Genomic DNA, 461373 nt, shown 5'->3' with positions numbered 1-461373 from the left:
GGCAACCATATTGCATTGGCATAACGAGGAGTACAGCCCTTATCCTCCTGCTAAACGCAAAGAGCGTGTAATGGCCCGGATTCACCGCTGGATTGAAATGGAACTGAAAAAATGCTCATCGGCATCCATCCTTAAGGATCGCAAGAAGATGGGAGCACAGCGTGAAAAAGCATATAGTAGTAAATGGCCTAAATACGTCCCGTTGACCATCTACAAGCAAATTTTTCGGGCGGTTAAAACACCGGAAGATTGGTCTGCTGAACCCCCGGCAATTATTCCGGCAAGCGTCTTGAAGGAGACCCGAGGAGATCTTAAAAAGGGGAATCTGCGTGAAGAGGATCTGCCGCCGCTATTATATATTCATTATCTGTTATTCGGAAATGACGATGTAATCAAATTTGATCATATCGTGATCGATGAAGCCCAGGATTTCTCGCCCTTTCAAATTGCGGTGCTGGATCTATTTGTGCGAGGTCATTCCTTCACAATCCTGGGTGATTTATCGCAAGGTATACATGCCTACAAGGGTGTCCATGCATGGGAAGAGATGCAGTCCCTGTTTGCTCCCGAGCATACAGCCTATCATTCTCTTACACGAAGCTACCGCTCCACCATGGAGATTATTGATTTCGCCAATGGCATATTGTCTGCTGGAGTGGGCAGTCCATTACTGGCGGTACCTGTATTCCGCAGCGGTAATCCAGTACGATTGATTCCCTATCGAGAGGGTTCGGCAGAGGAAGGTCGCATGGAGGATATAACTTCTGCGCTTAAGATGCTTTCAACCCGGGAGTATCGAACGGTAGCTGTGCTTACACGCAGCCTTAAGGATGCAGAGGAGCTGCATGCCAGACTCACGGAGTACTTCGATGATATCAATCTCATCGATGGCAGCATGACTGAGTATAAGGGAGGGCTGTCGGTTCTTCCCCTGTACTTGTCCAAAGGTCTGGAGTTTGACGCCGTAATTGTGGCCGATGCTGACTTGAAGCATTATGGTGATACTGCATGGGATGCTAAGTTGATGTATGTGGGCTGTACGCGTGCGCTCCACGAGTTGTGGCTGCTGCAAGGCGGAAAGCTGCCAACATACTTAGAGTCCGCTGCACTGGCGGTAGAGACTGCTACAGGGTGGCCTGTGGAAGAAGCCCGGTAGAGGCGCGTATTAAACCTTCTTAGTTGCAGTAAAGTATCAGCAAAGTAGCTAGTAGGGTAAGAGTAAGGTAATCAGTAGGTAAGTACGTAACAAGTCTACAAGTAACCTCTATGAGAATAGGGCATTTGGTGTGAACCGAATTCCCTGTTCTTTTTTTTGCAGCGAATCACAAATTAATAATTAAAGGCTTATCTTAGTACTCAAAATTCCTATCAAATTGTGCAAAAAAATATCAAAGCAACTTTGACTTAGTGTATTTTTCAAAATAATTGCACATTGTACAACTAAATTGGAGTGTTTTAGCCCTTATGGAGGTTTAGTTGTACAATGTGCAACTATATCTCGTATATTTCTTAAAAAGCCGCCCTCTGGCTGATTTTAAGTGCATAAAGTACAACTAAAGGTGCATATCGGGGGATATGACCTTAAATAAATGCACAAAATGCAGCTATTTATTTATAATCCAACTGTTACTGTGCTGCCTTGTATGGTAAGCCAGCTTTCCCCAACCTTAAACCGCCCAGAATGTATGGTGGAGAACAGTTATAACTGTTTTTGAACTTGTAACTCCCCCGTACCTATGGCTTAATAATAAGTGTCCGGCCGGGCGAGAACACTTCTGGAAGGAGGCTGATTGAGATGATTTCAGTATACGAGGTGGTATCCGTCTAAGACGGATACCCGCTTAAACGGAGGAGGCCGAAAGGCCTCCTTATTGCCAAATATAGACGCTGACCAAAGGGTTTAATATAATAAGATTACGGTTTTTACCAAAAATATGAAGCTGAGAAAGGAGGCAGGTGACGTGGATATTGCAAACTATGCAGTTGACGGACATAAAGGGACACACCTGTTGAAGGAGGAAACGCAACGTGAGTTACGTAAACGGAAAGGATGTGCTTCCCCCTGGCCTGCTCGAAGAGCTTCAGGGATACATCCAGGGTGAATTATTATACATCCCGAGAAAAAGTGAGCAAAGAGTAAAATGGGGCGAAAACAGTGGCTCGCGTAAGGAAATCGCTGATCGCAATGAAGAGATTTTCTGCTCATATCGGAGCGGGAACTCTCTACCGGAGCTGCAACAGAAATATCATTTGTCGGAGGAAAGCCTCCGTAAAATTATCTCAAAAATGCGGTTGGCACTAAATCGCTAGCTGGCCTTTGAGAAAGAGCATGGCATCGTCCGTTGACGAGGCCATGCTCTTTTTAAGTTTTCCCTGTATAATATATATTTGATATTCGTAAATACAGCAAGGAAGTGAAAACATGGATTTATTCTCTTTAGGGGAAGATATGGGCGGCGGCCGGCTGCTTGCGGATCGGATGCGCCCGGTCAATCTCGATGAATATATTGGTCAGGAGCTTATTATAGGCCGTGGCAAGCTGCTTCGAAGAGCCATTGAGGCCGATCAAGTATCTTCTATTCTTTTATATGGCCCGCCGGGCTGCGGCAAAACAACACTTGCTCATATTATCTCGCATCATACCAAGGCCGAGTTTGTCCGTCTCAATGCGGTGGAAGCCTCCGTCAAGGATGTAAGAGAAGTTATAGAGCGGGCTCAAACGAACAAATCTCTATACGGCTCCAAAACCATCTTATTTCTGGATGAGGTGCACCGTTTTAACAGCTCCCGTCAGGATGCCTTACTGCCAGCCGTAGAGAAAGGCACCATTATATTTATCGGGGCTACTACGGAGAATCCGTTCCACTACGTTAACGGGGCCTTATTGAGTCGTTCCACGCTGTTTCAGCTGGAGTCGCTTACGAGTGAACACAGCCTGATTGCGATGAGGAGAGCACTGGCGGATAAGGATAAAGGGCTGGGTTTTATGGACCTGCGAGTGGATGAGGAAGCTTTGATGCATATCGCATCGATGGCTAACGGGGATATTCGTCGTGCGCTGAACGCGCTGGAACTGGCTGCACTCACAACAGCACCATTAAGTGATGGAAGTGTGCATATTACGCTGGAGGTAGCGGAGGAGTCTATTCGGCGGCCGATTGTCAAAGCGGATGAATCCACGCAGTATGATGTGTTGTCCGCTTTTCATAAAAGCATTCGTGGCTCTAGCGACGCTGCTCTATTCTGGTTCTTGTATGCAGTGGAAAAGTTAGGTATGGATCCGATGACCTTCATCCGGCGATTAATCGCAGCCAGCAGTGAAGATATCGGGCTTGCCAATCCTCAGGCTATGGTTCAGGCAGTTAGTGCACTTGATGCTTACCGGAATAACGGTTGGCCCGAGGCGAGGCTGAATATCGTACAAGCTATTCTTTTTGCAGTGGAAAGTCCAAAGTCTAACGCTGTAGTCACGGCTATTTCCAGGGCTATGGCAAGTATCGAAGAAATTAAATCGGCAGAGGTTCCACTGCATTTACGTGATACGCACTACAAGGGAGCGAGTGTATTGGGACATGCCGGCTATCAGTATCCGCATGATTTCCCCGGTCATTATGTGAAGCAGGATTATTTACCTAAAGCCATTTCCCGGAGGGTCTTTTATCAAGCTACCGAACAGGGGAATGAAAGCAAGATCCGTCATAATCAAGGGCTTCGTCGGGAGCCTTAAATATCTAGGTTTCATCCGTGCCGAGACGGGTAATAGAATATATTTACAATTGTAGATAGCGGCCTAAGGGCCGCTTTTTTTTATCCTGTATGTTAACTATATTTACACTAGAACAAATATTTTTAAGTAAAAAGATTGATAATTTACCATAAGTTAATTAAAATGAACTACTAAGCAAGTCTATTACCCTTTCAAAAAACATATAAGGAATAATAAGGCAACTGAATGCGTGAGGTAATGTGACATTATACTAATTATTTTATCGAAATTTGCTGAATCTTCATAGATTCATGCGGGTTTTGAAATTCTGCTTCGGTAAGGATGATGAAATTTGAGAGAAGAGCTTCTGGAGATCAAGAATTTAAGCACTTCATTTAGAATTGCTGATCATTATTATGCTGCAGTTGACGATGTTACGCTGACCGTTCGAAAAAATGAGATTTTAGCTATAGTCGGGGAGTCTGGGTCAGGGAAGAGTGCACTTGCCTTTTCGATTATGGGGTTGCACACCAGGGCTAACATTGACGGACATATCTATTACAAGGGGAAGGATATTGTGGGTATGCCTTCTGCCGCCTTAAATAAGCTGCGCGGGAATGAAATGTCGATGATTTTTCAAGACCCCTTATCTGCACTAAACCCATTAATGATCGTCGGCGCCCAGATTGAAGAAGCACTGATCCTACATGATTCCAAGCTCTCTAAGAAACAAAGGAAAGAGAAAGTCCTCGATTTGTTGTCAAAGGTGGGGATTCCCCGGCCTGATCATACATATCAGCAGTACCCCCATGAATTGTCCGGAGGAATGAGGCAGCGGGTAGTTATAGCCATTGCTATCGCCAACGAGCCCAAGCTGTTAATCGCGGATGAGCCGACTACGGCGCTTGATGTGACCATCCAATTGCAGATTCTCGAGCTGATCAAACACCTGAAGGACGATATCGAAGCCGGAATTATTTTAATTACACATGATTTAGGCGTGGTTAGCGAGATGGCTGACCGTGTTGCGGTAATGTATGCCGGGCAAATTGTTGAAATCGCAGATATATACACGCTAACTTCCCGTGCAAAGCACCCTTATACTCGGTCTTTATTAAACTCAATACCTACGGTCAAGGAGGAGAAGTCCAGATTGCATGTCATTCAGGGAATGGTTCCTTCTCTGCAAAATCTTCCTCGCGCGGGCTGTCGTTTCGCTGCTCGTATCCCTTGGATTGCACCCTCGGAGCATGAGGATGATCCGAAGCTGCATGAAGTAGCTCCAGGTCATTTCGTACGCTGCAGTTGCTACAAGAATTTTCACTTTCCTGAACGGACTGAGGAGGTACACACCCATGGGACTTCTTGAAGTTAGAGATCTAAAGGTTCATTTTCCAATACGAGGGGGGCTATTCCACAGGGATGTTGGAGAGGTCAAGGCGGTAGACAATGTCAGCTTCACGATTGAGCCAGGGCAGACCTATGGGTTGGTAGGAGAATCAGGTTCCGGCAAAACAACAACGGGCCGAGCCATTATTGGGCTGAATTCTATTTCTGCCGGCAGTGTTATTTTTGAAGGGCAGGATTTGGCTCTTAAAGGGGTAAGGAAACAAAGAAATGTCCGCAAGGATATTCAAATGATTTTTCAGGACCCGTACTCTTCCTTGAATCCTAAGAAGCGTGTGTTGGATATTATTGCTGAGCCGCTGCGGAATTTTGAAAGGTTATCTCCCGGGGAGGAAAAACGCAAGGTGCAGGAGCTGCTTTTGCAGGTTGGCTTAAGCCCCGAGAATATTTATAAATATCCGCACGAATTCTCAGGAGGACAGCGACAGCGGATCGGCATTGCCAGAGCTATTGCTCTGAAGCCCAAACTTATCATTGCAGATGAACCGGTCTCCGCGTTGGATGTCTCGGTGCAGGCTCAGGTCCTGAATTTTATGCAGGATATTCAAAAGGACTTGAAGCTTACCTATCTCTTTATCAGCCATGATCTCGGCATTATCCGGCATATGTGTGATCACATTGGAATCATGTATAAAGGGCGCCATGTGGAGCAGGGGACAGCTAAGGATATTTTTAACAATCCACAGCATATTTATACCAAACGTCTTCTAGCAGCCATACCTGACATCGATCCCCTACAGCGTGAAAAGCAGACGCAATTTCGAAAGTCTGTACGTATTGAGTATGAGCAAGCCTACCGGGATTATTTTGATGAAGAAGGATTGGCCTACTCCTTAAAAGCCATTTCTGACACTCATCTGGTGGCATTGCCCGAGAAAGGTTGAGCCTATGTGGAAGATAATTGTACGCCGAATTATGATTATGATCCCGCAAATATTTGTATTAAGTCTTCTGGTTTTTCTTATGGCCAAGGCAATGCCGGGGGATGCCCTAACAGGATTGCTCGATCCCAGCATTGACCCAGCCGCACTGGATGCTATGAGGGAAAAGCTAGGGTTAAATAATCCATGGTATATACAATATTGGGATTGGATAAGCAATGCGATTCAAGGGGACTTTGGTCAATCCTTTCGCTTCAAAATGCCGGTATCGGAGCTGATCGGTCAACGGCTGATGAATACGGTCTGGCTGTCTGTGGTCACGCTCATTCTTATTTATCTGATTGCTATTCCTCTGGGGATTATTAGCGGTCGGTTTAACGATACATGGTTAGATCGTTTGATTACAGGCTATACCTACCTTGGATTCGCCGCTCCGTTGTTTATTTTTTCCTTATTAATGCTATGGGTGTTCGGATTCCATTTTCAGTGGTTCCCAACGGGAGGAAGCGTAGGTCCGGGTAAGGTGCCGGGAAGTTTAAGCTACATGATAAGTAAATTTTTTCACTTGCTGCTGCCTGCTATATCCATTGCTCTAATCTCAACCGTTGGCACCGTTCAATATTTACGGAATGAAATTATTGATACGAAGCAAAAAGACTATATTCTAACCGCCCGGGCCAAAGGTGCCTCGGAGTCGAGAGTCTATAATCGTCATATATTACGGAACTCTTTACTTCCTATAGCTGCGTTTTTTGGTTATGAAATCACCGGGTTAATTGGAGGTACCATCTTTGTGGAGAGTATTTTCAGTTATCCAGGAATGGGGACATTGTTCCTAAGCTCCATAACCATTCGAGATTTCAGCGTAGTTACGGCACTTGTGCTTTTGTATGGGATTGCATCCATTCTTGGCGCCTTGCTGTCGGACATTATCTTAAGCATCGTTGATCCTCGGATCCGAATTAAATAAGAACTAGAAGCGGAACACATGGAGGTGATTGCAGTGGCAAAGCTAGGTGTTGAAACAACTATGAGGCTGGATACAGACAGAAGCCCCTCGAGCTGGAGGATTATTTGGCGGGAAATTGTGCGGGATAAGCTGGCTTTGATCTCGTTGATATTTCTAGTCTTGATCATAACCGGTGTCTATGGGATTTCCTTATTTTTGGATCAAAAGCAGATCGTATCCGTTGATTTATTTGCACTCTATGAGAAACCCTCGGCGAAGTTCTGGTTAGGTACAGATTATGGGGGTCGGGATGTCTTCGGGCAACTCATTATTGGAACAAGGAACTCCCTGAGCATAGGGATTATAGTTACTGTATTTACTGGAATCATTGGCATTTTAGTAGGCTTGGTATCCGGATATTTCGGTGGAACCATAGATAATGTTTTTATGAGAATCTTAGATTTCTTTATGATCCTGCCCATGCTGATGATTGTTATCGCCTTCGTGACCGCAGTTCCTAAATACAATACGTTATCCTTCTCACTGATTATGACAGCCTTTCTATGGATGGGGATAGCGAGATTAATTCGCTCGAAAACCTTGCAGGAAAAGGAGCTTGATTACGTTCAAGCTTCCAAAACAGTAGGTTCCTCCAACCTCAAGATTATGTTCACTCAAGTTCTGCCGAATTTAAGTTCTATTATCATCGTAACGATGACATTGAACTTGGCCGCCAACATCGGATTGGAGTCAGGGTTGTCCTTTCTCGGCTTTGGCTTTCCGGAGACCACACCCAGCCTAGGGACTCTAGTCAGCTATGCAAGGAATCCGCAAACCCTGGAATTCAGATGGTGGATATGGTTACCCGCATCTTTGCTGATCTTGGTATTGATGTTGAGTATAAATAACGTTGGTCAAGCGCTTAAGCGTGCGACGGACGCAAGACAAAGAAAAGGATAAGGGAGGAAATGATTACATGAGAAAACCAATCCGTACAAAGTCTCTACTCTTTGCCTTAATGTTAGTGCTATTGATGTTGGTGGCTGCCTGCAGCTCCAACAACAACAAGGAGACGGCTGAGCCAACTGCAGCACCTTCCGCAACGGAGAAGGCGGCAGAGGCGACTGCGGCACCTGAAGCAGAAGACGGTCTTTATTCCATTGAGGATTTCAAAGCTGACAAAACAAACCAGGGTGAAGCAATTAAAGGCGGTACAATAACCTACGGCCTTGTTTCTGACACTCCTTTTGAAGGCACATTGAACTGGAACTTCTATTCCGGAGATCCGGACTCCCATGTATTGGATTGGTTCGATGAAGGTCTGTTAACCTGGGACGCTAACTACGTCTATACCAACGATGGTGCGGCCACTTATGAAGTTGCGGAGGACGGCCGAACATTCACCTTCACCATTCGCGACAATGTCAACTGGCAGGATGGGAAGCCGGTAAAGGCTGAAGACTGGCTGTTTGCACATGAAGTCATCGGTAACCCGGCCTATGACGGTCCGCGTTATGGCTCAGATTTTACTAATATCGAAGGTATGGATGCCTACCATGCGGGCAAGGCGAAGACCATTTCAGGAATTAAAGTGTTAAGTGATAAAAAACTGCAAATTACCTATGTCAAATCTACTCCATCCTTATTAACAGGAAGCATTTGGATCTATCCTTTAGCCAAACATATCTTTGGTGGTATGGATGTAGCTAAAATCTCTGCTTCACCCGAAGTACGCCAAAAGCCGATAGGCTTCGGACCCTTTAAAGTAGAAAGCATTGTTCCTGGTGAATCTGTGGTCTTTGTCAGAAATGATGATTACTGGCGCGGTGCACCTGTTCTGGATAAGGTTATTCTGAAGGTTATCAACCCAACAACCATTGTTCAGGAATTGAAAACTGGCGGTGTGGATCTGGTGGATGCATTCCCGGTCGATCAATATCCGGATAATGCAAAGATGTCGAATGTTGAGTTTATAGGTACGACAGACATGGCGTACACTTATATAGGCTTTAAGCTAGGTAAGTGGGATGCCGCTAAAAAGGCAGTAGCTCCAGATCCGAAGGCCAAGATGGCCGATGTGAACCTGCGTAAAGCGATGTGGGCGGCGGTTGATAATGATACTGTCGGCAAAAAGTTCTATAATGGTCTACGCTGGAATGCTACGACATTAATACCGCCATCACATCCCGAATATCACGATAATGATAATCCGGGCGTTCCTTTTGATCCGGAAGCAGCTAAAAAGCTTCTAGATGATGCCGGATACAAGCTCAATGGTGAGTTCAGAACGAAGCCGGATGGCAGTGAGCTTAAGATTAATTTTATGTCCATGACTGGTTCAGATATCGCAGAACCGTTAGCGCAGTATTATGTTCAGTCTTGGAAGGCTATAGGTCTTAATGTGACCTTGGAAATGGTCGAATTTAATACTTTCTATGATCGTGTTGGCTCCAATGGTGAGGATGATCCAACCGTTGATGTATATCAAGGCGCATGGAATGTAGGTAATGATGTAGATCCAGCTGGCCTTTATGGGCGGGTTGCCATTTATAATTTCCCGCGTTATGCCAGTGAAGAGAATGATCGTTTGATCGCAGAGGGAGTTTCTGAGAAAGCCTTTGACGTCGAAGTTCGGAAAGATATTTATAAACAATGGCAGGAGTTAATGGTTAAGGAGATCCCGGTTTTCCCTACCCTGTACCGTGCCAAGGTTGTACCGGTCAATAACCGGGTTCTGAATTATACCATCGCGCAAGGAAGCGACATCTATTTGAATCAACTGGCTGTTTCTGCGGATAAAGCAGCTGTGGCTGAATAAAAGTGTATTTTATACAGATATAGGATAGTAACTTGCGACCTCTTGCTCCGAGTATGGAGCGGAGGTCTTTTTTACTGTTTTTGAGTCTAAAGTATTAGGAAGACTTTGTGACGTTTATAACATTTAAGCAGCGCTGAATTGTGTAAATTTTACCATAAAGAGGAAAAGAATTGGGAGAGGGGAAATCCATGAATCGATCTGTAAAAGTAATCATTCTCCTACTAGTATTGTTTTGCTTGGGCGGATGTGACAGTGGGACACAAGGTGTAATTTTTGAGAATGAGGATAGGCTTAAAGAATCGGGGGATAGTTATTCGTTCTCAAACAAAGTCGGGGAAATTACCAGTGAGCAGGGACAAGTAGAATTCTCAGGTTTTTCAGGTGTCTACACGGCTTTGTATTTAAATAGCACATCTGATACAACGACCCAAATTATGATTAGTGGGAAGATTAGACGTGGGGATTTTAAACTGATTCAGATCACGGCGGACCATCAGTTGATTACCCTATGGGAGGGTGAAGGGAACAAGGATATGTCCATAACAGTCCCAGCAGGGGAGGGTTCTATAAAATGGGTCGGACGAAATGCAGCCGGCCATATAACGATGAAGTTGGTACCGCAGGTAGGGTTAGAAGCACAACCCCATGGCGATCTTTTTGATGAAGAGGAATAATATTGCTATCATCACTTCAAAAAAAACAGCAAGCCTCCAATCATCCGGAGACTTGCTGTTTTATTTATTGTGACAAAGGTACAACCTTCTCTGCACTTTCAATCGTTCCCCCACCGAGACAAAGTTCTCCTTGGTAGAATACAACCGCTTGTCCAGGTGTAATCGCCTTTTGCTGAACGTCGAAGGCAACATGAACATTCCCATTTGAGCCTGCCGTCAGGGTTACACCTTGATCAGGCTGACGATAACGGAACTTAGCCGTGCAGCGCAGGGGAGCGGATTCCAAATCCACACCATTAATCCAGTTCACACCGGAAGCTTCCAGACTGGTAGAGTACAAGCTGTGATGCTTGTCTCCTTGTACTACGTACAGAACATTGCGGCTTAAATCTTTATCTGCAACGAACCAAGGCTCTCCCGTACCCGATCCGCCAATGCCGAGACCTTGACGTTGTCCCAAAGTATAATACATCAAGCCTTCGTGGCGGCCTTTAGTTTCCCCCGTAGCGATATCAACCATATCCCCGGATTGGGCAGGCAGATATTGGCTTAGAAATTCACGGAAGTTACGTTCACCGATAAAACAGACGCCGGTGCTGTCTTTTTTCTTTGCGGTAAAGAGTCCTGCTTCTTCAGCTATTCTCCGTACTTCCGGTTTAGGAAGGTGACCGATGGGGAACATGGCCTTGGAGAGCTGATATTGATTCAGTGCATTCAGGAAGTAGGTTTGATCTTTATTACTGTCCACACCACGCAGAAGCTTGAAGACACCGTCTTCTTCTACTACACGCGCATAATGCCCTGTAGCCACATAATCAGCACCAAGCTGAAGCGCGCGATTCAGGAATTCGCCGAATTTAATCTCACGGTTGCACATGACATCAGGGTTCGGTGTTCGGCCGGCCTTATATTCATCGAGGAAATAGGAAAATACTTTATCGAAGTATTCCTTCTCGAAATTAACGGTATAGTAAGGGATATCAATCTGTTCACAAACACGTCGTACATCTTCCGCATCGGTTTCGGCTGTGCAAACGCCAAATTCATCGGTGTCGTCCCAGTTCTTCATGAAGATACCAATTACGTCATAGCCCTGCTGCTTAAGCAAAAGTGCTGTGACAGAGGAATCGACTCCTCCGGACATGCCGACGACGACACGCGTATTTTCAATTGCTTTTGTCATCGTAATCACCATTTCTATAAGAAAATATAAAGCTTTTTAAATACAGAATGCTCGGTACAAAATGTATTATAACACACCCGTGTGCTGTAAGCCGCCTGTGCAAAGGATAAAAGTGATGCTAAAATAGTCAAAATTTCAAATTTGTCCACCCGGGAAGAACATTCTTGAGAAAAAGTTACGTTTTGTTATCCAATTGTAAGTACAAATATGGTAACATAAACTAAGAGTGAACATCGGAATACGGAGATATTAAAACCTGTAATACTAACGGATTCTTACACCATAAATTCAGCAATTTAATCGAAAGAGGTGCCCCTTTGAAAATATCTACAAAAGGACGTTACGGGTTGACCATTATGATGGAGCTTGCCATTAAATACGGTGAAGGTCCTACATCGCTCAAGAGCATCGCCGAGAAGAACGGATTGTCCGAGCATTACCTGGAGCAACTGATTGCCCCCTTGAGAAATGCCGGTCTTGTGAAGAGTATTCGCGGAGCTTATGGCGGCTACATTTTATCTCGTGAAGTGGGATCAATCACCGCGGGTGATATTATTCGTGTCTTGGAAGGACCTATATCTCCCGTAGACTTTACGGAGGAAGATGACCCGGCCAAACGTGACCTATGGATTCGTATTCGTGACAGTATTGCGGATGTACTTGATTCCACCACTTTGTCGGATCTGATTAACTTCAAAGAAGAAAGTCGTGCAGATAATTACATGTTCTATATTTAGATACTTTCGTGACTAGCTTTAGTTAGCTTCTCTCGAGTTAAGATTCACCAATTAGTCATTTATAGTTTACTGATAAAACACCCTGGCATTTGAGGGGGCCACTGAAAAAGTGATTTTAAAAAAGGTGCAGTTACTCCTTACAAAAAGGAGGAACTGCACCTTTTTCCTGTATACTTAAGTATCATGGGGGAAATAGGTGAGCCGGAATGATTCAGAAACAACAGACCTTGGTGTTGAGTCCATACATCGAACTCTACAATATGGTAGTGCCGAAGGATAACTTGCTTCGGCAAATCAACGAACTTGTAGATTTTTCATTTATCTACGAAGAACTTCAAGTGAACTATTGCCTCGATAACGGGCGTAATGCCATCGACCCGATTCGGATGTTTAAATACTTGCTCCTTAAAGCAATATTTGAATTGTCTGACGTGGACATCGTGGAACGGTCCCGGTATGACCTGTCCTTTAAGTATTTTCTGGGGATGGCGCCAGAGGACCCGGTTATGGATCCCAGCTCCTTAACCAAGTTCCGCAAACTACGCCTGAAAAACATGAATATGCTGGACTTACTCATTGGGAAAACCGTGACACTCGCCATTGAGATAGGAATCCTGAAGAGCACTGCAATTATTGTGGACGCAACCCATACCAAAGCGCGCTACAACCAGAAGTCTCCGCAAGAGATCCTGCAGGACCGGGCCCGGAAAGTACGCAAAGCTCTCTATGCGATGGACGAATCCGTCAAGACTAAGCTGCCGACGAAGAATACCAGCACAGTGTTGGAAGACGAGATCTCCTACTGCAACAAACTCATACATACCGTCGAAAACGAATTGGGCCTACCATTGGTACCGAAACTGCAAGAACCGCTAAACCTGCTAAAGGAAACCGTGGAGGATGATGTGGAGCAGCTTCGAATCGCAGAAGACGCGGATGCGCGGGTCGGGCACAAAAGTGCGGACTCGTCCTTTTTCGGATACAAAACTCACTTGGCTATGACAGAGGAACGCATTATTACAGCGGCCATTGTTACAACGGGCGAAAAGAATGACGGTAAACAACTGCAAGATCTGATTGAAAAAAGTAAAGCCACGGGGATGGACGTCCGAACGGTAATTGGAGATACGGCTTATTCGGAGAAGGACAATCTCATCTATACAAAGACGAACGACATGGAACTGGTGGCCAAATTAAACCCGATGATTACGCAAGGGAACCGCAAGAAAGAAGATGAGTTTGAGTTCAACAAAGACGCTGACCTGTATGTCTGCAAGGCCGGCCACATGGCGATCCGCAAAGCACGGCAAGGAAAGAAGGGTGTCGGTAAAAACCAGGTGGTCACGTATTATTTTGACGTAGAGAAGTGCAAGCGATGTCCATTCAAAGAAGGGTGCTACAAGGAAGGATCCAAGACGAAAACCTATTCCGTGAGCATAAAGTCCGACGAGCATTCGGAGCAAATGGCTTTCCAAGAGAGCGACTATTTCAAAGACAAGTCAAAAGAACGGTACAAGATTGAAGCCAAGAATAGCGAACTGAAACACAGACACGGGTACGATGTAGCCATATCCTCGGGTCTCTTAGGCATGGAGCTACAAGGAGCAATGGCGATATTCGCAGTTAATCTGAAGAGGATTTTGAAGCTACACGACTAATAAGGATTATGGTTGTGCAGCCAAATACAGCAAAAAGAAGACATCTTCCCTGAGGGGGTGATGCTTCTTTTTGAATGTGACGAAGCACTTAATCCAAAATGGTTAGTTCTTCAGTGGCCTCCATTTGAGAGGGTGTTTTTGTTCGGAGTTGGGGCCATGGTGAGACCTTTTTTCTGAAAAAAAATTAGAGGGAATTTTTGCCTCTAATTTGAGCATTAAACCCTCAGCTATGAATTTAGTGGGAATAATTCCCTATAAATTCATGCTATAGCCTCAATAATCCTGAAAAAAGGCATTTTTCTTGCATTTAGAGGGAATATTTCCCTGTAAATGTTGATTTCAAGTGTTTTTTTACGATTTAGAGGGAGTTTTTCCCTCTAAAGCAGAGTACAAGTCCCAGTCTGGAGCACAATAAAACTATTAGAACGTTCGCGTCAGATGACCCCTATGTTATGTAACTTTAGATCTACACTAACCGGCCTTATTGCTCATTTTACCATTGCATAACGAACGTTTGTTTGGGTATAATACAAACAAACGTTCTTACTTTGGGAGGTGGGTGGTAATGAAGATGCATGTGGGTCAAAGGGTCGAGATTGTTTATGTAGACAAGGTTGGGAAGATCACGCAGCGTCAAATCGAAATAAAAAGCTTGCGGGATGGCATGCTTCGGGCAACCTGTCTGTCGAGTGGGACTCCGCGTGTTTTCCGGATCGATAATATTTTGGCTTGGCAGCCAACTAAAGTGAAGCATGCGGGCTGAAACACTAAAGTGTTGATACTCATTAAAGGGTATGATATAAAGGAGACCGAACGATTGTCTTATATTTAAAGAAGTCTAGAAGCGGAGACCTAACCATGAAACCTATCTATTTGGACCATGCCGCCTCCACTCCGGTTCATCCCGAGGTGGCTGGTGTTATGTTGAAAATAATGACGGAGCAATTTGGGAATGCATCCAGTGTTCATTCCTTTGGCCGTGCAGCTAAAAAGATTATAAACGGGGCGAGAGACGTTATCGCTTCCTCTTTGGGTTGTTCCCCGGAAGAGTGGGTATTCACCAGCGGAGGCACAGAAAGCGATAACCTGGCAATATTTGGAGCTGTAGCTGTCTCTTCTGAGAAGGGAAAACATATCGTTACCACGAAAATAGAACATCATGCTGTTTTACATACCTTTGAAATCCTTGAAAAGGAAGGCTTTAGTGTGACTTACCTTCCGGTTGATTCTACCGGATTAGTTAGTGTCGATGATGTTAGGGCTGCTCTGAGATCGGATACGGTACTAATTAGTATCATGTTTGCCAATAATGAAGTCGGAACGGTTCAACCCATTGCTGAGATTGGTGAGCTAGCGGCGAGCAGAGGCGTTTTATTCCATGTTGATGCTGTACAAGCCCTTGGTGCGTTGCCTATTACCCTACGCGATATTCCAGTAGATTATATGAGCTTCAGCGCACACAAAATCAATGGGCCGCAAGGCATTGGCGGTCTGTACGTTAGAAGAGGGGCGCCAATTCATCCAAGGCAGCATGGAGGACTTCAGGAGCGCGGACGCCGAGCGGGAACGGAGAATCTAGCTGGTGCAGCAGGGTTTGCCAAAGCGGTGGAGCGGGCTGTACAACAGTTGGAACAGAAACAGGCGGATTCGCTAGTTTTGCGGAATAAACTGCTCGGGGAACTGGATATTCGAATCGGGAATGAAAGCTATACAATCAACGGTAATTCCAAACATTACCTACCGAATATTACAAACTTAAGCTTCCCTGAAGTAAGAACAGATGTCATGCTCATGAATTTGGATATGGAGAAGATCTCCGCAGCCAGCGGCTCAGCATGCACCTCCGGATCGTTGGAAATATCCCATGTATTGCGAGCTATGGGACTCTCATCAAATCTTTTGAATTCCGCGATTCGATTTAGTACGGGTTTGGGTAATACTAGTGAACAAATGGAATACGTTGCCCAAAAAGTTGAAACTATTTTAAAGAGGCTACGTAACAGAGACTAAGGTATTTTCCTTTGTGAGGAGACTAACCGATATGAAACTTCAGGATATGATAGGGCTGGCTGTATTCGAGGTAGAAGAAGGTCAAGAAATTGGCACAATTGTCGACTGTATTGTCGATTCAAACTTGAATATTACGGGTATTGAACTTGAAAGTAAATCTTTCTTCACCAGTCATGTGAAAGTTGTGGCATGGAAAGACATTATTGCCTACGGTGAAGATGCAGTCATGATTGCGAGTAAAGAGTCCATTGATAAGGCTGATTCAGACAACATACCCCATACTTTTCTTATGGGGAAGAATAAATTAAAGGATTTACAGGTAGTAACTACTGCCGGAACAATCATTGGGAAAATATCCGATGTTTATTTTGACCAAAAGATGGGAAATACAATAGTAGCGCTGGAAATCAGTGATGGATTAGTGACTGATTTAATCGAAGGCCGCAAATGGCTGCCTTGTTCTGATGATATGTCCATTGGGGAGAATGCTTTATTGGTTCCGGCAATGAGCGAAGAACGGCTACAAAAAGCCATTAATATTGTTAACGGATAGGTGGAATGTTTTATTATGAAGTGTCCAAACTGCAACTCCAAAGATATCGGCAAGATCGGCTCCCACCAGTTCTATTGCTGGGGCTGTTTCATCGAATTGACGGTAAACGGCGAGAAAATGTCGGTTTTTCAAGTTGAAGAAGACGGCACACTCAGTTCTCTCGACGATTTGTTCTCGGGAGAGGAATATGTTCAGGAATTTCCTCATATCCACGCATCATCATAAGCTTCAGTGAATGATGAAGAAGTGTGGGTACATACAATAAACGTCTGATACCTTACTGTTGTTATAACAGTGAGGTATTAGGCGTTTTTTTGTGATAACGGTTATTTTGCTGCGGCCTTACATATACTTATTTAGGAAAGCCAGTCCAGTTTTAGCCGCAGGAGGGAACAGAATGGAGCAATGGTCCCAAAGTAAGTGGCTTCGCCCAATGATCGGAGTACTCTTAACTTTGATTATCTTATACTTTGTTTGGCAGCTTCGTCCGATGCTGCAATATATCTTTTTATTTCTCAAGGCCATTCTGGCACCTTTTTTGGCCGCTATGATTATCTCTTATGTGCTTAATCCCGTGGTCAGTATGCTGGCTGCCCGCAAAATGCCGCGAAGTATTGCAGTGCTTCTCATTTACGCTGTTTTTTTAACGACTTTAGCAGTAATTGCCATCAACCTTATTCCGATGTTTATAACGCAGCTCGAGGAGCTGAATGAACATTTGCCTCAAATGACGCTGCAAGCCCAAAGTCTGATGCGCAATATGAATACCCGTTTAATTCCACCGGGTGTTGAGATGGGGATGAACAATTGGTTCTTTCAACTCGAAAACCGTCTCGCAACGGGAATATCCCACTTTCTTGATAATATCGGATCCACTATAAATTTGTTGTTTAATGCGTTTATTGTCCCGTTCTTGGTATTTTATATCTTGAAGGATTTTGATGTATTCGAACGGACCGTAGTATCCTGTCTGCCGCGTTCCCGGCGTAAATCCATTGTTACTATGCTAAAAGACATTGACGAGGCGCTGGGTAATTATATCCGCGGACAGTTCCTGGTTTGTATCATTATCGGGGTGCTTGCTTATATCGGTTATGCGCTAATTGGTATGCCATATGCACTGCTTTTTGCCTGCGTGGTCGCTTTATTCGATATTGTGCCTTATCTGGGCCCTTTCCTGGGTGCGGCCCCTGCAATAGTGATGGCGTCGACCATTTCCTTTCGATTGGTTCTGCTGGTCGCGGTTGTGAATACCTTATGCCAAATGCTTGAGAGTAATGTAATCTCTCCTCAGGTCGTGGGCCGGACGCTCCATCTTCATCCACTGCTCATCATATTTGCATTGCTTGTGGGCGGAGAAGTGGCTGGCATAGTAGGTTTAATTCTGGCTGTACCGTTATTTGCGGCAGGTAAAGTGGTTCTTCAGCACTTTATAGCCTACTACATGAAAAGAAAACATGTCTAGGGAACATTCACATTGACTGGGACTGCAGCTTTTGTATATAATATTGTGGAATATTACGATTAGCATCGTGAATTATATTTATCGTTGATGAGGAGCATTAATTTCGAAATCGTCAATACAGAGAGCCGGCGCTAGGTGCGAGCCGGTTGGCGGAACGGAATGAACTCACCTCGGAGTAACGGCGCAAATGTTGCAGAATCCGTCAATACGGAACCCTGCTGGTTGAACGCCGTCGCCTCACCCCCGTTAAAGGGTGCAAAGTGAGTGGCAGATCAAAGTATGTTCAGCCGCTAACTAGGGTGGTACCACGGGAATTTAAACCTCTCGTCCCTAGCGTTTACGCTAGGGATGGGAGGTTTTTTTGAAATATAAGTAAGTATAAGTTTTCAGTATACTTTCCTTATATTTCTACTAGAAACGGATACCTGAAATCGATACGGAGTATCGCTGCTTCGGAAGCATAGGCTCTCATTGAGGACGGCAAAGCCGTTTCTTCTTGAAATATAGGAAAGTATAAATTTCACTTCATACTTGTTCCTTATATTTTTCATGATATTAAACTAAGGTAGCAAACTTAACAGCAACACTCCAAGGAGGAGCCTACGATGAGCGACAATAAAGCAAGTGCAACTGCCGGACCTGGATACCGGGCACAGACACTGGAGCCGAAATGGCAGCAGTTTTGGGAAGAGAACAAAACCTTTAAGACAGGCGAAGATCCAGGGAAACCAAAATTTTATGCGTTGGATATGTTTCCATACCCTTCAGGTGCCGGTCTGCATGTAGGTCATCCGGAAGGTTATACGGCTACAGACATTGTTTCCCGCTACAAGCGGATGAAAGGCTATAATGTACTCCACCCGATGGGTTGGGACGCATTTGGGTTGCCGGCCGAGCAGCATGCATTGGATACCGGTCAGCATCCGCGTGAAATCACCTTTAAGAACATCGACAATTTCCGTCGGCAGATCAAATCGCTAGGTTTCTCTTATGATTGGGACCGTGAGATCAGTACAACAGATCCTGCTTACTATAAATGGACACAGTGGATCTTTATACAGCTCTATAAACGCGGTTTGGCTTATGTAGCAGAGGTTCCTGTAAACTGGTGTGAGGCGCTGGGTACCGTGCTGGCTAATGAAGAAGTCATCGATGGTAAGAGTGAACGCGGTGGGCATCCGGTTGTTCGCAAGCCGATGCGTCAGTGGATTCTGAGAATTACGGAATATGCAGAACGTTTGCTGGATGACCTGGAGGAGCTGGATTGGTCCGAGAGCATCAAGGATATGCAGCGCAACTGGATTGGCAAATCCGTAGGAGCGGAAGTTACCTTTGCGATTGAAGGTTACGAAGCGAACTTGACTGTATTCACGACTCGACCGGACACATTGTTCGGAGCCAGCTATTGTGTATTGGCTCCTGAGCATGAACTGGTAGATATACTTACAACAGAAAGCCAACGTGCAGCTGTAGCAGAATACAAGGAGAAGGCTTCCCATAAGAGTGACCTGGAGCGTACTGACCTTGCCAAGGATAAGACAGGAGTATTCACAGGTGCTAATGCGATCAATCCGGTGAACGGTGCCAAGGTACAGATCTGGATCGCGGATTATGTGCTAGCCGGATATGGAACAGGAGCAATCATGGCTGTTCCAGGTCATGACACTCGTGACTGGGAGTTTGCGAAGCAGTTCGGCCTGGAAATTCTGGAGGTTGTACAAGGCGGGAATATTGAAGAAGAGGCCTATGCAGGGGATGGACCGCATGTGAATTCAGACTTCCTGAATGGACTGGATAATACGGAAGCCATTGCGAAGATGATCTCTTGGCTGGAGGAAAAAGGAAGCGGTAAAGGCAAAGTGACTTACCGCCTCCGTGACTGGTTGTTCAGCCGTCAGCGTTATTGGGGTGAGCCCATTCCAATTCTGCATCTGGAAGATGGCTCAATGAAGACCGTGCCGGAAGATCAGCTTCCATTGCTGTTGCCGGATGTAGATCAGATCAGACCTTCTGGTACTGGTGAATCTCCACTGGCAAATGTTACGGATTGGGTAGAAACCGTGGATACAGAAACGGGTATGAAAGCCCGCCGTGAGACCAATACAATGCCGCAATGGGCAGGCAGCTGCTGGTATTACCTGCGATTCATTGATCCGCTTAATGACCGCGAGCTGTGTGCGCCAGATAAGCAAAAAGAATGGCTGCCCGTAGATTTGTACATCGGTGGAGCTGAGCATGCTGTACTTCACTTGCTGTATGCCCGTTTCTGGCATAAGGTACTGTATGATATCGGTGTTGTACAGACTAAGGAACCTTTCTATAAACTGGTCAATCAAGGTATGATTCTCGGAACGAATAACGAGAAAATGAGTAAATCGCGCGGGAATGTCATCAACCCGGATGAAATCGTAAACGAATATGGTGCGGATACACTCCGTCTGTATGAAATGTTTATGGGGCCACTGGAAGCCACCAAGCCATGGAATGAAAAAGGAACAGAAGGAATTCACCGCTTCCTGTCCCGTGTATGGCGTCTGTTCGTAAATGAGGATGGCAGTGTTAATGCCAAGATTACAGATAACGGCGGCAGTGACGAATTCAAACGGACATGGCATAAAACGCTCAAAAAAGTAACAGAGGATTTCGAAAACCTGCGTTTCAATACAGCGATCAGCCAGTTGATGATTTTCACGAATGATGCCTACAAACAGGATACACTCCCGCGTGAAGCGATGGAGAATTTCGTGCAAATGTTATCTCCGCTGGCACCGCATCTTTCAGAAGAACTGTGGCAGTTGCTTGGACATGAAGGTGGCATCAGCTATGTATCCTGGCCGTCTTATGATGAGTCATGGACAGTAGATGCAGAGGTTGAAATTGTCGTGCAAGTCAACGGCAAAATCATCCAGCGTGCCTCTATTCCACAAGGTATGGGTCAAGAGGAAATGCAGGCCCATGCATTGGCACTTCCGAATGTTAGTGCAGCTGTAGAAGGCAAAACCGTACGCAAAATTATTGCAGTTCCCGGTAAGCTTGTAAATATCGTAGTGGGTTAAGCGAAGAACGCATGATTGCCCGCAGCAACGGATTATTCCGTGCTGCGGGCTTTTGTTTTCTTGGGGTTAGGTAGGTAATCCTGTATTAACGGTCCACTGGACTTTGGACAATACCATCCCTTCCGAACAACATATCGAGCTTAAAGACATCCTCGTCATATTTGTTATGCGTAGTAGTGATTAGACGTTCAAAGACACCTTCCAGACTAAAGCGTAGATGATTCAATGCTTCAGCAGTGATACCTCCGGGAACGGCTACACGTTCCTGAAGCTTTTGCGGGGTGAAGTCACCTTCCGTCAGAAGTTTTCCAGTACCTAACATCATTTCACCCGCCAACGTACTAATCAAGGTTTCATTGATGCCCGTCGCTTCGACTGCAGCTTCTATCCATCGTTCAATGAAATAGCTCAGGAATGCAGGTCCACAGCTGGAGAAGTCTGAGGCAATACGGGTATGATTCTCGCTAATTTCCACTGGTACGCTGATAAATGACAATAGCTGAATCAATATAAGCTTGTCATTTTTATTCAGTCGGTCTCCGAATACACAAAGGGAGGAGCCTCCTTTCATACGGTGGGTAATGCTAGGAATGACTTTGGCAATCTTGGATGGCAGGACAGACTCCAGATGATACAGCTGAACAGGACTCGTTATGGATACTACGATTTGATCTTTATGCAGAAGAGGGCCTATTTCATCGGTTATCGCTTTAAATTCCATAGGTTTGATACATAAGAAAACAATGTCACTTAGGGTCGCGGTTTCACTGTTGCTACCACATACCAACAATCCCGGATGGCGTTCCGCAAGCTGAACCAATCTATGCGGGCTCCGATTGCTGGCAAGTACTTCCTGAGGCTGTAATGCCCCGGAAGAAAGAAAGGCGTCAATCAGCAGGCTGCCCATACTGCCCGTTCCGATAAATCCCACCTTCATCCTGTGGTTCCCTCCTTTCATACTTATCCTTTTGGCATGAATTCTCTTCGTTAAATGTATGCGGCATAGCCTTGGACACATGTCAGGTTAATGCATTAAAAGTTAGAAAAGTAAATATGGAAGCCCAAAATGAGGAGGAATATGCGGTGAATAAAAAAATGATAGGCCTCGGAATGGCTGCAGCACTGCTTGGAAGCGGACTGTTATGGCATAGTGGAAACGGTCAAAACAAAGGTATTGCCGGATGGGAAACGCTGAATTCAAGTATGGAAAGAACTCTTGCTGAAGATGAGAATAGCGGGACCCAAATTGAAGCACCAATAGCAGCAAAGCCTATAGAGAACATAGATCAGGCAAACACAGATATAAAGGTTGCTGAGGTAACTGATTTGTCAAAAGAGGCGAAAACGACGGTCCCCGAATCCGAGGGAAAGGTAAATGTAAATACAGCAGCACAAAACGGGTTAATGGAGCTTCCGGGTATTGGAGCCAAGAAAGCGCAAGCCATCCTTGAATACCGCCAGAGCCACGGACCCTTTAAGGGAATATCCGATCTGGGAAAAGTGAAAGGAATTGGACCTAAAATGCTGGAAAAGCTGAAACCCATGGTTTCGTTTTAAAGGGGATATGATACAATAGTTAACAACTTATTCTCGAAAAGATGGAGATTGAACAATGACGCAATCCAACCGTAAAAATTGGGATACTTATTTCATGGATATTGCCTGCATGGTCTCTACCCGATCCCGTTGTACCCGCCGCCATGTCGGTGCTGTGCTGGTTCAGGGTAAAAAGCTACTGGGTACTGCCTACAATGGAGCACCTATGGGGGTGCCGGATTGTTCAGAGGCCGGATGTATGGTTTCAGAACAATATGAAATGGAACTGGTAGACGGTACTGAGACAATGGTGAAGAAACAACGCTGCATACGTACGATTCATGCCGAACAGAATCTGTTGCTGTTCACAGACCGCAGTGACCGGGAAGGTAGTACTGTGTATGTAACGGACGAGCCCTGCTGGACCTGTGCGAATATGCTGGCTAACAGCGGTGTCGTAGAAATCGTATATTACCGTCCGTATCGAAAGGATATGGAGAAGGTTCGGTCGATGATGGCATCCCAAGGAATTGTTTTTCGTCCATTGGAGAGCTACGAACCGCCGCAGGAAACTATGATCACGATTAAAGATTAGTTAGATCCGGAGGAGGAACCTCTGTTTACGCAGTTCGCTGCGAAGACAGGGGTTCTTTTTGCATTATAGAGGAGGATTATTTTGAAAAACAGACCACTTACGGGCTTCACTGTGTGCTGGGTAGCCGGGAGTGCCGCAGCTTATGCGACATCAGGGACCTCCCTGCTATTGGCGTGGGCTGGATGGATACTACTACTATCTGCCTTGGCAATTTGGGGAAAAATGAGTTGGAAATACATAGCTGTTTTAGGGCTGGCTTTTATATTGGCAGGTGTCTACTGGGAGTGGACCGAGCGGCATAATGTGAGTGTGCTCCCGGAGTCGATAGTATCGGAGTCAATTGCGGGAAAGGAAGGAATCTCCGTTCACACCATGGGAACTATTATTTCAACGGTTGAACGGGACGGTGACCGCGTAGATTTTACAATAAGGATGGATAAGGTGGCGTCAGAGGAAGAGGCTTGGACAAAGGTGCAGGGAGAAAAGATTATCGTCCAAGTGAAGTTAGCGGCTGAATCGGAAATTGCTGTGGCGGCCCAGTGGCATAGAGGGGACAAAGTGGAATTGAATGGTACGCTGGAGCAGCCCTCTGCGGCGAGGAATTTCGGAGGCTTTGATTATCAGGCTTATTTGCTGGCGAAGGAAATTCATTGGATTTTAAAAGTCAAAGGGGCCCAACAAGTGGATGCAGCACAACCCACCTCCTGGAGCTTGACGACCCTTTTACGCTGGAATGATGGAGTAAGGACTGCTCTAAGTGAGGAAATGGATCGATTATATGAAAAGCGTAACGCCGGCTATATGAAGGGTCTTGTCATCGGAATTCAGCAGGATTTAGACCCGGAAACGTTCAGGCAATTCTCTCAACTGGGCTTAACTCATATTTTGGTGATCTCAGGTATGCATGTGGCGGTCTTTGTCGCTGTCCTTTTATTTATATTGATGCGATTTCTCCGTCTGACTAAGGAAACGGCTCAAACCCTAGTTCTGCTTCTGGTGCCGGTGTACGTGCTTTTATCTGGAGCGGGTCCCTCAGTCATCCGTGCTGGAATTATGATCATGATTGCGTTGTTGGCGGCCCGAGCAGGCGTGTTAAAAGATGGTTTGAATATTCTAAGTGCGTCTGCACTTTTAATGCTGGTCTGGAATCCGTACTTTTTACTTAGTGTCAGCTTTCAGCTATCCTTTCTGGTAACGTTGGGCTTAATGACTTATGTGCCTCTAGCCAACGCTCTACTGACAGGGCTTCCCCGTTGGTTAGGAGGTGCTATAGCGGTTACGCTTATTGCCCAATGGGTCTCGTTCCCGTTAACGATTTATTACTTCAATCAATTTTCTTTGCTTTCGATTGCGGCCAATTTCTTGCTGGTTCCGCTGATCACTGTTGTCGTACTACCGTTGGGTGTGGCTACTCTGCTTCTTGGAAGGCTCTGGGGAGGGGCGGCCAATGTATTGGCAGTTGTTGCGGAGTGGATTAACAACCTTACTTTTAATGTGGTGGAATGGATGAACGGTTGGTCAGTCGGGGTGACGATTTGGCGATCACCATCGCTATATTGGATAGGTGCGTATTACTTATTATTATATGGTTTGCTGTATGCAGGTAAAAAACTACTGGAAAACCGCTTTACACATTTGCAGTTGTATATGGAGGATGAGACGAGGCCGCTTGCGGGGCTTCATCCCCATCTGCTGTCAGATAGAGGAAGAGTCAGACTCCCTAACTTTGACACTTCTTTCCCTTACCCTAACTTGCTTTCGTTATTTTGGAGTCCGTGGTCAGTCTCCCTGCTGACATTGTGTTTTGCACTACTGATCTATAGAGGCTACCAGCCTGAGAATCATTCCGGTTCAGGTACGATAAGTTATTTTGATGTAGGTCAGGGCGACAGCATTCTCATTACAACCCCAGGAGGCTCTAATATACTTGTAGATGGCGGAGGAACGGTGAGCTTTGGTGAAAAAGAAAAATGGCGTATCCGCCGCAGTCCATTCGAGGTCGGAGCTAAAGTGCTGCTGCCCCTGCTCAAAAAGCGCGGTATTCACCGTCTGGATGCTATCATTCTGACCCATGGGGATCAGGATCATGCTGGGGGTTTGCAGGCTGTGCTGGAGGGAATCCCCGTCTCCGCGTTATTGTTCAATGGAACGATTGCAGAGGGTGAACCTTACATAAAGCTGATGAGGACAGCCTTGGATCGTAATGTACAGCTGTACGGGATTCATCAGGGGATGAAGGTCTCGCCAGATAAAAATACAGAGCTATCCTTCCTGTGGCCGGGGTTGGAAGAGGGAGGCAGGCCTGATGTTCTTCCCATTCTGGAGGAGCAAAACCATAATTCTGTTGTATTCAGGCTTAGTATGGATGGCAGCCAATTTTTGTTTACGGGGGATATGGATAAGGAAGCGGAAGAAATGATTATAGAGAGAGAGTCCAACCATTCAGCGTCCGCACAACAGCGTGTTGACATTTTTAAGGCGGCACATCACGGAAGCAAAACTTCCAACAGTGACGCATGGTTGAAATATTGGAACCCCTCTGCTGTGGTTATATCTGCTGGAGTCAATAATCTATATGGGCACCCTAGTGGAGAGGTTTTGGATCGGTTAGCTGCAAACAAGATACCAATATTACGTACGGATCAGCAGGGCGAGATTCAGATGGAGATACATAAAGGGAGTATTCGGGTACGGCATAAGCTGAATTAGGAGGTTTTGGACATGTGGATTGAAGAATAGAACAGTAGATAATTTACTAAAATAAAGCTATACTTTTTGATAAAGTGTTTTTCTTTAGAGAAGAGTGGAGCGAACCGGATGAAGAAACTAACGATTGAAGATGTGGCTCAAAAGGCGGGGGTGTCGAAGAGTACAGTCTCGCAATTTTTGAACAAACGTTTTAAATATATGAGTGAAGCGACGAAGAATCGGATTGCTGCGGTGATCGAGGAGTTGAATTATCAACCCAATGGGCTGGCTCGCAGCTTGAAGCAGAACCGAACGCATATGGTCGGCATTATTGTCGCCAATATTGATTATTCATTGTCTATACAATGTATTCGAGCGATTGAAAATGAACTGCAAAGCCGCGGTATACAGGTTATTATTTGTAATGCTGATGAGAATGTAGAGAAGGAAAGCAAATACGTAGAGACGCTGGTTGCCCGACAGGTTGACGGGTTAATCGTATTCCCAACAGGGAATAATCCATCCGTATATACCCGGTTAATCGAGGCTCAATATCCGCTTGTATTTATGGACCGCCTTGTTGAGGGAGTTACTACGCAGAGCCTGTTGTTAGATAATGAGATGGCTGTTAAATTAGGGATTAGTGAACTGGTGCGGAATGGGCACGAACGGATAGCGCTGCTGTCACTCCCCCTTGGTGAGTATGCTATTACTCCTCGCAAGGAGAGAATGAGTGGCTACAAAAAAGCGATGGAGGAGGCTGGCCTCCCCCTGAATGAGGAGTATATCTGCAGTGTACCGCGTAAAGAAATTGCAGCAGAAGTGAAACGTCTGTTAGGGCTGCCACAGCCACCTACAGCACTTCTAGCCTCGAATGATATCGTCCTTGCCGAGATCTTAAAATATGCTAATCAAGACTCCATCGCCATTCCAGGAGACCTGTCTGTAGTGGGAATAGACGACGCAGAATTCGCTCATATCTATAACCCGGTAATTACTACAATCCGACAGCCAGCTTATGAAATGGGCATGCAGGCCGCTAAAATTATGCTCTCGAGCATTGAAGATAATAGCTCCCACGTTCCCATCACCTATCGTTTTCCACCCTCATTACAGCAGGGGCGATCGGTTAGATCTATGAAGTAACTATTGAGTTGTAACTGTAAAGCAAGCATTACGCAATAAGCATTAGATGTACGGCAAATCGTCTACCTGCATAGATTTCAATATATATAGTTGCACAATCTACAATTATATTTCTCCATTAGCACACTTTAGGGTGTTTAATTGCACTTTATACACTTATTTTTGGGTATTCCGGGGTTTAATCGGCATACTCGTGTTTTTAGTTGCACAAAATACATCTATCCATACTTCAAAGCGCCAAAAGCTAGAAATAAGTGTATAAAATACATCTATTTTCCACTGACTACCTTCGTATCTATTTCTTGTGAATTGGGTTCCCTTCTATTCGTTATGAAAAGTGGAACCTTGTGGATACACTACCGCCAAAAAGCGACTTGAACCATGTTAGAAGCGTAGATGGGTGAATGAATATGTGAAAGAATATGTGAATGAACAGATGTACCACCCCGTAAACCGGTTTATTGATAACACTTAATAAAATTATCATTATCAATGTATATACTAAAGAGGCCGTCCAAACCTTAGTTTGTACGGCCTCTTTTTCAACAATTATCTATTTCCGTTGTCTTACACTTCCTGATTCATAAACGCAGCCAGACCTTCACGGGTCGGCAGGCCGTCCATATCACCAGGCGACATTACCGCCAAAGCGCCGATGGCATTGCCGCGTTTGACAGCCTCAGCTACTGTAAGCTTCTCCAGCATTGCACTGATAATTCCAACTGCAAAACCGTCTCCAGCGCCTACGGTATCAACAACTTCCTCTACTTTAAATCCTTGCACGTACCCTTCCTGCTCCTGAGACTTATAATATGCACCTTCAGGACCCAGTTTGATAACAACGAGGGCAACGCCGCGCTCTAGATAATAAGATGCGATTTCCTCCGGTGTATCCAGTCCGGTAAGGGTCTTACCTTCACTTAGCCCTGGCAAAAACCAGTCACAGCGTGTAGCCAGATCATTAATAGTGCTCACCATGGTCTCAGTATTTGGCCACAGGGTTGGGCGGAGGTTAGGATCCAATGAAACCGTCTTCCCTTGGCTCTTCATAAATTCCATAGCATGTATGGAGAATTCATGACAGCTCTTCGACAGAGCGGAAGAAATACTGGTTACATGCAGATGTCCTGCAGAAGCGAAATAGGCTTCGTCGAAATCTGCTAGGCTCAGCTTGGAGGCGGCGGAATTTTTACGGAAATATTCGACTTTAGGATCGCCAGTAAGGACCTTTGATTTAATCAGCATTCCTGTGGAATACTCTTTGGTAAAGGTAACGCTATCTGTGTTAATGCCTTCTTTATTCTGTGCGTCCACTATAAATTGCCCAAAATTATCATCACCAAGTTTAGTAACATAGCCGGTAGGATGTTCCAAACGGGACAAGCCGGTAGCAACATTACTTTCTGCTCCTGCCAATGCTTTGGAGAATGAAAATACCTCAGCCAGCGATCCTGTCTCATTAGCATAAAACATAGCCATCGGCTCACCGAAAGTGACTACATCCAATTGTTTACTCATGTATAGTTCCTCCTCAGGGAGTTATAATTCCCTGTATTATAAGTTGTAATTTGAAATTATCACATAAATCGGTTTTGTACAATAACGCAATTCGCATTCACTACATTAATTTAAAGAGAAAACAAAGAGCCAATAATAATAATTTCCTTTATATATATCGTATTTTAAGGGCTAAAAGAGAAATATTCAATATATTCACACAAAAATAGATTGACTGTTAGAGACATTATTATTACTATTTTCTTAGTGGTTATTGCGCTGTTGCTCGTAATTTGATAAAAAAGTTTATTGAAGTTATTGAATCAATGTTTATCATTGGTTAATTTAGAGAGGAAGTTAATGATGAAGAAGATAAAAGTATTACAAAATGTTGCATCCGTCGGGGTAGTTGCTGTAATTCGTGCTGATAATGCTGAGGATGCCTTCAAAATGTCCGTAGCTTGTATCGAAGGTGGACTTAACAATATCGAGGTAACCTTTACTACAACTGATGCAGATGTTGCGATTAAGAAATTGGTTGCTGAATATGGCGACCGTGCCGTAATTGGCGCTGGAACTGTACTGGATCCGTTAACTGCTAGAATTGCAATTTTGGCAGGTGCTGAATTTGTGGTGAGCCCTTCTTTTGAAGAAGATACAGCAAAAATGTGTAACCTCTACGGGATTCCTTATATGCCTGGTTGCATGACACTGAGTGAAATGAAGGAAGCACTGAAGCTTGGCGTAGATGTGCTGAAGCTGTTCCCGGGCAGTGCTTTTGGACCCGATTATGTAAAAGCAGTTAAAGGGCCAATGCCTCATGTGAACATTATGCCAACGGGAGGCGTGGATCTGAACAACATGGATAAATGGATTGCGAACGGCTGTATCGCTGTTGGGATCGGCGGTAATTTGACCGCTCCTGCTAAGGATGGTCGTTATGATCTGATTACTGAACTGGCTGCAAAGTATGTAGCTAAGTTTCAGGAGATTAAAGGTTAAGAAAATTCTTAGTGTTTGAATATATTTAACGGCTGTTAACCGCGGAAGATCGGTTAGCAGCCGTTTTTTTAAGTGTTGAGGATCTATATTATATGTAGGATATATTTTCTAGTAACTTCATATATTTAAAAGTGTATTAAGAATGTTATCGAAATGGGTGCAGCGATTTGTTAGGGGGAGGATTTATGTTAGGGAAACGGCGTGTACAGTTTTTATATCTGGTTTCATTTTTATTTATAGCAGGCGGAATTATAAATTGGTTTGATGGTAATTTAGTGCTTGCTGTGTTCTCTATATTTATAGGGATTGTTTTTGGGATACGCGGAAGAAAGGTAGCTCGTAAATAATTAATATAGAAGAGAGCGGGATTTGGTTTCACTCAGGGCCTCGGGTAATGCCTTAGGTCTTTTTTTTGTGAAATTCTAGAAGATATAAGTGTACTTTATAGTTTATATTTATATTTCCCCTAGAGACGGTTGTCTACCCTATAATGAGGGTAAAGCTGTTTCTTCTTGATGTCAGTTTTGTAATGTAATTGACAGCAAGTTTTATTTGAATACCGGGTGCTTCCCCTGTATGCTTAATAAGGATTTATTTTATAAAAATAATAATTACAGAATGCAACAATTTAGCAGTCTTGCGCGTCAGTAAGATTGCATAGAGAGGGGGAACCTTCGTGGTGGAGCAGGGACTCATCAGAGCCGCTCAAGCGGGCGATCGCGACGCTCTAATCACCCTATTGCGAGAAATTGAAGGACATGTATACAAAACGGCCTTCTACATTTTGCATAATGAACAGGATGCGTTAGATGCGTCCCAGGAGGCATTGATTCGGGTGTATACGAAGATTGGATCTTACGAGGAGAAAGCCCAGTTCAAGACCTGGGTTGGTCGAATCGTGACCAATATTTGCATTGATAAGTTTAGAAGAGCTAAACCAACAGTGTCTATGGATGAACATGAAATGGTAATTAAAGATAAGCATGATGTTGAACGTGAAGTGATGTCTGGTTATTTGGCCCAGGATATACAGGAGGCTATTGACCAGTTGCCTGAGCATCACCGAACGGTCATTGTACTCCGTTATATTCAGGACTTATCCTACAACGAGATTGCAGACTGTTTGGACTTACCCCTCAATACAGTGAAATCCTATCTGTTCCGAGCCAGACAACAGCTGCAAAATAGACTTCAAGAGTATCAGAAAGGGGGTGTGTCGGGATGAGATGCACGGAGGTGATTGAATGGATGCACCGTTATTTGGATCATGATTTGAGCATTGAAGAGAGTACCGAAATGTTCCACCATATAGATGATTGCCTTCCCTGTGCGGAAATCTTTGACAGGCTAACCACGCTTTCCAAGCGATTGGAGCAGCTGCCGGACGTGAAAGCCCCTTTCAGTCTGGTTGACTCTATTTTGCCTCGGCTTGACGAACTGGATCGCGGCCTTCTTGAATCCGGCAAGGGGGGATCAGAGGATCAGGTTGTAGTTCCTTTCTCGCGTGAACCATTACAAGGCAAACGACAGAAAGGCTCTTCCAACTCTTCCATAGGTAAACGGACTGGTATTGGTGCGGTGGCAGCCGCTCTAATACTCGGAATTGCGATATTTAATATGCCGAAGGAGATGCCGGGTGCACAGGTAGAAAGTATAATGATGAGCGACTCTGCAGCGACTATGGATGAAGACAATTCAGCGGCTAGTAAGATGGATCAAAGTTCTATAGAAACTGGAGATACTGCGACAGACAATGGATCGGCGGAAAATAGCCCGGTTAACAACAACAGTATGTTTGAAGCGGCTATAGTTGAGAGTCCCAACCCTTCCATGGATGCACAGGACGTTATAGATTCCTCACAAGGTGGGACAGAATCGACTACGCCTGCAGCTGGAGCATCGACCGATAAACCGGCCGATGTTATATCTCCGAAACAAATTGGGCAAGTAACTGATGCGCCGGAGGATACCTCAGAGCATCGCAAGAGCGAATCCGCAGCGTCTGACCAGCAAATCGCGCCTAATATGGATATCATGGAATCCATGAAACTCCCTCAGGGCGATAATGATCAGGGGATGATGAGTATGCTTTCTCCCTCTAACGTTATAGGCGAATTATCCTGGACTTCACCGGACGGTCAATATGAGGTAGTCGTGGAAGGTAAGCAGCTTATTATTTACAGCATTCCACCGAAAGGAATTGGCCTTGATAGGTTACCTTTGACCTCTATCCCGTTAGCGGGGAAATGGGTTACAGGGGAATGGGCGGCGAACAGCCTTGAGTTTAGATATGTGACCGATAATGATGGAACTACTGCTAAGAATGTGTATATGATTCCAGATACGGGAACCTCTACTCCATTACCCAAGGGGACTCCGGGTGTAACGCCTACAAATTCGGGAACGAATGCCTCTGAGACGCCGTCCACAAAATAATCTCCAAAGTGGAACTTTTTACGGGACTTCAGAATATACTATAGTAAGAGATCAAATAGTATAAGCTTTTGAGAACATCGGTATGACCGTCGGCTGAGGAGTTTCTAGGGCTTCTCTCACCGTCGTTTATATAGATGCGCCGCTGGAACGGAGGAACTTTGGCCCTTGGGCTGGAGTTTCTCCGTTTTTGCATTATATGATACAATAATAACTCATAAATAACTTAAAAAAGCGGGATAGATGAATAGGAAAAGGAAGTGGCGGGATGGATGTCAAAACGGCGGTAAAAGACATCAAGCAAGGCAAGATTTCACCGCTGTATGTCCTGTACGGAAGCGAGAAATTTCGCATGAATGAGTTCGCAGCTGTTCTGGAGAATCAGCTTATTGCCAAGGAGGATCGTGATTTTGCGGTGATTCCATTCGATTTGTCAGAGACTCCTATACAAGCTGTGATTGAAGAGGCGGAGACGGTTCCGTTTATGGTTCCGCGTAAGCTGCTGTTGGTACGAGATGCCTCTTTATTTACAGCTGGCAAAGAAAACGCTAAGCTGGAGCATCGAATGGATACCTTGACTGATTATATGCAGCAGCCTGCAGATTTCAGTGTAATTGTATTTATGGTTAATAGTGACAAGCTTGACGAGCGTAAGAAAATTGTTAAGGCTGTCAAAACAGCCGGAACAGTAGTAGCCTTTAATCCACTCGGAGCCGAGGAACTTCTTCGATGGGTAGAGAAAACAATCCGTGAAGGGGGTTGTGTATCAGCCCCCGGTATGGCTGAGGTGCTCATAGCAAGCGCTGGAACGGGACTGCAAGGATTATCCGGAGAGATTGATAAGTTATGCCTGTTCGCAGGTAAAGGCGGTACAGTGGATGCAGCAGCTGTAGAGAGTCTTGTCCATCGTGGAACTGAGCAAACGGTATTCACGCTGGTAGAGGATATTGCTAATCTACGATTGGACAAAGCTCTAGACTCCTTGTATGAGCTGCTGAAGCAGCGTGAGGAACCTATTAAGATTGCCGCATTGATTGCCAGACAGTTCCGTATTATTCTACAGGTTAAGGATTTATCGGGGCTGAGTTACTCCCAAGGGCAGATCGCCTCGCAGCTGGGACTTCATCCTTACGCCGTCAAGCTTGCCGGTGAACAGGCACGCAAGTTCGAAGGCAGACGGCTGAGACAAATATTAAGCGCTATGGCCGACCTTGATCACCAGATGAAGACGGGAGCAATAGACAAGGTATTGGGACTGGAGCTTTTCATGCTTCGCTTGGGAGCCTAATGACAAACAAAAGAGCCTATCAAACCCTTAGTAAAAAGGGATTGGTAGGCTCTTTATCCGTTTGGATTCGAAAAATGAGTACAAAAAAACCTAACCGTATGCAGGATAGCGGTCAGGTTCTTAGATTGCTCAATATGAGTACGTCTTACGCTTGCGCGCTAAGAGCGTTCAATTTCTTCGCCAAGCGGGATTTTTTGCGGGCAGCCGCATTTTTATGAACCAGACCTTTAGAAACGGCCTTGTCCAGCTTTTTGGAAGCAGCTAGGAAAGCAGCTTGAGCAGTTTCAACTTCAGTACCAGCCAGCGCGGTGTCAGCGATTTTAACTGCTGTACGAAGCGCGGATTTTTGGGAAACATTAAGTGCACGGCGTTTTTCGTTCGTGTTGACGCGTTTTATTGCGGATTTAATATTTGGCATTGCATTCACCTCCTGTAAGACATTCGAAATCATCAAATGATTCACAACTTAAAATAGTTTAGCATGTGTGATAGTAAAAAGCAACACTAAAACTCTTCAAATTAAACCTTCAGGCTCTGTATAAACGACCGCTTTCTCTCGCACACTATCGACAAAAGCAAAAGGAGGCTGATATAACGATGGAACTGGATCTTCATCTGTACTCGGTGCGAACGGATTTAGCGCTAGAGGCGAAGGAATTAGCAGAGGGACCGCAAAGGAATCCCATCCCCGGCGTGAACGAAGAGGTGCAGGAAGCAGACGGCATCAAGATAACTCGGCTTCAGGTTGGCAATGAAATGGGCTCCCGGGCAATTGGGCGTACCGTTGGGAATTATGTAACGCTTGAAGTACCCGCATTGCGGGGAGGAGATACTGGTCTGCAGCAAAAAGTAACCGAGGTATTCGCCCGAGAGTTTGAGGATTTTATGACCCGCATCGGCATTGGTAAAAATTCTAAAGCCCTTATTGTGGGTCTTGGCAACTGGAATGTGACACCGGATTCACTGGGCCCTTTAGTTGTTGAGAATACCCTTATTACGCGGCAGTTTTATGAATTGGTTCCGGATCAGGTGGAACCTGGATATCGGAATGTTAGTGCTGTAGCACCGGGTGTGCTGGGGTTGACAGGGATTGAATCCAGCGAGGTTGTCCAAGGGATTATTGATCGGACCCGACCGGATTTCATTATCGCTATTGATGCCCTGGCCTCACGTTCTCTAGAAAGAATTAATACTACGATCCAAATAGCAGATATCGGCATACACCCCGGCTCCGGTATCGGGAATAAAAGAAGAGGATTGACTCGTGAAATTCTGGGTATCCCTTGTATTGCTATTGGTGTCCCAACGGTCTGCTATGCTTCAACTATAGTCAACAATGTTCTGGAAATGATGAAAACGCACTTTGGTCAGGGAACGCCTCATACTAAAAAAATCATGGGTATGTTGGATGAAATATCCGAGAATGAACGGTTATCCTTAGTTAAGGAAGTATTGGAACCGCTCGGACATGATCTGATTGTGACGCCGAAGGAGATTGACGAATTCATAGAGGAAATCGCCAATATCGTTGCCAGTGGACTTAACACAGCATTGCATGAAGCTGTAGATCCTACTAATGTCGGTGCCTACACTCACTAATTTACAAGTGCAAATCCGCGAGCCCGATGAGGCGAAGTGCGGGTTTGCGCTTTTTTTTAATTAAAAAGACTAGCCCTATCTATTAAATAGATTGAACTCTATTTTGTTTGTTACCCTATTCCGGTTCTAGCGATGCTCTTAAGTTCATAGATTTGGAATATAAGAGATTACAGAGGGCTTGGAGGAGGAACTGAATAATGAACAAAAAATGGTTTCAGCTATGGAACATTGGTCGACTACGGGCAAGATTTATGGATGTATTATCACTGGGAAAAACGATGCTACTGCTAGCCGGGGGCTCTTTCGTATTTTTCATACTGCTGGGCGCGGGAGGTTTGGCAGGTCAGAAGCTGAACTCTTCCCCCATTCCTTCAATGAAAGGATTAGCGACTTCGCTTTCTAGCGGATTTTTTATGGAAATACTAGGGATGGAGATGCCGCATTTGCCTAAGGGAAAGGAATTTAGCGCTCTATCCGGTGATAAGGTTACCTCCTTTGTGTTTCAGCTCCTGACCAGTGTGAATCCTAATGATCCGAAAAGTCTGCTCTCACGAGAACTTCCAGGTCTGGCGGCTGATGAGCCTGTGCTGCTGCGGAATGCGTCTGGAGGCAGCGAGGATGCACCTGCTGATTACCACCCTGGCACCGATGAATTGACTATGGAAGAAGGCACGGTTACACCGGATGATCCATCTCTTAATGAGGGAGGGGACGAGCCTGAGGCTACTCCTGTTCCGCAACCGACTGCATCTCCTGATACTGCGGGAAGTAAAGCCCAGGATTTATTGGAGAAAAGAATTCTTATTTACCACTCGCATCCGCGTGAAGCTTATAATCCGTTAATTGGAACAAATGGTGATAATCCGAGCTCCGCCCTGCCATCCAAGAATGTAATGCTTGTAGGATCCTATCTGTCAAAACGATTGGAATTGCGCGGAGTCGGCACCATCCACTCGAAGGAAGATTACGCGACGGAAGTGGAAGACTACAGCTGGAACTTTTCCTATAAATATTCCCGGCAAATGATTAAGACAGCTTTTGCCCAAAATGACGGATTAAATGAATTAATTGACATTCACAGGGATTCTCAGCGGCATAAGAAGACGACCACCGTTATTGACGGAAAAAGTTATGCCCAAGTGTATTTTATCCTCGGACATGCGAATAAAGATTGGAAGAAGAATGAGGCGTTCGCGAACCAGATACACCAGCTTCTGGAGAAAGAATATCCGGGGATCTCACGTGGAATCTGGGGGAAGGCGGCAAACAAGGGCAATAACGGCGAATATAATCAGTCCTTGTCTCCCAACAGTGTGTTAATTGAGGTGGGCGGTATTGACAATACGGCGGAAGAGCTGAAGCGTACCTCGGAAATCTTGGGTGATGCTATTGCGGATGTGTATTGGAGCAGTCATGAAGCTGAGAAAGTAAACGCAGCCAGCAAGTCAACGGACTCGGACGCAACTAAAGGTAAGGCTCTTGAGGGTACGGCCGGTGATGCTTCCTAGGCTATGGGGAGAACGACTTCAGAAGGGGTGGAGAAATGTCGCGTTTCGGTAAAAAATTATTTGTTGTTGGGATGTGGGCCGGTATCGGAATTCTGATAGGTATGCAGTTCGGCAGCATCGGTGAGGGGACGAAGGTCTCCCAGATTCCCGGTTGGAACGTTGTAGCCGGTGCAGCACAGAACGCTAACCCAACACCTCCTTCATCCAGTCCGACCTACGTATACGTCCCCGTAAATATAGATCCGACTACCGGAGCTGTTACAAGCCTACCTCAACAAGAGGTAAAGGATTACAGTACACTAACACCGGGGCAAATTCTTGTCCCCGAGGAGCAAAAGCCAAAGGTCGATGTTCTTGCGGACAAGACAGCGGGGCTACTGCAGCAAGCTTCTCAGAAAAGCATCCGCTGGGTAGTTTCCTTGTTTGATTCCTCCGAAAATTAAGAAGTTCTTAGAAACAGCTGTCTTGCTGAAAAAGCGGGGGATGCTGTTTCTTTTTGGTAACGCAGATGCGGGATTGATGGGTAGGGCTTGTACTGTTATAATAGATGGATTAACAACAGGCTGTTTGTGGGGGTAAGGAATGACTGACGTACAGAAAAGACAACAACAAATTCGCAATTTCTCGATTATTGCCCATATAGACCATGGTAAATCGACATTGGCTGACCGAATACTCGAATATACCGGTGCGCTTAGCTCCCGTGAAATGCAGGAGCAGGTTCTCGATCAGATGGATCTTGAACGTGAACGCGGGATTACAATCAAGCTGCAGGCCGTTCGTCTCACCTATCGTGCGGATGACGGTCAGGATTATTTCTTGAATCTAATTGATACACCAGGACATGTCGATTTCACGTATGAAGTGTCCCGTAGTCTTGCAGCATGTGAAGGTGCATTGCTAGTAGTGGACGCGGCTCAAGGTATCGAAGCACAGACGCTGGCTAACGTATATCTTGCGCTGGATAACAACCTGGAAATTCTACCGGTTCTCAACAAAATTGATTTACCTAACGCTGATCCTGAACGGGTGAAGCAGGAAATCGAGGATGTAATTGGGTTGGATACCAGTGAAGCCGTTATGGCCTCCGCCAAAGCAGGTATCGGCATCAAAGAAATACTGGAGCAGGTGGTAAAGCAGGTACCGGCTCCAACGGGTAATTCAGAAGCTCCGCTTAAAGCGCTGATTTTTGATTCCCACTATGATCCGTACAAAGGTGTTATTGTTTATGTCCGCGTGATGGACGGCAGTATTCGTGCCGGCTCCAAAATTAAGATGATGGCCACTGAGAAGACCTTTGAGGTTATTGAGGTTGGCGCATTCATGCCGCGTATGTCAATTGTAAATGAACTAAATGTAGGTGATGTAGGATTTATCGTCGCAGGCATTAAGCATGTGGGCGATACCCGTGTCGGTGATACAGTAACGGACACCAAGAACCCGACACTTGAGCCGCTGCCTGGTTACCGTAAGATCAATCCAATGGTTTATTGCGGTCTATATCCAATTGAAACCTCTGATTATAATGATCTGCGTGAAGCGCTTGAAAAGCTGCAGCTTAACGATGCGTCTCTCAGCTTTGAGCCGGAAAGCTCCAGCGCTCTTGGTTTCGGATTCCGCTGTGGATTCTTAGGACTGCTGCATATGGAGATTATTCAGGAACGGATTGAACGTGAATTCAATCTGCCGTTGATTACCACAGCACCGAGTGTTATTTACCGGATCTTGCTGACAAACGGTGAAACGATAACCATCGACAACCCGTCACACTATCCGGAAATCGGCACGATTGATTACATTGAAGAGCCGTACGTTAAGGCTGCGATCATTGTGCCTAACGACTACGTGGGTACCGTAATGGAGCTTTGTCAGAACAAGCGTGGCGAGTTCGTCAATATGGAGTACCTAGATGCCAATCGGGTAACGATTACGTATGAGGTTCCATTGTCAGAAATCGTATATGACTTCTTTGATCAGCTGAAATCCGGCACAAAGGGCTATGCTTCCTACGATTATGAAGTATCGGGCTACCGCCGCTCAAATCTGGTCAAAATGGATATTCTACTGAACAACGAACAAGTGGATGCTTTGTCATTTATCGTTCACCGCGACCGTGCCTATAACCGCGGACGGATCATCTGCGAGAAGCTTCGCGGTATCATTCCCCGCCAGATGTTCGAGGTACCTATTCAGGCTTCTGTCGGAACCAAGGTGGTTGCTCGTGAGACTGTTAAGGCGATGCGTAAGAACGTACTTGCCAAATGCTACGGCGGTGACATTTCGCGTAAGCGTAAGTTGCTGGAGAAGCAAAAAGAAGGTAAGAAACGCATGAAGCAGGTCGGCAGCGTAGAGGTGCCGCAGGAAGCGTTCATGGCCGTGCTGGAAATCGACTAGACCAGTCATGTTAAGCGCCAACTTTGTTTGGCTGACCAGGATTTATGTTCTCTGTCTATTGCACTGATCTAACGGCACTAAATACAGTTAAACGGCCTGTTCGGTGATTAGGGGGCTCAATAGTTGTACAAAATGCAGTTATAGAGCCACTTAAAGGAACCCTCTTCATTCCTTAGCAGTCAAACTTTAATACGAGTTTTATCCGTACCATTGTCCTGCCAGGGAAGCCATAAGGCTTCCCTTTTCTGCTACTCTTAGAAGTGATTTTACATTTACAGAAGCAAAGGAGACAGCTAATGTCTAACATCGCAACTAACAGCCGTCCCCCAGAGGCGGTATATATTCATATCCCATTTTGCACGAACAAATGCTTTTACTGTGACTTTAATTCATATGTATTGAAGGACCAGCCAGTCATGGATTACCTCCATGCATTGGATCGGGAAATGGAACTTACGGTTAAAGAGAATCCGCCTGGAGTGATCAATAGTATTTTTGTTGGCGGGGGAACACCTACCGTATTGAAGCCTGATGAAATGGAATTTTTCCTGAAATCGATTCGCACACACTTTCCGAACTGGAATAAAGATATAGAGTTCTCTATGGAAGCTAACCCCGGAACTACTGATCGCGATAAGCTGGAAGTAATGAAGGCTGGCGGAGTAAACCGGGTCAGCTTCGGTGTTCAAGCTTTTCAGAATGAGCTTCTGGAGGGCATCGGCCGGATTCATAATGTCGACGACGTCTATCGGAGCTTGGAGAATGCGCGTGCGGTTGGACTGAATAATCTTTCAGTGGATTTGATGTTTGGTTTACCTAATCAAACGGTGGAGATGCTTGCGGAGAGTATTAAGAAGGCATTGGAGCTTGATCTGCCTCACTACTCTATATACAGTCTGAAGGTTGAGGAAAACACTCTTTTCCACACCCTGTTCAATAAGAACAAGCTTCCGCTCCCTAACGAAGAGGATGAACTCCAGATGTACCTGCTGCTGATGTCTTCTATGGAAGAAGCGGGATACAACCAGTATGAGATTAGTAATTTTGCAAAGCCTGGTAAAGAGAGTCTCCACAATATTACTTACTGGCGAAACGAAGATTATTATGGTTTGGGTGCAGGAGCACACGGTTATGCCCGACGCCAGCGTCACGTAAACATCAAAGGGGTTAATCCCTATATAGAAGCTTCCCGTAAAGGATTGCCGCGGCTGAATACCTATGCCATCTCTGAGGAAGAAGCGATGGAGGATTTCATGATGGTGGGCCTTCGCATGCGTGCTGGGATATCAGGGGCTGCTTTTCTAGCGCAATTCGGTAAGACCATGGAGGATGTGTTTGGCAAGTCTCTGCATAAAATGTTGAATGCCGGATTGCTTGAGCAAGAGAATGGCATCTATCGTCTGAGCAAGCAGGGAATCCTTTTTGGGAATGATGTTTTCGGAGAATTTGTAGGGGCGCTGACAGAGGTTTAATTTTAAAATAACTCTTGAATTCAAATTCACTCTGATGTATATTTATTCAATAATATCAACGGGGGGAGTGAAGCAGGGTGATTGCAAAGTTGGCCCGTCATGAATTTCACAACAAAAGTAGAATGGCGACATGCAGAAGTGCTACAGTGGACGATATTGAGCCATTGTATCTTATGATAGAGGAGTATGCACAAAAGGGTATTATGCTTCCCCGTTCCCGTGCTGCATTGCAGCGTCAGATTGATCTATTTGTCGTTGCTGAAATGGATGGAAAGGTCGTTGGCTGCGGTTCTCTCTGCAGGCTCGGCACTGACCTTGTTGAGATACGTTCACTTGGCCTCCATGATGAATACCAAGGCAAAGGAATAGGCTCCTTGATTGTGAATGCCCTAACTGAAGAAGCCAGACGTCAGAAGATCCCGAAGATTATGGCGCTGACCTACGCCGTTGATTTTTTTCTTAGAAACGGATTTGATATTGTAGAGAAAGAGATCTTCCCCGAAAAAGTATGGACCGACTGCGTGAACTGCTCGAAGCAGCATGCTTGTGATGAAATAGCGGTACTTAAGAGGCTGAACTAATTCGATAGTTATAAAATAGACCACATTCTCATTGGACACTCAACTGTCTGCTGGGAGTGTGGTTTTTTGTTGCGGAAACTTGTTATTTCCTCTGAGGTAAGGTAGGTCAACATCCAAAAAAGGGGTAGACACTTTTTTGGATGTTTTTTGTAATTCACTGAATATTCAACCTCATCTGCAATCAGCCTCTAACGTAGAAATGTACATTGCGGTGGTATATTGAAACAGCCTCCTGAGTGTAGTTGCAGTGAATGGGGTGAATTTCGTATTTAGTGAGTAGAACAGACAAAATTAAATATGAGGAGCGTGTTCTTTTGACAAGGCGATGGAGCAAAATGATAGCAATGATTTTATTGATTTTGATGATATTTTCAGCAGTGAGTTTACCTATATCTAATTCGATTGAAGCGGAACCTCTTGTAACAACACAAGCAAATTTGGATGCTATTCCTGAAAACACACTGAGAATACATTATCAAAGAGTAGACAATGAATTTCAAGATATGGGCCTTTGGTTATGGGGGGATGTAACCACACCTTCGGGGGATGTTGGAGCGTGGCCTACAGGTGCTACCTCTTTAGATGAAAATCAGCTAACAGACTATGGAGTGTATGTCGACATCAGCTTGAAAGCTAAGGCGAATAAAGTGAATTTCATAGTATTAAATAAATTAAACGAAGTTAAGGATGGAAATGAGAAGGTAGTTGTAATGACTACACCGGAAATCAATGAAATATGGATCAAGGAAGGTTCAGATGAGGTGTTTCTGTGGGAACCGGTAAGCCTGCCTGAGAACACTGTACGAATACATTATCAAAAAGCTGACCCGGATTATAGTAATTGGGGTCTTTGGATGTGGGACGATGTGGAGACACCTTCCGAGGCTGTAGCCAGTTGGCCTACAGGGGCGACTTCCTTTTCCAATGCGCAGATCGATAAGAATGGTGCCTATATTGATGTGGAATTAAAAGAGAATGCGGGACTATTAAGTTTCCTGGTTATTAATCGTATAGACGGTGCTAAAGATGGTGCAGAGAGGTCGTTTGCACAACTTAGAGATTATAAGCATCTGTTTATTAAAGAAGGGGATCCTGCGGTTTACACATCACCTTATGTTACAGCAGTAGAGGATAGTAAAGCGAACTTTCCTGATTGGTCTAAAGACTCCACCATTTATGAAGTGAATGTCAGACAATATACTCCAGAAGGAACCTTTAAGGCGTTTGAGGCGCACCTTCCTCGATTAAAGGAATTAGGTGTGGAAATTTTATGGTTTATGCCTATTCATCCAATATCGGTGACGAACCGGGTGGGATCTTTAGGCTCATACTATGCGGTGGATGATTACCAAGCAGTCAATCCTGAATTTGGTTCGTTGGAAGATTTCAAAAGTCTAGTGAATACGGCCCATGAGATGGGCTTCAAGGTCATGTTGGACTGGGTAGCCAATCATACAGGATGGGATAATCAGTGGATTAATAATGAGGGTTGGTATACAACAGACAGTGAAGGCAATGTTGTGATTCCTGGGGGAACCAATTGGCAGGATGTTGCAGACCTGAATTTTGATCATGCAGATATGCGTAATGCAATGATTGATGCGATGAAGTTTTGGGTGAGGGAAACGGACGTTGATGGATTCAGAAGTGATTACGCGGCGGGTGTGCCGCAGGATTTCTGGGAGACCGCACGTATGGAGCTGGACCAGATTAAACCGGTCTATATGTTAGCAGAGGATGATACACAATACGGCTTATTATCCAAGGCATTTAACTCTAACTATGGTTGGGAACTTTTTTATAACATCATGAAAGGCATACCTAACGGTGAGAAGGGCTCAAAAGATATACAATCCTATATCGAGAGAACTCTGCAGGTGTACCCTAAGGGCTCCTATCCCATGAATTTCATTACTAATCATGATACGAATTCATGGGAAGGAACAACGTCGGAAATGTTCGGTGAAGCTGAAAAAACGATGGCGATTTTATCCTTTATGCTACCGGGTATGCCTTTGATATATTCTGGACAAGAAATAGGGCTTGATAAAAGACTAGCCTTTTTTGATAAAGACGAGATTAATTGGGATGACCTGACGATGCAACCGTTTTACGAGAAATTAATTACTCTAAAAAAACAGAATGCAGCGCTTTGGAATGGCAGTGAAGGCGGGGATGTTCAATTTCTCACAACAGATGATCCGCGAGTATTGGCTTTTGAAAGAGAAAAGAATGGTAATAAAGTGGTGAGTGTATTAAATCTTTCTGCAGAAAATGTAACAACGGCAGTGTATGCTGATACAGCGGCAGGGACCTATCAGTCGTATTTACACCATACTTCCTTTGAAATTAATCAGGAACAAACTTTCAATCTTGCACCTTGGGAGTATCAGATTTTTACGAATAACATTGCGGCAGAATCGATAAACGTAAGTAATCAAGATAAATTAACCAGCATTGCAACCAAAGGTGGAACTTTGCAATTGGCCGCTGAGGTATTGCCAGCAAATGCAACTAAAAAAGAGGTTACCTGGAGCATTCAAAGCGGAGAAAGTTACGCAAGCTTGTCAGATACAGGACTCTTGACTGCCATAGCAAACGGGACTGTTATTGTAAAAGCAACATCTGTCAGTGATTCGAGTATTAGCAATACATTCAACGTCACGATTCAGATCAAAGAAACCACTGAAGTGAATCCAATTCCAAATACCGGATCTATCATTAATGATGTCACGAAACCGAATGTAGAAGCAGCAAAGGGTGTTGTTGCTTTTAAGGAAGACAGTCTAAAGAACGGGAGCGGGGATCCTGTAACTTTAACGGTGGCCAGTGATATTGAACAAGTATTACTTCCCATTCATGCCGCTGAACTAGTTGGAAAAAAACCCATAAAGATCAAGTTTGATAAAGTATCTATTGAACTTCCCACTGAGGTACTGCTCGCAGCGCAATCACTTGTGTCAGGAGCAACTGCAGACAAAGCACTGATCTCACTGAATGTGACTCTATTACAACAAGCAGCCGAAGACGCCTTACTGGCAATGCATAAGGATGCCAATACAAACCTAAAAATGGGTAGTGCGATACACAAGATCTCTTTGTCCGTCATAATGAACAAGAATGAGTCCAAGAATCTTAGTCCTTTCACGAAGCCGATTTCAATTTCCTTCCATGTAAATGACGGACTTAGCCATGATCTGGCAGGTGTGTATTTAATTAAGGATAATCAGAAACTTGAATATGTAGGCGGGAAACGGAGTGACGGGATCATGACCGTAAGGGTCGAGCACTTGAGTGAATTTGCAGTCTTAGAATATGAAAAAACCTTTAACGATGTGATCGCATCACATGCCGCTTACCTAGCCATAAAGTCGTTAGCGGCAAAACAGATTGTGAACGGAACCACAGAAACGAACTTTGAGCCCAACAAGAGTATTTCACGTGCAGAGTTTGCGGCACTGTTGGTGCGGTCGTTGAACCTTAAGGAAGTCGGAACCAAAGGATTCTCAGATGTGCGCGGGGACGAATGGTATGCCGGTGCTGTAACGGCTGCAGCTGAGGCAGGGATCATCAAGGGACGAAATGAGGGTGTATTTGATCCGAGAGCCCAGGTGACAAAACAGGAGTTGGACATCATGCTCCAGCGGGCTAACGCGTTTAAGAATGGGAATAAACTAGCAGATACCGAAACGTTAAATGAACCGAAATCCCTAATGAGCCGTGCCGAAGCGGCGATAGCCATATATTTATTATTGAATAACTAGTATAGTGACAAGAATTCTATTACCTTAAGGGTAATAGAATTCTTGTTTTCCTATTCCTAAGGTTCTATATAGACTGAACTAAATAACAACCTCGGGGTGGTAGTAACGAAAGGGAATTTTGGAACTGGAGGAGCGTTAGCGACCGCCCGAAAGCTTTCCGTAGGAAAGCTCGCTTCGAAAGCATCAGCTGTCTCCGGATTTCATCCGCGGACAGCGGTTATAATCAAGAAATCGGGAGACAACAGCGGCTGGAAGTCCAAACATTCACTGTAGTAACTACCACACTCCAACGAGTAAGTCTTTAGTACAATCTTTATAGTGAATAAGAGTTATCCATGGTAACATAATTTAATAGTCAGAACTTCATACCTATATACATTGAACTTAAAAATAGACAAAAAGGATGGAAGTAACGGAGGGGAATTTTGGAACTGGAGGAGCGGTAGCGTCCGCCTTTGTCTCCGGATTTCATCCGCGGACAGCGGTTATAATCAAGAAATCTGGAGACAACAGCGGCTGGAATTCCAACATTCACCGCAGTTGCGCCCCAAACCCAAAGTAGATAAATTTTAAGTTCAACTTATATAAATAAATTATGCTTATATTTGGCGAGGCAGGGGATCAGGTGAATAAGAACTTCATTATTGAACGTTTCGAGCAGGTTACTTTCAAGAATAGAATCATTTCCATCTTTCTTTTCGGAAGTTTAGTTCCCTTTATCTGCCTTGGATTTGTTTCTTTCTACACGATCGATTCGATCCTTGGAAATAAAGTAGAAAGCGCTATTAAAAGTAATTTGAAGCAAGATATATCAACGTTAGAAAACGCTTTAAATAACTTGAACCATGTCTCACAACAACTAGCGTTTGGTGGAATCAATAAGCAGATTGAAGATCTTCAACAGGTGCTCGAACCCTATGACCGAATTCAGCTTCTGACTGAGATTAAAAGCGAGTTGAATATTATTTCATTCTCTAATCCCAATGTGGGTTTAATTATGTACTACTACCCGGAGACCGATTTGCATGAATTAGAAAATTTCAATATAAGGGGGCACTTTTCACCAAAAGAGCTTCCTATCATGGCTAAATATCCAGAGATCACCTACTATGGGCCTCATAAAAGCTACAATGGTTCTATTAATCAGTATGTATTTAGTACGATGAGAAAAGTCAATTTACCCGATCAGAATGTGTATTTGTACATTGAGACCGGCCGCAACGCCTTACAAACCCTATTTGCTCCCCAGAATCGAAAGGTGGATTCTCGTCGTCTACTGATTCTAGATAATGATGGGAGAGTAGCATTTAGTGAAGATGCTAAGGATTTTCCGGAGAATGAGTTATTTCCTGGATCGAGTAATACAGAAGTAACTTCTGGAGAGTATAATCAATTTTTTTGGAGTAAAGAAACAAGCAATCAAGGATGGAGTATTGTCTCCATCACACCCATGAAGGAATTGAATCAGGAGAGAAACCAGTGGCTTGTAAAAACGACCCTATTTTTTATCCTATTTAGTATTGTGGCGGTATTTAGTGCATGGGTTTTGTGGAAAATGGTGTATAAGCCGTTAGGGAAGTTTAATACAGAAATCAAATCTCTAATTGTAAGCCCTTCTAAAGAGCATACGGGATTAACGGATATCCCTGAGTTTGATTTTCTATTGCATCAGATCAGAAGCATGAAGGGGCAGATTTGGGAGTTATATTCGGAGATAGAAGAGAAAGAAAAGCGAAGAGCAGATTTGGAAGTCGAGAAATTATTGTATCAGATAAATCCGCATTTTCTTATGAATACGCTCGATACCGTGCATTGGCTGGCCGTGTTTAGCGGGCATGATAAAATCGATAAGTTAGTACTCTCGTTAAACAAATTGTTAAGTTATAATTTAGGCAAAATGGGGGAAGTCACCACGATCGGCGATGAAGTACAAGCTTTGAAGGAGTATTTACAGCTGCAACAAATAAGATATGATTTTCAATTCGATGTCGACATTGACGTAGATGAGAATGCGATGGCCTTATTGATTCCACGTTTTATTCTGCAACCGTTGGTAGAAAACGCCCTTTATCATGGCGTGAGCGATGATGGATATATTCATGTGGATATTAAGTCCAATGATGGCTTAGATATCAAAATCCAAGATAATGGCGCCGGAATGTCAGAAGAAACCATCGATCGTTTATTAAATGATGAATCTAAGGAGAATCAGAAGGTGGGCATGGGAATCGGCATGAGATATGTAAAGAGTATTCTGCATGCAAACTACGGGGGAGAGGCAAGATTAGAAATCAAAAGTGAAATAGGTAAAGGAACGATTGTTTCTGTACGTATACCCCTTTCTGGAGGTGATATACCCTCATGATTCGCGTACTGATTGTAGACGATGAAAAAATTGTCCGCCAAGGACTAGCATCCTTCATGCCCTGGAAAGAGTTCGGAATGGCTGTTGTGGGAGAGGCCAACAATGGCGCGAACGCTCTCCAATTTATAGAAACAACTAAGGTAGATCTATTGCTTACGGATTTATCCATGCCCGTGATGTCCGGAATTGAGTTAATGAGAGAGGTGCGCCAAAAGTACCCACATATCCAAATCGTTGTAATGACTCTACATCAAGATTTTGAGTATGTGCAGGAGGCACTTCGACTGGGAGCTATTGATTATGTCGTCAAAACTCAGCTGGAGAAGGAGCGATTCGAAGATGTATTAGGTAGAATTGCTTCTCTTATGGAACAGAGAGGTCCCTTAAAGGCCACTCCTACCCAGGAGGATGAAGTAGATTTAGCGGATGAGATCTATGTTTTATACTCACTACACCAAAACAATGAAGACTCCATAATGGATATTCATTCACCGAAAGGTGCGGTAGAAGCAGATGTAGGGATTTGGTATTGGACTGACATTTCGGAAGATGAGAAGCTAATAATCCTCGAGAAGGTGACTAACATTCCCGCTTCCAATCGGGAGTATGCTCTTTTTTGTTTTCGGGAATTACAAGGTATGGATCGTAAGTCAATTTTACAACTCCTCCGCAGCTATCGAAAGTCTGACTTGTTCTATGAGTATGATCCTATTCATCCCTATCAGATCGTTAACAGTGCTATGTTTCTAAATAAAATAAAGTCTGGATCCAGTCATGAAATCAATGAGATCAAAGAAAAATGGCTAGCTTCCGAATGGATATACGACGATCAGCTTTTTGAGGTGATGATTAATCATCTTAAATCCATTAAATTGCCTTCAATTCGATTGACAAGAATATTCTCATCTTTAGCGGATGAATGGAACAGACTGTACCGTCTAATTTTACCTCATCCCATCCTAGTCAAAGACTTCTTTTCTTGCTGGTTTGAATTTGAAACATGGCTTAGGGAAACGAAGGAAATGACCAGACTAGCGAATACGAAGAATCAATACTCTAATGAAATTCAGAACAGTATTGCCAAAGCGATGAATATGGTACAACGAATGATGAATCAACCTCTATCAGCGGGGGAAATTGCGCAAAGGGTAAACATGAGCAACAGCTACTTTAGTCAGTGTTTTAAAGATATTGTTGGTCAAACCTACACGGACTATTTGCGGGATATTCGTATGGAAAAAGCGAAAGAATATTTAAGGAATACGAACAAAACAGTTCAATGGATTTCTGAACAGATTGGTTACAATGATGAGAAGTATTTCAGTCGGTTATTTCGGGAACATGTAGGGATGGTTCCAACCCTGTATAGAAAAGATCTGAAATGATCGTTCTAAAAATAATAAGGGTAGACGTCAAGATAGAGAATAGTCTGAAAAGGGGGAGACTCTTTTCGGACTTTTTTTTATTTCCGATATATTCTCAACTATATTCCAAATCATTCTATAACTTAGAGGTCTATCATGACATGATATATTGATGGGGAATCAAGATCAATGCTAATTAATAGGGGGCAAACAATGAAAAAGCAGGGAATAAAAAAAGGGTTGACCGCTATCATGGTCGGGTTGCTTATTACTACAAGCTTAAGTGCGTGTAGCAGTAACAATACAACGAACAGTTCGAGTAACAATTCAGAGGGCAGTACCAATGTTGCGGTAAATATAGATCCGCTTGGAAAATTCCCGGAGCCACTTGAGGTTTCAATTGGTAGATCACTGGATACGAATTATAAGTTTAATGGTACTGACACAGCTGAAGATAATGCTTACACACGCTGGTTAAAAGAAGAATACAACATTGTTGTCAAGCATGCATGGGAAGCATCCGTTACAGATTACGATCAGAAAGTGAGTCTAGCTATTTCTAGTAATGATCTGCCAGATGCCATGCGTGTAAATGAGACGCAACTAAAACAAATGATCAAAGCAGATCAACTAGAGGATCTAACAGAAGTTTATAAAAATGTGGGTGCTCCAAGATTGAAAGATATTTATGAGTCTAATCCTGGATTATTAGAAAATGTCACCGTGGACAATAAATTATACGCTTTTCCGGAAACTACACTTCCATCAGCACCACTAACATGGATCCGCAAAGATTGGCTTGATAAGCTTGGACTTGAGGCTCCTAAGTCATTGGAGGATTTGGAGAAGATAGCGAAGGCATTTATTGACAACAAAATGGGCGGTAAAAACACGGTTGGTATCGTTGGTACCGGTCAGGGGGGAGCACTTTATTCCACCTTCCTGACCTCATCTGATCACTACATGAACTTCTCCTCTCTTTTCTTTGCGAATGGTGCTTATCCTGGCATTTGGGTCAAAGACAAAGACGGAAAGGCTGTCTATGGATCGACACTTCCAGAAACCAAACAAACGCTTGCCATGATGCGTGAATGGTATACGAAAGGTATTTTGGATAAGGAAGTTGGATTGCGCAAAAGCGGGCAAGAGATTGCCGTAAGTGGAGAAGCTGGTATTTTCTTTGGTCCATGGTGGACACCTTATAATTTGCAAGATGCGATTAAAAATGACCCTGAAGCGAACTGGCGTCCATATGTGGCACCATTAAATGCCGCAGGCGAATTCACCTCTAATCAAGCTACGGGAAGTAATTTTATAGTTGTTAAAAAAGGGTATGAACACCCTGAAGCCGTCGTAAAAATGCTTAATGTTCATGTATCAGAAAAAATAGCCAGTTATGAAGGAGCTACGAAGGGTAAGGAGATGACTGGACAGGAAATTCCGCTGTTTATCATTGCCGGTGCCGGGGACCAATTGGATTACACCGTAAATACGCTTCGTGACTATCTGGATGGAAAGATCAAGCTGGAAGATATCGATAAAGTGAACTATGGTTTTACTAATGATCTGGCCTTACATGTAAAAGATATTAAAATAGCACCCTTTGATAACTATGATATTCAGCATTGGGATCAGGTTAAAGATCCTGGATTCTTCGCACATGTATACGCGCATTTAAATGGCGGCTCGACGTTTGTAGATGCTGATGTCAAATATCTGCGCAGCCTTGCAACATCCAAGACAAAGACGATGGACGCGCGGTGGACGAATCTTAAAAAGATGGAGGATGAAACCTTCCTGAAAATTATTCTGGGAAGCAGTCCTCTAGAAGATTTTGATACCTTCGTTCAGAAGTGGATGGAACAAGGTGGGGATACCATCACCAAAGAAGTAAACGAGCTCCAATAATAGAAAATGGTCAAGACGGGTAAATACTTACTCGTCTTGACATCCTAGTAAGGGGATGTAACGTATGCGGATCAGAGGAATAACAAAACACTATTATTTGATGCTTCTTCCGGGATTGATATGGTTGTTCTTCTTCAATTTATTACCTATGCATGGAATCTTAATGGCCTTCAAAGAGTTTAATCCTGGAATGGGAATCTGGAAGTCTCCATGGGTTGGGCTCGAGAATTTCCGCTACATGTTTGAGCTTGATGACAGTATACAAGTATTTAAGAATACTATATTTATCGCGGTACTAAAAATGATTGGAAACTTAATCGTTCCTTTATTATTTGCTCTTATGTTAAATGAAGTCAAAAATCGTTATTTCAGCCGAACGGTTCAGACGATTGTGTATTTACCCCATTTTCTGTCTTGGGTTATTGTAGCGGGTATTATGATTGATATTTTCTCTTATACAGGCCCGATCAACCAAGTTTTATCCGTCTTCGGGATGGACCCTGTATTGTTCTTTGCCAATGCAAAGATATTTCCGTCTCTTATCGTGGGTAGTGATATTTGGAAAGAGTTTGGATTTGCGGCTATTATTTTCTTTGCGGCCCTGACATCCATTAACCCAGAAATGTACGAAGCTGCTGCAATTGATGGAGCTTCTCAGTTTAAACGTCTTATGCGTATTACGCTGCCAAGTATCTTGCCGGTGGCTATTCTACTCGGTACCTTAAGCCTGGGTAATATTCTAAATGCCGGCTTCGATCAAATATTTAACTTGTACAATCCAGCAGTCTACTCGACAGGTGATGTTATCGATACATGGGTCTATAGAGCCGGACTTATTGATATGCAATATGGTTTAGCTACAGCCGTAGGTCTTCTGAAATCCGTTGTCGGTTTAGTTCTGATATCGACTTCATACGGACTGGCATACCGGTTTGCGAACTACAGAATCTTTTAGCATAGGGGTGTGGGAATTATGGTTGAAGAACGCTCGTTCCTCTCCAGAGTATTTAATGGATTCAATGTGATCCTACTAATTTTGATTACACTTCTTTGTGTTTTGCCTGTATGGTATACACTTGTTGTCTCCTTAAGTGATAAAGCAGCAGTATCCGCAGGTCAAGTCTTCATCTGGCCCAAAGGCTTCACATTAGCCTCGTACGAAGCAATCATTGGAGACGGTCAGTTTCTAAAATCGTTTTTAATTTCGGTGGAGCGTGTAGTTCTCGGGGCAGTCATTACCCTTTTTGTTGTGTTGTTGATGGCATATCCTCTCTCCAAAACAACAAAGGAATTTGCACCCCGAAATATTCTGATGTGGCTGCTGATTTTCTCCATGCTGTTCAGTGGCGGGTTGGTCCCTTGGTACATGACTATGAAATCTCTAGGCATGATTAATAACATTTGGGGACTAGTGCTTGGAGGCGGTTTGCCTGTTTTTAATGTCATATTAGTCATGAATTTTTTCAGGAATTTACCGAAGGAAATTGAAGAATCCGCCTTAATTGACGGAGCAGGACCATGGCGCATTCTATTCAATGTTGTATTTCCACTGTCTACACCGGTGCTGGCAACGATACTGGTATTTACTATTGTCTATCATTGGAATGAATTTTTTCAGGCTCTTGTGTTAATGACGAAAAATGAAAATTATCCCTTGCAGTCATATATACGCCAAGTAGCGGTCGTTGTTGATATGTCTAAATTAGATGTGGAAACCGTCAAGCGTTCGGTGGGTTTATCCAACCAGACCTTAAATGCCGCGAAAATTTTTGTTTCTATGCTCCCACTTTTGATTATTTATCCGTTTCTTCAGAAGTACTTTGTCAAAGGAATAACACTTGGTTCGGTAAAAGGATAATGAAATAGGAGAGTTATTTATGAAAACTAGCGAAACGATTCATCCGGACCACAGTACCCATTCCGTTGTCACTTCCAACAAATGGGTCATGGGTTCCATTGAATCGGTTAAATATGAATTAGGGGTATTCCTATTCAAAGGTGAAAATGCTTCAATTATGCTGCAACCTGTTAATGATCATATAGTTCGTGTGAGAATGTTGCTGGATCATCGTATTGATTTACGTACCACAATTGCAGTCCAAGCAGACGAATTCATTGAAGTTGATGTGCGATTGGAAGAGAGCTCGGATGTATACAAATTAATACTTCCGGCAATAACCGTTGTTGTACATAAAGAAACTGGACTGCTGGATTTCTATAGCGCGGATGGAGATCTGATTTCGAGAGAGGAAGAGGTATTTCAAAGCGGTAGAGGCAAGTATGGTTGTCGAAAACAAATGGATCTGGATTCCCATATTTATGGGTTAGGTGAGAAAACAAACTTTTTGGATAAAAAAGGTGAGAAATATGATATGTGGAATTCGGATGTATTTGATCCGCATGTACCCGAAATCGAATGTTTGTATGTATCCATTCCATTCTTAATTCATTTTCGTTACAATAAGCCCGTCTATGGAATATTCCTCGATAATCCGGGAAGGACCTCGTTTGACATGCGTTCTAACGATAATCACTACACTTTTCAAATAGACTCAGGCACCATCGATTATTACTTCGTTTATGGCCCCGACTTGAAAGATGTGGTGAAACGATACAGCGGTCTGACTGGTCGTATGGAACTTCCGCCGGCTTGGGCCATCGGATATCACCAATCTCGGTACAGTTATATGGACCAAAAAGAGGTTATTGCACTCGCTAGAAATTTCCGTGATAAACAAATCCCTTGTGATGTCATTTATCTTGACATTCATTATATGGATGAGTATCGGGTATTTACCTTTGATCCGATACGATTTCCGAATCCCGCCAAGATGATCCGTGAATTAAATGAAATGGGGATACGTATTGTTCCCATTGTTGATCCGGGTATCAAAAAGGATCCCGAGTATCCCCCCTATCAGGAAGGCATAAAAAAGGATTACTTCTGCCGCAAGATGGAAGGCGACTTGTTCATTGGCAATGTATGGCCTGGAGCAAGCGCGTTTCCTGACTTCACAGTAGAAGAGGTACGCTTGTGGTGGGAAGAACAGCATAGGTATTATACGGATCTCGGCATTTATGGAATCTGGAACGATATGAATGAGCCTGCGGTATTTAATGCTACCAAAACCATGGATCTTGACGTAGTACATGGAAACGATGGCAATCCGAGAACACACCGTGAGCTTCACAATCTTTACGGGATGCTGATGTCGATGGCTACGCAGCAAGGTTTGAAGAAACAATTGAAAGGTGAACGTCCTTTCGTGCTTACACGAGCAGGTTATGCTGGTGTTCAGAAGTATGCAGCAACTTGGACTGGAGATAATCGCAGTTTCTGGGAACATCTCTCCATGGCTATTCCAATGGTTCTGAACTTGGGGTTATCCGGTCAGCCCTTCTCCGGATCGGATATCGGCGGTTTTTCCCATCATGCTACTCCAGAGTTACTGGCGCGTTGGACGCAGGCGGGTGTATTCTTCCCATACTGCCGGAATCATAGTGTTCTAGATTCCGTATATCAAGAGCCTTGGTCATTTGGTTCGCACATCGAAGAAATCTGCAAAAAGTATATTCGTTTACGCTATCGTCTCATGCCTTACCTGTACACGGTATTCTATGAAGCACATAAGACGGGTTTACCGGTTATGCGTCCCTTAATTCTTGAATACCCAAATGATCGTAGCGTTCATAATTTATGCGATCAGTTTATGGTAGGCAGTAACCTGCTTGTTGCTCCCGTCCTTCGTCCTAATACGGAGTATCGTGTGGTTTATTTACCTGAAGGCGAATGGGTAGATTATTGGACGGGTGAACGTCATGAAGGCCCCCGTCATATTCTAGCACATGCCCCAATTCATGTAATGCCGCTGTATGTCAAGGCAGGGACAGCACTTCCTGAACTAATAGATGATCAATGGAAGCCTATATTAAATGAACAGGCTACTGTAACTCTTAGTATCTATCCAGGTGTGTGCAGTAGTGAGTCCTATAATCATTGGTATGAGGATGATGCCCATACGTACGCTTATGAGAAGGGTGTTTACAATCTCATAACCACTACAGTCACGACTGATGAGAATTCATTAAGGCTGAAGCTCAAATATCAATTAAAAGGATTAGCCACGGAGCGGAACATGATTGATTTAAATGTAAAGTGGATGTGTTTTGTACCGAAAGCCATCGACGTTATTACATCTAAAGGAAACGAAACGTTGGAGGAAATGGGTGGCACTTGGAGCTACGAAGAAGAAACTCAGGAATTGAAGTTGCATGTACCTAATCCCTTTGTTGAGATGGAATTATTCGTTCACGGCCTAACTAACCAGAATTTCTCTTAAATAACGATACACAAGATACCGAACTGACTTGACAATGGCAATGTCAGTTTGGTATTTTTGTATTAGTGATTAGCACTCATCTCTGTCGAGTGCTAACGAATGTGAGCTACAGCCGATAGGAGGAAAATAACATGTTGACTGAACGCCAAAGAATGATACTTAATGCCATAGTTGATGATTATATTTCTTCGGCTGAGCCCGTGGGCTCACGCAGTATCTCTAAACGCGGAGATGTAGGATACAGTCCTGCTACGATCCGCAATGAAATGGCTGACCTGGAGGATCTGGGGTATCTCGAACAGCCGCATACCTCTGCAGGCCGAATACCCTCTCATAAGGGATATCGTTATTACGTGGATCACCTGGTCCCTTGGAATTCCGCCGAATCTGCAGAAGTGGGCACCATCCGTGCTTTTTTCGCAGAGAAGCTGAATGCAATGGAGCAGGTTAATCAACATGCGGCGATGATCCTTTCTAATATGACGAATTACACTTCCATCCTGCTGGGACCGGAGGTTTTTCATACTTCTTTGCGCCATTTTCAATTACTGCCTCTTAATGAAACAACGGCAGTGGCCATTATTGTTACCAGCACGGGACAGGTTGAGAATCGTACGGTGAATATTCCGCCGGAGATTTCGGTTTCAGATATGGAGAAAGTGGTCAACATGCTTAACAGCAAGCTGGTTAATGTACCTCTCTATAAGCTGAAGAGTAGACTTTATTCGGAACTTGGCGAAGAGATGCAGCGGCATATCTCCCACTATGAAGAATTAATGCAGGTGTTGGACACGGCACTTGAGAGTGATCAGGAGCAGCGGATTTACCTTAGCGGGGCAACGAATATGCTGAATCAGCCTGAGTTCAAGGATGTTGATAAGGTTAAACATATTCTAGATCTTCTTGAGGAAACACCCACTTTGCTTAAAATGCTGTCCCCGGCAGCCGGCGGAACAGGAATTCAAGTCCGTATAGGGACGGAGAACAGCCATGAAGCGATCGCCAACTGCAGTCTGATAACAGCGACTTATTCACTTGACGGGCAGGCCCTGGGGAGCATAGGGATCTTAGGGCCGACTCGAATGGAATATGCAAGGGTTATGGGTATTTTGGGCATTCTGTCTAGAGATTTGACAGCGATGCTGGCACACTGGTATAAGTGAACTTAAGTCGTGATTACTTTAAGGAGGTGAAGACAACTTGAAAGAGGAACAAGTTCAAGATTCCAACGAAATTCAAGATAATGATACAAATGAGAACCCTGCAGCCGATACAGCTGAGACGGTCTCTGAGACCGATGCCTTCACGGCAGAGGAAGTCAGTGAGGTTAGTGACGGAGATGAACTCAAGCGCCTGCAAGGTCTTGCTGACGAATTCCAGGGACGTGCATTACGTGTACAGGCTGATTTCGATAACTTCCGCCGTCGTACTTTGAAGGAGAAAGAAGAATTAGCGCAATATGCTACTTCTAAGCTCGTAACGGAATTGCTCCCGGTTATGGATAATTTCGAACGTGCATTGGCAACGGCTCCGGCTACTCCTGAATTTGAAGCTTTTACAAAAGGTGTGAATATGATTTTCCGCCAGTTGGAAGGGATTCTGAAGAACGAGGGACTTACAGCAATGGAAACAGTAGCACAGCCCTTTAACCCTGAATATCATCAGGCCATTATGCAGGTGGAGAGCGAGGAGCACGAAGAAGGTATCGTGACAGAGGAAGTCCAAAAGGGCTATCTCCTGAAGGATAAGGTACTTCGTCCTGCCATGGTCAAAGTCAGCATGTAGTCTGTCTATATAGGCTGGCAGTTTCTGTCCGCCAACCAAGCGGCAGTATGATCTAATCGTGATTATAAGGTTACAGCACATAATTATTTTCAGAGGAGCGCAGCTCCCAGTAAAAATTCAAGGAGGCAAAATACATTGAGTAAAGTAATTGGTATCGACTTAGGAACCACCAACTCTTGCGTAGCAGTTATGGAAGGCGGCGAAGCCGTTGTTATCCCTAACCCAGAAGGCGCGCGTACAACCCCATCGGTTGTAGGTTTCAAGAAAGACGGCGAGCGTGTTGTCGGTGAAACGGCAAAACGCCAAGCGATCACTAATCCGGATCGCACAATCAGCTCTATCAAACGTCACATGGGTACAGGCCACAAGGAAACGATTGACGGTAAAGACTATTCCGCTCAAGAAATTTCAGCTATGATCCTGCAAAAGCTGAAAGCTGATGCAGAAGCTTATCTGGGTCAGACAGTGACTCAAGCCGTTATTACCGTTCCTGCTTACTTCAATGACAGTCAGCGTCAAGCTACTAAAGATGCAGGTAAAATTGCTGGTTTGGAAGTCCTTCGTATTGTAAACGAGCCTACAGCAGCAGCATTGGCATACGGTTTGGAGAAATCCGAAGACCACACTATCCTCGTATATGACCTTGGTGGCGGTACGTTCGACGTATCCATTCTGGAACTTGGCGATGGCTTCTTCGAAGTAAAAGCAACAAGTGGTGATAACCGTCTTGGTGGAGATGATTTTGACCAATTGGTTATGGACTACCTAGTATCTGAATTCAAAAAAGAACAAGGCATTGACCTTAGCAAAGATAAAGCCGCTGTACAACGTTTGAAAGATGCAGCTGAGAAAGCTAAAAAAGAACTCTCCGGTGTTATGACAACTACAGTTTCCTTGCCGTTCATTACCGTTGCTGACGGAGTGCCACAGCATTTGGAAATCAACTTGACTCGTGCGAAATTTGATGAGCTGACTGAAAGTTTGGTTGAGCGTACTTTGGGCCCAACACGTCAAGCATTAAATGATGCGGGTATGACTCCGGCTGATCTTCACAGAATTGTGCTTGTAGGTGGTTCTACACGTATTCCTGCAGTACAGGATGCTATTAAGAAGCTGACTGGTAAGGACCCTCATAAAGGTGTTAACCCGGATGAAGTTGTAGCCCTGGGTGCAGCTGTTCAAGCGGGCGTATTGACTGGTGATGTTAAAGATGTTGTATTGCTTGACGTAACTCCGCTCTCCCTGGGTATTGAAACTGCAGGCGGCGTGTTCACGAAGATGATCGAGCGCAACACAACGATCCCTACTAGCAAATCCCAAGTGTTCTCTACTTTTGCTGATAACCAACCAAGCGTAGAAATCCACGTTCTTCAAGGTGAGCGCCAAATGGCGAACGGCAACAAGACCCTGGGACGCTTTATGCTGAATGATATTCCACCGGCACAACGCGGAGTTCCGCAAATCGAGGTTACCTTCGATATTGATGCCAACGGTATCGTGAATGTATCTGCAACAGATAAAGGCACGAACAAGAGCCAAAAAATCACCATTACTTCTTCCAGCGGCTTGAGCGATGCTGAAGTAGAGCAAATGATGAAAGATGCCGAGCTTCATGCTGAGGAAGACCGTAAGCGTAAGGAAATGGTTGAAGCGAAAAACGGTGCTGACCAACTGGTATATTCTACAGAGAAGCTCATTAAAGACCTGGGCGATAAAGTAGAAGCTTCCGAAGTGGAAAAAGCAAACGAAGCTAAGGAAAAAGTGAAATCGGCCCTCGAATCCGACAATCTTGAAGAAATTAATGCCGCTACAGAGGCGTTGACAGAGATTGTGCAACAATTGTCCGCGAAGCTATACGAGCAGGCTGCAGGAGCCCAAGAGGGAGCCGCAGACGGTCAAGAAGCTCAGGACAACAACTTCAAGAAGGACAACGTAGTAGACGCAGACTATGAGGTTGTTGACGAAGATAAGAATCAAGGGTAACCTTAAACGATACCTGTGCTAAAAGGGGAAGGTCAAAACCGGAGCATCCCGTGTTTTGGCTTTCCTTTTGATTGTAATAGAGACATTTAATGTACGGAGGTGAAAGCAGTGGCAGATAAACGTGATTATTATGATGTGCTCGGCTTAGGCAAAGACGCTTCGGAGGATGAGGTAAAGAAAGCGTACCGTAAGTTGGCACGCCAATATCATCCGGACGTGAATAAAGCTAGTGACGCTGAGACGAAGTTCAAGGAAGTAAAAGAAGCTTATGACGTCCTTAGCGACGGACAGCAGCGTGCAAGATATGACCAATATGGACATATGGACCCTAATCAAGGGATGGGCGGCGGCTTCGGCGGCGGCGGAGACTTCGGTGGTGGCCTAGGCGATATCTTTGATATGTTTTTCGGCGGTGGCGGCGGTCGTAGAGATCCTAATGCTCCGCAGCGCGGCAGCGATTTGCAATATACCATGACCATTGAATTCAAGGAAGCGGTATTTGGCAAGGAATCCGATATTACCATTCCGCGTACCGAGACATGCGACACCTGCTTTGGCTCCGGGGCTAAACCTGGAACGAAGCCGGATACATGTAACGTATGTAAAGGTAGCGGCCAGCAGGAGTTTGTACAGAATACACCGCTTGGACAAATGCGTAATCGGCGTCCGTGCTCTCATTGTAGTGGTACAGGTAAGATTATTAAGGAAAAATGTAACACTTGCAGCGGTGCCGGCAAGGTGAAGAAACAGCGTAAGATCCATGTTCGCATTCCTGGCGGAGTGGATGACGGTGCACAGCTTCGTATGACGGGTGAAGGAGAAGGCGGCCATCGCGGTGGTCCTGCCGGAGACCTGTATATTATTATTCGTGTTAAACCACATGACTTTTTCGTACGTGAAAACGATGATATTTTATGCGAGATTCCACTCACCTTCACACAGGCAGCCTTAGGTGATGAGATCGAAATTCCGACCCTGTCGGAAAAAGTAAAACTTAAGATTCCTGCTGGAACCCAGACAGGTACCTTCTTCCGACTCAAAGGAAAAGGGGTTCCGCGTTTGCGGGGAACCGGTCAAGGCGATCAGCATGTCAGAGTAATCGTAGTCACTCCAAGCAAGCTAAGCGATGAGCAAAAAGACCTTCTGCGTCAATTCTCATCTCATGACGGCGCACATACGCATGAGCAGGAGCAATCCTTCTTTGACCGTATGAAGCGTGCCTTTCGCGGAGACTGATTAAGCGTTAATCTATTAAGTTCATCATATGAAGCAGGCTAAGATTTATTCTTAGCCTGCTTTTTTGCTGTAATCTCTTGTATAAATGTAAAATGTTCTAGCCACACTAAATGCAGGTACGCTCCTAAGCGGTACTGACCTCAAAAGAGAGCGGGGATAAACATGTCTGAAAAAAACATACTCGCATATTTTAAAAGTCCAGAGGAGGCTGAGGCGGTCTCACGCAAGCTTCAGTCGCTGAGAGTCATTGATATGTCCATAGACCGCTTCGGCAAATATCCGGGAGACGAGCGGTACTCGGGTCAAAACCCGCTTACAGGCGATATTCAAAGTCTTGCAACCATGACACTTAATTCGTCCATTGACAGCCGTTCGGCCGGTATTTTGGCGTCTGCAGATGTAAGCGCCAGTGGGATGAGCCATGGCGGGGATGGCGGGCCTACAGGCCGCGATATTTTATTAACTGTTGTAGTAGACTCGGAATCCTTTGATCAAGCTTTAAGGATCGTTGAGGATGCCGGAGGAATGATCTAACCAGTACCTGTAATAATAGAAAGGGGAATGCGGAGTGGATAAACATTCGAAAATACCCTCGAAGACTGAGAAAATGAAAATGTTGTATGAAGCCAAAGCGGAGGATGTAGAGTTCTCAGCAGCAGAGGCGGATATGGATGACCTTGAGGCACAGGTACGGTCACAGCAAGCGGACAAACGGCAACTGCACGAGATTCTGCAAGAAGAACAAAAAGAGGTAGATTGACTTAAAAAAATCTCAAGAAGAGTGTTCTTTATCTGAGGAAAGCCCCTTACCCCTTTTATTACACATATAAAGGGGTAAGGGGCCTTTTTAGCGTCGCCCATTTTTCGGGCATTTTTGCATATAAGCATGTATAATTAGAGGGATATGTATGCTGGGGGTGACATGGACACAATGATATTATGGATCGGTCTCGCGGTCGTCGTTATAGCACTTACTTTTTTGAATCAGAAGCAATTATATTCCTCTAAAGTAAAACGGGCATATCGTGAGCTTCGAGTCCTAGCGGACCATGCTAGAAATGGGCAATCTACGATTGAAGAATTGCCGAAGTGGGAGGCCAACCTGGCGGAGATGGAGAAACATCCGAACGAGTATAACAAGCTGGAATATGAAGTTGGGCTTCGGCGCACGTTTGTGATGTATTTGGAACGCCATTATCCGCAGGATGAAAGACTGCCTGATCTACAGGAAGCTGCAGCCTATCAGAAGGATTCGGTCTGGGGGATTAAAATGGGCGATTACGGTCCCAAAAAATAAGGGAGAATCATTTAAAGAGTCTGCTCACCTAGGATTGAATGGGAGTGGGCTCTTTTATTATTCCTATAAGATTAACATGTACATACAAGTGGCTTGTGTTATAATAACTTGTATTACTTCTATTACAGTAACCTGAGGTGTATTTACATGACTGACAAACCAAAACCTAAATATATGCAGTTAAAGCTCGAGCTGCTGTCCTGGATTGAATCAGGGGTGCTGAAGCCGGATGACCAGACGCCTTCAGAGCATGAGATTGCCGCTCAGTTCGGCATGAGCAGACAAACGGTGCGCCAAGCGCTGGGGCAATTGGAGAAAGAGGGCAGATTGTATCGGCTGCAGGGTAAAGGGACTTTTGTTGCCCGGCAGGATACACGTCCTTTGCAGCAGAGCAGCATGATCGGTATGATGACTACACATATCTCGGATTATATCTTCCCCCATATCGTCCGGGGAGCTGAGGCTAAGCTGCGCAGCAGCGGGTATAGCATGATGCTGTCGAGCACAGACAATGACAAGGATAAGGAACGGGAGAACCTGGAGCTTATGCTTAGCCAACCGTTCAAAGGCCTTATTATTGAACCTACCAAGAGTGCTCAGGGCAACCCGAATCTTAACTTGTACCTGTCCCTCGAAATTCATAGAATCCCTTTCATCATGATCAATGAACGTTACCCTGAACTTCATTGTCCTTGCTTGAAGCTGGATGACGAAGCCGGCGGCTTTATGGCAGCAGAGCATCTTATAGAGCTGGGTCATCGGGATATTGCCGGATTCTTCAAAACAGATGATTTACAGGGTGCCAATCGGCTGAAGGGTTTTACAAGGGCCTTTCATAAACATCGCCTGCCCTTAGGCAAAGATACGATTACACACTACACAACAGAGCAAAAGCATACCGTACCCTATAAGGCCGCTCTAACCATGCTTCAGCAACAGCAGCGACCTACAGCTTTTGTCTGCTATAATGACGAATTGGCGGTGCTTCTGCTTGAAGCGGTCCGTCAGACCGGACTTAGTGTACCGGATGATTTATCTATCATTGGCTTCGATGACTCATCGCTGGCGACGGCGACTGAGGTCAAAATGACCACGCTGAGTCATCCCAAGATGGAGATGGGGGTGCAGGCGGCCAACATGCTTATCGATATGATGGAGAAGCGGACGGCGGAAGCGCCTAAGGACATTATCTATAAGCCGGAGCTTATCATTCGCGGATCCACGAAGGCTTTTGTAACCGTATAAAAGAATGTTAGCCATACAAATTATGAACAGCAGAGTAGGAATTCTCTTTGTTACTGGAGAATTCCTGCTCTGCGTTTTTGCTCATTGGCAGCTTGAGCGAAGAAGACATTGGAGGTGCCAAAAAAAAGCAGTCTAAATAAACGTATATAGGAGAGAAATCAATTATGAAAAAGAAAATGGTGACGATTTTAATAACTGCTTTGGCCTTTTCAATGGTTCAAGTTGGTTTTGCTGCTTCAGATACAACACCCCTAAAAGATATTCAAAATCATTGGGCCGAGCCGGTATTAAAGCAGTTATTCAAAAAGGATATGTTGCCGGCTAACCGGATCGGATGGAACCTTTAAACCAAACGCAAAAGTTAGTAGAGCAGAGTTTATCAAAATGGCTGTTGATGCACTCGATCTTGAAGTAGCAGCAAAGAAAGAGGGGGAAGCGTGGTACCAGCCATAATCGCTCCTTAATTTTGAAATGGTTGCTCGACACTTCCATTTTACTAAAGGGCGATTTCTTTTTGTGATTTTGGAAGAATTGTAGAAACTTATCCCACTTAAACAGCGGAGAGAACGGAACGATTGTGGAAAAGCGATAGCGTTCGCCTTTGTGTCCGGATTTTCACCGATAAGGGGAATAAATAAAATCTGGACACAACAGCGATTGGAGCAACGGTCCGTTCGTGGAGCGTCCTCACAAGCGCAACTGTCTATCCAACGCCAAAACAAGGGGTGTCCCAAGCAGCTATTCATGGCTTAAGGGATAGCCCTTTTTTAAAAAAAGAAGAGTTAGTTTGTATGTACCTATTTAACATTTTCTAAAAAACTATAGATTAAATGTACGTACAAGTGTATAATGAGGGAGCAAAGTAAGACAGGATTCATACCTAACGCATAGGGAGGATTACGAATGTTAGAGCAGTTAAAGCAAGAGGTGTTGGAAGCAAATCTAGACCTACCCCGATACAACTTGGTAACGTTTACATGGGGTAATGTGAGCGGTATTGACCGCGAAAAGGGACTTGTTGTGATTAAACCGAGCGGCGTGGAGTACGATAAACTGACCCGTGATGATATGGTGGTACTCGATTTGGACGGGAATGTCGTTGAAGGCAGCTACAGACCATCCTCTGATACAGCTACACACCTGGTGTTATACAAGGCTTTCCCTAATATCGGCGGAATTGTGCATACCCATTCACCTTGGGCGACAGGCTGGGCGCAAGCGGGTAGAGGGATTCCTGCTCTGGGTACCACTCATGCCGATTATTACTATGGTGAGGTGCCTTGCACACGGGCAATGACAGAAGCCGAGATTAAAGGTGCTTATGAGCTGGAGACGGGGAATGTCATCGTTGAGACTTTTGCGAATCTAGATCCGGATCGAATTCCGGGTGTGCTTGTACACTGTCATGCTCCGTTCAACTGGGGTAAAGATGCTCATACTGCAGTTCATAATGCCGTTGTTCTTGAAGAAGTGGCAAAGATGGCTACCCAAAGCTACCAATTGAATCCTGAGTTACAACCGATGAGCCAGCACCTTTTGGACCGTCACTTCCTCCGCAAGCACGGAGTTAATGCCTACTACGGACAAAGCTAATTTTATATATAAAAGGAGAATTCACACATGAGCAAAAAATATGCAATCGGTGTCGATTATGGAACCCAATCCGGGCGCGCTGTACTGGTTGATTTGGCGGACGGTACAGAAGTTGCCGACCATGTGACCCCTTACCCGCATCACGTTATTGATGAGTTTTTGCCAGGTACCGGACAGAAGCTGGAATATGACTGGGCGCTGCAACACCCGGCAGATTATATAGAGGTATTGAAACGTTCCGTTCCTGAGGTTATCCGTGAATCCGGTATCGATCCTGCTGATGTTGTCGGGTTGGGTATTGATTTTACAGCCTGTACCATGCTGCCGGTGAATGAGAAAGGCGAGCCGCTGTGCTTGCTTCCGGAATATCAGGAAAATCCACATAGCTGGACCAAGCTGTGGAAGCACCATGCTGCGCAGGATGAAGCTAATGAGATTAACCGGATCGCTGCGGAGCGTGGTGAGAAATGGCTGCCTCGTTATGGAGGCAAAATCTCCTCCGAGTGGATGATGGCAAAGGTATGGCAGACCCTGAACGAAGCTCCTGAGATTTATGAGGCTGCGGATCAATTCCTTGAGGCAACCGATTGGGTTATTTCGCAAATGACAGGCAACATTGTTCGCAACAGCTGCACAGCAGGTTATAAAGCGATTTGGCACAAGGCGGAAGGTTACCCTGACAAGGCGTTTTTCAAAGCGCTGGATCCTCGTCTTGAAAATCTAACCGAAACCAAACTGCGCGGTGAAATTGCTCCACTTGGAACGAAAGCTGGAGAGTTGACGCCGGAAATGGCTGAAATGATCGGCTTAGTAGCCGGAACCGCCGTAGCTGTCGGTAACGTGGATGCGCATGCGGCTGTACCTGCGGTAGGCGTGGTTACACCGGGTAAACTCGTTATGGCTATGGGTACATCCATTTGCCACATGCTGCTTGGTGAAACTGAGCGTGAAGTAGAAGGCATGTGCGGTGTGGTAGAAGACGGCATTATTCCGGGATACTTTGGATATGAAGCAGGTCAATCGGCGGTTGGAGACATTTTTGAATGGTATGTAGAAGAAGCTGTTCCGTCTTATGTAACGAAGGCAGCTGCTGAAGAAGGCGTGAATGTGCATGAATGGTTGGAGAAACGGGCGGCTGCGTACAACCCGGGCCAAACCGGACTTCTTGCACTCGACTGGTGGAACGGTAACCGCTCTGTATTAGTAGATACGAATCTTACAGGCCTTTTGCTGGGCTGTACACTTTTGACTAAGCCGGAAGAAATCTACCGTACACTGCTGGAAGCTACTGCCTTCGGTACTCGCAAAATCGTAGATGCATTCCACTCGAACGGTGTAGCTGTAGATGTACTGTATGCCTGCGGCGGTCTTCCGCAAAAGAACCGTCTGCTCATGCAAATTTATGCAGATGTTACGAATCGTGAAATCAAGGTAGCCGCGTCCAAGCAAACACCTGCACTGGGTGCAGCTATGTTCGGCGCAGTGGCAGCAGGTTCAGATAAAGGCGGATACGATTCAATAGTAGATGCTGCTGAGAAAATGGCTCGTGTTCGTGAAGAGTCCTACCTGCCAATTCCTGAAAATGTAGCTGTCTACGAAAAACTGTTCCAGGAATACTCCAGATTGCATGATTATTTCGGCCGTGGCGAGAACAATGTCATGAAGCATCTTAAAGCGATTAAAGAAGAAGCGACACAATAATATCACTCATATTAGGAGGAAATTATATGTTAACTATTAAACCTTATCAATTTTGGTTCGTAACAGGCAGTCAGCATTTGTACGGACCGGAAACTATCCAAGAAGTAAACGAGCATTCACAACAAATTACGGCAGGTCTGAATGCAGATGAAACGGTTCCTTTTGAGATTGTGTTCAAGCCGGTTCTTACTACAGCAGATGAAATCCGTAAAATGGCGATTGCCGCTAATAGTGACGAAGCTTGCGCAGGTATCATTACTTGGATGCATACTTTCTCTCCAGCAAAAATGTGGATTTCCGGACTCTCGCAGCTGCGTAAGCCCCTTCTGCACTTGGCTACCCAGTACAATCGTGATATTCCTTGGGATTCCATTGATATGGATTTCATGAACACGAACCAATCCGCCCACGGCGACCGTGAATATGGCTTCATCGGTGCCCGTATGGGGATCGCACGCAAGGTAGTAGTTGGCTATTGGGAAGATGTTGAAGTTAGATCACGCATCAGCGGCTGGATGAATACTTCGGTTGCCTTTAATGAAAGTCAAACGCTGAAGGTAGCTCGATTCGGAGACAACATGCGTTCCGTTGCTGTAACTGAAGGTGACAAGGTTGAGGCGCAAATTAAGCTCGGCTGGACGGTTGATGGATACGGTGTCGGTGATTTGGTGGCACGTGTGGATGCAGTTACCGAAGCTCAAGTGGATGATTTGATGGCAGAATATGCTGAAGCTTATGATTTTGCTCAAGGTGGAGAGAATGAAGGTCCTGTCCGTGAATCCATTCGTTACCAGGCTCGCATTGAGATTGGCTTGAAAGGTTTCCTCGAAGAAGGCGGCTATACAGCTTTCATTACTACCTTTGAAGATTTGCACGGACTGAAGCAGCTTCCGGGTCTTGCGGTTCAACGCCTTATGGAACAAGGTTATGGCTTCGCAGGTGAAGGGGACTGGAAAACGGCTGCACTCGTTCGCTTGATGAAGATTATTGCCAGCAACAAAGGCACGTCCTTTATGGAAGATTACACGTATCATTTAGATCCTGCGAATGAGCTGGTTCTTGGCTCACATATGCTTGAAATCTGCCCGACCATTGCTGTAGACAAACCGAAGCTCGAAGTGCATCCACTGGGTATCGGGGGCAAAGAAGATCCGGCCCGTATGGTCTTCAACGGACGTTCAGGTGCTGCGCTTAACGCATCCATTATTGATATGGGCAACCGTTTCCGACTGCTTGTAAATGAAGTAGAAGGTGTGGAACCGAAGGAAGCTATGCCAAACCTGCCAGTTGCTCGTGTGCTCTGGAAAGTACAGCCAAGCCTAAAAGAAGGCGTGGAAGCCTGGATTCTTGCCGGCGGCGCGCATCATACGGGGTTCTCGTATGTAGTGACTACCGAACAGTTGCTGGACTTTGCTGAAATGGTGGGCATGGAGTGTGTAGTTATTGATAAAGATACGAACACTCGCGCTTTCCGCAACGAGCTGCGTCTGAACGATATTGCTTGGAAACTTGCTTAATTGAATAGACATTGAAGAAGAAACGGGTACCGCCCTTGATTAGAGTGCGGTACAACCGTTTCTTCCTTTATAAGGGGAGGAATTATTTATATGACCCAAATATTGGAGAGAATACAAGCAGCAGCAGGAGAATTGGAAGGAGGGGCAGCTTCAGCCCTTCCGCAAGTGATTGTCGTGGATCCGGGTGCAGTTCATCGGGTTATCCCATACGTGAAGGAAAAAGGATGGCAGGTTCCGCTATTAGTTGCGGATGAGCATACCTTTAAGGTAGCCGGTAAAAGCTTGGAGCAGGAATATGCTAATTTGGGGAGTTCTCTCCCTATAACAATCGTCCTTCCTAATGCTCAAGGTGACGTTATTGCGGATGAATCATCGGTGGTTCAGGTGCTTTTGTCCATACAGCAAAATAAATCGGATGCCGTTATCGTCGTAGGCTCCGGTACGCTTCATGATATTGCCAGGTATGCGGCTTACAGCGCCAGTATCCCGTTTGTCTCCGTACCCACGGCTCCATCAGTGGACGGTTTTACCTCCAATGGATCGCCGCTAATCATCCGGGGTAACAAGATTACGATACCAGCGGCAGGTCCAGTAGCTATTTTTGCGGATACGGATATTTTACGGGAAGCTCCTACAGCGATGATTGCTGCAGGATTCGGAGATATGTTGGGCAAATATACATCCTTGTTCGATTGGAAGTACGGACGGTTGACGGCGGAGGAGCCTTATTCCCCGGTTGTTGCTAAAATCACCGAACAAGCACTGTTGGCCTGTGTCAGCCACGCAGAAGAAATCGGGAATCGCACGGAGCAAGGGATATCCGTATTGACTGAGGCCTTGATCGAGTCTGGTCTGGCGATACTTTTGTTCGGGCAATCGCATTCCGCATCCGGTGCAGAGCATCATTTGTCCCATTATTGGGAGATGGAGTACATTCGCACAGGGAGAAGACAGTTGCTTCATGGAGCTAAAGTAGGCGTGGCATGCGCCGAGATCTCAGCGTTGTATCATGAATTGGTGAAAAGTATGGAGCTGGAAGGCGCTCTAGGGGAAGAGGTTCGTAAGGAAATCAGCAACCTTCCGCAGCCTGAACGGATTCGGGAGCTGCTAAGAACCGTTCATGGACCCTCAACCATTGAGGAGCTGGGCGTAGATGAGGAATTACTCGGCAGGAGTCTGGCGGAAGCGCATTTCATTCGGATGAACCGGCATACTTTGCTGAGAGCTCGGAATGAAAGGAAGCTAACTGTGTGATGATTGAGGAATAACGACTGAAAGAAAAACCGCACCATCTCTACGGATTGTTATCGTAGGATGGTGCGGTTTTTGGTAATATTTACACGGCACGCATACTCTCGGAGGTACTCAGTGAAATAGATGTATATTATCAGACTGTTGAGAAAGTCCGAATTTCAACACGACACCGCGTTAATTTGGTATAATATAGATAACTTTGCTAGAAAGCGCGGTGTCTTATGTTAAACGAAAAAGATCAAGGGGATAGCGGAAAATATCAAATGGAGATGGTTTGTTTAGACCAGTTGGTTCCCTCCGATCACCTCCTTCGTTTGGTCGAAAAACATGTGGATTTTTCGTTCATTACCGAAAAGGTACGCCCTTATTATAGTGCAACCCAAGGAAGACCTTCGATTCCACCCATCCGTTTATTCAAAATGATGCTGATTGGCTACCTGTTTAACATTCGTTCCGAACGCATCCTTGAGCAGGACATTAACGTTAACCTTGCCTACCGGTGGTTTTTAGGCCTGGGCCTTAGTGAACCAGTTCCGGACCATTCCACGATTAGTTATAACCGGAATGGACGATTTCAGGGAACCGATGTCTTCCAGGAAATCTTCGACGAAGTGGTGCGGCTTGCCATTTCCCACCGCATGATTGCGGGGCGGCTCTTAATTACAGATTCGACGCACATCGAGGCGAATGCCAATAAAAATCGTTATACGCAGCAAATGACGAGTGAGTCCCCGCACGCCTATCTGCAAGAGTTGGAGACCGCAGTCCATGAAAGCCGCCGTGCTCACGGGAAAAAGCCATTAGCTCCTCCACGCGGGAAACGGGAGGAGGAGCCCAAAAAACTGAAAGTGAGCCTGACTGATCCAGAGAGCGGCTACATGAATCGTAAGAACAAACCGGAAGGATTCTTTTACTTAGACCACCGGACGGTTGACCACAAATACAATATGATTACCGATGTGTATGTGACGCCAGGCAATGTCAATGATTCAACCGTGTATATGGAGCGCTTAACCCGGCAACTGGAGACCTTTGGTTTTCGAGACACCCTCGAAGCCATAGCCTTGGATTCCGGATACATGGTGCCCCATATTTGCAAACAAACGACGCCATGGATGACTGTAATTGCCGAGCGGAAACCACCCAGCAAACCCGGCTTTCTCACGAAAGAAGACTTTACCTATGATGCGAAAAAGGATGTATACGTATGTCCATTAGGACAACCACTCACGTACCGAACGACGAACCGACAAGGCTACAACGAGTATATATCATCCAAGGGGCACTGCGCGGCTTGCCCGAAAGTCACTCAATGTACTGAAAACTCCAAGCACCAGCGTACGATTCAGCGGCATGTATGGGAAGACTTCAAAGAGAAAGTACACCAAAACCGGAAAAGTCCCGAAGGCGAGAAAATCTACAAATACCGCGCTCAAACCATTGAGCGTAGCTTTGCTGATGCCAAAAATCTCCACGGGTACCGTCGATGCCGAATGCGGGGCAAAGCCAAGATGCAGGAACAGGCATTGATGACGGCCATTGCACAGAATCTGAAGAAAATGGCCCGTCACTTAGCAAAGATGGAGGCCTATGCTTTTCATTTGTGTATGAAAAAGAGTAACCTTCACTACTTTAACCGTCATTTGGGTTTCCGCATGATATTTGCAGCTTGAAAGTTTGCTTTCTCAACAGTCTGATATTATACACTTATTTCTAGCTTTTGGAGCTCGGATGTATGGATAGATGTACTTTGTACAACTAAAAACACGAATATGACGGTTAAATCCCGGAATATCCAAAAATAAGTGTATAAAGTGCAATTAAACACCCTAAAGTGTGCTGAGGGAGAAATATAAGTGTACTTTGTGCAACTATACATATTGAACAAATTTCTTGACGCTACCCGGAGATGAGCATGCTACGAACATGAACCTATTTACTCTGAGGCAATGACATTAAGTAATTGATGGTTTCCGGGGTGTTTTTGCGAAAGCCGCCGGGTGTGCACCCCACCCAGGCGGCGAACTGGCGGCTGAAGCTTTGGACGTTGACGTAACCCAGTCTATAGGCGATATTTTCAATCGTTTCATTGCTGCTTGCCAACAGCTGCATGGCTTCCTGCTGTTTCAGGATCATAAGATATTGGCGTGGTGACATCCCGTAAGCCTGTCGGAATAAACGGTGACAGTGTCTTGAGCTGATATTGAGTTGCCGTGATATTTCCTCCAGCCAATTGCTCCCTAGACCAGAACCTTCTTCCGCTTCTGAGAAGGAAGCAGGGGTTTCTTCTATTAGAGTGGTTAGAGTAGGCTTTCGCATAAGTTTCTCGATTTCCTTGGCAATTAGATAAGCAGGTTCTCGCTGCTGCGCAGGGCCTTTTTTGGTTGCTTTTTCCTTGAAATAGGAATGGATCGCTTCAATAATGTGAAGAACATCCAGCATCACTTTGGTCGGGCGCAGGGGGCTGTCCTGCAAAACCTCCATCAACTCTTTTATCCAAGGCTGCAGGGCCTCATTTAATGGATGAGATTTAGAATAAAAAGCCAGATTCTCGGTCTCAAACAGATGCAATAAAACTTCATCCTCAATAATAATATGACCGTCAAAGAATGAGGCACCCTCCGTTTGTATAACCTCGTATCCGTGAAGATGCATGGGTGATATGAGTACAAGGTCTCCAGCTTTCAGCTCCTGCTCAACGTTCCCATGAAAAGCGGTAAGCCTTCCTTCAAGCACAAGTAAAAATTCGAACATCATATGGTGAAGATGCTTCCCGCAAGTCCACTCCGAAGGCACAGACCGAAAATGGGGCGCATATAGGCAAATGTCGGGTCGAATGTGCGGAAATGTAATATGGTTTGCCTTGAGAGTAGTCACAGTCTGAACTCTCCTTTCAGTCCGATTATGTTAATGATCAGCGGAAATAAGACCGAATATGTTATAGCCCAATCTCACTTACCGTTCTATACTGACTAATGATTTGAATTATAGTCTAAAAAGCGGGTGGATAACATGGCAAAACCAGAAATAACACTGGACTATATGAAATGGTTCCAGGAAGAGAATAATCAAAGTGCCAAAGTCAATCCTTTCGCACTGTTAACGCGTTTGTTTAAGGATCATGGTCGAAAGGTAGGGCTTTCAGCCTTTTATTACATGCTCAAGGCTTCACCCGTATGGTTGCTGCCGCTTGTTACGGCTAACATCATCAACATTGTCAGCTATCCCGAGCGCCATACAATGAGTGAGTTTTGGTTGAATCTGATCGTTATTATCCTATTCATCTTGCAAAATATACCGACCCATACGCTTCATATCAGTTATATCAGTCAGGCAGTTAGGCATGTGGAAGCAGGGTTGCGGAGTACACTTGTCCGAAAACTGCAGCAGCTTTCCCTGAGCTATCATGGCGATATGAACGCTGGACGGCTGCAGTCCAAGGTTCTGCGTGATGTGGAGGCTATTGATTTCCTATCCCGGCAAATGATGATGACAATCATCCCAGCGGCGATTAACCTGATTGTGATCATAGGACTCACCCTTTACCATAGCTGGATTGTTGCCCTATTCTTCGTTCTGATGGCGCCTGCTTCCATCTACTTAGTCAGAGTATTCCGTAACAAAATGTCCAGCCGTAACCGCGAGGTTCGCAAAAATATTGAGGCTATGTCCGGTAAAGTATCAGAAACCGTGGAAATGATCCCAGTAACCCGGGCGCACGGATTAGAGGATGTTGAGATACGGAAGGTGGATGCGGCGCTACAAGATATTCGGGAACGGGGGCATCGACTCGATGTGCTGGAAGCCTACTTTGGCTCCTCCAGCTGGGTTGTATTTCAGCTTTTTCAGGTAGGTTGTTTGTTTTTTACCGCTTATCTGGTACATCTGGATTACATGGAGATCGGTGATATTGTAATGTATCAGGGCTTTTTTAATATGATCATCGGCTCTGTCAGTTCTATTCTTAATGTCTATCCCAACTTGGTTAAAGGAATGGAATCCCTGCATTCAGTGACGGAAGTTCTGCTGTCCTCGGATACGGAGGAGTATAAGGGACGTGCGAAGCCTGAAGCTTTCAAGGGAGCGTTCACTTTCGATAATGTCTCGTTCCGTTATAAGGAGTCGGATAAGCATGTCTTGGATCATTTCTGCCTTGAGGTGAAAGCCGGAGAACGAATTGCCTTTGTTGGAGAATCAGGTTCAGGTAAATCTACGATTCTTAGTCTAATTATAGGCTTTTATAAACCTCAGAAGGGTGTCATTCGCATAGACGGAGTACCCATGGAAGAACTGAGCATGAAAAGATATCGGCAATCATTGGCTATTGTTTTGCAAAATAATATTTTATTCTCAGGTACAATTCGCGAAAATATTTCCTACGGTCTGCCCAACATTTCAGATGAGCAGATCCAGCAGGCTGTATATATGGCAAATCTGCAGGATGTTATCGATGGTTTGCCTGAAGGGCTGGACACTTCGATTGGGGAGCACGGGGGTCGCCTATCCGGCGGACAGCGCCAACGGATCGCCATAGCCCGTGCTCTGGTTCGTAATCCTCGGATTATTATTCTGGATGAGGCAACGTCTGCGCTGGATAATGTGTCTGAGCGGCATGTTCAGGGAGCGATTGAGCAGTTGATGACCGGACGCACCACCTTTATCGTTGCCCATCGCCTGTCTACCGTGCGCAATGCTGACCGTATTGTCGTTATGAAGAAGGGGCGGATCGTAGAGGTAGGGACGTACGACGAGCTTCTGGCGATGAACGGGGAATTCTATAAGCTGAAGAATTTATAGAGATGCACATATTTGGCGGGCTCCATATTTTTTTCATTCTGCCGCTTTTCCACAATCCAAAAGGCGATTTCCGCTTCGCGGCATGACAATGTGACGCTTGAGGTCCGGTCTAACAGCATTGGGAATAATAACCTCGTATATTCAATTACAGGTAGTGTACTGCAAACCTGGAAGAGGGAATGAAACTGTGAAATGAAGTAAGAGTATGGTAGGATTAACCTTATGTTATAAATTTTACAATCCGCATTATTCTATGTGTTTTGTTATTTTAAAGGGAAAGGTTCGTTCAGAATATGAAAAATAACAATGTAGCTCATTCATCATCATTACAAAGAACAGGTAAGAAAAGGTCAAAAAAACAAAGTGAAACTAAAAAAAAAATATGGCTCTTTATCCTCGCCTTCATTATCATTTCAGGTATTTCATCGTTTGTGTTTCGTAAGGAAATAATGATGTTCGGTTTTGACCACGTTGTTGCTCCGACAGTTGAAAGGTCCCTTAAAAATTCGTATGTTCCGCTCAATGATAACAACGATGGGGTTACTGAGGCTTCAACAAAGCTGGACAAAAGTCCGCCATTCTCTTTATTGCTACTTGGTACAGATCAGCGGAAAAATGAGAATGGGCTGTCCGATTCGATTATTTATACTGTAATCCGGCCCAAAGATAATAAAGTCCTGTTAGTTTCGATTCCGCGAGATTCCTATACTAAAATTGTTGGGGCAGAGAACGTCAAGGGAGCAAGAAGAAATACAAAAATTAATGCAGCGCATTCGTACGGAGGAGCGCAAATGAGTGTGGATACGGTTGGGAATTTGCTGGATGCACCGATAAATTATTATGCATCTATCAATTTTAATGGATTGGTAGAAGTCGTGGATGCAATCGGAGGAGTGGAGTTGCCGATTACAAAACTTATTGAAAACAAGAATCCGGCCCATGAGAAGCTTCGTGTTGAACCGAACAAACCGATCTATTTAGGAAAGGATGCCTTAATGTACGTGAGATATCGGGAGGATTCAGATTTCAAACGTACAGAGAGACAGAGAATATTCCTTAAGGCAACTTTAGATCGAATGAAAAATATAAGTAATATTGCCAATATTAAAGAAATTATGGGGCTTGCCGGAGACAATTTCAAAACCAATATGAAAGCCGATTTTATGCTGGCTCTAGCTAAGAGGGTCATCTTTGAAAGCGGCACTCCGCAAATCACAAGCCATATGCTGCAGGGAACCGATAAGCGGACAGACCAATGGTACTATATTCTGGATGAAGAAGATGTGCAAAATACCCGTGAATTGATCGAATTATGGCTTGCTCCGGACACGACAGCAAGTGAACTGATTTCGGAGGATGGTGACAATACTCTTTGATGAAAGGCTAATCAGCCCAGTCAAGAAGGGAAATACCGAACGGATTGTTATGATGAAGCAAGGCCGGATCATGGGGACCGGTAGAGTTTCACATATTAGGCTGCTGAAAAGCAGCCTTTTTGCGTTTCCTGTTTAAGTTTCCTTCGGATAAACTATTTGGAGAGAATTGTTGCTTAGCAATTTCGTCCTCGAAGTGGGGGAAGCGGAGCGGAAAGAAATTTGGTACGATTACAGGTAGGGTATTGGGTGCTGATCAAGCATTCCAAAGCTTAGGCTAATTACGAGAATCATGAAAGATAAATCTGTCTCAACAGGAACAGGAGATGCCTAATATTGAATATCATACGCTGTGTCTGGGTAAATGAAGATCCTATATATCAAGCCTACCACGATGAGGAATGGGGCAAGCCCCTTTATGAGGATAACAAACTGTTCGAACTCCTGATGCTGGAAGGGATGCAGGCCGGGCTAAGCTGGTATACGATTCTGAAGAAACGGGATCGCTATCGCGTTGTTTTTGATGGATTTGATCCGGCGAAGATTGTACTTTATGATGAAGAGAAGTTTACTGAACTGATGAATGATCCAGGGATTATTAGAAACCGATTGAAAATAAAAGCGATTATCCGTAATGCGGAAATCTATCAGCAAATAGTCAAGGAAGAGGGCAGCTTCGCCAATTTTATGTGGAGCTTTGTAGGCGGTGCTCCAATCGTTAACCACTGGGCCACGAAAGCTGATGTTCCGGTGACCACCCCGCAGTCCGATGCTATGAGCAATGCTCTCAAGAAGAAAGGCATGAAGTTCGTGGGCTCGACCATTTGTTATGCGTATATGCAAGCTACCGGGATGGTAGACGACCATACACTGGACTGCTTTTGCCGGAACAAAATGTTATAATAGCTAATGGTCACAATTTTAAGGAGGATTTCATAAACAATGTTATGGCATGAACTAACGATACATACAACTGAGGAAGCGCAAGAAATGATATCTAATCTGATGTACGAAGCAGGTGCGGGCGGTGTTTCCATCGAGGAATCCGGCACGCTCAATAAAGTAAGAGACACTCGCTACGGTGAATTATACGATCAGCCTCTGAATGATATCCCAGAGGGTGAGGCTGTTATCAAAGGTTATTATTCCGAATCCGTTTCGATGGAAGAGGTTTTAGCTGAATTTACTCCCCGTGTCGAGGAGCTTCGCGGGTTCGGCATTAATCCCGGCAAAGCCATAATTTCCTGGCAAACGGTTGATGAGGACGAATGGGCTCATGCCTGGAAGCAGTACTTCAAACCGCTGCGTGTATCCGAGCGCTTAACCATTAAGCCAACCTGGGAAGAATACACACCGACACATCCGGGTGAAGCTATTATTGAATTGGACCCCGGCATGGCGTTTGGTACAGGCACACATCCTACGACTGCTTTATGCCTCCGGGCGTTGGAGAAGAACATTACCGGCGGTGAGGAAGTTATCGATGTCGGTACAGGATCGGGTATTTTGGCTGTAGGAGCGATGTTGCTTGGTGCCAAATCGGTACTTGCACTGGATCTTGATCCGGTTGCTGTAGAAAGTGCTCGGGAAAATGTACTGCTGAACCGTCTCGAGGATCGAATAACTGTCAAAGAAAGCGATCTATTATCGCTGTTAGGCGGGGAGGGTGCGGCAGATTCAGCTGCAGGAGATATGTGGCCTTCAGCCAGACCCGGCCATACCTTGTCTGATTCCAATTCCCATAATGAGCCTGTGTCACAAGACAGCCTTGGTGTTACTCTTCCCGTGAAGATTGTGGTGGCTAATATTTTGGCGGAAATTATTGTGCTGTTTACGGATGATGTCTACCGTGCGCTACAGCCCGGCGGGTTATATATCACATCCGGGATTTATAAGGATAAAGAGGGACTTGTTGAAGAGGCTTTAACGAAATCGGGCTTCGATATCATTGAGGTGTCCCGAGAAGAAGATTGGGTGGCGTTTACAGCCGGAAAGAGGTAGAGATGGATACCTTACAGAGTTTTATTAGAGTTCCGCTTGATCAGTTGCCGTTCTTGCTGCTAAGCATTCTTATTGCTTTTACCGTTCATGAATTTAGCCACGCTTATTTTGCTAATAAATTCGGTGATCCGACTGCGCGGCTGCTGGGACGTATGACGCTTAATCCTGCGGTGCATTTTGATTTCATGGGTATTGTTTTGCTGCTTCTTGCCGGCTTTGGTTGGGCGAGACCGGTGCCTGTGAATCGGGAAAACTTCAGTCGCCCACGCCTGATGGGTGTTATTGTTTCTGCGGTGGGACCGATTAGTAATCTCTTGCTCGCTACTTTGGGAGCCTTGATTTATGCCGTGCTGCTTGCTACCGGAGTATTGAGTCCTATACCTGTTAGCCGGCTTCAGGAAGCAGGGGAGATCTTTTTCTATACCTTTATATCCCTGAATTATTTCCTGTTTTTCTTTAACCTGATCCCGCTGCCACCACTGGACGGTTACCGTATCTTCGAGGATTTAGCTCCCCGTTCGATTAGAGGCAAGCTTCAGCAGTTTGAGCAGTGGTCTATCTTCATTTTCTTGATGATCTTGTTCATTCCAGTCCTACGGGATAATACGATAACTCCGTTATATACTTGGGCTTATTTTATGTATATAGATTCCGTGAATTTCTTCTATCAGTTATTCACTTAAGAGTGAAATGGACTTCCAAGGTGCTCCTAATCGTTGTATTATAAAATTCGGTTCTTCAAATGGGTTGTTACGGCGGCAGTGTACCTGATATCAGGGATGTCGCCTTTTCGCCTGAATAATAATAAACAAGGTGTTGATATGGATGCAGCGGTATTTTGTTACACCGGAGCAGTTCAGCGGTGATACAGTTAGAATTGACGGCGAGGATGCCCGTCATATAGCCAAAGTAATGCGAGGTAAAGTAGGGGACAAGCTTATTGTCAGTGACGGTGTTTCGCGTGAAGCTTTAGTGGAGATTGCCCTCATTGAAATAGGTGAAGTTACGGCAACGGTACTGGAAAGCTTGAATATGACCCAAGAGGCATCGCTGAAGATTACAGTGGCCCAAAGTCTGCCCAAAGGCGATAAGATGGAGACGGTCATTCAAAAGTGTACAGAAATCGGCGTGGTCGCCTTTGTACCCTTTTTATCTGAACGTACCATTGTTCAATACGATGAACGCAAAGAGAGCAAACGACTGGAACGGTGGCGTAAGATCTCCAAGGAGGCTGCGGAGCAGGCTCACCGGAACAGAGTTCCGGAAGTACACCCGTCTCTTTCGTGGAAAAAACTCCTGCAATCTTTCGGGGAATACGGCGCAGTTTATTTTTGCTATGAGAAGGAAGAAGGATTGCAGCTGAGAAGTGCGGTAGCCCCTTGGGTGTCCTCGCTCACTGCAGACGCATCCCATTCAGTACTTGTAGTGGTGGGTCCAGAAGGTGGTTTTAGTGTGGACGAATGTCATGAAGCGGAGAAAGAAGGTGCCATTTCAGTCGGCCTGGGACGCCGCATTCTGCGTTGTGAGACCGCGGGAATGGTTGCCGCGGCTTGTATTTTATATGAATCTGGTGAAATGGGGGGAACTTGAGAAATGTCATCCGTAGCGTTTTATACTTTAGGTTGTAAAGTTAACTTTTACGACACCGAAGCCATCTGGCAGCTGTTCAAAAATGAAGGTTACGAGCAGGTTGATTTCGAAGGAGCCGCCGATGTCTACTTGATTAATACTTGTACCGTAACGAACACCGGGGATAAAAAAAGCCGGCAAATGATCCGCCGCGCGGTTCGGCGCAATCCAGAGGCCATCGTGGCTGTTACCGGTTGCTATGCTCAGACGTCACCCGGTGAAATACTCGACATTCCCGGCGTTGATCTGGTCATTGGGAATCAGGATCGTGATCAAATTATGACCCATGTGAAGAATATTCAAGAGTCACGCCAACCCGTAAATGCTGTTCGCAACATTATGAAGACGCGTGAATTCGAGGAAATGGATGTGCCGAGTTTTGCCGATCGTACTCGTGCTTTCCTGAAGATCCAGGACGGCTGCAACAACTTCTGTACGTTCTGTATTATTCCATGGTCTCGTGGCTTGTCGCGCAGCAGGGATCCTAAGAGCATCGTGGCTCAGGCGCATCAATTGGTGGAATCCGGCTATAAAGAGTTCGTACTAACGGGCATTCATACCGGCGGATACGGTGATGATCTTGAGAATTATCGGCTATCAGATCTGCTCTGGGAGCTGGATAAAGTAGAAGGTTTGGAACGCGTGCGCATCAGTTCCATTGAAGCTAGCCAGATCGATGAGAAACTGCTTGAAGTCTTGAACCGTTCCTCCAAGATGTGCCGTCATCTGCATATTCCTCTGCAAGCGGGACATAACGATGTACTGAAAGCGATGCGGCGGAAGTACACAACCGAAGAGTATTTCGCCAAAATCCAGCTGATCCGCCAGGCGATGCCGGATGTCGGCATCACTACAGACGTGATTGTAGGCTTTCCGGGTGAAACCGACGAAATGTTCCGTGCCGGGTATGATTTTATGAAGGCTATTAATTTCTCAGAGATGCATGTATTCCCGTATTCCAAGCGTACCGGTACTCCGGCTGCACGTATGGATAACCAAATAGACGAAGAGATTAAGAATGCTAGAGTTCAGGAGCTCATTGATCTGTCGGAGGACATGCAGCTGTCCTATGCAAAACAATTCGTAGGCAAGACTCTAACGGTTATTCCAGAAAGATCAGCGAAGGATGCCCCGAGCCGGATTACTCAACACGGCTTCACAGATAACTACTTGCAGGTGTTGTTTGAGGGTGATGATCAGCTCCAAGGCGAATTATGCCAAATCAAAATAACAGAAGCCGGTGTGAACGAATGCCGGGGTGAGCTGGTAGGTGTGGAAACTTCGGGCTTCCAGCAGGAACAAACGGTGAGTTAAGATATTCATCAGAGAATGGCGACGAGGATTTTATTCTCCTACAGGGGAATGAAGTCCTTGTTGCTTCTTCTTGGGGCATTTTTTGAAAGGAGTATCGTATGGGATATAAAGAGATTTCAGCGGGAGGCGTAGTGTATCGTTCGGGCAGCCAGGGGTTGGAAATTCAGCTTATTGTGGACCGCTACGGTAAAATATCACTTCCTAAGGGTAAGATGGAGTTTGGGGAGACGGTAGAGGAAACGGCACTGCGCGAAATTCAGGAGGAGACAGGCACGATTGGCGAGATTAAAGCTCCACTCGATGTCATTAAATATACGTATAATCATCCGGTTCACGGCAAGGTGGATAAAGAAGTTCATTACTTTTTAGTGGAAGCCAAAGGCGGTGTCACAAAAGCACAGGAAGAAGAGATCAGCGCAGTAGAATGGCATAAACCGGCAGCGGCTTGGAATAGAGGGAACGGGAGAGCCTACGCTAACAATTTGAATATTTTACGGAAGGCATTTGCATGGTTAGATCTTGAAATATCATAGGTAGAAAGTCCTGAACTCCAAATGAACCCAGAATAGGGTACACACTTGGACCGTAAATGTCGATATAAGTGGAAGAGTGTGGAAATCACCACCGGATCCTATTAAGCCTAAGGAGAGAAATGATGACACAGAATATGAACAGAACAATGACGAAATTGCTCCTCATTATTGTACTATTAGCTACTGCTATTTTTCCGTCCAGCGTTTTGGCGGCGACAGGCGATACCCTTTCCATTGATTTCGACAGTACAACCAAAGTAGATTTAGTAGTCGGTCAGACGCCGAAGCAGTTGAAGGTTCTGGCAACTCTTGAAGGAACATCTACCAAAAAAGATGTAACAGGATCGGCCGTCTGGACATCCTCAAACAACAGCGTGGTCAAAGTAATAGGTGGACTACTTACGCCTATGGATGGCGGTACGGCGGTCATTACAGCTACATATAATAGTGCAGTTACGACCATAGAAGTATCTGTGACTCATCCTTATACTAAGTTAGATCTGGTCTACTCCTCCGATGGTAAATATACATTGGGTGATGTAGAGAGCAATCTCACAGTTATCGCAAATGCGACGGGTGGACAATCAACGACAATCGTGAAGGATGTTGCTGAATCTGCCGAGTGGAGTAGCTCGGATGGAAGTGTATTAACGGTTTCCAAAGGGAAGTTGACTCTTGTAGGAGCTGGAACCGCAACGATTACAGCTAAATATAAAGGAGTAACAGACTCCTTCAAAGCGGCGGTGAAATTACCTTATTCCTCTATTGTAATCAAAAAGGGAGCTACTCTGGTTAATGAGCTTGAAATGCTGGTCGGTGACCTCCCATTAAAGGTTACAGCAACGACCATAGATGCTTTGAATCATTCTGAGGTTAATGCTACAACAGAGGCAGCTTGGACATCCTCTAATGCGTCAGTGGCAACAGTATCAGCAGGTGAAATCAAGGTTTTGGCCACAGGTAAAACAGTGATTACTGTGAAGTATCTGGGCGTGAGCTCCTCTGTGGATGTATATGTTCGTGCGCCCTATGAAGCCTTGCTAGTTACGCCTTCTGAAGATCAATCTTTGTTTATAAATGAAATGATCAAGGTTACTGCAGAAGTTAGGGATGCTGTGAATTCAACGAAGAACGTTTCTTCATCGGCAGTGTGGAATTCAAGTAACCAGATGGTGGCGACATTAGCAACTTACGGTGATTATGAGGGAATTACTGCAAAATCTGTGAGTACTTCAACCATTAAAATCGATTATTTGGGCTTGAGCAGAGATCTCAAGGTTACAGTATATCCTACACTAAAGGATTTAGTAGTTGATAAAAAAGAACTGGAACTGTATACAAATGAATCCGTAAGTCTGCCTAAGGTAAGCGGTACGAAGCTGGATGGAAGCAAGATAGACATCAGCAGTGAAATGGATTGGACTTCATCGAATGATGAAATTGCGAAAGTGGAGGATGGTAAGATTGTCGTTGATTCCTCTACGGGTTCTGTTACGATTACCGGAACCATAAAAAGCAATAAGGTTGCTTCGGGAAGATCCTCCATCCGGGATCAACGTATTGAATTGAAGGTAACTGTGAAAGACAAGGTTCTTGTGCTGATTGGTCCAGAGGATTCATTCGGGATTGTTATTGGCGAAGAGGAATCCCTTCCACAGGTAACCGCCGTTATGGAGAGCGGTGAGGAAAGGGATGTTACCGATAGCATTCAATGGGTGCTAAGCGGCTCTAACGCTGTTATCAAGCAAACATCCAAGGGTAAAGTGATCAAGGGATTGTTAAAAGGGAGCGCTACTCTAAAAGGTACTTATGGAAACAAGACCCTTAGCATTCCTGTGATCATTGAACAAAAGGTTGTTAAGTTGGTTGTGGAACCCACTACTTTGGAGATGAATATCAAAGGCTCTAAAGCCATCAAAGTGACCGGTTATTTCTCGAATGGTAAAACTGCGAATTTCTCGAGTGCTATAAATTGGGTATCTTCTAACACATCTGCGGTTTCCGTAAAAGGAGCGACAGTTAAGGCATTGGCTGAAGGGGCTTCCACATTATCAGGGTCCTACCAAGGCATTGCCGTGAGTGTCAAAATAACGGTGGTACCTAAGCTGCTTAAGCTTACAGTGAGTGAAAGCAGGCTTAAATTAGCACCTGGAACAGCTTCAGCTATAGTAGTAACTGCACAGTATGATACCGGTGCTGTTTCCGTAGTAACAGGGGTTACAGAATGGACAAGCTCTAAGCCTTCTGTTGCCAAGGTATCATCCACAGGTGTTATTACAGCCGTAGCCCCAGGAACAGCTTCCATCAAAGGAAAACTCGGCTCTAAAACCGTAACCGTTTCTGTTACGGTGAAGTAGATTACGTAAAGATCAAAAAAGATCTGCTGGACCCTTGGGGGTTAGCAGATCTTTTTTTTGCCGTTTTGATTTTTTCAAAACTTAATGCTAAGCGCAGTCTCAATATTTTTAAGATCAAGCTGAATTTGTTCATCAAGGTTAAAGGGGTGATAGAATCCCTTTTCAATCATATAAGTTGAAATCTGCTCATGCGTAAAGATCGCTTCCTCCAGATGTTTCATAAGTGTTGCTTTGATTTCAGGTGTAGCCGCCTCGGTGACAGCCATGGCGTAGTTCCGAACACCACTTTTGGCACTGATCAAAAAGTCCATCGCAATCACTTGGTCCGTCATCGTATTGAAGCCTGTCAAATACTCAAGGATTGGGTTCATACATTCACCACCGGTAATGCCGCCTTGGACAGCAGCTCTCTGTATTCCTGAAGTTGGCGAGTGGATACTTGAATATCCTGCTGTAGGATTTGCTTCAAAGCTTCATCTGAGACCAGAATCTGCATCGTTTTGGCTTTGGTCATGCACACCGTTTTGAAGGCGGCCATCTCATGCAGTTCCAGTGTTTCGTGCAAAGCGTAAGTGTTGTCCATGTATAGTGTCCTCCCGTATGCAAATGGGCCTTAAGGCTTCAGAAGCACCTTAATGCAGTCCTCAAGCTTGTCGTCAAAAACTTCATAACCGTGTTTCGCCTGATCCAGCGGAATAACATGAGTGATAATATCTCCGGGATCGACCTTACCTTCGGCTATCAGCTCGTACATGTGCGGCATATAGTGAATGACCGGTGCTTGTCCGGTTCGTAGGTTTATATTTCGCATGAAAATATCACCAAACGGAAAAGCATTATATCTTCCCCCGTAGACTCCAGTTACCTGTATAGTTCCGCATTTACGGACGGCCTGTGCGGCGATAACGAGCGCACCCATAGCTCCTCCATGCAGCTTAAGGCCTGTAGCTACGAATTCAAGCGGACTCATCTTGCCATCCATTCCTACACAATCGATTACGACATCAGCGCCGCCTTTCGTAATCTCTTTTAGATACTCGCCAACATCTTCATGATGCTCGAAGTTAACGGTTTCGACATGGTTGTGTTTTTTGGCATGAGCTAATCGATAGGAGACATAATCAACGGCTATTACCCGCTTGGCCCCTTTAAGCCAGCAAAACTTTTGAACAAGCAGCCCAACTGGACCACAGCCAAGAACGATTACCGTATCCCCTTGCTTGACTCCTGCGTTATCTACACTCCAGAAAGCCGTTGGCATGACGTCGGAGATCAGACACAGTTTTTCATCTTCTACTTCAGAATTCTCGGGGATTTTAAAAGGGACAAAATTGGCATAAGGTACGCGCATATACTCCGCTTGTCCACCCGGATAACCTCCAGCTAAATCGGAGTAGCCGAAAAAGCCTCCGACGTCCCCGTTCTCATTCGATTTATCACACTGGCTCTCGAGGTCGCTTTTACAAAAGAAACATTCCCCGCAGCTGACATTGAACGGAATGATAACACGGTCGCCCTTCTTTACCTTAGTGACACCGGGGCCTACTTCCTCCACAACACCCATAGGCTCATGTCCGATAATGTAGTCTTCCTCAAGGTTGGGAACCATACCGTGAATTAAATGAAGATCCGATCCGCATATCGCTGTAGTTGTCAGTCTGACAATGATATCATCCCCCTTTTTGAGGGTAGGGGCAGGGACATCCTTAACGACAATATTTTTAATGCCTTGGTAGGTTACAGCTTTCATAGGGTATGACCCTCCCTGTGCTTATCCGGTTTACGGTCGAACATTCCTTTACGGGAGGTGTCTTTAGGGAAAAGGTTCATTTCGGCAATCTGAACCGTCGTATTGGCGGTGGTTAGATCGATCTGGAACTGCTCATTCAGATCGTAGGGGTGGAACCAGGACTTGGCGATCATAAGCTTGCTAATTTCATCATGTAAAGCGATAGCTTCATGAAGCTGTGTCCGTAGAACGGCTCTGGCATCGGGCGAGACTGTTTCGGTTAAGGCAATCGCGCAGTTTCTTACCCCGGTTTTGGCTCTAAGCAAAAAATCTGTAGCAAAACTTGTATCTGCTATCTCCGGCATGTTAAGAGCATGAATAGGATCTAAATAATCGTTGTTCATGGGGTCACCTTCACAGGTTGTACGGGAGCTTTATTGTACAGAGCCTGCAGGTTAGCAATGGCTATAATGGACTGGTTGACATCCTTTTGCATTAGAGCTTTGAGATCCTGATCGAAGACCAGGCCCTGCATCATTTTAGATTTAGCTAGACAGGCTGTTTTAAAATTCATGATCTCATGAATATCCATCAATTCATGCGGTGCTAATGTTTGCTGATTGAACAAAAGGGCTCACCTCCAGGATGATTATTGGAGATAGTTTTCCTTCTTGATTATTTTCTATCCAACGAAATCAGATTCGCTTAATTTCATCTTTGCATTAGAACTGTAGAACTAATTGAAGTATAATAATACAGCGATAGCCAAAGTGTCGGAGTACGAAGCACCCATTGAACAGTTACTGTTGCAGTTTCTTCTCCAATTTGGACCAGATAGGCAGGTAGCAAAGCGGCAAAGCTAGGACAGAGCAGACTACATTGAAAATGGTCTGTGCATGAGCAATTTCTGAGGCTGGACCTCCGCCGATCCAGGAGGCTACTTGCTCCAGGGGTTGGATAAAGGGCAGGAACAGCAGGGAGCCGCCAACATTCAGTGCGACATGTGACCAGGCAACGAAAACCCCGGAGGTCGAGCCGCCAATGGAGGCAATGACCGCTGTGACACAGGTACCGATGTTAGCGCCGAGCACAATGGCGATACCGAGCTCAGGAGGCAAGACCCCTGAAGCAGCCACGCTCATTGCCATTGCGATAACCGCTGCGCTGCTATGCAGCAAGGCTGTTAGACAAGCTCCTGCGGCAAGCCCCCATAATATGCTTGTAGCTGCGTGGTTCAGAAACCAGCTGAACAGTCCGCTTTTCTGAAGAACGGGGCCAATCGACTGCATCACCGCGATTCCCCACAGCACCAAAGCGAAACCGGCCACCGCTAGACTTATGAACTGAAACGGCTGGGCTAATCTCGCGAAGTAAGCTGGGCTCTTGGGAGAATGCGAAATCTCATCAGCAATAACAGCGATACCCCACATGATTAGCGAAGAAGCCAGCAGGAGTCCGGCATAGTCACTGATTTGAAGTCCTATCAGTTCCGTGGTCAGACAGGTTCCAATGTTACTGCCAAGAATAATGCCCAGTGTTCGGGCATAGGTAAGCAGGCCGGCATTGACCATTCCGATGGTCAGAACCGTTACGGCGGTACTGCTCTGTAAGAGAGCTGATAGCAGGCTGCTGGAGATTAGGCCTTTGAGCGGTGTGGATGTAGCTGTGTTCATACCTTTGGTCAGCAAGGGACCCGCCAGTTTAGACATTGCAGACTCCATCAGCTTCATACCGGCCAAAAAAATAACAAGACCATAAATAACAGGAAACAGCAAATCACGGATCATAAGGGCAGGCTCCTTTGGACGGGGTTGTACACCAATATATGAAAGCTGTGTTAAGGACATGAATAAAACCATTTTTTTAAGAACAGGGAGTTGAATAGATTGGCATCAGTTCGTTTAGAGCGTAATCGTAAAAAGAGGTTAGAGATGGCCCATCCATGGGTGTTTGCAGGTGAAGTTGCCTCTGTAGAAGGTGAGCCGGAAGACGGTGGATTAGTAGATGTACTTAACCATCAGGGGCGGTTCTTAGCGGTTGGTTACTATAATCCAGCTTCACAGATCCGTATTAGAATTGTATCGCAGACGCCTCTTGCAGAAATGAACAAGGCGTTTTTCGTAGATCGTTTTACTAGTTGTTTGCAGCACAGAAGTCGTTTTGTTCCTGGAGCAGATGCTTACCGTTTGGTGTATGGGGAGGCAGATTTTCTGCCGGGTCTTATTGTTGACCGGTTCGGGGATATCCTTGTAGTGCAGCTGCTGACACTCGGAATGGACAAATGTCGCACTGAGATCGTGGAAGCGCTCGTAGAGGTTATGGCTCCGCGTGGGATTTACGAACGCAGTGATGTCAGTGTGCGGGAACTGGAAGGACTGGCTCAAACAACCGGTGTGCTTTACGGAGAATGCCCGCGTCATGTTACCGTGACTGAGAATGAGCTGAAGCTGATGGTGGATATTGAACAGGGCCAGAAAACCGGCTATTTCTTTGATCAGCGTGAGAATAGAGCTTCAATCGCTCCGCTTATGCAGGGTTGGGGTGAACGTAGCGGGATTGCTCTCAAAGAAGTTGAGGGTGATGACGGTTCACTGCAGATGCTACCGGTTAACAAAAGCGGCAAAACCGTTACCTTCCCCTATTGGGACGGTGCTACAGTGCTGGAATGCTTCGCTCATACGGGCAGCTTTACCCTGCATGCCTGTAAATATGGAGCCAAAAAAGTAACCTGTCTGGATGTTTCTGCGCACGCCATTGAAAGTGCCAAGGTGAATGTGGAATTGAACGGTTTTACTGAACGGGTGGAGTTCGTTGTAGATGATGCTTTTCAATATTTGCGCAATCAGGTCAAAGGGCTGGAAGAACGTTCTGAGCGTGCAACCGTTTCAGCGGCAGTTGAAGCAGACTCTTCTACAGTGGTGGAGAATCCAAAACCCAAAGCTAAGGCAGCGCCCAAAACCGATACCTCAAAACCGATGACAGCCGGCGGTGGACGCACTTGGGATGTGGTCATTCTAGATCCTCCTGCTTTTGCCAAAACCAAGAGTGCAGTTGCAGGAGCATGTCGCGGCTATAAGGACATTAACCTACAGGGGATGAAGCTGGTGAACGAGGGCGGTTACCTCGTAACCGCAAGCTGCTCGTATCACATGCAGCCGGACTTGTTCCTGGAGACCATAGCTGAGGCCGCAAGAGATGCCGGAAAAATCCTCAGATTAGTAGAATGGCGGGCCGCCGGTAAAGATCACCCACAAATCCTGGGCGTCAACGAAGGACATTATCTGAAATTCGCTATCTTTGAGGTGCGGAGTAAGAATAAATAAGTATACAAATATAACAAAAATACAAACCAACAAATGTACAATCACTTAAATTTATATAAACTAAAAAAACGGGCTTCTCAAGGGTGGAATGTTACTCCATCTGTGAGGAGCTCTTTTTCGTGGCTGATGAGCTGGATTGTTGTATAAAGTGCAGGAATTTAGGTGGATGAGGTGGCTGAGGAGCTGGATTGTTGTATAAAGTGCAGGAATTTAGGTGGATATGGTGGATGAGGAGCTGGATTGTTGTATAGAGTGCAGGAATTTAGGCAGATATGGTGGCTGAAGAGCTGGATTGTTGTATAAAGTGCAGGAATTTAGGTGGATATGGTGGATGAGGAGCTGGATTGTTGTATAGAGTGCAGGAATTTAGGCAGATATGGTGGATGAGGAGCTGGATTGTTGTATAAAGTGCAGGAATTTAGGTGGATGAGGTGGCTGAGGAGCTGAGTTGTTGTATAAAGTGCAGGAATTAGGTGGATGAGGTGGCTGAGGAGCTGGATTGTTGTATAAGGTGCAGGAATTAAGAGGATGAGGTGCTGTAGAGCTGGATTGTTGTATAAAGTGCAGGAATTCGGGCGGTGAGGTGGCTGAGGAGCTGGATTGTTGTATAAAGTGCAGGAATTAAGGCGGATGAGGTGGCTGAGGAGCTGAGTTGTTGTATAAAGTGCAGGAATTTAGGTGGATGAGGTGGCTGAGGAGCTGAGTTGTTGTATAAAGTGCAGGAATTAGGTGGATGAGGTGGCTGAGGAGCTGGATTGTTGTATAAGGTGCAGGAATTAAGAGGATGAGGTGCTGTAGAGCTGGATTGTTGTATAAAGTGCAGGAATTCGGGCGGTGAGGTGGCTGAGGAGCTGGATTGTTGTATAAAGTGCAGGAATTCGGGCGGTGAGGTGGCTGAGGAGCTGGATTGTTGTATAAAGTGCAGGAATTAAGGCGGCATGGTGGCTGAGGAGCTGAGTTGTTGTATAAAGTGCAGGAATTAGGTGGATGAGGTGGCTGATGAGCTGGATTGTTGTATAAAGTGCAGGAATTCGGGCGGTGAGGTGGCCTTGGGAGCCTAAAACATACTAGTTTCTGATAAATAATGGATAGGGTATTGCCATTTATTCGGAACAAGTGTTCTGTTTTGTTTGGTGGAGTTATGCTATAATGTTGGGACGAGAGTTGAGCTCATAGATTGAAGTTACTATTATTTTCCGCCATGGAGGGAGTCTATCATATGTCAGTAACGTTTTTACTAGGCCGCTCTGGCAGCGGCAAGACCTTGAAGATATGGGAGTCGGTATCCTCTGCCATGGAGCAGGAACCGCTCGGTGCACCAATTGTAATGCTTGTTCCGGAACAGGGATCTTTTAGCGCGGAACGGGGGCTTCTGACTACGGGGAGTGCCAAGGGAAGCATAAGGGCTCAGACGCTGAGCTTTTCACGTCTAGCCTATCGCGTTAAACAGGAGACTGGCGGCAATCCTAATATTCCGATTAGTGATGAAGGCAAGAAGATGCTGATCTACAAAATTATCAGCCGCCGCAAAGAGGACCTGAAGCTCTTCGGGGCCTCTTCGGATAGACCCGGCTTTGTGGATCGATTGAATCGGCTACATACGGAAATGAAGCGCTGCTGTATTGGATCACCTGATCTAGAGAAGCAGCTGTCAGTATTGCAGGATTCAGTGGGGAGCAATCCTATTCTGCAGCATAAACTACATGATCTGCAGCTATTATTCGGGGATTTGGAGAAGGAAATGTCACAGCTCTATATCGATCAGGAGGACCGCCTGACTGAGCTTGCAGAGCATATATCCGAGTCCTCCTATGTACGGGGAGCCGAGATTTGGGTAGACGGATTTCATGGTTTCACACCGCAGGAATTTATGGTGCTACGACAATTAATGCTGTATGGCTCCAAAGTGACGATTGCACTAACCTTGGACAAGCCCTATCCGTATGGATTGCAGCCGCATGAGCTGGAACTGTTTCATCCATCAGCGGTTACTTATATCAAGTTGCGTGGAATTGCTGAGGAGACGGGGGTGGAGGTGTGGGATGAGGTACTGAATCCCCCTGTTCTGCCTAGGTTCACAGAAAGTCCTGTTCTTGCGCATCTAGAGCGGGGTTTTGATAGACGAAGCCGTTGGAACGGAACGGAGTCGATAGAAGAATCGATATCTATTCAGGCTGCAGTATCACGAAGAGCTGAGGTAGAGGGAGTTCTTCGTGAGATTCTAAGGCTGGCGCGGGAAGATGGAGCACAATACAGTGAAATGGCTGTTATGATGCGCAATCTGGGCGATTATGAACATTTGGTAACCCCCCTTTTCCGAGATTATGGGATACCGTTCTTTCTGGACCAAAAAGTTAATGAAATGCATCATCCACTAGTGGAATTTCTACGGGCATCACTTGATGTAGTCCGCCGCCGTTGGCGTTATGAGGATGTATTCCGCTGCGTGAAGACGGATCTATTGCTTCCAATAGATGAGAGTCTTAGCAGATCCGATATGGACAGCCTGGAAAATTACGTGCTGGCTTGTGGAATTCAGGGTTACCGTTGGACCGATGGGCGTTCTTGGAAAGGAATACCCAGCTTAACTCTAGAAGGCGACAGGAAGATAGACGAAGAGCATTTACTCGTAATGGAGAAATGCCGGACTGCGATTATCGATCCTCTGTTTAGTTTTGAGAAAAGAATCCAAAAAAGCCGCAATGCCCGTGAGTTATGTACAGCTGTGTACCAGCTTCTTATAGATACGGAATCAGCGACTAAGCTTGAAATTATGAGTGCTAAAGCTCTGGAAATGGGTCATCCCGAGAATGCCCGTGAGCATCGCCAGTTGTGGGGAGCGGTACTTGATCTATTGGATCAGCTAGTTGAAATGATGGGCGATGAGAAGATATCTTTTGACGTATTCGCCGGGATTCTCGAGACGGGACTTGCCGAACTTCGAATGGGCCTTGTTCCCCCTGCACTGGATCAGGTACTGGTAGGAAGTATGGACCGGACCAGAACTTCTGGTGTGAAATACGCCTTTTTACTCGGATTTAATGAAGGGGTAGTACCTGCACAATTTCAGGAAGACGGTGTCCTTTCCGAAGGTGAGCGTTTCTTTTTGGAGGGGGCAGGGATGGAATTGGCTCCTGGCTCATCTCGAAGGCTGCTCGATGAACGGTTTCTAATCTATAATGCGCTTACGACACCCAGCAAAAAATTGTGGGTTAGCTACGCCTGCTCAGACGAGGAGGGTAAAGCACTTCTACCTTCAGAGGTCATCCGTCATTTGCAGATTATGTTCCGTATGGGTGAACATCCGCTGCCTGGTCTGCCTTTATCCGGTCGTCCTTCCATGGAACATATGGACTTTGTCGGAAATCCGGAAGCGACGCTTCGTGTGTTAATCATGCAGTTGAGGCAATGGCGGCAAGGTGTTGAAATCCCCGCGCTATGGTGGGATGTGTACAATTGGTTCGCTGAGAGCGAAGAGTGGAGCCCACGGCTCAGCAAGCTTTTACAATCCTTATTCTACCGGAATGAAGGCGTCAAGCTTAAACGCGGGACGAGTCTAAGGTTATATGGGGGAACCACACTGCGCGGCAGTGTTTCACGGATGGAGAAGTTCGTGTCGTGTCCGTTTTCGCATTTTGCCTCGTATGGGCTGAAGCTGAAGGATCGTCAGCTGTACAAGCTTCAAGCACCGGATATCGGCCAGCTGTTCCATGCGGCTTTAAGCGAGATGGCGATGAGTCTGCAGCAAAAAGGCCGCGGCTGGGGCAGTATGACCCCTGAGGAATGCCGGCGTGAGGCTGTTGAGACGGTGGATCGTCTATCGCCGATGCTGCAGGGTGAGATCCTGATGAGCTCGAAACGTTACGGCTATATCTCCCGTAAGCTAAAAAACATTGTCGGCCGTGCCTCCGTTATCCTCGGCGAGCATGCCCGGAGAGGCAGCTTCGAACCGGTAGGTCTGGAACTGGATTTTGGGCCGGGCAAACCCTTGCCACCGCTCCAAATTAACCTGCCAAACGGTTGCGTGATGGAAATCGTAGGCCGTATTGACCGTGTTGATATGGCTGAAGGCGAGAACGGACTCCTACTGAGGGTTATTGATTATAAGTCGAGTCAAAAGGACTTGAAGCTGCACGAGGTCTACTATGGGCTGTCGCTTCAAATGCTAACCTATCTTGATGTCCTGCTTACGTATGCCGAGCAGTGGCTGGGTCGTACCGCGCTACCGGCGGGAACGCTATATTTCCACGTACACGACCCGCTGCTCTCGTCACCTAACGGAATGAACCGGGAACAGGCAGAACAGGAATTGCTGAAACGCTTTAAAATGAAAGGTCTGCTGACTGCTGACCGTGAGGTTGTTTCTTTAATGGACACCAGTCTGGATAAAGGCCATTCCTCTATCGTTCCGGTGGCTTTGAAGAGTGACGGCAGCTTCTACAGCAGTGCTTCAGTAGCTACACCGGAGCAATGGACTCAGCTATTAACCTCCGTGCGGACGACTATTTCGGAGATCGGAACTAGGATTACGGAAGGGGATGTGGCTATTCAGCCTTACCGTATCCAACAGGAGACGGCTTGCACATTCTGTTCCTTCAAACCGGTGTGTCAATTTGACGAGTCTGTTGAAGGCAACCATTATCACAATCTCGCCAAGCCGGGAAAAGATGTAGTCTGGGACCTGATTTCCCGAAGTGAAGGGGGTACAACATTGTGAATATAGTGTCCAAACCGGAAGGAAGCTTTTGGAGTGATGATCAGTGGCGAGCAATCGCCGAGAGCGGCGAGGATATTTTAGTAGCGGCAGCAGCTGGATCTGGGAAGACGGCTGTCCTTGTAGAGCGTATTATTCGTAAAATAAGCTCGGAAGAGAGCGGCTATAGTGTAGACAGATTGCTGGTAGCAACCTTTACAAAAGCGGCAGCAGCCGAGATGCGGCAGCGCATTCGGGAGGCACTCGATCGGGAGCTGGAGAATAGACCGGATAATGACCATTTACGCCGTCAGCTTGCTTTATTGGGCAGAGCCTCGATTACTACACTGCACTCTTTTTGCCTTGAGGTCATTCGTCGTTACTATCAACAGATACCCATTGATCCCGGATTCCGTATTTTGAATGAGCATGAAGCGGAAATGATGCGGCAGGAGCTGCTGGAGGAACTATTTGAAGAAAAGTACGGTACAGCCGGTGAAGACGGTGTTTTTGTAACACTTGTCGACTGGTTTAGCGGAGAGCGTAGTGATGATGCTATGCATGCGCTTGTGCAGAGACTGCATAATTTCGCCCATAGTCATCCGTGGCCAGCACAGTGGCTTAGAGATACGGCTGCTGAATTTTCCGTGCCAGACACGGAGAGTTTGGGGAAGTCTCAATGGGTGCAGAGCATTCTTGAAGAGGCCAAGTTAACGCTGGACGGAGCTATTAGCCAACTCGAGCAGGGGTATGCCATTTCACTTCAGCCGGGAGGCCCAACTGCTTACGCAGAGAATATGACTGCTGATCTCCAGATGGTGATGGGGCTGCGTGAGGCCTTGAGACAACAGCCATGGTCTGAGTTGTACGAGGTCTTTCGAGGAGTATCCTTTGGTAAATTAAAGCCTTGTAAAAAGGATTCCTCCGATCCGGGTCTGCAAGAAAGTGTTAAAGAGCTGCGTGACAGTGTCAAAAAAAGCATATCTGAACTGCAAACCGCCTTGTTTGGACGTCCTGCGGAAGTTTTCTTGAGTGAATTAAATGAAGCGGCTCCACTTATGGAGGAATTGGCTGAGACTGTAATTGAGTTCGGGGAGCGTTACAGAATTGAAAAGGCAAGCAAAGGCTTGGTCGATTTCAGCGACTTGGAGCATTACTGCCTGCAAATTTTACGCCATCCTGATTCACTGCCTGGTAACCCTCAACCCTCCGATGCTGCTATTGAGTACCGTAATCAGTTCGATGAAGTACTTTTAGATGAATATCAGGATACGAATAGTGTACAGGAAGAGATTGTACGGTTGATCTCCAGAGAAAGTCCGGGTAACCGGTTCATGGTCGGAGATATGAAGCAGAGTATCTATCGGTTCCGCCTTGCTGAACCGGGGTTATTTCTGGACAAATACCGGAGCTTTGGCAAGAGCGGTGAACCTGCTGATCCTACGGAAGTTTCCACGGGTCGGGTTATTGATTTAGCGCGGAATTTCCGTAGCCGGCTTGAGGTCGTGCATGCTGTTAACATGCTTTTTCGGCAGATCATGAACGAAACAGTGGCCGAGATAAGCTACGATGAACGCGCAGAACTGGTGTATGGTGCGAACTTTCCGGGAGCAGCCGAAAAGGGTCCGGATTCTTTTTTTGCACCCGAGCTGTTATTGATTGATAAAGGTTCATCAGCAGCAGGACGTGCAGGGGAATCAGAGGATGGAGAACTGTCCACACAGGAAAGCGAAGTCATCGAGGCTGAAACAGCTCAACTGGAAGCGCGGGCAATTGCCCGGCGCATCTCACAATTGACAGGAATGACCGGCGGTTCTCCGCTGCTTATTTATGATAAAGGAATCCAAAAAATGCGACCGGTCATTTACGGCGACATCGTGATTTTGCTTCGGTCTGCACGGATGTGGACTCCGCTGATCATCGAGGAGCTTCGCCTTGAGGGGATTCCAGCCTACGGGGATCAGAACAAGGGGTATTTTCAAGCTACAGAAGTGGAAATCGCACTGGCCTTATTAAAAGTTGTAGACAATCCTCAGCAGGATATTCCGCTGGCCGGTGTGCTTCGTTCTCCGGTTGTGGGGTTGAGTGAGGAGGAGTTGGCGAAGGTTCGTCTATGTAGCGGCGGGGCTTTCTATCAAGCTGTGCTTGCCGCAGCCGGCGACCAGCCTGTTGTTCAACTAACTACAGACGAAATTCCGGTTATTTCTATACAACTTCGTTCCAAGCTGCAGAATTTCCTGAGCCAATTGAAGAATTGGAGAGATGAAGCGAGACAAGGCAGCCTCGGCGGTCTCATCTGGCGCATATATAGGGAAAGCGGGTATTTGGAGTGGGTTGGAGGATTGCCCGGCGGTTCGCAGCGACAGAACAATCTTAAGGCATTGTATGATAGAGCCGTACAATTCGAGAAGGATACCTCTTCCCGTGGCTTATTCCGGTTTTTGGTCTTTATTTCCCGACTCCGAGAGAATGGCGGTGACCTTGGTGTTGCCGGGGGAAGCGGTGAAGAAGGTAGCGGCGTAAGAATTATGACCATTCACAAAAGCAAAGGATTGGAGTTTCCGGTTGTTTTTCTCGCTGGAATGTCCAAACTTTTTAATAGACAGGATCTTCATGCACCGTTTTTAATGCATAAGGAGTTAGGCTTTGGGCCTCGCTTTGTGGAGCGTGATACTCGGCTTAGCTATCCTACGCTGCCGTATCTGGCGATTAGCCGCCGAACCCGTTTGGAGCTCTTGGCTGAGGAAATGCGTGTGCTCTATGTTGCACTAACACGCCCGAGAGACAAAATGATTCTAGTAGGAACTGTCCGTGACCTTCCTCGTAAAATTGCCGGCTGGGCTTCCATGCAGGGCAGAGAAGAGCTGCTCATGGCTGATCATTTATTAGCCCGGGGCCGCAGCTATCTGGATTGGGTGGGACCTGCGCTTATAAGACATCCGGGAGCGGCAATTTTGCGAAAGATTGCCGGAAATGAAGGAACGACATCTACCGTTCTGCATAGTGATGTCTCTAACTGGAGCATTAGTGTGGTAAACTCCGCAGACCTAAAGGCCGGGTCTCTAGCAGGGCTCGATAATAATGGAGAAGATAACATAATACGCGAGACTGTACTTGAAGCTTTGCGACAGGGCCATACCGTTCCTTCAATGGCAACGGAAGACAAGGCACTTACAGCGGGTAAGTTGAATTGGTCTTATCCTCATGAGGCTGAATCCACCATCCCGGCAAAAACCTCAGTCACCGAATTGAAGGCCCTGTTATCTATGGAGGAGCAGCCTTCCTTTGATCGTTTGGAAGCGGAGGATATCGACAGAACACCTTCCAGTATGATACGTGGCGGTGTGGAGAATCTTCGCTTAAGAAGACCGAAGTTCATGGAGAAACGCAGTATGACCTCAGCGGAACGTGGGACCGTGTATCATACAGTGATGCAGCATATTCCACTTGAAGGTCCGGTAAATAAGACACAGGTGGAAGATACTTTGGAACATCTACAGCACGCAGGAATTTTGTCCGCAGAGCAGGCAGAGGTTGTTACTTCCTCTGAAATACACGCCTTTTATGATAGTGAGCTTGGTATAAGACTGCTGAGTTCCTCCTGGAAAAGACGGGAAATGCCATTCAGCTATATGGTTCCGGCATCAGATGCCTATCGTGGACTTCAATTTATGGATGAAGCTGTATCGGGGCTTAATCCTGGGAATGATGAATCAACCCAGCCGCAAACGGTGTTGATTCAAGGGGTCATTGATTGCTTGTTCCGTGAAGGAGAACGACTCATTTTGCTAGATTACAAGACGGACTCTGTTTTAGAGCATCAAGGCGGTTTGGAAGCTCTGAAAGAGAAATACCGGTTTCAGCTGGAACTCTACGGCAAAGCGTTACATGATATTCTAAAAGAAGAGATTAGCGAGACCTGGCTGTATTTTTTTGATGGTGGACATACAGTAAAGTTATAGATTAATAGAGACAAATAGAGATTATATTATTTGCCACATAGAGGGCGGGGAAAGAGGCGGGAAATGCGGATACTACATACGGGAGACTGGCATTTAGGCCGTACGTTGGAAGGTAGAAGCCGGATGAGAGAGCAAGAGCAATTCATAGATGAGCTTGTGGAGATCGCGGATGAACAACAGGTGGATATGATCCTGATGGCAGGGGATGTCTATGATTCTGTTAATCCTCCGGCGGCGGCTGAGCAATTGTTCTATGATGCTGTTGCAAGATTAACGGCAGGTGGCAGACCGCTGGTCGTCATAGCAGGTAATCATGATCAGCCCGAACGTGTCTCCTCCGTATCCCCGCTTGTTCTAAGACAGGGTATTACTTTGGTAGGACTCCCTACTTCAGAGCCGGTTACGATTCATAGTGCCAGAACAGGTGAGATTGCCAAAATTGCAGCACTTCCTTATCCCTCGGAAGCCCGTCTCGGTGAACTGCTGGCAGGTGATGGGGATGAGTCGCAGCTTCGACTTGCCTACAGTGCTAGAGTCGGTAAGCTAATGCAGCTTTTAGGTCGGGAATTTACGCTTAAGACGGTTAATTTGGCTATGAGCCATATTTATGTACTCGGGGGTGTAGAGTCCGACTCTGAACGGCCTATTCAAGTAGGTGGAGCCTATACAGTAGATCCCTCTGCACTTTCCTCAGGTGCACAATATACAGCGCTTGGGCATCTTCATCGTGCACAGCGGGTCAAAGGGGATGGGATGATCCGCTACAGCGGCTCTCCGTTGGCCTATAGCTTCTCCGAAGCCGGGCAGGCAAAGTCCGTTACACTAGTTGATGTTGAACCTGGTGGAGAGCCTGTCTTCGAAGAAATCTATTTGCGTTGCGGACGACCGCTAGTGAGATGGAGTTCAACCGGAGGTCTTGATGAAGTGCATCGCTGGCTCGATGAGAGTAGAGATCTTACTGCTTTTATTGATCTGGAGATTCGGCTGACTGAAGCTATGTCTATGAATGACATTCAGCGCCTGCGCAAATCCCGGGAAGGGATTATTCATATCCGGCCGATCTATCCGCAGATGGAAGGGGAACTGGAAGCCTCTCCGCGTTCACGCATGCCCGTGCAAGAGCTGTTCCGTAAGTTTTATCAGCGCCAGACGGGTGGAGCCGAGCCTGATGATAGTCTGGTAGAGCTGTTTCTTGAACTTACGCAAGAAGAGTCCCGCGAGCAGATTGAAGAGGAGGAGGAGAACTAAGTGAAGCCGATTTTATTAAAAGTAGCAGGCCTGCAGAGCTATCGGGAGCAGCAGGAAATTGACTTTACCAGTCTGTGCGAAACCGGACTGTTTGGAATATTCGGGCCGACCGGGAGCGGGAAATCCAGTCTGCTGGATGCTATTACTTTAGCCATGTACGGCAAGGTAGAGCGTGCTGTTAACGGAACGCAGGGCATTATGAACCATTCGGAGGATTCACTTAGTGTGGCTTTTACGTTCGAGCTGACCTCTTCCGAAGGAACGCGGCGCTACCGTGTCGAGCGGAGGTTCAAGCGAACTGGAGAACAGTCTGTGAGCAATACAATTAGCCGGTTTGTCGAGATTACCTCCGACGGCGAGAATGTTATGGCGGACAAGCTAGCAGATGTAACCCGGTGTGTAGAGGAAAAAATAGGTCTCAAAATGGATGATTTCACCCGTGCAGTAGTACTCCCGCAGGGTAAGTTTGCTGAGTTTCTCTCGCTCCGCGGTGTAGACCGCAGACAAATGCTGCAGCGGCTGTTCCATCTGGAACAGTACGGTGATCATCTGGCTATTAAGCTTAGCAAAAGGGTCAAAGACAATGAGGCTGCGCTTCGAGCGGTTGAAGCGGAGCAACAGGGACTTGGAACTGCCGGTGAGCAGGATGTTGAGGCTGCGGCGGAACGATTGCAGGAGGCTGTTCTATATGCGACAGAGTGCCGCCGTAGATTAGAGCTTGCGATTAAAGTATCGGAGAAATACGCTAAAATTCGTGAGCTGCAGGAAGAGCGGACCCGGAGGGAACTGCAGCGGCAAGGCCTGCTGGCACAGGAGGAGAGCATCCTCCTGCTGGAGAAGAGGCTCGGCCAAGCGGATGAGGCCGAGAAGCTTCTTCCTGCTCTCAAGGGCTGGAGAGAGGCGGAAGGCGCTTGGAAGAGCCGCCAGACCCGTGCCGAGGGGCTGGAGGTGCAGTCCGCAGCCGCCGCAGAAGCAGCGGCGCGTACCGTCGAGGCCGAAGCGGCGGCGCTGGCCGCGCTTGCGGCGGAAGAGCCGGCCCTCCGCGAGGGGGCCGACAAGTTCCGGCGAGCGCTCGAGCTTGAAGCCGAGCGCGACCTTCTGCGGCGCGAGCTGGCTTCGCTCGCTGAGCGCCGCGGGGGCGCGTCCCGCAGGCTGGAAGCCCTGCGGGAGAGCCAGGCCCGGGAGCGGGAGCTTTTGGCCAAGGGCCAAAAGCGGCAGCAGGAGCTGCAGGCGCAGCTGCAGCCGCTGGGCGTCCGCTCCCAGGACCGGCAGTCTCTGCAGGAAGCCATGCAGAGACTGCAAGGTCTGCGCTCAGCTGAATCCCACTGGGATTCAGCTGAGCGTGAGCGCCGCGAGCGGGCGGCGACGCTCGCGGCAGCGCAGCAGCGGCTCGCGGAAGCCGCGGCGCGGCGCTCGCAGCTGGAAGCCCTCCGATCGGGCATGATCGGAGAGGCAGCGCTGCATATGGAGAAGCTACATGCAGCGGAGGAAGCCTCCGCTGCTGTAACCGAGAAGCTGGAGCTTTACAACAGCACGCTAGAAGCAGCCCTCAAGAGCCGGGAGATTCACAGGTTGTCGTTGGCTTTAGCGCTGAATCTGGAAGAGGGACAACCTTGCCCGGTCTGCGGCAGCGGTCATCATCCTCACCCGGCATCATTAGAAGGGAACGAGGAGCAGGATATACAAGAAATAGAGATCGAATCTGTTCGTTCATTATCCAAGCGGGTGCTGGAAGCCCAGCACATCCTCCGCAGCTTGCGGGAGCAGGATCATGCTTGGCTGGATCAGATCTTCGGGGACGGTTCAATAGCTTCATTGAGTATTCCTGCAGCTACTGGGATTGAACAGAAATTCAATGAAGAAGCCATTTTGTCCTTTCTTCCCTCCTTGAATAAGAATGTTCCGGATCAAAGTACACTGACGGAGCTGAATACCCTTATTGCTGAGTTAAAAGAACACTCCGCAGAGCTGCGTCGGACTGCGGTAGAATGGCAGCGCTCCATGAATGAAGCCCAGCAGAGCTTTCTGAAAGAATCCGCCAGTGTTGAAGCAGAGAGCGGATGGGGAGCTGGAATTACTGCTAAGGCGGAGGAATTGGGCAGCCAGTTATCTACTTTGCGGCAGAGCTGGAAAGTACAATTCCCTCTTTTAGCCCCAGAGGACGCAGAGCAAGCCTATCGTGAACTATTGCTTAAGGATGAACAGGCTGAGGAGATCCGCGGACGGTTAGAGATTAGCGTTAAATTTCTTGAGGACAAGAACCTGTCTCTCCAACGAATGGGTGAGGAGCTTGCAGGACTGGACATTGAACTGGCCCAATGGAATGCTCAAGCTGAAGGTAAGGAAGAGCTGCTGCGTGAGAAGGAACAACGCCTGCTCCAATATACCGGAGGGCAGGCGGCAAGAACTTTGTTGGCAGAATGTGAACTTCGCCTACAACAGCTTATAGCGGCGGCAGATGAATCTAAGCAACAGCAACGTTCAGCCTCGGAAAGAGCCCAACATGATAGTAAGGAAGCTGCTATTGCCCGTCAGGCTGCAGAGTCGGCCCGGGAGCATTTTGCAGCGTCCTCCCTGGATTGGGAGGTAAGAATATCCGCCTCTCCATTCACTTCAGCTCTTGAGGTGGAAGGAGCCGCCCTGAACTTAGAGGAGCGGCAAGCCGCATCCGCCCGAGCACGGTCCCACCGTGATCAGGAAGCGGAGGTAAACCTGCAGCTGCGGCACATTGACGAGAAGTTGGAGGGAGCCAGTCTGAGCCAGGAGGATTGGCTGGAAAGTGAAGTCATTCTGACCCATTGCAAGGAAGATGACGAGATGTCGCTTCAGAGCCGGGCTCGCTGCGAAAGGGACTTGGAGGATATAAGGCACAGGCATATTCGATGGAAGGCCTTGGAGGAACACAGGAAGGAGCATGGGCTTACCCAGAACCGCTTGTCCAAGCTGCAGTCCTGTCTACGAGGGAATGCCTTTGTCGAATATATTGCCGAGGAGCAGTTAATGCAGGTATGCCAGGCGGCCTCACAGCGTCTGCGTTTCTTGAGCAAGCAGCGTTATGCGCTTGAAGTGGACTCCGGAGGCGGTTTTGTAATTCGTGATGATGGGAACGGCGGAGTTAGACGCCCTGTATCCACCCTATCCGGAGGAGAGACCTTTTTAACATCTCTTTCTTTAGCGTTGGCCCTATCCGCTCAAATTCAGCTGCGTGGTCAGTATCCTTTGCAATTTTTCTTCCTGGATGAAGGGTTTGGCACTTTGGATCCTGAATTGCTCGATACCGTTATAACTTCATTGGAGAAGCTTCATAATGATCAGCTTTCTGTTGGCATTATCAGCCATGTCCCTGAGCTGCGGGCGCGTTTGCCGCGTAAGCTGGTGATCATACCCGCTGAACAAGGCGGCGGCGGTTCCCGTATAATTTTGGAAAAAATGTGATCTAGATAAACAATGTGACAACGATCACAGATACAGTATCAACCTGCTGTTATAATACAGCTAAGCCGACAAACATTTTGAAACACCTCGGCGGACGTATGATTGGGAGTAACTACTTCTTAATTATACGTGCGCCGCCGAATCAGCTTTATAAGCTGAAGGGTGTTTCTTTTTTTTTGCCTTTTTTTAAGTATTGTATGCTCTCTGTACCTTCTTTATATGCCCTCAAAACCGACTGTATTAGTTACAGCTAGAATCCCCCCTTCATCTTGCCTTTCGTTAACTATTCAATCCATGCTATGATGTACAAATAAATCGATGTTACCGAGCCGGTATTGTTATGGTGTAGCCGTACAGTTGATTTACACTCCACTAATTTTAGGAGGAAGCCGTTGAATGGAGACCGTGTTCAGCAAAATTATTGAAGGGGTTATTCCCTGCAAAAAAGTTTTTGAAAATGATCGGATTCTAGCATTCTACGATATTGAGCCTGCTGCACCTGTGCATGTGCTAATTATCCCGAAGAAGTATATTGCTTCTATGAACGAGGTTACTGCAGAGGATCTTCCATTGATTGCCGAAATTCATAGTGTAGCGCAGCAAATTGCAGTTGAGCTTGGAGTAGCTGAATCTGGTTATCGCTTGATCAACAATTGCGGACCTGACAGCGGGCAAGCCGTTCATCATCTTCATTACCATTTGCTTGGTGGAGCCAAGCTGGGGGCATTAACCGGAAATTCATCGTCACACGCATAATTTACTTCAAGTCTTGAAGGGCTCGAAAAAATATTGCCGTGATGGTTGACACGTTATTTCGGTTTGACCTATAATGTAATTTGATGAACCGTGTTATGCTCTTGGACGGTCTGGTCGGAGGGAGGGGAAACTGGTGTCTGAAACGAAAGTTCGTAAAAACGAAACAATTGATGCTGCACTTCGTCGCTTTAAACGTTCCATCGCTAAAGATGGTGTCTTGGCTGAGGTGAAAAAACGCAAACATTATGAAAAGCCAAGCGTTAAGAAAAAGCTGAAGTCTGAGGCTGCTCGTAAGAGAAAGTTTTAGGAGGATTACCCACGTATGAATCTTAGCGAAAGATTGAACGAAGATATGAAGCAAGCGATGAGGGATAAGGACAAGTTCACTCTTTCCACAATCCGCATGATTCGTTCGACAATAAAGTATCTTGAAATAGATGTAAAGAGAACATTAGACGACAACGAAGTGCTTGATATCCTAAGTCGTGAAATCAAACAGCGCAAAGATGCCCTCCAAGAATTTGAAAAGGCGGGTCGCGATGAGCTTTCCGCGACTACAAAGGCAGAGATCGAGATTATCCATAAGTATCTTCCCGAGCAGCTTTCCGAAGAAGAAATTAAAGTCATTGTACAGCAGACCATCCAGGAAACCGGTGCTTCTTCGAAAAGTGAAATGGGCAAAGTTATGAGTGCGCTAATGCCTAAAGTTAAAGGACGCGCCGATGGTAAGCTTGTGAACCAAGCGGTTCAACAATTTCTGCAATAATATAACGCTAACACCCCTTGCAAAAGGGGTGTTTTTCTTTTTTTTTGGAACGATGTTAGGAGAAGTATCGTAATAGGGCTTAGATGGTAACCTATATGGAGTAATCCATGTGCGAAGGAGTGAATATCTTGGGTGTGTTACGGAAAATAGTACTGGTAAGCATAACAAACTTACTAATTCTCCTGTTCTTCATCCCGCTATTAGCAGGAGTTAACGCAGCGGGGAGTGTGGCCGCTTCCGATACGATCAACAGTAAGCCGAAGAGTGGTCCTGTATTTATAATACCGGTGGATCAGGAGATCGAAAGAGGGCTTCAGCGATTTTTGGAGCGGGGCTTTCAAGAAGCGGGGAATTATGGTGCTGTGCTGATTGTGCTGGAAATTGATACACCAGGGGGTCTGGTAGATACAGCAGAAGAAATAGGGGCTATGGTAAGAGAGAGTCCTATTCCAACAGTCGCCTACATCAAGGGTAATGCGGCCTCAGCCGGTAGCTACATAGCTTTAAATGCAAATAAAATAGTCATGAAACCAGGGAGTATGATCGGTTCCGCTTCGCTGGTAGATATGACCGGAAAAGCCGTCAATGACCCCAAGCTGGTGTCCTTCTGGAAATCAAAGATGGTAGGCGCTGCCGCATTAAATGGACGCGACCCGGAAATTGCTGCCGGAATGACTGATAGCAATATTGTAGTAAATAAACCGGAACTGGGTGTTAACAAAGATAAAGGCCAGATCATTGCACTTACCAGTGATCAGGCGTTAAAGGCTGGCTACACAGATGATATCGCAGACACACCGGAAGAAGCCGTTTCATCACTTGGGTATTCATCAGAAGACATTCTTCGCGTTAAACATACCGGAGCTGAAAAAATGTCGCAATTCCTGACAAACCCGATTATTATGACGATTCTACTCTTTATCGGGATCGCCGGAGTAGTGATTGAATTGCTTGTGCCCGGATTTGGTGCGCCGGGAATTATAGGGCTCCTGGCGTTTATTCTTTATTTCTTCGGCAACTATGTAGCTGGATTTGCAGGTGCGGAGACATGGCTATTGTTTATTCTTGGATTGGTTATGCTGATAGTAGAACTTTTTGTTCCGAGTTTCGGCATATTGGGGATTCTTGGTTCTGCAAGTCTTATTGCCGGTGTTGTCAGGGCCGCATACAGCTTCACACATGCATTATTCAGTCTGGGTATCGCGTTTGCCGCAGCAACGGTGGTCATTATCATTGTGGCTATAGCTTTCAAAGAACGCGGGATATGGAATCGATTCATATTGGCGGATAGTCTGACTAAGGAACGGGGCTTTGTGCCGGTAAAAGAAAGGATTACACTCCTTGGAGGCAGGGGTAGAAGTCTCACACCGCTGCGTCCTGCAGGCACTGCAATCATAGAGGGTGAACGTATTGATGTGGTTACAGAGGGCAGCTTCATCGATGCTAACCTGCCTATAGTTGTAATAAAGGTGGAAGGTGTACGGATTGTTGTGAAAGAATTCAAGGAATAAGGTACACTAGGTTAAGCGTGGAAATAAACACCAAATTATAAAACGGAGGTAATTTTAAATTATGGAGGCATCTCTTATTACAGTTTTATTGATCGCGGTTGCCGTGATCATCTTGTTAAGTGTCTTTTTCAGCTTTTTCCCGGTTATGCTGTGGGTCTCAGCATGGGCGTCTGGTGTACGTATCAGTATCATTACTTTGGTTGCTATGAGATTGCGCCGAGTTACACCAAGTCGAATTGTTAATCCGCTAATTAAAGCAACCAAGGCGGGATTAGGGATAAACATTAATGAGCTCGAAAGTCACTATTTGGCTGGTGGTAATGTAGACCGTGTTGTAAATGCTCTTATCGCTGCTCAACGTGCGGATATACCTCTTGAGTTCACTCGTGCCGCTGCAATTGACCTAGCCGGACGGGACGTGCTGTTGGCTGTTCAGATGAGTGTAAATCCACGTGTTATAGAGACTCCGATTGTAGCAGCTGTGGCCAAAAACGGGATTGAAGTAAAAGTTAAAGCCCGGGTTACAGTGCGTGCTAATATTGATCGTCTGGTCGGCGGTGCCGGTGAAGAAACCATTATTGCCCGCGTTGGTGAGGGGATTGTAACTACCGTCGGTTCCAGTAATTCACACAAGGATGTTCTGGAAAACCCCGATTCTATCTCTCGAATGGTTCTTTCTAAAGGATTGGATTCAGGGACAGCGTTTGAGATCCTGTCTATCGATATTGCTGATATTGATGTAGGTAAGAACATTGGTGCATATCTCCAAACGGAGCAGGCCGAAGCGGATAAACGTATTGCCCAGGCGAAGGCCGAAGAGCGCAGAGCCATGGCGGTAGCACATGAGCAAGAGATGAAGGCACGCGTGGTTGAGATGAGAGCATTGGTTGTGGAAGCAGAATCTCAGGTTCCCTTGGCATTGTCAGAAGCGCTGCGCGAAGGAAAAATGGGTGTGATGGACTATATGAACCTGAAAAACATCGAAGCTGACACTCAAATGCGGGGGTCATTGAGTAAAATAAATGATCAAGATCATTCGGGCGATTCCAAAAACAAATAAGGGGATGTGATATCCCATGAGCTGGATATATATCATAGGTGTGATCGTGTTTGCCATTGTGTCCAATGTGAATAAGGCGAAAAAAGGCAGCGATAAGAAGAAACAGGCTCCGCGTGGGTCTATGCCTACCTTTGGCGGTGAGGGTAAGGATGTTTTTTCGAAAGTGCGTGGCTATATGCAGCCTGAAGGAGCTGAGCGGAAGCCAGAAGTGCAGGGAAGCGGCTTTCCCGTTCCAGGCAATTTGCAATCGCAACCTCAGGTAAGATCATTCTCCTCCCCTGTGGAGAGCGGATATGATGCATCCCCTGCGTTCCCGGAGTCGGCTCTATTTCCCAGCCCTGATTACGAGACAGGTGAAGGCTCATCCATGGAGCAGCCTGGAGGGGAAAGTTTAGAAACACGTATTAAGGATATGGATCGGGAACTAAACCGATTGCATTCTGCTTTTAATCAAATCAGTGCTACCGATGACAGCAACGGTAACAGCCCTGCTTATACCACAAGAGAAACGAATGTATCGGATAAACAAACCGCAGTACAATCAAAACAGCTGCAAAACGGTTTGATTTGGGCTGAAATACTGAGCCCTCCGCGTTCGAAACGTCCATTTAATTCCCGTAGAGAAGGCTGATACTGGCCTGTCTACCCTGCTGAAGCCCGCGACCTGTGATAGGTCGCGGGCTTTTTTTTGAAATATCAGGAAGTATAAGTTTTCAGTATACTTTGCTTATATTTCTACGAGAAACGGATACCTGAAAGTGATACGCAGTATCGCTGCTTCGGAAGCATAGGCTCCCTTAAGGACGGCAAAGCCGTTTCTTCTTGTATGACACTTCTTCTCATAAAAAGTGGTGCTGCCGCATAAGGTGTACAGTAGAGGAAGGGGGAGCGTCTATATATGACCCGGATCGGCCGGAGGCTGCGGGGATGGACAAACGGGATGCTGGATCTGCCGCAGGATTTGCTGCATGATATGCCCCGGATCACCCTGATCGGCAACAAGGAGCTGTATATTGAAAACCATCGTGGTGTACTTCATTTTTCTTCAGAATTACTGAAGCTTGCCTTATCTAAGGGCTCCTTAGAGATCACAGGTAAAGGGCTGGAGATTAGGACCATATTGGGTCAGGAATTGGCTGTAGAAGGAATAATCGGAGAGATCAGATATAAGGAAAGGGAGGAGAGCTCATGAAGGAAGCACCTCTGTCATGGCTGCGGGGGGTCGTTACACTTCACTTGACTGGGCCGCAGGTAGAACTGTTTATTAATGCCCTTACCGGTCTTGGCATAGTCATCTGGGATGTGAAGCCCACAAAGGGCGGCCTGAATCTGAAGCTGCTGCTGAATGATTTCTATGCTCTCCGGCCGCTTTTGAAAAAGACAGGCTGTCGAATACATATTACAAACCGCAGTGGATTACCGTTTATAACGGCGAGGCTTTTGAAACGGAAATTTTTTGCAGCGGGTTTGCTGTTTTTCGGTATTGCGCTTTTTTTACTGTCATCCATGGTGTGGAGCGTCGATGTGGAAGGCAATGAACGCATTGCTGCCGAGGATGTGCTCAATGCAGCTCGCCAAGAGGGGGTTTTTCCATTTCAGTGGATTTGGCGTATGGAAGATCCGGACAAGCTTTCTAGAGAGCTCACAGTGCGGTTGCCGGGTACATCCTGGATTGGTGTGCAGCGAACCGGAACGGCAGTGAAGATACAGATTGTGGAAGCTGTACGGCCGGAGAAGAAGCCACTGTATACTCAGCGCCATCTGGTTAGCAGGACGGATGCTGTAGTGACCGAAATTTTTGCGGAGCAGGGGAGACCTGTTGTAGGCCGCAATACCCGAGTGAAGAAAGGGGATATTCTGATCTCCGGAGCTCTGGGAGATGAAGAGAGCATTCAATACGTTGTGGCAAAAGGCGAGGTTAAGGGTCTGGTATGGCATGAGTATAATATAAATGTACCCTTGAAGACGGAGGTCAATGCTTATACAGGCCAACGTAAAGATCATTCTTATCTGGTTCTCGGCAAATGGGCAGTACAATTATGGGGTTATGGTAAGTCTCCTTTCGAGAAATCGAAGACTCTTACGGAAGAGGTTCCTTTATCCTGGCGATCTATCCATATGCCAATCGGGTGGATGACGGAGAAGGAATTGGAGGTAGAGGTCAAGACGGTTACTCTAACCCCTCAGGAAGCCCGTGAAAAAGGTCTGGAAATTGCAAAGAACGATATTTTAGCCCGTTACGGTAATGATAGCGTCGTCAAAAGCCAAAAAATTTTGCATGAGAAGAGAGAGAATGGTAAAGTTTATATGAAAGTGCTTTTTGAAGTGGAAGAGAGAATCGCGGAAGAACTTCCAATAGTATACAACCGAGGAGAATGAGGCTACTTGTCAGAACAGACTACAAGCATACGGATATCACTGCAAAGTGCGGGAGAAGCTCAAGCGTTATTTGGCCCGCAGGATGGATTTCTGAAAATAATCGAGTCTGAAATAGCCGCTATTATTGATTCTCGTGAAGCTGAACTGACAGTCCGGGGGGCAGAGCGGGAAGTAGATATGCTGGGGCAGCTCTTTAATGTGTTGCTTTCCCTGATCCGAAGTGGATATGTTCTAAGTGACAGGGATATAAAATATGCTGTGGAGTTGGCAAAGGATTTTCGCGCGGATCAGTTACTTGATCTGTTCAAAGGTGAAATTACAACCACCTTTCGCGGAAAGCCCATCCGTGTCAAAACGATTGGTCAGAAACATTATGTGACGACTATCAAGAAACGGGATATAGTATTTGGTATCGGACCCGCAGGAACAGGCAAGACGTATCTTGCAGTAGTTTTGGCCGTAACAGCGCTTAAAGAAGGCTCCGTCAAGAAAATTGTTCTCACCCGTCCGGCTGTTGAGGCTGGGGAGAGCCTGGGGTTCCTTCCCGGCGATTTGCAGGAAAAGGTGGATCCATATCTACGCCCGCTATATGACGCCTTATTCGACGTTATGGGGCCGGATCAGGTTGCCAAAGCTCTTGAACGTGGAATAATTGAGATTGCACCGCTGGCTTATATGCGGGGACGTACGTTGGAAGATTCCTTTATTATTCTTGATGAAGCACAGAACACAACACCGGAGCAAATGAAAATGTTCCTGACACGACTCGGTTTCGGATCCAAGATGGTCATTACAGGCGACGTTACCCAGATTGACTTGCCACGGGGCAAGAAATCCGGTTTGAATGAAGCCAAGGCGATTTTGTCAGGTATAGAAGAGCTTGGCTTTGTCTTCTTTGGGGAACAGGATGTAGTTCGGCATTCCCTGGTTCAAAAAATCATTGTTGCCTATGACCGCTCTGCCGAAAACCTCGACTAAAAAGGGGATTATCTTCATGGCTTCAAAGCAACCGTCTAAACTTAGTGGATTTGTATATAGTAACCACGGCTGGAAGTATAGCGCGATTACGCGCTATACTCTCTTTGTGCTGCTGGGTATTTTGTTCTACGTCAGCTTAAGCCCTGATCTCCTGCCCAAACGTTATGATATTAAAGAAAATACTTATAGCGCCAAAGAAATAACCGCCCCCATGAAAATACCTGATAACAAGGCTACTCTGAAAGCGCAGGAGGAAGCCGCTGAACAGGTACAGCCTAAATACAAGATTATTCCGACTCGAAGCGAGAATCTAGTGACTTCACTGCTGGATCGGATAGATCGTCTCAATCAAGATGATAGCATCTCCCAAAGTGATAAGACTGGAATTTATCGGGAGGAAATTCCGCAGCGGGCTCGGGACTTTTTATTGAATTTTGTGTCTTCGAGTCGAAGCACCAATGCCTACTCCGAGCATTTGCTGGATGAGATGCAATCCAAGATCAAGGAACAAACCTATGTCATCCCGGAAGAGACTTTTATCAAAATTCCGCGTTTGACATCACAGGATATTATAGAGATGAAGCCTGTAGCCCGTGAAATTGTGATTCGGCTTATGAATGACCAGATTTCCGATGCCCAGACAGCGAGAGCTAAGGTAGCCGAGCTTGTCAGTGTAAGCTCCCTCACTCAACGAACTGCACGGGAAGTAGTACAAGAGCTAACTAGATTGGTAATCACGAGTAATAAGTTTTATGACGAGGACGCTACTAAGGAAGCGGAAGTCCAAGCCCGCGAGAATACACCTCAAGTGTTTATAGAACAAGGCGAAGTAATGGTCAAAAAAGGAGAGCTCATTACTCCCGAGCTGTACAAGTTCTTAGATGAGAATAAATTGCTACGCAATGAAGTCAATTACTTGCCGCAGCTAGGCTTATTGCTTCTTGTTGCCATGCTTACTTTTGGACTGCTTACTTTTATTAGATACTCTGGAACATCGGGCTTTAAATATAACAATTCCCAGCTATTGATGCTGGTTCTTGTCTTTGCAATCACCATAGTTTCTATGCGGCTGGCGGCTTATCTCCAAACAGATGCCAGACCTTATATAGGTTTTCTGGCGCCTGTTGCGATTGGTTCTATGCTGGTGGCTATGCTGCTTGATATTTCGCTGGCTTATTTTTGTTCGATTCTCTTTGCTATATTGGCGAGTATTATATTGAATGTTCAGCAGAATACAATTTTCGACTTTACTTTCGGGTTCTTCGTTCTCATTGTTTCATATGTGGCTATCTTTGCCACCCACCGCGCTGGGCAGCGTTCTACTTTACTTAAGGGCGGTATAATGGTATCCCTCTTCGGGGCTCTGACCGTCTTTATCCTATCTCTACTAAACGGCGGGGTATGGAAAGAGGTAGATACGTTGTATGCTCTCGGGTTTTCCTTCGCGGGGGGCTTGATAACGGCAGTGTTGGTGATCGGCCTTATGCCGTTCTTTGAAACCACCTTTGGCATTCTTTCTGCCTTGAAGCTGGTGGAATTATCCAATCCAAATCACCCGCTCCTCCGCAAGCTGCTTACCGAAACACCAGGAACCTATCATCATAGTGTAATGGTTGGGAATTTGTCTGAAGCGGCCGCGGAGGCTATTGGGGCGGATGGTTTGCTCTGCCGAGTAGGATCTTATTATCACGACATTGGCAAAACTAAACGTCCATTTTATTTTATAGAAAACCAGAATGACATGGAGAATCCGCATGACTCGATAGAACCCAAGCTAAGCAAGTCTATCATTGTAGCCCATGCGCGCGACGGTGTGGAGATGCTAAAGGAATACAAGCTGCCTAAGCCAATACGTGATATTGCCGAGCAGCACCACGGCACAACCTTTTTGCATTATTTTTATCATAAAGCACTGCGACTTGCAGAAGATAAGGGTTGTGAGCCTGATTTCACCGAGGAAGACTTCCGTTACCCCGGTCCGAAGGCCCAATCAAAGGAATCGGCTGTTGTGGGAATTGCTGACAGTGTAGAGGCAGCAGTGCGTTCGCTTCGCAAACCTACAGTGAGTCAGATAGAGACAATGATTGAAAAAATTATTAAAAGTCGACTCGATGACCATCAATTTGATGAGTGCGATCTAACGATTAAAGAACTAGATACGGTATCACGTACGCTTAAAGAGACGGTTATGGGCATCTTTCATTCGCGGATAGAATATCCCGAAGATATGCGTAAACCGAAAAAAGAGGAAGGGGCTGTTAAAGAATGAGCCTACAGATGATTTGGAATAACGAGCAGGATGAACTGGAGATTAGTGATTCTCTTATTGGACTCTTTGAGACCATTTTACAAAAAGCGGGTGAGCTTGAAGGTGTGGAAGCTGGTGAGGTTGATCTTACCTTTGTTGATAATAAGCGTATTCATGAATTGAATCGGGATTTCCGCGGTATTGACCGTCCTACAGATGTATTGTCCTTCGCTATGAACGATACTGTAGAAGATGAGCCGGAAATTATATATGAAGTAGAAGAGGAGTCGGAGGAGATTCCTAATGCGCTCGGAGATATCATTATCTCCGTAACACGAGCGCAAGAACAGGCAACGGAGTATGGACATTCTATACAACGTGAGCTTGGATTCCTGTTCGTACATGGCTTTCTGCATTTGTTGGGCTACGACCATCAGGATGAAGCTGCCGAGGCTGAGATGATGTCTAAACAGGAGTATGTACTAAGCCAAGTAGGGCTGACACGCTAATGGTTAAGAACACAGCGGTGGGCCATAAAAAGTTCTGGCACTCTTTCCGCTTTGCGGCGCAGGGAATCGCAAGTGCATTCAGAAGCGAACTGAATATGAAGGTGCACAGCGGTCTAGCTGTTGTTGTTCTTGTTGCTGCTGCTTTGTTCAGGCTCCCCCCGCTTAGTTGGATGCTGCTTCTTCTAGCAATAACTCTTGTGTTGAGTGCTGAACTGCTTAATACTGCGATCGAAGCGGCTGTAGATCTCATATCGCCGGACGTTCATCCACTGGCTAAGAACGCCAAAGATACCGCCGCAGGTGCTGTCCTGCTTACGGCGGTGTTTGCTGTTATTACGGGGATATATGTTTTTTACCATCCCGTGATGGACTGGATTACAGGACTTATGTCATAATCAATGTACTTGACATCACTGCCAATAGGCTTACGAAGCCGGTTTTGCTCTACAATACTTTTAGGGGGACAACTATGAATACCGCTTTACTTCTTCAAGAAGCCGCTAAAGCACGCGCTAATGCGTACATCCCTTATTCCCGCTTCGGAGTGGGCGCTGCTCTGCTTGATCAAGACGGGCATGTGCACCACGGCTGCAACGTTGAGAATGCAGCTTTTGGACCGACCAATTGTGCTGAACGCACCGCGTTATTTCGTGCTGTAGCCGACGGTCATAAACCTGGATCCTTCAAAGCAATCGCCGTTATTGCCGATACGGATGAGCCTGTATCTCCCTGCGGCGTATGCCGTCAAGTTATGATTGAGCTATGTCATCCCGACATGAAGGTTATCCTTGGTAACCTCAAGGGAGATATGAGAGAGACTACGGTACGTGAGCTTCTGCCAGGAGCTTTTGGTCCTGCAGATTTAGAACAAGGACAAGCTCCCGAGTTGTAATTAACTATACTTGCACTTAAGTGAGCAATATAACTGCAATAAATGCAGTTAAATCGATATAATCAATGATTCAGGATTATTTTATTGTGCAAAATACAATTAAAGTGAATACTTGTGGTGTGTTTAGAGTTACATAGGGTTGGTAGTAAGCGATGCGGCATAGCCGCCAGCGCCTGTTAGCACAATTAACATCCCAATGCACCCAAAGTGTCACTTAGCTCCATCTTTACCATCGCCGAAGTCAAGCGTGTTCCCGTAGGGAACGTTAGCGCTCCAAGCACCATTTACCCTCCAATGCTCCGTTCGTCGCAGGTACGCCCATTCCGGGTGTCCAGAGGGCCGGGGCCCTTGGGGTCCCCCTTGGCTAAGGGGGATTTAGGGGGATCGAAACGCCCTTAAGGGGGATCGAAAAAGTTTTTAAAATAAGAACCATCTTGGAAGGAAGATCATATGAAATTCAAATCAGGGTTTGTAGCAATTGTAGGCAGACCGAACGTAGGTAAATCGACTTTAATGAATCAGGTTATCGGGCAGAAGATTGCGATCATGTCGGATAAACCGCAGACAACGAGAAACAAAATTCACGGGGTTTACACCAATAACGAATCACAGATCGTTTTCCTGGATACACCGGGTATTCATAAACGGCAGTCTAAGCTTGGCGATTACATGAACTCGACTGCATTAAGCACACTGGGTGAAGTAGAGGCCGTGCTGTTTCTAGTAGATGCCGCTGAAGGAATGGGCGGTGGTGACCGTTATATTGCTGAACAACTAAATAATGTGAAAACACCAGTTATCCTCGTCCTTAACAAAATAGACAAGCTGGAGCCAGAGGCTCTTTTGCCGCTGATGGCGGAATACCGTAAGTTGCATGACTTTGCTGAGATCATCCCAGTGTCCGCCAAATTTGGCAGCAATGTGAATACACTGCTTGACCAGCTTCAGAAATATTTGCCGGAGGGGCCGCAATACTATCCTGCGGATCAAATAACGGATCATCCGGAGCAGTTTGTTATCGCTGAGCTTATTCGGGAGAAAATTTTGCATTTAACTCGCGAAGAAGTGCCGCATTCTATCGCAGTTGCAATTGAAGATATGAAGCTTGAACCTAATGGCGTCGTACATGTATCTGCGGTTATTTTTGTGGAACGCGATTCCCAAAAGGGAATTATTATCGGGAAACAGGGTGCGCTTCTTAAAGAAGTAGGAAGACGCGCGCGTACCGACATTGAGAATTTGCTGGGCTCTAAAATATTTTTGGAATTATGGGTAAAAGTTAAAAAAGATTGGCGCAATCAGGATCGCGTACTGCGTGATTTAGGCTTCCATAAAGATCTTTAATCCTCCAAAATGTTGTTGGCAGGAATTGCAAGGATAGAACCTGTATCATCGCACATCCTAATTTCGAAGAGACATCGTGTTTCCGAAGAAAGGATGAATACGAATGCGAGACTTTTCGTGGAAGTATTTTGCAATGACTGGAGATGTCGACGCATACCTGCTGTACAAGCAAGCCGGTGAGCCGCCAGTGTACGACGGGGAACTGCTGATGGGGGAAGAGAAGGATTATGATGAAGAAGCGCAGTAAGGATTGGTTGCTTGCCGAATGGTTGGGAGAAGAGGCATGCTACACAGGGTGGAAGGGATCGTCATCCGCAGCATGGACTACGGTGAAGGGAACGCAATCATTACGCTTTGCACCGAGAATGCCGGTAAGGTAGGGGTTCTGGTGAGGGGCGCTAAGAAGGCGAGGAGCCGTCATGCTGCGCTCATTCAACCGTTTACCGTCGGACAATTTGTTTTTTTTAGAAATAACGGCGGTTTAGGGACGCTTAATTCAGGTGAGATTACGGAGTCTCATCATCCATTACGTGAAGATTTGGTGAAAGCTGCCTATTCTTGTTATGCTTGCGAGCTGCTGGATCGTGTACTCCATGATGAAGAAACAGGCAGCTTCTGGTTTCGTCAGCTTGCTGCTTGTCTTACCGCATTGGAAGAAGGTAAAGAGCCTGGGGTTATTATAAATGTTTATGAGATGAAGATCTTACAGGCTGCAGGCTACGGCCCGCAGCTGGAACAATGTGTGATATGCGGACAGGAGAGACCTGATGATCAACTATTGATCAGCCCTCGTCTTGGCGGGGTGCTCTGCCGCAGCTGCAAGCATAATGATCCTCCTGCTATGGAGATTTCCCCGCGATCACTGAAGCTGTTAAGGCTGTTCGCCAAGCTTGATTTAACAAGGCTTGGGAATGTGGATGTTAAAGCGGATACCCGTGAGGAATTGAAAAAGGTCATGAGAGCCATCATGGATTTCCAGCTTGGGCTTCGACTCAAGTCGCAAAATTTCTTGGATCAACTGGATAAGTATAATATTTGACGAAACAAGAAAATTCCGTTACTATGGGTACAGTTTCTTTTTGTGAATAAAACAGCCGTTGTAACTCCAACTTATGGAGAAACGTGCAGTGATCGGGAAAGTAGTGAACCTAAGATCCAATTCAGCGAGCCGGGGGCAGTGGAAGCCTGGCAGGATAATGTTCATGAACAGGGCACCCGGGAGTGCGTAAAGGGCAGTGAAAAGTGGATTTCGTGATGAGAGTACCGGCTGATTGAAGGCTGGTTCCGTAGCGGAATCAAGTAGGGTGGAACCGCGGGAGATAATTAGGCTCTCGTCCCTATGTCTGTATATCAGGCATGGGGGCGGGAGCTTTTTGTTCTGTGGCGAGGACTGTTTTTGACAGAAATTGTTCACAGAACGGCCGTAACGCCGTCGTGCAATAAAACTTGTGAAAAGCGAAGGAGCCGGTATTATGAATTTTCAGCAGATGATCTTGACGCTGCAGCAGTTTTGGGCAGAACACAACTGTATTATCGTCCAACCGTATGATACGGAAAAAGGGGCGGGCACTATGAACCCGATGACTTTCTTGCGTTCTCTCGGACCTGAGCCATGGAAAGTGGCTTACGTTGAGCCGTCCCGCCGCCCATCAGACGGACGTTACGGAGAAAACCCTAACCGTCTATACCAGCATCATCAATTTCAAGTGATTATCAAACCATCACCGGATAATATTCAAGAAATCTATCTGGACAGTCTGAAAGCACTTGGTGTTGAACCGCTGCTGCATGACATCCGATTTGTTGAAGACAACTGGGAAAATCCATCCTTGGGTTGTGCAGGTTTAGGTTGGGAAGTATGGCTGGATGGTATGGAAATTACGCAGTTCACTTATTTCCAACAAGTCGGTGGTATTGAAGCCAATCCGGTTGCCGTAGAAATTACATACGGTATGGAACGGTTGGCGTCCTATATTCAGGATAAAGAAAATGTGTTCGATTTGGAATGGGTAGACGGTATTACGTATGGTGACGTTTTCCGTCAACCGGAGTTCGAGCATTCAACCTATACGTTTGAAGTTTCGGATGTCAAAATGCTCTTCACGTTGTTTAACACCTACGAGGAAGAAGCACGCAGAGCCATGGAGAAGAATCTTGTGTTCCCTGCATATGATTATGTACTTAAATGCTCACACACATTCAATCTGCTGGATGCGCGCGGAGCCATCAGTGTAACCGAACGTACCGGATTTATAACAAGAGTACGTAATCTTGCCAGGACTGTAGCGGCGACCTATATGGAGGAACGCGAGAAGCTGGGCTTCCCGCTGCTGAAGAAAGAAGGTGCTGAACATGTCTAAAGACTTGTTGTTTGAAATTGGCCTCGAGGAAATACCAGCTCGCTTTATTCGAGCGGCAATGGAGCAGCTTCAAGATAGAACTTCTAAATGGCTGGAAGCTTCACGTATTGCGCATAGCGGTGTCAGCGCGTATGCAACACCCCGCCGTTTAGCCGTCCTAGTTAAGGATGCAGCGGAGAAGCAGGAAGATATTAGTGAAGAGGTCAAAGGTCCAGCCCGCAAAATTGCTTTGGACGCAGCCGGTGAATGGAGCAAAGCAGCGCTTGGCTTCGCTCGCAGTCAAGGTGTGACTCCTGAACAGTTTACTTTCAAGGAGCTAGGCGGTGTAGAATACATTTACGCTACCAGAAATAGTGTTGGAGTTGAAACAGCTTCACTGCTTACTGAGGGACTTAACGGAATCGTAAGTGCTATGACTTTCCCGAAAAATATGCGCTGGGGAACTCATGATTTCAAATTTGTCCGCCCGATCCGTTGGATGGTGGCGCTCTTCGGCACTGAAGTGGTAGATTTGGAAATCACAGGTGTTAAAGCCGGCAATGTAAGCCGTGGACACCGTTTCTTGGGATCCGTTGCCGTGATCACTGAGCCCTCAGCGTATGTGGAGAGCTTGCGTGCTCAGCATGTGCTAGTTGATGTAAAGGAACGTGAACAGCTGATCCTGGATCAAATCAACAAGCTTGCTCATGAGAAAGACTGGACCATCGCGATTAAAGAAGATCTGCTGGAAGAAGTGCTTTTCCTTGTGGAAACACCAACCGTCCTTTTTGGAACCTTCGACCCTTCTTTCCTGCATATACCACAAGATGTGCTCATTACTTCGATGCGGGAGCATCAACGTTATTTCCCGGTACTGGATTCGACAGGTAAGCTGCTGCCATTTTTCGTAACGGTTCGTAACGGTAATGATGTATCGCTGGATGTGATTGCCAAAGGGAATGAGAAGGTGCTGCGTGCCCGTCTGTCGGATGCTAAATTCTTCTATCAAGAGGATCAAAAGCTTAAGATTGAGGACGCGCTGGCTAAGCTGGAAAATATCGTGTACCACGAAGAAATGGGCAGTATCGGTGATAAAGTTCGCCGGATTGGTCAAATTGCCGATGCTTTGTCCGTGAAGTTGGGTCTCGCAGCATCTACTGCAGCAGAGGTTAGCCGTACGGCTGAGATTTGCAAATTCGACCTGGTTACACAGATGGTTTATGAATTCCCTGAACTTCAAGGAACTATGGGTGAAGATTATGCCCGTAAAGCCGGAGAGTCGGATACTGTCGCTAAAGCCATATTTGAGCACTATCAGCCACGTTTTGCAGGAGAAGCAGTCCCTGCATCAGAAGCTGGATATGTCGTGAGTATTGCTGATAAAATCGACACCATCGTCGGCTGTTTCTCGATTGGTATAATTCCTACAGGATCGCAGGATCCTTATGCACTGCGCCGTCAAGCGGCCGGTATTGTACAAATTGTTTTGGAACATAAGCTGTCGATCAGTCTGCAGGAAATATTTGAAATTGCTGCACAGGTTCATGAAAAATCACGTAATATGAAACATTCTGGTACCGAACTGCGTATAAACCTGTACGAGTTCTTCGGACTTCGTGTAAAACGTTTATTATCCGACAATGTGCGCTACGATGTTGTGGATGCAGTTATTGCAGCAGGCTATGATGATGTTGTGGCCGTAGTCTCCAGAAGCCGTGCGCTTAATGATGCTGTGCAGACCCAAGAGGACTTCAAAATCACCGTAGATTCTTTCAACCGGGTCGGTAATTTAGCAGCTAAGGCACAAGGCGGTTCTGTAGATCCTACCCTACTGTCGGATGATGCTGAAGTTAAACTTTTCGAGACTTGGCAATCCCTTCACGCCCCATACTATGAAGCGTTGTCTGCTAGAAATGCGGATGAGGCGCTTCGTATCCTTTCAGGATTAAAAGATGCGGTTACCGGATTTTTTGATTCAGTAATGGTTATGGCGGAGGACGAGAAGGTTCGTTCCAATCGTCTGGCTCTTCTGGCCGGTATTGATGCGGATACGAAAGTCTTTGCGGATTTTAGCAAGCTGGTCTGGTAATTATGCAGGGATTTACAGGGATTTTTATGAATAATGAACCTCTCATGGTATAGAATGATGGATTAGGGTATAAATATACGGAACGGTGCCAATGCGTCTCTTTGTCATCCGTTCCGTATTTATGCTTTTCAAAGAAGGATTTCATACCATCAGCGCGTATATATATTACACGGGAAATTGGTGATGTTCATGGAAGGAACTCCGGGAAGAACTATAGTGGTCGATGGGGATGCCTGTCCGGTTAAAAAGGAGATCGCTGCCGCCGCCCGTATGTTTAACATTCCGGTGCTTATGGTTTCTTCTTATAATCATGTGTTAAAGGCTGAGGAAGGCGTTACTGTAGTGCAGGTGGACAGCAGCGATCAAAGCGCTGATCTGTATATCGCGAATCATATTTTTCCCGGCGATATTGTATTGACTCAGGATTATGGATTGGCGGCGCTGGCACTGGGCAAACGGTGTAATGTTCTCTCTTTTCGGGGGCAATCGTATCAGGATACTACTATGGATTTCATGCTGGAAGGCAGGCATGCCAGGGCAGTTGAACGAAGACGCGGTCACTATTCTAAAGGCCCAAAAGCGATAACTGCGGAGGAAAAGATTTTTTTTCAACATAAACTGACAAAACTTTTAACGGTTTTGCAGGAGAATGTCCAGCGATAGCGAATTATATTTATTTGTTAAGAGATGAAGGTGGTTAGGGTGGCTAGCGGACACGGTAATATTCCGGAAGAGGTCATCGAAAGCGTGCTGGCGCGGCATGATATTGCCGAAACCGTAGGCAGGGTTGTCCATTTAACCAAGCGGGGGAAATATTTATGGGGCCTCTGCCCGTTCCATTCGGAAAAAACCCCTTCCTTCACAGTTACTCCAGACCGGGGAGTGTTTCACTGTTTTAGCTGCGGTATGGGTGGAAATGCCATCAAGTTCAGGATGGAAATCGAAGGACTATCCTTCCCCGAAGCAGTTAAAATAATGGCAGAGGAAAGTGACATTCCGATCCCCGAGGGGAAAGGAGGCGTGCTGTCTGCATCCGATCCGGAACGAGACCGATTAATTCAAGCTTATGAATGGTCTGCAAAGTTCTATCATTATCTGCTGAAAAACACGGAACACGGCACAGCCGCAATGGAATATTTAAGATCCCGGAATTTCAGCGATAAAATGATCGACCAATTTCAGATCGGGTACGCTCCGGACCGCTGGGATACACTGCTTCAATTTTTGGAGAAAAGAAATTTTGATCTCGCTGAAATGGAGAGAGGCGGCCTGTTGTCTGCCAGAGGTGAAGGGAAAGGTTATATTGACCGATTCCGTGGCAGGGTCATCTTCCCGATCAGTAATCGTACAGGCAAGGTAATTGCTTTTGCCGGAAGGGTTCTTGGGGAGGGTCAACCCAAATATTTAAATTCTCCAGAGAGCAAACTATTTAACAAAAGCCGGATACTGTATAACTTGCATCAATCCAAAGCATCCATTCGCAAAACGCGGCAAATCGTACTATTCGAAGGATATGGGGATGTCATTTCGGCTTGGGATGCAGGTGTGCATAACGGTGTAGCCACAATGGGGACTTCGCTTACGGAGAACCATATGGCGATTATGAAGAGCATGGCTGATGAGATTGTTCTCTCCTATGACGGTGATCGGGCGGGACAAGCTGCAGCTATGAAGGCTATTCCACTGCTTGAAGGAAACGGCCTGCGGGTCAAGATCGCTTTATTACCAAGCGGGATGGACCCCGATGAATTCGTATCCCGTTACGGCGGGGACAGATTCAGGGAACAGGTAATCGAATCTGCTGTTTCCACCGTGAAATTTAAGCTTATATATCTGAAAAAAAACCATATACTCCTAGAGGAAGATGGCAAAATCGCTTATGCAAAAGAAGCGATTGAGATCATTGCCATGCTACATTCTTCAACGGAGAGAGAGGTTTATCTAAGGGAAATTGCCTCCGAGCTCGACTTATCCTATGACAGTTTGAAGCAGGATTGTAACTTACTCAGAGCCTCGATGCAAAAAAACCTTCCCGAAGGGGATATTAACGACAAAAGGTGGAATAATGGTAGGCATAAAAAAGGGCAGGTTCAGACTCCAACTTTGCTGCCTGCTTATCATGTTGCGGAACGGCGTTTACTGTCTTTTATGCTGCAGGATCCAGAGGCTGCCAGCTATGTAAGTGAACGTCTGGGAGAAGATTTCAACATCGATGATCATGCGGCAATTGCTGCTTATCTATACGCCTTTTACGCGCAAGGCAAACCACCGGATATTAGCCGGTTTCTATCATCACTTCAAGATGACCGTCTGGAGAAAACAGCAACCTCAATATCTATGATGGATACACCTCCGGATTGGAATGTACAGGTTCTGGACGATTGTATCCGAGAAGTGCGGAGATTTCCTCTGCAACGCAGGATGGAGCTTAAGCGGGAAGAGATGATCGGGGCGGAAAAAAACGGAGATTTTTTGCGTGCGGCACAAATAGCAAGTGAGATTATAGCCCTAGAGAGACAATGAAATGCCCACAGGATGTACCTAGGGAGGAGGGAGTCGAATTATGGCGAACGATCAGCATACTGAACTGGAAGCCGAATCTACATTGGACCAGGTCAAAGATCAACTTATTGAGCAAGGTAAGAAAAGATCATCATTGAATTACAAAGATATTATGGAGAAATTGTCGCCGTTTGATCAAGACCCTGAACAAATGGAGGAATTCTACGAGCAGCTGAGTGACCTCGGCATTGAAGTCGTGAACGAGAACGATGAGGAAGTAACGACTCTTCGGCCAAGCGAGGACAATGAGAACAACGAGAATGAAGAATTCAGCTTTGACGATGATTTGTCATTACCTCCGGGAATCAAAATTAACGACCCCGTCCGTATGTATCTGAAGGAAATCGGCCGTGTACCGCTATTATCGGCTGATGATGAAGTTGAGCTTGCTATGCGTATCAAGAATGGTGACGAGGAAGCAAAACGTCGTCTTGCAGAAGCAAACCTACGTCTCGTGGTAAGTATCGCCAAGCGTTATGTTGGGCGTGGCATGTTGTTCCTGGATCTTATTCAGGAAGGTAACATGGGTCTAATTAAGGCCGTGGAGAAATTTGACCACAACAAGGGCTTTAAATTCAGTACCTATGCAACCTGGTGGATTCGTCAAGCGATTACCCGTGCCATTGCTGACCAAGCGCGGACCATTCGGATCCCAGTTCACATGGTTGAGACCATTAACAAGCTGATTCGTGTCTCCCGTCAACTTCTGCAGGAGCTCGGACGTGAACCTTCACCAGAAGAGATTGCGGCTGAGATGGAATTGACAGTAGAGAAAGTCAGAGAGATCATGAAAATTGCCCAAGAGCCAGTTTCGTTGGAAACACCAATTGGTGAAGAGGATGATTCTCATCTGGGCGACTTCATTGAAGATCAGGAAGCATTGGCTCCGGCGGATGCCGCTGCTTATGAATTGCTGAAGGAACAGCTGGAGGACGTGCTGGACACGCTCACTGAGCGGGAAGAGAATGTGCTTCGCCTACGTTTTGGACTTGATGATGGACGAACAAGAACTCTCGAAGAAGTCGGCAAAGTGTTCGGCGTAACCCGGGAACGTATTCGCCAGATTGAAGCCAAAGCACTGCGGAAGCTCCGTCACCCAAGCCGAAGTAAACGACTTAAGGATTTCCTCGAATAGTTTTTATCTAATGGACCTTCTGCTGCACAGTGGCAGGAGGTCCTTTTAGTTTTAAATTATTATAGTAAACGTGTCTGGAAAGAGGGATGAGCCGTTGAATTTGGAGAAACGTGACATCATTTTAAGAGAAATTCAGTACTGGAGGAAGAACAGGTTGCTATCTGAGCAATACTGCGATTTCTTAACTAATCTGTACGATGATGAAGATACCGTTAAGAACGGTAATCCGATTTCGCTACATAATCTTCAAAAGGGAAGTATTAAAATTTGGCTGTTTGGTTTTGGGATTATTTCCTTCATTTTCTTAATTAGTCTTTATTTTAGCGTTTTTCCATGGGGTTTGCAACTGGCTACAGCCTTGTCTTTGCTGCTCGTCTGTTATGGATACTCAGGAGTTTTAAGAGATCGTCAAAGGGTAATAAGCCTTATGCTGGCCGGAATTGGCAGCGTACTGACTATTGGTTTCGGAATGTGGATGATAGCTCTTCATGATCTCGATCCAGAGGTTTGGCGGCCCATATTGATTGGTGCGTGTGGGATTTTATGGTGTGTTCTGGGGTTTATTCTTCGTATTGGCCTCCTGCAATATTGCGGATTTGTGTTCTGGGCACTGCTGTATGCGGGATTTTTCGGTGGGATCCGTCCAGAGGCATCCGTATTGGAGCTTGAATTGTTATGGCTTCCGCTTTGTGTACTAATGATATGGCTTAGCTGGCTTCTGCATCACCGGATTAAAGGTGTTTCGGGGGTTTATTTCGCAGTTGGAGCAACTATGTGGTTAATGCCTGAGCTTGACAGTCTTCTGCTTAGACACGGCTATCCTCAATGGGTTTCGTATATACTATTATTAAAAATTGCCATTGGTTTGGTGTTGTTATTCATATTTAGAAAAAAATGGATTGCGTGGGTGGCTTCATGAACAATATTAAATTATCGAATAGACTCCGTCTTGTATTAGACAAAATCCCAACGGGAAGCAAATTTGCAGATATAGGCTCTGATCATGCTTTATTGCCTATAGCAGCAATCGAAACTGGGAAAGCCGTGTTTGCCATTGCCGGTGAGGTCAACCCTGGACCTTTTGACGCGGCCTGTAAGGCAGTTGCGGCAGCCGGACAAGGAAAGGTAATATCCGTAAGACGCGGGGACGGTCTGGAAGTACTGGAGCCCGGTGAGGTGGATTGTATAACCATCGCAGGAATGGGCGGATCTTTAATTGCCTCTATTTTGAATCGCGGGCAGGTTAAAGGAAAGCTTCAGGGTGTCTCAGTTTTAGCCTTGCAGCCCAATGTCGGTGAGGATATTCTACGGCGGTGGCTGATTGATAATGGTTGGGTACTCATTGCTGAGAACATTTTAGAAGAAGACGGTAAGATTTATGAAGTGCTGACAGCGGTGCCTGAGGTTAAGGGCTCTGAACTGTCAAATGAGAATCTTTACAAAGAATTGCTATTGGATGATGGCAAAGTGAAGTGCGGACGGGACATGCTGGTACAGATGGGTCCTTGGCTGCTTAAGTCTCCCAATGCTGCATTCCACAGTAAATGGAGAGGTGAAATCTCGAAGCTGGAGACTATTTTAGCCTCACTTTTGCGATCAGAGCTGGAATCTGCTGAAGAAAAACGGATCACTATTCAAGCCCGGATTCAGGAAATCACGGAGGTGCTTCAATGCTTGCCAAAGGACAAACCGTAATTCAATATATGGAGCAGCTGGCTCCAAAACATTTGGCATATGATTGGGATAAAATTGGACTGCAGCTTGGCACGTTGCAAAAGGAAATTTCGAATGTGCTGGTTGCTCTTGATGTCAATGATGAGGTGGTCGAAGAGGCCATTTCGTTGAATTGCAATCTGATCATTGCTCATCACGCTATTATTTTCCGACCGTTGGAGGGTATTCAAACCGATACACCTGCGGGCAAACTTTACGAGAAGCTGATTAAGAATGATATCGCCGTGTATATTAGTCATACTAACCTGGATGTTACTGAGGGCGGTATGAATGACTGGATGGCTGAGGCTTTGGGGATAGAGAACGGTACTCCGATCAAGGATGCTCATACGGAGCAGCTATCTAAGCTGGTTGTATTCGTACCTAAGGATCATCATCAAAAGGTGCTCGATGCTGTAATGAACGCCGGGGCGGGCAGGGTCGGCAATTACAGCCATTGCAGCTTCAATATAGAGGGATACGGTACTTTTATTCCGCAAGAGGGTACTAATCCTTATATAGGGGAGCAAGGTAAAATGGAGCGGGCTGACGAGATTCGCATTGAAACCATCGTTCCGCTGTCTATTCGTAACAAAGTTGTACAGGCTATGCTAAAAGCCCATCCCTATGAAGAGGTAGCGTATGATCTCTATTCAATGGATCTCAAAGGCCGCAGTCTCGGCCTGGGCCGTGTAGGGAAACTGAAAGAGCCGGTAACCCTCGGGGAGTTTGTCGACAGGGTTAAAACTGGACTGAATGTTGATAAGGTTCGAGTGGTTGGAGACTTGAATCGTCCGATTCGCAAAGCCGCTGTAATAGGCGGTTCAGGTGCGAAATATTTTAAGAATGCGATTTTTCGCGGTGCTGATGTGCTTGTTACCGGAGATATAGATTATCATACTGCCCAAGATGCTTTCCTGGCCGGTATTACGCTTATTGATCCCGGGCATAACGCCGAGAAAATTATGAAGGAAAAAGTAAGAGAGTGGATGTTGGTTAAACTTGTCGATGATAAATACGAAACTTCTGTTTATGCTTCACAGGTAAATACGGAACCTTTTCAATTCTTATAAGAAGCGGGGAGACCGACTTCCAACCATTTACACTTGTTTCAACAGTATAATGTCTGTATAATATACAATGTTGATCGGAAAGTTTGACAGACAATCGCCGGTGGTGTGAGAACGCCACGGGAGGAAAGTCCGGGCTCCAAAAGGCAGGGTGCTGGATAACATCCAGTCGGCGCGAGCCGAAGGAAAGTGCCACAGAAATGGACCGCCGATGGCCGCTCTTTAGGGAGCGGCACAGGCAAGGATGGAACCGAGGTGTAAGAGACCCCGAGGAACGCTGGTGACTTCGTTCCTGGTAAACCCCATCTGGAGCAAGACCTAATGAGACGCCGCTGATCCTTCACAGGAAGAGGCAGCCTTCGCCTGAGGCGCGTCTAGGTTGGTCGCTGGAGCTGTGCAGTAATGTACGGCCTAGATAGATGATTGTCGCTTATGGTGGGAGGGTAGTTCCCGTTTGAACCACGACGAGCACAGAACCCGGCTTACGACAAACTTTCCTAACTGCAACATTACATCCTTACATTTTATAATTTAACGACGACGTCACTGGTTATACCAGTGACGTCGTCTTTTTGTTGTTGTTGAACTCCACTAAGGCACTCTCCAGACGTTCTATTGCAAGAGGGATTACATCTGGAGCTGTATGAGTGAAATTCAGGCGCATCGTATTCTTATGTGGCTGGGAGGAATAGAATACTTCTCCTGGAACAAAGGCAACTCCTTTGGGAATAGCCAATTTAAGCAGTTCGGTAGAGTTAACATGCTCAGCGAGCGTTAACCACAGAAACATTCCGCCCTTAGGTTCACGAAAGAAAGAGCCTTCCCACTTACGGGAAGTGATCTCAGAAGACAATGTATTCATTCTCGAATGATATTCGCGGGAGATTATAGAGATGTGCTGCTCTAAATCAAAATGTAGGAGCAGCTGATCCAATGCTCGTTGATCAATGGTGCTGGAGTGTAGATCAGCGGCTTGTTTGGCTTTAGCCAAAGTCTTGATCAGCTGGCTACCACCAACGATCCAACCGGTTCGAAGGGCCGGAGCAACAATTTTTGAAAAAGTACCTGTATAAGCTACACAATAATCTCCAGAGTAGCTCCGGTCGATGGCTGCAAGCGTGGATGGGCAAGAGTCTTTATCGGACTGAAAAGAGATTTCGCCGTAAGGATTGTCTTCGAGAATAAGGACACCGTAACGTCGGCAAAGTTCCACTACTTTTATTCTCCGCTCTTGACTCCATGTTGCCCCAGTAGGATTGCTGAAGGTAGGCACAACGTACAACAGCTTAGGGCGGTATCGGCGCAATTTGTCCTCCAGATCATCGGGAAGTATCCCGTCTACGTCGCTTTCGAGTGATTGAATATCCGCACGGTAAGAGCCTAGTACTTGAAGTGCAGCAAGGTACGTTGGAGCTTCTACGAGTACGGTATCACCCGGGTCGAGTATTATTTTACATAGAAGATCTATAGCTTGCTGGGATCCTGTAGTTAACACTATCTCTGATGATGATGTGGGGATGCCTTGTGAAGTGAGTCTTGCAGCAATTTTATCTCGCAATGGGGCGTAGCCTTCGGTTAATCCATACTGAAGTACGGAGGAATTAGAGGAAAGCACTTGGGAGTAAGCCTCCTGAATGGCTTTCAGTGGGAAGTGGTCCTCACTGGGAAGACCGCCTGCAAGTGAAATAATATCTTTGCCTTGAGTCAGCTTCAGAATATCCCGTACCGCCGAAGAGCCTAAATGCTTAGCCGCCATTGAATAATTGATGTTCATAAAATTGCATTCCACCTTTCGATTGATGGTATCATAGCGGCAGAGCAGTATAACAGTAAAGTGCCCGATATAACAGTTAGGGGGAGAATCTATGTACATTGAACTGAATCGAGATGGAAGAAAGTCACTTCCAACGCAGATCAGCGAAGCTTTAGGATCTCGTATATCTTCAGGTTTGCTGGAACGCGGAGCTCGTTTGCCTTCTGTGCGTAAGCTGGCTGTTGCGCTAAAGGTGAGTCAAGTCACGGTTAGCAAGGCCTATGCTGAGCTGGAAAGACAGGCACTCATTCACTGCGAGCACGGATTAGGCTGCTTTGTATCGGATGCAGATCAGAAAAAGGGGCATGAAGAGGCCTATTGGCCTCAGCAATATGATGATTATTTACCAAGGGCGCAGCTTTGGCGGAATTTTGATTATTCAGAGGTGAAATATCCCTTTCATCTGGCAGCTATCCATGCAGAAATGCTGCCATTGAAGCCCATCGGGGCTCAAATGGCTTCTTTAGTGTTGGAACAGCCGGAGTTGATGGCAACTTACGGGAATTTTCAAGGAGATCATGAATTGCGGGAAACCATGAAGGCTCATTTGCAGGAGCGTGGAATCATACTGCCGAGCGCTAATCTAATGATAACAAGCGGGTCACAGCAAGGGATAGATCTGGTAGCCCGCACCTTTGTAGGTCCTGGTGATACGGTTTATATGGAGGCTCCAAGCTATACAGGTGCTATTGATGTCTTTGCCGGACGGGGAGCGGAGATGATATTTGTACCTATGGACAGTGAAGGGATGAGGGTCGATATCCTAACGAAGCTATGTGATCAAAGACCCCCGAAGCTCATTTATACTTGCCCTACTTTTCAGAATCCAAGCGGTGTTACCATGAGCACAGCAAGAAGACAGCGGCTGCTGGAGTTGGCTCGCAGCTACCGCTGTCTAATTGTGGAGGATGACCCGTTCAGTGATCTCTATTTCCATATGCCTCCGCCGCCCCCCATTAAGTCCATGGATGTTGAGGGACATGTTGTATATATGAAAAGCTTCAGTAAAGTACTGGCTCCCGGCTGTAGAATTGCCTGCGTCGCTGCCGAGGGCAATATCCTTTCCCGCCTGATTGCTGCCAAATCTGCCAGTGACCTTGGTAGCCCCTTGCTTACACAACGTGCAGTGCTGCCTTTCATCGCCAAGAAATATAACGCTTATGCGGAGAATCTGCGTGTTGCCTTGCATAACCGCATGGAGAAGGCTTCTAAGTTGCTCAAACAGTATGCACCGTCCAATGTCAGCTGGGTTCTTCCGGCGGGGGGACTGAGCCTTTGGCTAGAGCTGCCGGCGACTACAGATATAACGGAATTGCACGCTTTGGCTAAAAGGAAGAGCATATCCTTCTTACCAGGCGATGTTTGTTACTCTGGGGAGACTAAGTCCAGGCATATCCGGCTATGTTACGCTCAATTGTCAGAGGCGGATATGGAGCAGGGTTTGATTTTGTTCTTTACCTTGCTTTCCGATTATCTTAAAAAAGGTTAATTAAGGATTGTGTTTAATCCGCTGTATTAAATGGTCCAACTGCTGTCGGACCCTCTGGGGCCACATCTGCAAAGGGACATCCTCGCCGCCGGCGGCTTGAAGGGTTTTGAAAATATCCACTTGTCCCCAGCCGTAATACTTGTCCTGGCCTGGAGTCCCAAGGTCAATAGCCTGATCCGTCATCAGCTTCATAACCTCCGTATTCGATAAGTCAGGGTTCAGAGATCGGACTAGACCGGCCAATGCGGCGACATGGGGACTCGCCATAGAAGTTCCGGATAACGCCGCATATTGGCTATCGGGGTACGTACTGGCGATGCTTTCCCCGGGTGCTGTCACGTCAATATAATCTCCGAAGTTGGAGAACGATGCTTTTTTCGCAGAGGCATTGGTGGCAGCTACTGCCAGTACCTCAGGATATGCTGCCGGGTACCCGGGACGCTCCGTATTATCATTTCCGGCAGCGGAGACAATTACGATATCCCGGTCATATGCATATCTAATGGCATCATGTAGAAATTGGGAATCGGCATAATTTCCCAAACTTAGGTTAATCACTTTAGCACCGTTATCAGCCGCCCAGATGATGCCTTCCGCTACGGAATATGTGGTTCCCGCACCCGTGCTGTCGAGTGCTTTAACCGGAAGTATTTTGTTATACCAACTAATCCCCGCCACACCTTCGGAATTATTTATTAAGGCTCCTATTATGCCTGCTACATGAGTTCCATGCCCAACATCGTCGTCAGGTGATGACTCATTTGTGATTGCATTATAGCCGGCAAGCAGCTTTCCCTCCAGATCAGGATGGTTGGCTTGAACTCCAGTATCTACCACTGCCACAATTACATCATTGCTTCCCTTCGATAACTGCCATCCCAATTCTGTCTCAATCGCCGGAAGATTCCACTGATACGTGGAAAACAGTAAATCATTGGGCGGGAGATTCCCACCTGTATTTTCGTTTACCTTATCATTGGTTAAATACATATAGTGAGGCTCTGAATACAGGGGGTGCCAATTATTGGTGAAGTAAGGCTTAAGCTGGGTATAATTCATGTCAGATGAACGAAAAATATAGGCATATCCTAGTTTCCGCGGCATTTTGCAATGAATATCCCTTGAAATGTCCTTTAACTGTGCTTCTGTCAGATGTCCATTGGGGAATCGGACAACGATTTCATTCTCATAATAATGACTTGCATTCTCGTTATCGTGACCCGTCTTGACGGTCATATCACGTAGCGTATCCGCATGAACGGATTCGACATGATATTTACCTTCCTTCGGGTAAGGGATCAAGCGTAGATTTTTCAGTTGGTGGTCGGTTACCCGCCCTAATACTTTCTGATTTATCAACGCAATCACAGCGGTTGTCCCCTTCTGGTCACGTTGAGCTATGAAATAATATTTCTCAGATCCGATAATAAACGTAGGTGATTCATACGATTGATGACCCTTCACAGCAGCTTTAGCACTCTTCAAATGTTTTTGAAGCTGCTTCTGTTCCAGCTCACTTCCTTTGGGCAGAGAGGATTTGAAGGTCATAGTCTTGTTGGTGCGGAAATCAATCCACATCAGCATGGATATATACCCGTGCTCCTGTTGCAGCTTTCTGGCATACACTGCTACATCTGATGTTGATGAATCATGACTTTTGGAGATAAGGGTTCGTAAATGTCTGCTTACATCGACTTTGTTTAATCGATCCGTCATTTCTACATCCTGAGTCAAAGCATTTTTTTTCATAGTTTTTTCTACCTGAGGTTGAGGCTGGCCCGGGGCTTCCGCAATCTCATGAGTAGCAGGCCTCCAGGCGAAAATCAAAATAGCAGCGGTAAATGCCGCAGTAACTAAGCCGGCAAGCATTATATTTTTTCGAGACATATTTTCCGCTCCTTCATGACACTGTCTTATCTGTAGGTTTAGAAGGGAACGCTAATTTTATGCATTATAGAAAAGGATACCGTCGTCCAGTTATTTATGATAATATCAGAACATAAAAAACAACCACAACACTAAAGCAAGGAACAAATAAGGGGGAGCAACCGCCATGTCAGCATCCAATGTGCAAAAATTGTGTGAAACGACCAGAGAAAAATTGAAATACGCTATTGAGAAAATGGAATTCTTCCTAAATCAAAATGCGTTGCCGCAGTTAGGAACAGATCAGGATGAGGAAATGCTTCATTTCTACCAAGGTTTCCTGTCTGACCTTCGCCATTTGCTCGTTTTCTCCGAGATGTCTTACGAGAAATTGGGAGTTGCTCTGCGCCGCGCTACATTCGATGAATCCTTTGCGCAAAAAGCGCTTTATAACGTTTACCATTATGGTGTTAATAATTTCTTCTACCCGAAGAATGAGAGCTATTCTGAAGATGGACGTTATGCTTATACAGGACAAGATGCCATTCGTTTCCGCAAGAAGCCGGTTCGCCAGGCACGCGATATTATCATGGAAATCACAAAAGTGTACGAGGAACTTCGTGATGATCTCACTTATTACGAAAGTGATTATTTGACCGAGCGCCGTATGCAGAATCAGGTGTAATCTAACCCATAAATATATAATCTAAAAAAGGATTGGTCCCTTCGTAATAAATGAAGGGAACCAGTCCTTGTTTTGTTACTAATCGGTGTCATGAACTGGAATTTTCTCATCGGATAAAGCCGAATTACGGTGGGTATAATGAACTCGAGGTGATATTCTATGTCGAATACTGCAAAAACACATGTTAACTGCAGTGTAAGCAATTGTAACTATTGGGGAGCAAGCAATATTTGCAAAGCGAATGAAATCATTATCGAGATCGACAAGCATGTAGGAAGCAGCTACAAGGAAGAATTCGCAGAAGAGATGACTCTAGGGAATAAGCACCATGATACGGCGGTAAGTTCTTCAGCTACCTGTTGTTTGACCTTTAAGCCAAAGTCTTAGGAGGCAGCCAATGGATACAGAGAATACTCAAGGTACAAATGAACCTTCGGAGCCGAAGAGGATCATTTTAAAGCCTCGAAGAGTCGATTATCCGCGTAGAGATCCTAAGCTTGAAGAAGAGTATGCGGAGGAAATCAGCCCGCTTCCAAATCGGGTACCGAATATTGCCCGAGAAATCAGTGATCAAGCGGAAACCATGGTTGGCGGAAAAACAATGGGATATGTTGGGCTAGCCTTCGGGATTGCTTCCTTGTTCATGTGGTCAGTTATCTTAGGTCCGATTGCTGCAGTAATTGGATATTTCGCCTATGGACGCGGACAAAAAACAACCGGGGCTTGGGCGATGGGTCTTGGAATCGTTGCTGCACTCAGTTATTTTGTAATGATTCCCTTCGCGCGTTAACATCGAAACAGGCTTCAAGACCTAAATATGAGGGTCTGAAGTCTGTTTTTTTGTGGGATGTTATAGTAATCATAGGAAATAAAATGTAATATAAAGACACATTGAAATATAAAAAAAGTCCTCTATATATAATTCTACAAGGGAAGAAGGAATTAGCCAGCATGGAAATGAATTCGGCTGTGGCCGGCGGGCTTGGTTCGTTAAAGTGGACCAACCTTAAAGGAGTTACGGGTAAGGGTGGAACCGTAAATTCCAAGGAAAGTTCAGGTGCAAATACTTCGCGATTTGCGAATATGCTGCAGGAAATATCAGAACACTCCGCGGAAGATCAAGGACCCAATTCGGTTGGATTACCCCCAGGAGTCACTTATAAGGGTGGCCTGTTGTGGCAGCAGCTTCCTGCCCAAGGTGAGAGGATAAGCGGCAACATTTCCGGGGAAATATCAGAAAGCACTGAAATTTGGACAGGACCTTCTGGAACAGGTGAGACTAAGCCTACAGATTATGAAGACCTCATTCAAGCGGCGAGCAGCAAGTACGGTATACCCGTTGACTTGATTAAGGCTGTAATTGATACAGAGTCATCCTTTAATCCTAATGTGGTATCTTCCGCAGGAGCCAAAGGACTGATGCAGCTAATGGATGGAACCGCCAATGGGTTGGGAGTATCTGACCCGTTTGATCCTGCCCAAAGCATTGACGGCGGTGTACGGTATTTATCCTATCAGCTCAAACGCTTTGACGGGCAGGAGAAAATGGCGCTGGCGGCATATAATGCGGGCCCGGGACGTGTATCCAAACTCGGTGTAAGCAATGACGAAGAGCTGATGGCGCAGTTGAGCAGGCTTCCTAAAGAAACGCAATCCTATATCTCTAAAATTGAACGCGCTCGTGATAAATACGCTGTATAATATAAAGGATCAAACGGGATAAATACTCTAGGGCCTTATTTAATGGCTTAAGAGAACCTGTTTGGTCCTTTTTGAAAATATAAGAAAGTATAAGAAACGGATACCTAAAAGCGATACGGAGTATCGCTGCTTCGGAAGCATAGGCTCCCATTGGGTCGGCAAAACCGTTTTTTCTTGGGTCTTAGACCAAGTACTGCTGTAAGCAAAGGAGATATTCAAATATGCTTTATTGGGATTATGCCGCTGCTGCACCGCCTTATGATGAGGTCATGGAGACGATGGAACAAATTATGAAGCTGCATTATGCCAATCCATCCTCCCTTCATCGTGCGGGAACAGAGGCTGGCAAATTAATTAGCCGAGCCCGTGAGGTATGCGCTGGGGTTCTTTCTGTGCGGCCTGACGAGATCTTTTTCACCTCCGGAGCAACGGAGAGCAATAACCTAGCTATCAAAGGTGCTGCCCTGCAATATGCCGGGCGTGGTCGCCATATTATAACTACGAATCTTGAACATCCCTCGGTGTATGAAAGCTGTCTGCAACTTCAAAAAATGGGCTGGGAGATCACCTTTATTCAACCAGATCATACTGGAACTATAGATCCGTTACTACTTGCTGCGGCCATTCGCCGAGATACAGTTCTGGTTAGCGTTATGCATGTTAATAACGAAGTCGGTACCGTTCAACCGCTGCAAGCAATAGGTCGTATCATCAAAGAAATCAATCCCCGGACTCTATTTCACATAGACGGTGTACAGGGTTTTGGAACCTTCGAGACCTCACTTCGGGAGTGGGGCGCTGATTTGTACAGCTTGTCACCTCATAAAATCCGCGGCCCTCGCGGTGTGGGCATACTATATGTAAGACAAGGTATTACACTGTTTCCGTTATTAAGTGGAGGATCTCATGAGGGCGGAGTTCGGGCGGGTACCGAGAACGTAGCGGCTATTGTGGCTTCTGCTAAAGCACTGCGGATGACAAATGAGCGGAGAAAAGACGTTGTTGCTCGTATATTACCTTTAAGAAATAGATTGCTGCAGTTTATTAATACTGTTCCGGAGTTAACCGTAAACAGCGGCGACTATGGGGCTCCGCATATTGTTCATTTCTCTTATCCGGGAATGAAGGGGGAGGTCATGGCGCGTAAGCTGGAGGAGTTAGGTATGGTTGTCTCGACCCGTTCCGCTTGCTCATCCAAACACTCAGAGCCGAGCCGGGTGTTATTAGCAATGGGTAAAGATGCAGCAACGGCCGAAGGTGGCATAAGGATTAGCTTCGGAGACGCCCATACTCTAAAGGATGTTGAGGCTCTGGAACAGGCCATATTGAAGGCAGTCAAAGATTTAAAGCCAGCTGAAGGAGGCAGGAAGTAATGATGAAACCGATGGAATCCGCTGCTTTTGCAGCTGCAGGAAATAGTGCCGATGATGCAGATTTGCTGCTTTTGCGCTTCGGAGAATTTATGTTAAAGGGTAAAAACCGTGCCCGCTTTGAGAAGAGAATACTGCGGCATGTGAAAGAAATGCTTATTCCGTATCCCAAGGTCCAATTGACCAAGGATTTCGGACGGATATATGTAGAACTGAATGGGGAGCCAGCTAAGGAATTGCTTGGAGCGTTAATAAATGTATTTGGGATCGCATCCATAAGCCCGGTTAAGGTAGCGAAGTCAGAGCTAGAAAATATCTTAGAGGTCAGTGCAAGGTTTCTAAAAGTTATTGCACCGGCACCGGGCACAACCTTTAAAGTGAATGCACGCCGGGTGTGGAAAGACTTTCCGCACGGTTCTTTGGAAATGAATAAGCTGGTTTCTACTCCGCTGCTGCAGGGGTACCCCGGACTTATCGTTGATATGAACACTCCGCAGTTGGAGCTCAGGGTAGAGATTCGGCAAGCACAAACTTATATTTTTTGCGAAAATATATCGGCTGTAGGCGGGTTTCCGCTCGGAACCAACGGCAAGGCGATGCTGCTGCTGTCAGGAGGGATTGACAGTCCTGTAGCCGGCTGGTCCTCCATGCGTCGCGGATTGGAAGTAGAGTGCATCCATTTCTACAGTTATCCTTATACAAGCGAGCTTGCCCGTCAAAAGGTCATCGATCTAACGCGGGTTCTGTCCCGGTACGCAGGGGTTATCAAGCTGCATTTGGTGCCTTTTACCGAGGTACAGACATCTTTTACAGGTATTGGACAAGACAACCTTATCATAACGCTTATGCGCCGGGCGATGCTACGAATTGCGACCTCCTTGGCGGAGAAAGAAGGAGCTCTTGCACTTGTTACGGGAGAGAGTCTAGGACAGGTAGCAAGTCAGACACTACCAAGCATGAATGTGATCGGGCGAGCCACACTTCTGCCTCTCTTGCGCCCATTGGTCATGATGGACAAAAGTGACATCGTTGAGCTGTCCAAAAAGATTGAGACCTATGATTTATCCATTCTGCCATATGAGGATTGCTGTACATTATTTGTACCAAAGTCACCCTCAACAAATCCCAATCTGCGGATAATAGATAAGATTGAAGCAACGCTACCTAATTATTCTTCCCTCTTATCAGCAGCTGTGGCCTTAACAGAAACGCTCGAAATCACACCTTATGGAAATGAACGTCCGGAATCAGAAGCCGGATCGGAAGAGAGAATGAAGGAAGAGTGGTTCTAGCATGGAGTGGTTCCGCTATTTGTTGTGTTCTGTTGTCCCTTCCGCCGCTTCCAATGCCCGGAGCAAGAATTCCAGCGATTACCATTCCGATAAAAAGATAGTGTAGAACCGGATGTACCCGGAAAAAGGATTTTTATCCCGATTCTTCAGCAATCATACTGGAGGCCGTATAGCCTAATACAGCCGATCCAATATAAATAATCCATGGATATTTGTTAATCAGCTTGATGAATAGGGTGCTGCCCCATACAACGATAGGTACGCTGATCATAAGCCCTAATTCAACCAGAGAAATGTAGTGCTTGGCTGCTCCAGCAACCGCAATCACATTATCAAGTCCCATGGCAGCATCAGCTACAATAATTGTTCGTACTGCTGTCCACAAGGTTCCTCGGATATCATTATGACTACTATTATCAGTGAGCAGTTTATAAGCAATTACTATGAGTAGCAAGCCGCCTAGAAGCAGTAGAAAGGGGATCCCGACAAAGAAAAGGCATAGTTTTGTATACGCTAAAAAAGGCGCTGACATGCTTCCCTTACTAAAAAAGTGGACAGGAAGCATAGTTGTCCTCTTTCGGACATACATGTTAGTACATGTAGTTCGGGGAGGTTATGGATAATGGATTCAGTGTGGCTGCTTGCTGAAATATTGATGGTAAATCTAGTCCTAAGCGGCGATAACGCTATGGTAATCGCTCTTGCCAGTAAAAACCTTCCGGAGAAGCATCGTAAGACTGCGGTATGGTGGGGAGCAGCGGGAGCAGTTATCCTTCGCTGCGTGCTTACTTTTGCTGCAGTATTGCTGCTTCAAATTCCTTACATACAAGCAGGTGGAGGTTTACTGTTATTATGGATATCCTTTAAACTGTTGCTGGAAGAGGAAGAAGATCTCCGTGTGGATGAGGGTGGAACGATCTGGAGGGCAATTCGTACCATATTGCTTGCAGATTTTATCATGAGCTTAGATAATGTTCTGGCGATTGCGGGGTTAGCTAAAGGGAACTTGTCTCTGATAGTGATCGGAATTGCCTTAAGTATTCCTATTGTGGTCTGGGGCAGCGGCCTTATTGTTAATTGGCTGCAACGTTTTCCGGTTCTCGTATTCATAGGAGCATATATCCTGGCATTTACTTCAGGAGAAATGCTGCTGCAGGATGCGAAGTTTGGTGCAATAATATCCTTTTTACTTCCCACAATCCATACCATACTCCCAATTATACTTGGAGTAGCCGTCGTTATTACAGGAGGCATCAAACAACGCAGTCGATCAGCAAAATAAGGAGCTTTAATAATCCAGGTGTCCCAATAGCCAATGAAAATGGCTCTGGGGCACCTTTTTCACATGTGTACGGGCAGCATTAGAGAATGATGGTGTTTTGACAGAAATTCAGATAAAATATAAAGAGAATCCTGTCACACTAAAAGTTGAATTTTGAAGGGATGGGTGTGAGATGTCATCTAAAAACGATATGAAGATCGGATTGTTCATCGCCGCCGCTGGCATCGTAATATTATTCGGAAAGCTGGGAGTTTTTGGTTTCTTAGGACGCAACCTATGGCCACTTTTATTTTTGCTCCCGGGTCTGTTCCTGCATATGTTATTTTTCAGCCGCCGCGCCTCAGCGGGAGTACTCATACCTGCCGGGATTTTGACGGTATACGGTTTGCTTTTTGGTCTCTGCAATACTTGGGGATGGGGATTAATGAAATATTTATGGCCTATACTGCTGCTGGGATTTGCGGTGGGCTTGTATGAATATTCGCTGCACACCTCCTCAAGAATAGGCGGTCTATCCGGTACTGCGATCATTCTAGGATTGCTTAGTCTAGTGCTTCTTATTTTCAGCTTGCTTGGAACGGGAGCGCTGTATCTGTTGGGTGCCATTCTGATTGCTGCAGGGGTTTGGCTTATTACCGGAGTAGGCAAATCACGAAATCGGAAGAAATCGAACAGAGGCTGGTAAAAATAAAATAAGAATTTTAACTGTTTTTTTCATAAAAAGACTTGCTTTTCATGGTGCTTTCACTATAATATTAAGGATATGTTGAAGCGTCGGCTTTCCGCCAGGCGCTTCTTTTGTGAGATTGCCTAAACATGTTATAAATTTTAACATTTTTAATTTGATAAATGAGAGGATTTGGATACAAATCATGCATTCAAGAAAAGATATTCGCAATATTGCGATCATTGCCCACGTTGACCACGGCAAAACGACACTAGTCGATCAGCTTCTGCAACAATCGGGGATTTTCCGAGATCACGAAACTATGCAGGAACGCGCTATGGACTCCAACGATTTGGAGCGCGAGCGTGGTATTACCATCCTAGCTAAAAATACAGCCATTACCTATAAAGAGTTCTTGATTAACATTGTTGATACCCCAGGCCATGCTGACTTTGGTGGCGAAGTAGAACGTATTATGAAAATGGTTGACGGTGTACTATTGGTTGTTGACGCTTATGAAGGTTGCATGCCGCAAACGAAGTTCGTTCTGCGTAAAGCCCTTGAACAGCATCTTACACCTATCGTTGTCGTGAACAAGATTGACCGTCCGGCTGCTCGTCCGAAGGAAGTTATTGATGAGGTTCTAGATTTGTTCATCGAGCTTGAAGCTAGTGATGATCAGTTGGAATTCCCGGTTGTATACGCATCTGCCATCAATGGTACATCAAGTATGGATCCTGACAAGCAGGAGGAAACCATGCTTGCGCTGTATGAGACCATTACTGAGCATATCCCGGCTCCTACTGAAAAGGTCGAAGAACCACTTCAGTTCCTCGTTACACTGATGGATTACAATGAATATTTGGGTCGTATCGCTATTGGACGTGTTAACCGCGGTGTGATCAAGCAAGGTCAATCTGTAACGGTTATTATGCGCGACGGAAAGAGCAAGACCGCCCGTATTGAGAAACTGTTTGGCTTCCAAGGATTGAAGCGTGTGGAAACGGAAGAAGCAGGAGCAGGTGATATCGTTGCCATTGCAGGTATTAAAGATATCAACATTGGTGAGACCATTGCTGATCCACAGCATCCTGAAGCATTGCCAGTTCTGAAAATTGACGAGCCAACCATGCAAATGACGTTCCTTGTCAATAACAGTCCTTTCGCTGGTAAAGAAGGTAAATGGGTAACTTCGCGTAAATTGCGTGAGCGTCTTTTCAAAGAGCTTGAGACTGATGTCAGCTTGCGTGTAGACGAAACCGACAGCCCGGATGCATTTATTGTATCAGGACGCGGTGAGCTTCACCTTGGTATTCTGATCGAGAATATGCGTCGTGAAGGATATGAAATGCAAGTATCCAAGCCTGAAGTTATCGTTAAAGAAATCGATGGAGCCAGAATGGAGCCACTCGAGCGTCTGATGATCGACGTTCCTGACGAGAGCATGGGATCTGTTATGGAAAGCCTTGGAAGCCGCAAAGCTGAAATGGTTAACATGGTAAACACAGGTACGGGCCAAGTTCGTCTGGAATTCCTGATTCCAGCACGCGGTTTGATCGGTTATAATACACACTTCCTGACACTGACACGCGGTTACGGCGTTATGAACCATGCCTTTGACAGCTATGCACCATTGATTGGCGGTCAAGTAGGCGGACGTCATCAAGGCGTTCTCGTATCCAGTGAGACTGGAACTACAACTCATTATGGAATGATGGGTGTTGAAGATCGTGGTATTCTCTTCCTGGAGCCAGGAACAGATATCTACGAAGGTATGATCGTGGGTGAACATACCCGTGATAACGACATCATCGTTAACATTTGTAGAGAAAAGCAGCTTACTAACGTGCGTTCTGCTACAAAGGACGAGACTGTAAAAATGAAGACGCCACGTATGTTCTCTCTGGAACAAGCGTTGGAATATTTGAATGACGATGAGTACTGTGAAATCACACCTAAATCCGTTCGTCTGCGCAAAAAGATTTTGAACAAGAGCGAACGCGAACGTGTGGAAAAACAACGTAAAACTGCACAAGCCAACTCATAATATTATAACTACAATCAGCCGCCGGAATCATTCCGGCGGCTGATTTTTTGATAATACCAATACCATCCGAAGACGTTAATCTTAAGTCAATGAGGTGAAAATGGACTGCAGATGGTATAATGTAATCATTATTGTATACACAGAAGGAGTGACTGAGCTATGCAGGTCTGGTTTGCTGCGCATCCCGTTATTGCCTATATCGTTATATTTGTACTGCTTACTTATGTGTATAATCAGGTATTTCGTGTTAATCAGAAATTGCCTATCGGCAAAGAAATTGTACTTTATATTATGATGGCCGTCGGCTCAGGCATGCTCCTTATTTTTCAGCATGATAAGCTGCCTATCATTCAGTGTTTATTAGTCGCAGTAGGCCTGATGCTTCTTGTGCGGGTGCGTTATTTTGTGGAAGCCAGGCAGAAGAAAAAAGCCGCCGCGTTAGCTAAAAGACAGTAATACGCAGCTCTTACATTCCAAATGAAACGAAAAGGACTTATTCTATTATGAGTACACGCAACAACAGTTTGCCACCTAGGAATGGACAACAAAGAAATAACAGACAGCAGCCCCCAAAATCCGTTCCTAAGAAGTCTAAAGGAAAGAAAAAGAAAGGCTTCTTCGCCAGACTGGGAAGAGCCATCCTTATCCTCTTTATTATTGCGGTTCTTGGAGTGGTCGGATATTTCACTTACTTGTACATGAAGCTTGATCAAGGTGTATTGGATACCGGTGTTGACAAGCCGGTGGCTCCCGAGCAATCAGCCAAGGTCAAACCGCTCACCATGCTCCTTTTGGGTACGGACAATAGACCTAAGCACGCTTCTTCCCTAACGGATGTCATTATGGTTGTTTCGCTTAATCCGGTAACCAAATCCGCTACCATCGTTTCGCTTCCGCGGGATACGTATTTAGAACTGGACGGATATAAGAAGGATAAGATTAATGGCTACTATTCGCGCTTCAAGAAGAAAGAGAAAACCTCGGGTCTTTCGGCGGAAGATGAGATGAAGACAATGATGGGCAAGTATTTGGATGTTAAAGTGGATTATGTAACCATTCTGGATTTCCAGGCCTTTCGTGACGTGGTGGATGCGTTAAAAGGAGTTAACGTAAATATCAGTAACGACATGTGCTATACAGATAGCGTTGACGGGACGAATATCAATTTGAAAAAGGGACCGGCAAAGCTGAATGGCGATAAAGCGCTTGACTATGTTCGGTACCGTAAATCCAATTGTGAGCCTAAAACCAAAGGATCAGACGATTTTGAACGCAATAAGCGCCAAAACGAGGTTCTGCATTCCATGATCGACAAAATGCAGTCTATTGGCGGTGTAATCAAAATCGGTGGTGTTCTGGATGCTGTCGATAACAATATGAAGACCGATATCGAACGGGACCAGTTCAAAGATATGATAGCCCATTATTACAAAATCTCTAAGAATGACGTGGAGTTTAAGCCTGTAACTGGAACATGGCGCAGTCCCTATGTATATATTAACGAAGAAGAGCTAGATGCTGCCAAACAAAGTCTTCAGGATCGACTGACTGAAACATCCCCGGCTACCTCAGACAGTCCCTGATAGAGGGCTCATCCCTGATAAAATTGAATGCAAGTTTCAACCTATGTTATAATACAATTAATTAATTGAATGCATTCATGTCGCATAGGGGGTCAGCTGCTATGTCCGAATCCGTTGCTTTACTTAATGAATCGCTCCTGACGATGCTCCAATCGGAAACCTTTGTCCTCTTGAACACGGTTGATGCGGAAACTGGAGGCCCTACGTCCACTGCGATCTCGTGGATTTATGCGGTGAGCCCATCCATTATTCGTCTTGCAGTTGATCATCGCTCCAGACTCGTGAATAATATGAAAGTTAACCAGCTTGTAACTATCACTGTATTTGGTGAAGGGACAGTGCATGCTATCAATGGGCATGCCATGGTTAAGCAGGATCCGCTTCTGGATGTGCCTTTCAAGATGTGTTGTTTTGATGTTGAAATTGAAGCGGTGCGTAACGCACTTTTTTATGGAGCGCAGTTAGACTCTGCTCCTCGATATGCAAAGGTTTATGACCAGCGAGCGGCAGACAAGCTCGACGGTCAAGTGTTTGCTGCCATGAAAAAAGCCTAGTGAGTTCTCACTGGGCTTTTTTTGACCAAATGAATTGATTTATTGTTCTCCTTGCGGCTTTGTATCCTCTGGAAGCTGTGGGATAATTCGACCGATAATATCAGCCATCTCAGCGGTAAAGCCCGACACAGGGTGCCCTTGGCCCACATGGCGGCTCATCTCGGCCAGTCTGTTCGAGAGATCCATATCTGAGGTAACAAGTGCGTTCATGCCTGCGGGGTCCTTCCGGAGCGCCTCAGCTACCGAGTACTTGATGATGCCGACTCTGGAACGCGGCAGGTTGCCGTCCACATCGATCCCGACTATGGCGGTGTTGCCCATTACGACGCAATGAGCGCCATTTACTCCAGGAACTCTTATTGCGAGTTGTTCCAAATGATCTTTGGTGGCAATATCTCTATTGTTCTCCGGAGCCGCATCATCATTCGAGAGCTGTCTTATATCGCTATCCCCGTTGTTGTTATTTGCAGATTGTTGATTCTGAGGAGAGGGTGATGTCTCTTTATTAACGATACCGCAGCTTGTCAGCAGCAGCAGTACCAGCAATAGACACATTGGTTTTCTCATATGTGCTTACTCCTTTCTGCCAAGATCCGTAGTGAATTTATCTTTGCCTAAGGTGGAAAGAGTTATGTATGACCAATCAAACCAGGCGCTGTGGAGGGGATAACATGAAAAAAATCTTTGTACTAGACACCAACGTGCTTCTGCACGACCCCAATTCAATTTTTGCTTTCAAGGAGAATTTGGTAATCATTCCTGCGATTGTGCTGGAAGAAATCGACTCCAAGAAGCGCAATGCTGATGAGATTGGCCGCAACGCCCGAACTGTGTCCCGTCTGCTAGATGGTCTTCGTGAACTGGGTCACCTGCACAGCGGGGTTGAGCTTGAACACGGAGGGAAGCTGAAGGTTGAACTCAATCATCGAAGTTTTTTGAAGGTACAGGAAATGTTCGGTGAGGTTTCGAATGACAATCGGATTTTAGCTGTAGCTCTTAATTATCTGAATGAGGAGAAAGAAAAACCCGATCCTTGCCCAGTGGTTCTTGTAAGTAAAGATGTGCTTGTCCGGATTAAAGCGGATGTACTTGGCATTACACCGGAGGATTTCCTGTCTGACCGGACGGGGGATCTGAGTGAACTGTATGCAGGATATCAAACCCTAATGGTTCATCCATCCTTAATTGATGAATATTATAGCAACCGCTCTTTATCCGTTAAACAGCTGGGATTGTCGTACTCTCTGTATCCTCATGAATTTATTATTCTAAAGGATGAAATAGGCAGTACTAAATCCGCTCTTCTCAAAGTGAATAGTGACGCCTCCCGCTTGGAGCCGCTATTCTTGGGCAATGACGCTGTATGGGGAATTAGTGCCCGCAACGCCCAACAACGAATGGCTCTGGAGCTGCTCCTCAATGATGATATCCCGCTGGTAACTATTACCGGCAAGGCTGGAACAGGTAAAACGCTCCTTGCATTGGCTGCCGGCTTGTTCAAGGTAGAGGATGCGCATAAATATAAGAAACTGCTTATTGCCCGTCCGGTAGTCCCGATGGGTAAGGATATTGGCTATCTGCCCGGGGAGAAGGATGAGAAACTTCGGCCTTGGATGCAACCGATCTACGATAATCTTGAATATTTATTTGATACCAAAAAAGCCGGTGATATCGATAAAATATTAATGGGTCTAGGCAGCATTCAGGTAGAGGCGCTTACTTATATCCGTGGCCGTTCTATCCCGGCGCAGTTCATCATTATTGATGAAGCACAAAATCTATCGCGCCATGAGGTGAAGACTATCGTCTCCAGAGCAGGAGAAGGCAGTAAAGTAATCCTTATGGGTGATCCGGAGCAAATTGACCATCCTTATCTGGATGCAGCTAGCAACGGGCTGAGTTACATTGTTGAGAAATTCAAACAGCAAGGTATCAGTGGACATATCACGCTGGAGAAGGGTGAGCGTTCGCACCTGGCTCAATTGGCTGCAGATCTCTTATAGGAGATAATTTTAATAGCGCTATGTATCAGAAAAGCAGCAAGTCCCCATATGGTTGGGGGCTTGCTGCTTAAGTTTTTATTCACTATATTTTAGAAAAACAGCGTTTTCAATGGGTGCAGACAAAAGGAGGAAAGATTGGTAGAATAGGGAGACAAGTGCGATAAAGAGGGAGTGGAAGGTGCTGAAACGTAAAAACTATTGGCTATTATTTGCAATATTACTGCTTTCATTGACTAGTCTCTCTCCCAGCCTGGAGCTTAATACAAGTGAAGGACCTCACCCTAAACGAAAACCTCAAGATCAGTCCACACAACCTTCTTCAGGTGAAAAGGGGGATTTGGGCAAACTTGACATTACCGTATCGCTAAGTGAGGAAGAATTTCGGGAACTGGAGCTGATTAGTGGAAGATATGCTTTGTCCAGCGGTGTTACGGTTGACATGAAGAATGTAGCTGCCGAACAGGCAGAGCAGAAGCTGCTCAGTGATTTAACCATTGGAGACAGCCCGGATATTATCATGACTGAGGGCAGAAATATTTTGGATTTGGCAACTCAAGGATTTTTACTTCCTGTTGATGTATATCAGAGCGCCCCGGGGAGCACGCCCCTCACCTCTTTAATTCCGCTATACCAATGGAACGGCTATGACTGGGGCGTACCGCTTGATATTGATCCCTATGTTCTTGTGTATGACCCGCAAAGACTTACTGAGTTGGGAATGGATAAGTTGCCGAGAAGTTTGGAGGAATGGAACGCTCTGCTGCAGAATGTCCGTAAAGTAAAAGGGGCTAGTTTATTATCAATGGATACCCGCAATCCATATGGATATTCGGCCTTATTGGAGAGTATGGGCAGTGATCTGCTCTCAGAGGATTCAGCTCCAATAGAATGGACTGAACATGCACGAAGTTATTTCTATTTAACCAGTCAGTATAATAAAAACGTATGGGATATGCTTCAGGGCGGTAGTATAGCCGTTGCCATTATGCCATTATCGGAGTGGGAGATTCATGGGAACTCAACATTAACAGCAGAAGCTCCACTGGTCAAAGGCAATAGTGGAGGTCTTGGCTCGCTCTCTAGTCGTTGTTTTGCACTTTCTGCACAATCCCTTCACCCTGAGGAAGCTGTTGCTTGGTTATCATACATCACTTCCAGATCTGCTCAATTAGAATGGCTGGAGTACACGGGGCGGTTACCGGCACTGGATGAGTTATACAAATCAGGCCTTCCCGGAACAGAGAACCTGCCCTTCGATACCCATATCTTTCTGAGTGACGATACTACCCCTACTGATGTTAAGGGAAGCTGGGGGGAGACGGCCGCAAGGGTAACCTCATTTCTCACGAGCAAGATGGATGCCGCCGCTTACAGGGAGGCGTTAAGCACGCCTCAACCCGAAGCTCAGGAACCTTAAGTTGAATCAGATTAGAATTTTAAAGTTAAGGTGACATGCAGAACGCCTTTTTTGCTGTCCACTTCCGTAGCATGAAGGAATGAAATCACCTTTTCTGGATAAAAACCGAGATCAAACTCCTCTTCCAGTGATTTTCGTGTCGTATCCGGGAGCTTCAGACCATTAAAAATAACATCATCAACATGAAACATCAGACCGCTCTCAGGTGGTGCCAATAGAGTATAATGCCCTTTTAATTGGAGTGATAAATTGCCGCTTTTTCCGGATGCGGTTACGGCGTCTTCATCAAAGTGAAATGCAAAATCCTCAAAAAGCTTATTTTGGGAGTGTAAGAATTCATTTAAATCTTCTTCCTTTAGTTTCAGGTTATAGGTCATCCCTCGCCGCTCCAGTACTCCTTCGCGACTTTGTACGAATTCTGGCAAGTTATTCATCGCTGCCGACAATGCCTTGAAATAGGTTTTGACTTCATGAAGCCCGATATTTTCCCAATATTGCGTAAATTCCTCTAGCAAAGCGCTCATTTTAATGGGATCTGTACTCTCTTCCAACCCGCTTTCAATCTCCTTGTTAAGAGCTTCTACTCTAATCTTCTGTTCCTCCAAGTTGTACTTGAGCTCTGCTAATTCCCTGGAACTTCGTTCGGCAGATTGAATCGTAGACTTCAAATCCTTATATTGATCTTCATATTGCTGCAAAATCTCTTGGTCCCGTCCAATAGTCAGTTCATAATAATCAAATAGCAGAAACAATTTACTTAAGCTCTTAGCCGATAGAAAGGCCGCCAACAGCCCGTCTCTGTCCCCTACATAATAAGAACGCACGATAGCGCCTGCACGTTCCTCTTGGGAAGCAATAGCAGTTTTCTTTTCAACCGCTTGCTTATTCAAAAGGGTGACCTTCTTCTCCAGAGAGATTTGGTCTGCGCTAATACGGATAATTTCCCGGTCTATTTCAGACACGGACAATGTTTTTTGAAGGAGGTCGCGAGTTTCTTGATTATCCGGCATATCGAGAGAGAGAGTAGGGGGAACAGAATCGCCGGGATTAGCAGCTAGAGTGACTGCGCCGTAAGGCAGCAGAATTATGCAGCATAACGCTACAAGTATGGCCGCAATCATGCGACTAAGAGAACAGCGGGACAGCACCACACCACCACCTTGTTAAGTTATAAGATTTAGGAAACGGGATAAGCCGGTATCTTTCATAATATGATCATCCCCACTAAAATATCATAACCCCTTTCGAGCTTTTGACCTACAAAAAAGATCGCGCAAAAAAAACGGGGACCTTCCTTAAGAGAAGGAATAGTCCCCGTTTCATGAAAAAATAACGTTTATAGTGGAAGACCCATTTGGAAAATGGTCCAATAGCTGAAGCCTGTAAAGGTTACAAACATGTACGCCCAAAATAAAAGGATATAAATCCTTTCTGTAAATTTCATATAACCTAGAATTACGAAAAATGCAGTTTGTAAAAAGAAAAGAAGAGCCATCTCCGTCAAATCTCCTGCAAATGCCATCAGCCCGATAGCAAGAGTGAAAAAGCCCAGTACTCGAAACATGCGATCCACTTGTGAGTCCCCCCTTCAGTATGTATCTGACGAACAATTCTTTATTTAATTATACCCGCTTCATAAATGTGTGTAAACGAATTCAACCAAAAAAAAGAGCGGAATTCATAAAAATGTGATAAATGCATTTGACACCCGTAAATTAAGTGTATTTCAAGAATTTATAATTACCCGTGTATGATCAGCACATAAAATGGCAATACAATTTAGTATCAAATAGATTCTATGAACTCTATTAGAGGCATAGGAATGGAGTAAGCAGCTTTTATCCCTATTCACTATCCGGCAGAGCTGTCGGTTATGAAGATGGTTATTTTATGATGTTGTTAGGAGGTTAGGTTGGATGACAGCCGTTAGACAGGATGCATGGAGTGCGGAAGACGATCTAATATTAGCGGAAGTAACCCTACGCCACATTCGTGAAGGGAGTACGCAGCTTGCCGCTTTTGAAGAGGTAGGCGAAAAAATCGGCAGAACCTCGGCAGCATGTGGGTTTCGCTGGAATAGCTGCGTTCGCAAAAGTTATGAAGATGCTATTGGAATCGCAAAAGGTCAGCGCCAGAAACGAAGCTATTTGAAAAAACAACCGAGTGTAAGAGGAGCTCAGGTAGCGGCTCTTATGATCGGGGAAATCGAAGAGGGATACGGACGAAGTGAAGGATTAAATGAGAATACACTTTCTATTGATGCCGTTATTCGTTTCCTAAGACAATGGAAGGGCACTTTTCATGAAGCAGGCCGGCAGCTGAAAATGCTGGAAAGAGACCTGCGGGACAAGGAAGATGAACTGACAGATTTGCGGTTAGAGAATGAGCGTTTATCCAAGGAAATCAATCTTGCCCAAAGTGATTATCGTGTAGTTAATGATGATTACAAAGCCTTAATCCAAATTATGGACCGCGCACGAAGATTGGCTTTTTTGAACGAGGAAGAAGAGGAAATGAAGACACGCTTCAAAATGGATGCGAACGGAAATCTAGAGCGTATCGAATGAATCTTTAATTTTATGTAAATCCCGGAGGTAGCCTTGAGCTATCTGCGGGATTTTTTGTTTTTGCTTTTGCAAGAGCCATAGGGATATACTGTAAACAAATTGTAGGTAACGGCGGGTGGAATACATGAAAATTGATCTAATTGGTGCGGGTTCACTAGGTTTGCTGCTGGGTGGAAAACTAGCCTCGACCGGGAATGAAATTAGACTTTGGTGCAGGGGTGAACTGCAAGCACAGGAACTGAAAATGAAAGGTCTAACCGTAAGTTATGTAGATGAACGGGAGTCGCTTTGGATTCCCGGTGAACGGCTGGAAGCATCAGCAACTACAGGATTTATAGATGAATATGTACAAAGTCCCTCTGACTGGGTCATTCTTACGGTGAAACAAAACGTACTGCATACAGAGTTAGTTGAGACGTTGGCGCCGCTGCGTAATTATAAACCTCATATTATATGTTTCCAGAATGGAAGCGGACATATGGAGATGTTACAGGAACTGCTCCCTGAGGCACATTTATATGTGGCCGTAACGACCGAAGCTGCTAAGGTCAAATCGCCGAGAGAAGTAATTCATACCGGTACCGGAGAGACCTGGGTGGGTTTATGGCATCATCGAAAGAATGATAAAAGAAGTGTAAATGATGATTCTGAAGCAATTAGTTTACTTACCCATTTAAATGCAGCAGGATTCTTATCCCATTTGTCGAATGAAGTGGAATCCAAGATTTACCGAAAGCTCTTGATAAACGCTATTATTAATCCACTCACTGCCATATGGCGTATTCCTAACGGCGAACTGCTTTCTTCTTCTTCTCGGATGCAGTTAATGAGGGAGCTCTATGAGGAAGCAATTACCGTTTTCGAAGCTGTTGGAATCGAGTACGATGCCAATGCTTGGGAGAATGTACTTCAGGTATGTCAGGCTACCGCTGGAAATACTTCCTCAATGCTTGCGGATGTTCTTGCAGGAAGAGCAACGGAAATCAGGTGGATAAATGGTAATATTTTAGATATGGCGGATCGGTCAGGTGTAGCAGTTCCAGCTCATCGTTGGATTTGCAGAGTCATGGAAGGCATGAACGTGGAGAAGGGGTGAAGCTATTGGAATTACTGCAAAATTCGGTTATAACTCTAAGTGTTATTCCGTTTATTCCTTTTTTACTCGTATATTTTATAAGTATCGCCCTAAAAAAGGATAAGAAGAAATCATTTTTACTTGCAATGGATGTAACTACGCTTTTTTTACTACTATCAGTATCTGCTTTATTTAATATTATTTTCCAAAACAACTTCGGATTTTATTTATTCTTACTTATTATCTTAATTGCGGCAGGTTTGATCGGTGGAGCACAGAACCGTTTGAAGGGAAAAGTGGACGGAAAACGCTTGTTCCGCGCCGTTTGGAGACTCAGTTTTATGTTAATGAGCATCGGTTATTTAGTGTTTATGTTCGTCGGATTGATTCAGTACATATCACAGGTCGTGTAACGTTCCATTGCTTCGGTGAAGCGTCAACGTCACAAAACTTTAAAGAATGAAAAAAAAATCATTTTCAAAAAACATTCCTCTAGATTTTTTTGACCACTGGTTGTATAATCAGAAACCATATACCACAATTCTATTTAGGGGGATCTGCTAGATGAAGAAGAGTAAAAGTCTATTGCTCATAATTGCACTAGTTCTTGTTATCGGCACAGTGCTTGCGGGCTGCGGAAATAACACAAACAGCGCAAACAATGGCAACAAAGGTAACACAGCAAACACTGGCAACACCGCTGGGGATGAAAAACTGGCAGCTGACCAGACGCTTAGACTCAATATGAGTGCTGACGTTCCAACTTTTGATCCAGGTCAAGCTCAAGACAGCCAAGCCCACGTTGCATTGAAGTTAATGTATGAAGGTCTGGTACGTGTAGACAAAGACGGTAAAGAAGCTCCTGGTGTAGCTGAGAAATGGGAAGTATCACCAGACGGTTTGGTTTATACCTTCCACTTGCGCGAAAGCAAATGGAGCAACGGCGATGCTGTAACAGCAAATGACTTTGTATTTGCTTGGAAACGCGTGCTTGATCCTGCTACAGTTCCTGCACCACCGTATGCACAACAACTTTACTATTTAAAAAATGCTGAGCAATTTAACAAAGGTGAAATTAAAGATTTCGCCGAAGTGGGTGTCAAAGCACAAGATGACCGTACTTTGGTAGTTACTCTTAAAAACCCTACAGCATATTTCTTGAACCTTATGGATTTTTATACCTTCTATCCTGTTCACAAATCGGTTGAAGGCAATGACAAATGGGCAACTGAAGTAAAAACAATGATTACAAACGGTCCTTTTAATCTGACAAGCTGGATTACTGGACAATCTGTAGAATACACAAAGAACGATACGTATTGGGATAAAGACAATGTTAAGTTGACTAAGATTACCTCTACAATCGTTAATGAAGCATCAACAGAAGTACTTAGTTATAAGAATGGTGAAATTGATCGTGCCGGCGCACCAAACGGCGATATTCCACCAGACCAAATTCCAGTTCTAAAAACAGAATTGCCGGACGATTTCACATTGAAACCAGTAGCAAGTATCTACTACTACGAATTCAATACACTAGTAGAACCGTTTGACAATGCTAACATCCGTAAAGCATTTGCAATGTCAATCAGCCGTCAAGATATCGTTGATAAGGTAACATTGGCTTCACAAGTTCCTGCTTTTGGATACATTCCACCGGGCATTAAAGGTTCGACTGATGCAGCTGATTATCGTTCTGAATATAAAGATGATTACTTTACAGAAGACTATGCTGAAGCTAAGAAACTTCTTGAGCTTGGTATGAAAGAAAAAGGATACACAACATTACCGCCTGTTACCCTGATCTACAACACAAGCGAAGGTCATAAGAAAATAGCTTTGGCTATTGCTGACATGTGGAAAAACAATCTTGGTGTTGAAGTGAAAACTGAAAACCAAGAGTGGGGAGTATTCATTAAGAATCGTCAAAATGGTGACTATCAAGTAGCACGTGCTGGATGGAACCCAGATTACAACGATCCAATGACATTCATGGATATGTGGAAAAAAGGCAATGGTAACAATGATATTAAATTAGACAATCCAGAATATGATAAATTGCTAGACGAAGCTTTTAGCGAAGTAGACAATGCAAAGCGCATGGCTAACTTCCGTAAAGCTGAAGAAATTTTGGTGAAAAATGAAATGGGTATCATGCCTATCTACTACTACACTAACGTTTCTCTTGTGAAGCCTTACCTTAAAGGTGTAAGCGTAGGATACGACGGTGCTGTAGACTATTCCAAAGTATATTTGTTGGAGCACTAAACTAAGATAAGATTGTATCATGATGTGCGACACATCTCAGGCACATATCATATAATCTAGGGATATATATGTGGTAAACCCATATATATCCCGTTTTTTTGTGTGTGATTACATGTGTTAAAAATATCAAAAAATGCAAAGTAATAGAATGGACAAAAGGTTCGGTTTCTCCTAAAATCGAATTATGTCGTTTTTTTTTTCATTTTATAAAGGAGGTGCACTACTGGCGATGGTACGTTATATTTCCAATAAATTTTTCTACATGCTTGTATCACTTCTAATATTGATTACTGCGACCTTTTTCTTAATGAAGGCTATTCCAGGTGATCCATTTATGTCTGAGAAAAAAGTCCCGCCGGAAGTTCAGGCACGACTGTATCAGCAATATGGTTTAGATCAGCCTATTTGGAATCAATATTTGAAGTATATGGGGAATATCGCGCAAGGTGACTTGGGGATCTCCATGAAGCAGTTAAATCAAGACGTAAGTGGACTGATAGGCAAGACTTTTTCTGCTTCCCTGAAACTCGGTAGTATTGCTATTGTAGTTTCTGTTGTCATCGGTGTTCTATTGGGAATGCTTGCCGCATTGTATCATCGAAAGTTGATAGACAATGTAGCGATGGTGATAGCGGTCTTAGGGATTGCGGTGCCAAGCTTCTTGGTAGCAGCGCTACTACAATATATTTTTGCATACAAGTTTCATATGTTTCGAGTCATGGGCTTTACGGGTCCGCTAGACTATGTCCTGCCTGTGGCAGCACTTAGCTTTAAGCCGATTGCGTTTATCGCCCGTCTGACAAGATCAAGCATGCTAGAAGTCCTACATGCGGATTATATCAAGACTGCAAAAGCAAAGGGTTTGAATTGGGCAACGATTATGTTCCGCCATGTTATCCGTAATGGGATTATGCCTGTCGTTACTTATGTTGGACCTATGACTGCCGATATCGTTACAGGTTCGGTGGTTATTGAACAGATCTTTGGTATAGGTGGTATTGGTAAGCAATTTGTACAAGCTATCGGCGTACGTGATTATACGCTGATCATGGGTATTACGATTTTCTATGGAGTTCTGCTAATGCTTGCGCGTTTTACGACAGACATTCTGTATGTGTTTATCGATCCGCGAATCAAGCTGAGCGGAAGAAAGGAGGGCTAAGTCTTGTCTGCAAATCAATCCATGTCTTCAAAAGCTGCACCGCTTAAGCCGGAAGATTTCAAAAAAATTGGCACGGACAAAAAAGAGGCCGAAATCATCCAACGTGAGAGTTTATCCGCTTGGCGTGACTCCATGTACCGTCTGCGCAAGAATAAAATGGCTATGACGGCTTTTACTGCAATGGTCTTTATAATGCTTGCCGCTATTTTTGGTCCGTATTTTTCCGATTTTAACTATTATTCAAATGATTTGATGAACACGAATCAGCCTCCTTCTGCCGCCCATTGGTTCGGTACAGATGACCTTGGTCGTGATATGTGGGTACGTACCTGGATGGGTGCAAGAATTTCTCTTATTGTTGGTTTCGCCGCAGCATTAATTGACTTAATCATTGGTGTCACTTATGGCGGGGTTATGGGTTACTTCGGTGGTCGTCTAGATTCAATCATGAATAAATTCTCAGAAATATTGTACTCCATTCCTTATCTGCTAGTAACAATATTGCTGCTTGTTGTATTAGAGCCAAGCATAGGTACCATCATTCTAGCGTTAACCATTACTGGCTGGATTAATATGTCGTGGATTGTCCGCGGTGAGATTATGCAGCTTAAGAATCGTGAGTTTGTTTTGGCATCCCGTTCTATGGGTGCAGGATCCGGACGACTTTTATTCCGTCATTTGCTTCCAAATGCAATCGGACCGATTATAGTTACGATTACACTTTCCGTTCCAAGTGCTATTTTTGCAGAGGCTTTTCTAAGTTTCTTGGGTCTGGGTGTACAAGCACCTGTAGCTTCATTGGGCTCCATGGTTAATGATGCCAGAACAGGATGGATGAACTATCCTTGGCGTATGATTTTCCCAGCTTTAGCAATCAGTATAACGATGTTGGCCTTTAATATCTTTGGAGACGGTCTCCGGGATGCACTTGATCCTAAACTGAAATAACAGGAGGTGAGAATAATGGAACCGATTTTGCAAGTAAAAGATCTACATGTATCGTTCAAAGTTAAAGGTGGAGAAGTTAAGGCTGTTCGCGGCATGAACTTCGAAGTTAATAAAGGTGAGACAGTTGCAATCGTAGGGGAGTCGGGTAGTGGTAAGAGTGTCACCGCCCAGACCATTATGCAGCTCATTCCCTCACCTCCGTCCAAGATTGACAAGGGTGAGATTATTTTTCAAGGTAAAGACCTACTGAAGTTCACTTCCAAACAGATGGAAAGAATTCGTGGAAAAGATATTGGCATGATTTTTCAGGATCCGATGACTTCTCTGAACCCGACTATCAAGGTTGGCAAACAGATTACTGAAGTATTAATCAAACATCAGAAAATGTCAGCGGGCGAAGCGAGAAAGCAAGGGATTGAAATGCTTAAGCTTGTCGGCATCAAAAATGCTGATTCCCGCTTTAACCAATATCCACATGAATTCTCCGGTGGTATGCGCCAACGTGTAATGATTGCCATTGCCTTGGCTTGCCGTCCTGCCTTACTTATTGCTGATGAACCGACTACTGCGCTTGATGTAACGATTCAAGCACAGATTATGGATGTCATGAAAGACATTCAGCAACGTCTTGGAACTTCCATTATTCTGATTACCCATGATCTTGGCGTAGTCGCAGGCATTGCTGACCGTGTAGTTGTAATGTATGCAGGTGAGATTGTCGAATCAGGTACCAAAATGGAGATCTTTAAAAATCCACAGCATCCTTATACCAAAGGCTTGCTACGGTCTATGCCTCGTCTCGACCAAAGAAAGGACGAGCCGCTTATTCCGATTATTGGTACACCGCCGGACTTGATCAAGCCGCCACTAGGTTGCCCATTCGCTGCCCGTTGTGATGAGGCGATGAGCATTTGTGAGAGAATTGATCCGGATGCTACTTATTTCAGCAATACACACATGGCACGTTGTTGGGATCATCACCCTATGGCGAAGGAGGCCGGACACTCATGAGCGGTAATAATCTAATTGAAGTTAAAGGCCTTAGAAAATATTTCAACGTAGGAAACCACAAAGTGCTTCGTGCCGTTGATAATCTTAACTTTTCTATTCGCCCGGGTGAAACTCTGGGTATGGTAGGGGAGTCTGGCTGCGGTAAATCTACCGCTGGACGTACTATCCTTCGATTATATGAACCAACAGCAGGAAGTGTTCTATTTAATGGTACTGACATTAATAAGCTCTCTTCCGGCAAAATGAAGGCTATGCGCCGTGACATGCAAATGATCTTCCAAGATCCATATGCCTCATTGAATCCGCGCTTTACGATTTCGGATGTTATCGGAGAAGCACTGGATATTCATAATCTTGCAGGCAGCCGTCAAGAACGTAAAAAACGGATTGAAGATTTGCTGGATATGGTTGGATTGAATCCTGACCACGCCACTCGTTATCCCCATGAGTTCTCTGGCGGACAACGGCAGCGGATTGGTATTGCCCGTGCTTTAGCGGTTAATCCGAAGTTTATAGTATGTGACGAGCCGATTTCAGCACTTGACGTGTCCATTCAGGCACAGGTTGTCAATTTGTTGAAAGAACTGCAAGATCGATTGGGTCTTACTTATTTGTTTATTGCCCATGATCTTTCCATGGTTAAGCACATCAGTGACCGTGTAGTAGTAATGTACCTTGGACGTATGGTTGAAATCGCGGAGAGTGAAGAGCTATATGCTAATCCGGTTCATCCATACACTCAATCTTTGCTATCGGCCATTCCAATTCCTGATCCGGACATAGAAATGAACAAGAAACGGATCATCTTGCACGATGAACTCGGAACTCCGATTTATTCGGCTAACGAGAAGAGCAATGATAGTGATTTTGAATTAGTAGAAGTGTCTAAAGGGCATTGGGTTACAAAACAATACGCTTAATTGGAAAAATCATATGATGGGGGTTATTTGGAGGCCGATTAAGGTGCTAAATAATCCTCTTTCTTGTCTTTTTAGACTGCACATCTTTGACGCCGCCTTCTACATTGTATACAATCATATAGGGTTTAACCGATAGGTTATACATACAACTGGTTTGAGAATAGGAGGCAAATGCAATGAATGTTATTTCTGTGCCACTTCCGGGAGGGCATACGCTTGCCCGTGACTATATAAAGTCTTATGAATCGGTAGATCATCTCTATGGCGGAGACTTCCGTAATGTAGAGAGCAGACGTCACCGGATGGAATGGCTGGATCGTATGGAGAATTCCCGTGCGGACCGAATCAAGGTTGCAGAGACTTTGCTTACCTATAATACCAAGCACAATGCTCATGCGGCGGTAGCCGCATCTATTGATTTACTTAAGCAGGCGGGAACGTTAGTGGTGACTGGGGGACAGCAAAGCGGTCTGTTCACAGGCCCGCTTCTAGTGATTTACAAGGCAATTACGACTATATTAGCTGCTAAAGAAGCCACAGAAAGCCTAGGCCGACCGGTAGTGCCTATCTTTTGGATTGCAGGCGAGGATCATGACTGGGACGAAGTCGATCATACCTATGTTCTCAATCGAACGACAGAAATTTCTAAGATTAGAATGGAAGACCCGGAAGGTCCCCGTTCATCCGTTAGTGCTATAGATGTACATCAGGAAAATTGGACTCAGGCCGTAGATAAATTGGAAGCCATGCTTCAGGATAGTGAATTTAAAGCGCAAATTATGGAGTTCGTTCGGGATTCTTCAGCAGGGACTGTCAGTATGACAGATGCTTTCGCCAGTCTTATGGGCTCCTTGTTTGGTAAATATGGTCTAATATTACTTGATTCTGCAGACAATGAACTGCGTAAGTTGGAGCAACCTTTCTTTCAAGCACTAATCATGGAGAATGACAAATTGGAACAAGCCTATTTTCATTCAGCGGCAGATATTACTTCCAGTGGTTACGAGCTGCAGGCTGACGTAACTAAAGGTGCGGCGAATTTGTTCTATATCCACGAGGGTGCGCGTCTGCTGTTGCTTAAAAAAGACGGATTATTTACCGATCGTAAGGGCCAAGTTTCCTTTTCACAGGAAGAATTGCTGGCAATTCTTGAAGCTCATCCGGAGCGATTTAGTAATAATGTGCTAACCCGGCCGCTAATGCAGGATTATATTTTACCAGTGTTAACAACCGTACTGGGACAAGGTGAAATGTCTTATTGGGCAATTACCAAGCAAGCTTTCGAAACACTGGGCGGTCAGATGCCTCTTTTGCTTCCACGGATGTCTTATACAATTATTGAGGGAACTTTGCACAAGCACATGGATAAATACGGATTATCTTTTATAGATGTACTTGAAGGATTGCGTGATAAGAAGCAGCAATGGCTGAATGCGCAGGATGAGCTGGAGATCGAAAGACGTTTTGAAGAAGCTAAGGCTGCATTTACAGCCCTGTACGATCCTTTGATAGAACAGCTGGGAACCATTCAGACAGGACTGCTCAAGCTGGGCAGCAGCAATAAAGATAAAATCGTAGATCAAATATCCTTTTTGCAGGCTAAAGCGCGGGATGCGATGGAAAAACAAAATGAAGCGGCGCTTCGGCAATGGGAGCGTATTGAGTTGTCTCTTCTGCCGTTGGGCAAACTTCAGGAGAGAGTATACAATGTAATGTATTATTTAAACCGCTATGGGCCGGCTTGGATAGATGAACTGGCGGCCCTTCCTCCAGACTTCAGCGGTACGCATCGCGTGATATATATGTAATCAGATTATAAGCTATATAGATTGAACTTAAGATTTTTAGAATAAGGGATTAGTCGCACTGCGGTGAATGTTTGGACTTCCGGCCGCTGTTGTCTACAGATTTCTTTGATTGATACCGCTTGTCGCGGTAGAAATCCGTAGACAAAGGCGGTCGCTTTCGCTCCTACAGTTCCAAAACTCCCCTCCGTCACTCCGTTCCTTTTTCTTTAGTTTTAAAGTTCAATCTATATAGATAAATTTTAGGAGGTATAATATGAGTTCATTATCCAAACAAAACAGTATCGTTACCGATATGGCGTTAGCCCCTGAAGGTCATTTGAAAATTGATTGGGTTAAACAGCATATGCCTGTGCTTAACCGAATCCGTGAGCAGTTCGAAAAGGAGCAGCCGTTCAAGGGACTGAAGGTTTCTATTACCCTACATTTGGAAGCCAAAACTGCTTATCTGGCAAAGGTTGTACAAGCCGGTGGTGCGGAAGTCACTATTACAGGTTCCAACCCGCTCTCAACGCAAGATGATGTATGTGCAGCGTTAGTGGAGGACGGTATTACCGTATTCGCGAAATACAATCCTTCACCGGAAGAGTTCAAAGCGCTCAATATTAAGGCCCTGGAAAGTAAACCGGATTTGATTATCGATGACGGTGGGGATTTTGCTACCTTACTGCATTCTGAGCGTCCGGATCTTATGGTGAATATTCGCGGGGGTGCTGAAGAGACTACTACCGGAATTATTCGACTTAAAGCTTTGGAAAAGCAAGGAATGTTGAAATTCCCTATGGTTGCTGTGAATGATGCGTATTGCAAGCACTTGTTCGACAATCGTTATGGAACAGGCCAATCTGCATGGGATGGCATTATCCGTACCACTAACCTAATGGTAGCTGGAAAAACAGTAGTTGTAGTGGGTTACGGTTGGTGCGGTAAAGGTGTGGCAATGCGTGCAAAAGGTCTAGGGGCAAACGTAATTGTTACTGAAGTCGATGCGATTAAGGCTGTTGAAGCGCACATGGACGGTTTTCATGTGATGCCGATTGTGGAAGCTGCCAAGCTGGGTGATTTCTTCATCACGGTTACGGGTAATCGTTACGTAATTCGCGGAGAACATTTCGATGTGATGAAGGACGGCGCAATTCTTTGCAACGCGGGCCATTTTGATGTAGAGGTAAACAAGCCGGAGTTATCAGAGAGATCGGTATCTCAGCGTACGGTTCGCAAAAACATTGAGGAGTACCAGCTTAAAGACGGTCGTAAGCTATACCTGTTGGCGGAAGGCAGACTTGTAAATTTGGGGGCAGCAGATGGACATCCGGCTGAAATCATGGATATGACCTTTGCTCTTCAAGCTTTATCTTTAAAATATGTGAATGACAATTATAAGAGCATCGGCGTTAAAGTTGAGAATGTTCCTTATGAACTGGATGAGCAAGTGGCACGCTATAATCTAGAGAGTATTGGACTTGCCATCGATACCTTAACACCAGAACAAGTAGCTTATTTGGACAGCTGGGATTTGAACGCTTAATTAGGATTGAATCTTTCCCGAACGTTAAAAAGCCGTCTAGCCGGATATTTCCCTCCGGGTTAGCGGCTTTTTGCCTTTTAAATGCCCAAAAGGTTATATTTTCCTTCCTTAGGAAAAAGGTTTTTGATTTTTAATGGCGAATCTATTATGCTTAAGTGGTGAAAAGTGGGGCAAAGTGGGTAATTTGTAGTTAGGAGTGGGTAGCCGATGTTTATGGGGGAGTTTCAGCATAGCATTGACGACAAAGGCCGTATTATTATACCGGCTAAATTCCGTGATTTACTTGGAACCTCCTTTGTTGCGACCCGCGGCCTAGATTCCTGTATTTTTGTTTATCCTATGGATGAATGGGGAATCATGGAGCAAAAGCTTAAAAGCCTTTCACTGATGAAATCTGACGCCCGTGCGTTCAGCCGCTTTTTTTTCTCAGGAGCGACCGAATGCGTCTGGGATAAGCAGGGCAGGGTAAACCTGCCGGGTAATTTACGACAATATGCGAAGCTGGACAAAGACTGTGTCATTCTAGGGGTATCTAACCGGGTGGAGATCTGGAACAAGGAGCTTTGGGAGCAGTATTTCGGTCAGTCAGAAGAATCCTTCAACGAGATTGCCGAGAAATTGGTTGATTTCAATTTTAATTTATAAACATTACACATACCGAATACTTGTCTGGAGGGCTGCGGCTTGTTTCACCACATCACGGTACTTATGGAAGAAGCGACAGAAGGGCTACACATCAAGGAAGATGGCATTTACGTCGACTGTACATTAGGCGGGGCAGGGCATAGTTCGTTAATTGCCTCTAAGCTTAGCGATAAAGGAAGACTTATCTGTCTGGACCAGGATGATTGGGCTTTGGATAATGCAAAAGAAAAATTGGCTCCGTTTGGAGAAAAAATTGTTTTGGTCAGAACGAATTTTCGTGATCTGGAAAGTGTACTTAAGGGATTGTCCTTTGTTCCGAAGCTTGACGGCATCCCTCAAGTGGATGGAATTCTGTTCGATCTCGGGGTTTCGTCACCTCAATTCGATCAGGGGGATCGCGGGTTCAGTTACAATCATGATGCCCCGCTGGATATGCGGATGGATCAGACTGCGCTTTTAACGGCGGCCGATATTGTCAATACATGGTCTGAACAGGAAATCGCCCGAGTTCTTTTCCAATACGGTGAAGAAAAATTCTCGCGGCGGATCGCCAAACGGATCTTGGACAAAAGGGCTGTGAGCCCCATTGAAACGACTGGTGAGCTGGCTGAAATCATTAAGGAAGCTATTCCGGCAGCTACGCGAAGAACAGGTGGACATCCCGCCAAACGCAGCTTTCAAGGCTTACGCATTGCTGTAAATGATGAACTTGGAGCTTTTGAAGAAGGATTACACGCAGCTGTACGATGTCTGGCACCCGAAGGAAGAGTATCGGTAATTACGTTCCATTCTTTGGAGGACCGGATTTGTAAACAGATTTTAAGCAGCTACCTAAAAAAATGCACATGTCCGCCTGACTTTCCGTTTTGCGTATGCGGCAGTGAAGGCACTGTTAAATTAATTAACCGTAAACCGCTTATGCCTAGTGACGAGGAGCTGGAACTTAATTCACGCGCCCGGTCAGCGAAGCTGCGCATCGCAGAGAAATTGTAAATGACAATAAAGGAGAGTCGGAAATGGCTTATACCCGCGGAAATTTGGCAGTTCAACCCAAGAGAAAAGAACAGGTAGACTCACTTTACCGCCAGAAGACGAAAGTGGTTACCAGACGCATGGTACTTCCACTGCGAGAGAAGCTGCTGTATATGCTGACTCTCACTCTATTTGTTCTAGTGGCGGGAACGCTGGTGTGGAGATATCTCCACATTTACGATTTGAACAAGCAGGCGCAGCAATTAGATGAAGTCATATCCAAATCAAATAAGAAGATTGCCGTTTATCAGATGGAGAAGCAGAAGCTTGAACAAATGGTAGCTGGAAAAGCGAAAAGCTGGGGCTTCGGTGAGCCGAGTGAAGATATCTATGTGCCTAAAGCGGAACTTTCTACGGGCAGCGACAATAATTAATAATGACTTTTTTTTGAAAAAAGTAGAGGTTGTGAGGTTGCTATGGTAAAGAGAATAAAACTTCGCACGCTTTTTATAGGGGGTTGTATTACCCTTTTTTTTCTTGTTTTGCTAGGGAGAGTATTTTACATCCAGATCCTAGAGGGTGACTATTGGCAGAAAGAGGCCGCTACGCAAAGGGCGCATACTTCCACCATCAAAGCGGTACGCGGAGTAATCTCAGATCGAAACGGCAGTATATTAGCCAGTGACGTTCCAGCATATACCGTTGTAGTCTCACCGGAATTGATTCATCAGAATGGACTTGTGGACGAGGTCGTGGCTAAACTTCATGAACTCTTAGGCAAGCCGGTAGGTGAGCTGCAGAAATTAGTAGAGGCGAAAGACGACAAAGGAAAATACCTCAAGAATCGCGAGATTCGGAATGAAGGCTGGAAGATTGATCAGGATCTTGCTGACAAGGTTCTGGCTTTTAGAGATGAGCTTGAAGATAAACATGATATCCAGGAAACGGGAATCGGACTTGTTAGAGAGCAGAAGCGTTATTATCCCAAAGATACTCTTGCTGCGCATATTCTGGGGTGGACCGACAGGGATGGCAATGCAATGGCGGGTCTCGAGGCTTTTTATGATGAACGGCTAAAAGGAACTAATGGTCTTCTCAATTATCAGTCTGACGGTAAAGGGTACAAGTTGCCTAATGCTGAAGAAACCTATAAACCTGTTGTTAACGGAGATAATCTGAAGCTGACAATTGATAGTACGATTCAATACTATATTGAAGAGGCTATGAAAAAGGCTGTTGCACAGTATAAACCCACCAGTATGACGGTTATTGCAGCAGATCCGAATACGATGGAAATTCTCGGAATGGCCAACATGCCCACCTTTAATCCTAATAAATACTGGGATGAGGACCAAGCCGGATTCTACAATCATGCTATCAAGTCAACCTATGAACCAGGCTCTACTTTTAAAATAGTGACTCTATCAGGTGCGGTAGAGGAAAAGCTATTCAATCCGGATGCCACGTTTAAATCGGGCTCCATCAAGATTAAAGGGGTTAGAGCTCCGCTGCATGATATTAAACGTGCCGGATGGGGTGAGATTAGCTTTCTAGAAGGGGTTAAGCGCTCAAGTAACGTGGCTTTTGTTAAGCTGGGATACGAGATGCTGGGCAAGGAAAAGTTGGTTCAATATATCACTGATTTCGGGTTTGGGCAGAAGACGGGTATTGATATGCCCGGCGAAAGCAAAGGGTTTATTACCCCGAAATACGAGTCGGAGTACGCAACGCTGGCCTATGGGCACGGCAAGGTGACGGTAACTCCACTTCAACAACTGGTCGCTGTTGCAACAATCGCTAATGGCGGCAAGCTCATGACCCCGCATGTTCTCAAAGAAGTCACGAATCCGAATACAGGTGATAAGACGGTAACGAAACCAGAGGTTGTTAGACAGGTTATCTCTGAAGAGACCGCCAAGAAAACGGGTGAATATCTGGAGCAGGTTGTAGCGGACCAGGTTATAGGAACCGGACGTCACGCTTATATTGAGGGGTATCGTGTAGCGGGTAAAACAGGAACAGCAATCAAGGTCGAAGGCAAAGGTTATGTGAACTCCAAGGTGCTGGTCTCTTTTATCGGATACGCTCCTGTGGATAATCCAAAGATAGCTGTTATTGTTATTATCGATGAGCCGCAGGAAGAAGTGGGTGGGGGTACGGCTGCAGCTCCGGTTTTTAAAGAAATCGTATCTCAATCCTTGCAATACATGGGTGTTCCCAAATTGGCCGTACAACCAGACAAAGCTAGTAAACCTGTTACAAAAACGACAGCACCGGCGTTACGCAGCACACCTGAACTGACGGGCAAAACGACGAAGGAAGCCAGAGAGCTATTGTTGGATCAAGGTTTTGACTTTGAGGTTGTCGGTAACGGTGCTTCTGTGGTTAGCCAGTATCCAAAAGCAGGAACCATGCTGATCTCGGGTCAGCGCATTTATCTCCTGAGCCAGCTGGCCGATGGGAAATCCGTTCCGGATTTACGCGGAGAATCCTTACGTGATGCTCTGGAAGTATTAACGCTCTTAAAGGTTGGTATTGGAGTAGAGGGCGAGGGATATGTATCCGAGCAGAATGTAGTGACTAAGGATGGCAAAACCCGAGTATCGTTGAAGATGAAACCGCTGAATGAGTACGGTGAGGATATACCGGTTGCCGATTCGGTTACCGATGATCCGGAGGCCGAGGGAGGTACCTAGGCTTGTTCTAACCCCTGTTTGTCCCGAATAGTCATGAGGTAAGAGATCATGTCTATTGTGGTGAAAGCGGGGGGGATGACGGAATGAAGGTTTCGAAGGTCGTGACTAGGCGGCGGATGCTTTATACTCTGCTTAGCCTTGCAGTATTGTTCGCAGCACTGGTTGTACGTCTTGCATATGTTCAACTGTCTGAAGGTAACGAGCTCTCTGCCAAGGCAGAGGATTCCTGGCGTCGTAATATACCGTTCACCGCTAAACGGGGTGAGATCTTAGATCGGGAGGGGATCGCTCTCTCCTACAACATCAGCTCGCCTACGGTCATAGCCATTCCGGTACAGGTGAAGGAAAAGCAAAAAACAGCACAGCAATTAGCTCCTTTGCTAGGAATGACAGAGGATAAGCTTACAGCCTTGCTGTCCAAACGGGAATCGACGGTAAAGCTGCAGCCCGGCGGACGCAAAATTACGATGGAGCTTGCCGGCAAAATTCGTGATTTGCAGCTGCCGGGCATCGTTGTCGCTGAGGACAATAAGCGTTACTACCCTTACGGTGATCTTGCAGCGCATATCCTTGGATTCACAGGAATCGATAATCAAGGGATTACAGGGGTTGAACGGGTATATGACAAACTGCTTCAGGGAATAGAAGGGAATATTTCCTATTTGTCTGATGCCGGAGGTCGATTAATGCCTGGCTCCTCCGAGAAGTATTCTGCACCGCTGGACGGGTTAAGCCTGCAATTGACCATTGATAAGCAGATTCAGTCCATAATGGAACGTGAGCTTGATCAAGCCATGGTCAAATATCAGGCCCAGGGAAGCTGGGCAATCGCTATGAACCCCAAAAATGGCGAGATTCTAGCCATGGCCAGCCGACCCGGGTATGAGCCGGGAAATTATAAAGAATATAATACAGAAACTTATAATCGCAATTTACCGATCTGGATGACTTATGAACCGGGTTCAACATTCAAAATTATCACTTTGGCTGCTGCGTTGCAGGAGGGGAAAGTGGATCTGCAGAATGACCTTTTCTTTGATCCCGGTTTTATCGAGGTCGGCGGTGCGAGGTTGCGCTGCTGGAAAAAGGGGGGGCATGGAAGTGAAACCTTCATGCAGGTGGTTGAGAATTCATGTAATCCCGGCTTTGTAGCCTTAGGACAACGTCTGGGTAAAGAAACACTCTTCAAATATATTCGTAATTTTGGTTTTGGAACCAAGACGGGCATAGACCTGAATGGTGAATCCAATGGGATCTTGTTCAAACCGGCTCAGGTTGGTCCGGTAGAGCTTGCCACCACAGCCTTCGGCCAGGGCGTTTCAGTCACACCGATTCAGCAGATAGCAGCGGTTTCCGCTGCAATCAATGGAGGTAACCTGTATAAACCCCACGTAGCTAAGGCCTGGATCAATCCGGAGACCGGGAAAACGGTATCTGTTGTGAGCCCGGAGCTAGTCAAGCAGGTTATTTCAGCGGAGACTTCTAAGAAGGTCAGAGAAGCGCTCGAGAGTGTTGTTGCCAAGGGCACCGGCAGACCGGCCTTTATAGATGGCTATCGCGTAGGGGGCAAGACAGGGACCGCACAGAAGGTGATTAACGGTCACTACTCTACTACTGAACATATCGTTTCTTTTATCGGCTTCGCTCCTGCGGATGATCCGCAGATTGTTGTATACACTGCGGTTGATAATCCAAAAGGAATTCAATTTGGCGGAGTCGTGGCAGCACCAATTGTTCAGAATATCCTGGAAGACTCCCTGCATTATATGAAGGTGCCGGAGCGCAGTGATCAGCTTCCCAAGACGTACAAACTGGGCGAAGTGCCGATCGTTACCGTTCCTGATCTTACCGGAGCATCGGTGCAGGATATATACGAAGATTTGAATATGAACTTTTCACTGGCGCGTTCCGGCTCCGGCAGCGTGGTCATCAATCAGGCTCCTAAGGCAGGAACGAGAGTTGAACAAGGATCTACTATACGAATCTATATGGGCTCACCCAGTGAATAATTTAAATATAGGATTACCTAACCGAAAATGTAGAGTGAGGGATTGAAATGAAAGTAAACGAATTGTCTTCTTGTCTTGCAGCTTCACGTCTTTATGGAGATGGCGATATTGAGATTTCGGATATCCAGACGGATTCACGGCTTATAAAGTCTGGGGATCTCTTCATTTGTCTGCCTGGTCACACCGTTGACGGACACGAATATGCACCACAGGCCGCGGCAAAGGGTGCCGTTGCCATTGTCTGTGAGCGAAAGCTCGATATTGCCTTGCCGCAAATTATTGTAGATGACAGCCGGTTTGCGATGTCCGTAATGTCGAATGCATTTTTTGGATCACCAAGCAGCAGAATGAGAATGATTGGTGTTACAGGTACAAACGGCAAGACAACAACCACGTATCTGATTGAGCGGATCATGCAGGATCAGAACATGAAAACAGGATTGATCGGAACGATTCAAATGCGATATGACGGTCAGAGCTATCCAATGTCCGGTACGACTCCTGAATCCTTGGAATTGCAACGTTCCCTTCAGGATATGGCATCCAAAGGTGTTCAGTGCTGCATTATGGAAGTTTCATCTCATGCACTGGAGCAAGGTCGGGTAAAGGGTACCGATTTTCGTACAGCTGTATTCACTAATTTGACTCAGGATCATTTGGATTATCATCATACAATGGAGGAGTATCGCTCTGTTAAAGGGTTATTCTTTTCTAGGCTTGGAAATGTTATCTCTCCGTGGAAGGAAGAACGTAAATATGCTGTACTGAACGCAGACGATGCTGCGAGTTCCTTTTTTGCCGCTCAGACTGCTGCAGAGGTAATTACATACGGCATTGATAGTGAGGCTAACGTACGAGCTTCCCAAATATCGATTACAGCAAAAGGAACCTTTTTCCATGTAGATACGTTTAAAGGTGAGACTGACATTTCTTTACGCATGGTTGGGAAATTTAATGTCTATAATGCTTTAGCAGCTATCACGGCAGCACTTCTTGAGGATATTCCTTTGACAGACATCAAAACCAGCCTTGAGGCTGTAGAAGGAGTGAACGGGCGAGTAGAGTCTGTGGATGCCGGCCAAGATTTCGCGGTAATTGTGGATTATGCCCATACTCCGGATGGTTTGGAGAATGTATTGCGTACGGTACAAGAGTTTGCTTCGGGAAAAGTATTGACCGTATTTGGCTGCGGTGGTGATAGAGATCGTACTAAACGGCCTCTTATGGGCAAAATAGCTGCTAAATACAGCAATCATGTGTTTGTGACTTCCGATAATCCGCGAACAGAGGACCCAGACTTGATTTTAAAAGATATTGAAGCAGGTCTAAAAGAGGACGGTGTATCTTCGGACAGATATGAATTGATTGCCGACCGCCGTGAAGCGATTAGAAAAGCTATTGAAATGGCAAGCCCCGGCGATGTAGTATTGATTGCGGGGAAAGGTCATGAGACCTACCAATTAATTGGCGGGGTCGTTCATGATTTCGATGACCGTGTCGTCGCCAAAGAAGTTATAAGGGGTCGAAACTATTGATTATAAGAACGCTGAATACTATCGCAATAATGTGCGAGGGAGAACTGCTTACTCCTGAAGCCACAGATATAAAGATAAAGGGGGTTGTTACCGACTCCCGCAAAATCACACCGGACTGCCTCTTTATTCCCCTTTCAGGGGAAAACTTCGAGGGTCATCAATTCGGAGCTGCTGCACTTGCGGCAGGAGCGGCAGGTCTGTTATGGCAGCGTGATAAGGGACCTGCTCCTGAGGGGGCAGTGATCGCGGTAGAAGATACTCTTCGAGCGTTGCAATTACTATCTTCAGCTTATTTGAATCAAATTGGGCCTCAAGTGGTCGCCATTACAGGAAGTAACGGCAAGACCACGACGAAGGATATCGTTACCTCACTGCTGGAGACTCAGTTCAAGGTTCACAAGACACAAGGGAATTTCAATAATCATATCGGATTGCCTCTGACCCTCTTGTCGATGAATGAGGATACTGAAATCGCCGTTCTTGAGATGGGGATGAGCTCCCGTGGCGAAATTGCTCTACTAACAGCGTTGGGGAATCCGGATATTGCTGTCATTACCAACGTTGGAGAGTCGCATTTACTGCAGTTGGGTTCCCGTAAGGAGATCGCCCGTGCGAAGCTGGAAATCACCGGGGGACTTAAGGCAGGCGGACTGTTGGTCTATAATGGCGATGAGCCGCTGCTTGCTGAGGTTTTGGCTGAAGGAAGCCTGTCAGCCCCCAAGGAGATGAAGACCTTCCGTTTCGGCCTTAACGCGGATAATGATGATTATCCAACGGGGATTATGACCCATGTCGGCGGCATGACATTTACTTCACATTGTCATGGTGACCATGCGTTCACCTTGCCTCTGCCGGGTAGACATAACGTTATTAACAGCCTTGCCGCATTGGCTGTTGCTCGTCATTTTGGAGTTAACGAAGAGAATATTGAAGCAGGTCTTCGTAACCTTAAGCTAACAGGAATGCGGATTGAAGTGATAACAACTCCATCTGGGTTCACCTTATTGAACGATGCTTATAACGCCAGTCCTACATCAATGAAAGCGGCTATAGATGTGCTGCAGACTATGAAAGGCAGCGGCATGAAAATTGCAGTGCTCGGGGACATGCTCGAATTAGGTCCTGATGAAACGAAGTTTCACGAGGAGATCGGTTCCTATCTCGATCCTGACAAAACAGATCTTATCTTTACTTATGGACGTTTGTCCGAGCACTTAGCGCAGGCTGCTGAGAAGAATTTTGGCAGTGAGCGAGTCTTTTCTTTTACCGATAAAACAGAACTTACTAATCTTCTTATAACCAAAAGCAATCCAAAGGATATCTTGCTGTTCAAGGCATCCAGAGGCATGCGTATGGAGGAAGTCCTCCAGAGCCTGATTGCTCATGATTAATACAACAAATGTATTGGAGGGGGTGAACCCATGGATTATCAACTTTTGCTGTTAACTATCGCTGTGTCCTTTATCCTTGCGGTCATTGCCGCTCCGCTATTCATTCCTTTGCTCCGCAGAATGAAGTTCGGACAGCAGGTACGCGATGATGGACCCCAAACCCATTTGAAGAAGGCCGGTACGCCAACGATGGGCGGCATCGTGATTATCGTGGCTTTCACATTGTCGTTTTTGAAATTTTCTGTCGTAAATACGGACTTTTATGTTCTGCTGGTAGCTACACTGGGTTACGGTTTAATTGGATTTTTGGATGATTATATCAAAATAGTGTTCAAACGCTCGCTGGGCCTTACGCCTCGCCAGAAGTTATTTGGTCAGTTATTAGTAGGAGCTATACTATGCGCACTCCTGATTTCTGCAGGGCATAATACAGCGATCAATATTCCGGGTACGTCATTCAGCTTTGATTGGTCAGGATGGTTCTACTATCCATTCATCGTAATTATGTTGATGGCCATTACGAATGCAGTCAATTTTACTGATGGGCTAGACGGGTTATTGTCAGGCGTGAGTGCTATTGCCTTGGCTGCCTTTGCGGTAGTAGCAATGCAGGCGACTTCGATAGCAGCGGGAGTATGCGCGGCTGCTATGATCGGAGCCGTTCTAGGTTTTCTCGTATTTAACGCTTATCCTGCCAAGGTGTTTATGGGTGATACCGGCTCGTTCGGTATTGGCGGCGCCATAGGTGCTATTGCTATTGTGACAAAGAGCGAGCTTCTTTTTCTGGTCATAGGCGGTGTCTTTGTGGTTGAAATGCTGTCCGTTGTTTTGCAGGTGGTATCCTTTAAGACCCGTGGCAAGCGGATATTTAAAATGAGCCCGATTCACCACCACTTCGAGCTTAGCGGTTGGTCCGAATGGCGGGTCGTTATTTCTTTCTGGGCCGTTAGCCTAGTGCTGGCCGGTTTAGGACTATATATTAGCAAGGGGTTGTAGTGAAATGAAACATCCAGATATGTATCGCGGCCAGGAGGTCGTCGTTCTTGGACTTGCCAAGAGCGGTGTACAGGTTGCGAAGGTGCTGCATGAGCGTGGTGCAATAGTAACAGTCAATGATAAAAAGGAAAGAGACCAAAGTCCCGAAGCATCCGAATTGGAGGCTTTGGGAATTTCTGTTATATGCGGCGGGCATCCGGAGGGCTTGATTCATGGGGGAGTAGCTCTTATTGTTAAAAACCCCGGTATCCCTTATTCCGCACCCCCTGTTCAACATGCCATCCAGCTAGGTATTGAAATAGTCACGGAGGTAGAGGTAGCTTACCGTCTCTGCGCAGCCCCGATGATCGGCATTACCGGTTCGAACGGGAAGACGACTACGACAACCTGGGTAGGTCAAATGCTTGAAGCTGCCGGAATGAATCCCATCGTAGCCGGGAATATCGGTACACCGCTTTGTCAGGCCGCACAGGAGGCTACCGAAGCCAACTGGATGGTAGTCGAGCTAAGCAGCTTCCAACTGAAGGGGACGAAGACTTTCCGGCCTAAGGTCGGCTGCTTGTTGAATATTGCCGAGACGCATTTGGACTATCATGGCAATATGGAGGATTATATCGAATCAAAGGTAAAGCTGTTCGCGAATCAACTAGAGAGCGATACAGCCGTGCTGAATTGGGATGATCCTTTTTGCCGTGAGCTTGTTCCTTATTTAAAAGGGGGCCTTCTTCCCTTCTCAATGACTGAAGAGCTGGTCGAAGGTGTCTATGTCAGTCCAGTTTTTATACCGGATCTTGAGGATGACCTGAAGCGTACGATTATCTACCGGGATGTTGATGGACAGAAGATCGCAATTGCGGATGTAGATTCTATCGGGCTCCCAGGACGGTTCAATATTGAAAATGCACTTGCTGCCAGCGCTATCGCTATTGCAGCAGGGGCTGATCCTAATAAGCTTGCTGATGTATTATCCTCCTTTCGCGGCGTCGAACACCGGCTGGAGTATGTAATGATTAAAGACGGTGCCACTTATTACAACAATTCTAAGGCGACGAATTCTAAAGCAACTACTATGGCTTTAACCTCATTCCGACAGCCCGTTGTATTGATTGCAGGGGGCTTGGACCGCGGTTCTGACTACATGGAGCTGCTGCCTGTCCTAAGCGGCAGAGTCAAAGCTCTGGTGGCTCTGGGAGAAACAAAGGACAAGCTGGCACTTGTAGCCGAAATGGCAGGATTAAAGCACATTGTAACCGTCGATAATGGAGATAGTGCCGCCGCCGTGCTGCAAGCTGCCGTTCAGGAGGCTTCCGCTTTAGCGGATGAAGGAGATGTAGTTCTCCTGTCTCCTGCCTGTGCAAGTTGGGACATGTTTACATCCTATGAGGAGCGCGGGCGTATTTTTAAAGAGGCGGTGCATAACCTTTAAGTAGGGGGGCGGATAAGCCCCTACTACGGATGCAAGAGGTGTGCTTCTGATGAATAAATCTCGTCCTGCGCCGGATCTTTGGCTGCTGATTCCTATTCTATCTTTGCTGGCTATAGGTATGGTGATGGTTTACAGCGCCGGATCCGTTCTGGGCTTTCGCAATTATGGAGATTCATTTTATTTTGTTAAGAGACAGCTTCTGTTCGCTGGACTAGGATTAGCTGCTATGTTTATTACAACCAATACGGATTACCGTGTGTGGAAGAGCTTCGCCAAATCAGGGCTAATACTGTGCTTTATCCTGTTGATCTTGGTTCTTATTCCGGGTATAGGGGTGGTTCGTGGGGGTGCTCGCAGTTGGCTTGGGATCAGTTCCTTCGGAATTCAGCCATCCGAGTTCATGAAGATGGGGATGATTCTATACCTGGCCAATTGGTTGGGCCGCGAGGATTATGATATCTCTTCCTTCACACGCGGACTTCTCCCACCGCTCGCACTGATTGGTTCAGCATTTGGTCTGATTATGCTTCAGCCTGATCTGGGTACAGGGACGGTTATGATGGGTGCAGCCTTAATGATGGTCTATACCGCCGGAGCCAAAATAAAGCATTTACTTTCCTTGGGTATTGCTGGAGTTGCCGGTTTTATTGTATTAATCGCCACCGCCCCTTACCGGCTCCAGCGTATAACCGCCTTTCTTGATCCTTGGTCTGACCCGCTCGGTGCAGGTTATCAGATCATTCAGTCGTTGTATGCCATCGGTCCGGGCGGTCTGGGCGGACTTGGACTCGGAATGAGCCGTCAGAAGTATAGCTATGTTCCCGAGCCGCAGACTGACTTTATTTTTTCTATACTGGCAGAAGAGTTGGGCTTTATCGGGGGTCTTGCGGTGCTGGCTCTGTTTCTAATCATTGTCTGGCGTGGTATGAAAGTAGCTATGAGTCTGCCAGACCGTTTTGGGAGCTATTTAGCCGTAGGCATCGTATGTATGGTCGCCGTTCAGGTTGTTATCAATATCGGTGTAGTTATCGGAATGATGCCCGTAACGGGCATTACACTCCCTCTGATTAGCTATGGCGGCTCATCACTGACACTAATGCTAACTGCACTTGGAATTCTATTGAACTTATCCCGTTATGTGAGGTGAAAATATGCGTATCGTATTAAGCGGCGGTGGCACGGGGGGACATATTTATCCTGCGGTCGCAGTAGCAAGACAACTTGAAGCCGAGGAGAAGCACACAGAAATTTTGTACATCGGCGGAACCAGAGGTCTGGAGAGTAAGCTGGTCCCTCAAGAAAATATTCCTTTTAAGGCTATTGATATTACAGGGTTCAAACGTAAATTGTCCTTGGACAATGTTAAGACGGTTGTTCGTTTTCTAAAAGGCGTCAAATCCTCCAAGGAAATGCTGAGGGAGTTTAAACCCGATGTCGTTATTGGAACCGGGGGTTATGTATGCGGTCCGGTTGTATATGCGGCTTCCAAGCTGGGAATTCCTACCTTGATACATGAACAGAATGCCATACCGGGATTGACTAATAAGTTTCTAAGCCGATATGCCGATACTGTTGCTGTAAGCTTTGCAGGGACGGAGTCCTCCTTTCCGGGAAGTAAACGAGTGATTTATACGGGGAATCCGCGGGCTACGACAGTTACCACAGCTAACCCTCAACGGGGTTACGCTTCCCTAGGGATTTCTGAAGGCAGCACCGTTGTTTTGGTAGTAGGCGGAAGCCGTGGTGCAAAAGCGATTAATAATGCCATGATTGAAATGGCTCCTTTTGTGGGTAAGGGTAAAGGAGTTCATTATGTATATGTTACAGGCGAACCGTATTTTGAAGAAACCCGCAAGGTATTACGTCAAAAATTGGGCGGATTACCCAATGGGCTGCATATCCTTCCTTATATCCATAATATGCCGGAAGTTCTGGCCTGCACTTCTTTGATCGTAAATCGAGCGGGGGCGTCCTTTCTCGCTGAGATTACAGCACTGGGGATACCTTCCATATTAATTCCTTCTCCTAACGTAACAAATAACCATCAGGAAGCGAATGCGAGACAGCTGGAAGGCGAGGGTGCCGCAGTTGTTATATTGGAAAAGGATCTATCGGGGAAGGCTTTACACGGCGTTATTCAAAGCATTATCGGAGATGAAGACCTTCGTCAAAAGATGTCTCAACACTCCCTTCGCCTCGGAAAGAGGGATTCTGCCGGCGTGATTACGAATGAACTTCGAAGGCTTATCAGTAATAAGAAGTAGCTTCCCATGTAAAGGCAATGATATGAAACAGTTCTTAATAGGCTATGGCTGTCACACACCCGAGGGTTTTGACATAGGATAATCCTATAATCGTGACAATCACCCAGAGCACTTCTGGTATTGAATGGGCTGAACAGGCGACATTATCTTATGGACCCAGCCCTGCTCCTGATACCGTAAGTGTATGTGGTGGGTGAGCGGTAAACTCGGGGGTGATACATTGGACAAATTGGTGATTGAGGGTGGAAATCCCTTGTCAGGCACCATTCGCATCCATGGAGCAAAAAATGCGGCGTTGCCGATTTTAGCGGCAAGCCTGCTGGCCGAAGGAGTTCACTCACTGCACAACGTGCCGAAGCTGCTGGATATCCAGACCATGCTGGAAATCTTGGAACGACTGGGCTGCAGGGGGGTGCATGAGGAGGAGACAGTGACGATTGATACGTCGCTCGTGAGTACATCTCATGTTCCTGAGGATTTAATGCGACAGATGAGATCTTCTATCTTTTTGATGGGACCTCTACTATCCAGATTTGGCGAGGTAACGATTTACCAGCCCGGCGGCTGTGCGATCGGGGAACGCAAAATTGATCTTCATCTACAAGGCTTGCAGGCGTTGGGTGCAGAGGTTGTAGAAAGCAACGGTCGGGTATTCTGTCGGGCCGAACAACTGACAGGCAATGATGTTCACCTCGACTATCCTAGTGTGGGTGCGACAGAGAATATTATGATGGCAGCTGCCAAAGCAAAGGGCACTACAACCATAACTGGTGCTGCAAGAGAACCCGAGATTCAGGATTTGCAGAATTTCTTGAACAAAATGGGGGCCCATATCATGGGGGCGGGGACGGACACCATCACCATTCAAGGGGTGGAAAAGCTATACCCTTGTATCTATGAGGTTATTCCTGACCGAATTGTGGCCGGAACTGTAATGATTGCGGCAGCAGCTACCCGAGGTTCCGTTACATTAACAAGAACGAATGCCGGACATTTATCTTCGCTGATTCATGTGCTGAGGCGTGCCGGTGTTCAAATCACAGTTTGCAATGATATAATTAATATCAGCTGTCTGGGGCGGCCAAAGGCCGTAGAGAGAGTTATAACCTCTCCATACCCTTCGTTTCCTACCGATTTACAGTCTCAGATTATGGTTTTGCTATCGCTTGCCGATGGTTTTAGTGTGATTAAGGAGACGGTATTCGAAGGACGATTCAAGCATGTGGAGGAGATGGCCCGTATGGGTGCTGATATTTCCATAGATTTGAATCGTGCGTTTATTCGCGGCGTGCAAAGACTGTATGGTGCCACCGTAGAGGCTACGGATTTGCGTGCCGGAGCAGCACTTGTCATCGCTGGACTCGCCGCCCAAGGTACAACGGTAGTGGAGCAAGCGCATCATATCGATCGGGGCTATGATGGCATCGAGAAGCTGTTTCAGAAGTTGGGCGCCCGTATTACTCGTAAAGTACCTGCACCGGGTCCCTTTGAAATAATATAAAGTTAAAGTTTATTCCGATTCTGTCCGAATAAGTATTGTAGAGCCGTTTCTTATTGGCTAATTAATGATCCTGTCTTCTTACTGAAACCTAGGAGGAGACAGGGCCTTCTTACGGAGAAATGAGAATGTCAAATACGCGTCTGCCTCTTCTAAAAGAGGACAAGCCCAAGAAAAAAAAGAGCCGTAAGCTAACGGTTATATTGCTGCTACTCTTCATTGCGCTGTTAGCGGTGATCTTTTTCCGCTCGTCCGTCAGCCGCATTACGGAGATTACTTTTGAAGGCAGTAAATACTCTACGCCAAAGGAATTGCTGGCCCAAAGCGGACTTAAAGTTGGAGGGCAGTTCTTTGCGGTCTCCAAGAAATCGGTAATAGAGTCTATGATGGAATTAAAGACTATTCAGACAGTTACGATGGAGCGGGATTTTCCAGGACTGATTAAGGTTCATATTGAAGAGTTCCCCGCCGTCGCTTACGAATTAGATCGTCAGGGAAGCTTGAAGGCCATTTTATCCAGTGGAGCAGCAGTCCCTATTAATGAGACCGGTGTTACGGTAGAGAAGCCTATATTGACCAACTGGAACGCCTCGGACCCATATAAGACGAAGCTGTGCCAGGCACTGGGGAACATTCCGAATGAGTTAACGAGTGATATATCAGAGATTGTACCTTCACCCACACTCTCGTTTCCTGATCGAATCAAGATGTATACCCGCTCTCATTTTGAGGTCATTACAGCTATTTCATTGCTTAAGGATAAAATTGAATATTTAAATCAGGTGATCGAGACAGAGCAGCCTGGGCTGATTAAGATGCTAGAAGCGGATTCATATGTTCCATTCTATACCGAAAATGAAGATATTGAGGACTTACAAGAGCAAAAAGTCCCTACTAATACGGGCGAATAAATGCTACAATCGATTTTATGGGCAAGAAATTCACACCCCTTTTTTTACTGCGATTAGTTCATTAATAAATACTAACGAGAAACAGTTAACACTAGAAGATTAAGCAACAATCTTCCAGTTAAAAAATTTGTTGAAAAAAGAGGGAAAGCATTCCGTATGTTGAATATGTACAAAGACGTTTCCCGTTTCAGGGAAAGAAATCATCTAATTATTATGATAAAAACAGGAGGTGCCATAGGGCTTGAGCAACAATGACATCATTGTTAGTTTGGACATCGGTACATCCAAAGTTCGTGCAATTATTGGGGAAGTTACCAATGGAACCTTTAATATTATTGGCGTTGGATCTGCAAATTCCGAAGGAATACGTAAAGGCGCGATTGTAGATATCGATCAAACTGTACAGTCTATCAAGAGTGCTGTAGAACATGCAGAGCAGATGGTCGGTATTCAAATATCCGAGGTCTATGTGGGCATTTCCGGCAATCACATCGGTCTTCAATCCAGCCACGGTGTTGTGGCCGTTCAGAATGAGGATCGTGAAATTGGCCAAGAGGATATTGAACGCGTCATTAAGGCTGCGGAAGTCATCGCATTGCCTCCAGAACGCGAAGTTATCGATGTTGTGGCTAAGCAATATATCGTCGATGGTCTTGAAGGCATTCAAGACCCGCGGGGCATGATCGGTGTTCGCCTGGAAGTTGAAGCTACGATCATTACCGGTGCAAAGACGCCAATACATAACCTGTTACGCTGTGTTGAGAAATCAGGATTAAAGGTTAAGGATCTTGTACTGATGTCTCTTGGAGCAGGCGGGTTGGCGCTTTCCAAAGATGAAAAATCAATGGGCGCTGTCCTGGTGGATATAGGTGCGGGTTCAACAACGATAGCTGTATATCAAGAAGGTTCCCTTACTGCAACCTCTACGATTCCGATCGGCGGGGAATTTGTTACCAATGATATTGCTTACGGACTACGGACATTAACCGATCAGGCAGAGAAGGTTAAATTGAAGTATGGCTGTTCCTGGATTGATGATGCGGCTTCGGACGTTACCTTCAAGGTAGTCCGGATCGGCAGCAACGTCGAGAAAGAGTTCAATCAAGAGGATTTGGCGGCAATTATTGAACCCCGTGTTCAAGAGATTTTTCATCTGATTTCTCAAGAAGTGAAACGGCTTGGTTACACTGACCTCCCCGGAGGTTATATATTAACGGGTGGTACTGTCTCCATGCCAGGAGTATTAAAGGCTGCTCAATCGGAACTGTCTACATCCGTTCGTATTGCTGTTCCCGATTATATTGGTGTCCGGGACCCCGGTTTTACCGGTGGGGTCGGCATTCTGCATAATGTGGTCCGCAGTTTCCGTGGGCGAGGTAACGTTGCCAGTGGCAATAACAATAAGAAGCCAGTTAGTCGGAGCAAACAAAACTCTGCACCAAGTCAGGGAACTGTCCGGAAGCCGGGATTTGTAGATCGTATAAAGGATATTTTCAGTGATTTCATATAAGTGAAATTCCAGATAGACTTGGACTGGCCATCCAAGCACATTGAGGGGGAGATGGAATAATATGTTAGAATTCGATTTTGAAATGGAGAGCTTGGCGCAAATTAAAGTCATCGGCGTCGGCGGCGGAGGAAGTAATGCCGTCAACCGGATGATTGAGAACGGCGTTCAGGGCGTAGAGTTCATTACAGTAAATACAGATGCCCAAGCGCTGCATATGGCCAAATCGGAGCATAAGCTTCAAATAGGGGATAAATTAACCCGTGGATTGGGTGCAGGAGCTAATCCAGAGGTTGGTAAGAAGGCAGCAGAAGAATCCCGTGATTTAATATCGAATACCCTTAAAGGTGCAGATATGGTTTTTGTAACAGCCGGTATGGGTGGCGGTACAGGAACAGGTGCAGCACCGGTCATCGCTGAGATTGCGAGAGAATGCGGGGCGCTGACGGTAGGGGTAGTAACCCGTCCGTTTACTTTTGAAGGTCGAAAGCGTTCCAACCAGGCTGAGCTGGGTATCGAGGCATTGAAAGAGAAAGTAGATACATTAATTGTAATCCCCAACGACCGTTTGCTGGAGATTGTTGATAAAAAGACTCCAATGCTGGAAGCATTCCGTGAAGCGGACAATGTACTGCGTCAAGCCGTACAAGGTATCTCCGATCTGATCGCAGTTCCGGGTCTAATCAACCTTGACTTTGCAGATGTGAAGACCATTATGACTGAGCGGGGTTCCGCACTGATGGGAATCGGTATCGCAGCTGGTGAGAACCGTGCTTCTGAAGCTGCCCGTAAAGCCATTATGAGCCCGCTGTTGGAAACCTCCATTGAAGGAGCGCGCGGTGTTATTATGAATATTACAGGGGGCTCCAATCTTTCCCTATACGAAGTGAACGAAGCGGCCGAGATTGTTACCTCTGCTTCCGACCCTGATGTGAACATGATCTTTGGTGCGATTATCGAAGAATCTATGAAGGATGAAATTAAGGTTACTGTGATTGCAACCGGCTTTGACCATAAACCGTCTCCGGCCGCTGCTCAGGTACGTCGTCCAGTGAATGCTCCGAATGAGCCTGCCGCTGCCGATAAGAATGCAAACCTTCGTCCTTTCGGTAATCAGACCAGTTCTGATCAGCTCGATATCCCAACCTTCCTGCGTAACCGTACACGCGGCAATAATGATTGATAATAATTAATAGTTAAGCTAGACTATTCAGTCTATAAAGCACCGTAATTTCTTAGTATTTACTAAGGGATCACGGTGCTTTTTTTTGCGAATATAAAAAACCACCGAAAACTCGACAAAAAAACCGCTGGTATGCCCCTAGGTTTAGACAGACTTTGAATACGAGACTTTCTATACTAATCATATCGTCCAAAAAAGAAAGTTTACTCTATGCTTCTGGTTACACTTCCGCTTTAGGCAGGTGAATGTCCTGGTAGTTTATATTGACTTGATATTTGCCGCTAATCTACTGATCGACGGAATTTTGTTGTGGCTTACCGGTTGGATGTTGAAGCTTAGGATGCCTTGGTGGCGTCTTTGTCTTTCTGCTTTGGTCGGTGCGCTCTACGTAGTAATGATGTTTGTACCGGATTTGTCCTTCCTTTATACCTTCGTGATCAAATTTGGTCTGTCGGTGTTTATGCTATGGATTGCATTCGGCTTTGTTAGCTTGCAAAGCTATCTCCGAACTATGGGAGCGTTTTATATGATTAACTTTGCAGCGGCAGGCGGGATTCTGGGCATTCACTATTTGCTGCAAAGCTCGGGTGATATTTGGAATGGAATCATGTTCACTGCTGCAGGAGGTTATGCTTACCGGATAAAAATTGGCTTTTGGTTCATTCTCGCAATACTGCCTCTAGTCCTGATTGGTTTCAAAATGGTGAATTCCTCCCGTGTAAGAAGGGAGAGGCTTGAGACTTACATCGGAGAGGTGGAAGTGGAAATCGGCGGGGTGCGTGTGGTTTGCTCCGGGCTCTTGGATACCGGGAATCGGCTATACGATCCTTTGACTCGTATACCTGTAATGGTCATGGAGGCTTCTCTATGGGAGGGTCATCTACCGGCTTCTTGGAAAGGTAGGCTGACTCAGGACGGGGCGGACAGACTGTTGCTAGAAACGGACGGGCAGTCCTTTGCATGGCAGGACAGGATGCGGCTTGTGCCTTACCGCGGCGTTAACCGCGGATCTTCATTCATGCTCGCATTGAAGCCCGACCTTGTAACGATAAAGCTAGGTGAAGATACCTTTTATAGCAAAAGAGTACTAATTGGACTGGATGGCGGAACACTGTCCGGAGACGGAGCATACAGGGCGATTATCCATCCGGATCTAACCCAATCGGAGAGTAAAGATGCGGTGATGACGTCATGATCTTGCAAGAATATACTCCGCATGAACTTAAGCGAACCTGCACTTCCTGAAGGAGGAACAATGATGGTCAAATGGAGAATTGCTATGCAATTGCAATATTACCGAATGCTTTTTCTGCTGGGATTGAAAAGCCAGGAAATTTATTATATTGGGGGGAGTGAGGCTTTGCCTCCCCCTTTGACGCGTGAAGAAGAGGAGTACTTGCTCCAGCGGCTATCTAGCGGTGATGCAGCGGTTCGGGCGATGTTGATTGAACGTAATTTACGGCTAGTCGTTTATATTGCACGTAAATTTGAGAATACGGGAATAAACATCGAGGATCTGGTTTCCATAGGAGCAATAGGGCTGATAAAGGCAGTTAATACCTTCGACCCTGAGAAAAAAATAAAGCTGGCCACCTACGCCTCTCGCTGTATCGAGAACGAAATTTTGATGTACCTGCGGCGTAACAGTAAGACTCGGAGTGAAGTTTCTTTTGATGAACCACTGAATATTGATTGGGATGGCAATGAATTATTGCTGTCAGATGTACTGGGTACGGAGAATGATACGATCTATCGTAATATTGAGGAACAGGTGGATCGTAAACTGCTGCAAAAGGCGCTGGAAAAGCTGAGCGAAAGAGAAAGATTGATTATGGAGCTTCGTTTTGGACTGCGCGGCGGGGAAGAAAAAACACAAAAGGATGTGGCGGATCTGCTTGGTATTTCCCAATCCTACATCTCTAGACTGGAGAAAAGAATAATCAAGCGGCTGCGCAAAGAGTTCAACAAGATGGTGTAAAGAGAAATCGGTAAGGAATAAAATGGCCCCCCCGGGAGATAATGTACAGTAATGTTTCTCCTTGGGAGGTAAATCATCATGACCCGAAATAAAGTCGAGATTTGCGGTGTGGATACATCCAAACTACCCGTTCTTACGAATGTGGAGATGCGGCTGTTATTCACTTCACTGCAGCAGCAGGGCGAACGATCCGCCCGAGAGAAATTGGTTAATGGCAACTTGAGACTTGTACTAAGCGTAATCCAACGATTTAACAATCGCGGTGAGTTCGTAGACGATTTGTTTCAGGTAGGTTGCATCGGGCTGATGAAAGCCATCGATAATTTTGATCTGGGGCAGAATGTTAAATTCTCCACATATGCAGTACCGATGATCATAGGTGAAATTCGCCGATATTTACGTGATAACAATCCGATTCGAGTCTCGAGGTCACTTCGGGATATTGCCTACAAGGCCCTTCAAGTGCGTGACAGCCTTACGAATCAGAATTCACGAGAACCGACATTGTTAGAAATTGCCGAGGCCCTGGGCGTGCCCAAGGAAGATGTTGTCTTTGCTCTAGATGCGATTCAGGATCCGGTTTCCCTATTTGAACCGATTTATCATGACGGTGGAGATCCGATCTATGTAATGGATCAAATTAGCGATGATAAGAATAAGGATGTCTCCTGGATTGAAGAAATTGCCTTGCGTGAAGCTATGCGAAAACTGGGGCAAAGGGAAAAGAGAATTCTCTCCATGCGATTTTTTGAAGGCAAAACCCAAATGGAGGTTGCCGATGAAATCGGTATTTCCCAGGCTCAGGTCTCACGTCTGGAGAAGTCAGCCATTCAACAAATGCAGAAGTATGTGAAATCTTAAGAACATTCCAAAGTGATAAATCCTAAGGTGATCCCCTAAAAAAGGATCGCCTTTTCTTATTGAAAATCTTATTTCGGGATGGCGCTAAAAATGACATGTTGCCAAGCTTTATAATCATATATTTATTAATACGTCTGAAGATACAGAGGTGGCGAAGTGAGTCAGGAATCCTTAGCGGCAGGCAAAAAAATGAAAATATCCGATTTTCAGACTAAAGACGTCATTAACATTGTAGATGGTAAACGTCTGGGACAGATCAGCGACCTGGAACTGGATTTAAGAAAGGGCGTCATTGAGGCTATTGTGGTACCTGGTTATACCCGGTTTATGGGACTGTTTGGCGGCGGGTCAGACCTCATTATTCCTTGGAGAAATATTGTTAAAATCGGCTCCGATGTGGTGTTGGTAAAAATGGAAGAACTGCGAAATCCATATCAGGAGGAGCAGCGGGAGACGGTATATCTCGAACGTGTAGATCGTAACGAAAGGCGCACATATTAGCCTGTGCGCCTTTTTTTGCATGATGAACCGGGGTAAGCTTACGAGCTGCCAGCAAAGGGTATTATTATATAAAGGATTTAGGGCCGAGTTCTTCTTGTGGTACACTGATTTCAGAGGTGAGAATATGGAACCGTTTGTGTTGGAGGATGGGTTACCGCGCTTATTCCGTCTAAAACTATGGCATCAAGAGCATGCAGCGATCACTGCCGGATTTACGAGCAGGCAGGGTGGGGTCGGCAAGGCGCCTTATGAAAGTCTCAATTGTGCTTTTCATGTGGGTGATGATCCGCAGGATGTTATAAGCAACCGTAGAACTCTTGCTGAGAGCCTCAGCTTCCAACTGGAAGACTGGACTTGCGGGGAACAGACTCATGGAGTGAACATTGCTGTAGTCGATCTCAAGGATCGTGGGCGTGGGAGTCGAGACAGAACTTCGGCCTTTTCAGATACGGATGGGTTGATCACCAATGTACCAGGTGTGCTGCTGACTTCCTTTTACGCCGATTGTGTCCCGTTATACTTCTATGACCCGGTACGCTCGGCAGTAGGGCTGGCTCACGCGGGCTGGAAGGGGACTGTGGCGGAAATCGCTGCTGCTATGGTAAGTAAAATGAGCGAGGTATACGGAAGCTGTGCCGAGGATGTTTTAGCGGCTATAGGACCTTCAATCGGAGATTGCTGTTACGAGGTCAATGATCAGGTCATGAAGCATGTTCACCTACTGGAGGAATCCTCGGAGGGGGTAACTCCATTTTCGGAAAGTGTATATAGACAATCCGAAGCAAATGGTGACAAAAGCATGCTTAACTTGAAAGAATTGAACCAACGCATTATGATAAAAGCAGGAATATTGCCGACTCATATCGAATGTACAACTTGGTGTACAAGCTGTAATCCTGATTTATTTTTTTCCTATCGTAAGGAAAACGGTGTTACAGGAAGAATGACGAGCTGGATCGGAATAAAGGAGAGTTGAATTTTGGCCTTGACGTTGCAGGAGAGAATAGCCGGAGTTAATGAGCGCATACAGCAAGCCTGTAAGGCAAGTGGCCGGAATCCAAGTGATGTCCATGTGATTGCGGTTACGAAATATGTATCTTTGAATATGGTTGCGTCTGTACTGAAAGCCTCTATGGAGCATATCGGCGAAAGCCGCTGGCAGGATGCTGAGAGTAAATGGGAAGCACTCGGAGATCAAGGAATTTGGCATTTTATCGGGCATCTACAGACTAACAAAGTCAGGGACGTTATCGGCAAATTTCAATATATACATTCTTTGGACCGGCTCTCTCTGGCGCAGGAGCTGCAAAGAAAAGCAAAGACGGCAGGAATTGACGTTAATGTATTTCTTCAAGTTAACATTTCGGGCGAAGATAGCAAATATGGTCTGGCACCGGAGGAAGTTCCTGCCTTTTTGCGGAGTATATCAGAGTTGGACCGTGTAAAAGTTATTGGGCTCATGACAATGGCTCCTTTTGAGGAAGATCCGGAGCTTACCCGTCCTGTATTTAGGGGGTTACGCGAGTTGCGCGATCAATTGAATCAACAGGCACTTACACCTCACCCGATACTTGAACTGTCTATGGGAATGTCAAATGATTTTGAAGTAGCTATAGAAGAAGGATCCACCTGGGTTCGCCTGGGCACGGTATTAGTAGGCCATGAGGAGGGATCGTGATGGGTGTGATGAACCGGTTTATGAACTTTTTGGGTTTGCAGGAGGAAGAAGAGATTGTAGAACGGGAACAAATTTCTTCTCGTGATGAGGAAGATTTTGAACCTGTACCTGTAGAGACCCGCAAAAACCAACGTGCTGGCAATGTAGTCAGTATTCATTCGCAAAAAAATGTGAAGGTTGTACTGTATGAGCCCCGTTCGTATGATGAGGCTCAGGAAATTGCCGACCATCTCCGTGCGCACCGGACGGTTGTCATCAATTTGCAGCGTGTACGCAATGACCAAGCGATGCGAATTATTGATTTTATCAGCGGTACCGTATATGCCCTTGGTGGAGGAATCTCCAAAATTGGGGGAAATATATTTATGTGCACACCGGATACAGTTGAAATTCAAGGCTCCATTACTGAAATCCTAGGTGACGAACAAGATTATAACAGAATGAGGTGAACGGGTTTTGGATCAAGTTAATTCGATTATTAATATACTGTTCAATATTTATTTTTACATGATTATTTTCTATGTATTGATGTCCTGGCTGCCTAATGTGCGTGATACTTTCATCGGGGAGCTGTTAAGCAAGCTGGTCGAACCGTATCTAAAGCCATTTCGTAAGATTATCCCCCCCCTTTTCGGAACGCTTGATATTTCGCCTTTCATCGCATTAATTGTGCTGGAGTTTGCAGCAGGCGGATTAAAGTCAGTTCTGAGATACTTTATAGGCTAATAGGATGAAGAACGAAGTCTACGGCCACTTTCACCCGGATGAACGGCAATTTGTGGACAGGGCCTGGGAATGGGTTAGTCATGCAGGAGAGTATCATGAGGTCAAGCTGACCGATTTCTTAGATCCGCGGCAGGGCTATATTCTGCAAAGCCTGGTTAACCGTCACCCCGACGTTATCGTCAGATGGGAAGGCGGAGATCAGGATGCGGAGCGGCGGCGGGCGATCATCGCACCAGATTATCGTGATTTGGGCGATGAGGATATGCAGATGAAGGTGCTCGCAATTACTCCTATCGAACAAAAGTTTCAGGCTTTGGAGCATAGCGATTATATGGGTTCCATTCTAGGCCTTGGCATTAAAAGAAGTAAAATTGGCGATATTCGTGTCGTCGAGAACGGTTGCCATGCCGTCGTAACATCCGATATCGCTGATTATCTGGCTATCCATTTGAATGGAGTCCATCGGGTATCCGTGAGTACGGAGATATTGCCGCTATCTGCTCTCCGCAGTATGGAGAGCAAGCTTGAATTGATGGACTTTACGGTTGCCTCTTTACGGTTAGATGGTATTGCTGCAGATGTATGCCGCCTGAGCCGGAGCAAGATTCTAGTTCCGATTAAGGGTGGACGAGTACGGGTGAATTGGAAGGTGGAAGAAGATCCTTCCTTCGCGCTTAAGGAAGGCGATATGGTTTCTGTACAAGGCTTTGGTCGATTCAGGGTAATGGAGATAGGCGGGTTGACCAAAAAGGGACGTTATCATGTTCAGGTTGGTAAATTTGTATAGTCACCTTGCAGGAATTCGAGGTTAATTGTCGAAATTCATTAACTCAAGACAGCAAACATTTCAGCAGCCGGACGCCGATAATTGTATAGAGGCAGGCTAGGGGATGCTCTGAATGAAATAGCATGAAGAGGTCCGAAATTCTAGGAGGTGCATACAGCATGCCATTAACACCGCTCGATATACATAACAAGGAATTCGCCCGGCGCTTCCGAGGTTATGATGAGGATGAGGTCAACGAATTTTTGGATCAGGTGATCAAGGATTACGAAATCGTCATCCGTGAGAATAAGGAGCTGCACAATCAGCTTTTATCCATTCAAGAGCGTTTAAATCATTTTGTGCATATTGAAGAAACACTTTCCAAGACGATCATCGTTGCTCAAGAAGCGGCAGATGAAGTGAAAAGCAATGCGAAGAAGGAGTCTCAGCTTATCATCAAGGAATCGGAGAAGAATGCCGACCGGATTATAAATGAGGCACTGTCTAAATCCCGGAAGGTTTCGATAGAAACGGAGGAGCTACGTAAGCAAGCTTCTATCTACCGGACTCGATTCCGGACACTTCTTGAAGCTCAGCTCGAGCTTCTCTCCCAGGATGATTGGGATGCATTGGACAGCCGCGGTGAAATTCGTGAGGTCCGTGAAGGCGTTATTTAAGAGGTATATGATAATGGAGTTTAATTGCACTTAGTGCAGTTAAACTCCATTTTTTCATAGGAGCAACTCATATAAGTGTACTTTCTACAACTATCTAGCACTTATTAAACTGAAGAAGCCGCTTCTCAGCTATATAGGTGTATTTAGTGCAATTAAATCATTACATACGATGGATAATCAATAAATAAATGTATGAAATACATCTATTTCACTCTCCACTCCAATAGGGGAAGTTATCCCCCTTAATAACCTCTAATATTGACATTTGGAGTCAAAGAGGCTATAACTAGAACATATCTGTACAATGTTCATATGTATTCGATGAAGGGACCAGTACGACAAGGTTGCGTTCCCCAGAGAGTCGGTGATTGCTGAGAGCCGATGTTCAGACCCTGAAGGAAGATCTTCCCCTAGAAGCCTAGCTGAAGCGTTCATTCGTGCGTAAGCTAAGCCGTCTGCCGGACGTTACACCGGACCCGTGCTTGAACTTTTGGCGCGGAACTGAGATCGTGCTGACTGGCTGTTTCCTGTATGGAAGCACCTCAAGCACTGAATTAGGGTGGTATCGCGAGCGTCGTCTCGCCCCTTTGGGGGTGGAGAGATGCTCTTTTTTGTTTTCAGTGAAATATTATTTGAAAGGATTGACCCCCATGCAAAAGGTAGATATCAAGGAAAAAGCGCGGGCAAGAGATGTCCGCATACTGAAGAAGTGGAGCGACGAGAATACGTTCCGCAGATCGATGGAGAACCGAGAGGGACGTCCGAACTATGTGTTCTATGAGGGACCACCAACCGCCAACGGCGCTCCGCATATCGGGCACGTGCTCGGACGGGTAATCAAGGATTTCATCGGAAGATACCAAACCATGAAAGGGTATCGAGTTATTCGTAAAGCGGGCTGGGATACACATGGTCTCCCGGTAGAGTTGGGTGTTGAGAAACAGCTGGGTATCTCCGGCAAGCAGGAGATCGAAGAGTACGGTGTCGAGAAATTCATTCAGAAATGTAAAGCCAGTGTATTTGGTTATGAGAAGCAGTGGCGTGAATTTACGGAAGCTATTGGTTACTGGACCGATCTGGATAATCCATATATTACATTGGAGAATACCTATATCGAGAGCGTGTGGAACATCTTGGCTACCGTTCATGAGAAGGGCCTTCTGTACCGTGGCCATCGTGTAAGCCCTTATTGCCCTAGCTGTCAGACTACCCTTAGCTCTCATGAAGTAGCGCAAGGCTACAAAACGGTTAAGGATCTCAGTGCAACGGCAAAGTTCAAACTGGATGACAGCGGCGACTATGTTCTGGCTTGGACAACCACACCATGGACATTGCCTGCGCATATGGCTTTGGCGATGAACCCGGATATGGATTATGTACGGGTCCAGCAGGAAGATGGCGTGTATATCCTTGCCAAGAATCTGGTGGAAGAGGTCATGAAAGGTGAGCATACGGTCCTTTCTACTCACAAAGGTTCTGAATTTATCGGCAAAACCTATCAGCCTCCTTTCGGATATATTCAAGCTGAGAAAAGTAATATCATCGTCGGTGCTTCCTTCGTTACCGATGCCAGCGGTACAGGGATTGTGCATATGGCTCCGGCGCATGGTGAGGATGACTATAAATCTTGCCGCGAGAACGGCATCACCTTCGTCAACGTTGTGGATACCTTAGGTAAATACACGGACATCGTGACTGATTTTGCCGGACGTTTTGTGAAGGATTGCGATTTGGATATTGTTAAGATGCTTTCGGAAAAAGGATTGCTGTACGGAAAAGAGAAATATGAGCATAGCTACCCATTCTGCTGGCGTTGTGATACACCGCTTCTGTACTATGCAACAGACAGCTGGTTCATCAATACGACTGCGATCAAGGATCAGCTTATCGCTAACAACAATAGTGTGAACTGGTACCCTGGACACGTTCGTGAAGGTCGTTTCGGCAAATTCCTGGATGAACTGGTAGACTGGAATATCAGCCGTAACCGTTACTGGGGAACCCCGCTGAATGTATGGGTATGCCAAGATACAGGCAAGGAATTTGCACCGCACAGTATTGCTGAATTGAGAGAAATGGCTACTACTGACGTTCCGGAGGATATTGAGCTTCATAAGCCGTATGTGGATAATATCCAGCTGCGCAGTCCATTCAGCGAAGGTGGAGTGATGGTACGAACTTCGGAGGTTATCGACGTTTGGTTCGACAGCGGCTCGATGCCTTTTGCACAGAGTCACTATCCGTTTGAGAATGCGGATAATCTGAATGATCAATATCCAGCAGATATGATCTGTGAAGGAATTGACCAGACACGCGGCTGGTTCTACAGCTTACTTGCCGTTTCTACGTTATTCAAGGGTGTAGCTCCTTACAAAGCTGTTATTGCTACTGGACACATCCTGGATGAGAATGGTCAAAAAATGTCCAAATCCAAGGGCAATGTTATTGACCCGTGGGAAATCATGAATGAATACGGTACCGATGCATTCCGTTGGGCGATTTTGTCCGATAGTGCACCGTGGAACAATAAACGTTTCTCCCGCAGTTTGGTGGGTGAGACGAAATCCAAGGTTGTGGATACCCTCGTCAACACACATGCCTTTTTAACGCTTTATGCCGGCATTGATGGTTATGATCCTGCTGAGCATCCGTTCAAGGTGTCGGAGCATAAGTTGGACCGCTGGATCCTGTCCCGTCTGAATAGCTTAATTCTTGTGGTGGAAAAGGGACTTGCTGTAAATGACTTCGTGAATTCATCCAAAGCCATTGAGAATTTCGTGGATGAGCTGAGTAACTGGTATATCCGCCGTTCCCGTGACCGTTTCTGGGGAAGTGGACTGGGTGAGGATAAGCTTGATGCATACCGTACACTTACACGGGTATTACTGACTACCGCTACATTGATGGCTCCGTTCACGCCTATGCTGTCTGAGGATATCTTCACCAACCTGGGTGGCGGAGAGAGTGTTCACTTAGCAGATTATCCAGTTGCCGACGAGAGTTTGATTGATAAGAACCTGGAGCAGGATATGGAAAGTGCCAGAGCGATTGTGGAGCTAGCGCGCAATGTACGCAACGAAACAGGCATTAAGACACGCCAGCCGTTGTCAGAGCTTATCGTATCTATGGATCACAGCTTCGACGCTGCAGGCTACGGGGATATCGTTAAGGATGAAATCAACATCAAGAACTTAGTACTGGAAACCAGTGATAGCGGGTTCGTCGATTTCACACTGAAGTTGAACCTTAAAGTAGCCGGTAAAAAATACGGTAAAAATGTTGGGTTCATCCAAAGCTTACTTAAAGGACTGGATAGCGACTCCACCCGTAAAACGGTACAGGATGGCGTTATCACAATCGCTACACCGGAAGGTGATGAACTGCAAGTTACGGCGGAGGAACTGCTTGTTGAGAAGCAGGCTAAACCTGGCTTCGCTTCTGCCTCCGGTTATGGAATTACGGTAGCCCTTAACACCGAGATTACACCTGCTCTTGAACAAGAGGGTTGGGTACGCGAAATTGTACGGGCTGTGCAGGATTACCGTAAACGTCTGGATCTTCCGATTGATAAGCGAATTGCCTTGACGTTAAATATAGACGACGAGCTAAAGGCGGCAGTAACTGTTTTTGAGGATGTTTTACGTGAGAATGTACTTGTTACCACTATTGAATTTGGCGGAGACTATACTTTCGAGACTGTGGACGCCGGCGGTAAATCGATAGGTATTTATATCAAAGCATAAATTTGCATTACTTGTCTGGAAACGGCATATACTAGCGGCACAAGTATAAACAGAAGTCTTTTATGTTTATGCGGGAAATATAGCCTCTTTATATTTCGGCGCAAAATAACGAGCTCCGTGCTTCAGGAGAGTACCTTGAAACTCCTGAGCCGGGCTCGTTTACTTTGTGGCGCTACAGGGGCGGGGAAGGGGCCGTATGCCGTGGCTGGTCGGAATGGAAATGATGAAAGTTCAGGAGCAAAGAGTAGGATTTCTGTAAAAACCTCTGGAGAAGTCGTGAAACCCGAGAAGGAGCAGGGACTCTTAATACCCGAAACCGGGATTAAGGATCAATCTGATCTGGGAAATATACCTCTCGAGGAGAAAATAAATACGTTGTACCGTCTTACAAACGGGTTAGCACAGCAAATGGAGAAATCACGCATCGCAGAGTATACGGAATTGCTTCATTCTCCATGGCGATTGATTTGGCTGAATATATTCTCAGGAGCCGCTCGCGGTTTGGGGATTGCGCTCGGTTTTACCTTTTTTGCGGCAACTATTATTTATGTGCTTCAGGTTTTGGGTGCGCTCAATCTGCCGATTATCGGAGATTATATTGCGGACATTGTACGAATTGTTCAGCACCAGCTGGAACTTAAGACTTTTTAATGGAAGAAGGAGCAGCATATGCTACTCCGGATCTTCTATTTTATTGGGTTCAAGGAGGAAACTTCCCTCTTCACTGTTCAAGTAGTCCTCATAGCTGGTCCCACGAATGATGGTGATATTTTTTCCTGTTATATCGGTAGCAATGAAGTTTTCCCAAGGTTCTACATACCCTATGGGTTCTCCGGCTTCAATCTCCATTTCATTATAGGAATCAATATTGTTTCCTTCAGCCATGGCGGGAGAGTCTGAGTTCCCCCAGCTTTCAACAATTTGCCAGGCGTCCTCACCATCGAAACCGTTATAATCGTCTCGGTCATCAAGACTGGAGCGTCCAAAGGGACGCATAAGAAACTCTTCTTCAGTCGGACGCTGGATAGGCTTTTCTTGACGAGGGTTATGCTCTTTAGAATAACAAGTATAGGGTACTGCGACCAAACGTTCATACGGAATGGGTTGACCGCTCACTAGACAAACTCCATAAGTCCCCTTGTCCATGGAAGCTAGCGCTAATTTAATATCAACTAACTCATGCTCATCCCTTTCCAAGAGTGAAATGTCCATGGAACGATGGTAGAGGTCTGTAGCGACGTCACCGGGATGGTTGTCGATTTCCGTAAGTTCGCCTGACGAATAACGCATGGAGTTATCAAGGTCATAATGATCGTTCTCCGTAATTCTGTTCTCGAGATCTTTTTGCATCTCTTCAAGGCTTGCCCGAAGCTTTGAGAGCTGCTCTGAGGTTAGATGATTCATAATGAGACAGGCTCCTTTCTGTGGGTATATATGAATTAGCGGTTCAAGATTTAAGTTCCGGTATGCTCTTCGTTAGGTTGACCTTATGGAGGTTATTTTAGCGCTGGAAAATAGTATCGAAATTTCCCATTCATGGAGTGGCCACCCAATGGACGGGTTCTTAAGGGCTGTGCTACAATATACGAGTCTTTATACAGTATTTGACCGCAAAATGCGGGAAAAATAAGAACGGAGTGACAACTTCTGTGGTGTACTATCTGATTGCTCTTATTGTATTTTTGATTGACCAGGGAACGAAGTATCTAATTGCTACACGATTGGAGCTTCAGGAACAAATTTCGGTCATCGGCAACTTCTTTTTAATTACCTCTCATCGAAATCGCGGCGCGGCTTTTGGGATTCTCGAAGGCCAACGATGGTTCTTTTACGTGGTTACCGTTGTAGTGGTCATTGGAATTGTCTGGTACTTGAATAAGGTTAGAAAGACACAAAAGTTGCTGCCTACAGCGCTGGGCTTAGTACTGGGTGGAGCGATTGGCAACTTTTTGGATCGGCTGGTTTCTGGAGAGGTTGTTGATTTTCTGCAACTTAATTTCGGAAGTTATACGTTCCCCATTTTTAATGTGGCAGATTCCTGTATTGTCATAGGTGTTGCACTTATTATTTTGGATTCATTACGTGATTTAAAGGGCGGCGGAGAAGAAGTTCTCGACGTTAAAGAAATAGAGGAAGTCAAAGAAGGGAATGAATAATTTGGATAAAGACGTCAATCATCCTAAGGCATCTGACTACGAAGAAGAGAAGGACGTCACGGAGTGGACTGTAACTGCAGAGCATGCCCGCGAGCGGGTAGATAAATATATAACAGAGTCTTGGGAAGGCAATATTTCACGTTCCCAGGTACAGCTATGGATTAATGATGGACATGTCTCAGTCAATGGGGCTCCGGTCAAGGCCAATCATAAGCTTGTGGAAGGGGAAGTAGTCACAGTTGTGGTTCCAGAAACGGAAGTTACGGATCTGGTAGCTGAGAATATCCCGCTCGAAGTTGTATACGAAGACAGTGATGTGATTGTTATTAATAAAAAGCGCGGCATGGTCGTGCATCCGGCTGTAGGTCATCCTTCAGGCACTTTAGTGAATGCTCTGATGTACCATTGCAAGGATCTTTCGGGAATTAACGGAGAGATTCGTCCGGGGATTGTGCATAGAATTGATAAAGATACCTCCGGGCTCATCATGGCCGCCAAGAATGACGCGAGTCATGCCTCTCTCTCTGCACAGCTTAAGGAGCACACTGTGACACGCCGATATATTGCCATTGTTCAGGGAAATATTTCTCATGACAAAGGGACGGTGGACGCACCAATTGGCAGAGATCCTCATGATCGTAAGCTGTATGTGGTGACACAGAAGAATAGTAAAAAATCCGTAACCCATTTTACAGTATTAGAACGCTTTGGAGATTGTACGCTGGTTGAACTGCAATTGGAGACGGGCCGTACCCATCAAATCCGTGTACATATGAAGTTTATCGGACATCCGCTCGCTGGAGATCCGATTTATGGACGCAGCAAAGGGACAACGATGTCGGGTCAAGCTCTGCATGCAGCCGTACTAGGATTTGTACATCCTTCTTCAGGAGAATATATGGAATTCAGTGCGCCGCTTCCTGCGGATATGGAAGATCTCTTGTTCACTCTGCGCAGCAGATAAGTACAAATGAATGGAGTATTAATCCATGGTTTTGAAGGAAACTTTACGTCATATTTAAAAATATCAGAAAGTATAGGTGCAAGTCCTCCTATGCTTTCTATTATTATCCGGGAGATGAGACGACAATTATGAGTATTGAACAATATCAGGAAACATTTATTCAGACTAATTTTGCAGACCGCATCGGCGGAGCGAACTATGGCAAAGATACAGCAATCTACAAATTCGAGAAAATCAAACGCGCTAAAGCGTCCGCGAAGAAGGATTTTCCCGATATTGAGCTAATCGACCTTGGTGTGGGCGAACCCGATGAAATGGCGGATGAAGGCATCGTTGCCAAGCTTGCAGAAGAAGCACTGAAGGAAGAGAACCGGGGATATTCGGATAACGGGATTCCTGAATTTAAGAAAGCGGCTGCTGAGTATTTGCGGGAAGTATTCCGTGTAGAGGGTATCGATCCAGAGACAGAGGTTGTGCATTCTATCGGCTCCAAGCCTGCACTGGCTATGCTGCCATCCTGCTTCATCAATCCAGGGGACATCACCATCATGACAGTGCCTGGTTACCCTGTGTTGGGTACGCACACCAAGTATTTGGGTGGACAAGTGTTTACAGTGGAACTGAAGAAGGAGAATAACTTCCTTCCTGACCTGAATGCTATTCCAGAAGAGGTTGCCCGTAAGGCAAAGCTAATTTATCTGAACTACCCGAACAATCCAACGGGTGCCAGTGCGACTGCTGAATTTTTCGCTGAAGTTGTAGCTTGGGCTAAAAAGTATGATGTAGTAGTCATCCACGATGCTCCTTATGCAGCCTTGACCTATGATGGCTTGAAGCCGCTTAGCTTCTTGTCTGTACCGGGTGCAAAGGATGTTGGTGTAGAACTGCATTCTCTTTCTAAATCCTATAATATGACAGGCTGGAGAATTGGTTTTGTTGCCGGCAATCCACTTGTTGTTAAAGCGTTCAGCGATATCAAAGATAACAATGACTCCGGTCAATTCATCGCCATCCAAAAAGCGGCTGCTTACGGCCTTGCTCATCCTGAGATTACTGAAGCAATCGCTGCCAAGTATTCCCGCCGTCATAACCTGCTCGTGGATGCATTGAACAGCCTTGGCTTCAAAGCAGAAAAGCCAAAGGGTTCTTTCTTCCTTTACGTAGAAGCTCCAAAAGGTATTAAAGGCGGACGTCGTTTTGAATCCGGCGAAGACTTCTCGCAGTTCCTGATTCGGGAGAAATTGATTTCCAGTGTGCCTTGGGATGATGCCGGATCTTTCGTCCGTTTCTCAGTTACCTTTATCGCTAAAGGTGAAGAGGAAGAAAAACGTGTAATCTCTGAAATTCAGAGACGGTTGAGTGACGTTGAGTTTGAATTTTAATGTCTTGAATATATAAAATAGTAAAGCCTACCGTTGCCGGTAGGCTTTTTTGTGGAATGAACTAATGTAACGAAAGAGGGATTTGTTCCCGAAATCCTGCAGAAAGTACAACAATCCCGCTCCCGAAGCATGGTTTGCGCCTGAGATCCTGCAGAAAGTACAACAATTCCGCACCTGAGGCATGGTTTGCGCCTGAAATCCTGCAGAAAGTACAACAATCCCGTTCCTGAGGCATGGTTTGCGCCTGAAATCCTGCAAAAAGTACAACAATCCCGCTCCCGAGGCACCGTTTGTGTTCGAGATCCTGCACAAACTACAACAAATCCGCACCTGAGGCACCGTTTGTGTTCGAGATCCTGCACAAACTACAACAATTCCGCACCTGAAGCATGGTTTGCGCCTGAGATCCTGCACAAAGTACAACAATCCCGCTCCGAAGCATGGTTTGCACCTGAAATCCTGCAGAAAGGAGTCAATTTCATAATTCAAAACCCTTGATGTATAAGGGATTTTGAGCACACAAAAAAGGAGTACCTACCCAATTTCTCGAAGTTTAAGTTACCACACCAAAACGAGAGAAAGAAGGAGGACCCCATGTATAGTATACAACAAGAAGAGCTATTCTCCATGGAAGATTTAATGAACATGCAAGCTGAACCCAAATGTGTGGCAGTACTGGACTATCTCCCGATGAATACGATTCTACGTGCAATTAACAAACGTACGGTGCGGGGACGGCCTGAAGAACTCAATACTCGGGCGATGATTTACTCTTTAGTGATTGGCAAAATGGAGCGTATCCCTTCGGTGAAAGATATCATTCGACGCTTGCATGACAATGAGTCCTTTCGAAAACGTTGCCGGTTTACGGAATCCGATCGAATTCCAAGTGGTCCCGCCTACTCACGACTTACAACAAAACTGCACCAGTGTGGGGTGCTGAATAACGTGATGGACCAGATTGTTGAGCAGGCGATTGCGGAGGGGTTTATTTCTGGCGAAACACTTGCGGTGGATTCTTCTCATTTGGAGGCTTGGGATTGTCATCCGAAAATAAAAGAACAAACGAAACCCAGAAAGGCAGCAAAACCCCAAAAAGCAGCCAAAGCCCTACTTAAAGAAAAACAGCCCGCCCCAATACCCGAAAAACCAGAAAAACCCAAACGGAATAAACGTGGACGGGTACCTCAAACGGAAAAGGCGGCTTGGGAAGAACAAATGGCGGCATACGAAGCATCCTTAACCATCTTCGAGAAAAAAGTAGCAGAAATGCTGGACGTCAGCTACGATGAACTGCTGGCTCAGATGCCCCAGTATCCCAGTACCGGTGGCAAAGGCGACCCCCGGGGAAATGGTCGGATGATGTACTGGTACGGATATAAAGCGAATCTGCTCGTAGACACGCAAAGTCAATTTATAGTCAGCAGTTTGTTTAGTTCTGGGCATGTATCGGACCAGTGACTGGCTATTGTTTTACTGAAAGGGTTGGAGCAAAAATTTCCTCAATTAACGGTGAAGTATGTGCTTGCAGACAAAGGGTATGATTCTGGAGCGGTCTACCAGCAGGCTCGAAGGAATGGAGCCTATGCGTTAATTCCGATGATTCAGCACGCGAAAGAAGTGCCCGAGGGCCAGGATGAAGAAGGCCGTCCGATTTGTAAACAAGGGCATCTCTACAGTTACGATAGCTTTGATGAAAAATATGGAACACTAAAATACACAAGTCCCAAAGAATGTAAAACCTGTACGTTTAGCGACAAAGGTTGCCAGAAAGTACACAAAATTCGAATCGAAACAGACCTTCGCCGGTATACAGCACCGGCGCGTGGAAGTAGCAAGTTTAAGAAGTTATTTAAGAAGCGAACAGCGATTGAACGCGTATTTGCCTACTTGAAGCTTTATTTCAATATGGGGGGTAGCCGTCAGTTAAACACACGTTCCAGGGTGGATTTCGAACTTAGTTGTCTCACCTACAACTTGTGTAAGTATGCACTTGAAAAGCTAAACCAAGAGATCTCAAAAAAGAAGCAAATCGCCTAATTTTTAAAAATAGAATATATGCTTTTGGAGTACTGCAGCTTTAATTCACAGGGCATTATGAAATTGACTCGAAAGTACAACAATTCCGTTCCTGAAGCATGGTTTGCGTGGTGTATACCAGCTTTATCTTGTGTCGCCTCCAGTTCGACCATGGTATGATAAGAAATATGTTAATAATTAGCATTTGGAGGAGGGATTCGAATGAATACGAATTCCAAAGATTCATATAAAATTCATGAAACCGAGCGGAAGATGGAAGTACCGGTTGATTCTAATTCCGGCTACAAAGATGAAAAAATCAGGTTAATTCAGCAAATCGAGTCCGGTGGTCTGCCTAAGAAAATAGATTTAAACCATCTGCCTGGACCTCTGAAATATGTAGGCTATGCCATTGTATTTGGGATTCCCGTGCTTTTCCTTATCTTAATCGTTGTAAGCTTCATAAAATGACATTGTTCGCATAACTGAGTTAACAGAGTTGACACACGTTATGAGTTCTGTCATACTTCTGTTAAATGAATAGCGCCTTTAATTCAGTCCCGTGAGGCTGGCAAGGTAACGTGAATCGAGGTTCGCGACTCTTAGAAGAGTATCCGTATGTATACGGATAATCTTTTTATGCGCGCGGCCACGCCATCTTTCTTAATTCTGCGGATTTCACTCCTTGCCTACCTTGGGCAAGGAGTTTTTTGTTTTCCGGGAACTCTGGACAAGGCGTACAAGCAGGAGGATGACGAGATTATGGTTACTGAGAAAAATGTCATTATGGATGAAACAGCAATTCGTCGGGCGCTATCGCGTATCGCACATGAAATATTAGAAAAGAACAAAGGAATCGAAAATTGCTTGCTGATCGGCATTCGTACACGCGGTGTGTATCTGGCACAAAGAATAGCTGAACGGATCAAAGAGATTGAAGGTGTGGACATCCCCTACGGGGAGCTTGATATCACGCACTATCGGGATGACCGTGAAGAGGGTGGCAAAGGCTTAAGTGAAACTAAGGATCAGAACCTAGCTAAGAGCATTCTGACAATCACTTCCGGCAGTACAGGCATCCACGATAAAAAGGTGATTTTGTTCGACGATGTACTTTACACCGGTCGCACAATTCGTGCGGCGATGGATGCTCTGATGGATTGCGGACGGCCTAGAATGATCCAATTGGCAGTATTGGCTGACCGCGGGCATCGGGAACTTCCGATCCGCCCTGATTATATCGGTAAAAATGTTCCGACCTCCACACATGAGCAAATTGAAGTAGCCTTGACCGAATATGACGGCAAGGACGAAGTATACATTATTTCGAACCGGGAGGAACGATAACATGATGACGGCAACCATGGTGAAGGAACGCAGTCTGCTGGGCTTGAGGGAACTGAGTCAGACAGAGATTGTACAACTGCTGAACAGAACGGCATATTGGGATAACCAGGCTGTGAAATTAACACCAGTGCTGGAATCGAAATTTGTGTCGAACATGTTTTTTGAGAATAGCACCCGAACCCGGTTCTCGTTTGAAATGGCCGAAAAACGCCTTGGCGCGCAGGTCCTGAACTTTACGGCTGCAGCCTCCAGTGTAGAGAAAGGCGAGTCCATCTACGACACCGTACGAACTTTGGAATCTATGGGTATTGATGTCGGAGTTATACGGTTGAAGCCAGCAGGAGTTTTGCAGCAATTAGCAGAGAAGGTATCCATTCCGCTTATCAATGCGGGAGACGGAAATAACGAACACCCGACTCAGGCGCTGCTTGATATGTATACAATGTCTAAAGCTTTTGGGGAGCTAAAAGGCCTAAAGGTATCCATCATCGGTGATATCATGCATAGTCGAGTGGCACGGTCCAATCTATGGGGTCTGACCAAAATGGGTGCACAGGTGCAGTTCTGTGCGCCGGAGAATATGAAGGCTCCTGAGTTGATGCCTTATGCTCCATACGTTTCTATAGAAGAAGCCCTGAAGGCTGATGTGGTCATGATGCTTCGGGTACAGCTTGAACGACATGCAGTTGGAATGCTTCAATCGGCTGAAGAATACCGCCGGCAGTATGGACTAACGGAGGAACGGGCCGCGAAGCTTGGGGCGGGTACAATCATTATGCATCCGGCTCCGGTAAATCGTAATGTAGAAATTGACGATGTTGTGGTCGAAAGCAGTAAATCAAGGATTTTTCCGCAGATGGCAAACGGGGTGCCCGTACGAATGGCGGTTATAGAAAGAGCGGTACTCTAAAAAACCCGACATAAAGTCATTAATAAATATACACAAATATGAATTTTTATTATATAATAACGAGAGGCCTACCGCGGCCAAAAGGAGTTTTGAATGTGATTATCAAGAACGCCAGTGTTATTAACAAAGATGGTAATCTGGAACGAAAACATATTGTACTTCAGGACGGTGTAATCTCTGCTGTATTGGACGGCAATCAAGAGGCCGGCGAGGCCACAGAAATAATCGATGCCAAAGGAAAGCTGTTGATTCCAGGGTTGATCGACATGCATGTACATCTTCGCGAACCTGGTTTTGAGCATAAGGAGACGGTGGAAACTGGAAGCCGTTCCGCAGCCAAAGGCGGATTTACAACGATCGCCTGTATGCCGAATACACGGCCTGTAACAGACACGCCTGAGATTGTGCAATTTGTTAAAGACAAAGCTCGTGAAGCAGGTCTGGTAAAAGTGCTTCCTTATGCAGCAATCACCAAAAATGAGCTGGGCAGAGAGTTAACGGATTTTGCAGCATTGAAGGAAGCGGGGGCAATCGGATTTACGGATGATGGCGTAGGTGTACAAAATGCGCAAATGATGAAGGATGCCATGTATATCGCAGCAGCCTTGGATATGCCGGTTATTGCACACTGTGAGGATAATTCGCTGGTTGAGGGTGCTTGTGTGAATGAAGGGAAGTTCGCGACCCGACATGGTTTGAAGGGCATCCCGAATGAATCCGAAGCGATTCACGTCGGACGTGATATTTTGCTGGCTGAGGCGACTGGGGTTCACTACCACGTATGTCATGTCAGCACTGAACAATCGGTTCGTCTGATCCGTCAAGCTAAAGAAATCGGCATTAAAGTAACTGCTGAGGTGTGTCCGCACCATTTACTGCTCTCCGAAGAAGATATCCCGGGGATGGACGCCAATTGGAAAATGAACCCGCCCTTGCGCTCCCGGCGCGATGTTGAAGCCTGTATCGAAGGGCTGCTGGACGGTACCTTGGATATGATTGTTACCGACCATGCCCCGCATAGCGAGGAAGAGAAAGCCAAAGGCATGCAGCTTGCACCTTTTGGCATCGTTGGTTTCGAGACGGCCTTCCCGCTGTTGTATACAGCTTTTGTGGAATCTGGTAAATGGGATCTGTCCCTGCTGGTACAAAGAATGACCGCCGATCCGGCCCGGGTATTCCGCTTGAATACAGGTGTGCTAGATATCGGAGCTCCTGCAGATTTGACACTGATTGATCTGGAGCAGGAATTGGAAGTAGATCCTGGAACCTTCGCAAGCAAGGGACGCAACACTCCTTTTGCAGGGTGGAAGCTTAAAGGTTGGCCAGTGATGACTTGGGTAGAAGGCAAAGAAGTATGGAATGCAAATCACTAAATAATAGACATTAATTATAGAAACAACAAGAAGGAGTGAAGGGAATGCAAGCGAGATTGCTGCTTCAGGACGGAACACTGTTTACAGGTACCGCATTTGGCGCTGAGGGTGAAAAGACAGGCGAGGTTGTGTTTAATACAGGGATTACAGGTTACCAGGAGGTGCTGTCGGATCCTTCCTACTGTGGTCAAATCGTTACGATGACATACCCTCTGATTGGAAATTACGGCATTACCCGGGATGACTTTGAATCTGTACGTCCTTTTGTACACGGCTTCGTAGTGCGTCGTCACGAGACAGTCCCAAGTAACTGGAGATCTGAATACAGTGTTGACGACCTGTTGAAGGAATACGACATTCCTGGGATCAGTGAGATTGACACGCGGATGCTGACACGCATTATTCGTCATTACGGCACCATGAAGGCTATCCTTACTACCTCTAACAAGCGTGTGGAAGAACTCATGGAAATGATGGGCGACACAACCATTGAGGAGCTGCGCAACCAGGTTGCCCGTACGTCTACCACCACTGCATATAGCAGTCCTGGAAGTAAAGAACGGATCGTACTTGTAGATTATGGTGCAAAAACGGGCATTCTGCGTGAATTGAACAGCCGTGGTTGTGATGTTGTAGTAGTACCTCATGATGTAACCGCGGATGAGATTCGCCGCTTGAACCCGGATGGCATTCAGCTTTCGAATGGCCCTGGGGACCCTAAAGATGTGCCTTACGCTGTTCAAACCATTTCCGAGCTGCTCGGTGAATACCCGATCTTTGGCATCTGCTTGGGTCATCAGCTGTTTGCACTGGCTTGCGGTGCGGATACGGAGAAACTTAAATTCGGTCACCGCGGTGGGAACCATCCAGTAAAAGAACTGGAAAGCGGACGCTGCTTCATCACCTCCCAAAACCATGGTTTCACCGTAAATGAGAATTCTGTGGAAAATACAGACCTGGAAGTAACACATATTAATAACAATGATAAAACGGTCGAAGGACTTAAACATACCCGCTATCCAGCATTTTCCGTACAGTATCATCCAGAAGCGGCACCGGGCCCGCATGACAGTAGCTACTTATTCGACCGTTTCTTGCAAATGATCGCTGACCATAAAGCTAAAACTCCAGTAATCTCCCGTCAGGCACAGCTTGCAGCAAACGCCAGAATCACGGCGCCGAAACCAACACCACAGCTTGAAGCCGTGAAAGGAGCAATATAACATGCCAAAGAACGATAAGCTCAAGAAAATACTCGTAATCGGATCCGGTCCAATTGTTATTGGGCAGGCTGCCGAATTTGACTACGCAGGAACTCAAGCCTGCCAAGCGCTGAAAGAAGAAGGCGTTGAGGTCGTTCTGATTAACAGTAACCCTGCGACCATCATGACGGATACGAATATGGCTGATAAAGTGTATATCGAGCCGATTACCCTAGAATTTGTAACTGCCATTATCCGTCAAGAGCGCCCCGATGGATTGCTCCCAACGCTAGGCGGGCAGACCGGCCTGAATATGGCTGTAGAATTGGCCCGTGCAGGTGTCCTCGAGAAGGAGAATGTAAAACTGCTGGGTACGCAGCTTGAATCCATTGAGAAGGCAGAGGATCGTGATTTGTTCCGTGATCTGATGCGCGAACTGGATCAGCCTGTACCTGAAAGCTCCATTATCACCACCTTGGAGGAAGCCCTTGAATTCGCGTCAGGAATTGGCTATCCGTTGATCGTGCGTCCGGCTTATACCCTTGGCGGAACCGGCGGCGGGATTTGTGACAATGAAGAAGAACTTCGAGAGACGGTTAAAGCGGGCATTCGTTATAGCCCGATCGGTCAATGTCTGGTCGAGAAGAGTATTGCCGGCATGAAGGAAGTTGAATACGAGGTTATGCGTGATGCGAACGACAACTGCATCGTTGTCTGCAACATGGAGAACTTTGATCCGGTTGGGATTCATACAGGTGACAGTATCGTTGTTGCACCGAGCCAAACCCTCTCTGATCGTGAATATCAAATGCTTCGCAGTGCTTCACTCAAAATTATTCGTGCGCTTAATATAGAAGGCGGTTGTAACGTACAATTCGCACTTGATCCGCAAAGCTATCAATACTATGTCATTGAAGTAAATCCGCGTGTCAGCCGTTCCTCGGCGCTGGCTTCGAAGGCTACGGGCTATCCGATCGCTAAAATGGCTGCTAAAATCGCACTGGGTTATACCTTGGATGAGATTGTTAATCCGGTTACCGGACAGACATATGCTTGCTTTGAACCAACACTAGACTACATCGTAAGTAAAATTCCGCGCTGGCCTTTTGATAAGTTCATCTATGCGAACCGGAAGCTCGGTACACAAATGAAGGCAACTGGTGAGGTTATGGCTATTGGCCGAACTTTTGAAGAGTCGATTCATAAAGCCATCCGTTCCTTGGAAATTGGTGTTCACCGTTTCTACCTGCCGGGTACGGATATTCTGGAAGAGAGTGTCCTCCGTGAACGCTTGGCGAAAGCGGATGATGAGCGCATATTCCTGATCGCAGAAGCGTTCCGCCGCGGCTATGGATTACAAGAAGTTCAGGATATCACGAACATTGATTGGTGGTTCCTTTCCAAGATCGAAGGGTTGATCCAATTTGAAGATGTCATCCGCGGTGAGGTAAGCTTGTCCCCGGAGACTTTGTATCAAGCTAAGCGTAGAGGCTTTACGGATCGGGCCATTGCAGAAATCCGTGCACAAGCATATCCTGACGGCGAAGAAACCAAAGAATCCGAGGTTCGGGTATTCCGCCTGAAGCAAGGACTGACACCTGTCTTCAAAATGGTAGATACCTGTGCGGCTGAATTTGAGGCCTCCACACCATATTATTACTCAACCTATGAGACGGAGAATGAGGTCATCCATTCCGACAAGCAAAAAGTCATCGTACTTGGATCAGGCCCTATCCGGATCGGTCAAGGAATTGAATTTGACTACTCTACTGTGCATGCAGTATGGGCTATCCAAAAGGCAGGCTACGAAGCCGTAATTATCAACAACAATCCAGAGACGGTATCAACGGACTTCAATACTTCGGACCGCTTGTATTTTGAACCGTTATTCTTTGAAGATGTAATGAACGTTATTGCCCAAGAGAATCCGATCGGAGTTATCGTTCAGTTCGGTGGACAGACAGCCATTAACCTTGCGGCACCGCTCAGTGCAGCCGGCGTTAATATCCTTGGAACCAGTCTGGAAAGTATCGATGAAGCCGAGAACCGTAAGAAGTTCGAAGCACTGCTGTCCCGTCTTGATGTGGCACAACCTAAAGGCAAGACGGTTGATTCGATAGATGATGCTGTACAGACTGCACAAGATCTCGGTTATCCTGTACTGGTACGTCCTTCCTATGTATTGGGCGGACGCGCCATGGAAATTGTCTACAATGACACGGAACTGCTTAGCTATATGGTAGAAGCGGTTAAGGTGAACCCGGAGCATCCGGTATTGATTGACCGTTACATGCTCGGTAAAGAGGTTGAAGTCGATGCGATTTGCGATGGTGATACGGTTGTTATTCCGGGTATCATGGAGCACGTAGAACGTGCTGGTGTCCACTCCGGTGACTCGATAGCCGTATACCCTCCACAATATCTGGATGAAGGCTTGAAGCAGAAGATCGCGGACATTACGATCAAGATTGCCAAAGAACTGAAAACCATCGGACTGGTCAACATCCAGTTTGTCATACATCAAAATGAAGTGTATGTAATCGAAGTGAATCCGCGTTCCTCACGGACAGTTCCTTTCCTGAGTAAGGTGACAGGAATTCCTATGGCTCACTTGGCTACAAAAATCATTCTCGGCAGCAAGTTGAAAGACGACGGTTATGTAGAAGGCCTATGGCCTGAAAGTGACTATGTATCGGTAAAAGTACCGGTGTTCTCTTTTGCCAAATTACGTAGAGTAGAACCTACTTTGGGACCTGAAATGAAGTCGACTGGTGAAGTTATGGGACGTGATAAACTGTACGCCAAGGCGTTGTATAAAGGTCTGATTGGAGCAGGAATGAAGATTCCGGCTACAGGCGCGATCATCGTAACCGTGGCAGATAAAGACAAAGCTGAAGCCGTTGATCTCATGAAAGGCTTCCATGCTATGGGTTATAAGATCATTGCAACGGGTGGAACCGCAACAGCGCTTGAAGAAGCAGGCCTGAACGTAATGAACGTTAACAAGCTCGATGAAGGAGAACCAACCATTCTTGACCTCATCCGCGGCGGTAAAGCTAACTTTGTCTTTAACACATTAACCAAGGGCAAAACACCAGAGCGCGACGGATTCCGTATCCGCCGTGAAGCGGTAGAGAACGGTGTCGTATGTATGACATCCCTGGATACAGTAAGAGCACTCCTGATTATGCTTCAGACGATAAACTTCTCATCCGAAGCTATGCCTGCTTTTGTAGGACAAATTTAACCACAACAAGTCATAGGTGAACGAAATAACAGGAACGGTTTGCGACTATTCGCAGACCGTTCCGCTATGCCTAGGGTCTAAAAGAAAATTGCGGCGCAGTCGCACCGGATAGGAGTGCTGTATGGTACAAGAGCTTACCTTGGAACAAAAAGCTATGGCGAAGCGAATTATGATTCCTTTGGATTATCCTAATGCTGAACAGGCGAGTCTGTTGATTAACAATCTGGAAGGAATTCCCTGCTATATGAAGGTGGGGATGCAGCTTTTTTATGCGGCTGGTCCCGATTTTATTAAAGATTTGAAGCGCCGCGGATATTCCGTATTTGTAGATCTCAAAATGCATGATATCCCCAATACGGTTAAAGGTGGCGCAGAGAGCCTGACTCAGCTTGGAGCAGATATGTTTAATGTCCATGCCTCCGGCGGTTCAGCCATGATGGCGGCGGCCCGCACTGGAGCAGCAGCTGCGGTAAGCAACAATCCTTCGCTAAGCATGCCGCTGATTATCGCAGTCACACAGCTAACCAGCACGAGCCAGGAGGTCATGAACAGCGAGATCGGTATATCCGGCAACGTTACGGATACGGTCGTGCGATACGCCAAACTAGCGGCCGAAGCAGGATTGGACGGTGTTGTGGCATCACCCCAGGAATCCGCTGCAATTGCTGCAGCCTGTGGTCCGGCCTTCTGTACAGTTACACCGGGGATCCGACCGGCAGGGTCATCCATGGACGACCAATCCCGTGTGATGACACCGGGACAAGCTATACGGCAAGGCAGCCATTATCTAGTGATAGGACGACCTATTACAGGAGCGGAAGATCCGCGCCAAGCCGCACTAAATATCATTGAGGAGATGACACAGGCATGAGCTCATTATTGAATAAAAGTGAACAAATCGCTGCCTATTTACTAAATATCGGAGCGGTAGCACTACGTCCCCAGGAGCCTTTTACATGGACCTCCGGGATTAAATCCCCGATCTATTGTGATAATCGCCTGACTATGTCCTACCCTGAGGTTCGCAATTATATTGCCGATGCCTTTGCTGAGTTAATTACCAGTCAGTATCCAGATGCTGAAGTGATCGCAGGCACAGCAACTGCCGGCATCCCCCATGCCGCATGGGTTGCACAGAAGCTGAATCTACCGATGGCTTATATCCGTGATAAGGCTAAGGGACATGGGAAGCAAAACCAGATTGAAGGTCTTATTGCATCCGGACAAAAGGTTATCGTTATCGAGGATCTGATCTCAACCGGCGGAAGCTCGATCAAAGCAGCGCAGGCCGTGCAAGAAGCTGGAGGTAATCCCTTGGCTGTCCTGGCTATCTTCAGTTATGAGCTGGATCGTGCTACTGAAGCTTTTACGGCCGCAGGAGTCCCCCTGCACAGTTTATCTAACTACAATACCTTGATTGATGTAGCGCTAACTCAGGGTAAGATTGCCGAAAATGATGTAGAATTGCTTCGCTCCTGGAGAAAAGATCCGGCGGCATTTGGTGTGTAAGGAATACCTATCATTCTGATCTCCTAATATAGAAGTCTACTGAATGACCCTCACCTTATGGTGCAGGGTTTTTCTTGCGAAATGGAGGTAGATTATAAATCTCTGATCTCAAATACTGGAAATAACATGACCAAATCGTAGTTTAACTTTAAACAGCCTGTAACTTACACTCCAGCGAAAACCTTTATAATCCAAATTAAGGAGTCGCTTTATAGCCTTTTAGAAGGACATGGAACGATTATTTTTCGGGAGGGTAAAACTTATGAATACAAGTAAAAAGAAACGGACGCTGGTACGTCTGGTGAGCCTTAGCATCTGTGCTGTGCTACTGCTGCCGCTGGCATCTGAGGGATGGAATACGGTGTGGGCTGAACCCTTGAAGGCTCCGCAGGAGCAACGTGTGCTGCGCATTGGAAGCCTCTGGAGCGGAGAAGATGACACTTATTTCCGCCAGCAATTCACTGATATGTATGAGCTGCAGCATCCTGAAATCAAGTTGGAACTCGTACCTGCAATCGATGCTAGTGAGCTTCGATTCAGCAGTGCTTTTCCGCAGCCAAACACGGATAACCTAGGAAGTATTCGCGGAATTATGGGCGGGGAACATCCGGTTGATGTAATCATAGGAGACAGTCAGTTATTGAAAAGTCTTGCTGAGAACAATCTTGTGGTACCCTTGCAGCCTCTCATTGACCGGGATCAGTACGATATAAGCACAATGGCTCCTACTATGCTAAATGGAATCCGCGAGCTTGGCGGAGGTAATCTGTTCGCACTGGCCCCAACCTTTTCCTCAAGTGCACTTTATTACAATAAAAAAGTTTTTGATGCCGCGAAAGTGTCTTATCCAACTAATGGGATGACATGGGATGAAATGTTCACTCTCGCTGCCAAGGTTACAAAGGTTTCCAAGAAAAAAGAGAGCCGTGTTTACGGGTTCTCGATGAATCGTTACTTGGCTGATCCATTCTGGGATATGCAGACCTATGTCTCTCCCCTTAAGCTTACCCAGTACGACAATAAGGGTGAGAAAATGACCGTGAACAATGCCCAGTGGAGTAAAGCATGGACTACCTATAGCGGATTGGTTAAGAAGCAAACGGTGCCTGGACTGGATAGTCAGGAATTTATGTGGACTGATGGCATGCCCTATAGCCCGGTTCAAGGGGACTTGTTCCTCACGAGCAAAGCTTCGATGGTTGTCGCAGAATACGGTTATATAAATGAGTTGAACTCCGTCCAAAGGAATGTCTCCAAAATTAAAAATTACAAGCCTGTGGACTGGGGAGTAGTGACGGTTCCAACCTATGTAGAGAAACCGGGTGTTGCTGTGGGAACTTGGCTTGGCTCGATGATGGCTATCGGAACTACTGCTACCAATCCAGAGGATGCTTGGGATTTTATTAAATTTGTGAACAGCAAGGAAGTTGCCAAGATCAAAGCACATAACCGTTATGAACTGACCTCGCGTAAGGAATATATTACTTCTAAGGAAACGAATGTGAACTTAGAGCCTTTTTATACTCTGCAGCCTCTGGCCCCAAATGATCCGAAAATGGATGCCTTGCTTACCCAGAAGCCGGCAATTGGTCAGGTTAGTGATGCGGGACGACAATTGTTCATTGAAGTCCTCCAAGGAAAAAGAACAGTCTCTAATGCGCTAAAAGCATGGGAGAAGCAGGGGAATACCATGCTGCTGCAGCTGAAAAAGAATCCCCAGATGTCCTTCGATTTGGAGAACGGTTGGCTTCAGAAAAGCGCAGTAAGAAGTGATTAGAATCGGATGATACAAAGGGGTGTCCTTAAAGCCATGATAATGGCCTGTAGGACACCTTTTTAGGGTTATTTTATAAAAAGTGGGCATGCTAAGTTCAGAGCAGGGGTAATTCATTCCCACAAAAGGAGAAGAGGGCAGCATGAACTGGATATATTTCGCCAAGCTGTTCAGAACCAGATTTCAAGCAGGATGTCTGGCAAAACGGTTGGAGCAAGATGGCTGGATTTATGGTTATCATGACCCGCGCTTTGTAGAAATTTATCGCTCGCGTAAAGGCCGCTACGGTGTTCGTTTCCTTCCTTAAGAACATTTTCTAAACGACTACTTGACTTATTACCCCTATATAATGTATATTATTTATTGTCGCTGTTTGAATATGATTACTGACGCGGGGTGGAGCAGCCCGGTAGCTCGTCGGGCTCATAACCCGAAGGCCGCAGGTTCAAATCCTGCCCCCGCAACCAATTTATTTACAAGCAGCAATTATATATGACGGATATTTTTCATCCGGGCCCTTAGCTCAGTTGGTTAGAGCGGTCGGCTCATAACCGATTGGTCGGGGGTTCGAGTCCCTCAGGGCCCACTTATTAAAAACCCTTACTCTGTAAGGGTTTTTTGCTGTCTATGGGCTTGGATTTAATGGTGGGATAATGATGAGAAAAGCGGGGGAAATGGATTTGCTAACGGATTTGCTAATGGAGCTTTCTGGTAAACGAATACATTTATTTAGACAAACCAGTATCATCCCCTAGTCTCAGACATACGTTGAATAAATGGCATGAAGGAGGCAACTGAATGCATTTGATCTGGATATTAGTGATTGGCGGGTTGATTGGTTGGTTTAGTGGTGTTCTCATCGGTAGAGATGTACCTGGGGGAATTATAGGGAATATAATTACAGGCTTCATTGGTTCATGGTTAGGTACAGAATTACTTGGTGCCCGGGGACCTATTGTGGGTGGGTTCTATATTATTCCAGCCATAGTCGGGGCTATACTTACATTGCTTATATTGTTCGCTATTGGGCGATCCGGAAATTTCCGGAGACGTTAGATTGAATTGATAGGCTTGGATATGTATCTTTCTGTGGGCTGCTCCGAAGTCATACTAAATGACTTTCAGAGCAGCCCATTTGGGTTGTTCACTTCAATCATTAATCGAATCGGGGAGAGCAGAGTGTGGGTACCTTTTCTCCCTGAGCCCCCATCACAGCCAATAATTGCCCTTGAAAAATACGCCGTTGAATTTGGTCTATACGCTGCATAGCCAGCTCTCGGGGTACTTCAAATTCGGTTGTAATGACGCTGATGGCTTCGCTTCTTAGCTCTGGCAATGATCTTCTTGAGATCATGGAATATGGCATCGCGGCATAAAGGATAAATCGATCCGCTTCATCTTGTTGTGCCTGGGTATAATGCTCGGGCATTACACTTTGGTTGCCCGCATGGCGTAGTAAATAACAAAGCTCATGTAAAAACTCAAGGCGCTGCATTCCGGCAGGCAGGCGATTATCTATGAACATACTGTACATACCGGCCGAAGCCTCAATGCCTTTGCTCCTTACATCTAAATAATGAATCCAAATATTTAGCCGTTCAGAAATATTCGCTATTGTTATCTGTGAAGGTTCTCTAATACCCAATCGTTCATAAAGATCCTCCGTCCATTTCTCCAAAGCAGTCATTTGATAATATGATTTAATTATAGCCACCTCAGTCCATTTGGGAACAAATGTTCCTATTGCACTAAGCATAAAGCAAATAAACTTTAATATCAAGCATTCACTCTTTTCTTTGCCAATTTGCCCAAACAGTATGGTCTATTGCCACATATTCTGTGCTGTAGTCAATATTAATTAGGAGGTTTTCACAAATGGGAAATGAATGTTGTTACGGTGGTCATGTTGGTGGAGCTAATGTAGGTCCTGGTCCGGTAATGCCAGTTGTTAGTCCTTGGACTTCCACAGGTGCAATTCTGGTTCTTTACATCCTGTTGGTTATTATCTTAAAAGCCTGTTTATTCTAAACTTGCCAAAAACCGTTCCGGTCCTGTTAGGCATCTGCCTGCAGGACCGGAACGGTTTTAAATTTGTCTGGAGCTTTATTAATCATACTATTTGAACATAAACTCGACGCGTGTACCGTCAGCAAAGCTCTCTAATTGATTGCCAACCCAACTTCCGGCGCCCCGATTATCGCTAGGCGGTATGTATTCGATGTCCGCACCTTCTCCGCCCTCCAGACACATGGCCATAGGCCACTCATCCCGGTCATAGCCTTTTTTAGTAGGCACTCCTTTTAGGGAAAGGCGGCGATTTTCGTCCGCACCCTCACGGTCAATCGTGCAGATCGGTGCCTCGCCATTCTCAATAGCCTCTTGAATATGCCTGGCTGTCTTCGGATAACGATCTGTGGGGAAGAGGATTTGTACAACCTTTCCATTGGAAGTGGAAGAGGGCTCGGTGCTGAATCTTTCTTCTTCGAACAGATAACTTGCTACGATCAATAGCAGGAGAATAATTACACTCCATAGTAATTTCCGTTTTCGTGCTTTCACTGCGGCTCCTCCTTCAACTTAAGTCAATGCGTACGGCTGTGAGAAATCGATAGCCGTTTTATTTGTGCGTAAATTAGTATATCTTATATCTAAAAGCGCTGGGCGATTTTTTTTGAGGGTAATTGCATTGCCTCTGCATATCAGGGCGGATTCATCAGTTGCAAGAGTAATTGCTCGGATAAGGTAACTTCTGACGTATGATTCACCTTGTATACGCGCAAACTTTGGTGGATATACACTGAGAAATAGTGCGAGGGGTGAAGCGATATGAAAGAGAAGTTAATCATGCAGTCTATCCGCAAGCTGGCAAGATCCTTCAACAGCGAGGAAGTAACCAAAGGACTGGTTGAAGAGGCAGGTAAATCTAAATATGTGCTCCTGGGTGAAGCTTCCCATGGTACCTCGGAATTTTATACAGTCCGTGCAGATTTGTCCAAACGTTTGATTTCGGAAAAGGGCTTCCGATTCATTGCGGTAGAAGGGGATTGGCCCTCATGCTACACGTTGAACCGGTATGTTAAAGGTTACACCGATGAGGGTGTTGATGCTATGGCGGCGTTAAGTGATTTCAATCGATGGCCTACCTGGATGTGGGCTAACCGTGAGATTATAGAACTTGCTGAATGGCTTCGACAGTATAATACGGATAAACCGGATGAGGAGAAAGCTGGGTTTTACGGGATCGATGTGTATAGCCTCTGGGAGTCTATGGACGAAATCCTAAAGTATTTAGGTACGAAAGATGACGCTTCTGATCTGGAGGCAGCCAAACGGGCGTTTGAGTGTTTTGAGCCCTATGAACGGGAAGGGCAGTCGTACGGGATTTCTGCTTCCATATACGGAGAAGGTTGCGAGGGGGAGGTTGTCTCCCTTCTTCTCAGGCTGCAGGACAAGTGGAAGGATGCTTACCCGAAGGACAAAGAGAATGCGCTAAGCGCTGAACTGAATGCGTTGGCGGTAAGAGGGGGGGAAGCGTACTACCGGACAATGATTCGTCATGACGCCGATTCCTGGAATATTCGAGATCGCCACATGGTTGAGGCTCTGGAGAAGCTGATGGAATTCCACGGTGAAGACGCCCGAACGATTGTCTGGGAACATAATACCCATGTTGGGGATGCCAGAGCGACGGATATGGCTGAGGACGGGATGGTTAATGTGGGACAGCTGTTGCGGGAGGAGCATGGGGATGAGGTGTTCGCCATCGGCTTCGGAACCTACCAGGGAACCGTTATAGCGGGAAAGTCTTGGGGGGCTCCGATGGAAAAAATGCGTGTGCCGGCCGCGGCTGCCAACAGCTGGGAGGAGATGCTTCACCGGGATGGTGCGGAGGACAAGCTGCTTTATTTTGACAAGGAGGATTCTGTCTTGGACGATACCGTCATTGGTCACCGCGCGATCGGTGTCGTGTACCATCCAGAGTGGGAACGGGGTAATTACGTGCCTACGGTCATTTCAAAACGGTATGATGCCTTCATTTACATTGATCAGACGAAAGCGGTCAGCCCGTTAGCGTTAGAAACCGTTAAGGTATAGAGAACAATAGAACAGCGAGGCTGCCGGAGGTGTCCGGTGGTCTTTTTTCGCGTTGTGCAGTAATGTTAGGAGAGGTGCTCTATATTCTGATTAAAGAGGAGCTTGCGTAATGATCGAGGATGTAACCAGAGAATTGGAATCCAGATATACTTGCCGTCTGATCAGGCTAACGGGTGGATATACGAATCTAACCTTTCTTATGGAGGGTTCTGAGCCCTTAGTAGCAAAGGTCGCCGGCCTGCAGAATCACGATACCGAGAATGAGGTCAATTGCTTGGAATTTTTAAAAGCGTCAGCTATAGCACCTATTATTCACGATGTACTAGAGTTCTCCAATGAAAGAGTATTAGTGATGGACTATAGACCGGGTGTAAATGGACAATCCATTCTAGACTCGGGAAGCTTGGAAAGAGCTTTAGTGTTATATAGAAGCCTTGCTCAACTTCTTGCCACAAAAATACATACACATGCATTAGGCGCTGATCCTCATGGGATTCGGAAGAGTAACGCGGAGCAAATAAGAAGTTTAGAATTAGACCTCGGATTTGTACCCCGACATTTGGTGGATCAATCAAAGACTATTCTGGCTGAATTGGATGTCAATGAGCAGAATTGGGTTCTAACACATGGCGATTATGGCTCGCATAATATTTTGATCGATGATGACAATAACCTGAATGTTCTGGATTGGGAGTGGGCAGAGTGGGGGCATCCTCTGAATGACGTTGGTTGGGTGGTATGGTTCACGAAACTCCACTATCCCCAATTAGCTCTTGTTTTGAATAAAGCTTTTGTTGAGGAGTACATAGTCCACAGCGCTTTAAAAAGCATCTCTCCCCACCAACTAAAATCAGGGAATGTATATAAGGTGTGGAATATCCTTAGTAGATTACAGAATGCTCCTCCGAATGTTCAAGCGGAATGGATCCGGCGTTTAGAATGGACACTTGATACTGATTTTTCCTGGTAAACCACACAAAAGTCTGGAGGAAAAGAATATGATGGATGAGGTAAGCCCACCGAGTATCATTGGTAACAATATTTATTTACGTTTTGTTAAGGCCTCTGATTTGGATACTTATTATTCTTTATTACAGGAACCTGAATTGAACCGACTGACGGGTTCGCAAAGCGAATTTACGCGTGAGGCAATTGCTGATTGGATTGAGAAGATCGGTGTGCTCCAAGAAGGCCGTGTGGATTTCATGATTGTGGTGAAGGGCACAGATCAACTGGTAGGTGAAGTGGTGTTGAACGAAATCGACCCTATCAATCGGAGTGCAAATATTAGGATTTGCATACAAGGGAGTCAGCATCGCGGCAAGGGATACGGCACAGAAGCAATGATACATATGATCCGCTACGGCTTCAACACCTTGAATTTACATCGGATTCATCTTGGGGTTTACGACTTTAATCCTCGAGCCATGCATGTGTATGAGAAGATTGGATTTCAACGGGAAGGGATTGAACGGGATAGTCTGTATCAGGACGGGGAGTTTCATGACATGATTTTGATGGCTATGCTTGAGGATGAGTTTCGCTCTATATATGGAGAAAAAAGTCTAAATTAAAAGTTGTAAAAATTAAGAAGAGGCAGCCGCTGCTGCCTTTTTTTACGGAGTAAGTACTTTCTAATGATTTAGCGTTCTTCCAAGTTGTTCAAAGGAACCTCTTGTTCCTGTTCAGGGTGATCGAGGGGGAAGATTCTAGCCACTTCGTTGCCTTCATCCACATTTTGAATATAAATAGGGACTCCTTCATAGAACACCTTAGCCATAGAAGGTGATTTGGCAATCTCTTTTGCGCGTTGGATGTTCATTTTTATTGGACCTCCCTCATCTTCACTTTGAATTATTGTTTTCACATAATGGATAAAGTATGCATCCTCTATTTTTACAAATATTTCATTGCTCTTTACAAAACTCCCCATTATGATTTAGTAGGAGGGATAGAGAAATGAAAAAACTGTTATTAGTGGGACTGATTATGGTATGTATCTTACTCAGCGCCTGCAGCAATGAGCCTGCGGCTATTGTCTCTAAAGAAGACATTCAGGCCCATGTGCAACAATTCTTTGATGAAATGTCAGCGATCGAACAGGAAGGGAAATCTTCGTTAGAGGATTTCAATGAGTCACTCACTTCCTATTCCGCTGGAAAAGCTTCGGACAAGCAGTTGAAGAAATCAATAGATAAATTTCAGAACACAGCTACTGATCTCTTGGAACAGGTCAATGACGTAAAAATTTCCTCGGGGTTGCCCCAAGATATTAGAACGTTTCTGGAAGATTCCAAAATAGCCTTTCAAAGTGCTTACTCCCTTAAAGAGCAGGCGTCCGAGGGCGCGGATTCCGCTACCGTGACGGCTGAGCAATTTAAAGAATTAAATCAAAATGCTGATCTCGCCATGATGTACGGGATTTCCAAGCTGAATGAGGCAAGAGTAGCTTCGGGGCTTGTGGATGCTGAATCAACGGTTGTATCCAAATAAGATCTGAAGTATTAAATTAACAAAGAGGCGCTCGACAAATTAATTTGTCAGCGCCTTTTTACATTGTCCGTTTAAAGTTTATTTAGATCGGAGTAACCTATCTTTGAATTTCTTATGCTTCCACTGTTTTAATTGTATCCCACACAGCTGCAATAGGATTATGAATACGGTTGCAAGGATAAGTCCAATAACGATTCCGATTACACTTCCTTTTGTAAAGTCTGAAAACGAATGGTTCTGAAATACTACAAGGAACAGAATGACTATGTATGCAGGTATCATCATAAGTAGTGGAGCGGTTTTCTTCAAAGGGCGAGGCTCCTTTCACTATAAAGAGATACACAAAATTATACATATATTAGGATGTAAATGGTAGAGATATTTGTCACTTATTTCTTATTGATAAATCGTTACAGCATTGAGTATAATACAAACATACGTTCCTATATTGAGGAATAGAGTTGCGCGGAGGGAGAAATGAATTCAATGGCCAAAAAACTGGACGGAAATGGGCTGTGGGAAAGCAGCCGCATGATGCTGCCGGAGCATAAAAGCCGGATTAGACGCGATGAACGGGAGACCCTGCGTCGTGAGAAGCCAACCCTCGATGATCAAAAGCAGGAGGAGATGGAGCGGACGCTCGTATTGTCTCTGCGGAACCATGTTCGGGTAACTATAGTCCTATTCGACCCATTTGAGGATATTAGGCTTAGTGGGTTTATAACCTCCATTCATGCCCACACGCGTGAGATAAAACTGCAGTGGGCGGAAGAATGGAAATGGATTGCTCTGGATAATATCGTTGAAGTGTATACGTGTTAACAGTAAGGGTGATAAAGAACTAAGACGGTGGGTGACTACTCTTTGGAGTCGTTACCACCGTTTTTTTCATAGGCGATCAAGGTAACGGAGTTATTCCCGGTTAGATTAGATAAAGCGTCCTCAGCTCTCTGTATGATCGCAACGGCTTCCTCTTGATCACTAAGCGCTGCGATTTTGTAGTTATCACTATGGATATCCATAAAGTTATCCCACCTTTCTTTTATATATTTCCCTAAGGGTTTATGAGATATCCGGGTTATGAGTACAAGCAAGTGTGATTTTATAACATTACATATACCAGGGGGTGATAATATGCTTACTCTGGATCAAGTACAGGACAAATCTGAAGTGCGTCTTAAAGGGCTTAATCCCGTTCTGGTGGCATATACCAAAGAATTAATAAAACAATGCTTCTTCAAGGGTGTTCCCATCATTATTACACAGGGGTTGCGGACTATTGCTGAGCAAAATGCGCTGTACGCGCAGGGTAGAAGCAAACCGGGACCTATCGTTACTTACGCTAGGGGAGGAACCAGTTATCATAATTATGGCTTAGCGGTCGATTTCGCACTGCTCCAGCCGGATGGTAAAACCGTTTCCTGGAACATGAGTCGTGACCTTGACCAAGACCGCAAAGCGGACTGGCAGGAAGTTGTAACAGTTGCCAAGCAGCTTGGTTTTGAATGGGGTGGAGATTGGACCTCTTTTAAAGACAACTCCCATCTGCAGATCACCTTCGGCCTGACGATTAATCTACTGCGGACAGGCAAGCGTCCTACTGCACAGCAGGTTCAGGATCACTTAACACGGATTAGCGGGGGTGACAACGAGGTGAATACCGAATCAAAAGTAACGATAACCTTAAACGGTCAGAAACTTACGGAAGGGTTTATTGATTCAGGGACGACTTATGCACCTATACGGGCCATAGCTCAGGCGTTGGGAGCAACCGTTACTTTCGATCCTGGTAGTAAAACTGTGGATATCATTTTTTTGAATAAATGACGAGAGATGTGGGGAAATTATCAGCGATAAACAACAAAGGAGGCATAACAACTTGAATAAGCTGATAAAAAGCTTTGTGTGCTGTTCAGTTTTATCCATGAGTCTGTTAGGTGTTGGTTCCGCATCAAGTGCAGCCGGAACTACAGGCATGGGTGGTAACAATCAAGGCGGAAACGGTACGAATGGCATTGGAACTATGGGTACCGACACCACGAATGGAACCAATGGCACAGGCGCTATGAACAGAGCTGGCAACATGTTGAACAATGGGGTCCGCAACGGAGGAAATGACAACAACAGAGTGTCCCCGCTAGCTAACAACAACAACAACAACAACAACAACCGTAATGGAAATGGGAATTACCGCGCAACGGCTACAAATGGTAACAATAATGATAACGGTGGTTCTAACTGGGGCTGGCTTGGCCTGGTAGGACTACTGGGTCTAGCTGGCATGAGAAGCAGAAGCGCCGAACGCAGATAATTCAGCTTTCGAATAACCCGTCTCAGCTCCTGCTGGGATGGGTTATTTGTATGTTCATCAGAGATGAGAAAAATTTTCTGGAGAAAAGTATTGCCCTTTTTCAAAATCCATGATATGATATTTCTTGTCGCGTTACACGCAACAAACACTTTTATCTCATGCCGGGGTGGCGGAACAGGCAGACGCACAGGACTTAAAATCCTGCGGTACGTGAGTACCGTACGGGTTCGACCCCCGTCCTCGGCACTAGAAGAACAAGGGTTTCAGCTCATTAGAGCTGGAACCCTTGTTTGTTTATGTGGGTCGCCAAACGGAAAAAATCATTGAGCTACATCCATTTCGATAGTACGAAATAATGTCCTTCTTCAACATCCGCGATCAATCCGGGCTGATTTGGTATCCAGCCCAGAAGCTCGCGTGTTGCAAGACTCGCCTGTGATGTGTTGTAATTGCTAGTGATGTCAACTGCCGCTCGATGACCGCGGCGATCTCTCTGAGCTCTATGCCTTCATCACCGGCACCATGCAGTCGTGAACACGCCGGGGCGGTTGATATCATCGGCACAAAGGCCCTATCGCCTTTGCCGTGTACAGACGGGGAGAGCGAGACGATGGACGCCCGGACCCCCGTTCTGCCATTGCAAGCACTGCTTTTTCGTATAAGCGATCTGTAGTTCTTAACCAAGCATCATATGATCCCACGTAGACACTGAGGAATTTTTTCTTCAGTGTTTTTTTTTTTTTTGTTGTAGCGGGAATGATGTAGATAGAGTAAAAAAAATTAAGTGATATATTATTTTAATAAATAATTAATATGTTGAAATATTGTATCATTCATAGTATTATACAAATATAAAGCGATTTCAAACATCAAAGGAGTTTTTCATATGTTACAGAACTTGACAACCGAGACCAGAAATCAACTCACCATGCACCTGGACCAGATGAGTGTGATCGAATTGCTTACAGTGATGAATGAGGAAGATGCCAAAGTTGCAGGAGCGGTTAAAGAACAAATTCCACGGATTGCTGAGGCCGTTAAGGCCATTACAGATTCATTACGCCGGGGAGGACGACTGATTTACATGGGAGCGGGTACCAGTGGACGAATCGGGCTACTGGATGCCGTGGAGTGTCCACCTACTTTTGGTACATCACCGGATTTAGTAGTGGGTCTAATTGCTGGAGGTAGTAATGCCTTTATCAAAGCCGTTGAAGGCGCGGAGGATCGGGAGGAACTAGGTGTAGCTGATTTGCAGAGCTTGATTCTGAGAGCAGAAGATGCAGTGGTTGGCATAGCTGCCAGTGGAAGAACACCTTATGTGATTGGTGGATTGGAATATGCAAAAAGCGTTGGAGCCGTGACGATTAGCCTCAGTTGCAATATAGATGCCGAAATTAGTCAAAAGGCCGACATTGCCATTGAAATTGGAAACGGGCCTGAAGTGTTAACAGGGTCCACTCGTTTGAAAGCAGGTACATCGCAAAAACTCGTCTGCAACATGCTGTCCACAGCCGCCATGATTGGAATGGGCAAGGTATATGGAAACTTAATGGTGGATGTCCAACTCTCGAACAAAAAATTAATTGAACGTGCCAAACGGATCATTATGGAGGCTACTTCATGTGACATGACAACAGCAGAGACTACTTTAGAATTGGCAGGACGCAAGCCGAAGGTGGCTATTTTAATGATTTTGGCTGGCTGCACGGTTGAAGAAGCACTTGAAAAATTAGAGCGGACTAAGGGCTTTATTGCACCCGCGGTTAGTGAATAATAGATACAATACTACAACATGAAAGTACAGGAGGCTAAGGTGATGAATAAGTATGAAGGAATGGCCCAAGGGATTCTAGAATCCATTGGCGGTGGGAAGAATGTTAATGAATTCACCAACTGCATGACAAGACTGCGTATTTCTATCAAGGACAACGGGCGGATTGACGAGGCTCGACTGAAACAGATCGATGGAGTGCTCGGTGTAGTAGATGATGAGACTTATCAGGTCATTCTTGGACCGGGTGTCGTGAACAAGGTCGCCGAAGAGTTTGGAAAGCTACTGCAATCCGATTCTGCGGACTCCTTAGATGAAGGATCAAATATTCAAGAGAATACGGATATTAAGGCTACTTTGAAAAAGAAGAATAACACATCTTTTAAGAATTTTTTACGTAAAATCGGAAATATTTTCATTCCACTCATTCCAGCCCTTGTGGGTGCAGGTATCATAAACGGTTTCGCTGGACTGCTTAATAATTTGATTACTTCGGGTCATACGGCTCAATGGCTAGTTACTCTCCAACCCATTGTTGGGGTTATCGGTTCTGCTTTCTTCGGTTTTCTAACGATTTTTGCAGGTATTAACGCGGCAAAAGAATTTGGAGGAACCCCGGCGCTTGGGGGTGCGGTGGCCGCCATCATTGTTGCCCCGGCAGTTGCCAATATCTCTTATATCTATCCATTTTTTGGTGAGATTAAGTTGAACCCTGGACAGGGTGGGATTATTGGTGCGATCTTGGCGGCAGGATTCATCTCCGTAATGGAAAAGTATCTGCGTAAAAGAATTCCGGCAGCTATCGATATTATCGTTACGCCAACATTATCACTTCTTGTAGTCGGCTTGCTCACAGTATTTTTCCTGATGCCGGTCAGTGGTATTATCTCTCAAGGTATTGGCAGTGTTACCACTTGGTTATTGGCTCATGGCGGTGCCTTCTCAGGCTTTGTACTCGCTTCATTATTTCTTCCGCTGGTTATGTTCGGTCTGCATCAGGCACTTATTCCCATACATGCGGAATTAATCACCCAGATCGGGTATACCGCTCTGCTTCCCATTCTTGCCATGGCGGGAGCAGGTCAAGTTGGATCGGCAATCGCAATTTATATGAAATTAAATCATAATAAGAGATTGCGTAATTTGATTAAAGGAGCTCTACCCGTTGGTTTTCTTGGGATCGGTGAGCCTTTGATCTATGGGGTCAGCCTTCCTTTGGGTCGTCCATTTATCACAGCATGTTTAGGCGGCGGCTTTGGTGGAGCCTTGCTAGGACTGTTCGCAATGTCGGGTCGATTTGTGGGTTCCGTTGCGATTGGTCCATCGGGCCTCGTACTGATTCCACTCATTAAAGGACCTATGGGGATAGGGGCAACGGTACTTGTGTATTTATCAGGATTGTTAATTTCTTATATCGCCGGATTTGTATTAACTTACTTCTTCGGTTTTACAAAACAGATGCTCGTAGAGCATAATAAGTGATAGTAACTGATGACTAGGCGGATGAATTAAAGTCTCCTAATCATATCTGTCGCGAAACGGGCGTGGTTTCGTAGCGCTCGTTTTTTTTCGTGAAGAAGGGGGATTTTGGGTGATAGGAAGTATCGTGGTACAAATAGAGACTATGCTGACACAACTGCCGGAATCGGAGCGGAAAGCAGCTAGATATATTTTGGATGAAATAGAGGGAATCTCAAAACTTAGCATTCATACACTTGCGGAAAAAGCCGGAACGAGTGCTGCCGCAATTACCCGATTGTGCCGTTCACTGGGTTTGAGTGGGTTTCCAGATTTAAAGGTTCGGTTATCCGTCGAGAATGCGATGGAGCAGAAGCCCGGCTATTATGATATCGAACGACAAGAAACGATGCAAAATGTGATTCAAAAGACGGTCTCGAACAGTTTGCAGGCCATCCAAGATATTATATTACATCTGCAGCCGGATACGATTGACCAAGTCGTGAGGGATTTTTCTGAAGCCTCAGTCATTTATATGTATGGTGTAGGTGCATCTGCGATCGTAGCGGCGGATGCTGCCCAAAAGTGGCTGCGTCTGGGTAAGCCGGCATTTGCCCTTCAGGACGAGCATCTTATTGCAACTGCACTTGCAAGTGCCCCGCCTAATGCTCTCTTCATGGGTGTCTCATACAGCGGCAATACCAAAGAAGTAGTCCAATTGTTTCGGGTGGCGAAAAATTACGGAGTCCGGACCATTGGTCTCTCTCGGTTTGGAAATCATAAAATGTCGGAGTTGGCAGATGTGATGCTGTACACACCACTTGCTCCAGAGGCTACTCTGAGAAGTGGAGCAACCAGCTCACGTCTGGCCCAATTGGTGGTTATTGATATCTTGTTTTTCGCTTATGCTTCTACACAATATGATGAGACAATTACGAAACTTGGTCGTACACATGAGGCAATTTCATTTCTTAAGTGATCTTTACCTTATAGAAGGTAAATTTTATCTTCAACTGTTGTAGCATCTTCAGCCATTCAGATGAATAGTATAAAAAAAACTCCTATAGTAGAAGGTGTTGACCTTGTTTGTTCCCTAGAACAAACAAGACTTCTACAAAGGAGTTTTTACTTTGATTAATAATAAAAGGTTTAGGCAGGCGCGTAAACTTTTCCAGTAATATTGACTGGGCCGGTTATGGTAATATCTCCCTGAAGATCCTCTGGGTTTGAGGCAAACACATGAAAGGCATGAAATCCTACAGATACATTCGTAAGAATGGCGTGGAATGTTGTGTTCATTTCAAGCGGTCCATCTTCATCGTTTGAAATGGACTCTTGCGCATTACTACCCACAACGACTCCATCCATAAGGACTTGGAGGAAGAGTTTTGGTTGATCTGGTGGTGTGGCAAAAACGTTCGTCACCTGCCAACCTACTGTAGTAATGAGTTCTACAAAGTTAGTTGCAGTTGGAACATTAATACCAAATGATAATATCAACGTTGGTGTTGCATTAATTGGAACAATAACTCCATTATCTAGGTTTGTCTGTAAGCTTCTACCGAATTCAACTAACGTATACGCCATATGTTCACCTCCACTTTTTAAAACATCATATGGCTTAATTTATTTTATGTTTGTGGCAATGTCCTATTAACTAAAAATTCTCCGATGTACAAGGGAGGAAAAAAAGTGAAAATTCTTTTTATTACTTCAGGTTTTAGAGCAGTTTATTACTTTTTTGAACGAAGTATAGTAGAAGCTTTTCAGAATGCAGGGCACTATTGTGAACCTTTTACATTGAAAAACGATTTAAATGCATTAAAGCTTAAGGAACAATCTTTGCAGCCAGATCTTATTTTAGCCATGGCCGGTTTGAAAATCTCCAAACCCATACTAGATTTTTTAAAACAAACCAAAGTAAAGTCGGCCATTTGGATGACGGAAGATCCTTATTATATGGATTGGACCCTTCCGCTTATCACTTTTTTTGACTGCATTTTTACCATCGATCAAGCTGCAGTAGAACAATATAAAAGACTTGGACATCCCTATGTGTATCATCTTCCGTTAGGCACAGATCCCGAAATGTTTCATTCCATACTAGTGTCTGAAGAGTTTACAAGTGATATTTGTTTAGTAGGAGTTCCCTATAGTAATCGAATTGAGCTTATTGAATTCTTATTAAAGAGAACAGACTATCACATTCAAATCGTTGGGAGAGGATGGGGCAAGCATAATAATGAATGGAACAAAAATTTAAATCTAGATTTAGATTTAGTGAATGCCTGGGTAAAGCCCGAAACCGTTGTGAATTATTATAATGGTTCAAAAATTGTTTTAAATATCCACCGTCCTTCTGATGAGAAATACAATAAAAATCGTTTGGGTATTATTGCTAAAAGTATCAACAACCGTACCTTTGATGCTGCCAGTTGCGAAGCATTTCAACTTATTGATTCTAAAGAAGAGTTGGTAGATCATTTTGAGGAAGGGAAAGAAATTGTTTCTTTCGAAGATAAGAATGATCTACTTGAGAAGATTCATTATTATATTGCACACGATGAAGAACGCAAACAAATGGCTATAGAAGCAAGAAAACGCGTATTGACTTCACACACCTTTCAACATCGAATCGATCATTTGTTAGTGAAGGTTCAACCCACCTAAAAATTTCTTTCGGGCCACCCTGATGGGTGGCCCTGTTATCCTATTCCGGAGCTGATTTGCCCTATTATTAATATTTAGATTGAACTTGATAAACTGACAAAAAGGATTGAAGTAACGGAGGGGGATTTTGGAACTGGAGGAGCGGTAGCGTCCGCCTTTGTCTCCGGATTTCATCCGCTAATAGCGGTAAAAATCCAGAAATCCGGAGACAACAGCGGCTGGAAGTCCAACATTCACCGTAGTTACGACCCAAACCCAATGTAGCTAAATCTTAAACTCATCTTATATAGTTGGAAAATTTAGTCTTATTTCCTATTACATTTTTATTATCAAAACATAGTATAGAAAGTAACAGCACAAAGGAGGTTTTATATTGCCAAAGGTATCCATAATAATGACTAGCTACAATAAGCCTGCATATATCACAAAGTCCATTCAATCCATTGTAAATCAGACTTTTACAGATTTTGAACTCTTCTTGATGGATGATAACTCGAATTCAGAAACAATGAAAGCCATTGAGCCATTTCTAGATGATGCAAGGATCAAATTCTATCAGAGTGATATACAAACCATGAGCGAAAGAGTTGAGAAGGTCAGATATGCTGCTCTAATCAATGAAGCCTTGCTAAAAGCGTCGGGTGAGTATATTTCATATGCAACGGATGATAACTGTTATAGAGACATTAGACTAGAAAAAATGGTCGATTATTTAGAGCTCAACCCCAATGTCATGATTGTCTATTCTGCCTCATTAGTTAATTACTTGAATGAAAAGAATGAGATTACAAAAAAACAATTAAGACAGGCAAAGAGAGTTGTCTCGGTAGCCCCTTGCCAAATAGATCATTGCTCAGTCATGCATAGAAGATCCATTCTCCCTGTCATAGAAGAAAAATTCGGCTCCTATTGGGACGAGAATCCAGAATTCTATAGAATTGGTGATGCCAGGTTTTTTTGGCGGCTCAATCATTTCTGGGATTTCTATCCGATAGAGGATCTTTTAGATGATAACTATATAACGGAATTATCCATTCATTATCAACTGCAACAACAAGAAAAGAGTGAATTTATACAAATGTTACCGCCTCAAAGAACATGTAGAGAACTAAGAGAAGATCTGAGATCAATGAAACAATAAGGAGGGATAACAAGGAGTGTCTATCTATCTTTCTAATTACTGGTCTCTTTATAGTGAATTCATCAATGTTTTTAAGGATTTACAATATAGAGACATCCCCATTGCTCTCATGACGAATTTCTATCAACAAATTAATGATGAACTTAGAAGCGATATGGAGCGACAAGATTTTGGGATGAAATTGAACGATTCAAGTATTAAGGAACAAAACGAGATTCAACCTTTTTTTGAAATGATGGTAGCACCTATTAAGCAACCCATGAAGACGAATGTAGATGGAAAGATATTAATCAATCTAGACTACACAAGAATTCCAGAGAAAAGATTAAGTGAGTATTTTAATAGAGATCACACGTTGGTTTTGTCACGTTCCAGAGCCCCTGAATACTTTGGGATTCCGAATGTATTTGTTGGAAGCTATAAGAGTGACACAAGACATACGTCTGAAGAGTTAATCAGAATGGCAACTTCAATTGTAGCTAAATACGAAGGACATCCGGCTTTTAGTAATCCTTTTTTTAGCCAAACCTTCATTAAACGAATTCCCGGTATAGTAGATGCAATAGAAACTGTTAGTAATCTTTATGATCAAATTCCGATAGCAACGGTATTGATAGGTACGTCAGAAGATGTTATGAGTCGATCCCTTGCTATTGTTGGAGCTATGAAAGGAATTCCCTGCATTTGTTTGCAACATGGGATTTTGATGGGGGAGGAAGCCTTTATCCCCGTTTTCTCAAGTCATGTGGGTGTATATGGAGAGTATGAGAAAAAGTGGTTTGTGACAAGAGGTCTTGAGGAAAAGCGAATCGCAGTGATCGGTCACCCTCGATATGATGAAATCTTTACTTCTTCACGACTACTACCGAATCATACGTTTATTGAAGCATACGACCTTGATCCCAATAAAATTACGTTATTACTTGCTACAGGGCCTAAATTAGATGAAAAAAAGATACAAGTGCTTATCACAGAATTGGTTACGGATGAGAAATTTCAATTAATCATAAAACCCCATCCTTGGGAATTTTCAAAAAAGCTGATTTCAATCTATACGGATTTGGAAAGCAAATATAAATCAGTCCATGTTATCAAAGATAGAAAAGTAGATATACGTGATTTGATTATTAATTCAGATGGGATCCTATCTTCACTTTCTACCGTTGCCTTGGAAGGTTTGTTAATGAATAAACCTGTTTTTGTCTATGATTTCATTCATGCAAATCGAGAGTACGATTATTATAATACCCTGGAGAAATATATTCAGAACGAACCAACCGAATTAATAAAAATAGTCTCTTTATATTTTTCTAGTGAAAAAGAGAGATTTACCTATGAGGGTGTGAAGAATAAGTTTTTACTGCAATCCTATCAAACAGAACATTCTGGTAAAGAGCTTACAAATTTGATCAACCAATTGATAAATGTAAGATCTGAATAAATGAGAAGGGAGGAGGACAGGTATGTTTTTTAGAAATAAAAAAATCCTGGTTATTGGCGGAACAGGCACCATTGGAAAAAACATTGTGAAGCATATTTTACAAGAGGAACCTGAAGTCATCAAGATTTTTAGTAGGGATGAGTATAAACAATTCGAGCTGCAAAATGAAGTGAATGGAAATTCAAAGCTAAGTTACCTGATTGGAGATGTTCGTGATTATGATCGTGTGTTAAGTGCGATGGAAGATATGGATTATGTGTTCCATACAGCAGCAATGAAGCATGTTTCATTTTGTGAATATAACCCTTTTGAGGCTGTACTCACGAATATTATCGGCACCTATAACGTGATTAGAGCAGCGAAACAGCAGAACGTAAAAAAAGTAGTGTTTACAAGTACAGATAAAGCCATTTCTCCGACCAATAATTATGGAGCAACAAAATTATCCGCTGAGAAGCTTGTTTCCTCGGCAGAATACTCGAAGGGCTCAGGAAAAACTGTTTTTTCTACAGTGCGGTTTGGGAATGTAATGGGCTCCAGAGGTTCGGTCATACCGTTATTTGTGAAGCAAGTCAGAGAAGGCAAAGATGTAACTGTAACGGATTTATCAATGACTAGATTTATGATGACGTTAGAGCAGGCGACTATACTTACAATCCAATCCCTGCAGATAGCTAAAGGTGGAGAAACGTTTATTTTAAAAATGCCTGTAATTAAACTTAAGGACTTAGCAGAAGTTGTGGTGGAAGAAACGCGAAAGAAATACGGGATTGACCCGTCCGCAGTTGATATTGTTGAAGTTGGCTTAAAGCCTGGTGAAAAAAAATATGAAGAACTGATGACGTATGACGAATCATTAAGTGCTTATGAATTACCGAATTTATATATTGTTCCTTCTCCGTTTGCCCCTAAAAAAACATACAAGAAGGCAAGTAGACCGAAACCCGGTACCTATAGCTCGGAAGGAGCAATACCGCTGACTAAGGAACAAGTGCGGAAACTAACTAACGAACAAAATCTAATCTAGCGGAGGTTTACTATGAACATACTCGTAACTGGTGGTACTGGTTTCATTGGTAGATGGGTCGTTGGACGTTTGTTAAAGGATGGTCAAAAGGTATGGGTATTAGATAACTTAGCGAATTCATCACTTGAGAATGTAAACGAGTTTATGGACAATGAAAATCTGCAAATGGTCAAAATTATGGATCTTAAAGATCGAGAATCATTAAAGGAGCTTTTTCGCGATACAAAATTTGATCTTTGTTACCACCTTGCAGCAAGTATCAATGTTCAAGACAGTATTGATGATCCTGAGACCACTTTTAACAACGACACAGTTGCTACCTTTTATTTACTAGAAGAATGCAGAAAGCAGCATGTGAAAATAGTCTTTATGAGTACATGCATGGTATACGCCAGAGCAAGTGAGGAACATGGAATTGACGAACAGTCCCCTATCAAACCGGCTTCCCCCTATGCTGGAGCCAAAATTGCTGCTGAGAATATGGTGTTATCCTATTTCTTTGCCTACGGTTTACCAGTAGTAGTCGTGAGACCGTTTAATACGTATGGTCCTTTTCAGAGAACCGGTGGTGAAGGCGGAGTCGTGGCCATCTTTATTCATAATAAATTAAAAGGCGAACCCCTAAACATCTATGGGGATGGCACACAATCACGGGATTTATTATATGTAGAAGATTGTGCTGATTTTGTAGTTGAAGCTGGTTACAACGATCAGTTAAAAGGAGAAATCGTGAATGCAGGTACAGGGGAAGATATTTCAATCAATCATTTAGCAGAGCTTATTGCAGATGAGCAAGTGCCTATTCATCATATTCCCCATATTCATCCTCAAAGTGAGATCCAAAAGCTGTTATGTAATTTTCAAAAAGCTGAAAAAACCCTGTTTTGGACACCGAAGGTAACGATTGAAGAGGGGATAAAACAGACGGAAAAATGGATACAATCTACCTTTCATAGAAAGGATCGTTTCAAATCATGAGCGGCAGCAAATTAGCAATCCATGGTGGAACCCCGGTGCGTAGTCACTATTTACCTTATGGAAGACAAGTCATCGATGAGGAGGATATCCAATCGGTTATTAAGGTGTTACAAAGTGATTTCTTAACAACGGGTCCTGCAATTGAGCAATTTGAATCTGAGATTGCAAGCTTCACAGGAGCGAAATATGCTGTGGCCTTCACAAGCGGAACAGCAGCATTACATGGTGCCTGCTATGCTGCCGGGATTGGCGCGGGACATGAGGTCATTACTACACCAATGACCTTTGCCGCCTCGGCTAACTGTATATTATACCAAGGAGCAAAGCCGGTATTCGCCGACATCGATCCGCTAACGTATAATCTGGATCCCAAACGGATCAAGGACAAGATAACAGAAAAAACAAAAGCAATCATTCCCGTTCATTTTACAGGTCAGCCAGTTGAGCTTGATGAAATCAATAAAATAGCCAAGGAAAAAAACTTAGTTGTGATTGAAGATGCGGCACATGCGCTTGGTGCAAAATATAAGAATAAAAGCATTGGCTCCATTGGAGATATGACGATGTTCAGCTTTCACCCCGTAAAGCATATAACAACGGGTGAAGGTGGAATAATTACAACGAATAACCCGATGTATTATGAGAAACTGCTGCAATTTCGGTCGCATGGCATTACACGTAACCCTGATCTTATGACTCAGAATCACGGTCCCTGGTACTATGAAATGCAATTCCTGGGGTATAACTATCGAATCACTGATATCCAGGCAGCTCTTGGCATAAGCCAGCTCAAAAAAATAGATCAATTTATTGATTTAAGGAAAAAATATGCGGCTATGTATAACGAGGCATTTCAACATACAAATACAATCCAAATTCCTTACCAGAGCAGTGAGGGTGACTCCAGTTGGCATCTGTATATCATCTCTCTTAACTTGGAGCAGCTAAGAGGCAGTAGAAAAAATGTCTTTGAAGCACTGCTTAAGGAGAACATAGGTGTGAATGTGCACTATATTCCAGTGCATCTCTTGCCTTATTATCAAGAGCTCGGCTACCCACAAGGGATTTGCCCGAAGGCAGAACAATTGTATAACAGAATGATTACGCTGCCGCTATTCCACGGGATGTCGGAGCAGGATGTTTATGACGTTATCCGTGCTGTAAATAAAGTCTTAGACTATTACTCTAAATGATATGAAGGAGATCCTATGAGAATAGTAGCGATCATACAGGCAAGAATGGAATCGACGAGACTACCGGGAAAAATTATGAAAGAAGTTGTAAGTAAACCTCTACTTGAATATCAGATAGAGCGAGTAAGACAAGCCAAGACCATAGACCAAATTGTCATTGCTACAACGACTAAGGATGCAGAACAGCCCATCATTGATTTGTGTAAACGAATGTCAGTGGATTACTACCGGGGTTCGGAGGAAGATGTCTTGTCCCGGTATTATCAAGCGGCTTGTTATTATGGGGCAGAGATCGTTGTTCGCCTTACTTCAGACTGCCCATTACTGGACCCGGCTGTTATAGACGAGGTAATAACTGTTTTTCTATCCAATTCAGAACGTTATGATTATGTATCCAACACCATTGAGAGAACCTATCCTCGTGGATATGATGTTGAGGTTTTCTCAATGAAGGTGTTGGAACAGGCATATAAGGAAGCGAGTTATGCTGCAGAGCGGGAACATGTTACCTCTTATTTGTATCAGCATCCTGAAGTTTTTAGATTAGGGCAAGTTAAGCAGACAACAGATTTAAGCTCTTATCGCCTCACAGTGGATACGGAAGCGGACTTTGAATTAATTGCGAGACTGATAACAGCTCTGTACAAGAGGAGAATAGAACGGTTCACGCTGGATGATGTTGTCTCCATTTTACAAGAGAATCCAGAATGGGTGCTACTCAACGCTCATATCGAACAAAAGAAAGTACACAGGAGATCTTAAAAATGAATATAATCTTTCGGGTCGATTCTTCATATGAAATGGGTACGGGTCATGTTATGCGTTGTGTAACACTGGCCAATGAACTTAAGAAAGAAAAAGCGAAAATATCGTTCATTTGCCGTGATTTACCTGGGAATCTATCAAACTATATAAGGGACAAGGGCTATCATGTATTTTTGCTGCCATTCCAAAGTGAACGAACTTATGCATCTTGGTTACAAGTGGACTGGGAAACAGATGCGATGGAAACCGCACAAATCCTGATTGAATGCTCGCCTGTTGATTGTTTGATCATTGACCATTATGGAATCGATTATAGATGGGAGAAATTAATAGAAGCGAATGTAGCGAAGATTGTTGTGATCGATGACTTAGCCGATCGGCCACATCAATGCAGTATTGTAATAGATCAGAATAGTTCATATGCTGAAGACCGTTATCATGATTTAGTCCCGAAAAGTTGCGTGAAGTTAATAGGGACTAGTTATGCAATACTTCGTCCTGAATTTCGGTCAGTTAAGAAGCAGTTAGCGGAGCGTGATGGAAGAATAAACAGAATTCTTGTGTTTTTTGGTGGCACAGACCCTACTCATGAAACATTAAAAGTATTACAAACATTAAGTAATTCCCGATTTTCTTATTTACACATTGATGTCGTAGTAGGTGAAATGAATACAAACAAGGATGTCATTGAACAGATGTGTAACACTATGCCAAATGCATTTTTTCATTGTCAGATTGATTATATGGCCGAATTAATGTGGAAGGCCGACTTTTCAATTGGAGCAGGCGGAAGTTCCACCTGGGAGCGGTGTTATTTAGGATTGCCTTCGCTTTCCATTGTAACTGCAGATAACCAAAGGGAAATAACAAAACGGGTCCATGATAAAGGGGCTACTAGATGCCTAGGTGTTAGTGCTGGAGTAACAACGAAAAGGATGGAAGACGAAATTAACACAATGCTTGCCAACCCCTTTTTGGTGAAAGAGCTATCTATAAAAGCCCTTCAGCTTATGGGAGAGGATAAATTCAATGAAGTCATAGACAATATTATTTTGGGAGGGGAAAATGACATCCATTAATGATTATAAACTGGAGAATTTAAGCCAAGGGGAAATCAATCTTGTATTGGAATGGCGTAATGCTGATCATATACGTCCTTTTATGAATCATGATGATTTGATTCCGTTAGAAGATCATTATCGATGGTTGGAGGCCGTGGAAAAAGATGCAAGTAAACTAGTAAAGCTGTGTTTTTATAAAGAAAAACCCATTGGTTTAGTTAACTTTTCACAAATCGATCCGAAGAACAAAACTTGTGAATGGGGATTCTATATTGGGGATAAGACCAGTCCTCGCGGGTCCGGGAAGATCATGGGGATCTTAGCTTTGGATTACATTTTTAAAGAAAGAAAGATGAGGAAATGTTGTGCTCAAATACTGGACTTTAATAGAAAGAGCTTATCCTATCACCAAAAATTAGGTTTTGCTGAAGAAGGCAGGCTAGTAAAGCAAATTCTGAAAAATAATAAATATGTCGATGTGGTGTTAATGGGTGTATTTAATGAACAATGGGAGAAGCAAAGTGAATTTCTAAAAGAGGAGGTTTTGAGAGCAAATGAAGGAAATCACGATCGGTAATAAACGTATAGGAAAGGGCAATCCTCCTTTTATCATAGCGGAAATGTCAGGGAATCATAATAAGTCACTTGACCGGGCGCTCGATATTGTGAAAGCTGCGGCAAAAGCAGGAGCGCATGCGTTTAAAATTCAAACGTATACTCCTGAAACGATGACACTTAATATCCAAACCGGAGATTTCAGGATTGAATCCAATGGACTTTGGAAAGGGAAGTCTCTATTTGAACTCTATAAAGAGGCGTATACCCCTTGGGAATGGCATCAGACGATCTTTGATTGTTGCAGGGAATTAGGTATGATTCCTTTTAGTACACCGTTTGATGAAACATCGCTTGAATTTTTAGAAACCCTTGATGTTCCTTGCTATAAAATTGCCTCTTTCGAAAATAATGATATCCCTTTATTAAGAAAGGTCGCATCCAAAGGAAAGCCGATGATTATCTCAACAGGGATGGCTTCCCTTGGTGAAATTGAAAATGTAGTAAAAACAATTACTGAGGCAGGCTGTTATGATTTCATTTTATTAAAGTGCACAAGCAGTTATCCAGCTTCACCCGGAAACTCGAATCTGAATACGATTCCCTATTTAAGAGATATATTTGATTGTCAGGTTGGTTTATCAGACCATACCTTGGGAATTGGAGCAGCTGTTGCAAGTGTAGCTCTGGGCAGCACAGTCATTGAGAAGCATTTTACACTTAACCGTGATGAGGGAGGAGTTGATTCTGCTTTTTCCTTGGAGCCTGAAGAATTTGCTTCACTCGTGAAAGAGACAGATGCTGCTTGGAAGTCATTGGGCGGGGTTTCAATCGGTCCAACAAAGGAAGAAAAAAATTCGCTTCAATTCAGAAGATCGATTTATATTTCTAAAGATATAAAGGCTGGCGAAGAGATGACAATGGAAAATTTAAGAATCATTCGTCCAGGATTTGGTTTAGATCCAAAATACTACGATCTACTTTTGGGAAAGCAAATTAAAAAAGATTTAAAAATGGGTACTCCATTAAGCTGGGAGCTGTTATTGTAGTAATGTTTTTCTTTTCATTGAGAATGTGTCCATTGGAATATATATTAAGATTATCGAGTCGTAGCCAAAGGCCTTAAAGCCATGGAGGGAGTGTGTTAACTTTGCTTGACAGGTGGCGCAATTTCATTCTGGCCTGGCGTGATTATCCGGCGCAGACCGGGACAGTGATTGGAGAACGGTATCGTGTAGTTCAGGTACTTGGCATCGGAAGTTATGGCATCGCATATCTCTGCCGGGATGAGCTGGAGAATTGTGAAGTAGCGGTGAAACTCGCCAAACCCAGCAAGAAGAAGACTGCTAAGCTTCTGCTGGAACGGGAGAGAGAGGTTCTCTCACGGCTGGACCACCCTTATATTCAAAGGCTGAGGAATTATGGGGAGAGTAAAAAGGGAAGCTGGATCGTAACCGACTATATTGCTGGTATGACAATGGAGGATCTGATTTTTGAGGAGAACCTTGTTATCGGTGAGCGTGAATGCCTGCGCTGGACATTAGTGCTCATGGATCGGATAACTCATGTTCATGAACCGGGATTTGTACATTTGGACCTGCGTATCCCAAATGTTATTGTACGGGACCAAGAGGTCGTGGTTATAGATTTTGGTCTGGCACGGCCCATTGGGGGTGGACAAGGTCAGTTCTGGGACGATACTGCGCTCAAATCTGTACCTCCAGCGGGCATGAAGCCTTACATCCAGTCGGATCTGTTCGATATTGGCCATTTAATGTTATACATGCTCTACTCCGGTTACCGTCCGGAACCGGGCATGCCGGAACGTCCCTGGGAGGAGGAACTCAGTCTTTCCACTGCGGTACGGCAGATACTCAGGCGTCTTCTAGAGGAGGATAACCCTTATCCTGACTCTGCCACTTTTGTTGCTGATCTGTACACGGCACTGGGTGGAGTCCCGTGATGATGCTGTAGACAGCAAAGAGCCGCCCGTATCAACGGGACGGCTCTTAACAATGAAGAATCAACTGGAACTGCCGCGACGGTTCTTATAATACCCGTGTCCGTTACTTCCTCCGCTATGTCCGTGACCGGATGAGGAATTCCGGTGACTGCGGTGACCTGCACTGCTTGAATAATGGACATGACGTCCTCTGTGGCTGCTGGAATGCTTACGGTGTGCTCCAGGTTTGGATTGCTCTAATGAATGCAGGACTTTGCCAAGTAATTTTTTAAACATTTTAAACGCCTCCTTGAGAGAATGTACTAATTATCCGCTTTGCTTTAAAGTTCAAATTTTAAATGATCTTGACATTACATACGATTTAACTCCCGCAGGGTTTCATTATTTGGCACGATCTGGTTTTCGGATTGGTCACGACACAAGATTTAAAATCCTGCGGCGGGTGACCGCCGTACGGGGTTGGGTTGGGCCTGTCCTAAGCGTACAAGAAGAAACCTTGAGAAATCAAGGTTTTTTTATGGACTAGCTCCCGTTAAAATCCAATAAAAACTCCTTTTCAATCCTTGTCTAACCACAAGTTCTAGAGAGGAGTTTTTATTTTCGAGAAAAGGTGCTGCAACGGCGAAATGTAGTGTAAAAGTACAATTGAATGCGAGGAAAGGTGCTCCTATGGCGGAATGAAGTGTAAAAGTACAATTGAATGCGCGGAAATGAGCTCCTGATGCGGGATAATGTTACACCATGGAGCTTGTGACCGTATCATATCCGTTGTATCTTATCTGCTCTCGTTTAGCAGATTTTTTTATCAGAAAAATAGAGTATGGCCTATTTAGTTTAGTAGTCTAGACCTCCTATAGGGCAATAACATAAATTGTTTTATAAGGAGGTGAATGTCTTGATGTTCTACAATATCGGAATGGATCGAACCCCAAGTAAGCCTTACCTACTTGATAAGAGATATATAGTTAAAACAAAGTTTATTCGAGGAACTTCTAAATCTCATCCGCGATTGAAAAGCTCTACATCCAGTCGAAGAAAGAATTGTAGAAAGAAAACATATTTAATTCATCCTCTGAAAAGAAAACGGAAAATAAAATGTAAAAAGACTATTTTAAGTAAGAGAAGAAGATTTATACACATATATCCACCGGCAACAATGAATTCAATCGGTCCGCAAGGAGCTCAAGGGTTTCCTGGGGAACACGGATCGCAAGGTGCTCCGGGCAACCAAGGATTAAGAGGCCCCCAGGGTTCCCAAGGTCTCCCGGGAGCCGCAGGCCCCCAGGGTTCCCGAGGTCTCCCGGGAGCCGCAGGCCCTCAGGGTTCCCAAGGTCTCCCGGGAGCCGCAGGCCCTCAGGGTTCCCAAGGTCTCCCGGGAGCCGCAGGCCCTCAGGGTTCCCAAGGTCTCCCGGGAGCCGCAGGCCCTCAGGGGTCCCAAGGTCTCCCGGGAGCCGCAGGCCCCCAAGGTTCCCAAGGTCTCCCCGGTCCCACTGGTCCCGCAGGCCCAACAGGTCCAGCAGGGTCTTCGCCCCAGATTAATAGCACACTAACGGCTGATAGATATTTCTATACGGCAGACTCTGACATTTCTCCACCAATGGATATTCCCGCAAATCAATTCACCAACGATAACGGGGACTCTATTACTGAATTTCCGGCTCTTGATCAGAATAGTTATGCGGATCTTTTCATCAACGGGATTATGCAAGTGGGTGGCACCTATAGTGTAAGTCCAAGCACGTTGAACCTACTTAATAACCAAGACACTATTTTTACAGGAACGCCCTTATCCTTAGAATTCGTTCAGCTATTGGTTCAGGTAATCCAATAAAATGTATAAGTGGTTTCAGCCACTTGCCCTTCCCATTTTCTATCAGTTGCATAAACTAGATTTGAGAAGCGAGGTGATACAAGATGGCTATAATCAAACCCTTTGTTGCTGCCAGAAGATTTAGTACTACAGCAGGCGACGGAACCGGCACCGGCGCTACTTTTAATATTCTTGCTACAGCCACTACCAATGATGCTGGGGTAGCTGCTACAGCATTTCCAGTTCCTACGTATTATAATCTTTACATTAATGCGCAGATTCAAACCTCTGATACTTCTACTCTTACAACCGCTGCAATCACTATTCCAGACGGGGATACACTAGATGACGCTACCCCAATTATCATTGAAATTGTTGTAACCTAATCATCCATAGTAATGAGATGCCGACAATTTTTCTCTATGAAATTGTCGGCGTTTTTTTCAATAACATATCTACTAAAATATACAAAGCAGGAAGTGATAATAATGGCGATAATATACCCTATCTATCCGCCCGTAGTGTCCGGATTCATTTACAATGTCGGTGCTCAATCTGTTCCTGTAGAGTCTGATATAGTTTTTGATACTAATGGAATTCTCAGTGCTGGAATTATGCATATTCCTGGATCTGCTCAGATTGTAGTTAGCAACTTCGGTAGTTATGAGGTCGATTATTGCTTGTCAGGTGTAGAACCCTGCCAATTCGCATTATTTTTGAATAGTACATTGGCAACGGGGACGATTTACGGTTCAGGCGCCGGTACACAGCAAAATAGTGGTCAAGCTATAATTGCTGCAGCGGCCGGCGATGTCCTTACTCTGCGAAATCACAGTTCATCCTCCGTAATTACCCTGCAAATATTAGCCGGCGGTACACAGACCAGCGTAAACGCTTCATTGCTTATCAAGAAATTGAGTTAGCATGGCATCCTTTGCTTTGCTCTGGGAGGAGTACATAGATGTTTGGCGAAGTGGTAGGATATTGGAGAGAGAAGGACAAAGGTGTATCCTAAAGAGAAAAGATTAGACTGTTGAATGAGGTGAAATCATGGATGAACAAGCCCAGGGAGCCAAGGAACTATTCGCCTTATATTATGGAAGCTTACTCCATATGCATCGTGAAGGGAAATCCGAAGAATATAGGTCATACAACATTTCAAAAGAAATTGAAATCGAGTGGTTTCAAGAAATGATAGAAAAGCATTCCAAGGATTTATCGATTCGGAACTGGGACGCTGTGGCCTCCTTAAGTTCAATTGCCAAGAATTATCAGGATAGCAGTATGGTCGAGAAGGTAGCTTCCTTTGCGGCTCGGAATATTATGAGTGCGGACAGCATCGTTAAATTGATGTTCGCTGAAGGTATGGTGGAGATTATCCGTTCTAATAAAAAGGTATTATCGAAGGAACTTTTATTCAAAGCCTGCAAGGGTACTGTGGAAATATTGGAGGGGATTATCTCTCTGCCGCTAGTGATTGATCCGGGGCATGAATTAGAGCAATTTCATATCAAAGACAAGCGTTCATTGAATAGCAGAGCTAAACAAGGTGTACAAGCCGTAATGGACATTCTGAATTGAGGTGACAAGTATGAGGTTACTCGTAGCTCAACCTAATCACGAAGCAGGTCTAGAACATTTAATAGAAGAGCTCAAGCAGTATGAAAGTTATGATGCTGTCTTATACCCTGAAGGATATGTGTTAGGCGATAGCGGTGTACTTAGTCTCTGCAAGTTGGCTAAACAATACAAGAAACTGATCATCACAGGTTATAGAGATCGGAATAACAAGGATCGGGCGCTAATCATTAATTCTTGCGGAGATATTATACTAGAACGTGCCAAATCTCCTATGAACGAGAGCTTATACAGCCCGTCTGTTACCATGGTGGATAATATTACAATAGGCTATTTGTTGTGTGTGGAGATTCTGCAAGGGTTTGCTGGATTAGAAGGGATGGAGGGCCCCGGAGAGACGATTGACATCATTATGCATCCGATTGGAGTAGGGATGTTCAGTGATGAGCAGTTCGCAGAGTGGATTGAAGAAGCCACGAAGATTGCTCTAAAATATAATGCGATGATTATAGGTACAAGCCATGCAGATGGCTCCTATCGAAACTGTGGCGTCTCCATCCCGATATCCTACTGTATTGATTCTACTGGGGAGCCTATCTACATATCTAAGAACGATACAAGGAGCCGTATCATACATCTTAAAACCCGGCAGTTCGATATACTCGGCCAATAAAATCAATATGACATAAGGTTGTCCAGTTCTCTATGATAAGATTTTCCAAAGTGAACTAGAGTGCTGAGTTAGCATATGGGAGGACAAGAGAGTGGCGGAACCTTTAAAGGCTATGTATAATGAGGATTTTTTGCGTCGTTTCGGTCAGCAGGTTCATGCTGTTCACGGGACGTTTGATACGGAGGGCTTTATTGCAACTACAATGGCATCTCCATGGGATGAACTGGAGCTCAAAGCGCGGATGAGGAGGATTACTGAATCACTGGGAACTCATCTGAATCTTCCGTATGCAGAGGCGTTGGAGGTTCTATTCACGATTGAAGAGGAGTGCGTCGGCTTTCCGTACCTCTTTTTCCCTGATTTTGTAGAGGTATTCGGGCAAGCGGAGGAAGATTGGGATTTGTCTATGAAGGCGTTGGAGAGATTCACCTCGAAGTCTTCTGCTGAATTTGCTGTCAGGCCGTTTCTACTACGGGAGCCAGAAAAAATGATGCGCCAAATGGAGATTTGGTCAAAACATCCGGGTGAGCATGTTCGGAGGCTTGCGAGTGAAGGCTGCCGACCGCGTTTGCCTTGGGGACAGGCACTTCCAATGTTCAAGAATGATCCAGCGCCGGTACTTCCTGTACTGGAGCAGCTTAAGGCGGACACATCACTCTATGTACGTAAGAGTGTAGCTAATCATTTGAACGATATCGCAAAGGATCACCCGGAAGTGGTACTTGAAGTAGCCCGCCGCTGGAAGGGTGTACATCCGAATACAGACTGGATTGTTCGGCATGGTTGCCGTACCTTAATTCGAAGAGCCGATCCTGAAATAATGTCCTTATTTGGTTATGCGACTTCTGAGGAATCATCTCCCCTTACAGTTGGGGCCTCAATACTTGTGGATCCCCGGGTAGTCCAAATTGGCGGGAGCTGCACACTGAATTTTGAGTTAAGTATAAGAGAAGGTGAATCCGCGCGGATCCGTATCGAATACGGAATTGACTTCGTGAAGGCCACCGGGCGGACATCCCGCAAATTGTTTTTGTTATCTGATAAAACCGTACCTGGGGGTACCAGTCTAAAGGGAACGCGAACTCATCGATGGTCCGACCTGACAACCCGCCGCCATTATGCAGGGGAGCACAAGATAGCGCTGCTGGTGAATGGTATAGAGGTGGCTTTTGCCATAATAAGCCTTCACCCCCAAGCATTAAATCAATAAATTGCTAAGGTTATGGAGTTATCAATCAAGGAAACGTTACATGTAAATGTTGGTTATCTTTGTCACGTTGATGAGCCAATTGCAGGACATAGTTTTTCTGTGATCCGGGGGGCGCAGTAAGCCACAGTTGATATCCTTCGGAAGAGGTTATGTCATCCAAGTCTTCAACACGGCTTCCGGCAAAAAAGTTCTTGTGAAGACGTTGAATAACGTTCGCCATAGCCTGAAGCTGGGGCTCCGTATACTTGGTGTAGCTGAGGTTTTGGGTCAAACGCCGGTAGCTTCCATTGAATGATAATTGTCCGAAAGATGATCCGCTGTACGGCTTGAAATGTTGAAGATTAGGGTCAGCAACTCTATGGGCAGCCGCCCATAGTTCCATGTGAAGCGGAGAGGTGCTGAAATCTAAAGCATGATTCGCATTAGAGTAAGTCATTATACCAAATTGGTGTGGGTATACCGATAATGCGCTATTCGCTACATCATAGATTTGTTCGGTGCCTTGCTTATAAGAACTAATATCCTGAATATGAATATGTCCGCTGAAGACCGTAACTATTCCATTTCTTAATAAAACCTCGCTAACCTTCTGTGTATTCTGAATCGTGAAGCCATCATGCATAAGCTCGCTATGATCAAGCAGGCTGTGATGCATAACACCCACGATTATCGCGCCCTTTTGCTTGGCCAGCTTCCCGCATTGATCTATCCATTTCAAGGTAGAAGAAGACAACCTCCCCTCAAGCTGAGGATGTCTAAGCTCTTTATTATTACGGTACATATTCGTATCCAACATCAGAAGCCACAGCTTATCTGAAGGAGTCGCCAAATAGCTTAAGGAGTGACGATCCTTAGATAACGCTTCATCATAGCCAAACGGGGCATAAATTTTCCGGAATTTTTTGGGGGAGATAGAATCCGCTTTATATTGATGTTGACCCTTAAAGCTTTTAGACCAAGGGTTCAACAGATCGTGATTGCCTGGGATAACATAGACTTGCGTCCCGCTGCTGCTTTCCATCGCTTTCAGGTGACCTGCCATATCCAGATGGCTTTGCTTCTCTCCGTTATTCGTCAAATCTCCGCTGATCAGCGTAATATCCGGCTTTTGTATTTGTACATCATAAGCGAAGGCTTTCATCAACTCCTCGCTGTAACGAAGCTGCTTGCCATCCCCTAGAGCGAGGTCTCTTTGGAATGCTGCACCCCCATCTGTCAGACTTTTAGATAAATAATGGATATCCGTGGTGACGAATATTTTCAAATCACTACCTGCTTGAATACGGTATACCGGATGTTGCTCAATCTGTTGATCACCACAGCTTACAAGCGCCAGCAGGGAGAGAAATACCGCTGCTATTCGGGAAAAAGCCATCATTGCCGTGCCTCATTTCTATGTATGATTAAAGGCTCAAAACCAAAATCAGTGCTTGAATGTTTGTGAAACAAGTCACTACGGGTTCGGAGGGTTCTTGCGATCGCTGTTAAAGTCTAATTTCTTGATTGTAAAGTGAATTATAGGTTGAAATCAGGCTTTAAAGGCGAACACTACCGTTTCTCCAGAATCCCTCCGACCCTTCGCTCTGTTCGCTCATATAGTCAACCTCTGAGTTAAGATTGAGCCTTTTGAATTCAAAAAAGATGCTCCTCGGTCTCATCGACTTCAGAACACCTTTTTCCTACTCTGATATTATTTTTGAACTTCCGTAACCCCGGTTACACTTCCTTGATCAGACGGATCATACGTTGCTTGGTATTCATCTTTGGCGAAATAGACATTGCCCTGTATTTTTGCATTTACGACCTGAAAGCCGTTGGCTTCGACATACACATCACCAATAAATGTTCCCCCTTGGATTCGTGCATTTGTACTTCTGATGGTTATCTTAGGTGCCGTTAGAGTAAAGGAATTGGTTATATTTTTATCCGCATCCTGTGTGTAAAGGGCAATTTTACGCGCTGGTTTGTCCTTGTTGGTGAATTCGCCTTCTAAAATGAGATCTTCAGTGAAGGTCATATCCCTTAACGTTGCAATAATCCAGGTTCCCTCTTTACTAATCGCCTTTTTGAAGTTCGCCTCACTGTCCACTATGGAAGCTGAGGTGACAGCATCAGTCGGTTGGTCTGCATTTCCATTCGTATTCCCAGTGGTAGTGCCAGTTGTGTCTCCAGCAGTATTGCCAGCAGTGTTTCCGGCTGCATCATTTGCCCCGTTTTGATTTCCGGCTGCTCCATTGTTATTGTTTCCGCAACCTACTATTAGTACCAGTAACAATACGGTTGCTAAGCTTGCAAGTTTTTTCATGATCTTACCTCCTAAGGGTTTTGGCTAATAATCTTTACCAACCGTTCTACAAATGCTAAAATTGAAGGTCAGAGGGGGAGTGACTGTGGCTCGCAATAAAGAGTTTAATGTCGATACTGTACTGAGTAAGGCCATGACTGTTTTTTGGCGTCAGGGATATGAGCTCACTTCCATGCAGGATCTTGTTACTCACATGGGAATTCATAAAAGAAGCATGTATGATACATTTGGAGACAAGCATAATTTATTCATGAAGGTACTGGACCGTTATGCGGAGATTGCGGAATCCAAAATGGATCAGCGTATTCAGAGTCTGCCCACAGCTATAGAAGCCATCAGACTGCTCTTTGATATGGCTCTCCATAAAGAGGAAAGCGAACCTTTAGGTTGTTTGATTGTTAATACGGCAACGGAGCTTTCCCTGCATGATCCTGAAGCTGCAGAAAAGGTTAATGACAGCTTTAGTCGTACAGAAAAGATCCTTTTAGAAATCGTGAAACATGGTCAAGACCAAGGAGAAATCCCCAAAAACCTTGATCCTTCAGCTCTTTCCGAATATCTGAATAATGCGTTAGTAGGATTTCGTGTGATGGTTAAAGTTACCCGCGACTCTTCCAAGCTGCAAAGAATTCTGGATACCACACTCAGTATTCTGGAAAGAAGATAAATGTATTATGGATGAATCATCAAATAATTATCCACACAATAAGGAGTTACAAATATGGCAAAGCAAAAATTTTATGTGGTATGGGCAGGTAAGCAGCCGGGTGTATATAGCACATGGGCAGAATGTCAGGCACAAACAGATCATTACACAGGGGCCAAATATAAATCTTATGAATCCAAAGCTGCAGCCGATGAGGCTTACAAAGCGGGTTGGAAAGGCAATTGGGGAACAGGTGCTGCGGCATCTGGCACAGCCAAAGATAAGAAGAGCACTTCGTTCAAGCGGAGCGCTGGCGTTGAGACATCGGAGGAGATTGATTATTTCAGTGTGTCCGTAGATGTGGGAACTCGGGGAAATCCGGGTCCAGTGGAATATAAAGGTGTCGATACGGGAACCGGTGAAGTGATATTCTCTTGTGGACCGATTAACAAGGGGACCAATAATCTTGGGGAATTCCTTGCCATAGTCCATGCTTTAGCTCTTCTGAATAAAGAGGGCAGCAATAAGACTGTATATAGTGATTCGGTAAATGCGATCAAATGGGTAAAACAGAAGAAGGTGGCGACCACCTTACCGCGTGATGCCTCCACTGAGGAAATCTGGGTACTGATTGATCGGGCAGTTAGATGGCTGCAGACCCATACCTATGACAACAAGCTGCTGAAGTGGCAGACTAAGGAATGGGGACAAATCAAGGCCGATTATGGCCGGAAGTAGTTCCTTAAGCTTATAATAGGGTTAATAATAGATAAAGAGCGAATACTACTAAGTCAGCAGGGGGAGTACCCGACTATGTTCGGCAACGATTGGGACAAGGTATTACACAATGAAATCCAAAAACCTTATTTTAAGAACCTGCAGGTTGCCTTGGGTAGGGAATATAAGGAGCAGATAGTCTACCCTCCGCAAGAGTTTCTCTTCTCCGCCTTCAAGGAGACATCCTATCAGGAGACCCGGGTTGTTATTTTGGGTCAGGATCCCTATCACGGACCTGGGCAAGCCCATGGCCTTAGCTTCTCAGTGATGCCAGGAGTTCGGATTCCGCCATCCTTGCGCAATATATATACGGAGCTGAAAGATGACCTAGGGGTATCCATTCCTAATCACGGCTCCCTTCTTCACTGGGCACAGGAAGGTGTGCTTCTGCTGAATGCAGTGCTTACCGTCCGTCAAGGACAACCAAATTCCCATAAAAGTCTTGGCTGGGAGACATTTACGGATGCTGTTATGGAGAAGTTGAATGAGCGCAACATCCCGATGGTGTTTATGTTGTGGGGAAGTCATGCGCAAAAAAAAGGTTCATTCCTCACTAAAAACCGCCATCATATTATTCAATCCACCCATCCAAGCCCGTTGTCGGCGTATCGTGGGTTTCTGGGAAGCCGTCCGTTCTCGGAGACTAACCAGTATTTGGAGTCACAGGGTTTGAAAGGTATTGATTGGGCTATAGAGAGTACATAGGAATTAGGAATTCTCTGATAATCGGAAGAAGGTGAAGCAATGAAACACTGGGTGGGCAGACCTGTAATTATGTATTGTGGCGAACCGCCTTACAGAATCATGAAGGGGGTACTGCGTAAATGGGATGCAGCGCTCGGACAGGTAGTGATTGGCCATCAGGAGATTGCGGTACCTTTTCGTGACATTGCTTGGATCAAAGCCTTAGCACCTAAAGAACGAGCCTTGCCGCCGGTCCTTCATTCTGTTGGATATGTTATGAGAGAACGGCAGCAGTTTGATAATGCCATATATTTCAAGTCTGCAGTAACCGTGTGGAAGGATGAGGTACTGATCGCCTTAAATACAACTATTGTGTCACATACAAGAGGTTCAGTGACCTTGGAGGATGGACAGTGTCTAATGAAAGGGACTTATTTATTTGTTGTTCGTTCCTTGAGGGGTTGAGTATAGCATTTGACAGATAACACACAAAAGGACGGCTGACACTCCACATTCGGAGGGCGCCGTCCTTTTTTATAATTCTTTTTGAACACCGGGTGTCTCTTCGACCCTTTCTGCGACTATAATCTCATAGATTCGGAGGAAAATAATTTTGGCAATCATATACACCGGCAGTGCAATCAGTACTCCGATGAGACCGTAAAAGTCACCGCCTACCAATACAAGCAGTACAGTAGTAAGCGGATGAACGTCCAACGATTTCCCGTAAATGATAGGAGACAACACATTATCCTGAATTTGCTGAGCCACCACTACAATCACCACTGACCAAATCGCCAATGTCGGAGACTCGATAAAAGCCACGATCACCACCGGGATTGCCGCTAATAAAGATCCTATATAAGGGATGAAGTTAAGCGGTACAGAAATCACAGCCAGAAGCAGCGAATAGGGCAGTCCAATAAGAAGAAATCCGATATATAAAATCACTCCAAGGATGACATTAAGCAAGACCCGTGTAACGATAAAGCTGCTAAGAGCTGAATCGATATCTTTTAGAGTTTCTTGCCCTTCTTTACGATATTTTTTGGGAATCAGACTCTGCACGATGGGAGACAGCTTATACCCGTCCTTAAGCATATAATATAGAATAATAGGAAGTGTAGCTATTACCACAACGATACTGGATACCACTCCGATCAGATTAGACATTGAATTGGTTACCCAGTTAATGGCATTGTTCAAGTATCCTGAAAGTCGTGAAGCCATGTCAGACTCACCGGGAAAAAAGCGTGAAAATAAAGGACTCTTCTGTAATGTATTGAACTGATCCTGAAGTCCCTGAACCAGTTTAGGGGTGTTGTCTATAAAGTTCTGAATTTGCTCCCTTAGCGTCGGCCATACTAGCGCCCAAAACAGGACAAACAGGCCGATCATCACTACATAAAGAAGCAAAATAGAGAGGGAGCGGTTCAGCTTCCTTTTTTCCATAAAACTTACTAACGGGCGCATTAGATAATACATGAAACCGGACAGCATCATCGGGACAAGGAGCAGCTGGATTATGGCAGTCAAAGGTGTGAATATAAACATCACTTTGGAGCCTAAATAGAGAATCAATAGAAAAGTAATAATCGCAAAGCTTGTCCGAAAATATTTATGTTGAAGCATCAGCAGCACCTCCTAGTATGAACTAACCTATCGGCAAGTATGTATTGTCTTAACTCTATCTTTATAACCTAATTAGGTCTTATTGATTCATATTGGAATCTCTTAGCTAAAATTTCGGTTCAATCAATGGCCCAGGCGGTTAATATCGCATTATTAGGAGGGATGCACAGTGACTGTATTAATAGTAGGAATATTTGGACATGCAACGGATGTATCGCTTGCGATAGAGGACTTGAAGGACCTTGGAATCAAACTCAAGAAAATATCGGTGGTGACGAAGCAAAAAAAAATAGTAGATCAAATTAGTCATGACACGGGCATTGGCAAATCTGATGTGGGGATCGGCAACGATGGGGTGTTCGGTACTGCCAGAGGGATTGGCACAGGACTGGGTATGCTGCCTGAGACCGCTGTCGCTGCGGGACCCGCCGCACATAAGCTGGCAGGAGCAGAATTAGATGAGTCTATTATACAGGGAGAGGGACTAGCCGTAGGACTCATGGGATTAGGTATTCCCAAAGAGGATGCCGTAGGCTACGCCAAGCATGCTGCCCTCGAGAATATTATCTTGATTGTCGCTCTTGAAAATAAGGAGTTGAGCCAGCAGATCAGCTCATTATTCAATAAGCATCATGCTATTCCTTTGCAGTCTGTTTAATGGAGGCTGGAATTCAACGTCTCTTCCTTTTTTTCGAGCCGATATAGACAAGTGGAACTACCCCGGGGTCGGCCCCGGTTTCCTTGACAATTTCCTTCGCCTTAACGAGTGCCAAAAAAGAAAAAAAGTCGCCTAAAGCAGTCAGACCGGCGCCAATGATGGCATAATCCTCAGCACTAAGCTCTTCCTGTTTTTCCTCATTGCCATTATTCTTAGTGGCCATCCCTCTTTCACCCGCTTTTCCAAAGAATATCTAATATTAAAATATGTAAGAACCCGCAATCTTGAATAGGCACTTGGTACAGAATTTAGGGCAGCAACTTTTCCGGCGTATTATCGTCTAATAAGTATTGGATAATCAAGGGGGAAAAGGGTAATGAAGGGATTTATAAGGTTGACAAGGAGTCTTGTTGTGATGCTTGCAGCTGTATTCTTATTTGTGGGGACGGTGGAAGCTGCAGGGCATCAGACGATTTGGATCAACTATTTGTACACCACTATGAGCAATAGCGCAATCGTCATAAACGGAACCACTTGGGTCCCGCTAAAAAAACTGGCCTCAGATATGAGCTTTAATCTCACATTTGAAGCGGCTACACGTTCAATTACATTAATTCGTCCTGGACAACAGGCTAAATTTCAAATGGGTTCTAAGTCCGGAGTAGTTAACGGAAAGTCTGTTAGTCTTAGTAACAGCATACGAATCATCAAGAATACAGCGCATGTACCACTGGTATCTATGGTCAGGGCATTAGGAGCTACACCTTTGTTTGAAAAAGAAAGCGGGAATCTACAAATAGTAGACAAGCCAAGATTTGTTTCTCTGTCCAAAGCAGGGCGAACCTATTGGGTCTCACAGGAAAGTGGAGAACTCTACCGCATGCTGCCGACATCGGCTAAGCCCGAAATGCTCTCAAAGTTTCCGATTAAGCCCCGTACATCCGGATCTCTGAGTATTAAGCAGGTATCAAAGGACACGGATTTAGTTCTATTACATTCGCGATACATTTCAATGTTCAATGAGTTTGACAACAGCTATCAGGCGCTCATATCAAAAGATACAGTGGTAAAGCAGATGGAGTATCATTATGTCGGCCAATATTTTAAGGATCAATACGGTTCGAAAATTTCTTCTACGCAAATCTATATGACGGACGGATTGAACGTCCAATACATTAATCAAGACGGTACACTCGGCAAGCTTTACGAATTAGAGAAGAGTACGGAGAACAAAGGACCGTTCCTTGTAGAATACGCTACCCCTAAGATATTGTTAGTGCGTTCAACCTCTACTACCGCCCTTGTCGCCATGAACCTAATTAAAGGTACAAGCGAGAATTTAACGCAGACGCTTATTCCCGTAGAGAATCGTAAAGAATGGGATAGAGCTGATCCAAATGACCCCTATGTACTCTCTCGCATGCTGCGTTTACAAGCGGATGATGGTAAGGAATTAACCTTTACTTTTACTACATTAATTACAGATAAGGCTAATAAAGAAAGGTATAAATATGCGGAATAATACAAATTATAACAGTGTTGAAGATATCTATTCGCGGTAAAGCGGATAGGTATTTTTTTTATAAAAAAAGCGCTTTACAGACTATGAAAACGCTGTTAAACTCATAAGTGAGCACAAATGATCACTAACGGTCATCATATTGAATCTAAATGATCAAGTAAACGATCATGTGAGCTATAGATAAAGAGGTAGAATAATTGTCGGCTGCGTATCAATTTTAAGGAGTGAGTCACGATGCTATTTGAAGAAGAAAGAAAAAGAAGTATCGTGCAGTTTGTAGAAAAGCATTCTAGAGGATCGGTCCAGGAACTTAGTCAAGAGATGGGTGTATCGGAGTCTACTGTTCGCAGGGATTTGAAGGAGCTGGAGGAAGCTAGATTATTGAAGCGAACCCACGGCGGCGCAGTATCCTTGCAGAGTGTTAACTTTGAAGCAGCTATTTCGGATAAGGAAGACCGATTTCTGGATGAGAAGCTGCGAATTGCCCGCAAGGCTGTGGAAATGATCAAAGCTGGCGATGCCATTCTGTTGGATGGAGGTACTACAACACTGCAAATTGCTAGAGAATTGAAGACGTTCTCTGATATTAAAGTGATTACGAACTCCATCATGGTGCTGAACGAGCTGAAGGATTGCCGCAATATCGAAGTATCCATTACGGGAGGTATGCTTCGTCAGGATACAATGGCTTTCGTAGGACCGATGACGGAACGTTCACTGGAAATGGTGAGAGTAGATAAAGCGTTTCTAGGAACTAACGGCATGGATTTACGGGAAGGTATTACCACGCCGAATATGCTGGAAGCGGCTACGAAGCGCAAAATGATCAGCGTAGCGAAGCAGGTTGTGCTTGTCGCCGACCACAGTAAGATCGGTCAAGTATCCTTTTGTAAGGTAGCTGATTTGGCGGAGATGGATCAATGTATTTTCGATTCGGAAACTTCGGAAGATTTTGTACGGAACATTATAGAAATGGGCGTGAATGTAACGCTGGCTTGAAGCGGAGGAGGTTACCATGAGTAAATTAGTCATCACAGTCACCCTGAATCCAGCTTTGGACAAAACGGTAACCGTTGAGGGTTTGGAAGTTGGCGGGTTAAATCGTGTGGATGACATTCGAATCGATGCTGGCGGCAAGGGCATAAATGTAGCCAAAGTATTGAAAGGGTTTAATGAGAATGTAACAGCAGTTGGTTTTATGGGTGGTCATAATGGAAAGCTGATTCTTGAGGGTCTGGAACGTGAGGGGATTAATCATTCCTTCACAGAAACTGCAACAGAGACAAGAATGAATCTGAAAGTTGTGGATAGTACAGTTCAGGTAACAACGGAGATTAATGAGCGCGGAGGTGTTGTCTCCCCTCAAGAAAGAACTCTCTTTCAGAAGACTTTAGAGAATCATCTGGATAAGGCCTCCATTCTAGTATTAGGTGGGAGTGTCCCGCCAGGAATAGAGCATGCCGAGTACGCTTTGCTGATCAAGGCTGCCAAGAGCAAGGGAGTTAAGACCATTCTGGATGCGGACGGAGATGCTTTAAGATATGGTCTGCTGGCCTGTCCGGAGGTTATTAAACCGAACATCCATGAATTAGAACAATTGCTGGGTGTCACCCTTGAAAGCGATGGTGAGATTATTGAAGCGGCCCGTAAACTGACGGCCCAAGGCATCGAATGGGTCATTGTCTCGATGGGCGGAGAAGGTAGTCTGGCAGTCAGTAAGGATGAAGCCGTACGGGCACGTCCATTCCGCATTAAACCGGAGAGCACCGTAGGTGCCGGTGATTCCATGGTTGCAGCTATTGCATCAAGTCTGCTGCATGGACGGGGAATGGAAGAAACATTGCGCTGGGCGACAGCAGCAGGAAGTGTGACCGCATCGAAACCGGGAACTCAAGTCTGCCGTTCTGAAGAAGTTGAAGAACGCCTGAATGATGTGGGAATTACAAGAATTGAAGGTTAATACAACGAAGTAACACTAAGCATACTGGGGGAATAAACAATGAAAAAGCTATTAGCGGTAACAGCATGTCCTACGGGAATTGCCCATACGTATATGGCAGCAGAGTCTTTGCAAAAAGCAGCTGGAGAAAAAAATGTTCCGATTAAAGTAGAAACACGCGGCGCAGTAGGGGTGGAAAATGAATTAACCGCAGCTGAAATCGCCGAGGCCCACGCTATTATCATTGCTGCAGATACTGATGTAGATGAAGCACGCTTCGCCGGCAAGCCTATTGTGAAGGTTGCTGTTGCTCAGGGTATCAAGATCCCGGGTCAACTAATCGAGCAAGCTCTTGCTCTGCAAGCATCGGCGGGAACTGCTGCACCTCAAGCTCAGGCTGCTGAAGGCAGTGATGGTAAGCGCAAACAACCTGTATTCTACAAACATTTGATGACAGGTGTATCCCACATGCTGCCGTTGGTCGTAGCCGGAGGATTGCTAATCGCGATATCTTTCTTTAAACTTAACCCGGCTGAGGGAACTTTTCTAGCCAACCTTCTTAAGATTGGCGGCGCGGCAATGGGTCTAATGGTGCCGATTCTGGCGGCATTTATTGCCTTCTCCATCGGAGGTAGGCCAGCACTCGCTTCAGGTCTTGTCGGAGGGATGTTGTCCACTCAATTAGGCGCGGGTTTCCTTGGTGGCATTCTAGCTGGTTTCCTGGCAGGTTATGTTTCTAAATGGCTCATTAAGAATATTAAGTTACCGCGTTCAATGGAAGGCCTTAAACCGATGCTGATTGTTCCATTCCTCTCAGTACTTGTTGTCGGACTCTTAATGGTATATGTTATTGGCACACCGATCAAATCACTTATGGATGCGTTGACTGTTTGGTTGGAAGATATCGGTTCGGGTAATAAAATTATGCTGGGTGCTATTCTGGGCGGAATGATGGCGCTTGATATGGGTGGACCTTTTAACAAGATTGCTTACACGTTCGCTGTTGGTCTTCTGGGAAGTGGAGTTTATGGACCTATGGCCGCAGTTATGGCTGCCGGTATGACTCCACCTCTAGGTATTTGGTTGGCAACTGTTCTGGCTCCTAAGAAATTCACGAAAGAAGAACGCGAAGCAGGAAAAGTTGCTTCCATTCTCGGTCTCTCCTTTATTACTGAAGGTGCCATTCCGTTTGGGGCTGCGGATCCGCTCCGTATTATACCTGCCTTTATGATCGGATCTGGTTTGACAGGGGCATTGTCGATGGTGTTTGACGTAACGCTGCGCGCCCCACATGGTGGTATTTTCGTTCTCCTGGTTCCAAATGCAATTAGTCCGGTATTCATGTACTTGATTGCGATTGCAATCGGAACCGTTGTAACTGCGCTGCTCGTAAACCTCTTCAAGAAAAAAACAACATCATTGTGATAGGAGCTGAATGTAATTGAATATTCATGAACTACTAACAGAAGATACAGTAATCCTGCCTTTAGAAGTGGGCACTAAGGAAGAAGTTATAACAAGAATGACAGAAGGTCTTAAGCTATCCGGTTCGGTAACAGACGGCGCGCAATATGTAAGTGATGTACTCGCTCGTGAAGCTACGGGTTCAACCGGTATTGGATTTGGAGTTGCCATTCCTCATGGTAAATCCACAGGTGTAATCAAGCCAGGACTAGCTGTTGCTCGCATGGCTGGACCTACAGATTGGGACTCCTTGGACGAAACCCCGGTATCTATTGTATTCCTGATTGCTGTGCCGAAGGAAAATGTCGGTAACGAGCATCTACAGATTCTGGTTGCTCTGTCCCGTAAGCTGATCCATGATGATTTCCGCCAGTCCTTGCTAGATGCAGGAAGCAAGCAAGAGATCATTGATATTCTCAAAAACATGTAAGTCATCATAAATGCGTAGCTGCCGTATTTCTAGACCTGTGAGGTCTTGATATCCGGCAGCTTTTTGCTTAATTAACAGATTAACTCCCTTTTGTGGGTTTATTTTTGTATAATTCGTAATATAAATAATTCACATGGGTAAAGGAGTAGGCGAGATGATACTGCACAAGGGAGAGTTCTTGTTCCGGCAAGGCGACAGCTGTCAGACGTTGTATCAGGTCAAGAGCGGCCTGTTCAAGGTAACAAGACTTCATGAGAACGGGAATATGGTTCTGTTTAATATTCTGTATCCCGGCGAGACGGTTCCCCATCATTCACTCATTTCACCAAAGGAAGCTCATGGTACAGCTATAGCGCTAATGAGAAGCGAGGTGGAGATTATTCCGGCTGCGGAATGGTATCGGCAGCTACGAGAGGAACCGGGTAAAGCATTGGAAATTGCGATGCTGCTTCAGGAGAAGGTGCGGTTCATGCAGACTCGACTCGACCACCTGACAGTGGGAACACCGGGTGAACGACTGGGACTGCTGACCCGTTGGCTTAATGAGTATACTCATGGGGCCATGTTGACGGATCTCCTGACACAGGAAGAGATTGGACAATTAATCGGTGTCCGGCGTGAAACCGTCAACCGTTTGCTACGGAATACGGATTAATACGATCTTTTCTGAAGATGGGTGTTTTGAGAAAGCTGTCTCCGTGGTATAATCTAATCAGAACTTATCAAATTACAGAAAGGATCAGGATACCATGTGTCCCCGAAGGACGATTCCCCAAAGGACGATTTGGAAACGTTATGATCTATCTTATACTTAGCTTCCCTGTAGAAGGTGCGAACCGTTAATTGACGAAACCGCCTCTGCGAGGGAAGGAGTATTGTATGCGAAGGAGCAACGCCTCTGGTATACCCCGTCGTAGAGGTTGGTGGGACGTCTAGCCGCCATATACGATAAGGGGAGACCTGTATGAGGAAACACAACAATGGAGTAATAAATTTACTGCTCCGAATGTCAGTCATTTTGTCCGGAACATTGCTGCTTGCATTTACTTATTATCACATTAATTATCAAAACCATTTGACCGAGGGCGGATTCGTTGGTTTGTCCCTGCTCGGCAAATATGTGTTAGGGATTTCCCCTTCACTTTCGATCCTGATTTTAGACATTCCAGTACTCCTAATTGCTTGGTTCTTCAAAGGGAAAACGTTCGTATGTAATACATTTGTTTCAGTAGGGGCCTTTACTATCTTCTACGGACTGATGGAACGGTATTCCGGATGGGTCATTCATTTGCAGAACAATTTGCCGGTTGCGGCACTGTTGTCTGGTGTACTTACTGGTCTAGGAGCAGGAATGGTACTCCGCGGAGGCGGAGCGAGCGGCGGAGACGATATTTTGTCACTGCTGATCAGTGAATGGAAGGGAATCAAGGTAGGAACCGTATTTATTCTGATGGATGTAATCGTTCTGGCATTATCGCTTTTTTATATGCCTCTGAAAGAAACATTGTATACCGGAATGGCAGTCGTTGTTGCTGGCTATGTCATTACGTTTACAACCTCTCTAGGCAGACCAAAACTGCAGAAGATGCCGAAGATTCAGCCCGTGCTGGGCAAGCCGCAGGAAGTACAGTAATGTGAAGTGATATCAACAATCAGTCAATTACCCTTAACCAGGGATGTTCTACATTAAGGTCAGCCGAAATTTGGCTGGCCTTTTTTTGTGAGAATTCTCTACCTTCGCGATCAGTGAAACCATAGATTAATCTAAGCGTATATATTTTCAGACAAAGATTGTCAAGACGAAGGAGGATGCCCGGATATGAGTGCTCACGAAATTGATTATGTGATTATGGGTGAAGAAATACAATGTGTGGAGGTACAGCTGGATCCCGGTGAGAGTGTGATAGCTGAAGCAGGGAGTTTCATGATGATGGACCCGGAGATTACGATGGAGACGATCTTTGGGGATGGCAGCGGGGCTTCACGCGGAGGTGGGTTGATGGGCAAGCTGATGGGTGCGGGTAAGCGGCTGCTTACAGGAGAAAGCCTGTTCATGACTGTGTTCACACATGCAGGGTCTTACGGACGTAAAGCTGTAACCTTTGCAGCACCGTATCCCGGCAAAATCATTCCGCTTGATCTGCAGCAATACGGCGGTAAAATAATCTGTCAAAAGGATTCCTTCCTTTGTGCAGCTAAAGGTGTCTCCATCGGAATCGAATTCCAGCGCAAGCTGGGCGCAGGGTTCTTCGGTGGCGAGGGCTTTATCATGCAGAAGCTGGAGGGTGACGGCCTTTCCTTCGTGCATTCCGGCGGTTATGTTCTGGAAAGAACACTGCAGCCCGGAGAGACCATTAAGCTGGATACGGGCTGTCTTGTAGCCATGACCTCATCCGTAGACTATAACATCGAAATGGTAAAAGGAATAAAGACAGCGGTATTCGGCGGTGAGGGGTTATTCTTCGCAACGCTGCGCGGACCGGGCAAGGTCTGGGTACAATCCCTGCCGTTTAGCCGGATGGCCGATCGTATTCTGTCAGCTGCCGGTAGTTCGGGCAGGAAAGAGGAAGGCAGTATTCTTGGAGGCTTAGGTAATCTGCTGGATGGCAGATAAGTAAATCGTTATTGTCGAAGCCGTTGCACCGGAGTATCGGTGGGCGGCTTTTTTAGCGTGAAAAAATGTAAGTTAAGTGCAAGTTTCAGAAATAGCCGCATAAGTTTACATATATTAATGATGAAAATTTATAACCTAGGGGGGAAGGGTATGGAACTGCTAACGATTATAAAAGCAATTATTCTAGGCATTGTCGAAGGATTAACTGAATTTGCTCCGGTATCCTCCACGGGTCATATGATTATTGTGGATGACATGTGGCTGAAGTCACAGGATTTTCTCGGAAAATACACAGCCAATACCTTCAAAGTAGTGATTCAGCTTGGATCCATTTTGGCGGTGGTAATTATTTTTCGGAATCGATTTATTGATTTGCTTGGCTTGAAACGTTTCAGTCGTAAGCAACTGCAAGTAGAAGCTGAGGGACAACCCTCTGTAGAGACTATGGGTCGACTAAAGCTAACACAGGTAATTGTTGGATTAATACCCGCAGGTTTGCTGGGTTTACTATTCGAGGACTACATAGATGAGCATTTATTTTCTACCTCAACCGTACTCATTGGTCTTGTCATAGGGGCTCTGTTCATGATTGCCGCAGATTTGTTCGCACCGAAGAAGGTAACGGTACAAAGTGTTGATCAAATTACTTATAGACAGGCGTTAACCGTGGGCTTTATCCAATGCTTCTCGCTGTGGCCTGGCTTCTCGCGCTCGGGATCTACCATATCCGGAGGTGTCCTGCTGGGAATGAGTCATCGCGCCGCTGCAGATTTCACCTTTATCATGGCCGTTCCGATTATGGCAGGAGCAAGCTTGATTTCCTTGATCAAGAACTGGCAGTACTTTACGGTGGACGCTTTACCTTTCTTTATCGCCGGGTTTATCAGTGCTTTTTTGTTCGCGCTACTGTCGATGCGCTTTTTCCTGAAGCTAATTAATAAAATTAAGCTGCTTCCTTTCGCCATATACCGAATTGTGCTTGCCGGGGTCTTATATCTGGTGATTTTTTAAAAATGTCTAATATGTATAGAACCTAATAAAAAGGCAGAAGTAACGAAGGGGAATTTTGGAACTGTAGGAGCGTATGCGTCCGCCTTTGTATCCGGATATCAACCGCGGCCGGAAGTCCAAACATTCACCGCAGTTACGAGTGTCACCACTATAGAAATTCTTAAGTTCATAATATTTAATATATAAATATTTATTATAATAGGTATTCCATATAATCTATTGCGGATTACTTGGTTTTAAAGTAACATAAACCTTAGATTGATAACCCGAAGTAAAATTTAATAACGGAAACAGGTGCTTGCCGGAAGATTAGTAGTTCCGGTTAGCTTAATAGGGAAGTTCGGTGTAAAGCCGACGCGGTCCCGCCACTGTAACGGAAGAGTTCTTAGCAACGATTGTCACTGGCAGATTACTACTGCCGGGAAGACTGCTTAAGGATGTTGACGCCGATAGCCAGGAGACCTGCCTGTTTCGACAGCACTGCTTTACCTACGGGAGATAGGGAGGTGTTAGACGCTATTCATCAGAATATCATGGGCGTCTTTCCCTTAAGCTTTTTTAGGGAAAGACGCCCTTTTTGTTTCTTGGGTTGAGGTTATGAACATTGAATTTCCGGTATTTTGATTTACAAATAGGTATAAAAGGAGCGCTACATATGACGCATAAAGTTAAATTAAGCAATCTCGGTTATCCAAGAATCGGCAAAAATCGGGAATGGAAGCAGGCGCTTGAGGCTTTCTGGTCCCGCAGTATTAGTGAGGAAAGTTTTCGGGCTGAAATGGCTTCTATACAGCTTGGTCACTTACGGACCCAACAGGAAGCCGGGATTGAACTAATTCCGGTAAATGATTTTACTTTCTATGACCATATGTTAGATACAGCTGTAATGTTCGGCATCATACCAGATCGGTATGACTATACGGGTGGAGCAGTTGATCTTGATCTATATTTCGCAATGGCCCGCGGAAATGAGAGTGCAACGGCTTGTGAAATGACAAAATGGTTCAACACCAATTACCATTACATTGTGCCTGAGATTGGTGAACAGCAGCCGCAATTAACGGAGAACAAACCTCTAGCCGCTTATCGCTTCGCTAAATCTCAAGCAGGCATTGAAGGCAAGCCGGTCATTGTGGGACTTTACACCTTTTTGAAGCTTTCTAAAGGCTTTCCGTCCTCGAAGTTAGCTGAGATTGCCGATCGCTTCCTGCCTGTCTACATTCAGCTCCTGAAAGAACTGGAAGAGGAAGGGGTAGAGTGGGTGCAAGTGGATGAACCCGCGATAGTTACTGGACTGACTTCTGGAGATATCGTCCTGCTGAAGCACCTTTACCAATCGATTGCAGACGCTGTACCGGGATTGAAGATTATGCTGCAGACGTATTTCGAAGCGGCCGAGCCGCTGCATGAATTGCTTCAACTGCCGGTTGCCGGTCTCGGTCTGGACTTTGTGCATGACGGAGGGGGAAATTTAGAGTCGATCAGCCTTCTCGGCTGGCCTAAAGACAAATGGTTAGGCGCGGGCATTATCGATGGTCGTAACATCTGGCGCTCTGATCTGGACGCCAAGCTTCAGCTGATTGAGAAGCTAACGGCTTTTGTGGGCCTTGATCAATTAATATTACAGCCTTCCAGCAGTCTGCTTCATGTTCCTGTTACCGTTCAGGGAGAGGATAAGCTGAAGGGAGTTGTAAAACAGGCGTTGGCTTTTGCTAACGAGAAGTTGGCAGAATTAAGCCTTATTGGAGCAGCGATTGTGAATGATCAGGTGGAGTCGGTTGCCACGGCACTTCAAGCCAGCCGTGATGCCCTTGCTGCTTTCCGAGCCTTGCCGGAACGTGGACTCCAGGATGTAGCAGAGCAGGTCCGCGGTCTGAAGGATCTTCCGGACAGACGTACGGTTCCTTTTGCAGAAAGAGTACACATCCAGCAGCAGAAATGGCAGCTGCCGTTGCTTCCAACTACAACTATCGGTAGTTTCCCGCAAACGCCAGAGGTAAGACAAGCCCGTTTGAAATGGCGCAAGGGTGTATGGAAGCAGGATCGCTATGACTTATTTATTCGCGAACAGATTGAGGCTGCAATTGCCTTCCAAGAGAAGCTGGGTCTGGATGTATTGGTCCATGGGGAATTTGAGCGGACGGATATGGTGGAGTTCTTCGGGGAAAAACTGGGCGGATATCTGTTCACCCGAAATGGTTGGGTTCAATCGTACGGTTCCCGTTGTGTAAAGCCCCCTGTGATTTATGCCGACGTTGCTTTTATTGAGCCTATGACGGTAAAAGAAAGCGTATATGCTCAATCGCTAACGAAGCTGCCGGTTAAAGGTATGCTCACAGGACCTGTTACCATCCTGAATTGGTCATTCGTTCGAGATGATCTAAGCCGTGAAGAAGTAGCGAATCAGATTGCATTGGCACTGCGCCAAGAAGTTCAAGTGCTTGAAAATGCGGGTATAGAGATGATTCAAGTGGATGAACCGGCAATTCGTGAAGGACTTCCCCTTAAAACCAGGGACCATCAAAACTATTTGGACTGGGCAGTAAAGGCGTTTCGTATTTCCACTAATCACGTTAAAGATACTACACAAATCCATACGCATATGTGCTATGCCGAATTCAATGACATGATTGATTCAATCTCTGCTATGGATGCAGATGTCATTTCGATTGAAACTTCCCGCAGCCATGGGGAATTAATCGCAAGCTTCGAAGAGCAGGCGTATGATAAAGGCATCGGTCTGGGTGTTTACGATATTCACAGTCCTCGGATACCTACCGTTGAAGAAATGACCTCTAATATTAACCGAGCGCTACTCGCTCTTAAGCCGGAGCAGTTCTGGATTAATCCGGATTGCGGACTTAAGACTCGGGGCTGGGAGGAGACAGAGGGAGCACTCCGTAATATGGTGGAGGCCGCTGCTATAGCGAGAGAAAAGAAAAAGGCGGTTCGTATTTAGCACTTGATAATAGTTCTCACTCTTGATAAAATGGATAAAGATAGAAGGAATCTTCTTAAAAACAAGTCTTTTGCCATGAGGGTTCACCTCCCTGCAGTGAATGGACAGCATAAATAAATAGCCGTTGAACAAGGTGGAGCTTGTTCAATCGAGAATACCCTCATTCATTATGAATCGAGGGTATTTTTCATGGGAGTCAGTGCAACCTTCCAACTACTGGAAACGTCTAATAATCAATGGCCGGTATTAATATAAATATCAGAGATAGTCCGGCAGTATGGAATGGTATTATGCATGTTGGCTAGTTATTCCAGCTAAGGGGGAAAAGTAATGAAAAAGTGGGGTCAGTATTCTATTTGTTTATTAGTACTTATGATTACATTGACAGGGTGCGGTTCTGGCAACAATAATTCTGCCAAGGGCGCATCAAATTCTGCGGCGGCGCCAATGGCGAATTCCGAAACTTCTAATGTAGCAACCGTAAATCAAGCATCCACATCCCAAGAAGCTCCTGCAAGTGCTACTAAAGAAGATTCAGGCGCGGACGGCAGCCAAGATTCAAATACCTCTACGACTACTGCAATTGAGGTAAATGATACAAGTGTAGGCTTTACAGGAAACGACGTGGTTGCAGGCTTGAATAAAAAATTGATTTACCGCGCAAATCTTACAATGGAAGTCAAAGATTATGCTAAGGCCCAAAGTGAAGTGCGAAATATGATCACTTTAGCGCAAGGCTATATTATCGGTTTTACGGAGAATATGTCCAAGGCGGAACAGGGAGGTACCTTCATTCTAAAAGTTCCCGCTTCCGGTTTCTCCTCCTTCCTGAACAATCTGGAGAAGATTAAGAACGAATCTCTACAAAGAAACATTGAGGGCAAAGACGTATCGGAAGAGTATGTGGATCTAGGGTCTCGTCTTAAAGCAAAACAGCTTATGGAAGCCCAATACATCGAATTTATGAAAAAAGCTACGAAATCTAACGATCTGGTCGCATTTGCTAATGAACTCGGCTCCATTCAGGAGTCCATCGAACAAATTAAAGGCAGAATGCGTTATATTGATCAGAACGTGTCCTTCTCAACCGTAGAGCTCCGTCTGTATCAGACGGATGAGGGTATTACGCTTCAGAAAGAAAAAGAGCAAGGCCCTTTACTCGACCGGGCCTCCGATGCGCTTAACGGCAGTTTGAACGTCATCTCCACTATGTTCCAGTGGCTTGTAATTATATTGGCAGCAGCCTTGCCGATCTTAATTGCTGGAGTGGTGATTTTGGCTATAGTACTCTGGTATCGTAAAACAGCGCGAAACCGTCAGCGTCCTTTAGAGGAGCAGAACCGTAACGTTACTGTGACTAATCGAGTTCCAGAGAAGGAGCAGCCAGAGGCAGAGGATAAACCATAAGGTTATTCGGCTCAACACCAAAATCAGTGCATGACAGGTGACGAGAAGGACAGAAATCCGTTATGGCATAGAGGGATTTCACCCGCTATTTTTGAGGTATATCTAGGAGCTGAAGACCACTTACACGGCACAAACTTCTTGAGCCTACCGAAAACTCGGACGTAGTCCGTGAAATAGATGTATTTTATACACGTATTTCTAGCTTTTGGCGCTCAGATGTATGGATAGATGTACTTTGTGCAACTAAAAATATGAATATGCCGGTTAAACCCCGGAATACCAAAAAATAAGTGTATAAAGTGCAATTAAACAACCTAAAGTGTGCTAAGGGAGAAATATAAGTGTACATTGTGCAACTATATATATTGAAAACGATGTAGGTAGACGATTTGCCGTATTTGTAGCGGATACCTGGGGAGGTACTTCTCATACACAAATTTAGGTAACTAAGAAGGGTATCCAACAGTCTAGTTTGACTGCGGGATACCCTTAATTATTGGTCTAGTCTTTAAACCTGCTGGAAGAGTGTTCGATACTCTCCATACCCTTCGTTATCCAGTTCTTCCTTGGGGACAAACCGAAGTGCTGCGGAGTTGATGCAGTAGCGAAGACCATTCTCCTCGGGGCCATCATTGAATACGTGGCCCAGATGGGAATCAGCTACTTTACTGCGTACCTCTGTGCGAACCATCAAATGGCTGGTGTCGGATTTTTCTTTGACAGAATAATCACGGATCGGCCGGGTAAAGCTTGGCCAGCCACAGCCGGAATCATATTTATCTAATGAACTGAACAGCGGCTCGCCCGATACAATATCTACATAGATGCCATCCCCGTGATGATCCCAGAAATCGTTGCGGAAAGGGGACTCCGTGGCATTGTTTTGTGTGACTTCGTATTGCAGCGGAGTGAGTCGCTTTTTCAAGCTTTCCTTGTCTTCTTGATGTGACCAGTGGCTCTCAATGAAGGAATCCCGGCCGGAGCCTTTACGGTATCGCTTGTAATGACCCGGATTTTTGTGATGATATCCTTGGTGATATTCCTCTGCACGGTAAAACGTCTTCGCCGGCAGAATTGGAGTTACGATAGGTTTATCGAAGCGGCCGCTCTCCTGCAGTTCCGCCTTAGAAGCCAGTGCCTGCTGTTCCTGCTCTTCACTATGTGTGAATATTGCTGTTCCATAGGAAGTCCCGCGGTCATAGAACTGCCCCCCCTCATCTGTAGGATCAATCTGCTGCCAGAAGAGCTCCAACAGCTTCTTGTAAGGGAATATTTCAGGGTTGAAGGTGATTTGTACCGCCTCCACATGCCCCGTGGTTTCAGAGCAAACCTCTTCGTAGGTAGGATTCGCTGTATGTCCACCTGTATAACCGGAGGCTACCTCAATAATGCCAGGAAGCTCCTCAAACGGCGATACCATGCACCAAAAACATCCACCCGCGAATGTTGCTTTTTCGGTCCGGATCTCTTGTTTATCCGTATGATTATCACTCATTGATATCCCTCCGATAACGAAATGCAATTAAATAGATCACAATTTAATTATAATTCAAATAAATCCAGTACGCAAAACTATCCAGGAAAGTCCGAGAACGGAAATATAGATCACTATCGCAGCTACAGCACTCAGCGGATGCTGGAAAAGATTGTCCCCCAGAAAAGAAAATAACGCGATACCCGGAATTTTGCCTATAGCTGTAGCAAGTAGAAAGCTCCCGAAGGGCAGGCCGGCTGCACCGGCATAAATGTTAACCGCTGCCTGAGGAATTATCGGAATTAGCCGTGCTAATACAACGGAAGCGAAAGGCCGCTTCTCTACAGCGGTCGTAAACTTATCAAGGGCCGGTGTGGAGGTGAGAAACCTTTTTGCACTCTCCTTGAATAAATATTTAACACAGACGAACATTAGAGCCGCGGCAAATGTTGTGGCCCCCCAGCAAAGTGCAGCACCGCCCACACTGCCGTATACATATCCGAACAAGCCTATGACCACTTTATAAGGGACGACTGGAAATAGGGCCAGTATAGTAGCTGCCAAAAAAGTTAGGACCAAGCTATGATCCTGTCTCATCCAGTCAAGTATTGATTCTCTGTAAATAAACGCGGCGCCCATCCCCAACACATACAGGATAGCCAGCAACCATTTTCTCATCTTAGTATGCCCCTTAGGAGTATTTCACTTCATCATACTGAAAAAAAGCGAACAATAGAAGCAAAGATCATTTCTCGACATTGCTTCGACAAGGTATAATAGCTAGAAGAGTGAAGACGTGATACATACTCCGAGGCTACGAGGTGATGTTTATAATGAAGGATCAACATCGAAAAAGAATTGCCCTGATTGGACTTGGAGACATTGCCCGGAAGGTTTATCTGCCGTTGCTGTCGCGTCACGATGAGGCGGAGATCGTGGGTGTGCTTAGTCATTCACCGGCTACCGTTCAGGGTACAGTAAGCTCGTACCGCTTTCCTAAGGGAACTACTGATTTGGACGAGCTATTGTCCTGGGATTTAGATGCAGTGTTTGTGCATAGCCCAACGCCTACCCATTTTGATATTGTATCGAAATGCCTGAATCATGGCGTTGCAGTTTATGTGGATAAGCCATTATCCTACCATTTGGAGGAATCTAAGCGGTTAGTTGAGCTTGCGCAAGAAAAGGAACTTCTTCTGGCAGTCGGTTTCAACCGACGCTTTGCCCCTATGTATGCAGCTGCCAAAGCTTGGCTAGAGAAGAACGGCGGCATTAGCCATTGCAGCGCTATAAAGCATCGTACCAAGCTGCAAAAGGGGAGCAGTCGTGAGACGGTGCATGATGACTTGATCCATATGCTGGATTTGCTCCTTTGGCTGTGTGGTGGAGATTATGAGCTGCTTCGGGGTAATCTACAGAGCAATGATGAGGGACGGCTGCTGCAAGCATCTGGCATGCTGAGCTGGGCGAACGGTGCTATTGGAATGTACAGCATGTTTCGTGAGGCTGGGGCCGATCTGGAGAAGCTGGAACTTCACGGTAACGGAAGATCAGTTGAGGTAGTCGATATGGAACGCGCCGTATTGTATGAGCAGGGTGCTCTGCCGCGTAACCAGGGTTTTGGCAGCTGGGATACCATTCTTGAACGAAGAGGATTCAGCGGCGTAGTGGACCATTTTTTAAAAAACATCCATACACCGGAGCAATGCGTGATTTCCGCCGCTGCAGTACTACCTAGTCACATACTTGCTGCGGAGCTTACGGACTGAAGGAGGGTAGACAACATGGACGATTACCATAAATCAATGGAAGAAAAGATCGTAGAAAGCTACAAACGGGATGAAGAAATGATGATTCTTGTTTTTGCGCAGTGGTGCGTAAATAATAGTCTGGATCCGGAAGCATTATATCTACAAGCTTACCCGCAGCAGGCCGGTAACGAGCCTCTTCGCAAAGCGTTGGAATTGACGGTTTCCGAGGAAGAGTCAGGATTTATTTCCGATGATACTGTTCTCGGTGTCCTTTCGCTTTATAACAATGATGACTTAGCTTATGTGGTTACAGAAGCCATTTCACAGAGGGTCCCGGCACAGGAAAAAGGGGATTGACAGTAAGGATATAATAGATAGAGTATAAGAACTTTTTTTGGTAAACGATGTTCAACAGGTTTAAAATGTGTTAAAATTATATATACTAACTAAATGTAAGTTTTCACTTAGTGAGAGGTGAGAAAAATGGAAGAACATCATGTGAGCACGATGTGTCCCAGATTTGAAACGGCTTTCTCCTTTCTAGGCAAACGATGGAATGGCCTTATTATTCAGACGTTGATGAGCGGACCGAAGCGGTTTAAAGATATTTCCGGTCTAATCCCCACGATGAGTGATAAGATGCTGTCTGAGCGGATGAAGGATTTGGAAAGTGAAGGTATTCTAGTTCGTCATGTGTATCCTGAGACACCGGTACGCATTGAATATGAATTGACAGACAAAGGCCGTGCATTGGAACCTGTTATGAAGCAAATTCAATCCTGGGCAGAATCTTGGGTGAAGTAGTTCCCGTCAGCAACAGGTAAACCTCCTCCCCTTAAAGGGAAGAGGTTTTTTTGAATTTTAACGAGAAAGGGATACACATCCATCCCATTGAGGACGGCAAAGTCGTATCTTCTTAAATTTTATTTATTAAAAACTTGCACTCTACCGGCAGGTATGTAATATAATAGAAAAAACCGCCACTCTGCCCACAATGGAAGCGCTTACTAAATTGGGTTTTGCCAAGCAAAACTTTCAGGAGGCGAGGAAGATGAGAACTACTCTGTTTTCACGGGAGATTACGTATGGAAAAAAGGATGCTGCCGAGTTGGAGGAGGCTTCCGTCAAAGTCCAACTAATTTACGACAAGGCGCTGCATATGCTTCACAGCCATCTTCCGGATTTTTTATGGGATGCCTGGATTGGAGTTCCTTACGAGATCATTTCATCCCTATACAAAGGTGATAACGATAGCGGGACTGTATTTCAGAAATGGATACAAGGCCCGTCCGGCTGGAAATGCATAGGCTGTGAACGGCATTGCTTGGAATCAAACGACTTCCATCAGGATCATGACAAACTACTTAGCCAGAGAGCTTACAAATTCCATAACGGTAGAAGACAAAGTATGTTGCTGCAGGCCACTATATGGTCAATTTTCGAGAAAACGCTGTTGTTTCATCCTTTTCTGGGTGGAGAAACCTTATTTGACGGTGAGGAATTAGAGACGATTGCAGCTTATTTTGTACCCACTTATATTAGCGATGTTCGTTTTAGAGAGCTTTCCAAACCTTTTAAAGAGTATGATGGCAGCAATATACAGGTGTATCAGGAATGGATATCCGCTCCGCATTTAGTTCTTCAGTGGGAGGGCGGCTTGACGGAAGGAAGATGGATGACAGGTGTATATGTTAACCAAGCCCAGTTTTCCGGTTTGGGTCCTTATTTAAAAGATTCTGAGGGTAAGCGGACATATATGGAGGCCTTTGTTCAATAAAGAGATTTAATTTCAGTGATTATAATCACAAGGGGGTATTCCTTTCAGGGGTAAGGTGGAAAGGTAGAAGAAATAAACCTGATCCAACAACCCAAGGAGGAACCCTAATGGCTACTAAACAACCTTTATTTAATAATGAAGCAATGGTGAGAGATATCGTATTGCAGTTCCCTAAATCCGCTGATTATTTCAAAGCGAACAAGATTGACTTCTGCTGTGGCGGAGTAAAACCACTAGGAGAAGCAGTTAGTGAGCGCGGTTTAGACCCGGAAGCTGTAATAGGTGATTTGTATAAATTGCTGGAAGAATATCCTGTACTTGAAGAAGACATGGTATGGAACACAGCACCTTCGGATGAGCTTATCTCCCATATTGTGAACAAACACCACCGTTTCCTGCGTGAAGAGCTGCCCTCGATCGGTCAAAATGTAACTAAGGTGTTCCGTGTCCATGGTGAGGATTCCCCCCACTTGGCAGAGTTGTACACGTTGTTTAACACACTCAAGGAAGAACTCCTTCAACATACAACCAAAGAAGAAGAAAGTGAATTTCCTAAGATTCTTAACTATATTGCTAACCCTAGTGAATCGGCTTTGACAGAAGTTCGTGAGGCTCTTCATGATCTGGAAGATGAGCATGATGCAGCAGGTGATATTTTGAAACAGATGCGCTTGATTACCAATGACTTCACGCCACCGGGTCATGCTTGCACAACCTATCGTTTGACCTATGCGCGGCTCGAGGAGCTGGAAGGCATGACTTTTGAGCATGTTCATTTAGAGAATAATATCCTGTTCCCTAGATACCAGTAATTACAGCAAGTTTAGAGAGTCCTGCGAACAGGGGCTCTCTTTTTTGAGCCTGTGACAGGTCTCCGCAAGGTTTATTTGAGAAGGTGGCCTGCTTGCGTTATCCTTGTAGTAGATATTAATCATCAGACGGGATAAGGCGGTGCGGCAAATGTCCACGAAGCTTATATTGCGCGGATTGCTAGGGTTAATTATTTTAATGTCAGCAGGCGGATGCTCTACGATCTTAGACTCAAAAGCGGAAGGCAGTTATACAGAGGCAGCTGCTAACGGCCCTTTTCTTTCATTCTTTGCGGGAGACAGTGAATTCAACGGAAGTGCGGACAAACCACTCAGCGGAGCCTACAAGAAAGGCATTACTCTGCGGGAGCTGCTAAGGAATAGCGGAATCGTTGTATTTGCAGAGGATGGGAAAAGTATAATCTCGGTAACTGATGTGTCCCTAGATCCCGAGTTGAAGTGGGAACTTCAGGTCGGTGAAGAGCCGCTCGACTATGAGGATTGGGATCATGCCGTAGATCGGACAGATCATATTAAATTGATAGCTGTGCCGAAGGGCAATATAGATTCCGTTGAATCCGTAGTTTTATTTTTGAATGGGGCAAGTGATCACCCGGAGATGACACATTCGTATGTACTGCCATTTATAGCGGATTCCTCTGTTAGGAGTTTATTGAAGAACAGCGAATTGGTGCAGCTCTCCGAGAACAATAAAAGTATCCTAACGGTTAATGAATATACACCTCTAACGGATGAAGTCTGGAAGGTCAAGGTAAATGGGAAACTGCTAATGGAGAACGGTATGGATATGAAGCTCCGTCCGCAGGATGAAGTAGAGATTGTTCTAAATTTACGATAATCATTAAAAAATAATCATAGAATGCCAGATTTCCGAAATTCACAAAGGAATCTGGCTATTTGTGTTTTAGCAACAATTTAGTATGTTTTGTCACGAAATGTTGTGAAAAGATTCACACCTATTGTGATTGTAATCACAATGACCCTTCAAATTTTAAACGATAATACCGATATAAGAGTTTACACAGAAGCTTTAAGGAGGATTTTACAATGGCAGATAAGAGAGAAAAGTTAGTATTGGTCGGCAACGGTATGGCAGGTATAGGCACCATCGAGCAGATTTTAAAGCTTGGCGGTACTTATGATATAACCGTCTTTGGAAGTGAGCCCCACCCTAACTATAACCGGATCATGCTGTCATACGTTCTTGAAGGCAGTAAAACAGTAGATGATATTATTTTGAATGACCTAAATTGGTATAAGGACAACAACATTACTTTACACACTGGAATGACCGTAACTCACGTTGATGAAACCCATAAACAGGTTATAACAGATAGCGGAATGGCGGTTCCTTACGATAAAGTAATTATTGCAACTGGTTCTAACTCCTTTATCCTACCTGTTCCTGGATGCGATAAAGAAGGTGTAGTAGGCTTCCGTGATATCGCAGACTGTGATGCTATGCTAGAAGCGGCCAAGCTGTATAAGAAGGCTGCTGTTATAGGCGGCGGGTTGCTTGGTCTTGAAGCTGCAAAAGGTCTCGTTAACCTGGGAATGGACGTAACGGTTGTTCATTTGATGGAAGATTTGATGGAGCGTCAACTTGATCGCAACGCATCCTCGATGCTGCAGGCGGAACTTACACGACAAGGTGTGAAGTTTGCCATGGGCAAACAAACGGTTGAATTGACAGGGACTCAGCGGGTAAATGGATTGCTGTTCAGTGATGGAAGTGAACTTGAAGCTGATTTCGTTGTAATGGCTGTTGGAATCAAACCGAATATAGCGGTAGCCAAAGACAGCAACATTACATTCAACCGCGGAATCATTGTTAATGATTATCTGCAAACCTCGATGGACAATGTATATTCCGTTGGTGAATGTACGGAACATCGCGGAGTATGTTACGGATTGGTTGCTCCGCTTTTCGAGCAGGGAATGGTATTAGCTAAACACTTATGTGGAGTGGACACGAAGCCGTATGAAGGCTCTGTGATGTCCACGAAATTAAAAATATCCGGTGTGGATGTATTCTCAGCCGGTGAGTTCATGGAAACTTCTGAACATACAGTGATCTCAGCCAAGGATGATTGGAAGAAAACGTACAAGAAAATATTGCTCAAAAATAACATCATCGTCGGAGCGGTCTTGTTCGGGGATGTGACCGAATCAGCCAGTCTGCAAAAGCTTGTTAAGCAAGGGTCAGAAATGACGGATGAAATCTATGCAGAAGTTATGGGTACCAGCTGCAGCGGTGGTGAAGCCAAGAAAGGGATGTCCGTAGAAGCCATGTCAGATGAAGAAATCGTCTGCGGCTGCAACGGAGTTACCAAAAAGGCGATCGTAGATGCTGTAACCGAAAATGGTTTTACAACAGTGGACGAAATTAAAGCTTGCACCGGAGCTACGCGATCTTGCGGGGGTTGTAAACCGGTTGTGGAACAAATCCTTCAATTCGTACTTGGTGACAGCTTTCAGCAAGGCGCGAAACAAGGGATTTGCAGTTGTACTTCATTAAGCCGTGATGAGATCGTGGCTGAGATTACAGCAAAAGGATTAAAAACAACTAAAGAAGTGATGAACGTACTGGGCTGGAAACAAGAGGAAGGCTGCTCTAAATGCCGCCCGGCGGTCAACTACTATCTAGGCATGATCTACCCCGACACTTATGAAGATGAGAAAGAATCACGTTTTGTTAATGAACGGATGGGCGCGAATATTCAGAAGGACGGCACCTTTACGGTTGTACCGCGGATGTATGGCGGGGTTACAACACCTGAAGACTTGATGAAGATTGCTGAAGTCTCACTGAAGTATGATGTAAAGGTTGTTAAGGTAACCGGGGGTCAGCGTCTGGATCTGATCGGCGTGAAGAAAGAGGATGTTCCGAAAGTATGGGAAGAACTGGATATGCCATCTGGTTATGCCTATGCGAAATCCCTTCGTACGGTTAAGACTTGTGTAGGGTCACAGTTCTGCCGCTTCGGTACACAAGATTCAATGGGGATGGGTGCTCTTATGGAGCGCAAGTATGAGCGTCTTGATTTCCCTGCTAAATTCAAAATGGCTGTTAACGGTTGTCCTCGTAACTGTGCAGAATCATGCACGAAGGATATCGGTATCGTCGGCAATGACGGCGGTTGGGAAGTATTCATCGGGGGTAACGGCGGAATCAAACCGCGTATCGCGGACTCCTTCTGCAAAGTAAAAACAGATGAGGAACTCGTTGAAGTGTGCTCTGCTGTGATGCAATACTACCGCGAAACTGGGAATTACCTGGAAAGAACTTCCGAGTGGGTGGAGCGGATGGGTCTTGAGAGTATTCAGACGGCCATCTTGGAAAATGAAGCGAACCGTAAAGAATTGGCTGCGCGGATTGATTTTGCCTTAGCTCAGGTTACAGATCCTTGGAAAAAAATGCTGAACGATAAAGATACACGCACGGCACTGTTTGAGGATACCCGAGTTTAACTGAAAGCTACCCAAAAGGAGAGAAAACGATGGAATTGACAAAGCAAAAGTATGCGGTAGGCACTGTGCAGGACTTTCTACTGCAGATCGGACGTGTGGTGATCGCTGGAAATGTAGAGCTGGCCATATTTCGTACCTCTGACGGAACTGTCTATGCGTTAGAGAATTCTAGTCCTCACCCCAAAGGTGGACCTTTGGCTGAGGGTATGGTTTCCGGGTACTACTTGTACGATCCGCTGTATGACTGGAAAATTGATCTTCGAACAGGTGATGTTCAAGCTCCGGATCATGGAAGAGTATTGACATACCCTGTTACAATAGATGGGGACTTGGTGACGGTTAGCATATAATTATATAAATAGACGACGGGGTGGAATATGTTTACTCAAAGTGTAGAGAACATCGTAGAAGCAGCAGTCAGTAAGCGGGACAAAATGAACGAAAGCTGGCCCAGGTATTTCCTGGCGGCTCTGCTGGCAGGGGCTTATGTAGGTATTGGTATTATCCTTATCTTCTCATTGGGAGCACCACTGGCAGCGGCCAAATCACCTTTTCAACCTCTTGTAATGGGTACCTCCTTCGGTATCGCTTTGACCCTTGTAATCTTTGCAGGCTCAGAGCTGTTTACTGGAAATAACATGTTCTTTACCGTAAGTACCCTTGCGGGCAGAACAAGTATTTCGGATACTCTTAAGAACTGGGTTCTTGTGTTCATCGGTAATGTTGGAGGTGCTGTGATTCTTGCCCTTTTAATTCGAGGTACCGGATTGTTCAGTGTGGCGCCACCAGAGCACTTAATCTTTGCAGCATCCGCCAAAAAAATGAGCCTTCCATTCTCGGAACTGTTCTTCCGCGGCATTCTCTGTAACTGGCTGGTATGCTTGGCGATATGGATGTCCTCCCGTGCCAAGAGTGAAGCAGCCAAGCTTATCTTGATCTGGTGGTGTCTGTTCGCCTTTATCGCCAGTGGCTATGAGCATAGTGTGGCTAATATGACACTGCTTAGCGTAGCTCTTATTCTTCCAAATCACCCGGAAACTATTACGTTTGCAGGGTGGCTGCATAATATGATCCCTGTAACATTGGGTAACATGATCGGCGGCGCAGTGTTCGTGGGTATGGCTTACTGGCTTATCTCACCTGTGCGTGGCATTCAAAAACCTCTAATTTCAGCAAACGATCAAAACAAAAACAAGGGGCTGTCTCAAAAGTAAATATTTTTGACGAATGAAATAGCTTTTTGTACTTCAAAGCCTTAAAAGCTAAAAAGCGAGCCAGTCTCCAGGTTATTGGAGACTGGCTCGCTTTCGAATGTACAAAAGAAACCTCTCCTAAGAAATGGTTGTTTGGTAACTCCATTTTACCAAAGAGAGGTTTCTTTTTGCTGTTTTTAGAGAAGATTTTGGAACGGATTCCGCTAAAAGTAGCGGAGAGGACGGAACGATTGTGGAAAAGCGGTAGCGTTCGCCTTTGTGTCCGGATTTTCACCGCTAAGGGGAATAATTAAAATCTGGACACAACAGCGATTGTAGCAACGGTCCGTTCGTGGAGCGTCCACACCATGTGCACAAGTCAATCCGACTCAAAAACAGCGGGGCCGTCCCAAGTAGCCTTTTCATGGCTTATAGGACAGCCCCTTTTTCCTAATGTATGATTTAAGGGAGGGGTAGTATATGAACATAGAAAAAAAGACGCCAGTATCCGGACGCCTTTGACCACTCTATTTTATGAATCGAACAATAACTGGGCCATATATGTTTCAATGAGGAGAATAGAGGGTAATGTTAAAAGGAAATTAAATTCGGCAAATTTCGTTCGGACACAATTCGCAATGGCAAATGTCTTGGAGCATGCCGAGATCCTTAATCACAATCATACCGTTCTCATATTCAACTGCATCTTTCTTACGAAGATCGCTAAGCATCCGGTTAACACTCTCACGGGTAGCACCGATCATATTGGATAAGTCGGTATGCGTTATCTTTTTGTTAATCAGTATGTTCTCACCGCTCTTCTCACCATACGTATTGCCCAGTCGGATCAATGTAGAGCAGAGAGCTCCCGGCTTACCATACATCATCAAATCACGGAATTTAGTTTGTGTCAGTCTGTGGTGGATACCCATCCATTTCATGAAGTCAATGGCAAAGTCGCAATGCTGGCAGATCAGAATCTCCAGATCCTTTTGTTCGATAACACCTACTTCGCTTTCCTCGATTACTTCCGCAGTGAAACTGTGCTTCGTACTGAAGAACGGGTCAGCTTGGCCTACCATATCGCCGGCTTGATACATATACAGAATTAATTCTTTACCTTCGTCTGTAGATTTGGTTAATTTCACACGTCCACGTTTGATATAAAACAATTTATCCGAAAAGTCGCCTTCCCAGAACAGGTGTGAACCCTCTGGTACCATGCGTTCTTTCATTGTAACTAGAAGTCTGTTAAAATTCTGTTCGGAGAAACAGTTTGTATTTCCGCGGGCTTCGATAACATTGTAATGTTCCTTCATAATCGACATCCCCTTTATTCCCTCATTTTTTAGTAAATTTTAAATTAATTATACCTTGGAATACCTCTTAATGGGTAATAAATTTGCGTAAAAAGTGTCGAATTTTTTAACATTGTGATTATTTTCACTTCAAAGGTGTGAGATTTAATATGATTTCTCGTAAAATAGGTGTATATAGCACGTTCAACTTCAAATATTAACAGCTGGCGACCAACATTCACAGAGAATGGTTTCCAGCTTCTTTTTTATGTTCTGTTATTGCAACTCCGTATAAATAGACATAAACGGATGATTTCAGCACATTGGCTGCTTCAAGTTCTAGAGCTATTCTTGGAAGTGAGCGCCCGGCTTATCTTGAAGGACAGGAAGAGCAGGCGGATAGAACCCAAGACAAAGGAGAAATCATACATGGCTAAAGTAGCGGACAAATATTTAAAAGTAGATCCGTGGGCAATTATTGAAGAGGGCTTTGATCCGGAACGGAACCGGACCTCAGAATCTATTTTTTCACTTGGAAATGAGTATATGGGTGTACGGGGATATGCCGAAGAAGGGTATAGCGGTGATATGCTGCTCGGCAGTTATTTCAATGGCCTTAATGAACAATTGGATATCGGCAAACATTATAAAGGTATTATTACTTCGCTTCGTTACATGGTCAATTCCGTTGATTGGCTATACACTCGAATTTCATTAGAGGGGGAAACGTTGGATCTGGCCCGCAGTAAAATTTCGGATTATACCAGGCGGCTTGATTTCCAGACGGGGACGTATCAGAGGGATCTGGTTTGGCATCTAGAGAGTGGGAAAAGCCTTCATATTACCTTTACTCGACTGGTCAGTATGACCATGACCCATTTAGGTCTGCAGCAGGTAACATTCAAGCCTCTTAACTTCTCAGGAAGTATCGAAGTGTGCTCCGGTCTGGATTTTGGAATTATCCACGAGGAGCGAGGCGAGAATATGTGGAATGTCCTCTGCACCAGTGAATCAGATGAAATATCAGCCATTATGGCAAGCACAGTGAATACAGGAAACAAGCTGTTCTCTGCTTTCACCCTGCAATCTCCTCAGACATTGAATACCACTCGGGTAGTAAAGGATAAATTTATCGGTCAAAGATTCAGCATGGAGCTGACCCAAGGGGAGTCGACACACTTTACTAAACTTGCTGTCAATTGTTCCGATACGGATTCCTCCAAGTCGGCTTATGATCTGTGGCAGGAAGGGATGGAGTTGACCATCACAACCGGGAAGCTGGAAGCTTCCGTTGTATTTTCCGATCAGGCGTCCTATTGGAGCGGGATATGGGAGACCAGCGATATTCAAATCGAAGGTGATCCCGAGAACCAGCAGGGCATCCGTTTTTGTATCTTTCAGCTCTATCAGACCTACCACGGAGATCATCCGGGATTCAACATTGGTGCTAAAGGGCTGACTGGTGAAGTGTACCGCGGGTTAGCCTTTTGGGATACGGAATCCTATTGCCTTCCCTTCTATATGTTCAATAATCCCAAAGCGGCGAAGAGCCTATTAGAGTTCCGATACAAAACCCTATCCCAAGCCATGCAACGGGCGGAAGATGTGGATTGTAAGGGTGCTTGTTATCCTATTGCTACTATAGATGGAACCGAAAGCTGTGATCTATGGCAGCACTCCAACTTACAGCTGCACGTGGGCACGGCTGTCTCCTACGGAATTTGGCACTATGTCAACATTACTGGAGATCGGGACTTCTTGTTCAGCAAAGGTGTGGAGATGTTGATCCAGATCAGCCGTTTCTATGCTACACGCGGTCAATGGGGTCAACGGAGCGGAGAGTACGGCTACTACGGTGTTATGGGCCCGGATGAGTTCCAGTTGATGGTCAATAACAATTGCTATATCAATCTAATGGCCAAAAAATCATTCGAATATACGCTGGATAGTATTCGGGAGATGAAGCTTGCAGCACCAGAGGTCTTCGCCGAGATCACCCTTAAAACCGGGCTAGAAGAACAAGAATTGGATGACTGGAGTGACAAAGCAGAACGTATGCGCATACCTCAGGACCCGGAAAGTGGCGTATATGAAGAACACGATGGATTTTTTGATATGCCGCATATGGACATCCACTCTATACCGGTTACCGAATTCCCGCTTTACTCGAATTGGTCCTATGACCGATTGTATCGGTACGACATGATCAAGCAGCCGGACGTGTTAATGTTCATGTTCTTATACAGCGGACAGTTCTCTAAGGAATCCAAGCTTGCCAACTATGAATACTACGAGCCGAGATGCATCCATGAGTCCTCTTTATCACCTTCTATTCATTCGATACTGGCAGCAGAAATCGGCAAGCCTGATGAAGCTTATAAGTTCTTTGAGTTCGCTACCCGGCTGGATCTGGATAACTACAACCGCAACACGCGTGAAGGTCTTCATACCACTTCGATCGCAGCCGCTTGGATGAATATTGTGTATGGCTTTGGGGGCATGCGCTCGGACGGTTCAGTACTTTCGTTCCAGCCCTCTCTGCCCGAGAAATGGACATCTTACAGCTTCCAAGTTCTATACGAGGGCGTATTGCTGCGTGTTGCAGTAGATCAGAGCAAAGTAAGTCTTACAGCTGTAACAGGCGGAAGTGCAGAAGTCTTAGTATACGGACAAAAGCTTCTAGTTAATGCTACCGGAGCGGAACTTCCATTGGGTAAGGGGATGGCGGTCAAGTGAACTGGACAGTGGAGGAGTCGGGGTTCGATCTTGCGCGTGTAACGACGAACGGGAACAAGTTTATGATCGGGAACGGATATATGGGCTATCGTGGCACACTTGAGGAGTTTGGTAAGGAGCAGCTGGTTGCTGTCACCTTGGCAGGTTTGTATGACAAATCCGGTCAACAGTGGCGTGAGCCTGTCAATGCCCCGAATGGGTTATTCACAACCTTACTATGCGATGGAGAACCTCTGACTGTGATTGAACAAGAGGTGATATCGCACAGACAGGAGCTTGATATACGAAGTGCGCTTCACCGCCGGGAGACGGTTTACAAAAGGCCTGACGGTGGCACAGTTACGTATACGGCAGAACGTTTTGCCAGCATGGATAATCTTCATCTAATGGTGAGCAAATTAACATTGTGTACAACCCGTGATTGTACCATAGTTATTCAAACAGGAATTGACGATGACGTCTGGGATATTAATGGGCCCCATTTGAATGATCTTCAGAAAAATTCAATGGATCATATTATGATCTCCACAGCAATAACGGGTGAACTTAAGGTTCCGGTGGCTGTAGCGGAACTAGCCGTGTTCGGTTTTGGGGAACAGAGCCTCGATGAATCTTCTCTCCTTCGTCAGCTCACGTTTAAAGCACAGGCAGGAGTCACCTATACTTGGTATAAGTATGTCTCCGTATTTAGCGGTCTGGATGGTACAGAGTCTCTCGTTAATGAGGCGATAACAACGGTTAACGCTGCTGTAAATTTAGGATATGAAGTCCTACTCGGGACTCACCAACGGAAATGGGAAGACAAGTGGTCCCTATCCGATGTCATCATTAAAGGGGATCAGGAAGCCCAGTTTGCTCTGCGATATAGTATTTATCAGTTGTTGATTATAGCCCCAACCCATTCGGAAAGGGTGTCCATTCCAGCAAGAGGATTGTCCGGGCAAGTATATAAAGGCGCAGTGTTCTGGGATACGGAGATGTTCATGCTTCCTTTTTTCCTGCATAGCGACCCTGTTACTGCCCGTAACTTGATGATGTACCGTGTTCATACCTTGGAAGGTGCGAAGCGTAAAGCTGCTGAATATGGATTTTTGGGTGCTTTTTACGCCTGGGAAAGCCAGGATACAGGTGATGATGCCTGCACCTTGTTTAATGTTAATGATGTCTTTACCGGACGGCCCATGCGTACGTATTTCCGTGACAAACAGGTTCATATCAGCGCCGATGTGGTTCATGGAATCTGGCAGTATGTACAATTCACAGGTGACTACAGTCTGCTGACGGACGGTGGGGCAGAAGTGATATGGGAATGTGCCAAATTCTTTTATTCCTATGCCTATTACAATCCTGTAAAAGCCCGCTATGAGATCTTGGATGTGACCGGCCCTGACGAATACCATGAGCGGGTGAATAATAATGCCTTTACGAACGCTTTGGTAAAAGAAACGCTTGAGATTGCTATACAAGCAGCTGATTATCTCAGAACAAATCACCCGGCAGCGTTCGAAGCTATGACTGATACCTTCAAAGAGGGACCCTTCCTGCCAGAATTTCAGGAGATGCTGGAGCATTTTTATGTACCGCAACCTAACACTGAGAACCTTGTGATCGAGCAGTTTGACCGCTATTTTACGCTGGAAGAGGTAGCACTGACTGATCTGAAGTCTCGCGTCCTGAACAAGCATGAGTATTGGGGCGGTGGGAATGGCCTCGCTACGACCACTACGATTCTGAAGCAAGCCGACGTCGTGCTCATGCTTAATCTCTTTAAACATTCCTTCTCGCAAGAAGTTAAAAAAGCGAATTGGGAATTTTATGAGCCTCGTACTGAGCATGGCTCTAGCCTTAGTCCATGTATATACGCATTGGTTGCCGCAGATATCGGGGCTCCCGATTGGGGCTACCCTTATTTTATGCGAACAGCCACGGTGGATTTAACAGGGGAATCCAAGCAGTATGTGGGCGATCTGTATATCGGAGGCACTCATCCTGCAGCCAATGGAGGGGCTTGGATGGCCGCTGTTCTAGGCTTTGCAGGTCTGTATTTTAATGGGGAGGATGTTCACCTGAATCCCTCAATGCCTAAGCAATGGGAGTCCGTGGAGTTGCCCGTAGTTCTGAGGGGTGGGAACTACCGTCTCCATGTCGGACGTGAAGAAATTACTATTCAGGCTTCCGCCGATAATAAGTCAGCCTTGAACTTTATTGTATCTGGCGGACAAGTAGAAATGTGTCAACCCGGTGTGCAACTGCAGATCCGTTATTCATAATCAGAGAGGATACAAACATAATGTTGGAACATATGAAAGGTGCTATCTTTGACCTGGACGGTGTCATCGTGGATACCGCAAAATACCATTTTCTCGCTTGGCGCTCGCTTGCAGAGGAACTCGGCTTTGAGTTTACTGAAGAACACAATGAACGGCTAAAGGGCGTAAGTCGGATGAGATCGCTGGATATTTTGTTGGAGATCGGCGGTGTTGAAATCTCTGACGAGCAGAAGATTGCTATCGCGGAGAAGAAAAATCGTCGGTATATAGAATACATTTCAACTCTGGACGAGTCAGAACTGCTGCCTGGAGTGAAAAAATACTTAACCGATCTAAGGGAGAGAGGGATAGGCATAGCGCTTGGGTCTGCGAGTAAAAATGCAGAATTCATACTAGATAAGCTTAACATTACTCACTTATTTGATGTTGTTATTGATGGAAACAAGGTGTCTCTCGCCAAGCCGGATCCTGAGGTGTTTCTTATGGCCTGCGCAGGGCTGAAACTGCAGCCGGAAGACTGCGTGGTGTTCGAGGATGCTGAAGCTGGTGTTCAGGCCGGAAAGGCTGCCGGAATGAAGGTTGTCGGCATTGGAAGTCCTGAGGTTCTGAAAGAGGCGGACAAGGTCATTGCTGGTTTGCATGTATTGGGGTGAATTTTGAATAATCATTTATTTCAGGTGACGGCCGTTAGGCCGTTGCTTTTTTTTTTGAATTATTTTTGCGGCAGAGTTAGGGGTATCTCTTGAAACACGGATTTATAATGAAGTAAGATTGCTTTAATCCACCAATTTTGCAGAGTATATATAGAAGGGAAGTTTGAAAGATGTTGAAGAACATGCTGCTATTATGGCCAGATGGAGCTCCGGGAGCGGAGGGCGCTATGGATGAGGATTGTCCGGCTATTGAACCGTTTTTGGTAGAAGGGGATCGAAATGCTGCTGTAGTCATATGTCCGGGCGGCGGTTATGGGATGCGGGCAGATCATGAAGGAGAACCGATAGCGAGATGGTTGAACACGCTTGGCATTTCTGCATTTGTACTCCGTTACCGTGTAGCTCCATACCGTTATCCCCATGCCTTGCAGGATGCGCATCGGGCAATTCGGACGGTTCGACATCATGCCGAACAATTCCGGGTGGATAAAGGACGAATAGGGATATTGGGATTCTCTGCAGGGGGACATCTAGCGTCTACAGCCGGGGTGTTATTTGATATGGGGAACACTGAAGCAAGCGATCCGATAGAGCGCCAATCCAGCCGCCCTGATTTGATGATTCTGTGCTACCCTGTAATCTCGATGCAGGATGAATACGGACACCAGGGTTCAAAAGAAAACCTGCTGGGCATTTCTCCAGAAGCAGAGCTGGTAAATCTTCTAAGCAGTGAGCTTCAGGTGGGAGCAGATACTCCTCCTGTTTTCTTATGGCATACTGCCGATGATGATGCGGTTCCGGTTGAAAACAGTCTTATCTTTGCAGCTGCTTTAAGGCGTCAAGGTGTACCCTTTGATCTTCACGTATATGCTCATGGTTATCATGGGCTTGGAATGGCAGAAGAGGATGAACATGTAAAAGGTTGGACCGATGCATGTGCTTCCTGGCTTCGAATGAACCTCTATACTAGAGAATGAAATGTGACATTTGTCACAAATGTTTGTTTTTAATGTGACTAGGATCACTAATTGTAAGCCTGCATCTTCTATACTTAAACACAGGTTAAGGATAAAAGAAGCGGAGGGATTCGTATGTTAAGTGAAAAAACAATCAACACGATTAAATCAACCGTACCTGTTCTAGAGGTCCACGGTACAGCTATCACAACACAATTCTATCAAATGCTATTTACGAATCATCCGGAGCTTTTGAACATTTTTAATCACGCGAACCAAAAGCAGGGCAGACAGCAGGCTGCATTGGCTAACACGGTCTATGCCGCAGCCCAATATATTGACCGTCTTGAGGAAATTCTACCGGTGGTGAAGCAGATTGCCCATAAGCATCGGAGTCTAGGCATTCAGGCAGAGCATTATCCAATCGTAGGGAAGTATCTTTTGGCAGCGATTAAAGAAGTACTCGGGGATGCAGCAACGGATGAGATCCTTGAGGCATGGGCTGAAGCCTATGGGGTGATCGCGGGGGCTTTTATCGGCGTTGAAGATCAAATGTATAAACAAGCTGAAAATCAAACGGGTGGTTGGGCTGATTTCAGAGCTTTCCGTGTAGAACGCAAGATCCAAGAGAGCAACGTAATTACCTCCTTTTATTTGGTTCCCGAGGATGGTCAAGCGATTGCCTCCTTCGAACCAGGACAGTATATCAGTGTAAAGCTCGATATCCCTGGAGAAAACAATACACATATCCGTCAATATAGCCTTTCCGAAGCACCCGGCAAATCCTATTACCGTATTTCAGTGAAGCGTGAAGATGCGATTCTGGATCGGCCGGCAGGAAAAGTATCTCAATATCTGCATGAGCAAGTGAAGGAAGGCGGGACCTTGTTGTTATCCGCTCCAGCGGGCGAATTTGTATTAAACCGCGAGGATAAGAGACCCGTTGTACTTATAAGCGGTGGAGTAGGATTAACACCAATGATTAGTATGCTGAACACTCTGGCGGAGACTGAACCGGATCGACAAGTTACTTTTATTCATGCAGCTCAGAACGGCCTGTCTCATGCACTTCGGAAAGAAGTCGAGCTGCTGACTCGTGAGAACCCTCTAATCTCAGCCTCCTGGTGCTACGAAGCTCCAACAGCGGAAGATCAAGAGGGGGATGCCTATCATAAAGCGGGCTTCATTGATCTTCCTTGGCTGCAAAGCAAGATCCCATCCAAAGATGCTGCGTTCTACTTCTGCGGACCTTTGCCTTTTATGAAGGCTGTGAACAGCGCGTTAAAAGAGTGGGAAGTCCCTGCAAGTGATATTCATTTTGAATTCTTTGGCCCGGCTGCGGCTTTAGAGGGCTAGGCTTGTTCTGTAGGCCGCTCCGCGAACGGACCGTTGTTCCAATCGCTGTTGTCTCCAGATGTATTGAATTACACTTAGCAGTGTACATCTGGAGACAAAGGCGAACGCTGTCGCTTTTCCACAATCGTTCCGTCCTCTCCGCTAATTTCCGGGGGGGGGGGGGCCAAACATAAAAAACTTTTTCAGTAAAAGAAATCGCTCATTGGAAAATGGAGTTCCACCTATCCATTTCACAAGGAGCGTTTTCTTTGTTCATTCAGGAATCACCTTTACCTCCAGCTGAGGTGATGAGTAGGATTATTAAGGTGTTCTTATTGATGATAGGAGTCACGAAGTGGAGGTCTTGGCAGCGCCCCCATTATCCCGTAAGTCAGAGCTTGCTAGTTCTATAATGGGTACCATGTGAAACATGGGCCGATGCTCCTTTTCCCAAGCCTTTTGTGTTTGGGAAGAGGTTTGGAACTATAGTGGCGTCAGCGCCCGCCTCTGTTCCAGTAAATCTCTAGTTTTAGCATCAGTGAGGTCTCATGTGAAATCACATGGACCGAACCACCTGCCCCACATCTTTTTTCTGTTTGCGGGCTTTTAAGAAGCCAGGTGATTGGAGTCACGAAGTGGAGGTTTGGAACTGTAGGAGCGTCAGCGTCCGCCTTTGTATCCGGATTTTATCCGCTAATAAGCGGTCAAAATCAAAAAAATCCGGAGACAACAGCGGCCGAAAGTCCAAACACTCTACGTAGTGACGACCTGATCACCTGCCATATAACACCCCGCCAACAGAAAAAAACTACATACAAATGCACCTAATAAACTTTAAAATGAACATAGGTAAGCGCTTTACGCTTTGTTATAGTATTGAAGCTGGAGGTGGATAGGATGTTGTCTGGGCTGATAAAGCCGCTTGTGAAGCTGAACGTAAAGCAGCAGCTTTTATTGCTGTTTCTGATTATGATTTCGCCAATATTGATACTGAACAGCTACGGAAATATGAAGGCCGAGCAAATTCTCAAGCGTCATGTAACCAACGCTTATGTGGAATTGAACAAACAGAACTTCACTATAATTAACAGGGATATTGAGACCGTCAACAAAATCACATCGACAGTTATCCAGAATCCTATTTTGCAGCAGATTAATATGACCGGAAATGATCCGGTTCTAGAGCGGGTAAAGAGATATGAGAATATAGAAAAGCTCTTGGCCAGCTACTCGCAGGAAGTGGAGCGAAAGGACGGCATTTATTATTCCCTCTATATCTATGACCCACAGGAGTACTACTTTTTCGCGCCTAATTTCCCTCAACTCAAAAAGTCAGGGGTTTATTTCTTTACCAAAGGAGAAGAGCCGTACTGGTTCAAACATGCAGTGGAGCAAAAAGGGCGCGGATACCTGATGTTCGTGGAGAAACTGAGTCCGCAGGCCGAGAACCTGAAGACACTTACGTATATTAGAGCTGTGAACAACATTTATAAGGGTACCGGAACGATCGGGGTGCTAGTGGTAACGAAAATGGAATCCAAAATCGGTGAATCGCTCAAAAACATCTCCTTGCCGGATGGAGAAATCTATCTGACGGACTCGAATAACCGTGTGCTGGCTTCCACTTCAGACGTGACAGGTGAGATCATTACTTTACCGGAGGTCATCGAGACGGAAGATCCTGAAGGTACAGTGGATGTAATTACCTCTGACTTTATTTATGTCGTCAATAATAACCATTCTCTTGGACAAAAACTCATCTATAAAATACCCGTCAAAGCACTATTGCAACAGCAGAACGAAATGAAAAGGGTTATTCAATATATAACCGTTGCTTATGCCTTGTTCGGACTTATTATTATCACCTATTTTTGGCGCTCACTCATGACACCGCTGCAAAAGCTTGCTTTTTTCGTCCGCAAATACGAACCTGGCAATCGGGTTCCTGAGACACCACGACGGGGGAGCAATGATGAAGTAAGTGTGCTGATTGGATCTACTTATGATATGGCCCGAAGACTAAACAGCTTAATCACTTATAAGTACCAAATGGAATTGAAGCAGAAGGAATCACAGCTGCAGCTGCTCTATCAGCAGATCAACCCCCATTTACTATATAACACGCTGGAAAGTATCTATTGGAAAAGCTCACTCGAAGGTAATGTCGAATCTGCCGTGATGATCAAGGAGCTTTCTAAGTTGATGAAAATCAGCCTGAGTCGTGGACGGGAGCTCATTACACTGGAGGAAGAGCTGGAACATGCCTCTGCGTATATCAAACTGCAGCAGCTTCGTTACGATTATGTCTTTGAGGTAGTCTGGAATATCGAGGCCGACACCAAGCTTAATCTCATTCCCAAAATCACCTTGCAGCCTCTTATAGAGAATGCAATTATCCATGGTGTGAAAAATATGGCGGAAGACGGAGTAATCATCATTAGTGCTTTCGAGCGGGACGAGAGTATTATCATTACTATTGAAGATAACGGGTATAAACCAGTGGATTATGAAACAATAGGTAAATTGTTAAATGATGAGGAGCCCAATACGCTTAGCGGATACGGCATCCGCAATATAAATCAGCGCATTCAACTGCATTTTGGGCCTGATTATGGAATGAGCTATGAGCAACGTGACGCGGGAGGGACTATAGTAACCGTTAAGCTCCCGACACCGGAAATTTAGAGTAAAGGAGAATTACCTATGTATAATATTCTGGTTGTAGATGACGAACCGCTAATTTGCAAAGGCCTGAGCAGCTTGTTAGCTTCTTCAGGTCTGGATGTAGGTCATATCTATACCGCACTTAGCGGGTTCGAGGCGTTGGACTGTATCCGGATGGAAGACATCGATCTACTGGTCACCGATATCCAGATGGGGGCGATGAGCGGAATTGAGTTGATGCAGCATGCCAAGCTGGCGAAGCCGTGGGTTCAGACGATTGTCATATCCGCCCACGAAACATTTCAATATGCCCAGATGGCCGTACGTCTTGGAGCCAAGGATTATTTAATCAAGCCGCTTAACAGCGAGCAATTTTTGGATTCTGTACGAAATGTTTTGCTTAAAATGGGTAAACCATCACCGGAGCTAGCTACTTTCACACCTGGCATGGGTGAGTATTTCCGCCTGGAGGAGCCACTTCCTGAATATAGTGAGTTGTTGAACTTGCTGCTCCTAGACAGTACCTCTGTGCTTAGTAACCAAAGTTCTTTGGAGAAATTGGACACGTTGGGCTTGCAGGGCCCTTTTTTCTCGATTATCAAGATTAAAGCTCCGCTTACTGTTGACGCTACGAACAAAAAATACAGTGCGCGGGACGGGCTTCTCCTACGCTATGCAGTGCTGAATATTGCCAAGGAGCTATTGGATCAGGAATGGAAATCCATCGCCTTTTATTCACCGGATGAAGAAATATCAGTCATTATTCAGTGGGATGAGCAGAGCTATGCGGAAACAGCTGCAGGTCAAATTAACAGGCTGGATATTCTGGGCCGCAGCCTCCATTTTAATATACATAAATATTTGCATGTCAATTGTGTCGTGGGCATTAGTCAGATTCTAAAAGGAATCTCATTCATGGATGTTCTTAACCGACAAGCCTCCAAAGCGATTCTATGGAACGAGGAGCACAGCGACTATTATGTGTTTTATTATGGGGATTTTAACTGGAACAACTATACGGCGGACCCCTCCGCTGAGGAACTGCATACCCGCAGCAACCTTATTGTACAGAAGGCCAAGGAATACATCGAGGAGAACTATACGCAAAAGGGATTGACGATCCATGAGGTGGCTAAGAAAAATCATGTAAGTCCCAACTATCTCAGCTACCTTTTCAAAAAAAATACCGGCTTCAATTTATGGGAATACGTAATCAAGCTTCGGATGGAAGAGAGCCGTGAGTTGATTTTGAATACAGATTTACGGAGGTACGAGATTTCGGAGAAGGTGGGCTATGAATCACCGGAGCATTTTAGCAAAATATTCAAAAAATATTACGGAATTAGCCCCAGTGATTTGAAGAAGTAAGAACACCCATCATTGCGGTAGATTTAGACATGTTCAATATAACCCTCTTTTTCTACAATTTAAGTAGGAAGGCATTTTGTATAAAGATGCTGAAAGAAAAAGGAAAGAGGGAGCCTGATGAACCAAACTGCATCAATGATTGAGCAGCATCCAGCTATAAAGGAAAGCAAGCCCTACAAGCAAAACCGATGGAAAAAAAACTTCTGGGGATATATGTTCCTCGTACCCGCGATTATCATCTTTATTATGTTTATGTGGGTTCCTATTTTCAAGGGGCTTCTTTACAGCTTTTATTATGTGGACTTCGTCAAAGGAAACCATTTTGTCGGTTTGGAGAATTACTCCAGGGCTTTGAGCGATCCTGATGTTTTGAAGGCCGTTAAGAACACATTGTATTATATGGTCCTCTGTCTAATCATTGGTTTCTGGGTACCGATTGCCTTTGCCATAGCCATTTCTGAATTGCGGAAATTCGGAGGTTTTGTGCGGGTCGCGGCGTATCTTCCGTTTGTTGTGCCGGGTGTCGTGTTATATGGTCTATGGAGATGGCTGTATGATCCGGTTGGGCCCATTAACGCGTTGCTAACAACGTTCGGACTCGATCAGATTTCTTTTCTGACAGATCCCAAATGGTCGATGATCTCACTTGTCTTTATGGAAACCTGGCAGCAGTTTGGATCAGGGATGTTGATATATCTGGCCGCTGTGCTCAGTATACCGAGAGACTGGTATGAAGCAGCGGAGATAGACGGTGCAGGAGTGTGGGCTCGGATTCGTCATATTACATTACCTTCGATGCGTAATTTGATCATTTTGATGCTGATCTTGCAGATTATTGGTACTTCACAGGGCTATCAATCCCAGCTGGCACTCTTGGACGGTGGTCCTAACAATACGACGCTGACCTATGCTCTGCTGATTGTGAAATATGCGTTTACAAGATTGGATTATGGAACAGCTACGGCGCTTGGCATGCTAATGTTCATTGTCCTCGGCGGTTTGGGCATTTTACAGTTCAAGCTTAATAAGGAGGACATCTAGGATGAAGAGCGCAGATAGAGGTATTCTTTCGGAGCATGATTTGAAAAAAACAAGTAATAAAATCGTCTATGGTATTATGGTTCTGGTCATCATCATTATGGTCTTAACCATGCTTTACCCGATCAGTATGACAATGTTCAACGGGCTAAAGTCCAATCAGGAAGTAAATTCCTTCCCGCCGCACTTCATTCCGCAGGAATGGCACTTTGAGAATTTATCCAAAGCGTTGGAGTATATGGATCTGCCGATGTACCTGCGAAATACACTTTATATTTTTGCAGGCAATATGATAGTTACGCTAGTAGTGCTGGGAATGGCATCATTTAGCATCTCCCGTATGAATGTCCCTTATAAAAAAGCTTTCTATTTCTTCTTCTTGATGACCTTGTTTATTCCGGCAAGCAGCTACATGATTCCGAACTTCGTGAACTTAAAGGAACTGGGACTGCTGAATCAGTATGCGGCGTTCTGGTTGCCGGCGGGTGCGAACACCTTTTACTTCCTGTTGCTGAAAAATTTCTTTGATGGCATTCATCCCGAGATATTTGAAGCTGCACGGATCGATGGCGCCTCGGAGCCAAGAAGCTTCTTCATGATCGCTGTACCTTTGTCGATCCCGATTTTTGCGACACTGGCGATATTTATTTTCTCCACAGCTTGGAATGACTGGTTCTGGCCATCGCTGGTTATGCACTCTGAAGAAAAGTACACACTCGCAACAGCTGTATATAAATATGTAATTAATGTGAGAGCGCTCAATACGAATATCAAGTTTGCCATTTTGTTTATTGTCACCTTACCTCCGGTTATCGTATTCCTGATCTTCCAAAAATTCATTATGCGCGGGGTTGCTTTGTCGGCGGTTAAGGGATAATGAGAGGTTGACATGCGAATCGTAAACATGCACATGAAAGGAATATAAATACACCTCGTTTGGAAACGTTCTCTCTTTTATGATGAAGTTGTAAGATAATTATGAAATTGAAAAGGGGAGTTTCAATGCGTAAATTTTCCAGCATGCTGCTATGCCTTCTTGTGACAGGCTCGCTCTTGTCGGCTTGCGGCGGGAACAACAATGCAGCGGAGAATAAGAAAGGTAATAATGCACCGGCGGTGACTAACACGGCTACCGATGCACCAACCAATGCTCCGGCAGAGGATGATATTACGAATAGGAAAGTGACGATTAAGGTCCACTATCCTACACCTGACTTGACTGAAATTAGAACACAGGAAGACGACAAGATCAAACGATTCCAGGCAGAATATCCGAACGTTGAGATTGTAAAAGATGACTGGCAGTACAATGTAAGTGAAATCGGTGTGAAGATGGCTGCAAACGAAGCGCCTACTTTCTTCAATACTTATGCAACAGAAGCCAAATTTCTAGTAGAAAGAGGCTGGGTTGCCGATGTAACGGATCTGTGGAATAAATATGAATTCAAGGATCAAATCAACCCTGTTCTGCAAAATCAATTCATCATTGACGGTAAGGTTTTCGGTGTAACACAAAAGGGTTATGTTACGACAACGATGATTAATAAGAAAATGCTCGATGACAAAGGTGTTGCTGTTCCTTCCATGGACTGGACTTGGGAAGATATGCTGAATACAGCCAAAGGCGTAGCTGATCCCAAGAAGGGGATTTCGGGTATCGCTCCAATGGGTAAAGGCAACGAAGCCGGCTGGAACTGGACTAACTTCTTGTTTGAAGCCGGTGGTGAAATCCAGAAGATTGAAGGAGACAAAGTGGTTGCAACCTTTAACTCTGAAGCAGGTGTTAAAGCATTAGATTTCTACAAAAAGCTGAGATGGGAAGCTAATGCTATTCCTCAGGACTGGGCACTGGGTTGGGGCGACGCGGTTGGCGCCTTCCAGCAAGGACGTACTGCAATGGTTATAGCAGGTTCTGACGGCGTTATCGAGCAGGCGTTGAATCAAGGTGGATTGAAGCCTGAAGATGTGCTGACTTATCCGATGCCTGCGGCTGAAAAGGGCGGTAAGCATACAGGTGTACTCGGTGGGGACTATCTTGTTATCAATCCAAATGCAACCAAAGACGAACAAGAGATGGCTTTCCGTTATATTACTTTCGATTATTTCTCTGATAAAGGATTGGAAGCTCTGGATGCCACTCTTCAACAACGTACAACGGACGGCAAATACTTCATACCACCGCTTCTTGACTACTACTCAGCGGATTCCGAGTTTGGTAAGAAAACTAAAGCGGTTTACGACAAGTTCGATAATGTATACCAATATAGTCCTGACATTATGGCTCTGCTCGACGGCAAGCCTGAAGCGCAATATAACACTCAGGACTACTATGCTACGATGTCTAATGAAATTCAGGAGCTGTTCTCCAAAAAAGGTACAGATTCTAAAACACAGTTAGATAACGCCGCTAAAATTGTACAAGAGAAATTCTTTGATACCATTAAAGTTCAGTAGTTGATAAGAGCATGATGAATACCAGAAACCGACTCTGATATGGAGTCGGTTTTGGTATGTTTTGGGCTGATAATAGAAAGCCCTTATAATTATGATAGGCAAAAACCCAAGGAATAATAGAAGGAGTTTTTCTAAAGAATAAATTAAGCTCACTAAATCAATGGGCTTATATTGTTATCATCTTTTCCCTAAAAAGCAACAATAACAGACAGGGCTAACCTCACAAAGTGAAGTTTAATGGCTAATTTATTTATAAAAAATGTCAATAGATACTTATTATGATCGAATGTAAGCGCTTTGAAAACAAATCAAAAAAAATTTATAGTATGTGAAAGATTTCACTATGCATATGGAGAATGATGTGGTAAGATAAATCCGTAGAGAAAAACAACTTTAAAAATTGATAGGAGGACGAGGGAGATGGCAGTAAAAAATGAAGTAGCCGCCCAAGTTAAACAACCTACCGCTGAAGAATATATTCAGACGGTAGTTGACAAAGCTAAGAAAGCATTAGAGGAGTTCATGTTGCTCGACCAAGAGCAAGTGAACAAGATCGTGCAAGCCATGGCATTGGCTGGTCTCGATAAACACATGCATTTGGCGAAAATGGCTATCGAAGAAACGGGTCGCGGAGTATATGAAGACAAAATCATCAAGAACATCTTCGCAACAGAGTATATCTACAACAACATCAAAAATGATAAAACAGTAGGCATCATTGAAGACAACAAATACGACAACTTCCAAAAGATCGCAGAACCTGTCGGAATCGTTATGGGTATTACTCCAGTTACTAACCCTACGTCAACTACAATGTTCAAAGCGTTGATTTCCATTAAGACACGTAACCCAATTATATTCGGTTTCCACCCTTCAGCACAAGAGTGCAGCCGTGAAGCTGCAAGAATCCTTGCTGAAGCTGCTGTAAAAGCAGGCGCTCCTGAGAACTGTATCCAATGGATCGAAGCTCCAACTATGGACAAAACAAATGCATTGATGAACAACAATGATGTTGCTTTGATTTTGGCAACTGGTGGTTCTGCAATGGTTAAAGCGGCTTACAGCTGCGGTAAACCTGCACTTGGCGTTGGACCTGGTAACGTTCCTTGCTTCATTGAGAAGAGTGCTGATCTGGATCAAGCAGTAACTGACCTTATTCTTTCTAAATCTTTCGATAATGGTATGATTTGTGCTTCTGAACAAGCAGTTATCATTGAAGAGCCAATCTTCGACCAAGTGAAGAAGAAAATGATCGCTAACGGTTGTTACTTCGTGAATAAAGAAGAAGCTGCAAAACTGACTGCTGGCGCAATGAATGTTGAAAAATGCGCAGTAAACCCTGCGATTGTTGGACAATCTGCAGTGAAGATCGCTGAAATGTGCGGTATTCAAGTTCCTGCTGGAACTAAAATTCTGGTTGCTGAACTCGAAGGCGTAGGAACTAAATTCCCACTGTCTGCTGAGAAATTAAGCCCAGTACTTGCTTGCTACAAAGTGAAAAATGCTGATCAAGGGATTGCACGTGCAGCTGAAATCGTTGAATTCGGCGGCATGGGACACAGTTCCGCGATTCATTCCTATAATGAAGAAGTTATCCTTAAATTCTCGCACCGTCTGCAAACAGGACGTATTATCGTGAACTCACCTTCTACTCATGGTGCAATTGGCGATCTTTATAACACTAATATCCCTTCACTTACATTGGGCTGTGGTTCTTACGGACGCAACTCGGTATCTCAGAACGTTACTGCCATTAACTTGATCAACGTGAAAAGGGTGAACCGTCGTACCGTGAATATGCAATGGTTTAAAGTGCCTAACAAGATTTACTTCGAAAAAGGTTGTACACAATACCTGGCAAAAATGCCTGATATTACTCGTGTAGCAATCATCACTGACCCTATGATGGTAAAACTGGGCTATGTTGAAAGAGTTGAGCATTATCTGCGTCAACGCCAAACACCTGTAGTTATCGAAGTGTTCTCTGAAGTTGAACCAGATCCATCAACTACAACAGTTGATAAAGGTACAGCAATGATGGCTAGATTCCAACCAGACTGCATTATCGCACTGGGTGGCGGTTCCCCAATGGATGCTGCCAAAGCTATGTGGTTGTTCTATGAATACCCAGATACTGATTTCCACAACTTGAAACAAAAGTTCATGGATATCCGTAAACGGATCTACAAATACCCACGTTTGGGTCAAAAAGCTAAGTTCGTAGCGATCCCAACAACTTCGGGTACAGGTTCAGAAGTAACATCCTTTGCAGTTATCACTGACAAAACAACAGATGTTCACACTAAATATCCGCTAGCTGATTATGAATTAACTCCAGACGTAGCTATCATTGATCCGGAATTCGTATACTCATTGCCTAAGTTTGCAGTAGCAGATACTGGTATGGACGTACTTACACATGCTATTGAAGCTTATGTTTCAGTAATGGCAAGTGATTATTCCGATGGTCTTGCTATCAAAGCAATCCAACTGGTAGTTCAATACCTTGAAAAATCAGCACTTGAAGCAGATCCGCTTGCCCGTGAGAAAATGCACAATGCATCTACACTTGCTGGTATGGCCTTTGCTAATGCATTCTTGGGTATTAACCACAGTTTGGCTCACAAATGGGGCGGACAATATCACACGGCACACGGTCGTACTAACGCGATCCTTATGCCGCACGTTATCCGCTACAATGCTAAAAAACCTACTAAGTTCGCTGCGTTCCCTAAATACTCGCACTTCATCGCTGACGAGCGTTATGCTGAAATTGCCCGTATTCTGGGATTGCCAGCTCGTACAACTGAAGAAGGCGTAAACAGCTTGATCAACAAAATTCGCGAAATGAACAAGAACCTGGGTATTCCATTGTCCTTCCAAGAGCTGGGCTTTGATGCTAAAGACTTCGAATCCCGCGTAGATTACTTGGCTGACCGTGCATTTGAAGACCAATGTACAACAGCTAATCCGAAGTTGCCACTGGTTACTGAACTTGCTGACGTATACCGGAACGCATTCTACGGAAAATTCGAAAACTAAGTTAAGATCAAGTTAAAACCAGAAATATCATAACTGTGACGAGAGTGACAAATATCACCGAAAAGTTAGAAAAGGTGATATTTGTCACAGTCCGTTATGGGATTATAAACTAAACTGTTTATATAAGCTCCCAGTAAACAAACGGGATTGTGAAATTTCGAACAAGTTTTCATGGGATCACGAGACTCGGGATTAACCTTCAAGCCCGCGATCTCCACAAATACAATAAAGATAAATGGAGGGATTTAGCATGTCGGTGATTGAAAAAGATGTACAAGAGGTTAAGTCGGGATGGCGTTCTTTTGCAAAAGGTAAATGGTCAAGAAAAGTAAATGTTAATGATTTTATTGAGAAGAACATCAAGCCATACCTAGGTAAAGAAGATTTCCTAGCAGGCGCTACTCACAACACCAACGAACTTTGGAAACTCGTTTCCGAAATGACCAAACAAGAAATTGCCAACGGCGGAGTACTTGATGTGGATGTTAATACTGTATCCACAATCGTATCCCATAACCCTGGTTATATCGACAAAGACAAAGAGCAAATCGTAGGCGTTCAAACAGATGCACCTTTCAAACGTTCCGTACAGCCTTTTGGCGGTATCAAAATGATGATCGATGCTTGTAACGCATATGGATTTGAACTTCCACAAGGTATTGTGGATATGTTTACGAACATTCGCAAAACGCATAACCAAGGCGTATTTGATGCATATACAAACGATATGAGAGCAGCTCGTAAATCCGGTGTTATTACTGGTCTTCCTGATGCTTACGGTCGCGGTCGTATTATCGGTGACTACCGTCGTGTAGCTCTTTACGGTGTCGACTTCCTCATTAAAGAAAAGAAACAAGATTTATTAAACCTCGAATTGGATTCCATGAGCGATCATGTAATTCGTCTTCGTGAAGAAATATCCGAACAAATTCGCGCTTTGGGCGAATTGAAGAAAATGGCTCAAATGCATGGCTTCGATATTTCCAAGCCGGCTAACACAGCTAAAGAAGCTTTCCAATGGGTGTACTTCGGTTACCTGGCAGCAATTAAAGAACAAAACGGTGCGGCAATGTCCCTAGGACGCGTATCCTCGTTCCTTGATATTTATGTTCAACGTGATCTTGAAGAAGGCGTTCTGAACGAAGAACAAGCACAAGAATTGGTTGACCATTTTGTCATGAAGCTGCGCATTGTTAAGTTCTTGCGTACACCTGACTATAATGAATTGTTCAGTGGTGACCCTACTTGGGTAACAGAATCCATTGGTGGTATGTCTGTAGATGGAACTACTCGCGTTACGAAGAGCAGCTTCCGTTTCCTACACACGCTGTACAACCTAGGCCCTGCTCCAGAACCAAACTTGACAGTACTTTGGTCCGAACAATTGCCTGAAGGCTTCAAGAATTACTGTGCGAAGGTTTCTATCGAAACCAGCTCCATCCAATATGAGAATGACGATTTGATGCGTCCGATCTACGGAGACGACTACGGTATCGCTTGTTGCGTATCCGCAATGCGTATCGGTAAACAAATGCAATTCTTTGGAGCTCGCGCTAACTTGGCAAAAGCATTGCTGTATGCAATCAACGGTGGTGTAGATGAGAAGTCCGGCGCTCAAGTTGGACCTGAACTGCCACGTATTACTTCTGAATATCTTGATTATGATGAAGTAATGAAACGGTTCCACCCTATGATGGACTGGCTTGCTAAGCTTTACATGAACACATTGAATGTTATTCACTATATGCATGATAAATATTCCTACGAGCGTATCGAAATGGCACTGCATGACCGTGATATTCTGCGGACAATGGCTTGTGGTATCGCTGGTCTGTCTGTTACAGCTGACTCCTTGAGTGCTATCAAATTCGCTAAAGTTAAAGTAATTCGCAACGAACAAGGTATCGCGGTTGACTTCGAAACCGAAGGCGAATTCCCTTGCTACGGTAACAACGACGATGCTGTTGATAACATCGCAGTTGAATTGGTTGAAACTTTCATGACTAAGATTCGCAAAAACCATGCTTACCGTGACGCATTGCCTACACAATCCGTGTTGACAATTACTTCAAATGTAGTATACGGTAAAAAGACTGGTACTACACCTGATGGTCGTAAAAAAGGCGAACCGTTCGCACCGGGCGCTAACCCAATGCACGGCCGTGATAAGAAAGGTGCTTTGGCTTCCCTGAGTTCCGTTGCTAAATTGCCATACGAAGATAGCTTGGATGGAATCTCCAACACTTTCTCTATCGTGCCTAAAGCACTGGGTAAAGAAGAAGAAGGACGTAAATCCAACCTTGTATCGATGCTTGACGGATACTTTGGCAGCAAAGGTCACCACTTGAATGTTAACGTATTTGCTCGCGAACAATTGATGGATGCTATGGAGCACCCAGAGAACTATCCACAATTGACAATCCGTGTATCCGGCTATGCAGTTAACTTCATCAAGCTGACTCGCGAACAACAAATGGATGTAATTAACCGTACTTTCCACGGTTCGATGTAATCATAAATTAACCAGTTAATCTATACATTGACATCTATATCTCCATACGGAAAACCGTCCTTGAAAAGGGGCGGTTCAATCCGTTTTTAGAGGGATAAACGGTGGCGAAAGGATGGCATCATATTATATGGTAAACGGACGCATACATTCCTTAGAAACCTTTGGTACCGTGGATGGACCAGGTATTCGCTTTGTTTTGTTCATGCAGGGCTGCTTGTTGAAATGCCAATACTGTCATAATCCAGATACTTGGACACTTAACGATGGCAAAGAAATGAGCCTAGAAGAAGTCTTGTCAGAGATTGAGCCTTACCTGCAATACTACCGGACATCCGGAGGCGGTTTGACCGTTTCGGGTGGAGAACCAACGTTGCAAGCTCAATTTGTGAAGCAATTATTCACTGAAGTGAAGAAACGCTGGAATCTTCATACCACGCTGGATACCAATGGCTACAACGAAGGTGACAGGATTAATGATTTGTTAGAGGTTACGGATCTAGTACTGTTGGATCTAAAGCACATTGATGATGAGGCTCACATTAAGCTCACTGGTAAATCCAATGATCGTACCTTGAAGCTGGCACGCTGGTTGTCAGACCATGATCGTAAGATGTGGGTTCGTCACGTCTACGTTCCAGGTATCCATGACAAGGAAGAGGACTTGCTTAACCTTGGACGCTTCATCGGGACGTTGAATGGCGTAGAGAAATTCGAAATTTTGCCCTACCATCAAATGGGTATTTATAAATGGGAAATGCTTGGCAAACCTTACGAATTAGAAGGTGTACCTTCTCCTACGGAGGAAGAAGTTGCACGGGCCTACCGATTGGTTGAAGAAGGACGTAAGCAGACAGCATTGGTACTATAATTCAATGTATATAAAGAGCTGTTCCAAAGGTAGTTTTCTACTGGAGGAATAGCTTTTTTTGTTTTCGTAGGATACGGAACAGCTCGTGACATAGTCTCGTCTCAGCTTTATTATGTAGAAGTTTCCTAACATCATTTGTGATTTTAGAAGCTGGATGGAGTGTATTTATTTTTAAATGTCACTTTAATTAACACAACTATGTGATAAAATTGAGATGATTCCGCTTACATAAGAGTATTTTATCCCTATTGTAGATGAATCTTGACCTTACGGTAAATGAGAACGTTTTTTATAATAAGAAGTGTAAAGGAAATCAATATATAGGGAGGGTCACAAAAAATGAGAAAAAGTTTGACTATGCTATTGTCCTTGATTTTCGTCACCTCTGCGTTAATGACTGGTTGTGGAGGCAACAACAATAATAAGACTACCAACGCTGAGGAGGCTACGAAAGCTCCGGATGCAACCAATGCTGCTGCCACAGAAGAACCCGTAAGCAGTGAACCATTCGAGATGACTATCCGTCATACTCAAGTAGGTGCGGACAAACAGAAACGTCTGGCCATTCTGGAGGATGTAGTAGGGAAAGTTCAAGGAGATGTTCCTGGTTTGACCTTCAAGCTGGATGGTGTGGATTCCGATGTGAACCGTAAAGAGAAGCTGCGCGGTGAAATGGCGGCAGGAAATCCGCCGGAGATCTTCGATCTCTTCGGTAGTCCAGACTCCAAAATATATGCCAAAGAAAGCAAGCTTCTCGATTTGACACCGATCCTCGAAGAGCTGGGTATTAAAGATAAGTTTTCCAACCTTGACCCCTTCACGTATGAGGGTAAAATTTACGGATTGCCAATCGGCGGTTCCGGTGAAGGCTTCTTTTATAACAAGGGATACTACACAGAAAAAGGATGGAAAGCTCCTACTACGTTTGCAGAGTTAGAAAAACAATTAGCAGATATCAAAGCGGATGGCAAAGTACCATTGGCTGGAGCTTCCAAAGCAGGCTGGGTACCTCTGATGCTCGCTAACCACCTGTGGTCACGTTATGCAGGTCCAGATGTGACTGCCAAGTTCCCAACGGGCGAAGCCAAGTGGTCTGATGCTAATATGGTTAAGGGCTTCTCGAAATATAAAGAGTGGATCGACAAAGGATATTTCAAAAAAGGCGAGCTTGGATTTGAGTATGCAGAATACACTACTCAATTCACAAGCGGTGAAGCTATCCTGATGTATGACGGAACTTGGAAGTCCTCTGTATTCAAAGCCGGTCAATCCGGTGAAGGCATGATTGGCAAAGTCGGATTCTTCAATATTCCTCCTGTAGAAGGCGGAGTGGGTGACCAAACAGCGTTGATGCGGGATGTTAATAATGGTTATGGCTTCTCGGCTTCGGTAGCGGATGATGAGGGCCAGCTGGCTGCTGTTAAATCGTTTATCAAGAACCTGTTCAATGAAGAAATGCAGCTTCGCGGACTTGTGGAAGACGGCGTTCTACCTGCTATGAAGATTGATCAAGCCAAACTGAACTCCAGCATTACGGATGATTTGATGAGCGAGATCGTAGCAGTCCTCAACAGTTCCCAATCTTCATTCCCTGCCTTTGATTCCTTGGTTCAGGCTGACGTTACAACTGAAATCAGTAACATTCAAATTCAAAGTCTAATCGGAGGTCAGACCACTCCGGAAAAAATGGGTGCAGCCCTGCAAAAGGTACAAGAAGAAGCGAACGCAGCAGTAGAGTAAGGAGCAGTAAACTAAATGTACCCTGGCGATTGTTCCAGGGTACATTTTTTAAAATACAGGAAGTAAGATCTCTAACGATTATCGCTGAGGTCACAGTAACTGGAGGTAGTCATGAATAAAGCGCTGAAAAATCCTTTGATCTTTACACTTTTCGTTCTACCGGCATTATTTTTGTTTCTGATGTTCTTTGTTTATCCTATATTCAGCTCCATTTATTATAGCTTAACCAGCTGGAACGGGGTTTCAGACACGGTTAAGTATACCGGCCTAACCAACTTCAAGAAAGCATTAGGTGATGAACGTTTCTGGGTTTCGGCTAAAAATAACGGTTGGTTCATCATTTTCTCTTGTTTTGTGCAGGTACCTTTAATTGTGTTATTCTCCCTTTTAATAGCCAATGTGAAAAAGCTGAAAGGCCTATATAAAACAGCGGTGTTTATGCCTGCCATCATGTCTACAGCAGTTATCGGAATCCTTTGGGGCTTTATTTATGAGCCGAACATTGGTCTAATCAATAAAATCATTGGATTGTTTGGTGTAGATCCCATCTACTGGCTGTCGGATGAAAGGGTTGCTATGTTGTCCATTCTAATCACGAACGCTTGGCAGTGGACCGGATTTTACATTGTAATGGTGTTAGCTGCGATTCTTTCGATCCCTGGGGAACTGGATGAAGCAGCGAAGATTGACGGCGCTACCGGAGTGCAGCGGGCCTTACGCATTACATTACCTCTCATCATGCCGATCATATCCGTCGTTATAATGCTCTCCATTGCAGGGGCGATGAAAGCAGCAGATATAGTTATCGTTATGACAAAGGGTGGACCTGCAGGCTCTACCGAGGTTATGGCAACCTATATGATAAAATATGCGATCACGAACTTTAAATATGGCTACGGCAATGCGATCGCCGTTCTGATCTTTATGTTTACGCTGGTGGTTACAGCATTTTATCAGCTGGTGATAGCCCGGCGTAACGAAAGGATTGAATACTGATGCTTCGTAACCTGAAAAAGAGTCTCCCACATGTTGTGTTATTATCGTACTTACTCGTAATCCTGTTTCCTTTCCTTTTCGTTCTCTTCTCGTCCGTGAAGAAGGATAATAATGAAATCGCCTTGAATCCTTTTGGGATTCCCAAAGAATTTGTCTTCAATAACTATGTTGAGGCCTGGGTAAATGCTAAAATAAGTACTTATTTCTTCAACAGTTTGTATATCTCCATCTTTGCTTCAGTAGTTACCATACTGCTGGGTTCTATGTTCGCGTTTGCGGTTACCCGGATGCGTCAGGGCAAATGGAATGGCATACTCTTTTCCCTGGTATTGATAGGGATGTTAATTCCTAATAATGCGCTCATGTTGCCGATATATACGATTGTCCGCAAGCTTGGAATCCTAAATACACACTGGGCTCTAATCATTCCTTATATTGCTAACGCTATCCCGTTTACAATTATTATTTTAGCGGCATTTATGCGCTCTCTACCCAGAGAAATAGAAGAGGCGGCGGTCATGGACGGCTTGAAGGCTCAGGGTATCTTTGCTAGAATTATTGTACCTCTGACGATACCCGCCATGGTCACGGTCTTCATTGTTAATTTCCTGGGAAATTGGAATGAGTTTCTGCTTGCTAACTATTTCCTGTCGAATGATGAGTTGCGTACACTTCCAGTGGGAATGGTCCAGTTCCGCGATCAGTATCAGATGAATTATGCGCAAATGTCTGCGGGTATTGTCTACAGTGTGGTGCCCGTCATTATTATTTATGCGATTTTACAGGAAAAGATTATCGAAGGCGTAACAGCGGGGGGCGTAAAAGGATAAGTTTCTTCACAGTCAGGAGCATTAGCCCATGAATCTGCGTTATAAATTGTTTACGGCATTTTTGGGCCTGATTATCATCCCGTTGTTCATACTTAGTATGATCATGTTTTTTGTTACTTATAATTCGATTGAAAAGAAATACAGTCAGCAGTCGGAGTATTCACTTAAAGCGATTAGCTACAGTATTTCAAGTGTGTTTAAAGATATGAACAACGTGACAGACAACGGAATTGCTACGTCGGTATTTCATATGGCCCTTAGTGCAGAGGATTCTTCCAAGCAGGATTTAACCGATGCTGAACAGTTAAGCCTGAATGCCAGTCAACGCAATTTCCGCAGTCTGCTCTATAATCATCCTTCGATCAGCTACGCTTTTTTGTACAACTTCAATGGGAAAGGCAGTTCGGAGATTGTATCGCTTTTTAACAAGGAGAATTTCCGAACCCTCCCTTACGATAAGTTCAAAGTGAGCGAGCTGTATCAGGAGGTGATGTCTCTGAATGGTGTCCCTAAATGGGTGGCGCCGCATGAGAACCCGGAACTAACCGGAACGGAACCTGTTTTTACGCAAATCCGACTTGTAAAAGAGCTCAGCTTCTTTCAGAACATCGGTATACTCGTTGTTCAAATTAAAAATTGGGAATTCGAATCGATCTTTCGCAACTTGAAGATTGGGGATAGCAATCAAAAAGTCTCTTTTATGCTTGTTAGTGATAAAGGTATGATCCTATTTGATCCAGATCGTAAGCTGGACGGACAAATGTTCCAAGACTTTACCACGAAAGAGGTTTCCTATAAAAAGGGTTTTCAGAGCTTTAAAACTCAGTTTGACGGCAATAGAAGCATTGTCTCCATGTACCACCTGAAGGATTATCCCTGGAGTCTTGTATCCGTGACGTCATGGGATTCATTATCTCGTGAGGTTACGGTTTTTGCCAGATGGTTTGTTTTTGTTATTTTCATCTGTTTTTTGGCAGCTCTAACCTTTAATTTGTTCTTCATGAATCGGATTACCGGAGGTATCGCAGTTATTGTGCGGTTCATGAGGCGTGTGGAGGACGGGGATTTAAGCAGTCGGGTAGAGGAGAAGGGCAATGACGAACTGACCCTGCTGGCAAAAGGGTTTAATGATCTCATGGATAAAATTAATCATTTGTTTAATCGAATTCAGCAGGAACAGCGACGTAAAAATCAAGCGGAAATGCGGGTGCTGCAGGCTCAGATTAAACCGCATTTTTTATTCAATACGCTGGAGTCAATCAATGTATTGGCTGTGCAGAACGAAGGACGCAAGGTTAGTGAAATGGTTTACAGGCTCGCCAGTATTTTACGCATCAGCATTCAGGATAGAGACGAAATCACCTTAGAGGATGAAATCAAACATCTTCGCAATTATCTCGATATTCAAAAATTTCGCTTTGAGGATTTATTCGACTACGAGATTGATATCCCGGAGGAGCTAAACGGCTGCGGTATATTAAAGCTCACCCTTCAACCGCTTGTGGAGAACAGCATTCAGCATGGCTTTGAGGGCATTGACTATAAAGGTAAGCTGCTGATTAGAGGCTGGGAGGATCAAGGCAACCTGATTCTTAGAATAGAGGATAACGGAATCGGAATGACCTCTTCACAACTTTCCATATTTCAGTATATGATCAGTGAAAAAGCCCACCCAGATGAGATCAATGAGCTCGAAGATCCGCATGGCAGCCGTGTTCATCTGGAGCGCAGGGGTCTTGGCGTCCGAAGTGTAGCTGATCGTATCCGCATAGAGTACGGCTTCAGATATGGGATATTTATATGCTCCAGCCCAGGGAGCGGGACCATTATTCAATGCGTCATACCTAAATACGGGCAGGGGGAAGACCATAATGCTAAAAGTATTACTGGTTGACGATGAAGCGCCCATACTTAATAATCTGAACAGAGTCCTGCCTTGGCAGGACATGGGCATGGTAGTTGCCGGAATGGCCCGCAGCGGTATGGATGCCCTGCGTATTGCAGAGGAGGAACATCCTGATCTAGTGCTCTGCGATATTCGGATGCCTGTGATGGATGGTCTAACCTTCGTTGGGAAGCTGCGTGAAATGGGCCTGAACAGCGAAGTGCTGCTGATTACAGGTTACCAGGAATTTGATTATGCTCGGGAAGCCATTCGGCTCGGGGTCAAAGAGTACATTTGCAAGCCCATTCATTACGAGGAATTGGGGAATAAGCTCAGGGATATCGGTGTACAAATTCGCAGCAGGCAATATAAAGATAAATTGTATAACAGTATCCCTATGTTCCAAGAGATCCCCGCAGCAGAAAGTGAGCATACCAAGAAAACGACAGAGCAGCTTATGAATACGGCTGTTCAGTATATAACCGAGCACCTGAATTTAGACATTGGTATAGATGAAGTGGCTCATAAGCTGGGGATTAGCGGCAGTTATTTCTGCTTGTTGTTCAAGAATCGGTTTGCCATGACTTTTGTGGAATATGTAACGCTACAACGAATGGAAGCAGCCAAATTCATGCTGGTGCATAGCGATAAAAGTATCACCACAATCGGGTCCGGAGTAGGTTACCAGGAACGGCGTTATTTCACAAAGGTATTTCAGAAGCAAACCGGCATGTCACCTAAGGAATACCGGGATCTTAAACGGACGGAAGCACGCTAACACAGCGGAATAATTAACGCCATTATTGTTTTACATGGAGCAGACGATTATCCCCGATTTCCAGGGTGTAATCGTCTATTTTTTATGGCAAGTTCCCTGTATTTGCTAGTATTTTTACATAATATGAAACTTTTTCGGATTAGGCGCGTCTAATACTGTGTTTGTTAAAAAGAGAAAATGGCAATAATGATCCGCCGCCTTTTTATAGCGGCTTCATTTTTGCTTGGGATATAAGAGATGTACGGCCGGGAACCTTGCATAATCTTATATTTACAAATGGAGCAGAAGGAGTCATACAATGGATTTTAAAAAACTAACTTTAATTGCTGTACTTGCAGTATCACAGGTAGCTGCGGCGGTCCCTGTCTTTGCACAGGCTGACACCACTACCACAAATGTTACGGCTACTTCAACAGAATCTACACCACCTCCGGGAGTCGTTGTGGATCCACCGGGAACTACACCTCTTCCTAGTGCAACTCCTGTTCCGGGAACCACAACTGGACCTACAGTTGCTCCAACAACAGTGCCTACAACCTTACCTACAACCGTACCAACACCAGTACTAACTCCAACTCCTGTAATTCCCCCTATGGTTACCACAGGTGGAACGCAGCTTATTTTAATGATGAACAGCAATAAAATGTATATGAATGGTACCGAATATATCGCGAATCAACCCATGACGGTCAAAAATGGTGTCTCCAATGTTTCCATACGTGCGATGGTTGAGCGTGTGGGTCTTAAGTATATGTACGATTTTAAAACCAAAGAAACCATTATTACGAGTGGCAGTAATATCTTGCGTTTTAAGACCAACAGCAAGATTTATACGGTTAATGGCAAGGCTGTTACAATGAAGGGCCCAGCCTACCAATTTAACAATACATTTATGGTCCCTTTGACATCGATTACAGCGGCTTTGGGAATTCCTTATACCGTTGATAATGTAAAGAAGCGTGTGATTTTAACACTATCTACTAAACCAGTTGCTTCGTTTACTGTTCAGCCTACGGAGATTTTTGCAGGTCAAACCACTGTGAATTATATGACCAAAAGCTCATCACCATCTGGTGCGGCTATCGTGAATGAACGCTGGGAAGGCCGTCAGGACGTCTTCGAGCAACCTGGCAGTTACGTAGTTTCCTATTATGTTATGGATGCTAACGGTCAATGGAGTGCGCCGTATTATCAGACCATTACAGTATTGAAGCCTAATGAAGCTCCTGTAGCTAACTTTGTGACAGACAAAGAAACATATAAGATTGGTGAATTGGTCAACATCACGAATCTGAGTACCGATGATGGAACTGCCCCTTTAACCACGGAATGGAACGGAAATGCTTTGGCTTATTTTTACCCAGGACCTGTTACCATTTACTTAACGGTTACTGATAAACAAGGCCTTAACAGTACTATTCAAAAGAACATTACCATCACGGATGAGGTACTCTACAATCAAGACGATTTCAACAAGCTCTTTATGCCGGTTGGAGCTACTTATTCAATGGACGGAAGTAAGATTCCGACTTGGAGCAAGGTGCAATATACGGCCGGTTCCGAGGCAACTACATTGATCCGTAGCAACAGCCCTGAGACCGTGTACAGCGACGGAATTGTATATCGCGAGACAGCCTTCGGCGATACACGCTTTATGGTTCATCATAAGAATATGACCGGGAAAAATGTAAAGATGTATGTGATTGCAACCAATACAGGGTTATGGCCGACTACATTGACCCTCAAGAATTCAGGCTTTGGCGGTCCGCTTGATATTCCTACGGCAACAGGCAAAAAGTCGGTAGAAAACTACTACCAATCCTTGCTTTTCAACAGACCCTTTAACAATATCATTTTGAAGCCGGGTGAAAGTATCCCGATTCTTACGGAAATCAGTAACGTTACAATGAAGCCGGGTCAGGTGGTATCGCTGTTGTCTGATGTATTCAGCGACTATGCCCTGCAATATGATATCGTGATGATAGATGCTAACAAAAATGTGCTGCAAAGCTTGCCGTTCTTGAACTTCCTCGATCGGGACGGTGTGCATAACCGCGGCACTTATCCGAATGCTACTCGACTGATTGATGTACAGGATGTTCTCGGTCTAACGCCATCTAGATTGCTGCTTGGGGATAAAACGGATGACCCTAATTTGATTGGAATGGACGCCTTAACAGGTACTGAAGCGTCTAACTCCGGTAATTTCGGAGTCATCTACAAAATCAAGTTAAATCATGTGGCTCCCAACACACTTATTACCTTCAATCCGCGTGGAGGGAAATATCAAGGTCCTATGCTGGTAAATGGACAAATTGTTCAGGCACCGATAACAGGAACTATCGAAGCTCCTAATCAGAGCAGTGTAGTACATCGAACTGGAGAGTTTGAGCAGACTGTCGAGATTGTGTTCAGCGCAGCATCAGGCAGCAACCTGCCGGTAAACCTACTGTTCATGCCGCTACCGCCTAAAAAGTAGAGTAGTATAAACCCGGACTTATTCCACTTTTTTTCAAAGCCCATGTTGACAGCACTTATAGCTGTTAATGTGGGCTTTTTACATTGTCATTGATTGACGGGGCTTTTTTTTTCGGGCATTATAAAGGAAGTGTTACACAAATGTATGGGAGATGAGCGTATGCTGTCGACAGAACAAATTCTTGAGGTCATGTCGGGGCAGGGACTGCGAATCACCGACCAGCGCAAAACGCTTGCCAAGTTATTCGGGGAGAACTCAGGATATTTGTCTGCAAAGGATGTATATGAACATATGGGCCGCAAATACAGCGGGCTTAGCTTTGATACGGTGTACCGGAACCTGCGGGTCATGGAAGAGCTTGGGGTGCTTGAACAGATCGTTTTTGAAGACGGTGTCAAGTTCAAGGGGAGCTGCAATGAGAACCACCACCATCATCATATGATTTGCCTCCAATGTCTGAAAACCTATCCCATTTCCTTCTGTCCGATGAATATGACGGAAACTCCGGACCAATTCCGGGTAGTCAAGCATAAATTTGAGGTGTTCGGTTACTGCAGAGAATGTGAAGAGAGCCGGGAAGATGAGGCGGTTCCGATAGCACCTTCCAGAGAGGGTCAATAAAATGGGGATCGGAAGCAGAACAGTTCAGGTACCTATTCGGATGTACCGTAAGTACATCTCCCCTTTGAAGCCGGCTACCTGCCGTTTTTATCCTACCTGCTCCGCCTATGCACTTGAAGCGGTGGAAATACACGGTCCTGTCAAGGGTTCCTGGCTTGCCGCCAAGCGGATCGCAAGATGTCATCCCTTTAATCCGGGAGGACTTGACCCTGTACCACCTCTCGAAGAAAAGTCATCCAAGAACGGTTCTTCACCCATCACTTGACATGATGGGTCTAATTTGGGTATATTTTCACTAATAGCTATATTCCAACGAACGGATGAGTAAATCGGGATGACCTTTACAGAGAGCCGGTGTAAGCTGAAAGCCGGTATGGACACCTTGTTGAAGATGGTCCGGGAGGAACTGTATTCGAGCCGTAGACTGAAGTTAGCAGTCTCGTGTAAGATAACGGCGTGTTCCAGCGTTAATGGGCAGTTCTTATGAACTGGTGAAGCCTGATCTCTGCGAAGAGACAGGGAATTTTGGGTGGTAACGCGTGAGTTTACTCTCGCCCCATATAAGGGGGCGGGAGTTTTTTGTCTTTTTAAAGAAGAAAGGATGACAATAATGAGTCAGAAGAAGACCTTTTATTTAACTACACCTATCTATTATCCGAGTGACAAGCTGCATATTGGGCATGCGTATTCAACAGTAGCTGGTGATGCAATGGCCCGATATAAGCGCCTGCGCGGCTACGAAGTACGTTATTTGACCGGAACCGATGAACATGGACAAAAGATTGAACGTAAGGCAGAGGAAGCAGGGAAGACCCCGCAGCAGTTCGTAGACGATATTGTTGTCGGAATTAAAGATCTGTGGCGCAAGCTGGATATCTCTAACGATGACTTTATTCGGACTACAGAAGAACGGCACAAGACGGTGGTTCAGGAAATTTTTGACCGACTGTTGAAGCAAGGGGATATCTATAAGGGTGAATATGAAGGCTGGTACAGTATTCCTGATGAGACCTTTTATACAGAAACCCAACTGGTTGATATTGTACGTAATGATGAAGGTACGATTATTGGCGGAAAAAGCCCGGATAGCGGACATCCTGTTGAATTGGTAAAGGAAGCAAGTTACTTTTTCCGGTTGAGCAAGTATGCGGATCGCCTGTTGAAGTATTACGAGGATAATCCTGACTTTATTTTGCCGGAATCGCGCAAGAACGAGATGATTAATAACTTTATCAAGCCAGGTCTGGAGGACCTCGCAGTATCACGGACAACGTTCGACTGGGGTATTAAAGTTAAAGGTGATGAGAAACATGTTGTCTACGTGTGGATTGATGCTCTTACCAACTATATTACCGCTTTGGGTTACGGTTCTGAGGATCGTAGTTTGTATGATAATTTCTGGCCTGCAGACGTACATATTGTCGGCAAGGAAATCGTACGCTTCCATACTATCATCTGGCCGATCTTCCTGATGGCATTGGGTGAACCTCTACCGAAAAAGGTATTTGCACACGGCTGGTTATTAATGAAGGATGGCAAAATGTCTAAGTCAAAGGGCAATGTAGTAGATCCAGTAACTCTGATTGATCGTTATGGTCTGGATGCGCTTCGTTATTATTTGTTGCGTGAGGTTCCCTTTGGTTCGGACGGAACATTCACACCGGAAAGTTTTGTTGACCGAATTAACTATGACCTGGCTAACGACCTTGGAAATCTGTTGAATCGTACGGGCGCTATGGTTGAAAAATATTTTGGCGGAGTGCTCCCTGCTTATGAAGGAAATGTTACAGCGTTCGATAATGAACTGGTAACAGCCGCTCAGAATACGTATGCTAAGGTGGAAGAAGCCATGGAGACCATGGAGTTTTCTGTGGCGCTCACTGCTATTGGAAGCTTCATTAGTCGGACGAACAAGTACATTGATGAGACACAGCCATGGATTCTTGCCAAGGATGAGAGTCGAATTGCTGAGCTTGGGTCTGTAATGAGACATCTAGTAGAAGGTCTACGGACGGCCTCCATTCTGCTCCAACCGTTCTTGACAGAAGCGCCGGCTAAGATTTGGGAACAGCTTGGAATCGTCAAGGGTGAGATGACTACTTGGGAAAGCGGCAGAACGTTCGGATTGATTCCTGCAGGAACACAGCTGGTCAAAGGCAGCCCGATTTTCCCTCGTCTGGATGTGGAACAAGAGGTGGCCTTTATTGCAGAAGCAATGGGTGCCGGTAAACCGGCTGTTGTAGAGTCTCCAGCAGATGCTGTTAGTGCTCCAGCCGCAGCAGTGGAAGGGTCCGAACCCGAAGAAGAACACAAAGATGAAATTGGCATCGATGATTTTGCGAAGGCAGAGCTGCGTGTAGCTCAAGTCATTTCAGCCGAGCCGGTTAAAAAAGCCGATAAGCTGCTAAAGCTTCAGCTTGATCTCGGTTACGAGCAGCGTCAGGTAGTTTCGGGTATAGCCAAGTTCTACACTCCTGAAGAGTTGGTTGGACAAAAAGTAATTTGTATCGTCAACCTGAAGCCGGTGAAACTGCGCGGTGAATTGTCGCAAGGGATGATTCTTGCAGCATCCAAAGGGGATCAGCTTACGATTGCTACGGTTCCTGACAGCATGCCTAACGGTGCCATTGTGAAGTAATAGATTACTTAGTAAAAGCGGTTCGGTCTATTGACTGAATCGTTTTTCTGCGTTATAAATACGGAGGACGTTTTCGGAACGGTTGACTTATCGTAATGATTACTATTATACTACTAATAGTAAATATTACGATCTGAGGAGTCGATAGTGAATATGAATTCAACTGTAACGCGTAAGGGGCTGCTCTTATTTGCGCTAATCCTAGTATTAATTGCAACTGGTTGCGGGGCAAAAAGTAGCGGAAGTATCATAGAGGGCAAAGTGAATGTGGTTACTAGCTTTTATCCCATATATGAATTTGCTAAGGAAATTGGCGGAGAAGACGTTAATGCAATTAATTTGTTGCCAGTTGGGGTGGAGCCTCATGATTGGACTCCGCGCAGTCAGGATATTGTGAATACGTCCAAAGCGCAGCTGTTTTTATATAATGGAGCCGGGCTTGAGGGTTGGGTTCCGAACTTCCTGAAGGGTCTTGATAGCGAATCAGGAGTTCAGGCTGTAGAAGTCAGCAAAGGCATTGATTTAATTATGACGGATGAAGAAGATGAACATGGGCATGGGGCAAACGAAGCTGCCGATGAACATGACAGCGAAGGAGTTACAAATGAGGATCACACTGATGCTGGAGACAGTCTTCATACCGATCCCCACACCTGGGTAAGTCCGAAATCAGCGATTGTAATGGCTGAAAATATTAAAAATAGTCTGCAAAAGGCGGATCCTGCTCACAAAGAGGGTTATGAAGAACGGTATAATGTACTTGCAGATCGTTTGAAGAACCTCGACAGTAAATTTGTAGAGGAGCTTGGAAAGCTTCCGAATAAGGAAATCGTTGTTTCTCACCAGGCTTTCGCTTATCTGTGCCGTGATTATGGTCTGACTCAGCATGCGATTATGGGGCTGTCCCCGGATGCGGAGCCGCGGAGCCAGGATATTGTGGATTTGGCGAATACGGTTAAAGAAGAAGGCATACGTTATATCTTTTTTGAAGAATTAGTGTCGGACAAATTGGCCAAAACGCTGGCTAATGAAGCAGGAGTGTCAACGATGGTGCTTAATCCTGTTGAAGGATTGACAGAGGATCAGGCGAAAGCAAATGATGATTACTTCACACTGATGGAGAAAAATTTGCAAAATCTGATTCTAGCCTTAAAATAAAAGGAAAGCATTGAAGAAAGGCGGGAAATGAATGCAACCGGTATCCTCGGACTGCCATCAACATATGATTGAAGTAAAGGACCTGTCCTTTTCCTATGGAGAGCAGAAGGTTATTTCCGGTCTGAATTATACGGTAAAGGAGCGCGACTTCGTAGGGATTATCGGTTCTAACGGGGCCGGGAAAACAACGCTACTCAAAATGATCGTCGGCTTGCTTCCGGCAACCACTGGCGAAATCAGGCTCTTCGGAGAGCCTGCACGTAAATTTAAAGACTGGGAGCGGATCGGTTATGTTCCGCAGAAGAATGCTTTTAACCCGTTATTTCCCGCAACCGTACGTGAAGTAGTCCAATCGGGTCTATACAATAACAAGAACTTGATCCGCCGGGTGTCACGGGCTCAACAGCAGCAATGTAATGACGCACTTGAGGTGATGCGGATTCAAGATCTTGCGGAGAAAAGAGTCGGGCAATTGTCGGGTGGACAGCAGCAGCGGGTATTTTTGGCTAGAGCCCTGATTAACCATCCTGATTTGCTGATTCTGGATGAGCCGACTGTTGGAATTGACGCCGAGACCCAAGCCGGTTTCTTCGATCTGATCACCCATATGCATGCCCATCACCACATGACTTTTCTTATGGTATCGCATGATATCGAGATGATCCGAAATTACCTCGGTCAAGAGCCAGTGCAGTGTAACGGTAAAATAAACTTCTACTCTCGCCACTCGCATGAGATTCAGGACTGCGTGGAGGAGAATCTGCAGCATACGTTGTCGTAGAGTAAAATATAGCTGTTGTATGAAATATCGGAGACTTCGGTCAGATTCGAGTTTGTATGCGGACTCCAAAGCCCTTATTATCAGACTTTGAGTCATATGAATATGCATACGGACACAGACGCCGCTATTTCATGATTTAGGGCTGTATTTAACGTGTTTCCTGCTCCATAGTGGCTTCTGAGTCCGTATAAGTGGGAAATTGTGGTTTTTTGAGTAAATAGCGTCTTCTGTGTCCACATAGTAACCGTGGGTTATAATCTTTTGATTGTGGAGAGGTTATCCATAGTACAACATAGTACAACATAGGATGAACCCGGTGGTTTTAATCTTTTGGTTTTGGCCTTTTGGTTTTAGCCTTTTGGCCTTAATCTTTTGATTGTGGAGAGGTTATCCATAGTACAACATAGGATAACCGTGGTGGTTTTAATCTTTTGACCTTAGTCTTTCGGTCTTCATACGTATGTAGATCCCGCAGTAGTTAAGCGTGTCCCTTCAGGGACGATAAGCGATCCTCGCTCTAACTCATCCAGAAACAAGAAACCGTTCATCTCACGCCAGTTGCCCTTAGCAGGTGTCCAGAGGGTGCAACCCTTGGGGCCCTCCCTTAGAAGGGAGGGTTTGGGAGGGATGAAGAATGGAGAATTTGAATTGGAAATCCTATTTAGCGATTTTTTTCAGCGGGCGCTTGCGGGTGGCCTGCTGATCGGTATTACAGCGCCGCTTATAGGCGTTTTTCTTGTGCTAAGACGCCTGTCAATGATTGGGGATACGCTTGCCCATGTAACCATAGCCGGTGTGGCGCTGGGATTTTTGACAGGCTTTTACCCTCTTGGGGCAGGTCTAATCTTTGCAGTATTAGCGTCCTTCGCTATCGAAAAGCTTCGTAGGGCGTACAAAAGCTATGCTGAGCTTTCCATAGCCATAATCATGTCAGGCGGTGTAGCCCTAGCATCACTCTTTTTTACATTAGGCAAGGGTTATAATGCTGATGTGATGAGCTACCTATTCGGCAGTATTTATACGTTGAATAATACAGACTTAGTAATCGTAGGAATCGTAGCTGTTACTGTGGTGGTTGTAGTCACGCTATTTTTCAAAGAATTTTTCTTACTTAGCTTTGAAGAAGACGCCGCCAGTGTTAGTGGACTGCCCGTAAAAATGCTCAATATGCTCATTACAATTCTAACAGCGCTTGTTATAAGTACAGCTATCAAAATTGTAGGCTCACTGCTAGTCTCAGCATTATTGACGATCCCCGTAGCGATTAGCTTGCTGCTCTCGCGCAGTTTTAAATCATCGGTCATCCTCTCCATTATTATTGCGGAGATCGCCGTTGTTGGCGGATTGGTTGTTGCTGGAATATGGAATCTCGCTCCAGGTGCAACGATAGTTCTGCTGCTGATTGCTATATTGGCGTTGACACTCATCGGTAAAAAGGGATTGCCCGCATAACCATACACAAAGCATTTGAAATGAGAAAGGAGAGCTGCCACTTTGTCAAATATTAACGCAGGAATAGCCTTTGCTGCTGGATTAGCGTCTTTTATTTCACCTTGTTGTCTACCGCTCTATCCTTCTTATTTGTCCTATATTACGGGATTATCTGTACAGCAGCTAAAAACTGGAGGCAACACAAAAGAGGTCCGTTTCCGGACACTCACTCATACGTTGGCCTTTATTCTTGGTTTTTCCGTTGTCTTTTACACGCTTGGTTTTGGAGCAGGTCTGTTCGGGCAGTTCTTTAATGAACAACGCGATCTTATCCGCCAATTGTCAGCAATACTCATTATCGTGATGGGGTTATTCCTGCTTGGCATTTTCCAACCGCAATTTTTACTGCGCGAACGAAAGCTGGATCTGAAATGGAAACCCGCAGGATACATAGGTTCCTTTGTATTCGGTATTGGCTTCTCTGCGGGGTGGTCTCCTTGTATTGGGCCTATACTGACTGCGATTATCGCACTTTCGGCAAGTGAGCCCGGTACCTGGTTTACTCTTATTACGGCCTACAGTCTTGGATTTGCCATACCGTTCTTCGTACTGGCCTTTTTCCTTGGCGGAGCCAGACGTATTCTTAAATACTCGGGTCTGCTAATGAAGATTGGCGGGACTATAATGATTGTGATGGGAGTCCTGCTGTTCACGGATCAGATGTTCAAAATTACCATATGGCTGCAGGGAATCACCCCGACTTGGATGAAATTTTAAATGATGTAACGGTTTGAACTTAAGTGAAATAATCGATTCCCGCTTCCGGGAAATGTTCAAAAATCCGCTCTGTGATAAATTCGCGCAGGGCGGTTTGTTGTTCATCCGGGTATACATATTTGTTCTGGCCCCATCGACCCCATTTTTTCTTGCGCTTCTCAATGTCCATTTCCAGCTTGGATTTAGGATAGCGTTTCTCAATAACAGTCTTAGCTGTTTTGGTGAACCGGTGCTGAATCATTTCAAAGGTGAGGCTTTTTCCGGCTTCGGGGGGCAGCGTTTCACCTAACTTGCGAAGCAGCTCAGCGTAGCCCTTCTCCCAGCCTTCATGCCAAATAATCGGGGCAATGATGAAGCCCAGCGGATAACCCGCTCTAGCAACCTTACCGGCTGCTTCTATCCGTTCCTCAAAGCTCGAGGTGGCGGGTTCGAAATTCTTAATTACGTAATCAGCATTTACACTAAAGCGAATTCGAGTATGATCATTGTGCTTCAAATTCAGCAGTGGCTCGACATGCTGATATTTGGTCACAAAACGAAGACGTCCGAGAGGCTCATTCGCCATAAAGGTAATCAGTTCTTCGAGAGAACCAGTGATATGTTCCAGCCCTAGCGGGTCGGAGGTACAGGCGGCTTCAAACGTAGTTATTTCTGGCGTGCGCTCTTCGATATACTTTTTGGCGGCAGCGATAACATCACCTGTATTTACGTATACTCGAATATAAGGTTTTGCACCTAACGTGGTTTGCAGGTAACAATAATGGCAGTGACCCATGCAACCCGTAGCAATCGGTATAGCATAATCGGCAGACGGCTTGGACTGATCGAAAGTTAGGGTTTTTCGGAGGCCGACTACGAGCGTTCTTTTGGCAATTTTATACTGCTCAGCCTCCGTTTCACCTGGAAAATTTAGAATGCGATTGTGTGAAGTCGTCATGCGGTATTCGATGTTATGGGCCTTGACCCATTCCATAATGCGTTCACCTTTAGGATATTGTAGTGAATCCGGCTCGAAAAAAACTAATTCGGGAATAAAGAGGCCGGTTGGCTTTCTTTTACGTTTTGCAGGAGGGAGCTCAGGTGTCACCACAGTCATACGTTCACGCTCCTTAAGTGGGATAACATTAATCTGCACATTTCGGCTGGATTGAAACCATGGCAATGATGTGCAGAAGCAACTGTTAATACCCTCAGGACTTGCCAAGGTGCGGTGGGAACATGTATCATTGTTAGAGCAAGGTTTGGCTTAGCGCCATGCTTATTTATAGAAAAGAGGTAAAATTTGATGCCAACACCCAGCATGGAGGATTATTTGGAGCGCATATACAAGCTCATAGACGAGAAAGGTTATGCGCGGGTCTCGGATATTGCCGAGGGACTGGAAGTACACCCCTCCTCTGTGACCAAGATGATCCAAAAACTGGATAAGGACGAATATCTCATCTATGAGAAATATCGTGGGCTTGTCCTAACCACCAAAGGTAAAAAAGTAGGAAAACGTCTTGTTGACCGTCATCAACTGTTGGAGGAATTCCTTGGTCTGATCGGGGTGCAGCAGGAGAATATTTATAGAGATGTAGAAGGAATCGAGCATCACTTGAGCTGGGATTCCATTACACGTATAGAAACCCTGGTAGAATATTTCCGTCGTGACGAGGCGCGTCTCCAGACTTTATATGATATTCATCTTGAATTGGTCAGCGATACTTAAATCCGCGGCTTCAGCGCAACCTTTTACCATTTTTTACGTCAAAACGGTATTGTCCTTTTTAGGATGATGCCGTTTTTTTGTTATATTTATTTAAATGGGGAGGAAATAATGAATTACCGTAAATGGATAGTAGGACTACTGCTGATCGTATTGTGCTTGCCCCTTATATCATCCGGTGCCCGTGCAGCTACTGCTGTAATAACGATTGAATTGGATGGAAGAGCATTAACGGGCGATGTTAACCCTTATATTACAACTTCTAATGTTACTATGGTTCCACTGGGGATCATTAGTCAGGGTCTCGGTGCTGGTGTTAGATGGGATCAAGCAACCAAGACCGTAACTATTACTCAAGATCAAACCGTTCTTAAGTTGGTAAATGGCAAAAAAACGGCGCTCGTTAATGGTTCTTCAGTTGTTCTGGACACTTCTGTACAGATTAAGCAAGGGCGGATCATGGTACCACTTCGCTTCGTAGGGGAGCAGCTAGGGCTCCAGGTAGTATGGAATCAGGCGGCAAAGCACATCTCTTTATTCTCTAATGCGGAACCGCCGCAGGTTATAGATCCGGTCACACCTACTCAGCCCACTGTACCGACTGTGCCTGCTCCACCCAAACCAAACCTTCCGACCCTTCCCGGAACGAAGACTGGAAAGGCTATGAAGGGAGCCTGGATATCTACAGTCTATAATCTGGACTGGCCTTCGGTGTCCTCGGCAGGGAAGATAGATAAACAGAAAGCGGAGTTTGACAGTTTGTTGGATAAGCTGAAGTCAGTAGGATTCAATGCTGTATTCGTGCAGGTTCGACCTTCTGGTGACAGTCTGTACCCTTCAACGATTGTACCTTGGTCTAAAGTGCTGACGGGTACACAGGGGAAAGATCCCGGATATGATCCGCTTGATTATATGGTTGAGGCAGCACATGAGCGAGGGATGCAAATTCACGCCTGGTTCAACCCTTTTCGAGCAACGACAGATTCTTCTACAGCTTCTTTGGCAAGCAGCCACGTCGCCAAAGCCCATCCGGAATGGATTGTGAACGCGGGCGGTAAGTTATATATTAATCCCGGCATTCCAGAAGCGCGGCAACAAATTATTGATACAGTAATGGAAGTTGTCAAAGGCTACAAAATAGACGGTGTGCATCTGGATGATTATTTTTATCCCTCGGGTGTAGCGTTCGCTGACGATGAGGCTTACAAGTCTTATAACATAAATTCTATTCCCACTAAAGACAACTGGCGCCGAGATAACATTAATGATTTTGTCCGTAATCTAGGCAACCAGATTCATGCTGTTAAGCCATCCTTGTCCTATGGTATCAGTCCGTTTGGAGTATGGAGAAACATAAAAATGGACAGTACAGGTTCTGATACGAAAGCAGGCGTTACCGCGTATGACAGCATGTATGCTGATGTTAGAACATGGATTTCTCAAGGCTGGATCGATTATGTCGCCCCGCAGATCTACTGGAGCTTGTCTTTCGAGACTGCACGTTATGATAAGTTGGTGGATTGGTGGGTAAAGGAAGTTCGCAACAGCGGTGTGAAGTTGTATATTGGTATGGCCTCTTATAAGGTAGGAACTGATAAAAGCCCGGAGTGGCAAAGCGGGATGCAAATCATCAATCAATTAGAATATAACGATCTGTATGATGAAGTTGAAGGTAGTATTATGTTCAGAGCAAATGATATTACGGCAAGAGATCCATTCGGACTAGCGGGATTACTGACCTTATTCTTCAAACGAAATGTAATTTAATAACCAGTCATTAAACATCCTCCGTGCTCATAGATAAGCAGTAGAATCAATGGGAGCGGGGGATTTCTGCATGGAGATCAATGCTGTATTTGAAGGTGGTGGGGTTAAGGGGATTTCGTTGGCCGGAGCGGTGCAGGCAGCGGAACAAGCCGGAGTCTCCTTCCAAAGAGTTGCAGGCACATCCTCCGGGTCTATAGTATCCGCAATGCTGGCAGCCGGTTATACAGGGGAAGAGATGAGCGTGATTATTCGCGGAACCTCTTTTACCTCTTTTCTAAAAAGAGCACCCCTGTACAATACCCCGATTGTAGGGCCTGCACTGCGTGTGATGTTGAAAAAGGGATTGTACTCCGGCGAGGCGTTGGAATCGTGGGTACGCGGTATTCTGCGGCAACGTGGAATTGTTACCTTTCGTGATCTGCCTTCAGGTAAACTGTCTATTATCGCTTCGGATATTACAAACGGCAGAATTGTGGTGCTGCCGGAAGGACTGAAGGAGTACGGAATATCCCCTGACCAATTTGAAGTTGCCAAAGCCGTTAGAATGAGCTGCAGTATCCCCTACTTTTTTGATCCCGTGTTACTGCGTTTAAATGGAGAATTTGCAAAGGGTAAATCTTTTCCTGAACAATTTGTATATACAGTGGATGGAGGTTTACTAAGCAATTTTCCAATGTGGTTGTTTGATGAACATGAGAATCGTAAGAAGATCCCCGTCCCCACGGTAGGCTTTCAAATGATCGGCAAAACAGATCCGCAGCCCTATCGGATCACCGGCCCGGTCACTATGCTTCAGGCAATGGTCGGAACCATGTTGTCCGCTCACGATGAACGGTATATCGAGCAGGAGAAATTTGTACGAACGGTGAAAATCCCCACGTTAGGCATCGGTACTACCCAATTTGAAGTTACAAAGCTCCAAAGTGATGAGCTGTATGCATCCGGGTTCAAGGCAGGGCAAACATTTTTCCGTGAGTGGAGACCTAAAAGGTGAGCTATTATTGATATCAAAAAAAGGCATCTACCGGTTCACTAATGACGGTAGATGCCTTTTAAAGTTGCCTAGTGATATTTGGGAAGTTGATCATCGTTTTTGCCTTTGCTTCCTTCAATGACTTGAAACGGATAGCTTTTGCGCTTGCCGCCCGAAGTGTGGGACTTACGTAAACCGGCTACCTTCGCCATTGTTTTTGGAGAAGCTTTAACCTTAGTTTTTGATCTACTGTTGTTATTCATACGTCGAGGTGGATATTTATAGAGCAGATAAAGAACAGCACACAATACTAGGGGGATTATTAAACGTGTCAGTGAGCTGAAACCGTACCTCACGAATCCATCTACAAGCCCAATTACCGCGAGCAGCACTGCACTCCAAAAAATCAAAGCATGCCTGATCATAGGCCACTCATCCTTTCGCAGGGTCCAAAATGCCTCCAGGTACATTTACTTCTGCATAACCTCTTGCTTCAATAGCTGCATCCAATTCCCGCATGCGGTTAAAGGAAGCGATGGATACTTCTACTTGATCATCCTTTGGCTCTTTGGTGGTCAAAAGCTGAAGCCATAATCCTGGATAGCCAAGGTACTTCAAGCCTGGTACATTCTTCACTGCATTAGTACCCTTCAGTACTTCAAAGGATACCCCGATTACTAACGGTAGCAAGATAACCCGCTGCATTACCCGCTCCCACAACGTATCCCACGGGACAAGAGAGTAAATGATAACTCCCAAGATAATGGTCAACATCATAAAGCTGCTGCCGCAACGATAATGCAGGCGACTGTACTTTTGTACATTTCGTACCGTTAGTTCTTCTCCCGCTTCAAAAGCGCTGATGACCTTGTGTTCTGCACCGTGATACTGGAACAACCGTTTCACAACTGGAGTAAGGGTAATCGCCCAAAGGTAAACAAGCAACAGGATCAGCTTAATTGCACCTTCCACCAAATTGTGCAAAACATAGTTATCGAATGCTTTTTTGAATAGAAAATCCTCGACAAGGACTGGGACAAGCGTAAAGATAAGTTTTCCAAATATAAAGGATAATATACCCATGACTGCAACACCGAGCATCATTCCCAGGCTCCAGCCTTCATCCTTTTTCTTCGGTTTCGCCGTTTCTTCAGGCGGAACCTCGTCTTCGGCGAAGGCTTCCGCTGAATAGTTCAGATGCTTGGAGCCTTTAGCGCTGGAATCTATAATACTGACAAGGCCGCGAAGCAGCGGTATCCTGCGCAGTTTAATAACCCAGCTCTTATCGCTCTTCGGCACCTCCAAAAATGTAATTTCCTGATTCTTCCGCCGTACGGCTGTTACGTTAATATGCTTGCCGCCGAACATAACACCTTCTATGACAGCTTGCCCGCCGTAACTTGGAGATTTCTGGGACAACCAATTCACCTTCTCGTAATTTATTTATTATGTTTTTGTATATAAACCATTGTAACTAATTTTCTACGACATTACTAGTTGGATCGCCTTTTGCTGTGCATACTAGTCTATAAGGAGAGAACTGTGGAAATGTTCCTAATATATGAAGAAAGTGGGGCGTGCTTAAAATGAGTAAATCACACCAACAAAGGTCGGAGCATACAAATCCTTGGCTATTTGCTATGGAGTTAGGTTTTTTTGCCGGATTGATTTGGGGGGCAATGCGATGGTTATTCTACGCAATGCATTTTACAAAGGTGGTTCCCGGCTTTTTAGCAGAACCTTTTTTTAAACATGATTTTCTAGTCAAGCCGGAAGGGCATTTGATTGGCTATTTATTGTTTATCGTTTTTTCAGTGATTGCATCCCTACTGTATGTATTGATTCTACGTAAGCTCAAGGGACCTTGGCCGGGTATGATTTATGGAGTGTTATGGTGGTCCGCTCTTTTTCTGGCGGGGTCATGGATGTTTCTGCAGCAGGGGCCTTTCAAACTGCCGTGGAATACAGTAATTACTGAATTTTGCATATTTTTGCTATGGGGCTTATTTATTGGCTATACGATCACCATTGAGTATACCGACGAGAGAAGACGTGAAGAAAGGATAAGTGTAGCCTGACGCGCGAAATTACTTCTCAATGGCATAGCCCTATGTTAAAATACAATGTGGCTATTTCGAGAGGAGAATGAATATGGGAAACAATCGTGTCTCCAAGCTGCGTAAGGTTTTGCAGGCTCGCGGATTGGATGCGATGTTAATAACCAGCGGTATTAACCGCCGATATTTAAGCGGGTTTACCGGTTCGTCCGGTTATGTGCTGATTACGGCTGAGGAAAGTTATTTATTAACGGACTTCAGGTATAGGACTCAAGCTGCAGAACAGGCGGCGGGACTTACCATTGTAGAGCATGGACCAAAATTCATTGATACGGTGCGGGAGCTTTTACCTTCAGGCGGAAAAGTCCGTGTGGGATTCGAGCAGGATGATGTTACTTTCAGCGCTTATACTGCCTACGCAGAAGCTCTGAAACCTGCTGAACTGGTGCCAGTCTCCAAAGCAGTAGAGGATCTGCGTATGATTAAGGATGCAGAGGAACTGGCTGTTATGGGACGGGCTGCTGATTTGGCGGACGACACCTTCCATCATATTCTGAACGTATTGAAGCCGGGTATGACCGAGCGTGATGTGGATCTTGAGATGGAGTTTTACATGCGCACACATGGCGCGACCTCTTCTTCCTTCGACACGATTGTGGCATCCGGTGAGCGCTCAGCTATGCCGCATGGAGTAGCGAGCAGCCGTGTGATTCTCGGCGATGAATTCGTGACTTTCGATTTCGGTGCATTGCTTGACGGGTATTGCTCAGATCTTACCCGGACGGTGGCGCTAGGTACTCCGAATCCTAAGCTGAAGGAGATTTATGATATCGTACTGGAGGCTCAGCTGCATGCCTTGGCACATATCAAGCCCGGGATGACCGGAAGGGAATGTGACGCGTTGGCGCGTGATATTATAACCCGTTACGGTTATGGGGATCAATTCGGACACAGTACCGGACATGGATTGGGCATGGAGGTTCATGAATGGCCGCGTCTATCCAAACTGAGCGATGATATCTTGCAGCCTGGTATGGTTGTGACCGTGGAGCCGGGGATTTATCTGCCTGGAATTGGCGGCGTACGAATAGAAGATGATGTAGTGGTTACAGAGAGCGGTATTTCATTGCTCACCCATTCATCCAAAAACTATACAGTACTGTAACAATTCCCTCGCATCGTTTATATTTACTTATAAAGGCACAAATTTATTTTTTCTCAGGAGGCGTTTTTTAGTGATTTCAGTTAACGATTTCAAAACAGGATTAACCGTAGAGGTAGACGGAGATATTTTTACAGTTCTAGACTTTCAGCATGTAAAACCAGGTAAAGGCGCAGCATTTGTTCGCTCCAAGCTTAAAAACCTGCGTAACGGGAACACTGTGGAGCGTACGTTCCGCGCAGGCGAAACTATCGGACGGGCAATTATTGAGAACCGTGCGGTTCAATATTTGTATGCAAGTGCCCAAGAGCACGTGTTTATGGATAACGAAACTTATGATCAATTCACACTGGATGCTAAGCAGTTAGAGTGGGAATTGAACTTCTTGAAAGAAAACATGGACGTGAAAATCGTTAGCTATCAAAATGAAATTCTTGGAGTTAACTTACCTACCAGTGTTGAACTGAAGGTTGTAGAAACCGAGCCTGGTATCAAAGGTAACACAGCACAAGGCGCAACTAAATTTGCAAAAGTCGAAACCGGTCTGAACGTGCAGGTTCCTCTGTTCATTAATGAAGATGATGTTCTGCTGATTGATACACGCGAAGGTAAATATATCTCCCGCGCGTAGAGCTAAGATGCTGCGTTTATTAGCCTCCCCGCTGCTTGCGGAGGGGGCTTTTGGCTTTGGGATGAATTCAAAATCCCGTATCTGTAACAAAAATTTTCATAAATTCAATATCCCAAGCGGTATTTTCGTATTATACTGGTTTAAAGCGGGAAACCGATAGAAATACACTACACAGACCTAGGTTAGGAGTGAGAAGGACTTTGTCACTTTATGTCATGAAATTCGGAGGCAGCTCCGTCGGCGACACAGAACGAATGAAGCGCGTCGCCAAACGCATCGCAGAGAAACAGGACGAAGGGCATCGCTGCGTTGTCGTTGTATCCGCCATGGGGGATACTACGGATGAATTGATCGACCAGGCCAATCAGCTTAACGGGCAACCGCCCGCCCGCGAAATGGATATGCTGCTGACAACTGGAGAACAAATATCTGTTGCCCTCTTGTCTATAGCTCTTCATGGGATTGGCCGTAATGCCGTATCCTATACGGGCTGGCAGGCTGGTTTCCGTACGGATGAAACTCACGGACGGGCTCGCATTAACGAGATTGTCCCACGGCGTGTGCTTGAATCTCTCGAACGGGAACAAATTGTTATTGTCGCTGGTTTTCAGGGAATGACTTTGGAAGGCGAGATCACTACATTGGGACGCGGAGGCTCCGATACAACAGCTGTCGCGTTGGCTGCAGCGATCAAAGCGGATGTGTGCGAAATTTATACAGACGTTGACGGTATATACTCTACCGATCCGCGTATTGTGAAGTCTGCACGAAAGCTGAAGGAAATCTCCTATGATGAAATGCTTGAACTCGCTAATTTGGGCGCTGCTGTACTGCATCCCCGTGCGGTAGAGTATGCCAAACGTCACCAAGTGAAGCTGGTCGTCAGATCTAGCTTTAACCATAATGAAGGTACTGTTGTGAAGGAGGAAGCAAGCATGGAGCAAGGGGTAATCGTAAGCGGTATTGCATATGACAAGAATGTGGCCCGAATCAGTATTTTGGGAGTACCTGATGTTCCAGGTGTTCTGGCACAGGTCTTTGGCAAGCTGGCCCAAGAAGAGATTGACGTAGATATTATCGTCCAAAGCGGAGTTTTGAATGACAAAGCCGATTTCTCCTTTACCGTAGGACTCAATGATCTGGAGCGGGCGAAAGCAGTTATTCAACAGCTCCATGCAGAGCTACCTTTCCGTGAAGTCACCTCCGAGGACAACCTAATCAAGGTATCTATTGTGGGTGCAGGAATGGTCAGTCATCCGGGTGTTGCGGCTCAAATGTTCGATGTTCTTTCTAAAGAGGGCGTAAGCATCAAAATGGTTAGTACTTCAGAAATAAAAGTATCCTGTGTCATTGAAGCCGGCAATCTTCAAAGCATCATCCAAGCGCTGCACACTGCCTACAATCTGGATACTGTAGAGCAGGCTTTTGTCGGCGGGCCCCAGGATCGGCGTTAAAAACTAGCTAATCGGTGAAAAAACGTAAAAAAGACAGGGGTTGTCCCAAAAGCCATGAAATGGTTTCTTGGGGCAGCCCTTGTTTTTGAAGTTGGATAAACAGATGTGCTTGTGAGGACGCTCCGCGTACGAACTGTTGTTACAATCGCTGTGGTCTCCAGATTTTTTTCATTCTCCTTAGCGGTGAAAATCCGGAGACAGCTTATGCTTTCGAAGCTAGTTTTCCTTCAGAAAACTTTCGGGCGAACGCTGCCGCTTTTCCACAATCAGTCCGTCCTCTCCGCTGTCTTCGCGGAAAAAGTGTCTACAGATCTCTTAAAAACTACAAAAAAGAAATCGCCCCTTTTGGTAAATGGAAGTACCACTAACTTTGCTTGCAAATGAATCTGGCAGCTGCCGCGACAGTTATCACCCTGAAATGCTCACCAAAATTATTATCTATGCCTACACCCAACGCCTCTATTCCTCAAGACAAATTGCCAAAGCTTTAATGCGAGAGTATCCCTTTCATGTGAGCTGGTCGGCAGCGCCCGGATCTCGGTACCATTAACCATTTTCGTTCCGAGCGAATAAATTACATTCTCTAAACCGTATTTACCTTTGTTCTTCAATTTTGCCTTGTTCGCAAACATCGAAGCGGCAGAGAACCAAGAAGAACACGAATACCTCGGAAGAGACCTCACTAAACTCTGGGAGTCTACCGAGTTAAGCAGCGAGAAATTTGAACAAGTGTCACAGAAACTTGAAACCCAGCTATTAGAGAACCCAAAGCCAAACCCCTTAAGAAAGCAGTGCGGAAGCTTCAAAAAGACTATTATCAAGATTGCTGAAATATGAGTAGTACCAAAAGCAGCTTGACGACAGGAATAACTTCAGCAACACCACATGCGAAATGGTTAAAGTAAAGCCTGGAAAGACAATGCGGAAAGATTGAGAACTGGAGGCACGACGAAGTCGAGGATACGTGGCCGTGCCCAACTGGACAAAACATTGCATTTACGCAAAGAAAGCAAGTAAAGCTTAGCGATTGGATATGAAATAAGAAAACGTCATCACCGCAGCCAAGATGCGAGGGTTGCCCACTGAAGGACGTTGTACAAAAGCGGGCAGGATATTGGGAAATGGTCGTCAGTATGGAACGATTGTAGTGCCAGAATTAAGCGCGAAAAATTCTACGAAGTGAGGAAGGTTACGCCTTCGCCGTGTGCCGAATAACAGAACTGGAAAGTGCGTTCATAGAACCACCGGGGCATCGGGTAATTTCTGCTCCGCGGCATGGAGAAAGTGACGCTTGAGGTCGGGTGGCTTTCACTTACCCATAACGTGCTGAAGTAAGACGTAGTAGGCCAAAAATGCAAAGTAGCGATTCTCCAATAACGGGAGAATCGCTACTCTGCGTTTGTTTATGAATGTAGTAACTTTTCCAGCTTAAACAGCGGAGTGGACGGAACGATTGTGAAAAAGCGTAAGCGGTCGCCTTGGTCTCCGGATTTTCACCGCTAAGGGGAATGAAAAAAATCTGGAGACCACAGCGATTGTAACAACGGTCCGTTCGCGGAGCGTCCTCAGCAAGGTCAACGTTGGTCTTACATAAAGGAACCGCTAACTGCCCTACCCCTGCCTTCTAAACCTGCCCACGATTTCAACAGTTTCAAGGATATTGACGAAGGATTTCGGATCGGTCTCAAGGATCGTTTTTCTTAAATCGGCCAGCTCGTATCTTGTGGTGACTGTCATAAGCATCGTATTCCCCTCGTGACTGTACCCGCCCTCTGCATTTACAACAGTTACCCCATGCGGCAATAACTTCAACTGGCTAAGCATGCGGTCACGCTCTTTTGTAACAATAAAACAAGTTAATTTCACATGCCGAATGTGGATCATATCTACAATCCTGCTTTTTACAAAGATACACAGCATCGCGTACAAGGCGGAATCCCAGCTTTTGAAGAAGCCTAGACTAAGAATGACTAGACCATCCATTACGAACAATACACTCCCCATTGGGATGTCGCGTTTGCGTGTAATAATGGAGCCCAGAATATCAAAGCCCCCTGACGAGCCCCCGGCACGCAGAGAAAATCCTATCCCGCCTGCGATGATAACCCCGCCGAAGATACTGGCCAGAATGGGGTCCTTTGTAACATTTCCAAGAGGGATAATTGTTAAGAACCATGTAGTAGAAACAACCGACAGCATGCTAAGACATATGTACTTTTTGCCTACCACAACAAAACCCCATATAAGAATCGGCAGGTTGATGCCAAAATAATACAATGAAATGTACTTAGGATTTGTTAAATAACCGATAACTGAGGCTGTCCCCGCTACTCCACCGCTTAATAATTGATGAGGAATAAGAAACAGACGCAAACCAATGGCTACCAGCAAGGCAGATAAAATGATAATAACTACTTCCCGAACTCGCCTCATTACAGTCCCCGTAGGAAAAGGAACCCCATAATTTCGAATATGCATTACCTAAAACCCCTCTTTGTCTTGTGTCTTAAAGTCGTGTAATGAATAGTTTTCTGTAAAAATAATTTTATCATACCGATGATATTTTTTTATGAGAATGATAACTATGATATCTTTCACACTTCTATTGTTTTTGGGTTAGCCATTTCTCCCTGTCTAAAGTGGGACAGTCCTGCATATCCATGGATAATAGCCGGAAAAAGAAAGAGTCGGGCATAGGTAAAGAGATTGTTACAAATATCCAAAGGAGTTGAGTGTACTTGGACAAGTACGTGAGTTGGATGGCTATCCTTCGTCTGCTGTCAGGGAGTTTGGAAATCACTGCTGCACTTTTTATGCTTCGATTAAATCAGGTGGACAAGGCATTGGTTATCAATTCGACGCTGGCATTGGTAGGGCCGACTATTCTGATAACAACGACAGCTATAGGGTTGACGGGGATGGCGCAGCAATTGTCTTGGGGCAAGATGGGCTGGGTAGCCTGCGGAGTAGCGTGTCTCTTAATAGGTATTCTGAAAAAATGATAGATTATAGGGCATAAAAGACACGTACAAGCATAAATATGGAATAAAGCGATGAAGTAGAGGACAACTTGGGGGTACCTTGTATGGTTAACGAATGGCTTCTGTTGTTTCCTGAAAAAGTACGAGCGTTGCTTGAGCGTTTGCCTCTCCCTAACCTAATGACGGTTGAGGAAATCCGGGTTCGGGAAGGAAGGCCTCTGGAAATCAATTATTCCGGAAAATATCATTTTCTTACCGGGAATGGCACGTTGACACTGAACCCTGAGGAAGCTTATAAGCCGGATCGTGAGGACAGTCACCGTCTTCTGGATCTCATCAGTAATCATTCACTCTACACAATGGAGGAAGAATTGCGTAAAGGCTTCATTACCATTCCCGGGGGTCACAGAATTGGACTTGCCGGGCGGACTGTACTCAGCGGCGGCGGTGTTGAGCATCTACGTGACATCACCGGCTTCAATGTACGAATTGCCCGTGCAGTGCCGGGTGCAGCCGACGCTATCCTGCCGTATTTGTTCGATAGAAGCCGGCAGAGGGTTCTTCATACACTAATCCTTTCACCACCTCAGCATGGTAAAACAACCCTTCTCCGTGACTTGGCACGGCAGATTTCCTCAGGGAGGCAGGGAAGCCGTCCAGGACTTAAGGTTGGCATAGTAGATGAACGCTCTGAGATTGCAGGCAGCAGGCGAGGGATTCCCAGCTTTGACGTGGGGCCACGGACAGATATATTGGATGGCTGCCCCAAGGCAGAAGGGATGATGATGATGATTCGTTCTTTATCTCCCGATGTGCTGGTGGCCGATGAAATCGGTCGTCCGGAGGACGCAGAGGCAGTCACTGAAGCCCTTCACGCCGGAATTTCTGTGTTGGCTACGGCACATGGCAAAGAAGTGTCCGAGCTGATCCGCAGACCCGGTCTGGGAGGATTGCTAGAACACAGGATGTTCGAACGATATGTGATCTTACATCGTTCGGAGTCAGGAATGTCCTTTCGAATTCTGGATAACCAGAATCGAAGGCTGACCATTTCACAGGAAGAGAGACGGGGTGGTGATGCCTATGCTTAAGCTGTTTGGAGCTGTAATGATCGTACTGGCGGGCACGCTGGCAGGTCTTCAGCGTGCTCGGCTATATGCTGACAGGCCCCGGCAAATACGCAGCTTAATAGCAGCGCTTCAGCGCCTGGAGACTGAAATTAGGTACGGCTTTACACCATTGCCGGAAGCTCTTCGGAGAATAGGAGCTCAAGCCAGAGGGCCGCTTCAACACTTTTTTGTTACGGCTGCTGATGAAATGAGTCCCCCTAATAATAGAAGTGCTCAGGATGCAATCGATAAAGCTATGGAGATGCATTGGAAGAACACAGCCATGAACGCTTCGGAGAAGGAGATTATCCGGCAGCTGAGCTGTACGCTCGGGACCAGTGACAGGTCTAACCAGACCACTCATATCACGCTGGCTTTGCAGCAACTGAATCAGGAGGAGCTGGCGGCCAGAGATGAGCAGGGCAAATATGAAAAAATGAGCAAAAGCCTGGGGCTGCTGCTTGGAGTATTGATTGTCATTTTGATCTTTTAGCGAGGTGCCAGGAATGAATATTGAAGTCAATACGATTTTCCAAGTTGCGGGCATCGGCATCATTATCGCCATGATACATACGGTGCTGAAGCAGATGGGGAAAGAAGATATCGCCCACTGGGTCACTCTTATAGGATTCGTAGTCGTATTATTTATGGTGATTCGCATGCTGGATGGACTGCTTCAGGAAATAAAAACGATTTTCCTTTTTCAGTAGGCGCATTATGGAAATCATTCAAGTCGTTGGAATCGGGCTGCTGTCGACCATTCTAATTCTCGTTCTGAAGGAACAAAAACCAATGTTCGCTTTTTTGCTCGCAACGGCTACAGGCATTCTGATCTTCCTGTTCCTGATCGGCAAGATTGGGATGATCCTGAGCACTCTGGAGCGGGTAGCGGAGTCCTCGGGAATGGAAATGATTTATCTGAAGACGGTATTTAAAATTATAGGGATTTCCTATATTGCCGAATTTGGTGCACAGGTTGTAAGGGATGCAGGTCAGGATTCAATCGCTTCCAAGATAGAGTTGGCCGGAAAGGTGCTCATTATGGTTCTCGCCGTGCCCATTATCAGTATTATCATCGAAACAGTGATGAAGCTGCTGCCTGCGTAAGTGAAGTAGTCCCCCACCTAAGTGAACCGGGAGGAGAAATCATGCTTGTACGTCAACATTTCCGACCCCCAAAAATAGTGCTGGTGCTGCTTCTGCTGCTCTGCTGCTCACTGTTCCCTTGGTTTATAGGTACGGCCTACGGCTCCTCTTCTCCTGCTGGTAATCCCTCAAGTTCCCCTGTTGACGGATGGGTGAGAGGGCAGATTGAGGATCTGCCAAAAGATGGCGTGGAAAAGTACTGGGATCAGCTAATGAAGGATTACGGCGGTTTTTTTCCGGATGGAGCTACTCCCTCGCTTATGGACATGCTGGTGCCAGGTGATGACGGTCTTAGTCTAAAAAGTGTACTCTCCAGTCTCGGCGCTTACATGTGGCATGAAGTTTTGTATAACGGCAAGCTGCTTGTGACCATTGTGATGATCAGTGTGCTCAGCATGATTTTGGAGACCCTTCAAACCGCCTTTGAACGGCAAACCGTCAGCAAGGTGGCTTATACCCTTTGTTACATGGTGGTATTAGTTATCGCCGTTAACAGCTTCAACATTGCTATAGGTTATGCGAAAGATGCTATTGATCGAATGATTGACTTCATGATGGCGATGATTCCACTGCTATTCGCACTGCTGGCTTCCATGGGCAATATTGTGACCGTCTCAGTCACTCATCCGCTCATAGTCTTTATGATTCATACGGTTGGCACTTTGATTCACACCATTGTATTCCCTCTTCTGTTCTTCTCGGCAGTATTGCATCTGGTAAGTTCGATGTCGGATAAATACAAGCTGACGCATCTGGCCAATTTACTGCGGAACATAGGGGTAGGTTTACTCGGCATATTGCTGACTGTTTTTCTGGGAGTTATCTCTGTGAAGGGGATCACCAGCTCCGTAACCGATGGGGTGACCATCCGAGCCGCTAAGTATATAACAGGGAATTTTGTTCCGGTTGTCGGCAAAATGTTCGCGGATGCGACGGATACGGTTATCTCCGCGTCACTGCTGGTAAAGAACGCCATCGGATTATCGGGCGTTATCATTATTTTGTTCCTGTGTGCTTTTCCGGCGATCAAAATATTGGTCCTGGCCCTTATATATAATGTTGCAGCGGCTGTGATGCAGCCTCTGGGTGAGACACCGATTGTGTCCTGCCTGCAGACGATTGGTAAAAGCATGATTTACGTGTTCGCGGCCCTGGCTGCGGTCTCACTAATGTTCTTTCTGGCCGTCACGATTATGCTGACTGCCGGCAATGTCACCGTCATGATGAGGTGAGCTTAAGGAGGGGGTTCATGACCTGGTTAGGCGGATGGTTAAGAGAAATTATTCTTGTCGTACTGCTGGCTTCCTTCGTGGAAATGCTTCTTCCGAGCAAATCGATGGAGCGTTATGCCAGACTCGTCCTTAGTCTTCTTGTTTTACTCACCATGCTTAGTCCGATTGTCTCGCTGCTAAAGGGGGATGCCATCTCAGAATTGAGTCTTGCTATGGATCAGCAGAGCTCACAGGAGGGTCTTCTCTCAAGCGGAGGACAAGGAGCGGGAACCTTGCAGCAGATACTGGCGGACGGACAAAAGCTGGCGCAGGGACAGCAGAAGCATACTCTGGAAATCGCTGCAAACGAAATTGCCGGACAGATGAAAGATCAAATTATATCGGAAACAGGGGGAAAAGGAGTTCAGGTTACCGTGGCATTGGCCATGCAAGAACCGGAAAGCCCCGGTACTGAAGCCGTGCCTGCTATTACATCGGTTACAGTTCAATTGCCTGAGCCAATAGCAGCAGTCGAACGAAGTGACGTCACTGAGCCTATTGTCATTACCCCTGTAAAAAAGATTGAAGTTAACACTGCTACAACAGAAGAGGTCACTTCAAAGGGTGCTGCAATGGAGTCCGATGATTACATTGATGAGGCGGATCAAGCGCAAGCAAAAGCTATTTCGAAGCTGCTCGAAACAAGGTGGGGTTTGGATGCAGAAGTAATTAAGGTGCGGAGCAGCCAGGGTGACGCAGCTAAACTATAAAAATATAAAGTTGGGTTCATACCAAAGCTGTGGAGGAGGGATGAAAAGTGGGCAAATGGCTGAAAAAGCTGGAGCAGTGGGCCGGAGGCGGGTCTGGAAGTCCAAAGAGAAGCCAAACGTTTCGTTGGCTGATTATTCTGGGTCTGCTCGGAGCAGCAATAATGCTGTTTAATTCTTTCGTTAATGTAAAGAAACTGGATAATGAGAATACGGGCCGGGAACCTCCGATCAGTGAAACCACACAAACGGCGTTGCAGCAAGGGGATCTTCCAGCTCCCAATTCCTTCGACAGTATCGAACTTGCGATGGAGAATCGGACGAAGGAGATCCTGGAGAAAATCGTTGGTGTAGGTACCGTAGACATCATGGTAACAGTAGATTCCACGGAGGAAATTGTTGTTCAGAAGCATATGAATGACTCTCAGGAGCTTAGTGATGAAACAGATGCCAACGGTGGAAAACGACATACTACGCAGTACACAAGAGATGGCGAGATCGTTACTTATACTCAATCCGGCGATGAAACGCCTATTATTACCAAGAGAATCAAACCTCAGGTGCGAGGAGTGCTCGTAGTTGCTAAAGGTGCCGAGAATAAAGTGGTCCGCGGCCTGATTGAACAAGCGGTGGAGAAAGGCTTGAATGTTCCGGTTTACCGTATATCCGTAGTACCGCGTAAACAGGAATGAGGGAAAGTCAAGATTTTCCCGGAGTGGTTAAGCGCAAGTAAAACAAAGGAGGAGTCACAATGAACGGTAAAAGACAAACAATCTGGTTGGTATCCATGCTTAGCTTAATGGTAGTTCTCTCGGCATACTATTTATTTACTGAGGATTCTGGTGTATCTGCACCTACTGAGACAGCAGGAACCATGCAGGTTGAAGGGAAGGTAAAGGATGCGGGGGGTTCAACACTCCCATCGGTAGGGGATGGCGGTGTAGTTATTAACGAAGTGGTGAAAGACGGTAACGTCGTCACTGATCCCGACACTGCTGCCGATTCGGGAGCTGTTGCTACAGACACTTCCACAGACACAGCTACGAATAGCTCTAAAGATGACGTAGTCACAGACACAGCAGTTAAGGACCCGTTGGCCTCGGAACAGGCCGCTGCAACCTCTGAGACTACCAAAGATCCTGTGAAGGATACAGCAGTAAAAGACAAAGACGCTTCTGCCTCTGCCGACAAACCAGTGGTTAAAGATGATGCTGCTATCCTGGATGAAGTTGCTTCCCAAAGCGTCTCTGCCAGCAGCATGTTCACCAACTACCTATATGAGCGTGAACAGAAAAATCTAAAAGATCAAAACGATTTGCTTGCTCTGATCAATGATATGGATAAAACACCGGCGGATAATGCCATGGCATCAGAGCAACTGCGTAATCTAGAGGAAAAAGAATCCAAAATTACGGGTATTGAAGAGAAGTTGCAGCTTAAATATGGCGAAGCTATCGTTAAAGAAGAGAAGGATGATACTTACAAGGTAGTCGTGCTCAGCGACAAGCTGGACGTGAAGCAGGCGGTAGGCATCATCGATCTAGTAATGAAAGAGTTGAGCGTAACTCAGGACAAGATCAGTGTACAATACGTATCCGAGTAATATCAGCGGATGAAATCAGAGAAATATGACGAAAGGGCTCGGGTTATCCCGGGCTCTTTCCATTTCTAGCGATTGTGATATAATACATAAAGTTATCTTGGAATATAAGAAAGTCTGGGCTTCTATATACTTTACTTATATTTTTACGAGAAACGGATACCGTCCCTCTGTGGACGGCGAAGCGGTTTCTTCTTTTTGGTAAGAAGAGTGGCTTCGCGAGACAGCTGAAGGAGTGAACTAAAGTATGTTCAAGTTAAGCGAAATTAAGGAATTGATTAAATTGCTGGACCAAACATCCTCCGTGCACGAGTTGGAGATTGAAAGCGAAGGTATGAAGCTGGCTATTCGTAAACCGGATCGCACTGAAGCTGAAGGTGCAGCAGTTCAGGTGACTCCTTATGCCTATCCCTTTACGCCTGCCCACCAACCGCTGAATCCGCAGCAAGCAGCACATCCTGTGAGTGAGGTTCCTGTTACACCGCAACCATCATCTTTGCCTGAAGAGGGCCCATTACATAAGATCGTATCTCCCATGGTAGGTACGTTTTACAGTGCTGCATCTCCTGAGTTGCCTTCCTTCGTAAGTGTTGGCGATCGTGTGAGTGAGAAATCAACGGTTTGTATTATTGAAGCGATGAAGCTTATGAATGAACTGGAAGCTGAGATTAAAGGTGAAATCGTTTCCGTGCTGGCTGAGAATGGCCAACTGGTAGAATACGGCCAGCCGCTGTTTTTGGTGAAACCAGAGTAACATTTATAGGGAACGAGAAGTATGCATAACTTTTGGGAGGAAACGCATGAACATTCAAAAAGTGCTGATCGCCAACCGCGGCGAAATAGCGGTCCGCATTATCAGGGCATGCCGTGAGCTTGGCATATCCACTGTGGCGGTTTATTCAGAACCTGACCGGGACTCCCTGCATGTCCGGCTGGCAGATGAAGCTTACTGCATCGGTCCGACTTCGTCCAAGGACAGTTATCTGAACTTTACAAATATTATGAGTGTAGCCACCTTGACGGAATGTGATGCTATTCATCCCGGCTATGGTTTTTTGGCTGAGAATGCCGATTTCGCAGAGATCTGCGGATCCTGTAATATTATCTTTATTGGTCCTTCACCGGAAGCCATTACCCGTATGGGAGATAAAGCCGTAGCTAAGGATACTATGAAGCTGGCGGGCGTTCCGATTATTCCAGGCTCTGACGGAATTGTTGAGGATGTAGAAGAAGCCATTATGCTGGGCCGGGATATCGGTTATCCTATTATTGTTAAGGCTACAGCAGGCGGCGGTGGTAAGGGTATCCGTATTGCCGAGGATGAAGAATCCTTGGTGAAACAAATTACTGCCGCTCAACAGGAAGCTCAGAAAGCCTTCGGCAATGCCGGCGTATATCTGGAGAAATTCCTTACGGGAATGAAGCACGTAGAGATTCAGATTATTGCCGATAACCATGGTAATGTGGTGCATTTGGGCGAACGCGATTGCTCTGTACAACGCCGCCGCCAGAAGCTTGTTGAGGAAGCCCCTTGCTCCGTTTTGACACCTGAAACCCGGGAGGCCATGGGTGAAGCAGCCGTACGTGCAGCTTTAGCAGTGAACTATTCTGGTGCAGGCACCTTGGAATTTTTGCTGGGGTCTGATGGACAGTTTTATTTCATGGAAATGAACACCCGTATTCAAGTGGAGCATCCGGTAACCGAAATGGTAACCGGTGTAGATTTGATTAAGGAAATGATCTCTGTAGCAGAGGGGAATCCACTTTCCTTCACTCAAGAGGACATTGTGATTAATGGCTGGTCTATGGAATGCCGCATTAATGCGGAAGACCCTGACCGTAACTTTATGCCTTCACCGGGCAAAATAGGATTTTATCTGCCGCCGGGCGGTCTTGGTGTTCGAGTCGACAGTGCTGCTTATCCCGGTTATACAATCTCCCCGTTCTACGATTCCATGATTGCGAAGCTGATTGTATGGGCTCCAACACGTCAGGAAGCCATTGCGAAGATGAAAAGGGCTTTGGGTGAATTCGCGGTGGAGGGAATACATACAACGATTCCGTTCCATCAGAAATTATTGGAGCATCCTGTATTTTTGGACGGAAGCTTTGACATTAAATTCCTCGAGGAATATGAAGTTTAAGTCAATTTCACTTTGTTTGTCATAAAGTTCTCCAAATGATATAGTATGTTTAATAAGAGACGTGCTTTCGCTGCTTGAAATCATGAACAACTTTTTGTTGAAGGGTGTGGAGTCTAAGATGAGTACATTGCCGACAGAATACGAACGGACGGAAATCGGTGAGATCCAAATCGCACCAGAAGTGATTGAGATTATTGCAGGTCTTGCGACTGTAGAAGTTAAAGGCGTTGCCGGAATGAGCGGAGGCTTCGCTGGAGGAATTGTTGAGCTTCTTGGACGTAAGAACCTCTCTAAAGGTGTTAAGGTTGAGGTTGGCCAACGTGAGGCTGCAGTAGATGTATCTGTTATTATTGAATACGGCAATCGTCTTCCTGAGGTAGCAGCAGAGATTCAACGTAACGTTAAGCGTTCTATCGAGACCATGACAGGCTTGACTGTTGTGGAAGTGAACGTTCATATTCATGACGTTCAGTTCAGAAATGCTGACAAGATCGAAGAGACAGACGCTTATCTCCGTGTGAAATAACAGGTCCCCACTCTTCAAAATAAACCCCCGACAGAAAAGTCGAGGGTTTACTCTAATTTAAGGAGGTTGTGAGACTCTTGGCGAAAATTTTGGACAGACTTCTGCTGTTTATCTACAGCTTAAGTATCGGAATATTATCTGTAATTGCCATCCTCCTATTAAGCGGCGTCATTCCTGAGAATCTGAAGATCAAGGATGGACCAACCATGTATATTGCTGCGATATCTGTAGCTGTTGTTCTCTTCTTGCTCAGCATCCGATTCTTTTATATCTCCCTTCGCCGTGACCGGGCTTCCATGCCTTCTGTGGATCAGCGGACGGAATATGGGGATATACAGATTTCCATGGAAACGATTGAGAATCTCAGTTTGAAGGCTGCCGGTAAGGTCAAGGGAATCCGAGACCTGAAATCGCGTATTCGTGTCTCCCAGGCCGGCCTTGAGATTATGATTCGTGCTGTAGTCGATGGGGAGCATTCCCTGCCGTTGCTTACAACCGAAGTTCAGCGTCAAGTGCATGATTTTGTGCAGGAGACTACAGGGATTCCTGTAGCTGATGTATCTGTGTATATTGCTAATCTTACTCAATCTCCAAGCTTCAAAAGTCGAGTGGAATAGAGGTGAGTTTCCCTTATGTCTTGGAAAGAAGTATGGGGAAGTCACGGGGGTAGAATTGCCGGAGTGGCCTTCGGTATCTTTCTCGGGTTGATTTATCTATTAAGTGGTTTTTGGGATATGCTGTTCTTTGCACTGGTTGTGTTCATAGGGTATACGCTCGGCAAAAGAAAAGACCATGCGCAAGCTCCGCTGTTTCAGTGGCAGGAATTTGTTCAGTGGCTGTCTGGCCGTTGGCGTCCTTTCAAGTGAACCGCGATAGTCTTTCTTCCGGGGCAGTTTGTTGTTTATATTTTGTTAGCCCAAAGAAGAAAGACGGCGCGGTTTTTTTAATATAAGACCCTTGGTGGAAAGCCTCAATGTAGGACAAGCTAAGACTATAAGATTAATTTAATTAGAATAATGGTTCTAATAATTGTAGGAGGAAATACATGAAAAGACGTATAGCTAGAGAAATCATTGTGCAAAGCTTGTATCAGATGGAAATGAACGAAGTGGAGAGTGCTGAGGCGGTAGAAATTTTGCTCCAGGAAGCTTCTGATGAGAACGAATCCGAAGTTGTGATTACAGACGAAATTCAACTGAAGCATTATGTAGTCGAGCATGTAAATGGAATCTGGGAGCATAAGGTTGCCATTGATGATATTCTTGAGCACTATTTGAAGGGCTGGCAAATGAGTCGTCTGTCACGGGTAGATCGGCAAATTCTGCGTTTGGCCACCTTTGAAATGATCTTTGCCAATGATGTGCCGGCGAAGGTAGCTGTCAACGAGGCTATCGATCTGGCTAAGCATTTCGGGACCGATGATTCCGGCAAGTTCGTAAACGGTGTACTAGGTAAAATGATTCAAGAGCTCGATACCATCAAAGAAAGCAATTCTTAATTCACTTATACACAAAGGGGAGAAGTCTGTCATGACAGCAGCAATCATCAGCGGTAAACAAGTATCGGATGAAATTCGTATCGACATTGCCCGGGAGGTTGCGTTACTCTCAGAACGTGGTGCACAGCCAGGTCTTGCCGTAGTACTGGTAGGAGAAGATCCAGCTTCGCAGGTATATGTGCGGAATAAGGAGAAGTCTTGTGTTAATTTAGGCTTCTATTCCGAGGTGCACAGACTGTCTGCTTCCACTTCGCAGGAAGAACTGCTCGCTATGATAGATGATTTGAACAGCCGCAACGAGATTGATGGGATTCTAGTTCAGCTCCCGCTGCCTAAGCATATTGATGAGAAAGCGGTTATTAATGCGATCGCTGTGGAGAAGGATGTGGATGGCTTTCATCCTGTCAATGTAGGTAATCTTGTTATTGGTGATGACAGTCTGCTCCCTTGTACTCCGGCAGGGGTTATTGAATTGATCAAACGGACCGGAACGGGATTGTCTGGCAAACACGCAGTAGTTATCGGACGCAGCAATATTGTAGGAAAGCCAGTCTCCCTATTGCTTCAGAGAGAAAATGCTACTGTAACCATGTGCCATTCCCGCACAGCAAACATGGCTGAGTTATGCCTTCAGGCGGACATTCTGGTAGTAGCCATTGGCCGTGCTAACTTTATCGATGCCTCTTTTGTGAAGCCGGGAGCTGTCGTAATCGACGTTGGTATGAACCGACTGGATAACGGCAAGCTTGCAGGAGATGTGGATTATGAAAGCGCGAAAGAAGTTGCCGGATATATTACACCTGTTCCAGGCGGTGTGGGTCCGATGACTATAACTATGCTCATGAGCAATACGCTGATTGCGGCAAAACGGCGCCGTGGCTTGGAATAGGTTACGCTTATGGCAGCCGAGCGTCAGGTTTATTCGATTAAGGAACTTAACCGCTATATCCGAATGAAGCTGGATTCGGACACCTTACTGTCTGATGTATGGATTCGGGGTGAAATTTCGAATTTCACGCATCATGGCAGTGGACATATGTACTTCACTTTAAAAGATGAGAGCAGCCGTATTAAGGCTATAATGTTCTCCTCCCATAACCAGAGATTGCCTTTTGTCCCGAAGGAAGGCGCACGGGTAATTGCCCGCGGAAATGTGACTGTATATGAACGGGATGGGCAATACCAATTCTATGCGACACATATGCAGCCTGACGGCATAGGCAGTCTTTATCTCGCTTATGAGCAATTGAAGAGCAAGCTTGAACTTGAGGGGTTGTTCTCAGCGGATCGTAAGCGTCCCCTGCCTCGATTTCCGCGCTGTATTGGGGTAATTACTTCTCCAACAGGTGCGGCGGTACGAGATATCATGATTACACTTAAGCGGCGTTTTCCGCAAGCGTCAGTTGTATTATATCCTGTTCTTGTACAGGGAAAAGGTGCCGGACCTTCCGTAGTGAAGGCGATTCAAGAATTGAACGCCATGGGGGAAGCGGATGTACTTATCGTCGGACGTGGCGGTGGGTCGCTTGAGGAACTGTGGGCGTTCAACGAAGAAGGAGTCGCCCGGGCGATTGCTGCGTCGGAGATTCCTGTGATTTCGGCCGTAGGACATGAGACTGACTTCACGATCGCCGATTTTGTTGCAGACCTCAGGGCCGCAACACCAACAGCCGCTGCAGAGCTGGCTGTGCCTAACGTAGGCGAGCTGACGGCTCAATTGCTGCAGACGCAGCGCCGTCTGCGCCAGAGTCTGCTCCGTCGTGCTCAGCGTAACCGGGAGCGACTCTCTTCCCTACAGCGATCCCCGGTGCTGGTGAACCCGCGCCGATATCTGCTTCAGCATTCACAGCGGCTGGACATGCTTCAGCGGCGGCTTGCCGTCGCCTTGGCAACGCGCGTTAGTCGCGCACGCGAGCGTCAAACCGTTCTGCAGCATAGCCTGCAGAGGTTTACGCCGCGCGAGGGGGTTATTGCTGCCCGGAAACGCACTGAAAGTCTGCGTCGCGAGCTGGTGAGTGCTATGCAGGCACGGCTGCAAGAGAAGCGATCCCGTTATGTGGCGGAAATGCGCCACTTGGATGCGCTTAGCCCACTCAAAGTAATGTCGAGAGGCTACAGCCTTGTCTATGACGAAGGTGAACAGCAGCTTATTAAATCAATGACAGAAGTACAAATAGGTGATCTTGTGGTGATCAAGCTGAACGACGGGCAACTTGACTGCCAAGTACTGGGGATGAAGGAGGAGGCCAAAGGCGATGGCGAAGAAACCGGAACTGGATTTTGAGGGAGCAATGGACCGGCTGGAAGAAATCGTGCGGGAGCTTGAGCACGGTGACGTTCCCCTGGAGAAAGCCATAGATCTTTTTCAGCAGGGCATGAAGCTGTCGCAGCTATGCGGCAGTAAGCTTGAAGAAGTGGAGCATAAGATTGAAATGATTGCCTTAGAGGACGGAGAACTGCGCAAAAAACCGTTCGGTGCCCGGCTGGAAGGGGACAACGATGAATCGCTATAATCATGAACTTCAAAGTGGATCCGGGGAATCCTATCGAGAGCCACTTGAGGATTATATTGCAGCGGTAGCGGAGCTTGTCACCACCGAAATAGAAGGGCTTTTCCCGGAACAATGGGAAGTGCCGCAGAATTTACGGGAAGCCATGAAGTATTCGCTTATGGCTGGAGGGAAGCGCCTTCGCCCCTTGCTTGTCATTGCGGCTTGTGAAGCACTTGGGGGACGGAGGGAGGCAGCATTGCCTGTTGCATCAGCTATTGAGATGGTTCATACCTACTCTCTGATTCATGATGACCTGCCTGCTATGGATAATGATGACTACCGCAGGGGCAAGCTAACAAACCATAAAGTATTCGGAGAAGCCACGGCCATTCTTGCCGGGGATGCATTATTAACGCATGCTTTTTACAGTATTGTACAAGCTTCCCGCCGTTTTGGTGTCCCTGCGGAGTGTGTGCTTTCAATAGTGGAGGACTTAGCGGAGATGGCAGGTCCTCGGGGGATGGTCGGAGGACAGATTGCCGATATGGAAGGTGAGCAGGGGCTTACCGAGCTTGAACGGCTGCAATATATCCATTTGCACAAAACGGGAGATCTAATCGTCTTTTCCTTGCTTGCAGGTGGAAGGATTGCTGGAGCCACTGAACAGCAGCTTGAGGCTTTACGGAGCTTCGGTACTCACATTGGTCTGGCGTTTCAAGTTCAGGATGATATCCTTGACCTTATCGGGGATGAAGGCAAGCTTGGCAAAAAGACGGGCAGTGATCTCAAGCAAGAGAAGGTTACCTATCCGTATTTCATCGGCCTTGAGGCCTCACGTCAAGAGGTTGAGCGCCTAACGGAGACAGCCAAGTTAGCAGTATCGGAAGGCGGGTTTTCGGACAGTACCCGATTGCTGGAAATTGCCGGATACTTGATGAAACGGGATCATTGACCCCCTCCGACAGAGAATTATAGAAAATTTCAGAAGCGGCTGCATTTCGACAGCCGTTTCGTTTGTGTTATAATGAGACCTATATTTTACAACATCAAGGAAAGCGGGGAAAACACGTGCTGCTTCCACAATTAAAAGATCCTGAGCAACTGAAATCACTGTCGGTCGAAGAACTGACTACTCTTGCGGATGAGATCCGCCGGTTTTTGATCGAGAAGTTATCTGTGACCGGAGGCCATCTGGCATCTAACCTAGGAGTAGTGGAGCTCACGCTGGCCCTGCATTACTGTTATGAGAGTCCACGGGACAAAATGATATATGACGTAGGCCATCAGGCGTACGTTCACAAAATATTGACTGGCCGAATGGACCGCTTTGACTCCCTGCGTAAGCAGGACGGGTTATGCGGGTTTATTAAACGTTCGGAAAGCAAACATGATGTCTGGGAAGCAGGACACAGCAGTACTTCACTGTCTGCTGCCATGGGTATGGCAGTTGCCAGGGATTTGAAGGGTGAGGACAACAAGGTTATTGCCGTCATTGGCGACGGTGCACTTACAGGCGGTATGGCCTTTGAAGCCTTGAACCATATCGGGCATGAGAAGCGTAAACTGATGGTGATTTTGAACGATAATGAGATGTCTATTGCTCCTAACGTAGGGGCGATGCATAATTATTTGAGCAAAATTCGTTCAGACCGTCACTATTTGCGTGCTAAAGATGAAGTTGAGGGACTGCTCAAAAAGATCCCGGCCATCGGGGGGCGTTTAGCTAAGACAGCTGAACGAATGAAGGACAGTCTTAAATATATGATGGTACCCGGTGTGCTTTTTGAAGAGCTTGGATTTACATACCTAGGTCCGGTGGATGGTCATGATCTGGAGAAGATGATCGATACTTTCCATCAGGCGGATAATGTAGCAGGTCCTGTTCTTGTGCATGTGCTTACGACAAAAGGTAAGGGCTATCAACCTGCGGAAGCAGATTCCTATAAATGGCATGGAATTACACCTTATAAGATTGAATCGGGTCAAGTACTAAAAGCGGTAGGCAATCCAATGTATACGGATGTTTTTGGTCAGACCCTTATCGAGCTTGGACGAGAAGACAAACGACTTGTCGCGGTTACTCCTGCGATGCCTGGCGGTTCGGGCCTATTTCCGTTCGCCAAGGAATTCCCAGATCGGATGATAGATGTAGGTATTGCGGAACAGCATGCGGCGACACTTTGCGCTGCGCTGGCAATGGAAGGGATGAAGCCTGTATTCGCGGTTTACTCTACCTTTATGCAACGCGCCTATGATCAGATCGTACATGATATTTGCCGTCATAATGCTAACGTAATGTTTGCTATCGACCGTGCAGGCTTTGTAGGCGCTGATGGAGAGACACATCAGGGAGTATATGATATAGCATTCATGCGTCATATTCCGAACATGGTATTGATGATGCCTAAAGATGAGAATGAACTGCGTCACATGATGAAGACTGCAATTGATTATAATGACGGACCGATTGCATACCGTTATCCCCGTATTAATGGAACGGGTGTAGTTCTCGATAAAGAAATGCATAACATTCCTATCGGCTCCTGGGAGCGGCTTCGTTCGGGAGATGAGATAGCGGTTATAGCCTGCGGTCCAATGGTTCAACTGGCTGAGGAAGCCGCGGAGCTTCTAAAGCGTGAAGGAATTCAGGTTGGAGTGGTTAATGCCCGCTTCCTGAAACCCCTTGATGATACCATGCTGCTTGATCTGGCTCATGCCGGAACTAATATGATCGTTATCGAAGAGGCGAGTCAGGCGGGAAGTCTGGGAAGTGCTGTTCTGGAATTTTTCGCTGAGCATGAAGTGTATGAAACTCGTGTTCATCTTATGGGTGTGCCGGACATTTTTGTTGAACATGGTTCCATTAAAGAGCAGCGGCAGCTGACAGGACTGAGCGTTGAGGTGTTGTGCGGACGTATTAAGTCTATGAAGGCATTAAGTGCCTTCCCCTACGGCAAAACGACAACGTCTTCTTAAGCTTAAGAGGAAGGCCGTTTTGTTTAAAAGATCAACATTCAGGAGATGACCATGGAACACCCTAAAGAACGGATTGATGTCCTGCTTGTAGAGCAGGGATTTTATGATAGTCGGGAAAAGGCCAAAGCAGCGATCATGGCTGGACTTGTATTGGCGAATGAAGAGCGGATCGAGAAGGCCGGAATGAAGGTGCTGCGGAGCTCTACTTTAAAGGTTAAGGGCGCTGTGCATCCTTATGTTAGCCGGGGGGGATTGAAGCTTGAGAAAGCGCTCCGGCATTTCGGAATAGATCTACAAGGACGGAACATGCTGGATATCGGAGCTTCGACCGGCGGTTTTACGGATTGTGCACTGCAGAATGGCGCGAATTACATTTACGCTATAGATGTAGGCTATAATCAACTGGACTGGTCACTTCGTAATCATGAGCGTGTACGCGTGATGGAACGCACCAACTTCCGTTACATGACTCCTCCTGATATTGACGGTCCGGCCCCGGACTTCGCCAGTATTGATGTTTCATTCATTTCCCTTAAGATTATTTTGCCTCCGTTGAAGGCTTTGCTACAACGACCTGCTGATATCGCAGCCCTAATTAAGCCTCAGTTCGAAGCGGGCCGTGAAAAGGTCGGTAAATCCGGAGTGATACGGGATTCAGCGATTCATAAAGAAGTCTTGATGAAGGTATTAACTATGGCTGCTGAGCTAGGATACCAGCTTAAAGGGTTAACTTTCTCACCTATAACCGGCGGAGAGGGCAACATTGAATTTCTCGTCCACTGGAGACTGGAGACTTTGGAAGATCCGAATCAAAGCGGAGATCAACAGTTGGTAGCTCCTCTGACAGAAACGGCCCTTGAAGAGATTTCTGCGCTCTCGGAGTCCGTTGTAAAAGAAGCCTCATCTACCTTCAAAGTCAATTCTATTCATGGAAACTCATCGGGTCGATGAGTTTCTTTTAGTTGATAGGACAAGGTTGGATTTTGGGTAATAACAGATTATTCAGAGGAGGTATCCTAATGAAAAAAACAATGTTTACTACAACGATAAGCATTCTTCTGTCCGCTTCAATTCTCGGTGCATGCAGTAACAATGGAAACGCAAACGGGACAGAGCCTACAGCATCAACTGCAGCGACTATGCCCGTTATTGAAACTATAGCCACTCCTGAATCTTCTGCTACACCCGCAGCCACGGCGCAGGAGTCCACCAGTCCGGACTATACTGATCCTCAGACATCCGAACGTCCGAGAACGCAAGTATTCGGGGGACAAGAGGGAGGGGTCTCAGGGCAAGAAGGTACACTTGAGCAAGGTAATGGATATTCCCTGTATGTCTTTGAGGATTTCACATTAGATGGACAGTCTGGTCGTTTATCACTCACTAAGGACCCCGCCTATTATGCCGAAATTGAGCACTTGCCATCCGGTTACGATCTCACCGCTCTGAAGCAACAGGGACAAACTGAGCTTTCCGCAATGGGTAAGGCCAGCGACCATAGCGGGGAACTGTTTGAGCATCCTCTGGGTTTTGCAGATTTATATCTGCAGGCTACCGGGGATAAGGGAATAGAGGATTATATGGTGTGGAAGAATCCGGCGGGGGAGGCTTTTTTATTCCGGATACACAATTCTAAGGGTGAACTGTCGAGTAAATTTGTTCCGTGGATAATGGTTTCACTGGCAACGCTTGAAAGGAATCAATCACAACAGCCAACAGCCGAATTCTAGCATACGATAATTAGTCTCAAACTGATCTCTTAATGGAAGAAAACCCTGCATCTATTAACATGAAAAATGCAGGTTTACTTTCTGGAGTATATAATGTTTCTAAAGATATATTTAATTGTTGCTGATATGGGGAGTTTGTGATATTTGGACAAGCTAATATTCATCAAGTCGATGAAGTTTCTTTTGCTAAAGGAAGAAGGAATTGAAAGGGTTAGCGCGAATAAATCACCGAGGTGATTGTTATGTCGGGTAACTCGGACAGGGCAGTAATGGTGCTGATTAGTGTAGCGTTGTCGATTTGGGTTTTGTACCGGGTTTATATATGGCTGCAGAGTTCTCCTCGTTCTTTCATGAAGGACACCATTCCTATCAACAAAGAAATTATTCCTCACCCCGCTTTGGACATGCTTGAGGCAGCCGGCTATGAAGTTGTCGGAGGCAAGCTCAGAATTCCACTGTCCTTTACAGCTGACGGTTCGATACTATACAGCCGGTTATATATTGATTACGTCGCTGCTGCTAATGATGGAACTTTGTATCTGGTAATGCTAGAGAGACCTCGGAAGCAATTAGAAAGGACTGGAAGCGGGATTAGGGATTTTTTACTTCCCTACCTTCTGCTTTATCCGGAGTGTGGCGGAGTATTATTCGTGAACCTTTCTTCAACTAAAGTTAGTGTGATTAAGCTTGGTAAAGACGATGGTGAATCAGACTAAGCAATTTTAAATACGGGAGGCAACTAATGAAGGGACAAAGGCACATCAAAATACGTGAGATCATAACTCACCACGATATAGAAACTCAGGACGAGCTAGTTGAAGAACTGCGGAATTCCGGTTTTCAGGTGACTCAGGCAACAGTGTCTCGGGATATCAAAGAACTTCTTCTAATAAAAGTCCCTATGGACGACGGAAGGTATAAATATTCACTTCCAACTGATCAACGTTATAACCCAACACAGAAATTAAAGCGGGTTTTGGTGGATAATTTCGTACAAATCGACTTTTCAGCCAATCTGGTAGTTATGAAATGTCTGCCAGGAACCGCAAATTCGGTGGCTGCGCTTATTGATAATATTGCTTGGCCGCAAATCATGGGTACAATCTCCGGTGACGATACGATTCTAATCATTTGCCGTCAGCCGGAAGACAGCAAGAATGTAATTGCGCAAATTATGGGCTACATATCCTAATTTCTTATATACTGATTATCATCTTTTCGGAGGTGCCTTATTCGTGTTAGAAACGTTATCAATCCGTAACCTTGCTGTAGTCGAAGCAGTAGATGTTGTATTTTATCCTGGATTTCATGTTCTTACGGGGGAGACAGGCGCAGGTAAGTCCATCGTCATAGATGCCCTTGGACTTATTGCCGGCGGCCGCGGCTCTGCGGATTCTATTCGTTATGGTTGTGAGAAGGCAGAGATGGAAGCGCTTTTCAGTCTCCCCGAGGGTCATCCTGTATGGGAGACGCTGGAACGCCTTGGAATTCGTGCGCAAAAGGAAGAGCATTTAATTATTCGCCGCGAGCTGACAGCACAGGGGAAAAGCACCTCTCGTGTAAACGGCCAACTGGTAAATCTAAGCATGCTTCGCGAAATTGGAGAACAGCTTGTCAATATCCACGGCCAACATGAGCATCAGAATCTTTTAAAGGCGGAGCGGCATTTAAGTCTACTGGATACCTTTGGGGAAAATTTGATCGGACCCCTTAAAGCGGCCTATCAGGAGAAGTACTCTGAATTCGCTAAAGTGGAAAAAGAGCTGCGTGATCTGCAGGAATCTAGCCAAAAGGGCTATCAGATGCTTGACTTATATCGTTTTCAATTAGAGGAAATATCTGCGGCCTCACTAAAAACGGGAGAAGATGCATTACTTTCGGAAGAAAGGGTCAAACTATCTCACAGCGAGAAAATGATGGATTCCGTATCAGGGTCTTACGAACTTCTCTACGATCAGCAAGGAATTGAATCTATAGGAAATGTGATTTCTATGCTTGAAGATGCAGTCCGATATGATGAAAAGGGATTGAAGCCTATACTGGAACAGCTGCAATCTTCCTATTATCAGTTGGAGGATGCCGCTTTTCAGCTTCGTGATTACCGTGATGAAATAGAATTCAATCCAGAACGACTAGAGGAGATTGGGAATCGTCTGGATCTAATTTCGGGACTGCGCCGGAAATACGGAGATAGCGTTGAGCAGATTTTGGAATATTACGATCAAATTCATCGGGAAACGGATTTATTAGAGAATAAAGATGAATATCTGGAAAAATTAACGGCAAAGCGTGACGGACTGCTGGGTGTTCTAATGGAAGCAGCGAATAAGCTCAGTGAGGCTCGGCGCCAGTGTGCCCTAGATTTGGCGGGACAAGTGGAGATTGAGCTTAAAGATCTGCAGATGGAACGAACTTCCCTTAAGGTTAATCTGGAAACGCTGGAGGATCCTCGAGGCATTGAATATCAGAATCGACGAATTCGCCTAACGCGGCAAGGAATTGACAGCGCAGAGTTTATGATCTCCCCTAATCCGGGCGAGCCCTTAAGACCTTTGAGCAAAATTGCCTCTGGAGGAGAACTGTCACGGATGATGCTGGCAATGAAGAGTATTTTTGCCAGACATGATGCGATACCGGTTCTGATCTTTGATGAAGTGGATACGGGAGTCAGCGGACGTGCTGCCCAGTCCATCGCAGATAAGCTGTACAAGCTGTCTTCAACCTGTCAGGTGTTCTCCATTACCCATCTACCGCAGGTGGCCTGTATGGCGGATCATCAGTATTTAATACGTAAGAAGGTTGAAGACGGAAGAACCATGACTGAGGTGGAATCCCTGTCCACCCACGGCCGGGTAGTGGAGTTGGCACGAATGCTTGGAGGCGTTGAAATTACCGAAAAAACGCTGCACCATGCACAGGAAATGCTTAATTTAGCGGAGGCCAGCAAGGGTGCTGCAAGCTAGTCGGGACAATGATTGACAGTAATAAAAGCCTGGGGGCAAGGTTATCTTATAGGTACGCAATTGGCGACCACCTTTTTCGTCAAGCGAAAGAAGCTAAAGGGAGCGTGACAGCCATTGAAGCCGAACCTCAGGAAGTTAATGCCCGGCCTTTTACTTGCCTTCTTTCTTAGTTTATCAGGCGTAACGGGGACGGTCCGAAGCTCTGCCTCACCGCTGATTATGGACCATAATGCGGCAAAGGAAGTTGCTGGAGAAGTGAATCAAAAGGGTCTACGTGGTGACATAGACCGCAAGATCAAAGTTATACCTGGAGGGCAGACCATTGGCGTAAAAGTCAAGTCAGCAGGTGTGCTGATTGTCGGACACCATCTTGTAGAAGTGTCCCAGCAGACCAAGACCTCCCCCGGTGAAAATTGTGGATTGCAGCCAGGCGATTTGATGATCTCCATTGATGGAGTGAAGCTGGACGAAGTCTCCAGGGTAGCAAAAATTGTGGAACATGCGGGCAAAACGGATGCTTATCTCTCCATTACTTATAAACGTGGAGGTAAGGAGCGGGTCGCCAAGCTGAAGCCTGCATATGACCGCAATGATAAGGTGTGGCGGCTGGGATTGTATATACGGGATTCCGCAGCAGGAGTAGGTACCCTTACCTTTTATGATCCGAACCAAAACGTCTATGGAGCTCTAGGGCATGTGATTACCGATATGAATACCGGCACACCGATTGTTGTTGGCAGTGGACATATCATTCAGTCGAGTGTAACCTCGATATCCAAAAGTCAGGATGGCGATCCTGGCGAGAAGAGGGCCACTTTTCTAAAAGAAAGTCAGGTTCTCGGTAATGTTGAAAGTAATACGCAGTTTGGAATCTTTGGTAAAATGACCCGAAATCCTGACCACAGTCTTTATCAGGAGCCTATCCCTATTGCCTTGGGCAGCGAAGTGAAAGAAGGTCCGGCCCAAATCCTAACGGTTGTAGACGGTCAACAAGTGGAACGGTTTAATGTAGAGATTATCCATGTTGCTCGCCAGCCGGAACCTGCCACTAAAGGAATGGTATTACGAATTACAGATTCCCGTCTTATTGATAAAACAGGTGGCATAGTTCAAGGAATGAGCGGAAGTCCAATTGTACAAAACGGCAAGCTAATCGGCGCTGTCACCCATGTCTTTGTAAACGATCCGAAATCAGGTTATGGCTGTTTCATTGAATGGATGCTTCAAGACTCAGGAGTGCTACAGCAAAATATAATTTCCCCACATCTTAAGGCGGTTTAGCCTTAAGATTTTTTGTCGAAGGGCAACGAACAAAATCGAATAATGAAATAAAATATTTAATTATAAATCAACCTTGAAAAAAAATAAAGAAAAATAAAATTCGACAGAAGGAAATTAGATTAGCATGTCGAATCCATAAGGGAGAGTAAAATAATGTTAATATTATTTTCGTAATCGCAGAGATAATAAGGAGGATTAAGCCAGTGCAGAATATTGAAGTGTTGTTGGCCGATGATAACAGGGAGTTTACGAATTTGCTTGCCGAATATATTACGGATCAGGAAGATATGACCGTGACGGGTATTGCATATAATGGAGAAGAAGTTCTTCACATGCTCAGCACAGCCCGTAAAGTACCCGATGTCCTAATTCTAGATATCATCATGCCTCATCTGGATGGACTTGGCGTTCTAGAACGCCTGCGTGATATGGATTTGAATCCAGCGCCTAAGATCATCATGCTGACCGCTTTCGGTCAGGAGAACATCACCCAAAGAGCTGTACAACTTGGAGCATCCTATTATATCCTTAAGCCGTTCGACATGGAGGTATTGGCTAACCGCGTAAGACAGCTGGTTGGCGCCCAGGGAAGCCTTAGCTCTTCCTCGAATATGAATAACTTTTCCTCTTCAAGATCAAACGTCGTACCTCTCTCCAAAGGGAAGAACCTCGACGCTAACATTACGTCTATAATCCATGAGATCGGCGTTCCGGCGCATATCAAAGGATACCAATATCTGCGTGAAGCCATTACGATCGTATACAACAATATCGAAATTCTTGGGGCAATTACCAAAACATTGTACCCTGCAATCGCTGAAAAATTCAAAACCACTCCTTCGCGTGTAGAACGTGCAATTCGCCACGCCATTGAAGTGGCCTGGACACGCGGTAATATCGACAGCATCTCTCACCTGTTCGGATACACCATTAATATCTCCAAATCCAAGCCAACTAACTCGGAATTTATTGCCATGGTAGCCGACAAGCTGCGCATTGAGCATAAGGTTTCTTGAAAGGGTTAGGAGGATTGACGGGGTAAATAAACTTTTTATAAAGCAAATAGACTTTGCCCAATAAACCTTTTTGGTTTATTGGGCTTTTTTGTACTTTCGTATAAACTCACTTCTATATTGGATGCGGTAGACGGTAGATAGAAGTTTACTCTATAATATTTAAAAAAGGGTTAGGTGTAAGATGCTTCAGACATTATCTTCTATAGTTTTATTTTTTTCATTTATTTTTAGTGGGTTTATAATAATCACAGCCTCGATTGGTCCAATAATAGATTAATTGCCCATGCAATGGGAGGCATTGAGGGGAAAATTTATACCAACTCGTACGAGGCTTTTCAATTTAATTACTCAAAAGGATTACGATTATTTGAGGTGGATTTTTCACTTACTTCTGACGATAAACTAGTAGCTAGGCATGACTGGGAAGAAAGCTATACTCAATACTTGCAACAAGTACCTCAAAATCCTTCTGGATCTTGGCAAAACGATTACTTTATGGATCAGAAGATATTCGAAAAATATACCCCCTTGGGTATTAATCAAGTTATTAAATTAATGCAGGAACACGAGGATATGTATATCGTAACAGATACTAAAAATTTAGAGACAGATATTGTGAAACATCAGTTTCAACTAATAGTGAATGCTGCAAAAAATAATCCTAGCCTATTAAATCGTGTGATTCCGCAAATATATAATCAAAAAATGCTTGATGACACAGAAGATACAGAACAACAAGTGATTGAATTTATGAAAGAAAAGCGAATCAAAGTGGTAACTATGCCTGAATATAAGGTGAACCATGCTTTTATAAGTGCGTTAAAAGAAAATGGAATATTAGCTTTTGTGCATACAATTAATGAATTAGAAGTAGTTAGGAAGTATGAGTTGATGGGTGTCCATGGGTTTTATACTGATATATTAACAGATGAAGATTTGCAAGGACTATAAGGGGGACATTCCCCGTAAACTTTCTTGGTTGAGTAAGAAGGCAATGTAGCTTGACGTAGCTGACTAATAGTGATAAAAAGGAGAATGATTAATAAAATTAGTTTGATCAGTAATTGATGATATAAATAAGAATAAGCAGGATGGTGTTGGAATAATGGCTATAGTTTATTCAGATCAGTTTATAGAGAATGTTAAGCTTGAATTATTGGATAGATTAGGATTGAAGAAAGTTTATTTTGTGAAACAACTGCATGACGACCTTTTTTATGATGCGGTGGGATTTGAGAAAGGCTCTGAACATAAATTTCGTGTTAGACCAGCAACGGGCATGATTGATGAGTTTGTTCTAAATAAATGGATGAGAGTACATAGCTTTAAAATAAAAAGTGCCAATAACTGACCACCACCCTTTCTACGATGTAATGAGGGCTGCTAATAACTCCCCATAAAAAATAAAGAAAAGAGCGATACTCTCGTTATTGGAGAATCGCTCTTTTCTTATTGTTCAATCGCATTTCGAAAGGCCTTTTACAGATAGCCAGTCCACAGCCATTATATTGGCTTCTGGAATGCCCCCTCTTCAATCTTTACGGAGGTGCTAACAGCAAAGATGACTTTAGCAGCCTCTGTAAGGGTAGCTGTAGGCCTTGGGAGCGAAGGATGCATATAAGGGCTACCAATGATGCCTTGTCTATAATCACCGCTACAGCGGACTATGTCTAGGCACTAATTAGATGCAGCATCCCTGAAGACAGTTGTGGTTGTAGTGGGTTTCTTTTGGTGAAGGTAACCTTGGGCATTACCGGCGGTGATTGGAGCAAACGCCCCGTTGTTATTCACTGCTGAATTAAAATTAAAAAGACAGATCTAGGATCTGCCTCTTTGGAGAGTATGGATATTATATACAATTGAACAGTCCGCACCTAATTCCATAGAGGACTAATAAATGAACGCTAAAAGTTGTAATTAAGCTGTTAGATTAATACAATCTATTCTTCCACTTCTTTACTGAGTTCTTCGAGTTGTTCTTTTAGAAATGGGATATTTCTTCCTTCCAAAACGTTTTCAATAATCTGAATAAAATCTGGGGAAGCCTTAGCCTGCACCGCCAATTCAAAAATGTTCAATAGTTGCTCGTCTGTTAACAATTCAAGAGATGAGGGGCGAGGCGAAGGGTGGAATTGATAATTCATTAGTTCCCTCCATATGCTATTATGTAATTTTAATATACATCCTTTCCAAATGGTACCATTTGTGAGCTACTCTGTCTCCTATCATTCATCTTCTGAATTTTTCTTTACAAATGATGGATAACATGGGACAATGATTTATTTCCATAAAAAAAAGCCCGGCTATAAATTGAGGCCACTGAAGAACTAACCATTTTGGATTAAGTGCTTCGTCACATTCAAAAAGAAGCATCACCCCCTCAGGGAAGATGTCTTCTTTTTGCTGTATTTGGCTGCACAACCATAATCCTTATTAGTCGTGTAGCTTCAAAATCCTCTTCAGATTAACTGCGAATATCGCCATTGCTCCTTGTAGCTCCATGCCTAAGAGACCCGAGGATATGGCTACATCGTACCCGTGTCTGTGTTTCAGTTCGCTATTCTTGGCTTCAATCTTGTACCGTTCTTTTGACTTGTCTTTGAAATAGTCGCTCTCTTGGAAAGCCATTTGCTCCGAATGCTCGTCGGACTTTATGCTCACGGAATAGGTTTTCGTCTTGGATCCTTCCTTGTAGCACCCTTCTTTGAATGGACATCGCTTGCACTTCTCTACGTCAAAATAATACGTGACCACCTGGTTTTTACCGACACCCTTCTTTCCTTGCCGTGCTTTGCGGATCGCCATGTGGCCGGCCTTGCAGACATACAGGTCAGCGTCTTTGTTGAACTCAAACTCATCTTCTTTCTTGCGGTTCCCTTGCGTAATCATCGGGTTTAATTTGGCCACCAGTTCCATGTCGTTCGTCTTTGTATAGATGAGATTGTCCTTCTCCGAATAAGCCGTATCTCCAATTACCGTTCGGACGTCCATCCCCGTGGCTTTACTTTTTTCAATCAGATCTTGCAGTTGTTTACCGTCATTCTTTTCGCCCGTTGTAACAATGGCCGCTGTAATAATGCGTTCCTCTGTCATAGCCAAGTGAGTTTTGTATCCGAAAAAGGACGAGTCCGCACTTTTGTGCCCGACCCGCGCATCCGCGTCTTCTGCGATTCGAAGCTGCTCCACATCATCCTCCACGGTTTCCTTTAGCAGGTTTAGCGGTTCTTGCAGTTTCGGTACCAATGGTAGGCCCAATTCGTTTTCGACGGTATGTATGAGTTTGTTGCAGTAGGAGATCTCGTCTTCCAACACTGTGCTGGTATTCTTCGTCGGCAGCTTAGTCTTGACGGATTCGTCCATCGCATAGAGAGCTTTGCGTACTTTCCGGGCCCGGTCCTGAAGGATCTCTTGCGGAGACTTCTGGTTGTAGCGCGCTTTGGTATGGGTTGCGTCCACAATAATTGCAGTGCTCTTCAGGATTCCTATCTCAATGGCGAGTGTCACGGTTTTCCCAATGAGTAAGTCCAGCATATTCATGTTTTTCAGGCGTAGCTTGCGGAACTTGGTTAAGGAGCTGGGATCCATAACCGGGTCCTCTGGCGCCATCCCCAGAAAATACTTAAAGGACAGGTCATACCGGGACCGTTCCACGATGTCCACGTCAGACAATTCAAATATTGCTTTAAGGAGCAAGTATTTAAACATCCGAATCGGGTCGATGGCATTACGCCCGTTATCGAGGCAATAGTTCACTTGAAGTTCTTCGTAGATAAATGAAAAATCTACAAGTTCGTTGATTTGCCGAAGCAAGTTATCCTTCGGCACTACCATATTGTAGAGTTCGATGTATGGACTCAACACCAAGGTCTGTTGTTTCTGAATCATTCCGGCTCACCTATTTCCCCCATGATACTTAAGTATACAGGAAAAAGGTGCAGTTCCTCCTTTTTGTAAGGAGTAACTGCACCTTTTTTAAAATCACTTTTTCAGTGGCCCCTATAAATTAGCCGGGCTTTTTTTTCTTGCCGTTAAGTATTTTTTTATACGTAAGTCATTTGATTCCGAGACTGTTGTAAATTGCGAACCATTGTTAAAGGATACAATCTTTCGATTTGAATCATAATCTTCAATATTTTGAATATTTACGACGTTACTTCGATCAAGACGTTCGAATCCTTTACTCCCATAAGCACAAAAAATATCAGAAAGAGTGGTGGGGAGAACAAATTCGCCTTCTTTCGTGTGGACGAATATTGTATTTTTATAATTAGAGAAGTACAATATTTCCTCTTCCTGGATATCCCAGGAAGATCCGTCGTGATCTAGAACACGCATGTTTTCCCCATCCTTGTTCAATTACTTCCGTAATTCTTGTGGTGCTTCCGGGCTGTGAAACGCGAACTTCATAATAGATACAAAAAAACGTGCTGATGCTGAAAGAGCAGCAGAAGCGTGTTTTGCAACAGATTTCTTCATTATTTCCCCCTCCTCTTCCATGAGATTACTGTTAAGGACTGGATAAAAAATGCCAATCCGATGACAGACGAATTTATTATAAAATTAAAACTAACCAATACAATTGAGGCTAGTTTTAGGTGGGGGAAAAATCTGAGAGGAATTTGAGCATTTTTGTCTGGATTGGGTGCAAAGAGCAGCATAATTATGAAGCTGATAGTATTTATTACTAAAACTACCTCTCCTCTAAAGTTAAGAAAATATGGAGTTAAAGTACATAGTAAAATGGTAACCACATTACAAGCAGACGCAGTTTTTAGATGGAAACCCCCAGAAAATATACGTAATATGGATATACTTGCAAAAAATATCATAGTATTCGCTAAATTATCAAGCAGCAAGCCTATAAGTACAGATCCTAACAATATTAGCAGTGTATTTAAAATTATATTCAAGGAGTATTGCATGATTTCAATGGAACTGGTTTCTTCCGGATTTGCTTGTTTAATTGAAACCGATATTTTATTTGCGAGATGATTAATAATCATGTTTATCAAGGTCCTTTTTATTGGAGAGATATAAATATCCAAACAATAGAACTGCATAAAATATAGGTATCAATGAGAAAAATTCAAATAAATGCTTGGCAGAAAATAACATAAACAATGTAAAAAACGGGGAAGGCAAAGTTAAAATAAACATAATTTTGTCGCGGCCGCTGATGTTAATGCTCCCATCAGGCTTGTCTGGGACAAAATCAGATCCCTTCCTCTTTGTTCCTATATAATAACCAATGCATAAAGTTAATATCGAGGAAATGAACTGTAAAAGATATGTTCCAAAAGATAATATGGGATACTGAAGTTCATAGATACCTGACATTTTCATCAATAAATAAAGAACGGATTGAATTAACAAAAAAGCCTGATAAGCCATGGCCGTCATTATTGTTGCATAGAATACTTGGATTCTAAACAAAAGCCAAAAAAAACAAAAGACTAGTAAGTACTGTAGTAAGACATCAACTTCGGGTAAATTATAATTATTGCGGAGGACGTAAGAGAACCCCCCCATGATTATACTTGCAAATATAATTTCTTTTTCATACAGATCAATCTTAAAAATCTTGAAGGCTAGAAAAAATAAAGCACAACTTTCCAACACGGAAAACAACATAAAGAGCAAAAATTCCAACAATGCATACACTCCCGATGAACCGATTAATTTATTCTTAATCTTGCAAATATTATACCTAATGTTATAAAATTCAACAACAGGAAATGGCACTATTCACCAAATATTTCTTAAAATTTGTAAACGGAGGGGATTTCGCCCATGGAAAAGCGCCCAAATCGTAATGAATATGGAGACTTTTATGCTAATTATATCTCATTAGTGCCAGAGAACGGTGAATTAGTTGCTATTTTCAGAGAGCAGTCACAAGCGATATTTGCTTTTTTGGGAGAATTAAGTGATGTTCAAGGGGGATACCGCTATGCACCGGAGAAATGGAATATTAAGCAGATCATTGGGCATCTGATAGATAATGACCGTATTATGTCTTACCGTCTGTTAAGAATTGCCCGAGGAGATAAGACTCCGCTTGCCGGGTATGAGGAAAATGACTATGTGGATTCCGGTTGCTTTGACAGGTTCACTCTGAAACAGATGATTGATCATTATAAATTGGTTCGTGAATCGACACTGGTATTGCTGGAAAGTCTGCCTCAGGAGGCATGGACCCGAACAGGAACTGCTAATGACTCATTGATTTCTGTGAGAGCATTGATATGTGTACTGATTGGTCATGTGATTCATCATTTGAACGTGATTCATGAGCGGTATTTGAATAGGGAGGTGTGATATATGCGCTTTTTAAAAGGTATATTTCGCTTCTTTGTACCGGCAGAAAGAACCTTGCTGTTCACAACGTTTGACCAGGCACAATATTTTAAAATGAAGAGTGCTATAATTGCAGCCGGTATATCGCATCGAACCAAAATCAAGGGTGAAGTCGGGAACTGAACAGACGTGCTGACTTCGGAGGAAAGCCGATGCTGCAGTATAACCTCTATGTCCGCAAGAATGATGAGCATGTGGCGCAGAAGGCTTCGTTATAATAAAAGAAAGCATTCCCTCCAATAGATTCGGCTGCGGAATGCTTTCTTTTGTTCAAATATTGATTAAAGTGGAGGGTTCTTGTGGCATTTACGGCAGACGGGGTAATAGGCTTCATTTCCGCCGATCTGAATTTGCTTGCCGCTGTAAACCGGCTTACCGTTCTCGACACGCAGGGCCATAGTGGCTTTGCGCTCGCAGAACCAGCAGATGGTCTTCATTTCCTCGATTTTATCAGCGTAAATTAACATATATTTGCTTCCCTCGAAAAGGTTGTTCTGAAAATCATTTTTCAATCCGAAGGCCATTACGGGAATGTTCAGCTCATCTACGATACGGACCAACTGAAGAATGCTGTCGCGGTTCAAAAATTGGCATTCATCAATCAGCACACAATGAGGTTTTGGTTGGTGATTGTTGACTATGCTGTAGATGTCCGTCTTTTCGTCTATGGCTCTAGCTTGTTTGCGTAGTCCGATTCGGGAAGAGACATAACCAACTTCGTCCCGGTCATCCAGAGAAGAGGTGAAAATAAGAACGGATTTGCCTTGTTCCTCATAATTATGGGCTACCTTTAGAATTTCTATAGATTTGCCACTGTTCATTGCTCCGTATCTAAAAAACAACTGTGCCACTGTCCATCGGTCCTTTCCTAAATGACAAAATAATAGCTATCTCCAAAAGGCGACCTTATTACAGTATCATATTCCTGACACCGTAAGCCAGTAAAAACATGTTATAGGAGAGAACTTAAAAACTTCTTTCATGGAGATGGTATAATAGAGCTCAATGAATGGTAAGAAAGGGAGTAATTACGGTGGTAGAGAAGTTGAGTCAATACAAAAAACGCATCGATTCTTTAATAGAAGATGAGAAGTTATCCCCGGAGGTGCAGGCGTTGCTTACGGAAATGATGACTGATTTAACAGAAGTGGCCCGTAGTAACAAAGCGCTCCGAAGAGCTGCTGTGAAGTCTGCGCAGTCCTCAATGATGTCGAGCCGTTTGCGGGATGCGCTGCAAGAGTAACGGTATTGGGTATTCATATATAACAAATTACGGAGAGTTGGCTGTCCGGTCGGAGGTAAGGTATGAGCTTGATTTCTGCTTACTTGAAAAAATACCGTGTGGCAGCAGTCGCCGCACTAGTTATGATGCTAATTGAGCTGGCTGTGGAGCTGTCACAACCCCTTTTGATCTCCAAAATTATTGATGAAGGTATTAAGGGCAGGAACCCCTCCGTGGTATGGATGTGGGGGAGCGTTTTAATAGGAAGCGCTTTAATTGCTTTTATCGCCGGGATCTTAAGCTCTTTTTTTGCATCGCATACCAGCCAGGGCTTCGCCTTTGATCTCAGGGATAAGCTGTATGAGAGAGTTCAATCCTTCACCTATGAAATCTTCAACCGTTTTGCTGCTTCTTCACTAATTACACGGCTCACCAGTGATGTATCCCAATTACAGGATACGATATTTATGAGTTTGCGTTTTATGACGCGGGTGCCGCTTGTAGTTATGGGTAGTGTGATCATGGCGCTGGTTGTCCATGTAAAGCTTGGCTTAATTCTTACGCTGACGGTTCCTATCCTGGCCGTATTTCTATATTGGGTGATGAAACGAGCATCCTTATTGTTCCGAAATGTTCAAGCCCGTCTGGATGGTGTCAACGGGGTCATTCAGGAAAATTTGACGGGTATACGGTTAATCCGTGTGTTTGTACGTATGAGCCATGAAATAGGCCGTTTTGCCAGTTTTAGCGGAAATCTGATGAGAACGACAATCTCTGCACTAAGGTTAACGGAAACAACGATGCCTTTCATTTTGCTAATCGTGAATGCAGGGATATTAGCTGTGCTTTGGTTTGGCCGGCTGGAGATTTCAACAGGTAACGCAACCTTGGGCGAAACGATTGCCGTAATCAACTATTCACTGCGCACCATGGGCGCTTTATCAGCCTTATCCTGGATCGTGGTTACCTTTTCCAGAGCACGGGCCTCTTTGCAGCGTATTGAAGATGTATTCGCCGAGGGATCGCCTATACCGGACGTAAGTAGTAGTTCTCAGAAGTCATCATTGATTCATAGTAAACCGATTCAGGGTCAGGTTGAATTTGAAAAGGTTGGCTTTAGCTATCCTGGCAGTGAGATATCTGTTCTTGAGAATATTACGTTTACAGCTTCCCCGGGGGAGCGTATTGCTATTATGGGTTCCACCGGTTCGGGGAAATCCTCGCTTGTAGGACTTATTCCACGTTTGTATGAAGGAAACACCGGGGCTATTCGGATTGACGAAATAGATACCCGTGAGATGGATATTTCCAGACTGCGCCATGCCATTGGCTATGTTCCACAGGAAGTGCTGCTCTTTACCGGAACAGTACGGGAGAACATAGCATGGGGAGATGAGAATGCTACCCTGGAACAGATTCAGAAGGCTGCAGTAGCGGCACAAATTCATGAAACCATACAAGAATTACCTAATGGATACGAGACGAAGCTTGGACAGAAGGGTGTTAACCTGTCAGGTGGTCAAAAACAGCGTTTAACCATAGCCAGAGCTCTTGTGAGAAATCCGTCCATACTCATACTTGATGACAGCACCAGTGCATTGGATGCAGTAACCGAAGGTGCTTTGTTGAAGGCTCTGAAGGAAATGTCCTGTACCACGTTTTTGATTACCCAGAAGATCAGTTCTACAGCATCGGCGGATTTAATTCTTTTGCTGGATGAGGGACGATTAATTGGAAGCGGCAATCATAAGGAACTGATGGTAAGCTCTGAACTGTATCGAACCATCTACAAATCACAATTGGGGGAGGAGGTTCAGCATGTTTAAGGCATTACTTGAACCCTTTCGTCACCCTCGACCCGAAATTACACTTGCAGAAGGAAAGATAGGGCTTGCAACGGGGCGCAAACCGAAATCTAAGGCTAAGGATTGGTCGGGGACTCTAAAAAGAATATGGGATTACCTCGCTAAGCGAAAAGCTAAATTGGCTCTTGTTCTGTTCATGGTTGTGCTAAGTTCAATGCTCTCATTGCTCGGCCCTTATCTGATCGGTGTAGCGGTGGATGATTTCTTGGAGGGGGCGGGAGGCAGGCCGTGGAGTGTATTTTTAATCGGGCTGGCTCTGGTGTATATCTTCAATTCATTGACTTCCTGGCTGCAAAATATATGGATGATCGAGATCGCACAAGAGACCGTATACCGAATGCGTACGGAGTTGTTCTCTCATTTGCATAAATTGCCTATCTCCTTCTTCAACCGTCGCCAGCAGGGTGAGATTATGAGCAGGCTTACCAATGACATTGAAAATATAAGCTCAACATTCAATAGCTCCGCTATCCAGATTTTTTCGAGCATCTTGACGCTTGTAGGTACAGTGTCTGTAATGTTGTGGCTTAGCCCTATATTAACTTTGCTTACGTTTATTGTCGTCCCATTGATGGCTTTCGGAATGCGCTGGATTACGCGGCGGACGGGCCCGCTTTTCAAGGAACGGCAGAAGAACATGGGGGAATTCAACGGCTACATTGAAGAAACTTTATCCGGGCAGCGTATCATCAAAGCCTTTTCGCAGGAAGAACGCGTGATTACGGGTTTTCGTGAACGAAATGAACGGATTATGCTGTCGGGCTACTGGGCGCAGGCAATCTCTGGGTTTATTCCGAAGCTGATGAATGGACTGAACAATTTAAGCTTTGCGATTGTCGCCGGGGTTGGCGGAATCTTGGCGATTAACGGCTCCATTACGGTCGGAGTGATTATTGTGTTTGTGGAATACACGCGTCAGTTCACCCGTCCGCTAAATGATTTGGCGAATCAGTGGAACAGTCTGCTGTCGGCGATTGCTGGTGCGGAGCGGGTGTTCGAGGTTCTTGATGAAGAAACCGAAGCGAAGGATGAAGGGGCAGCCAAAACCCTGGAGACCGTGGAAGGAAAAGTGGAATTCTCCGAAGTATCCTTTTCCTATGACGAAGCTGCTGAAACCCTCCAAGACATTAGTTTTGTGGCTAAGCCTGGCGAGATGATTGCTTTGGTAGGTCCTACCGGAGCCGGGAAAACTACTCTGATCGGGTTGTTATCCCGTTTCTATAATCCGCATGAGGGGCAGATTACCATTGATGGCCATGATATTACCTCTATTCGCCGCGAAAGTCTCCGAGGGCATATGGCATTTGTCCTGCAGGATACTTTTTTATTTAAAGGTAGTATTCGCGATAATATTCGTTACGGAAGATTGGATGCTACGGACGAAGAGGTCGAGGAGGCTGCTAAGCTGGCCAATGCCCACTCTTTCATCATGCGGATGCCGGATGGTTATGAACGTATGCTGGCGACAGACGGAAGCGGTATTAGCCAAGGTCAAAAACAGCTGTTAGCGATTGCCCGAGCCATTCTGGCTGACCCGGCCATGCTGATTCTTGATGAAGCAACCAGCAGCATCGATACGGTTACGGAGATCAAGATCCAGGAAGGTTTGCAAGCGCTCATGAAGGGCCGTACCAGCTTTGTGATTGCCCATCGATTAAATACCATCCGCGCGGCTGACCGTATTCTCGTTCTTCAAGGAGGTCACTTACTCCAGCAGGGATCCCATGAGGAACTTCTACGTCAGGGCGGGTTATATAGTGAGTTGGTTGCAGGTGGCGTAAAATAAAAAATAACAGCCTTCCCTTAAGGGAGGCTGTTTGTCAGTATTTATGAGGTTGTCTTTGGCGGCTGAGTTTGTGCGGGTTTCTTTTTCTCCTTAAACCGAGGACCGACATAGTTGCGCTTGCGGTCCCGGGTAAGAATCCAACCGCCAAGAAAAGCCATTCCAGCTGCGAAGAGGAGCAGTCCTCCTCCGAAATGAAGCCAGGTAAATACTGGGGTTGCCGTATCATCGCCGTGCATGGATATATAATTATATACATCATCCTTCATCATGATAAAGCCCTTCATGGCAAACAGGCCGGGAATCACGAGAATTAGAATGGCAATAAAGCGTGTAATTAGCAGTTTCATAAGAATTCCTACCCTCCTGAGCCCTTTTCATTTCATTTAATGATAACGCTTTAGCCCTCAATTGTCCATTTGGCTATGACATTTATAGGTTTTGTATTGTGGGAAAAAGAGAGTACAATAGGGTACGTTAAGTTGAACTTATGTGTAATTATTGGAGGGATACATATCATGACAATATCATGTGATGTGGCGATACTAGGCGGAGGAACAGGTGGATATGTGGCAGCGATTCGCGCCGCACAGCTGGGGAAGTCAGTCGTCATTATAGAAATGGATAAATTAGGCGGGACATGTCTGCATCGGGGATGCATTCCGAGCAAATCCCTTCTACGCAGTGCAGAGGTATTCGCGGAAATGAATGAAAGTGAAAGCTATGGAATTGAGACTTCCGGCGTAAAGCTGGTTTTCCCGAAAGTTCAGCAGCGCAAAGAAGCGATTGTGGAGCAACTCCATCAGGGCGTGCAATTTTTGATGCGGAAAAATAAGATTCAAGTTGTAAAAGGTAAAGGCCGTGTTATTGGTCCTTCCATCTTCTCGCCGCGTAGCGGTGCAGTAGCTGTTGAGCTGGAGGATGGAGAGATGGAGAACGTTGTTTCCAGCCATTTAATCATTGCTACAGGCTCACGCCCGCGTGTCCTTCCTGGACTTATTCCGGATGGTAAAGCGATCTTTAGCAGTGAAGAAGCTTTGAAGATGGAAGAATTGCCCTCCTCCATGATTATTCTTGGCGGCGGAGTCATCGGTGTGGAATGGGCGTCAATGCTGGCTGATTTTGGTGTCGAAGTTACCGTTGTTGAAGCCGAAGAACAATTGCTCCCGTTCGAGGATGCAGAGGTGGCTAAAGAGCTTCTTCGACTTTTGAAAAAGCGTGGTGTCAAAGTGTTGACAGGTACGAGGGTTGACACTAACAGTTGTCAGGTAACCGAGGATGGAGTTACTCTAGAGGCTCGAAAAGGGGAACAAAGCCAAACGCTGTCAGCAGCGAAGCTGTTGGTTTCCGTAGGTAGACAAGCTAATATCGAGAATATAGGTCTGGAGAATACAGACATTCGTTTCGAGAAGGGCATCATATCTGTGAATGATAATATGCAGACGAATGAGCCTCATATCTATGCCATCGGAGATTGCATAGGAGGCCTTCAACTGGCGCATGCAGCCAGTCATGAAGGGATAAGAGCGGTGAACCATTTGGCGGGCGAAAAACTTCATCCGTATCATACCCATCTGGTCCCTCGCTGTGTCTATTCGCGACCGGAGGTTGCCAGTGTGGGTTATGCTGAGAAAGAGGCCAAGGCACTGGGGCATGATGTAGTGACAGGCAAGTTCCCTTTCTCCGCGATCGGCAAAGCGATTGTATACGGAATGAAGGATGGTTTTGTAAAAGTGGTAGCAGATCGCAGCAGCGGTGATATTCTCGGCGTACAGATGATTGGCCCGCATGTTACTGATCTTATCGGTGAAGCCGCGTTAGCTCAAATCTTGGATGCAACGCCTTGGGAAGTCGGCGAGGCTATTCATGCCCATCCAACATTATCCGAGATTATCGGTGAGGCGATGCTGGCTGTAGACGGAAAAGCTATCGGAATGTAAGCTAAAGAGCATTTCTTTTTGGTTGTAAAGGGATTATAATAAACTCAAGCCAAGTCTTAGTACCAGGTTTTAAGATCAAGTCCGCATTCGTTGGATTTCTCTGCTGGAACAAGGCTTGAGGCTTTATGAATAAGGAGGTACCTCTCTATGGAATCACAAGGTACTGTAGAAACCATTAACAGACACACAGCGCTTGGACTTAGCGACGGACAGGTCATAGACATGTACAGATATATGCTGCTCGCCCGTAAATACGACGAGCGTAGTCTGCTGCTTCAGCGGGCTGGCAAAATTAATTTCCATGTCTCCGGGATTGGTCAGGAGGCTGGGCAGGTTGCGGCTGCATTTGCGCTGGACCGCCAGAATGATTATTTTTTACCTTATTATCGTGATTATGCATTTGTATTATCCGTTGGTATGACTACACGGGAGCTGATGCTGTCGGTATTTGCTAAGGCAGAGGACCCTAATAGCGGCGGTCGGCAGATGCCAGGCCATTTTGGAAGTAAGAGACTGCGTATTGTTACCGGATCCAGTCCAGTGACTACGCAAGTTCCGCATGCCGTAGGGTTTGCACTGGCGGCCAAAATGCAGAAGAAAAAGTTTGTTTCCTTTGTTACCTTTGGTGAAGGTTCCAGTAACCAAGGGGATTTTCACGAAGCCTGCAATTTCGCCGGTGTGAACAAGCTCCCCGTCATTATCATGTGTCAGAATAATCAATACGCGATCTCTATTCCAGCTCATCGTCAGCTTGGGGGTAAGATTAGCGACCGAGCGCTTGGCTACGGGTTTCCAGGAATACGGGTGGATGGAAATGATCCGCTGGAGGTCTACCGTGTTGTAAAAGAAGCGCGTGAGCGTGCATTGGCCGGTGAAGGCCCAACATTGATTGAGGCAATGATGTATCGTCTGTCTCCACACTCTACTTCCGATAATGATTTGGCTTACCGTACGCAAGAGGAAGTAGACGAAAACTGGAAAAAAGACGGTGTGGCAGGCTTCCGCAACTACCTGATCAACTTGGGACTCTGGAGTGATGAACAGGAACGCGATATGATTGCCGAGTGCAATCTCGAACTGAAAGAGGCTATTGAATACGCCGACAATGCGCCGTTCCCGAAACCGGAAGATACGCTGCTGCATGTGTACAGCGAGTCCAAGGGAGGAGCGTAAAGTATGGCTATAATGGAATATATTGATGCGATCCGGTTGGCAATGAAGGAAGAAATGGAACGGGATGAATCCGTATTTATTCTTGGAGAAGATGTCGGGGTCAAAGGCGGCGTGTTCACAACCACCAAGGGACTTCAGGATCAGTTCGGCGCAGAGCGTGTACTGGATACACCTTTGGCTGAATCGGCTATTGCCGGTGTAGCTATTGGTGCTGCCATGTACGGAATGAAGCCTATTGCCGAAATGCAGTATTCTGATTTCATGCTCCCGGCAACCAATCAAATTATCAGTGAAGCGGCCAAAATCCGCTACCGCTCCAATAACGACTGGAATTGCCCTATTGTTATCCGGGCACCGATTGGTGGAGGTATCTTTGGAGGGCTTTATCACTCCCAATGTCCGGAATCCATCTTCTTTGGTACGCCGGGTCTTAAAATTGTAGCACCTTATTCGGCAGCTGATGCCAAAGGTCTCTTGAAATCAGCTGTACGTGATCCTGATCCGGTCTTGTTCTTCGAGAATAAGAAATGCTACAAATTGATCAAGGGAGATGTGCCCGAAGGAGATTATACAGTACCTATCGGTGAAGCAAACCTGCTTCGTGAAGGAAGCGACATTACGGTTATCGGTTATAGTCTGCCTCTGCATTTTGCCATGCAGGCTGCGGAAGAGCTGGAGCGTGAGGAGGGCATTACCGCTCACATTCTGGATCTGCGTACACTGCAGCCACTTGACCGTGAAGCTATAATTGCTGCCGCACGCCAGACCGGGAAGGTCCTTATAGTGCATGAGGATAACAAAACAGGGGGCATAGGCGGGGAAGTAGCAGCGATTATTGCCGAACATTGCCTGTTCGAATTGGACGCACCCATCTTCCGTCTCTGTGGTCCTGATGTGCCGGCGATGCCGATCAGTCCGCCGATGGAGAAGTTCTTTATGCTTAGCAAAGATAAGGTAAAGGCGGAAATGCTTCGGCTGGCCCAATACTAGGACTTTATCGTATAACCTTTAAGGAGTGAAATTATGTCTGACAACCAAAAGTTGATCGATGTGACCATGCCTCAGCTGGCAGAGTCTCTGGTATCAGCTACGATCGGCAAATGGCTGAAAAAACCGGGTGACCCGGTGGAACAATATGAGCCGTTGTGTGAGGTCATTACAGATAAAGTAAATGCAGAGCTTCCTTCCACAATCGATGGAATTATGGGAGAACTTTTGGCTGAGGAAGGCCAGACGGTTAATGTAGGTGAAGTGATCTGTCAAATCGTTGTGCCTGTAGCCCCTTCGAATACAGTCGATCCTGCGGTTCAACAAGCTACATCAAGTCCTTCTACTGCAATCAACGGTCAAGCTGTACCACAGGGTTCGGGAGTGAGGGCAGTGAGTCAAGGTGCAGATGCCGATGCTCCAATGCGTTCCCGGTATTCTCCCGCTGTACAGACGCTGGCGGCGGAACACCAAATTGATCTCAAAGCTGTATCCGGTACAGGTAATGGAGGTCGTATCACCCGTAAGGATGTGTTGGCCTATCTTGCTGCCGGCGGATCCGCTCCGAGTGTTCCCATGCAGAAATTGGAACCGGCAGCCAAGCAGGAAGAGATCGTCCGGGCAATACTGCCAGAGATGGAAGAGGATATTCAGCCTGTGCGGAATTCCGGCCTTCATTTCAGCGAGTCCCCGCGTATCCCAACCATTGAGGTAGAAGGCGGCCGAGGCAGCAGCTCAGAGTATTTAATAGATGTAACGCCGATTCGCAACACCATCGCATCGCGGATGCGTCAAAGTGTCACCGAAATTCCACATGCTTGGACTATGATTGAAGTGGATGTCACGAATCTGGTTATGCTTCGGAACAAGCTTAAGGATGAGTTCAAGCGCAAAGAGGGCATTAATCTTACTTATCTTGCCTTTTTAATGAAGGCTGTTGTGAGTGCCATTAAAGACTATCCAATTATGAACTCTGTCTGGGCTGTTGATAAAATTATCGTTAAACGTGATATTAATATATCCCTTGCAGTAGGTACCGAGGACTCGGTAATGACCCCTGTCATTAAGAATGCTGATCAGAAGAATGTAGCTGGGTTAGCACGCGAGATTGATGAACTTGCATTTAAGACTCGTGAGGGCAAGCTGCGTCTAGATGATATGCAGGGCGGAACATTTACTGTCAATAATACAGGATCCTTTGGTTCCATTCTTTCTTATCCAATCATTAACTATCCCCAAGCGGCGATTGTTACCTTCGAGTCTATTGTGAAGAGGCCTGTAGTTATTAACGATATGATCGCTGTGCGTTCCATGGCTAATATCTGTCTGTCTCTGGATCACCGGATTCTGGATGGAGTTATAAGCGGACGATTCCTGCAAAGGGTTAAGGAAAATGTGGAAGGCTATACACCAGAAACCAAGCTGTACTAAATCAACTGGAAGCAAGGTAAGATAACTCGGGAAAAGGGGATGTATAGGCATGATCATCACGAACGGACGTAAGCTGGCCATTTCGTATACCCCTTTGATGGAATACGGCAAGGCCTGGGAGCTGCAAAAAGAAGCTGTACAGGCTATTGATGCGGGTGACGGGCCGGAGAGACTCATCCTTTTGCAGCATCCGCCTACGTATACGATTGGTTCACAGAACCATCCCGAGCATCTCCTCCTTAATAGCGAGCAGCTCAAAGAACAAGGTATTGCGTTGTTTGAAATTGATCGCGGAGGAGATATTACATATCATGGACCGGGTCAGCTGGTGGGCTATCCACTATTGCGGATTGGGGAAGATGGCAAGGTGAATCTGCACGGATATCTGCGTGACCTTGAACAGGTTATTATAGATTATCTGGCATCCTACGGTATCGAAGGTGATCGCAAGCCGGAATACACGGGAGTTTGGGTTGGTGATAAGAAGATCTGTGCGATCGGAATTAAGTTTAACAAAAGCCGGTTCCGCAAAGGATTCGTTACCAGTCACGGTTTTGCCTTTAATATCAGTGCAGGCATATCTGAAAAAGGTTTCCAAGGCATTATTCCCTGTGGTATTGCCCAGTATGGTGTAACTTCATTAGAGGAGTGTACAGGAAAAAGCCTGGATATCGAAAAGATTGCCCAGGAACTAATCCCATATTTTCTGAGTCGATTTGGTTATGAGGAAATACTCGGTGATTCTTAACATAACAAATAGCAGCCTGGATACTCCGGGCTGCTATTATTAGCTTGTAGCTTTAACCTACAAGGAACGGCTCGATCACAATAAGCAGAGTAGAAGCGATCATGGCGATCAGCATCACGTAAATGAGTATGCGAAACCATTTTTTACGTTGCATGAGTGACTCCTTTGGAATTAGTTTAAGTTATAGACATAAGCATTTATTAACGCAGTACAACTATTGTAACGTATCCATGAGAGAGAGGGAAGTCCATTGATTATACAAGACCGATTGATTCAGGAATTTATGGAGCTTGTCCGTATTGATAGCGAGACAAGAAATGAACGAGAAATTGCGGATGTTCTGACGAAGAAATTCAATGCCCTTGGACTGGAAGTCATTGAAGATGATTCCCAGGAAAGAACGGGCCACGGTGCTGGGAACTTGTTCATCACTTGGCCTGCGGAGAATGGCGGAGATACTCAGAAGCTTCTGTTCACCTGCCATATGGATACCGTTGTTCCTGGACAGGGGATCAAGCCAACTCTTGGAGAAGACGGTTGGATTACCAGTGACGGTAGTACGATCCTTGGAGCAGATGATAAAGCAGGATTAGCTGCTTTATTCGAAGCCATCCGAGTGATTCAGGAGCAGAAGCTTCCTCATGGACAAATTCAATTCGTGATTACAGCAGGTGAAGAGTCGGGGCTGTTAGGGGCAAGAGCGATGGAGCCGAAGTATCTGGATGCCGACATGGGATATGCGCTGGATTCTAACGGTGAGGTTGGTGCGATCGCAGTGGCAGCACCTACGCAGGCCAAGGTCACCATGCAAATCTTTGGCAAGTCCGCTCATGCAGGTGTTAATCCTGAAGATGGTATCAGTGCGATTCAAGTGGCCAGCAAGGCAATCGCGGCCATGAAGCTGGGACGCATTGATAGTGAAACAACGGCCAATATCGGCAAATTCGCTGGTGGAGGCCCCACTAACATCGTGTGCGATCATGTGCAACTGGATGCTGAAGCGCGTAGTATTGTTCAAGAAAAAGTAGATCTGCAGATAGCGCAAATGCGTGAAGCCCTTGAGACAACCGTACGCGAGTATGGAGCAGAATGTGAATTCCGCAGTGAAATCATCTATCCGGCTTTCAGCTTCAACGAACATGATCCTGTGGTTCAGCTTGCAGATCGGGCCATTAAGTCTATAGGTCTAACTCCACGGTTGTTTCATTCAGGCGGAGGCAGTGATGCCAATGTGTTCAATGGTCTTAAGATTCCAACTGTGAATCTGGCGATTGGGTATGAGCATATTCATACAACCAAGGAACGAATCAAAGCCCAGGATATTGTTAAAGCGGCTGAAATAGTTGTAGCGATTATTAAGGAAAGTGTAAAAGGTTAATCTATAAAGTGCATACTGAAGAGCTATCCCCGGATGTGTCGATCTCTGGGGAGAGCTCTTTATATTTTATTTGGGACGAATGAGTACTTTGTAATGACAGAACATAAGCCAGAGGCATGTCACGGCCATATTGTTGCATCCACATAGCCAGTGCCGCTTTAACCTGATTGGGTTTGCCTACCATAATTAGAGCGGAGGAGCTTGTACGGCTGAAGAGGTCATTCATAGACGATTCCTTCTTTCCAGTTAAGTTTGCTATAATACACCGTATGCAGAACTGAGCCAAAGGAGACCAAAGTAAATGAATAAACAAGAAATCAAATCCAACCCTGCTCTAGACGAAATAACATTGTCCACGGAGCCAATTTTCAATGGAAAGATCATTACTCTTCAAGTGGATACCGTACGTCTACCCGACGGCAACACAGCCACTCGGGAGGTCGTGAAACATCCTGGAGCCGTAGCGGTACTCGCATTGAACAACAATAAAATGCTGGTGGTTGAACAGTATCGCCAGCCTATGCAACGAACTGAGGTTGAAATTCCGGCAGGGAAGCTGGATCCAGGCGAAGACCCTCAATATGCAGCTGAACGAGAGCTTCAAGAAGAGACTGGCTTTCATAGTGGAGAACTGTTTCTTCTGAAATCGTTCTATACTTCACCGGGTTTTGCCGACGAAATTATTCATTTGTACGTAACGGAGAATGCTCAACCCGGCGAGATGGCGCTGGATGAGGATGAATTTCTGGAGGTTTCTGAGCTAACGCTGGAAGAAGCTTATCAATATATCGAGAACGGACGGATTGCTGACGCAAAAACCATGATGGCGGTATACGCTTGGCATCTCTATACGTTGACCGGACAATGGCATTAGAACAGGAGCTGAAAAGCTGCTATTGTGACCTACATGTTCATATTGGCAAAGCCTCCAACGGACAGTCGGTCAAAATCAGCGGGAGTCGAGATCTTACCTTTGCAGGCATCGCGAAAGAGGCGGCAGAGCGCAAGGGGATAGAACTCATTGGCATTATAGACAGCCATTCACCTCCGGTTCAGCAAGATATCTTGGATAGTCTGGATTCCGGAGAAATGACGGAAGCTAAGGGCGGGGGGATATCTTACCGGGGAACGACGATTGTGCTGGGAGCGGAGATAGAGATTCGTGAACCGGGACGGAAGGAATGCCATGTACTGGCTTTCATGCCGAACCTGAATACGATGATGGATTTTAGCGCTTGGATGAGCCGTCATATGCGGAATATAACTTTAAGCTCTCAACGTTTATACGCTCCGGCGCGTGAATTGCAGGATGAGATCACTGGAAGAGGCGGCCTTCTAATTCCTGCCCATATCTTCACTCCCCATAAAGGTTTGTACGGCTGTGCCACAGATCAAATGGCTGAACTATTTGACTTGGAGCGGATTGCAGCCGTTGAGCTTGGGTTAAGTGCAGATTCGGAAATGGCCGGATATATCAGTGAGCTTGACCGGTATACCTTCCTGACCAATTCGGACGCACATTCATTGGGGAAAATGGGCCGTGAATATAATGTTATGGAGCTGGTGGAACCCTCCTTCCATGAATTACGGCTGGCGCTTGAACGTAAAGATGGACGCAGGGTAGCAGCCAACTTCGGTCTTAATCCCCGACTGGGGAAATATCACCGGACTTACTGCAGCGGCTGCGGCAGCATTATTGATGAGGATGTTGCCACCTCGGATCGTTGTCCTTATTGCGGCAGCCCTAAGTTAGTGCAAGGGGTTTTAGACCGGATTCTTCATATCGCTGACAGAGAGGTGCCCCATGTGCCTGCTCACCGACCACCTTACCATTATCAAGTGCCGCTAGATTTCATACCGGGGCTAGGAAAAGCGAAGATGAATGTTCTTTTACAAGCTTTTGGCACTGAGATGAACATTATCCATAATGCTGGTGAAGAAGAGATTGCTGCCGTAGCAGGCCAAGATTTAGCTTCCAAAATCATAGCTGCCCGTACCGGTGTACTTGAGCTTTCGGTAGGTGGCGGTGGGACATACGGCAAAGTGGTTCAGCAGGGGAGTCCACAAAAGGACAAGTCATAGATTGGGTCGTTTCTTCATATGGTGTAACATGTGACCGTAAAGGAGAACGTCCGAGATGCGAAATATCCGACTGATGATTAAGGAACAGACACCGTTGTATATTTTTGTTGCTGTTTTATTCCTGGTAGGGGTTATTTTCGGTGCTCTTATTGTCAGCGCATTGACGTTGGATCAGCAGCAGGACTTAGGTGAGTACTTGGGTAGCTTCTTTGTTACAGTAGATCAGCAGGTGCTTCCTGCCGACACGGGATCATTCTGGGCCATCGCTGTCCTTCATCTGAAATGGATAGGGCTTATTTGGATTCTAGGACTTTCCGTAATTGGGTTGCCAGGCATTCTGATTCTTGATTTTCTAAAAGGAGTACTAATCGGCTTTACCGTCGGCACTCTGGTTGCCCAATATTCCTGGCACGGCATGCTGTTTGCCCTTGTTTCCGTGGCCCCGCACAACTTAGTACTGATTCCGGCACTGCTGGTTTGCAGTGCTGCAGCCATCGCATTCTCCTTGCAAATGATCCGCAGCCGGGTGTTAGGGCAACGCCGACCTTCGGTTAATCGCCCCTTTGCCATGTATACGATGTTGTCCTTGTCTATGGCCTTACTAATTTTAGGTGTTTCTTCCTTTGAAACTTGGGTAACGCCGGCTATGATGCGCTGGGTAACGCCTTATTTGATTTTTAAGTCTTGATTCGCATAGGTGATTAAAATCCCATATATTTTCATTAAGAATGTTGTCGAGGAGGAGTAATCTTTCCGAGGGCATTCTTAATATGGGGAAATTTATGAATAGGGGAGGTGGCCTCAAGAAGTTTGTGTATGAGAGTAGAAGTATCTCCCAAATTATCCGCGACAACTACGGCAAATCGTCTACCTATATGGGTTTCAATCTATATAGTTGCACAATGGAGTCAATTTCATAATGCCCTGTGAATTAAAGCTGCAGTACTCCAAAAGCATATATTCTATTTTTAAAAATTAGGCGATTTGCTTCTTTTTTGAGATCTCTTGGTTTAGCTTTTCAAGTGCATACTTACACAAGTTGTAGGTGAGACAACTAAGTTCGAAATCCACCCTGGAACGTGTGTTTAACTGACGGCTACCCCCCATATTGAAATAAAGCTTCAAGTAGGCAAATACGCGTTCAATCGCTGTTCGCTTCTTAAATAACTTCTTAAACTTGCTACTTCCACGCGCCGGTGCTGTATACCGGCGAAGGTCTGTTTCGATTCGAATTTTGTGTACTTTCTGGCAACCTTTGTCGCTAAACGTACAGGTTTTACATTCTTTGGGACTTGTGTATTTTAGTGTTCCATATTTTTCATCAAAGCTATCGTAACTGTAGAGATGCCCTTGTTTACAAATCGGACGGCCTTCTTCATCCTGGCCCTCGGGCACTTCTTTCGCGTGCTGAATCATCGGAATTAACGCATAGGCTCCATTCCTTCGAGCCTGCTGGTAGACCGCTCCAGAATCATACCCTTTGTCTGCAAGCACATACTTCACCGTTAATTGAGGAAATTTTTGCTCCAACCCTTTCAGTAAAACAATAGCCAGTCGCTGGTCCGATACATGCCCAGAACTAAACAAACTGCTGACTATAAATTGACTTTGCGTGTCTACGAGCAGATTCGCTTTATATCCGTACCAGTACATCATCCGACCATTTCCCCGGGGGTCGCCTTTGCCACCGGTACTGGGATACTGGGGCATCTGAGCCAGCAGTTCATCGTAGCTGACGTCCAGCATTTCTGCTACTTTTTTCTCGAAGATGGTTAAGGATGCTTCGTATGCCGCCATTTGTTCTTCCCAAGCCGCCTTTTCCGTTTGAGGTACCCGTCCACGTTTATTCCGTTTGGGTTTTTCTGGTTTTTCGGGTATTGGGGCGGGCTGTTTTTCTTTAAGTAGGGCTTTGGCTGCTTTTTGGGGTTTTGCTGCCTTTCTGGGTTTCGTTTGTTCTTTTATTTTCGGATGACAATCCCAAGCCTCCAAATGAGAAGAATCCACCGCAAGTGTTTCGCCAGAAATAAACCCCTCCGCAATCGCCTGCTCAACAATCTGGTCCATCACGTTATTCAGCACCCCACACTGGTGCAGTTTTGTTGTAAGTCGTGAGTAGGCGGGACCACTTGGAATTCGATCGGATTCCGTAAACCGGCAACGTTTTCGAAAGGACTCATTGTCATGCAAGCGTCGAATGATATCTTTCACCGAAGGGATACGCTCCATTTTGCCAATCACTAAAGAGTAAATCATCGCCCGAGTATTGAGTTCTTCAGGCCGTCCCCGCACCGTACGTTTGTTAATTGCACGTAGAATCGTATTCATCGGGAGATAGTCCAGTACTGCCACACATTTGGGTTCAGCTTGCATGTTCATTAAATCTTCCATGGAGAATAGCTCTTCTTGTTGTATACTATACATGGGGTCCTCCTTCTTTCTCTCGTTTTGGTGTGGTAACTTAAACTTCGAGAAATTGGGTAGGTACTCCTTTTTTGTGTGCTCAAAATCCCTTATACATCAAGGGTTTTGAATTATGAAATTGACTCCAATGTACACTTATATTTCTCCCATAGCACACTTTAGGGTGTTTAATTGCACTTTATACACTTATTTTTTGATATTCCGGGGTTCAACCGGCTTATTCGTGTTTTTAGTTGCACAAAGTACATCTATCCATACATCCGAGCGCCAAAAGCTAGAAATAAGTGTATAAAATACATCTAGTTCACGGAGCTACCTCCGATTTTGGTAGCGTCAAGAAGTTTGCGTAAGAGAGTAGGAAGTAGTTTCCCAGTAGTTTGTTAGTAGGTGTGGATACTCTTTGGGGCGGGGTTCCCCCGCCCCAAAGAGTATGGGAATCAGGCTGTTCATCGGCTTCAGTCGCTTGCGAATTTCCTTATTCATTCGCTCAATGGGATTGGAGGTGTAGATCGCTTCCTTAATTAACGCAGGATACTTATAAAAGCTCAGCAAAGTGGAGAGTTGTTCCTCCCAAGACTGCATTTCCTTGGGGTACAGTTTGCCCCATTTCGTTTTTACAGTTAGACCGTAAGAAGTATTCTGAATAATGAAGATTTAAATGATTAAATCAAGGGAGTTGGAATCCTGACGGGATAGTAAAAGCGTTTGACTTCTCAAACCGACTCCCCCTATAATGAAAGAAGTGGTTTGAGGCCCGGTGCGGTACTTTTCCTAGGGGGAGGCAGACAATGGAAGCCCGGATAGATAAAATTAAGCAGCAGCTACAATCCCATGGATATAAGCTTACACCTCAACGGGAAGCAACCGTAAGAGTGCTACTAGAGAATGAAGAGGATCATCTGAGCGCCGAGGACGTATTCATGCTCGTCAAAGAGAAGGCTCCTGAAATCGGTCTAGCTACCGTATATCGAACCTTGGAATTACTTAGTGAATTGCATGTTGTGGAGAAGATTAACTTCGGCGACGGTGTTGCACGATATGACCTGCGTACGGATACTGCGAAACATCATCATCACCATCTAATTTGTGTGCAATGTGGAAGTATGGACGAGATTCGCGAAGATTGGCTAGGTCCTCTAGAAGAAAAGCTGGAGGTTGAATACAATTTCACTGTGCTCGATCACAGACTTGATTTTCACGGAATTTGTCACCGCTGCAAGGACAAGAATAATCCGGACGGGAACCGTTCGGAGTAATCATAGATGAAGATATACCGCTAAAAGCTCTTTCCGGTAAGATTACCGGAGAGAGCTTTTACAGTTTGGCTATAGTTTAATCCATTACTCCGGTAGAGCAACATACATAAATACCTCCTAATAAGCATAAGGTGTACGAGCGGGTTGTCCCGAAACGAAACCAGGTTTGCTTACGCAAAACTTATAGGAGGGAACCAAATGATTATTTCTATTCCCAAAGCTTTGCGGCGTCTGTATTTTATGATTATGTTCGTAGCGATAAGTTATCTGTTCTATTGTGTTATGAACCTACTTGAAGATTGGATTAATCCTATAAATGATTACGGTATACCGGAAGGGTCTGCTGTTAAAGCATTTCACGAGAATTTCCATAGAGAAAATGATTTGAATCTGAAGGAACGCTTGCGTTTTTATTACTGGTACGGAGAGTGAAGAGGTCCGAAAAAAAGCAGGAAAAAGATTGAAGCATGTCGAATGAAGTTCAAAAGTAAGGCCACTCTGAGGTGCTGTACTTGAGCCATTAAGAACGGCGGCGTAAGATAGGAGCGTGAATTGATGAAGACATACTTGGAACCCTTTATGCTGTATTTGTCCAGGGATAGAGGATTGTCCTTGAACACGTTGGAATCTTACGGGCGGGATATTTCGCAGTTTCTGGATTTTGTAGGGGAACGGGGTATTGAAATGCCGGAAGAGATTAAGAAAATCCATGTGACTCTCTATCTCGGCGGACTCCGTCAAGCTGGACGGGCAGCGGCAACGGTTAACCGTAATACGGTTTCCATCCGTTCTTTTTTTCATTATTTGCTAAAAGAAAGATTGATTCATCAGGATCCATCGCTGGAGATGGAAACGATGAAGCCGGATAAGAAATCACCAATGGTGCTGACCGTACAAGAAATGGAAAAATTACTGGCCGCTCCCAATGAAAATTTACCTCAGGGTATGCGGGATAAGGCTATGCTTGAGTTATTATATGCGACTGGAATAAGGGTATCTGAGTTGATTTCATTTAATGTGGAAGACGTTCATACAGAAATGAAATATGCGAGGTGTTCAGGCTCGGCGGGTAAGGAGCGGGTGGTTCCTATTGGCAATATTGCGGCAGAGTGTGTAGCTACGTATGTCGGAAGCATGCGGGACAAGCTTCTTCGTCAGGATGTGTTGGAGCCGGCACTGTTCCTGAATAGTCTGGGCGGGCGTCTAACCCGGCAAGGCTTCTGGAAAATTATAAAGAAGTACGCACGGGAAGCGGATATTGCTCAGGATATCACACCTCATACGCTGCGGCATTCGTTCGCTGCCCATTTGCTGGAGGGTGGTGCAGATTTGCGTTCTGTTCAGCACATGCTGGGACATGCTGATATATCGACTACTCAGCTTTACAGCGGAATTGCGCGCAGGAACATGAAGGAAGTTTATGAGAGCCATCACCCCAGAGCCAAGTGAATAACCTTAGAAAACGCTTTATTATTGTGGAGTGTATTCACAAGTTCTTGTAAGGTCAATTTTGAGAAAATTAGCAAATTTATCGTGTATGAGGGAAGCATTACGCCTAAAAGGGTAATATAAGAGTGTTGGAAGCGGGTACCGGTCTGTATGAAACGGCAAACCGTTTCTTCTTGTTGGATTCTAAAATTTAAATTATGCATATTATGAGGGAGTGAAGACAAGAATGTCCTCTTTTAATCGAATTTGCTTTATTGTTTTGGACAGTGTTGGAATTGGTGAGGCACCGGATGCTATAAGTTTCGGGGATGCGGGGTCTCATACCCTTGGACATATACTAGAACAGGTTCCCGGTCTGAAGCTGCCCAACTTGCAAAAGCTAGGACTTGCCAATATTGCACCTTTGCCACCGCTTGCACCGGTCACTTCGCCAACGGGGTATTACGGTAAAATGCAAGAGGTATCTGTAGGTAAAGATACCATGACCGGCCACTGGGAGCTGATGGGTCTGAAAATTGAAGTCCCTTTCAATACCTATCCTGATGGATTTCCAGCAGAATTGATCGAGAAATTTGAGGCGGCAACAGGCCGCAAAGTAATCGGCAACAAACCGGCATCAGGCACCGAGATTCTCGTTGAATACGGCGAGGAGCAAATGAAGACAGGTGCATGGATTGTGTATACCTCAGCAGACAGTGTATTTCAATTGGCTGCGCATGAGGATATTATCCCGTTGGAGGAACTATATAGCGCTTGTAAAATCGCCCGTGAGCTGACGATGGCTCCCGAGTTCTCCGTAGGCCGCGTAATTGCCCGCCCTTATATTGGACAACCGGGTAGCTTTGCACGTACCTCGAACCGTCATGATTATGCTGTGAAGCCGCCTGAGCCGACGGTTATGAATGCTTTGGCTGATATTGGCAAGGATGTGATTGCTGTAGGCAAGATCGATGATATTTTCACAGGTGAAGGGGTTACAGCATCCTATCCTACTAAGAGCAACGAGCATGGTGTGGAAATTACGATTGAGCAACTGCGGAAGCCTTTTAATGGATTTCTATTTACGAACTTGGTTGACTTTGACTCCCTTTATGGACACCGCCGCGATCCACAGGGTTACGGACGAGCCCTTGAAGTGTTTGACGAGGCTCTGCCTGAGATTATGTCTACGCTTGGTGATCAAGATCTCTTGATCATCTCAGCCGACCATGGGAATGACCCTGTCCATAGCGGGACGGATCATACACGTGAATTTGTACCTTTACTTGTGTATAGCCCGGGATTAAACCAACCGGACAGCCTTGGAATTAGAACAACATTCTCTGATGTTGCTGCAACGATAGCCGATAACTTTGGTGCAAAAGCGCCGCAGTACGGGACAAGCTTTTTAGGAGAATTGAAATAGACATAGGGGGAACAATCAATGAGCGTAGTAAGTAAAAGTACAATTCAAGAAGCAGCCGCTTATATTCAAAGCAAAAGTCCGGAGGCACCGGAAATCGGTCTGATTCTCGGTTCTGGCCTCGGTGTTCTGGCCGATCTGATTACAGAAGGAATCAGTATTCCATATAATGAAATTCCACATTTTCCTGTGTCTACAGTAGAAGGACATGAAGGTGAACTATTAATCGGCAAGATTGAAGGACGCCGTGTTGTAATGATGAAGGGTCGCTTTCACATGTATGAAGGGTATGGACCTGAAGTCACCGCATTTCCTGTACGCGTTATGAAAGAGCTGGGAGTTACAAGCCTGCTCGTAACAAATGCAGCGGGCGGAGTTAACATGAGCTTCACTCCAGGTGATCTTATGCTGATTACCGACCAGCTTAATCTTACGGGTCATAATCCGCTTACAGGTCCAAATGATGCCGAGCTTGGCGTGAGATTTCCCGATATGTCGTCCGCATACAGCCGCCGCCTGATCAACATTGCCAAAGAAACGGCAGCAGCACAGGGCTTTGAGTTCAAGGAAGGCGTATATGCGGGTCTGCTTGGACCTACCTATGAGACTCCGGCAGAGATCGTTATGCTGCGCCGCCAAGGTGCAGATGCAGTGGGGATGTCCACAGTCTCCGAGACTATAGTTGCCCGCCACGCCGGTATCGAAGTGCTTGGGATTTCCTGTATCACGAACATGGCTGCAGGTATTCTAGATCAACCGTTGAATCATAGCGAGGTTATGGAAACGGCTGAGCGGGTGCGCGAGCACTTCTTGAAGCTGGTACTGGGTTTTATTCCTAAAATGTAGATTGTAATTACACATCATTTAATTCAGGAGGAAAAATACATGACACAAACAGCCACTGTCGCTTACGGCGCACAAGTTAAGGAAGCCGCTGAATATGTAAAATCTAAACTGGGTGCGTATTCCCCAACCATCGGATTGATTCTGGGTTCGGGTCTAGGCGATCTTGGTGACCAAATTGAAGATGCAGTCTACCTGCCTTATGAAGAAATTCCACATTTCCCACAATCTACGGTTGTGGGCCATGCGGGCCGCTTTGTCATCGGAAAGTTGGAAGGCAAGGACGTTATAATTATGCAAGGACGCTTTCACTTCTATGAAGGATATGCTATGCGCAAGGTTGTACTTCCGGTTTACGTTCTAGCAAAGCTGGGCATCAAAACGCTCGTAATTACCAATGCCGGGGGCGGTATGAACAAAGCGTTCAAAGCTGGTGATCTAATGTTGATTACCGACCATTTGAACATGACAGGAGACAATCCACTGATCGGACCTAATGATCCAGAGCTAGGTGTTCGCTTCCCTGATATGTCCCGGGCTTATGATCATGAATATATTGCCCTTGCCAAAAAACTTGCTATAGAAGTAAAAGGAACGCAAGGCGAAACTCTTGAGCTTCAAGAAGGCGTGTACGCAGGCATTAGCGGACCTACCTATGAAACACCGGCTGAACTTAAAATGCTCGCTTACCTCGGCGGCGATGCTGTTGGCATGTCCACGGTTCCTGAAGTCATAGCAGCCAGCCATAGCCAACTCCGGGTACTGGGAATAACATGCATTACAGATATGGCAATCGGTGAGGAATTAGAGCCGTTAACTCATGAGCAGGTAGTTAAGGTAGCGAATCTTACAAAACCTAAATTTATCGGATTGGTTCGTGCTTTCGTACGCGAAGTACAGGTTGAAGTATGAGAGCCGTCGATATCATCCAGAAGAAAAGAGACGGCGGAGAGCTAACCCGTGAGGAAATTGCATATCTGGTTCAAGGCTACAGCAACGGAGAAATCCCCGACTATCAGATTTCAGCATGGGCAATGGCTGTTTATTTCCAAGGGATGAACGCCCGGGAAACCGGAGATTTAACCATGGAAATGGCAAATTCCGGTGATCAGATCGATCTGAGTCCTATTGCAGGGATTAAGGTGGACAAGCACTCTACTGGCGGTGTAGGCGATAAGACTACGATTGTCCTGGCTCCGCTGGTAGCTGCTGCTGGAGTCCCTGTTGCCAAGATGTCCGGACGCGGACTCGGGCATACGGGAGGTACCATTGATAAGCTGGAATCTATTACAGGCTTCTCTGTAGAGATGGACCGTGAGCGCTTTTTCGCTCAAGTCGGTGAAATCGGCGCAGCCGTAATCGGACAGTCGGGTAATATCACTCCTGCAGACAAGAAACTCTATGCGCTGCGTGATGTAACGGCGACTGTGGAATCTATTCCACTGATCGCAAGCTCTGTAATGAGCAAGAAAATTGCCGCAGGGGCGGATGCCATCGTTCTCGATGTCAAAACCGGCAGCGGTGCTTTTATGAAAACTCTGGATCGATCTATTGAGCTTGCACAGGCTATGGTAGATATCGGTACTCATCTGGGACGCAACACCGTAGCGGTCATCAGTGATATGGATCAGCCGCTTGGATTTGGCATCGGTAACGCTCTTGAAGTTAAAGAGGGTATTGAGACGCTGATGGGTCGCGGACCTAAGGATCTGGAAGAGGTTTGCCTGATTCTAGGCAGTCACATGCTGGTGCTTGGCGGCAAAGCAAAAGATGACGTGGAAGCCCGGGCAATCCTGAAGGCTCACATTGAAGACGGCTCGGCACTGGAGAAGTTTAAGCAAATGGTTGGCGCACAAAACGGGGATGCATCCCAGATCGAATTCCCGGATACACTGCCAACAGCCAAAACCTTTATCGAAGTAAAAGCTGCAACCAGCGGTTATGTAGAAGGTATTCAGGCAGAAGAGATTGGTGTTGCGGCGATGCTGCTTGGGGCGGGCCGTGAAACAAAGGAATCTGTGATAGATCTGGCAGTGGGCATTCACTTGTCCAAAAAAGTTGGAGATGCCGTTGAACAAGGTAATACTCTGGCCGTATTGCATGTAAATGACGCTAGTGAGAGTAAAGTTCGCGAAGCGGTGAGCAAGGTGCTTGAAGCTTACCGTATTACTCCAGAACCGGTAGCTCCGCAGCCTTTAGTCTATGCACTTGTCACAAAAGACGGCGTAACCCGGTATTAGGTTAGGCTGGACACATAAGTTTAACTATAACAGCTACGCAAAACACCACCGTTCTATCGATACATTCGATTAAAGGTGGTGTTTTTTTAGATTATGGGTGTCTACGGTAAGCTTTCTTATTTATGAAATAGGCAATGAATGCTAATAAGGGAACTACAATTACAAGAATATAAGGTGATAACTCTCTCCAGCTGTACGGTTTCACTGCATACCTACCTTCGAAATTTGCCAATATGAACTTATTATTATCTACTTTAACCGCAATAGCATCCATAACATCCACATTATTAATAGAGTAATATTCGGTGCCTTTAGGATAGGTGTTCGAGAAATTGCCGGAGTAGGTACCTTCTACGTCAGAATAATAAGTTACCTTCCCAATTTTTGCACCAATTTGCTTAGAATCAACCTGAATATCTGATGGGATATAGCTATTTCCATCGTATACAACAACATTAAAAGCCCAATCTGCGTTAGCTATGCCAGTAATTAAAGATCCTATTAGTAGTAGAGTGAAAAATGAACTCAACAGGTACTTCATCATTCTCCCCCCCCCTCTAATTAATGAGTCCTTCCTCAATAGCGTTCATTATTTTATAGGCACCTCTACCCGTATTACAGGTTACCGCCAATTTTACATCGTAATCCGGATATATCGCCGAGTGAAAGGAGACACCGGGGTCATAACCCATCACATGAAATTTTAAAATCTTTTGCTCCCTTTTGCTAATCCAGACTCCATACCCATAGTACTCTTCCTTCTTTACATAAATGTGGGGAGTGAGCAGCAAAGCTGTAAGCTCTGGGCTCAGAAGTTTATAAGCGAATAGCCCCTCCCAGAATAAAAGCATCTCTGGAGCGGTTACGAAAGCACCGCCATCGGAGCCCCCTTTTACAGGGATAGAATAAATATTGCTGCGCCAAGACCCATCATCATGTTCAATATAGCCTTGTGCTGTATTGGAGGGCAGTTGATCCAAGGAGAAGTAGCCTGAGCGTTCCATCTTACAGGGCTGAAACACATACTTCTCGACATAGTCTGAAAATTCCATTCCAGAAAACTTCTCAATGATAAGGCCCAGAAGGATATATCCAGCATTATTATAATGGAACCGCTCGCCTGGAGAGAACTTCATCTTAGAGTTTTGAAACAGTGGAAGAAAATGCTCAAGGCGGCGTAGGCCATACATAGGCTGTGTTATCCATAGCTCTTCAAAATCCTCCATGATATCTTCGTCGAAATAATCCGGAATGCCTGAGGTGTGTGTCAGCAGATGATGAATCGTAATTTCACTGCTGAAATGGGTGATGGCTACTTCAGCTAGACACTCTGCTATCTTGCTATCGAAAGACATCTTTCCTTGTTCTACGAGCTGACAAGTGGCAATTGCCGTGAACAATTTACAGCCAGAGGCGATCCCGAATCTAGTGTCCGGGGTATTTAGAACATTGTCGGCCCTATTTGCGTACCCAAAAGCCCCCTTAACGATTTCCTGCTCGTTGCAGGTTGCACTGACCACTCCGTTAAATCTGTTATCAATAGCAATTTGGGTTAATGTACTCTCTATTTCTCCCGGCAGCATGACTGAACTCCTCCAATTTCTGAACGATAATTAATTATTTACATCTATCATAAATGATTTGCAGGGAAATGGAATAATTTTCTCCCTTTATGACGAAACTGGAACACAGTAACTGTGAAATGAAGGTTAATGTTCAGGAGGGGAACCATTGTGAAAAAACTAGGTTATGTAATTACAATGTTGCTTGTGCTTTGTATTGTTATCGGACCCTTTAGCCAAGCTTCGGCGGCTTTTGCGGAAGAGAAGAGCAAGAGTTCGACTGAAAAAGCAGCTACGGTAGATTTGGCCCCTGGAGCGCGTTCGGCAATTCTGCTTGATGCAGGTACTGGCACCATTATTTATGAGAAGAACAGCCATGATAAGCTGCCTCCGGCGAGTATTACTAAGATTATGACGATGCTGCTTACCGTAGAGGCCCTGGATGAGGGGCGCTTGCAGTTAACCGACAAGGTACGGACGAGTGAGTATGCCGCTTCAATGGGCGGTTCTCAGATCTTCCTGGAGCCGGGTGAAGAGATGAGCGTTGATGAGATGCTGAAAGGCATTGCGATGGCTTCCGGTAATGATGCATCTGTGGCGATGGCTGAGAAAATTGCCGGCTCGGAAACCTCCTTTGTAGATATGATGAACAAACGTGTTGAGGAGCTAGGTCTGAAGGACACCCATTTTGCCAATTGTAATGGTCTTCCTGCTGAGAATCACTATTCCTCTGCACATGATATTGCGGTAATGAGTCGCGAATTGCTTAAGCACGAGCGGATCATCAAATATACCGGTGCTTATCAGGATTATTTGCGCAAGGATTCCGAGAAACCATTCTGGCTGGTAAATACTAACAAGCTGGTACGCTTTTATACCGGAGCCGATGGTTTGAAGACCGGTTATACTTCTGAGGCTAAATTCTGCTTGTCTGCTACTGCAGCGAGAGACGGACTGCGTGCCGTGGCCGTGGTACTGGGTGAACCGAATACCAAGACCCGAAATAGTGAAGTATCAGGGATGTTCGATTATCTGTTCTCGCAGTATAAGGTGCACACCATTCATAAAGTAGGAGACACGATGGGAACCTTAGCTATTGAGAAGGGTGTCAAAGCTCAGATACCCCTTACAGCAAAGGAAACCTACAGCATACTTTTGAAAAAAGGTGTGGCACAGGAGGGAATACGCCATGAGGTTATTTTACCTGAAAGTGTAAAGGCGCCCGTAGCAGAAGGACAGACTGTCGGCAAACTTGTTGTCTATCAAGGAAAAGTTGTAATGAAGGAATATGATTTGAAAGCAGGCGAAGCTGTCGCCAAAGCAGGTTGGTGGAAGCTGTTCAAGCGGACGGCAGGATCGTTATTCACTGCAGATTAATTCAGTTATTTTGTAGATTCTCCGCTTAACCTTTGTAATTTCATGGGGGTTTACTTCTAGTTTTGTCGGGAGGCAGGATTCCTGATTTGCTACGTAGAAAACCTTGTCCTTGAAGGCACAACAAAGAGGAGAGTGGCAAGCATGAATTCCTATGTGGAAATGGAACATCACCGGGGCGTGTTGATTGTCCGGTTATCAGGGGAACTGGATCATCACGCAGCTGATTATGTACGTATGGATATGGATGAAGCGATTATGAGGGGTCAGGTAGAACATCTGGTTCTCAGCTTGAAGCATCTCCAGTTTATGGACAGCTCGGGACTAGGTGTTATTCTCGGAAGATATAAGCTGATTCGCAGTAAAGGCGGCAAGATGGTAGTATGCGATGCGACTGCACCCGTGCGGCGGCTGTTGGAGATGTCGGGCTTGTTCAAGATTATGCCCCTATATGACGACGAGAGTGCTGCACTCTCGGATTTGGAGGTTGCGTTATGAATAAGAGCCAAGCCAGTAACTTCATGAATGTACAGTTCGCAGCGATGTCGGAGAATGAATCGTTCGCACGTGTAGTTGTGGCAGCTTTCGTTACCCGGCTTGATCCGACCATGGAAGAGCTGAATGATCTGAAGACGGTTGTATCAGAGGCTGTCACCAATTGTATCATCCACGGGTACGACAGTGATCCGAACGGAATTGTCACCATCTCTGCATCCATAGAGCATGAAACTGTGCATCTAACCATTGAGGATCAGGGACGGGGAATAGAAGACTTAGAGCTTGCTCAGCAACCGTTATACACGTCGAAGCCGGAAATGGAACGGTCAGGTATGGGCTTTACCATTATGGAGAATTTCATGGATGAGTTTGAAGTCACTAGTGAACCGGGTCACGGCACCTCCATTTCAATGAAGAAAACCATCGTCTCGAAAAAAGCTTTATACAATTAGGGGTTGGAGCCATGGATGCAGAAACAAAAAAAGCTCCGCCGACCTATTTGGACGATGCGGAGGTTAAACGTCTAATCGCACTTAGTCAGGCCGGAGATAGTCTGGCCCGAGATACGCTTGTAAGCTGCAATATCCGTCTGGTATGGTCGGTAGTTCAGCGGTTTATGAACCGTGGCTATGAACCTGATGATTTATTCCAGATTGGCTGTATCGGGCTGTTGAAGTCCGTTGATAAGTTTGATCTCAGCTATGAGGTCAAGTTCTCCACTTATGCGGTACCTATGATCATCGGAGAAATCCAACGTTTTCTTCGTGATGACGGGACCTTGAAGGTGAGTCGTTCTCTGAAGGAAATGGCCAACAAGGTGCGTAAGATGAAGGATGAAATGTCCAAAACGCTGGACCGTTTGCCAACGATCAACGAAGTTGCGGAAGCGCTGGGAGTAACACCGGAAGAAATCGTGTTTGCTCAGGAAGCCAACAAACCGCCGACTTCGATCCACGAAACGGTGTTCGAGAACGATGGCGATCCGATTACACTGATCGACCAAATCGCTGATGAATCACAGGAGCGCTGGTTCGACAAGCTGGCTCTGAATGAAGCTATCGGTGCTTTAAGTGAACGGGAACGGTTGATCGTCTACCTCCGGTATTACCGTGATCAGACACAGTCGGAGGTGGCCAGCCGTCTGGGAATCTCACAGGTGCAGGTCTCCCGGTTGGAAAAGAAGATTCTAGCGAATATACGTGAGCAGATAGCGCAGTGAACGGAAAGAGGGGGTGTCTTTCGGAGCCATAAAAATGGCTGCTGGAACACCCCCTTTTTTAATATAGTCCGTATCATATTCTTATTTAACAGCAGAAATTACTAGACCTGATGATTCTGTGTTATAAGGCGACTTGCCATAATCTCCATACACAGCTATAGAATGAAATCCGCAATTCTCCAGCTCGTTCTGTAGTTGAGTTCTTGTAATGGGGTAAAGAGGTAATGTATTCGAATGGGTATCTGACTGATCTTTCAAAATAGCAGTAAACATTATTTTATTATCTAGAAGCTCATACTGACGGGTAAATGTGAAGGTATCTTTTTGTATCAGAGGGAAGGAATAATGTTGATGTAGTAATACTTTCTCAAAATTCACAGTCTGAATTACCAGCTTTCCATGCTTATTCAGCTTGTCATAGGCTGCTTGAAGAAATGTGCATATTTGTTGGAAGTTATCCAAATGCGGGAGAGTATTGCCGATACAATAAACACCATCAAAGGTTTCTCTTAGCTGGGATATTTGTTGCATGCTGTTCGGTATCACGTTTATTTGGATTTTGTTAAGATTCGCTTTTTCCTTCATGTTATCTGTCATGCGATCTTCGGGTTCCGCCGCAGTTAGCTTATAGCCAGCCCTTGCCATAGCAATGGCTGTGTTGCCGGTTCCTGCACCTACATCAAGCAGGGTAGATCCGTTGGGGAAGTATGAGCACAGAAAGTTGACCTGCTTGTCATTTACAGGAAATATTTCATCATAATATGGGGTTAATATTTCATAGAAGGTTTTCATGATGTTTGCTCCTCAGGTAATAATTCAGCTATGATACTGATCCCTTGCAGATGAGTTGCGTGTTTTACAAATTGCTGTCGCATCTTCAGGACTCTCAGTCTTGCTTCTCGAATAATAGCAATATTTACGGTAAATTTTAGAACCCCTTTCCATCCTTCATCCTCAATCAGACGACGTAGATGAAGCAAATGCATAGGTGCAGTGTGCACAGAGATAATCTTAAAACCATGTTGAATGAGTAATTGCTTCCATTCTTCTTCAGTGTCCTGGCATGTTCTTATAATCTCTATCTTTCAGTTTCACAAATGCCACCTCTTCTTCAAGAATGATTATCAATATCATTGAGTATATCACGTTTAAATGTTAGTGACTCATTTTGTGATATTATAGGAAAATCAAGTCCGAAGGAAGTAGATTGCGAATGTTGAATACGCTAAATCGAAGATTAGAAAAGGCAATGCCGCTTATCACACCAGCCAGTGTTCTTATTGGGGTACTTCTGGGCACTCACTTGTCCGGTTATGCTTATCTATCTACCTGGATCTTTGCTTTTATCACATTCTCGGGAAGTATTAGCTCGAATGTAAGGAACTTTTTTACGGTGATCCGAAGACCGCTTCCTTTATTACTCACAATGGTAATTTTACATGTCCTGGTACCCTTTTTAGCACTGCTTCTGGGTCATGTTTTCTTTGCGGGGGATGCTTTTACAATAACAGGGCTCGTTCTTGCGGTTGCCATACCAACCGGAATCAGCAGCTTTATTTGGGTATCCATCTATAAAGGAAATACAGTGTTGACCCTGGCCATCATCCTGGTAGACACGCTGTTATCGCCTCTAATCGTACCTTTTACATTATCCTTGCTGGTAGGAGCGCAGGTTGAGATGGATGCGGGAGCTATTATGCAGAGTCTGTTAGTAATGGTAGTTTTACCTTCTATTCTTGGGATGCTGCTTAACGAGTGGACACGTGGGCAGATAAAAGTGAAGTGGGGACCGCGGTTGAGTCCTTTTTCTAAGCTAGGACTTGGAGTAGTTGTGGCTATTAACGGTTCAGTGGTTGCTCCATACCTGCGGAGCTTTGACGTCAGTTTGCTTATCATTTGCGCCGTAATCCTCTTGTTGGCTTTCTCGGGTTATGCCACAGGCTTCCTGACCGCCAAGATGCTGCGATGGGATCAGGATATTGTGGTGGCGATGACATTTAACGGAGGCATGCGCAACATCAGTGCCGGAGCCGTTTTGGCCGTCTCTTATTTTCCAGCGCCTGTAGCGGTTCCCGTTGTGCTGGGGATGCTGTTTCAACAGCTTACTGCTTCTTTATGGGGGTATATTTTAGCACATCGCAAGAACCCTATTAACTTTTCTGAAAAAGCAAATATCCGCCAATCAAAGGTGAGTTAAATAGTTACCAACCGAGGTTCTGAAACTTGATATCCGTCTCCCATAACTCCTGTAGCTTTTTGACCTGATCCTTCGGCATAACGTTAGCGCCGGCAGAGATATTTTCGATTAACTGGGCGCTGTTTCTTACCCCGGGGATAACTGTAGATACTTCAGGGTAGGAAAGGATAAACCTCAACGCAGCCATGCTCATCGTGGTTTCTTTGTCGGTGATAAACTGTATCTTTTCAACAAGGTCGGAGCGTTTGCTTATGACTTCAGGGGACCAGCGGCTTCTAACACCTTCAAACGTACTTTTGCTGTTGTATTTCCCTGAAAGCCAGCCGGAGTCTAGAGGAACCTTGATAATTAGGGCAATATCATTCTCTTGCGCAAGTTTAAAGGCCTCTGCAGTCTCCTGATAAAAGATGTTGAACATCACCTCCATAACTCCGATGGAACTTTTGTTGATGACCTCCAGCATGTCACGAGTGGAATCTACCGAAACTCCGTAGGCTAATATTTTTCCTTCGCTTTTTAAATCCTCAAGAACCTTGTAATGACCGTGTTTTCCGTCCAGAACATCAAAAGGTGGATTATGAATGAGTATAGAATCCAAGTAGTCGGTTTGCAGGCGAGATAAGCTTTGTTCTACTGATGCTCTCAATGTGTCCGCAGAATAATCCGTACGGCCATCCGCTGTATGACCGAATTTGGTATTAATGACAACCTCGCTGCGCCTACCTAGCAACGCCTTGCCGAGCAATTCCTCACTTTTACCACGTCCATAATTCGGTGCAGTATCGAAGAAGTTAATTCCTCTGTCCAGAGCTTCATGTACGAGCGCTATAGCCTCAGGATCAGCCATGGCCTTCCAATCCTGTTGGTTACCTAGCTGCAAGCCCCCAAATCCAACCTCTGAAACCAATCTCCCTGTAGTTCCATACCGTCTTAATTTCATGGATTAATCTCCTTATAACGCTATTATGAGCCTACTGAGATTATAGAAGGGCTTTTTAGGAATTACAATAACTTACCTAATGTGAAAAAGTTAACGTAACAAAAATACCTAAAGTTGTATAGTATTGGGATGAGTTTAGGGAGATGGGGTGACTCCGAATGTCTATTCTGCAAGTAGAAAGCCTTGTTAAGGAATACAAGGGCAAGGGCCGTAACAAATCGAATGTATTCAAGGCACTGAACGGAATTGATCTGAGCGTAGACAGTGGTGAATTCATTGCCATTATGGGGCCTTCAGGCAGCGGGAAGACTACGCTTCTGAACATCCTTAGCGGGATTGATGCGGATTACAGCGGAACCGTTCGTATCTCGGAGAGCTGTATAGAGGAGATGTCCAAGGATGAGCTAGCACTTTTTCGTCGGCAGCGGATGGGATTTGTCTTTCAGGATTACAACCTGCTGAATAGTCTGACCTTACGAGAAAATGTAATGCTGCCCATGGTTCTGGACGAACAAGAGGTAAAAGTGATCAATGCCAAAACGGACGAGACGTTGTCCCTGTTCGATTTAGATGAGGTAAAGAACAAATATCCCTATAACGTATCAGGGGGACAGCAGCAGCGAGCCGCCATATGCAGAGCTATTATCAATGATCCAGATGTTATATTTGCGGACGAGCCTACAGGCAATCTCGATTCCAAGTCCTCGAGTACGGTGATGAAATGCTTCTCCAGGCTTAATTCTTTAAAAGGAGCAACGATCGTCATGGTTACACATGATCCGTTTGCCGCCAGCTTTTGCAAAAGGGTGGTCTTCATTAAAGACGGAGAGATCGGCTTCGAAAGGGTCCGCGAGGGTGAACGAAAGGCCTTTTTTGACACCATTTTGGAGAGCTTGGCTTTTATGGGAGGGGGAGAAGATGACCTTTAGGCGAATGGCTTTTCAGATCTTTAAGGCGAACCTTAGAAGGTATCTGTTATTCTTTCTGTGCAGCAGCTTTACGATCATGATTTTCTTCACCTTCGCCACGCTGTCTAACAACCCTGACTTCATGGATTCATACAAAGTGAACGGGATGATATCCGGTAATCTATACGCACCGACTCTTATACTTAAAGTCTTCGCTGTGTTGTTCCTTGTCTATGCGCAAACTGCCTTTGTGAAGTTCAGAAAGAGTGATTACGGGTTGTTTATGGTGCTCGGCATGACCCATCATAATATACGCAAGATGATTTTATTTGAGAATGGTATGATCGCTGTGGCTTCCATCCTCACCGGGTTAGGGCTCGGAACTCTCTTTTCGGGGATTTTTTTTGGCTTGGTAACCTTAATCGTTGATGTCCAAGATATCTCTTTTAGACTGACGATGGAAAGTTATAAGGACACTGTCATTTTTTTTGTAATCATCTATAGCGTTGTCATTGCATGCAATCTAGTGCTAACTCTAAGATACAGCATTGTGAATTTGTTAAAAGAAGCCCGAACTGCAGATCGCAGCTTGATCCATGGCAGTGTACCTGGAATCATCGGTACCGTACTTGTAGCTATCGCTGCAGTGGATTGGCTTAGACGTACTGCAGAAGAGGGCAACTTAGTTCTCAGAAGCCTAATCATTTGTTTCGTTGGAGTATACTTAGTCATGTCCAGTCTTAGTGATTGGATCTCCTTAGCTCTAAAACGATTCAGTAAGAATAATCATAAAAACATGCTTTTTGTATCGGATATAAGATATTCCTTCGGTCAATCCAAAATCGTACTATTCCTCATCACGATTCTAGTCACGTTTAGCCTAATGCTCAATAGCATAGCAATATATTTCACTCTAGATACGCTTAAAAGGGCTACTATACAAAATCCCTATCACATCGCTTATGCCGAGCTGCTGGGAAAGAATCATATCCCTCAAGAAACGCTGGGTCAGATTATAGACAATGGTGAAACACCGCTAAGCTCTCATCAGGTGCTGGAGTTTATGGATCTACAACCGTTTAAAGTATTCTCAGACCAGAATCTGAATACGATAATAGGCAGTCATTATAAGGTGGAGCAAGGTCACTTTCTGAATTTGTCTCTATATGACCAAAGTGAAGGCTACACAGGGGAAATCCCTGAAATGCGTACTTACAAGTTGGATAGTCCTGCTGGGGAAAAAACACTCGTCTCCCAAGGCGTTATAGCGAAGATGTTATTTAACCGTATCCCGATAGTTTCGAACGGGCTTTATGTGGTCCTGAATGAACAGGATTATACAGACACTAAAACAGCCAATGTGAAAAGAACTTCCTATATCCATCTTCTTAATTTTGAGAATTGGAAGAAGACGGCTGAAATAGATGCCAAACTATATGCTGCATTAGTGAAATATAATAAAGAGAATACGGAGTCATGGTATGGGAATGACCGTCATGATGCCGTTATATCTAAAACAGAATCCAGAATCGCCACGTATACTCAGTTTAAGCAAGCTGGTGAATTTGGCATTATGTTATTTACGTTCGAAGGGCTGCTTTTTTTTCTCTCATCAGGTGTACTCCTGCATTTTAGAATACTAACCGACTGGGAAAGGGAGAAGATCAAATTCTGGAAGTTGACAAGAATAGGTATTACCTCTAAGGAAGCGGCGAAAATAATTGTTAAACCGTTTAAGCTTCTTTTTTTCTTCCCCTATGTGCTCGGTATTGTACTTTCTACCTTTTATTTTGTGTCTGAGATAAAAGTCGAGGTGGGCAAGGTTGTAGAACCTCTAATAGAAGCGTTGCTACTAGGGGGTATGTATCTGGGTTTTCAGGTTTTGTTTTACTTGATTTACACCAGGAGATATACTCATAGAATGTTAAAGGAAATGGGTCTGGACAAGCCATAAGAAGGAGAATGGATTATGAAAAAAGTGTTGACCAGGATTGCTTTCGGTTTATTAATCATAAATATTGCGGCTATTATCTTGTGCTTCTATATGAATAAGTTCACCTATGCTTATGGGTTAATGATGGTACCGTTGATTATTTTCACTGGAATGGGGCAGATCTCCAAGCTGAAAAACGACGAATACATGTTTGAAAAGTTGAAGAAACGTGATATTTATTAGAAGTTGCAATAATGGAAAAGTTTTGGTTAGCAATCCCGATGGGCTCAAACAGAGCCGGATCGGGATTTTTTTGTGTTTCTTATCTGAGCACAACCAGGCCTCTCTATGTTCCATATGTTGTATAAAAAAAGAGGGGATAGCAAATAGTAAATCGAGGAGGTGTAAAATGATGCCAAAGAACAAAGAAGACCAATGCATGATTTATACCTCATTGGCTGAGAATCTTCAAGAAGTCACTGGGAAATTTGGAAACAGTCCGGATGTAATCATACGAAAATTTACAATTATACAGACCCAGATTAAAGTTGCAGCTATATATATCGATGGATTAGTGGACAAGGTGATGGTGGATGAATTTATTAGTCATGCTATGTCGCTGAATACACTTGCAGAAGGTCAGCAGAAGGTATCATCGGGACCAGATGCTTTTAATTATATAAAAGAAAAAGCCTTAAGCATTGGTGAAGAGAAAATCATAAAAGATTGGAAGGTGTTATTTGCTGCCCTATTATCTGGTGAAACGGTGATATTGATTGATGATTCAGTAGAAGCCATAAGCGGAAATACAAGCGGCGGAGAAGTTAGGGCGGTATCGGAAGCCACTACTCAGGTCGCCATTCGCGGTTCTAAAGAAAGTTTTACAGAAGCCATTGGGACGAATCTTTCTCTTGTCCGCAGACGTATTAAAAGCTCGAATTTATGGGTGGAGTCTTTTAAAATCGGCGAAGTTACACAAACTGACGTGTCTATTATGTACATCAATGGGATTGCTAATGATAAATCCATCAAGCAATTAAGAACCAATCTCAAAGATACTAAAATCGATGCATTATTGGAATCGGGATACATTGAGCAATTAATTGAAGAAAAAATATATTCACCGTTTCCGACAGTATTTAATACGGAACGGCCGGATAGTGTTGCCGGAAATTTACTGGAAGGCCGAATCGCTATTTTCGTGGATGGAACCCCTTTTGTCTTGATTGCGCCTGCCACCTTTTTCTTGTTTTTTCATTCTGTAGATGATTATTATCAACGATTTGACATCTCATCGTTAATTCGATTATTAAGATTTGTATGCCTTTTTATTTCGTTATTTGGCCCTGCAATATTTATTTCTCTTGTGAACTTCCATCAGGAAATGATTCCTACCCCGCTGCTGATAAACTTAGCCTCACAGAGAGAAGGAGTACCCTTCCCGGCTTTTATTGAAGCAGTCATGATGGAGATTACGTTTGAGATCATTCGTGAAGCGGGTATTCGTCTGCCGTCCCAAATAGGACAAACGGTATCCATTATTGGGGGTCTTGTTCTAGGGCAAGCAGCGGTACAAGCCGGAATTGTCTCTCCTGCTATGGTCATCGTGGTGTCTATAACAGGGATCTCCAGCTTTGCAACGCCTTCATTTAATATGGCTCTATCTATACGTCTTCTCCGTTTTCTCATTTTGTTTGTTTCCGGATTTATAGGACTGTACGGTATTGCTCTAATCGGAATCATGTTGATTGGCCATATGTGCAGCCTGCGATCCTTGGGGGTTCCTTATTTGTCCCCAGCAGCCCCTTTTATCCCGGAGGATCAGAAGGATACCATTATACGTGCGCCCTTTCAATCCATGAAAACGCGCCCGCGTCTTGTGAGTCAAAAGAATAAAAAAAGATTAGAAATGAATAAAAAAAACGGGGGATCTAAATGAAAGGAAAGTGGATGATCCGTACAATTATTTATCTGGGGCTCTTGTCACTGCTGACAAGCTGCTTAAACGGCAGAGAATTAAATGAATTAGCAATCGTTACCGGTATAGGTATTGATAAGGTGCCCGGTTCAGATGAATTTAAAGTTACCTTCCAAGTCGTTAATCCTTCTGCAACGGCAACTAGTACTGGAGCAAGCACATCAGAATCTACGGTAACCATTTACTCTTCACGAGATCGAACTATATTTGGAGCGCTGCGTAAAACCTCTAGAAAAGCATCCAGACAGTTGTTTTTTGCCCATACTCAACTTGTAGTTGTAGGGGAAGAAATGGCAAGAAGCGGTATTAAAGATTTATTTGATATATTTGAACGATCACATGAGCTTCGGCTAACTTCATCGGTTTTAATCACCAAAGATACGGACGCTTCCACTATTTTAAAAGTGCTTGTTCCAATAGAGAATCTACCGGCTGTGGGTTTAGCTAAAAAATCCAGGAACACAGCGGGTTTATGGGGAGAAAGTCGTGATGTGAATGTTTTTGAATTAATAAATACAGTACTTGGAGGGGGGGAACTGTCTATTAGCGGTGTTGGAACATCCGGGGATACGGAAGAGGGAATGAAAAAGACGAATCTCGAACAAACCGAGGTAAAGACTCTTGTAGTTATGAGTGGATTAGGAGTTTTTAAAGATGGGAAATTAAAGGGATGGCTTGAGGGTTCTGAGGCCAGAGGAGCAGTATGGGCTCAGAATAAATTAAAAGAAACCAGTATTAATATCTTTACCGAAAAAGATAAAAAGGCAATTGCCATCAATATTATATTTTCCAAAACGAAGATAAAGGTTGATGTTCAGGACGGGGTTCCAGTTTTCCATGTAACTGTCCAGGAAGAGGGAAAGGTAGACGAGACTCAGGGCTTTGTTGATTTCACCAAGAGAGAGGAAATTGTGAAGTTAGAAAACCTGCTGGAAGAAGAGACGAAGGCCGAAGTAGTAGATGCTCTAAAGGCAGCCCAACGTATGAAAAGTGATATTTTCAAATTTGGTACCGAATTGAAACGTACTCAGCCTGAGGTATGGTCAAAAGTTAGCGGGAATTGGGATACTTTATTTGCCTCAGGGAAATTGGATGTGAAAGTGGAGTCGTATATTCTCTCTACGGGAATGCGATTAAAGCCATACTTGTCCAATAAAGAATAAAGGCTATGGGGGAAGGGTGATGTTCCTATGAAAAAAGAGGTCATTAATTCAAGGCAGCTATTCGCAATGATCATTCTGTTTGAAATGGGTACAGCACTCGTGGTTCCCATTGGTCTTGAAAGTGGACATGCGGTTTGGGTATCCATACTGCTGGCGTTGCCTGGAGGTGTGCTTCTATATTTGATTTATAATTATTTATATGAACAATATCCCGATATGATTATCAGTGAATATACCCGAAAAATATTAGGTAAATATATAGGTTGGCCGTTGAGTCTATTGTATATCCCGCCTCTTTTGTTTAATGGCTCAAGAAATCTCCGAGAATCGGGGAGCTTGCTAATATCGGCAGCTTATGATCAAACGCCGGTATTTATCATTGATGCATTAATGATTGTAGTTGTTATTTATATGTTAATGAAAGGTATAGAGGTTTTCGCCAGAACAGCACAAATCTATTTGATCATTCTCTTTTTTATGGGTTTGGTCAGCACTATTGTTATTATCGCTGCAGGTCTTATCGACTTAAGGAATTTATTTCCTCTACATATTAAGGATTGGAAGGATGCTTTGAAATCCGCATATCCGAATATTTTGATTTTTCCATTTGGCGAAGCGGTGTGTTTCACAACGATTTTTCCACATCTTAATAAGTCGCATGTAGCTAAGAAATCGGGAGTTGCAGCCATCCTGTTAAGCGGGTTTGTTCTAAGCTTCATCCATGCCATTGAAATTTCGGTACTTGGGGACAACATATACGGGAGGGCAACCTTTCCACTCTTCACAACGATTACATTAGTTGATCTGGCCAATTTTATTCAGCGGTTGGATGCCTTGGTTTTTCTAACCTTGATCATTGGAGTTTTTTTTAAGATGACTATTTACTGCTTCGCCGCTACCGCAGTGGCAGCGGACTTATTTAAGGTGAAGGATCGGCGTCAACTGGCAATACCGATAGGTGTTATTGTTCTATTCAGCTCTTATCTTAGTGCAGAGAATTATCCGATACATATGGATGAAGGGAAAATTTTCCTGAAATACTTTTTGCCTGTTCTATGTGCGGTTATTCCCGTATTGCTATTCCTTGTGCATTTTATTCGCAAAAGGTTCGGCCTCTACCGATAGCTAATCATTTGGCCTCTCTTCGCTTTTTTAAGAAACTCTGGATAGCAATTACAAAGGGAAGCGACAAGAACACGATCATATATATGTACTCCTGTATAGTGGTGGTAACAAAGATGGCGTGAATGGTATTGTACTCCATAGCTAGGTCCATTCCTGCAACTAAATCAACAGCTAAAATCATGGAGGCGGTTAATATTCCGAGCAAGAAATAAACTAACAGAATTTTCATTTTCGTAATCTCCTTATTATTTAGCGGTTCAGCTATTATTTCCATGAATACTGGAGAGTAACCATTGACAGCATGCAATCAAGCAGGTAGATTGAAAGGATTATCGCATGAGGGGGACTATCGTCCATGACAACCTGGAATCTGCAAGGCACCACAAGCCATATCCTGATCTGCAACGGAAGCAGCTGCAAGAAACATAAAGGTGAAGAAGTAGCTGAAGCGATAGAGGAAGAAATCGAGAAGCAGGGTGCACAGAGTCTAATTCATACAACGGTGACACGCTGCAACGGTAGGTGCTCGGATGCTTGTGTGGTTATAGCCTACCCTGAAGGAGTATGGTATAAGGAGATTACACCGAAATTAGCCAAATCATTGGTACGTAAGCATTTACAGGGAGAACGGCTGGAGGAGAATGTAGTTTATACCTATGACGGGCAGCTTGTAGCAGCAAGTGAACGCGGAGCAAAGGGCAAGAAAAAGAAGTAATTCAGGCAACAAGTCAAAATTATACTGAATATGATCAAAATACCGTCAAAGTGCTGACGGTATTTTTTTTATAATAAATACATGTTCAAACGTGAATCTATTAGAAAACAATTGGGGTGTAAACATGGGGCAAAATATTGAAATGATATCGAAAAAGCCACCGGAGGCGGCGGATAAGCGCAAAGCATGGTCACTGCAGCAGGGGGAGACTTTGGCAGGTTTTCTCTTCGTGGGTCCGATGCTGATCGGGGTAATCATACTGGTGCTGATACCCATAATCGCTACACTGGTACTTGGTTTTGCAGACTGGAACTTTGTCCAAGGTTTTGACGGTATTCGTTGGGTGGGATTTCAGAATTTTATCAATCTGTTTCAGGATGAGATGTTTATCAGATCGGTACGCAACAACTTTATTTTCCTATTGACGGTGCCGATTTATATGCTGGTATCCATGGTGCTTGCGGTACTAATTGATCGTTACGTGTACTTCAAAGGATTCTTTAAAATCGCTTATTTTGTCCCCTATGTATCCATGACGGTGGCAGTGGCGGTGGTCTGGCAAGTCTTGTTCCAGCCTTCCTATGGGCCTATCAATGAAATGCTGAAAGCGGTTGGGATCACCGACCCACCCAAATGGATAGCGGATCCGAATTTTGCACTGATCTCCATAATGATGATTTCGATTTGGATATCGATAGGCTTTAACATGATTATCTACATTGCGGGTCTTCAATCCATACCTAAGGATTTATACGAGGCGGCGGATATTGATGGGGCTAATGCTTGGACAAAGTTTAGAAGGATTACGTTTCCATTGTTATCGCCAACTTCTTTTTTTCTCCTTGTAACCGGTATTATCGCTACCTTCAAGGTGTTTGATATCATTGCGGTCATGACTCAAGGGGGGCCGATTGGTTCTACAACGATGATGGTCTGGTACTTATACGACACAGCTTTCGTCAATTTAAAGGTAGGTTACGCATCATCCATTGCCGTTGTGCTGTTCATATTCGTCTTGCTGATTACGCTGGGCCAATGGATCGCACAGAAGAAGTGGGTCAATTATTAATAGAGAGTGAGGGGAGTGAGTGTTATGAAAATGCGTGAAGGTCTCGAATGGCGTAAGGTTATAATGACGATAATTATGTTTGCGGGAAGTATTTTGTTCCTGTTGCCTTTTATATGGATGCTTGTCACTTCCTTTAAAGTGGAAACAGATGTTTTCACCTACCCTATTCAGTGGATTCCAAGGAAGTGGAATGTGATAGAGAACTATAAGGAAGTCTGGTTTGGACAATACCCGTTCACGTTATATTACTGGAACTCCATTAAAGTAGCGGTGACAACTACATTGTTATCATGCCTCGTATCTGCAATGGCAGCTTATGGATTCTCCAAAATCAAATTTGCCGCCAGTAACTTCCTGTTTCTTATCGTACTGATTACTTATATGATTCCGGGACAGGCCATTCTAATTCCGCAATTTATTCTTTACCGTAACATCGGGCTGTTCGACAGTCATTTGGGTTTGATTCTGCTTGGAAGCTTTAGTGTGCTAGGTACATTCATGTTAAGACAATTTTTTATGGGACTGCATCAGGAATATATTGAGTCTGCCAAAATCGACGGCGCGGGCCATCCACGCATTTTCTGGTCGATCGCACTTCCTTTAGTTAAGCCAGCTGTCGCAACTTATGCTATCTTAAGATTTATCTGGACTTGGAATGACTATCAGAATCCACTGATCTTTATTAGAAGCGATAACTTGCTGACCTTGCCTATAGCGATACAGAAATTCACCTCTATGAGCGGAGAGTTTTACTCCTTAATCATGGCGGCTGCGGTATCGGCCATCCTTCCTTTAATCATTGTCTTTATTATGGGTCAAAAGAGCGTTATCGAAGGCATTGCTCTGGGTGGCGTAAAAGGATAATAAGTCGGACGAGAGTATAGTCATTTTAAATAGAAGTAAAAATAATTCGAATAAAGTAAATATAGTTTCATGTAGTAAATGAAAGCGTATTCTATAATTTGTTTGTAAGACGGAAATGAATAAAGATCGCTAACAAAACTTGGGAGGGTTATACATGATGAAAAGAAAAGTGTGGGCGGGTGCGATAACAGGGGTCTTGATGTTAAGTCTGTTGTCCGGCTGCGGCGGGTCTAATGATAAGGCAGAGAATAACGGCTCGAAAAATGCTGCACCTGATGCTTCAGCTAGTACAAATGTTGCCAAAGAGGACGTGAATCTTCGCTTATACACCTATGGTACAGAGGAAGCTTATAATTGGAAGCATACCCTTGAAGCTTTCGAAGCAGCTACTCCGGGTGTTACGGTAGAACTTGTACAGTTAAGTGAAAAGGGTGACACACAGGAAGCCTTCAAGAAGCTTGATCTTGAAGCAGCGTCCTCTGCACAGATGGATGTATTGATGTTCAGTGATCCAGCAGGATATGCTCAACGTGTAGCGCTTGGGATGGCTGAACCGCTGGATGATTTCATAGCCAAGGATGGCTTCAAGGTGGAAGAAGATTATAAGGTAGACACACATCTGGACGGCAAGGTATATGCACTTCCAGGCAAGTTCAATCCGTGGTATGTGCTGCTAAATAAGAACCATTTGGACGAGGCGGGGCTTGCAGTTCCAACCGATTGGACTTGGGATGAGTTTGCTGACTATGCCAAGAAGCTGACCAAAGGTGAAGGAGCACAAAAACGTTACGGCACATACTTCCACGGCCCTCAAGCGGGAGGCTGGATGGAGTTTCTGAAGCTGAAGATGGAGAACCAGCCACAGAATGCTGAATTCTTGAAATCGGATGGATTGTCAAACCTCGATGATCCAAACTTCAAGGCTACCCTAGAACTGCGTTTGAGAATGGAAAAAGAGGATAAATCATCTGTTCCTTATTCGGATATTATTTCACAAAAGCTGGCTTATAGAACTCAGTTCTTCAATGAATCAGCAAGTATGCTATTGATCGGTAGTTGGATGAACACGGAAATCGGCGGTACAGACAAGGTGCCTTTGAACTTTAATGTAGCGGTTGCTCCTTTCCCTAAGAACAATGCTGCTGATGAAACCGGACTGACTCCAGTGACCACGGATTATGTAGCTGTAGCAGCTAAATCTAAGAATAAAGAAGCTGCATATAAGTTTGTACGGTGGTACACCACAGAGGGACAGATTGTTCAAGGTAAAAATATTCCGGCTTGGAGCAAGGTAACTAGTGAACAGGTTTCAGGAATTATCGATACAATTCTAGCTGGCACTAAGAATCCGGAAAAAGTAGATAAGAAAGCACTTGTAGATACCTTGGTTGCTTCAAAAGCATCGGCTATTATTCCTCCGGCAACCTACCAAGCAGAGGTTTACAAGGCCATTAACGAAGAATACGAGAAGATGATTCTTGGCGACCAAGATGTAGATACCACAGTTAAAAACGCTCAGGAACGCGTCGATAAAATAATAGCGGCGAATAAGAAATGATATAATTGTGTATGATCCAGAATGAGGGCGGACTCCCGTCCCCCTTAAAGCTTTCAGAGAAACGGTGCCGTCCCTATTAAGGAACGGCAAATCCGTTTCTTCTTGATTTGAGGGGGACATCTATGTTGAAGAAACTCAGGGAGCTTGCCCCTAAATCTATCCGTCATAAGCTGATAATTGCCTCTATCGCCTGTATTCTTGTTCCGGCAGTATTAACCTTATTTATCTATAATTCATTAACCCAGGAGGCAGTGAAACGACAGGCTTTAGCGAATGCTGAAGATTCGTTAAAGCTGGTACACGGCTCCGTTACGAATAGGCTCAACGGTATGCTTACTATCGTTAATTATGTGCAGGTTAATCCCGGACTCAGATCCTATTTTAAGCTCGTAGCCTCAAATAACGAGGTTGGCGACAAATATCAGAGGTTTATGAATGCTAATAGGGTGCTTGAACAGCTGGATAGCCTTACGTTTGTGGGTGAAAAAAGCTATGTCACTGTGATATTGAACAACGGCTCCTACTATATGAATTATTCAGTTAGTGATTACAACCCGCCTGATTTACTGAAAAAACCTTGGTTCGAGAATTTAAGGGGATTAAGTGGAATGGAATCCTACTGGACTGGCGCGGAGCCTACGGACTTTTCTTATGATAAGTTCGATCATCCGTTCCAGGTTACGGTTGCCCGTCCTCTAAGGCTTGATTCTGCTGAGATATTCGGGTATGTGGCTGTCACGATCATGGAGGATAAGCTGCATGAGATATTCGACAATCTATCTGCAGGTCAGGAAGTAGTCCTGTTGGATGAGACCGGAACTATCGTATCTGGAGGTAATCCTGAACTTATTGGGAAGGCCTTTGCTTACAATGAGGCTACAAACGGCCTAAAGGAATCTTCTATTCTATCCATAGCCGGGGACAAATATTTAGTAGCACAGCAGGGGATATCCTCTAACGGGTGGCGTCTTGTCCTGATGCAGCCCTATAAACAGAGCATAGTGGATATCAGCACCATTTTTAACCGAGTATTTATTATTCAGCTCCTTTCCTTTTTTGTGTTTCTTATCCTGTTGATTGTACTGGTTCGAGCTTTTACGAAACCGCTGGTCCGGTTGGGCAAGGTTACCACTGCAGTTCAAAGAGGCAACCTTCAGGTGCGTTCGGGTGTACGGGGAAATGATGAGATCGGGCGACTGGGCTTTCTTTTCGATCAGATGCTGGACCGGGTTAAGGAAATGATTGCTGAGGTTTCAGATACCCAGGCACGTAAAAGAAAAGCAGAGTTAAAGATGCTTCAGGCGCAGATTAATCCCCATTTTCTCTTTAATGTGCTGAATTCCATTCGAATGAAGGTGATGAAGAGAGGGGACCCGGAGAGCGCCAAGATGATCGGTTCACTATCTATGCTCCTTCGGATGACGATTAGCCGTGAAGAGGATGAAATCTTCCTGCATGAGGAAATTGAACTGGTCACTCACTACGTTGGACTAATGAATTTGAGGCAAAAGGAAGAGGCTGAGCTTCTGCTTGATATTGATCCGAAAGCTTTCCTCATTAAGGTTCCGCGCTTCTTCCTGCAACCGCTTGTGGAGAATGCGTTAATCCATGGGTTAAGCCAGAAACCGGGTGTGATCCTTATAAAAGCGATTTTTAAGGACTCTTTCCTTATACTTACGGTGGAAGATAACGGTGTGGGTATGGATGCTTCTAACTTGGAACGGATTTACTGCACTATGAGGTTCGATGACCACCCGGTTCCGGGAAAAGAGGAGGCAAAAGGTTCCTTCTCCGGTATAGGGCTGCACAATGTTGTGGAGCGGATGAGAATCCTGTTTGGTGAAACCTTTGATATCGTATTGCGAAGTGAGCTTGGCACTGGAACAGTCATTGAGATGCATATTCCATACAGAGAGGAGATACGGGATGTATAATGTCATGCTGGTGGACGATGATTATCCCGTCCTTGAGTTGTTATCCGAGACTATTCAATGGGAGAAACTCGGATTCCGTCTCATGGGGATGCATGAGAATGGATGGGATGCCTGGGAGCATGCACAACGTGAAATGCCGGATATCTTAATAACCGACATCGGGATGCCTCGGATGAATGGATTGGAACTATCCGCCCTTATTAAGGAAGTGAAGCCCGGAGTTCGCATTGCCATTTTGTCCTGTCACAATGAATTTCAATATGCTCAGGCAGCCATGCGGCTAAATGTACAGGACTATTTACTGAAAGATGCCCTGGATCCTGAGGATTTGGTGCAGCTGCTGCGCAGGTTCAAGGAAACCATGGATGGGGAGACCCAAGCGGGCTGGGAGACTTCCCGTATGATGCATTTGTTCGGAGAGACCCGAGAATTGCGCAAGGAGCAGACGCTCAAGAACTTTATACATCAACCGCTTCTCTCTCCTGAGAAATGGAGGGCGGAGGTTTCGGAGTACGGATTATTTGAGAATGGGGAATCCTGCCTGCCTGTCATTGTGTACCTGGAGGATTACCGTCATGTGAAATATCGTTTCTCCTCTGATCAGACCTTGCATTTTGCTGTAAGTAATGTCATGAATGAAGTCCTTGTAGGACTACAGCCAAGAGGATTGTACGTTGGATACAATGTGAAAGCTTCTTTTTTATTATTTTCTTATAAACCCGGACTTCAGTCCAATATCTATGATGATGCCGCAGCCGGTCTTAAGATGATTCAGTCCACACTGCTTAGGGTCCTTAAAATTCATATGTCTTTCATTATCGGAGTGGGCAGTGATACACCGGAAGGGCTGAAGCAGCGTTTAAATGAGTTATTGGGAAGCGAAGAGCAGCGTTTTTATCTGAATCAAGGAGAAATCACCAAGAAAAAGTCTGTATCAGAAACGGAGAACAGGCAGAATCTCTTCACCTACTATGACCAAGCAAGTACAGAATTGCGGGAGGTACTGTTGGGCAGACAGCCGGCTCAGACCGGTGATGTGACAGAAAAGTGGCTGTCCAAGATTCGTGAGGAGAAATATCCTACGGAGACAGTCAAGGATTGGACTCTAAAGCTGCTGCTGGATCTCAAGCTGAAGCTGCACTCCCTGCAGTCGGTTCGGCCGGCTTATTCGGCAGATACCCTGCATAAAGAAATCGTCGATATTGATTCACTTCAAGCGCTGAGGGAATGGTTGAACAATCATCTTGAATCTGTGTTTGCTGCTAAAGAAGCCGGAATCGGTGCCAGTAAAAGAGTAGAAGTGGCGGAGGCCTGCCGATATGTTACTCTGCGGCTGGGGTCGAGGATCAGTCTGGATGAGGTGGCAGATCACCTGCATCTGAATGCAAGCTATTTTAGCAGACTGTTCAAGAAGGAAACAGGTCTAACCTTTATCGAATACGTAACAAGGTTAAAAATGGAAAGAGCCAAAGAACTGCTGGACGGGACTCAATGCACCGTAGGCGATATCTGCGAGCAGCTTGGCTATGACAACCAGAGTTACTTCATTAAGACGTTCAAGGTACATACGGGGGTAACTCCGGTAGAGTACCGTGGATAATTCGTGTCTTCCTGGGAAAGGCGGAAGTGAGATGGAGAGGTCTGAGCTTTTAGCAATAGTTTCTAGTATGGAGAAAGCAGAATTGGGTCTTTATTATCCGAACGGTGACCAGGAGAGCTTCTGGAGCTTAGTGAGAGAATCGTCTTCTTATGAGAAAGAGCTTTCTGAGATTCGGCAGGAAGGGGAACGATTATCGGCTGTACCTGTTCCTGAACTCTCTTATTCGTTGTTTTCTATTTACAGCCTTACAGGCTCCAGACTCGAATATGAGCGTGTCTATTTTGAGCGGAGAAGAATGATGAATACGTTTACTTTTCTTTCCTTGATAGAGCCTGAACGGAAGGAGCACCTGAACCAGCTTGGGGATATTCTCTGGTCCATCTGCAACGAATTCACGTGGTGCCTTCCTGCCCATTTGGGTACGGAGAATATGGATAGAACGATTGATTTGTTCTCGGCAGAGACGGGATTTGCGCTAAGTGAGATCCGTATATTATTAGGGGATCGCCTGGCTCCCTTGCTTCATTCCCGCATCCAGGAAGAAGTACGTAAGAGATTGTTCATGCCTTATCTGACGTATGGCCCCTATTCATGGGAGACTGCCACACATAATTGGGCCGCCGTATGCGCGGGCTCTATAGGTTCGGCAGCACTGCTGATCCTTGAAGATCCAGAAGTGCTTACCGATATTCTCAAGAGAGTTCAAGTCAGTATGAATTGTTATCTTGAGGGTTTTGGTGAAGACGGAGCTTGCCTAGAAGGCTTGGGTTATTGGAATTACGGCTTTGGTTATTACGTGTATTATGCAGATCTTCTGCGTAAACGGAGCAAGGGAGCGTTGAATGGATTTGCGCTCGAAAAGGTACACAGCATAGCTGGGTTTCAACAAAAGTGTTTTCTAAACGGAGATCTTATTGCTAACTTCTCTGATTCTCAGCCTGAAGGCCGTGTACATATGGGTCTTAGCCATTATCTTTCTGCGATGTACCCAGATGTGCAAGCGCCGCCATTATCTCTAAGAGCCGCTTACCACGAGGACCATTGCAGCCGGTGGGCCCCGGCCTTTCGAAATCTCATTTGGAAAGATACAACCAAAGACCCTTTGGAATGGGGAGCCGCTAGCTACTATCTGCCAGATGCAGAGTGGCTTTTATCCAGACATGCGGATGCGGATAACGCGGGAACGTACGGCTTTGCAGCTAAGGGGGGGCATAACGATGAACCCCATAATCACAATGACCTGGGACAATTTATCCTGCTAGGGAATGGAACTGTGTATTTATCGGATCTTGGGAGCGGGGAATACACCTCCGCTTACTTCGGTGAGGCGAGGTATTCTTATGATTGTAACGGTTCACAGGGTCATTCAGTACCGATTATAGACGGTCAATATCAGGTTGCTGGTGCAGAAGCCAAAGCTGTCGTCTTGAAAGCTGAGACGAGTCTGACGGAGGATGTATTGGTATTGGAGCTATCGGGGGCGTACCTGCAGTCTAATCTCCATAGTCTGAACCGATCCTTTGTATGGCAGAAGAGAGAATTCCCTACGCTTACGATGAGTGACGAATTTCACTTTGCTGAAGCCCCAGCCGCCTTAATTGAGCGGTTCGTAACCTTTTGCCAGCCTCTTCTGGACAAGGGTTCTGTGATCCTTAAAGGTAAGGATGACCGAGGACTCCGAATACTTTATGATGCCAGCTTGTTGCTGCCGATTATTACCGAACATTCTTACCGGGATCACTTTGGAGCGCATAAGACCTGGTTGGGCATTGATTTTCACTCTCTAAAGCCCGCCAAGAATGAACGTTATGTTTTTGAATTCCAATTCATCAATAATCTTAAATAGGGAATGGCGGTTGGATAAAATGTCAACGGAAATAAAGCCGGATTGGGTAGAAGAAGCCTGGAAGCAGGCATTGGAAAAAACATTGCACAACAGCGTAAGGATTGGTGCAGGGTTTCCGCATGCCAGTCAAGGCGGAAGATATGTCTTGGAGGAGCCTTATTGGTGGACCGCCGGTTTCTGGCCGGGACAGCTGTGGCTGTTGTTCAATGAAAGTCGGAATGACACGTTAAGAACTCTCGCAGAGCAATGTGAGGAGCGGTTGGATGATGTGCTTAACGAATATGTCCGTCTGGATCATGATCTTGGTTTTATGTGGACCTTGACTAGCGTAGCATCCTATAAATTGCTTGGGAATGAAATTTCGAAGGTCAGAGCAATGAAAGCTGCGAATTTTCTGGCCGCCCGATTCAATTTGAAGGGGAGCTTTATTCGGGCGTGGAATCCATGGTTCGAAGGTGAAGATAACCGGGGTTATGCCATTATCGACTGTGCTATGAACATGCCTCTCCTATTCTGGGCTTCGGAAGTCAGTGGGGATCCGCGTTACCGTCATATAGCTGAATCGCATATGGATACTGTGGTGAAGCACTTTATTCGTCCGGACGGCTCAGTGTATCATATTGTTCGCTTTGATTCGGAGACTGGAGAGTTCATTGAAGGGATTGGCGGTCAAGGGTATGCTGCAGACTCCGCATGGTCCCGGGGAACGGCTTGGGCCATTTACGGGCTGACCTTAGCCTACCACCACACAGACAAGTTAGAGTATCTTTATGCGGCTCAGAAAGTCGCTCATTTCTTTTTAGCTCGTTTGCCAGAGGATCATGTGCCTCATTGGGATTTTCGGGCACCGCTTGAAGAGAGAGATTTCCGCGATTCCTCGGCGGGTGCCTGTGCCGCAAGCGGTTTACTCCTCTTAGCCGATAAAGTCGGAGAGTTAGAGGCTCCTGTATACCGTGAGCCTGCAACCAAAATTTTGGAGTCTTTGTATCGCAATTACGGGACTTGGGGAAATGACGCTGAGGAAGGGATGATTCTCCACGGTACAAGCAACTATCCGGCCGGACAGAACATTGACGTACCTTTGATCTACGGGGATTTTTTCTATGTCGAAGGCTTGGCCCGTCTGAAGGACAAAGGCCCGTTTTACTGGGAGTAAGCTGGTTTAATTGCACAAAGTACATCTATATTTACCTTTTACTTCGACTAAAAGAATATAACTGCACTTTCTGCAATTATATTCTGAATTTTTGGCGTGTAAGGCTTCATTCTGGAAGTTTAATTGCAGAATATGCAACTAAACTGAGATTTCTGCTTGTTGAGCCTGAAATAGTTGCGCAGAATGCAACTAACGGAAGCGGAGCACAGCTTCGTATAACGATTAGGAGTGGAGTGGTGAGGATGAGTAACCAAAGGGGAACAATCACAACGAATCCGCTAATTACCAAGGCCGATTTACAGGAAGCTTGTCGGCAGCTTATAAATCCTCTGAAACCCTATTACAGCGAGGGTCGTGCTCGTTTGAGACTGGGAAGAACAGGTGTTCATTATGGTCCCTCCATTGCAGAGATGGAAGGCTTCTCTCGGGTTCTATGGGGAATCGTCCCTTTAGTGGCAGGAGGGGGAGAAGATGAGCACTGGGACTGGTGTTTGGAAGGCATACGTAACGGAACCAACCCCGAGCATACAGAGTATTGGGGAGAGGTTGCGGATTATGATCAGCGTCTAGTTGAAATGGCGGCGTTTGGTTACGGCTTGTCCTTGATTCCAGAACGGATTTGGGGGCCGCTGAATGAAGCGGAGCGTTCCAATCTCTATCAATGGCTGAATCAAATCAATTCGCATCCATGTTATGACTGCAATTGGCTCTTTTTTAATATATTGGTCAACATGGGGTTCCGCAAAGCTGGTCTTGACTATGATGCCGAGCAGCTGGAGCGCAATCTGCGGAGGATCGATGATTTTTATTTATTCGAGGGCTGGTACAGTGACGGTGTCGGCGGACATATCGATTATTATGTTCCGTTTGCTCTCCACTATTACGGTCTGTTATATGCCAGACTTATGGGAGACGAGGACCCCGTGCGGGCTCAATTGTTCAAGGAACGGGCGGGCAGGTTCGCAGTAGAGTTCCTTCAGTGGTTTGCACGGGACGGCTCCGCACTTCCCTATGGAAGAAGCCTCGCCTACCGATTTTCGCAGTCTGCCTTCTGGGGGGCGCTTGCCTACGCCGAAGTAGATGTCTTATCCCCCGGAGTTCTAAAGGGACTTATCCTTCGTAATTTAAGATGGTGGTTTCAGCAGGGGATATTTGATGCAGAAGGGGTTCTAACCATAGGGTATACCTATCCTAATCTAGTAATGGCCGAGAATTATAATTCACCGGGTTCTCCTTATTGGGCGATGAAGGCATTTCTTCCGTTGGCACTGCCGGATGATCATCTCTTCTGGCAGTCGGAAGAGCTGCCTCTTCCTGAACAGGCAGAATTATCTGTACAAAAGCCCGCACACCTGGTAATTTGCCGGCAAAATGAAACCGGACATGTAACAGCCTTTAACAGCGGCCATCTTACGACAAACGAACATACACACACCTCGGCCAAATATGAGAAGTTTGCGTATTCAACGGCTTTTGGCTTCAGCGTACCGCGTTCGGAATGGGGACTTGCCCAGGGAGCATTCGACTCCATGCTGGCCCTAAGCGAGGCCGGTGATAATCTATTCCGGGTGAGAAGACAGAATGAAGTATCGCAGATCGAAGACAATGTCCTCTTTGCAAAATGGAAGCCCTGGTCGGATGTAGAAGTACAAACCTGGGTCGTGGCAGGTCTCCCTTGGCATATCCGCATTCACCGAGTGCAGACAGCGAGGTCCTTGGAAGCCGCTGAGGGAGGTTTTGCCTTAAGTATTGAACCTGATCTTAGGGAGATTAAACCGGAAAATGGACCTGGAATTACCGCTCTTTGCAGTCTTGGAGGAAGCGGGATTCTCAATCTGGCTGGATATAATGAAGCTCAGCTTATCCGCCCGCATACGAACACCAACATTCTGCAGCCGCGCACTGTAATTCCAACGCTTCTAGCCTCACTCTCACCCGGAACGCATTGGCTTGTTGCTGCTATCTATGGTGAACCGGGTCAAGCCGCAGGCACAAACCTGTTGGATCAACCCAATGAGCGGTTAAACGTCGAAGTATGTGATCATGAGATCACAATTCGGACACAGAATGGGAAGGTCCTTAATCTAACCTTGGATTCAAAATTAGTCAGCAAATAAGGTATGGAATTCTCACAATATATGGACTCATGACCTACAGCTTAAGCATCGGAGATCTTTCGGCGCTTAGGCTGTTTATTTTTAGGAAGAAGAGGATTATGATTGAAGGATAGGAATTTTCAGGGGGGCTATTATGTTTGAGAAATATACTGCTGATGATAGAGTTCTGCGTAGCGAGGCTTTCGTAAAGGATGAACTTGAACATAATCTGATCCACATGATTAGTAGGTTTGAAGATTCTCTCAAGATTAAATCCGTCGATGATCAACTGATCTTCACGCAATCAAAGGGTTATAATCCTTGGTTATGGGTTTCTAGGGAGTTAGAGTCTGATCAATGGAAGCTTCGGATAGAAGACCTTGTGCAACATGTAAAGGGCACGGCCTTTCCGGGAATAACTGCGGAACCCAGTACGGCGAGGTTATTCGCAGAATCTTTTTGCGAGGGTAGAGAAACATCCTTCCATACGAAAATGATACTGGTATCCTATCACTGTCAGGTGTTAATCAAGCCTGAGAATGTCGATGGGAATCTGCTGCAAGCGAATGAGGAGCACTCCGAAATAATTGCTGAATTTATGGCAGGATTCTCTGAGGATGCGTTTGGAATGCCGGCTACTCCGCAAAATTTCCTCTCTATGGCAGAAGAAGCAGCCCGATCCGGTCACTTATACTTATGGATGGTGAAGGATACCCCGGTCTCTATGGCAAAAATAGCCCATCGAAGTGTTAGTCATGGCCGTATTAACGAAGTATATACACCGCGAGCTTATCGTAAGCGAGGGTACGCCAGTGCAACTGTGGCTGAGATCTGTGAGATGCTGCTTCGAGAGAACGTCACTCCGATGCTTTATGCAGATGCCAAAAATCCGGATTCGAATAAGGTTTATCAGTCGATAGGTTTTGTTGAGAAGGGCAAGATGGCGGAAATTAAATTTGATTAAGGCAAACGAATGGATGAATGCCCCTGAAAAATTTGACTTGCGGTCCTTATGTTGACTATGCTGTTTAGACATATAATAGCAACGCTTATTTTATACAACTAAGTGCTTGATTTAAGGGGGCTAGAGAAATGGAGAGGCTGCAAGTGTGGCCGGAGAAGTTCAAAAAGTTTTTTTTGAACAATAGATTCGTTGTGTTTTTACTTATATTACTGTTAATAGGAATTAACGTTCTGGTGTTTTCAAAAGTACCCTTCATCTTTGAGCCTATATCTGTATTGCTCCACACGGTTGCTGCACCCATGCTTCTATCAGGCATCGCTTATTACTTGCTCAATCCGCTGGTGGACCGGTTGGAAAAGAGAAGTAAAGTAAAGCGCATTTATGGAATTATTAGTCTATATCTCGTTATAGCCGGTATTATTACATTGTTTCTGTTAACAGTTATTCCTATGATTCGCAGCCAGCTCCTTGGACTCATTGATAACTTCCCAAGGTACAGTAACCAGATACAAGAGGAGTTCATCAGCCTTACAGGAAGCGAATTGTTCGATAAAATTCAGCAAAATGTTGGCACTGACGTCACCGATATTACTAGCCGGGTTACAACTTGGGTTACGACGTTCCTGAACAATGCGCTGAACGGTGTCGGTAACTTTGTGGGGACGCTTACGGAGATCGTTTTGGCGGTAATCACTACTCCGTTTATCTTATTTTACCTGCTTCGGGATGGAAAAAGATTGCCGGATTTCATACTGAAATTCGTCCCAACAAGGCTGCAGCCGCAGACCCAAATGGTGATGTCAGAAATGAACAGTCAAGTGGCGTCTTACATACGCGGACAAATCATAGTAAGCTGCTGTATCGGGGCTCTGCTGTATGTAGGATATTTAATTATCGGACTCGAGTATTCACTGGTGCTTGCTATTGCCGCTGCCTGTACAGCGATTGTACCTTATCTGGGACCGGCAATTGCTATTACCCCGGCATTAGTTGTAGCCATGGTAACCTCACCATTCATGTTGCTCAAAATGATCATCGTCTGGACAGCGGTTCAGTTAATTGAAGGGAAGTTTATCTCTCCGCAAATCATGGGCAAGTCCCTGAAGATTCATCCGATTACCATTATCTTTGTCATTATTTTCGCGGGAAAAATGTTCGGGATCTTAGGCATTATTCTCGCGGTACCCGGCTACGCGGTGTTAAAAGTGGTAGTCACTCATGTTTATCAGTGGTTCCGCTTCCGTTCCGGTTTGTATCTTCAGATTGAAGAAAAAACCGAAGAGAAGAAGGAATAATACGAAAGGATGACTGTCATGGAAGGACCCATAGCAAATACACAATATGGCAAGCTCAAAGGAACACAGACGAACGGAATTAACGTCTGGCGCGGGATTCCCTACGCAGCTCCGCCGATCGGAGCACTTCGCTTCCATGCACCTCAGCCACCAAAGCCTTGGAGCATTGTCAGAGAGGCTGTTGAGTTCGGGCCGGTCTGTTATCAACCGGCAGATAGCAGGGGCACAAGATTCGGGGGAACGCAGCCTGTTCATTCAGAAGACTGCCTATACCTGAATGTTTGGTCTCCCGTTGCCAAGGAAGAAGCATTGCCGGTAATGGTCTGGATTCATGGCGGTACTTTTGTAACCGGCTCGGGAAGCCAACCTATGTTCGAGGGAACCACTCTAGCCAGCCGGGGGAACGTGATTGTGGTCTCTATTAACTATCGACTCGGTCCCTTTGGGTTTCTTCATTTGACCCCTTGGGGGGACGGGTTTGCCTCAAATCAAGGGTTATTGGATCAGATTGCGGCTCTAGAGTGGGTTCAGCACAATATTGCTGCCTTTGGGGGCGATCCTGAGCGCGTGACAGTCTTCGGAGAGTCGGCAGGCAGCATGAGTATTGCTGCATTGCTGGCCATGCCTGCTGCAAAAGGCTTGTTCTCAGGTGCAATCATGCAAAGCGGGACTTCTCAGACCCTGCAGTCGAAGCAGGCAGAGGAAATCACTGCTGCATTGCTAATAGAGCTAGGAATTTCCGAGAAAGACGATGTCAGTCATTTAGCTACTCTGTCAGCAGAGAAAATTGTGGAGGCTGCTGATCGGATGACGATGAAGCTGTCTGGAGACTCGCTCAGCATGTTCTTTCAACCTGTTATTGATATAGACACGCTGCCGGAGGACCCTGCACAGGCGGTGGCTAATGGCTCAGCAAAAGGTATTCCACTGCTAATTGGAACCAATCGTGATGAGGGGAACCTCTTTTTCCGCGAAGGCTCTGGCTCTGCGGACTTTGAACAATCCCTGAGGGCGCTTGAAATGTTGATGGGTGTAGGTAACCTGTCAGAGATTGCCCGACATTACCCGGTCTCTTGGGAGGGGCAGGCTGACATTTTGACGGATCTGTACTTTTGGCGCAGTTCTGTTTCATTTGCTGAGGCACAGCGTACGCATGCCCCTGTATGGATGTACAGATTCGATTGGTCAGTACCGGGGCATCCGTTGTTATATAAAGCAGTGCACGGTGCTGAAATCGTGTTTGCTTTTAATAATTTATCCCTTCTGCGGCATCTAGGATTAGAGGTTACGGATTCCATGAAGCAATTGGCGGATATCATGCAGGGGGCATGGATAGCTTTTGCACATCGTAAGAACCCTGGAACTCCTGAGATCCCTTGGCCTCAATATCGTCCGGGGGATCGGGCTACCCTTATTTTTGATGAACATACACGCATTGTACATGATCCTGAACGTGAGAAGCGAAAACGGTTAATTCACAATATGGGGGGGAGCTTATGACACCTTCAGCCCAGGCTCAACATGATCATTTGATCCGCCTATTCGCCCATGCCCATTGGGCCAATGAGGAGATATTGAAGGCTTTACAGAATGCGGATGCTATTTCGGAGAAGCTGATTTCTCTGTTTGGACATTTGCTTTCAGCGGAAAAGGTCTGGCTGGAGCGACTTAATCAACGGAACAGTTCAAACTTAAGCATTTGGCCAGTAACCCGTCTGAAGGACTGTGAGCTTCTCGTTCAGGAGAATCATACAGGATACCAAAGCTACTTAAAGACGCTAGGGGATACTGATATGAACACGGTAATTGCTTACCGCAACAGCAAAGGCACGGAGTTCCACACTTCTATACTGGATATATTAAGTCATGTATCGCTGCACGGAAGCTACCACCGCGGTCAGATCTCCACCTATCTGCGGGTGGAGGGGCATGAGCCGGTAAATACGGATTTTATAACCTTTGTTAGAATTTAATGATACTCAACGTTAAAAAACTAGGCAGTCTCCGGATTATTGGAGACTGCCTAGTTTTTGTTTCCGATCGGTAGAGTTCTGCTTCAGCAGGTTAAGAACTAAAGCCCTAAATATTCCTTAATTCCGGAAACAACTGCCTCGGCAACCCTTTGCTGAAAGTCTTCATTAAACAGCAGGGCCTCATCATTCAGATTGCTTAGATAGCCGCATTCGAGCAGGATCGCCGGCATTTTGGTTTCTCTGGTTACATACAAGCTGCCTTGGCGAATACCACGGTCTGATAGGCCAGTAGCAGGAACGAGATACTTATGGACAACCTTGGCGAATTCCAGGCTTTCCTTGCGGGTGTAATACGTTTCATATCCGCTGGGATTATTCTTACTGCCGGCAGGAATACTGTTGGCATGTATAGATATGAATAAATCTGCTTTCATATCATTGGCAACCTTGGCTCTTTCCTGAAGAGTAGGGTAGCTGTCATTGCTTCGAGTGAGGATAAGTTTAAGGTTGGGTTCCTTCTCCAGCAGTTTCTTTATTCTCAGAACAGTTGATAGGGTGAAGTCCTTCTCATTGTACTTGCTAAGACTGATTCCTCCCGGATCTTTCCCTCCGTGTCCTGCGTCGATGACTACCAGCTTCGTGCCGACTGCAATTACAGGTGGCGGAGTTGCTGGTGGAACAGCAGGGATATTGGCTTGAGGGGGTGTAACGATGTCCGCCCCATTAAGGTCTACAATAATATGGCCGTCATTACCATTGATGACGCTGTAGGCTTTGGGGCTGTTGAGATCAATAACCAAACGAATCGTAGAAGGAGAATTGCTGAATAAAGAGTAACGGATTGCGGAAACATCGGGATTATCTGTGACTTCAATGGATCCATTTTGTTTGCTTCCAAGAGACGGACCTGGCATGAAGCTGGGAGAGTAGCTCGTGTTCGGTAAATCTATAACAATTCGATCCTTATTACTTATGGCAAAAACATTTGGGGTTACATTCCCGTTCAGGTCAATCAACAGTCTGTTATCCATAAAGTTGAGACTGGTAAGTGCAGCCCCTGAACCGTTTGCTTCATTTACCATAGGCGTGTCCAGAGGTGTAACTTGGGTCCCGTTGCTCTCTGGAGCTTTTACCGGAGAAGTTAGATACACAGTTTTGGTGGAGTTGTCCCAACGGACCGTAGTTCCCGTCTCTACCCCAACGAATTTCAAGGGTACCAGCGTTATATTTCCACTCAAAAAAGCAGGGGTATCTAGCTTAACTTGTTTCCCGGAAACCTCTGCAATAGGGTTGTTTAAAACCAACTTCAGTATTGTACCCGCCTGTTCGATGGTTGCCGTCTTCGTTACATTGTCCCACTTAACAACATATCCCAGCTGTTCGGCAACCAGTCGTAGGGGAACCATTACACTGCCGTTCACAATCTGTACCTGAGCATCTTTATAGATTACAAGCTCTTTACCATCCAGACTAATATGAGTGGCTGCAGAGTCGGCATGACCTATCCCCGGAACAAATAATGTTAAAAAGAAAAGCAGCAGTACAGCCCGAAAACCATGCTTTCTCATGTGTTATCCCTACCATTCTGTTTATTGGCATGATTAGATATATGATTAATATCGGGCTCGAATAAAGGAAAGTGTACAGTGTAGATTACTTTTTTGCTGGACGAGAGGAAAGATGTGGTTTATCCTGATATTGTGAAAATAATAACAGAATACAAGATTCTCGGAGTAAGGTGAAATTCCTAACCGGCGGTGATGTTCGTACACGAACTAAGCCCGCGACTCTCTTCTTTTTTTCATAGAGAAGGGACTGATCTGGTGCCATTCCAGAGCCGACGGTAAAGTCCGGATGGGAGAGGATCATAAGATAAAGGCCAGTGTTTTCTGGGCGTCTTTATTGATAATGTCCCCGATGGTTGCCTTTAAGGGCAAATCGGGGGATTTGGTCTCTTATCGAGAGTATGTATCGACAAGGAGAAACGGAATGTTGAGTAATGTATCGGCTTCATCATCAGGGGTTCGAAGGTTCCCTATCCGCAACGGTTTTTGGCTCGTTGCCTTGGGTGCAGCATTGTGGGGCGTGGATCCACTGTTCCGCATCATTCTTTTAAAGTCACTAACTTCTTCCCAAATCGTGTTGTTGGAGCATGTCGTGCTTTTTCTGGCAGCTGTGCCAGTCCTCTGGAAACAACGGTTTGAGCTGAAGGGGATTGGCTTTCGGCAGATCGGCGCACTCCTGATCGTGTCTTGGGGGGGTTCTGCTGTGGCAACCATCCTGTTTACCATGGCTTTATCGAGCGGCGATTTGAATGCGGTGCTTTTGCTGCAAAAGCTTCAACCGCTGTTCGCCATCGGGCTTGCTGCTGTATTGCTTAAAGAACGCCTGCCCCAAAATTTTGGACCCTTGATTATACTGGCACTAGCCGGTACTTATCTTTTAACCTTTGGCTGGAGTATTCCTTTTAGTGAAGTTAACAGCTTTATAGGTGTAGGCAGTCTGATGGCTCTGGGAGCTGCAGCACTGTGGGGGGGTTCAACCGTTATGGGCCGTTATTTACTCGGTTCTATGAAATACGAAACAGTTACTTCCCTTCGCTTCATAATGGCCTTACCCTTATTGTTCATTATTACAACGATGGAGGATGCACCTTGGCAAATTCATGGCGGTTATGGTGCTTCCGCTGCGATTGCAATTAATCTGTTGTTGCAAGCTTTGCTGCCTGGGTTACTCAGTATGCTGCTGTATTACAAGGGGCTCAGCACGACTAAAGCTTCCTTCGCTACTCTGGCAGAGTTAAGCTTTCCTATGACTGCCATAATCATTAATTGGATCGTCTTCAAACAGCATGTAACACTCCCGCAAATCATCGGATTTTCGTTGATCTGGACAGCGCTGTTCTTCATTTCAAGCCAGCAGTCTAAGACCGCAAATACTCCTGAAAAATCATAGAATTCGCTCAGCCTGAGGGGACGGACCCCAGGGCTGGTTCGGCAAAAAGCGCCTGTTCCCCGGAGGAAATCTCTGAGGCAACGGGCGCTTTTCTATAGTTATCTCCTACATTCGAAATTGACTGTAATAACTGCAGAAATGTTTCTTTAGTAACCTATAGAGAATCTTATAAAGCATTTACAATGGGGTTGTCTTTGGAAGTGATGCTTCCTCCCACTAATTAACATAAGGCAACTTGCCAATTAACCTAGGCGCCCGGAAAGATTATTTGTACAATTAGAATTACGACATTACACCGGGATGTGAACTATAGTGTATAAATATAATTTATTTACAAAAATTGTAAGTATAATGGTCATCATGCTAATTCCTATTACGATTCTCTATTTCTATTCCAACAAGACGACAACCGATGTACTCCGCAGTGAGTTGAATGTGTCAAATAGCAATCAGTTGAGCTTTTTCCAGAATCAGGTGGAGACGAATATGGAGCTGCTGTCTTCTTGGCCCATTCTGCTTATCCATGACCCGGATATTCTTAGTCTGAAGGATACCTATTTAAATAGTGAACATCTAAATCTGAACGCCATTAATTTGGTTAAACGAATTCAGACGAAAATCAGTATACAAGAAAGCTCATCCAACTGGAAAAGTAAATTGTATCTGTATTCCCCTTCCATCCATCGGGTGGTTAGCGAGAGCGACGCCAAGCCCTACCGGGATGAGGACTTAAGGCGTGAGGTCAAATCAGGCTGGCATGTGGATAAAATTGAGGAGCAGAGCGGTGACCGTTTTCTGTTCTCTTGGTTCTCATTCACACCCTATAAATCAGTGTTCTCCCCAGAGGAGGCCAACACGATCATGAAGGTTGAATTCGATAGCCGGAATATAGAGGATATGCTGGATAAGTTTAAGAGCGGGGGTAGAAGAGATCCATTCTATTATAAACAGGGAACGGGACTCATCTTCAATCACAGTGCCGATCAGAGACTGGCGAAAGAACTTGTAGGCAGGTTGGAACAAGAACAGTTAAAAGGAAGCGAGAGCCGTACACTGGACATCGACGGAGAATCCTACAGCGTGAACATTGTCTACTCGGACAAGATGGGCTGGTACTTGATTGATTACATTCCGCTTTCTGAAATTTTGAAGCCGATCCATACCTCTAACCGACTGTTCTATTTTTCTATTAGTGCCCTGCTGCTTATGAGCTGTCTTGTAGCGTATTTGTTATATGTACAGGTGCAAGTTCCCGTCCGTAATTTGGTAGGCGGCTTTCAAAGACTGAAGCAGGGGGATTACTCCACGCGAGTTGATATTAAGGGGAAAAATGAATTCAGTTTTCTTTCGGGGCGTTTCAACAGTATGGTTGAGCAGACGCAAGAGCTGATCGAGAATGTGCTGATGGAGAAAATTCATGTGCGGGAAGCCCGTTTGAAGCAGCTTCAGTCACAGATAAATCCTCATTTCTTTTACAATTGCTTCTCTTTTATTACAAGCATGGCCAAACTGAACAACATGCAGGCTGTTGTAGGCATGTCTCATAATCTTTCCCGCTATTACAGATACACGACTAGGCAAGAACGTGACCTGGTGGGCCTATCGGAAGAGACTGAATTTGTGACACATTATCTGGAGATTCAGGGAATGCGGATGAGCAGGTTGCAGTATTCTATGGACATTCCTCCACAGATGGGGAAGCTGGAGATCCCTCCGCTTATCCTTCAGCCGCTGGTGGAAAATGCTGTGCTTCATGGAATCGAACGGATGGCTGAAGCAGGAACTCTAAAAATCACTGGCAACTGCCGCGGAAGAATGATGACGTTAACCGTTGAGGATGATGGAAAGGGCATGACAGAAGAGGCCATTATTAACTTGGAGAGTAAGCTGGGCAAAGCGATGGATGAAGAGATGGGTTGCGGTGTATGGAACGTACACCAAAGAATGCGTCTGCGCTTTGGGGAAGAAGCAGGTCTAACCTTTGCTCCTTCTTCACTGGGAGGATTAAAGGTTACACTGCAGTGGCTGATACCCCCTACTGACATTAAATAATAGACATCCGGGAGGGACAATGATGATAGAGCTGTTATTGGTTGATGATGAATCTTATGTAACCGAAAGTCTGGCCCGCACCATTCCATGGGAGGAAATAGGAGTAATGGAGGTGCATCAGGCATCTTCCGCTACCCAGGCTCTAGTAATTTTAGAGCAGCATGCCATAGATATTGTAATCTCAGATATCTCTATGCCTGGGATGACCGGCCTGGAATTAATAGAAGCGGTAGGGGAGAAGTGGCCCCATATCCGGTCCATCCTGCTGACAGGCTATTCAGACTTTCATTATGCGAAGAAAGCGATTCAGCTGCAGGCTTTCGATTATATATTGAAGCCGGTAAGTGATGAAGAGTTTATTAAGAGTGTATCCGGCGCGATTGAATCCTTGAAGGACGAATGGGATGCCCATGATAAATACCATCAGCTGCTGTATAACCGCAAAGCTGATTACAGTGTTCTGCATGCCAGTCTAATGCACGATCTGCTGCTAGGCCGTGTGATCCCGGAACGGACACTAAGCACTAAGCTTAAGGAGTATGAGATTCAGTTTCATACGAATACCTCAGCCGCAATGCTGTTGATTCAACTGGGCAAGCATTTTTCGGCTATGGATCATCATTCGATATCTTTGATGGAATACGCAATCGGGAATATTGCCCAGGAGCTGTTCAAAGAGCAGTTCCATGTCTGGTTCTGTAAAGCACCACATGATTGCTTGATTCTACTAGTTGAATTGAAGCCGCAAATCGCGGAGGAACTGGAGATGCTGGATAGTTATACACTAGAACGACAGAACATCCTTAAGGCTGCAATCGCAAACTTCCGTACCAATGTATGCAATTATCTTAAGGGTGAACTTTCACTGATTGTTAGCGAGTGGTTCTCTTTCCCTGAGGGAATAACCGCTGCATATAGAAGCGGACTAAGCTCTATGTATCTCACCTCACACCATGAGACAGGATCGGTTATTTTTCTAGAAGATCATCATCTTCAGGAGGGTATCAGTACGAAGTCACTTGAAAGTCTCTACCGTCCGCCGACCCTGATTCATCTGCTGGAATCGAAGCAATGGGACACAGCCCGCCTAAAGATTGAGGATGTATTCCGGGATATGGAGACTGCACGTTGTACGAGGGAGCAATTATATGAGGTGTTTTTATCCATAACTAATGCATTCATGTACATTGCACATAAAGGCGGTCAGTTCATCTCGCAAATCGATCAGTATGCTTTTGACCCGCTGCTGGCCCAGAGTATCCTCGTTTCTTTGGATAAGCTTCGCAACTGGGCGTTGGAAATGCTGAGCAAGCTTCAAAAAGAGCTATCGGAAAGTGATCAGTATACGAAAAGCTATATCATCAAGCAGGTGCATGAGCTGGTTGGAAACCCTTCCGGTCACGACCTATCGGTAAAAACAATTGCAGATCATGTCTTTCTGCACCCCGTATACTTGTCCAAAATATATAAGGCCGAAACGGGTGAAGGACTCGGGGATTATATTATTCGCATGCGGATGGAACGTGCGCTTTATCTGCTTAAAAATACCAATAAGAAGATATATGAAATTACCTCGGAACTCGGATATCAGAATCCGCAATATTTTAGCAAAATGTTCAAAAAGCACTATGGTATGACACCTAATGAATTTCGTGACGGATAGAGGTTGGGAAAGGTGCAGAAACCTTGGTTAAATGACGTATTCGGTCATACGCTCATTCCCTATAATTAAACTATAACCAATACTTAAGGAATCCAAGGGGGAACAAAATGAGCGCGATGAAAAGAAAAAAATGGCTGCCGCTCCTATGTGCGAGTGTGCTTCTGGCCAGCAGTCTTGCAGGCTGCTCCGGCAATAATGAGGCTAAAGGAAATAATGCGGCAGGAGATAAGGCTGGCAATTCTGCGAGTACTACTGAAAACGCGTACAAGGACAAATATGATCCTGAGGTAACGATTACTACCGTTTGGGGCGTAGACCCGGAATTGAAATTCAAGAATGGTGAATCTATTGAGAATAACGTTGCTACCAAATGGGCCAAGGAGAAATTCGGTATTAACATTAAATCTTTGTGGTCTATCACCGATACGAATGGTGCATTCGGAACCAAGCTACGCTTATCCATGTCCTCTGGTCAGGAAATGCCTGAGGTCGTTACGATCGGTACGGCTGATAGTACAATTGCGCAAGATTTGATCGATTCCGGGATGTATGCTGAAGTCGGTACTCTGTTTGATAAATATGCGTCCGATTCCTGGAAACAGGCGATGGCACAGGATCCTAATGTATGGAATCAATACAGCCGTGACGGCAAAAAAATGGGTATCCCGGTTCTCGACTATGCGTATAACCACGACTACATTCTGTGGATCCGTCAGGATTGGCTGGATAAGCTGAATATTCAGGCACCTAAAACTATCGACGAACTGGAAAAAGTTATGGATGCTTTCAAAAACCAAAACCCGGATGGACTGAAACCGGATAAGGTGATTCCACTTAGTATCGGCTTCAAGACAACCATGAGCACATGGATGGGCGATCCTTCCTGGATCTTTGGTGCTTATGGCACACTTCCGCAGCAATGGAACCTCGACAAAGACGGGAAATTGGAATATGGCTCTGTGAATCCAGGAATGAAGCAAGGTCTTGGTAAGCTGAAGGAATGGCTCGACAAAGGATATATTCCGCAGGAAGCTGCACTTTGGGATGAGAATAAAACAGCCGAACCGGCAGTTGCCGGAACAGCGGGTATTATCCCTGGACCTTACTGGATGAGCGGCTGGCCATTGATTGATACTGCGAAGAACGTACCGGGTGCTGTATGGGCTCCGATCGAAGTTCCAGCTGGACCCGACGGATCGGTTATGCGCCACGGTACACAGTTTACTAACGGTGTGACATTGATCAGCACTAAAATGAAGAATCCTGAAGCCTTCTTTACGTATCAGAACTATTTGTTCGATAACTTCGCTAACCCGCAACCGGGCAGCGAGTTGGATAACGGTCTCTTTGCAGGCTATGATTATGAATTGGATGCAAGCGGCAAGATGGTAGCGAATGATAAAATCGCAGGCGGTTATGTAAACAGTGTCCGTTATCTGTTGGTACGTGACGGTGCCCGGATTCCTGATGCTCAAATGCAATCATTGCTCAATCTCGCAGGCGGCACTGAACCTAAGACACGTCTGGAGAAGGATGTAGCGGTTAACTATGGTAAGGATACTCCGGTGGCGGCTAAAGTCCTCTTAATTCAAGAGGATAAATCGTTCAAGAATATGTTTACCGGTCCGACAACGGAAACCATGAAGTCCAAGATGGACTACCTGAACAAAATTGAGAGTCAGACGTTTAATGAAATTATCTATGGCAAATCATCTATTGATTCGTTTGATACTTTTGTAGCTACTTGGAAATCAGGCGGCGGTGACCAAATCTTGAAGGAAGTTAATGAATGGTATGACAGTGTCAAATAAGTTGTATTAAACTTTAAACAACTATATTCACCAGCATAAGGGTCGTCTTTGGGTAGAGTATTCTATCCGAAAGACGGCCCTTTTTGGTGAGTTGCAAAGACATTGCTTTTGTACCATTTATGTTGGCTTTGCTCTCTACTGGGCCATTTCTAACGTTGCTATAATTTAAATATGGATACAGAAGATTTGAACGATATGGGGGATCAAGGATGAGAACACTTAAAAAAACTTGGCCATTTCACGTTATGCTGCTGCCAGCGATGATATTTCTGATTATTTTCAGTTTTATACCGATGCTGGGCGTTGTGATGGCCTTCCAGGATTACAAGCCTTGGCTGGGGATTACGGGTTCACAATGGGTGGGATTGGACAACTTCCGTTACCTTTTTGAGCGCGATGACAGCATGCAGGTAATCTGGAACACATTGATTATTGCGATTTTAAAAATGGTGTTTAATCTGCTTGTTCCGTTTATCTTTGCCATTCTATTGAACGAGATTCGCAAGGTGGGCGTACAGCGCACGATACAAACGCTGGTGTATCTGCCCCACTTTTTGTCCTGGGTCATCCTTGGCGGAATCCTGCTGGATCTGCTTGCTACAGACGGCTTTGTGAACCAGATTCTTGGTTCTTTGGGTGTAAAGCCTATTTTCTTCCTAGGGGATAATAACTGGTTCCGGTTTACCGTTATTCTTACTGATGTATGGAAGGAATTCGGATACAACACGATTATTTTCCTAGCGGCGTTGGCGGGTATAAATCCTTCGCTGTATGAGGCAGCTGAGGTAGATGGAGCGACCCGCTGGAAGCAAACCCTCTTCATCACGATGCCTTCCTTAATTCCAATGGCTGTCGTTGTGGGAACCCTGGCACTCGGTAATGTACTGAATGCAGGCTTTGACCAGATCTTCAACTTATATAACCCTCTGGTTTATCAAAAGGGCGATATCATTGATACCTTCGTGTACCGGACAGCTATTCTGAACGGTGAGATGGGCTTCGGTACAGCTATCGGGTTATTCAAATCCGCAATTAGCATGGTACTTATACTCGTATCCTATCGGCTGGCTAAAAAGTGGGCAGGTTATCGCATATTCTAAAAAACCTACGAAAGAGGGAGAATTATGTATTACAAAACGAGAGGCTATCGCATATTTAACGTATTTAACACCTGCTTTTTAATCCTTCTGGCTCTCATGTGCATTGTACCGCTGGTTCATGTATTGGCAGTTTCCTTCAGTGCTAAATCCGCTGCAGACGCCAATCTGGTTGGCTTGTGGCCGAAACAATTCTCATTGGAAGCCTATAAAAAAACTATAGATAATCCGGTGTTCTTGCATTCCATCTGGGTATCGGTGAAAAGAACGGTAATCGGCACCGCGTTGACGCTTATCATTACTTTTCTGGCAGCCTATCCGTTATCGAAAGAGAACTCAGTATTCAAGGGACGGAATGTCTACTCTTGGTTGTTCGTTTTCAGTATGGTGTTTAACGGCGGACTGATTCCTTTTTATATCGTAATTCAAAAGGTCGGCTTGATGGACTCTTTCTGGGTGCTAGTGCTCCCAGGTGCGGTTAATACGTTTCTGGTCATCCTGATGCTGAACTTCTTCCGCGGAATTCCAAAGGAGTTGGAGGAAGCATCGCTGATTGACGGAGCGGGACACTTTCGGACATTGTTCAGTATTTTCCTGCCGATCTCGCTGCCTTCGATTGCTACCATTGCGCTGTTCAGTATGGTGTTTCATTGGAACTCATGGTTTGACGGACTGTTATACATGAACAATTCCAAGCAATTCCCACTGGCAACCTTCTTGCAGACGGTTATCATTCAACGGGATATGAGCTCGATGAGTGTCAATCCGAAGGAAATGGAGCTGATCTCTCAGACTACGGTCCGTGCGGCGCAAATCTTTATTGGAGCAGCCCCGATTTTAATGGTATATCCCTTCCTGCAAAAATACTTTGTTAAAGGGATGACACTGGGTTCTGTAAAGGAGTAGAAAAGCCGGCCTGGATTCACTACAATTCTAAGAAAAGCATACTCCTAAATAGGGGATGTCCAAACGCCATTTGTATGGCTTCTGGAACATCCCCTTGTTTGTATCCCCTTTAATCTGAACCCATTCAGGAGTAACACCGTTGCTTTTAAGAGTGTTCAACACATCGTAAGTATGATCATACACAGCCGTCTTCAGATCTGTGAAGCTTTTGCTGCTCCATGCGGCAGGCTTTTTCTGATTGGCCGGATCTGCCCAGACATCACTGTAATGAAAATCAACCATGATTCTAAAGCCCAGTTTTTGAGCACGGACTGCCTGTTTGACTACATCAGCTTTATTGGAAAAATTAATGGATGGATTGACCCAGACCCGCAGCCGGATGGAGTTCATTCCATGGTCTTTCAGAATTTGCAGGACATCCTGTTTCACTCCACTGTCATTATAAAAGGCCCACTTATAGTACTCCATCTCGGACAACCAGCCCACATCTGCACCTTTTGCGAAGGTAGAGGCAGCCTCCGCCGGCCTGGAGATATTAAAGTTGAAGTACACACGTCGCTATACCGGATACCTATAAAAAATCAATATTTTAGCATTTTTGGAAATACAATGTTTCTCTGATCTCCTTAGAACAATGAATTCGACTTCACAAGAGTAATAATAAGCCTTTCCTCCCATACTATCGTTAATCTTGCAGCTGAGAACTTCTTACACAACCTTAGGAGGACTGCGGATGATACGCCATTCTGCTCCCACTATATATATACAACTCAAAAACAGAGTGATCATACCCAAAGGTAAAGGCGTTATGCTCCGTGATGTGGCTTTTCTGATTACAGAGCCGGAGTGTAAGGAGCTGCTGTATTCCATTTTGTTGATTCAGCCTGAGCAGAACGATGGCAATCTTATTCTGATTGATATGCTGCGGGTCATTCCGCGCATTCATGAGCTTGTACCGAACGCCACGATTGAACCGTTTGGTGAAGGTAGGACCATTGTACAGATCACAGAAACGGCAGCGAAGCAAAAACCTTCAGTGGCACTATTTATACTGGTCTGGCTGCTTCTGTTCTTCGGTTCGGCATTGACGATTATGAATTTCCATGCGGATGTCAGCATGCAGGAGGTTCAGATTCGAATTGTTGAGATGTTAACCGGCCATCGTGATGAGCATCCCTATGTGTTTCAAGTCGCGTATTCATTGGGAATTGGTTTTGGTATGGTTATTTTTTTCAATCATTTGTTCAAGAAAAAGTGGAATGAGGAGCCTACTCCTCTGGAAGTGGAGATGTTCCTGTATCAGAAGAATATTGATCAATATGTGGTCCACCAGGAATACAGTAAACTGAATCATCTGGAGGATAACGAATCTGAGAATCAGGGAGGTTCAGGATGACTGCACCGATCTCTCTGGGATTAACTTTGTTGCTCGGCATTGCGGGAGGAGTCGCCGTTGGGAGCGGGGTTATCGCTCTATTTATTGTGCTTGATATGATTCCGCGGCTGGCTCAGCTAACCTCCTCTTACAATAAAGTACACTGGTACGAAGGGGCAATGGTAGGGGGGTCGCTTATAGGTACCCTGAGCGATTTCTGGAACTGGAGAATATCGGCAGGCCCTATAGTTGAACTTGGAGTAGGGTTATTAGATGGGATTTTTGTAGGTCTGCTGGCTGCAGCTCTAACTGAGGTCCTGAATGTGCTGCCGATTCTGGCTAAGCGCTTGAATATGACCCGTTATCTTGTTGGAATGCTGATGGCAATGGTATGTGGCAAGGTTGCCGGTTCTTTGTTTGATTGGGTTGTGTACCGACATTAAACGGGGGGTAATAGTGTGACCAAATATTTTCACAGCGGGGATTCCTTGAACGAGGAGGAGAAGCCGAATCATAATAGTAGAGCTGAAGATACCCAACAAATTAATGTGGAGGTAATAACAGTTCGAGGCAGCACGGCAAACCAGAATATTGTAAACTCGGTGGAGCAGGATAGGAGTCCTAAACAAGAGGTTGGGGGCCATGAAAATCAGGATCTCGAAGCTTCGGATGAACTAGGTAAAGCTGAACCCAAGGAGCAGAAGAACCAGCATAACCAGAAGAACCAGCATAACCAGGATATTAAAGTCTATGGCCAACTTGGGGTAGTCAAACAAGGAAAGTCGGATGCTGAAGCTTCCGATGAAATCGTGAAATCTGACCCTAAAGAGAAGGACAATAAATTCTACGGTGCATTAGGTGTAGTACAACGAAAAAAAGAAGGCTCTGAACCCGAGAGTGAATCTAAACAAGAACCAAAACAAGAACCAAAACAAGAACCGGAACCGGAACCAATAGCAGTTGCTTTAGCAGTCCCATTAGCAGTCCCATTAGCAGTCCCATTAGCAGTTCCATTATCTGAAAAGAATAAAGAATTGAATCCTTTAGAAAATTCAGGGGACCCCAATGACGAAGATCAGGCAGAAAGCCCTAAACCGGAGGATGAGGAAAAAAACAAACATCAGGATGCAGAGGCTTCAGATGAACTGGGCAATGAAGAGCAGGAGCCCCGTCACAAAGGATTCTTCGCGAGACTGTTTGGGTTGGATTCAGACTGGGATGAAGACAATGATGAAGAAGATGATGAGGATGATGATGAGTCTGATGAACCAGAACGGGAACGGGAACGGGAACGGGAACGGGAATCCCAGGGCCTATCATCTAAAAAGTTGAAAAAAACCAAGGAATCCAAAAAGGCTGTAGAACCTTTGCAAATGAAATACAATAATGAGCAATCTGATTCACTCAAGGAATCGATTATGTATTGGCAGGGAAATAACGAAATTCCAACTACTTTAGAGGGAACTAAAAAGATTTTAACCGAAGTAATGGGTCTTGGATCATCCTTTGATATCGCCTTCCGAGAAATGTCATTTGGAGGCCGGGAAGCGGCACTAGTTTGTGTTACCGGATTTACAAATGATGCTATTCTTGATCAGATTCTGAAGCGTTTGACTTATCTGACTCCTCAAGATATAAACACAGACGTACTTGCAAGCTTTATTGGTGAATACATTCCTCACTTACAGGTTGAAAAGGGCAAGCTATTAAGTGACAGTGTTAATAAAATACTTAAGGGTATGAGTGCTATTTTCGTTGAGGGAGAGTCTCAAGTTATCCTGATGGATGTCCGTTCGTATCCTATGCGAAGTCCCTCTGAACCGACCATTGAGCGGGTTGTCCGCGGTGCCCGTGATGGGTTTACGGAGACATTGCTAAGTAACGTATCATTGGTTAGAAGACGGATACGTGACCCAGGACTTAAGTATGAGCTCCATGCCGTCGGACGTCGGACGCGAACCGATGTCTGCGTAGCCTATATTGATGATATAGCAGATATAGTACAGGTAAAGGCCGTAATTGATAAAATAAAAACGGTGAATATCGATGGCATTCCTCTGGCCGATAAACAATTGGAGGAGGCAATCATGGGAGGCGGTTGGAATCCCTATCCTCTGGTTCGTTATTCTGAGCGGCCAGATATAGTGGCTTCCCATTTGCTGGAGGGGCGTGTTGTTCTTTTTGTGGATACCTCACCGAGTGTTATGGTTCTTCCGACAACGTTTTTTGATCTGTGCCAGCATGCTGAAGAGAACCGCCAAACCCCTTTTATAGGTTCCTATTTGCGGTGGGTCCGTTTCATTGGTATTTTCTCATCGATGTTCCTGCTGCCGCTGTGGATGCTTCTTGTGCTTCATCCTGAGCTCAAACCGGCTGCACTTGAGTTTATAGGCCCGCAAAAAATGGCCAGAATTCCATTGCTCGCTCAGTTTCTTTTCGTTGAATTCGGAGTTGATTTATTACGGATGGCAGCCGTACACACGCCTACTCCGCTGGGCTCTGCCATGGGTCTGATTGCCGCCGTATTAATTGGTGATATTGCTGTCCAGACCGGATTGTTCGTCAATGAAGTAGTATTGTATATGGCCGTAGCTGCCATTGGGATGTTCGCAACACCGAGCTATGAACTGGGACTGGCAAACCGTATAGTCAGGCTTGTACTGCTTCTCGCTGTCTCTGCTTTTCAGGTGCCAGGATTCGTAATCGGTTCTACACTGTTGGTTATCTTGCTAACCCTGAACCGTTCCTACAATTCATCGTATCTATGGCCGTTTATACCCTTTAATGCAAAGGGCATGGGTGCCATCTTACTACGAAAACCAGTGTTGAGTTCTAAATTAAGGCCGTCTTTCAATAAAACTACTGACAATACGAGGGTCCCGCAATCTAAATCAAACCGGAGACAATCGTAAGAAAATACAAATCAACTGCAAATTAATCCATTCAATGGCGTTCCCTCCCTCTGCTATACTGAATACATTAGACAGATGGAATTGGATATTCCACAGAAATTGGAGGACTGCACAATGTTTTTACACGGGACGAGCCGGATCAATGATGCTGGACATCTGGAAATCGGCGGATGTGATGTAACGGAATTGAAGGCGGATTATGGAACTCCGCTATATATTATGGACGAGCAACTGGTCCGGCACCGGTGCCGGGAATATGTAGATGCTTTTACAGCCTCCGGACTTGGCTTCCAGGTGGCTTATGCGAGCAAGGCATTTTCAGTAATGGCAATGTGCCGATTGGCTGATGAAGAGGGCCTATCCTTGGATGTCGTATCGGATGGTGAATTATATACGGCACTGCAGGCAGGTTTCCCCGTTGAGCGTATTCATTTTCACGGGAACAACAAGACACCTGATGAGATTGAAATGGCTATTGATGCAGGGATCGGCTGCTTTGTTGTAGATAATTTGGTTGAACTCAGCTTATTGCAAGCCATTGCGGCTCAAAAAGGAGCAACCGTAAACATCCTTCTGCGTGTAACACCTGGTGTTGAGGCCCATACACACGAATATATTTCCACCGGGCAGACGGATTCCAAATTCGGTTTCGACATCGGAAACGGCTCGGCCTATGAAGCAGTAAAACAGGCTGCAGCGCAGAGCAACCTGACGCTGTTGGGTGTACATTCGCATATTGGCTCCCAAATTTTTGAGACAGAAGGATTTCAGCTTGCTGTAGAACGCGTAGCAGGATTTGCCCGTAGCGTCAAAGAAGGATTGGCTGTCGACTTCCGCGTAGTCAATCTGGGTGGCGGCTTTGGCATTCGCTATATCGAAGGAGACACTCCTCTTCAAGTTTCAGAATATGTAGCTGCCATCACCGGTGCTGTTAAGACTTATTTTGCCGGGATTAGCAGTTCGCTTCCTGAAATATGGGTGGAGCCGGGCCGCAGTATCGTAGGGGATGCAGGTACTACTCTTTACACCGTAGGTACCCATAAGAACATTCCAGGCGTACGCAAATACGTAGCAGTAGATGGTGGAATGACGGATAACCCTCGTCCCGCACTGTATGAATCGAAATACGAAGCGATACTTGCTAACCGTGCCAACGATGCAGCTACTGAGAAAGTATCCATTGCCGGCAAATGCTGTGAGAGTGGCGACATGCTCATTTGGGATCTAGACCTTCCCGAGGCTGAAAGCGGTGATTTACTAGCAGTTGCTTGCACAGGAGCTTATAACTATTCCATGGCGAGTAATTATAACCGTATTCGCCGCCCGGCGGTAGTGTTCGTTCAGAACGGTCGGAGTGATCTTGTAGTACGCCGGGAGAGTCACAGTGATATCATTGCTAATGATATTGTTCCTGAGCGTATTGCGAAGCAGGCAATTCTCAAGTAATCTCAGTTCAAATAGAGTGTATAGACCAAACGAACTACAGAAAGACTGCTTACCCATGGGGTGGCGGTCTTTCTTTCATTGGAGTTTAAGGATTTGTACAATATTTTTAATGTCTTTTTTTGCTTAGCGACGAAATTCATAGTAAACTAATAAAAGTGTCTAACATTTGTTAATTTCGAAAGGGGTCATTTACATATGGCTAAGCAAGCGAAGGTTACATTGGAAAATGGCGGCGTAGTGCTGCTGGATTTGTTCGAACAAGATGCTCCTAATACCGTAGCCAACTTTGAGAAGCTGGCAAACTCCGGTTTCTACAACGGTTTGGTATTCCACCGCGTAATTCCGGGCTTTGTTGCTCAAGGCGGTTGTCCTACTGGAACAGGTTCCGGTGGACCTGGTTATACGATTAACTGCGAGATCAACCCGAACAAACATGAGCGTGGATCCATTGCAATGGCACACGCAGGCAAGAACACAGGCGGAAGCCAGTTCTATATCGCCTATGCTCCACAACCGCATCTGGACGGAGTACACACAGTATTCGGTAAAGTTGTTAGCGGTATGGACCAAGTGGACACATTCAAAGGCCGCGACAAAATGACTTCTGTAGAAGTTTTTGAAGCCTAAGAATACTCCAAAGCCTTAAAAGCTAAAAAACGAGTCAGTCTCCGGGTTATTGGGGACTGGCTCGTTTTCGCTCAGTCATCCGTTGAATTGCAACCGCATATCCTTACTCACGCGGTTAAGAGTGCGGAAATCTGGATGCTGTTGACTGGTTAGACACGGTTTCTGCTGAAAGTAGCGGAGAGGACGGAACGATTGCGTAAAAGTGGTAGCGGTCGCCTTTGTGTCCGGATTTTCACTGCTAAAGGGAATAAATAAAATCTGGACACAACAGCGATTGGAGCAACGGTCTGTTCGCGGAGCGTCCGCTGACAACAACAACAACAACAACAACAACAACTTAAGTCTTCCTCAAAAGAGAGGGCCGTCCCAGTAGCCATTTACATGGTTTTTGGGACGGCCCTTTTTTTATAAATCAATAATGAAATTTCTGGCCTTTGTGATGCCTAGTTCTGAACCGATTCGGCAACCAAAAGAACAGTACATACATCATTAGAAATACCGCGAAAGCAAACAGTTCTTCAATCAGCAGGTAATAAGGGTAAGGGCCGAAATAATCAAGAAAAGAGTAAGTGTCGGGTTTATGTGACAGGAACATATAATTGGCTCCAAGAAGCTGATCGGCACCCCATACAGCTACAGCACCGGCATTAAGACAGACCATTGTGTACCCGAGTGATTTCCAAGTAGGTCTAAAGCCTTCCACCCAGGTCATATATAAAGACGCTAGTATGATGGCTCCATGGACTACAAAGAACAAGAGAAAACGGAAATGCGGAAAAGGATAGACCAGATTTGGCGTAACTAATGCAATGAACGCTCCGCCGATTCCGGCGAAATAGAGGAAGGAGTAGAGCCATCGGCTTCGTGTTATTAACATGACTACCGAGAGCATTAATGTGATTCCACACAGCTCCAAAGGCAGCGAATGGGTGGGTTTCCAGAGGTCCTGTGATAAATACCATAACTGGAGTCCGGCTTCACAGAAAATAAGTATCATCACTAGCAGCAGCCGAATTCCGTTTCGAAGTTCCCGTGTTGAACGGATTGTAAACCTTGAGAAGAACAGGAAGAGGGCAATTGTAGTTAGAAGTAAAAGTGCTATCCAATGAGACATTGAAAACATTATAAAATCATCGTTATGCTGGGGGTCAAAAAATGTCGAAAAGTTCACAGGGGACAGTCCTCCTTGTATGTATGCAATTCAAGCAAAGACATTCGGGAATATTGTCTGGAATCAAGGATTTAGCCCGATTATTTATTTACTAAAATATGATTCTAAAGGGCTAGTTAAAGGTGATATAAGTATATACGCTTTAAATTCATTGATCAATGTCATATGATTTTGCGAATGTTCATAAAATAAACAAATTATAACAAGTGACTACATATTTTTGCTGCCAATACGACTGCGTTCAAAAGCATATCAACCTCCTGAAAATTTAGGGGATTAATGTGTCGTGCAGGTAGAGCAAATATTGTGATTACATAACTAGCAAACCGACTGTTTATTTTATGAACGAAGCTGTAATCGCCAATTTCTGATGGTACGGTAGAAACACGGGGTTTGAAAATATAAAAAAGGGGTTGGGTCAATGTTTAAGAGGAGACTAAGCATACTGGTCATTATCGTAATGTTCATCGCACAATATACTTATGGCATGGGGGTTCCGTCTCAAGTAAAGGCAGAAGGAACCGGGGAGACAACCAGTGTCACTTCAGCAGTGTATGAAATTTCGCCTAACATCATTACAAGTGTTTCTCTTTCAGTGTATGGTCCTGACGGTCAGATCGATCCCGGTCCCGTATATGGGCAGGGCTCCAGTGTAACGTTGGATTATACTTGGGCATTGCCCAACGGACATGGTTATCATTCGGGTGATTATTTTACCTTTCAACTCCCGGCACAGTTTAAACTTTTTAATGATATTCAGGGATCACTTGAATCCGATGAAGGTACTGTAGGAACCTTTATAGTCAATCAGAGTACCCACAAAGTGATTATGACTTTTAATAGCTATATACAAGATCACGATAATGTTCATGGCACACTTAGGATCAATACTAAGTTTGATGAGCAGGTCATTAAGGAAAACGTTGAGCAGCAGATTCTATTCCCAATTACTGATGGGGTACAAACCTTTACATTAATTTTCAAACCGACAGGTGCGACGATCGATAAAAAGGGACTTCCTCAGGGGTTTAATGCTAAAAAAATCACTTGGACCGTCGATGTGAACAAGAGACTGGATACGGTTGAATCTGCTACGGTAACCGATCCTATCCCGACGGGTTTATCCTTGGTAGACGTTGCCGACGTTTCGGTGTACCGGTTAAATTTAGCTCTAAACGGCACTGGAACAAAAGGAGAACTCGTTCCACCTACCGATTATACGGCTGAAGTAACGAACGGAATTCTTAAGGTTTCCTTTAACTCAACTCTTACATCTGCTTATCGGATTGAGTACACCAGTTCTATAACGGATGAAACCAAAAAAAGTTTTGTTAATAAAGCCACTTTCAGCGGGAAGAATCTTGCGCCGGTGGACTCTACTGCAACTGTAACGGTGGCACGTGGTGAGAATTTAAATAAATATGTTACTGGTTACGACTGGGGTAAACAGATCATTTCCTGGGCAATCGACTATAACTATAGTGAGAGGGAAATTGCACAAGGGAATGCTATTTTAACGGATCTGTTCACGAATACTCAGGACTTGGTGGAAGGATCTCTTAAAGTTTATCCGGTAACCTTTAACTCTGCAGGAAATGCCACTAAAGGAACCGTGCTGACAGAAAATATAGACTATTCATTGGGAATCGCAGAAGGTGTAGATAAAACCGGCTTTAAGCTGATCTTTAAATCAGATATCTCTTCAGCTTATCACGTAGAATATCAAACCAAATCAGCAGTTCGCATTTTGAACAATACTACGATCACTAATTCGGTCTCTAATAGTACGTATAGTGATGATGCAACCCAAATCATTCGCCCAACCGTCATTTTCAAGAATTTGAACGGAGTCAATTATAATACCAAAACAGCAGACTGGAAGATAACGATTAATGGCGATAACTATCCTATGGGGAATGTAGAAGTAACGGATACTTTTCCTGAAGGAGGCCTTAAGTTTATTCCAGGTACTCTTGTAGTACGGGATGGATTGGGGAATTTGGTGAACGCCTCAGAATACGATTTGAGTTACATCAATCCGGTTCAACCTAACAATAGTTTCAAAATTAGCTTTCATTCCTTAATTACAGGAAGTTACACGATTAGTTATTCCGTTGAATTCAATAATGAATGGATTACAACGAAGACAGAGCAATTCCACAACAAAGCTCTAATTAACTGGGTGGATGATTCTTCAGTAACGCACTCTGCAACGGCCATGGGTCTATTTGATCCAAGAAATGAAGTGAAGAATAACGGTTTTAAATTCGGCTCGTACAATGCATCGACTAAGGAAGTCACTTGGACGGTAGGAGTAAACTATAATGGTAGAACTCTTGATGATGCCAGAGTTTCGGATCTGTTGAAGGCTCCGCAGACCCTGCTTCAGAATTCTGTAAAGGTCTATAAAATGAATATTGCGGTTAATGGTACCCCTACCCAAGGGGCGGAAGTTAATTCAACCGACTACACTGTTGAGGCAACTCCAGTAGGCAATGACACATTGTTAAATGTGAAATTGGATTCCATTGACTCAGCATACTATGTTGTCTTTAAAACAAGTCTTGAAGGTAAGCTGACTAGCTCTAAGGTGGAAAATAAAGCTAACCTATATGAGGGTCAAAGCTTAATGTCTAAGGATTTATTAGCTACAGTAAACATCCCGTACGGCGGTGAGGTTGTAGACAAAAACGGCCTTCAGGTCGGTGACAAGATTAACTGGACGCTGCCTATTAACAGAGGACAGTCGTATATTAAAAATGCAGTAATTACGGATACACCTAGTTCTAATCAAAAACTCATTCTGGATTCCTTCCATTTGTATCCAACTACAGTAGGCTCTAACGGGATCCCCGTTAAGTCCGCACCCGAACTGGTGAGAGGAACAGATAAAGATTATACCTTGGACTTTTTCACGGATGCTTCAGGTAAACAAACTTTTGTTCTAAAGTTTAATAAGGACATCAAAACTCCGTATCTGTTGCTGTACCAATCTTTAATTGCTGCTAACCATGGTGAAAGAGTAACTAATACCGCTAAATTAACAGGAGATAATGTTACAGTGGTCAGCAGAGAAATCACAAAAATAATGATTGTCGGGGTTTCCAGCGGTTCTGGAACAGGAAGCGGAGAAAGAAGTACATTGACGGTCAAGAAGGTTGATTCTGATAATAGTAATGTGATACTTAGCGGGGCGATATTTAACCTATACCGTATCTCTAACGCAGAACGCATTCTTATTGACACTCAAACTACGCAACCGAATGGTACCGCCGTATTTAGCAGTATCTTGTCAGGGAATTATATTTTAAAAGAAATAACAGCCCCTGATGGTTATGCACTTGATTCGCAAGAACGGGCTGTGACTCTTAATCCTGGAGCCAATGTTGTGTTGACGGTTACGAATAAGAAGCTGGTAGTTGTTCCGACACCTACGCCAACGACAGATACAGCTTCACCGACACCTACGCCAACGACAGATACAGCATCACCGACACCTACGCCAACGACAGATACAGCATCACCGACACCAACACCAACGACAGATACAGCTTCACCGACACCTACGACTTCCACCATTCCTGGTGAAATTGTAATTGTTGAATCGGCGGTGCCTGCGGGACCGGGTGTTGTTCCAACTACATCACCTACGGCTCAGCCTACATCATCACCTATAGTTCAGGAGGTGCCTGATGATAATGTTCCTATCGGTGGCATCGATATTGACGAAGACGATGTTCCGAAGGGAACGGTACCGGATCCAAGCAATACAAATCCTGATGTACAGAAGCTGCCTAAAACGGGCGAGGAGAGTTCAATGCCATTGTATTTGATGGGTATGGGCTTGATCCTTGCAGGTTATGTTCTGAACAGAGTCTTTAAAAGAGGAAAAAGTTCACAATAATACTCACAAGCGATAGAATTTATATTCTATCAGAGAGACACCTGGAGATAACTCCGGGTGTCTTTTAATATTTTTTTCTATCAGGGCTAAAACAACCGGATGCTGAATGATATAATATAAAAAAATCGGTGAGGAGATTTAACATGTGGAAGGAATTTAAGGCTTTTGCGCTCAAGGGTAATGTTCTGGACCTGGCGATTGCAGTAATTATCGGGGCTGCTTTCGGGAAGATAGTTACCTCTCTGGTTAATGACATCATTATGCCAATCTTCGGTATTTTATTTGGCAACATTAACTTGAAGGATATTAAGTATACCCGGGGCGAAGTAGTTTTAAGTTATGGTGTGTTTTTACAAACGGTGGTTGACTTTTTCATCATTGCATTCTGCATATTCATGGTAATCAAGCTGGCCAGCAGATTCAAGCGTAAAGAAGTAGAAGTGGTAAAAGTAGTCGAAGCTGCACCTGCACCTGAGGTTGCACTTCTTACTGAAATTCGTGACTTGCTGCATGCAAATCAAACGAGCGGGTCCAAGTGAGAATTGTTGGCGAGAGGGATTTCGACATTCCAGTTACCTTAATTAAGTAAGTGTAATATTTACACTTGCATTTTAAGAGTGTAAATGTTAATTTAATTTTATTAGTTCTTAAATTGAATATAGGTTTGATCCTTCAGGGCAGGGTGTAATTCCCTACCGGCGGTGATGATACTGCTTATAGACTACGAGTATAGTCTGCAGTACTTAGTCCGCTACCCGGCTGTTGTTATTTATAACGCAGACGGTGGACCCGGTGAAATTCCGGGACCGACAGTATAGTCTGGATGGAAGAAGGAGAGAATGACGCTTGTTTTTTTCTGACAAGTGATTGCAGTTTTTTTTATTGGTATGTGCGTTATTTCACAATACCGTCCTGGACGGCTATTCACGCACAACTTTATTTAATCTGCCACCACCTCTCATGCATCCATCTTTTGCTCTCCCCCTGGAGACTTAAGGTGGTTTTTTTATATGCTTTGTCTCACTAAAGATGGACAACTGCGGAACGGAGGTAGTTATGGACACGATGAATGACGAGTTTTATATGTCCCTGGCTCTTGATATGGCTGAACGTGCGCAAGGACAAACAGGTATAAACCCTGTTGTTGGCTGTGTAATTGTCAAGAATGGAGCTATGATTGGGCTTGGAACCCATCTTCAGAGGGGAAGCGGCCATGCTGAAGTTCATGCACTTAACATGGCGGCAGGACAGGCAGCTGGAAGCACGGCTTATGTAACTTTGGAACCTTGCAGTCACTACGGTAAGACACCTCCCTGCAGTGAACGGCTGATTGCCGAAGGGGTAATTAGAGTCGTTATTGCTTGCGAAGATCCTAATCCGCAGGTTGCTGGTAGAGGCGTGAGAATGCTGCGTGATCATGGCATTGAAGTGGAGGTTGGGCTGCTGCGTGAGCGTGCTCTGCGTCTGAATGAGAAATTTATAAAGTACATTTTGACCAAGCAGCCCTTTGTTACGCTCAAGAGTGCCAGTACCCTTGACGGCAAGCTAGCTACAAAAATGGGAGACAGCAAGTGGATATCCAACGGAGCAGCAAGGGAGATTGTACATACGTTGAGACACCGTCATCAGGGAATTATGGTCGGTGTCAATACGGTAATTGCCGACAATCCCTCACTGACTACTAGAATGGATGTACCGGGAATTCATCCTGTTAGGATCATTATTGATTCCTCCCTGAGGATTCCTCTGGATGCGGCAGTGATAACTGACGGCCTTGCACCCACTATAATAGTAACAACAGAGTCAGCCAATACAGTAAGTAAGGATGCCTTGGTCGCCGCAGGTGTTCAAGTGTTGATCTGTGGTGAAGGCCCACGCGTTAACTTGAAGGAAGCAATGGTGAAGCTGGGAGAGCTGGAGATCGGCTCGATTCTCCTTGAAGGCGGAGGCACCTTGAACGGTTCGATGTTAGAAAGCGGCCTGGTGGATCGTGTAATACTCTTCTTTGCTCCCAAGATTTCAGGAGGAGGGGCCGAAGCGCCAGGAACCTTTATATTCCCGGGTGTGGAGTTGATGAAAGATGCTATTACTTTGCAGGGAGTTGAAGTGGAAACCCTCGGGGATAATGTATGTATCAGTGGTACTCCCGTGCCTAGGGGGAATTTGGCTCAAGGGGTAACTACTCCTTAGAACTATAGGAGGTGTGAAATGTTCACAGGATTGATAGAAGAAGTTGGCGTCCTTCGCGGAGTTTCCACCGGAGGCGAGGTTATGGTTCTCAAAATTGCGGCTTCCGTCATCATGGGTGACCTGAAGATCGGTGATAGTGTATCGGTTAACGGTGTGTGTCTTACGGCTACAACCTTGGGGGATCATTATTTTACCGTTGATGTGATGCCTCAAACCTACCGTAATACGAACCTAAAGGAACTGCGAACCGGTAGCAAAATGAATTTAGAACGAGCTATGGCCTCCGGTGGGCGATTTGGGGGACATATTGTACAAGGGCATGCAGACGGTACAGGTGTCATTAAAAGTGTGAGACGTGATCAGAATGCTGTTGTGTTTGAAGTAAGTCCTGATCATAAGTCCCTTTTTAAATATATTATTCCTAAAGGATCCATTACGATTGATGGAATTAGTCTGACTGTTGTGAATACCTCAGCTTCTTCCTTTTCAGTATCGATCATCCCACATACGCTGGGGGAAACCGTTCTTGAGCATAAGCGTGGGGGAGATAGTGTTAATATCGAGTGTGATGTACTTGGAAAATATGTGGATCATCTGCTCCATTATCGTTCGACTGAGCCTAACGAAGAAGAGAAGGTATCCGGGATCAGCCGTGATTTTCTTGCGGCCAATGGATTTGTGTGATGTAGATGGGTTAGCAATAGCTGATATTACCTTTAGGAGGACAGAATGATGAGTGAGACCACAAAAGAAGAAAGTGTGCTGGATCCGATTGAAGAAGCAATCTATGATTTAATGCGGGGTAAAGTAATTATTGTCGTAGATGATGAGGACCGTGAGAATGAAGGAGATTTTATCGCTTTATCTGAAAAGGCGACACCTGAAGTGATTAACTTTATGATTACCGAGGGTCGTGGATTGGTCTGTCTCCCAATTACGGCGGAACGTGCCGAAGAGCTTGATTTGCAGCCTATGGTAAGTCAGAATACGGATAACCATGGTACAGCCTTTACCGTATCCATTGACCATAAAGATACGACCACTGGAATTTCTGCGGGTGAAAGATCATTAACCATTAAAGCGATTATGGATCCGAATGCCAAAGCTTCTGATTTTCGCAGACCTGGTCATATGTTCCCGCTAATTGCCAAAAAGGGAGGCGTTCTGCGCCGATCCGGTCATACGGAAGCCGCTGTTGATTTGGCTCGTATGTGTGGTGCTTATCCATCGAGTGTGATTTGTGAGATCATAAAGGAAGACGGAACGATGGCCCGTCTGCCGGATCTAGTAGAGATAGCTCGTAAGCATGACCTTAAGCTGATTAGTATCAAGGACCTGATCCACTACCGCAATGAGAAGGAAAAGCTCGTGCATCGGGAAGTTTCTGTACGTATTCCTACTGATTTTGGTGTTTTTCAGACGATTGCATACACCAATGAGGTAGATGATAAAGAGCATGTTGCCTTGGTAAAAGGGGATATCTCCGGTGATGATCCGGTTCTCGTACGGGTTCACTCTGAATGTCTGACAGGTGATGTATTCCACTCCCACCGCTGTGATTGCGGACCTCAATTCGAAGCTGCCCTGCGTCAGATTGATGAAGCTGGAAAAGGTATCCTGCTCTATATGCGCCAGGAAGGCAGAGGTATTGGTCTGATTAATAAACTTCGCGCTTATAAACTGCAGGAAGAAGGATTGGATACTGTAGATGCCAACCTTCAGCTTGGATTCCCGGCAGATTTGCGTGATTACGGAATCGGAGCCCAAATTCTTAAGGATCTTGGAGTACGCCAAATCAAGCTGATGACCAACAACCCGCGCAAGATTAAGGGCTTGGAAGGTTATGGATTAGAAGTTGTTGAACGTGTTCCGATTCAAATGCCTGAGAATGAAGACAACAGCAAGTACCTTCATACGAAGCAAGCCAAGCTAGGGCATTTACTTACTTTTGACAAGATTGAGCAGAATGAAGCCTAATTTATTAAAACTATAAAATTAATCCTGAAAGGTTGATGAATTATTATGCCGAATTATTTTGAAGGACATTTAGTATCCGAGGGACTTAGATATGGGGTTGTTGTAGGTCGTTTTAATGAGTTCATTACAAGTAAATTGCTGTCCGGTGCTTTAGATGCATTCAAACGCCATGGCGCTAAGGATGAAGAAGTGGATGTAGCTTGGGTTCCAGGCGTATTTGAGATCCCTCTGATTGCTCAAAAAATGGCTGAAAGCGGCAAGTATGATGCTGTTATAACACTCGGTACCGTTATTCGCGGATCCACTACGCATTATGATTATGTGTGCAACGAAGTAGCTAAGGGTGTAGCTGCCATTAACCTTAAAACCGGTGTTCCGACGATTTTCGGTGTGGTTACTACCGAGAATATTGAACAAGCTATTGAGCGCTCCGGGACCAAAGCGGGTAACAAAGGCTGGGACGCTGCTAATGCTGCGATCGAAATGGCTAACCTGAACAAAATGTTCAAGTAAGACTGCTATTGACGAATGTCCATAAATCGTGCTTATTTATATGTATAAGAAGAAAGCATGGATTATAAGATCCTTTCTACTTGTGTAGCGTCCTTTGCGGCGCTGCACTTTACTTTTTTTTGGCAGGAGGTTGACTCGTGACTGTATTGTACAAGCTGGAGACGTTTGAGGGTCCGCTGGATTTGCTTTTGCATTTAATCGATAAGGCGGAAATTGACATCCAGGACATTCCGGTCAGTGAGATCACCGAACAGTACATGGAATATTTGCGGGGTATGCAAGAGCTTGAACTGGATATTACAAGTGAGTTTCTGGTTATGGCTGCTACATTGCTTTCAATTAAGAGCAAGATCCTGCTTCCCAAGCCGCCGGTGATCGAGTTTGACGATTTCGAATATTACGAAGATGACGGCTTCGATCCACGTGCGGAATTGGTGCAGAGGCTGATTGAGTATCGTAAAATTAAAAGTATTGCTATCCAGCTATTGGATATGGAAAGTGAGCGGAGTCTGATTTTTACGAAAGAGCCTGAGGATCTGGCACCTTTTGTTCCGACCCAAATTGATAATACCCTTAAAGGTTTGCATACAGCTGATTTAATAGCCGCTTTCCGAAAAGCACTAAGTAAGGCCGCTAAACGAACCTCTTATCAACGGATAACCAGAGATGAGATCTCTGTTAAAGACCGGATTCGTGATGTTTCTGATGCCTTGCGGCGAAGTGGGAAAGGCGGTAAGATGCGCTTTTCGGCGCTTCTTCATGATGAAATGGCCCGACATGAGATTGTCGTGACTTTTCTAGCGATACTTGAACTTATGAAAATGAAAGCAATATGGTGCTATCAGGAGAAACTGTTTGACGATATCGTCATGGAGTGGAGAGGAGGAGAACACTTCAATGGATTACAAGAGTCTGAAGTCGATTATTGAAGGATTATTGTTTTTGTCGGGAGACGAAGGTCTTTCCGTCCGGCAAATCGCAGAAATTACAGAGCAGCGTAACGATCTGGTGTCTCGTGCGCTGGAAGAATTGAAAGAGGAATACGTAAACCAGAAGAGGGGACTTCAGGTCGTACAAATCGCTGGGAATTATCGTCTGGCCACTTTGCCGGATCATGCCCCCTACTTCGAGCGGCTTGCCTATTCCCCTTCCAGAGCTTCCTTGTCACAAGCTGCACTGGAGACTTTGGCTATTGTCGCCTATCGTCAGCCGATCACACGGGTGGAGATCGAGGAGATCCGCGGGGTCAAGTCTGAGCGAGCTATCCATACGTTGAACAATAAAGATCTGATTCATGAGGTTGGACGTGCAGAGGCTGTAGGGCGTCCTATTTTGTACGGTACGACCAAAACCTTTCTGGAGAGCTTTGGGCTTGCCACGCTTAATGAATTACCGGAACCGTCAAGCGCAGATCATTCTGACAGCCTGGAAGAAGAGACTCAACTTTTATTCAGTAAGCTGGACAGTCAGCAATTGACGATTGATGAAATTGAGCAAACCTAGGGCGACATAATCAGTAAGTTATAGACATTTCGCCATACAGGTATTATTTTAAAAGGCAGTTCAGGATAATTTTCCTGAACTGCCTTTTTTTATGACAAATGGGCATACTAGTTCTAAGTCTAATAAGCCTATTTAATAATTTAGATGTTTTTTACCCAATTTAAGGAATGATTTGCGGAAGATCTTGCCATACTAATCCAAAGGTTCCCAATACTGGTTACTTGGAGGTTAACACGTGACGTTATGGCTCGCAATACCCCTCGCATTGCTACTTGTGGCTATCGTTCTGCTGTTGTCTTCTTCTATTGTTTTTCATTTTCGGCTGCGAAAGCGTGGCAAGGATGACCGTGTGGAAATAGACATTTCTTTGCTATATGGATTAGTTAAGCTTCACTACGAGCTGCCCTACATTATATTTGAGGGTATAAAACGCGGAGTAAGTGTCAAGCTAGAACAGAGCGGAGTAATGCCTGCCGTGGAGAAGCAGATCGAAGAAGAGGGACGGATTGATAAGGAAGTCGTGGATAAATGGGTTGATAAGTTTAAAAAGGCATTAAGAGCGACTAAGGGACTAAAGAAATGGTTCAAGGATACGATGTCCCATGTGAAAATTACTCAGTTTGACTGGTCTACTGATTTCTCTTTAGGAGACGCTGCAGTCACGGCAACAACGGCTGGTGCAATATGGGGATTGAAGTGGAGTATGATCGGCTGGGGCTCTCAGTGGGTTCAATTAAAAAAACGTCCTCGAACGTTTGTTGTACCCGTTTTTGGGGAAGATAAGATGACCTTCTCCACAGAGTTAACTTGCGCTGGAAGACTTTCGTTGGCCTATGGAATGTATGCCGGTATTTTGCTCCTTGTCCGTGCCTACAGAGCCGAAAGAGGATTCCGTCAATGGAAAGAGTTAATTCTCGAAAAAAATAAGGATCAAACAGAATTATAAAACTTGAGGGCTCGTCCTTACATACTAAGATGCGTTTGTGGGGATGATATACGCTGTGGAAGAAGAGTATTCATTAAAGCTAAAGGAGGATAACAATATGAATGAACATCCCATTCAAGGTCTGATGCAGACCGCGATGGAAAACATCAAAGGTATGGTCGACGTGAACACTATCGTTGGCGATCCTGTTGAAACTCCGGACGGAAGCATCATCCTGCCAATCAGTAAGGTGGCATTTGGTTTCGCTGCCGGAGGTAGTGATTTTCGTATTGAAGAAGATGAAAAGACCAGTGGTACTGCTGCAGGAAGTACTACAGGAGCAGCTAGTGCTAAAATGCTTCCATTTGGTGGCGGTAGCGGTGGCGGGGTTTCCATTCGTCCAATTGCTTTTCTTGTAGTGGGTAAAGATGGCGTGCATATTGTACCGCTTGACAATCAAACCCATATATTCGAAAAAATTATTGATGCAACCCCAGGTTTGATCGATAAGATTCAATCCATGTTCCCAGGCTCTGGTCAAGGAGCGATGTCACAACAAATGCCACAATCACAAATGCCACAATCACAGATGCCACCAACGCCACCTAGTTCAACGCCGCCGACACAACCACTCAATCAAACCGTGGTTAAAGGTGAAACGATAACCATTAATGAAGCGCCTGATAATAAGAAACACTAGTAACAAACATACGGATGCTTGCATGTGTTTCTGCGCAAGTTGATGAAAGGGACATTGCCTCTACAGGGGCAGTGTCCCTTTTTTGTGAGCCTGTTGAAGAGAGGGACATACCGTCTGCTCGTATTGCATACACTTGTACAACAGAAAGCTGAAATTTGGAGCTAACCCAAGAACTGATAAAAAGCCGGAGGATGAACATGAAGATAAAAAAACGTAAACGGATATTTTCCTTAATGTTGTGTATGCTGCTGTTCCTTCTGTTGCCAATGCCGTCTCTTGGGGCAGAAAACAGCTCTATTAATACCCATGCAAGGGCGGCATCACTCATTGATGTGGAATCGGGTCGAATTTTGTATAGCAGTCGGGGGGATGAACCTATGCCCATGGCCAGCCTAACCAAAATTATGACGGCTATCGTTGCCATTGAGAACGGTGATCTAGATGGGATTGTAAAGGTAAGTAAAAACGCCTATGCAAAAGAGGGATCATCTCTTTATTTGAAGCTGGGCGAGGAAATGACTCTTGAAACGATGCTGTATGGTCTTATGCTTCGCTCTGGCAATGATGCAGCTTCCGCCATAGCCGAGCACGTAGGAGGATCTGAAGAAGGCTTTGTATTTATGATGAATGCCAAAGCGGAGCTGCTTCAACTTAAAAACACTCATTTTGCTAATCCTCATGGTCTGGATGCTAAGGGGCACTATTCAAGTGCGAATGACTTAGCCGTTCTGACTGCTTATGCATTACATAATCCTGTATTCAAAGAAATCGTAAAGACAGAAGTAAAAACGGCAGACAATCCTAATGAGAAATGGGACTACAAATGGAGAAATAAAAATAAAATGCTGCGCCTTTATGAAGGAGCAGATGGAGTCAAGACAGGGTATACGAAAATAGCATTACGCTGCCTGGTAAGTTCCGCAACCCGAAATGGACAGCAACTCGTCGCCGTAACACTTAACGATGGAAATGATTGGAATGATCATGCTTCGCTGCTGAATTTTGGATTTAATCATTATCCGCTCAAAACCTTAATCAAACGCGGGGATAAAGTAAGCGGTTATGATCTGTTTACATCTAAGGACTTCAATTATCCGCTGGGAAAAGGAGAACAAGAACGACTTATCACTACAATGATTCTTCATTCAGAGTCGAAATCAGGCAAAAGTAAACTTCGCCCGGTAGACTTTGGTTTGCAGGGATTTTTACAGCTGCAGCTTGGAGGGAAAGAGATTGGGAGGATCCCTTTATACGCTCCGGATACATTGCCACCTAAAACGCCTATATACAATAAGAAGATCAGTACCGAGCCAACGGTTGCCTACCCTTCGAATACTTGGTTACAGGCGGCTGTAAGTACGCTGAGAGCTTTATTTCAGGCCGGTGGGAGGGAGACCTACCATGATTAATTTAATTTGGTTGGCTATGATTGTGATTGGTTTCCTGTTTGCTGCAGTTAATGGACGAATGGATGAGCTAACCGCGGCCGTGTTTGACGGGGCTAAAAATGGCGTAACTGTAAGCTTTGGATTAATTAGCGTGTTGGTATTCTGGCTTGGAATCATGCGGATTGCGGAAGATGCGGGTTTACTTCAGAAAATAGCCAAACTTTTGGGTCCGGTTGTCGCCTTTCTTTTCCCGGATGTCCCGCGGGGGCATCCCGCCATTGGGTACATCCTTTCTAATATGAGTGCCAATTTGCTCGGACTTGGGAATGCAGCGACACCCATGGGGATAAAAGCCATGCAAGAATTGCAGACTCTCAATCCTAACAAGGATACGGCCACACCTGCCATGTGCACACTATTGGCTTTAAATACTGCAAGCATAACCCTCATCCCTGCAACACTTATAGCCATTAGGCTGACCTATGGTTCAACTGACCCTGCGGGTATCGTTGGCACCACGCTTGCAGCGACAGCTGTCGCTACGCTTGCGGCGATTGCTGCGGACAGGTTGTGCCGACGTTTGGCTCTGCTTCGCAGGCCGCCGGAGCCGCCTTCAGCGGACCTTAAGGACTCCACTCTAAGGACAGGGCCTTTATCCTATCCTTCTGCGAAAGGGTGAGCCACCTATGCTCCAACTAATCAGCCTCATATCGTCATGGGCTATACCCATCATGATAACGTTTATTCCCTTATATGCTTATACACGTAAAGTACCTGTCTATGAGTCTTTTGTAGAAGGAGCTAAGGATGGATTCGGTACGGCTATAGCCATCATTCCGCATCTGGTTGGTATGATGGTGGCGATAAGTGTCTTTCGCGCTTCTGGAGCTCTTGATTATTTCATGGGGTTTATAGCCCCCTTGCTCCAGGGCTTTGGTGTTCCTGCCGAAGTTCTTCCGCTTGGGTTGCTACGCCCTCTTACAGGTACAGGCTCCCTTGCCTATACTACCGAACTCATACGCACCCACGGCCCTGACTCCCTGATTGGTCTGATCGCTTCAACCATACAAGGCAGTACCGACACCACACTGTATGTCCTCACCGTTTATTTCGGGGCCGTAGGTATCCGTAATGGCCGCTACGCGCTCAAGGTCGGTTTATTCTCCGATATTGTCGGCTTTATAGCTGCTATCGTGATTTGTATGATTGTTTTTGGTTAAGCTGCACTTGATCTTGCACTTATACACTGCGTAGCAGTTAATCTTTTATGTTATATCCTTTTGTCTCTTTATCTTTTTGTCTTTTTATCTTTTTATCTTTTTGACCTTAATTATGTTTTTATTTTGAGTAAGTTTCATAAACAATTTCCACCAGATAATAACCGTATAAACATCTGTTCCTGTGGGTGGTTAGTGTAAAAACCAGATGATTTCTTAACATTATCCGTTGTTGATTACAATTTTAATTTTAATGTGGAATTATTCGCATTATGAAACTGACACCTTTACGCAGAATTTCGAGCGCAAAGGATGCCTAGGAGCCGTATTGTTGTACTTAGTGCAGGATTCCAGGTGCAGACGTTGCTTCAGGAGCGGAATTGTTGTACTTTATGCAGGATTTCGAGCGCAAAGGATGCCTAGGGAGCCGTATTGTTGTACTTAGTGCAGGATTCCAGGTGCAGACGTTGCTTCAGGAGCGGAATTATTGTACTTTATGCAGGATTTCGAGCGCAAAGGATGCCTAGGGAGCCGTATTGTTGTACTTAGTGCAGGATTTCAGGTGCAGACGTTGCTTCAGGAGCAAATTTTGATGTACTTAGTGCAGGTTGATAATTAATTTTGTATGTGGAATTATGCGAATTTTCGCATTATGAATTGATTATCTTTTATCTTTTATCTTCAGCCTCAGTTCGGTTTGAGGCTGCTCTTTTGAACTTATCTTTCCGGTTTGGTTTTGGGTTGGGGTTTAGGGGTTGGGTTTAGGGGTTTAGGGGTTGGGTTTGGGGTTGAGGTTGAGGTTGAGGTTTCCCTCGTTGACGGAGTGACGAAGAGGAGGTTTGGAACTGGAGAAGCGCCAGCGTTCGCCTTTATGGTTGGATTTCAACCGCATGGCGGTTCAAATCAGGAAATCCAACCATAACAGCGATCGGAAGTCCAAACATTCCTCGCAGTCACGCCCGGTCAACGGCCCGGCCATCCCTCACCAACTACCCGCCCATCCTACCAATACCAATTAAGATAATTCAACAAGCGGTGTCACCCCGAACCCTCCTACAACATATGCTATCGCACAATGGAGGTGAACACCCATGCCATACAAAGGTTTTGTTATGCATCATTCGCACTGCTCTTCCATTAACGGCAAAGGTTTCGACTTCTGGGTTGATCCGGATGGCCGAATCTATGCAGCACCGCTGCTGACAGACCCCGACAACATTCATATCTGCCTGGAGGGAAATTTTACATATCACCCAAGTGCCGAGTCGGCTTCCTCCAGGAAAGAACAGCTATTTACAGCAGGAAAGCTGATCTTGGAGCTGGCTGGGAGGTATCAAATTTCCCCTTTAATCATTGAACCGCACAACGATTCTTGTCCAGGAGCTTTTTTTCCTTGGAATGACCTTGTGATTTATCCCTCTGATGGTTATCATTAATCTGAGGTGACTAGTCGAAAATGGAAAGATTACAGAAAATTTTAGCGCAAGCTGGTGTAGCATCCAGACGTAAATGTGAAGAAATGATTTTGGCCGGCAAAGTTGAGGTCAATGGGGAGCTTGTAACTACACTCGGTACAAAAGTTGATCCTGATAAGGATACGATTACTGTTTCCGGCAGACCCATTAAAGGTGAGAAAAAAATCTATGTGATGTTCAATAAGCCAAAAGGCGTGATTACAAGCGCATCCGATAACAAAGGACGCAAGGTCGTAACGGATTATCTTAAAGGCATTGACGAACGCGTGTACCCGGTAGGCCGTCTTGACTATGATACGGAAGGTCTTCTAATCCTCACGAATGACGGGGAGTTCGCCAATCTTCTTACCCATCCCAAGCATCATGTACCTAAGACGTACCATGCTACGGTAAAGGGAATTCCGCATGGCAGCGCATTGGACAAGCTGAAGGGGGGTATTAACCTGGAGGACGGCATGACAGCACCTGCAGAGTTGGAGTATAAGGATATTGATGAAGTCAATAAGGAAGCGGTTATTAGTATCACGATCCATGAAGGGCGTAATCGTCAAGTTCGACGTATGTTTGAAGCGATATCTCACCCCGTTCTTCGTTTGAAGCGAATTTCGTTCGGGGATATTTCTCTGCAGAATTTAAAACGCGGCTCTTATCGCCATTTGACCAAGGATGAGATTAATCATTTGCAGCAAATAGCGATGTCAGGATTACTTAAATCAAAAACACCGCGTAAGGACACATAAAGTTCACAATATAACCCCCCGAAAGTCATGACAATATTCGTTATAATGTTCATAGGATGTTCACACCTAACAACGAAGTTATGAGTTACGTCATAGAAGGGGGATTATGTGTGGGCAAAGCGAGAAAGCCTGTTCAAATCGTTATTTTGCTACTGGTCGTTATTCTCGGCGGTTATGCAATCGGTACCTCTTTAGTAAGAGGGGACGGAAAGCCAAAAGAAGGTGCTAGAGCGCCTTCTTTTGAACTGCTGGGGCTTGACGGCCAAAATCATACGCTCGATGAATACAAAGGCAAGTCGGTTGTATTGAATTTTTGGGGATCTTGGTGTACGCCATGTGTAAAGGAAATGCCCGCTCTGCAAGCCCAATGGGAAAAATGGCAGGATAAAGGCGTTGTTGTCCTTGGGATCAATGTAGGCGAGGATCAAATGACTGTGGAGAACTTTGTAAAGCAGGTTGGAATTGATTTCCCGATTGTGATGGACCCGGGCCGGAACGCTGTGCGCAGCTATGGTATTTCACCTATGCCTACCACGTTTTTTATCAACCCTAAAGGCAGGATCGATAGTATTCATATCGGGCAGTTGGATCTCACCACACTGGATGATGTAATCGGGAAGCTGGTGAAACCATGAGTCAGCGTACTCCTTTTATCACGAATACCAAGTGCGAATGCGGCCATCAGAATCCTGTAGGGACTGTGCTGTGTGAAGCATGCGGCAAACCGCTTGAAGATGATGGAATTACCAACGAGAACCTCGAAATGCGATATGACGGAAGAGCTCGTCGTTCCCAGCGTGTGAATCCAGGTCTAGTTGATAAGGTCTGGAACTTTTTTTCTTCGGTCAAAATAGCCATCTACCTGATCGTGTTCACTCTGGTCGGCTCTATGCTGGGCACAATTTTCCCTCAGGAGAGTACTTTTCTTAACATCGATGCATCAACCCATTACAAGGAAGAATACGGAGTTGTAGGGGACATCTATTACAAGCTGGGCCTATCGCATACCTATGAATCATGGTGGTTCGTGACTCTCCTAGTAATGATCGGTGCTTCACTGGTTATATGCAGTTTAGATCGTGTACTACCATTATACAAAGCTCTTAGCAAACAGAAGATCCGCAAGCATCGTCAGTTTCTGACGCGGCAGAAGATTGTTCTGATTACCAAGGTTGAGGAAGATCCGAACCTCTGGGTTCAAAGAGCGATTCAGCCCTTGAAGAAGAAAGGGTACCGAGTCGTTACAGAAGACGGTGCACTGCTGGCCGAGAAACACCGTTTTAGCCGTTGGGGGCCTTATGTCATACATATCGGCCTTATTATATTTTTACTCGCTGTTTTGGTCAGAGGACTGCCGGGTCTTAATATGGATCAGCATCTTGCTTTTCCTCAAGGCGATACCGTCCCAATTCCGGATACTTCTTATTATCTGAAGAATGAGAAATTTACTGTAGAATTTTATACGGAAGCAGAAATGCCGGAAGAGTTCCGCGGCACCAAAGTTCTTCCGAAGCTATATGAAACCAAAGCAGTATTGTACGAATGTACGGCTCAATGTGGAGATCCTTCCAAGGAACCGAAGCTGAGAGAAGTTACATCCCATGATATACAGGTGAATAGTCCTTTGAATTACAAAGGTCTGAAAGCGTATCAATTTGATTATGACCTTACACCGGTATTACGTTCAGTACAGCCTAATTTGGTTAATTCAGTGACCGGAGAGACTTTTGGCAAATTCAAATTAGTAATGAAAAATCCGCAGCGTGTGTATCAAGCTGGGCCTTATGAGCTAACTCTGAAAGAGAAATATATGGACTTTGGTATGAATGAGGAGGGGCAGCCTGTCTCTAAATCACCGTATCCCAATGCACCTGCTTTTCTTTTCCTGATTCACGGTCCGGGACTTCCAACCGAGGGACAACAATACTTTTATTTTCCCAAACAGGTAGATCAGGTGAAGTTCCAGCAACAAGCTATTAATGACAAGCTAGGTGGAAGCGAACGGTTTCTGGAGTTTGAGGTCACCGCTATGAGTGACGTCGATTTCTCAGAATCTACGGCGTTTCTTAACATTCGAATAGATAAGGTTATGCCTTTTATCTGGATCGGGGCCGCTATTATTATGCTTGGACTTGTGCTCGGTTTTTATTGGCAGCATAGACGTATTTGGCTGATTCTTGAAAATGGTGAACTGACGCTGGGTGCTCACACCAATAAGAACTGGTTCGGATTCCGACGTGAGATCGTTTCTTTCTTAGGAAAGATGGATATGACAGTAGATGAAAAATCATTGGATAACGGGGGAGGTCTATCATGAGCTTGCTCGATTTCAGCAGTAACGTCTTTATAGCCGCATTTTTCTTATACAGCGGTGCGTTCATGTTATACACCATCGCTATTATGGGTCGCAAGTGGTCTGGCCGCAAGCCGGAGGAGCACACTGCCCGCTGGGGTAAGGTGGCTTTCCTCGCTTCTTCATTGGGCCTGTTATGTCATATGCTATATTTCTTTACACGCTGGTCCGGTTCGGGACATATTCCTGTCAGCAACATGTACGAATTCATGACTTTTTTGTCAATGATGGTAATGGTTGCTTTTACCGTGATATTCGCTATTTATCGCAAAATAATACTGGGTCTGTTCGCAGTCCCTATTTCAATTATTATTATGGCGTATGCGGCGGTGTTCCCGCAGGAGGTTCAACCTCTGATCCCGTCGCTGAAATCTATTTATCTGAATATTCACGTGACCCTGGCAGCTTTAGGTGAATCTTTCTTTGCCGTTGGTTTTGCCGCCGGACTTATGTATCTGCTGCGAACCGTTAACTTTGACAGTGTCGTCAAAAGTGACAAAAAACAGCAAAGACTCGTTGAGTTTACGCTGTTTTCAATCATTGTCATTATCGGTTTTCTGGGCTCCGTTTTTGCTTTCCGCGGGGCTGGATACGAGACTGTTTTCATAAGACAAAACGTTACGATTGACAGCCCGGGGCAGGAAGATAGTACAATAGAGAGAGTGAGTTATAAAATGCCGCCTATTGTGGCACCTTACCATAGCGAAATAGAGAGCTTTCAGTCGTTTCTTGGCCTAAAAGAACCTCTTTTTGAAGCTCCTTCGTGGATGAATGGTGTCAATGCTGGGCGCAAATTTAATACTGTGATCTGGTCACTACTATCGGGGTTAATTCTTTACGGCATTATTCGTATAATTGCACGCAAACCGCTGGGCAAGGCTCTACATCCCCTTATGGACGGAATAGACGCCGATGATCTCGATGAGATCACGTACCGGGCAATTGCGATTGGTTTCCCTATTTTTACACTTGGGGCATTAATATTTGCAATGATATGGGCTCAGGTTGCCTGGGGAAGATTCTGGGGATGGGACCCAAAGGAAGTTTGGGCACTCGTTACCTGGCTGTTTTACAGCGCTTATCTCCATTTACGGCTTGCCCGTGGATGGCAGGGACGCAAATCCGCTTGGCTTGCTGTACTTGGATTTCTGGTTGTTATGTTTACACTGGTTGGCGTTAACCTGGTTATTGCCGGACTTCATTCCTATGCCGGGACCGACTGAGTGTAGGGTATTACTGCTTAAGCAGCACTTGAATAGCGGGTATTGTTCTACTGTAATTGATGAAGGGATGTTGTGAAATGGCAGAGCATTTGAATAGAATCCTGGTGGTGGATGACGAAGAGCGAATCCGCCGCCTGCTTAAAATGTACTTGGAAAAAGAAGGATACGAAATCGATGAAGCAGAAGATGGTGAGATTGCCCTCCGCAAAGCAACGGCTAATGATTACGGTCTTATTTTGCTGGATGTAATGCTTCCCGGCATCGATGGAATTGAAGTGCTTACAAGACTTAGAGGTGTTAAATCAACACCTGTCCTGATGCTTACTGCCAAAGGTGAAGAGATTAACCGGGTGCAAGGATTTGAAATGGGTGCAGACGACTATGTGGTTAAACCCTTCAGTCCCCGCGAGGTAATCTACCGGGTGAAAGCTATCATGCGCAGATCGTCAGCTACAGCTTTTTTATCCAAAGAGAGCAATTCCAGCAATAACATTGTATTCCCGCATCTTATTATCGAACATGATGCACACCGTGTGACGGCTGGAGGACAGGAAGTAAGTCTGACTCCAAAGGAATACGAGTTGTTGCATTATTTAGCAATCTCACCGGACAAAGTGTTCTCCCGAGAAGAACTGCTTAAGGATGTTTGGAATTATGAATTTTTCGGGGATTTACGTACGGTAGACACGCATGTAAAACGACTTCGTGAAAAACTTAATAAAGTATCACCGGAATCGGCAGCGATGATCACGACGGTATGGGGAGTAGGCTACAAACTTGAGGTCCCGAAATAAGTGAACTTCTGGAGAAGTCTTGTAGGTAAGCTGTGGCTTACGATCATTTGTCTGGTAGCGGTCGTGCTAATCACGCTAGGCTTATTCTTACTTCCCTACATCGACAGTAACTTTGCCAATTCCGGGGCAATCAAACGCTTATTTATGTATACATGCATGATCGGATTCTCTTTGACCACTTTTTTTGCTTTGTTCCTGTTTACCAAAATTACGCAGCCGCTGCAGCAGGTCATTGAAGCTGCCAATAACATTCGCCGCGGAGAATATGGGACAAGACTAAAGCTGGTAACCAGTGATGAGATTGGTCAGTTAGCCACTTCATTTAATCATATGGCAGAGGACCTGGACAAAAATATCCGTAGTTTAAATCATGAAAAAGGCCATCTCTCCAGTGTATTGCGCAGTATGAGCGATGCTGTTATTACCTTTGATATTGATGGTCATATTATTCTTACCAATCCACATGGACGTACCTTACTGGAAGCCTGGAGCGATTTGAAATGGGATCAGGAGAGTGACTCTGAGCTATTTCTTGAACGAGAGGATCAGAGTGATGTACCGCTTCCACTCCAGCCGTTGTTCCAAAGTACCATCATCAAAGGCGGGGACCAGCGTTCGAATGTGCATGTTCGTCAGGGAGTATGGTCGGTGCATATGGCCCCGCTTTACGCCGACAATGATATCCGAGGAGCAGTAGCTGTTCTGCGTGATGTCACAGAAGAGGTGCGTTTGGAGAAAATGCGTCGTGATTTTGTAGCGAATGTCTCGCACGAAATTCGTACCCCATTATCCATGATGCAAGGGTATAGCGAGGCGCTTTTGGATGGAATGGCCTCCTCACCGGAGGAGAGCAGCGAACTTATACAAGTTATTCATGACGAATCGCTCCGAATGGGACGTCTGGTGAAGGATTTGCTTGACCTCGCCCGAATGGAAGCCGGCCATACAGATATGATGAAAGCCCGGATTAATATGGATGAATTTTTGGAGAGAATATACCGTAAGTTCGCAGTTCGTGCCAAGGAGCGGGAGATTCACTTGCAATACAGCAAAAACAGTCCCCAACTATTCCTGAAAGCAGCGGATGAGGATAAGCTGGAGCAGGTCTTAACCAATCTGCTGGACAATGCTTTTCGCCATACACCTGCGGGTAAGAGTATCTTAATTACCGGGGGAGAAATAGAGTTAGAAGGAAGACGCTATATAGAAATAACAATTGCCGACGAAGGGTATGGTATTCCACCTGAGGATCTACCTTTTATATTCGAACGATTCTACAAAGCAGACAAAGCTCGTTTGCGCGGAGATTCAAGCGGTACGGGACTTGGGCTCGCGATTGTTAAGAATATTGTAGAGTCTCATCATGGACATATTTCGGCATCCAGCAAGCTGGGTGAAGGATCCAGCTTCACACTTCGACTCCCTGTCGAAAAACTGTAATTATACAAACAACGCTTGACAGCGCCTCTGACAACAGAGGTGCTTTTTGTTGAAAGAGGTATAATAATCTTGTTCATCGTGGAACAAAGCCATAACTACCACTTATAATTTATCCAGTATTGCTCAGGAGGTCATGATGTAATGACAGGCTATATATTGGCGTTGGATCAGGGTACAACGAGTTCACGGGCTATTATATTTGATCAGGAGGCGCGGATCATTTCCCAGGGACAGTATGAGATTAAGCAATCTTTTCCCCGTCCTGGTTGGGTAGAGCATGATCCGGAACAAATATGGGAAACTCAACTGGCTGCGGCGAGGGATGCCATAGACAGGAGTGCTATTCTTCCTGCTCAGATTTCAGCAATTGGGATCACTAATCAACGCGAGACGGCGGTGGTATGGGACAAGTTCACAGGCAAGCCTATTTATCCGGCTATAGTATGGCAGGATCGCCGTACGGCGGGGATCTGCGAGGAGCTTAAGTTGAAAGGCTTGGAAGAGGAAATTGCCAGTAAAACAGGGCTTGTCATAGATGCCTATTTCTCAGCAACCAAAATCGCATGGATCTTGGATCATGTAGAGGGAGCGCGGGAACGGGCTGCGAAAGGCGAGCTGCTTGCCGGGACGATCGACAGCTGGTTGATCTGGAAGCTTACCGGAGGAGAAGTTCATGCCACGGATGTCACCAATGCTTCACGTACAATGCTTTTCAATTTACACTTTCGCGCTTGGGACGACTCTATGCTGAATGCATTAAATATTCCGCGCTCTATTTTGCCTGAGATCAAAATGTCCGGGGGACAATTCGGTATAGCAAAAGAGCATTGGTTCGGTGCCAGCATCCCTATTAACTCAGTTCTTGGAGACCAGCAGGCGGCTTTGTTCGGTCACACCTGTCTTGAAGCGGGCAGCGCTAAGAATACATATGGTACGGGCTGCTTTATACTTATGAATACGGGGACTGAGGCCGTGGTATCACGTCATGGTCTGCTGACGACGGTCGCATGGGGAATTGGGGACGAAATGTATTATGCACTTGAAGGCAGTGTATTCGTGGCAGGAGCAGCCATACAGTGGCTTCAGGAAGGTCTTGGCCTGATCCAAGAACCGGCTAGTTCTGAGGATAAGGCAAGGGAGGTCGAGGATAGCGAAGGGGTCGTCGTTGTTCCGGCTTTTACAGGGCTGGGAGCTCCATATTGGGATATGTATTCTAGAGGAGCTATCTTTGGATTAACCCGCGGGACAACAGCCGCACATTTAGTTCGGGCAACCTTGGAATCCCTTGCTTTTCAATCACGTGATGTAATAGGAGCTATGGAGAAAGACGCAGGAATGCCGCTTACAGAACTGCGTGTGGACGGGGGAGCCGTCCGGAATGATTTATTGATGCAATTTCAAGCCGACATTTTAGGCAGTAATGTTACACGGACAGATTATTCCGAGACCACTGCGCTGGGTGCTGCACTGCTTGCCGGTTTAACCTCAGGCATCTGGACAAAAGAGCAGTTGCTGACCTTCAACAAGTCAGAGCGGGTATTTACTCCACTTATGGAGTCGGAGGAACGTGAACGCCGTTACTTTGCTTGGCAGGATGCGGTCTCCCGAACCATGGGGTGGGAAAAGCATTAGATTAAGCAATATAAAAAGAGCGAGCCAACATCAACTTGGCTTGCTCTTTTTTGTCTTTATGTATTCGTTACTTAACTTCCTCAAGAGTTTTGAGTAGGACATTAAAGGCACTGATAACTCGTGGTAATCCTACACAAGGGGTTAAATGCAATAAGGTCCCTTTGAGTTGTTCTACGGTGATCCCGACACTGAGAGCCATGACATAATGAAGAGCCAGTTGGTCATACTGCCCCATGGTAATTAAGGAGGAAATAATTGCAATTTCCTTCCAGTCATCGCTGATAGTACTGTGTTTGAAAATATCCCCGTACACAGTGCCCATTATAAATTCAGCGAGTTCTGGAAAATGCTCTTGAACAGGAGCTAACATCTTAGCCCCGTAGTCTCCGGAAAGACTGGAAAAGTGATCTAGACCAATATTTATGTTGCTGCTCATAGGAGCCTCCTGCTATAGATTTAATGTTCGGTGTGCCGTTGGGGGGATCTCACTACGGTCCGTGATCAATTCAATTACTGCGACAGCATTTAAATCGATAGCCGCACGTACTGCAGAGGCGAATTGTTCCGCAGTATCACACTTAAAGCCAGGAGCCCCCAAGGATTCTGCAAACTTTACAACGTCCATAGGCACTTCGAATAATGTTCCATCTATTCGGCCTGTGGTTTTCTCCATTCCCTTAAGCGCCATATCCAGCTGCTTATTATTCACAACGATAAATATTACAGGAATACCTTTACATACGGCTGTATTAATTTCAGCACCTAACATCATGAAGCAACCATCACCCGTGAGGCAGAAGATAGTCTCCGCAGGTGAGGCTAACTTAGCTCCGATAGCCATCCCTATGGCATTGCCCATGCAAGCAAAGTAGGCATCTATGATAAAGCTGCCAGGTTTTTTTACCTTATACCATTTGACTGCTGTGTAGGCATGACTGCCAACGTCAACAAAAACGGTATTGTTGTAGGGGATTAGATCACTCATAGTACTTAATACGGAAGCTAAGGAGAGCTCCGGAGTGATAGGCATTTCATCTGCATAATTTACAAGTTCGACACTGCGTTTTGCAATATTGTCTATATTCAGATTATTCAGAAATAAGATCAAATTTTGGCGAAGATCTCCGCTCACATGAAGGGTCTTGGAGGTCAGTATTTTCCCGACAAAGGTAGGATCATTGTCAAACTGGATAAGAGTTTTTGGATGGTTGTCCCTTTTTAAATTGCAAATGGTCATATCGCTTAAACGTGATCCCAGAACGATATACAAATCACTTTGGTTCAGGAGTTGATCACCATGTGCACAGCCCCCTACACCAACCGGACCGTGATACAATGGATGATCCCACTGAATAGCGCCTTTTCCTCCTGGAGAGGTCACAATTGGAATATTAAATGTTTCTGCCAATTGAATCAGCTCATGATGGGCTGCAGACCGATTTACACCTTTACCGGCAATGATTAAGGGATTCTGAGCACTATTGATGGCTGATACAACACGATCATGAGTATTATAGCTAACTTGGGATTCAGGTTGAGGTATAACGATATTGCATTCTTCAAGCAGTTCCGTCTGAACATCAAAAGGAATACAGAGATGTACAGGTCCGCGTTTACCACTCAGTGCAAGGGATATGGCATGGTTGAAAATGGTGCTGAAATGATCACCGCGTTCGATGAGCTTACTAAATAAGGTAGCGGGTCTAAACATTTCAGCCAGATCGGCAAGATATGAAGATGAATCCTGACATTGCGGTATTCCCAGTTCTTTAATAGACTGGTGACCAGTGATAAATAGGACGGGGAGGTTATTTGCTTTAGCATGGGCTGCTGCTGAAAGAAGGTTAGTTCCTCCAGGGCCGGAAGTACCAATCGCTACGCCGAGAGTTCCCGTTTTTAGAGCGTAGCCTGAGGCTTCGAACCCGGAGCTTGATTCATGTCTACCCGGAATGAATTCAATACCGTGATCTACCAATTTGAGGACGAGAGGACAAATTGATTTACCTATGATGCCAAAGGCATAAGTTACTTCAAGGTTACGTAGTGCTAACGCCATATGTTCTGCTACAGTCTTCAAAATTCACACCTCTTATGGAGTTGATAGGATCATTTTACTGGTCATTACAATTACAAATTAGGGTATTTTTTCCTATAACATATATCCCATCTATTCCTTTGTCAATAAGCTTTTACAAGAAGTATTGAGAAATGACAAAATGCTGCGAAATGTCAGGATCAGGAATAAAAAAAGGCTGCCCTAGGTAGAATTACCTTGGATAGCCTTAACATGGATGCTATATATACTTTAGACCTTTAGCTTATAGACTAGAACTTGAAGACATGGATTGTTTTTTGCAGCTGGAACACGGCCTTGGTCATGATCTCAGTTTCATCTGCGACGGTTTGAAGCGCATGAATTTGTTCATTCATTGCTGCGGATACTTCCTCGGTTCCGGCTGCGGTTTCCTGAGTGATTGCAGAGATATTCTGAATGGCACCCGAGATTTTTAGCGCACTCTCAAGCATGATGTCACTTTCCGCAGAGAATGATGAAATTTGCTCAGTAATATACTGAACACTCTGTACGATCTCCGCAAAGATCTGCGCAGTTTCAATAATCATTGTATTCTGCACCTGTACAACTTCTTCATTAATTGTAATGTTCTCGATAGCCTGCTTGATATCACTCTCAATGCTTTGCACCAGAGCAAAAACCTCTTTGGTCGATGCTGTTGATTCTTCGGCCAGCTTTCGGACTTCCTGAGCTACAACAGCGAAGCCTCGTCCATGCTCTCCAGCCCGCGCAGCTTCAATGGATGCGTTTAGTGAAAGCAGGTTGGTTTGCTCAGCAATTTCAGTAATTGTTCTCGTAATCATCGTTATCCCTCTGGCATTTTGAGAAAGAGCTTCAATGGTTTCAGCTACTTTTTGTGTAGCTTCAATATTTTTTCGCATGCCGGAAGCTTGAGTATCTACGGACTGTCTACCTTTTTCAACCAGCTCCAGCGTATGTATAGAACGTTTATTCATTTCTTTGGTTGAACTGGTGTAATTGGAAACCTTGTTTTCTATGTCTCTTATGGATTCCGTCATATCGGCGATATCAACGGATATTTCATTTGCTCCCAGAGCCAATTCGTTGGAGGAAGAAGCAACTTGAGCCATTACAATTTTTAAGTTTTGGTTCTTATCTTCAATCCCGCGGCTTGCATCCATGACTTGGCGTGTAATTTGTGAGGCTTCGGTCAAGATCTTCTTCAGCTTATCAATCATGCTGTTGAACGAGCGGCTGATATCCCCCATTGAACCTGACTCATCAGCTCTCCCGGTGAAGTCCCCTTTTGCAATGGAGTGGGTAACGTTGGAAATGTCTTCAAAGGATGATGTAAGCGTTCTCTCGATTAGGCGGGCAAGAGGGTAGGTAAGGCCTGCAAGGAGGGCAATCAAAAAAATCCCTAATATTACTTTACCGAGAATAAAAAAAGTAATTAACACAGGAACAGCGAAGAGCGCGGCAATCAAGTAGCATCCGACGACAATTTTTTCTTTTAAAGCAAGTTTATTCATCCATGCCATGACAAATAAGTCCCCCTTATTTTGTTGTATCTTGTAATATTATAGGTGATTTGACCAGGGTAGGTCTATTGTAGGAACTGACATAATCTTATATAGAAATTAGGGTGTAAAGTTGTTTTCTAAAAAATACTACATATAATCTAAAAAATGACTCCTATATTTTCGCGGTTGCTGAAACTATGATTAATAAATGATAAAATGATTGCGCTTACAATAACGTGTTCCTGAGACTTACTGATCAAGGAGGTTGCTATTAAGACATTTATCCATGGAACGATTGTAATCGATTTCAATGAATACTAAATTTTGAAGGAGGCTATACGCAATGTTGAAACGCACCATTTCAGTGACCACCGCCTTTATACTCTTGTTGTCTACACTAGCAGGAGTACTGCCTGTAACTTCATATGCGGCAGCTTCATCTACAGAAGCTCTTGTTCCCTATTACAATGCCTCATTACCTGTTGATGCCCGTGTGGCAGATTTGCTGGGACGCATGTCTATGGATGAGAAAATTGGACAAATGGTACAGGCTGAGCGGGCCTCCGTTACACCGGAGGATGTCAAGAACTATAGCTTAGGTTCCGTTCTAAGCGGTGGCGGTTCTTTTCCGAATGGTAAGCAGTCTGATAGCACGCGTGAGAATTGGGAGCAGCTAGTAGATTCGTACCAGGCAGGAGCATTGTCTACTCCTCTAGGTATCCCTCTCTTGTACGGTGTTGATGCAGTCCATGGTCAGAACAATGTGATCGGAGCAACGTTATTCCCTCATAATATAGGTCTAGGAGCTACGAGAAATACAGAGCTTGTCCAACAAATCGGGATTGCAACCGCACTGGAGGTCAAAGCTTCCGGAACGAATTGGGTATTCGGTCCGACGATTGCCGATCCGCAGAATATAAATTGGGGCCGGACATATGAAGGCTTCAGTGATAACCAGTCTCTTGTAGCAGAAATGGCTTCGGCCTACATAAAGGGACTACAAGGAGACACGATTGGCGAGTTAAAAAACAGCGATCGAGTGATCGCAACAGCGAAGCATTTTCTCGGGGAAGGACTGACGGATAACGGTGTAAATCAAGGTAATGTATCCGGGATGACGGAGCAAGAAGTCCTCGATCTCGATCTGCCTATGTACAAAAAGGCTGTAGAAGCGGGAGCAAGAACGGTAATGGCTTCCTATAGCAGTATTCAAGGGTTGAAGATGCACGCCAACAAACGACTTCTCACCGATGTGCTGAAGGGTACAGGAGAGGGACAGCTTGGGTTCACGGGCTTTGTAATCACGGACTATAATGCCGTGCAGCAAATCACCAAGGATTGGGATGGAAATGCGGTCAGTGGATTGAAGAACCAGATTGGCGTGGCCGTCAATGCGGGTGTTGATATGTTGATGATGCCAGCGGATTGGAAAATCACCATAGCTAACCTGAAGGAGCTTGTTAAAGACGGTGATATTAAACAAGAGCGGATCAATGATGCAGTAACGCGTATTTTACGTGTTAAATTCGAGTCGGGCGTGTTTGAGCACCCGATGACCGATACGAGCCTCGAAGCAACCTTCGGGTCCGAATCTCATCGAGCGATCGCTCAGCAAGCCGTTCGTGAATCGCTCGTGCTTCTTAAGAACGATGAGGTCAACGGGAAACCGATCCTGTCCCAACTTAAGAACATGGATAAGATCTTCGTCGCAGGAAAAAGTGCTGATGATATCGGCATACAGTCGGGTGGATGGTCCATCACTTGGCAGGGTCAATCCGGAAAAACCACAGAAGGCACAACGATCCTGCAGGGGATCAAGAATACGATAGGAGGATCTAAAACCGTCAATTATAACAAGCATGGCCGCGGGGCTGCAGGCAGTGATGTGGCTATTGCCATTATCGGCGAGAAGCCTTATGCAGAGAGTAACGGCGATAGCTTGAATAGTCTGAAGCTGGATAAGGAAGACATTGCTACCTTAGATAATATACGTGAATCAGGCGTCCCAACAATTGTTGTCCTTGTATCAGGAAGACCGATGATCCTTAATGATCAATTAAGTGATATCCAAGGACTTGTAGCAGCGTGGTTACCTGGAACCGAGGGACAAGGCGTTGCAGATGTCCTATTTGGAGAGTACGACTTCAAAGGGGAACTTCCGGTACGTTGGCCGTTCTTCACAGAGGCGTATTCGACTCCGAAAGCGGGAACCTCTAATTTAGAGCAAAAGTATATTCTGTTTGATTATGGTTTTGGGTTGACCAAGAGCCAACAAACTCCTGCTTTACCTGCTCTTCCACAATTACCGGGTAAACCGCTTTACGTGAGAGTAGAGGCGGAGAGCTTCAAGCAACAACAAGGTATTCAATTAGAGAATACAGGTGATACAGGCGGAGGCCAGAATCTTGGCTACACCGATGCAGGAGACTGGATGGAATATCTGATTAATGTTCCAACAGACGGAACTTTCGACATTGATTTCCGTCATGCAGGTGAAGGCGATAATACTGGATTTAATATTCTGGATGAATCAGGAGTTAAACTCGGTGAATTATCTGTAAACCGTACTGGCGGCTGGCAGAATTGGCAGACGTCTACTGTTCATGACATCGCACTGAAAGCCGGTGTACAGAAGATTAAGCTCGTCCTCAAGAACGGAGGAATAAACTTCAACTGGTTTGGTTCCACAGGCTTCTCTCCAGCGTCACCAGAAGTCGATGGGGGTGGAACAGTAACACCTTCACCGGTCGTACAGGCGAATGCAGTAGAAAACTGGGTGACCACTGAACGGGACTCCGGGGACATGCGATGGTATTATGGACCCCGCTGGCAAGAGGGTGATAAGAAGCTTGAGCAGCAGCCAAACCTTGATTTGACAGAGGTCGGCACGGCTGCAGATGCAAAGGTTACAACCATTAATATCAATCCGGGCAAAGAATATCAATCGATGATGGGGATTGGAACATCGATGGAAGAATCGACTGTATACAATCTGGTCAAGATGTCACCAGATAAGCAGAACGACTTGCTGAAGCAACTGGTGAGTAAGACGGATGGTATTGGTATGAGCATGATGCGCGTAACCATTGGTACAGCTGACTTTACAGCTCAGCAATTTTATACCTACGATGATATGCCAAAGGGAGAAACAGACCCAAGCTTAAGTCACTTCTCCATTCAGAAGGATATTGATTACGGTATTATTCCGGCATTGCAGAAAATGGTAGCCATAAACCCTGAACTCAAGTTCTTTGCTTCACCATGGAGCCCTCCAGGCTGGATGAAGACAACGGACAGTATGATTAAGGGGCAAGTCAAAGATGAGTATCTACCTATATTGGCGGATTATTATGTGAAATTTATTCAAGAGTATAAGAAACAAGGGATTAATATCGAAGCGATGACTCTGCAGAACGAGCCGCTGCTTGAGATCGAATATCCCAGCACGAAAATGCCATGGCAGCAAGAAGCTGAGCTTGCCAAGCTGCTGAAGCAGAAGCTTGTTGACGCTGGGCTGGATGTGAAGCTATGGATATTCGACCACAACCCGGGAGACACGATGACTTACCCGGCTCCTATGCTGGCTGATTCTGAGAATTACGCAGCGATTGACGGAACGGCTTTCCATGATTACGGCGGCGACCTTGGACTTATGTCCCAGCTGCATGATCTGTATCCTGATAAAGATGTCTATCTGACGGAAAGAGCAGTATGGGGAACGCTCGGAACGGATCGAATCGCGCAGTATTTCCGGAACTGGGCAAGGAGCTACAATTCATGGGTTCTCATGCTGGATAGTGACGTCAGCACACACCAATGGATAGGAACACCGGACCCAACGATGTTAATTCAAGATTCGTCGAACCCTGAACATTATTGGCTGACGCCAGAGTATTATTTTATGGGCCATTTCACAAAGTTCATAAGCCCGGGATACACTCGAATTGACAGCAACTATGGTAATAAGGACAGTGTAACGAATGTGTCCTTCTTGAGCCCGGACAAGAAAACGGTTGTTACGGTAGTTATCAATCAAACCGCGTCCCCGCAAACGTTCAAGCTGGTTAGTGACGGCACGCAAATTGCGGCAACGCTCGCACCTAAATCCGTAGCTACTTATCGATGGAACCGTGAGGCTCAAACGGTCCCAGATCAAGAGAAAGTGCTAAGCGCAACTCCGAATGTTTTGGATTATGACGTAGATGGCCAAGAGATAACGCTTAACCTAACAGGAGGCACTTTTAATAGCTTAAATGTAGAGGATATCTCTTTATCCGGGGAAGCAATAGCAAAGGGAGTGACAGTAACCTCTGTTACCTATGCAACCTACAACCCTGATACGGTTAAAGTAAAACTTGCTTGGGATGGAACACCCTATTATAAAGATTTGAAACTGACGGTGAACGTTCCATCTACGGCCTATTCAGATTCTTCTGGGGGCAAGCTACTTTCAGCAGATGTGAAGCTTCATGGGACGGTAACAGAGTCACCGGCTACACTTATTCCCGGCACCGTCACCTCCGCTGTTTACTACCAGTACTCAGGAGTAAACTTTACGGACGGATGGAAATTTACGGACATTGGAACAGGGGACTGGGTAGATTTCAAGATTAACGTTCCCGTTGCAGGAAAATATACATTTACATTTAATGCAGCGGTTCCAAGCAGCGGAGGCAGTACATTCCTGATGAAATCTGCAACTACTACGCTTGCCACATTTAACATTCCGTCCGGACCTAACAACTGGAATCATATCCGGACTTCGGCAGACTTGGAAGCGGGAGAGCAGGTTATTAGGATACTCGGCAGCGTGGGTACCTTTGAAATGCAGCACATCATCATTGAAGAGGTCATCCCACATACAGTAAATGAGGACGGCATCTTGAAGGTGGAAGCAGAAACCTTCGAACAGGCGGGTCAGAATGTAATCCAAGTTGGAGATACGATTACTAACGTTGGATATACAGCTGCAGGAACGTATATGGATTACACAGTTACAATACCAAAGACTGGTTACTATAAAGTTAAATATAAGTATGCGACTGCCCAAGGTGGAGTTTCTGTATCCCTGCTCTCCAACGGTCAGGAGAAAGTTGTAACAAGCTTACCAAGCACCAGCGGTTGGGGTATTTACATGGAAGCGGCATCCGTTCTTAATTTGGAGGCTGGAACGCAAAAGGTTAGGCTTGTCATTAACGGAGACGGCTTTAATCTGGATGGGTTCCAACTGGAGCCAACGGATTCTATTCCTACACCTGTATTAGACAAAGCAACAGCTCCTCACATTACTTATAAAGATGGTCAACAAGGTGACGAGCAAATGGTAACACTGAGTACAAATATCGCAGACGCCAAGATTTATTACACAACAGACGGATCACTGCCGACAAAGGATAGCACGTTGTACAAAGGCTCCATCACCGTGGATCCTTCAAAGGTCATTCGGGCCATCGTTGTAAAAGAGGGAATGGATAACAGTTATGTATCCTTCTATGCAGCAGCTTCCTCGATCCCGAAAGCTAGCCCGGATGCAGGGAGTTACAATAATCAAATAAAAGTAAATCTTACGACTAAATCAGCAGGGGCAGCCATTTATTATACAATGGATGGTTCCGTGCCAACGACAACAAGCAGCTTGTATGCAGGTCCGATTACGGTGAATACCACCATGACGATCAAAGCGATATCGAGCAAAAACGGCTTGAATCATAGCGATGTCGGTGAGTATACCTACACGATCACCAGTCCTAACGGTAATCCGGGTACACCTCCTGACACCAAGCCTGGTAACAGTTCAGTTGATAATGGACATAAATCGATCATCAAAGCTCCTAAACCTGTGGTGAACCTTAACAGCGGTCGCGCAACCACAACGATAACAGTTGCTGATTTGAAAACAGCTCTAGAAGCATCGAAGCCAGCACCCAATAAAGTTAGGACGGTGTCTATAGAAGTTGAAGAACTGGCAGGACAAACGGGATATGAGGTATTTCTTCCTGTTTCGAATCTGACAACGGATACTTTAACATCTAATCTGGAACTGATTACGGGCATTGGAAAGGTTGTCTTGCCTAGTAACATGCTCAAAGGCATTGCCTTAGGCAATGTGGACAGCATTGGAATTACGATAGCGGTAGCGGACATTACAGATGCTGCAATCAAAGAGAAGATCGGACAACGACCGATCATTGAACTGACGTTAAGAGCAGGAAATCAAATCATAACATGGAATAATTCGTTAGCACTGGTTACCGTGTCCATTCCTTACACACCTTCGGCATCAGAATTGATGCAAAAGGAGAAAATCACAGTGTGGTATATCGATGGACAAGGAAATGTAACCTCCGTTCCAAGCGGGCATTACGATGAAAAGTCAGGAACGGTTACTTTCACCACGACACATTTCAGCCAATATGCTATAGCGTTCGTTAACAAAACATTTTCGGATATCGGTAAGTTCGGCTGGGCAAAGCAGGCCATTGAGGTCATGGCGTCCAAAGGTGTGATCAACGGTACGTCAGATACAACTTTCGCTCCGAATGAAAAGATTAAGAGAGCAGACTTCATCATACTATTGGTGAAAGCGCTTGGTTTGACAGAAGCTGCGGATGATCATTTTACCGATGTGAAATCAACAGCCTATTATGCGGAAGCTATTGGCATCGCGAAGAAGCTCGGAATTGTCCAAGGAAAAGGTGGAAATGTCTTCGAACCGGAAGCCAACATCACGAGACAGGAAATGATGGCATTAGCTACCAGAGCCTTGAGTGCTGCGAAGATCGATTTGATTCAGGGTTCAGCAGACACTCTAGCTGGATTTGATGACCTTAAGAAGATTGCCCCATACGCAGTGGAGAGCATATCTACGCTGGTCAAGAATGGAATCGTGTCCGGTAACGGAGCCAGTGTGAATCCTCTTGGGAATGCTACCCGTGCTGAAGCGGCTGTTATCATTTACAAGATGTATAATCTGCAATAAGTAAAAAAAAAGGCTGTCCATGAGTAGATTTCTTCTACGAATGTGACAGCCTTTCTTATTGTATTAACGCGGAGCGTCCGCTCATTTTTTCTGATATTGTGTCGGGGTCAGTCCGGTCCACTTTTTGAAGGTTGTTCTGAAATGCCGCTCCTCCTGATAACCTACCAATTTGGCGACAGCGAATATTTTGTAATTTTGTTTCAATAATTCTTTGGCTTTTTCCACACGGTACTGATGCAAATAATCTAAAAAGTTAATACCCAATTCCTGTTTGAACAGGGAACTTAAATAGGTATTAGATACGTAGGTTTCCTTAGCGACGGATTCCAACGAAATACTGGTATTGTAATTCATAATAATCCAATCTAGAGCAGCCTGAACCGTTCGATGGAGAGGTTTCTGTTGAGAGTCTATTTCAACAATATTTTGAATGATTTTTTGCATGATGGTAGCCAGCTCTTCCAACGTTTCGATCGAGGGTACCTGTTCCACCCAGTTGATGAGGTTGTCCTTCCATTCGAAGGCAGTAGGAATACGTTCTTGTGAGAATTTTTGAAGCTCAAGAATGAATATTGTGGCTCTGAGATTAACTTCAGCCTTCTCGTATTGGGAAGTGTTGCGTATGTAATTCAGCCATTGGTCCATATCATCGAGTGCTTCCTCGTATAGTTGATTCTCCAAATGTAATCGTATTTCTTTCTCCAGTTGATGTAATTCTTCATTCTCTAATATGGAGACGTGATTTAAGTTACGCTGATCATACTCAGAGAAGAGAAATACACCCCCTTTTCCTTGATAAAATCGTCCTGCCATTGCTTCCACGGCTTCCAAGTATGCAGTATGTACTTCATCCAGAGAAGGTTTTACAGAAGATAAGGATATACTGATGGAGATTTTCAGAAAGGTCTCCATATTTCTTTGCAGTTCTTCCATCTTATCCTTGAGTGAGGCATCGGTTTCGTTCTCCGGAATATTCGCGAGCCACAGGATCTCTTCTCCATAACGGATGGGTTCTATTAGACCATGGAACAGAGGCAGCAGTGTTTCAGTGAGAATATTAATCGCAGCATACCGAATCAATGCCATGTCCCGTTTATAAAGTTTGGAATCCTTACGTCGGTCAAGGGAATCAATCCGCAGGAGTCCAATATGAATCCTGGAGGTTGTAAGGGAAATTCCTACTTCGTCCAACACTTGACCCCTGTCTTCTAAGGGAAGAGGGGGGCTTGACAGCCACTCATTTAAAATCTGATTCTTAAGCAATGGAATATTCTTGTTCCAGTTCTGATTCAACTGCTCCAATGAGGATCCATTTCTATGATCCTTATCAATTTTTTCCTTCACAGTAAGTATGGCTTGGAGAATATCCTCCGGTAAGCATGGCTTTAACAAATATTCGCTTGCCCCATATCGGACGGCATCCCTTGCATAATTGAAATCACTATACCCCGTAAGAATGATGGAAAAGAAGGAGAGGCCCTCATCTTGAGCGGTCTGTATTAATTCGAGTCCATTCAAATAGGGCATGCGAATATCTGTTAATAATATATCCGGTTTTTTCTCCCTCATTAAGGCTATAGCCTCTCGACCATCCATGGCATCGCCCACGATCTCAATACCGTAAAAGGACCAATCGATCATCTGAATAATTCCCTGTCGGAAAGATAATTCATCTTCGGCAATCATTAACTTAAGCATCGTTTAGTGACTCCCTTTATAGATCCGAATTTGGATACGTGTACCAAGTCCTAAGGTGCTTTCAATATGAAACTCCGTACGCTCGAAAAACAGATTGAGCCTTTCCCGGACATTACTAATGGCAAGGCCTGAGTGTGCATTGGAGAGAGTTGGCGACATATGATTCAATAAAATTTGTTCTACCCGTTCTGGGGTCATTCCCTTTCCGTTATCGACTACCTCGAGTAAAATCCATGATTCCTCCGCATAACAGGCTATAGTGATCATTCCGCTCCCCTCCAAGGGTTCTATGGCATGAATGATGGCGTTTTCAACGAGAGGCTGCAGTATAAGCTTCGGTACCAGAATATGACTGATATCTTCATCTAGACGAATGGAGAAATGAAATCGGGTAGTAAAGCGTTTCTTTTGCAAGAATAAATAATTCTCAATCAACTCCACTTCCTGGAGAAGAGTAACATTGTCTTGTCCATTATTAAGGCTTAACCGAAATACCTGTGATAAAGAGTGCACCATTTCTGCTATGTCCCGCTCATTCTTCTGCACTGCCGTCCAACTAATCATATTTAACGTATTGTATAGAAAGTGAGGATTGATTTGGGATTGAAGTGTCTTAAGCTCTGCCTCCTTCTGTTTAAGATGGGAGGTGTACACATCATCGATCAGTGTTTTAACACGTTCGACCATGATATCATACCAATAACCCAGTTGGCCTATCTCATCTTTACCCGAGAAGTTAACCCGTTGTGTGAAGTCTCCGCGCTGCAGCTGCTTCATAGATATAATTAATGTTTTGACAGGGTTCGTAATAATTTTGGCGATTAACCAAGTGCAGAGAATCATGACTAAGGTGAACACTGCCATAATCAGAAATGTAATCGATTTAATATAATCCAGTTCTTTCAGCAACTCTTTTTTATTCTGTATGACCAAAGAGTGCCAGCCCGTTAGCGGAGAAGTAGTCTGTGAGACAACCAAATCATCTCTAGCCAGTAAGTTCTTTAATGCATCGTTTTTGGAAAGAACGGTATCCCCGGACTTGAAATAAGATAAATCCTCGATCGATTTGCCCAAATTATCCAGTTCAGTGGATGCGAGAATAACGCCGTCGTCGTTGATTACCAATTGATAAGCATTATTTTCCTTCCGAAAAAGATTTTTACTGAGCTGGTCTGCATCAATCCCAATCATTAAAACTCCAATGCGCTTATAGTTGTTGAAGTCTTTAAAAGGTTTGATCATTACCAGTTTGTAATGTCTGTCTCCATGTAGCAGATGGTCTGAAGGGGACAGCATATCCCAAATAGGTTCACCGGCAGACTTCATAATGTTCTTGTAAAATCGGGTTTCTTGAAACTCGGCGAAGGAGGCGGCACTTGCAATGCCAGTCTGAGTTATGGCGAACGGCTGATTATCATCTTGACCGGTAGATAAGCGATAAATAAGCAGAGACTGAAAAGACTCGCTTGATACCATCAAAGGGAGCAGTGATTTATAAATTTGCTCTCTAACTTCGAGGGTATCCCGAGTGGTTACCATATTTTGCAGGGATGGGTTGAGAAAAAGGAAGTTGCCTGTGCTTATGGTGCCGCTGGTGATAAAATCAAGTTGGTTGGTCGTTTTGGCAGCCATATGGCTTTGCGCTTGGCGGATTTTATCGACGATTTCATTCGCTGCAATATAATAAGAATACAGACCCGTTAGTCCGACCGTAAGGATTAATAGGGGGATGACCCATATCAGCAATTTATGCTGCAACGAAATGTCCCGGTATTTGGTTACAATAAATTTAATGGTTACTCACCCTGCCTCCTACTAGAATATCTAGAATATTATTAGTATAACTACAATGGAGGCGATAATAAATGTTCTTCTTCCTAATTTTTTGAAAAAAACGCTTCATAAAGAGAGGGTTAGATGAGATGAAACTGAAAGTTATTGCACTCATTTTTTCCATGATGCTCAGCTTGACAGACTGCACTTCGACTATTAATTCTACTAATCCTACCATTAGCGGGGATGGGGGGAACGAGGCTACAGTCCAAGATATAACAAAGAAACAGGAGAGTATTACACTGAAACTCTTTACTGCGCTTGCTGACCGTTCCAATGGGCAAGGCAAAATTGAACAGCAAATCATAGATGCCTATATGAAGGAGCATTCAAATGTAACCATTGAAGTGGAAGCACTGCAGGATGAACCCTATAAATCTAAGGTTAAAATATATGCTTCGTCCAACACTCTTCCAGACATTATTCAATCCTGGGGACAAACTTCTTTTATCCAACCCCTTATCGATGAGGGGATACTGGCAGAGTTAAATGAAGCGGACTTCACCTCTAATAGCTTTGTGTCCGGTTCATTAGACGGTTTTAAGCAGGCTGGTAAATTATACGGATTACCAAGGAATACTGACTTCTTTGTTATGTATTACAATCAAAAAATATTGGCTGACAACGGCATTAAGATTCCTAAAACAACGCAGGAATGGTTTGCAGCCACTAAGAAGCTAAGAGCACAGGGCATTAACCCTATTACAACGAATGCCGTAGAGGGATGGTCACTCCCGATCTGGTTCGAATACATAGCTCAGCGTCATACAGGTGATTTCACCAAAATGGATGATGTTCTTGCCGGCAAAGCAACCTTTACGGGAGATGAACAATTCCTTGCCGCGGCGAATGAGTTACAACAATTTCAGAAAGACAATGCCCTTGCCGAAGGCTTCTTGACAGCGGATTACGGAGCATCACGTAACCTTTTCGGACAAGGTAAAGCTGCATTTTTTCTGATGGGCAGCTGGGAATCTAGTCTTGCAACGGATGAGAATTTCTCCGAGGAGTTCCGAAATAATGTTGCAGCTGCACCGTATCCTGCTTCTGTAGCGGGCAAACTGACTGACGTAGCGGCTTGGTTCGGTGGTGGTTACTCTGTCTCTGCCAATTCCAAGAACAAAGAAGAGGCCATACAATTCTTGAAATATTTCTACGCTCCAGAGAATTGGGCAAAGCAGATTTGGCAAAGCGGGGCAGGAATACCGGCTCAGAAATTCGATCAATACCTGACGGGGACGGAGAATAACCTGCAAAAAGGACTGGTAGATATATTCAACTCCATTTCGACTTCCAGCGGGACGCCCCTTCAGGATCAAGGGAATAATGAGTTCAAAAACCTAGTCATGGAGGCGCATCAATCCCTTATGGATGGCAGATGCACTCCGGTAGAGTTCTTAAAGAAACTTGATGCAGCTGTCAAAATGAATCAGTGAAATCGGACTCCTCGTCCCAACAATACGGTTTCCAATGCGGTCTTATATGTGAACTCTGCTTCTACTACTCAAAAGAAAAGAGGGGTTAACATGAAAAACCTAAAGGGTAAAGTAGCGCTTGTAACGGGAGGCAGTAGAGGAGCGGGTAAAGGAATGCCATCGAATTGGCGAAAGCCGGTGCATTTGTCTACGTAACAGGAAGGACTACATCGGCTCCATCAACTAATCCATGGACCGGGGATATAGATAGTACGATCCGTGAGATCGAGCTAGAGGGAGGAGAGGGTTCCGCGATACGCTGTGATCATACGATTGACGCTGATACGGAGAGCGTTGTTCAGCAAATTGCCGAGGAGCAGGGGAAGCTGGATATACTGGTTAATAACGTCTGGGGCGGGAATGAGCTGGAGATTGTCAATAAACCCTTGTGGGAGCTGCCTCCGGCGCACTGGGATAACATGTTCACCTCAGGAGTCCGGGCGCAATTAATGACCAATTATTATGCCAATCCACTTATGCGGAACAATCAGAATGGCGTACGGTTTGTCAATCGAGCTAAAAGAAGATGGAATAGCTGTAATCCCTTTATCTCCAGGGTGGATGCGCACAGAGCTCGTATTGAAAAGTCTGAATACAGATGAGGAACATTGGCATGAAGTAGAGGCGCTGCAAACCAGTGAGTCCACGCGATATATTGGGCGGGCGGTATGTGCTTTGGCTTCTGATCCGGCAGTTATGACGAGAACGGGAATCCCGCAGCGGGTGGGACAACTGGCAGAGGAGTATAAGTTTACGGATATCGACGGACGAAGGGTTCCCGTTTTCACAATCCCGGAATAAGTATGACACACAACGAAAAAAGCCCTCTTCTCCTATTTAAAGGGAAGAGGGCTTTTGGAGCAGAAGCTTATTTCTTTTATAGATTAAAGGGTACTACAGCAGTATAACTTCTTCAGCTGTGTTGATTTCCGGCAAGCCGGCCAATTTCACAAGCACTTCTTCTGGAACCGCTCTGTCAACAGTTAGAAGCATGATTGCCGCACCACCGACAATTTTACGGCCCACCTGCATGGATCCGATGTTGACATCGTTCTGACCCAGAAGCGTACCTACCAAACCGATGATACCCGGTTTATCGTTATGGGAAACAACGATTTGGTGACCTTCTGGTGCGATATCCACAGGAAATTTATTTAATTGAACAATTCGTTCTCCATAACCTTGAAGAAGTGTTCCTGCAACTAGATGTTCCTCATCATTCTCA

Annotated in this window: 417 protein-coding genes, 3 tRNA genes, 1 other RNA gene, 3 pseudogenes, 3 riboswitches and 1 other annotated feature (2 of these 428 cut by a window edge); of the genes and pseudogenes, 364 read left to right on the top strand and 60 right to left on the bottom strand. The window is 45.2% G+C overall.

What is annotated here, in order from left to right:
• The 9 genes from PWYN_RS26370 to PWYN_RS26330 all read left to right on the top strand — a co-directional run.
• On the top strand, positions 1-1156 hold the 3' portion of the coding sequence (locus PWYN_RS26370) for a HelD family protein (protein WP_036658171.1). It extends 1037 nt beyond the left edge of the window; only the last 1156 of its 2193 coding nucleotides appear in the window; its start codon lies off the left edge, out of view; the stop codon is at positions 1154-1156.
• 872 nt (positions 1157-2028) lie between these two features.
• A complete protein-coding gene (locus tag PWYN_RS26365) occupies positions 2029-2310 on the top strand; it encodes a CD3324 family protein (protein WP_036658169.1) in 282 nt (93 codons plus the stop codon).
• Between the two features lie 112 nt (positions 2311-2422).
• Positions 2423-3727, top strand: coding sequence for a replication-associated recombination protein A (locus tag PWYN_RS26360; protein ID WP_036658166.1), 1305 nt, complete (start codon positions 2423-2425; stop codon positions 3725-3727).
• Positions 3728-4058: 331 nt separating this feature from the next.
• A complete protein-coding gene (locus PWYN_RS26355; RefSeq protein ID WP_036658163.1) occupies positions 4059-5075 on the top strand; it encodes an ABC transporter ATP-binding protein in 1017 nt (338 codons plus the stop codon).
• On the top strand, positions 5062-5997 hold the full coding sequence (locus tag PWYN_RS26350; protein ID WP_036658161.1) for an ABC transporter ATP-binding protein: 936 nt from the start codon (positions 5062-5064) through the stop codon (positions 5995-5997). Before PWYN_RS26355 ends, PWYN_RS26350 begins: the two co-directional genes overlap by 14 nt.
• Before the next feature lie 4 nt (positions 5998-6001).
• Positions 6002-6964 carry an oligopeptide ABC transporter permease gene (opp4B, locus tag PWYN_RS26345; RefSeq protein WP_036658158.1) on the top strand — a complete coding sequence of 321 codons (963 nt, stop codon included), beginning with the start codon at positions 6002-6004 and terminating at the stop codon, positions 6962-6964.
• Between the two features lie 18 nt (positions 6965-6982).
• Positions 6983-7903 carry an ABC transporter permease gene (locus PWYN_RS26340; RefSeq protein ID WP_169744153.1) on the top strand — a complete coding sequence of 307 codons (921 nt, stop codon included), beginning with the start codon at positions 6983-6985 and terminating at the stop codon, positions 7901-7903.
• A 16-nt stretch (positions 7904-7919) separates the two neighbouring features.
• Positions 7920-9761 carry an oligopeptide ABC transporter substrate-binding protein gene (locus PWYN_RS26335; protein WP_036658156.1) on the top strand — a complete coding sequence of 614 codons (1842 nt, stop codon included), beginning with the start codon at positions 7920-7922 and terminating at the stop codon, positions 9759-9761.
• A gap of 188 nt (positions 9762-9949) precedes the next feature.
• Positions 9950-10435, top strand: a complete 486-nt coding sequence (locus PWYN_RS26330; protein ID WP_157261263.1) for a hypothetical protein — start codon at positions 9950-9952, stop codon at positions 10433-10435.
• Positions 10436-10499: 64 nt separating this feature from the next.
• On the opposite strand, the gene mnmA is transcribed toward PWYN_RS26330, so the two are convergent.
• Positions 10500-11618 carry a tRNA 2-thiouridine(34) synthase MnmA gene (gene mnmA, locus PWYN_RS26325; protein ID WP_036658152.1) on the bottom strand — a complete coding sequence of 373 codons (1119 nt, stop codon included), beginning with the start codon at positions 11616-11618 and terminating at the stop codon, positions 10500-10502.
• 317 nt (positions 11619-11935) lie between these two features.
• On the opposite strand from mnmA, the gene cymR reads away from it, so the two are divergent.
• The 8 genes from cymR (at position 11936) to leuS (ending at position 21097) form a co-directional block, all read left to right on the top strand.
• Positions 11936-12355 (top strand): cysteine metabolism transcriptional regulator CymR, encoded by a 420-nt coding sequence (gene cymR / locus PWYN_RS26320; protein WP_036658149.1) that lies wholly within the window; start codon positions 11936-11938, stop codon positions 12353-12355.
• Between the two features lie 206 nt (positions 12356-12561).
• The gene (locus tag PWYN_RS26315; RefSeq protein ID WP_036648568.1) at positions 12562-14013 is read left to right on the top strand and encodes an IS1182 family transposase; all 1452 of its coding nucleotides are present in this window, start codon (positions 12562-12564) and stop codon (positions 14011-14013) included.
• A 565-nt stretch (positions 14014-14578) separates the two neighbouring features.
• Positions 14579-14776, top strand: coding sequence for a hypothetical protein (locus PWYN_RS26310; RefSeq protein WP_036658147.1), 198 nt, complete (start codon positions 14579-14581; stop codon positions 14774-14776).
• A 95-nt stretch (positions 14777-14871) separates the two neighbouring features.
• Positions 14872-16023: a cysteine desulfurase family protein gene (locus PWYN_RS26305; RefSeq protein WP_036658144.1), complete on the top strand. Its 1152-nt coding sequence runs from the start codon at positions 14872-14874 to the stop codon at positions 16021-16023.
• Positions 16024-16054: 31 nt separating this feature from the next.
• Positions 16055-16576 carry a PRC-barrel domain-containing protein gene (locus PWYN_RS26300; protein ID WP_036658142.1) on the top strand — a complete coding sequence of 174 codons (522 nt, stop codon included), beginning with the start codon at positions 16055-16057 and terminating at the stop codon, positions 16574-16576.
• Between the two features lie 15 nt (positions 16577-16591).
• Positions 16592-16801: a hypothetical protein gene (locus PWYN_RS26295; RefSeq protein ID WP_036658139.1), complete on the top strand. Its 210-nt coding sequence runs from the start codon at positions 16592-16594 to the stop codon at positions 16799-16801.
• Positions 16802-16973: 172 nt separating this feature from the next.
• Complete coding sequence (locus tag PWYN_RS26290) at positions 16974-18041, top strand: AI-2E family transporter (protein ID WP_036658136.1); 1068 nt, start codon at positions 16974-16976, stop codon at positions 18039-18041.
• A 75-nt stretch (positions 18042-18116) separates the two neighbouring features.
• Positions 18117-18376 (top strand) — a binding site (T-box leader).
• Between the two features lie 270 nt (positions 18377-18646).
• The gene (gene leuS / locus PWYN_RS26285; protein WP_036658132.1) at positions 18647-21097 is read left to right on the top strand and encodes a leucine--tRNA ligase; all 2451 of its coding nucleotides are present in this window, start codon (positions 18647-18649) and stop codon (positions 21095-21097) included.
• A gap of 85 nt (positions 21098-21182) precedes the next feature.
• Here the strand turns inward: leuS and comER are convergent, their stop codons facing one another.
• Positions 21183-22034: a late competence protein ComER gene (gene comER / locus PWYN_RS26280; protein WP_036658129.1), complete on the bottom strand. Its 852-nt coding sequence runs from the start codon at positions 22032-22034 to the stop codon at positions 21183-21185.
• Positions 22035-22180: 146 nt separating this feature from the next.
• Between comER and PWYN_RS26275 the strand changes: the two genes are divergently transcribed.
• From PWYN_RS26275 to PWYN_RS26260, 4 genes are all read left to right on the top strand, one after another.
• Positions 22181-22654 carry a ComEA family DNA-binding protein gene (locus PWYN_RS26275; RefSeq protein ID WP_036658127.1) on the top strand — a complete coding sequence of 158 codons (474 nt, stop codon included), beginning with the start codon at positions 22181-22183 and terminating at the stop codon, positions 22652-22654.
• Positions 22655-22709: 55 nt separating this feature from the next.
• Positions 22710-23228: a deoxycytidylate deaminase gene (locus PWYN_RS26270; protein ID WP_036658124.1), complete on the top strand. Its 519-nt coding sequence runs from the start codon at positions 22710-22712 to the stop codon at positions 23226-23228.
• 81 nt (positions 23229-23309) lie between these two features.
• Positions 23310-25937, top strand: a complete 2628-nt coding sequence (locus PWYN_RS26265) for a ComEC/Rec2 family competence protein (RefSeq protein WP_036658121.1) — start codon at positions 23310-23312, stop codon at positions 25935-25937.
• A gap of 108 nt (positions 25938-26045) precedes the next feature.
• Complete coding sequence (locus tag PWYN_RS26260; protein WP_036658118.1) at positions 26046-27062, top strand: LacI family DNA-binding transcriptional regulator; 1017 nt, start codon at positions 26046-26048, stop codon at positions 27060-27062.
• A gap of 567 nt (positions 27063-27629) precedes the next feature.
• On the opposite strand, the gene PWYN_RS26255 is transcribed toward PWYN_RS26260, so the two are convergent.
• Complete coding sequence (locus tag PWYN_RS26255) at positions 27630-28580, bottom strand: sugar kinase (protein WP_036658116.1); 951 nt, start codon at positions 28578-28580, stop codon at positions 27630-27632.
• Positions 28581-28922: 342 nt separating this feature from the next.
• Between PWYN_RS26255 and PWYN_RS26250 the strand changes: the two genes are divergently transcribed.
• The 5 genes from PWYN_RS26250 (at position 28923) to holA (ending at position 33282) form a co-directional block, all read left to right on the top strand.
• Positions 28923-29561: a bifunctional 2-keto-4-hydroxyglutarate aldolase/2-keto-3-deoxy-6-phosphogluconate aldolase gene (locus PWYN_RS26250; RefSeq protein WP_036659207.1), complete on the top strand. Its 639-nt coding sequence runs from the start codon at positions 28923-28925 to the stop codon at positions 29559-29561.
• A 185-nt stretch (positions 29562-29746) separates the two neighbouring features.
• Entirely contained in the window at positions 29747-29908 is a 162-nt protein-coding gene (locus PWYN_RS29465) for a hypothetical protein (RefSeq protein WP_157261262.1), read from the top strand.
• A 329-nt stretch (positions 29909-30237) separates the two neighbouring features.
• Positions 30238-30786, top strand: coding sequence for an RNA polymerase sigma factor (locus tag PWYN_RS26245; protein WP_036658113.1), 549 nt, complete (start codon positions 30238-30240; stop codon positions 30784-30786).
• Complete coding sequence (locus PWYN_RS26240) at positions 30783-31997, top strand: zf-HC2 domain-containing protein (RefSeq protein WP_036658110.1); 1215 nt, start codon at positions 30783-30785, stop codon at positions 31995-31997. Before PWYN_RS26245 ends, PWYN_RS26240 begins: the two co-directional genes overlap by 4 nt.
• 265 nt (positions 31998-32262) lie before the next feature.
• A complete protein-coding gene (holA, locus tag PWYN_RS26235) occupies positions 32263-33282 on the top strand; it encodes a DNA polymerase III subunit delta (RefSeq protein WP_036658108.1) in 1020 nt (339 codons plus the stop codon).
• Between the two features lie 145 nt (positions 33283-33427).
• Here holA and rpsT read toward each other — a convergent pair whose 3' ends face one another.
• Positions 33428-33700, bottom strand: a complete 273-nt coding sequence (rpsT, locus tag PWYN_RS26230) for a 30S ribosomal protein S20 (RefSeq protein ID WP_036658105.1) — start codon at positions 33698-33700, stop codon at positions 33428-33430.
• Positions 33701-33879: 179 nt separating this feature from the next.
• Here rpsT and gpr point away from each other — a divergent pair, with 179 nt between their 5' ends.
• The 28 genes from gpr to PWYN_RS26095 all read left to right on the top strand — a co-directional run bounded on the left by gpr (position 33880) and on the right by PWYN_RS26095 (position 69861).
• Entirely contained in the window at positions 33880-34881 is a 1002-nt protein-coding gene (gene gpr, locus PWYN_RS26225) for a GPR endopeptidase (protein WP_036658102.1), read from the top strand.
• Between the two features lie 197 nt (positions 34882-35078).
• Positions 35079-36389, top strand: coding sequence for a stage II sporulation protein P (locus PWYN_RS26220; RefSeq protein ID WP_036658099.1), 1311 nt, complete (start codon positions 35079-35081; stop codon positions 36387-36389).
• 35 nt (positions 36390-36424) lie between these two features.
• Positions 36425-36832, top strand: coding sequence for a hypothetical protein (locus PWYN_RS26215; protein WP_036658094.1), 408 nt, complete (start codon positions 36425-36427; stop codon positions 36830-36832).
• Between the two features lie 139 nt (positions 36833-36971).
• Complete coding sequence (gene lepA, locus PWYN_RS26210) at positions 36972-38783, top strand: translation elongation factor 4 (RefSeq protein ID WP_036658091.1); 1812 nt, start codon at positions 36972-36974, stop codon at positions 38781-38783.
• A gap of 296 nt (positions 38784-39079) precedes the next feature.
• On the top strand, positions 39080-40255 hold the full coding sequence (gene hemW, locus PWYN_RS26205; protein ID WP_036658089.1) for a radical SAM family heme chaperone HemW: 1176 nt from the start codon (positions 39080-39082) through the stop codon (positions 40253-40255).
• 122 nt (positions 40256-40377) lie between these two features.
• Positions 40378-40836, top strand: coding sequence for an N-acetyltransferase (locus tag PWYN_RS26200; RefSeq protein ID WP_036659205.1), 459 nt, complete (start codon positions 40378-40380; stop codon positions 40834-40836).
• A 314-nt stretch (positions 40837-41150) separates the two neighbouring features.
• On the top strand, positions 41151-44600 hold the full coding sequence (locus PWYN_RS28380) for a pullulanase-associated domain-containing protein (protein ID WP_157261261.1): 3450 nt from the start codon (positions 41151-41153) through the stop codon (positions 44598-44600).
• A gap of 625 nt (positions 44601-45225) precedes the next feature.
• Positions 45226-46965: a sensor histidine kinase gene (locus PWYN_RS26190; RefSeq protein WP_036658086.1), complete on the top strand. Its 1740-nt coding sequence runs from the start codon at positions 45226-45228 to the stop codon at positions 46963-46965.
• Entirely contained in the window at positions 46962-48350 is a 1389-nt protein-coding gene (locus PWYN_RS26185) for a response regulator (protein WP_036658084.1), read from the top strand. The genes PWYN_RS26190 and PWYN_RS26185 overlap by 4 nt, the downstream gene beginning before the upstream one ends.
• Positions 48351-48542: 192 nt before the next feature.
• Positions 48543-50237 carry a type 2 periplasmic-binding domain-containing protein gene (locus tag PWYN_RS26180; RefSeq protein WP_036658082.1) on the top strand — a complete coding sequence of 565 codons (1695 nt, stop codon included), beginning with the start codon at positions 48543-48545 and terminating at the stop codon, positions 50235-50237.
• 64 nt (positions 50238-50301) lie between these two features.
• Positions 50302-51192 carry an ABC transporter permease gene (locus tag PWYN_RS26175; RefSeq protein WP_036658080.1) on the top strand — a complete coding sequence of 297 codons (891 nt, stop codon included), beginning with the start codon at positions 50302-50304 and terminating at the stop codon, positions 51190-51192.
• Positions 51193-51210: 18 nt separating this feature from the next.
• Positions 51211-52095: a carbohydrate ABC transporter permease gene (locus tag PWYN_RS26170; protein ID WP_036658077.1), complete on the top strand. Its 885-nt coding sequence runs from the start codon at positions 51211-51213 to the stop codon at positions 52093-52095.
• Between the two features lie 19 nt (positions 52096-52114).
• A complete protein-coding gene (locus PWYN_RS26165) occupies positions 52115-54577 on the top strand; it encodes a glycoside hydrolase family 31 protein (RefSeq protein ID WP_036658074.1) in 2463 nt (820 codons plus the stop codon).
• A 131-nt stretch (positions 54578-54708) separates the two neighbouring features.
• Complete coding sequence (gene hrcA / locus PWYN_RS26160) at positions 54709-55740, top strand: heat-inducible transcriptional repressor HrcA (RefSeq protein ID WP_036658071.1); 1032 nt, start codon at positions 54709-54711, stop codon at positions 55738-55740.
• Positions 55741-55777: 37 nt separating this feature from the next.
• Positions 55778-56362, top strand: coding sequence for a nucleotide exchange factor GrpE (grpE, locus tag PWYN_RS26155; RefSeq protein ID WP_036658069.1), 585 nt, complete (start codon positions 55778-55780; stop codon positions 56360-56362).
• Positions 56363-56497: 135 nt separating this feature from the next.
• Entirely contained in the window at positions 56498-58345 is a 1848-nt protein-coding gene (gene dnaK / locus PWYN_RS26150; RefSeq protein WP_036658066.1) for a molecular chaperone DnaK, read from the top strand.
• A gap of 108 nt (positions 58346-58453) precedes the next feature.
• Positions 58454-59581, top strand: coding sequence for a molecular chaperone DnaJ (dnaJ, locus tag PWYN_RS26145; protein ID WP_036658064.1), 1128 nt, complete (start codon positions 58454-58456; stop codon positions 59579-59581).
• A 162-nt stretch (positions 59582-59743) separates the two neighbouring features.
• Complete coding sequence (locus PWYN_RS26140; protein ID WP_036658061.1) at positions 59744-60115, top strand: hypothetical protein; 372 nt, start codon at positions 59744-59746, stop codon at positions 60113-60115.
• A gap of 34 nt (positions 60116-60149) precedes the next feature.
• Positions 60150-60341 (top strand): YfhD family protein, encoded by a 192-nt coding sequence (locus PWYN_RS26135; protein ID WP_036658058.1) that lies wholly within the window; start codon positions 60150-60152, stop codon positions 60339-60341.
• Between the two features lie 162 nt (positions 60342-60503).
• A complete protein-coding gene (locus tag PWYN_RS26130; RefSeq protein ID WP_036658057.1) occupies positions 60504-60878 on the top strand; it encodes a hypothetical protein in 375 nt (124 codons plus the stop codon).
• A 147-nt stretch (positions 60879-61025) separates the two neighbouring features.
• Entirely contained in the window at positions 61026-62123 is a 1098-nt protein-coding gene (locus PWYN_RS26125) for a GntR family transcriptional regulator (RefSeq protein WP_036658055.1), read from the top strand.
• A gap of 164 nt (positions 62124-62287) precedes the next feature.
• On the top strand, positions 62288-62470 hold the full coding sequence (locus tag PWYN_RS30210) for a hypothetical protein (protein WP_036658052.1): 183 nt from the start codon (positions 62288-62290) through the stop codon (positions 62468-62470).
• Positions 62433-62576, top strand: a complete 144-nt coding sequence (locus PWYN_RS30760; RefSeq protein ID WP_084147031.1) for an S-layer homology domain-containing protein — start codon at positions 62433-62435, stop codon at positions 62574-62576. The genes PWYN_RS30210 and PWYN_RS30760 overlap by 38 nt, the downstream gene beginning before the upstream one ends.
• A gap of 450 nt (positions 62577-63026) precedes the next feature.
• Positions 63027-63716 carry an L-ribulose-5-phosphate 4-epimerase gene (gene araD, locus PWYN_RS26115; RefSeq protein WP_036658049.1) on the top strand — a complete coding sequence of 230 codons (690 nt, stop codon included), beginning with the start codon at positions 63027-63029 and terminating at the stop codon, positions 63714-63716.
• A 27-nt stretch (positions 63717-63743) separates the two neighbouring features.
• Positions 63744-65417, top strand: a complete 1674-nt coding sequence (locus PWYN_RS26110) for a ribulokinase (protein ID WP_036658046.1) — start codon at positions 63744-63746, stop codon at positions 65415-65417.
• Between the two features lie 26 nt (positions 65418-65443).
• Positions 65444-66934 (top strand): L-arabinose isomerase, encoded by a 1491-nt coding sequence (araA, locus tag PWYN_RS26105; protein WP_036658043.1) that lies wholly within the window; start codon positions 65444-65446, stop codon positions 66932-66934.
• A 90-nt stretch (positions 66935-67024) separates the two neighbouring features.
• A complete protein-coding gene (locus PWYN_RS26100) occupies positions 67025-68188 on the top strand; it encodes a sn-glycerol-1-phosphate dehydrogenase (protein ID WP_036658041.1) in 1164 nt (387 codons plus the stop codon).
• A 221-nt stretch (positions 68189-68409) separates the two neighbouring features.
• On the top strand, positions 68410-69861 hold the full coding sequence (locus PWYN_RS26095) for an IS1182 family transposase (RefSeq protein ID WP_052087777.1): 1452 nt from the start codon (positions 68410-68412) through the stop codon (positions 69859-69861).
• A gap of 259 nt (positions 69862-70120) precedes the next feature.
• Here the strand turns inward: PWYN_RS26095 and PWYN_RS28375 are convergent, their stop codons facing one another.
• A complete protein-coding gene (locus PWYN_RS28375) occupies positions 70121-71065 on the bottom strand; it encodes a helix-turn-helix domain-containing protein (RefSeq protein WP_157261260.1) in 945 nt (314 codons plus the stop codon).
• Between the two features lie 135 nt (positions 71066-71200).
• On the opposite strand from PWYN_RS28375, the gene PWYN_RS26085 reads away from it, so the two are divergent.
• From PWYN_RS26085 to PWYN_RS26045, 9 genes are all read left to right on the top strand, one after another.
• Entirely contained in the window at positions 71201-72985 is a 1785-nt protein-coding gene (locus tag PWYN_RS26085) for an ABC transporter ATP-binding protein (protein ID WP_036658039.1), read from the top strand.
• Positions 72986-73278: 293 nt separating this feature from the next.
• Entirely contained in the window at positions 73279-74361 is a 1083-nt protein-coding gene (locus PWYN_RS26080; protein ID WP_052088418.1) for an LCP family protein, read from the top strand.
• 333 nt (positions 74362-74694) lie between these two features.
• On the top strand, positions 74695-75261 hold the full coding sequence (locus tag PWYN_RS26075) for a DNA-3-methyladenine glycosylase I (protein WP_036658037.1): 567 nt from the start codon (positions 74695-74697) through the stop codon (positions 75259-75261).
• A 39-nt stretch (positions 75262-75300) separates the two neighbouring features.
• Positions 75301-76359, top strand: coding sequence for a 50S ribosomal protein L11 methyltransferase (gene prmA, locus PWYN_RS26070; RefSeq protein ID WP_036658035.1), 1059 nt, complete (start codon positions 75301-75303; stop codon positions 76357-76359).
• Positions 76360-76361: 2 nt separating this feature from the next.
• Positions 76362-77042 carry a site-2 protease family protein gene (locus PWYN_RS26065; protein ID WP_036658033.1) on the top strand — a complete coding sequence of 227 codons (681 nt, stop codon included), beginning with the start codon at positions 76362-76364 and terminating at the stop codon, positions 77040-77042.
• Between the two features lie 142 nt (positions 77043-77184).
• On the top strand, positions 77185-77949 hold the full coding sequence (locus PWYN_RS26060) for an RsmE family RNA methyltransferase (protein ID WP_036658030.1): 765 nt from the start codon (positions 77185-77187) through the stop codon (positions 77947-77949).
• Positions 77950-77952: 3 nt separating this feature from the next.
• Entirely contained in the window at positions 77953-79302 is a 1350-nt protein-coding gene (mtaB, locus tag PWYN_RS26055) for a tRNA (N(6)-L-threonylcarbamoyladenosine(37)-C(2))-methylthiotransferase MtaB (RefSeq protein WP_036658028.1), read from the top strand.
• Between the two features lie 98 nt (positions 79303-79400).
• Positions 79401-79835, top strand: coding sequence for an NUDIX hydrolase (locus PWYN_RS26050; RefSeq protein ID WP_036658026.1), 435 nt, complete (start codon positions 79401-79403; stop codon positions 79833-79835).
• Between the two features lie 119 nt (positions 79836-79954).
• Positions 79955-82192, top strand: a complete 2238-nt coding sequence (locus PWYN_RS26045; RefSeq protein ID WP_036658024.1) for a hypothetical protein — start codon at positions 79955-79957, stop codon at positions 82190-82192.
• Positions 82193-82266: 74 nt separating this feature from the next.
• On the opposite strand, the gene PWYN_RS26040 is transcribed toward PWYN_RS26045, so the two are convergent.
• The 6 genes from PWYN_RS26040 to PWYN_RS26015 all read right to left on the bottom strand — a co-directional run bounded on the left by PWYN_RS26040 (position 82267) and on the right by PWYN_RS26015 (position 85708).
• Entirely contained in the window at positions 82267-82563 is a 297-nt protein-coding gene (locus PWYN_RS26040) for a spore coat protein (protein ID WP_036658021.1), read from the bottom strand.
• On the bottom strand, positions 82560-82775 hold the full coding sequence (locus tag PWYN_RS26035; protein WP_036658018.1) for a hypothetical protein: 216 nt from the start codon (positions 82773-82775) through the stop codon (positions 82560-82562). Before PWYN_RS26035 ends, PWYN_RS26040 begins: the two co-directional genes overlap by 4 nt.
• Positions 82776-82805: 30 nt before the next feature.
• On the bottom strand, positions 82806-83942 hold the full coding sequence (locus PWYN_RS26030) for a zinc-dependent alcohol dehydrogenase (protein ID WP_036658017.1): 1137 nt from the start codon (positions 83940-83942) through the stop codon (positions 82806-82808).
• Positions 83939-84325: a spore coat protein gene (locus PWYN_RS26025; protein WP_036658014.1), complete on the bottom strand. Its 387-nt coding sequence runs from the start codon at positions 84323-84325 to the stop codon at positions 83939-83941. The genes PWYN_RS26030 and PWYN_RS26025 overlap by 4 nt, the downstream gene beginning before the upstream one ends.
• The gene (locus PWYN_RS26020; RefSeq protein ID WP_036659199.1) at positions 84322-84513 is read right to left on the bottom strand and encodes a hypothetical protein; all 192 of its coding nucleotides are present in this window, start codon (positions 84511-84513) and stop codon (positions 84322-84324) included. Before PWYN_RS26020 ends, PWYN_RS26025 begins: the two co-directional genes overlap by 4 nt.
• A gap of 208 nt (positions 84514-84721) precedes the next feature.
• A complete protein-coding gene (locus tag PWYN_RS26015; protein WP_036658012.1) occupies positions 84722-85708 on the bottom strand; it encodes a Na/Pi cotransporter family protein in 987 nt (328 codons plus the stop codon).
• Positions 85709-85807: 99 nt separating this feature from the next.
• On the opposite strand from PWYN_RS26015, the gene PWYN_RS26010 reads away from it, so the two are divergent.
• The 31 genes from PWYN_RS26010 (at position 85808) to rnpB (ending at position 124433) form a co-directional block, all read left to right on the top strand.
• Positions 85808-87244 carry a class I SAM-dependent rRNA methyltransferase gene (locus PWYN_RS26010; RefSeq protein WP_036658010.1) on the top strand — a complete coding sequence of 479 codons (1437 nt, stop codon included), beginning with the start codon at positions 85808-85810 and terminating at the stop codon, positions 87242-87244.
• 1219 nt (positions 87245-88463) lie between these two features.
• Positions 88464-91961 carry a helicase-exonuclease AddAB subunit AddB gene (gene addB, locus PWYN_RS26005; RefSeq protein ID WP_036658007.1) on the top strand — a complete coding sequence of 1166 codons (3498 nt, stop codon included), beginning with the start codon at positions 88464-88466 and terminating at the stop codon, positions 91959-91961.
• Positions 91955-95899 (top strand): helicase-exonuclease AddAB subunit AddA, encoded by a 3945-nt coding sequence (gene addA / locus PWYN_RS26000; protein ID WP_036658004.1) that lies wholly within the window; start codon positions 91955-91957, stop codon positions 95897-95899. The genes addB and addA overlap by 7 nt, the downstream gene beginning before the upstream one ends.
• A gap of 63 nt (positions 95900-95962) precedes the next feature.
• Positions 95963-97147: an exonuclease SbcCD subunit D gene (locus tag PWYN_RS25995; protein ID WP_036658001.1), complete on the top strand. Its 1185-nt coding sequence runs from the start codon at positions 95963-95965 to the stop codon at positions 97145-97147.
• Positions 97148-100582, top strand: a complete 3435-nt coding sequence (locus PWYN_RS25990) for an AAA family ATPase (protein ID WP_036657999.1) — start codon at positions 97148-97150, stop codon at positions 100580-100582.
• Positions 100583-100978: 396 nt separating this feature from the next.
• Entirely contained in the window at positions 100979-101338 is a 360-nt protein-coding gene (locus tag PWYN_RS25985; RefSeq protein ID WP_036657997.1) for a histidine triad nucleotide-binding protein, read from the top strand.
• Positions 101339-101471: 133 nt separating this feature from the next.
• Positions 101472-101645, top strand: a complete 174-nt coding sequence (gene rpsU / locus PWYN_RS25980) for a 30S ribosomal protein S21 (RefSeq protein ID WP_036657994.1) — start codon at positions 101472-101474, stop codon at positions 101643-101645.
• A gap of 15 nt (positions 101646-101660) precedes the next feature.
• Positions 101661-102104 (top strand): GatB/YqeY domain-containing protein, encoded by a 444-nt coding sequence (locus PWYN_RS25975; RefSeq protein ID WP_036657988.1) that lies wholly within the window; start codon positions 101661-101663, stop codon positions 102102-102104.
• A gap of 107 nt (positions 102105-102211) precedes the next feature.
• Positions 102212-103615, top strand: a complete 1404-nt coding sequence (locus PWYN_RS25970) for an NfeD family protein (RefSeq protein ID WP_036657985.1) — start codon at positions 102212-102214, stop codon at positions 103613-103615.
• 61 nt (positions 103616-103676) lie between these two features.
• Positions 103677-104675 (top strand): flotillin-like protein FloA, encoded by a 999-nt coding sequence (floA, locus tag PWYN_RS25965; RefSeq protein WP_036657982.1) that lies wholly within the window; start codon positions 103677-103679, stop codon positions 104673-104675.
• Between the two features lie 16 nt (positions 104676-104691).
• Positions 104692-105306, top strand: coding sequence for a hypothetical protein (locus PWYN_RS25960; RefSeq protein ID WP_036657980.1), 615 nt, complete (start codon positions 104692-104694; stop codon positions 105304-105306).
• A 267-nt stretch (positions 105307-105573) separates the two neighbouring features.
• A complete protein-coding gene (gene yqfC, locus PWYN_RS25955) occupies positions 105574-105867 on the top strand; it encodes a sporulation protein YqfC (protein WP_036657977.1) in 294 nt (97 codons plus the stop codon).
• Positions 105864-107054, top strand: coding sequence for a sporulation protein YqfD (yqfD, locus tag PWYN_RS25950; RefSeq protein ID WP_036657974.1), 1191 nt, complete (start codon positions 105864-105866; stop codon positions 107052-107054). Before yqfC ends, yqfD begins: the two co-directional genes overlap by 4 nt.
• 6 nt (positions 107055-107060) lie before the next feature.
• Complete coding sequence (locus PWYN_RS25945) at positions 107061-108032, top strand: PhoH family protein (RefSeq protein WP_036657971.1); 972 nt, start codon at positions 107061-107063, stop codon at positions 108030-108032.
• A gap of 16 nt (positions 108033-108048) precedes the next feature.
• A complete protein-coding gene (locus tag PWYN_RS25940) occupies positions 108049-110301 on the top strand; it encodes an HD family phosphohydrolase (protein WP_036657969.1) in 2253 nt (750 codons plus the stop codon).
• The gene (gene ybeY / locus PWYN_RS25935; protein ID WP_036657966.1) at positions 110298-110789 is read left to right on the top strand and encodes an rRNA maturation RNase YbeY; all 492 of its coding nucleotides are present in this window, start codon (positions 110298-110300) and stop codon (positions 110787-110789) included. The genes PWYN_RS25940 and ybeY overlap by 4 nt, the downstream gene beginning before the upstream one ends.
• Entirely contained in the window at positions 110789-111184 is a 396-nt protein-coding gene (locus tag PWYN_RS25930; protein WP_036657964.1) for a diacylglycerol kinase family protein, read from the top strand. The genes ybeY and PWYN_RS25930 overlap by 1 nt, the downstream gene beginning before the upstream one ends.
• A 74-nt stretch (positions 111185-111258) precedes the next feature.
• Complete coding sequence (gene cdd / locus PWYN_RS25925; protein WP_036657962.1) at positions 111259-111681, top strand: cytidine deaminase; 423 nt, start codon at positions 111259-111261, stop codon at positions 111679-111681.
• A 450-nt stretch (positions 111682-112131) separates the two neighbouring features.
• Positions 112132-113025, top strand: coding sequence for a GTPase Era (gene era, locus PWYN_RS25920; protein ID WP_036657960.1), 894 nt, complete (start codon positions 112132-112134; stop codon positions 113023-113025).
• A 103-nt stretch (positions 113026-113128) separates the two neighbouring features.
• Positions 113129-113272, top strand: a complete 144-nt coding sequence (locus tag PWYN_RS28920; RefSeq protein ID WP_084146939.1) for a YqzL family protein — start codon at positions 113129-113131, stop codon at positions 113270-113272.
• Positions 113273-113308: 36 nt separating this feature from the next.
• On the top strand, positions 113309-114064 hold the full coding sequence (recO, locus tag PWYN_RS25915; RefSeq protein ID WP_036657957.1) for a DNA repair protein RecO: 756 nt from the start codon (positions 113309-113311) through the stop codon (positions 114062-114064).
• Between the two features lie 42 nt (positions 114065-114106).
• Positions 114107-114280, top strand: a complete 174-nt coding sequence (locus tag PWYN_RS29455; protein ID WP_157261259.1) for a hypothetical protein — start codon at positions 114107-114109, stop codon at positions 114278-114280.
• A 217-nt stretch (positions 114281-114497) separates the two neighbouring features.
• Positions 114498-115385, top strand: coding sequence for a glycine--tRNA ligase subunit alpha (gene glyQ, locus PWYN_RS25910; protein ID WP_036657955.1), 888 nt, complete (start codon positions 114498-114500; stop codon positions 115383-115385).
• Complete coding sequence (glyS, locus tag PWYN_RS25905; protein ID WP_036657953.1) at positions 115378-117453, top strand: glycine--tRNA ligase subunit beta; 2076 nt, start codon at positions 115378-115380, stop codon at positions 117451-117453. The genes glyQ and glyS overlap by 8 nt, the downstream gene beginning before the upstream one ends.
• A gap of 183 nt (positions 117454-117636) precedes the next feature.
• The gene (locus tag PWYN_RS25900; protein ID WP_240479836.1) at positions 117637-118116 is read left to right on the top strand and encodes a YaiI/YqxD family protein; all 480 of its coding nucleotides are present in this window, start codon (positions 117637-117639) and stop codon (positions 118114-118116) included.
• Between the two features lie 39 nt (positions 118117-118155).
• Positions 118156-119976 (top strand): DNA primase, encoded by a 1821-nt coding sequence (gene dnaG / locus PWYN_RS25895; protein ID WP_036657951.1) that lies wholly within the window; start codon positions 118156-118158, stop codon positions 119974-119976.
• Between the two features lie 40 nt (positions 119977-120016).
• Positions 120017-121150: an RNA polymerase sigma factor RpoD gene (rpoD, locus tag PWYN_RS25890; protein ID WP_036657949.1), complete on the top strand. Its 1134-nt coding sequence runs from the start codon at positions 120017-120019 to the stop codon at positions 121148-121150.
• Positions 121151-121244: 94 nt separating this feature from the next.
• On the top strand, positions 121245-122069 hold the full coding sequence (locus tag PWYN_RS25885; RefSeq protein WP_036657946.1) for a hypothetical protein: 825 nt from the start codon (positions 121245-121247) through the stop codon (positions 122067-122069).
• The gene (locus tag PWYN_RS25880; RefSeq protein ID WP_205622796.1) at positions 122066-122845 is read left to right on the top strand and encodes a tRNA (adenine(22)-N(1))-methyltransferase; all 780 of its coding nucleotides are present in this window, start codon (positions 122066-122068) and stop codon (positions 122843-122845) included. The genes PWYN_RS25885 and PWYN_RS25880 overlap by 4 nt, the downstream gene beginning before the upstream one ends.
• A complete protein-coding gene (locus PWYN_RS25875) occupies positions 122821-123936 on the top strand; it encodes a Nif3-like dinuclear metal center hexameric protein (RefSeq protein WP_036657944.1) in 1116 nt (371 codons plus the stop codon). Before PWYN_RS25880 ends, PWYN_RS25875 begins: the two co-directional genes overlap by 25 nt.
• A gap of 78 nt (positions 123937-124014) precedes the next feature.
• Positions 124015-124433, top strand: an RNA gene (gene rnpB / locus PWYN_RS28450) — RNase P RNA component class A.
• A 50-nt stretch (positions 124434-124483) separates the two neighbouring features.
• Here rnpB and PWYN_RS25870 read toward each other — a convergent pair.
• The gene (locus PWYN_RS25870; protein WP_036657942.1) at positions 124484-125707 is read right to left on the bottom strand and encodes an aminotransferase-like domain-containing protein; all 1224 of its coding nucleotides are present in this window, start codon (positions 125705-125707) and stop codon (positions 124484-124486) included.
• Positions 125708-125798: 91 nt separating this feature from the next.
• Here PWYN_RS25870 and pdxR point away from each other — a divergent pair, with 91 nt between their 5' ends.
• Positions 125799-127235: a MocR-like pyridoxine biosynthesis transcription factor PdxR gene (gene pdxR / locus PWYN_RS25865; protein ID WP_036657940.1), complete on the top strand. Its 1437-nt coding sequence runs from the start codon at positions 125799-125801 to the stop codon at positions 127233-127235.
• On the opposite strand, the gene PWYN_RS25860 is transcribed toward pdxR, so the two are convergent.
• Positions 127236-129122, bottom strand: a complete 1887-nt coding sequence (locus tag PWYN_RS25860; protein ID WP_036657938.1) for a S8 family peptidase — start codon at positions 129120-129122, stop codon at positions 127236-127238.
• Between the two features lie 166 nt (positions 129123-129288).
• Between PWYN_RS25860 and PWYN_RS25855 the strand changes: the two genes are divergently transcribed.
• The 6 genes from PWYN_RS25855 (at position 129289) to thiI (ending at position 134149) form a co-directional block, all read left to right on the top strand.
• On the top strand, positions 129289-129786 hold the full coding sequence (locus tag PWYN_RS25855) for a YpuI family protein (RefSeq protein ID WP_036657936.1): 498 nt from the start codon (positions 129289-129291) through the stop codon (positions 129784-129786).
• 159 nt (positions 129787-129945) lie between these two features.
• Positions 129946-130173, top strand: coding sequence for a DUF1540 domain-containing protein (locus tag PWYN_RS25850; RefSeq protein WP_036657934.1), 228 nt, complete (start codon positions 129946-129948; stop codon positions 130171-130173).
• A 10-nt stretch (positions 130174-130183) separates the two neighbouring features.
• Positions 130184-130576, top strand: a complete 393-nt coding sequence (locus PWYN_RS25845; protein ID WP_036657931.1) for a hypothetical protein — start codon at positions 130184-130186, stop codon at positions 130574-130576.
• A gap of 161 nt (positions 130577-130737) precedes the next feature.
• Positions 130738-131487, top strand: a complete 750-nt coding sequence (locus PWYN_RS25840; protein WP_036657930.1) for a lytic transglycosylase domain-containing protein — start codon at positions 130738-130740, stop codon at positions 131485-131487.
• Positions 131488-131708: 221 nt separating this feature from the next.
• Positions 131709-132860 carry a cysteine desulfurase family protein gene (locus PWYN_RS25835; protein ID WP_036657927.1) on the top strand — a complete coding sequence of 384 codons (1152 nt, stop codon included), beginning with the start codon at positions 131709-131711 and terminating at the stop codon, positions 132858-132860.
• Positions 132860-134149 carry a tRNA uracil 4-sulfurtransferase ThiI gene (gene thiI / locus PWYN_RS25830; RefSeq protein WP_420805805.1) on the top strand — a complete coding sequence of 430 codons (1290 nt, stop codon included), beginning with the start codon at positions 132860-132862 and terminating at the stop codon, positions 134147-134149. The genes PWYN_RS25835 and thiI overlap by 1 nt, the downstream gene beginning before the upstream one ends.
• Before the next feature lie 55 nt (positions 134150-134204).
• Here thiI and PWYN_RS25825 read toward each other — a convergent pair.
• Positions 134205-134666: pseudogene (locus PWYN_RS25825) on the bottom strand (YjbE family putative metal transport protein); the annotation flags it as partial.
• A gap of 105 nt (positions 134667-134771) precedes the next feature.
• On the opposite strand from PWYN_RS25825, the gene PWYN_RS25820 reads away from it, so the two are divergent.
• The 6 genes from PWYN_RS25820 (at position 134772) to PWYN_RS25795 (ending at position 140282) form a co-directional block, all read left to right on the top strand.
• Positions 134772-135431 carry a TerC family protein gene (locus PWYN_RS25820; RefSeq protein WP_036657925.1) on the top strand — a complete coding sequence of 220 codons (660 nt, stop codon included), beginning with the start codon at positions 134772-134774 and terminating at the stop codon, positions 135429-135431.
• 172 nt (positions 135432-135603) lie between these two features.
• Positions 135604-136116 carry a hypothetical protein gene (locus PWYN_RS25815; protein WP_036657924.1) on the top strand — a complete coding sequence of 171 codons (513 nt, stop codon included), beginning with the start codon at positions 135604-135606 and terminating at the stop codon, positions 136114-136116.
• A gap of 187 nt (positions 136117-136303) precedes the next feature.
• Positions 136304-138145: a translational GTPase TypA gene (gene typA, locus PWYN_RS25810; protein WP_036657922.1), complete on the top strand. Its 1842-nt coding sequence runs from the start codon at positions 136304-136306 to the stop codon at positions 138143-138145.
• Between the two features lie 159 nt (positions 138146-138304).
• Positions 138305-138601, top strand: coding sequence for a YlaH-like family protein (locus tag PWYN_RS25805; RefSeq protein WP_036657919.1), 297 nt, complete (start codon positions 138305-138307; stop codon positions 138599-138601).
• A 47-nt stretch (positions 138602-138648) separates the two neighbouring features.
• The gene (locus PWYN_RS25800) at positions 138649-139728 is read left to right on the top strand and encodes an LCP family protein (protein ID WP_036657917.1); all 1080 of its coding nucleotides are present in this window, start codon (positions 138649-138651) and stop codon (positions 139726-139728) included.
• Between the two features lie 101 nt (positions 139729-139829).
• A complete protein-coding gene (locus tag PWYN_RS25795) occupies positions 139830-140282 on the top strand; it encodes a PNPOx family protein (RefSeq protein WP_036657916.1) in 453 nt (150 codons plus the stop codon).
• A gap of 39 nt (positions 140283-140321) precedes the next feature.
• On the opposite strand, the gene PWYN_RS25790 is transcribed toward PWYN_RS25795, so the two are convergent.
• Positions 140322-140849 (bottom strand): YhcN/YlaJ family sporulation lipoprotein, encoded by a 528-nt coding sequence (locus PWYN_RS25790; RefSeq protein WP_036657914.1) that lies wholly within the window; start codon positions 140847-140849, stop codon positions 140322-140324.
• 104 nt (positions 140850-140953) lie between these two features.
• On the opposite strand from PWYN_RS25790, the gene PWYN_RS25785 reads away from it, so the two are divergent.
• Both PWYN_RS25785 and PWYN_RS25780 read left to right on the top strand, forming a co-directional pair.
• Positions 140954-142285 carry a PhoH family protein gene (locus PWYN_RS25785; protein WP_036657912.1) on the top strand — a complete coding sequence of 444 codons (1332 nt, stop codon included), beginning with the start codon at positions 140954-140956 and terminating at the stop codon, positions 142283-142285.
• 178 nt (positions 142286-142463) lie between these two features.
• Complete coding sequence (locus PWYN_RS25780) at positions 142464-143702, top strand: ABC transporter substrate-binding protein (RefSeq protein ID WP_036657910.1); 1239 nt, start codon at positions 142464-142466, stop codon at positions 143700-143702.
• A gap of 11 nt (positions 143703-143713) precedes the next feature.
• On the opposite strand, the gene PWYN_RS25775 is transcribed toward PWYN_RS25780, so the two are convergent.
• Positions 143714-144850 (bottom strand): coiled-coil domain-containing protein, encoded by a 1137-nt coding sequence (locus tag PWYN_RS25775; RefSeq protein ID WP_240479835.1) that lies wholly within the window; start codon positions 144848-144850, stop codon positions 143714-143716.
• A 188-nt stretch (positions 144851-145038) separates the two neighbouring features.
• Positions 145039-145275: a DUF2626 family protein gene (locus tag PWYN_RS25770; RefSeq protein WP_036657908.1), complete on the bottom strand. Its 237-nt coding sequence runs from the start codon at positions 145273-145275 to the stop codon at positions 145039-145041.
• A 343-nt stretch (positions 145276-145618) separates the two neighbouring features.
• Between PWYN_RS25770 and PWYN_RS25765 the strand changes: the two genes are divergently transcribed.
• From PWYN_RS25765 to ileS, 36 genes are all read left to right on the top strand, one after another.
• On the top strand, positions 145619-146269 hold the full coding sequence (locus PWYN_RS25765) for an RsfA family transcriptional regulator (RefSeq protein WP_036657903.1): 651 nt from the start codon (positions 145619-145621) through the stop codon (positions 146267-146269).
• Between the two features lie 124 nt (positions 146270-146393).
• On the top strand, positions 146394-147365 hold the full coding sequence (locus PWYN_RS25760) for a ketopantoate reductase family protein (protein WP_036657901.1): 972 nt from the start codon (positions 146394-146396) through the stop codon (positions 147363-147365).
• 5 nt (positions 147366-147370) lie between these two features.
• A complete protein-coding gene (locus PWYN_RS25755) occupies positions 147371-147757 on the top strand; it encodes a DUF3397 domain-containing protein (protein ID WP_036659193.1) in 387 nt (128 codons plus the stop codon).
• 151 nt (positions 147758-147908) lie between these two features.
• The gene (locus tag PWYN_RS25750) at positions 147909-149612 is read left to right on the top strand and encodes a peptide ABC transporter substrate-binding protein (protein WP_036657898.1); all 1704 of its coding nucleotides are present in this window, start codon (positions 147909-147911) and stop codon (positions 149610-149612) included.
• A 229-nt stretch (positions 149613-149841) separates the two neighbouring features.
• Positions 149842-150774, top strand: a complete 933-nt coding sequence (locus PWYN_RS25745) for an ABC transporter permease (RefSeq protein WP_036657896.1) — start codon at positions 149842-149844, stop codon at positions 150772-150774.
• 21 nt (positions 150775-150795) lie between these two features.
• Complete coding sequence (locus tag PWYN_RS25740) at positions 150796-151722, top strand: ABC transporter permease (RefSeq protein ID WP_036659191.1); 927 nt, start codon at positions 150796-150798, stop codon at positions 151720-151722.
• Positions 151723-151737: 15 nt separating this feature from the next.
• Positions 151738-152733, top strand: a complete 996-nt coding sequence (locus tag PWYN_RS25735; RefSeq protein ID WP_036657893.1) for an ABC transporter ATP-binding protein — start codon at positions 151738-151740, stop codon at positions 152731-152733.
• Positions 152730-153653: an ABC transporter ATP-binding protein gene (locus PWYN_RS25730; protein ID WP_036657891.1), complete on the top strand. Its 924-nt coding sequence runs from the start codon at positions 152730-152732 to the stop codon at positions 153651-153653. Before PWYN_RS25735 ends, PWYN_RS25730 begins: the two co-directional genes overlap by 4 nt.
• 176 nt (positions 153654-153829) lie before the next feature.
• Positions 153830-155461 carry a bacillithiol biosynthesis cysteine-adding enzyme BshC gene (bshC, locus tag PWYN_RS25725; RefSeq protein WP_036657888.1) on the top strand — a complete coding sequence of 544 codons (1632 nt, stop codon included), beginning with the start codon at positions 153830-153832 and terminating at the stop codon, positions 155459-155461.
• Positions 155462-155714: 253 nt separating this feature from the next.
• Positions 155715-156986, top strand: coding sequence for an adenosylhomocysteinase (locus tag PWYN_RS25720; RefSeq protein ID WP_036657886.1), 1272 nt, complete (start codon positions 155715-155717; stop codon positions 156984-156986).
• Positions 156987-157193: 207 nt separating this feature from the next.
• Positions 157194-157631, top strand: a complete 438-nt coding sequence (gene mraZ / locus PWYN_RS25715; RefSeq protein WP_036657883.1) for a division/cell wall cluster transcriptional repressor MraZ — start codon at positions 157194-157196, stop codon at positions 157629-157631.
• Positions 157632-157670: 39 nt separating this feature from the next.
• Entirely contained in the window at positions 157671-158624 is a 954-nt protein-coding gene (gene rsmH, locus PWYN_RS25710; RefSeq protein WP_036657881.1) for a 16S rRNA (cytosine(1402)-N(4))-methyltransferase RsmH, read from the top strand.
• Positions 158625-158647: 23 nt separating this feature from the next.
• Positions 158648-159037 carry a hypothetical protein gene (locus tag PWYN_RS25705; protein WP_036657879.1) on the top strand — a complete coding sequence of 130 codons (390 nt, stop codon included), beginning with the start codon at positions 158648-158650 and terminating at the stop codon, positions 159035-159037.
• Positions 159038-159079: 42 nt separating this feature from the next.
• Entirely contained in the window at positions 159080-161299 is a 2220-nt protein-coding gene (locus PWYN_RS25700) for a penicillin-binding transpeptidase domain-containing protein (protein WP_052088414.1), read from the top strand.
• A gap of 83 nt (positions 161300-161382) precedes the next feature.
• A complete protein-coding gene (locus PWYN_RS25695) occupies positions 161383-163308 on the top strand; it encodes a stage V sporulation protein D (RefSeq protein WP_036657876.1) in 1926 nt (641 codons plus the stop codon).
• Positions 163309-163355: 47 nt separating this feature from the next.
• Positions 163356-164843 carry a UDP-N-acetylmuramoyl-L-alanyl-D-glutamate--2,6-diaminopimelate ligase gene (locus PWYN_RS25690; RefSeq protein ID WP_036657873.1) on the top strand — a complete coding sequence of 496 codons (1488 nt, stop codon included), beginning with the start codon at positions 163356-163358 and terminating at the stop codon, positions 164841-164843.
• Complete coding sequence (locus PWYN_RS25685; protein ID WP_036657871.1) at positions 164840-166234, top strand: UDP-N-acetylmuramoyl-tripeptide--D-alanyl-D-alanine ligase; 1395 nt, start codon at positions 164840-164842, stop codon at positions 166232-166234. Before PWYN_RS25690 ends, PWYN_RS25685 begins: the two co-directional genes overlap by 4 nt.
• A 30-nt stretch (positions 166235-166264) precedes the next feature.
• Positions 166265-167230 carry a phospho-N-acetylmuramoyl-pentapeptide-transferase gene (gene mraY, locus PWYN_RS25680; protein ID WP_036657870.1) on the top strand — a complete coding sequence of 322 codons (966 nt, stop codon included), beginning with the start codon at positions 166265-166267 and terminating at the stop codon, positions 167228-167230.
• A gap of 4 nt (positions 167231-167234) precedes the next feature.
• Complete coding sequence (gene murD / locus PWYN_RS25675) at positions 167235-168656, top strand: UDP-N-acetylmuramoyl-L-alanine--D-glutamate ligase (protein ID WP_036657868.1); 1422 nt, start codon at positions 167235-167237, stop codon at positions 168654-168656.
• A 49-nt stretch (positions 168657-168705) separates the two neighbouring features.
• On the top strand, positions 168706-169803 hold the full coding sequence (gene spoVE, locus PWYN_RS25670; protein ID WP_036657867.1) for a stage V sporulation protein E: 1098 nt from the start codon (positions 168706-168708) through the stop codon (positions 169801-169803).
• Between the two features lie 4 nt (positions 169804-169807).
• Entirely contained in the window at positions 169808-170920 is a 1113-nt protein-coding gene (murG, locus tag PWYN_RS25665; protein WP_036657865.1) for an undecaprenyldiphospho-muramoylpentapeptide beta-N-acetylglucosaminyltransferase, read from the top strand.
• Between the two features lie 220 nt (positions 170921-171140).
• The gene (gene murA / locus PWYN_RS25660; protein ID WP_036657863.1) at positions 171141-172421 is read left to right on the top strand and encodes a UDP-N-acetylglucosamine 1-carboxyvinyltransferase; all 1281 of its coding nucleotides are present in this window, start codon (positions 171141-171143) and stop codon (positions 172419-172421) included.
• A 125-nt stretch (positions 172422-172546) separates the two neighbouring features.
• Positions 172547-173329, top strand: coding sequence for a cell division protein FtsQ/DivIB (locus tag PWYN_RS25655; RefSeq protein WP_036657860.1), 783 nt, complete (start codon positions 172547-172549; stop codon positions 173327-173329).
• 241 nt (positions 173330-173570) lie between these two features.
• The gene (gene ftsA / locus PWYN_RS25650) at positions 173571-174839 is read left to right on the top strand and encodes a cell division protein FtsA (protein WP_036657857.1); all 1269 of its coding nucleotides are present in this window, start codon (positions 173571-173573) and stop codon (positions 174837-174839) included.
• Between the two features lie 61 nt (positions 174840-174900).
• Positions 174901-176019: a cell division protein FtsZ gene (gene ftsZ / locus PWYN_RS25645; RefSeq protein ID WP_036657855.1), complete on the top strand. Its 1119-nt coding sequence runs from the start codon at positions 174901-174903 to the stop codon at positions 176017-176019.
• A 250-nt stretch (positions 176020-176269) separates the two neighbouring features.
• A complete protein-coding gene (spoIIGA, locus tag PWYN_RS25640) occupies positions 176270-177214 on the top strand; it encodes a sigma-E processing peptidase SpoIIGA (RefSeq protein WP_036659189.1) in 945 nt (314 codons plus the stop codon).
• A gap of 60 nt (positions 177215-177274) precedes the next feature.
• Entirely contained in the window at positions 177275-177997 is a 723-nt protein-coding gene (gene sigE, locus PWYN_RS25635) for an RNA polymerase sporulation sigma factor SigE (RefSeq protein WP_036657853.1), read from the top strand.
• 78 nt (positions 177998-178075) lie between these two features.
• Positions 178076-178858 (top strand): RNA polymerase sporulation sigma factor SigG, encoded by a 783-nt coding sequence (sigG, locus tag PWYN_RS25630; protein WP_036657850.1) that lies wholly within the window; start codon positions 178076-178078, stop codon positions 178856-178858.
• A 189-nt stretch (positions 178859-179047) separates the two neighbouring features.
• Positions 179048-179359 (top strand): YlmC/YmxH family sporulation protein, encoded by a 312-nt coding sequence (locus PWYN_RS25625; RefSeq protein WP_036659188.1) that lies wholly within the window; start codon positions 179048-179050, stop codon positions 179357-179359.
• A 124-nt stretch (positions 179360-179483) separates the two neighbouring features.
• A complete protein-coding gene (gene pgeF, locus PWYN_RS25620) occupies positions 179484-180335 on the top strand; it encodes a peptidoglycan editing factor PgeF (protein WP_036657848.1) in 852 nt (283 codons plus the stop codon).
• 9 nt (positions 180336-180344) lie between these two features.
• Complete coding sequence (locus PWYN_RS25615) at positions 180345-181037, top strand: YggS family pyridoxal phosphate-dependent enzyme (RefSeq protein ID WP_036659187.1); 693 nt, start codon at positions 180345-180347, stop codon at positions 181035-181037.
• The gene (locus tag PWYN_RS25610) at positions 181037-181486 is read left to right on the top strand and encodes a cell division protein SepF (protein ID WP_036657845.1); all 450 of its coding nucleotides are present in this window, start codon (positions 181037-181039) and stop codon (positions 181484-181486) included. Before PWYN_RS25615 ends, PWYN_RS25610 begins: the two co-directional genes overlap by 1 nt.
• 7 nt (positions 181487-181493) lie before the next feature.
• Complete coding sequence (locus PWYN_RS25605; RefSeq protein WP_036657841.1) at positions 181494-181763, top strand: YggT family protein; 270 nt, start codon at positions 181494-181496, stop codon at positions 181761-181763.
• A 4-nt stretch (positions 181764-181767) separates the two neighbouring features.
• Positions 181768-182550, top strand: a complete 783-nt coding sequence (locus PWYN_RS25600; RefSeq protein WP_036657838.1) for a YlmH family RNA-binding protein — start codon at positions 181768-181770, stop codon at positions 182548-182550.
• 158 nt (positions 182551-182708) lie between these two features.
• Entirely contained in the window at positions 182709-183206 is a 498-nt protein-coding gene (locus PWYN_RS25595) for a DivIVA domain-containing protein (protein ID WP_036657835.1), read from the top strand.
• A 650-nt stretch (positions 183207-183856) separates the two neighbouring features.
• Entirely contained in the window at positions 183857-186949 is a 3093-nt protein-coding gene (gene ileS / locus PWYN_RS25590; RefSeq protein ID WP_036659186.1) for an isoleucine--tRNA ligase, read from the top strand.
• Here the strand turns inward: ileS and PWYN_RS30825 are convergent.
• Positions 186934-187053, bottom strand: a complete 120-nt coding sequence (locus PWYN_RS30825) for an OapA N-terminal domain-containing protein (RefSeq protein WP_476703796.1) — start codon at positions 187051-187053, stop codon at positions 186934-186936. The two genes, ileS and PWYN_RS30825, sit on opposite strands and share 16 nt — an antisense overlap.
• 244 nt (positions 187054-187297) lie before the next feature.
• Between PWYN_RS30825 and PWYN_RS25585 the strand changes: the two genes are divergently transcribed.
• Entirely contained in the window at positions 187298-187600 is a 303-nt protein-coding gene (locus PWYN_RS25585; RefSeq protein WP_420805830.1) for a DUF5665 domain-containing protein, read from the top strand.
• A 21-nt stretch (positions 187601-187621) separates the two neighbouring features.
• Here the strand turns inward: PWYN_RS25585 and PWYN_RS25580 are convergent, their stop codons facing one another.
• Complete coding sequence (locus tag PWYN_RS25580) at positions 187622-188353, bottom strand: TraR/DksA C4-type zinc finger protein (protein ID WP_036657831.1); 732 nt, start codon at positions 188351-188353, stop codon at positions 187622-187624.
• 245 nt (positions 188354-188598) lie between these two features.
• Between PWYN_RS25580 and lspA the strand changes: the two genes are divergently transcribed.
• From lspA to PWYN_RS25500, 18 genes are all read left to right on the top strand, one after another.
• Positions 188599-189105, top strand: a complete 507-nt coding sequence (gene lspA / locus PWYN_RS25575; protein WP_036657829.1) for a signal peptidase II — start codon at positions 188599-188601, stop codon at positions 189103-189105.
• Positions 189098-190069: an RluA family pseudouridine synthase gene (locus PWYN_RS25570; protein ID WP_036657827.1), complete on the top strand. Its 972-nt coding sequence runs from the start codon at positions 189098-189100 to the stop codon at positions 190067-190069. The genes lspA and PWYN_RS25570 overlap by 8 nt, the downstream gene beginning before the upstream one ends.
• Before the next feature lie 128 nt (positions 190070-190197).
• Complete coding sequence (locus PWYN_RS25565) at positions 190198-191451, top strand: LL-diaminopimelate aminotransferase (protein WP_036657824.1); 1254 nt, start codon at positions 190198-190200, stop codon at positions 191449-191451.
• Between the two features lie 594 nt (positions 191452-192045).
• The gene (locus PWYN_RS30205) at positions 192046-192912 is read left to right on the top strand and encodes a transposase (RefSeq protein WP_240479834.1); all 867 of its coding nucleotides are present in this window, start codon (positions 192046-192048) and stop codon (positions 192910-192912) included.
• A 24-nt stretch (positions 192913-192936) separates the two neighbouring features.
• A complete protein-coding gene (locus PWYN_RS30200) occupies positions 192937-193491 on the top strand; it encodes a transposase (RefSeq protein WP_240479833.1) in 555 nt (184 codons plus the stop codon).
• A 201-nt stretch (positions 193492-193692) separates the two neighbouring features.
• The gene (locus tag PWYN_RS25555; RefSeq protein WP_036657821.1) at positions 193693-193941 is read left to right on the top strand and encodes a hypothetical protein; all 249 of its coding nucleotides are present in this window, start codon (positions 193693-193695) and stop codon (positions 193939-193941) included.
• Between the two features lie 291 nt (positions 193942-194232).
• Positions 194233-194817, top strand: coding sequence for a bifunctional pyr operon transcriptional regulator/uracil phosphoribosyltransferase PyrR (pyrR, locus tag PWYN_RS25550; protein ID WP_036659184.1), 585 nt, complete (start codon positions 194233-194235; stop codon positions 194815-194817).
• A gap of 1 nt (position 194818) precedes the next feature.
• Positions 194819-195727 carry an aspartate carbamoyltransferase catalytic subunit gene (locus PWYN_RS25545; protein ID WP_036657819.1) on the top strand — a complete coding sequence of 303 codons (909 nt, stop codon included), beginning with the start codon at positions 194819-194821 and terminating at the stop codon, positions 195725-195727.
• Between the two features lie 38 nt (positions 195728-195765).
• Positions 195766-197100: a dihydroorotase gene (locus PWYN_RS25540; RefSeq protein ID WP_052088412.1), complete on the top strand. Its 1335-nt coding sequence runs from the start codon at positions 195766-195768 to the stop codon at positions 197098-197100.
• 44 nt (positions 197101-197144) lie between these two features.
• Positions 197145-198323: a glutamine-hydrolyzing carbamoyl-phosphate synthase small subunit gene (gene carA, locus PWYN_RS25535; protein WP_052088410.1), complete on the top strand. Its 1179-nt coding sequence runs from the start codon at positions 197145-197147 to the stop codon at positions 198321-198323.
• Position 198324: 1 nt separating this feature from the next.
• Positions 198325-201549, top strand: coding sequence for a carbamoyl-phosphate synthase large subunit (gene carB, locus PWYN_RS25530; RefSeq protein ID WP_036657809.1), 3225 nt, complete (start codon positions 198325-198327; stop codon positions 201547-201549).
• A 121-nt stretch (positions 201550-201670) separates the two neighbouring features.
• Positions 201671-202420: an orotidine-5'-phosphate decarboxylase gene (pyrF, locus tag PWYN_RS25525; RefSeq protein ID WP_036657806.1), complete on the top strand. Its 750-nt coding sequence runs from the start codon at positions 201671-201673 to the stop codon at positions 202418-202420.
• Complete coding sequence (gene pyrE, locus PWYN_RS25520) at positions 202417-203058, top strand: orotate phosphoribosyltransferase (protein ID WP_036657803.1); 642 nt, start codon at positions 202417-202419, stop codon at positions 203056-203058. The genes pyrF and pyrE overlap by 4 nt, the downstream gene beginning before the upstream one ends.
• A 262-nt stretch (positions 203059-203320) precedes the next feature.
• Positions 203321-204835: an ABC transporter substrate-binding protein gene (locus tag PWYN_RS25515; protein ID WP_036657801.1), complete on the top strand. Its 1515-nt coding sequence runs from the start codon at positions 203321-203323 to the stop codon at positions 204833-204835.
• A gap of 139 nt (positions 204836-204974) precedes the next feature.
• Positions 204975-205139 (top strand): hypothetical protein, encoded by a 165-nt coding sequence (locus tag PWYN_RS29720; RefSeq protein WP_019909365.1) that lies wholly within the window; start codon positions 204975-204977, stop codon positions 205137-205139.
• Positions 205140-205222: 83 nt separating this feature from the next.
• Positions 205223-205299: transfer RNA gene (locus PWYN_RS25510), tRNA-Met, on the top strand.
• A 45-nt stretch (positions 205300-205344) separates the two neighbouring features.
• Positions 205345-205418, top strand: a tRNA-Ile gene (locus PWYN_RS25505).
• Positions 205419-205630: 212 nt separating this feature from the next.
• The gene (locus PWYN_RS25500; protein ID WP_036657800.1) at positions 205631-205888 is read left to right on the top strand and encodes a GlsB/YeaQ/YmgE family stress response membrane protein; all 258 of its coding nucleotides are present in this window, start codon (positions 205631-205633) and stop codon (positions 205886-205888) included.
• A gap of 100 nt (positions 205889-205988) precedes the next feature.
• On the opposite strand, the gene PWYN_RS25495 is transcribed toward PWYN_RS25500, so the two are convergent.
• A complete protein-coding gene (locus PWYN_RS25495) occupies positions 205989-206612 on the bottom strand; it encodes an ImmA/IrrE family metallo-endopeptidase (protein WP_240479832.1) in 624 nt (207 codons plus the stop codon).
• Between the two features lie 95 nt (positions 206613-206707).
• Between PWYN_RS25495 and PWYN_RS29450 the strand changes: the two genes are divergently transcribed.
• Complete coding sequence (locus tag PWYN_RS29450; RefSeq protein ID WP_157261258.1) at positions 206708-206860, top strand: hypothetical protein; 153 nt, start codon at positions 206708-206710, stop codon at positions 206858-206860.
• Between the two features lie 87 nt (positions 206861-206947).
• Here the strand turns inward: PWYN_RS29450 and PWYN_RS25490 are convergent, their stop codons facing one another.
• A complete protein-coding gene (locus PWYN_RS25490; protein ID WP_036657799.1) occupies positions 206948-207391 on the bottom strand; it encodes a NucA/NucB deoxyribonuclease domain-containing protein in 444 nt (147 codons plus the stop codon).
• 267 nt (positions 207392-207658) lie between these two features.
• Here PWYN_RS25490 and PWYN_RS25485 point away from each other — a divergent pair, with 267 nt between their 5' ends.
• The 3 genes from PWYN_RS25485 (at position 207659) to PWYN_RS25475 (ending at position 210501) form a co-directional block, all read left to right on the top strand.
• On the top strand, positions 207659-208927 hold the full coding sequence (locus PWYN_RS25485; RefSeq protein WP_036657798.1) for an erythromycin esterase family protein: 1269 nt from the start codon (positions 207659-207661) through the stop codon (positions 208925-208927).
• 109 nt (positions 208928-209036) lie between these two features.
• Entirely contained in the window at positions 209037-209897 is an 861-nt protein-coding gene (locus PWYN_RS25480; protein WP_036657797.1) for a phosphotransferase family protein, read from the top strand.
• A 28-nt stretch (positions 209898-209925) separates the two neighbouring features.
• Entirely contained in the window at positions 209926-210501 is a 576-nt protein-coding gene (locus tag PWYN_RS25475; RefSeq protein ID WP_240479831.1) for a GNAT family N-acetyltransferase, read from the top strand.
• 68 nt (positions 210502-210569) lie between these two features.
• Here PWYN_RS25475 and PWYN_RS25470 read toward each other — a convergent pair whose 3' ends face one another.
• Positions 210570-210749, bottom strand: coding sequence for a small acid-soluble spore protein H (locus tag PWYN_RS25470; protein ID WP_036657796.1), 180 nt, complete (start codon positions 210747-210749; stop codon positions 210570-210572).
• A 137-nt stretch (positions 210750-210886) separates the two neighbouring features.
• On the opposite strand from PWYN_RS25470, the gene PWYN_RS25465 reads away from it, so the two are divergent.
• Positions 210887-211420: a hypothetical protein gene (locus tag PWYN_RS25465; RefSeq protein WP_036657795.1), complete on the top strand. Its 534-nt coding sequence runs from the start codon at positions 210887-210889 to the stop codon at positions 211418-211420.
• 486 nt (positions 211421-211906) lie between these two features.
• Positions 211907-212242 carry a YolD-like family protein gene (locus PWYN_RS25455; protein WP_036657793.1) on the top strand — a complete coding sequence of 112 codons (336 nt, stop codon included), beginning with the start codon at positions 211907-211909 and terminating at the stop codon, positions 212240-212242.
• Between the two features lie 35 nt (positions 212243-212277).
• Here the strand turns inward: PWYN_RS25455 and PWYN_RS29715 are convergent, their stop codons facing one another.
• Complete coding sequence (locus PWYN_RS29715) at positions 212278-212442, bottom strand: hypothetical protein (RefSeq protein ID WP_169744152.1); 165 nt, start codon at positions 212440-212442, stop codon at positions 212278-212280.
• 112 nt (positions 212443-212554) lie between these two features.
• Between PWYN_RS29715 and PWYN_RS30385 the strand changes: the two genes are divergently transcribed.
• From PWYN_RS30385 to PWYN_RS25425, 6 genes are all read left to right on the top strand, one after another.
• Positions 212555-213247, top strand: coding sequence for a M15 family metallopeptidase (locus PWYN_RS30385; RefSeq protein WP_036657792.1), 693 nt, complete (start codon positions 212555-212557; stop codon positions 213245-213247).
• 52 nt (positions 213248-213299) lie between these two features.
• Entirely contained in the window at positions 213300-213731 is a 432-nt protein-coding gene (locus PWYN_RS30185; RefSeq protein WP_052088408.1) for a WGxxGxxG family protein, read from the top strand.
• A gap of 160 nt (positions 213732-213891) precedes the next feature.
• Positions 213892-213977, top strand: a tRNA-Leu gene (locus PWYN_RS25440).
• Positions 213978-214617: 640 nt separating this feature from the next.
• Complete coding sequence (gene murQ / locus PWYN_RS25435; RefSeq protein ID WP_036657791.1) at positions 214618-215508, top strand: N-acetylmuramic acid 6-phosphate etherase; 891 nt, start codon at positions 214618-214620, stop codon at positions 215506-215508.
• A 42-nt stretch (positions 215509-215550) separates the two neighbouring features.
• Complete coding sequence (locus PWYN_RS25430) at positions 215551-216987, top strand: PTS transporter subunit EIIC (RefSeq protein ID WP_036657790.1); 1437 nt, start codon at positions 215551-215553, stop codon at positions 216985-216987.
• Positions 216988-217096: 109 nt separating this feature from the next.
• The gene (locus PWYN_RS25425; RefSeq protein ID WP_036657789.1) at positions 217097-217942 is read left to right on the top strand and encodes a MurR/RpiR family transcriptional regulator; all 846 of its coding nucleotides are present in this window, start codon (positions 217097-217099) and stop codon (positions 217940-217942) included.
• 170 nt (positions 217943-218112) lie between these two features.
• Here PWYN_RS25425 and PWYN_RS25420 read toward each other — a convergent pair whose 3' ends face one another.
• On the bottom strand, positions 218113-218550 hold the full coding sequence (locus tag PWYN_RS25420) for a hypothetical protein (RefSeq protein WP_036657788.1): 438 nt from the start codon (positions 218548-218550) through the stop codon (positions 218113-218115).
• Positions 218551-218655: 105 nt separating this feature from the next.
• Here PWYN_RS25420 and PWYN_RS25415 point away from each other — a divergent pair, with 105 nt between their 5' ends.
• The 11 genes from PWYN_RS25415 to PWYN_RS25365 all read left to right on the top strand — a co-directional run bounded on the left by PWYN_RS25415 (position 218656) and on the right by PWYN_RS25365 (position 229757).
• A complete protein-coding gene (locus PWYN_RS25415) occupies positions 218656-219633 on the top strand; it encodes a CgeB family protein (protein ID WP_036657787.1) in 978 nt (325 codons plus the stop codon).
• Between the two features lie 373 nt (positions 219634-220006).
• Positions 220007-220774 (top strand): glycosyltransferase family 2 protein, encoded by a 768-nt coding sequence (locus PWYN_RS25410; protein WP_036657786.1) that lies wholly within the window; start codon positions 220007-220009, stop codon positions 220772-220774.
• A gap of 16 nt (positions 220775-220790) precedes the next feature.
• Complete coding sequence (locus PWYN_RS25405) at positions 220791-222215, top strand: glycosyltransferase family protein (protein WP_036657785.1); 1425 nt, start codon at positions 220791-220793, stop codon at positions 222213-222215.
• Between the two features lie 22 nt (positions 222216-222237).
• Positions 222238-223242 (top strand): SDR family NAD(P)-dependent oxidoreductase, encoded by a 1005-nt coding sequence (locus PWYN_RS25400; protein WP_036657784.1) that lies wholly within the window; start codon positions 222238-222240, stop codon positions 223240-223242.
• Between the two features lie 12 nt (positions 223243-223254).
• Entirely contained in the window at positions 223255-224220 is a 966-nt protein-coding gene (locus PWYN_RS25395; protein WP_036657783.1) for an NAD-dependent epimerase/dehydratase family protein, read from the top strand.
• Complete coding sequence (gene pseC, locus PWYN_RS25390; RefSeq protein ID WP_036657782.1) at positions 224217-225413, top strand: UDP-4-amino-4,6-dideoxy-N-acetyl-beta-L-altrosamine transaminase; 1197 nt, start codon at positions 224217-224219, stop codon at positions 225411-225413. Before PWYN_RS25395 ends, pseC begins: the two co-directional genes overlap by 4 nt.
• 15 nt (positions 225414-225428) lie before the next feature.
• Complete coding sequence (locus PWYN_RS25385; protein ID WP_036657781.1) at positions 225429-226175, top strand: cytidylyltransferase domain-containing protein; 747 nt, start codon at positions 225429-225431, stop codon at positions 226173-226175.
• A gap of 2 nt (positions 226176-226177) precedes the next feature.
• Positions 226178-227257, top strand: coding sequence for a UDP-2,4-diacetamido-2,4,6-trideoxy-beta-L-altropyranose hydrolase (gene pseG, locus PWYN_RS25380; protein ID WP_036657780.1), 1080 nt, complete (start codon positions 226178-226180; stop codon positions 227255-227257).
• Entirely contained in the window at positions 227244-227816 is a 573-nt protein-coding gene (pseH, locus tag PWYN_RS25375) for a UDP-4-amino-4,6-dideoxy-N-acetyl-beta-L-altrosamine N-acetyltransferase (RefSeq protein WP_036657779.1), read from the top strand. The genes pseG and pseH overlap by 14 nt, the downstream gene beginning before the upstream one ends.
• The gene (gene pseI / locus PWYN_RS25370) at positions 227794-228843 is read left to right on the top strand and encodes a pseudaminic acid synthase (RefSeq protein ID WP_036657776.1); all 1050 of its coding nucleotides are present in this window, start codon (positions 227794-227796) and stop codon (positions 228841-228843) included. The genes pseH and pseI overlap by 23 nt, the downstream gene beginning before the upstream one ends.
• A 101-nt stretch (positions 228844-228944) precedes the next feature.
• Complete coding sequence (locus PWYN_RS25365) at positions 228945-229757, top strand: serine/threonine protein kinase (RefSeq protein WP_036659179.1); 813 nt, start codon at positions 228945-228947, stop codon at positions 229755-229757.
• A 60-nt stretch (positions 229758-229817) separates the two neighbouring features.
• Here PWYN_RS25365 and PWYN_RS25360 read toward each other — a convergent pair whose 3' ends face one another.
• On the bottom strand, positions 229818-230033 hold the full coding sequence (locus tag PWYN_RS25360; RefSeq protein ID WP_036657775.1) for a hypothetical protein: 216 nt from the start codon (positions 230031-230033) through the stop codon (positions 229818-229820).
• An 880-nt stretch (positions 230034-230913) separates the two neighbouring features.
• Between PWYN_RS25360 and PWYN_RS25355 the strand changes: the two genes are divergently transcribed.
• The 6 genes from PWYN_RS25355 (at position 230914) to PWYN_RS25330 (ending at position 235028) form a co-directional block, all read left to right on the top strand.
• Positions 230914-231588: a DUF4183 domain-containing protein gene (locus tag PWYN_RS25355; protein ID WP_036659178.1), complete on the top strand. Its 675-nt coding sequence runs from the start codon at positions 230914-230916 to the stop codon at positions 231586-231588.
• Between the two features lie 83 nt (positions 231589-231671).
• Complete coding sequence (locus PWYN_RS25350) at positions 231672-231953, top strand: DUF4183 domain-containing protein (protein WP_036657774.1); 282 nt, start codon at positions 231672-231674, stop codon at positions 231951-231953.
• 102 nt (positions 231954-232055) lie between these two features.
• On the top strand, positions 232056-232490 hold the full coding sequence (locus PWYN_RS25345) for a hypothetical protein (RefSeq protein WP_052088402.1): 435 nt from the start codon (positions 232056-232058) through the stop codon (positions 232488-232490).
• 127 nt (positions 232491-232617) lie between these two features.
• Positions 232618-233148, top strand: a complete 531-nt coding sequence (locus PWYN_RS25340) for a hypothetical protein (protein ID WP_036657773.1) — start codon at positions 232618-232620, stop codon at positions 233146-233148.
• A 10-nt stretch (positions 233149-233158) separates the two neighbouring features.
• A complete protein-coding gene (locus PWYN_RS25335) occupies positions 233159-233818 on the top strand; it encodes a hypothetical protein (RefSeq protein WP_036657772.1) in 660 nt (219 codons plus the stop codon).
• Positions 233819-233909: 91 nt separating this feature from the next.
• Positions 233910-235028: a DNA alkylation repair protein gene (locus tag PWYN_RS25330; protein ID WP_036657771.1), complete on the top strand. Its 1119-nt coding sequence runs from the start codon at positions 233910-233912 to the stop codon at positions 235026-235028.
• 25 nt (positions 235029-235053) lie between these two features.
• On the opposite strand, the gene PWYN_RS25325 is transcribed toward PWYN_RS25330, so the two are convergent.
• Positions 235054-236406: a metallophosphoesterase gene (locus tag PWYN_RS25325; protein WP_052088400.1), complete on the bottom strand. Its 1353-nt coding sequence runs from the start codon at positions 236404-236406 to the stop codon at positions 235054-235056.
• A 312-nt stretch (positions 236407-236718) separates the two neighbouring features.
• Positions 236719-237333, bottom strand: a complete 615-nt coding sequence (locus PWYN_RS25320) for a hypothetical protein (protein ID WP_036657769.1) — start codon at positions 237331-237333, stop codon at positions 236719-236721.
• Between the two features lie 85 nt (positions 237334-237418).
• Between PWYN_RS25320 and PWYN_RS25315 the strand changes: the two genes are divergently transcribed.
• From PWYN_RS25315 to PWYN_RS25300, 4 genes are all read left to right on the top strand, one after another.
• Positions 237419-238000, top strand: a complete 582-nt coding sequence (locus PWYN_RS25315; protein ID WP_036657767.1) for a TetR/AcrR family transcriptional regulator — start codon at positions 237419-237421, stop codon at positions 237998-238000.
• A 54-nt stretch (positions 238001-238054) separates the two neighbouring features.
• Positions 238055-238717 carry a ribonuclease H gene (gene rnhA / locus PWYN_RS25310; protein ID WP_036657766.1) on the top strand — a complete coding sequence of 221 codons (663 nt, stop codon included), beginning with the start codon at positions 238055-238057 and terminating at the stop codon, positions 238715-238717.
• A gap of 75 nt (positions 238718-238792) precedes the next feature.
• On the top strand, positions 238793-239461 hold the full coding sequence (gene ung, locus PWYN_RS25305) for a uracil-DNA glycosylase (RefSeq protein WP_036657763.1): 669 nt from the start codon (positions 238793-238795) through the stop codon (positions 239459-239461).
• Positions 239462-239500: 39 nt separating this feature from the next.
• A complete protein-coding gene (locus PWYN_RS25300) occupies positions 239501-239905 on the top strand; it encodes a hypothetical protein (RefSeq protein ID WP_036657761.1) in 405 nt (134 codons plus the stop codon).
• Between the two features lie 69 nt (positions 239906-239974).
• On the opposite strand, the gene PWYN_RS25295 is transcribed toward PWYN_RS25300, so the two are convergent.
• Positions 239975-241072 carry an AI-2E family transporter gene (locus PWYN_RS25295; RefSeq protein WP_036657759.1) on the bottom strand — a complete coding sequence of 366 codons (1098 nt, stop codon included), beginning with the start codon at positions 241070-241072 and terminating at the stop codon, positions 239975-239977.
• Positions 241073-241241: 169 nt separating this feature from the next.
• On the opposite strand from PWYN_RS25295, the gene PWYN_RS25290 reads away from it, so the two are divergent.
• A complete protein-coding gene (locus PWYN_RS25290) occupies positions 241242-241730 on the top strand; it encodes a hypothetical protein (RefSeq protein ID WP_052088398.1) in 489 nt (162 codons plus the stop codon).
• A gap of 13 nt (positions 241731-241743) precedes the next feature.
• On the opposite strand, the gene PWYN_RS25285 is transcribed toward PWYN_RS25290, so the two are convergent.
• Entirely contained in the window at positions 241744-241953 is a 210-nt protein-coding gene (locus PWYN_RS25285; RefSeq protein ID WP_036657758.1) for a hypothetical protein, read from the bottom strand.
• Between the two features lie 153 nt (positions 241954-242106).
• On the opposite strand from PWYN_RS25285, the gene PWYN_RS25280 reads away from it, so the two are divergent.
• The 11 genes from PWYN_RS25280 to PWYN_RS25230 all read left to right on the top strand — a co-directional run bounded on the left by PWYN_RS25280 (position 242107) and on the right by PWYN_RS25230 (position 255076).
• Positions 242107-243252: a copper amine oxidase N-terminal domain-containing protein gene (locus PWYN_RS25280; protein WP_036657757.1), complete on the top strand. Its 1146-nt coding sequence runs from the start codon at positions 242107-242109 to the stop codon at positions 243250-243252.
• A gap of 234 nt (positions 243253-243486) precedes the next feature.
• Complete coding sequence (locus PWYN_RS25275) at positions 243487-244251, top strand: DeoR/GlpR family DNA-binding transcription regulator (protein ID WP_036657753.1); 765 nt, start codon at positions 243487-243489, stop codon at positions 244249-244251.
• 16 nt (positions 244252-244267) lie between these two features.
• Positions 244268-245212: a 1-phosphofructokinase gene (gene pfkB, locus PWYN_RS25270; RefSeq protein WP_036657752.1), complete on the top strand. Its 945-nt coding sequence runs from the start codon at positions 244268-244270 to the stop codon at positions 245210-245212.
• 39 nt (positions 245213-245251) lie between these two features.
• A complete protein-coding gene (locus tag PWYN_RS25265) occupies positions 245252-246616 on the top strand; it encodes a PTS fructose transporter subunit IIC (RefSeq protein WP_036657747.1) in 1365 nt (454 codons plus the stop codon).
• Positions 246617-246632: 16 nt separating this feature from the next.
• A complete protein-coding gene (locus PWYN_RS25260) occupies positions 246633-247085 on the top strand; it encodes a PTS sugar transporter subunit IIA (RefSeq protein WP_036657744.1) in 453 nt (150 codons plus the stop codon).
• Positions 247086-247239: 154 nt separating this feature from the next.
• Positions 247240-247740, top strand: a complete 501-nt coding sequence (locus tag PWYN_RS25255) for a Crp/Fnr family transcriptional regulator (protein WP_036657740.1) — start codon at positions 247240-247242, stop codon at positions 247738-247740.
• 309 nt (positions 247741-248049) lie between these two features.
• Entirely contained in the window at positions 248050-248718 is a 669-nt protein-coding gene (locus PWYN_RS25250; protein ID WP_036657730.1) for a YitT family protein, read from the top strand.
• Between the two features lie 186 nt (positions 248719-248904).
• The gene (locus PWYN_RS25245; RefSeq protein WP_036657729.1) at positions 248905-249699 is read left to right on the top strand and encodes a TIGR00266 family protein; all 795 of its coding nucleotides are present in this window, start codon (positions 248905-248907) and stop codon (positions 249697-249699) included.
• 150 nt (positions 249700-249849) lie between these two features.
• Positions 249850-250710 (top strand): undecaprenyl-diphosphate phosphatase, encoded by an 861-nt coding sequence (locus tag PWYN_RS25240; RefSeq protein ID WP_036657728.1) that lies wholly within the window; start codon positions 249850-249852, stop codon positions 250708-250710.
• Between the two features lie 275 nt (positions 250711-250985).
• A riboswitch (cobalamin riboswitch) is annotated at positions 250986-251194 on the top strand.
• Positions 251195-251365: 171 nt separating this feature from the next.
• The gene (metE, locus tag PWYN_RS25235; protein ID WP_036657725.1) at positions 251366-253669 is read left to right on the top strand and encodes a 5-methyltetrahydropteroyltriglutamate--homocysteine S-methyltransferase; all 2304 of its coding nucleotides are present in this window, start codon (positions 251366-251368) and stop codon (positions 253667-253669) included.
• 330 nt (positions 253670-253999) lie between these two features.
• Positions 254000-255076: a DUF4349 domain-containing protein gene (locus PWYN_RS25230; RefSeq protein WP_052088396.1), complete on the top strand. Its 1077-nt coding sequence runs from the start codon at positions 254000-254002 to the stop codon at positions 255074-255076.
• 508 nt (positions 255077-255584) lie between these two features.
• Here the strand turns inward: PWYN_RS25230 and msrA are convergent.
• Positions 255585-256571: a peptide-methionine (S)-S-oxide reductase MsrA gene (gene msrA, locus PWYN_RS25225; protein WP_157261257.1), complete on the bottom strand. Its 987-nt coding sequence runs from the start codon at positions 256569-256571 to the stop codon at positions 255585-255587.
• 54 nt (positions 256572-256625) lie between these two features.
• Positions 256626-257228 carry a TVP38/TMEM64 family protein gene (locus PWYN_RS25220; RefSeq protein ID WP_036657724.1) on the bottom strand — a complete coding sequence of 201 codons (603 nt, stop codon included), beginning with the start codon at positions 257226-257228 and terminating at the stop codon, positions 256626-256628.
• A 155-nt stretch (positions 257229-257383) separates the two neighbouring features.
• On the opposite strand from PWYN_RS25220, the gene PWYN_RS25215 reads away from it, so the two are divergent.
• From PWYN_RS25215 to PWYN_RS25175, 9 genes are all read left to right on the top strand, one after another.
• Complete coding sequence (locus PWYN_RS25215; RefSeq protein WP_036657723.1) at positions 257384-258319, top strand: Gfo/Idh/MocA family protein; 936 nt, start codon at positions 257384-257386, stop codon at positions 258317-258319.
• 15 nt (positions 258320-258334) lie between these two features.
• On the top strand, positions 258335-258658 hold the full coding sequence (locus tag PWYN_RS25210) for a hypothetical protein (protein WP_036657722.1): 324 nt from the start codon (positions 258335-258337) through the stop codon (positions 258656-258658).
• Between the two features lie 126 nt (positions 258659-258784).
• Complete coding sequence (locus PWYN_RS25205) at positions 258785-259105, top strand: winged helix-turn-helix transcriptional regulator (RefSeq protein ID WP_036657719.1); 321 nt, start codon at positions 258785-258787, stop codon at positions 259103-259105.
• A 247-nt stretch (positions 259106-259352) separates the two neighbouring features.
• The gene (locus PWYN_RS25200) at positions 259353-260078 is read left to right on the top strand and encodes a hypothetical protein (protein ID WP_036657708.1); all 726 of its coding nucleotides are present in this window, start codon (positions 259353-259355) and stop codon (positions 260076-260078) included.
• 107 nt (positions 260079-260185) lie between these two features.
• A complete protein-coding gene (gene ric, locus PWYN_RS25195) occupies positions 260186-260890 on the top strand; it encodes an iron-sulfur cluster repair di-iron protein (protein ID WP_036657705.1) in 705 nt (234 codons plus the stop codon).
• Between the two features lie 148 nt (positions 260891-261038).
• Positions 261039-261746: a hypothetical protein gene (locus PWYN_RS25190; RefSeq protein WP_036657701.1), complete on the top strand. Its 708-nt coding sequence runs from the start codon at positions 261039-261041 to the stop codon at positions 261744-261746.
• A 209-nt stretch (positions 261747-261955) separates the two neighbouring features.
• Complete coding sequence (nirB, locus tag PWYN_RS25185) at positions 261956-264379, top strand: nitrite reductase large subunit NirB (protein ID WP_036657698.1); 2424 nt, start codon at positions 261956-261958, stop codon at positions 264377-264379.
• Positions 264380-264408: 29 nt separating this feature from the next.
• On the top strand, positions 264409-264729 hold the full coding sequence (nirD, locus tag PWYN_RS25180) for a nitrite reductase small subunit NirD (RefSeq protein WP_036657695.1): 321 nt from the start codon (positions 264409-264411) through the stop codon (positions 264727-264729).
• 27 nt (positions 264730-264756) lie between these two features.
• Positions 264757-265593, top strand: a complete 837-nt coding sequence (locus PWYN_RS25175) for a formate/nitrite transporter family protein (protein WP_036657692.1) — start codon at positions 264757-264759, stop codon at positions 265591-265593.
• A gap of 581 nt (positions 265594-266174) precedes the next feature.
• Here PWYN_RS25175 and PWYN_RS25165 read toward each other — a convergent pair.
• Complete coding sequence (locus tag PWYN_RS25165) at positions 266175-266891, bottom strand: Crp/Fnr family transcriptional regulator (protein WP_036657685.1); 717 nt, start codon at positions 266889-266891, stop codon at positions 266175-266177.
• Positions 266892-267299: 408 nt separating this feature from the next.
• On the opposite strand from PWYN_RS25165, the gene PWYN_RS25160 reads away from it, so the two are divergent.
• The 26 genes from PWYN_RS25160 (at position 267300) to PWYN_RS25035 (ending at position 304880) form a co-directional block, all read left to right on the top strand.
• Entirely contained in the window at positions 267300-269606 is a 2307-nt protein-coding gene (locus PWYN_RS25160; RefSeq protein WP_036657682.1) for a glycoside hydrolase family 65 protein, read from the top strand.
• The gene (locus PWYN_RS25155) at positions 269603-271876 is read left to right on the top strand and encodes a glycosyl hydrolase family 65 domain-containing protein (protein ID WP_036657679.1); all 2274 of its coding nucleotides are present in this window, start codon (positions 269603-269605) and stop codon (positions 271874-271876) included. Before PWYN_RS25160 ends, PWYN_RS25155 begins: the two co-directional genes overlap by 4 nt.
• 20 nt (positions 271877-271896) lie before the next feature.
• Positions 271897-272529 carry a beta-phosphoglucomutase gene (pgmB, locus tag PWYN_RS25150; protein ID WP_036657676.1) on the top strand — a complete coding sequence of 211 codons (633 nt, stop codon included), beginning with the start codon at positions 271897-271899 and terminating at the stop codon, positions 272527-272529.
• Between the two features lie 170 nt (positions 272530-272699).
• Positions 272700-273506 (top strand): alpha/beta hydrolase, encoded by an 807-nt coding sequence (locus PWYN_RS25145; RefSeq protein ID WP_205622795.1) that lies wholly within the window; start codon positions 272700-272702, stop codon positions 273504-273506.
• 114 nt (positions 273507-273620) lie between these two features.
• A complete protein-coding gene (gene hmpA / locus PWYN_RS25140) occupies positions 273621-274841 on the top strand; it encodes an NO-inducible flavohemoprotein (protein WP_036657673.1) in 1221 nt (406 codons plus the stop codon).
• Between the two features lie 876 nt (positions 274842-275717).
• Entirely contained in the window at positions 275718-277505 is a 1788-nt protein-coding gene (locus tag PWYN_RS25135; protein WP_036657670.1) for a cache domain-containing sensor histidine kinase, read from the top strand.
• A gap of 18 nt (positions 277506-277523) precedes the next feature.
• Positions 277524-278852: a response regulator transcription factor gene (locus PWYN_RS25130; protein WP_036657667.1), complete on the top strand. Its 1329-nt coding sequence runs from the start codon at positions 277524-277526 to the stop codon at positions 278850-278852.
• 135 nt (positions 278853-278987) lie between these two features.
• On the top strand, positions 278988-279893 hold the full coding sequence (locus PWYN_RS25125) for a carbohydrate ABC transporter permease (protein ID WP_420805829.1): 906 nt from the start codon (positions 278988-278990) through the stop codon (positions 279891-279893).
• 1 nt (position 279894) lies between these two features.
• Positions 279895-280767 carry a carbohydrate ABC transporter permease gene (locus PWYN_RS25120; RefSeq protein WP_036657662.1) on the top strand — a complete coding sequence of 291 codons (873 nt, stop codon included), beginning with the start codon at positions 279895-279897 and terminating at the stop codon, positions 280765-280767.
• A gap of 125 nt (positions 280768-280892) precedes the next feature.
• A complete protein-coding gene (locus PWYN_RS25115; RefSeq protein ID WP_036657658.1) occupies positions 280893-282344 on the top strand; it encodes an ABC transporter substrate-binding protein in 1452 nt (483 codons plus the stop codon).
• 420 nt (positions 282345-282764) lie between these two features.
• A complete protein-coding gene (adhE, locus tag PWYN_RS25110) occupies positions 282765-285386 on the top strand; it encodes a bifunctional acetaldehyde-CoA/alcohol dehydrogenase (protein ID WP_036657654.1) in 2622 nt (873 codons plus the stop codon).
• A gap of 250 nt (positions 285387-285636) precedes the next feature.
• Positions 285637-287898 carry a formate C-acetyltransferase gene (pflB, locus tag PWYN_RS25105; RefSeq protein ID WP_036657649.1) on the top strand — a complete coding sequence of 754 codons (2262 nt, stop codon included), beginning with the start codon at positions 285637-285639 and terminating at the stop codon, positions 287896-287898.
• Positions 287899-288025: 127 nt separating this feature from the next.
• Positions 288026-288766: a pyruvate formate-lyase-activating protein gene (gene pflA / locus PWYN_RS25100; protein WP_036659171.1), complete on the top strand. Its 741-nt coding sequence runs from the start codon at positions 288026-288028 to the stop codon at positions 288764-288766.
• Positions 288767-289105: 339 nt separating this feature from the next.
• On the top strand, positions 289106-290506 hold the full coding sequence (locus PWYN_RS25095) for an extracellular solute-binding protein (RefSeq protein ID WP_036657644.1): 1401 nt from the start codon (positions 289106-289108) through the stop codon (positions 290504-290506).
• Between the two features lie 111 nt (positions 290507-290617).
• Positions 290618-291502, top strand: a complete 885-nt coding sequence (locus PWYN_RS25090) for a carbohydrate ABC transporter permease (RefSeq protein WP_036657640.1) — start codon at positions 290618-290620, stop codon at positions 291500-291502.
• Entirely contained in the window at positions 291502-292332 is an 831-nt protein-coding gene (locus PWYN_RS25085; protein ID WP_036657637.1) for a carbohydrate ABC transporter permease, read from the top strand. The genes PWYN_RS25090 and PWYN_RS25085 overlap by 1 nt, the downstream gene beginning before the upstream one ends.
• A 28-nt stretch (positions 292333-292360) precedes the next feature.
• Complete coding sequence (locus PWYN_RS25080; RefSeq protein ID WP_036657633.1) at positions 292361-294226, top strand: cache domain-containing sensor histidine kinase; 1866 nt, start codon at positions 292361-292363, stop codon at positions 294224-294226.
• The gene (locus PWYN_RS25075) at positions 294204-294995 is read left to right on the top strand and encodes a response regulator transcription factor (protein ID WP_036657629.1); all 792 of its coding nucleotides are present in this window, start codon (positions 294204-294206) and stop codon (positions 294993-294995) included. Before PWYN_RS25080 ends, PWYN_RS25075 begins: the two co-directional genes overlap by 23 nt.
• A gap of 298 nt (positions 294996-295293) precedes the next feature.
• A complete protein-coding gene (locus PWYN_RS25070; RefSeq protein WP_036657626.1) occupies positions 295294-297474 on the top strand; it encodes a stalk domain-containing protein in 2181 nt (726 codons plus the stop codon).
• A 159-nt stretch (positions 297475-297633) separates the two neighbouring features.
• Entirely contained in the window at positions 297634-298095 is a 462-nt protein-coding gene (locus PWYN_RS25065) for a Fur family transcriptional regulator (protein WP_036657624.1), read from the top strand.
• 1 nt (position 298096) lies between these two features.
• The gene (yidD, locus tag PWYN_RS25060) at positions 298097-298360 is read left to right on the top strand and encodes a membrane protein insertion efficiency factor YidD (RefSeq protein WP_036657623.1); all 264 of its coding nucleotides are present in this window, start codon (positions 298097-298099) and stop codon (positions 298358-298360) included.
• Positions 298361-298705: 345 nt separating this feature from the next.
• Positions 298706-300733, top strand: coding sequence for a methionine--tRNA ligase (gene metG, locus PWYN_RS25055; RefSeq protein WP_036657621.1), 2028 nt, complete (start codon positions 298706-298708; stop codon positions 300731-300733).
• A 153-nt stretch (positions 300734-300886) separates the two neighbouring features.
• Positions 300887-301891, top strand: coding sequence for a metal ABC transporter solute-binding protein, Zn/Mn family (locus PWYN_RS25050; RefSeq protein ID WP_036657618.1), 1005 nt, complete (start codon positions 300887-300889; stop codon positions 301889-301891).
• A gap of 31 nt (positions 301892-301922) precedes the next feature.
• Complete coding sequence (locus PWYN_RS25045; protein ID WP_036657616.1) at positions 301923-302672, top strand: metal ABC transporter ATP-binding protein; 750 nt, start codon at positions 301923-301925, stop codon at positions 302670-302672.
• A gap of 648 nt (positions 302673-303320) precedes the next feature.
• On the top strand, positions 303321-304124 hold the full coding sequence (locus PWYN_RS25040) for a metal ABC transporter permease (protein ID WP_036659170.1): 804 nt from the start codon (positions 303321-303323) through the stop codon (positions 304122-304124).
• 42 nt (positions 304125-304166) lie between these two features.
• Positions 304167-304880: a cytochrome c biogenesis CcdA family protein gene (locus PWYN_RS25035; protein WP_036657612.1), complete on the top strand. Its 714-nt coding sequence runs from the start codon at positions 304167-304169 to the stop codon at positions 304878-304880.
• Positions 304881-304899: 19 nt separating this feature from the next.
• Here the strand turns inward: PWYN_RS25035 and splB are convergent, their stop codons facing one another.
• The gene (gene splB / locus PWYN_RS25030; protein WP_052088394.1) at positions 304900-305976 is read right to left on the bottom strand and encodes a spore photoproduct lyase; all 1077 of its coding nucleotides are present in this window, start codon (positions 305974-305976) and stop codon (positions 304900-304902) included.
• A gap of 189 nt (positions 305977-306165) precedes the next feature.
• Here splB and mntR point away from each other — a divergent pair, with 189 nt between their 5' ends.
• From mntR to PWYN_RS25015, 3 genes are all read left to right on the top strand, one after another.
• Entirely contained in the window at positions 306166-306591 is a 426-nt protein-coding gene (mntR, locus tag PWYN_RS25025) for a transcriptional regulator MntR (protein WP_036657610.1), read from the top strand.
• Between the two features lie 108 nt (positions 306592-306699).
• Positions 306700-308355, top strand: a complete 1656-nt coding sequence (locus PWYN_RS25020; RefSeq protein ID WP_036657608.1) for a family 10 glycosylhydrolase — start codon at positions 306700-306702, stop codon at positions 308353-308355.
• Between the two features lie 70 nt (positions 308356-308425).
• Positions 308426-309349, top strand: coding sequence for a patatin-like phospholipase family protein (locus PWYN_RS25015; RefSeq protein WP_036657606.1), 924 nt, complete (start codon positions 308426-308428; stop codon positions 309347-309349).
• A 68-nt stretch (positions 309350-309417) separates the two neighbouring features.
• Here the strand turns inward: PWYN_RS25015 and PWYN_RS25010 are convergent, their stop codons facing one another.
• Together PWYN_RS25010 and PWYN_RS25005 are read right to left on the bottom strand one after the other, a co-directional pair.
• Positions 309418-309753, bottom strand: coding sequence for a hypothetical protein (locus PWYN_RS25010; protein ID WP_036657604.1), 336 nt, complete (start codon positions 309751-309753; stop codon positions 309418-309420).
• 7 nt (positions 309754-309760) lie between these two features.
• Positions 309761-310696, bottom strand: coding sequence for a DUF1385 domain-containing protein (locus PWYN_RS25005; RefSeq protein ID WP_420805828.1), 936 nt, complete (start codon positions 310694-310696; stop codon positions 309761-309763).
• A 218-nt stretch (positions 310697-310914) separates the two neighbouring features.
• On the opposite strand from PWYN_RS25005, the gene PWYN_RS25000 reads away from it, so the two are divergent.
• The 5 genes and pseudogenes from PWYN_RS25000 to PWYN_RS28910 form a co-directional block, all read left to right on the top strand.
• Complete coding sequence (locus PWYN_RS25000; protein WP_036657599.1) at positions 310915-311406, top strand: YqhR family membrane protein; 492 nt, start codon at positions 310915-310917, stop codon at positions 311404-311406.
• A 73-nt stretch (positions 311407-311479) separates the two neighbouring features.
• On the top strand, positions 311480-312550 hold the full coding sequence (locus PWYN_RS24995) for a M24 family metallopeptidase (protein WP_036657597.1): 1071 nt from the start codon (positions 311480-311482) through the stop codon (positions 312548-312550).
• Positions 312551-312620: 70 nt separating this feature from the next.
• The gene (gene efp, locus PWYN_RS24990; protein ID WP_036657595.1) at positions 312621-313178 is read left to right on the top strand and encodes an elongation factor P; all 558 of its coding nucleotides are present in this window, start codon (positions 312621-312623) and stop codon (positions 313176-313178) included.
• A gap of 200 nt (positions 313179-313378) precedes the next feature.
• Entirely contained in the window at positions 313379-314632 is a 1254-nt protein-coding gene (locus PWYN_RS24985; protein WP_036657593.1) for an aspartate kinase, read from the top strand.
• Between the two features lie 388 nt (positions 314633-315020).
• A pseudogene (locus PWYN_RS28910) lies at positions 315021-315216 on the top strand (transposase); the annotation flags it as partial.
• 1027 nt (positions 315217-316243) lie between these two features.
• Here PWYN_RS28910 and PWYN_RS24970 read toward each other — a convergent pair.
• A complete protein-coding gene (locus PWYN_RS24970) occupies positions 316244-317110 on the bottom strand; it encodes a YitT family protein (protein ID WP_052088392.1) in 867 nt (288 codons plus the stop codon).
• A gap of 260 nt (positions 317111-317370) precedes the next feature.
• Here PWYN_RS24970 and PWYN_RS24965 point away from each other — a divergent pair, with 260 nt between their 5' ends.
• The 29 genes from PWYN_RS24965 to PWYN_RS24825 all read left to right on the top strand — a co-directional run bounded on the left by PWYN_RS24965 (position 317371) and on the right by PWYN_RS24825 (position 341423).
• Positions 317371-317634 (top strand): YqhV family protein, encoded by a 264-nt coding sequence (locus PWYN_RS24965; protein ID WP_420805804.1) that lies wholly within the window; start codon positions 317371-317373, stop codon positions 317632-317634.
• Between the two features lie 83 nt (positions 317635-317717).
• Entirely contained in the window at positions 317718-318704 is a 987-nt protein-coding gene (gene spoIIIAA, locus PWYN_RS24960) for a stage III sporulation protein AA (protein ID WP_036657582.1), read from the top strand.
• Positions 318697-319215: a stage III sporulation protein SpoIIIAB gene (spoIIIAB, locus tag PWYN_RS24955; RefSeq protein ID WP_036657578.1), complete on the top strand. Its 519-nt coding sequence runs from the start codon at positions 318697-318699 to the stop codon at positions 319213-319215. The genes spoIIIAA and spoIIIAB overlap by 8 nt, the downstream gene beginning before the upstream one ends.
• Before the next feature lie 13 nt (positions 319216-319228).
• Positions 319229-319432 carry a stage III sporulation protein AC gene (gene spoIIIAC, locus PWYN_RS24950; RefSeq protein WP_036657575.1) on the top strand — a complete coding sequence of 68 codons (204 nt, stop codon included), beginning with the start codon at positions 319229-319231 and terminating at the stop codon, positions 319430-319432.
• 7 nt (positions 319433-319439) lie between these two features.
• Positions 319440-319829 carry a stage III sporulation protein AD gene (gene spoIIIAD, locus PWYN_RS24945; RefSeq protein ID WP_036657572.1) on the top strand — a complete coding sequence of 130 codons (390 nt, stop codon included), beginning with the start codon at positions 319440-319442 and terminating at the stop codon, positions 319827-319829.
• A 41-nt stretch (positions 319830-319870) separates the two neighbouring features.
• The gene (spoIIIAE, locus tag PWYN_RS24940; RefSeq protein WP_036657570.1) at positions 319871-321100 is read left to right on the top strand and encodes a stage III sporulation protein AE; all 1230 of its coding nucleotides are present in this window, start codon (positions 319871-319873) and stop codon (positions 321098-321100) included.
• Between the two features lie 17 nt (positions 321101-321117).
• The gene (spoIIIAF, locus tag PWYN_RS24935) at positions 321118-321849 is read left to right on the top strand and encodes a stage III sporulation protein AF (protein WP_036657568.1); all 732 of its coding nucleotides are present in this window, start codon (positions 321118-321120) and stop codon (positions 321847-321849) included.
• Positions 321850-321896: 47 nt separating this feature from the next.
• Positions 321897-322538, top strand: coding sequence for a stage III sporulation protein AG (spoIIIAG, locus tag PWYN_RS24930; RefSeq protein ID WP_036657565.1), 642 nt, complete (start codon positions 321897-321899; stop codon positions 322536-322538).
• A gap of 59 nt (positions 322539-322597) precedes the next feature.
• Complete coding sequence (locus tag PWYN_RS24925) at positions 322598-323449, top strand: SpoIIIAH-like family protein (RefSeq protein WP_036657562.1); 852 nt, start codon at positions 322598-322600, stop codon at positions 323447-323449.
• 244 nt (positions 323450-323693) lie between these two features.
• The gene (accB, locus tag PWYN_RS24920) at positions 323694-324200 is read left to right on the top strand and encodes an acetyl-CoA carboxylase biotin carboxyl carrier protein (protein ID WP_036657559.1); all 507 of its coding nucleotides are present in this window, start codon (positions 323694-323696) and stop codon (positions 324198-324200) included.
• Positions 324201-324246: 46 nt separating this feature from the next.
• The gene (gene accC, locus PWYN_RS24915; RefSeq protein WP_036657556.1) at positions 324247-325590 is read left to right on the top strand and encodes an acetyl-CoA carboxylase biotin carboxylase subunit; all 1344 of its coding nucleotides are present in this window, start codon (positions 324247-324249) and stop codon (positions 325588-325590) included.
• Positions 325591-325708: 118 nt separating this feature from the next.
• Positions 325709-326116, top strand: coding sequence for an Asp23/Gls24 family envelope stress response protein (locus PWYN_RS24910; protein WP_036659166.1), 408 nt, complete (start codon positions 325709-325711; stop codon positions 326114-326116).
• 77 nt (positions 326117-326193) lie between these two features.
• A complete protein-coding gene (amaP, locus tag PWYN_RS24905) occupies positions 326194-326733 on the top strand; it encodes an alkaline shock response membrane anchor protein AmaP (RefSeq protein ID WP_036657552.1) in 540 nt (179 codons plus the stop codon).
• A 15-nt stretch (positions 326734-326748) separates the two neighbouring features.
• Positions 326749-326982 (top strand): DUF2273 domain-containing protein, encoded by a 234-nt coding sequence (locus tag PWYN_RS24900; protein ID WP_036657550.1) that lies wholly within the window; start codon positions 326749-326751, stop codon positions 326980-326982.
• A gap of 179 nt (positions 326983-327161) precedes the next feature.
• Entirely contained in the window at positions 327162-327614 is a 453-nt protein-coding gene (gene nusB / locus PWYN_RS24895) for a transcription antitermination factor NusB (protein WP_036657547.1), read from the top strand.
• Positions 327615-327645: 31 nt separating this feature from the next.
• A complete protein-coding gene (gene folD / locus PWYN_RS24890) occupies positions 327646-328503 on the top strand; it encodes a bifunctional methylenetetrahydrofolate dehydrogenase/methenyltetrahydrofolate cyclohydrolase FolD (RefSeq protein ID WP_036657544.1) in 858 nt (285 codons plus the stop codon).
• 9 nt (positions 328504-328512) lie between these two features.
• Positions 328513-329898: an exodeoxyribonuclease VII large subunit gene (gene xseA / locus PWYN_RS24885; RefSeq protein ID WP_036657541.1), complete on the top strand. Its 1386-nt coding sequence runs from the start codon at positions 328513-328515 to the stop codon at positions 329896-329898.
• A complete protein-coding gene (xseB, locus tag PWYN_RS24880; RefSeq protein ID WP_036657538.1) occupies positions 329870-330127 on the top strand; it encodes an exodeoxyribonuclease VII small subunit in 258 nt (85 codons plus the stop codon). The genes xseA and xseB overlap by 29 nt, the downstream gene beginning before the upstream one ends.
• Positions 330114-331058, top strand: coding sequence for a polyprenyl synthetase family protein (locus PWYN_RS24875; RefSeq protein ID WP_052088390.1), 945 nt, complete (start codon positions 330114-330116; stop codon positions 331056-331058). Before xseB ends, PWYN_RS24875 begins: the two co-directional genes overlap by 14 nt.
• A gap of 116 nt (positions 331059-331174) precedes the next feature.
• Complete coding sequence (gene dxs / locus PWYN_RS24870) at positions 331175-333082, top strand: 1-deoxy-D-xylulose-5-phosphate synthase (RefSeq protein ID WP_036657534.1); 1908 nt, start codon at positions 331175-331177, stop codon at positions 333080-333082.
• 51 nt (positions 333083-333133) lie between these two features.
• Entirely contained in the window at positions 333134-334033 is a 900-nt protein-coding gene (locus PWYN_RS24865; protein WP_036657531.1) for a TlyA family RNA methyltransferase, read from the top strand.
• A gap of 68 nt (positions 334034-334101) precedes the next feature.
• A complete protein-coding gene (locus PWYN_RS24860; protein WP_036657529.1) occupies positions 334102-334812 on the top strand; it encodes a hypothetical protein in 711 nt (236 codons plus the stop codon).
• Positions 334813-335054: 242 nt separating this feature from the next.
• Positions 335055-335528 (top strand): hypothetical protein, encoded by a 474-nt coding sequence (locus PWYN_RS24855; RefSeq protein WP_036657526.1) that lies wholly within the window; start codon positions 335055-335057, stop codon positions 335526-335528.
• Between the two features lie 26 nt (positions 335529-335554).
• Positions 335555-336004: a transcriptional regulator AhrC/ArgR gene (gene ahrC, locus PWYN_RS24850; protein WP_036657524.1), complete on the top strand. Its 450-nt coding sequence runs from the start codon at positions 335555-335557 to the stop codon at positions 336002-336004.
• A 43-nt stretch (positions 336005-336047) separates the two neighbouring features.
• Positions 336048-337775, top strand: coding sequence for a DNA repair protein RecN (gene recN, locus PWYN_RS24845; RefSeq protein ID WP_036657522.1), 1728 nt, complete (start codon positions 336048-336050; stop codon positions 337773-337775).
• A 114-nt stretch (positions 337776-337889) separates the two neighbouring features.
• Positions 337890-339056 carry a SpoIVB peptidase gene (gene spoIVB / locus PWYN_RS24840; protein ID WP_036657519.1) on the top strand — a complete coding sequence of 389 codons (1167 nt, stop codon included), beginning with the start codon at positions 337890-337892 and terminating at the stop codon, positions 339054-339056.
• Positions 339057-339259: 203 nt separating this feature from the next.
• The gene (gene spo0A / locus PWYN_RS24835) at positions 339260-340072 is read left to right on the top strand and encodes a sporulation transcription factor Spo0A (protein ID WP_036657515.1); all 813 of its coding nucleotides are present in this window, start codon (positions 339260-339262) and stop codon (positions 340070-340072) included.
• A gap of 288 nt (positions 340073-340360) precedes the next feature.
• Positions 340361-341023 carry a glycerophosphodiester phosphodiesterase family protein gene (locus PWYN_RS24830; protein WP_052088389.1) on the top strand — a complete coding sequence of 221 codons (663 nt, stop codon included), beginning with the start codon at positions 340361-340363 and terminating at the stop codon, positions 341021-341023.
• Between the two features lie 154 nt (positions 341024-341177).
• A complete protein-coding gene (locus tag PWYN_RS24825; protein WP_036657513.1) occupies positions 341178-341423 on the top strand; it encodes a hypothetical protein in 246 nt (81 codons plus the stop codon).
• A gap of 589 nt (positions 341424-342012) precedes the next feature.
• Here PWYN_RS24825 and sda read toward each other — a convergent pair.
• From sda to PWYN_RS30755, 4 genes are all read right to left on the bottom strand, one after another.
• Entirely contained in the window at positions 342013-342216 is a 204-nt protein-coding gene (gene sda, locus PWYN_RS24820; protein ID WP_036657511.1) for a sporulation histidine kinase inhibitor Sda, read from the bottom strand.
• A 289-nt stretch (positions 342217-342505) separates the two neighbouring features.
• Positions 342506-343957: an IS1182 family transposase gene (locus tag PWYN_RS24810; protein WP_036648568.1), complete on the bottom strand. Its 1452-nt coding sequence runs from the start codon at positions 343955-343957 to the stop codon at positions 342506-342508.
• Positions 343958-344068: 111 nt separating this feature from the next.
• Positions 344069-344407 (bottom strand): LytTR family DNA-binding domain-containing protein, encoded by a 339-nt coding sequence (locus PWYN_RS24805; RefSeq protein WP_036657506.1) that lies wholly within the window; start codon positions 344405-344407, stop codon positions 344069-344071.
• A 140-nt stretch (positions 344408-344547) separates the two neighbouring features.
• Positions 344548-344994: an accessory gene regulator B family protein gene (locus PWYN_RS30755; protein ID WP_476703797.1), complete on the bottom strand. Its 447-nt coding sequence runs from the start codon at positions 344992-344994 to the stop codon at positions 344548-344550.
• A gap of 868 nt (positions 344995-345862) precedes the next feature.
• Between PWYN_RS30755 and PWYN_RS24790 the strand changes: the two genes are divergently transcribed.
• Together PWYN_RS24790 and PWYN_RS29445 are read left to right on the top strand one after the other, a co-directional pair.
• Positions 345863-346390 carry a DinB family protein gene (locus PWYN_RS24790; protein WP_036657493.1) on the top strand — a complete coding sequence of 176 codons (528 nt, stop codon included), beginning with the start codon at positions 345863-345865 and terminating at the stop codon, positions 346388-346390.
• 3 nt (positions 346391-346393) lie between these two features.
• A complete protein-coding gene (locus tag PWYN_RS29445; protein WP_157261255.1) occupies positions 346394-346552 on the top strand; it encodes a hypothetical protein in 159 nt (52 codons plus the stop codon).
• A 158-nt stretch (positions 346553-346710) separates the two neighbouring features.
• Here the strand turns inward: PWYN_RS29445 and PWYN_RS24785 are convergent, their stop codons facing one another.
• On the bottom strand, positions 346711-347280 hold the full coding sequence (locus PWYN_RS24785) for a thymidine kinase (protein WP_036657490.1): 570 nt from the start codon (positions 347278-347280) through the stop codon (positions 346711-346713).
• A gap of 158 nt (positions 347281-347438) precedes the next feature.
• On the opposite strand from PWYN_RS24785, the gene PWYN_RS24780 reads away from it, so the two are divergent.
• From PWYN_RS24780 to PWYN_RS24770, 3 genes are all read left to right on the top strand, one after another.
• On the top strand, positions 347439-347672 hold the full coding sequence (locus PWYN_RS24780) for a hypothetical protein (protein ID WP_036657488.1): 234 nt from the start codon (positions 347439-347441) through the stop codon (positions 347670-347672).
• Positions 347673-347734: 62 nt separating this feature from the next.
• Positions 347735-349477 (top strand): ABC transporter ATP-binding protein, encoded by a 1743-nt coding sequence (locus PWYN_RS24775; protein WP_036657485.1) that lies wholly within the window; start codon positions 347735-347737, stop codon positions 349475-349477.
• Positions 349470-351302, top strand: coding sequence for an ABC transporter ATP-binding protein (locus PWYN_RS24770; protein ID WP_036657483.1), 1833 nt, complete (start codon positions 349470-349472; stop codon positions 351300-351302). Before PWYN_RS24775 ends, PWYN_RS24770 begins: the two co-directional genes overlap by 8 nt.
• Before the next feature lie 41 nt (positions 351303-351343).
• On the opposite strand, the gene PWYN_RS24765 is transcribed toward PWYN_RS24770, so the two are convergent.
• A complete protein-coding gene (locus PWYN_RS24765; protein ID WP_036657480.1) occupies positions 351344-351649 on the bottom strand; it encodes a DUF2627 domain-containing protein in 306 nt (101 codons plus the stop codon).
• Positions 351650-351817: 168 nt separating this feature from the next.
• On the opposite strand from PWYN_RS24765, the gene lpdA reads away from it, so the two are divergent.
• The 5 genes from lpdA to lipB all read left to right on the top strand — a co-directional run bounded on the left by lpdA (position 351818) and on the right by lipB (position 357578).
• Complete coding sequence (gene lpdA, locus PWYN_RS24760; RefSeq protein WP_036657477.1) at positions 351818-353239, top strand: dihydrolipoyl dehydrogenase; 1422 nt, start codon at positions 351818-351820, stop codon at positions 353237-353239.
• Between the two features lie 147 nt (positions 353240-353386).
• On the top strand, positions 353387-354412 hold the full coding sequence (locus tag PWYN_RS24755) for a thiamine pyrophosphate-dependent dehydrogenase E1 component subunit alpha (RefSeq protein WP_036657473.1): 1026 nt from the start codon (positions 353387-353389) through the stop codon (positions 354410-354412).
• 3 nt (positions 354413-354415) lie between these two features.
• Positions 354416-355402 carry an alpha-ketoacid dehydrogenase subunit beta gene (locus tag PWYN_RS24750; protein WP_036657471.1) on the top strand — a complete coding sequence of 329 codons (987 nt, stop codon included), beginning with the start codon at positions 354416-354418 and terminating at the stop codon, positions 355400-355402.
• A gap of 33 nt (positions 355403-355435) precedes the next feature.
• Positions 355436-356830, top strand: coding sequence for a dihydrolipoamide acetyltransferase family protein (locus PWYN_RS24745; protein WP_036657468.1), 1395 nt, complete (start codon positions 355436-355438; stop codon positions 356828-356830).
• A gap of 49 nt (positions 356831-356879) precedes the next feature.
• On the top strand, positions 356880-357578 hold the full coding sequence (lipB, locus tag PWYN_RS24740; protein WP_036657465.1) for a lipoyl(octanoyl) transferase LipB: 699 nt from the start codon (positions 356880-356882) through the stop codon (positions 357576-357578).
• Positions 357579-357630: 52 nt separating this feature from the next.
• On the opposite strand, the gene prli42 is transcribed toward lipB, so the two are convergent.
• Complete coding sequence (prli42, locus tag PWYN_RS29440; RefSeq protein WP_157261254.1) at positions 357631-357732, bottom strand: stressosome-associated protein Prli42; 102 nt, start codon at positions 357730-357732, stop codon at positions 357631-357633.
• A gap of 96 nt (positions 357733-357828) precedes the next feature.
• On the opposite strand from prli42, the gene PWYN_RS24735 reads away from it, so the two are divergent.
• Complete coding sequence (locus tag PWYN_RS24735) at positions 357829-358956, top strand: tripeptidase T (protein WP_036657463.1); 1128 nt, start codon at positions 357829-357831, stop codon at positions 358954-358956.
• Between the two features lies 1 nt (position 358957).
• On the opposite strand, the gene PWYN_RS24730 is transcribed toward PWYN_RS24735, so the two are convergent.
• Positions 358958-359182: a hypothetical protein gene (locus PWYN_RS24730; RefSeq protein WP_036657459.1), complete on the bottom strand. Its 225-nt coding sequence runs from the start codon at positions 359180-359182 to the stop codon at positions 358958-358960.
• 75 nt (positions 359183-359257) lie between these two features.
• Between PWYN_RS24730 and PWYN_RS24725 the strand changes: the two genes are divergently transcribed.
• The 3 genes from PWYN_RS24725 to spoIIM are packed head-to-tail and all read left to right on the top strand — an operon-like array spanning position 359258 to position 361726.
• Complete coding sequence (locus tag PWYN_RS24725) at positions 359258-359830, top strand: NUDIX hydrolase (protein WP_036657456.1); 573 nt, start codon at positions 359258-359260, stop codon at positions 359828-359830.
• On the top strand, positions 359821-361038 hold the full coding sequence (locus PWYN_RS24720; RefSeq protein ID WP_036657452.1) for an endonuclease Q family protein: 1218 nt from the start codon (positions 359821-359823) through the stop codon (positions 361036-361038). The genes PWYN_RS24725 and PWYN_RS24720 overlap by 10 nt, the downstream gene beginning before the upstream one ends.
• 55 nt (positions 361039-361093) lie before the next feature.
• Positions 361094-361726, top strand: a complete 633-nt coding sequence (spoIIM, locus tag PWYN_RS24715; RefSeq protein ID WP_036657449.1) for a stage II sporulation protein M — start codon at positions 361094-361096, stop codon at positions 361724-361726.
• 287 nt (positions 361727-362013) lie between these two features.
• On the opposite strand, the gene PWYN_RS24710 is transcribed toward spoIIM, so the two are convergent.
• Both PWYN_RS24710 and PWYN_RS30750 read right to left on the bottom strand, forming a co-directional pair.
• The gene (locus PWYN_RS24710; RefSeq protein WP_036647382.1) at positions 362014-363459 is read right to left on the bottom strand and encodes a transposase; all 1446 of its coding nucleotides are present in this window, start codon (positions 363457-363459) and stop codon (positions 362014-362016) included.
• A 438-nt stretch (positions 363460-363897) separates the two neighbouring features.
• Positions 363898-364080 (bottom strand): annotated as a pseudogene (locus tag PWYN_RS30750) (transposase); the annotation flags it as partial.
• 167 nt (positions 364081-364247) lie between these two features.
• Between PWYN_RS30750 and fur the strand changes: the two are divergent.
• The 7 genes from fur (at position 364248) to PWYN_RS24670 (ending at position 370649) form a co-directional block, all read left to right on the top strand.
• Complete coding sequence (gene fur, locus PWYN_RS24700; RefSeq protein ID WP_036657442.1) at positions 364248-364715, top strand: ferric iron uptake transcriptional regulator; 468 nt, start codon at positions 364248-364250, stop codon at positions 364713-364715.
• A gap of 198 nt (positions 364716-364913) precedes the next feature.
• A complete protein-coding gene (locus PWYN_RS24695; protein ID WP_036657440.1) occupies positions 364914-365147 on the top strand; it encodes a DUF4227 family protein in 234 nt (77 codons plus the stop codon).
• A gap of 123 nt (positions 365148-365270) precedes the next feature.
• Positions 365271-366164 carry a site-specific tyrosine recombinase XerD gene (gene xerD, locus PWYN_RS24690; RefSeq protein WP_036657437.1) on the top strand — a complete coding sequence of 298 codons (894 nt, stop codon included), beginning with the start codon at positions 365271-365273 and terminating at the stop codon, positions 366162-366164.
• Positions 366165-366390: 226 nt separating this feature from the next.
• Positions 366391-367569 carry a phosphopentomutase gene (gene deoB, locus PWYN_RS24685; RefSeq protein WP_036657434.1) on the top strand — a complete coding sequence of 393 codons (1179 nt, stop codon included), beginning with the start codon at positions 366391-366393 and terminating at the stop codon, positions 367567-367569.
• An 18-nt stretch (positions 367570-367587) separates the two neighbouring features.
• Positions 367588-368412 (top strand): purine-nucleoside phosphorylase, encoded by an 825-nt coding sequence (locus tag PWYN_RS24680; RefSeq protein ID WP_036657431.1) that lies wholly within the window; start codon positions 367588-367590, stop codon positions 368410-368412.
• Between the two features lie 39 nt (positions 368413-368451).
• Entirely contained in the window at positions 368452-369321 is an 870-nt protein-coding gene (locus PWYN_RS24675) for a purine-nucleoside phosphorylase (protein WP_036657429.1), read from the top strand.
• Positions 369318-370649 (top strand): pyrimidine-nucleoside phosphorylase, encoded by a 1332-nt coding sequence (locus PWYN_RS24670; RefSeq protein WP_036657427.1) that lies wholly within the window; start codon positions 369318-369320, stop codon positions 370647-370649. Before PWYN_RS24675 ends, PWYN_RS24670 begins: the two co-directional genes overlap by 4 nt.
• A 91-nt stretch (positions 370650-370740) precedes the next feature.
• Here PWYN_RS24670 and PWYN_RS29815 read toward each other — a convergent pair whose 3' ends face one another.
• Complete coding sequence (locus PWYN_RS29815) at positions 370741-371193, bottom strand: hypothetical protein (protein ID WP_205622794.1); 453 nt, start codon at positions 371191-371193, stop codon at positions 370741-370743.
• Between the two features lie 13 nt (positions 371194-371206).
• The gene (locus PWYN_RS24660) at positions 371207-372232 is read right to left on the bottom strand and encodes a serine hydrolase domain-containing protein (RefSeq protein ID WP_052088387.1); all 1026 of its coding nucleotides are present in this window, start codon (positions 372230-372232) and stop codon (positions 371207-371209) included.
• Positions 372233-372409: 177 nt separating this feature from the next.
• On the opposite strand from PWYN_RS24660, the gene PWYN_RS24655 reads away from it, so the two are divergent.
• From PWYN_RS24655 to sigF, 4 genes are all read left to right on the top strand, one after another.
• Positions 372410-373588, top strand: coding sequence for a D-alanyl-D-alanine carboxypeptidase family protein (locus PWYN_RS24655; RefSeq protein WP_157261301.1), 1179 nt, complete (start codon positions 372410-372412; stop codon positions 373586-373588).
• Between the two features lie 141 nt (positions 373589-373729).
• Complete coding sequence (gene spoIIAA / locus PWYN_RS24650; RefSeq protein ID WP_036657420.1) at positions 373730-374083, top strand: anti-sigma F factor antagonist; 354 nt, start codon at positions 373730-373732, stop codon at positions 374081-374083.
• Complete coding sequence (gene spoIIAB / locus PWYN_RS24645; protein WP_036657418.1) at positions 374080-374535, top strand: anti-sigma F factor; 456 nt, start codon at positions 374080-374082, stop codon at positions 374533-374535. The genes spoIIAA and spoIIAB overlap by 4 nt, the downstream gene beginning before the upstream one ends.
• 11 nt (positions 374536-374546) lie before the next feature.
• Complete coding sequence (sigF, locus tag PWYN_RS24640; RefSeq protein WP_036657416.1) at positions 374547-375302, top strand: RNA polymerase sporulation sigma factor SigF; 756 nt, start codon at positions 374547-374549, stop codon at positions 375300-375302.
• 81 nt (positions 375303-375383) lie between these two features.
• On the opposite strand, the gene PWYN_RS24635 is transcribed toward sigF, so the two are convergent.
• Positions 375384-376094, bottom strand: coding sequence for a class I SAM-dependent methyltransferase (locus PWYN_RS24635; RefSeq protein ID WP_036657412.1), 711 nt, complete (start codon positions 376092-376094; stop codon positions 375384-375386).
• Between the two features lie 421 nt (positions 376095-376515).
• Here PWYN_RS24635 and PWYN_RS24625 point away from each other — a divergent pair, with 421 nt between their 5' ends.
• A complete protein-coding gene (locus tag PWYN_RS24625) occupies positions 376516-377499 on the top strand; it encodes a bile acid:sodium symporter family protein (RefSeq protein WP_036657407.1) in 984 nt (327 codons plus the stop codon).
• A 4-nt stretch (positions 377500-377503) separates the two neighbouring features.
• On the opposite strand, the gene PWYN_RS24620 is transcribed toward PWYN_RS24625, so the two are convergent.
• The gene (locus PWYN_RS24620) at positions 377504-378439 is read right to left on the bottom strand and encodes an aldo/keto reductase (RefSeq protein WP_036657404.1); all 936 of its coding nucleotides are present in this window, start codon (positions 378437-378439) and stop codon (positions 377504-377506) included.
• A 158-nt stretch (positions 378440-378597) separates the two neighbouring features.
• Between PWYN_RS24620 and PWYN_RS24615 the strand changes: the two genes are divergently transcribed.
• The 6 genes from PWYN_RS24615 (at position 378598) to PWYN_RS24590 (ending at position 385546) form a co-directional block, all read left to right on the top strand.
• A complete protein-coding gene (locus PWYN_RS24615; RefSeq protein WP_036657401.1) occupies positions 378598-379368 on the top strand; it encodes an ABC transporter ATP-binding protein in 771 nt (256 codons plus the stop codon).
• Entirely contained in the window at positions 379358-381301 is a 1944-nt protein-coding gene (locus PWYN_RS24610; protein ID WP_036657396.1) for an FtsX-like permease family protein, read from the top strand. Before PWYN_RS24615 ends, PWYN_RS24610 begins: the two co-directional genes overlap by 11 nt.
• Positions 381302-381316: 15 nt before the next feature.
• On the top strand, positions 381317-381523 hold the full coding sequence (locus tag PWYN_RS24605) for a hypothetical protein (RefSeq protein WP_036657394.1): 207 nt from the start codon (positions 381317-381319) through the stop codon (positions 381521-381523).
• A gap of 169 nt (positions 381524-381692) precedes the next feature.
• A complete protein-coding gene (locus tag PWYN_RS24600; RefSeq protein WP_036659160.1) occupies positions 381693-383219 on the top strand; it encodes a spore germination protein in 1527 nt (508 codons plus the stop codon).
• The gene (locus tag PWYN_RS24595; RefSeq protein WP_036657391.1) at positions 383216-384421 is read left to right on the top strand and encodes a Ger(x)C family spore germination protein; all 1206 of its coding nucleotides are present in this window, start codon (positions 383216-383218) and stop codon (positions 384419-384421) included. Before PWYN_RS24600 ends, PWYN_RS24595 begins: the two co-directional genes overlap by 4 nt.
• Before the next feature lie 27 nt (positions 384422-384448).
• Positions 384449-385546, top strand: a complete 1098-nt coding sequence (locus PWYN_RS24590) for a GerAB/ArcD/ProY family transporter (RefSeq protein ID WP_036657388.1) — start codon at positions 384449-384451, stop codon at positions 385544-385546.
• 4 nt (positions 385547-385550) lie between these two features.
• Here PWYN_RS24590 and PWYN_RS24585 read toward each other — a convergent pair whose 3' ends face one another.
• Entirely contained in the window at positions 385551-385775 is a 225-nt protein-coding gene (locus PWYN_RS24585; protein ID WP_036657384.1) for a YczF family membrane protein, read from the bottom strand.
• A 126-nt stretch (positions 385776-385901) separates the two neighbouring features.
• On the opposite strand from PWYN_RS24585, the gene PWYN_RS24580 reads away from it, so the two are divergent.
• The 13 genes from PWYN_RS24580 (at position 385902) to PWYN_RS24520 (ending at position 402616) form a co-directional block, all read left to right on the top strand.
• On the top strand, positions 385902-386261 hold the full coding sequence (locus tag PWYN_RS24580) for a (2Fe-2S) ferredoxin domain-containing protein (RefSeq protein WP_036657381.1): 360 nt from the start codon (positions 385902-385904) through the stop codon (positions 386259-386261).
• 142 nt (positions 386262-386403) lie between these two features.
• Positions 386404-387330 (top strand): carbohydrate ABC transporter permease, encoded by a 927-nt coding sequence (locus PWYN_RS24575; RefSeq protein WP_420805827.1) that lies wholly within the window; start codon positions 386404-386406, stop codon positions 387328-387330.
• A 30-nt stretch (positions 387331-387360) separates the two neighbouring features.
• Positions 387361-388194 carry a carbohydrate ABC transporter permease gene (locus PWYN_RS24570; protein WP_036659159.1) on the top strand — a complete coding sequence of 278 codons (834 nt, stop codon included), beginning with the start codon at positions 387361-387363 and terminating at the stop codon, positions 388192-388194.
• Positions 388195-388348: 154 nt separating this feature from the next.
• Positions 388349-389752 (top strand): ABC transporter substrate-binding protein, encoded by a 1404-nt coding sequence (locus tag PWYN_RS24565; RefSeq protein ID WP_036657376.1) that lies wholly within the window; start codon positions 388349-388351, stop codon positions 389750-389752.
• A gap of 122 nt (positions 389753-389874) precedes the next feature.
• A complete protein-coding gene (locus PWYN_RS24560) occupies positions 389875-391686 on the top strand; it encodes a cache domain-containing sensor histidine kinase (RefSeq protein ID WP_036657372.1) in 1812 nt (603 codons plus the stop codon).
• Positions 391679-393286, top strand: coding sequence for a response regulator transcription factor (locus PWYN_RS24555; RefSeq protein ID WP_036657370.1), 1608 nt, complete (start codon positions 391679-391681; stop codon positions 393284-393286). Before PWYN_RS24560 ends, PWYN_RS24555 begins: the two co-directional genes overlap by 8 nt.
• Positions 393287-393317: 31 nt before the next feature.
• A complete protein-coding gene (locus tag PWYN_RS24550; RefSeq protein WP_036657367.1) occupies positions 393318-395132 on the top strand; it encodes a heparinase II/III family protein in 1815 nt (604 codons plus the stop codon).
• A 19-nt stretch (positions 395133-395151) separates the two neighbouring features.
• Positions 395152-396288: a glycoside hydrolase family 88 protein gene (locus tag PWYN_RS24545; protein ID WP_036657364.1), complete on the top strand. Its 1137-nt coding sequence runs from the start codon at positions 395152-395154 to the stop codon at positions 396286-396288.
• 242 nt (positions 396289-396530) lie between these two features.
• Positions 396531-398405: a DUF2264 domain-containing protein gene (locus PWYN_RS24540; protein ID WP_036657361.1), complete on the top strand. Its 1875-nt coding sequence runs from the start codon at positions 396531-396533 to the stop codon at positions 398403-398405.
• 133 nt (positions 398406-398538) lie between these two features.
• Positions 398539-399348 (top strand): GNAT family N-acetyltransferase, encoded by an 810-nt coding sequence (locus tag PWYN_RS24535; protein WP_036657358.1) that lies wholly within the window; start codon positions 398539-398541, stop codon positions 399346-399348.
• A 128-nt stretch (positions 399349-399476) separates the two neighbouring features.
• Positions 399477-400643: an AI-2E family transporter gene (locus PWYN_RS24530; protein ID WP_036657355.1), complete on the top strand. Its 1167-nt coding sequence runs from the start codon at positions 399477-399479 to the stop codon at positions 400641-400643.
• Between the two features lie 18 nt (positions 400644-400661).
• Positions 400662-402143: a carboxylesterase/lipase family protein gene (locus PWYN_RS24525; protein WP_036657353.1), complete on the top strand. Its 1482-nt coding sequence runs from the start codon at positions 400662-400664 to the stop codon at positions 402141-402143.
• Positions 402140-402616 (top strand): DinB family protein, encoded by a 477-nt coding sequence (locus PWYN_RS24520; protein ID WP_036657349.1) that lies wholly within the window; start codon positions 402140-402142, stop codon positions 402614-402616. Before PWYN_RS24525 ends, PWYN_RS24520 begins: the two co-directional genes overlap by 4 nt.
• A 98-nt stretch (positions 402617-402714) precedes the next feature.
• Here PWYN_RS24520 and PWYN_RS24515 read toward each other — a convergent pair whose 3' ends face one another.
• Positions 402715-404184, bottom strand: a complete 1470-nt coding sequence (locus PWYN_RS24515; RefSeq protein ID WP_036657344.1) for an N-acetylmuramoyl-L-alanine amidase family protein — start codon at positions 404182-404184, stop codon at positions 402715-402717.
• A 152-nt stretch (positions 404185-404336) separates the two neighbouring features.
• A riboswitch (FMN riboswitch) is annotated at positions 404337-404486 on the top strand.
• 119 nt (positions 404487-404605) lie between these two features.
• Between PWYN_RS24515 and PWYN_RS24510 the strand changes: the two genes are divergently transcribed.
• The 6 genes from PWYN_RS24510 to PWYN_RS24485 all read left to right on the top strand — a co-directional run bounded on the left by PWYN_RS24510 (position 404606) and on the right by PWYN_RS24485 (position 413100).
• Positions 404606-405571 (top strand): DMT family transporter, encoded by a 966-nt coding sequence (locus PWYN_RS24510; RefSeq protein ID WP_052088384.1) that lies wholly within the window; start codon positions 404606-404608, stop codon positions 405569-405571.
• A gap of 312 nt (positions 405572-405883) precedes the next feature.
• Positions 405884-407623, top strand: coding sequence for a sensor histidine kinase (locus PWYN_RS24505; RefSeq protein WP_036657341.1), 1740 nt, complete (start codon positions 405884-405886; stop codon positions 407621-407623).
• A 22-nt stretch (positions 407624-407645) separates the two neighbouring features.
• Positions 407646-409286 carry a response regulator transcription factor gene (locus PWYN_RS24500; protein WP_036657338.1) on the top strand — a complete coding sequence of 547 codons (1641 nt, stop codon included), beginning with the start codon at positions 407646-407648 and terminating at the stop codon, positions 409284-409286.
• Positions 409287-409402: 116 nt separating this feature from the next.
• On the top strand, positions 409403-411097 hold the full coding sequence (locus PWYN_RS24495; RefSeq protein ID WP_420805826.1) for a type 2 periplasmic-binding domain-containing protein: 1695 nt from the start codon (positions 409403-409405) through the stop codon (positions 411095-411097).
• Between the two features lie 209 nt (positions 411098-411306).
• Positions 411307-412197 carry an ABC transporter permease gene (locus PWYN_RS24490; RefSeq protein WP_036657331.1) on the top strand — a complete coding sequence of 297 codons (891 nt, stop codon included), beginning with the start codon at positions 411307-411309 and terminating at the stop codon, positions 412195-412197.
• A gap of 24 nt (positions 412198-412221) precedes the next feature.
• A complete protein-coding gene (locus PWYN_RS24485; protein WP_036657329.1) occupies positions 412222-413100 on the top strand; it encodes a carbohydrate ABC transporter permease in 879 nt (292 codons plus the stop codon).
• Between the two features lie 27 nt (positions 413101-413127).
• Here PWYN_RS24485 and PWYN_RS24480 read toward each other — a convergent pair whose 3' ends face one another.
• Positions 413128-413652: a glycosyl hydrolase 53 family protein gene (locus PWYN_RS24480; protein WP_240479828.1), complete on the bottom strand. Its 525-nt coding sequence runs from the start codon at positions 413650-413652 to the stop codon at positions 413128-413130.
• A gap of 181 nt (positions 413653-413833) precedes the next feature.
• On the opposite strand from PWYN_RS24480, the gene PWYN_RS24475 reads away from it, so the two are divergent.
• From PWYN_RS24475 to PWYN_RS24455, 5 genes are all read left to right on the top strand, one after another.
• Positions 413834-414496 (top strand): stage V sporulation protein AA, encoded by a 663-nt coding sequence (locus PWYN_RS24475; protein ID WP_205622792.1) that lies wholly within the window; start codon positions 413834-413836, stop codon positions 414494-414496.
• Positions 414493-414918, top strand: coding sequence for a stage V sporulation protein AB (locus tag PWYN_RS24470; RefSeq protein WP_036657327.1), 426 nt, complete (start codon positions 414493-414495; stop codon positions 414916-414918). The genes PWYN_RS24475 and PWYN_RS24470 overlap by 4 nt, the downstream gene beginning before the upstream one ends.
• A 759-nt stretch (positions 414919-415677) precedes the next feature.
• Entirely contained in the window at positions 415678-417387 is a 1710-nt protein-coding gene (locus PWYN_RS24465; protein ID WP_420805825.1) for a spore germination protein, read from the top strand.
• Positions 417388-417501: 114 nt separating this feature from the next.
• Positions 417502-418833, top strand: a complete 1332-nt coding sequence (lysA, locus tag PWYN_RS24460; RefSeq protein WP_036657324.1) for a diaminopimelate decarboxylase — start codon at positions 417502-417504, stop codon at positions 418831-418833.
• A 195-nt stretch (positions 418834-419028) separates the two neighbouring features.
• Entirely contained in the window at positions 419029-419460 is a 432-nt protein-coding gene (locus tag PWYN_RS24455) for a peptidylprolyl isomerase (protein ID WP_036657322.1), read from the top strand.
• 412 nt (positions 419461-419872) lie between these two features.
• Here the strand turns inward: PWYN_RS24455 and PWYN_RS24450 are convergent, their stop codons facing one another.
• Complete coding sequence (locus PWYN_RS24450) at positions 419873-420631, bottom strand: YwaF family protein (protein ID WP_036657320.1); 759 nt, start codon at positions 420629-420631, stop codon at positions 419873-419875.
• 421 nt (positions 420632-421052) lie between these two features.
• Between PWYN_RS24450 and PWYN_RS24445 the strand changes: the two genes are divergently transcribed.
• From PWYN_RS24445 to glpK, 23 genes are all read left to right on the top strand, one after another.
• A complete protein-coding gene (locus PWYN_RS24445) occupies positions 421053-424535 on the top strand; it encodes an LPXTG cell wall anchor domain-containing protein (protein ID WP_052088382.1) in 3483 nt (1160 codons plus the stop codon).
• Between the two features lie 143 nt (positions 424536-424678).
• Positions 424679-425074 carry a large-conductance mechanosensitive channel protein MscL gene (gene mscL / locus PWYN_RS24440; protein WP_036657316.1) on the top strand — a complete coding sequence of 132 codons (396 nt, stop codon included), beginning with the start codon at positions 424679-424681 and terminating at the stop codon, positions 425072-425074.
• Positions 425075-425199: 125 nt separating this feature from the next.
• Positions 425200-425374: riboswitch (FMN riboswitch) on the top strand.
• 217 nt (positions 425375-425591) lie between these two features.
• Complete coding sequence (gene ribD, locus PWYN_RS24435; RefSeq protein WP_036659153.1) at positions 425592-426725, top strand: bifunctional diaminohydroxyphosphoribosylaminopyrimidine deaminase/5-amino-6-(5-phosphoribosylamino)uracil reductase RibD; 1134 nt, start codon at positions 425592-425594, stop codon at positions 426723-426725.
• Between the two features lie 18 nt (positions 426726-426743).
• Positions 426744-427409 (top strand): riboflavin synthase, encoded by a 666-nt coding sequence (locus PWYN_RS24430; RefSeq protein ID WP_036657314.1) that lies wholly within the window; start codon positions 426744-426746, stop codon positions 427407-427409.
• 48 nt (positions 427410-427457) lie between these two features.
• Positions 427458-428702, top strand: a complete 1245-nt coding sequence (locus PWYN_RS24425; RefSeq protein WP_052088381.1) for a bifunctional 3,4-dihydroxy-2-butanone-4-phosphate synthase/GTP cyclohydrolase II — start codon at positions 427458-427460, stop codon at positions 428700-428702.
• Between the two features lie 45 nt (positions 428703-428747).
• Positions 428748-429215 (top strand): 6,7-dimethyl-8-ribityllumazine synthase, encoded by a 468-nt coding sequence (gene ribH, locus PWYN_RS24420; RefSeq protein ID WP_036657311.1) that lies wholly within the window; start codon positions 428748-428750, stop codon positions 429213-429215.
• A 137-nt stretch (positions 429216-429352) separates the two neighbouring features.
• A complete protein-coding gene (locus tag PWYN_RS24415; RefSeq protein WP_036657309.1) occupies positions 429353-430144 on the top strand; it encodes a segregation and condensation protein A in 792 nt (263 codons plus the stop codon).
• Complete coding sequence (gene scpB / locus PWYN_RS24410) at positions 430113-430718, top strand: SMC-Scp complex subunit ScpB (RefSeq protein ID WP_036657307.1); 606 nt, start codon at positions 430113-430115, stop codon at positions 430716-430718. The genes PWYN_RS24415 and scpB overlap by 32 nt, the downstream gene beginning before the upstream one ends.
• A 235-nt stretch (positions 430719-430953) precedes the next feature.
• Positions 430954-431664, top strand: coding sequence for a DUF2953 domain-containing protein (locus tag PWYN_RS24405; protein WP_036657305.1), 711 nt, complete (start codon positions 430954-430956; stop codon positions 431662-431664).
• Positions 431665-431761: 97 nt separating this feature from the next.
• Positions 431762-432343, top strand: coding sequence for a GerW family sporulation protein (gene ytfJ, locus PWYN_RS24400; protein ID WP_084146924.1), 582 nt, complete (start codon positions 431762-431764; stop codon positions 432341-432343).
• Between the two features lie 191 nt (positions 432344-432534).
• Positions 432535-433752, top strand: a complete 1218-nt coding sequence (locus tag PWYN_RS24395) for a D-alanyl-D-alanine carboxypeptidase family protein (protein WP_036657302.1) — start codon at positions 432535-432537, stop codon at positions 433750-433752.
• A complete protein-coding gene (locus tag PWYN_RS24390; RefSeq protein ID WP_052088379.1) occupies positions 433745-434410 on the top strand; it encodes a nucleoside recognition domain-containing protein in 666 nt (221 codons plus the stop codon). Before PWYN_RS24395 ends, PWYN_RS24390 begins: the two co-directional genes overlap by 8 nt.
• A gap of 7 nt (positions 434411-434417) precedes the next feature.
• Positions 434418-434951, top strand: a complete 534-nt coding sequence (locus PWYN_RS24385) for a spore maturation protein (RefSeq protein WP_036657300.1) — start codon at positions 434418-434420, stop codon at positions 434949-434951.
• 484 nt (positions 434952-435435) lie between these two features.
• Positions 435436-435567, top strand: coding sequence for a hypothetical protein (locus PWYN_RS30380; protein WP_276203439.1), 132 nt, complete (start codon positions 435436-435438; stop codon positions 435565-435567).
• Between the two features lie 220 nt (positions 435568-435787).
• Complete coding sequence (locus tag PWYN_RS29810; protein WP_205622791.1) at positions 435788-435967, top strand: hypothetical protein; 180 nt, start codon at positions 435788-435790, stop codon at positions 435965-435967.
• A 72-nt stretch (positions 435968-436039) separates the two neighbouring features.
• Positions 436040-436384: a peptidoglycan recognition protein family protein gene (locus PWYN_RS24375; protein WP_036657295.1), complete on the top strand. Its 345-nt coding sequence runs from the start codon at positions 436040-436042 to the stop codon at positions 436382-436384.
• 20 nt (positions 436385-436404) lie between these two features.
• A complete protein-coding gene (locus PWYN_RS24370; protein ID WP_036657291.1) occupies positions 436405-437163 on the top strand; it encodes a pseudouridine synthase in 759 nt (252 codons plus the stop codon).
• Between the two features lie 110 nt (positions 437164-437273).
• Positions 437274-437798: a redoxin domain-containing protein gene (locus PWYN_RS24365; protein WP_036657289.1), complete on the top strand. Its 525-nt coding sequence runs from the start codon at positions 437274-437276 to the stop codon at positions 437796-437798.
• Entirely contained in the window at positions 437795-439480 is a 1686-nt protein-coding gene (gene resB, locus PWYN_RS24360; RefSeq protein ID WP_036657286.1) for a cytochrome c biogenesis protein ResB, read from the top strand. The genes PWYN_RS24365 and resB overlap by 4 nt, the downstream gene beginning before the upstream one ends.
• Positions 439477-440739 (top strand): cytochrome c biogenesis protein CcsA, encoded by a 1263-nt coding sequence (gene ccsA, locus PWYN_RS24355; RefSeq protein WP_036657283.1) that lies wholly within the window; start codon positions 439477-439479, stop codon positions 440737-440739. Before resB ends, ccsA begins: the two co-directional genes overlap by 4 nt.
• Positions 440740-440816: 77 nt before the next feature.
• Positions 440817-441533: a response regulator transcription factor gene (locus tag PWYN_RS24350; protein WP_020427515.1), complete on the top strand. Its 717-nt coding sequence runs from the start codon at positions 440817-440819 to the stop codon at positions 441531-441533.
• Positions 441534-442973, top strand: coding sequence for an ATP-binding protein (locus tag PWYN_RS24345; protein ID WP_036657276.1), 1440 nt, complete (start codon positions 441534-441536; stop codon positions 442971-442973). It begins immediately after the preceding gene.
• Between the two features lie 141 nt (positions 442974-443114).
• Positions 443115-444605 carry a glycerol kinase GlpK gene (gene glpK / locus PWYN_RS24340; RefSeq protein ID WP_036657274.1) on the top strand — a complete coding sequence of 497 codons (1491 nt, stop codon included), beginning with the start codon at positions 443115-443117 and terminating at the stop codon, positions 444603-444605.
• A 67-nt stretch (positions 444606-444672) separates the two neighbouring features.
• Here the strand turns inward: glpK and PWYN_RS24335 are convergent, their stop codons facing one another.
• The 3 genes from PWYN_RS24335 to PWYN_RS24325 form a co-directional block, all read right to left on the bottom strand.
• Positions 444673-445041 carry a carboxymuconolactone decarboxylase family protein gene (locus PWYN_RS24335; protein WP_036657271.1) on the bottom strand — a complete coding sequence of 123 codons (369 nt, stop codon included), beginning with the start codon at positions 445039-445041 and terminating at the stop codon, positions 444673-444675.
• Positions 445042-445053: 12 nt separating this feature from the next.
• Positions 445054-446682 (bottom strand): thiamine pyrophosphate-binding protein, encoded by a 1629-nt coding sequence (locus PWYN_RS24330; protein ID WP_036657269.1) that lies wholly within the window; start codon positions 446680-446682, stop codon positions 445054-445056.
• A 248-nt stretch (positions 446683-446930) separates the two neighbouring features.
• Complete coding sequence (locus PWYN_RS24325) at positions 446931-448181, bottom strand: methyl-accepting chemotaxis protein (protein WP_036657267.1); 1251 nt, start codon at positions 448179-448181, stop codon at positions 446931-446933.
• 325 nt (positions 448182-448506) lie between these two features.
• Here PWYN_RS24325 and PWYN_RS28900 point away from each other — a divergent pair, with 325 nt between their 5' ends.
• Positions 448507-455142 (top strand): glycoside hydrolase family 3 N-terminal domain-containing protein, encoded by a 6636-nt coding sequence (locus PWYN_RS28900; RefSeq protein ID WP_036657264.1) that lies wholly within the window; start codon positions 448507-448509, stop codon positions 455140-455142.
• An 81-nt stretch (positions 455143-455223) separates the two neighbouring features.
• On the opposite strand, the gene PWYN_RS24315 is transcribed toward PWYN_RS28900, so the two are convergent.
• Together PWYN_RS24315 and PWYN_RS24310 are read right to left on the bottom strand one after the other, a co-directional pair.
• Positions 455224-456840: a response regulator gene (locus tag PWYN_RS24315; RefSeq protein ID WP_036657262.1), complete on the bottom strand. Its 1617-nt coding sequence runs from the start codon at positions 456838-456840 to the stop codon at positions 455224-455226.
• Between the two features lie 3 nt (positions 456841-456843).
• Complete coding sequence (locus PWYN_RS24310; protein WP_036657258.1) at positions 456844-458598, bottom strand: sensor histidine kinase; 1755 nt, start codon at positions 458596-458598, stop codon at positions 456844-456846.
• 164 nt (positions 458599-458762) lie between these two features.
• Here PWYN_RS24310 and PWYN_RS24305 point away from each other — a divergent pair, with 164 nt between their 5' ends.
• The 3 genes from PWYN_RS24305 (at position 458763) to PWYN_RS30170 (ending at position 460949) form a co-directional block, all read left to right on the top strand.
• A complete protein-coding gene (locus PWYN_RS24305; protein ID WP_036657254.1) occupies positions 458763-460109 on the top strand; it encodes an ABC transporter substrate-binding protein in 1347 nt (448 codons plus the stop codon).
• A 164-nt stretch (positions 460110-460273) separates the two neighbouring features.
• Positions 460274-460750, top strand: a complete 477-nt coding sequence (locus PWYN_RS30175) for an SDR family oxidoreductase (protein WP_240479826.1) — start codon at positions 460274-460276, stop codon at positions 460748-460750.
• Positions 460710-460949 carry a Rossmann-fold NAD(P)-binding domain-containing protein gene (locus PWYN_RS30170; protein WP_240479825.1) on the top strand — a complete coding sequence of 80 codons (240 nt, stop codon included), beginning with the start codon at positions 460710-460712 and terminating at the stop codon, positions 460947-460949. The genes PWYN_RS30175 and PWYN_RS30170 overlap by 41 nt, the downstream gene beginning before the upstream one ends.
• Before the next feature lie 93 nt (positions 460950-461042).
• Here PWYN_RS30170 and serA read toward each other — a convergent pair whose 3' ends face one another.
• Positions 461043-461373, bottom strand: the 3' portion of a protein-coding gene (serA, locus tag PWYN_RS24295) for a phosphoglycerate dehydrogenase (protein WP_036657251.1). The gene runs 1262 nt beyond the window's last position; only the last 331 of its 1593 coding nucleotides appear in the window; its start codon lies off the right edge, out of view; the stop codon is at positions 461043-461045.

The sequence above is a fragment of the Paenibacillus wynnii genome (genome assembly GCF_000757885.1).
GTDB lineage: Bacteria > Bacillota > Bacilli > Paenibacillales > Paenibacillaceae > Paenibacillus_AQ > Paenibacillus_AQ wynnii.
The sequence above is the reverse complement of the archived record's forward strand: the minus strand, read 5'-3'. Positions and strand labels throughout refer to the sequence as shown.

Bases quoted from the DNA above. Each gene is read 5' to 3' on its own strand.
- pseH (WP_036657779.1), top strand. From the start codon at position 227,244: ATGACATCCATTAATGATTATAAACTGGAGAATTTAAGCCAAGGGGAA.
- ytfJ (WP_084146924.1), top strand. From the start codon at position 431,762: ATGAATGAACATCCCATTCAAGGTCTGATGCAGACCGCGATGGAAAAC.
- PWYN_RS24455 (WP_036657322.1), top strand. From the start codon at position 419,029: ATGGCTAAGCAAGCGAAGGTTACATTGGAAAATGGCGGCGTAGTGCTG.
- PWYN_RS26175 (WP_036658080.1), top strand. From the start codon at position 50,302: ATGCGGATCAGAGGAATAACAAAACACTATTATTTGATGCTTCTTCCG.
- PWYN_RS25870 (WP_036657942.1), bottom strand. From the start codon at position 125,707: ATGAACATCAATTATTCAATGGCGGCTAAGCATTTAGGCTCTTCGGCG.
- gpr (WP_036658102.1), top strand. From the start codon at position 33,880: ATGGAACTGGATCTTCATCTGTACTCGGTGCGAACGGATTTAGCGCTA.
- PWYN_RS25335 (WP_036657772.1), top strand. From the start codon at position 233,159: ATGAGGTTACTCGTAGCTCAACCTAATCACGAAGCAGGTCTAGAACAT.
- spoIIM (WP_036657449.1), top strand. From the start codon at position 361,094: ATGCGAAATATCCGACTGATGATTAAGGAACAGACACCGTTGTATATT.
- PWYN_RS26330 (WP_157261263.1), top strand. From the start codon at position 9,950: ATGAATCGATCTGTAAAAGTAATCATTCTCCTACTAGTATTGTTTTGC.
- fur (WP_036657442.1), top strand. From the start codon at position 364,248: ATGGAAGCCCGGATAGATAAAATTAAGCAGCAGCTACAATCCCATGGA.
- spoIIIAF (WP_036657568.1), top strand. From the start codon at position 321,118: ATGACCTGGTTAGGCGGATGGTTAAGAGAAATTATTCTTGTCGTACTG.
- spoVE (WP_036657867.1), top strand. From the start codon at position 168,706: ATGAATAAATCTCGTCCTGCGCCGGATCTTTGGCTGCTGATTCCTATT.
- PWYN_RS25480 (WP_036657797.1), top strand. From the start codon at position 209,037: ATGATCGAGGATGTAACCAGAGAATTGGAATCCAGATATACTTGCCGT.
- PWYN_RS25515 (WP_036657801.1), top strand. From the start codon at position 203,321: ATGAATACAAGTAAAAAGAAACGGACGCTGGTACGTCTGGTGAGCCTT.
- carA (WP_052088410.1), top strand. From the start codon at position 197,145: ATGCAAGCGAGATTGCTGCTTCAGGACGGAACACTGTTTACAGGTACC.
- spoIIIAC (WP_036657575.1), top strand. From the start codon at position 319,229: ATGAATATTGAAGTCAATACGATTTTCCAAGTTGCGGGCATCGGCATC.
- PWYN_RS26040 (WP_036658021.1), bottom strand. From the start codon at position 82,563: ATGAACCCAATCCTTGAGTATTTGACAGGCTTCAATACGATGACGGAC.
- metE (WP_036657725.1), top strand. From the start codon at position 251,366: ATGACGCATAAAGTTAAATTAAGCAATCTCGGTTATCCAAGAATCGGC.
- PWYN_RS25805 (WP_036657919.1), top strand. From the start codon at position 138,305: ATGCAGGTCTGGTTTGCTGCGCATCCCGTTATTGCCTATATCGTTATA.
- PWYN_RS26065 (WP_036658033.1), top strand. From the start codon at position 76,362: ATGGATACCTTACAGAGTTTTATTAGAGTTCCGCTTGATCAGTTGCCG.
- PWYN_RS24775 (WP_036657485.1), top strand. From the start codon at position 347,735: ATGAGCTTGATTTCTGCTTACTTGAAAAAATACCGTGTGGCAGCAGTC.
- PWYN_RS29720 (WP_019909365.1), top strand. From the start codon at position 204,975: ATGAACTGGATATATTTCGCCAAGCTGTTCAGAACCAGATTTCAAGCA.
- PWYN_RS24625 (WP_036657407.1), top strand. From the start codon at position 376,516: ATGTTGAATACGCTAAATCGAAGATTAGAAAAGGCAATGCCGCTTATC.
- PWYN_RS24385 (WP_036657300.1), top strand. From the start codon at position 434,418: ATGCTCCAACTAATCAGCCTCATATCGTCATGGGCTATACCCATCATG.
- PWYN_RS24720 (WP_036657452.1), top strand. From the start codon at position 359,821: ATGGCATTAGAACAGGAGCTGAAAAGCTGCTATTGTGACCTACATGTT.
- PWYN_RS25355 (WP_036659178.1), top strand. From the start codon at position 230,914: ATGAATTCAATCGGTCCGCAAGGAGCTCAAGGGTTTCCTGGGGAACAC.
- ung (WP_036657763.1), top strand. From the start codon at position 238,793: ATGTTCGGCAACGATTGGGACAAGGTATTACACAATGAAATCCAAAAA.
- pflB (WP_036657649.1), top strand. From the start codon at position 285,637: ATGTCGGTGATTGAAAAAGATGTACAAGAGGTTAAGTCGGGATGGCGT.
- pfkB (WP_036657752.1), top strand. From the start codon at position 244,268: ATGAGTAAATTAGTCATCACAGTCACCCTGAATCCAGCTTTGGACAAA.
- PWYN_RS24675 (WP_036657429.1), top strand. From the start codon at position 368,452: ATGACACAAACAGCCACTGTCGCTTACGGCGCACAAGTTAAGGAAGCC.
- PWYN_RS25295 (WP_036657759.1), bottom strand. From the start codon at position 241,072: ATGCTTCAACATAAATATTTTCGGACAAGCTTTGCGATTATTACTTTT.
- PWYN_RS24925 (WP_036657562.1), top strand. From the start codon at position 322,598: ATGAACGGTAAAAGACAAACAATCTGGTTGGTATCCATGCTTAGCTTA.
- nirD (WP_036657695.1), top strand. From the start codon at position 264,409: ATGGAATTGACAAAGCAAAAGTATGCGGTAGGCACTGTGCAGGACTTT.
- PWYN_RS28920 (WP_084146939.1), top strand. From the start codon at position 113,129: ATGCGAGACTTTTCGTGGAAGTATTTTGCAATGACTGGAGATGTCGAC.
- PWYN_RS25875 (WP_036657944.1), top strand. From the start codon at position 122,821: ATGCTTGCCAAAGGACAAACCGTAATTCAATATATGGAGCAGCTGGCT.
- PWYN_RS25730 (WP_036657891.1), top strand. From the start codon at position 152,730: ATGAGCGGTAATAATCTAATTGAAGTTAAAGGCCTTAGAAAATATTTC.
- PWYN_RS26350 (WP_036658161.1), top strand. From the start codon at position 5,062: ATGGGACTTCTTGAAGTTAGAGATCTAAAGGTTCATTTTCCAATACGA.
- holA (WP_036658108.1), top strand. From the start codon at position 32,263: ATGGATGTCAAAACGGCGGTAAAAGACATCAAGCAAGGCAAGATTTCA.
- yqfD (WP_036657974.1), top strand. From the start codon at position 105,864: ATGAAGGAAGCACCTCTGTCATGGCTGCGGGGGGTCGTTACACTTCAC.
- PWYN_RS25135 (WP_036657670.1), top strand. From the start codon at position 275,718: ATGTTGTCTGGGCTGATAAAGCCGCTTGTGAAGCTGAACGTAAAGCAG.
- pseG (WP_036657780.1), top strand. From the start codon at position 226,178: ATGAATATAATCTTTCGGGTCGATTCTTCATATGAAATGGGTACGGGT.
- PWYN_RS25160 (WP_036657682.1), top strand. From the start codon at position 267,300: ATGGCTAAAGTAGCGGACAAATATTTAAAAGTAGATCCGTGGGCAATT.
- lipB (WP_036657465.1), top strand. From the start codon at position 356,880: ATGATCATCACGAACGGACGTAAGCTGGCCATTTCGTATACCCCTTTG.
- PWYN_RS30205 (WP_240479834.1), top strand. From the start codon at position 192,046: ATGTATAGTATACAACAAGAAGAGCTATTCTCCATGGAAGATTTAATG.
- mraY (WP_036657870.1), top strand. From the start codon at position 166,265: ATGGATTATCAACTTTTGCTGTTAACTATCGCTGTGTCCTTTATCCTT.
- PWYN_RS25075 (WP_036657629.1), top strand. From the start codon at position 294,204: ATGCTAAAAGTATTACTGGTTGACGATGAAGCGCCCATACTTAATAAT.
- PWYN_RS26140 (WP_036658061.1), top strand. From the start codon at position 59,744: ATGTCTGAAAAAAACATACTCGCATATTTTAAAAGTCCAGAGGAGGCT.
- ribD (WP_036659153.1), top strand. From the start codon at position 425,592: ATGGACACGATGAATGACGAGTTTTATATGTCCCTGGCTCTTGATATG.
- hmpA (WP_036657673.1), top strand. From the start codon at position 273,621: ATGTTAAGTGAAAAAACAATCAACACGATTAAATCAACCGTACCTGTT.
- PWYN_RS24535 (WP_036657358.1), top strand. From the start codon at position 398,539: ATGTTTGAGAAATATACTGCTGATGATAGAGTTCTGCGTAGCGAGGCT.
- PWYN_RS26255 (WP_036658116.1), bottom strand. From the start codon at position 28,580: ATGAGTAAACAATTGGATGTAGTCACTTTCGGTGAGCCGATGGCTATG.
- PWYN_RS25985 (WP_036657997.1), top strand. From the start codon at position 100,979: ATGGAGACCGTGTTCAGCAAAATTATTGAAGGGGTTATTCCCTGCAAA.
- araA (WP_036658043.1), top strand. From the start codon at position 65,444: ATGTTAACTATTAAACCTTATCAATTTTGGTTCGTAACAGGCAGTCAG.
- PWYN_RS25145 (WP_205622795.1), top strand. From the start codon at position 272,700: ATGTTGAAGAACATGCTGCTATTATGGCCAGATGGAGCTCCGGGAGCG.
- PWYN_RS26270 (WP_036658124.1), top strand. From the start codon at position 22,710: ATGACGCAATCCAACCGTAAAAATTGGGATACTTATTTCATGGATATT.
- PWYN_RS25130 (WP_036657667.1), top strand. From the start codon at position 277,524: ATGTATAATATTCTGGTTGTAGATGACGAACCGCTAATTTGCAAAGGC.
- PWYN_RS24555 (WP_036657370.1), top strand. From the start codon at position 391,679: ATGTATAATGTCATGCTGGTGGACGATGATTATCCCGTCCTTGAGTTG.
- PWYN_RS25010 (WP_036657604.1), bottom strand. From the start codon at position 309,753: ATGATCAGGCATGCTTTGATTTTTTGGAGTGCAGTGCTGCTCGCGGTA.
- PWYN_RS25820 (WP_036657925.1), top strand. From the start codon at position 134,772: ATGGATTCAGTGTGGCTGCTTGCTGAAATATTGATGGTAAATCTAGTC.
- PWYN_RS24970 (WP_052088392.1), bottom strand. From the start codon at position 317,110: ATGCATATTCGAAATTATGGGGTTCCTTTTCCTACGGGGACTGTAATG.
- PWYN_RS26220 (WP_036658099.1), top strand. From the start codon at position 35,079: ATGAACAAAAAATGGTTTCAGCTATGGAACATTGGTCGACTACGGGCA.
- PWYN_RS25005 (WP_420805828.1), bottom strand. From the start codon at position 310,696: ATGTTCGGCGGCAAGCATATTAACGTAACAGCCGTACGGCGGAAGAAT.
- mnmA (WP_036658152.1), bottom strand. From the start codon at position 11,618: ATGACAAAAGCAATTGAAAATACGCGTGTCGTCGTCGGCATGTCCGGA.
- PWYN_RS24875 (WP_052088390.1), top strand. From the start codon at position 330,114: ATGAATCGCTATAATCATGAACTTCAAAGTGGATCCGGGGAATCCTAT.
- PWYN_RS25245 (WP_036657729.1), top strand. From the start codon at position 248,905: ATGAGTGCTCACGAAATTGATTATGTGATTATGGGTGAAGAAATACAA.
- folD (WP_036657544.1), top strand. From the start codon at position 327,646: ATGACAGCAGCAATCATCAGCGGTAAACAAGTATCGGATGAAATTCGT.
- PWYN_RS25800 (WP_036657917.1), top strand. From the start codon at position 138,649: ATGAGTACACGCAACAACAGTTTGCCACCTAGGAATGGACAACAAAGA.
- PWYN_RS24540 (WP_036657361.1), top strand. From the start codon at position 396,531: ATGAGTAACCAAAGGGGAACAATCACAACGAATCCGCTAATTACCAAG.
- PWYN_RS25215 (WP_036657723.1), top strand. From the start codon at position 257,384: ATGAAGGATCAACATCGAAAAAGAATTGCCCTGATTGGACTTGGAGAC.
- PWYN_RS26110 (WP_036658046.1), top strand. From the start codon at position 63,744: ATGAGCAAAAAATATGCAATCGGTGTCGATTATGGAACCCAATCCGGG.
- PWYN_RS25835 (WP_036657927.1), top strand. From the start codon at position 131,709: ATGCTTTATTGGGATTATGCCGCTGCTGCACCGCCTTATGATGAGGTC.
- PWYN_RS25565 (WP_036657824.1), top strand. From the start codon at position 190,198: ATGAGTATTGAACAATATCAGGAAACATTTATTCAGACTAATTTTGCA.
- PWYN_RS26100 (WP_036658041.1), top strand. From the start codon at position 67,025: ATGACCCAAATATTGGAGAGAATACAAGCAGCAGCAGGAGAATTGGAA.
- PWYN_RS24755 (WP_036657473.1), top strand. From the start codon at position 353,387: ATGGAATCACAAGGTACTGTAGAAACCATTAACAGACACACAGCGCTT.
- PWYN_RS25690 (WP_036657873.1), top strand. From the start codon at position 163,356: ATGAAAGTAAACGAATTGTCTTCTTGTCTTGCAGCTTCACGTCTTTAT.
- PWYN_RS24605 (WP_036657394.1), top strand. From the start codon at position 381,317: ATGAAAAAAGTGTTGACCAGGATTGCTTTCGGTTTATTAATCATAAAT.
- pseI (WP_036657776.1), top strand. From the start codon at position 227,794: ATGAAGGAAATCACGATCGGTAATAAACGTATAGGAAAGGGCAATCCT.
- PWYN_RS29450 (WP_157261258.1), top strand. From the start codon at position 206,708: ATGGGAAATGAATGTTGTTACGGTGGTCATGTTGGTGGAGCTAATGTA.
- ahrC (WP_036657524.1), top strand. From the start codon at position 335,555: ATGAAGGGACAAAGGCACATCAAAATACGTGAGATCATAACTCACCAC.
- PWYN_RS25340 (WP_036657773.1), top strand. From the start codon at position 232,618: ATGGATGAACAAGCCCAGGGAGCCAAGGAACTATTCGCCTTATATTAT.
- PWYN_RS24510 (WP_052088384.1), top strand. From the start codon at position 404,606: ATGTTGAGTAATGTATCGGCTTCATCATCAGGGGTTCGAAGGTTCCCT.
- PWYN_RS24680 (WP_036657431.1), top strand. From the start codon at position 367,588: ATGAGCGTAGTAAGTAAAAGTACAATTCAAGAAGCAGCCGCTTATATT.
- PWYN_RS25385 (WP_036657781.1), top strand. From the start codon at position 225,429: ATGAGAATAGTAGCGATCATACAGGCAAGAATGGAATCGACGAGACTA.
- PWYN_RS25785 (WP_036657912.1), top strand. From the start codon at position 140,954: ATGAAAAAAATCTTTGTACTAGACACCAACGTGCTTCTGCACGACCCC.
- PWYN_RS24865 (WP_036657531.1), top strand. From the start codon at position 333,134: ATGGAACACCCTAAAGAACGGATTGATGTCCTGCTTGTAGAGCAGGGA.
- PWYN_RS25190 (WP_036657701.1), top strand. From the start codon at position 261,039: ATGTCCACGAAGCTTATATTGCGCGGATTGCTAGGGTTAATTATTTTA.
- PWYN_RS25240 (WP_036657728.1), top strand. From the start codon at position 249,850: ATGGAACTGCTAACGATTATAAAAGCAATTATTCTAGGCATTGTCGAA.
- yqfC (WP_036657977.1), top strand. From the start codon at position 105,574: ATGACCCGGATCGGCCGGAGGCTGCGGGGATGGACAAACGGGATGCTG.
- spoIIIAA (WP_036657582.1), top strand. From the start codon at position 317,718: ATGGTTAACGAATGGCTTCTGTTGTTTCCTGAAAAAGTACGAGCGTTG.
- cdd (WP_036657962.1), top strand. From the start codon at position 111,259: ATGAATACCGCTTTACTTCTTCAAGAAGCCGCTAAAGCACGCGCTAAT.
- PWYN_RS25265 (WP_036657747.1), top strand. From the start codon at position 245,252: ATGAAAAAGCTATTAGCGGTAACAGCATGTCCTACGGGAATTGCCCAT.
- PWYN_RS24445 (WP_052088382.1), top strand. From the start codon at position 421,053: ATGTTTAAGAGGAGACTAAGCATACTGGTCATTATCGTAATGTTCATC.
- PWYN_RS25700 (WP_052088414.1), top strand. From the start codon at position 159,080: ATGGTAAAGAGAATAAAACTTCGCACGCTTTTTATAGGGGGTTGTATT.
- PWYN_RS30210 (WP_036658052.1), top strand. From the start codon at position 62,288: ATGAAAAAGAAAATGGTGACGATTTTAATAACTGCTTTGGCCTTTTCA.
- sigE (WP_036657853.1), top strand. From the start codon at position 177,275: ATGATGGTCAAATGGAGAATTGCTATGCAATTGCAATATTACCGAATG.
- PWYN_RS25420 (WP_036657788.1), bottom strand. From the start codon at position 218,550: ATGGCGTATACGTTAGTTGAATTCGGTAGAAGCTTACAGACAAACCTA.
- PWYN_RS24830 (WP_052088389.1), top strand. From the start codon at position 340,361: ATGGGAGGCATTGAGGGGAAAATTTATACCAACTCGTACGAGGCTTTT.
- PWYN_RS26305 (WP_036658144.1), top strand. From the start codon at position 14,872: ATGAAACCTATCTATTTGGACCATGCCGCCTCCACTCCGGTTCATCCC.
- ribH (WP_036657311.1), top strand. From the start codon at position 428,748: ATGCCGAATTATTTTGAAGGACATTTAGTATCCGAGGGACTTAGATAT.
- PWYN_RS24350 (WP_020427515.1), top strand. From the start codon at position 440,817: ATGGCAGAGCATTTGAATAGAATCCTGGTGGTGGATGACGAAGAGCGA.
- PWYN_RS24600 (WP_036659160.1), top strand. From the start codon at position 381,693: ATGCCAAAGAACAAAGAAGACCAATGCATGATTTATACCTCATTGGCT.
- murQ (WP_036657791.1), top strand. From the start codon at position 214,618: ATGTTACAGAACTTGACAACCGAGACCAGAAATCAACTCACCATGCAC.
- PWYN_RS24495 (WP_420805826.1), top strand. From the start codon at position 409,403: ATGAAAAGAAAAAAATGGCTGCCGCTCCTATGTGCGAGTGTGCTTCTG.
- PWYN_RS24860 (WP_036657529.1), top strand. From the start codon at position 334,102: ATGAAAAAAACAATGTTTACTACAACGATAAGCATTCTTCTGTCCGCT.
- PWYN_RS24370 (WP_036657291.1), top strand. From the start codon at position 436,405: ATGGAAAGATTACAGAAAATTTTAGCGCAAGCTGGTGTAGCATCCAGA.
- PWYN_RS24550 (WP_036657367.1), top strand. From the start codon at position 393,318: ATGGAGAGGTCTGAGCTTTTAGCAATAGTTTCTAGTATGGAGAAAGCA.
- PWYN_RS25930 (WP_036657964.1), top strand. From the start codon at position 110,789: ATGGTTAAGAACACAGCGGTGGGCCATAAAAAGTTCTGGCACTCTTTC.
- PWYN_RS24670 (WP_036657427.1), top strand. From the start codon at position 369,318: ATGAGAGCCGTCGATATCATCCAGAAGAAAAGAGACGGCGGAGAGCTA.
- PWYN_RS25970 (WP_036657985.1), top strand. From the start codon at position 102,212: ATGTGCGAAGGAGTGAATATCTTGGGTGTGTTACGGAAAATAGTACTG.
- PWYN_RS25750 (WP_036657898.1), top strand. From the start codon at position 147,909: ATGAAGAAGAGTAAAAGTCTATTGCTCATAATTGCACTAGTTCTTGTT.
- PWYN_RS25760 (WP_036657901.1), top strand. From the start codon at position 146,394: ATGAAAATTGATCTAATTGGTGCGGGTTCACTAGGTTTGCTGCTGGGT.
- PWYN_RS25840 (WP_036657930.1), top strand. From the start codon at position 130,738: ATGGAAATGAATTCGGCTGTGGCCGGCGGGCTTGGTTCGTTAAAGTGG.
- pflA (WP_036659171.1), top strand. From the start codon at position 288,026: ATGGTAAACGGACGCATACATTCCTTAGAAACCTTTGGTACCGTGGAT.
- ric (WP_036657705.1), top strand. From the start codon at position 260,186: ATGGCTACTAAACAACCTTTATTTAATAATGAAGCAATGGTGAGAGAT.
- PWYN_RS25200 (WP_036657708.1), top strand. From the start codon at position 259,353: ATGAGAACTACTCTGTTTTCACGGGAGATTACGTATGGAAAAAAGGAT.
- PWYN_RS25485 (WP_036657798.1), top strand. From the start codon at position 207,659: ATGAAAGAGAAGTTAATCATGCAGTCTATCCGCAAGCTGGCAAGATCC.
- era (WP_036657960.1), top strand. From the start codon at position 112,132: ATGAAATTCAAATCAGGGTTTGTAGCAATTGTAGGCAGACCGAACGTA.
- PWYN_RS25850 (WP_036657934.1), top strand. From the start codon at position 129,946: ATGTCGAATACTGCAAAAACACATGTTAACTGCAGTGTAAGCAATTGT.
- PWYN_RS24585 (WP_036657384.1), bottom strand. From the start codon at position 385,775: ATGAAAATTCTGTTAGTTTATTTCTTGCTCGGAATATTAACCGCCTCC.
- PWYN_RS26085 (WP_036658039.1), top strand. From the start codon at position 71,201: ATGGCAAAACCAGAAATAACACTGGACTATATGAAATGGTTCCAGGAA.
- PWYN_RS25595 (WP_036657835.1), top strand. From the start codon at position 182,709: ATGCCATTAACACCGCTCGATATACATAACAAGGAATTCGCCCGGCGC.
- PWYN_RS24910 (WP_036659166.1), top strand. From the start codon at position 325,709: ATGAGTACATTGCCGACAGAATACGAACGGACGGAAATCGGTGAGATC.
- PWYN_RS25275 (WP_036657753.1), top strand. From the start codon at position 243,487: ATGCTATTTGAAGAAGAAAGAAAAAGAAGTATCGTGCAGTTTGTAGAA.
- spoIIIAE (WP_036657570.1), top strand. From the start codon at position 319,871: ATGCTTGTACGTCAACATTTCCGACCCCCAAAAATAGTGCTGGTGCTG.
- comER (WP_036658129.1), bottom strand. From the start codon at position 22,034: ATGAAGGTGGGATTTATCGGAACGGGCAGTATGGGCAGCCTGCTGATT.
- thiI (WP_420805805.1), top strand. From the start codon at position 132,860: ATGATGAAACCGATGGAATCCGCTGCTTTTGCAGCTGCAGGAAATAGT.
- PWYN_RS25470 (WP_036657796.1), bottom strand. From the start codon at position 210,749: ATGAACATCCAACGCGCAAAAGAGATTGCCAAATCACCTTCTATGGCT.
- pyrF (WP_036657806.1), top strand. From the start codon at position 201,671: ATGGTACAAGAGCTTACCTTGGAACAAAAAGCTATGGCGAAGCGAATT.
- spoIIAB (WP_036657418.1), top strand. From the start codon at position 374,080: ATGAATAAGAGCCAAGCCAGTAACTTCATGAATGTACAGTTCGCAGCG.
- PWYN_RS24750 (WP_036657471.1), top strand. From the start codon at position 354,416: ATGGCTATAATGGAATATATTGATGCGATCCGGTTGGCAATGAAGGAA.
- PWYN_RS25880 (WP_205622796.1), top strand. From the start codon at position 122,066: ATGAACAATATTAAATTATCGAATAGACTCCGTCTTGTATTAGACAAA.
- PWYN_RS25790 (WP_036657914.1), bottom strand. From the start codon at position 140,849: ATGAGAAAACCAATGTGTCTATTGCTGGTACTGCTGCTGCTGACAAGC.
- PWYN_RS24390 (WP_052088379.1), top strand. From the start codon at position 433,745: ATGATTAATTTAATTTGGTTGGCTATGATTGTGATTGGTTTCCTGTTT.
- PWYN_RS25345 (WP_052088402.1), top strand. From the start codon at position 232,056: ATGGCGATAATATACCCTATCTATCCGCCCGTAGTGTCCGGATTCATT.
- PWYN_RS25115 (WP_036657658.1), top strand. From the start codon at position 280,893: ATGCGTAAATTTTCCAGCATGCTGCTATGCCTTCTTGTGACAGGCTCG.
- PWYN_RS24595 (WP_036657391.1), top strand. From the start codon at position 383,216: ATGAAAGGAAAGTGGATGATCCGTACAATTATTTATCTGGGGCTCTTG.
- PWYN_RS25300 (WP_036657761.1), top strand. From the start codon at position 239,501: ATGAAACACTGGGTGGGCAGACCTGTAATTATGTATTGTGGCGAACCG.
- ileS (WP_036659186.1), top strand. From the start codon at position 183,857: ATGCAAAAGGTAGATATCAAGGAAAAAGCGCGGGCAAGAGATGTCCGC.
- PWYN_RS25695 (WP_036657876.1), top strand. From the start codon at position 161,383: ATGAAGGTTTCGAAGGTCGTGACTAGGCGGCGGATGCTTTATACTCTG.
- msrA (WP_157261257.1), bottom strand. From the start codon at position 256,571: ATGAGTGATAATCATACGGATAAACAAGAGATCCGGACCGAAAAAGCA.
- pyrE (WP_036657803.1), top strand. From the start codon at position 202,417: ATGAGCTCATTATTGAATAAAAGTGAACAAATCGCTGCCTATTTACTA.
- pseC (WP_036657782.1), top strand. From the start codon at position 224,217: ATGAGCGGCAGCAAATTAGCAATCCATGGTGGAACCCCGGTGCGTAGT.
- PWYN_RS26295 (WP_036658139.1), top strand. From the start codon at position 16,592: ATGAAGTGTCCAAACTGCAACTCCAAAGATATCGGCAAGATCGGCTCC.
- PWYN_RS25815 (WP_036657924.1), top strand. From the start codon at position 135,604: ATGTCATCTAAAAACGATATGAAGATCGGATTGTTCATCGCCGCCGCT.
- leuS (WP_036658132.1), top strand. From the start codon at position 18,647: ATGAGCGACAATAAAGCAAGTGCAACTGCCGGACCTGGATACCGGGCA.
- PWYN_RS24305 (WP_036657254.1), top strand. From the start codon at position 458,763: ATGAAACTGAAAGTTATTGCACTCATTTTTTCCATGATGCTCAGCTTG.
- accB (WP_036657559.1), top strand. From the start codon at position 323,694: ATGTTCAAGTTAAGCGAAATTAAGGAATTGATTAAATTGCTGGACCAA.
- PWYN_RS26095 (WP_052087777.1), top strand. From the start codon at position 68,410: ATGTTAAACGAAAAAGATCAAGGGGATAGCGGAAAATATCAAATGGAG.
- PWYN_RS25050 (WP_036657618.1), top strand. From the start codon at position 300,887: ATGAATTCAACTGTAACGCGTAAGGGGCTGCTCTTATTTGCGCTAATC.
- scpB (WP_036657307.1), top strand. From the start codon at position 430,113: ATGGATTACAAGAGTCTGAAGTCGATTATTGAAGGATTATTGTTTTTG.
- PWYN_RS25625 (WP_036659188.1), top strand. From the start codon at position 179,048: ATGAAAATATCCGATTTTCAGACTAAAGACGTCATTAACATTGTAGAT.
- PWYN_RS24325 (WP_036657267.1), bottom strand. From the start codon at position 448,181: ATGGCATGGATGAATAAACTTGCTTTAAAAGAAAAAATTGTCGTCGGA.
- pdxR (WP_036657940.1), top strand. From the start codon at position 125,799: ATGTACATTGAACTGAATCGAGATGGAAGAAAGTCACTTCCAACGCAG.
- PWYN_RS25860 (WP_036657938.1), bottom strand. From the start codon at position 129,122: ATGTCTCGAAAAAATATAATGCTTGCCGGCTTAGTTACTGCGGCATTT.
- PWYN_RS26335 (WP_036658156.1), top strand. From the start codon at position 7,920: ATGAGAAAACCAATCCGTACAAAGTCTCTACTCTTTGCCTTAATGTTA.
- prli42 (WP_157261254.1), bottom strand. From the start codon at position 357,732: ATGCAACGTAAAAAATGGTTTCGCATACTCATTTACGTGATGCTGATC.
- PWYN_RS25205 (WP_036657719.1), top strand. From the start codon at position 258,785: ATGGAAGAACATCATGTGAGCACGATGTGTCCCAGATTTGAAACGGCT.
- mntR (WP_036657610.1), top strand. From the start codon at position 306,166: ATGCCAACACCCAGCATGGAGGATTATTTGGAGCGCATATACAAGCTC.
- PWYN_RS24520 (WP_036657349.1), top strand. From the start codon at position 402,140: ATGACACCTTCAGCCCAGGCTCAACATGATCATTTGATCCGCCTATTC.
- PWYN_RS26125 (WP_036658055.1), top strand. From the start codon at position 61,026: ATGACTGACAAACCAAAACCTAAATATATGCAGTTAAAGCTCGAGCTG.
- PWYN_RS26260 (WP_036658118.1), top strand. From the start codon at position 26,046: ATGAAGAAACTAACGATTGAAGATGTGGCTCAAAAGGCGGGGGTGTCG.
- PWYN_RS26165 (WP_036658074.1), top strand. From the start codon at position 52,115: ATGAAAACTAGCGAAACGATTCATCCGGACCACAGTACCCATTCCGTT.
- PWYN_RS25120 (WP_036657662.1), top strand. From the start codon at position 279,895: ATGAAGAGCGCAGATAGAGGTATTCTTTCGGAGCATGATTTGAAAAAA.
- PWYN_RS25000 (WP_036657599.1), top strand. From the start codon at position 310,915: ATGAGTAAATCACACCAACAAAGGTCGGAGCATACAAATCCTTGGCTA.
- pgmB (WP_036657676.1), top strand. From the start codon at position 271,897: ATGTTGGAACATATGAAAGGTGCTATCTTTGACCTGGACGGTGTCATC.
- PWYN_RS24900 (WP_036657550.1), top strand. From the start codon at position 326,749: ATGTCTTGGAAAGAAGTATGGGGAAGTCACGGGGGTAGAATTGCCGGA.
- hemW (WP_036658089.1), top strand. From the start codon at position 39,080: ATGTCTAACATCGCAACTAACAGCCGTCCCCCAGAGGCGGTATATATT.
- PWYN_RS24710 (WP_036647382.1), bottom strand. From the start codon at position 363,459: ATGTATAGTATACAACAAGAAGAGCTATTCTCCATGGAAGATTTAATG.
- PWYN_RS24470 (WP_036657327.1), top strand. From the start codon at position 414,493: ATGACTGCACCGATCTCTCTGGGATTAACTTTGTTGCTCGGCATTGCG.
- ybeY (WP_036657966.1), top strand. From the start codon at position 110,298: ATGAGCCTACAGATGATTTGGAATAACGAGCAGGATGAACTGGAGATT.
- PWYN_RS25960 (WP_036657980.1), top strand. From the start codon at position 104,692: ATGAGCTGGATATATATCATAGGTGTGATCGTGTTTGCCATTGTGTCC.
- PWYN_RS25070 (WP_036657626.1), top strand. From the start codon at position 295,294: ATGGATTTTAAAAAACTAACTTTAATTGCTGTACTTGCAGTATCACAG.
- PWYN_RS25230 (WP_052088396.1), top strand. From the start codon at position 254,000: ATGAAAAAGTGGGGTCAGTATTCTATTTGTTTATTAGTACTTATGATT.
- PWYN_RS25175 (WP_036657692.1), top strand. From the start codon at position 264,757: ATGTTTACTCAAAGTGTAGAGAACATCGTAGAAGCAGCAGTCAGTAAG.
- PWYN_RS24575 (WP_420805827.1), top strand. From the start codon at position 386,404: ATGATATCGAAAAAGCCACCGGAGGCGGCGGATAAGCGCAAAGCATGG.
- prmA (WP_036658035.1), top strand. From the start codon at position 75,301: ATGTTATGGCATGAACTAACGATACATACAACTGAGGAAGCGCAAGAA.
- typA (WP_036657922.1), top strand. From the start codon at position 136,304: ATGCATTCAAGAAAAGATATTCGCAATATTGCGATCATTGCCCACGTT.
- PWYN_RS25395 (WP_036657783.1), top strand. From the start codon at position 223,255: ATGAACATACTCGTAACTGGTGGTACTGGTTTCATTGGTAGATGGGTC.
- PWYN_RS24745 (WP_036657468.1), top strand. From the start codon at position 355,436: ATGTCTGACAACCAAAAGTTGATCGATGTGACCATGCCTCAGCTGGCA.
- pyrR (WP_036659184.1), top strand. From the start codon at position 194,233: ATGGTTACTGAGAAAAATGTCATTATGGATGAAACAGCAATTCGTCGG.
- PWYN_RS25795 (WP_036657916.1), top strand. From the start codon at position 139,830: ATGTCCGAATCCGTTGCTTTACTTAATGAATCGCTCCTGACGATGCTC.
- PWYN_RS25430 (WP_036657790.1), top strand. From the start codon at position 215,551: ATGAATAAGTATGAAGGAATGGCCCAAGGGATTCTAGAATCCATTGGC.
- sda (WP_036657511.1), bottom strand. From the start codon at position 342,216: ATGAATTATCAATTCCACCCTTCGCCTCGCCCCTCATCTCTTGAATTG.
- ftsZ (WP_036657855.1), top strand. From the start codon at position 174,901: ATGTTAGAATTCGATTTTGAAATGGAGAGCTTGGCGCAAATTAAAGTC.
- PWYN_RS25580 (WP_036657831.1), bottom strand. From the start codon at position 188,353: ATGAATCATCTAACCTCAGAGCAGCTCTCAAAGCTTCGGGCAAGCCTT.
- nusB (WP_036657547.1), top strand. From the start codon at position 327,162: ATGAAAAGACGTATAGCTAGAGAAATCATTGTGCAAAGCTTGTATCAG.
- PWYN_RS24315 (WP_036657262.1), bottom strand. From the start codon at position 456,840: ATGCTTAAGTTAATGATTGCCGAAGATGAATTATCTTTCCGACAGGGA.
- PWYN_RS24515 (WP_036657344.1), bottom strand. From the start codon at position 404,184: ATGAGAAAGCATGGTTTTCGGGCTGTACTGCTGCTTTTCTTTTTAACA.
- recO (WP_036657957.1), top strand. From the start codon at position 113,309: ATGCTACACAGGGTGGAAGGGATCGTCATCCGCAGCATGGACTACGGT.
- PWYN_RS25255 (WP_036657740.1), top strand. From the start codon at position 247,240: ATGATACTGCACAAGGGAGAGTTCTTGTTCCGGCAAGGCGACAGCTGT.
- PWYN_RS26360 (WP_036658166.1), top strand. From the start codon at position 2,423: ATGGATTTATTCTCTTTAGGGGAAGATATGGGCGGCGGCCGGCTGCTT.
- PWYN_RS24825 (WP_036657513.1), top strand. From the start codon at position 341,178: ATGGCTATAGTTTATTCAGATCAGTTTATAGAGAATGTTAAGCTTGAA.
- adhE (WP_036657654.1), top strand. From the start codon at position 282,765: ATGGCAGTAAAAAATGAAGTAGCCGCCCAAGTTAAACAACCTACCGCT.
- carB (WP_036657809.1), top strand. From the start codon at position 198,325: ATGCCAAAGAACGATAAGCTCAAGAAAATACTCGTAATCGGATCCGGT.
- PWYN_RS24765 (WP_036657480.1), bottom strand. From the start codon at position 351,649: ATGAAACTGCTAATTACACGCTTTATTGCCATTCTAATTCTCGTGATT.
- PWYN_RS26290 (WP_036658136.1), top strand. From the start codon at position 16,974: ATGGAGCAATGGTCCCAAAGTAAGTGGCTTCGCCCAATGATCGGAGTA.
- nirB (WP_036657698.1), top strand. From the start codon at position 261,956: ATGGCAGATAAGAGAGAAAAGTTAGTATTGGTCGGCAACGGTATGGCA.
- PWYN_RS24610 (WP_036657396.1), top strand. From the start codon at position 379,358: ATGACCTTTAGGCGAATGGCTTTTCAGATCTTTAAGGCGAACCTTAGA.
- PWYN_RS26020 (WP_036659199.1), bottom strand. From the start codon at position 84,513: ATGGATATTCATGAGATCATGAATTTTAAAACAGCCTGTCTAGCTAAA.
- PWYN_RS26310 (WP_036658147.1), top strand. From the start codon at position 14,579: ATGAAGATGCATGTGGGTCAAAGGGTCGAGATTGTTTATGTAGACAAG.
- araD (WP_036658049.1), top strand. From the start codon at position 63,027: ATGTTAGAGCAGTTAAAGCAAGAGGTGTTGGAAGCAAATCTAGACCTA.
- PWYN_RS28900 (WP_036657264.1), top strand. From the start codon at position 448,507: ATGTTGAAACGCACCATTTCAGTGACCACCGCCTTTATACTCTTGTTG.
- PWYN_RS25280 (WP_036657757.1), top strand. From the start codon at position 242,107: ATGAAGGGATTTATAAGGTTGACAAGGAGTCTTGTTGTGATGCTTGCA.
- murG (WP_036657865.1), top strand. From the start codon at position 169,808: ATGCGTATCGTATTAAGCGGCGGTGGCACGGGGGGACATATTTATCCT.
- PWYN_RS26315 (WP_036648568.1), top strand. From the start codon at position 12,562: ATGATTCAGAAACAACAGACCTTGGTGTTGAGTCCATACATCGAACTC.
- PWYN_RS25705 (WP_036657879.1), top strand. From the start codon at position 158,648: ATGGCTTATACCCGCGGAAATTTGGCAGTTCAACCCAAGAGAAAAGAA.
- PWYN_RS25540 (WP_052088412.1), top strand. From the start codon at position 195,766: ATGAATTTTTATTATATAATAACGAGAGGCCTACCGCGGCCAAAAGGA.
- PWYN_RS25845 (WP_036657931.1), top strand. From the start codon at position 130,184: ATGGATACAGAGAATACTCAAGGTACAAATGAACCTTCGGAGCCGAAG.
- PWYN_RS24500 (WP_036657338.1), top strand. From the start codon at position 407,646: ATGATAGAGCTGTTATTGGTTGATGATGAATCTTATGTAACCGAAAGT.
- PWYN_RS25940 (WP_036657969.1), top strand. From the start codon at position 108,049: ATGGCTTCAAAGCAACCGTCTAAACTTAGTGGATTTGTATATAGTAAC.
- PWYN_RS26300 (WP_036658142.1), top strand. From the start codon at position 16,055: ATGAAACTTCAGGATATGATAGGGCTGGCTGTATTCGAGGTAGAAGAA.
- PWYN_RS25600 (WP_036657838.1), top strand. From the start codon at position 181,768: ATGAAGAACGAAGTCTACGGCCACTTTCACCCGGATGAACGGCAATTT.
- PWYN_RS24635 (WP_036657412.1), bottom strand. From the start codon at position 376,094: ATGAAAACCTTCTATGAAATATTAACCCCATATTATGATGAAATATTT.
- PWYN_RS30170 (WP_240479825.1), top strand. From the start codon at position 460,710: ATGCGCACAGAGCTCGTATTGAAAAGTCTGAATACAGATGAGGAACAT.
- PWYN_RS24725 (WP_036657456.1), top strand. From the start codon at position 359,258: ATGAATAAACAAGAAATCAAATCCAACCCTGCTCTAGACGAAATAACA.
- rpsT (WP_036658105.1), bottom strand. From the start codon at position 33,700: ATGCCAAATATTAAATCCGCAATAAAACGCGTCAACACGAACGAAAAA.
- PWYN_RS25095 (WP_036657644.1), top strand. From the start codon at position 289,106: ATGAGAAAAAGTTTGACTATGCTATTGTCCTTGATTTTCGTCACCTCT.
- glyS (WP_036657953.1), top strand. From the start codon at position 115,378: ATGTCTAAAGACTTGTTGTTTGAAATTGGCCTCGAGGAAATACCAGCT.
- PWYN_RS24855 (WP_036657526.1), top strand. From the start codon at position 335,055: ATGTCGGGTAACTCGGACAGGGCAGTAATGGTGCTGATTAGTGTAGCG.
- PWYN_RS24770 (WP_036657483.1), top strand. From the start codon at position 349,470: ATGTTTAAGGCATTACTTGAACCCTTTCGTCACCCTCGACCCGAAATT.
- mtaB (WP_036658028.1), top strand. From the start codon at position 77,953: ATGTCATCCGTAGCGTTTTATACTTTAGGTTGTAAAGTTAACTTTTAC.
- PWYN_RS26340 (WP_169744153.1), top strand. From the start codon at position 6,983: ATGGAGGTGATTGCAGTGGCAAAGCTAGGTGTTGAAACAACTATGAGG.
- PWYN_RS24425 (WP_052088381.1), top strand. From the start codon at position 427,458: ATGAGTGAGACCACAAAAGAAGAAAGTGTGCTGGATCCGATTGAAGAA.
- PWYN_RS26200 (WP_036659205.1), top strand. From the start codon at position 40,378: ATGGCGACATGCAGAAGTGCTACAGTGGACGATATTGAGCCATTGTAT.
- splB (WP_052088394.1), bottom strand. From the start codon at position 305,976: ATGACTGTGGTGACACCTGAGCTCCCTCCTGCAAAACGTAAAAGAAAG.
- PWYN_RS25545 (WP_036657819.1), top strand. From the start codon at position 194,819: ATGATGACGGCAACCATGGTGAAGGAACGCAGTCTGCTGGGCTTGAGG.
- PWYN_RS25165 (WP_036657685.1), bottom strand. From the start codon at position 266,891: ATGAAGGAACATTACAATGTTATCGAAGCCCGCGGAAATACAAACTGT.
- PWYN_RS26045 (WP_036658024.1), top strand. From the start codon at position 79,955: ATGATGACACAGAATATGAACAGAACAATGACGAAATTGCTCCTCATT.
- PWYN_RS25610 (WP_036657845.1), top strand. From the start codon at position 181,037: ATGGGTGTGATGAACCGGTTTATGAACTTTTTGGGTTTGCAGGAGGAA.
- PWYN_RS25125 (WP_420805829.1), top strand. From the start codon at position 278,988: ATGATTGAGCAGCATCCAGCTATAAAGGAAAGCAAGCCCTACAAGCAA.
- PWYN_RS25900 (WP_240479836.1), top strand. From the start codon at position 117,637: ATGTTCATGGAAGGAACTCCGGGAAGAACTATAGTGGTCGATGGGGAT.
- PWYN_RS24695 (WP_036657440.1), top strand. From the start codon at position 364,914: ATGATTATTTCTATTCCCAAAGCTTTGCGGCGTCTGTATTTTATGATT.
- lysA (WP_036657324.1), top strand. From the start codon at position 417,502: ATGTTTTTACACGGGACGAGCCGGATCAATGATGCTGGACATCTGGAA.
- sigG (WP_036657850.1), top strand. From the start codon at position 178,076: ATGACCCGAAATAAAGTCGAGATTTGCGGTGTGGATACATCCAAACTA.
- PWYN_RS24485 (WP_036657329.1), top strand. From the start codon at position 412,222: ATGTATTACAAAACGAGAGGCTATCGCATATTTAACGTATTTAACACC.
- PWYN_RS25765 (WP_036657903.1), top strand. From the start codon at position 145,619: ATGACAGCCGTTAGACAGGATGCATGGAGTGCGGAAGACGATCTAATA.
- PWYN_RS26030 (WP_036658017.1), bottom strand. From the start codon at position 83,942: ATGAAAGCTGTAACCTACCAAGGCATTAAAAATATTGTCGTTAAGGAT.
- accC (WP_036657556.1), top strand. From the start codon at position 324,247: ATGAACATTCAAAAAGTGCTGATCGCCAACCGCGGCGAAATAGCGGTC.
- PWYN_RS29815 (WP_205622794.1), bottom strand. From the start codon at position 371,193: ATGATGAAGTACCTGTTGAGTTCATTTTTCACTCTACTACTAATAGGA.
- PWYN_RS25325 (WP_052088400.1), bottom strand. From the start codon at position 236,406: ATGATGGCTTTTTCCCGAATAGCAGCGGTATTTCTCTCCCTGCTGGCG.
- PWYN_RS25995 (WP_036658001.1), top strand. From the start codon at position 95,963: ATGCGGATACTACATACGGGAGACTGGCATTTAGGCCGTACGTTGGAA.
- yidD (WP_036657623.1), top strand. From the start codon at position 298,097: ATGGGGATCGGAAGCAGAACAGTTCAGGTACCTATTCGGATGTACCGT.
- sigF (WP_036657416.1), top strand. From the start codon at position 374,547: ATGGATGCAGAAACAAAAAAAGCTCCGCCGACCTATTTGGACGATGCG.
- PWYN_RS24565 (WP_036657376.1), top strand. From the start codon at position 388,349: ATGATGAAAAGAAAAGTGTGGGCGGGTGCGATAACAGGGGTCTTGATG.
- metG (WP_036657621.1), top strand. From the start codon at position 298,706: ATGAGTCAGAAGAAGACCTTTTATTTAACTACACCTATCTATTATCCG.
- PWYN_RS25475 (WP_240479831.1), top strand. From the start codon at position 209,926: ATGATGGATGAGGTAAGCCCACCGAGTATCATTGGTAACAATATTTAT.
- PWYN_RS26215 (WP_036658094.1), top strand. From the start codon at position 36,425: ATGTCGCGTTTCGGTAAAAAATTATTTGTTGTTGGGATGTGGGCCGGT.
- PWYN_RS24780 (WP_036657488.1), top strand. From the start codon at position 347,439: ATGGTAAGAAAGGGAGTAATTACGGTGGTAGAGAAGTTGAGTCAATAC.
- PWYN_RS26050 (WP_036658026.1), top strand. From the start codon at position 79,401: ATGGGATATAAAGAGATTTCAGCGGGAGGCGTAGTGTATCGTTCGGGC.
- PWYN_RS24335 (WP_036657271.1), bottom strand. From the start codon at position 445,041: ATGAGCAGCAACATAAATATTGGTCTAGATCACTTTTCCAGTCTTTCC.
- PWYN_RS25210 (WP_036657722.1), top strand. From the start codon at position 258,335: ATGGACGATTACCATAAATCAATGGAAGAAAAGATCGTAGAAAGCTAC.
- PWYN_RS24545 (WP_036657364.1), top strand. From the start codon at position 395,152: ATGTCAACGGAAATAAAGCCGGATTGGGTAGAAGAAGCCTGGAAGCAG.
- PWYN_RS26170 (WP_036658077.1), top strand. From the start codon at position 51,211: ATGGTTGAAGAACGCTCGTTCCTCTCCAGAGTATTTAATGGATTCAAT.
- PWYN_RS25065 (WP_036657624.1), top strand. From the start codon at position 297,634: ATGCTGTCGACAGAACAAATTCTTGAGGTCATGTCGGGGCAGGGACTG.
- PWYN_RS24790 (WP_036657493.1), top strand. From the start codon at position 345,863: ATGGAAAAGCGCCCAAATCGTAATGAATATGGAGACTTTTATGCTAAT.
- PWYN_RS25350 (WP_036657774.1), top strand. From the start codon at position 231,672: ATGGCTATAATCAAACCCTTTGTTGCTGCCAGAAGATTTAGTACTACA.
- PWYN_RS25855 (WP_036657936.1), top strand. From the start codon at position 129,289: ATGTCAGCATCCAATGTGCAAAAATTGTGTGAAACGACCAGAGAAAAA.
- PWYN_RS24730 (WP_036657459.1), bottom strand. From the start codon at position 359,182: ATGAATGACCTCTTCAGCCGTACAAGCTCCTCCGCTCTAATTATGGTA.
- PWYN_RS25360 (WP_036657775.1), bottom strand. From the start codon at position 230,033: ATGTTTAAAAAATTACTTGGCAAAGTCCTGCATTCATTAGAGCAATCC.
- PWYN_RS30755 (WP_476703797.1), bottom strand. From the start codon at position 344,994: ATGCAATACTCCTTGAATATAATTTTAAATACACTGCTAATATTGTTA.
- PWYN_RS25570 (WP_036657827.1), top strand. From the start codon at position 189,098: ATGAATAATTTGGATAAAGACGTCAATCATCCTAAGGCATCTGACTAC.
- addB (WP_036658007.1), top strand. From the start codon at position 88,464: ATGTCAGTAACGTTTTTACTAGGCCGCTCTGGCAGCGGCAAGACCTTG.
- PWYN_RS24995 (WP_036657597.1), top strand. From the start codon at position 311,480: ATGGGAAACAATCGTGTCTCCAAGCTGCGTAAGGTTTTGCAGGCTCGC.
- PWYN_RS25020 (WP_036657608.1), top strand. From the start codon at position 306,700: ATGAATTACCGTAAATGGATAGTAGGACTACTGCTGATCGTATTGTGC.
- resB (WP_036657286.1), top strand. From the start codon at position 437,795: ATGAGTCAGCGTACTCCTTTTATCACGAATACCAAGTGCGAATGCGGC.
- PWYN_RS25655 (WP_036657860.1), top strand. From the start codon at position 172,547: ATGTCAAATACGCGTCTGCCTCTTCTAAAAGAGGACAAGCCCAAGAAA.
- ccsA (WP_036657283.1), top strand. From the start codon at position 439,477: ATGAGCTTGCTCGATTTCAGCAGTAACGTCTTTATAGCCGCATTTTTC.
- PWYN_RS24475 (WP_205622792.1), top strand. From the start codon at position 413,834: ATGATACGCCATTCTGCTCCCACTATATATATACAACTCAAAAACAGA.
- PWYN_RS24530 (WP_036657355.1), top strand. From the start codon at position 399,477: ATGGAGAGGCTGCAAGTGTGGCCGGAGAAGTTCAAAAAGTTTTTTTTG.
- pgeF (WP_036657848.1), top strand. From the start codon at position 179,484: ATGGAACCGTTTGTGTTGGAGGATGGGTTACCGCGCTTATTCCGTCTA.
- PWYN_RS24395 (WP_036657302.1), top strand. From the start codon at position 432,535: ATGAACATGAAGATAAAAAAACGTAAACGGATATTTTCCTTAATGTTG.
- lepA (WP_036658091.1), top strand. From the start codon at position 36,972: ATGACTGACGTACAGAAAAGACAACAACAAATTCGCAATTTCTCGATT.
- PWYN_RS24430 (WP_036657314.1), top strand. From the start codon at position 426,744: ATGTTCACAGGATTGATAGAAGAAGTTGGCGTCCTTCGCGGAGTTTCC.
- glyQ (WP_036657955.1), top strand. From the start codon at position 114,498: ATGAATTTTCAGCAGATGATCTTGACGCTGCAGCAGTTTTGGGCAGAA.
- murD (WP_036657868.1), top strand. From the start codon at position 167,235: ATGAAACATCCAGATATGTATCGCGGCCAGGAGGTCGTCGTTCTTGGA.
- PWYN_RS24560 (WP_036657372.1), top strand. From the start codon at position 389,875: ATGTTGAAGAAACTCAGGGAGCTTGCCCCTAAATCTATCCGTCATAAG.
- PWYN_RS25090 (WP_036657640.1), top strand. From the start codon at position 290,618: ATGAATAAAGCGCTGAAAAATCCTTTGATCTTTACACTTTTCGTTCTA.
- PWYN_RS24655 (WP_157261301.1), top strand. From the start codon at position 372,410: ATGTTGCTTGTGCTTTGTATTGTTATCGGACCCTTTAGCCAAGCTTCG.
- PWYN_RS24805 (WP_036657506.1), bottom strand. From the start codon at position 344,407: ATGCGTGTTCTAGATCACGACGGATCTTCCTGGGATATCCAGGAAGAG.
- PWYN_RS25400 (WP_036657784.1), top strand. From the start codon at position 222,238: ATGTTTTTTAGAAATAAAAAAATCCTGGTTATTGGCGGAACAGGCACC.
- hrcA (WP_036658071.1), top strand. From the start codon at position 54,709: ATGTTGACTGAACGCCAAAGAATGATACTTAATGCCATAGTTGATGAT.
- PWYN_RS25285 (WP_036657758.1), bottom strand. From the start codon at position 241,953: ATGGCCACTAAGAATAATGGCAATGAGGAAAAACAGGAAGAGCTTAGT.
- rnhA (WP_036657766.1), top strand. From the start codon at position 238,055: ATGGCAAAGCAAAAATTTTATGTGGTATGGGCAGGTAAGCAGCCGGGT.
- spoIIIAB (WP_036657578.1), top strand. From the start codon at position 318,697: ATGCTTAAGCTGTTTGGAGCTGTAATGATCGTACTGGCGGGCACGCTG.
- PWYN_RS24590 (WP_036657388.1), top strand. From the start codon at position 384,449: ATGAAAAAAGAGGTCATTAATTCAAGGCAGCTATTCGCAATGATCATT.
- PWYN_RS25250 (WP_036657730.1), top strand. From the start codon at position 248,050: ATGAGGAAACACAACAATGGAGTAATAAATTTACTGCTCCGAATGTCA.
- PWYN_RS25015 (WP_036657606.1), top strand. From the start codon at position 308,426: ATGGAGATCAATGCTGTATTTGAAGGTGGTGGGGTTAAGGGGATTTCG.
- PWYN_RS29715 (WP_169744152.1), bottom strand. From the start codon at position 212,442: ATGGATATCCATAGTGATAACTACAAAATCGCAGCGCTTAGTGATCAA.
- PWYN_RS25455 (WP_036657793.1), top strand. From the start codon at position 211,907: ATGGCCAAAAAACTGGACGGAAATGGGCTGTGGGAAAGCAGCCGCATG.
- PWYN_RS25720 (WP_036657886.1), top strand. From the start codon at position 155,715: ATGAGTTCATTATCCAAACAAAACAGTATCGTTACCGATATGGCGTTA.
- bshC (WP_036657888.1), top strand. From the start codon at position 153,830: ATGAATGTTATTTCTGTGCCACTTCCGGGAGGGCATACGCTTGCCCGT.
- opp4B (WP_036658158.1), top strand. From the start codon at position 6,002: ATGTGGAAGATAATTGTACGCCGAATTATGATTATGATCCCGCAAATA.
- PWYN_RS25080 (WP_036657633.1), top strand. From the start codon at position 292,361: ATGAATCTGCGTTATAAATTGTTTACGGCATTTTTGGGCCTGATTATC.
- glpK (WP_036657274.1), top strand. From the start codon at position 443,115: ATGACAGGCTATATATTGGCGTTGGATCAGGGTACAACGAGTTCACGG.
- PWYN_RS24375 (WP_036657295.1), top strand. From the start codon at position 436,040: ATGCCATACAAAGGTTTTGTTATGCATCATTCGCACTGCTCTTCCATT.
- PWYN_RS26080 (WP_052088418.1), top strand. From the start codon at position 73,279: ATGAAAAATAACAATGTAGCTCATTCATCATCATTACAAAGAACAGGT.
- PWYN_RS24660 (WP_052088387.1), bottom strand. From the start codon at position 372,232: ATGCTGCCGGGAGAAATAGAGAGTACATTAACCCAAATTGCTATTGAT.
- spoIIAA (WP_036657420.1), top strand. From the start codon at position 373,730: ATGAATTCCTATGTGGAAATGGAACATCACCGGGGCGTGTTGATTGTC.
- PWYN_RS25465 (WP_036657795.1), top strand. From the start codon at position 210,887: ATGAAAAAACTGTTATTAGTGGGACTGATTATGGTATGTATCTTACTC.
- PWYN_RS26250 (WP_036659207.1), top strand. From the start codon at position 28,923: ATGAAGAAGATAAAAGTATTACAAAATGTTGCATCCGTCGGGGTAGTT.
- PWYN_RS25735 (WP_036657893.1), top strand. From the start codon at position 151,738: ATGGAACCGATTTTGCAAGTAAAAGATCTACATGTATCGTTCAAAGTT.
- PWYN_RS26015 (WP_036658012.1), bottom strand. From the start codon at position 85,708: ATGATCCGTGATTTGCTGTTTCCTGTTATTTATGGTCTTGTTATTTTT.
- PWYN_RS26130 (WP_036658057.1), top strand. From the start codon at position 60,504: ATGGACACAATGATATTATGGATCGGTCTCGCGGTCGTCGTTATAGCA.
- PWYN_RS24580 (WP_036657381.1), top strand. From the start codon at position 385,902: ATGACAACCTGGAATCTGCAAGGCACCACAAGCCATATCCTGATCTGC.
- PWYN_RS26060 (WP_036658030.1), top strand. From the start codon at position 77,185: ATGCAGCGGTATTTTGTTACACCGGAGCAGTTCAGCGGTGATACAGTT.
- xerD (WP_036657437.1), top strand. From the start codon at position 365,271: ATGAAGACATACTTGGAACCCTTTATGCTGTATTTGTCCAGGGATAGA.
- PWYN_RS25320 (WP_036657769.1), bottom strand. From the start codon at position 237,333: ATGAAAAAACTTGCAAGCTTAGCAACCGTATTGTTACTGGTACTAATA.
- PWYN_RS25745 (WP_036657896.1), top strand. From the start codon at position 149,842: ATGGTACGTTATATTTCCAATAAATTTTTCTACATGCTTGTATCACTT.
- PWYN_RS29465 (WP_157261262.1), top strand. From the start codon at position 29,747: ATGTTAGGGAAACGGCGTGTACAGTTTTTATATCTGGTTTCATTTTTA.
- xseB (WP_036657538.1), top strand. From the start codon at position 329,870: ATGGCGAAGAAACCGGAACTGGATTTTGAGGGAGCAATGGACCGGCTG.
- PWYN_RS25045 (WP_036657616.1), top strand. From the start codon at position 301,923: ATGCAACCGGTATCCTCGGACTGCCATCAACATATGATTGAAGTAAAG.
- rpoD (WP_036657949.1), top strand. From the start codon at position 120,017: ATGGCGAACGATCAGCATACTGAACTGGAAGCCGAATCTACATTGGAC.
- PWYN_RS26025 (WP_036658014.1), bottom strand. From the start codon at position 84,325: ATGAACAACGATTATTTAGATCCTATTCATGCTCTTAACATGCCGGAG.
- PWYN_RS24490 (WP_036657331.1), top strand. From the start codon at position 411,307: ATGAGAACACTTAAAAAAACTTGGCCATTTCACGTTATGCTGCTGCCA.
- PWYN_RS26035 (WP_036658018.1), bottom strand. From the start codon at position 82,775: ATGGACAACACTTACGCTTTGCACGAAACACTGGAACTGCATGAGATG.
- PWYN_RS25975 (WP_036657988.1), top strand. From the start codon at position 101,661: ATGAATCTTAGCGAAAGATTGAACGAAGATATGAAGCAAGCGATGAGG.
- floA (WP_036657982.1), top strand. From the start codon at position 103,677: ATGGAGGCATCTCTTATTACAGTTTTATTGATCGCGGTTGCCGTGATC.
- deoB (WP_036657434.1), top strand. From the start codon at position 366,391: ATGTCCTCTTTTAATCGAATTTGCTTTATTGTTTTGGACAGTGTTGGA.
- lpdA (WP_036657477.1), top strand. From the start codon at position 351,818: ATGACAATATCATGTGATGTGGCGATACTAGGCGGAGGAACAGGTGGA.
- PWYN_RS24570 (WP_036659159.1), top strand. From the start codon at position 387,361: ATGCGTGAAGGTCTCGAATGGCGTAAGGTTATAATGACGATAATTATG.
- PWYN_RS24620 (WP_036657404.1), bottom strand. From the start codon at position 378,439: ATGAAATTAAGACGGTATGGAACTACAGGGAGATTGGTTTCAGAGGTT.
- PWYN_RS26185 (WP_036658084.1), top strand. From the start codon at position 46,962: ATGATTCGCGTACTGATTGTAGACGATGAAAAAATTGTCCGCCAAGGA.
- PWYN_RS24525 (WP_036657353.1), top strand. From the start codon at position 400,662: ATGGAAGGACCCATAGCAAATACACAATATGGCAAGCTCAAAGGAACA.
- xseA (WP_036657541.1), top strand. From the start codon at position 328,513: ATGGCAGCCGAGCGTCAGGTTTATTCGATTAAGGAACTTAACCGCTAT.
- PWYN_RS29445 (WP_157261255.1), top strand. From the start codon at position 346,394: ATGCGCTTTTTAAAAGGTATATTTCGCTTCTTTGTACCGGCAGAAAGA.
- PWYN_RS30385 (WP_036657792.1), top strand. From the start codon at position 212,555: ATGCTTACTCTGGATCAAGTACAGGACAAATCTGAAGTGCGTCTTAAA.
- PWYN_RS25740 (WP_036659191.1), top strand. From the start codon at position 150,796: ATGTCTTCAAAAGCTGCACCGCTTAAGCCGGAAGATTTCAAAAAAATT.
- PWYN_RS25220 (WP_036657724.1), bottom strand. From the start codon at position 257,228: ATGAGAAAATGGTTGCTGGCTATCCTGTATGTGTTGGGGATGGGCGCC.
- PWYN_RS25085 (WP_036657637.1), top strand. From the start codon at position 291,502: ATGCTTCGTAACCTGAAAAAGAGTCTCCCACATGTTGTGTTATTATCG.
- mscL (WP_036657316.1), top strand. From the start codon at position 424,679: ATGTGGAAGGAATTTAAGGCTTTTGCGCTCAAGGGTAATGTTCTGGAC.
- PWYN_RS25500 (WP_036657800.1), top strand. From the start codon at position 205,631: ATGCATTTGATCTGGATATTAGTGATTGGCGGGTTGATTGGTTGGTTT.
- PWYN_RS26180 (WP_036658082.1), top strand. From the start codon at position 48,543: ATGAAAAAGCAGGGAATAAAAAAAGGGTTGACCGCTATCATGGTCGGG.
- spoIIIAD (WP_036657572.1), top strand. From the start codon at position 319,440: ATGGAAATCATTCAAGTCGTTGGAATCGGGCTGCTGTCGACCATTCTA.
- mraZ (WP_036657883.1), top strand. From the start codon at position 157,194: ATGTTTATGGGGGAGTTTCAGCATAGCATTGACGACAAAGGCCGTATT.
- PWYN_RS24615 (WP_036657401.1), top strand. From the start codon at position 378,598: ATGTCTATTCTGCAAGTAGAAAGCCTTGTTAAGGAATACAAGGGCAAG.
- PWYN_RS24810 (WP_036648568.1), bottom strand. From the start codon at position 343,957: ATGATTCAGAAACAACAGACCTTGGTGTTGAGTCCATACATCGAACTC.
- PWYN_RS26240 (WP_036658110.1), top strand. From the start codon at position 30,783: ATGAGATGCACGGAGGTGATTGAATGGATGCACCGTTATTTGGATCAT.
- PWYN_RS25555 (WP_036657821.1), top strand. From the start codon at position 193,693: ATGAATACGAATTCCAAAGATTCATATAAAATTCATGAAACCGAGCGG.